Source organism: Gammaproteobacteria bacterium (genome assembly GCA_016705365.1).
GTDB lineage: Bacteria > Pseudomonadota > Gammaproteobacteria > Pseudomonadales > UBA5518 > UBA5518.
In genome coordinates this window covers 1,314,609-1,775,981 of record JADIYI010000008.1, presented here as the reverse complement: position 1 = coordinate 1,775,981, position 461,373 = coordinate 1,314,609, and the positions used below count along the sequence as shown (strand labels likewise).

The 461,373-nt window shown below is 63.3% G+C and carries 396 protein-coding genes, 2 tRNA genes, 1 other RNA gene and 11 pseudogenes (2 of these 410 running past the window's edge); 151 read left to right on the top strand and 259 right to left on the bottom strand.

The window, feature by feature from the left end; translation table 11 throughout:
- Positions 1 to 542, bottom strand: the 5' portion of a protein-coding gene (locus tag IPF49_15750) for a tryptophan--tRNA ligase (protein MBK6289056.1). The gene continues 469 nt to the left of window position 1, outside the view; the window shows 542 of its 1,011 coding nt (coding positions 1–542); its start codon is at positions 540 to 542; the stop codon falls past the left edge of the window.
- 139 nt (positions 543 to 681) lie between these two features.
- On the opposite strand from IPF49_15750, the gene IPF49_15745 reads away from it, so the two are divergent.
- Positions 682 to 1,473, top strand: a complete 792-nt coding sequence (locus IPF49_15745) for an enoyl-CoA hydratase/isomerase family protein (GenBank protein MBK6289055.1) — start codon at positions 682 to 684, stop codon at positions 1,471 to 1,473.
- 313 nt (positions 1,474 to 1,786) lie between these two features.
- Here the strand turns inward: IPF49_15745 and IPF49_15740 are convergent, their stop codons facing one another.
- On the bottom strand, positions 1,787 to 3,028 hold the full coding sequence (locus IPF49_15740) for a phytanoyl-CoA dioxygenase family protein (GenBank protein MBK6289054.1): 1,242 nt from the start codon (positions 3,026 to 3,028) through the stop codon (positions 1,787 to 1,789).
- Between the two features lie 264 nt (positions 3,029 to 3,292).
- Here IPF49_15740 and IPF49_15735 point away from each other — a divergent pair, with 264 nt between their 5' ends.
- Positions 3,293 to 4,003, top strand: coding sequence for a helix-turn-helix domain-containing protein (locus tag IPF49_15735; GenBank protein ID MBK6289053.1), 711 nt, complete (start codon positions 3,293 to 3,295; stop codon positions 4,001 to 4,003).
- Positions 4,004 to 4,591: 588 nt separating this feature from the next.
- Here IPF49_15735 and IPF49_15730 read toward each other — a convergent pair.
- From IPF49_15730 to rpoE, 20 genes are all read right to left on the bottom strand, one after another.
- Entirely contained in the window at positions 4,592 to 5,884 is a 1,293-nt protein-coding gene (locus IPF49_15730; GenBank protein MBK6289052.1) for a M18 family aminopeptidase, read from the bottom strand.
- A 5-nt stretch (positions 5,885 to 5,889) separates the two neighbouring features.
- Positions 5,890 to 6,783 carry an NAD(P)-dependent oxidoreductase gene (locus IPF49_15725; GenBank protein MBK6289051.1) on the bottom strand — a complete coding sequence of 298 codons (894 nt, stop codon included), beginning with the start codon at positions 6,781 to 6,783 and terminating at the stop codon, positions 5,890 to 5,892.
- A gap of 60 nt (positions 6,784 to 6,843) precedes the next feature.
- The gene (locus tag IPF49_15720; GenBank protein MBK6289050.1) at positions 6,844 to 7,125 is read right to left on the bottom strand and encodes a hypothetical protein; all 282 of its coding nucleotides are present in this window, start codon (positions 7,123 to 7,125) and stop codon (positions 6,844 to 6,846) included.
- A gap of 96 nt (positions 7,126 to 7,221) precedes the next feature.
- On the bottom strand, positions 7,222 to 7,923 hold the full coding sequence (gene tsaB, locus IPF49_15715; GenBank protein MBK6289049.1) for a tRNA (adenosine(37)-N6)-threonylcarbamoyltransferase complex dimerization subunit type 1 TsaB: 702 nt from the start codon (positions 7,921 to 7,923) through the stop codon (positions 7,222 to 7,224).
- Positions 7,924 to 8,044: 121 nt separating this feature from the next.
- Entirely contained in the window at positions 8,045 to 8,458 is a 414-nt protein-coding gene (locus IPF49_15710) for a hypothetical protein (GenBank protein ID MBK6289048.1), read from the bottom strand.
- A 144-nt stretch (positions 8,459 to 8,602) separates the two neighbouring features.
- Positions 8,603 to 9,610, bottom strand: a complete 1,008-nt coding sequence (locus IPF49_15705; protein MBK6289047.1) for a ferrochelatase — start codon at positions 9,608 to 9,610, stop codon at positions 8,603 to 8,605.
- A gap of 13 nt (positions 9,611 to 9,623) precedes the next feature.
- A complete protein-coding gene (gene adk, locus IPF49_15700) occupies positions 9,624 to 10,268 on the bottom strand; it encodes an adenylate kinase (protein MBK6289046.1) in 645 nt (214 codons plus the stop codon).
- 118 nt (positions 10,269 to 10,386) lie between these two features.
- On the bottom strand, positions 10,387 to 11,205 hold the full coding sequence (gene mazG / locus IPF49_15695) for a nucleoside triphosphate pyrophosphohydrolase (GenBank protein ID MBK6289045.1): 819 nt from the start codon (positions 11,203 to 11,205) through the stop codon (positions 10,387 to 10,389).
- 14 nt (positions 11,206 to 11,219) lie between these two features.
- On the bottom strand, positions 11,220 to 13,436 hold the full coding sequence (locus IPF49_15690; GenBank protein MBK6289044.1) for a bifunctional (p)ppGpp synthetase/guanosine-3',5'-bis(diphosphate) 3'-pyrophosphohydrolase: 2,217 nt from the start codon (positions 13,434 to 13,436) through the stop codon (positions 11,220 to 11,222).
- A gap of 4 nt (positions 13,437 to 13,440) precedes the next feature.
- Positions 13,441 to 14,370, bottom strand: coding sequence for a cysteine synthase CysM (gene cysM / locus IPF49_15685; protein MBK6289043.1), 930 nt, complete (start codon positions 14,368 to 14,370; stop codon positions 13,441 to 13,443).
- Positions 14,371 to 14,477: 107 nt separating this feature from the next.
- Positions 14,478 to 15,206: a DNA repair protein RecO gene (gene recO / locus IPF49_15680; protein MBK6289042.1), complete on the bottom strand. Its 729-nt coding sequence runs from the start codon at positions 15,204 to 15,206 to the stop codon at positions 14,478 to 14,480.
- Positions 15,207 to 15,217: 11 nt separating this feature from the next.
- Positions 15,218 to 16,114, bottom strand: coding sequence for a GTPase Era (era, locus tag IPF49_15675; protein MBK6289041.1), 897 nt, complete (start codon positions 16,112 to 16,114; stop codon positions 15,218 to 15,220).
- The gene (gene rnc, locus IPF49_15670) at positions 16,114 to 16,860 is read right to left on the bottom strand and encodes a ribonuclease III (GenBank protein MBK6289040.1); all 747 of its coding nucleotides are present in this window, start codon (positions 16,858 to 16,860) and stop codon (positions 16,114 to 16,116) included. The genes era and rnc overlap by 1 nt, the downstream gene beginning before the upstream one ends.
- Positions 16,802 to 17,215: a DUF4845 domain-containing protein gene (locus IPF49_15665; GenBank protein MBK6289039.1), complete on the bottom strand. Its 414-nt coding sequence runs from the start codon at positions 17,213 to 17,215 to the stop codon at positions 16,802 to 16,804. Before IPF49_15665 ends, rnc begins: the two co-directional genes overlap by 59 nt.
- A gap of 48 nt (positions 17,216 to 17,263) precedes the next feature.
- Positions 17,264 to 18,103, bottom strand: coding sequence for a signal peptidase I (lepB, locus tag IPF49_15660; protein ID MBK6289038.1), 840 nt, complete (start codon positions 18,101 to 18,103; stop codon positions 17,264 to 17,266).
- A gap of 12 nt (positions 18,104 to 18,115) precedes the next feature.
- Positions 18,116 to 19,915 (bottom strand): elongation factor 4, encoded by a 1,800-nt coding sequence (gene lepA, locus IPF49_15655; GenBank protein MBK6289037.1) that lies wholly within the window; start codon positions 19,913 to 19,915, stop codon positions 18,116 to 18,118.
- 160 nt (positions 19,916 to 20,075) lie between these two features.
- Positions 20,076 to 21,482 carry a DegQ family serine endoprotease gene (locus IPF49_15650; protein ID MBK6289036.1) on the bottom strand — a complete coding sequence of 469 codons (1,407 nt, stop codon included), beginning with the start codon at positions 21,480 to 21,482 and terminating at the stop codon, positions 20,076 to 20,078.
- A gap of 122 nt (positions 21,483 to 21,604) precedes the next feature.
- Entirely contained in the window at positions 21,605 to 22,570 is a 966-nt protein-coding gene (locus tag IPF49_15645; protein ID MBK6289035.1) for a MucB/RseB C-terminal domain-containing protein, read from the bottom strand.
- Between the two features lie 17 nt (positions 22,571 to 22,587).
- Positions 22,588 to 23,214, bottom strand: coding sequence for a sigma-E factor negative regulatory protein (locus tag IPF49_15640; GenBank protein MBK6289034.1), 627 nt, complete (start codon positions 23,212 to 23,214; stop codon positions 22,588 to 22,590).
- A gap of 60 nt (positions 23,215 to 23,274) precedes the next feature.
- On the bottom strand, positions 23,275 to 23,850 hold the full coding sequence (gene rpoE, locus IPF49_15635) for an RNA polymerase sigma factor RpoE (protein ID MBK6289033.1): 576 nt from the start codon (positions 23,848 to 23,850) through the stop codon (positions 23,275 to 23,277).
- Between the two features lie 177 nt (positions 23,851 to 24,027).
- Between rpoE and nadB the strand changes: the two genes are divergently transcribed.
- On the top strand, positions 24,028 to 25,620 hold the full coding sequence (gene nadB / locus IPF49_15630) for an L-aspartate oxidase (GenBank protein MBK6289032.1): 1,593 nt from the start codon (positions 24,028 to 24,030) through the stop codon (positions 25,618 to 25,620).
- On the opposite strand, the gene IPF49_15625 is transcribed toward nadB, so the two are convergent.
- Together IPF49_15625 and IPF49_15620 are read right to left on the bottom strand one after the other, a co-directional pair.
- Positions 25,572 to 25,994, bottom strand: coding sequence for a hypothetical protein (locus tag IPF49_15625; GenBank protein MBK6289031.1), 423 nt, complete (start codon positions 25,992 to 25,994; stop codon positions 25,572 to 25,574). The genes nadB and IPF49_15625 overlap by 49 nt on opposite strands.
- On the bottom strand, positions 25,978 to 26,250 hold the full coding sequence (locus IPF49_15620; GenBank protein ID MBK6289030.1) for a succinate dehydrogenase assembly factor 2: 273 nt from the start codon (positions 26,248 to 26,250) through the stop codon (positions 25,978 to 25,980). The genes IPF49_15625 and IPF49_15620 overlap by 17 nt, the downstream gene beginning before the upstream one ends.
- Positions 26,251 to 26,324: 74 nt before the next feature.
- Here IPF49_15620 and IPF49_15615 point away from each other — a divergent pair, with 74 nt between their 5' ends.
- Positions 26,325 to 27,290, top strand: a complete 966-nt coding sequence (locus IPF49_15615) for a folate-binding protein YgfZ (protein ID MBK6289029.1) — start codon at positions 26,325 to 26,327, stop codon at positions 27,288 to 27,290.
- Between the two features lie 46 nt (positions 27,291 to 27,336).
- Positions 27,337 to 28,173, top strand: a complete 837-nt coding sequence (locus IPF49_15610; GenBank protein ID MBK6289028.1) for an HDOD domain-containing protein — start codon at positions 27,337 to 27,339, stop codon at positions 28,171 to 28,173.
- Here the strand turns inward: IPF49_15610 and ung are convergent.
- The 9 genes from ung to npdG form a co-directional block, all read right to left on the bottom strand.
- A complete protein-coding gene (ung, locus tag IPF49_15605) occupies positions 28,167 to 28,850 on the bottom strand; it encodes a uracil-DNA glycosylase (GenBank protein ID MBK6289027.1) in 684 nt (227 codons plus the stop codon). The genes IPF49_15610 and ung overlap by 7 nt on opposite strands.
- 87 nt (positions 28,851 to 28,937) lie before the next feature.
- Positions 28,938 to 30,203, bottom strand: a complete 1,266-nt coding sequence (locus tag IPF49_15600) for a sulfotransferase (protein MBK6289026.1) — start codon at positions 30,201 to 30,203, stop codon at positions 28,938 to 28,940.
- Between the two features lie 30 nt (positions 30,204 to 30,233).
- Positions 30,234 to 30,677 carry a nuclear transport factor 2 family protein gene (locus IPF49_15595; protein MBK6289025.1) on the bottom strand — a complete coding sequence of 148 codons (444 nt, stop codon included), beginning with the start codon at positions 30,675 to 30,677 and terminating at the stop codon, positions 30,234 to 30,236.
- 32 nt (positions 30,678 to 30,709) lie between these two features.
- Complete coding sequence (locus IPF49_15590; protein ID MBK6289024.1) at positions 30,710 to 31,609, bottom strand: TIGR03619 family F420-dependent LLM class oxidoreductase; 900 nt, start codon at positions 31,607 to 31,609, stop codon at positions 30,710 to 30,712.
- A 14-nt stretch (positions 31,610 to 31,623) separates the two neighbouring features.
- On the bottom strand, positions 31,624 to 34,104 hold the full coding sequence (gene cofH / locus IPF49_15585; GenBank protein ID MBK6289023.1) for a 5-amino-6-(D-ribitylamino)uracil--L-tyrosine 4-hydroxyphenyl transferase CofH: 2,481 nt from the start codon (positions 34,102 to 34,104) through the stop codon (positions 31,624 to 31,626).
- A 10-nt stretch (positions 34,105 to 34,114) separates the two neighbouring features.
- Entirely contained in the window at positions 34,115 to 34,840 is a 726-nt protein-coding gene (cofC, locus tag IPF49_15580; protein MBK6289022.1) for a 2-phospho-L-lactate guanylyltransferase, read from the bottom strand.
- On the bottom strand, positions 34,837 to 35,766 hold the full coding sequence (locus tag IPF49_15575) for a 2-phospho-L-lactate transferase (GenBank protein ID MBK6289021.1): 930 nt from the start codon (positions 35,764 to 35,766) through the stop codon (positions 34,837 to 34,839). Before IPF49_15575 ends, cofC begins: the two co-directional genes overlap by 4 nt.
- 20 nt (positions 35,767 to 35,786) lie before the next feature.
- A complete protein-coding gene (gene cofE / locus IPF49_15570; GenBank protein MBK6289020.1) occupies positions 35,787 to 36,545 on the bottom strand; it encodes a coenzyme F420-0:L-glutamate ligase in 759 nt (252 codons plus the stop codon).
- The gene (gene npdG, locus IPF49_15565) at positions 36,538 to 37,218 is read right to left on the bottom strand and encodes an NADPH-dependent F420 reductase (GenBank protein ID MBK6289019.1); all 681 of its coding nucleotides are present in this window, start codon (positions 37,216 to 37,218) and stop codon (positions 36,538 to 36,540) included. Before npdG ends, cofE begins: the two co-directional genes overlap by 8 nt.
- 91 nt (positions 37,219 to 37,309) lie before the next feature.
- Here npdG and IPF49_15560 point away from each other — a divergent pair, with 91 nt between their 5' ends.
- A complete protein-coding gene (locus IPF49_15560; GenBank protein MBK6289018.1) occupies positions 37,310 to 38,083 on the top strand; it encodes an SDR family oxidoreductase in 774 nt (257 codons plus the stop codon).
- Here the strand turns inward: IPF49_15560 and IPF49_15555 are convergent.
- Complete coding sequence (locus tag IPF49_15555) at positions 38,069 to 38,605, bottom strand: phasin family protein (protein MBK6289017.1); 537 nt, start codon at positions 38,603 to 38,605, stop codon at positions 38,069 to 38,071. The two genes, IPF49_15560 and IPF49_15555, sit on opposite strands and share 15 nt — an antisense overlap.
- A gap of 107 nt (positions 38,606 to 38,712) precedes the next feature.
- Here IPF49_15555 and IPF49_15550 point away from each other — a divergent pair, with 107 nt between their 5' ends.
- Positions 38,713 to 39,369: a TetR/AcrR family transcriptional regulator gene (locus tag IPF49_15550; GenBank protein MBK6289016.1), complete on the top strand. Its 657-nt coding sequence runs from the start codon at positions 38,713 to 38,715 to the stop codon at positions 39,367 to 39,369.
- Positions 39,370 to 39,408: 39 nt separating this feature from the next.
- Positions 39,409 to 40,155, top strand: coding sequence for a DUF1499 domain-containing protein (locus IPF49_15545; GenBank protein ID MBK6289015.1), 747 nt, complete (start codon positions 39,409 to 39,411; stop codon positions 40,153 to 40,155).
- A gap of 304 nt (positions 40,156 to 40,459) precedes the next feature.
- On the opposite strand, the gene IPF49_15540 is transcribed toward IPF49_15545, so the two are convergent.
- Genes IPF49_15540 through IPF49_15530 form a run of 3 tightly spaced genes read right to left on the bottom strand, consistent with a single transcriptional unit; the run spans position 40,460 to position 43,521 of the window.
- Positions 40,460 to 42,016, bottom strand: a complete 1,557-nt coding sequence (locus IPF49_15540; GenBank protein MBK6289014.1) for an AAA family ATPase — start codon at positions 42,014 to 42,016, stop codon at positions 40,460 to 40,462.
- A gap of 7 nt (positions 42,017 to 42,023) precedes the next feature.
- A complete protein-coding gene (locus tag IPF49_15535) occupies positions 42,024 to 42,749 on the bottom strand; it encodes a gamma-glutamyl-gamma-aminobutyrate hydrolase family protein (GenBank protein ID MBK6289013.1) in 726 nt (241 codons plus the stop codon).
- Positions 42,750 to 42,771: 22 nt separating this feature from the next.
- Entirely contained in the window at positions 42,772 to 43,521 is a 750-nt protein-coding gene (locus IPF49_15530) for an SDR family oxidoreductase (protein ID MBK6289012.1), read from the bottom strand.
- 201 nt (positions 43,522 to 43,722) lie between these two features.
- Here IPF49_15530 and IPF49_15525 point away from each other — a divergent pair, with 201 nt between their 5' ends.
- Positions 43,723 to 44,916: an acyl-CoA dehydrogenase family protein gene (locus tag IPF49_15525; GenBank protein MBK6289011.1), complete on the top strand. Its 1,194-nt coding sequence runs from the start codon at positions 43,723 to 43,725 to the stop codon at positions 44,914 to 44,916.
- A 25-nt stretch (positions 44,917 to 44,941) separates the two neighbouring features.
- Positions 44,942 to 46,081, top strand: a complete 1,140-nt coding sequence (locus IPF49_15520) for an acyl-CoA dehydrogenase family protein (GenBank protein MBK6289010.1) — start codon at positions 44,942 to 44,944, stop codon at positions 46,079 to 46,081.
- Here the strand turns inward: IPF49_15520 and IPF49_15515 are convergent.
- Genes IPF49_15515 through IPF49_15505 form a run of 3 tightly spaced genes read right to left on the bottom strand, consistent with a single transcriptional unit; the run spans position 46,064 to position 48,457 of the window.
- Positions 46,064 to 46,780 carry a TIGR02206 family membrane protein gene (locus IPF49_15515; GenBank protein ID MBK6289009.1) on the bottom strand — a complete coding sequence of 239 codons (717 nt, stop codon included), beginning with the start codon at positions 46,778 to 46,780 and terminating at the stop codon, positions 46,064 to 46,066. The two genes, IPF49_15520 and IPF49_15515, sit on opposite strands and share 18 nt — an antisense overlap.
- A gap of 24 nt (positions 46,781 to 46,804) precedes the next feature.
- Positions 46,805 to 46,978, bottom strand: a complete 174-nt coding sequence (locus IPF49_15510) for a rubredoxin (protein MBK6289008.1) — start codon at positions 46,976 to 46,978, stop codon at positions 46,805 to 46,807.
- 30 nt (positions 46,979 to 47,008) lie between these two features.
- Positions 47,009 to 48,457, bottom strand: a complete 1,449-nt coding sequence (locus IPF49_15505) for a DUF3336 domain-containing protein (protein ID MBK6289007.1) — start codon at positions 48,455 to 48,457, stop codon at positions 47,009 to 47,011.
- A gap of 224 nt (positions 48,458 to 48,681) precedes the next feature.
- On the opposite strand from IPF49_15505, the gene IPF49_15500 reads away from it, so the two are divergent.
- Positions 48,682 to 48,960 carry a polyhydroxyalkanoic acid system family protein gene (locus IPF49_15500; protein ID MBK6289006.1) on the top strand — a complete coding sequence of 93 codons (279 nt, stop codon included), beginning with the start codon at positions 48,682 to 48,684 and terminating at the stop codon, positions 48,958 to 48,960.
- Between the two features lie 14 nt (positions 48,961 to 48,974).
- On the opposite strand, the gene IPF49_15495 is transcribed toward IPF49_15500, so the two are convergent.
- Positions 48,975 to 51,143 (bottom strand): acetyl-CoA hydrolase, encoded by a 2,169-nt coding sequence (locus IPF49_15495; GenBank protein MBK6289005.1) that lies wholly within the window; start codon positions 51,141 to 51,143, stop codon positions 48,975 to 48,977.
- Positions 51,144 to 51,311: 168 nt separating this feature from the next.
- Here IPF49_15495 and IPF49_15490 point away from each other — a divergent pair, with 168 nt between their 5' ends.
- Entirely contained in the window at positions 51,312 to 51,791 is a 480-nt protein-coding gene (locus tag IPF49_15490) for a DUF4124 domain-containing protein (GenBank protein MBK6289004.1), read from the top strand.
- A 50-nt stretch (positions 51,792 to 51,841) separates the two neighbouring features.
- On the opposite strand, the gene IPF49_15485 is transcribed toward IPF49_15490, so the two are convergent.
- The 10 genes from IPF49_15485 to IPF49_15440 all read right to left on the bottom strand — a co-directional run bounded on the left by IPF49_15485 (position 51,842) and on the right by IPF49_15440 (position 65,822).
- A complete protein-coding gene (locus IPF49_15485) occupies positions 51,842 to 53,326 on the bottom strand; it encodes an acetyl-CoA acetyltransferase (GenBank protein MBK6289003.1) in 1,485 nt (494 codons plus the stop codon).
- Between the two features lie 52 nt (positions 53,327 to 53,378).
- Complete coding sequence (locus IPF49_15480; GenBank protein MBK6289002.1) at positions 53,379 to 54,275, bottom strand: LLM class F420-dependent oxidoreductase; 897 nt, start codon at positions 54,273 to 54,275, stop codon at positions 53,379 to 53,381.
- Positions 54,272 to 55,450: a cytochrome P450 gene (locus IPF49_15475; protein ID MBK6289001.1), complete on the bottom strand. Its 1,179-nt coding sequence runs from the start codon at positions 55,448 to 55,450 to the stop codon at positions 54,272 to 54,274. The genes IPF49_15480 and IPF49_15475 overlap by 4 nt, the downstream gene beginning before the upstream one ends.
- Before the next feature lie 20 nt (positions 55,451 to 55,470).
- The gene (corA, locus tag IPF49_15470) at positions 55,471 to 56,442 is read right to left on the bottom strand and encodes a magnesium/cobalt transporter CorA (protein ID MBK6289000.1); all 972 of its coding nucleotides are present in this window, start codon (positions 56,440 to 56,442) and stop codon (positions 55,471 to 55,473) included.
- A 45-nt stretch (positions 56,443 to 56,487) separates the two neighbouring features.
- A complete protein-coding gene (locus tag IPF49_15465) occupies positions 56,488 to 58,017 on the bottom strand; it encodes a long-chain fatty acid--CoA ligase (GenBank protein MBK6288999.1) in 1,530 nt (509 codons plus the stop codon).
- Between the two features lie 75 nt (positions 58,018 to 58,092).
- Positions 58,093 to 60,612 carry an MMPL family transporter gene (locus tag IPF49_15460; GenBank protein MBK6288998.1) on the bottom strand — a complete coding sequence of 840 codons (2,520 nt, stop codon included), beginning with the start codon at positions 60,610 to 60,612 and terminating at the stop codon, positions 58,093 to 58,095.
- A 41-nt stretch (positions 60,613 to 60,653) separates the two neighbouring features.
- Positions 60,654 to 61,766 (bottom strand): glycosyl hydrolase, encoded by a 1,113-nt coding sequence (locus IPF49_15455; GenBank protein ID MBK6288997.1) that lies wholly within the window; start codon positions 61,764 to 61,766, stop codon positions 60,654 to 60,656.
- Between the two features lie 185 nt (positions 61,767 to 61,951).
- Positions 61,952 to 63,325, bottom strand: a complete 1,374-nt coding sequence (locus IPF49_15450) for a DUF1329 domain-containing protein (protein MBK6288996.1) — start codon at positions 63,323 to 63,325, stop codon at positions 61,952 to 61,954.
- 29 nt (positions 63,326 to 63,354) lie between these two features.
- Complete coding sequence (locus IPF49_15445; GenBank protein ID MBK6288995.1) at positions 63,355 to 65,238, bottom strand: DUF1302 family protein; 1,884 nt, start codon at positions 65,236 to 65,238, stop codon at positions 63,355 to 63,357.
- Positions 65,239 to 65,618: 380 nt separating this feature from the next.
- Positions 65,619 to 65,822, bottom strand: a complete 204-nt coding sequence (locus IPF49_15440) for an SHOCT domain-containing protein (GenBank protein MBK6288994.1) — start codon at positions 65,820 to 65,822, stop codon at positions 65,619 to 65,621.
- 309 nt (positions 65,823 to 66,131) lie between these two features.
- On the opposite strand from IPF49_15440, the gene IPF49_15435 reads away from it, so the two are divergent.
- Both IPF49_15435 and pgl read left to right on the top strand, forming a co-directional pair.
- Positions 66,132 to 67,616: a glucose-6-phosphate dehydrogenase gene (locus IPF49_15435; protein MBK6288993.1), complete on the top strand. Its 1,485-nt coding sequence runs from the start codon at positions 66,132 to 66,134 to the stop codon at positions 67,614 to 67,616.
- On the top strand, positions 67,613 to 68,308 hold the full coding sequence (gene pgl, locus IPF49_15430) for a 6-phosphogluconolactonase (protein ID MBK6288992.1): 696 nt from the start codon (positions 67,613 to 67,615) through the stop codon (positions 68,306 to 68,308). Before IPF49_15435 ends, pgl begins: the two co-directional genes overlap by 4 nt.
- A gap of 77 nt (positions 68,309 to 68,385) precedes the next feature.
- On the opposite strand, the gene IPF49_15425 is transcribed toward pgl, so the two are convergent.
- The 4 genes from IPF49_15425 to IPF49_15410 are packed head-to-tail and all read right to left on the bottom strand — an operon-like array spanning position 68,386 to position 72,939.
- Complete coding sequence (locus tag IPF49_15425; protein MBK6288991.1) at positions 68,386 to 68,847, bottom strand: hypothetical protein; 462 nt, start codon at positions 68,845 to 68,847, stop codon at positions 68,386 to 68,388.
- Between the two features lie 49 nt (positions 68,848 to 68,896).
- Complete coding sequence (locus IPF49_15420; protein MBK6288990.1) at positions 68,897 to 70,879, bottom strand: thiamine pyrophosphate-binding protein; 1,983 nt, start codon at positions 70,877 to 70,879, stop codon at positions 68,897 to 68,899.
- 24 nt (positions 70,880 to 70,903) lie between these two features.
- Complete coding sequence (locus IPF49_15415) at positions 70,904 to 71,278, bottom strand: c-type cytochrome (protein ID MBK6288989.1); 375 nt, start codon at positions 71,276 to 71,278, stop codon at positions 70,904 to 70,906.
- Positions 71,279 to 71,295: 17 nt separating this feature from the next.
- Positions 71,296 to 72,939, bottom strand: a complete 1,644-nt coding sequence (locus IPF49_15410; protein MBK6288988.1) for an amidohydrolase — start codon at positions 72,937 to 72,939, stop codon at positions 71,296 to 71,298.
- Positions 72,940 to 73,182: 243 nt separating this feature from the next.
- Between IPF49_15410 and IPF49_15405 the strand changes: the two genes are divergently transcribed.
- Positions 73,183 to 74,190: a DUF481 domain-containing protein gene (locus IPF49_15405; protein MBK6288987.1), complete on the top strand. Its 1,008-nt coding sequence runs from the start codon at positions 73,183 to 73,185 to the stop codon at positions 74,188 to 74,190.
- 67 nt (positions 74,191 to 74,257) lie between these two features.
- Positions 74,258 to 75,349 (top strand): alkaline phosphatase family protein, encoded by a 1,092-nt coding sequence (locus IPF49_15400; protein ID MBK6288986.1) that lies wholly within the window; start codon positions 74,258 to 74,260, stop codon positions 75,347 to 75,349.
- Positions 75,350 to 75,353: 4 nt separating this feature from the next.
- On the opposite strand, the pseudogene IPF49_15395 reads toward IPF49_15400, so the two are convergent.
- From IPF49_15395 to IPF49_15380, 4 genes and pseudogenes are all read right to left on the bottom strand, one after another.
- Positions 75,354 to 76,207, bottom strand: a pseudogene (locus IPF49_15395) (SDR family NAD(P)-dependent oxidoreductase).
- A gap of 40 nt (positions 76,208 to 76,247) precedes the next feature.
- Entirely contained in the window at positions 76,248 to 77,366 is a 1,119-nt protein-coding gene (locus tag IPF49_15390) for a DUF1214 domain-containing protein (GenBank protein MBK6288985.1), read from the bottom strand.
- 178 nt (positions 77,367 to 77,544) lie between these two features.
- Positions 77,545 to 77,900: pseudogene (locus IPF49_15385) on the bottom strand (VOC family protein).
- A 163-nt stretch (positions 77,901 to 78,063) separates the two neighbouring features.
- On the bottom strand, positions 78,064 to 78,318 hold the full coding sequence (locus tag IPF49_15380) for a GFA family protein (protein ID MBK6288984.1): 255 nt from the start codon (positions 78,316 to 78,318) through the stop codon (positions 78,064 to 78,066).
- 116 nt (positions 78,319 to 78,434) lie between these two features.
- On the opposite strand from IPF49_15380, the gene IPF49_15375 reads away from it, so the two are divergent.
- Entirely contained in the window at positions 78,435 to 78,812 is a 378-nt protein-coding gene (locus tag IPF49_15375; GenBank protein ID MBK6288983.1) for a nuclear transport factor 2 family protein, read from the top strand.
- A gap of 203 nt (positions 78,813 to 79,015) precedes the next feature.
- Here IPF49_15375 and IPF49_15370 read toward each other — a convergent pair whose 3' ends face one another.
- From IPF49_15370 to IPF49_15350, 5 genes and pseudogenes are all read right to left on the bottom strand, one after another.
- Positions 79,016 to 79,558, bottom strand: coding sequence for a hypothetical protein (locus IPF49_15370; GenBank protein ID MBK6288982.1), 543 nt, complete (start codon positions 79,556 to 79,558; stop codon positions 79,016 to 79,018).
- Positions 79,542 to 80,081, bottom strand: a complete 540-nt coding sequence (locus IPF49_15365) for an FMN-binding protein (GenBank protein MBK6288981.1) — start codon at positions 80,079 to 80,081, stop codon at positions 79,542 to 79,544. Before IPF49_15365 ends, IPF49_15370 begins: the two co-directional genes overlap by 17 nt.
- Before the next feature lie 112 nt (positions 80,082 to 80,193).
- Positions 80,194 to 80,556 carry a hypothetical protein gene (locus tag IPF49_15360; GenBank protein ID MBK6288980.1) on the bottom strand — a complete coding sequence of 121 codons (363 nt, stop codon included), beginning with the start codon at positions 80,554 to 80,556 and terminating at the stop codon, positions 80,194 to 80,196.
- 865 nt (positions 80,557 to 81,421) lie between these two features.
- Positions 81,422 to 83,720, bottom strand: a pseudogene (locus IPF49_15355) (RNA-binding transcriptional accessory protein).
- Positions 83,721 to 83,934: 214 nt separating this feature from the next.
- A tRNA-Arg gene (locus IPF49_15350) sits at positions 83,935 to 84,011 on the bottom strand.
- A gap of 290 nt (positions 84,012 to 84,301) precedes the next feature.
- On the opposite strand from IPF49_15350, the gene IPF49_15345 reads away from it, so the two are divergent.
- Positions 84,302 to 84,787 (top strand): cytochrome b/b6 domain-containing protein, encoded by a 486-nt coding sequence (locus IPF49_15345; protein MBK6288979.1) that lies wholly within the window; start codon positions 84,302 to 84,304, stop codon positions 84,785 to 84,787.
- On the opposite strand, the gene IPF49_15340 is transcribed toward IPF49_15345, so the two are convergent.
- Positions 84,788 to 85,240 carry a cytochrome c gene (locus tag IPF49_15340; protein ID MBK6288978.1) on the bottom strand — a complete coding sequence of 151 codons (453 nt, stop codon included), beginning with the start codon at positions 85,238 to 85,240 and terminating at the stop codon, positions 84,788 to 84,790.
- Between the two features lie 237 nt (positions 85,241 to 85,477).
- Here IPF49_15340 and IPF49_15335 point away from each other — a divergent pair.
- Positions 85,478 to 86,783 (top strand): annotated as a pseudogene (locus IPF49_15335) (DEAD/DEAH box helicase).
- A gap of 90 nt (positions 86,784 to 86,873) precedes the next feature.
- On the opposite strand, the gene IPF49_15330 reads toward IPF49_15335, so the two are convergent.
- Both IPF49_15330 and IPF49_15325 read right to left on the bottom strand, forming a co-directional pair.
- On the bottom strand, positions 86,874 to 88,082 hold the full coding sequence (locus tag IPF49_15330) for an alginate export family protein (GenBank protein ID MBK6288977.1): 1,209 nt from the start codon (positions 88,080 to 88,082) through the stop codon (positions 86,874 to 86,876).
- Between the two features lie 122 nt (positions 88,083 to 88,204).
- Positions 88,205 to 89,933 (bottom strand): annotated as a pseudogene (locus IPF49_15325) (c-type cytochrome).
- 507 nt (positions 89,934 to 90,440) lie between these two features.
- Between IPF49_15325 and IPF49_15320 the strand changes: the two are divergent.
- The 5 genes from IPF49_15320 (at position 90,441) to IPF49_15300 (ending at position 95,790) form a co-directional block, all read left to right on the top strand.
- Positions 90,441 to 90,983 carry a cytochrome C oxidase subunit II gene (locus tag IPF49_15320; GenBank protein ID MBK6288976.1) on the top strand — a complete coding sequence of 181 codons (543 nt, stop codon included), beginning with the start codon at positions 90,441 to 90,443 and terminating at the stop codon, positions 90,981 to 90,983.
- A gap of 10 nt (positions 90,984 to 90,993) precedes the next feature.
- Positions 90,994 to 92,694, top strand: a complete 1,701-nt coding sequence (locus IPF49_15315) for a cbb3-type cytochrome c oxidase subunit I (GenBank protein ID MBK6288975.1) — start codon at positions 90,994 to 90,996, stop codon at positions 92,692 to 92,694.
- Positions 92,695 to 92,849: 155 nt separating this feature from the next.
- Entirely contained in the window at positions 92,850 to 93,713 is an 864-nt protein-coding gene (locus tag IPF49_15310; GenBank protein MBK6288974.1) for an SCO family protein, read from the top strand.
- Positions 93,714 to 93,728: 15 nt separating this feature from the next.
- Positions 93,729 to 95,294 carry a cytochrome b N-terminal domain-containing protein gene (locus tag IPF49_15305; GenBank protein ID MBK6288973.1) on the top strand — a complete coding sequence of 522 codons (1,566 nt, stop codon included), beginning with the start codon at positions 93,729 to 93,731 and terminating at the stop codon, positions 95,292 to 95,294.
- The gene (locus IPF49_15300) at positions 95,287 to 95,790 is read left to right on the top strand and encodes a hypothetical protein (GenBank protein MBK6288972.1); all 504 of its coding nucleotides are present in this window, start codon (positions 95,287 to 95,289) and stop codon (positions 95,788 to 95,790) included. The genes IPF49_15305 and IPF49_15300 overlap by 8 nt, the downstream gene beginning before the upstream one ends.
- A gap of 8 nt (positions 95,791 to 95,798) precedes the next feature.
- Here IPF49_15300 and IPF49_15295 read toward each other — a convergent pair whose 3' ends face one another.
- Entirely contained in the window at positions 95,799 to 95,993 is a 195-nt protein-coding gene (locus IPF49_15295) for a hypothetical protein (GenBank protein MBK6288971.1), read from the bottom strand.
- A gap of 84 nt (positions 95,994 to 96,077) precedes the next feature.
- Between IPF49_15295 and IPF49_15290 the strand changes: the two genes are divergently transcribed.
- From IPF49_15290 to IPF49_15280, 3 genes are read left to right on the top strand one after another with little or no spacing between them, the layout of a single operon-like run.
- Positions 96,078 to 97,055: a COX15/CtaA family protein gene (locus tag IPF49_15290; protein MBK6288970.1), complete on the top strand. Its 978-nt coding sequence runs from the start codon at positions 96,078 to 96,080 to the stop codon at positions 97,053 to 97,055.
- Positions 97,052 to 97,648 (top strand): SCO family protein, encoded by a 597-nt coding sequence (locus tag IPF49_15285; GenBank protein ID MBK6288969.1) that lies wholly within the window; start codon positions 97,052 to 97,054, stop codon positions 97,646 to 97,648. Before IPF49_15290 ends, IPF49_15285 begins: the two co-directional genes overlap by 4 nt.
- Positions 97,645 to 99,063 carry a cbb3-type cytochrome c oxidase subunit I gene (locus IPF49_15280; GenBank protein MBK6288968.1) on the top strand — a complete coding sequence of 473 codons (1,419 nt, stop codon included), beginning with the start codon at positions 97,645 to 97,647 and terminating at the stop codon, positions 99,061 to 99,063. Before IPF49_15285 ends, IPF49_15280 begins: the two co-directional genes overlap by 4 nt.
- On the opposite strand, the gene IPF49_15275 is transcribed toward IPF49_15280, so the two are convergent.
- Entirely contained in the window at positions 99,041 to 100,594 is a 1,554-nt protein-coding gene (locus IPF49_15275; protein MBK6288967.1) for a 4Fe-4S binding protein, read from the bottom strand. The genes IPF49_15280 and IPF49_15275 overlap by 23 nt on opposite strands.
- Positions 100,595 to 100,686: 92 nt before the next feature.
- On the opposite strand from IPF49_15275, the gene IPF49_15270 reads away from it, so the two are divergent.
- The 3 genes from IPF49_15270 to IPF49_15260 are packed head-to-tail and all read left to right on the top strand — an operon-like array spanning position 100,687 to position 104,323.
- On the top strand, positions 100,687 to 101,079 hold the full coding sequence (locus IPF49_15270) for a hypothetical protein (protein MBK6288966.1): 393 nt from the start codon (positions 100,687 to 100,689) through the stop codon (positions 101,077 to 101,079).
- Complete coding sequence (locus IPF49_15265) at positions 101,067 to 103,157, top strand: TonB-dependent receptor (GenBank protein ID MBK6288965.1); 2,091 nt, start codon at positions 101,067 to 101,069, stop codon at positions 103,155 to 103,157. The genes IPF49_15270 and IPF49_15265 overlap by 13 nt, the downstream gene beginning before the upstream one ends.
- A 5-nt stretch (positions 103,158 to 103,162) precedes the next feature.
- Complete coding sequence (locus IPF49_15260) at positions 103,163 to 104,323, top strand: NnrS family protein (protein ID MBK6288964.1); 1,161 nt, start codon at positions 103,163 to 103,165, stop codon at positions 104,321 to 104,323.
- 9 nt (positions 104,324 to 104,332) lie between these two features.
- Here the strand turns inward: IPF49_15260 and IPF49_15255 are convergent, their stop codons facing one another.
- Together IPF49_15255 and IPF49_15250 are read right to left on the bottom strand one after the other, a co-directional pair.
- Positions 104,333 to 105,682 carry a sodium-dependent transporter gene (locus IPF49_15255; protein MBK6288963.1) on the bottom strand — a complete coding sequence of 450 codons (1,350 nt, stop codon included), beginning with the start codon at positions 105,680 to 105,682 and terminating at the stop codon, positions 104,333 to 104,335.
- A gap of 28 nt (positions 105,683 to 105,710) precedes the next feature.
- Complete coding sequence (locus IPF49_15250) at positions 105,711 to 106,163, bottom strand: isoprenylcysteine carboxylmethyltransferase family protein (GenBank protein ID MBK6288962.1); 453 nt, start codon at positions 106,161 to 106,163, stop codon at positions 105,711 to 105,713.
- A 335-nt stretch (positions 106,164 to 106,498) separates the two neighbouring features.
- Here IPF49_15250 and IPF49_15245 point away from each other — a divergent pair, with 335 nt between their 5' ends.
- A complete protein-coding gene (locus IPF49_15245) occupies positions 106,499 to 107,872 on the top strand; it encodes a VCBS repeat-containing protein (GenBank protein ID MBK6288961.1) in 1,374 nt (457 codons plus the stop codon).
- A gap of 9 nt (positions 107,873 to 107,881) precedes the next feature.
- Here the strand turns inward: IPF49_15245 and IPF49_15240 are convergent, their stop codons facing one another.
- The gene (locus tag IPF49_15240; protein ID MBK6288960.1) at positions 107,882 to 108,178 is read right to left on the bottom strand and encodes a hypothetical protein; all 297 of its coding nucleotides are present in this window, start codon (positions 108,176 to 108,178) and stop codon (positions 107,882 to 107,884) included.
- Positions 108,179 to 108,347: 169 nt separating this feature from the next.
- Complete coding sequence (locus tag IPF49_15235; GenBank protein ID MBK6288959.1) at positions 108,348 to 109,847, bottom strand: arylsulfatase; 1,500 nt, start codon at positions 109,845 to 109,847, stop codon at positions 108,348 to 108,350.
- A gap of 288 nt (positions 109,848 to 110,135) precedes the next feature.
- Here IPF49_15235 and IPF49_15230 point away from each other — a divergent pair, with 288 nt between their 5' ends.
- A complete protein-coding gene (locus tag IPF49_15230; protein MBK6288958.1) occupies positions 110,136 to 111,566 on the top strand; it encodes a coniferyl aldehyde dehydrogenase in 1,431 nt (476 codons plus the stop codon).
- Positions 111,567 to 111,716: 150 nt separating this feature from the next.
- On the opposite strand, the gene pap is transcribed toward IPF49_15230, so the two are convergent.
- Positions 111,717 to 113,192 carry a polyphosphate:AMP phosphotransferase gene (pap, locus tag IPF49_15225; GenBank protein ID MBK6288957.1) on the bottom strand — a complete coding sequence of 492 codons (1,476 nt, stop codon included), beginning with the start codon at positions 113,190 to 113,192 and terminating at the stop codon, positions 111,717 to 111,719.
- 51 nt (positions 113,193 to 113,243) lie between these two features.
- On the bottom strand, positions 113,244 to 113,624 hold the full coding sequence (locus IPF49_15220) for a DUF4345 family protein (protein ID MBK6288956.1): 381 nt from the start codon (positions 113,622 to 113,624) through the stop codon (positions 113,244 to 113,246).
- Positions 113,625 to 113,874: 250 nt separating this feature from the next.
- Between IPF49_15220 and IPF49_15215 the strand changes: the two genes are divergently transcribed.
- From IPF49_15215 to IPF49_15190, 6 genes are all read left to right on the top strand, one after another.
- On the top strand, positions 113,875 to 115,488 hold the full coding sequence (locus IPF49_15215) for a hypothetical protein (GenBank protein ID MBK6288955.1): 1,614 nt from the start codon (positions 113,875 to 113,877) through the stop codon (positions 115,486 to 115,488).
- A 292-nt stretch (positions 115,489 to 115,780) separates the two neighbouring features.
- The gene (locus tag IPF49_15210; GenBank protein ID MBK6288954.1) at positions 115,781 to 116,914 is read left to right on the top strand and encodes a Re/Si-specific NAD(P)(+) transhydrogenase subunit alpha; all 1,134 of its coding nucleotides are present in this window, start codon (positions 115,781 to 115,783) and stop codon (positions 116,912 to 116,914) included.
- 10 nt (positions 116,915 to 116,924) lie between these two features.
- Entirely contained in the window at positions 116,925 to 117,215 is a 291-nt protein-coding gene (locus IPF49_15205) for an NAD(P) transhydrogenase subunit alpha (GenBank protein ID MBK6288953.1), read from the top strand.
- 11 nt (positions 117,216 to 117,226) lie between these two features.
- Positions 117,227 to 118,585, top strand: a complete 1,359-nt coding sequence (locus IPF49_15200; GenBank protein MBK6288952.1) for an NAD(P)(+) transhydrogenase (Re/Si-specific) subunit beta — start codon at positions 117,227 to 117,229, stop codon at positions 118,583 to 118,585.
- Positions 118,586 to 118,710: 125 nt separating this feature from the next.
- On the top strand, positions 118,711 to 119,835 hold the full coding sequence (locus IPF49_15195) for a beta-ketoacyl-ACP synthase III (protein ID MBK6288951.1): 1,125 nt from the start codon (positions 118,711 to 118,713) through the stop codon (positions 119,833 to 119,835).
- Between the two features lie 100 nt (positions 119,836 to 119,935).
- Positions 119,936 to 120,412 (top strand): DUF2505 domain-containing protein, encoded by a 477-nt coding sequence (locus tag IPF49_15190; protein MBK6288950.1) that lies wholly within the window; start codon positions 119,936 to 119,938, stop codon positions 120,410 to 120,412.
- Here IPF49_15190 and IPF49_15185 read toward each other — a convergent pair.
- From IPF49_15185 to dinB, 3 genes are all read right to left on the bottom strand, one after another.
- Positions 120,409 to 120,843, bottom strand: a complete 435-nt coding sequence (locus tag IPF49_15185; protein MBK6288949.1) for an OsmC family protein — start codon at positions 120,841 to 120,843, stop codon at positions 120,409 to 120,411. The two genes, IPF49_15190 and IPF49_15185, sit on opposite strands and share 4 nt — an antisense overlap.
- A 33-nt stretch (positions 120,844 to 120,876) precedes the next feature.
- Positions 120,877 to 121,362 carry a macro domain-containing protein gene (locus tag IPF49_15180; protein MBK6288948.1) on the bottom strand — a complete coding sequence of 162 codons (486 nt, stop codon included), beginning with the start codon at positions 121,360 to 121,362 and terminating at the stop codon, positions 120,877 to 120,879.
- 92 nt (positions 121,363 to 121,454) lie between these two features.
- Positions 121,455 to 122,579 (bottom strand): DNA polymerase IV, encoded by a 1,125-nt coding sequence (gene dinB / locus IPF49_15175; protein MBK6288947.1) that lies wholly within the window; start codon positions 122,577 to 122,579, stop codon positions 121,455 to 121,457.
- A gap of 177 nt (positions 122,580 to 122,756) precedes the next feature.
- On the opposite strand from dinB, the gene IPF49_15170 reads away from it, so the two are divergent.
- A complete protein-coding gene (locus IPF49_15170) occupies positions 122,757 to 123,359 on the top strand; it encodes a nuclear transport factor 2 family protein (GenBank protein ID MBK6288946.1) in 603 nt (200 codons plus the stop codon).
- A gap of 37 nt (positions 123,360 to 123,396) precedes the next feature.
- Here the strand turns inward: IPF49_15170 and IPF49_15165 are convergent, their stop codons facing one another.
- From IPF49_15165 to IPF49_15140, 6 genes are read right to left on the bottom strand one after another with little or no spacing between them, the layout of a single operon-like run.
- Positions 123,397 to 124,683, bottom strand: coding sequence for a TolC family protein (locus IPF49_15165; protein MBK6288945.1), 1,287 nt, complete (start codon positions 124,681 to 124,683; stop codon positions 123,397 to 123,399).
- Entirely contained in the window at positions 124,680 to 124,994 is a 315-nt protein-coding gene (locus tag IPF49_15160; GenBank protein ID MBK6288944.1) for a DUF3240 family protein, read from the bottom strand. The genes IPF49_15165 and IPF49_15160 overlap by 4 nt, the downstream gene beginning before the upstream one ends.
- Positions 124,991 to 128,065: an efflux RND transporter permease subunit gene (locus tag IPF49_15155; GenBank protein MBK6288943.1), complete on the bottom strand. Its 3,075-nt coding sequence runs from the start codon at positions 128,063 to 128,065 to the stop codon at positions 124,991 to 124,993. The genes IPF49_15160 and IPF49_15155 overlap by 4 nt, the downstream gene beginning before the upstream one ends.
- A 2-nt stretch (positions 128,066 to 128,067) precedes the next feature.
- The gene (locus IPF49_15150; protein ID MBK6288942.1) at positions 128,068 to 129,132 is read right to left on the bottom strand and encodes an efflux RND transporter periplasmic adaptor subunit; all 1,065 of its coding nucleotides are present in this window, start codon (positions 129,130 to 129,132) and stop codon (positions 128,068 to 128,070) included.
- A 57-nt stretch (positions 129,133 to 129,189) separates the two neighbouring features.
- Entirely contained in the window at positions 129,190 to 130,605 is a 1,416-nt protein-coding gene (locus IPF49_15145; GenBank protein MBK6288941.1) for a sensor histidine kinase N-terminal domain-containing protein, read from the bottom strand.
- Positions 130,592 to 131,257 carry a response regulator transcription factor gene (locus IPF49_15140; GenBank protein ID MBK6288940.1) on the bottom strand — a complete coding sequence of 222 codons (666 nt, stop codon included), beginning with the start codon at positions 131,255 to 131,257 and terminating at the stop codon, positions 130,592 to 130,594. Before IPF49_15140 ends, IPF49_15145 begins: the two co-directional genes overlap by 14 nt.
- 292 nt (positions 131,258 to 131,549) lie before the next feature.
- Here IPF49_15140 and IPF49_15135 point away from each other — a divergent pair, with 292 nt between their 5' ends.
- Together IPF49_15135 and IPF49_15130 are read left to right on the top strand one after the other, a co-directional pair.
- Positions 131,550 to 132,773 carry a DUF1214 domain-containing protein gene (locus IPF49_15135; GenBank protein ID MBK6288939.1) on the top strand — a complete coding sequence of 408 codons (1,224 nt, stop codon included), beginning with the start codon at positions 131,550 to 131,552 and terminating at the stop codon, positions 132,771 to 132,773.
- 62 nt (positions 132,774 to 132,835) lie between these two features.
- Complete coding sequence (locus IPF49_15130; protein ID MBK6288938.1) at positions 132,836 to 133,603, top strand: SDR family oxidoreductase; 768 nt, start codon at positions 132,836 to 132,838, stop codon at positions 133,601 to 133,603.
- On the opposite strand, the gene IPF49_15125 is transcribed toward IPF49_15130, so the two are convergent.
- The 6 genes and pseudogenes from IPF49_15125 to IPF49_15100 form a co-directional block, all read right to left on the bottom strand.
- Positions 133,600 to 134,295: a hypothetical protein gene (locus tag IPF49_15125; protein ID MBK6288937.1), complete on the bottom strand. Its 696-nt coding sequence runs from the start codon at positions 134,293 to 134,295 to the stop codon at positions 133,600 to 133,602. The two genes, IPF49_15130 and IPF49_15125, sit on opposite strands and share 4 nt — an antisense overlap.
- Positions 134,292 to 135,071: a DUF3336 domain-containing protein gene (locus IPF49_15120; protein MBK6288936.1), complete on the bottom strand. Its 780-nt coding sequence runs from the start codon at positions 135,069 to 135,071 to the stop codon at positions 134,292 to 134,294. The genes IPF49_15125 and IPF49_15120 overlap by 4 nt, the downstream gene beginning before the upstream one ends.
- 133 nt (positions 135,072 to 135,204) lie before the next feature.
- Positions 135,205 to 135,711: an AMP-binding protein gene (locus IPF49_15115; GenBank protein ID MBK6288935.1), complete on the bottom strand. Its 507-nt coding sequence runs from the start codon at positions 135,709 to 135,711 to the stop codon at positions 135,205 to 135,207.
- 402 nt (positions 135,712 to 136,113) lie between these two features.
- Positions 136,114 to 136,956: a hypothetical protein gene (locus tag IPF49_15110; protein MBK6288934.1), complete on the bottom strand. Its 843-nt coding sequence runs from the start codon at positions 136,954 to 136,956 to the stop codon at positions 136,114 to 136,116.
- Between the two features lie 313 nt (positions 136,957 to 137,269).
- A complete protein-coding gene (locus IPF49_15105) occupies positions 137,270 to 138,280 on the bottom strand; it encodes an OB-fold domain-containing protein (protein MBK6288933.1) in 1,011 nt (336 codons plus the stop codon).
- A 612-nt stretch (positions 138,281 to 138,892) separates the two neighbouring features.
- Positions 138,893 to 139,420 (bottom strand): annotated as a pseudogene (locus IPF49_15100) (superoxide dismutase [Fe]).
- Positions 139,421 to 140,098: 678 nt separating this feature from the next.
- On the opposite strand from IPF49_15100, the gene IPF49_15095 reads away from it, so the two are divergent.
- A complete protein-coding gene (locus tag IPF49_15095) occupies positions 140,099 to 140,500 on the top strand; it encodes an AMP-binding protein (GenBank protein MBK6288932.1) in 402 nt (133 codons plus the stop codon).
- A 2,039-nt stretch (positions 140,501 to 142,539) separates the two neighbouring features.
- Here the strand turns inward: IPF49_15095 and IPF49_15090 are convergent.
- From IPF49_15090 to IPF49_15080, 3 genes and pseudogenes are all read right to left on the bottom strand, one after another.
- Positions 142,540 to 142,638, bottom strand: a complete 99-nt coding sequence (locus IPF49_15090) for a hypothetical protein (GenBank protein ID MBK6288931.1) — start codon at positions 142,636 to 142,638, stop codon at positions 142,540 to 142,542.
- A 2,154-nt stretch (positions 142,639 to 144,792) separates the two neighbouring features.
- Positions 144,793 to 145,393 (bottom strand): annotated as a pseudogene (locus tag IPF49_15085) (peroxidase-related enzyme).
- 243 nt (positions 145,394 to 145,636) lie between these two features.
- Positions 145,637 to 146,274 (bottom strand): annotated as a pseudogene (locus IPF49_15080) (aldehyde dehydrogenase family protein).
- 241 nt (positions 146,275 to 146,515) lie between these two features.
- Here IPF49_15080 and IPF49_15075 point away from each other — a divergent pair.
- The 4 genes from IPF49_15075 to IPF49_15060 all read left to right on the top strand — a co-directional run bounded on the left by IPF49_15075 (position 146,516) and on the right by IPF49_15060 (position 148,930).
- A complete protein-coding gene (locus IPF49_15075) occupies positions 146,516 to 146,656 on the top strand; it encodes a hypothetical protein (protein ID MBK6288930.1) in 141 nt (46 codons plus the stop codon).
- A 172-nt stretch (positions 146,657 to 146,828) separates the two neighbouring features.
- Positions 146,829 to 147,425 (top strand): LLM class flavin-dependent oxidoreductase, encoded by a 597-nt coding sequence (locus IPF49_15070; GenBank protein MBK6288929.1) that lies wholly within the window; start codon positions 146,829 to 146,831, stop codon positions 147,423 to 147,425.
- Positions 147,422 to 147,661, top strand: a complete 240-nt coding sequence (locus IPF49_15065; GenBank protein MBK6288928.1) for a hypothetical protein — start codon at positions 147,422 to 147,424, stop codon at positions 147,659 to 147,661. Before IPF49_15070 ends, IPF49_15065 begins: the two co-directional genes overlap by 4 nt.
- Positions 147,662 to 147,880: 219 nt before the next feature.
- Positions 147,881 to 148,930 carry an NADP-dependent oxidoreductase gene (locus IPF49_15060; protein ID MBK6288927.1) on the top strand — a complete coding sequence of 350 codons (1,050 nt, stop codon included), beginning with the start codon at positions 147,881 to 147,883 and terminating at the stop codon, positions 148,928 to 148,930.
- Between the two features lie 151 nt (positions 148,931 to 149,081).
- Here the strand turns inward: IPF49_15060 and IPF49_15055 are convergent, their stop codons facing one another.
- Together IPF49_15055 and IPF49_15050 are read right to left on the bottom strand one after the other, a co-directional pair.
- Complete coding sequence (locus IPF49_15055; protein ID MBK6288926.1) at positions 149,082 to 150,596, bottom strand: CoA-acylating methylmalonate-semialdehyde dehydrogenase; 1,515 nt, start codon at positions 150,594 to 150,596, stop codon at positions 149,082 to 149,084.
- A 1-nt stretch (position 150,597) separates the two neighbouring features.
- Positions 150,598 to 151,947: an aspartate aminotransferase family protein gene (locus IPF49_15050; GenBank protein ID MBK6288925.1), complete on the bottom strand. Its 1,350-nt coding sequence runs from the start codon at positions 151,945 to 151,947 to the stop codon at positions 150,598 to 150,600.
- 188 nt (positions 151,948 to 152,135) lie between these two features.
- Between IPF49_15050 and IPF49_15045 the strand changes: the two genes are divergently transcribed.
- Positions 152,136 to 153,080, top strand: a complete 945-nt coding sequence (locus tag IPF49_15045) for a LysR family transcriptional regulator (GenBank protein MBK6288924.1) — start codon at positions 152,136 to 152,138, stop codon at positions 153,078 to 153,080.
- A 6-nt stretch (positions 153,081 to 153,086) separates the two neighbouring features.
- Here the strand turns inward: IPF49_15045 and IPF49_15040 are convergent, their stop codons facing one another.
- The 9 genes from IPF49_15040 to IPF49_15000 all read right to left on the bottom strand — a co-directional run bounded on the left by IPF49_15040 (position 153,087) and on the right by IPF49_15000 (position 163,389).
- Positions 153,087 to 153,335 (bottom strand): DUF1244 domain-containing protein, encoded by a 249-nt coding sequence (locus tag IPF49_15040; protein MBK6288923.1) that lies wholly within the window; start codon positions 153,333 to 153,335, stop codon positions 153,087 to 153,089.
- 242 nt (positions 153,336 to 153,577) lie between these two features.
- Positions 153,578 to 154,366 (bottom strand): SDR family oxidoreductase, encoded by a 789-nt coding sequence (locus IPF49_15035; GenBank protein MBK6288922.1) that lies wholly within the window; start codon positions 154,364 to 154,366, stop codon positions 153,578 to 153,580.
- A gap of 31 nt (positions 154,367 to 154,397) precedes the next feature.
- Positions 154,398 to 155,588, bottom strand: coding sequence for a sulfate adenylyltransferase (gene sat, locus IPF49_15030; protein MBK6288921.1), 1,191 nt, complete (start codon positions 155,586 to 155,588; stop codon positions 154,398 to 154,400).
- 84 nt (positions 155,589 to 155,672) lie between these two features.
- The gene (gene cysC / locus IPF49_15025; GenBank protein MBK6288920.1) at positions 155,673 to 156,290 is read right to left on the bottom strand and encodes an adenylyl-sulfate kinase; all 618 of its coding nucleotides are present in this window, start codon (positions 156,288 to 156,290) and stop codon (positions 155,673 to 155,675) included.
- A gap of 25 nt (positions 156,291 to 156,315) precedes the next feature.
- Positions 156,316 to 157,503: a sulfotransferase gene (locus IPF49_15020; protein MBK6288919.1), complete on the bottom strand. Its 1,188-nt coding sequence runs from the start codon at positions 157,501 to 157,503 to the stop codon at positions 156,316 to 156,318.
- A 2-nt stretch (positions 157,504 to 157,505) separates the two neighbouring features.
- The gene (locus IPF49_15015; GenBank protein ID MBK6288918.1) at positions 157,506 to 158,612 is read right to left on the bottom strand and encodes a DUF1214 domain-containing protein; all 1,107 of its coding nucleotides are present in this window, start codon (positions 158,610 to 158,612) and stop codon (positions 157,506 to 157,508) included.
- A 194-nt stretch (positions 158,613 to 158,806) separates the two neighbouring features.
- Complete coding sequence (locus IPF49_15010; protein ID MBK6288917.1) at positions 158,807 to 159,229, bottom strand: nuclear transport factor 2 family protein; 423 nt, start codon at positions 159,227 to 159,229, stop codon at positions 158,807 to 158,809.
- Positions 159,230 to 159,246: 17 nt separating this feature from the next.
- Positions 159,247 to 161,016 carry an amidohydrolase family protein gene (locus IPF49_15005; protein ID MBK6288916.1) on the bottom strand — a complete coding sequence of 590 codons (1,770 nt, stop codon included), beginning with the start codon at positions 161,014 to 161,016 and terminating at the stop codon, positions 159,247 to 159,249.
- A gap of 126 nt (positions 161,017 to 161,142) precedes the next feature.
- Positions 161,143 to 163,389, bottom strand: a complete 2,247-nt coding sequence (locus IPF49_15000; protein MBK6288915.1) for a TonB-dependent receptor — start codon at positions 163,387 to 163,389, stop codon at positions 161,143 to 161,145.
- A gap of 360 nt (positions 163,390 to 163,749) precedes the next feature.
- Here IPF49_15000 and IPF49_14995 point away from each other — a divergent pair, with 360 nt between their 5' ends.
- Positions 163,750 to 166,251: a TonB-dependent receptor gene (locus IPF49_14995; GenBank protein MBK6288914.1), complete on the top strand. Its 2,502-nt coding sequence runs from the start codon at positions 163,750 to 163,752 to the stop codon at positions 166,249 to 166,251.
- Positions 166,252 to 166,297: 46 nt separating this feature from the next.
- Here IPF49_14995 and IPF49_14990 read toward each other — a convergent pair whose 3' ends face one another.
- Positions 166,298 to 167,167 (bottom strand): TIGR03619 family F420-dependent LLM class oxidoreductase, encoded by an 870-nt coding sequence (locus IPF49_14990; GenBank protein MBK6288913.1) that lies wholly within the window; start codon positions 167,165 to 167,167, stop codon positions 166,298 to 166,300.
- 1 nt (position 167,168) lies between these two features.
- On the opposite strand from IPF49_14990, the gene IPF49_14985 reads away from it, so the two are divergent.
- Together IPF49_14985 and IPF49_14980 are read left to right on the top strand one after the other, a co-directional pair.
- On the top strand, positions 167,169 to 168,272 hold the full coding sequence (locus IPF49_14985) for an alpha/beta fold hydrolase (GenBank protein ID MBK6288912.1): 1,104 nt from the start codon (positions 167,169 to 167,171) through the stop codon (positions 168,270 to 168,272).
- Between the two features lies 1 nt (position 168,273).
- Positions 168,274 to 169,446, top strand: coding sequence for an alpha/beta fold hydrolase (locus tag IPF49_14980; GenBank protein ID MBK6288911.1), 1,173 nt, complete (start codon positions 168,274 to 168,276; stop codon positions 169,444 to 169,446).
- Between the two features lie 19 nt (positions 169,447 to 169,465).
- Here the strand turns inward: IPF49_14980 and IPF49_14975 are convergent, their stop codons facing one another.
- Complete coding sequence (locus IPF49_14975; GenBank protein MBK6288910.1) at positions 169,466 to 170,386, bottom strand: TIGR03564 family F420-dependent LLM class oxidoreductase; 921 nt, start codon at positions 170,384 to 170,386, stop codon at positions 169,466 to 169,468.
- A 58-nt stretch (positions 170,387 to 170,444) separates the two neighbouring features.
- A complete protein-coding gene (locus IPF49_14970) occupies positions 170,445 to 172,373 on the bottom strand; it encodes an autotransporter domain-containing protein (GenBank protein MBK6288909.1) in 1,929 nt (642 codons plus the stop codon).
- A gap of 164 nt (positions 172,374 to 172,537) precedes the next feature.
- On the opposite strand from IPF49_14970, the gene IPF49_14965 reads away from it, so the two are divergent.
- A complete protein-coding gene (locus IPF49_14965; GenBank protein MBK6288908.1) occupies positions 172,538 to 174,082 on the top strand; it encodes an alanine:cation symporter family protein in 1,545 nt (514 codons plus the stop codon).
- An 87-nt stretch (positions 174,083 to 174,169) separates the two neighbouring features.
- Here the strand turns inward: IPF49_14965 and IPF49_14960 are convergent, their stop codons facing one another.
- Positions 174,170 to 174,898: a pseudouridine synthase gene (locus IPF49_14960; GenBank protein MBK6288907.1), complete on the bottom strand. Its 729-nt coding sequence runs from the start codon at positions 174,896 to 174,898 to the stop codon at positions 174,170 to 174,172.
- Between the two features lie 32 nt (positions 174,899 to 174,930).
- Complete coding sequence (locus IPF49_14955; protein ID MBK6288906.1) at positions 174,931 to 175,632, bottom strand: YebC/PmpR family DNA-binding transcriptional regulator; 702 nt, start codon at positions 175,630 to 175,632, stop codon at positions 174,931 to 174,933.
- A gap of 217 nt (positions 175,633 to 175,849) precedes the next feature.
- Here IPF49_14955 and IPF49_14950 point away from each other — a divergent pair, with 217 nt between their 5' ends.
- The 3 genes from IPF49_14950 (at position 175,850) to IPF49_14940 (ending at position 179,874) form a co-directional block, all read left to right on the top strand.
- Positions 175,850 to 176,893, top strand: coding sequence for a DUF481 domain-containing protein (locus tag IPF49_14950; protein MBK6288905.1), 1,044 nt, complete (start codon positions 175,850 to 175,852; stop codon positions 176,891 to 176,893).
- Positions 176,894 to 177,018: 125 nt separating this feature from the next.
- Complete coding sequence (locus tag IPF49_14945; protein ID MBK6288904.1) at positions 177,019 to 178,563, top strand: AMP-binding protein; 1,545 nt, start codon at positions 177,019 to 177,021, stop codon at positions 178,561 to 178,563.
- A 60-nt stretch (positions 178,564 to 178,623) separates the two neighbouring features.
- A complete protein-coding gene (locus tag IPF49_14940; protein MBK6288903.1) occupies positions 178,624 to 179,874 on the top strand; it encodes an MFS transporter in 1,251 nt (416 codons plus the stop codon).
- 159 nt (positions 179,875 to 180,033) lie between these two features.
- On the opposite strand, the gene IPF49_14935 is transcribed toward IPF49_14940, so the two are convergent.
- Positions 180,034 to 180,927, bottom strand: coding sequence for a dienelactone hydrolase family protein (locus IPF49_14935; GenBank protein MBK6288902.1), 894 nt, complete (start codon positions 180,925 to 180,927; stop codon positions 180,034 to 180,036).
- A gap of 128 nt (positions 180,928 to 181,055) precedes the next feature.
- Here IPF49_14935 and IPF49_14930 point away from each other — a divergent pair, with 128 nt between their 5' ends.
- Complete coding sequence (locus IPF49_14930) at positions 181,056 to 182,276, top strand: cytochrome P450 (GenBank protein MBK6288901.1); 1,221 nt, start codon at positions 181,056 to 181,058, stop codon at positions 182,274 to 182,276.
- Positions 182,277 to 182,492: 216 nt separating this feature from the next.
- Positions 182,493 to 183,179: a lytic transglycosylase domain-containing protein gene (locus IPF49_14925; GenBank protein ID MBK6288900.1), complete on the top strand. Its 687-nt coding sequence runs from the start codon at positions 182,493 to 182,495 to the stop codon at positions 183,177 to 183,179.
- Between the two features lie 93 nt (positions 183,180 to 183,272).
- Here the strand turns inward: IPF49_14925 and lpdA are convergent, their stop codons facing one another.
- From lpdA to aceE (IPF49_14910), 3 genes are read right to left on the bottom strand one after another with little or no spacing between them, the layout of a single operon-like run.
- Positions 183,273 to 185,060: a dihydrolipoyl dehydrogenase gene (lpdA, locus tag IPF49_14920; protein MBK6288899.1), complete on the bottom strand. Its 1,788-nt coding sequence runs from the start codon at positions 185,058 to 185,060 to the stop codon at positions 183,273 to 183,275.
- A 6-nt stretch (positions 185,061 to 185,066) separates the two neighbouring features.
- The gene (locus IPF49_14915; protein ID MBK6288898.1) at positions 185,067 to 186,347 is read right to left on the bottom strand and encodes a 2-oxo acid dehydrogenase subunit E2; all 1,281 of its coding nucleotides are present in this window, start codon (positions 186,345 to 186,347) and stop codon (positions 185,067 to 185,069) included.
- 23 nt (positions 186,348 to 186,370) lie between these two features.
- A complete protein-coding gene (gene aceE / locus IPF49_14910; GenBank protein MBK6288897.1) occupies positions 186,371 to 189,139 on the bottom strand; it encodes a pyruvate dehydrogenase (acetyl-transferring), homodimeric type in 2,769 nt (922 codons plus the stop codon).
- A 252-nt stretch (positions 189,140 to 189,391) separates the two neighbouring features.
- On the opposite strand from aceE (IPF49_14910), the gene IPF49_14905 reads away from it, so the two are divergent.
- From IPF49_14905 to acnA, 3 genes are read left to right on the top strand one after another with little or no spacing between them, the layout of a single operon-like run.
- Positions 189,392 to 189,751, top strand: a complete 360-nt coding sequence (locus IPF49_14905) for a carboxymuconolactone decarboxylase family protein (protein MBK6288896.1) — start codon at positions 189,392 to 189,394, stop codon at positions 189,749 to 189,751.
- 44 nt (positions 189,752 to 189,795) lie between these two features.
- Positions 189,796 to 190,233: a DUF488 domain-containing protein gene (locus tag IPF49_14900; GenBank protein ID MBK6288895.1), complete on the top strand. Its 438-nt coding sequence runs from the start codon at positions 189,796 to 189,798 to the stop codon at positions 190,231 to 190,233.
- Positions 190,234 to 190,276: 43 nt separating this feature from the next.
- Positions 190,277 to 192,991, top strand: a complete 2,715-nt coding sequence (acnA, locus tag IPF49_14895; GenBank protein MBK6288894.1) for an aconitate hydratase AcnA — start codon at positions 190,277 to 190,279, stop codon at positions 192,989 to 192,991.
- Between the two features lie 44 nt (positions 192,992 to 193,035).
- Here acnA and IPF49_14890 read toward each other — a convergent pair whose 3' ends face one another.
- Complete coding sequence (locus IPF49_14890) at positions 193,036 to 194,547, bottom strand: amidase (GenBank protein ID MBK6288893.1); 1,512 nt, start codon at positions 194,545 to 194,547, stop codon at positions 193,036 to 193,038.
- A 170-nt stretch (positions 194,548 to 194,717) separates the two neighbouring features.
- Positions 194,718 to 198,167, bottom strand: a complete 3,450-nt coding sequence (locus IPF49_14885) for a methylmalonyl-CoA mutase family protein (protein MBK6288892.1) — start codon at positions 198,165 to 198,167, stop codon at positions 194,718 to 194,720.
- Between the two features lie 180 nt (positions 198,168 to 198,347).
- On the opposite strand from IPF49_14885, the gene IPF49_14880 reads away from it, so the two are divergent.
- Together IPF49_14880 and IPF49_14875 are read left to right on the top strand one after the other, a co-directional pair.
- Positions 198,348 to 199,121, top strand: a complete 774-nt coding sequence (locus IPF49_14880) for a FadR family transcriptional regulator (protein ID MBK6288891.1) — start codon at positions 198,348 to 198,350, stop codon at positions 199,119 to 199,121.
- A gap of 59 nt (positions 199,122 to 199,180) precedes the next feature.
- Complete coding sequence (locus tag IPF49_14875; GenBank protein MBK6288890.1) at positions 199,181 to 200,194, top strand: AI-2E family transporter; 1,014 nt, start codon at positions 199,181 to 199,183, stop codon at positions 200,192 to 200,194.
- Positions 200,195 to 200,237: 43 nt separating this feature from the next.
- Here IPF49_14875 and IPF49_14870 read toward each other — a convergent pair whose 3' ends face one another.
- A complete protein-coding gene (locus IPF49_14870) occupies positions 200,238 to 201,254 on the bottom strand; it encodes an LLM class F420-dependent oxidoreductase (protein MBK6288889.1) in 1,017 nt (338 codons plus the stop codon).
- Positions 201,255 to 201,451: 197 nt separating this feature from the next.
- Here IPF49_14870 and IPF49_14865 point away from each other — a divergent pair, with 197 nt between their 5' ends.
- Positions 201,452 to 201,904 (top strand): nuclear transport factor 2 family protein, encoded by a 453-nt coding sequence (locus tag IPF49_14865; GenBank protein ID MBK6288888.1) that lies wholly within the window; start codon positions 201,452 to 201,454, stop codon positions 201,902 to 201,904.
- Here IPF49_14865 and IPF49_14860 read toward each other — a convergent pair.
- The 12 genes from IPF49_14860 to IPF49_14805 all read right to left on the bottom strand — a co-directional run bounded on the left by IPF49_14860 (position 201,901) and on the right by IPF49_14805 (position 214,278).
- Positions 201,901 to 202,290 carry a c-type cytochrome gene (locus IPF49_14860; GenBank protein MBK6288887.1) on the bottom strand — a complete coding sequence of 130 codons (390 nt, stop codon included), beginning with the start codon at positions 202,288 to 202,290 and terminating at the stop codon, positions 201,901 to 201,903. The two genes, IPF49_14865 and IPF49_14860, sit on opposite strands and share 4 nt — an antisense overlap.
- Entirely contained in the window at positions 202,287 to 203,813 is a 1,527-nt protein-coding gene (locus IPF49_14855; protein ID MBK6288886.1) for an FAD-dependent oxidoreductase, read from the bottom strand. The genes IPF49_14860 and IPF49_14855 overlap by 4 nt, the downstream gene beginning before the upstream one ends.
- Positions 203,814 to 203,817: 4 nt before the next feature.
- Positions 203,818 to 203,955 (bottom strand): hypothetical protein, encoded by a 138-nt coding sequence (locus tag IPF49_14850; GenBank protein ID MBK6288885.1) that lies wholly within the window; start codon positions 203,953 to 203,955, stop codon positions 203,818 to 203,820.
- A gap of 229 nt (positions 203,956 to 204,184) precedes the next feature.
- The gene (locus IPF49_14845; GenBank protein MBK6288884.1) at positions 204,185 to 206,608 is read right to left on the bottom strand and encodes a TonB-dependent receptor; all 2,424 of its coding nucleotides are present in this window, start codon (positions 206,606 to 206,608) and stop codon (positions 204,185 to 204,187) included.
- Positions 206,609 to 206,732: 124 nt separating this feature from the next.
- Complete coding sequence (locus IPF49_14840) at positions 206,733 to 207,797, bottom strand: alkene reductase (protein ID MBK6288883.1); 1,065 nt, start codon at positions 207,795 to 207,797, stop codon at positions 206,733 to 206,735.
- A gap of 33 nt (positions 207,798 to 207,830) precedes the next feature.
- Positions 207,831 to 208,460, bottom strand: coding sequence for a nuclear transport factor 2 family protein (locus IPF49_14835; GenBank protein ID MBK6288882.1), 630 nt, complete (start codon positions 208,458 to 208,460; stop codon positions 207,831 to 207,833).
- A 28-nt stretch (positions 208,461 to 208,488) separates the two neighbouring features.
- Positions 208,489 to 209,286, bottom strand: coding sequence for an SDR family oxidoreductase (locus tag IPF49_14830; GenBank protein ID MBK6288881.1), 798 nt, complete (start codon positions 209,284 to 209,286; stop codon positions 208,489 to 208,491).
- Between the two features lie 34 nt (positions 209,287 to 209,320).
- Positions 209,321 to 210,148 carry an SDR family oxidoreductase gene (locus tag IPF49_14825; GenBank protein MBK6288880.1) on the bottom strand — a complete coding sequence of 276 codons (828 nt, stop codon included), beginning with the start codon at positions 210,146 to 210,148 and terminating at the stop codon, positions 209,321 to 209,323.
- Between the two features lie 106 nt (positions 210,149 to 210,254).
- Positions 210,255 to 210,905: an HAD family phosphatase gene (locus tag IPF49_14820; GenBank protein MBK6288879.1), complete on the bottom strand. Its 651-nt coding sequence runs from the start codon at positions 210,903 to 210,905 to the stop codon at positions 210,255 to 210,257.
- A 13-nt stretch (positions 210,906 to 210,918) separates the two neighbouring features.
- Entirely contained in the window at positions 210,919 to 212,049 is a 1,131-nt protein-coding gene (locus tag IPF49_14815; GenBank protein ID MBK6288878.1) for a hypothetical protein, read from the bottom strand.
- Entirely contained in the window at positions 212,043 to 212,723 is a 681-nt protein-coding gene (locus IPF49_14810) for an NUDIX hydrolase (GenBank protein ID MBK6288877.1), read from the bottom strand. Before IPF49_14810 ends, IPF49_14815 begins: the two co-directional genes overlap by 7 nt.
- Positions 212,724 to 212,940: 217 nt before the next feature.
- Complete coding sequence (locus tag IPF49_14805; GenBank protein ID MBK6288876.1) at positions 212,941 to 214,278, bottom strand: glutamine synthetase; 1,338 nt, start codon at positions 214,276 to 214,278, stop codon at positions 212,941 to 212,943.
- 186 nt (positions 214,279 to 214,464) lie between these two features.
- Between IPF49_14805 and IPF49_14800 the strand changes: the two genes are divergently transcribed.
- The 5 genes from IPF49_14800 (at position 214,465) to ggt (ending at position 219,650) form a co-directional block, all read left to right on the top strand.
- Positions 214,465 to 215,745 carry an FAD-binding oxidoreductase gene (locus IPF49_14800; protein MBK6288875.1) on the top strand — a complete coding sequence of 427 codons (1,281 nt, stop codon included), beginning with the start codon at positions 214,465 to 214,467 and terminating at the stop codon, positions 215,743 to 215,745.
- Positions 215,746 to 215,851: 106 nt separating this feature from the next.
- Entirely contained in the window at positions 215,852 to 216,502 is a 651-nt protein-coding gene (locus IPF49_14795; GenBank protein ID MBK6288874.1) for a TetR/AcrR family transcriptional regulator, read from the top strand.
- A gap of 14 nt (positions 216,503 to 216,516) precedes the next feature.
- Positions 216,517 to 216,822 (top strand): hypothetical protein, encoded by a 306-nt coding sequence (locus IPF49_14790; protein MBK6288873.1) that lies wholly within the window; start codon positions 216,517 to 216,519, stop codon positions 216,820 to 216,822.
- A gap of 60 nt (positions 216,823 to 216,882) precedes the next feature.
- Positions 216,883 to 217,767 (top strand): protease HtpX, encoded by an 885-nt coding sequence (gene htpX, locus IPF49_14785; protein MBK6288872.1) that lies wholly within the window; start codon positions 216,883 to 216,885, stop codon positions 217,765 to 217,767.
- 89 nt (positions 217,768 to 217,856) lie between these two features.
- Complete coding sequence (gene ggt, locus IPF49_14780; GenBank protein ID MBK6288871.1) at positions 217,857 to 219,650, top strand: gamma-glutamyltransferase; 1,794 nt, start codon at positions 217,857 to 217,859, stop codon at positions 219,648 to 219,650.
- Here ggt and IPF49_14775 read toward each other — a convergent pair.
- Together IPF49_14775 and rraA are read right to left on the bottom strand one after the other, a co-directional pair.
- The gene (locus IPF49_14775) at positions 219,626 to 220,759 is read right to left on the bottom strand and encodes a cupin domain-containing protein (GenBank protein ID MBK6288870.1); all 1,134 of its coding nucleotides are present in this window, start codon (positions 220,757 to 220,759) and stop codon (positions 219,626 to 219,628) included. The genes ggt and IPF49_14775 overlap by 25 nt on opposite strands.
- 19 nt (positions 220,760 to 220,778) lie before the next feature.
- The gene (gene rraA / locus IPF49_14770; protein ID MBK6288869.1) at positions 220,779 to 221,267 is read right to left on the bottom strand and encodes a ribonuclease E activity regulator RraA; all 489 of its coding nucleotides are present in this window, start codon (positions 221,265 to 221,267) and stop codon (positions 220,779 to 220,781) included.
- A 121-nt stretch (positions 221,268 to 221,388) separates the two neighbouring features.
- Between rraA and IPF49_14765 the strand changes: the two genes are divergently transcribed.
- Positions 221,389 to 222,621 carry a beta-lactamase family protein gene (locus tag IPF49_14765; GenBank protein MBK6288868.1) on the top strand — a complete coding sequence of 411 codons (1,233 nt, stop codon included), beginning with the start codon at positions 221,389 to 221,391 and terminating at the stop codon, positions 222,619 to 222,621.
- A 52-nt stretch (positions 222,622 to 222,673) separates the two neighbouring features.
- Here the strand turns inward: IPF49_14765 and aceA are convergent, their stop codons facing one another.
- Complete coding sequence (aceA, locus tag IPF49_14760) at positions 222,674 to 223,996, bottom strand: isocitrate lyase (protein MBK6288867.1); 1,323 nt, start codon at positions 223,994 to 223,996, stop codon at positions 222,674 to 222,676.
- A 144-nt stretch (positions 223,997 to 224,140) separates the two neighbouring features.
- Between aceA and IPF49_14755 the strand changes: the two genes are divergently transcribed.
- Both IPF49_14755 and IPF49_14750 read left to right on the top strand, forming a co-directional pair.
- Positions 224,141 to 225,121, top strand: a complete 981-nt coding sequence (locus tag IPF49_14755) for a LysR family transcriptional regulator (GenBank protein ID MBK6288866.1) — start codon at positions 224,141 to 224,143, stop codon at positions 225,119 to 225,121.
- Between the two features lie 97 nt (positions 225,122 to 225,218).
- The gene (locus IPF49_14750) at positions 225,219 to 227,390 is read left to right on the top strand and encodes a malate synthase G (GenBank protein MBK6288865.1); all 2,172 of its coding nucleotides are present in this window, start codon (positions 225,219 to 225,221) and stop codon (positions 227,388 to 227,390) included.
- A 6-nt stretch (positions 227,391 to 227,396) separates the two neighbouring features.
- On the opposite strand, the gene aceK is transcribed toward IPF49_14750, so the two are convergent.
- Together aceK and IPF49_14740 are read right to left on the bottom strand one after the other, a co-directional pair.
- A complete protein-coding gene (aceK, locus tag IPF49_14745; protein MBK6288864.1) occupies positions 227,397 to 229,175 on the bottom strand; it encodes a bifunctional isocitrate dehydrogenase kinase/phosphatase in 1,779 nt (592 codons plus the stop codon).
- 22 nt (positions 229,176 to 229,197) lie between these two features.
- Positions 229,198 to 231,627 (bottom strand): TonB-dependent receptor, encoded by a 2,430-nt coding sequence (locus IPF49_14740; GenBank protein MBK6288863.1) that lies wholly within the window; start codon positions 231,625 to 231,627, stop codon positions 229,198 to 229,200.
- A gap of 130 nt (positions 231,628 to 231,757) precedes the next feature.
- Here IPF49_14740 and IPF49_14735 point away from each other — a divergent pair, with 130 nt between their 5' ends.
- Positions 231,758 to 232,429 carry a class II aldolase/adducin family protein gene (locus IPF49_14735; GenBank protein MBK6288862.1) on the top strand — a complete coding sequence of 224 codons (672 nt, stop codon included), beginning with the start codon at positions 231,758 to 231,760 and terminating at the stop codon, positions 232,427 to 232,429.
- Between the two features lie 15 nt (positions 232,430 to 232,444).
- Here IPF49_14735 and IPF49_14730 read toward each other — a convergent pair whose 3' ends face one another.
- The 4 genes from IPF49_14730 to IPF49_14715 all read right to left on the bottom strand — a co-directional run bounded on the left by IPF49_14730 (position 232,445) and on the right by IPF49_14715 (position 236,678).
- Positions 232,445 to 233,977, bottom strand: coding sequence for a right-handed parallel beta-helix repeat-containing protein (locus tag IPF49_14730; protein ID MBK6288861.1), 1,533 nt, complete (start codon positions 233,975 to 233,977; stop codon positions 232,445 to 232,447).
- The gene (locus tag IPF49_14725) at positions 233,974 to 235,200 is read right to left on the bottom strand and encodes a cytochrome-c peroxidase (GenBank protein MBK6288860.1); all 1,227 of its coding nucleotides are present in this window, start codon (positions 235,198 to 235,200) and stop codon (positions 233,974 to 233,976) included. Before IPF49_14725 ends, IPF49_14730 begins: the two co-directional genes overlap by 4 nt.
- 8 nt (positions 235,201 to 235,208) lie before the next feature.
- Positions 235,209 to 235,823: a cytochrome c gene (locus IPF49_14720; GenBank protein MBK6288859.1), complete on the bottom strand. Its 615-nt coding sequence runs from the start codon at positions 235,821 to 235,823 to the stop codon at positions 235,209 to 235,211.
- 183 nt (positions 235,824 to 236,006) lie between these two features.
- Positions 236,007 to 236,678, bottom strand: coding sequence for a TetR family transcriptional regulator (locus tag IPF49_14715; GenBank protein ID MBK6288858.1), 672 nt, complete (start codon positions 236,676 to 236,678; stop codon positions 236,007 to 236,009).
- Between the two features lie 242 nt (positions 236,679 to 236,920).
- Between IPF49_14715 and IPF49_14710 the strand changes: the two genes are divergently transcribed.
- On the top strand, positions 236,921 to 238,039 hold the full coding sequence (locus IPF49_14710) for a phosphotransferase family protein (protein ID MBK6288857.1): 1,119 nt from the start codon (positions 236,921 to 236,923) through the stop codon (positions 238,037 to 238,039).
- A gap of 7 nt (positions 238,040 to 238,046) precedes the next feature.
- Here IPF49_14710 and IPF49_14705 read toward each other — a convergent pair whose 3' ends face one another.
- Complete coding sequence (locus IPF49_14705) at positions 238,047 to 239,180, bottom strand: beta-lactamase family protein (protein MBK6288856.1); 1,134 nt, start codon at positions 239,178 to 239,180, stop codon at positions 238,047 to 238,049.
- Positions 239,181 to 239,319: 139 nt separating this feature from the next.
- On the opposite strand from IPF49_14705, the gene IPF49_14700 reads away from it, so the two are divergent.
- The 4 genes from IPF49_14700 (at position 239,320) to IPF49_14685 (ending at position 244,184) form a co-directional block, all read left to right on the top strand.
- Positions 239,320 to 240,348, top strand: a complete 1,029-nt coding sequence (locus IPF49_14700) for a diguanylate cyclase (GenBank protein ID MBK6288855.1) — start codon at positions 239,320 to 239,322, stop codon at positions 240,346 to 240,348.
- Between the two features lie 203 nt (positions 240,349 to 240,551).
- Positions 240,552 to 241,469 carry a MarR family transcriptional regulator gene (locus IPF49_14695; GenBank protein ID MBK6288854.1) on the top strand — a complete coding sequence of 306 codons (918 nt, stop codon included), beginning with the start codon at positions 240,552 to 240,554 and terminating at the stop codon, positions 241,467 to 241,469.
- Positions 241,466 to 242,581: an HlyD family secretion protein gene (locus IPF49_14690; protein MBK6288853.1), complete on the top strand. Its 1,116-nt coding sequence runs from the start codon at positions 241,466 to 241,468 to the stop codon at positions 242,579 to 242,581. Before IPF49_14695 ends, IPF49_14690 begins: the two co-directional genes overlap by 4 nt.
- Positions 242,568 to 244,184 (top strand): DHA2 family efflux MFS transporter permease subunit, encoded by a 1,617-nt coding sequence (locus IPF49_14685; protein MBK6288852.1) that lies wholly within the window; start codon positions 242,568 to 242,570, stop codon positions 244,182 to 244,184. Before IPF49_14690 ends, IPF49_14685 begins: the two co-directional genes overlap by 14 nt.
- Positions 244,185 to 244,193: 9 nt before the next feature.
- Here the strand turns inward: IPF49_14685 and IPF49_14680 are convergent, their stop codons facing one another.
- The 7 genes from IPF49_14680 to IPF49_14650 all read right to left on the bottom strand — a co-directional run bounded on the left by IPF49_14680 (position 244,194) and on the right by IPF49_14650 (position 247,977).
- The gene (locus IPF49_14680) at positions 244,194 to 244,550 is read right to left on the bottom strand and encodes a PilZ domain-containing protein (GenBank protein MBK6288851.1); all 357 of its coding nucleotides are present in this window, start codon (positions 244,548 to 244,550) and stop codon (positions 244,194 to 244,196) included.
- 85 nt (positions 244,551 to 244,635) lie between these two features.
- Positions 244,636 to 245,142, bottom strand: a complete 507-nt coding sequence (locus tag IPF49_14675; protein MBK6288850.1) for a C40 family peptidase — start codon at positions 245,140 to 245,142, stop codon at positions 244,636 to 244,638.
- 11 nt (positions 245,143 to 245,153) lie between these two features.
- On the bottom strand, positions 245,154 to 245,639 hold the full coding sequence (locus IPF49_14670; GenBank protein ID MBK6288849.1) for a DUF456 domain-containing protein: 486 nt from the start codon (positions 245,637 to 245,639) through the stop codon (positions 245,154 to 245,156).
- 49 nt (positions 245,640 to 245,688) lie between these two features.
- On the bottom strand, positions 245,689 to 246,108 hold the full coding sequence (arfB, locus tag IPF49_14665) for an aminoacyl-tRNA hydrolase (protein MBK6288848.1): 420 nt from the start codon (positions 246,106 to 246,108) through the stop codon (positions 245,689 to 245,691).
- Entirely contained in the window at positions 246,105 to 246,713 is a 609-nt protein-coding gene (locus tag IPF49_14660; protein ID MBK6288847.1) for a 1-acyl-sn-glycerol-3-phosphate acyltransferase, read from the bottom strand. The genes arfB and IPF49_14660 overlap by 4 nt, the downstream gene beginning before the upstream one ends.
- Positions 246,713 to 247,183 carry a VOC family protein gene (locus tag IPF49_14655; protein MBK6288846.1) on the bottom strand — a complete coding sequence of 157 codons (471 nt, stop codon included), beginning with the start codon at positions 247,181 to 247,183 and terminating at the stop codon, positions 246,713 to 246,715. The genes IPF49_14660 and IPF49_14655 overlap by 1 nt, the downstream gene beginning before the upstream one ends.
- 134 nt (positions 247,184 to 247,317) lie before the next feature.
- Positions 247,318 to 247,977, bottom strand: a complete 660-nt coding sequence (locus IPF49_14650) for an SOS response-associated peptidase (GenBank protein MBK6288845.1) — start codon at positions 247,975 to 247,977, stop codon at positions 247,318 to 247,320.
- Between the two features lie 93 nt (positions 247,978 to 248,070).
- On the opposite strand from IPF49_14650, the gene IPF49_14645 reads away from it, so the two are divergent.
- The gene (locus tag IPF49_14645; GenBank protein MBK6288844.1) at positions 248,071 to 248,529 is read left to right on the top strand and encodes a cupin domain-containing protein; all 459 of its coding nucleotides are present in this window, start codon (positions 248,071 to 248,073) and stop codon (positions 248,527 to 248,529) included.
- 22 nt (positions 248,530 to 248,551) lie between these two features.
- Here IPF49_14645 and IPF49_14640 read toward each other — a convergent pair whose 3' ends face one another.
- Positions 248,552 to 249,673 carry an acyl-CoA/acyl-ACP dehydrogenase gene (locus IPF49_14640; protein ID MBK6288843.1) on the bottom strand — a complete coding sequence of 374 codons (1,122 nt, stop codon included), beginning with the start codon at positions 249,671 to 249,673 and terminating at the stop codon, positions 248,552 to 248,554.
- Between the two features lie 32 nt (positions 249,674 to 249,705).
- On the bottom strand, positions 249,706 to 250,893 hold the full coding sequence (locus IPF49_14635) for an acyl-CoA dehydrogenase family protein (GenBank protein ID MBK6288842.1): 1,188 nt from the start codon (positions 250,891 to 250,893) through the stop codon (positions 249,706 to 249,708).
- A gap of 242 nt (positions 250,894 to 251,135) precedes the next feature.
- Between IPF49_14635 and IPF49_14630 the strand changes: the two genes are divergently transcribed.
- The 4 genes from IPF49_14630 to IPF49_14615 are packed head-to-tail and all read left to right on the top strand — an operon-like array spanning position 251,136 to position 255,376.
- Positions 251,136 to 251,570 carry an OB-fold domain-containing protein gene (locus IPF49_14630; protein MBK6288841.1) on the top strand — a complete coding sequence of 145 codons (435 nt, stop codon included), beginning with the start codon at positions 251,136 to 251,138 and terminating at the stop codon, positions 251,568 to 251,570.
- A 16-nt stretch (positions 251,571 to 251,586) separates the two neighbouring features.
- Positions 251,587 to 252,774: a lipid-transfer protein gene (locus IPF49_14625; protein MBK6288840.1), complete on the top strand. Its 1,188-nt coding sequence runs from the start codon at positions 251,587 to 251,589 to the stop codon at positions 252,772 to 252,774.
- A gap of 31 nt (positions 252,775 to 252,805) precedes the next feature.
- Positions 252,806 to 253,456 (top strand): carbonate dehydratase, encoded by a 651-nt coding sequence (gene can / locus IPF49_14620; protein MBK6288839.1) that lies wholly within the window; start codon positions 252,806 to 252,808, stop codon positions 253,454 to 253,456.
- A 27-nt stretch (positions 253,457 to 253,483) separates the two neighbouring features.
- On the top strand, positions 253,484 to 255,376 hold the full coding sequence (locus IPF49_14615; protein MBK6288838.1) for an ATP-binding cassette domain-containing protein: 1,893 nt from the start codon (positions 253,484 to 253,486) through the stop codon (positions 255,374 to 255,376).
- A gap of 18 nt (positions 255,377 to 255,394) precedes the next feature.
- Here IPF49_14615 and IPF49_14610 read toward each other — a convergent pair whose 3' ends face one another.
- The 6 genes from IPF49_14610 to IPF49_14585 form a co-directional block, all read right to left on the bottom strand.
- A complete protein-coding gene (locus tag IPF49_14610) occupies positions 255,395 to 255,859 on the bottom strand; it encodes a CYTH domain-containing protein (GenBank protein MBK6288837.1) in 465 nt (154 codons plus the stop codon).
- Between the two features lie 159 nt (positions 255,860 to 256,018).
- Positions 256,019 to 256,786: a glucose 1-dehydrogenase gene (locus tag IPF49_14605; GenBank protein MBK6288836.1), complete on the bottom strand. Its 768-nt coding sequence runs from the start codon at positions 256,784 to 256,786 to the stop codon at positions 256,019 to 256,021.
- A 412-nt stretch (positions 256,787 to 257,198) separates the two neighbouring features.
- Positions 257,199 to 258,041, bottom strand: coding sequence for an SDR family NAD(P)-dependent oxidoreductase (locus tag IPF49_14600; protein MBK6288835.1), 843 nt, complete (start codon positions 258,039 to 258,041; stop codon positions 257,199 to 257,201).
- Positions 258,042 to 258,111: 70 nt separating this feature from the next.
- A complete protein-coding gene (locus IPF49_14595) occupies positions 258,112 to 258,888 on the bottom strand; it encodes an SDR family oxidoreductase (protein ID MBK6288834.1) in 777 nt (258 codons plus the stop codon).
- A 57-nt stretch (positions 258,889 to 258,945) separates the two neighbouring features.
- Positions 258,946 to 259,395 carry a nuclear transport factor 2 family protein gene (locus tag IPF49_14590; protein ID MBK6288833.1) on the bottom strand — a complete coding sequence of 150 codons (450 nt, stop codon included), beginning with the start codon at positions 259,393 to 259,395 and terminating at the stop codon, positions 258,946 to 258,948.
- A 44-nt stretch (positions 259,396 to 259,439) separates the two neighbouring features.
- The gene (locus IPF49_14585; GenBank protein MBK6288832.1) at positions 259,440 to 261,557 is read right to left on the bottom strand and encodes a TonB-dependent receptor; all 2,118 of its coding nucleotides are present in this window, start codon (positions 261,555 to 261,557) and stop codon (positions 259,440 to 259,442) included.
- 206 nt (positions 261,558 to 261,763) lie between these two features.
- Here IPF49_14585 and IPF49_14580 point away from each other — a divergent pair, with 206 nt between their 5' ends.
- The 7 genes from IPF49_14580 (at position 261,764) to IPF49_14550 (ending at position 268,361) form a co-directional block, all read left to right on the top strand.
- On the top strand, positions 261,764 to 262,711 hold the full coding sequence (locus IPF49_14580; GenBank protein MBK6288831.1) for an Lrp/AsnC family transcriptional regulator: 948 nt from the start codon (positions 261,764 to 261,766) through the stop codon (positions 262,709 to 262,711).
- Between the two features lie 200 nt (positions 262,712 to 262,911).
- Positions 262,912 to 266,379, top strand: a complete 3,468-nt coding sequence (locus IPF49_14575; GenBank protein MBK6288830.1) for an FAD-dependent oxidoreductase — start codon at positions 262,912 to 262,914, stop codon at positions 266,377 to 266,379.
- On the top strand, positions 266,376 to 266,627 hold the full coding sequence (locus IPF49_14570) for a hypothetical protein (protein MBK6288829.1): 252 nt from the start codon (positions 266,376 to 266,378) through the stop codon (positions 266,625 to 266,627). Before IPF49_14575 ends, IPF49_14570 begins: the two co-directional genes overlap by 4 nt.
- Before the next feature lie 130 nt (positions 266,628 to 266,757).
- Positions 266,758 to 267,084: a hypothetical protein gene (locus IPF49_14565; GenBank protein MBK6288828.1), complete on the top strand. Its 327-nt coding sequence runs from the start codon at positions 266,758 to 266,760 to the stop codon at positions 267,082 to 267,084.
- A 123-nt stretch (positions 267,085 to 267,207) separates the two neighbouring features.
- On the top strand, positions 267,208 to 267,378 hold the full coding sequence (locus IPF49_14560; GenBank protein ID MBK6288827.1) for a hypothetical protein: 171 nt from the start codon (positions 267,208 to 267,210) through the stop codon (positions 267,376 to 267,378).
- A 56-nt stretch (positions 267,379 to 267,434) separates the two neighbouring features.
- Complete coding sequence (locus IPF49_14555) at positions 267,435 to 267,587, top strand: hypothetical protein (protein ID MBK6288826.1); 153 nt, start codon at positions 267,435 to 267,437, stop codon at positions 267,585 to 267,587.
- Between the two features lie 93 nt (positions 267,588 to 267,680).
- Complete coding sequence (locus IPF49_14550) at positions 267,681 to 268,361, top strand: hypothetical protein (protein MBK6288825.1); 681 nt, start codon at positions 267,681 to 267,683, stop codon at positions 268,359 to 268,361.
- Positions 268,362 to 268,364: 3 nt separating this feature from the next.
- Here the strand turns inward: IPF49_14550 and mprF are convergent, their stop codons facing one another.
- The gene (gene mprF / locus IPF49_14545) at positions 268,365 to 271,007 is read right to left on the bottom strand and encodes a bifunctional lysylphosphatidylglycerol flippase/synthetase MprF (GenBank protein ID MBK6288824.1); all 2,643 of its coding nucleotides are present in this window, start codon (positions 271,005 to 271,007) and stop codon (positions 268,365 to 268,367) included.
- Positions 271,008 to 271,182: 175 nt separating this feature from the next.
- Positions 271,183 to 272,370 (bottom strand): CoA transferase, encoded by a 1,188-nt coding sequence (locus IPF49_14540; GenBank protein ID MBK6288823.1) that lies wholly within the window; start codon positions 272,368 to 272,370, stop codon positions 271,183 to 271,185.
- Between the two features lie 335 nt (positions 272,371 to 272,705).
- Between IPF49_14540 and IPF49_14535 the strand changes: the two genes are divergently transcribed.
- The gene (locus IPF49_14535) at positions 272,706 to 274,364 is read left to right on the top strand and encodes a thiamine pyrophosphate-binding protein (GenBank protein ID MBK6288822.1); all 1,659 of its coding nucleotides are present in this window, start codon (positions 272,706 to 272,708) and stop codon (positions 274,362 to 274,364) included.
- A 48-nt stretch (positions 274,365 to 274,412) separates the two neighbouring features.
- On the opposite strand, the gene IPF49_14530 is transcribed toward IPF49_14535, so the two are convergent.
- Entirely contained in the window at positions 274,413 to 275,315 is a 903-nt protein-coding gene (locus IPF49_14530) for an SDR family oxidoreductase (GenBank protein ID MBK6288821.1), read from the bottom strand.
- A gap of 287 nt (positions 275,316 to 275,602) precedes the next feature.
- On the opposite strand from IPF49_14530, the gene IPF49_14525 reads away from it, so the two are divergent.
- The 5 genes from IPF49_14525 to IPF49_14505 all read left to right on the top strand — a co-directional run bounded on the left by IPF49_14525 (position 275,603) and on the right by IPF49_14505 (position 281,282).
- The gene (locus IPF49_14525; protein MBK6288820.1) at positions 275,603 to 276,214 is read left to right on the top strand and encodes a TetR/AcrR family transcriptional regulator; all 612 of its coding nucleotides are present in this window, start codon (positions 275,603 to 275,605) and stop codon (positions 276,212 to 276,214) included.
- A 32-nt stretch (positions 276,215 to 276,246) separates the two neighbouring features.
- The gene (locus IPF49_14520) at positions 276,247 to 277,899 is read left to right on the top strand and encodes an acyl-CoA synthetase (protein MBK6288819.1); all 1,653 of its coding nucleotides are present in this window, start codon (positions 276,247 to 276,249) and stop codon (positions 277,897 to 277,899) included.
- A 138-nt stretch (positions 277,900 to 278,037) separates the two neighbouring features.
- Positions 278,038 to 278,466, top strand: coding sequence for an OB-fold domain-containing protein (locus IPF49_14515; GenBank protein ID MBK6288818.1), 429 nt, complete (start codon positions 278,038 to 278,040; stop codon positions 278,464 to 278,466).
- Between the two features lie 2 nt (positions 278,467 to 278,468).
- Complete coding sequence (locus IPF49_14510; protein MBK6288817.1) at positions 278,469 to 279,614, top strand: thiolase family protein; 1,146 nt, start codon at positions 278,469 to 278,471, stop codon at positions 279,612 to 279,614.
- A 60-nt stretch (positions 279,615 to 279,674) separates the two neighbouring features.
- Entirely contained in the window at positions 279,675 to 281,282 is a 1,608-nt protein-coding gene (locus IPF49_14505; protein MBK6288816.1) for a GMC family oxidoreductase N-terminal domain-containing protein, read from the top strand.
- A gap of 15 nt (positions 281,283 to 281,297) precedes the next feature.
- Here the strand turns inward: IPF49_14505 and IPF49_14500 are convergent, their stop codons facing one another.
- Both IPF49_14500 and IPF49_14495 read right to left on the bottom strand, forming a co-directional pair.
- Entirely contained in the window at positions 281,298 to 282,116 is an 819-nt protein-coding gene (locus IPF49_14500) for an enoyl-CoA hydratase/isomerase family protein (protein MBK6288815.1), read from the bottom strand.
- A 251-nt stretch (positions 282,117 to 282,367) separates the two neighbouring features.
- Positions 282,368 to 283,189 carry an ABC transporter ATP-binding protein gene (locus tag IPF49_14495; GenBank protein MBK6288814.1) on the bottom strand — a complete coding sequence of 274 codons (822 nt, stop codon included), beginning with the start codon at positions 283,187 to 283,189 and terminating at the stop codon, positions 282,368 to 282,370.
- Between the two features lie 398 nt (positions 283,190 to 283,587).
- Here IPF49_14495 and IPF49_14490 point away from each other — a divergent pair, with 398 nt between their 5' ends.
- The 5 genes from IPF49_14490 (at position 283,588) to IPF49_14470 (ending at position 288,399) form a co-directional block, all read left to right on the top strand.
- Positions 283,588 to 285,450 (top strand): adenylate/guanylate cyclase domain-containing protein, encoded by a 1,863-nt coding sequence (locus IPF49_14490; protein ID MBK6288813.1) that lies wholly within the window; start codon positions 283,588 to 283,590, stop codon positions 285,448 to 285,450.
- Entirely contained in the window at positions 285,428 to 286,039 is a 612-nt protein-coding gene (locus IPF49_14485) for an SH3 domain-containing protein (protein MBK6288812.1), read from the top strand. Before IPF49_14490 ends, IPF49_14485 begins: the two co-directional genes overlap by 23 nt.
- A complete protein-coding gene (locus IPF49_14480) occupies positions 286,036 to 286,968 on the top strand; it encodes a M48 family metalloprotease (protein ID MBK6288811.1) in 933 nt (310 codons plus the stop codon). Before IPF49_14485 ends, IPF49_14480 begins: the two co-directional genes overlap by 4 nt.
- Positions 286,969 to 287,145: 177 nt before the next feature.
- Positions 287,146 to 287,562, top strand: coding sequence for a PaaI family thioesterase (locus IPF49_14475; GenBank protein MBK6288810.1), 417 nt, complete (start codon positions 287,146 to 287,148; stop codon positions 287,560 to 287,562).
- 81 nt (positions 287,563 to 287,643) lie between these two features.
- Entirely contained in the window at positions 287,644 to 288,399 is a 756-nt protein-coding gene (locus IPF49_14470; GenBank protein ID MBK6288809.1) for an SDR family oxidoreductase, read from the top strand.
- 48 nt (positions 288,400 to 288,447) lie between these two features.
- On the opposite strand, the gene IPF49_14465 is transcribed toward IPF49_14470, so the two are convergent.
- A complete protein-coding gene (locus tag IPF49_14465; protein MBK6288808.1) occupies positions 288,448 to 288,930 on the bottom strand; it encodes a nuclear transport factor 2 family protein in 483 nt (160 codons plus the stop codon).
- Positions 288,931 to 289,056: 126 nt separating this feature from the next.
- Between IPF49_14465 and IPF49_14460 the strand changes: the two genes are divergently transcribed.
- The 7 genes from IPF49_14460 (at position 289,057) to IPF49_14430 (ending at position 297,954) form a co-directional block, all read left to right on the top strand.
- A complete protein-coding gene (locus IPF49_14460; protein MBK6288807.1) occupies positions 289,057 to 290,985 on the top strand; it encodes an alkaline phosphatase family protein in 1,929 nt (642 codons plus the stop codon).
- 193 nt (positions 290,986 to 291,178) lie between these two features.
- Positions 291,179 to 291,409, top strand: coding sequence for an antitoxin (locus IPF49_14455; GenBank protein ID MBK6288806.1), 231 nt, complete (start codon positions 291,179 to 291,181; stop codon positions 291,407 to 291,409).
- Positions 291,410 to 291,817 carry a tRNA(fMet)-specific endonuclease VapC gene (vapC, locus tag IPF49_14450; protein MBK6288805.1) on the top strand — a complete coding sequence of 136 codons (408 nt, stop codon included), beginning with the start codon at positions 291,410 to 291,412 and terminating at the stop codon, positions 291,815 to 291,817. It begins immediately after the preceding gene.
- Positions 291,818 to 292,104: 287 nt separating this feature from the next.
- Complete coding sequence (locus tag IPF49_14445; protein MBK6288804.1) at positions 292,105 to 293,103, top strand: aldo/keto reductase; 999 nt, start codon at positions 292,105 to 292,107, stop codon at positions 293,101 to 293,103.
- 69 nt (positions 293,104 to 293,172) lie between these two features.
- Positions 293,173 to 293,583 (top strand): PPOX class F420-dependent oxidoreductase, encoded by a 411-nt coding sequence (locus IPF49_14440; protein ID MBK6288803.1) that lies wholly within the window; start codon positions 293,173 to 293,175, stop codon positions 293,581 to 293,583.
- A gap of 232 nt (positions 293,584 to 293,815) precedes the next feature.
- Positions 293,816 to 296,407, top strand: a complete 2,592-nt coding sequence (locus IPF49_14435) for a glycosyltransferase (protein ID MBK6288802.1) — start codon at positions 293,816 to 293,818, stop codon at positions 296,405 to 296,407.
- A complete protein-coding gene (locus tag IPF49_14430; GenBank protein MBK6288801.1) occupies positions 296,407 to 297,954 on the top strand; it encodes a beta (1-6) glucans synthase in 1,548 nt (515 codons plus the stop codon). The genes IPF49_14435 and IPF49_14430 overlap by 1 nt, the downstream gene beginning before the upstream one ends.
- Here IPF49_14430 and IPF49_14425 read toward each other — a convergent pair.
- Positions 297,876 to 298,268 carry a hypothetical protein gene (locus IPF49_14425; protein MBK6288800.1) on the bottom strand — a complete coding sequence of 131 codons (393 nt, stop codon included), beginning with the start codon at positions 298,266 to 298,268 and terminating at the stop codon, positions 297,876 to 297,878. The genes IPF49_14430 and IPF49_14425 overlap by 79 nt on opposite strands.
- Positions 298,269 to 298,309: 41 nt before the next feature.
- Positions 298,310 to 300,628 (bottom strand): heavy metal translocating P-type ATPase, encoded by a 2,319-nt coding sequence (locus IPF49_14420; GenBank protein ID MBK6288799.1) that lies wholly within the window; start codon positions 300,626 to 300,628, stop codon positions 298,310 to 298,312.
- 72 nt (positions 300,629 to 300,700) lie between these two features.
- Between IPF49_14420 and IPF49_14415 the strand changes: the two genes are divergently transcribed.
- Together IPF49_14415 and IPF49_14410 are read left to right on the top strand one after the other, a co-directional pair.
- Positions 300,701 to 301,117 carry a MerR family DNA-binding protein gene (locus tag IPF49_14415; GenBank protein MBK6288798.1) on the top strand — a complete coding sequence of 139 codons (417 nt, stop codon included), beginning with the start codon at positions 300,701 to 300,703 and terminating at the stop codon, positions 301,115 to 301,117.
- A gap of 54 nt (positions 301,118 to 301,171) precedes the next feature.
- Positions 301,172 to 301,588 carry a nuclear transport factor 2 family protein gene (locus tag IPF49_14410; protein MBK6288797.1) on the top strand — a complete coding sequence of 139 codons (417 nt, stop codon included), beginning with the start codon at positions 301,172 to 301,174 and terminating at the stop codon, positions 301,586 to 301,588.
- On the opposite strand, the gene IPF49_14405 is transcribed toward IPF49_14410, so the two are convergent.
- Positions 301,585 to 302,043 carry a YaiI/YqxD family protein gene (locus tag IPF49_14405; protein MBK6288796.1) on the bottom strand — a complete coding sequence of 153 codons (459 nt, stop codon included), beginning with the start codon at positions 302,041 to 302,043 and terminating at the stop codon, positions 301,585 to 301,587. The genes IPF49_14410 and IPF49_14405 overlap by 4 nt on opposite strands.
- Here IPF49_14405 and IPF49_14400 point away from each other — a divergent pair.
- On the top strand, positions 302,003 to 302,269 hold the full coding sequence (locus IPF49_14400; GenBank protein MBK6288795.1) for a hypothetical protein: 267 nt from the start codon (positions 302,003 to 302,005) through the stop codon (positions 302,267 to 302,269). The genes IPF49_14405 and IPF49_14400 overlap by 41 nt on opposite strands.
- 26 nt (positions 302,270 to 302,295) lie before the next feature.
- Here IPF49_14400 and IPF49_14395 read toward each other — a convergent pair whose 3' ends face one another.
- Complete coding sequence (locus tag IPF49_14395) at positions 302,296 to 303,462, bottom strand: helix-turn-helix transcriptional regulator (GenBank protein MBK6288794.1); 1,167 nt, start codon at positions 303,460 to 303,462, stop codon at positions 302,296 to 302,298.
- A 206-nt stretch (positions 303,463 to 303,668) separates the two neighbouring features.
- Here IPF49_14395 and IPF49_14390 point away from each other — a divergent pair, with 206 nt between their 5' ends.
- From IPF49_14390 to IPF49_14375, 4 genes are all read left to right on the top strand, one after another.
- The gene (locus IPF49_14390; protein ID MBK6288793.1) at positions 303,669 to 304,517 is read left to right on the top strand and encodes an SDR family oxidoreductase; all 849 of its coding nucleotides are present in this window, start codon (positions 303,669 to 303,671) and stop codon (positions 304,515 to 304,517) included.
- 131 nt (positions 304,518 to 304,648) lie between these two features.
- Complete coding sequence (locus tag IPF49_14385; protein ID MBK6288792.1) at positions 304,649 to 306,211, top strand: FAD-dependent oxidoreductase; 1,563 nt, start codon at positions 304,649 to 304,651, stop codon at positions 306,209 to 306,211.
- A 102-nt stretch (positions 306,212 to 306,313) separates the two neighbouring features.
- Positions 306,314 to 307,558 carry a DUF1214 domain-containing protein gene (locus tag IPF49_14380; protein MBK6288791.1) on the top strand — a complete coding sequence of 415 codons (1,245 nt, stop codon included), beginning with the start codon at positions 306,314 to 306,316 and terminating at the stop codon, positions 307,556 to 307,558.
- A 76-nt stretch (positions 307,559 to 307,634) separates the two neighbouring features.
- The gene (locus IPF49_14375) at positions 307,635 to 308,774 is read left to right on the top strand and encodes a sulfotransferase (GenBank protein ID MBK6288790.1); all 1,140 of its coding nucleotides are present in this window, start codon (positions 307,635 to 307,637) and stop codon (positions 308,772 to 308,774) included.
- Positions 308,775 to 308,999: 225 nt separating this feature from the next.
- On the opposite strand, the gene IPF49_14370 is transcribed toward IPF49_14375, so the two are convergent.
- Entirely contained in the window at positions 309,000 to 309,935 is a 936-nt protein-coding gene (locus IPF49_14370; protein ID MBK6288789.1) for an NAD(P)-dependent oxidoreductase, read from the bottom strand.
- A gap of 19 nt (positions 309,936 to 309,954) precedes the next feature.
- Positions 309,955 to 310,725 carry an SDR family oxidoreductase gene (locus tag IPF49_14365; protein MBK6288788.1) on the bottom strand — a complete coding sequence of 257 codons (771 nt, stop codon included), beginning with the start codon at positions 310,723 to 310,725 and terminating at the stop codon, positions 309,955 to 309,957.
- 205 nt (positions 310,726 to 310,930) lie between these two features.
- Between IPF49_14365 and djlA the strand changes: the two genes are divergently transcribed.
- Genes djlA through IPF49_14350 form a run of 3 tightly spaced genes read left to right on the top strand, consistent with a single transcriptional unit; the run spans position 310,931 to position 314,169 of the window.
- The gene (gene djlA, locus IPF49_14360; protein ID MBK6288787.1) at positions 310,931 to 311,722 is read left to right on the top strand and encodes a co-chaperone DjlA; all 792 of its coding nucleotides are present in this window, start codon (positions 310,931 to 310,933) and stop codon (positions 311,720 to 311,722) included.
- Positions 311,723 to 311,760: 38 nt separating this feature from the next.
- On the top strand, positions 311,761 to 312,669 hold the full coding sequence (locus IPF49_14355; protein ID MBK6288786.1) for a phosphatase PAP2 family protein: 909 nt from the start codon (positions 311,761 to 311,763) through the stop codon (positions 312,667 to 312,669).
- Positions 312,670 to 312,684: 15 nt separating this feature from the next.
- Positions 312,685 to 314,169: an amidase gene (locus IPF49_14350; GenBank protein MBK6288785.1), complete on the top strand. Its 1,485-nt coding sequence runs from the start codon at positions 312,685 to 312,687 to the stop codon at positions 314,167 to 314,169.
- A gap of 44 nt (positions 314,170 to 314,213) precedes the next feature.
- Here the strand turns inward: IPF49_14350 and IPF49_14345 are convergent, their stop codons facing one another.
- Positions 314,214 to 314,393 (bottom strand): hypothetical protein, encoded by a 180-nt coding sequence (locus IPF49_14345; protein ID MBK6288784.1) that lies wholly within the window; start codon positions 314,391 to 314,393, stop codon positions 314,214 to 314,216.
- A gap of 39 nt (positions 314,394 to 314,432) precedes the next feature.
- Entirely contained in the window at positions 314,433 to 315,830 is a 1,398-nt protein-coding gene (gene fumC, locus IPF49_14340; GenBank protein ID MBK6288783.1) for a class II fumarate hydratase, read from the bottom strand.
- A 98-nt stretch (positions 315,831 to 315,928) separates the two neighbouring features.
- Here fumC and IPF49_14335 point away from each other — a divergent pair, with 98 nt between their 5' ends.
- Positions 315,929 to 316,792, top strand: a complete 864-nt coding sequence (locus IPF49_14335; GenBank protein MBK6288782.1) for a LuxR family transcriptional regulator — start codon at positions 315,929 to 315,931, stop codon at positions 316,790 to 316,792.
- Between the two features lie 126 nt (positions 316,793 to 316,918).
- Here IPF49_14335 and IPF49_14330 read toward each other — a convergent pair whose 3' ends face one another.
- From IPF49_14330 to IPF49_14310, 5 genes are all read right to left on the bottom strand, one after another.
- Positions 316,919 to 318,895 carry an OPT/YSL family transporter gene (locus IPF49_14330; protein MBK6288781.1) on the bottom strand — a complete coding sequence of 659 codons (1,977 nt, stop codon included), beginning with the start codon at positions 318,893 to 318,895 and terminating at the stop codon, positions 316,919 to 316,921.
- A 127-nt stretch (positions 318,896 to 319,022) separates the two neighbouring features.
- Positions 319,023 to 320,303 (bottom strand): amidohydrolase family protein, encoded by a 1,281-nt coding sequence (locus tag IPF49_14325; protein ID MBK6288780.1) that lies wholly within the window; start codon positions 320,301 to 320,303, stop codon positions 319,023 to 319,025.
- A 41-nt stretch (positions 320,304 to 320,344) separates the two neighbouring features.
- Positions 320,345 to 321,688, bottom strand: coding sequence for a glutamine synthetase (locus tag IPF49_14320; GenBank protein MBK6288779.1), 1,344 nt, complete (start codon positions 321,686 to 321,688; stop codon positions 320,345 to 320,347).
- Positions 321,689 to 321,793: 105 nt separating this feature from the next.
- Positions 321,794 to 324,118, bottom strand: coding sequence for a TonB-dependent receptor (locus IPF49_14315; protein MBK6288778.1), 2,325 nt, complete (start codon positions 324,116 to 324,118; stop codon positions 321,794 to 321,796).
- A 130-nt stretch (positions 324,119 to 324,248) separates the two neighbouring features.
- Positions 324,249 to 325,052, bottom strand: a complete 804-nt coding sequence (locus tag IPF49_14310) for a gamma-glutamyl-gamma-aminobutyrate hydrolase family protein (GenBank protein MBK6288777.1) — start codon at positions 325,050 to 325,052, stop codon at positions 324,249 to 324,251.
- Between the two features lie 149 nt (positions 325,053 to 325,201).
- Here IPF49_14310 and IPF49_14305 point away from each other — a divergent pair, with 149 nt between their 5' ends.
- From IPF49_14305 to IPF49_14295, 3 genes are all read left to right on the top strand, one after another.
- Entirely contained in the window at positions 325,202 to 326,572 is a 1,371-nt protein-coding gene (locus tag IPF49_14305) for an aspartate aminotransferase family protein (GenBank protein ID MBK6288776.1), read from the top strand.
- Between the two features lie 166 nt (positions 326,573 to 326,738).
- Positions 326,739 to 328,190, top strand: coding sequence for an APC family permease (locus IPF49_14300; protein MBK6288775.1), 1,452 nt, complete (start codon positions 326,739 to 326,741; stop codon positions 328,188 to 328,190).
- A 71-nt stretch (positions 328,191 to 328,261) separates the two neighbouring features.
- A complete protein-coding gene (locus IPF49_14295; protein MBK6288774.1) occupies positions 328,262 to 328,684 on the top strand; it encodes a universal stress protein in 423 nt (140 codons plus the stop codon).
- Between the two features lie 33 nt (positions 328,685 to 328,717).
- Here the strand turns inward: IPF49_14295 and IPF49_14290 are convergent, their stop codons facing one another.
- Genes IPF49_14290 through murI form a run of 3 tightly spaced genes read right to left on the bottom strand, consistent with a single transcriptional unit; the run spans position 328,718 to position 330,966 of the window.
- Complete coding sequence (locus IPF49_14290; GenBank protein MBK6288773.1) at positions 328,718 to 329,587, bottom strand: CoA ester lyase; 870 nt, start codon at positions 329,585 to 329,587, stop codon at positions 328,718 to 328,720.
- Between the two features lie 52 nt (positions 329,588 to 329,639).
- Entirely contained in the window at positions 329,640 to 330,125 is a 486-nt protein-coding gene (locus tag IPF49_14285; protein ID MBK6288772.1) for a GNAT family N-acetyltransferase, read from the bottom strand.
- A 25-nt stretch (positions 330,126 to 330,150) separates the two neighbouring features.
- Positions 330,151 to 330,966, bottom strand: coding sequence for a glutamate racemase (murI, locus tag IPF49_14280; GenBank protein MBK6288771.1), 816 nt, complete (start codon positions 330,964 to 330,966; stop codon positions 330,151 to 330,153).
- A gap of 140 nt (positions 330,967 to 331,106) precedes the next feature.
- On the opposite strand from murI, the gene IPF49_14275 reads away from it, so the two are divergent.
- Positions 331,107 to 331,559 carry a nitroreductase family deazaflavin-dependent oxidoreductase gene (locus IPF49_14275; protein MBK6288770.1) on the top strand — a complete coding sequence of 151 codons (453 nt, stop codon included), beginning with the start codon at positions 331,107 to 331,109 and terminating at the stop codon, positions 331,557 to 331,559.
- 33 nt (positions 331,560 to 331,592) lie between these two features.
- Here IPF49_14275 and IPF49_14270 read toward each other — a convergent pair whose 3' ends face one another.
- Positions 331,593 to 332,177: a UbiX family flavin prenyltransferase gene (locus IPF49_14270; protein MBK6288769.1), complete on the bottom strand. Its 585-nt coding sequence runs from the start codon at positions 332,175 to 332,177 to the stop codon at positions 331,593 to 331,595.
- Here IPF49_14270 and IPF49_14265 point away from each other — a divergent pair.
- Together IPF49_14265 and IPF49_14260 are read left to right on the top strand one after the other, a co-directional pair.
- Positions 332,161 to 332,394 carry a hypothetical protein gene (locus IPF49_14265; protein ID MBK6288768.1) on the top strand — a complete coding sequence of 78 codons (234 nt, stop codon included), beginning with the start codon at positions 332,161 to 332,163 and terminating at the stop codon, positions 332,392 to 332,394. The genes IPF49_14270 and IPF49_14265 overlap by 17 nt on opposite strands.
- A gap of 99 nt (positions 332,395 to 332,493) precedes the next feature.
- On the top strand, positions 332,494 to 335,022 hold the full coding sequence (locus tag IPF49_14260) for a TonB-dependent receptor (GenBank protein MBK6288767.1): 2,529 nt from the start codon (positions 332,494 to 332,496) through the stop codon (positions 335,020 to 335,022).
- 48 nt (positions 335,023 to 335,070) lie between these two features.
- On the opposite strand, the gene IPF49_14255 is transcribed toward IPF49_14260, so the two are convergent.
- Together IPF49_14255 and IPF49_14250 are read right to left on the bottom strand one after the other, a co-directional pair.
- A complete protein-coding gene (locus IPF49_14255) occupies positions 335,071 to 336,006 on the bottom strand; it encodes a hypothetical protein (protein ID MBK6288766.1) in 936 nt (311 codons plus the stop codon).
- Complete coding sequence (locus tag IPF49_14250) at positions 336,003 to 337,988, bottom strand: sulfotransferase (GenBank protein ID MBK6288765.1); 1,986 nt, start codon at positions 337,986 to 337,988, stop codon at positions 336,003 to 336,005. Before IPF49_14250 ends, IPF49_14255 begins: the two co-directional genes overlap by 4 nt.
- Before the next feature lie 202 nt (positions 337,989 to 338,190).
- Here IPF49_14250 and IPF49_14245 point away from each other — a divergent pair, with 202 nt between their 5' ends.
- Positions 338,191 to 339,849 (top strand): cation:proton antiporter, encoded by a 1,659-nt coding sequence (locus tag IPF49_14245; protein ID MBK6288764.1) that lies wholly within the window; start codon positions 338,191 to 338,193, stop codon positions 339,847 to 339,849.
- 30 nt (positions 339,850 to 339,879) lie between these two features.
- Here the strand turns inward: IPF49_14245 and IPF49_14240 are convergent, their stop codons facing one another.
- The 4 genes from IPF49_14240 to IPF49_14225 are packed head-to-tail and all read right to left on the bottom strand — an operon-like array spanning position 339,880 to position 346,425.
- The gene (locus IPF49_14240; protein MBK6288763.1) at positions 339,880 to 341,253 is read right to left on the bottom strand and encodes a DUF1329 domain-containing protein; all 1,374 of its coding nucleotides are present in this window, start codon (positions 341,251 to 341,253) and stop codon (positions 339,880 to 339,882) included.
- Positions 341,254 to 341,283: 30 nt separating this feature from the next.
- Positions 341,284 to 342,882, bottom strand: coding sequence for a DUF1302 domain-containing protein (locus IPF49_14235; protein MBK6288762.1), 1,599 nt, complete (start codon positions 342,880 to 342,882; stop codon positions 341,284 to 341,286).
- 41 nt (positions 342,883 to 342,923) lie between these two features.
- Positions 342,924 to 345,284 carry an RND family transporter gene (locus tag IPF49_14230; GenBank protein MBK6288761.1) on the bottom strand — a complete coding sequence of 787 codons (2,361 nt, stop codon included), beginning with the start codon at positions 345,282 to 345,284 and terminating at the stop codon, positions 342,924 to 342,926.
- Between the two features lie 22 nt (positions 345,285 to 345,306).
- Positions 345,307 to 346,425, bottom strand: a complete 1,119-nt coding sequence (locus IPF49_14225; GenBank protein MBK6288760.1) for a BNR domain-containing protein — start codon at positions 346,423 to 346,425, stop codon at positions 345,307 to 345,309.
- Between the two features lie 121 nt (positions 346,426 to 346,546).
- Between IPF49_14225 and IPF49_14220 the strand changes: the two genes are divergently transcribed.
- Complete coding sequence (locus tag IPF49_14220) at positions 346,547 to 347,407, top strand: class I SAM-dependent methyltransferase (protein ID MBK6288759.1); 861 nt, start codon at positions 346,547 to 346,549, stop codon at positions 347,405 to 347,407.
- A 70-nt stretch (positions 347,408 to 347,477) separates the two neighbouring features.
- Here IPF49_14220 and IPF49_14215 read toward each other — a convergent pair whose 3' ends face one another.
- On the bottom strand, positions 347,478 to 349,403 hold the full coding sequence (locus IPF49_14215) for a DUF3604 domain-containing protein (GenBank protein ID MBK6288758.1): 1,926 nt from the start codon (positions 349,401 to 349,403) through the stop codon (positions 347,478 to 347,480).
- Between the two features lie 224 nt (positions 349,404 to 349,627).
- On the opposite strand from IPF49_14215, the gene IPF49_14210 reads away from it, so the two are divergent.
- The 3 genes from IPF49_14210 (at position 349,628) to IPF49_14200 (ending at position 354,062) form a co-directional block, all read left to right on the top strand.
- Positions 349,628 to 350,872, top strand: coding sequence for a hypothetical protein (locus IPF49_14210; protein ID MBK6288757.1), 1,245 nt, complete (start codon positions 349,628 to 349,630; stop codon positions 350,870 to 350,872).
- The gene (locus IPF49_14205) at positions 350,872 to 351,750 is read left to right on the top strand and encodes an SDR family NAD(P)-dependent oxidoreductase (protein MBK6288756.1); all 879 of its coding nucleotides are present in this window, start codon (positions 350,872 to 350,874) and stop codon (positions 351,748 to 351,750) included. Before IPF49_14210 ends, IPF49_14205 begins: the two co-directional genes overlap by 1 nt.
- 101 nt (positions 351,751 to 351,851) lie before the next feature.
- Positions 351,852 to 354,062 carry a TonB-dependent receptor gene (locus tag IPF49_14200; protein ID MBK6288755.1) on the top strand — a complete coding sequence of 737 codons (2,211 nt, stop codon included), beginning with the start codon at positions 351,852 to 351,854 and terminating at the stop codon, positions 354,060 to 354,062.
- A 117-nt stretch (positions 354,063 to 354,179) separates the two neighbouring features.
- Here IPF49_14200 and IPF49_14195 read toward each other — a convergent pair whose 3' ends face one another.
- Positions 354,180 to 355,514: an MFS transporter gene (locus IPF49_14195; GenBank protein ID MBK6288754.1), complete on the bottom strand. Its 1,335-nt coding sequence runs from the start codon at positions 355,512 to 355,514 to the stop codon at positions 354,180 to 354,182.
- 125 nt (positions 355,515 to 355,639) lie between these two features.
- The gene (locus tag IPF49_14190) at positions 355,640 to 356,410 is read right to left on the bottom strand and encodes a helix-turn-helix transcriptional regulator (protein ID MBK6288753.1); all 771 of its coding nucleotides are present in this window, start codon (positions 356,408 to 356,410) and stop codon (positions 355,640 to 355,642) included.
- Positions 356,411 to 356,449: 39 nt separating this feature from the next.
- Here IPF49_14190 and IPF49_14185 point away from each other — a divergent pair, with 39 nt between their 5' ends.
- The 15 genes and pseudogenes from IPF49_14185 (at position 356,450) to IPF49_14115 (ending at position 372,702) form a co-directional block, all read left to right on the top strand.
- The gene (locus tag IPF49_14185) at positions 356,450 to 356,629 is read left to right on the top strand and encodes a hypothetical protein (GenBank protein ID MBK6288752.1); all 180 of its coding nucleotides are present in this window, start codon (positions 356,450 to 356,452) and stop codon (positions 356,627 to 356,629) included.
- Between the two features lie 144 nt (positions 356,630 to 356,773).
- Positions 356,774 to 358,528: a methylmalonyl-CoA mutase gene (locus tag IPF49_14180; protein MBK6288751.1), complete on the top strand. Its 1,755-nt coding sequence runs from the start codon at positions 356,774 to 356,776 to the stop codon at positions 358,526 to 358,528.
- A gap of 2 nt (positions 358,529 to 358,530) precedes the next feature.
- Entirely contained in the window at positions 358,531 to 358,950 is a 420-nt protein-coding gene (locus IPF49_14175; protein MBK6288750.1) for a cobalamin B12-binding domain-containing protein, read from the top strand.
- Entirely contained in the window at positions 358,947 to 359,912 is a 966-nt protein-coding gene (gene meaB / locus IPF49_14170; protein MBK6288749.1) for a methylmalonyl Co-A mutase-associated GTPase MeaB, read from the top strand. Before IPF49_14175 ends, meaB begins: the two co-directional genes overlap by 4 nt.
- A 32-nt stretch (positions 359,913 to 359,944) precedes the next feature.
- Complete coding sequence (locus IPF49_14165; GenBank protein ID MBK6288748.1) at positions 359,945 to 361,105, top strand: sulfotransferase; 1,161 nt, start codon at positions 359,945 to 359,947, stop codon at positions 361,103 to 361,105.
- A 71-nt stretch (positions 361,106 to 361,176) separates the two neighbouring features.
- Positions 361,177 to 361,797 (top strand): DOMON-like domain-containing protein, encoded by a 621-nt coding sequence (locus tag IPF49_14160; protein MBK6288747.1) that lies wholly within the window; start codon positions 361,177 to 361,179, stop codon positions 361,795 to 361,797.
- Positions 361,790 to 363,010: a DUF1343 domain-containing protein gene (locus IPF49_14155; GenBank protein ID MBK6288746.1), complete on the top strand. Its 1,221-nt coding sequence runs from the start codon at positions 361,790 to 361,792 to the stop codon at positions 363,008 to 363,010. Before IPF49_14160 ends, IPF49_14155 begins: the two co-directional genes overlap by 8 nt.
- A 303-nt stretch (positions 363,011 to 363,313) precedes the next feature.
- Positions 363,314 to 363,883: a restriction endonuclease subunit S gene (locus IPF49_14150; GenBank protein ID MBK6288745.1), complete on the top strand. Its 570-nt coding sequence runs from the start codon at positions 363,314 to 363,316 to the stop codon at positions 363,881 to 363,883.
- Positions 363,880 to 365,439, top strand: coding sequence for a type I restriction-modification system subunit M (locus IPF49_14145; protein MBK6288744.1), 1,560 nt, complete (start codon positions 363,880 to 363,882; stop codon positions 365,437 to 365,439). The genes IPF49_14150 and IPF49_14145 overlap by 4 nt, the downstream gene beginning before the upstream one ends.
- On the top strand, positions 365,436 to 366,287 hold the full coding sequence (dinD, locus tag IPF49_14140) for a DNA damage-inducible protein D (GenBank protein ID MBK6288743.1): 852 nt from the start codon (positions 365,436 to 365,438) through the stop codon (positions 366,285 to 366,287). Before IPF49_14145 ends, dinD begins: the two co-directional genes overlap by 4 nt.
- Positions 366,284 to 367,204: a virulence RhuM family protein gene (locus IPF49_14135; protein ID MBK6288742.1), complete on the top strand. Its 921-nt coding sequence runs from the start codon at positions 366,284 to 366,286 to the stop codon at positions 367,202 to 367,204. Before dinD ends, IPF49_14135 begins: the two co-directional genes overlap by 4 nt.
- A gap of 3 nt (positions 367,205 to 367,207) precedes the next feature.
- Positions 367,208 to 370,423 (top strand): type I restriction endonuclease subunit R, encoded by a 3,216-nt coding sequence (locus tag IPF49_14130; GenBank protein MBK6288741.1) that lies wholly within the window; start codon positions 367,208 to 367,210, stop codon positions 370,421 to 370,423.
- Positions 370,424 to 370,428: 5 nt separating this feature from the next.
- Positions 370,429 to 370,683 (top strand): annotated as a pseudogene (locus tag IPF49_14125) (DUF45 domain-containing protein).
- A 14-nt stretch (positions 370,684 to 370,697) separates the two neighbouring features.
- Positions 370,698 to 372,101: a hypothetical protein gene (locus tag IPF49_14120; GenBank protein MBK6288740.1), complete on the top strand. Its 1,404-nt coding sequence runs from the start codon at positions 370,698 to 370,700 to the stop codon at positions 372,099 to 372,101.
- Positions 372,102 to 372,450: 349 nt separating this feature from the next.
- Positions 372,451 to 372,702, top strand: a complete 252-nt coding sequence (locus tag IPF49_14115) for a type II toxin-antitoxin system ParD family antitoxin (protein MBK6288739.1) — start codon at positions 372,451 to 372,453, stop codon at positions 372,700 to 372,702.
- Positions 372,703 to 372,871: 169 nt separating this feature from the next.
- Here the strand turns inward: IPF49_14115 and IPF49_14110 are convergent, their stop codons facing one another.
- From IPF49_14110 to IPF49_14040, 15 genes are all read right to left on the bottom strand, one after another.
- On the bottom strand, positions 372,872 to 375,019 hold the full coding sequence (locus IPF49_14110; protein MBK6288738.1) for an FAD-dependent oxidoreductase: 2,148 nt from the start codon (positions 375,017 to 375,019) through the stop codon (positions 372,872 to 372,874).
- 131 nt (positions 375,020 to 375,150) lie between these two features.
- Entirely contained in the window at positions 375,151 to 375,936 is a 786-nt protein-coding gene (locus tag IPF49_14105) for an SDR family oxidoreductase (GenBank protein ID MBK6288737.1), read from the bottom strand.
- Between the two features lie 35 nt (positions 375,937 to 375,971).
- A complete protein-coding gene (locus IPF49_14100; GenBank protein MBK6288736.1) occupies positions 375,972 to 377,165 on the bottom strand; it encodes an acyl-CoA dehydrogenase family protein in 1,194 nt (397 codons plus the stop codon).
- A complete protein-coding gene (locus tag IPF49_14095) occupies positions 377,162 to 378,319 on the bottom strand; it encodes an acyl-CoA/acyl-ACP dehydrogenase (GenBank protein MBK6288735.1) in 1,158 nt (385 codons plus the stop codon). Before IPF49_14095 ends, IPF49_14100 begins: the two co-directional genes overlap by 4 nt.
- Positions 378,320 to 378,382: 63 nt before the next feature.
- Complete coding sequence (locus tag IPF49_14090; GenBank protein ID MBK6288734.1) at positions 378,383 to 379,264, bottom strand: SDR family oxidoreductase; 882 nt, start codon at positions 379,262 to 379,264, stop codon at positions 378,383 to 378,385.
- 503 nt (positions 379,265 to 379,767) lie between these two features.
- The gene (locus tag IPF49_14085; protein MBK6288733.1) at positions 379,768 to 380,919 is read right to left on the bottom strand and encodes an acetyl-CoA C-acetyltransferase; all 1,152 of its coding nucleotides are present in this window, start codon (positions 380,917 to 380,919) and stop codon (positions 379,768 to 379,770) included.
- A 44-nt stretch (positions 380,920 to 380,963) separates the two neighbouring features.
- Positions 380,964 to 382,013: an acyl-CoA/acyl-ACP dehydrogenase gene (locus IPF49_14080; protein MBK6288732.1), complete on the bottom strand. Its 1,050-nt coding sequence runs from the start codon at positions 382,011 to 382,013 to the stop codon at positions 380,964 to 380,966.
- 13 nt (positions 382,014 to 382,026) lie between these two features.
- Positions 382,027 to 383,193 carry an acyl-CoA dehydrogenase gene (locus tag IPF49_14075; GenBank protein MBK6288731.1) on the bottom strand — a complete coding sequence of 389 codons (1,167 nt, stop codon included), beginning with the start codon at positions 383,191 to 383,193 and terminating at the stop codon, positions 382,027 to 382,029.
- 18 nt (positions 383,194 to 383,211) lie between these two features.
- A complete protein-coding gene (locus IPF49_14070) occupies positions 383,212 to 383,970 on the bottom strand; it encodes an enoyl-CoA hydratase family protein (GenBank protein MBK6288730.1) in 759 nt (252 codons plus the stop codon).
- Between the two features lie 147 nt (positions 383,971 to 384,117).
- Complete coding sequence (locus IPF49_14065; GenBank protein ID MBK6288729.1) at positions 384,118 to 385,188, bottom strand: nitronate monooxygenase; 1,071 nt, start codon at positions 385,186 to 385,188, stop codon at positions 384,118 to 384,120.
- Positions 385,189 to 385,199: 11 nt separating this feature from the next.
- Complete coding sequence (locus tag IPF49_14060) at positions 385,200 to 386,000, bottom strand: ketoacid CoA transferase (GenBank protein MBK6288728.1); 801 nt, start codon at positions 385,998 to 386,000, stop codon at positions 385,200 to 385,202.
- A gap of 13 nt (positions 386,001 to 386,013) precedes the next feature.
- A complete protein-coding gene (locus tag IPF49_14055) occupies positions 386,014 to 386,892 on the bottom strand; it encodes a CoA transferase subunit A (GenBank protein MBK6288727.1) in 879 nt (292 codons plus the stop codon).
- A 144-nt stretch (positions 386,893 to 387,036) separates the two neighbouring features.
- Positions 387,037 to 387,540 (bottom strand): Lrp/AsnC family transcriptional regulator, encoded by a 504-nt coding sequence (locus tag IPF49_14050; protein MBK6288726.1) that lies wholly within the window; start codon positions 387,538 to 387,540, stop codon positions 387,037 to 387,039.
- Positions 387,533 to 388,024, bottom strand: a complete 492-nt coding sequence (locus tag IPF49_14045; GenBank protein MBK6288725.1) for an Lrp/AsnC family transcriptional regulator — start codon at positions 388,022 to 388,024, stop codon at positions 387,533 to 387,535. Before IPF49_14045 ends, IPF49_14050 begins: the two co-directional genes overlap by 8 nt.
- A gap of 2 nt (positions 388,025 to 388,026) precedes the next feature.
- Entirely contained in the window at positions 388,027 to 389,556 is a 1,530-nt protein-coding gene (locus IPF49_14040; GenBank protein MBK6288724.1) for an AMP-binding protein, read from the bottom strand.
- Positions 389,557 to 389,815: 259 nt separating this feature from the next.
- Here IPF49_14040 and IPF49_14035 point away from each other — a divergent pair, with 259 nt between their 5' ends.
- Both IPF49_14035 and IPF49_14030 read left to right on the top strand, forming a co-directional pair.
- Positions 389,816 to 391,027 carry a GGDEF domain-containing protein gene (locus tag IPF49_14035; protein MBK6288723.1) on the top strand — a complete coding sequence of 404 codons (1,212 nt, stop codon included), beginning with the start codon at positions 389,816 to 389,818 and terminating at the stop codon, positions 391,025 to 391,027.
- The gene (locus IPF49_14030; protein MBK6288722.1) at positions 391,024 to 392,427 is read left to right on the top strand and encodes a hypothetical protein; all 1,404 of its coding nucleotides are present in this window, start codon (positions 391,024 to 391,026) and stop codon (positions 392,425 to 392,427) included. The genes IPF49_14035 and IPF49_14030 overlap by 4 nt, the downstream gene beginning before the upstream one ends.
- On the opposite strand, the gene IPF49_14025 is transcribed toward IPF49_14030, so the two are convergent.
- The 9 genes and pseudogenes from IPF49_14025 to IPF49_13985 all read right to left on the bottom strand — a co-directional run bounded on the left by IPF49_14025 (position 392,428) and on the right by IPF49_13985 (position 405,616).
- Positions 392,428 to 393,183, bottom strand: a complete 756-nt coding sequence (locus IPF49_14025; protein ID MBK6288721.1) for an MBL fold metallo-hydrolase — start codon at positions 393,181 to 393,183, stop codon at positions 392,428 to 392,430.
- 74 nt (positions 393,184 to 393,257) lie between these two features.
- Positions 393,258 to 394,451: a trans-2-enoyl-CoA reductase family protein gene (locus tag IPF49_14020; GenBank protein MBK6288720.1), complete on the bottom strand. Its 1,194-nt coding sequence runs from the start codon at positions 394,449 to 394,451 to the stop codon at positions 393,258 to 393,260.
- 70 nt (positions 394,452 to 394,521) lie between these two features.
- Entirely contained in the window at positions 394,522 to 395,577 is a 1,056-nt protein-coding gene (locus tag IPF49_14015; protein MBK6288719.1) for a cyclic nucleotide-binding domain-containing protein, read from the bottom strand.
- Positions 395,578 to 395,636: 59 nt separating this feature from the next.
- A pseudogene (locus IPF49_14010) lies at positions 395,637 to 397,298 on the bottom strand (2-oxo acid dehydrogenase subunit E2).
- 42 nt (positions 397,299 to 397,340) lie between these two features.
- Positions 397,341 to 399,992 (bottom strand): pyruvate dehydrogenase (acetyl-transferring), homodimeric type, encoded by a 2,652-nt coding sequence (gene aceE / locus IPF49_14005; GenBank protein MBK6288718.1) that lies wholly within the window; start codon positions 399,990 to 399,992, stop codon positions 397,341 to 397,343.
- 148 nt (positions 399,993 to 400,140) lie between these two features.
- Positions 400,141 to 401,307 carry a response regulator gene (locus IPF49_14000; protein ID MBK6288717.1) on the bottom strand — a complete coding sequence of 389 codons (1,167 nt, stop codon included), beginning with the start codon at positions 401,305 to 401,307 and terminating at the stop codon, positions 400,141 to 400,143.
- 31 nt (positions 401,308 to 401,338) lie between these two features.
- Positions 401,339 to 404,242, bottom strand: a complete 2,904-nt coding sequence (locus IPF49_13995; GenBank protein MBK6288716.1) for an insulinase family protein — start codon at positions 404,240 to 404,242, stop codon at positions 401,339 to 401,341.
- 28 nt (positions 404,243 to 404,270) lie between these two features.
- Positions 404,271 to 405,362 carry an AI-2E family transporter gene (locus tag IPF49_13990; protein MBK6288715.1) on the bottom strand — a complete coding sequence of 364 codons (1,092 nt, stop codon included), beginning with the start codon at positions 405,360 to 405,362 and terminating at the stop codon, positions 404,271 to 404,273.
- Entirely contained in the window at positions 405,356 to 405,616 is a 261-nt protein-coding gene (locus IPF49_13985; GenBank protein MBK6288714.1) for a sulfurtransferase TusA family protein, read from the bottom strand. Before IPF49_13985 ends, IPF49_13990 begins: the two co-directional genes overlap by 7 nt.
- A gap of 149 nt (positions 405,617 to 405,765) precedes the next feature.
- Here IPF49_13985 and IPF49_13980 point away from each other — a divergent pair, with 149 nt between their 5' ends.
- A complete protein-coding gene (locus tag IPF49_13980) occupies positions 405,766 to 407,238 on the top strand; it encodes a M48 family metallopeptidase (protein MBK6288713.1) in 1,473 nt (490 codons plus the stop codon).
- A 12-nt stretch (positions 407,239 to 407,250) separates the two neighbouring features.
- Here IPF49_13980 and nadA read toward each other — a convergent pair whose 3' ends face one another.
- The 17 genes from nadA to IPF49_13895 all read right to left on the bottom strand — a co-directional run bounded on the left by nadA (position 407,251) and on the right by IPF49_13895 (position 421,215).
- A complete protein-coding gene (gene nadA / locus IPF49_13975; GenBank protein ID MBK6288712.1) occupies positions 407,251 to 408,318 on the bottom strand; it encodes a quinolinate synthase NadA in 1,068 nt (355 codons plus the stop codon).
- 87 nt (positions 408,319 to 408,405) lie between these two features.
- Entirely contained in the window at positions 408,406 to 409,149 is a 744-nt protein-coding gene (locus IPF49_13970) for a M48 family metallopeptidase (protein ID MBK6288711.1), read from the bottom strand.
- A gap of 357 nt (positions 409,150 to 409,506) precedes the next feature.
- A complete protein-coding gene (locus tag IPF49_13965) occupies positions 409,507 to 409,755 on the bottom strand; it encodes a hypothetical protein (protein ID MBK6288710.1) in 249 nt (82 codons plus the stop codon).
- Between the two features lie 558 nt (positions 409,756 to 410,313).
- Positions 410,314 to 411,069 carry a 2OG-Fe(II) oxygenase gene (locus IPF49_13960; GenBank protein MBK6288709.1) on the bottom strand — a complete coding sequence of 252 codons (756 nt, stop codon included), beginning with the start codon at positions 411,067 to 411,069 and terminating at the stop codon, positions 410,314 to 410,316.
- A 605-nt stretch (positions 411,070 to 411,674) separates the two neighbouring features.
- A tRNA-Lys gene (locus IPF49_13955) sits at positions 411,675 to 411,750 on the bottom strand.
- A gap of 58 nt (positions 411,751 to 411,808) precedes the next feature.
- Positions 411,809 to 412,639 carry a tol-pal system protein YbgF gene (ybgF, locus tag IPF49_13950; GenBank protein ID MBK6288708.1) on the bottom strand — a complete coding sequence of 277 codons (831 nt, stop codon included), beginning with the start codon at positions 412,637 to 412,639 and terminating at the stop codon, positions 411,809 to 411,811.
- The gene (gene pal / locus IPF49_13945) at positions 412,636 to 413,169 is read right to left on the bottom strand and encodes a peptidoglycan-associated lipoprotein Pal (GenBank protein MBK6288707.1); all 534 of its coding nucleotides are present in this window, start codon (positions 413,167 to 413,169) and stop codon (positions 412,636 to 412,638) included. Before pal ends, ybgF begins: the two co-directional genes overlap by 4 nt.
- A 38-nt stretch (positions 413,170 to 413,207) precedes the next feature.
- Positions 413,208 to 414,500: a Tol-Pal system protein TolB gene (tolB, locus tag IPF49_13940; GenBank protein MBK6288706.1), complete on the bottom strand. Its 1,293-nt coding sequence runs from the start codon at positions 414,498 to 414,500 to the stop codon at positions 413,208 to 413,210.
- 2 nt (positions 414,501 to 414,502) lie between these two features.
- Entirely contained in the window at positions 414,503 to 415,279 is a 777-nt protein-coding gene (locus tag IPF49_13935; protein MBK6288705.1) for a TonB C-terminal domain-containing protein, read from the bottom strand.
- A gap of 3 nt (positions 415,280 to 415,282) precedes the next feature.
- Positions 415,283 to 415,696 carry a protein TolR gene (gene tolR / locus IPF49_13930; protein ID MBK6288704.1) on the bottom strand — a complete coding sequence of 138 codons (414 nt, stop codon included), beginning with the start codon at positions 415,694 to 415,696 and terminating at the stop codon, positions 415,283 to 415,285.
- Positions 415,697 to 415,714: 18 nt separating this feature from the next.
- Positions 415,715 to 416,413, bottom strand: a complete 699-nt coding sequence (tolQ, locus tag IPF49_13925) for a protein TolQ (protein MBK6288703.1) — start codon at positions 416,411 to 416,413, stop codon at positions 415,715 to 415,717.
- 18 nt (positions 416,414 to 416,431) lie between these two features.
- Positions 416,432 to 416,869: a tol-pal system-associated acyl-CoA thioesterase gene (gene ybgC, locus IPF49_13920; GenBank protein MBK6288702.1), complete on the bottom strand. Its 438-nt coding sequence runs from the start codon at positions 416,867 to 416,869 to the stop codon at positions 416,432 to 416,434.
- Positions 416,866 to 417,915: a Holliday junction branch migration DNA helicase RuvB gene (ruvB, locus tag IPF49_13915; GenBank protein ID MBK6288701.1), complete on the bottom strand. Its 1,050-nt coding sequence runs from the start codon at positions 417,913 to 417,915 to the stop codon at positions 416,866 to 416,868. Before ruvB ends, ybgC begins: the two co-directional genes overlap by 4 nt.
- 10 nt (positions 417,916 to 417,925) lie before the next feature.
- A complete protein-coding gene (ruvA, locus tag IPF49_13910; protein ID MBK6288700.1) occupies positions 417,926 to 418,546 on the bottom strand; it encodes a Holliday junction branch migration protein RuvA in 621 nt (206 codons plus the stop codon).
- Between the two features lie 19 nt (positions 418,547 to 418,565).
- Positions 418,566 to 419,084 (bottom strand): crossover junction endodeoxyribonuclease RuvC, encoded by a 519-nt coding sequence (gene ruvC / locus IPF49_13905; protein ID MBK6288699.1) that lies wholly within the window; start codon positions 419,082 to 419,084, stop codon positions 418,566 to 418,568.
- Position 419,085: 1 nt separating this feature from the next.
- A complete protein-coding gene (gene aspS, locus IPF49_13900) occupies positions 419,086 to 420,849 on the bottom strand; it encodes an aspartate--tRNA ligase (protein MBK6288698.1) in 1,764 nt (587 codons plus the stop codon).
- 36 nt (positions 420,850 to 420,885) lie between these two features.
- On the bottom strand, positions 420,886 to 421,215 hold the full coding sequence (locus IPF49_13895) for a zinc ribbon domain-containing protein (GenBank protein ID MBK6288697.1): 330 nt from the start codon (positions 421,213 to 421,215) through the stop codon (positions 420,886 to 420,888).
- Between the two features lie 359 nt (positions 421,216 to 421,574).
- On the opposite strand from IPF49_13895, the gene IPF49_13890 reads away from it, so the two are divergent.
- Positions 421,575 to 422,015 carry an HU family DNA-binding protein gene (locus IPF49_13890; GenBank protein ID MBK6288696.1) on the top strand — a complete coding sequence of 147 codons (441 nt, stop codon included), beginning with the start codon at positions 421,575 to 421,577 and terminating at the stop codon, positions 422,013 to 422,015.
- Between the two features lie 131 nt (positions 422,016 to 422,146).
- Here IPF49_13890 and IPF49_13885 read toward each other — a convergent pair.
- Positions 422,147 to 422,287 (bottom strand): annotated as a pseudogene (locus IPF49_13885) (HIT family protein).
- A 103-nt stretch (positions 422,288 to 422,390) separates the two neighbouring features.
- On the opposite strand from IPF49_13885, the gene IPF49_13880 reads away from it, so the two are divergent.
- Positions 422,391 to 424,124 carry a proline--tRNA ligase gene (locus IPF49_13880; GenBank protein MBK6288695.1) on the top strand — a complete coding sequence of 578 codons (1,734 nt, stop codon included), beginning with the start codon at positions 422,391 to 422,393 and terminating at the stop codon, positions 424,122 to 424,124.
- Positions 424,125 to 424,137: 13 nt separating this feature from the next.
- On the opposite strand, the gene hemB is transcribed toward IPF49_13880, so the two are convergent.
- The 29 genes from hemB to rsmI all read right to left on the bottom strand — a co-directional run bounded on the left by hemB (position 424,138) and on the right by rsmI (position 455,277).
- Positions 424,138 to 425,112 (bottom strand): porphobilinogen synthase, encoded by a 975-nt coding sequence (gene hemB / locus IPF49_13875; protein ID MBK6288694.1) that lies wholly within the window; start codon positions 425,110 to 425,112, stop codon positions 424,138 to 424,140.
- Positions 425,113 to 425,144: 32 nt separating this feature from the next.
- The gene (locus IPF49_13870; GenBank protein MBK6288693.1) at positions 425,145 to 425,411 is read right to left on the bottom strand and encodes a DUF4404 family protein; all 267 of its coding nucleotides are present in this window, start codon (positions 425,409 to 425,411) and stop codon (positions 425,145 to 425,147) included.
- Between the two features lie 73 nt (positions 425,412 to 425,484).
- Positions 425,485 to 425,898, bottom strand: a complete 414-nt coding sequence (locus IPF49_13865) for a biopolymer transporter ExbD (protein MBK6288692.1) — start codon at positions 425,896 to 425,898, stop codon at positions 425,485 to 425,487.
- Between the two features lie 69 nt (positions 425,899 to 425,967).
- Positions 425,968 to 427,869 (bottom strand): M48 family metallopeptidase, encoded by a 1,902-nt coding sequence (locus tag IPF49_13860; protein ID MBK6288691.1) that lies wholly within the window; start codon positions 427,867 to 427,869, stop codon positions 425,968 to 425,970.
- Positions 427,870 to 427,877: 8 nt separating this feature from the next.
- On the bottom strand, positions 427,878 to 428,477 hold the full coding sequence (locus tag IPF49_13855; GenBank protein MBK6288690.1) for a LemA family protein: 600 nt from the start codon (positions 428,475 to 428,477) through the stop codon (positions 427,878 to 427,880).
- Between the two features lie 70 nt (positions 428,478 to 428,547).
- Positions 428,548 to 429,588: a phosphotransferase family protein gene (locus tag IPF49_13850; protein MBK6288689.1), complete on the bottom strand. Its 1,041-nt coding sequence runs from the start codon at positions 429,586 to 429,588 to the stop codon at positions 428,548 to 428,550.
- 15 nt (positions 429,589 to 429,603) lie between these two features.
- Positions 429,604 to 430,923 carry an acyl-CoA dehydrogenase family protein gene (locus IPF49_13845; GenBank protein MBK6288688.1) on the bottom strand — a complete coding sequence of 440 codons (1,320 nt, stop codon included), beginning with the start codon at positions 430,921 to 430,923 and terminating at the stop codon, positions 429,604 to 429,606.
- 24 nt (positions 430,924 to 430,947) lie between these two features.
- Entirely contained in the window at positions 430,948 to 431,328 is a 381-nt protein-coding gene (gene mutT / locus IPF49_13840; GenBank protein ID MBK6288687.1) for an 8-oxo-dGTP diphosphatase MutT, read from the bottom strand.
- A gap of 50 nt (positions 431,329 to 431,378) precedes the next feature.
- A complete protein-coding gene (gene argJ / locus IPF49_13835) occupies positions 431,379 to 432,605 on the bottom strand; it encodes a bifunctional glutamate N-acetyltransferase/amino-acid acetyltransferase ArgJ (GenBank protein MBK6288686.1) in 1,227 nt (408 codons plus the stop codon).
- A 12-nt stretch (positions 432,606 to 432,617) separates the two neighbouring features.
- Positions 432,618 to 435,365 carry a preprotein translocase subunit SecA gene (gene secA, locus IPF49_13830; protein MBK6288685.1) on the bottom strand — a complete coding sequence of 916 codons (2,748 nt, stop codon included), beginning with the start codon at positions 435,363 to 435,365 and terminating at the stop codon, positions 432,618 to 432,620.
- A 191-nt stretch (positions 435,366 to 435,556) separates the two neighbouring features.
- Positions 435,557 to 436,486: a M23 family metallopeptidase gene (locus IPF49_13825; protein ID MBK6288684.1), complete on the bottom strand. Its 930-nt coding sequence runs from the start codon at positions 436,484 to 436,486 to the stop codon at positions 435,557 to 435,559.
- Positions 436,487 to 436,687: 201 nt separating this feature from the next.
- On the bottom strand, positions 436,688 to 436,927 hold the full coding sequence (locus tag IPF49_13820) for a UDP-3-O-acyl-N-acetylglucosamine deacetylase (GenBank protein ID MBK6288683.1): 240 nt from the start codon (positions 436,925 to 436,927) through the stop codon (positions 436,688 to 436,690).
- 65 nt (positions 436,928 to 436,992) lie between these two features.
- Positions 436,993 to 438,147: a cell division protein FtsZ gene (ftsZ, locus tag IPF49_13815; protein MBK6288682.1), complete on the bottom strand. Its 1,155-nt coding sequence runs from the start codon at positions 438,145 to 438,147 to the stop codon at positions 436,993 to 436,995.
- 35 nt (positions 438,148 to 438,182) lie between these two features.
- Complete coding sequence (gene ftsA / locus IPF49_13810; protein ID MBK6288681.1) at positions 438,183 to 439,412, bottom strand: cell division protein FtsA; 1,230 nt, start codon at positions 439,410 to 439,412, stop codon at positions 438,183 to 438,185.
- A 25-nt stretch (positions 439,413 to 439,437) separates the two neighbouring features.
- On the bottom strand, positions 439,438 to 440,268 hold the full coding sequence (locus tag IPF49_13805) for a cell division protein FtsQ/DivIB (GenBank protein MBK6288680.1): 831 nt from the start codon (positions 440,266 to 440,268) through the stop codon (positions 439,438 to 439,440).
- Positions 440,265 to 441,197 (bottom strand): D-alanine--D-alanine ligase, encoded by a 933-nt coding sequence (locus IPF49_13800; GenBank protein MBK6288679.1) that lies wholly within the window; start codon positions 441,195 to 441,197, stop codon positions 440,265 to 440,267. The genes IPF49_13805 and IPF49_13800 overlap by 4 nt, the downstream gene beginning before the upstream one ends.
- A gap of 26 nt (positions 441,198 to 441,223) precedes the next feature.
- Positions 441,224 to 442,627 carry a UDP-N-acetylmuramate--L-alanine ligase gene (murC, locus tag IPF49_13795; protein MBK6288678.1) on the bottom strand — a complete coding sequence of 468 codons (1,404 nt, stop codon included), beginning with the start codon at positions 442,625 to 442,627 and terminating at the stop codon, positions 441,224 to 441,226.
- Positions 442,628 to 442,656: 29 nt separating this feature from the next.
- Positions 442,657 to 443,736, bottom strand: a complete 1,080-nt coding sequence (gene murG / locus IPF49_13790; protein MBK6288677.1) for an undecaprenyldiphospho-muramoylpentapeptide beta-N-acetylglucosaminyltransferase — start codon at positions 443,734 to 443,736, stop codon at positions 442,657 to 442,659.
- Positions 443,729 to 444,895, bottom strand: a complete 1,167-nt coding sequence (ftsW, locus tag IPF49_13785; protein MBK6288676.1) for a putative lipid II flippase FtsW — start codon at positions 444,893 to 444,895, stop codon at positions 443,729 to 443,731. The genes murG and ftsW overlap by 8 nt, the downstream gene beginning before the upstream one ends.
- Positions 444,892 to 446,271 (bottom strand): UDP-N-acetylmuramoyl-L-alanine--D-glutamate ligase, encoded by a 1,380-nt coding sequence (locus tag IPF49_13780; GenBank protein MBK6288675.1) that lies wholly within the window; start codon positions 446,269 to 446,271, stop codon positions 444,892 to 444,894. Before IPF49_13780 ends, ftsW begins: the two co-directional genes overlap by 4 nt.
- A gap of 28 nt (positions 446,272 to 446,299) precedes the next feature.
- A complete protein-coding gene (locus IPF49_13775) occupies positions 446,300 to 447,382 on the bottom strand; it encodes a phospho-N-acetylmuramoyl-pentapeptide-transferase (protein ID MBK6288674.1) in 1,083 nt (360 codons plus the stop codon).
- A complete protein-coding gene (gene murF, locus IPF49_13770) occupies positions 447,382 to 448,764 on the bottom strand; it encodes a UDP-N-acetylmuramoyl-tripeptide--D-alanyl-D-alanine ligase (protein ID MBK6288673.1) in 1,383 nt (460 codons plus the stop codon). Before murF ends, IPF49_13775 begins: the two co-directional genes overlap by 1 nt.
- Positions 448,761 to 450,254 (bottom strand): UDP-N-acetylmuramoyl-L-alanyl-D-glutamate--2,6-diaminopimelate ligase, encoded by a 1,494-nt coding sequence (locus IPF49_13765; GenBank protein ID MBK6288672.1) that lies wholly within the window; start codon positions 450,252 to 450,254, stop codon positions 448,761 to 448,763. The genes murF and IPF49_13765 overlap by 4 nt, the downstream gene beginning before the upstream one ends.
- Positions 450,251 to 451,939: a serine hydrolase gene (locus IPF49_13760; GenBank protein ID MBK6288671.1), complete on the bottom strand. Its 1,689-nt coding sequence runs from the start codon at positions 451,937 to 451,939 to the stop codon at positions 450,251 to 450,253. The genes IPF49_13765 and IPF49_13760 overlap by 4 nt, the downstream gene beginning before the upstream one ends.
- Before the next feature lie 35 nt (positions 451,940 to 451,974).
- On the bottom strand, positions 451,975 to 452,289 hold the full coding sequence (gene ftsL, locus IPF49_13755; GenBank protein MBK6288670.1) for a cell division protein FtsL: 315 nt from the start codon (positions 452,287 to 452,289) through the stop codon (positions 451,975 to 451,977).
- Positions 452,282 to 453,211 (bottom strand): 16S rRNA (cytosine(1402)-N(4))-methyltransferase RsmH, encoded by a 930-nt coding sequence (gene rsmH / locus IPF49_13750; protein MBK6288669.1) that lies wholly within the window; start codon positions 453,209 to 453,211, stop codon positions 452,282 to 452,284. The genes ftsL and rsmH overlap by 8 nt, the downstream gene beginning before the upstream one ends.
- A gap of 35 nt (positions 453,212 to 453,246) precedes the next feature.
- A complete protein-coding gene (gene mraZ / locus IPF49_13745) occupies positions 453,247 to 453,702 on the bottom strand; it encodes a division/cell wall cluster transcriptional repressor MraZ (GenBank protein MBK6288668.1) in 456 nt (151 codons plus the stop codon).
- Between the two features lie 310 nt (positions 453,703 to 454,012).
- An RNA gene (gene rnpB / locus IPF49_13740) (RNase P RNA component class A) lies at positions 454,013 to 454,420 on the bottom strand.
- Positions 454,421 to 454,443: 23 nt separating this feature from the next.
- Positions 454,444 to 455,277 (bottom strand): 16S rRNA (cytidine(1402)-2'-O)-methyltransferase, encoded by an 834-nt coding sequence (gene rsmI, locus IPF49_13735; protein ID MBK6288667.1) that lies wholly within the window; start codon positions 455,275 to 455,277, stop codon positions 454,444 to 454,446.
- A gap of 88 nt (positions 455,278 to 455,365) precedes the next feature.
- Between rsmI and IPF49_13730 the strand changes: the two genes are divergently transcribed.
- The 3 genes from IPF49_13730 to IPF49_13720 are packed head-to-tail and all read left to right on the top strand — an operon-like array spanning position 455,366 to position 458,245.
- Positions 455,366 to 457,315: a penicillin-binding protein activator gene (locus IPF49_13730; protein MBK6288666.1), complete on the top strand. Its 1,950-nt coding sequence runs from the start codon at positions 455,366 to 455,368 to the stop codon at positions 457,313 to 457,315.
- Complete coding sequence (locus IPF49_13725; GenBank protein MBK6288665.1) at positions 457,255 to 457,659, top strand: YraN family protein; 405 nt, start codon at positions 457,255 to 457,257, stop codon at positions 457,657 to 457,659. Before IPF49_13730 ends, IPF49_13725 begins: the two co-directional genes overlap by 61 nt.
- Positions 457,652 to 458,245, top strand: a complete 594-nt coding sequence (locus IPF49_13720; GenBank protein MBK6288664.1) for an SIS domain-containing protein — start codon at positions 457,652 to 457,654, stop codon at positions 458,243 to 458,245. The genes IPF49_13725 and IPF49_13720 overlap by 8 nt, the downstream gene beginning before the upstream one ends.
- A 2-nt stretch (positions 458,246 to 458,247) precedes the next feature.
- Here the strand turns inward: IPF49_13720 and IPF49_13715 are convergent, their stop codons facing one another.
- The 3 genes in view from IPF49_13715 to IPF49_13705 are tightly spaced (at most 45 nt apart) and all read right to left on the bottom strand, a layout consistent with a single transcriptional unit that may run on beyond the window.
- Complete coding sequence (locus IPF49_13715; GenBank protein MBK6288663.1) at positions 458,248 to 458,622, bottom strand: ClpXP protease specificity-enhancing factor; 375 nt, start codon at positions 458,620 to 458,622, stop codon at positions 458,248 to 458,250.
- A gap of 45 nt (positions 458,623 to 458,667) precedes the next feature.
- A complete protein-coding gene (locus tag IPF49_13710) occupies positions 458,668 to 459,327 on the bottom strand; it encodes a glutathione S-transferase N-terminal domain-containing protein (GenBank protein ID MBK6288662.1) in 660 nt (219 codons plus the stop codon).
- A 40-nt stretch (positions 459,328 to 459,367) separates the two neighbouring features.
- A protein-coding gene (locus IPF49_13705) for a ubiquinol-cytochrome c reductase (GenBank protein MBK6288661.1) crosses the window boundary here: on the bottom strand, positions 459,368 to 461,373 show its 3' portion. The gene runs 37 nt beyond the window's last position; 2,006 of the gene's 2,043 nt are visible here — the last part of the coding sequence; its start codon lies off the right edge, out of view — the gene reads right to left on this strand; its stop codon occupies positions 459,368 to 459,370.

The window sequence follows — 461,373 nt, the reverse complement described above, 5'->3', positions numbered from 1 at the left end:
AAAATCTCGCCGTAGTGGTGGTTGAAACGCTGCCCGATATCGCGCGCCATCTCGACATGCTGGACCTGGTCGCGCCCCACCGGAACCTGGTTGGTATCGAACAGCAGAATATCGGCGGCCATCAGCACCGGGTAACCGTAGAGGCCCATGGTGATGCCGAAATCGGGATCCTCACCCGCCTCCTGGTTGGCCTGCACCGCGGCCTTGTAGGCATGCGCGCGGTTCATCAGCCCCTTGGCGGTCATGCAGCTGAGAATCCAGGTGAGTTCGGCAATCTCGGGCACATCGGATTGACGATAGAACACCACGCGCTCGGGATCGAGTCCGAGAGCGAGCCAGGCGGCGGCGATTTCGCGTGTCGACCGATGCACCTGTTCCGGATCCTGGGTCTTGATCAGGCTGTGGAAATCGGCGAGGAAATAGAACGACAGCACGTTCGGGCGCGCGCTGGCCTCGATGGCGGGACGTATGGCGCCGACATGGTTGCCAAGATGCGGCGTTCCGCTGGTGGTGATGCCGGTGAGTACGCGCTGCTGACTCATGTGCTCCGTGATCCCGAGGAAAGGCGCGTATCATAAAGTGCGGGTCGGGCAATGACCACACGACCCGCGTTGACCGCGCCGGACGGGCTCTCTAAGCTTTCTGCCGCGATCCGCATACCCACACCGGAGACCCGCCACGATGCCGTCCTTTACCACGCTCGAATTCAGCCGCGACCAGGGTGTTGCGCATATCACGCTCAACCGCCCCGACGCCGCCAACGGCCTCGACCTGACGCTGGCGCAGGAGCTGCTGCAGGTAGCGATCGAATGCCGCGCCGATCCCGACGTGCGCGCGGTACTGCTCGACGCCAGCGGCCGCATGTTCTGCGCCGGCGGCGACCTCAAGAGTTTCGTGACCCACCAGGCACGATTGCAGGCTTACGTGAAGGAGCTGACGACCTACCTGCACGCCGCGATCGCGAACTTCGCCCGCATGCGCGCGCCGCTGATCGTCGCGGTGCAGGGAGCGGCGGCAGGCGCCGGCTTCAGCATCGCCTGTTGCGCCGACCTCGTGCTCGCCGCGCGTTCCGCCAGGTTCACGATGGCCTACACCGGCGCCGGACTGGTGCCCGATGGCAGCAGCAGCTTTTTTCTGCCGCGCATCGTTGGATTGCGCCGCGCCCAGGAGCTGATGCTGACCAATCGCCGGCTGAGTGCCGACGAAGCGCTCGACTGGGGCATCGTGACGCGCGTGGTCGATGACGAAGCACTCGCCGCCGCGGCCGGCGATCTCGCGCGCCAGATCGCGGCCGGACCCACGGGCGCCTACGCCGCGGTAAAGAAATTGCTTGCGGGAACGTTCGAATGCCCGCTCGAGACCCAGATGGAGCAAGAGTCGATGGCGATCGCCGAGGCGGCAATTTCCGCCGACGGACTCGAGGGCGTCGCCGCGTTCTTCGCCCGCCGCCCGCCCGTGTTCAGCGGGCGCTGACCCCTTCGCGTTTTGCTTTCTTCATCCTGAACCCGGCAACAGCCGCGAGACGCAAGGCGCTTGCTGCGCAGTTCACCAGATCCGATCGCACCGCATCGAGACGCAAGGCGCTTGCTGCGTAGCGAACATAAAGGACCAGCGCCGAGCGAGGACCGGAGACTGCGCAGCAGGCTCCGGGCGGAGAGAGGGCAGCCCGGAGGGCCGCCAGTCCCGTGAGCGGAGCAGCAAGCGCCTTGCGTCGGGCCGTCAATCCGTTAATGGGAGTAGCAAGCGTTTTGGGTCTGGCCGCTCGAAAAAATAAATCTGTCCCCTTTTAGGTGGCGGCACGGCTCACGACCCGTCCCTCCGCGTCGGCACGGAACAGCGCATCGTTGTAGTGACAACCCGCGGGTATCCAATCGAAGGTCTTCGGTGTCGCAAACTTGTAGTACAGCGCCCGGCGACCGGCATCGGCCGAGGTGGGCGGAGGCGTGGTGTGCATCGTGTCGCCGTAGTGGAGCGTCAAGTCACCGGGCTCGGTGTCGAGCGCCACGACGGGCATGTCTCCCTCCTCGCCCCATCCGATCCAGTGCTTCGTGTAGCGATGCGAACCGGCGAGCACGAGGACCTGGCCGTTCGCGGCATTGGCGTGGTCGAGCTGGATTCCCGCCTGGATGAGCGGACACATGACGGGATGCCCGCCGAGGCCATCGTCGACGTGCCAACCCAGATCGCCCTGACCCTTCACCACGTTTGCGTTCTTGATGAACACCATCGGACCGTCGAGGCGGTCGTCGCATACGCGCATGCCGGGGTGAGCCAGTCGAGCGAAGCGCAACAGGCGAGAGTCGTCGCACAGCGCCCGCAGCGCGGCTGAATGTCGACCGAGATAATTGATGCGCGTCACCACCTCGCGACCTGCGCTGTTGACGGACCACCACGAGAAGGGGTCGCCGGGCGTGGTTGCAGCCCTGGCGCTCTCGACCTCGGCACCATGGCGCTCGACCTCCGCCCGACCGAAGACTGCCTTGAGGTGCAGGTAGACCGCGGTCTCGAGGAAATGGCGCATCTCCTCAATGTCGTCCGCCACGGAGAAGCTGCGGCGCAGCTCGAGCGGCTTGCCGGATCGATCCAGCAACGTGTGCCGCACCTCGGCGGTGTAGATCTCGCGCCCGGAGCAGAGCGACTGGATCGCCGGCTCCCAACGCTTCCATCCGCAGAGCTCGCCGCGGACCAGCGTTGCCCGGCCGGTCATCACCGCACCCGAGGCCGTCAGCAGTTCATGGATGAACTCCGAGAAGGTGCGCTCGGAGAGGGCCACCACCGTGGCCGCGCCAGCATCCCCTTCGACGACTCGCACACCGTCGTCCGACGCGATCCAGCTAAAGGTCGTGGCGTCGTCCGAGCGGAACGCGAGCGAGGATGCACCGCGGAGATCGGTTCGCACGAGATGCCCGTTGCGGGCGATGAGCGCGGGCAATCGGGTGCGATGAAACTCCGCGAACGAGTAGGGCTCAAAGGCCCGCGTGATCGCCTCGACCCACGGCAAAGCAGAACCAATGGAATCTGTCGACATTTTCTTTCTCCTCCGAGTAATCCGCCCTTACCAGCAGCAGTGCTCCGTACGCTCGATGATGCTGTCCTGTCCGTGGCAGGAGCACTCGCTCCACGGTGAAATCCTCACCGATCTGGCTCAGCGGCTACGGAAAACACGCCTCGACTCGCGGCGCACCGGATGTGGGAACATCCATTGTCATGCTGATTGTCATACTTCCGCTCTCTGGTTAATTGTGTTACTATGCAACATGACTGTGTTTCACTAAAATTGTAGCGAGGGCTTATGTCGTCCGTCAAGGAGATCCAATCCGTCCGCAATGCGTGTGCGCTCGTCGAAGCCCTCGCCCGGCGCCATCCCTTGGGGGTGAGCGAACTCGCCCGCATCACCGGGATCGACAAGAGCGCGGCCCATCGTCTCGCCGTTACGCTGCACCGGGCCGGATGGCTCGACAAGACGAGCGACGGTCGCTGGCAGATCTCGACCATGCTCGGGCGCTTCGCGCGTCGTGCGGCGGTCGTCGCCTTCACGGCGGCGATGCGCCCGCGCATGGAAGCGCTGCGGGATCGAACCGGCGAAACCGTGCTGCTCGTCGCGCTCGACCACGCGCAGGTGGTCGTGCAAGAGGTGGTCGAGAGCGGACATGCGCTGCGCGTCAGCGCACCCGTCGGATCCGATACCCCGCTCGCGCGCGGCACCGCCCTGCGCGCGATCGCCGCGCACCTTCCGCCCGAAGAGCTCGCCGCGCTCCGCCAAGCTCATCCCGGTCTCGACACCGATCCGAATCTGGCGGCCGTGCGTCGGTGCGGGTGGACCACGAACGACGGCGAGACCGTCGAGGGCGCCCGCGTGGTCGCCGCTCCGATCCTCGCCATCGACGGCTATCCCCTCGCCGCGCTCCTCCTTTGCGGCCCCAACAGCCGGATCACCACCACGCGCACGAAGGAATACGGCGAGCTCGTCGCGACCGCCGCTCGCGCCAGCGCCGCGTCGTAGCCCGCCGGCGCTCTGGATTGAATTCACCCGATGCGCTGCTGACCGATACGGGCTACTACAGAGAAGACACCGTCGATGCGTGTTGCACGTCGAAGATCGAACCGCTGATCACCGTGGGCAAAGAAACTCATCATGAGACCTGGAAGACCTGATTCGGCGAGCCGGCACCGCTGGTTGCGGATACCGCGCGCGTGGAGACGATGAGGCACCGTCTCAAGACGCGCGCCGGGAAGAAGGAATACGCACTCACCCCCGAAACCGCGCCCGCCACGAGACGCAAGGCGCTTGCTGCCCACCTCACCTGACCCGATCGCACCGCATCGAGACGCAAGGTGCTTGCTGCGCAGATCGCGCAACCGGAGCACACCACATCGAGACGCAAGGCGCTTGCTGCGTAGCGAACATAAAGGACCAGCGCCGAGGGAGGACCGGAGACTGCGCAGCAGGCTCCGGGCGGAGAGAGGGCAGCCCGGAGGGCCGCCAGTCCAGTGAGCGGAGCAGCAAGTGCCTTGCGTCGGGGCAAAGACAATTGAACAGAGCAGCAAGCGCCTTGCGTCGGGCCGCTCGAAAAAATAAATCTGTCCCCTTTTAGGTCAGCCGGCTGGTCCCGTAAAAGCGCGTCAACACCCGCGCCAGGCCGTACAGATCGTTGCAGCCTGCCAGTTCGCGCGGCGAATGCATGGCAAACGTCGGCACGCCTACATCGATGGTGCGCACCCCGGTGTTGGCCGCGATCAACGGGCCGATGGTGCTGCCGCAACCCATGTCGCTGCGTACCGAGAAACTCTGCACCGGTACGCCTTCCGCCTCGCACAGCCAGCGGAACAACGCCGCCGTCTCGCTGCTGGTCGCGTAGCGCTGGCTGGTGTTGACCTTTATCACCGGCCCCGCATTCAGCAGCGGCCCGTGATTGGCATCGTGCTTGTCGGCGAAATTGGGATGGATGCCATGGGCATTGTCGGCCGAAACCAGCATCGAACCGGCGATGGCGCGCTCGCGCGCCTCGCGATCGGGCAGCATCCGCGCCAGCAGGGAACTCAGCATCGGACCACGCGCACCGATCGCGGAGGTGCTGCCCACCTCCTCGTGATCGCTGCACACCAGCACCGCGCTCGAATCGCCATCGCTCTCGCCGAGCGCAATCGCACCGGCATAGCAGCTCAGCAGGTTGTCGAGCCGCGCACCGGCAATGAATTCGCGATGCAGTCCGACCAGCGCCGGCGGCTGCGTATCGTAAAGGGAAAGTTCGAAATCGAGCACCCGCTCGGCCCCGCAAGCGGGGTGTTCGGCCAGCAGCCGGTCACGCAGTATCACGGGAAAGTCGCGCGGCTCGCTGCCATCGAGCGCCAACAGCGCGGGCAGGTGGTTCTGGGCGTTGACCGCGCGCCCGCCATTGGCCTCGCGATCGAGGTGTATCGCCAGGTTGGGAATTATCGCCACCGGATCGCGGAAATCGATCAGCGTATGGGAAACGCCCGACGCGGTTGCGAAACTGACACGGCCCGCGATCGACAGGTCGCGATCGAACCAGGGGTTGAGCAACGCGCCGCCATAGACCTCGACCGCGAGCTGCAGGAATCCGTGACGGCGCAATTCCGGTTGCGGTTTCAGCTTCAGACAGGGGCTGTCCGTGTGCGCGCCGACCAGGCGCAGACCGGCCTCTTCCGGCGCGCCACGTCCGCGCACGAACGCAATCAGCGAGGAACCGTTGCGCCGCACGAAATAGCGACCGCCACTCTCGATATGCCAGGCATCGGCTTCGCGCAGTTCGCGGAATCCGCGCGCCTCCAGCAGCAGAGCGAGGTTGCCCGCGGCGTGGTAGGGCGTCGGCGAGCGGCGCAGAAAGGCCAGCAGGCCGGCGCCGAATTGTTCCTGGGTCATGTTCATCACTTGCTCTCCCTGCCATCCGCTGCGGTGCACTCCAGTCGCGCCAGCAGGCTCGAGGTATCCCAGCGCCCGCCACCCAGCGCCTGAACCTCGGCATAAAACTGATCCACCAGCGCCGTCAACGGCAGGCTGGCCCCGTTGTTGCGCGCTTCCTCGAGCACCATCCCCAGGTCCTTGCGCATCCAGTCGACCGCGAAGCCGTGACGGTACTCGCCGGCCAGCATCGTGTGGTGGCGATTCTCCATCTGCCAGGACTGCGCGGCACCCGCGGAAATCACCTCGATCACGGCCTGCATGTCGAGACCGGCGGCGCGCCCGAAGTGCAGACCTTCCGCAAGCCCTTGCACCACGCCCGCGATGCAGATCTGGTTGACCATCTTGGCGAGCTGCCCGGCACCCGCCGCGCCGATCAGGCGCGCGCGGCGCGCATAGGCACCGAGCATCGGCTCGATCCTGGCAAAATTTTCCGCACTGCCTCCGGCCATCACCGTGAGGATGCCTTTGCGTGCACCGGCCTCGCCACCGGATACCGGCGCATCGACAAAGCCGATCGAGTACTGCGCAGCCGCGCGCTCGAGCTCGCGGGCGAGACCCGCGGAGGCCGTGGTGTGATCGACCAGCACCGCGCCGGGCTCCATCGCGGCGAGCAGGCCGTTTTCTCCGAGCACCACCTCGCGCACGCTCTGGTCATTGCCGAGACAGCAGAACACCGCGTGCGCACCGGGCGTGGCCCGCGCCGCAGCCGTGCTCGCTTCGCCACCGTATTCGGCGACCCAGCGCCGTGACTTGGCGGGGTCGCGATTGAACACCACGACCTGGTAACCGGCGCGCGCCAGGTGACCGGCCATCGGGTATCCCATGACTCCCAGGCCGATAAACGCCACGCGTGTCATGTGCTTCATCCTGCGGGGAAAAACGGGAGGGCGGATCGGCGCTCGCGCAACGCGCGCCGATCAGACATAGACATCGATGCCGGCAATCCCGTTATCGAGTGCATCGACAGCGCTGTTGCGCTGCACGTAGAGGTAGGTGCCCACCGCCGAACTGCCCGGCCCCTGCAGGGCTTCGATCACCGCCGTCGCCTGCAGGCGCGCGCTGCGCGGAGCGGCGCCCGAACGCACCGGAACCGCCTCGTACTGCGCGTCCTCGATGCGCGTATCGCGGCTCCGCGATTGCGCGAAACCGCGGCGCGCAAGTAGCGCATCGGTACCGGCTACGCCGGAGGGAATCTTCATCGTGGGTCTGCCTGTACGCCTGTCACGCCCGGGACGGGGTGCAGTATACCAAAGCAGCGGCGCCGAAAATCAGCCCGCCACCGATGCCCCGCGACTTCAGCGTCGCGGCTGCTCGGCGCTCTTCTTCCATACCGACACGCCGCGCAGGTAAACCGGCTCCGCCTGCGCCGGATCGAGCCAGTCTCGTGGGTCGATATCCGCCGCCAGGCGCAGCACGTGGCGTGCATGGGCCGCCGCATCGACCACCACAGGCGCATCCGCCGCCAGCAGTTGCGGATAGATACTCCATGCATCTCCGGCCAGCGCCGTCGTGCGCGGATCGCAGCCGCCCAGCACATCGAATGCCGCGACGCGCCACACGCCTTCCTTCACTCGCGCACAAACGCCGCGCGGACCGCGATCGTAAACCGCCGCGTACAGTTCGCCCATGTGCGCATCGACCGCCGCCACGATCGTTTCCATCGCCGGAGTTTGCGCAAGTGCTTCATGCGCACCGGTGGCCAGCGCATCGAGAGAGGAAACCGGGATGACCGGGAGCTCGCTGCCGAATGCGAGTCCCTGCACGGTGCTCGCGGCAATGCGCAGCCCGGTAAACGAACCCGGTCCGCGCCCGAACGCGATGGCATCGAGTTCGCGCAGCGACCAGCCGCAGCGCGCCAGCAGTTGCGCCACCATCGGCAGGATCAACGCATGGTGTTCGCGCGGGCGCACGAGGTTCGACTCCTCGACGAAGCTGCCATCGCCGATCGCGACCGAACACAGCGTACCCGAGGTTTCCATGGCAAGAATGCGCGGCATGGATTACACGATCATTGCGGGAAGGTAGTGCAGGACAACATCGTGCCCTGAAAGCGAAAGGCCCGCCATCCCGGATGAGCGGGATGGCGGGCCTTGACCCGGAGCGAACCGGGTGAGTTGATCAGGATGACGCAGCAGGTGCCGCAGCCGTCTTGCGTGCCCGGCGCGCCGCAGGCTTGCGCTTGGCGGTAGCCTTCTTCTTGACCGCTTTCAGTTTCGTGACGTGACGCTTCTTCACTGCCACGAGACGCTTGGAGTTGGCTTTCTTGCGCTCCTTCAGCCACTTGTCCTCGAACCGGGCGATCGCCTTGCGCAGATCCGCCTTGGCACGCTTCTCGAGTGCATTGGCCATCTGCTTGAGCTGCTTCTCGGCATCCTGCTCGAGCTTCATGATCCGCTCGCCAATCGTCAGGCGTGGTTTTTTCTTCACGGCGCGCGCCTTTTTTGCCGCCGGTTTTTTCGCGGCGACTTTTTTCACCGCGGCTTTCTTCGCTGCCGGCTTTTTCGCCGCTGCTTTCCTGGCAATTGCCATCATTAGTCTCCTTTGTTAATCGGGATCGAGATCGTGGTGGTCAACATCAACGTACTGCAAACCCGCATGCAAAATAGCACTTCGCCTATGCCGCTTCAACATGAAGCGCGGATACACGCAAAAATTAATTGATCTGGAGCAGCGATATCATGGTGCGTCGACGATACATCCGCTGTGATCGATCAGTTGTCGCAGCATGCGCAGATGATCGTCGCGATCGTTGAGGCAGGCGATGAAGCGGTACTGTGTTCCGCCGTTGCCGATGAAAACCGCGCGGTTCTCCACCGCCATTTCCTCCAGCGTCTCGAGACAATCGGCCGCGAACGCCGGACAGATCACATCGACCGAGTGCGTGCCGTCGCGCGCGAGTGCCGCCAGCGTTTCGCTCGTATACGGCTGCAACCAGCGCGCGCGTCCGAAGCGTGACTGGTAGGCGAGCGACCAGGCATCCGGCGCCAGCCCGAGCGCAGCTGCCAGCAACGCGGCAGTGCGCTCGCACTGCCGTGCATAGGGATCGCCCTTGCGAACATTTGCCTCGGGAATACCGTGAAACGACATCAGCAGGCGTTGTGCGCGACCGTGCATCTGCCAGTGATCACGCACACTGGCGGCCAGCGCGCCGATATACGCGGGACTGTCGTGATAGTCACGCACCAGATGCAGATGGGGCAGCAGGCGCTCCCCGATCATGAAATGACACAGCTGATCGAACACCGCCGCGGTAGTCGTGGCTGAATACTGCGGGTAGAGGGGCAGCACGCAGATGCGCTCGACGCCACGCCGCAGGCACTCGCGCACCACCTCATCGATGCGCGGACCCTGGTAGCTCATCGCGAGACGTACCCACGGAGCGCGCGACCCGAACTCGGCACTCAGCAGGCGTTGCAGACCCTCGCGCTGGCGTTCGCTGATCGCCCGCAACGGCGAATCCTGCTCCCAGATCGATTGGTAGGCGTGGGCGACGCGACGTGCGCGCAGCGGAATGACGATACCGCGAAGAATCGGCTGCCACAACAGCCGCGGTAATTCCACGACGCGCCGGTCGGAGAGAAATTCGGCGAGAAAGCGCGCTACCGCCCGTGGCGTGGCTGCGCGTGGCGTGCCGAGATTGACCAGGATGACCGCGCTCGGCGGCTGCCAGTCGGGATCGGCCATGGCATCGCGCGCATCAGTCGCCAAGCGCGGCCAGTATCCGTGCGCGGATCTCCTCGACGCTGCCCACACCCTCGATCCGGTGATACGCGGTACCGTTGGCCTGCTCCGAGCGGTAATAGCCGACCAGCCGCGCGGTCTGGTCGTGATAGACGGCGATCCGTTCACGGACGGTTTCCTCGCGATCGTCCTCGCGCTGCACCAGTTCCTCGCCGCTGACGTCATCACGCCCCGCCTGCCGCGGCGGATTGTGCTCGAGGTGGTATACGCGCCCCGATGCCGGGTGCACGCGACGCCCGGTGAGGCGCCCGATGATGACCGCGTCAGGTACGTCGATCTCTACCACGTGATCGATCTTCACGGCGGCGCGCTTCAGCGCCTCGGCCTGGGGAATGGTGCGCGGAAAGCCGTCGAACAGGAAGCCGTTGCGGCAATCCTCGCGCTGGATGCGATCCTTGACCAGCGCAATGATGATGTCGTCGGAAACCAGCTGACCGCTGGCCATGATTTCCTTCACCTGCGCACCCAGCGCGCTGCCTTCCTTGACCGCCGCCCGCAGCATGTCGCCGGTCGAAACCTGCGGCACCCCGTAATGCTTCATGATGAATTGTGCCTGGGTCCCTTTACCGGCGCCCGGAGCGCCCAAAAGAATCACGCGCATGCATAGTCTCCCGACAGGATCACGCGCTGCGCGGGCGCGATCTGGTGTGTGGCAACAGCCGAAACTGCGCGAACATTACACAGGAGCCTGCCCGATAACAAGCTCGGAGGCGCCGGTCTCAGCCCTGGCGACAGCGCGTCTTTGCCTCTTCCCACAGCCTGTCGAGCGTCTGCGCATCGCAATCCCCGACGCGCTGGCCATGCTCCGCGAGCGCGCTTTCGATGGCGCGAAAGCGCCGCTCGAACTTGTTGTTCGCCCCGCGCAGGGCGATCTCCGCATCGAGCCCGAGATGGCGCGCGAGGTTGACGCAACAGAACAGCAGGTCGCCGAGTTCCTCTTCGCGCTCGGCCGCCGCGCCATGCTCCATCGCCGCGCGCAACTCGCCGAGTTCCTCCTCGAGTTTTCTGATCACACCGGCGCTGTCGGGCCAGTCGAAACCGCCGCGCGCGGCACGGCGCTGCAGTTTCCCGGCCCGCTGCAGTGCCGGCAACGCCGCCGGCACATCATCGAGCAGGCCATCGAGCTTGCGCTCGCGCCGGTCGCCCTCCTTGATGCTCTCCCAGCGCTCGCGGATGGCGCGGGTGTCAGGCGCCGGGCCGGGCGGGCGCCGGCTCCCGAGCGTGCCGTCGGGAAACACGTGCGGGTGCCGGCGCAGCAGTTTCGCGACGATGCCGTGCGTCACATCGTCGAAATCGAATTCGCCGCGCTCGGCGGCGATCTGGGCCTGGAACACCGCCTGGAACAGGTAGTCGCCGAGCTCGTCGCAAACCTGCGTGCTGTCGCCCCGTTCCAGCGCATCGGCCAGTTCGTAGACCTCCTCGAGCGTGTGCGGGAGCAGGCTTTGCCGATCCTGGCGCAGGTCCCAGGGGCAGCCCGTCTCCGGATCGCGCAATCGCCGCATCAGTTCGCGCAATTCCGCCATTGCGTACCGGTTCATGATTCTCCCTCGCCTCATTCCGTATGGCGGCGCGCCGCAAACACCCCGCTCAGACGCGCCAGCTTTTCCAGGATGCGCCCGAGCGCCTCCAGCGAAGCCACTTCAACCGTCAGGCGCACGGTAGCGATGTAGCGTACACGATCGACCACGGTGCCGAGATCGAGCACGTTGACGCGTTCGTTGCCAAGCAGCGTGACGATATCCTTGAGCAGACCGGGGCGGTCGTGGGCACGTACCACCAGGTCCACGGCGTGACTGCGCGGCTGTTCCCGCTGCCAATTGACCTCGATCATGCGCGCCGGATTGGCTCCGGCCAGCGACAACAGCTTGGCGCATTCGCGCCGGTGCACGCTCACGCCATGTCCCGCGGTCACGTAGCCGGCTATCGGATCGCCCGGCAGCGGTTTGCAACAGCGGGCGAAATGGGTCAGTACATTGCCGATCCCGGCAACGGCGACCATTCCCGCCGATGGCTTGCGCCGCGCTGCGCGCGCCACGGTTGCGGGTGCCGGCAAATCACTCGCGGGTGCCAGCGCCGACAGCAGCTGCGCATTGCCGATATCGCCCGCACCGAGCGCCGCGTGCATGTCATCGACGACCGGGAAGCCGAGATCGGCCGCAAGCTTCGCCACCGGCGGTGGCGCGAGCGACATGCGCCGCAGCTCGCGCTCGAGCACAACCCGGCCGGCGGCGATCAGCTGCTCGCGGTTCTCGTGCCGGAACCAATGGCGGATCTTGCTGCGCGCGCGCGCGGTGTGCACGAAATCATTGCCCTGGCGCAGCCAGTCCCGATTCGGTGCCGGGCTCTTGCCACGGATGATCTCGACGCGCTCCCCGGTTTGCAGCGCATGGGCAAGGCTCACGATGCGCCCGTCGACCTTGGCGCCACGGCAATGGTGTCCGAGCCCGGTGTGCACGTGGTAGGCGAAGTCCACCGGTGTGGCACCGCGTGGCAGATCCACCACATGCCCCTCCGGGGTCAGCACATAGACGCGCTCCGCCCGGACTTCGCGCCGCAGATGCTCGGAAAGCAATTCACCGGCATCCAGCTCCTCGCCCCAGCCAAGCACCTGGCGCAGCCAGCCAATCTTCTCGTCGTAGCCGTCGCCCGGCTGCGCCCCGGTCTCGGGACTCTTGTACTGCCAATGCGCGCAGATGCCGAATTCCGCCTCCTGGTGCATCGTCGGCGTGCGTATCTGCACTTCCAGCACCTTGCCGCCGTCGCCGATCACCGCGGTATGCAGCGAGCGGTACCCATTGGCCTTGGGGTTGGCGATATAGTCGTCGAACTCGCCCGGCAGGTTGCGCCACAGGCCGTGCGTCACGCCGAGCGTCGCATAGCAATCCGCCACGCTCCCGACCAGCACCCGCAGCGCGCGTACATCATAGACTTCGGACAACTCGATGCCCTTGCGCTGCATCTTGCCCCAGATACTGTAGAGGTGCTTTGGCCGCCCCGATATTTCGGCCTGCAGGCCGGCGGCGGACAGGGCCCGCTGGAGGCGTTCGGCGGCTGCCGCGATGAAGTGTTCACGATCGCGGCGCTTCTCGTCCAGCAGGGCCGCAATCCCGCGGTAATCCGCCGGATGCAGATGGCGAAACGCGAGGTCCTCGAGCTCCCATTTCAATTGGCCCACGCCGAGGCGATGGGCGAGCGGCGCGTAGATATCCATCGCCTCGCGCGCGACGCGCAGCGCGGTCGCGCCATCGCCAGTCGCGCCCAGCGCGCGCAGACCCTGCACCCGCTCGGCCAGCTTGACCAGCGCGACCCGCGGATCGTCGATCATCGAGACCAGCATCCGGCGCAGACTTTCGCCGTGGTGCTGGCGATTCGCGAAACCTGCGCCGCTGGCATTGGCCGTCACCGCGTGCAACGCGTCCATGCGTTGCACGCCGGACAGGATCGCGGCGACCTCGGTGCCCCACGCAAGCGCTATCTCCTCGAGCGCAATGCGTCCCTGCAACAGCGGCACCACCAGCATGCCCGCAAGCAGCGCCGCGGCATCGAGACCGAGCGCCGCGAGGATTTCCACGATATCGAGCGCGGTAGCCAGCGCCCGTGCGCCAGCAGCGTCCGGGGCGTCGGCATGGGCGGCACGCACCCGCTCGAGCGCCGTGGCGAGGCGCTCCTTGCCCGGCAAATCCGCCACGCCCGGAATCCTCTCCAGCAGGGCGCACGCATCCCGCACCGGAGCCGCCTCCAGCGAATGTGCCTTGCGGATACTGACCACCGGCTCAGGATCCGCCGAACACGCCGGTGCTGAGATAGCGATCGCCGCGATCGCACACGATGGCCACGATCACCGCCGCGCGGGTGTTGCCGGCCACGCGCAGCGCGCCGGCCACCGCGCCACCCGAGGACACGCCACAGAGAATGCCTTCCTCGCGCGCCAGCGCACGCATGGTCGACTCGGCTTCGTGCTGGCCGATGTCGAGCACTTCATCGACCCGCGCGGGCTCGAAGATGCGCGGCATGTAGGCGCTCGGCCAGCGCCGGATGCCGGGAATGCTGGCGCCGTCGGCAGGCTGCAGTCCCACGATGCGAACCTCCGGATTGCGCTCCTTCAGATAGCGCGAGACGCCCATGATGGTGCCGGTAGTGCCCATCGAACTCACGAAATGGGTGATCCGGCCATGTGTCTGTTCCCAGATCTCGGGGCCGGTGCCCTCGTAGTGGGCCCGTGGATTGTCCGGGTTGGCAAACTGGTCGAGCACCCTGCCCTGTCCGCGATGCTGCATGTCCAGCGCGAGATCACGCGCCGCTTCCATGCCACCCTCGCGCGATACCTCGAGCAGTTCGGCACCGAAGGCGCTCATCAGCTGCTTGCGCTCATCGCTCATGTGGGCCGGCATGATCAGCACCATCCGGTAACCGCGGATGGCGGCCGCCATCGCCAGCGCGATGCCGGTGTTGCCGCTGGTGGCCTCGATCAGCGTGTCGCCGGGCCTGATCTCGCCGCGCAGTTCCGCGTTGCGGATCATGCTCAGGGCCGGGCGGTCCTTGACCGAACCGGCGGGATTGTTGCCCTCGAGCTTGAGCAGGATGGTGTTTGCCGCGCCCGCGCCCATGCGTTGCAGGCGCACCAGGGGGGTGGCACCAACGCAGGACTCGATACTCGGGAACACTTCCCCCGCGGAGGAATCATCAGTTGCGACCGATTTCATGGGCACTCGTCACTCAGGGGTTTGATTGACCGGCGGCGCGGCCCGCACGGATCGCGGAAATGATGCGGCCTGAACGGCGCGGTGACAACCCGCTCCCGCTCCCGTGATCACTGATCCCGGGGCGGGGCGCCGGAGCCGTGCGCGCGCACGAAGAATTCCCGGCTGTGCAGCGGTCGCTCGCCGAGCAGCACCGCGAAGGCCTCGCGCACCAGTTGCCTGGCATGACGCCGGGTCAGCGGATCGGAATAATCGGCCCGCCCGATCGCCTCCAGCACCCAGCCCGGGTAGACGTGCTGCGCACCGGCCGCGGCGCTGCTGAAACCGTGCTCGGGCACATACACATATTGCGCCGACGGTTCCAGCACCGCACCGTTCGCGGCATCGCGGTCGAACGCGATGCCATAACCGAGTTCCTGCAGCAGCAACAGCTCGAAACCACGCAGGCGCGCTTCGAGGTTCGCCGCACCGGGGAGCTCCGCCAGCAGCCGGGCGTAGGCATCGAACAGCAGCGGGTGCGCATCGTGCTGCGGCAGCAGGCGCACCAGGATCTCGTTGACATACAACGCGCTGTAGAGTCGCTCGCCGCCGATTTCCGCCGCATTGCCGATCCGCTCGACCGCGGTCAGCGTCTTCAGCTCGCCGCGCCCCGACCATGACACCAGCAGCGCACCGAGCGGCTGACAGCAAAAGCCCTGGCCACGGCCCGCGCCGCGCGCACCGCGCACCACCGCGCCGACGCGGCCGAAATCGCGGGTCAGCAGATCGAGCAGCAGGCTGCTTTCGCGGTAGGCGCGCCGATGCAGCACGAATGCCGGCTGGCGGTCGATACGCTGCATGCCGGCGCGGCTCAGCCGTCGTCCTGGTAGCCGAGACTGGCGAGTGCGCGTTCGTCATCGGCCCAGCCGCTGCGCACCTTGACCCACAACTTCAGCATCACCTTGCTGCCGAGCAGGCGCTCCATGTCATGACGCGCCTCCACCCCCACCTGTTTCAGCCGCTCGCCGCCGCGCCCGATCACGATCGCTTTCTGACCGGGCTTCTCGACGATGATCAGGCCGCTGATATGGATGATGCCGCCCTGCTGCGAAAACTCCTCGATCTGCACCGCATTGGCATAGGGCAGTTCCTCGCCGAGCTGGCGGATGAGCTTCTCCCGGATGATCTCCGCCACCAGGAAGCGCTCGCTGCGATCGGTCACCTGGTCGGCGGGAAACAGGTGCGGGGCCTCCGGCAACAGGCCGCCAACCTCGCCCTCGAGTTGCGCGAGATTGCTGCCTTTCAGTGCCGATACCGGCACGATGGCAACGAAGGGATACAGATCCTTCAGGCGTGCGATATGCGGCAGCAGTGCCGCCTTGTCATCGATCTGGTCGATCTTGTTGATGATCAGCAGCGCGGGCTTTGCGGCGGCGCGCAGTACCTGCAACACCTGCTCGTCCTCCTCGACCCACTGCAGCCGCTCGACCACCATCAGCACCACGTCGACATCGCGCACCGCGGCACGCGCGGCACGGTTCATCACGCGGTTGATCGCGCGCGCCTCGACGCGGTGCAGCCCGGGAGTGTCGACATAGACCGTCTGGACCTCGTCGCGGGTGCTCACGCCGAGTATGCGGTGGCGGGTGGTTTGCGGCTTGCGCGAGGTAATGCTGATCTTCTGGCCCAGCAGATGATTGAGCAGTGTCGACTTCCCCACATTGGGGCGACCGATTATGGCGACCAGCCCGCAGCGTTCGGCACCCATCATGCATTCCCCTGCAAACGCAACTGTTTCAACGCCGCACGCGCCGCCTGCTGCTCGGCGATGCGCCGGCTGCGCCCGCGTCCCTCGACGGGCAGCGCGAGGACACTGACCTGGCATTCCACGCAAAACCACAACTTGTGGTCGGCGCCGCTCTGGGTCGTCAGGTGGTAGACCGGCAACGGGAGCCGCCGCGCCTGCAGATATTCCTGGAGTTCCGTCTTCGCGTCCTTGTGCGAGACACCGGGATCGAGTGCGACGAGGCGCGCCTCGTACCAGCGTCCCAGAACCGCGAGCGCGGTATCGGCTCCGGCATCCAGCACGATGGCGCCGAGGATCGCCTCCACCGTGTCGGCCAGTATGGAATCGCGCGCGCGTCCGCCGCTGCGCGCCTCGCCCTTGCCGATACGCAGAAAATCTCCCAGGCCGAACTCGCGCCCGAGCTCGGCCAGCGTCTCGCCGCGCACCAGGCTCGCCCGCAGCCTGCTGAGGTCGCCCTCGCGCAGACGCGGGAAGCGCCGGTACAGATGTTCCGCAATGCCGAAATCGAGAAGTGCGTCGCCGAGAAACTCGAGGCGCTCGTTGTTGTGCGCGCCGAAACTGCGGTGCGTCAGCGCGAGTTCCAGCAATTCGCCGCGAACGAAACGGTAAGCTATGCGGGTTTCGAGCGCGGCGAAACCGCGCGCACGATCAGCCTCCACCGGGAATCGGGATCTCGATGCGGTTCTTGTCGAACACCACCACGGCATCGACATTGCCCATAATGTGCACGCGAGCCTCGTAATTGGCGTCGATGATGACCTTGGTCGTGGATTTCTCGATCTTCAGGCAGGGCATGGTCTTGTCGCGGCACACGGCCTGAATCACCTCGATGCGGTTGACATCGAATTTGCGCTCGATCGCGAGACGCATCTCGGTGATCGACTTGCCGGCCATCTCGGGTTCGTTGCGCAGCGACTCCACCGTCGACTCGACCGTGAAATTCGTGATGTACAGCGGCGCAAGCTTGAAGCCCAGGGTCAACAGGAAGCCGGCGATGGCCAGAACCACCAGCCACTGCCACATGCTGAATCCGCGCTGCCGCCCAAGCCCTGAGGTGTTCATGGTTATCCGCCCTGCTGTTGCCAAAACCCGCATCAAGTGTAGCCGCTTCTAGCGGATCATGCCCGCGCGCGCAAAGTCGGGAATACTCAGGAAACTGCCCCAGTGCATCCAGATCGCGAAGGCCTTGCCGACGATATTGCGCTCCGGAACCTGGCCCCAGACCCGGCTGTCGCTGCTGTTGTCGCGGTTGTCTCCCATCATGAAATAGTGCCCCGGTGCAACCCTGATCTCGAACTCGTCGGGGCCGCGGCGCAACAGCTCGTGCCGCACCACATGCCTGACACCCCCGAGATCCTCCTCGAGGATCTGGTAGCTGGGGTTCAGCGGCGGCAGCTGCGCAATGAGGTCCTGGGGCATCTTCTCCCCGTTGACGTAGAGCACCTTGGCGCTGTAACGAACGGTGTCGCCAGGCAGACCGATCACCCGCTTGATGAAATAGCGCTTGTCGTTCGGCGGAAAGAACACCATCACATCGCCGCGATGCGGCTCGCCGAGCTCGAGCACCTTGGTGTTGAGCACCGGAAGCCGCACGCCGTAGGCGAACTTGTTGACCAGGATATAGTCACCGACCAGCAGCGTCGGCACCATCGAGGAAGAGGGGATCTGGAACGGCTCGACCAGGAAACTGCGCAGTACCAGCACGATCAGCAGCACCGGCAGAAACGAGCGCGCGTACTCCACCGCCACCGGTTCGCGCACGCTGTTCTCGCGCTCGGCGTGAAAGTTCGCGGCATCCGCGCTGCCTTCCTCGGCCCAGGCCGGGAAGCGCACGTGCAGTTGCGCTTCGCGCCGCCGCCGACCGGGCGCAAGCAGCAACAGATCGAACACCCAGATCACCAGCGCGGTGAAGCTGAGTCCCACCAGAATCAACGGAAAATCGATATCCATCTCGTCACCCTGTCAACTATCCATCTTCAGCACCGCCAGAAACGCCGACTGCGGAATCTCCACGCGCCCGACCTGCTTCATGCGCTTCTTGCCCGCCTTCTGCTTTTCCAGCAATTTTTTCTTGCGGGTCACGTCGCCGCCGTAGCATTTGGCGGTCACGTTCTTGCGCAGGGCCTTGACCGACTGGCGCGAGATGATATGCCCACCGATCGCGGCCTGGATCGCGACATCGAACATCTGGCGCGGGATCAATTCCTTCATCTTCTCCACCAGCGCCCGGCCCCGGCTCTGCGCCTGGTCACGGTGCACGATGATGGCCAGGGCATCGACCCGCTCGCCGTTGATCAGCACATCGAGACGCACCAGGTTGGCGGCCTGGAAACGCGCGAAGGAATAGTCGAGCGAACCATAACCGCGGGTCAGGGATTTCAGCCGGTCGAAGAAATCGAGCACCACTTCCGCGAGCGGCAGTTCCCAGACCAGCGAGACCTGGCGCCCGAGAAACTGCATATCCTTCTGTACCCCGCGCTTGTCCACGCAAAGGGTGATCACCGCGCCGACGAACTCCTGCGGCACCAGGATGCTGGCGCGCACCACGGGTTCGCGCATTTCCTCGATCTCGCCCGGGTCGGGGAGCCGCGAGGGGTTATCGACCATCAGCGTCTCCCCGCGCGTGGTCTGCACCTCGTAGATCACCGTGGGTGCGGTGGTGATCAGGTCGAGATTGTATTCGCGCTCGAGCCGCTCCTGGATGATCTCCATGTGCAGCGTACCGAGAAATCCGATACGGAAACCGAAACCCAGCGCATCCGAGGTCTCCGGCTCGTAGAACAGCGAGGCATCGTTCAGGGTCAGCTTCGACAGCGCATCGCGAAAGGACTCGTAGTCCTCGGAGTTCACCGTGAACACGCCCGCGTATACCTGCGGCTGCGCCTTCTTGAAACCGGGCAGCGCCGCCACGTCCGCGGTTTTGAGATGGGTCAGCGTATCGCCGACCGGCGCGCCGTGAATATCCTTGATGCCCGCCACCACGAAACCGACCTCGCCCGCGTGCAGGCTCTGGCGCGGCTGGCGCTTGGGCGTGAACACGCCGACCTGGTCCACTTCGTGGGCCCGCCCGATCGACTTGGTGACGATCCTGTCGCGCACCCGCAAGGTACCGTTCATGACCCGCACCAGCGATACCACGCCGAGGTAGCTGTCGAACCAGGAGTCGACGATCAGCGCCTGCAACGGCGCCTCGGGGTCGCCCTTCGGGGGCGGGATCACCCGCACCAGTTCCTCGAGCAGTTCCGCGACGCCCTCGCCGCTCTTGGCGCTCACCCGGCAGGCACCCGCGGCATCGATGCCGATGATATCCTCGATCTCGGTCGCCACCCGCTCGGGTTCGGCCTGCGGCAGATCCATCTTGTTCAGGACCGGCAGCACCTCGAGACCCTGCTCGATCGCGGTATAGCAATTGGCGACCGACTGCGCCTCGACGCCCTGCCCCGCATCCACCACCAGCAGCGCGCCCTCGCAGGCCGCCAGCGAGCGCGACACTTCGTAGGAAAAATCCACGTGCCCGGGGGTGTCGATGAAATTCAGCTGATAGGTATTGCCGTCGCGCGCGGCGTATTGCAGGGTAACGCTCTGGGCCTTGATGGTGATTCCACGCTCGCGCTCGATGTCCATGGAATCGAGCACCTGGGCCTGCATCTCGCGCCCGCTCAACCCCCCGCAGACCTGGATGAACCGGTCCGCGAGCGTCGATTTGCCATGATCGATATGCGCGATGATGGAAAAATTGCGGATTCGGTTCAGGGGGATCACCAGCGCAGTACCACGTGCCAATTCCGTATCGGGGGTTCAGGTCAACCGTCTACTTTACGTGAGACAGATGCCATTGGCCCTCGCCAAAAGCGCGCAATACTACCCTATCGTCATGCCCCGCACGACTGGCGGCACCGCAGAGGTGCCGCCCCCGGTGCAATCATTCCTCGATGCGGATCGCCACGAAGCCCGCCTGCCCGCGGCGCAGCAAACGCACCGGCACATGGGTATTGGCGGGCAGTTCGGCCACGATGGCCTCCAGATCCGCCACATCCGCGACCACTTCGCTGCCGATCTGGGTAATCACATCGCCCGCACGCAAACCGGCCCGGTCGGCCGCTCCGCGCGGCACGACCTGGCGCACCACCACCCCACCCTTGAGACGCAGCTGCGCTTTTTGCTGGTCGGACAGGTTCTCGGCCTGCAGTCCGATGCGCCCGCCCGCCTCGGGAGCGCCCTGGGCCACGACAGAGGCATCGGAGTCGCCCAGCGTGCCGACCTTTACCTCGATGCTGCGCGGCTTGCCATCGCGGATCACCTTCATGCGCGCCTGGGTACCCGGCTTGATCATGCCAACCACGTGCGGCAGATCCGCGGATTCGCCGATCTCCTCGCCGTTGAATTCGACCACCACGTCACCGACCCGGACCCCGGCCTGCTCTGCCGGACCACCGGGCTCGAGTTGCGAAACCAGCGCGCCAGCCGGCTTGTCGAGACCGAAGCTCTCCGCCAGGTCGCGATCGACCTCCTGGATGCCGACACCGAGCCAGCCACGCACCACCTGTCCCGAGGCCTTCAGCTGGTCCACCACATCGATCGCCACCGAGATCGGAATCGCGAACGACAACCCGATGGAGCCGCCGCTGCGGGTATAGATCTGGGAATTGATGCCCACCACCTCGCCCTTGAGGTTGAACAGCGGACCGCCGGAATTGCCCGGGTTGATTGCCACGTCGGTCTGGATGAACGGCACGTAGTTCTCGTTGTCCTCGGTCGGCAGGCTGCGTCCGCGCGCGCTGACGATGCCCGCCGTAACCGAGTAATCGAGCCCGAACGGCGAGCCGATGGCGACCACCCACTCGCCCACTTTCAGCTCGCCGGGATTGCCGAACGTGACCACCGGCAAGCCCTTCGCCTCCACCTTCAGCAGCGCGAGATCCGAACGCTTGTCGCTACCCACGACTTTTGCGTCGTACTCGCGCCGATCGCTCAGGCGCACCTGCACCGTATCCGCCCCGTCGACCACATGATGGTTGGTCAGGATGTATCCATCGGTGGAGATCACGAAGCCCGAGCCAATGGACTGGCGTTCGCGCTGGCGCGGTTGACCGCGATTGTCGAACAGGTGGCGGAAGATCTCCGGCATCTGCTCGAGGTAGCGCGGATCGATATCGGGCGGCATGCCTTGCGCCACTGGCGCCTTCTGCGTGCTCAGGATCTTCACCACCGCACCCGAATTCTTTTCCACGATCTCGGTGAAATCCGGCAGCGCCGCCGACCAGGCGTTGGCGGCACTCACGAGAATCAGGGCGACCGCAGCGTGCAGGGCCAGCCAATTGCGCTTCATGTTCACTCCTTGCAAAAATTGAAGAATCAGCCTGCCGGTTTTGCTTGCCGCGTCATTCCCGCCACGACGGACAGCAGGACGCCGGCAGATCCCGGGGGCGCTGCGCGAGGCATTTTCCATGATCAGGGCACGTCGTCCGGGAAATTGACCGCATTGGCCACCAACTGTGCCGTGGCGATCGGAATTTCGCCCACGACGGTAACCACGTTTTGTCCGCCGCGGGCGATCACATAGGCCACGGTGGCTCCCTGCGATGCCTGCTCGCCCTCGTCCGAGGCGACCTCGACACCGCGCTCCACGAACACCGCAAACACCGCCAGCCCATCGGTGTACATCTGGGTCTCGACCTCGCGACCGAGATCGGCAGCGGCGCGCAATTCACGGGCACTCAGCGCAAAGCCTTCCGGCAACCACGACACGGTCCAGACAAAAGGCTGTGCCTGCGGCTCCGTGCCCGGCGCGTGCGTCAGGTTCTCCGTGGCCTCGGGAGTCTCCGGATCCAGCTCCGCGGCGCTGACCGGCTTGCCGATCTCGACATCCACGAACTGGAAGCGTTCCAGCACCCGGCCGCTGCCATCGGTGATTTCCGATTTGAGCAGCAGCGAGGTCTTGTCATCCAGCACCAGCGTCATGCCATAGCGATAGGGATCACGGGGGCTGATCCGCAGACGGCTGCCACTGCGGCTGGCAACGCGCTCCGTTCCGTCGAACTCGATCGCGTAGTACTGGTCGAGGCGGGAGGTATCGCCGGCGTCCAGGCGCAACGGCGGCGTCAGCGGGGGACTGCCGAGCCGCAGCAGCTGGTCTCCCGCATGCAGGCAATCCACCGGGTGATCGCGACGCAAGAACTCGCGCTGCTCGCCATCGAGAGTCAGCAGGCGCTCCTGCTCCACGCCGTCGACGACAACATGCACGATCCTGACCGAACGCAGCGTCTGCCCCTGTTCATAGGTAAAAACACCGCGATAGTCGAGCGCACGAAAGTTGCGTGACATGGCGTCGAGAAGCTCTCGCGGCTGCGGCACGCTCTCGGCAACCGCGCTACCGGCGAGCAATGCGAGCAACAAGGCCTGGAGGGTACGAAACATCGATTCCCGCTATTGCTTCAGGGACTTTGGTAACTGGCAACACGGGCCAAGGGCATCATCCCCTGGTTGGTATTGAGCGCCGCGTTGCGCGCATGATCGGCCATGAACAGGCGCAGCCGTTGCTCGGCCAGCTGGTTGCTGCCGCCAACCGTCCGCGCGCCACCGAAGTCATCGGACACCGCGCGCGCAAGACCCAAGGGCGTGGTGCTGCCGGCAAAAGGAAGCGGTCGCGATACGGGTTGCCCAAGGCTGCCCAGAGTCACTCCGTTCGATGCCAGCGTCGCCTGCGCATCGCCCGAGGGCGCCAAGGCACGCATGCCGATCAGCGCGAGGAAACACACCGAAGCGGCCACCGCCGCGCCGCCGGCACGCATGCGCCAGCGGTTGCCCGCGGGGGCCGCCGACGCGGCGCGCAGTGCCGGTTCCTGTTCCAGCGCGGCAAGAATGTTCGCGCCGAGCGGCGCCGGGCACAGCAGCTGTGCCTCTTGCCGTACCACCGCGCGCAGGCTGTAATGCCGGTCCACGAGGCCGCGCAACGCGGGATCGTCCATCCCGGCCAACACCCGTCGACACTCGAACTCGCTGGCCTCGCCATCCACCAGGGCCGAGACCATCTCCCGCAACGCATTGTTCGAATCGCTCAACACACTCCCCCAACGCATCTGTGCCACCCGTTCGGATACCGGGGAAGCATTTTAGTTCCCTCAGAGCAGCGGAAGTATTTCCGCATCCACCGCCTCGCGGGCACGGAAGATCCGCGAGCGCACCGTTCCGACCGGACAACGCATCACCTCGGCAATCTCCTCGTAACTGAGGCCCTCGTACTCGCGCAGGGTGAGTGCCGTGCGCAGATCCTCGGGCAGGCGCCGGATCGCGCCATCCACTGCGGCCCGCAACTGCTCGGTCGCCAGCAGGCTCTCCGGATCGGCGTTGTCGCGCAAGGATCCCGCACCCTCGAGATACTCCGCGTCCTCGACCTCGATATCGACCCCGGGCGGGCGGCGCGAACGTGATACCAGGTGATTCTTCGCGGTATTGATCGCGATGCGGTACAGCCAGGTGTAGAACGCGCTGTCGCCGCGAAACGCCGGCAGGGCGCGGTAGGCCTTGATGAAGGCTTCCTGCACCACGTCCTGGACTTCGTCCGGATCACGCACGAAACGCAACACCAGCGAGAAAATCCGGTGCCGATACTTGAGCACCAGCACCTCGAAGGCCCGCTTGTCGCCTTTCTGTACCCGCTCGACGAGTTGTTGATCCGCTTCCTCCCCGGGAATCATCGGAGGACTCCATTCCATTGATGAGATATGTCCCGCGCCAGGGCGCAGGGCACCTAATATACGTTCTCGGTCAGCCAAAGACAAAAGGCAGGGCCGGCCGGGGCGCGGCGCGTTCCGGTGTGCCGCGCGTGCTGTGCTATATTCCGCGCGCTCTCCAGCGGACCGATGTACTCCCCGATGCAGCAGATACCAGGCGCGCCGCGCCGCTACTCCCATGATGTGCTCGTGATCGGCAGCGGCGCGGCCGGCCTGAGCGTCGCGATCCAGGTTGCCGGACGGGCAAGGGTCGCGGTGATCTGCAAGGGTGAGCTGGCGGAGGGTTCCACGTCCTGGGCGCAGGGCGGGATCGCCGCGGTGCTCGACACCGAGGACAGCATCGACGCCCACGTCGCCGACACGCTGCGCGCGGGCGCCGGCTTGTGTCACGAGGACGTGGTGCGCTTCACCGTCGAGCACAGCAACGAGAGTATCCAGTGGCTGATCGACCTCGGGGTCGCGTTCACCAAGCTGGTCAAGACCGACGGCAACGAGGAATATCATCTCACCATGGAGGGCGGGCATAGCCGCCGGCGGATCATCCATGCCGCGGATGCCACCGGCCGGGCCGTCTCCGACACGCTGATCGAGCAGGCGCGGCGCAACCCCGACATCGAATTTTTCGAGCGCCATATCGCCGTCAACCTGATCCTGGACAACGAGCGCTGCGCCGGAGCCTACGTGCTCGACACCGAGCACTCCTCGGTCGATCTGTTCGCGGCACGCTTCGTGGTGCTGGCCACGGGTGGGGCGAGCAAGGTCTACCTCTACACCACCAACCCCGATACCGCGACCGGCGACGGCATTGCCATGGCCTGGCGCGCCGGATGCCGGGTGGGCAATCTCGAGTTCAACCAGTTTCATCCGACCTGCCTGTTCCATCCGCGCGCGAAATCCTTCCTGATCTCCGAAGCCGTGCGGGGCGAAGGCGGCCTGCTGCTGCTGCCCGACGGCGAGCGCTTCATGCCACGTTTTCATCCCCAGGCCGAACTCGCGCCACGCGATATCGTGGCGCGTGCGATCGACCATGAAATGAAGCGCCTTGGCATCGATTGCGTGTATCTCGACATCAGCCACAAGGGCGAGGAATTCGTGCGCGCGCATTTTCCGACCATTTACGCACGCTGCCTGGAATTCGGCCTGGACATGAGCCGTGAGCCACTGCCGGTGGTTCCGGCGGCGCACTACACCTGTGGTGGTGTGCTGATCGACTGCTCGGGGCAGACCGACCTGGCGGGCCTCTACGCGGTCGGAGAGACCGCAATGACCGGGCTGCACGGAGCGAATCGCATGGCCAGCAATTCGCTGCTCGAGTGCTTCGTGTTCGCGCGCGCCACGGCACTGAGCATTCTCGCGGCCTTCGATCAGGTCAGGACTGGCGCCAGATTGCCCGACTGGGATGCCTCGCAGGTCAGGGATTCCGACGAAGACGTGGTGATCTCGCACAACTGGGGCGAACTGCGCCGCTTCATGTGGGATTATGTGGGAATCGTGCGTACCACCAAACGTCTGCAGCGCGCATTGAACCGCGCCACGCTGCTGCAGCAGGAGATCGCGGAGTACTACAGCAATTACCGCGTTTCGGGCGACCTGATCGAATTGCGCAACCTCGCCCTGGTGGCGGAGTTGATCATCCGCAGCGCCTTGGCGCGCAAGGAAAGCCGCGGCCTGCACTTCACGCTCGATTACCCCGAAACCGCCGCGCGTGCCGAGGACACCGTGCTGAGCCCGTGACGCAACAGCACGCGCAGGCGTCGGCGCGCGCGGGAATTCACGCAGTCCGGGAGCACCCGCAGCGTGCATATGCCGTTGGCGGTGCGCAGCCTCAGCACCAGCAGTCCCGGCAACATGCTGCTGTCATTCATCAGCATCGCCGCGCAGCCGTCGACCCACCACTGCCCCGAACGGAACTCGAGCAGCACGCCGGCGCCGCGCAGCGCGCGGAGGCCGGCAATCGCGATACGCGCAAGGCTTGCCGCAACCAGCAGCGCCAGCGCCAGGAGCGCCGCGACAGGCAAATTCACCCCGGGAAGCGCGGCGATCGCAACGCCGTGCAGCAGCGCCAGAAGCGTCAGCAGTTGCCTCGACTCCCTAATTCGAATGCTCAATACGGGGCCTTCCATGGTCCAGTACCAACCCTATGATATGGGCGAGTTCCGGTGCCGAAACCGGCTCGCGATGAAGGATCCAGGCAAAAAGGTCGGCGTCCTCGCACGCCAGCAGCTCACGATAGCGCAGCTTGTCGCTGTCATCGAGCCCCGGGTAAACCTGCTCGGCAAACGGCATCAGCACCAGGTCCAGCTCGAGCATGCCGCGCCGGCTGTGCCAGCGAACCCGGCGCTCATCGATTGCATCGTCGTTCATTGATCGGGGTCCGGGGCGCGGGGCGAATGGATTATTATACCCGGCCTCCCGTTCACCGGATGCCGACCTCGCCAATGCAAGCCAGATCAACGCAACTGCCTTCCACCTTCAATCAGGACGCAGCACGCGCAATCGTGTTGCCCGAATACGGATTTGTCGCGGTCGAAGGAGCCAACGCCTGCCAGTTCCTGCAGGGACAACTGAGTTGCAACGTGCCGGAAGCGGCGCCGGATCGCGTGTTGCCGGGCGCTTGCTGCACGATCAAGGGACGCGTCATCAGCAGTTTCCTGGTATGGCGGCCAACACCCGAACGCATCGTCCTTCGCCTGCGCACGGATATCATCGACTCGACCATCGCGGTGCTGAACAAGTACGCGGTGTTCTCGCGCGTGAGGATCGCGCCCGTGCAACCCGGGCTGTGCTGCATCGGTCTGCTGGGTGGCGATCTGAACGCGGCACTTGCACCGTGGTTTGCGGCGGCACCTGCCACCATGGGCGGGGTCGCGACACACGACGGCATGCACCTGGTGCGCCGCGACGAGCGCGGCATGGCCATGGAACTGTGGCTCGAGGCCGGGCGTCTCGACGAAATGAGTGCAGCGCTCACGCAACGGCTGTCGATCGCGGCAGCGGGCGACTGGCACCTGGCACTGGTACGCGCCGGTGCCGCCGAGATCCGCGAGGCCACCCGCGACCAGTTCCTGCCCCAGATGCTCGGTTATGAATACGGCGGCGCGCTGAGCTTTCGCAAGGGCTGCTACACCGGGCAGGAAATCGTGGCGCGCACCCACTACAAAGGCACGCTGAAACGCCACCTGCAACGCTTCGAATGCCGCGCCGGCGAGCCCCCCCTGCCGGGCGAGGAGTTGCGCGAGGCGATCAGCGGGCGCCTGGCGGGAGCCATCGTGGAGGTCGCTCCATCCGCCGCGGGAAGTTGGGAATTGCTGGCGGTGGTGGCCGATGAGGCGCTCGGATCCGGGCTGCAAACCGCGGCCGCAAGCGCGCTGGTTTTGCTGCCGCTGACGCGTGCTATGATTTGAACCGCAAGCGTTTTGATGGCTGCGTTTTTTCAGGCAGGGGCAGGACATGGACGAGGTGACCGCACAAGTACGTGCCGATCTGATCGCGGCAATCAGCAGCAATCGCATCATATTGCCGACGCTGCCCGAGGTTGCGCTGCAGATACGCGAGGCGGCGGAGGATCCACGCGCCGACGCTTCCAGCATGGCGCGCGTTCTTGCCAATGACACCGCGATCTCGGCCCGCGTGATGCGCGTTGCCAACAGCCCGCTGCTGCGGGCAGCCTCGCCGATTCTCGATCTGCGCATGGCGATCAGCCGTCTCGGTACGCAGTACACCTGCAATCTCGCGATTGGGCTCGCAATGGAACAGATGTTCCAGGCGACATCGGATGCGATCGACCGGCGCATGCGCCAGGTGTGGAGCCGCAGTACCGAGGTGGCGGGAATCAGCGCGGTGCTGGCACGCAACTATTCCAGCCTGAAACCCGACCAGGCCACCCTCGCGGGCCTGGTGCACAAGATAGGGGCACTGCCGATCCTGCGCTTTGCCGAGGAGCAGCGCAAACTGCTCAAGACACCGGAAGTGCTCGACCAGCTCATCGGCGAACTGCATGGAGAAATCGGCACCCTGATACTCAAGGCTTGGGGTTTCGCGCCCGAACTTGCCTGCGTGCCGAGCGAATACCGCAACTTCGGCCGCCAGCTTCCGGAGGTCGATTACGCGGATGTCGTGATGATTGCCAATCTGCAAAGCCATATCGGATCGGACGATCCGCTGCTCGCCATGGACTGGAGCGAAATCAGCGCGTTTGCGCGCCTGGGAATGGATCCGGGCTTCAACGTGCTCGAAGCCGAGGACCTGAGCGAAGCACTGCAGGCCAGCATCGCCGCACTTCAGTGAGCGGGGTCCGGCAGGCGCCAGTCGATCGCGCGCTTGCCGTGCTGCGCCAGATAGCGGTTTGCCGCGGAGAAATGTCCGTTGCCGATGAATCCGCGGTAGGCCGACAACGGCGACGGGTGCGCTGAACTCAGGACCAGGTGCCGATCGCGATCGATGATGCTTCCCTTGCGCTGCGCATAGCTGCCCCACAGCATGAATACCAGATGCTCGCGGCGCTCGTTCAGCAGTTGCACCACGCGGTCCGTGAACTGCTCCCAACCCCGCCCCTGGTGCGCGCCCGCGCGCCCGCTCTCCACGGTCAGCACGCTGTTGAGCAGCAACACGCCCTGCCGCGCCCAGCTCTCGAGACAACCATGGGTGGGCAAGGCAAGGCCGGGATCGCGCTGCAGTTCGGCGAATACATTGCGCAACGACGGCGGCACCTCCACGCCCGCGGGAACCGAGAAACACAAGCCGTGGGCCTGGCCGGGCCCGTGATAGGGATCCTGCCCGATGATCACCACCTCGACCGCTGCGAACGGGGTCTGGCGAAACGCATTGAACCAGTTGCTGCTGGCGGGAAAGATTATTTTGCCCTGGCGCTTTTCTTCCACCAGGAAGGCGCGCAGTTGCTTCATGTACGGCTTGGCGAATTCGTCCTGCAACTGCGCGAGCCAGGAGGGCTCGAGGTCGATCATCAGCACGGTCTCCGGCGAGCATTCGCCGCATGATGCCACGCCGGGTGCCCGGATCGCACAGCCCCGCTCTCCTGTCCGGACACGGGTTCAGCTCTCGTCCGGTACGCCGTGACGCAACTGGTAAGCGCGAAAGAGCGCCCGCTCGCGTACCCGGGTCTGCGCATCCGCCGCCTGGTATCGATGGACTCCGTGCTTGCCCTTGGGCTTGGCTGCCAGGTAGTCCTGCATGGCCTGCAGCGTCGCCTCGTCCAGTTCCAGGTCCAGCCCTGCGTAAAGGCGGGTGACAGTCGCCAGCGGATCGTCCATCAGTTCCTGATACACCGAATCGACGATCCGCTCGGCCGGGATCAGGCCCGCATCGCGCTGTCTCATGACATTGTCCAGCCGACTCGCGGTTGCCTCGCCGAGAATCACGTCCTCGAAGGCGGTTGAATCGAAAGGCTTGCGACTGCGCATCCACAGCAGGCAACCGAGCAGGTTGGTGGCCGATGCCATGCAGGTCAGCGGATCGCGATGGGTATGGACGATACGCGCATCCGGATAGGTCGCCAGCAGCAGCGGCAGATGACCGAGATGGTTCGGCGCCTTCAGCAGCCAGCGCCGCCGCGGCGAGCGCCACTGCAGCAGTTTGAGCATGCGCCGGTGATAGCGATAGGCGGGCTCCCAGCTGCAGCCCGCGAGGTAACGATCATAGGACGGCGTCTGGTGCAGCGCCGCTAAATGGTCGCTGATGAAACTGTTCGCCATCAGCATGCCGCATTCCGAGGGGATCCTGCCGCCCATCTCGTGCATCGACGCGTACTCGGGCACCACGCGGTTCCATTGGGTGACCAGATGATGCGCCCGCGCCACGCGCGCATCGATTCCGGCGGCATCGACACCCGGCGGCGGACACGAGAAAAGCAGCATCCAGGTTTCGGGAATGGCAAAACCCGCATCGTGGGCCAGCAACTCGAACAGGATCGAGGTCCCCGAACGAGGCAATCCGACGATGAACACCGGTTCGTGGATCTGCTCATCCTCGATTTCCGGGTGCAGGCGGTAGCTCTCCTCGATACGCAGCCGGTTCTGCAGAAACACCAGCAGATCGCTGCGCGTCATCAGGCGTCCGAGCAGACTGAGTTCAGCCTCCTCGTCGAGAGCCCGCGTCAGGACCCGGAACGGTTCCTCCCAGTCGGGCGCGCCAAATTCGCCCAGCGCGGTAGCCCGCATGGCAGAGGCAATCAGGCTGTCGGCATCGAGCGGCACCACGGAGGCGATATCCATGGCGTCGCCTTCGGCATTGATCCGCTCTACCCACTCGGGACAGCGCGGCGGCTGCCAGAGCTGCCTTCGATCCGCGCTGTCACTCATGGTGTGCCCCCTTCGCCGGCGATGCCCGGCTTATTGCGCGTGGGCCTCGTCGACATTGGGGGCAAATATCTCCATGCCCGCCGGCACCCCCACGCAGCCTTCGTCCCAGAAGGCCCGCGCGCGCTTGATCAGGCCGGCGTCGTTCAGCTCGAAATAATCGACCACCGCGAGATCGAGGCCCTTGTTCTCCGCCGGCAACCGCACCTGCATCGTGAAGCGCAGGATGCCCTCGTTGCCACAGGCGATGACCTGGTCGATGCGCGGTGAAATCGTGCGCCCTTCAGCGGCGCCCTGGTGGGCAAAATCCCAGAAACCGGATATACCTGCATGCCCGACAAAGGCCGGCGAACCCACCGGGTCCTCCCAGGTTGCGTCCTCGGCAAAGATGCTGAGCAGCAATTCCTTGTCGCCATTGGTCCATGCCTGCATGTATTTGCCGATGACCTCGCGTACCTGCTGTGCTGTTGCCGTCATGAAAACCTGCCTCGTGCTGGAGTGATGTTGGATCAATTGCGGTGGATGACCTGCTCGGCAAAGCGCAGCATCGCAGCGCGCTTGGTCTCGAGCAGGGAAGGGTTCGCCTTGGGGTCAAACCAGGGCGCGGAGAAAAACGGATTCGGTAGCCAGGGACTCATGATCATCAGCCCGGTCACGCCCATGTCTTCCACTTCGCGCACCGCTGCCTTGTCGTGGGTCTCGGTGAGCGCGATATTGACGGCAAAACCCGCGAGCGGCAATCCGGCAGCGAGGCGTTCATCGCGCAGTGTCTGCAATACCGGCGCGGCCGCCGCACGATCGAGCGGCAGCCCGAGCCATCCGTCGTTGCGGGCGGCTCGGCGCAGCGCCGCCGGCACGGCACCGCCACACCAGACCGGAACCGGCTGGAGCGGTGCGGGGCACATGATGCCTTCGGCGAATTCAAAGAACTCGCCGCGGTGTGCCACCGGCACGCCCGACCAGAATTTGCGCGCAACCTCGAGCAGTTCGTCGAGACGCCGCCCGCGGCTCGAAAAATCCACCCCGAGCAACCGGTACTCCTCGCGCAGCCACCCGACGGCCACACCGAGCACCACGCGATCGGCGCTGAGCACTGCCGCCGTCGATACTGCTTTTGCCAGCGTCACCGGATCACGCAGCGCAGCCAGGCAGATGTTCGACGCCAGCCGCAGCCGCTTCGTGACCGCGGCCATCGCCGCGAGCGTCACCCACGGATCGGGCCAGGGCGTGGTCGCGGGCCACCAGATCGCGCCATCCTCGGTATAGGGATAGCGGCTTTCGATGCGCGTCGGCATCAGCAGGTGATCGGCGATGGTCAACCCGTCGAAGCCGGCCTCCTCGGCAATCCGCGCGACATCGAGCAGTTGCTCCTGCTCGGGAATCGTGGTGATCGAAAGCCAGTATTGCATGCTGCGGCCCGGACTCAGGGAGACGGCCGGTTGTCGCGCGCAATGACGCCGGCGCGCCGCGCCGCGCCGTCGCCGCGCTTGACCGGCGTGTTGACGATCCCGGTGATCGGCGCGGCGTGGAAGGCGGCGGCGCGCCGCTCCCCGGGTGCGGACAGGTACAGCGTGGTGCGCTGCCAGGGAACACGTCCGCTGGCCGCGATCAGCCTTTCAAGTTCGAGCGGCGGGAATTCCTCTCCATGCGCCGCGCCGGCCGCGCGGGTGATCGATTCGTTCATCAGGGTGCCACCGACATCGTTGCAGCCGGCCCGCAGACAGGCGCTGACGCCATCGGGCCCCAGCTTCACCCACGAGGCCTGGATATTCGGCAGTTCGGGATACAGCACGATGCGCGCGATCGCGTGCATCAGCACCGCTTCGCGGAAGGTCGGGCCGCGGCGTGCGCGACCGCGCAGGAACAGCGGCGCCTCCTCGGCCACGAAGGGCAGCGGCACGAATTCGGTGAAGCCTCCGTGGCGCCGCTGCAGGGTCTTGATATGCAGCAGGTGGCGCGCGAGGTGCAGCGGATTCTCGATGTGTCCGTACATGACCGTGGCGGTACTGCGCACGCCCAGCGCATGCGCGGCCTCCATGACCTGCAGCCATTCGCCGGTATTGATCTTGTCGGGACAAAGAACGGCGCGCACCTCGTCGTCGAGGATCTCCGCGGCGGTACCCGGCAGCGTGCCGAGTCCGGCCGCGCGCAAGCTGTCGATGAACTGCGCCAGTGGCACACCGAGGGTTTTCGCTCCCTGCCAGATCTCGAGCGGCGAGAACGCATGGATGTGCATTGCGGGAGCCACGTCCTTGACCAAGGCGCAGATATCGAGATATTTCCGGCCGGTGTACGAGGGGTGGATTCCGCCCTGCAGACACACCTCGGTGGCACCACGCTCCCATGCCTCGCCCACGCGGCGGCGCAACTCCGCATCATCGAGATCGTAAGGCGTACCACGCAGGTTCTCGTGCGCCTTGCCCTTCGAGAAAGCGCAGAACTGGCACTTGAAATAGCACACATTGGTGTAGTTGATATTGCGGTTGACCACATAACTCACGCGGTCGCCGTGCAAAACCTGATTGAAGTGCGCCGCCTGCGCACAAACACGCGTGAAGTCCGCGCCGCGCGCCCCGAACAGCAGCGCGATCTCCTGCTCCCCGAGATCCTCGCCAGCCGCGGCGCGCCCGAGCACCTTCGCGACACGCGTGCTGGTGGCTCCGTGGCGGGTACTGCCCGCGAGCAACTCGCGCTCGAGGAGCGGCAGTTCGGTCGAGGATCCGGTGAGCCAGTCGTCGATGCGCGGGTAGCCTTCGCCGTCCACTGCCGCGAGCAGGCGCGGGTGCAGCGCCTGGTCGACCCAGCGTGCAGGTTCGCGCACCCACCGCGGATAGATCGTCAGTCGCTCCTGCAGGAACTTGCCGGCCGCCGCGGTCTCGCTCGCAAGCTTATCGAGATGCGGCCACGGCGCTTCGGGATTGACGAAATCGGGCGTCAACGGCGATACGCCGCCCCAATCGTTGATCCCGGCCTCCACCAGCCGCGGCAATACCCCAGGGCTCAGATTGGGCGGCGCCTGAATATTCATCTGCCCGCCGAGCACCAGCCGCGCGACCGCGATGCTCCACAGCAATTCCTCCAGGTCCGGCTCCGGTGCCTGGGCCATCTTCGTGCCCGGCTTGGCGCGAAAATTCTGCACGATGACTTCCTGCAGATTGCCGTGCTCGCGGGCCATGGCGCGCAATGCCAGCAGGGCATCGATGCGCTCGGCGCGGGTCTCGCCGATGCCGATCAGTATCCCGGAGGTGAACGGCACCGCGGCCTCGCCCGCGAGCTTCATGGTTGCGAGCCGCGCGGCGGGCGCCTTGTCGGGCGAGCCATGATGCGGCATGCCCTTGCCACAAAGACGCTCGGAGGCCGACTCCAGCATGATGCCCATCGAGGGAGCGACCTTGCGCAGCATGGCGATCTCGGTCGCGTCCATGCAGCCGGCGTTGATGTGCGGTAACAGCCCGGTCTGCTCGAGCACCGCGCCGGCAACGTGCGCGAGATACTCGAGGGTACTTGCAAACCCCAGTGCCTGCAGTGCCTCACGGGCGGCGCGATAACGCAGTTCGGGCTTTTCGCCCAGCGTGAAGAGCGCTTCCTTGCAACCGAGTGCCGCGCCCTCGCGGGCGATGCGCAGCACCTCGTCAAGAGCCATGTAGGGCTGCACGATGCGCCGCGGGGTACGCGCAAATGTGCAGTAATGACAGACATCCCGGCACAGGTGTGTCAGCGGAATGAACACCTTGCGCGAGTAGCTGATCACGTTGCCATGGGCCGCGTCACGCAGCCCCGCGGCAACCCGCATCATCTGCTCGGTATCGGTGATACCGGCCAACGCCCGCGCCTGCTCATCCGACAACCCCGCCGCCGAGTCGGCGGCAGCGATGATCGCATCCAGCGGGTTCCTGCTGAGCATCTGCACTGCGCTATGTCCTCGAAGAGTTCCCGTCGAAGCCTGCGGCCCATGCGGTGCCGGCAAGCAGCGCCCGTGTCCGGACACCGCAGGCATTGTCCGGACTTTGACAGCATCGTTCAAGCGCGGCGAGATCCTGCGGATGGTCGATATCACAGCCGAGCGCTGCGCTGGCAAATTCGGTGCAGCGTATCCCGGCCTCGGTGCAGGCTGCCCGGTGGCGCTCGCGGCTGGAGGCGCCGAAACGCAGATCCACGGCCTGCGGTGGCGTGGCAAGCAGGCAATTGGTGCCCTCGCCGGCGCGGTCGGTGACCATCGTGACCGCCGTCGCCACGCCATCGGCGAGTACCGCCCGATGCACCTCCAGAAGTGCCCGGAGCTCGCGGGCATCCGCCAGCGGCAGATCAGCGTGCATGATCAGGATATGACGCCCTCCGCGTTGCCACACCTCGGCCGATGCCTCGCGCAGCGCGGCATTCAGCGGATCATTGCTTGCCGCGCGCGGCGCGAAGATGCCGACGTCAAGACGTTCCGCCAACCGCGCAACCTGCGGATCTTCCGACACCAGCAGGATATGCGCGGGCTCGAACGGTACCGCCAGCAGGGCCGCCAGCACATCCTCGGCCATCGCCGCGATGAGGGCGCGCCGGGCATCGGCATCGAGCGTCTCGGCAAGGCGTTCCTTGCCCTGGTCGACGCGCTTCAGCGGTACGACCGCCCAGCAGTCGGCGAGCCTCACGTCGCGATCCGGTACAACAGATCGATCGCTTCAGTCGCCAGCCGGCGCTTGTCCTCGATCGTGCCCATGATCGTGTCGGTCACCAGGACTTCCATGCCGAGAGCGCGGATGGCTGCGGCATCGGCGGCATCGGCGGTGTCGATCACGAAGCCGTTCACGAGCCCGCGGTAGTGCCGTGCCACATCGAGCGCGCTTGCCTGCAAGCCGAGTTCCGCCATCATTTTCGCCGCCGGCCCCTTCAATGCGCGCCCTCCGACGATCGGCGAAACCGCCACTACCGGACGCGTCGCCAGCCGTTCACGGATACCGGGCACGGCGAGCACCGGGTCAACGCTGAGAAAGGGGTTCGACGGGCAGATCAGTACGGCACAGTCGGAGCCTGGCGCCAGCCAGTCGGCAATGGCGGCGCTCGCCCTGGCGTCGGCACCGCCCTCGAAAAGCACACGTCGCACCACCGGTGCGCACAGTTCGCGCACGAAATATTCCTGGAACGCGAGACGCCCGCGATCGGTTTCCACGATGGTGCGCACCGGATCATCGCTCATCGGCACGATTGCGTGACGCACGCCGAGGGCGGCGCACAAGCGCGCGGTGGCCGCCGTCAGCGTCGCGCCGTTGCGCAGCAATTCGGCACGCCGCAGATGGGTGGCCAGATCCCGATCGCCGAGGGCGAACCAGTGCGGGCCATCCAGGGCGCGCAGCGCCTCCAGACAATGCCATGATTCACCCGCCAGGCCCCAGCCGCGCTGCGGATCCGCCACACCGGCGAGGGTATACATCAGGGTGTCGATATCGGGACAGATCGGCAGACCGAGGTGCTCGAAATCGTCACCCGTATTGGCGACGATCAGCAGTTCCCGCGGATCGAGCACCACGCTCAGGCCGAGCGCCAGCTTGGCACCGCCGACACCGCCGGAAATTGCCATCACCCTGCGCTTGGTGAGCACTAGCGAAACAGGTCCTGCGCCGGGTCGCGCAGCAGCGTGCGCATGCCCTCGTCCGAGGCCTCGAGCTGCGCGCCACGAATCAGCACTGCCGGGATGCCCTCATCAGCCTGCCCCATCACGAACGACGCCGCCGCGGCGAGTTCATCGGCCACCGCCACTTCGGTGATCTCGAGCTTGCGACCGAACAGGTCCGGTGCGCCGATACGATTCACCAGCGGCCGAAAGCCGGCGCAACCGATCGCAAAGCCGATGATGCCGTTGCGCCAGGGGCGCCCCGCGCTGTCGTTGATGATCACATGCACCGTGCAACCGGTGGCGAGGCGCACGTCCTCGCGCAGTTGCGCGGCACTGCGGTCGGGATCCTCGGGCAACAGCAGCACCTTGCTGGCGCTGGCGATATTGGAACGGTCCACCCCGGCATTCGCGTGCACGTAGCCGAGGCGATGCTCGACGATCAAGGCGCCGGGGCGCTGGCGCAGTACCCTGCGCGATTCGCCGAGAATGACCTCGACCAGGCGTGGATCCTTGCCGGCAACCGGCGCCAGCTCGAGCGCGGCCTGTGAGGGCGTCACGGTGTCGAGATCGACATAGCGATTCTCGGCCTTGGACACGATTTTCTGCGCCACGACCAGCACGTCCCCGTCGCGTACGCCATCGGCGGCACGGCGTGCCGCGCCGACCAGGAGGGACCCGAGATCATCGCCCGGTTCGACCAGCGGCAGACCGCAGAGCGCGAACAGCTGCAGCGCGTTACTCACCTGGCGTGTCGAGACCGGTAATCCGGATGCCCGCGTGGCACTTGAAAGCACGGTTGATGTTGATGATCACCGAGGTCAGGGCCTCGGCCGCCGCGGCATTGGCAATCGGCCCGGCATGGAATCCACGCAGGCCGCAGGCTTCGACCAGCGCGATGACCTGCGCGCGGGCGTCCTTGTCGTTACCCGAGACCAGCACATCGCACTCGATTCCATGCCCCTCCTGGAGATGGTGGGCCGCCACGTTCTGGAACGCCGACACCACTTTCACAGCCTCGCCCAGCAGCTGCTGCGCCGCGGCACCGGCCGATCCCTCGGGCGGCATCTGCACCGTGCCGACCTTGGGTGGCATCAGCGGCACCGAAACATCGACCAGGATCTTTCCGTCCAGCGCGGGACGCACATGCTCGAGCGTGGATTTCTGATGCGCGAATGGCACTGTCAGCACCACGATGTCGGCCGCGCGCGCGGCTTCGAGATTTTCCATTGCATCGACACCGACGGCCTCGGCGCCCCACTCGGCCATCACGCGCTGCAGATCGGCAAGTGCCGCCTGCGCTTTTTCCAGCGTACGCGATCCGATGATCACTCCATGCCCCGCCTGGGTCCAACGCCGGACCAGACCGGTACCGAGTGCACCGGTGCCACCAAGAATTGCAATCTTCATCGCGCTCATGAAACCCCCCTGATGATTTTCGCCGACAGTATACTTAATCGAGCCGCCGGCCATTAGGTATACTGTCACCGTTTTTTGTGCGGAGATCACCATGCCCAACCCACTGGACATGCACGACAGGCTTGTTGTAGTCACCGGCGGTGCACGCGGCGTGGGCGCCGGTATCAGCCGCTGTTTTCTCGAGGCCGGAGCGGACGTGGCCATCATTGGCCGTACCGTGCCCGAACAGCTGCCCCGCGGCGCCGGGCGCGAGGCAACGTTCTGGCAGGCAGATGTGCGCGATCACGACCAGCTCAGCGCCTGTTTCGATGCAATCGTGCAGCAATATCGCCGCATCGACGTGCTGATCAACAATGCCGGCGGCGCTCCTCATGCGGATGCCGCAACTGCTTCACCGCGATTTTCCGAATCGATCATCCGGCTGAACCTGCTGGCACCGCTCCATTGCGCGCAGCTCGCCAACCGTGTCATGCAGTTGCAGGACAGCGGCGGCACGATCATCAACATCGCGAGCGTCAGCGCGATCCGCCCCTCTCCAGGCACCGCGGCCTACGGCGCGGCCAAGGCGGGACTGGTAAACCTCTGCACCTCGCTGGCCATCGAATGGGCACCACGGGTACGCGTGGTGGCCGTGATAGCAGGACTGGTGGAAACCGAGCAGGCGCATCTGCATTATGGCGATGCCGCGGGCATTGCCGCGGTCGGACGCACCATTCCGCTGGGGCGCATGGCGGTGCCCGAGGATATCGCCAATGCCTGTCTGTACCTGGCCTCGCCGCTCGCGAGCTATGTTTCGGGCACGGCCATCACGGTGCATGGCGGGGGTGAGGCCCCGGCGTTCCTGGGCGCATCAAACGCCGGTTGAAGCACCTCGCGGCGGACGGCGTGCCGTTGCAGGGCGCTTCTTGCTGGCGGCCGTCGTGCGTTTTTTCCTCGCGGCGGGCTTTGCCCCGGATGCCGCCGCGGGCTTGCGTTCGGCCAGCACTCCGACGGCCCTGGCCAGCGCGCTGACCTGCTTGCTCAATGCATCGAGCTTGTCATGCACCGGTTCGTCGAGCCCCATTTTTTCGCGCACCCTGCCGATCATCTCTTCCACCGAGCGGGTATTGCTGCCGGCCGCCTCGGTGATGCGGTCACGCGCACCACTCAGACGGCCCTTGGCCTCGCTGAGGCGCTCGCGCAGCGCTTCCTTGCTCTGATCCTCTATGCTCTGGCCCTTGCTGACCAGTTCGCTGAACTTCCGGCTCGCCTCCTGGCTCGCCTTGTCGAGTTGCCCCTGGGCATCCTCGAGGCTTTTTCCATAAGCACCGAGTCCTGCCAACCAGATCTTGCGGGCAACGTTTTCGCTGCTCTCTTCCGCTTTCCTGGACTTGCGTGAACGCGCCATGGTCATTACTCCTGGAACTGGGTCTGCAACCGGTATGGCTGGCCCCGATTCGAGGCTGCCACCGTATCATCTGGAATTAGAAACCGCATCCTAGTACTGTGCAGTACATGAAAACACGTGAGCGCATCATCCAGGTCAGCCTCGAACTGTTCAACAACGAGGGCGAGCCGAATGTGACCACGGTCGACATCTCCAACGAGATGAACATCAGCCCCGGCAATCTCTATTATCATTTCAGGGGAAAAGAGGAACTCGTCGGCGAGTTGTTTGCACGCTTCTACGAGCAATTCAACGTGATCCTGCGCGAGCCCCTGCAGAATCCGCTGCGCATCGCGGATTACTGGTTTTATCTGGTGGTGGTGTTCGAGCACATCCACGCCAACCGGTTCCTATACCGCAACATCTCGCTGATCATCCAGCGCTACGGCCAGATCCAGCGTCCGTTCCGGCGCCTGATCCACATGAAGCAGGATGCCGCGCGTGCCATCTGTCTGCAATTGCGCGAAGCCGGTATTCTGGTTGCCGATGACGAGCGCATCGAGTTACTGTCACGCAGCATCGCCCTGACCGTCACCTACTGGCTGAACTTCGACAACCTGCTCGGGCAGCGCGCCGCGGGCGACGAGCACCTGATCCACGACGGCGTGTTGCAGGTGCTGTCGCTGATCGCGCCCTATCTCGGCACCATGCAGCAGGAATTCATGAGCGGCGCGCTGGCGATCTATGCCAGCGCCACCAAGGACCCGACCGGAGCTGCAAAATGAGCGGGCTCATCGCTCTCCGCGGCCGGGCGGCGTGTTGAGATGAGTTCCGCCAAACCCGCTCCACGCGCCATCACCGGCTGCCGGAACCTGGGTATCCTGTTCCTGTTGCTGCTGTTCGCCGCCCCGCTGGCGACGCGCTGCGGACTGATCTCCTACCCGCTCGGGCTGCCACTCACGGCACTGGCCGTGCTCGGTGCGGCGCTGGTGCTCATCATGGTGCTGCTCATGCTGCCGCGCGTCCGCTACCGGGCCCATCGTTCCCGCCTCGGCATGATCGCGCTGATCGCGGCGCTGCCGGTCATCGCCGGCGTTGTCGTCATGGCCCCGGGCGCGGGTCTGCCGGTCATCCACGACCTCAGCACCGACATTTCAGACCCGCCCGTTTTCGAAGCGGTGCTGGCGCTGCGCGGCCCCGACACGAACCCCCTGGCACGTGATGCGGACACCGATGCGGCGCAGCGTGCCGGCTACCCTGAATTGCGCACCATCGAGTCCGTGCTCGCACCCGCAGCGGCGTTTGCGAAGGCATTGGCTACCGCCCGCTCGCTGGGCTGGGAGATCCACGCCACCGATGCGCAACGCGGCCTGCTGGAAGCAAGCGAAACCACCTTCTGGTTCGGATTCATCGACGATATCGCGATCCGCGTGCGCCCGTACAACGATGGCAGCCGCATCGATCTGCGTTCGGTGAGCCGCGTGGGTCGCGGCGACCTGGGCGCGAATGCCAAACGCATCCGGCGCTTCAGCGCCGCATTTGCCGCGAGCGGGAACCCGCCAACCCCGTGATTGTTGCGGTCCGCAATAAGTCATCGAGAATTGCATCCGCGAATAAAGGTTGATGAAGACGCAAGACGGTTGCGGCTTCGGGCGGCCCGACGCAAGGCGCTTGCAGCTCCGCTCACTGGACTGGCGGCCCTCCGGGCTACCCTCTCTCCGCCCGGAGCCTGCCGCGCAGTCTCCGGTCCTCGCTCGGCGCTGGTCCTTTATGTTCGCTACGCCGCAACCGCCTTGCGTCGTGCGGCTGGCTTGGTGTGTTGGGCGGGGAATGCAGGGAGGGGTTCGGATCTTGTTCGGGATTGCCGTGCTGCAATCAACTTGCATCCAGACGCGCGGCCAGTTGTGCCACTGATCCGGGATCGATTGCGCCGACACGCAGGGTTTCGGGTTCCCGGGCCGGATCGGGCAGTTCAGCCGCGCGCAGTTGCGCCTCGAGAACCTCGACATCGGCTTCGGAAGCATCCGCGCCGCTTGCGAGCCGCGCACGTACCCTCCGGCGCAATTCCTCGGTCGGCGCGTCACACAGCAGGATGTGAAAAGGCACCCCGAGCTCACGCGCGAGCCGCCGGAAATCATCGCGCAGGGAGCGCCTGATAAACGTCGCATCGACGATCACCGCAAAACCGTCTCCGATGATTCTCGCGGCCAGTTCCGCCAGGCGCGCAAAGGTGCGGCGCCCGGCCTCGGCGGTGTAGATATCGACGCCGGCGCCACGGCTGTCGGCATCCGGCTCCAGCCCGAACAGGCGTTTGCGTTCCACGTCGGCACGGATGCGCACCGCACCGGCTTGCGCCGCCAGCATCTCGGCCAGGGTCGATTTACCCGAGCCCGAGACTCCACAGCAGATCGCCAGGAAACGGTGCCGCGGCTGCTGGTACTCGGCTGCGAGCGCACTGTAGCGAAGATAGGCCCGGTGCGCCTCGCTGCCGCTCGTGACCGGCGGCAACACCGCCAGCAGGCTGACCTTGGCCCGCACCATGGCGCGGTAGCTGCAGAAAAAATCCAGCAGTGCCAGACCGGCATAGTCTCCGCTCAGCTCGAGATAGGCATTGAGCGCCGCGAACGACGCGGGCTGCTGCCCGCGACTGCGGCAATCCATCACCAGGAAGGCCATCTCGTTCAGCACATCGATCCAGCGCAGGGCCGGATTGAATTCCAGTGCATCGAAGGGTATCGCACGCCCTTCGATCAGCGCGATATTGCCCAGGTGCAGATCACCATGACACTCGCGCACCCTGCCCTCGGCATGACGCTGCCAGAGCAGTTTTTCATGGGTACGGCAAGCCGACCAGGCCTGCTCTTCAAGACGGTTGAGTTCGAGAATCTCGGCGCCATCACGCAAATAGGGACGGATCTGGCGGAAATTCTGCGCGATCGCATCGCGCAACGCGACCGGGGTTCCGCAGCTTCCCGGCTCATCGTCGCCTCGCGCCGGCAATCCGGCGTGCACCCGGGCCACATCCTCGCCGAGCTGTCGCCACACCGTGAGCGCGATGCGCTCGGGTCGATCCGCGAGCAGCGCATCATCGGGAAACTGGCGCATGCGCACCGCGTATTCCAGCACCTCCCCGACAGCAGCCACGCGCGGGCCCGCATCCGTGGCGCAGATGGCCACCACAGCGATATAGAGCTGCGGCGCGAAGCAGCGGTTGACGCGCAACTCCTCTTCACAGAAGTGGCGGCGTTTGGCCAGCGTGGAGAAATCGAGAAAACCGAGATTCACCGGCTTCTTGATCTTGTAGGCATAGGTACCGGTCAGAATGACCCAGGAAATATGAGTCTCAACGAGCCGCGGAGTCGCTACCGGATGCGGGTAGGCAGGCGCCCCGAGCAGCGCCGCGATCAGCGGGTTGGATGCCGTGAGCGCCATCGCTGACTCAGGATCCGGGCGCCAATGCGCGGTGCAGAAATTCGACGATCCAGCGCGCCACCCTGGCGGAGTCGATGTTGCGTCCGAGGGATTCGAGACCCGCATCGATCTGCCCGACGCCGATCAGCTCGCGCCGCAGTTCCATCAGATCGCGCGAGTATTCACGCGAAAATTCCGGGTGCGCCTGCATCGCGAACACATGATCAGCAATGCGAAACATCGCCACCGGGCAGAATGTGCTGCCGGCGATCAGCTCGGCACGTTCGGGCAGGCGCAGCACCTGGTCCTGGTGGCTGACGACCAGAGAGAAATCACCCGTCTGCTCCTCCATCCATGGGGCCGGCGCAAGCAGGGTCGCCGTATGCACACCGACACCCCAGCCCTGCGCGGCTTTTTCGACCACCCCGCCGAGGGCACGCGCGATCAGCTGGTGTCCGAAGCAGATGCCCACCAGCGGCTTGCGCTGTTTTTCGATCTCGCATACCAGCTGCGCCAGTTGCCGGATCCATGGCAACTCCTCGTAGGCACCATGGCGGGAACCGGTGATCAGGTAGGCATCATTGTCGTCGATGGTGTGCGGAAACTCGCCATTGCGCACCTCGTAGCGGACGAATTCCAGCTCGGGATCCTCTGCTCGCAACAGCTGCTCGGTCATCACGCCGTAGCCGGCATGACGCCCGCGCAACTCCGCCGGCGGCTCCCCCGCAACCAGCACACCGATCCGGATACGCATCGGGCGCGCCTCCACCCGGGGCTCAGGACAAGGTCGCACCGTCGACGCGAATATCCTCGCCATTGATATGCATTCCGTCCTCCGAGGCGAGCATCGCGATCACGCCGGCCACGGTTTCCGGTCCCTTGGGGCCCGACAGCGAACTACAGCGCGCCATCCAGCTGAAATCCGCGCCTTCGGGCATGCGCGCGGCCTTGGACATCGGGGTAGCGATATCGCCCGGACACACACAGTTGGCGCGCAATCCGGCGCGGGCATATTCGACCGCGATGGAGCGCGTCATCGCCAGTACCGCCCCCTTGGAGGCCGAATAGGCGCCGCCCCAGGGCAGACCGGCAAGCGAGGACGTGGACGCCGCATTGACGATATTGCCGCCAACGCGCAGCAGATGGGGTATGGCCTCACGGCACATCAGGAACGTACCTTCGAGATTCACCGCAACGATGCGCCGGAAATCGGCCAGCGCGGTTTCGTGAAAATGATCGAAGCGCAGGATTCCGGCCATATTGCTCAGGTGATCGAGACGCCCAAGCGCATCGATACAGGCCTGCACGCAGGCCCGCACCGCATCCTCGTTACTGACATCGCAGACATGGGTCAGTGCCCTGCCACCGGCCTGCGTTATCAGTGCCTGGGTCGCGGCAAGATGCTCCGCGGAAACATCCACGCAGAAAACCGCGGCACCCTCTGCAGCGAGGCGCACGGCCACCGCCCTGCCGATTCCGGATCCGGCGCCGGTCACCAGCGCCACCTTGTCATTGAATCTTTTCATTGAGCTTCCCCGTCTTTCCCCGATGCCGCGAATCCGGCAAGCGCATGGTAGCGGATCGCGCCCGGGAAAATGAAGCGCTGCCGACGTCACACGCTGACCGCTATTGTTAATTTCCGGCGAGCCATTCTGTCATTGCGCATCCTTGCACAGGCCTTAAGCTGGCAGCCTTCCCGAAACCGCAGTTCTGCCAAAGGAAGCCGTATGGAAGAACTCGAGCAATTCCGTGACCAGGCCCGCGCATGGCTGGAGTCGAACTGCCCGGCCTCGCAACGCAAACCGCCATTGCAAAGCGAGCAGTACTGGGGCGGGCGCAACGCCGTATTCCCCAGCGAGGATGCCCGCCTTTGGTTCGAGCGCATGCGCGATCAGCGCTGGATCGTCCCGCATTGGCCGCGCGAGTACGGTGGAGCGGGACTCAGCGAGGAGCACACGCGCATCATCGAGAAAGAGATGAAGCGGCTGGGTTGCCGCAAACCGCTGCTCAGCCTCGGCATCTGGATGCTCGGGCCGGCGCTGCTCGAATTCGGCAGCGAGGAGCAGAAGCACCGGGCCCTCACTGCAATTGCCGAGGGGCGCATCCGCTGGTGCCAGGGTTACAGTGAGTCGGGGGCCGGTTCCGACCTGGCCAACCTGCAGACCCGCGCCGAGGATTGCGGCGATCACTTCCTGGTGAACGGCTCCAAGATCTGGACTTCGTTCGCCGATCATGCGGACTGGATTTTCTGCCTGGTGCGCACCGACCCGCAGGCAAGCAAGCAGCAGGGCATCAGTTTCCTGCTGATCGATATGGCCACGCCGGGCATTTCGGTATCGCCGATCGAACTGATCAGTGGCAAGTCGGAATTCTGCCAGACCTTTTTCGACAACGTGCGGGTGCCGCGCGAAAACCTGGTCGGCGAACTGCACGGTGGCTGGAGCGTGGCCAAGACCCTGCTCAAGCACGAACGCAAGCTCATGGCGGAAATGGGCAGCGAATCGCCCAACGCGACCCTTGCGCCGGTCGATTGCGCGAAGCGTTATCTCGCGCTGCGTGACGGACGCATCGAGGATGCGCTGCTGCGTGACGCACTTGCGCGTCACGAAATGCAGATGCACGCCATCGGCCTGACGCAGCAACGCATCATCCAGGAAGCGCGCACGGGCAGCGGCAGCGGTCATGCATCGCTGGTGATGAAGTACTGCGGCACCGAACAGGAGAAACGCAAGTACGAATTGATGATCGCGATGATGGGCAGCCAGGGGATCGGCTGGGAGGGCGAGGATTTTTCGGCCACCGAAATCGACACCGCGCGCCAGTGCCTGTTCAGCAAGGCGCTCAGCATCGCCGGCGGCACCACCGAGGTGCAGCTCAACATCATCGCCAAGCGCATACTCGGTCTCCCCGGCGTGACCTGAACGAGCAACACGGAAATCCCTGACGATGACGATGGTATTGAATGAAGAGCAGCGCCTGCTGAGTGATACGGCTGCGGAGTTCCTCGCGGCAAATGCGCCGGTTTCGGCGCTGCGCGCCCTGCGCGACTCACGTGACGAGCTGGGTTATTCCCTGCCGTTGTGGCAGCAGATGGTGGAGCTCGGCTGGGCCGGGATCATCGTGCCGGAGGAATTCGGCGGCCTCGGTTTCGGCTTCGCGGGGCTCGCCGCCGTGCAACAGCAGTGCGGACGCACGCTGGCCGCATCGCCCCTGCTCGCAACCTGCGTGCTGGGCGCATCGGCGATCCTGCTCGGTGGCTCGCGGCAACAGAAGGAATCCGTTCTCCCGCCGCTCGTGCGCGGAGAACTGTGCCTCGCGCTGGCGCTGGAGGAATCGCCGCACCACGATCCGCTCGGCGTGATGCTCGAGGCCAGGCGCGCCGGTGCGGGCTATGTGCTGAACGGATCCAAGCAGTTCGTGCTGGACGGCCACAGCGCGGGATCCCTGATCGTGGTCGCCCGCAGCCGTGGCGATCGCGGCGATCGCGACGGCATCAGCCTGTTCCTGGTGAACGCGGGCACGGCGGGAATCGCACGCCGGCGCACCCTGATGATGGACAGCCGCAATGCCGCGCGCATCGATTTCAACGACGTGCGCGTCGCGGCGGATGCGTTGATCGGCGCCGAAGGCGAGGGCTACCCGATACTCGAGCAGGTGCTGGACCGGGGTCGCGCGGCGCTGGCGGCCGAAATGCTCGGTGGCATCCGCGCAACCTTCGAGCGCACCATCGACTACCTGAAGCAGCGTGAGCAGTTCGGTGCGTTGATCGGCAGTTTCCAGGCACTGCAGCATCGTGCCGCGCACATGTTCTCGGAGATCGAACTGTGCCACAGCGTGGTGCTGGAAGCCTGCTCCGCGGTCGATGATAACCCCGCGATGCTGCCGCTGCTGGCCAGCCTGGCAAAAGCCCGGGCCAATGACTGCTACGAACTGGTGAGCAACGAAGCGGTGCAGATGCACGGCGGTATCGGCACCACCGATGCGCTCGATATCGGGTTGTTTCTCAAGCGGGCGCGCGTCTGCATGCAGGCTCTCGGCGATGCCCGCTTCCACCGCTCGCGCTACGCCTCATTGCGCGGCTTCTGAGGTTCGTGCCAGCGGGTTGCCCCAGGGCCACTGCAGCAACGCAAAACCGAGCGCAGCCAGCGCCATCATCGACACGATGCGCCACGGCCACGGCCCCAGCAGATCGAGAATGGTCTGCTGGCTTGGCGTTACCGCACCGACATAGCCGTAGTTGAAACCGCTGAGCAGGTCGAAGGGAAGGATCAGCGCGAGATACACCAGTGCCAGCGCGTAGGTCTGCCGGCAATCGCTCCAGCGGGGCCTGAAACGCTCCACGATCAGGATATAGCACGCGCCACCGGTCAGGTTGGCGTGCGGGACCCAGAACGTCCAGTAATCCACGTTTGCCGGCCCGCTGACCAGTTCCGGCGTCAGCATTGCCTGGATGCTGAAGCCCACACCCCAGAAATACAGGATCGCGAGCAACAGCCGGTTGCGCGACCACAGCGCGAACGCCGCCAGCAGGCCGGCGATATCGCACACCTGCAGCGGCAGGTTCACCGCGGCGACAAATCGTCCGGGCAGTAACTGCACGCCGTTGGCGATCAGCCACGCCAGCAGCAGCCACCAGCCAAGCAACCGGCGCCAGCGCGATTCCGACTCCTGCCCGCGCAGGCGCAGACCGACCACGACAAGCACCGCCCACAACGCGCCGAACAGCGCCACCGTGACAGCGTGCAGCAGCGAGAAGGCGTGGAATTGCCCCGCCCAGTCAGGCATGGCGGCGACGGTCCGCCGGGCGCCTCATTCCTCGAGCAGATCGAAATCGAATTTGCTGATGCCGCAGTCCGGACATTCGAAATCCTCCGGTACATCCTCCCAGCGCGTGCCCGGGGCGATGCCCTTGTCGGGCAAGCCTTTCGCCTCATCGTAGATGAAGCCGCAAATCACGCATTCCCACTTTCGGTAATCACTCATCCTGTTGTATCTCCACAAGGAATATCCGGTTCAGCACCGCCCTCCCGAGCGACGCCTCGAAGGTTTGCGCAAGCGCTCCAGGCAGGAGCGAAAGGTGCGACTGATGGCGGTGGTGTTCTTGATCATCTCGAGCGAGGGCCACGTCAGACGCATGCCGGCCTCGACGAAGCTCGCCTCCTCTTCGGGAGAGAAGTCCCTGAACAGGCTGGACATGTGCGCCAGGCGCCGTGGCGGAATCAGCGTGATGTCACCGCGGTATTCCTGCATCATCACTGCCTGCAACTTGTCGATCGCGAGGTTGATGTTTTCCGACGGAATGGCCTGCTGCAGCATTTCGATCGAATAATTGGTGGTTTCCTTGAATATCCGGGTCGCGAACTGGCGCGTGAGCGAGCCGATATCGCTGCCCCTTTGTGCGCGCCGCGACACGAACGGCAGCACCAGCGGGTTGACCAGGCTGACGATGGAATGGTTGACCCCGTAGAGCCGGGTCAGTCTGCGGATCGGCAGATCATCCCCGATGGAGCCATCGAGAAACCGGCGATTCTTCAGATACGGAATGGTTTCACCGTTGATCGTCCTGGCCAGCAGTTCCGCCGGCGGCAGCAAAAACGGTGCCGCGCAGGATGCGCGCACCGCGCTGTTGATCACCACGTTCGGCGAAGTGCGGTAGTTCAGCAATCGTCCGTCCTCGCCCGGATCGTAGGGTGCGACCGTGATGTTGATCGCGCGCCCGCTGTGACGGAATGCCTGCTGGAAGCTCAGTTCGTTTATGCGCTCCTTCAGCACCCGGTTGAAGTGCTCCACGTCGAACAGATAGGAGCGCGGCGGACTGTTCCACTTGATCAGCCCCAGCAGCGGCGTCTTGCTCGCCATGAGTTCGCGCAACTCCGCATCGTCATGGGTGCCGAGTACCGCGGCAACGATCGAACCGGCACTGGAACCCGAAATCACGTGCGGGAGCAAGCCGTTTTCCCACAGCGATTTCACCACGCCCATATGATAGATGCCGAGCGCGGCGCCACCGCTGAGCATCAGGCTCGATTGTCCGTAGGTGTACGAAGTGGACTCGAAAAATTCCAGTTTCTCCTCATCGGTGATTTCCGCCGATTCGCAGTCGCACAGGAAATCGAGCGACTCGCAGACCTCGTCGAGATAGCGCTCCACCAGCCGCTTGGTGCCGAAGCGCGTGAACTGGTACAGCAACGGGTTGGAGATGTTGCCAAGATTTCCGTGCAGGCCCTCCTGGAGGATGAACATCAGCCGCCGGATATAACCGCCCTCGCGCGCGCCGAGAATCTGCGCCAGGCGACGCTGTATCAGCTTGAAGTCGTAATGCGGCGAGGCGTCATTGAGTTTCCATTCCTCGAAACCCGCCTCGCGGTCATAGCCGATTGCCGCCTCGCGCCAATCGGCGTAGGTCAGCGCCTCACGCATCTCCCGCTCGAGTGCCGCCAGTTTGCGGTTGCGACGGGCCATGCGCCTGAAATCGGGCAATGACTCGACCAGCGAACGCATGACCGGGCGGATTTCCATGCGCCCGCTGAGCGGCATCTCGAACACGGATGAGTCCGGCCTGTGTTTCCTGGCGCGCAAGATTCCTGTTCCTCCGGGACCAGGCCCATTATGCCACGCCGTGGCGATTGGCAACGCTCGCCGGATGGCGCAAAATCGGCTTCGCACACCCGAACGGAGCCGTGACCATGAGCAGAATCTACATCCAGCGGGATCACGACCTCGATGCGAAAACGCTGCAGCAACGCGCCGAGGACCTGGCTAGCCAGCTACGCAGCGAGTTCGGTGGCGATTATCGCTGGGAAGGCAACACGGTGCATTACCACTACTCGGGCGGGATCGATGCCCGCCTGACCCTGCAAAAAGACGACATCCTGGTGGACGTAAAGCTTGGCGTACTGATGCTGATGGCCAAGAAGCCGCTGGAGCGCAAAATACACAAGTACCTCGACAAGCATCTCGCCTGAACCCCGCGACCGGTTCACATCGGCCGCAATACCCCTCTCTCCTCGAGCTCCAGCAGCAACAGGTGCTGCAGCAGATGCTCCTTGGGTGTATCGGGGTGGGCCAGGCCGATGCGCTCCAGATAGGGCCGCGCCTGCTCCTCGTCAACATCGGTGATGAACGAGCGGATCACCGCGCGCAGCAGGTTGGCGGGGCTGTCCATCAATGCCTTCATGTCCTTGAGACTGCCGCCGAGCGCAACCTCCTCGGCGGTGAAATCGGTGCCCAGCGGGAAGGCCGGGAAATAGCCATTCTTGCGCCAGGAACCCAGCGCCTCCTGTACCTTTGCGGGCAGATTGCGGCGGAACGCCTCGGGCACCCGGTAGTCCGGGTCGATCTTGCCCGCCTCGCGCGCCGCCGCCAGCAATTCGGGCTGGAAGCGTGAATCGGCGATATTGAGCAATGCGCGGATGATCTCCTCGTCACAGAGACCGCGCAGATCGGCCACGCCATATTCCGTGACCACGATATCGCGCAGATGCCGCGGGATCGTCACATGACCGTAGCGCGGCACGATATTCGAGCGCGTCGCGCGTCCACTGCCACGTGTGGCACGAAGACAGATCACCGAGCGTGCGCCGGGCAACTCGTGCGCCTGCGCCACGAAGTTGTATTGCCCGCCCACCCCGCTCACTACCTCGCCACTCTCGAGCGCATCGGATACCACCGCGCCACCGAGGGTGACCATCATCCCGGTGTTCACGAAGCGCGCATGCAGTCGCTGCGCTTCGCGCAACCCCGGCTGGTCGATACGGTTGATGCGCCGTACGCTGTCCATGGCGATCAGTTCAGACTGCGCGCGCGGCATCGTGCGCAGCGTCTCGTAGAAATCCTTCGGCCCGAGAAAGAATCCGCCGTGCATGAGGACGCCGTCACGCAGCACCGTGCCGAGCGCCAGCGCACTCAGCTCCTGCAGCGCCTGTCCGGTGTCGAGCCGCGCTGCGCACGAGCGCTCACCGCGCCACAGCATCGAATCGCGCATCTCGACATCCGCGGCAAACACGCCCCAGCGCTTCAGATACGCCACATCGGTATCCGTGAGCCGCGCCCCGATGGCGCCGGCCGCGCACAGCTCGCGCAGCAGTGCGCTGTCCGGCACCTCGGCGCAACCGCTGCGATTGATCGCGGACTGCAGGCGTTCGTCGTCGTAGACGCGCCGCTTCACGATTCCGGCGGCAATCAGGTGCATAAAACCGTTGACGAACATCTCGCTGCAGCCGTACAGCCCGCGTTCGAAGGGACCGAGACCGCCGGTGCAGCTAGCGAGCGCCTCGTTCACACCGAGCGCGCGGCATACCTCGCGATAACTCGCGTTGTCCTCGTGACGCAGCTTGCTGGCATGGACGATGGCATCGCCGAGCGAGCCGATGCCGATCTGCAGTGTCCCACCGTCACGCAGCAGCGTGCTCACATGCAGGCCGATCGCGTAATCGGTGACGCCCACCGAGAGATTCGGCGGCGCGAACAGGGTGCGGTCATATTCCGGATTGCTGACCAGCACATCGAAACAGCCCGGATCGATCATGGCCCGGTTGTACATGAACGGCAGGTCCGGGTGCAGTTGCGCGATCGCCATGCACGGCTCGCCGCGCGCGCGCAACTCATCCAGCCACGGCAGCAGATCGAGCGAGGTATCGGTGTTGGACGACAGGCTGAGCTTGCGCTCGCCATCGACGGTGGCGCTCGCGACGAGTTGCACCATCACGTTCATGCCACGGCCGATCAGATCGCGCGCGGCGAAAGTGTAATTGCTGGAAACATAGTCACGCTGCGCGCTGGCAACACCTTTCATCGAGCCGGCGCGGAAATAGAATTCATGCACCCGGACATTGGACGGCAGCCGGCTCTCGCGGATGGCGCGCATGTACTCGAGCTCTTCGTAGTCGCCGAACTGCCGCTCGATGAACGGCCCGAGGAAGCGCTGCTCGAGATCGGAGGTCGCGCGCGGCTTCTCCAGCGAGAGGCCGGTAAAGATCGTCAGCTCGAGCGATGGATCGCGCTCCACGCGGCGATAGAATGCGTTCACCAACTGGTTCGGCTTGCCGATCCCGATCGGCGCACCCAGTACGATACGCTTGCCAACCCGCGCGATGGCGGCCTCGACGCAGTCATCGACGCTGTGGAATTCCTGTGGAGCCGGTTTCAAGATGCGATGCCTCCGCTGGCGGGGAACAGTGGCCGATATTAGGATTGGCAGGGTATGGCGGCAACCTGTGAGCCGGCGCAACACCGCTGCGCTTGATCGGGATCAGGATTGTGTGCCAACTTTCGGCTGTCGGCGCGGTCGAATCATCGGCAACGGAGGAACTGGGGTATGTACGGTCTGCTGCTCGGCGCACTGCTGCTGATCACGGAACCCGCGTTCGCGATCACGGTGTACAAGAGCATCGACGCCAATGGCAAGGTCACGTTTTCCGACCAGCCGCCGGTCATCGGCACGACCGCCGAGACCATCGAAATCGAGGATTACACCGCACCTGAGCGCACCGAGACCGAGGCCCGCCTGCAGGCAATGCGCGACACTACCGATCGGCTGCGCGACGACCGGCTCGCGCGCGAACAGCAACGCAACCCGCCACAGATGCCACCGCCTTATGTCATTTACCAGCAGGCGCCGGAGCGCATCGAGGAGACGCCCACGAGCTACCTGGTGCCGGTCTATCGTCCGCGCTTCCCTTACCGCCCGCCCCACCCGGGCCATCGTCCGCAGCCACCGCTACAACCAGAAACATTGCCCAACACCAGTTCGCTGAGTCCCCGCGGCCTCAACGCGCGGCTGCGCGCGGCGCGCTGAGCGGGAAGCGAAACCAACCACCCGGTGACGACGGGGCAGCTTGTCGCCGCTTATGCGCCCGGCGCCAGGCCGAAGCAACCGTCAGCGGCATGGACACGACGGCCGCAGAACTCCTCGCTTTCCATGCGCGCCAGCAACGCCTCGTCGCGACTGTTGGCCACGCTGCGGGTGCCGTCGCTCATATCGAGCAGGGCCACCGCGCAAACGCGCTCGGCCTTGTGGTACATCACGGTATAGCCGCAGATACGGCCATCGCCATTGGCCTCGGCGTTCACGGTGAGCGGCTGCATCTTCCCGGCAACCTCCGCGCTGACATCGGCAAAGCCGAATCCGCGCGGCCCGGGTCCGGTGGACCAGACACCGAAGCCCTGCTTGGTGAGATAGCCCGATACCGAGCTCACCAGTCCCGAACTGCCGGGACGCTCGCGCAACAGCTCGACCATGCGGCAACTGGACTGCAGCACATAATTGTTCAGCGGGCCTCCCGCGAAGGGCATGCCTCCGGTGACGGTCCAGTCGCGATCGGCGGCGATGCCGAGTTCCTCGGCGTAGAGTTCCACCGCGATCGGAAAGCAGGAATAGAGCTCCACCAGGTCGAGCTGCGTGCTGTCGAGACCGGCGAGTTCCAGCGCCCGCAGCCCGGCAATGCGCGCACCCGGCAAGCGATGCAGCTGCGGACGTTGCGCCATCGCCAGCATATGATTCGACTCGGTGCTGGAGCGCGGGAATATCCAGCGCTTCCGTGGCACGCCCAGCGCCTCGGCGCGCGCCGCCGAACACAACAGCATGGCCGCAGCCTGGTCCACATTCCACGACGTGTTGTGCAGTTTGGTGTATGGAAACGCCAGCATCGGATTGCCGGCAGCGGCATTGCGAATCGTGTCGGGCGCAACGCGTGCGCGCTTCCAGGCGTGGGGATTGTCCTGCGCAATCTCGCTGAAACGGCTGTACATCGCCGCCATGCGATCACGATGCTCATCCACGCTCCAGCCGTGCGCGGCGCGCCAGGCGCTCTCGACCATCGCGTAATAGCCAACCGGCATGTAACCGAGCCCGGAATTTATCTCCTGTGGCAGCTGCAGCTCTTCCTGCGGTATCAGCGTCTCGTCGGGAGTATCGCTGCATGGAGTCTCGGACGCCTGCCCGCCGGAAATTTCCGCCAGCAAATGACGGTAACGCGCTTCTCCCCCGACCACGATCGCGCTGCCGATCTCGCCGCCGGCAATACGGCGGCAGGCATCGCCGATCAGCGTTTGCTGCAGCACTCCGACCTTGGCGAATACCGTGCTCGCATTGGTCGCGCCGATCGCGCGCGCGATCATCCGTGCCGGATCCGCATAGCCCCACATGCCCTGCGGAACATAAATGCGCTCCGCGCCGGCGAGCAGCGTGGCGGTGCCGGCATCGGCACCGGCGGCACGCACCGCATCGCTCATCAACTCGATGGCTTCGCGCGCCCGAGCCGGGTCTTTTTCCTTCTGTTCGACAATTCCGATGCCCACGAGCACCGGTGTCCGCGGATCCAGGTTCTGCATAGGCCTGCGATTCTCCGGAGAGCTGGTGGATGCGCCGCTGCGCGCAGGGAAGCTACAGGGCGCCGGCGATACGATCGCGAAAACCCGCCACCAGGCCGCGCAATGCCTCCGGGGTGTTGGCACCCGCCTCGTAGCCGGCAATCAGCAGGCGATCGGCGCCGGCATCGCGAAACGCGCGCGCCAGGCCGATATCGAAAGTCGCGCCAGGACGGAAACTGGCCGGCCAGACCGTCACCGAAAAATTCTCGAGCGTGCGGCCCGCCTCCCGCGCCGCGCCGCGCACCGTGGCCAGCCGCGCCGCGAGATCCTCCGGCGAGATCACGTAGGGGAAAAAGCCATCGCCACGCAATCCGGCGCGCCGTGCGGCAGCCTCGGAACTGCCACCGATGTACAGCGGTACGCCGCGAGGCTGCACCGGCCTGGTGTCGCAGAATACGCGCTCGAAGCGCACGAATTCGCCGGTGAAACTGGCCGGTGCCTCGCGCCACAGGACCCGCATCGCGTCGATGCATTCATCGAGCCGGCGACCGCGTGCGCTGTAGGGCACACCGAGTGCCGCGTACTCCTCGCGCTGCCAGCCGATGCCGATACCGACCTGCAAGCGCCCACCCGAGAGCGCGTCGAGTGTTGCCAGCCGCTTGGCGAGCATCGCGGCGCTGTGCTGCGGCCCTATCAGCACGCCGGTCGCGAGACGCAGACGCTCGGTACAGGCGGCGGCAAAGCTCAACCACTCCAGCGGATCCGGCATCACGGTATCCTCGGCGACCGGTGCGCGACCGTCGGCGGAATACTCGTAGAGCGGTTCGTAGTCCTGCGCCATCACCACATGTTCCGGCATCCATACCGATTCCGCGCCCTCCTCCTCGAGCATCTCCAGAAACCTGCGCACCCAGTGCGCGTCGGTGACGAACGGCTTCGCACACAGCGGAATCACCCCGAAGTGCATCATTGCGGTGCAACCCACAGGGCACGCGGACCGCGCAGCACGCCACCGATGATCTCGACCGGATGATCGGGCAGCAGTCGCATGTCCGGGAAATGCGTGAACACCAGTTTCAGTGCAGCCTCCATCTCGCGGCGCGCCAGGTGCGTCCCGAGACAGAAATGCTCACCGTGGCCAAACGCCAGGTTCTTGTCACGGCGGTCGGGATCGAAACGCCGCGGTTCGCTAAACACCGCGGGATCATTGTTCGCGGCGGTGATGCCAAACAGGATCCAGTCATCGGCGGCAATCGGCTGCCCCCCGAGAACGGTGCTCTTGCCGCAGCGGCGCGGCAGCAACGCGGTGGGCGCCTCGAAACGCAAGCCTTCCTGCACCAGGGCCTCGCGATCGGCATCGCTGCCGCAGGCCCGCTCGCGCAACCGCGGATCGGCCAGTACCGCGGCCAGCAGGCTGCCCAGGTTCTTGTAGGTGGTGTCGGAGCCGGCCGGAAACAGCAGCCGGCAGAACGCCAGGATCTCCTCGTCGCCAAGCCGCGCACCCTCCAGGCTGGCGCCGGCCAGCAGCGAGACCACGTCGGCACCGGGATCAGCGCGGCGGGCAACGATGAGCGGAATCATGTAGGCATCGAACTCGGCCTTGGCACGCATCGCGCCGACCGGATCCCAGGGAAAATCGATCAGCTTGATCGCCCACTCGAGAAAGTGCGCGTCATCGACCACCGGTATGCCGAGCAGCCGCGTAATCACCGAAAAAGGATAGGGACGGGTAAAGGCCTGCACCATATCGACCTGCGGCTGCCCGGCAATACGCTCCAGCCAGCGCGCCGCCTCGACCTCGATCACCGGCTCGACGAAAGCGCGCACCTGTTTCGGGAAGAATGCATTCGAGACCAGCGCGCGGTTCAGGCGATGCTCCGCGCCCGACATGCACTGCATGGTGCGCCCCATCGACGGTTCACTGTGTACGCGATAGGCCGCCTCGCAGGCGAAATGTTCTTCGTCGGAAAACGCCGCGCGCAACTCGGCAAAACGGGTGATCAGCCAGGTTGGCGCACCGTGATAGATCACCGGCACCACGGCGGCCTGCTCGCGCAGCTCAGCGAGCAATGCGTGCAGATCGGGTAATTCGGCCACCGCGAAATCGACATCGGGGTACAAGGGCGAGGCAAGATTGAGGTTCACGATTCGGTACTCCTGTAGCTTCAGATCCAGCGCCAGCGGCGAAAGCCCCAGAGCAGACCGCCGGCAATCGCCAGCATCGCGCCGATCACGATGAAATAGCCCGTGCGCGTGTGCAGTTCCGGCATGTTATCGAAATTCATGCCGTAGATTCCGGCAAGAAAGGTCAGCGGCAGGAAAATCACCGAGGCGATGGTCAGGGTCTTCATGATCTGGTTCAGGCGATGCCCGTTCAACGAGATATAGCCCTCCATCAGATCGCGCGCCAGTTCCTGCATCAGCGACGAAAGACTGGTAAGGCGCTCCATGTGCTCGTAGACATCCTGGAACTCATGGGTGGAATCACTGGAAAATCCCTGCGAGCGCGCCTGGCGCAACTCGTCAAAGCAGGCCTGCTGATAGCCGAAGGTACGACGCAGCTTCTTCAGCCGGCTGTTGTAGCTCACCAGCTCCAGCAGCACCTCGTCACTCGGACGCGCCGCAATCACTTCCTCGAGTTCCTCGAGCCGGCTTTCGAGTCCGAGGATCACCGGGGCGTAGCGATCGACCACGCGCCGCAGTACCCGGTAACACAGGTGCGTCGGGCCGCGCGCAAAATCCAGCGATCCCGCCACTGCATCGGGCCACAGCGAGTCGATGCTGGGCGACTTCAGCGCATGCACGGTGAGCAGGAAATTGCGTCCGACGAACAGCGAAATATGAACCACCCCGAAATCGAGGCCCTCGGTCTCGGCGCTAAACCCCTTGACCAGCAGGAAAAAATAATCGTCGAACCACTCCAGCTTCGGCGGATGGCGGTCGCGCAGCGCATCGCTCACCGCCAGCGGATTGATCCGCAACTGCCGGATCAGCAGCTCGCGCGTCTGCCCGATGTCGTTGGCCGCGAAGTCCGCCCACAGCAACACCTCGCCGCCCGGATCCCAGCACCCGATCAGCGACTCGTCGCCGGCCTCGATGCGGGCACCGCCGGGGTGATGCAACAGCGTGCGGATCATGCGCCTGGCCCGGGAAACTCGACGGGGTCGCGCGGGAGGTAAGTGTCAGCTCGCTGCAAAGCGTTCACGCAACTGGTACTTGAGCACTTTCCCGGCCGGATTGCGCGGCATCTCCTCGATCAGGTGCAAACGCAACGGCAGCTTGTAGCGGGCAAGCTTTTCACCCGCAAACGAGCGCAGTGCTTCCAGCGTCAGTTCCTGCCCGGGCACCAGGCGCGCGATAGCCGTCACCGCTTCGCCCCATTTCTCGTCGGGCAGACCGATTACCGCGACTTCCGCGATCGCGGGATGCTCGTATAGCACGCTCTCGACCTCGGCCGGATAGACGTTCTCCCCACCCGAGATCACCATGTCCTTGACCCGGTCGCACAGGTAGAGGAAGCCCTCGTCATCGAAGTAACCCACGTCCCCGGTATGAAACCAGCCCTCTGCATCGATCGCCTCACGCGTCGCTTCCGGCCGGTTCCAGTAGCCCTTCATCACGTTCGGGGCACGCACGCAGACCTCGCCGCGCTGACCATGAGCGAGCGGACGGTTCTGGCCATCGACCACCCGCACATCGCCGTACAGCGGCGCGGTGCCCGCCGATCCGAGTTTCGATTCGATCCACCGGCTGCCGAGGAACGTGGCGAAGGGCGCGGTCTCGGTGAGTCCGTAGCCCTGGCACAGCTTGATGCCGCGGGCCTTGTAGATGCGGATCAACGCTTCGGGCACCGGCGCCCCGCCGCAGACGAGGATATCCACGCTGGCGAGATCGGTGGTTGCGAAAGCCGGGTGCTGGGTCATGAACAGGAACATTGCCGGTGCCCCGAACATCGTGTTTACCCGGAAACGCGCGATATCGGCCAGCACCTGCCCCGGATCAAAACTGCGGTGCAGCACGACGTGCCCCCCGCTCTGGAACCCGATCAGGGTGGTGACGTTGAGACCGCCGATATGAAACAGCGGGGCCGCCGTGAGACTGACATCACCGGCCATGTTCTCCGGTCCGAAACGGGCGTTCACGTTGTTCCAGAAAATATTGGCATGGGTGAGCATCGCGCCCTTGGGCCGTCCCGTGGTGCCGGAGGTATACATGATCAGCGCCACGTCGTCGGGCTCGACCCGCTGCGCACTTTCGACCGACGGCGCCGCCGCGAGGAATTTCGCCAGTCCTCCCCAGCCGGGAGCGGCCGATTCCGCAGCCACGAAATTGCGGCAGCACAGACGCTCGCGCACCGTATCGATCACCGCCTTGCGCTCGTCATCGACGATCAGCGTATGCACGCCCGCATCGTTGATGATGAATTCCAGCTCCGGCCCGGTAAGCCGGAAATTGAGCGGCACGAACAACGCGCCCAGCGCCGCCGTGGCGTAGAGCGTTTCGAGGAACAGCGGATGGTTGAAGCCGAGAAACGCAACGCGATCCCCGCGATTCACGCCTGCCTTGTGCAGCGCGCCGGCCATGTGCCGGATGCTTTTGCCGAACTCCGCATAGGTCCGCGTATGCCCCTCGAAGCTCAGCGCGGGCAGTTCCGGCGAGAGTGCCGCACGGCGCAGGATCATCGCCCCGAGCCCGATATCCTGTGTGCCCATATCCCTCATCGTTGCTGCGCTCCGCTGGCTGGTCGTTCAGGCTGCCGTTTCGTGTTCCGGTTCGCGTGGCGCTTCCTACGCCGCAGCAGCCACGGGCTGCGGATCTTTCGCTGCAGGCAGCAGGAAGTGGGCCAATGCCGGCATCAGCACCAGCGCACCCACCATGTTCCAGAGGAACATGAAGGTCAGCAGGATACCCATATCGGCCTGGAACTTGATCGGTGACCAGGCCCAGGTCACCACCCCGGCGGCCAGCGTGATGCCGATGAGCGCCACGACCCGCCCGGTGAAGCTGAGCGCGGCAAAATACGCATCGCGCAACGGCATGCCCGCCCGCGTCTTGGCCAGCACCACGGTCAGCACGTAGAGCGCATAGTCGATACCGATTCCGACGCCAAGTGCAATGACCGGCAGCGTCGCGACTTTCACCCCGATGCCGAGAAATACCATCAGCGCCTCGCAGAGTATCGAGGTCGCAACCAGCGGCAGCACCGCGCACAGCACGCCGGGCACGCTGCGGAACGTGATGTAGCTCAGCAGGATCACCGCCGCATAAACGTAGAACATCATCTCGCGGTTGGCTTTCCTGACCACGATGTTGGTGGCCGCCTCGAAGCCGGCATTGCCGGCGGCCCCGAGGAACTGCACCTTGTCGCTCGGCCACTCCTCGTTGAACTGTTCCAGCGTGTCGACCATGTTCTGCAACGTTTTTGCCTTGTGGTCGGACAGGTAAACCAGCATCGGCCAGACCGAGCACTCCGGGTTGACCATGCCCTGGTCAACCATTTCCACCGCCGCATAATTGATCGAGGACTGGTTGCGGTTCATCGACAACCACCTGATATAACCCTCGTTGAGACCGGCAAGCAGGCGCCGCCCCATGGTATTGAGCCCGATCACGTCCTCGACCCCGGGTTGCTGGCGAAAACGCCATTCGAGCTCCTCGGCAAGGCTGAGCGTCTCGTGATCGGTACACATATCCTTGTCGGTCTTCACGATCACCGCGAATATATCGCTGGAGACCGAGTAGTTCTCGATCATGAATTTCACGTCCTGGTTGTAACGCGATTCCGCGCGCAGTTCGGGCGCCCCCGGATCGAGATCGCCGATCTGCAGGTCCTGCGCGACAAAAAACGCCGCCACCGTCAACGCGAGGCTCACGACGATCGCACCGGTTGCCCACCTGCGCTCCGTGAAACACAGCAGGAACAGCCAGATCGGATGTGGCTTGTGAGCCGGGCTCTGCTGCACATGGGCGCGCTCCGCCGCATGTTGCGTCACGCCGAGATAGGACAACACCACCGGGATCAGGATCAGGTTGGTGAAAATCAGCACCACCACGCCGATGCTGGCGGTGATCGCCAGATCCTGGATCACCTGGATCTGGATGATCATCAGCACCGCGAAACCGATGCCATCCGAGGCCAGCGCGGTGAAACCGGCCAGGAAGAGCCGGCGGAAGGTATAACGCGCGGCAACATATCGGTGGCAACCGCGACCGATGTCCTGCAATATCCCGTTCAGTTTCTGTGCGCCGTGCGAGACACCGATCGCGAATACCAGGAACGGCACCAGTATGGAATACGGATCCAGCTCGAAACCGAACAGGGTCAGCAGACCGAGCTGCCAGATCACCGCACCGATCGTGATCACGATCACCACCAGCGTGCTGCGCCAGCAGCGCGTGTACCAGTACAGCAGCAAGGCCGCGATGATCACTGCTCCGACAAAAAACAGCATCACGTCGAACAGGCCGTCGATCAGCTCGCCAACGATCTTGGCAAAACCGATGATATGCAGCTTTACCCGTCCGCTCTCGAATTCGTCGCGGATATCCTTTTCGAGATTCTTGGTGACCTTGTGCGCGACTTCCTCGTCCGGCTTGGAGAGACGTTCCTCGAGCCGCCCCTGCACGGTTTCACCGGCGTGCTGGAACTTCGTGCGCACCTCTTCGAGCTTGCTGCTGAACTGGTAGTAGTCGAGGCGCTTGCCGGTTTCCGGATCGAAGTCCATCAACGGAATCAAAACCGACGAGGATTGTTCGTTGTTGGCAACCAGGTCGCCGCGCAGGCCGGCGCGCGCCACGTTCAGCTTGACCATGCCGATGGACTGCGCCGATCCGTCGTAGTCCGGCGGTACCACCGGCCCGCCCTCGAAGCCCTCCTCGGTGACCACCTTGTAGCGGGTGTTGGGTGTCCACAGGGACTTGAGATCCTCGCGCACCACGCCCGGTATGTAAAATACCGCATCGCTCACATCTTTCAGCGTATCGAGAAATTGCGGGGTATAGATGGTGGGCTCGTCGGTTTCCACCGCCAGGCGCAACACATTGCCGAGCCCTTTGAGATACTCCTCGTTGTCCTTGTAGTTTTTGACGTAGGGATGGTTCTTCGGCAGCATCTTCTCGAAGCCTGCCTGGAGTTTCAGATGGCCGAAAGTGTAATAACCGAGATAGACCGTCATCAGCGCGCACAGCACCACGATGAGCAGCCGGTTATTGAAGACCAGGCGCTCGATCAGGTTCCCGGAGTTGACATCGAACTCCGCCACATCACTGATGACTGGCAGATCGCCGCTGTCTTCAACATGCGCCATCGCGGATTACTCCTGCTTATAATTTGTCCATGCCGGCCGGCTCATTCCGGCAACTGGTAGATCCTGACTCCAAAGACTCCACTGAGAATCAACTCGCCCGGTCGCCCTTCGATCACGTCGCTGAGCGGCTGCGCGCCTGTCATCGGCAGCGGCGCGAACGAGGCACCGTGATCGGAACTCGCCAGCAGATTGCCTTCCTGCGTGGCCAGGATGACCCGACCATCGGCGAGCACCGTGCTCGAGACGACGGCACCGGTGGGAGGTTTCTTGACGGCGGACCAACTCGCGCCCCTGTCGGTGGAATAAAACGCCAGTCCACGCAGTCCGCCGGTGACCAGCGAGTCGCCTCCGGTCGCGCTGATCGTGAACATGCTGCCCTCGTAGGGAAAATCCTGCATCCGCCAACGCCCGGAGTCGGGATCCAGCGCCAGGATGGTACCCATCTCGCCACTGGCGACGATATCCGCCGGCACCGTAGCGCCATCGAATTCGATGGCCGGCGCATTCGACAGTTGCGCGAAATCAAACAGGTGCACCATCTGCTCCAGATCGAGCAGTTCCATGATCGGGTACCAGCTCTTTCCGCCATCGACGGTGCGAAACAGATAACCATAGGCACCGGCGGCAAAGCCGGTCGTGGTATCGCGCATGAATATCTTGAAGAAAGGCCGGTCGGCCCCCTGCTCCACGGCGAGTTTCATTTCGTCGATCAGGAACGCGTAGCGCTCGTCGTCGGGTTGCTCGGCGAGCTTCTTCTGGTAGTAGTCGAGTCCGATCTTCGGCAAGTCCCGGCCATCGGCCTGTTTGACCCAGGTCTTGCCAGCATCCTCGGTATGGAGGATGACCGCTTCATGGCCCACCACCCAGCCCTGATCGGGCGTCGGAAACGATGCGTCCAGCAATGAGGAGCGCACCGGTACCGATTCGGCCTGGGTCCAGCTCTGACCGAAATCATCGGAATAGAGAATGTGGCCACGAATGCCGGTCGCGAAGAACCGGTCACCCGCACGGGTCAGCGAATAGATCAGCGCATGCGCGGCAAGCGGCGACTGGACCGCCGGCAGATCGAGTACATCGTAAGGTTTCGCGGCATGGAGTGAACATGCCAGCAGCAGCAGCGCAACGGCGCTCGGAATGCTGCGGATTTTTTTCATTATTGGCCTCCGGCGACACGCGGACAAAACGCTCCGCGCAGGATAACGCATAACTGCGCGCGATCAATCCTCCACGGCGATCATCACGCGCAACCAAACCACGAACCCGCACTCAGGTGCAAATGAGCGGGTAGCGCTGCGCCCGTGCCAGCAGTGCCCCCTTCCGGAAAGGGGGCACGATCACATCAGCGGATACCGGTACGCGCCATGCCCTGGGAGCTGAAATACTGCTCCGATTGGTCGTGCTCGTTCCGAAACGTGCCGGGAATCGGCTTGGCGTTGATATTGTAGATGTTCGCGATCAGGTCATAGGTGCCATAAGCAGTATTGGAGGGCGCCGGAGTATCCCAGCTCTGGGTCTGGTACATCAGGTGCACGCGCCACAGGCTGCCCTGACCGTCCCAGGTTTCACCGGCCAGTCCGGTCCAGCTGTCCTCGTCTATGTAATAGCGACGTTTGCCGTAGATGTGACGGCTGCCGGCTTTCAGCTTCGCCTCGACGATCCATACCCGATGCTTTTCCCAGCGCACGAATTCCGGCTTGAAGAAATTCTTGTCCATCATCTCCAGCACCGGCTTCTCGAACACGAAAGTGTTGTTGTTGTAGGGAATCAGCATTTCCTTCTTGCCGATCAGCGTCCAGTCGAAGCGCTCCGGCGAACCGTTGTACATATACGAGTCATCGTAGGTCGAGGTGCCGGCGGTGGCCGGGTTCGGCGTATCGAACGACACCGACGGAGCCTTTCTTACCCGACGCTGCCCGGTCAGGTACTGCCACGCGTCACGTCCCTTGCCGGCGGTGTAATCCGCACCCGGCTCATGGACCAGCAGGATTTCACCGGCACGGCGCGGCGGTGCCAGGTAGTTCACCCGCAGATAGGTGAAACGCAGGTCCGTGGTGTTGTAGTTGCGCTTCTTGAAGTGATCGATATACATCGGGTAGTCGACGTAATTGTCGGCGGTCGTGGAGAGCACCGGCTTGCCGTTGGCATCCACGTAGTAACTGTCGTATTTGTAATAGGTCTGGTAACCCTGGAATCGGATCATGTGGTTCCACAGCACCTCGAGCGCACCCTGCGGAACCGGGAACGGCACCCCGGGCACATTGCCCTCGATCTTCTGGCCGTCGGCCACCAGGTTCGCCGCTGCGGCATTCTGCTTGCTGCCGTCGTAGAACCACTGCGGCTGCGCCGCGTTGCGGTGTGTCGGATAGACATCGAGCCGGAAGCCCTCCGCCCCGTATTTTTTCAGCAGGGCCTGCACGCCTTCGGGCAGGATTTCCGCATACTGCGCCATGTTCTCGCCCGTCACCGCGTAGATCGGCTTCTCTGCCGGGTACGGATTGGTGTATTCCATGCCCGGCTTCCAGCCGGCAGGCACCGGCGTGCCCTTCCCGTCCCAGGCCGGAATCGAACCATCGGCATTGCCTGCCATCTCGGCGCCAACCGGCGTGAGATCCTTGCCAAGACGTGCCGCCTGCTCGGCGCTGACCGCCGCCAGCAACGGACCCGATGAGCACAACCCGAAAGCAGCGACCGCGAACAGTGTTTTCATTTTCATCTGGAGTTTCTCCTGTCGAACCCGGTTAATCAGAAGGTGCGTTTGATGGTCAAGGCCACGTTGTCACGATCGATCAGGTTGCCGAGACTGCCGTTTTCCTGCTCGCCGAAAAACATGTTGTATTTCGTGTCGATCGTCCACACCTGCTGGTATTCGAAGGACAAGCCGATCGACGCGATCCCGAGATCGGCGTCGCCGCCGCCACGCAGCGGCGAGTGCCCGTTGATCCCGTAGGACAGGGTAAACGGCAGCTTCAGGTCCAGGCTCGGCATCACCTGGTACCACTGCGGCGCGAAACTCAGGCCGATCGTGGTCGCGATATCGTTTTCATCGATGTACTTGCTGGCAAGCTGCTCGTTGTCCCCGTAGGCGGTAAGCGCGGCAAATGTCATCTCGACCGCATAGCTGCCACCATCCCACAGTGCGCCGGGGTCGAGGAAACCGACACCATTGACCACGAGAGTCCACACATCGCCCGTGGCTCCGGCGTAGTTGTCGCCATCCGCGCCATCGAAATCGAAATTGTCGGTCGGGAAACCCGCGGCCGCCAGGGTTGCCGCGACCGTGGCCTGCAGCGCCCCGAAATCGGGGTAGGTTTCGGTATGCAGCAGCGTGCCGGAATTGAAGTCGATCGCCACATCGTTTCTGTAGGCCAGGTCCATGCCCACGGGGACCCGGGCGATTTCCTGGCCCAGGCTGATGCCGAACAGTTCGTTGTCCTCCCGATAGGTCCATTTGAATCGACCGATACCGACCGCCGGGTAGCCGCCACCCGTGTAGTAACCGAACTGATCCGGCGGCACGCCACCGGAATAGGCGGGCCACAACGCCACCAACAGCGCCGCGGTTGGATTGGTAGTCGCTTGCGCAGTGGCGTACTGTCCGACATTGAGCGCACCGATCACGCCTTGCGGTGCCTTGTCATGATAGTTGAGGTAGTAGACCCCAAGTTCGAGACCGTTCGTGAAGACATATTGCAGCCCCGCACCCCACTCGCCATCGTCAGGTTCTTCCGAACTGTCCTGTACGTAGCCGGTACGGGGCGCGACCAGGGCGCCGGTCGCAGGATCCACCTGGCCCGGAACCAGGGTAAGAAACTCCGCGTGGTCCATCGAGATCTCGGACAACGCAAAATAAGTGCCAGGCGCCGCGTAGCGGACCGGCTCCCACTCGAACGAGTAATAGCCCACCAGTGACAGGTTCTGGTTGACCTGGAAACTTCCCGACAGTTTGTTGGTGGGCAGGAACAATTCCTTGGCCTCGGAGCCGGGAACGCCAAGGCCTCGCGCCTGATCGATCGGTGCCATGGCGCCGGCAATGCCATTGGTTGCACCGGAAGCGAACAGGCTTTGCCCCCAATAGAGCGTGTGGCGCCCGGCACGCACACTGGCTTCGCTGCCTCCCACACTGAAGTTGGCGAACACGAAGGCGTCCATCAGTTCGACATCCTTGTGGGCCTGGTTGTCGGCGAAGTCGTTGTACTCGCCGGGCGGGGCGCTCAGCAGGCCCCAGGTGTCGGTGTAATTACCATTGATGCGAAAGTCCTTGTTGAGCCCCGGATGGTCGTTGCTGTCGCCATAAGCCTGGTCATGCCAGCTCGCGGCGCTCACCCGGAAACCGAAATTCTGCTTCCATACCACTTCGAGCTCGCTCAGCAGGTCGAAACGGTTGCTGACGATGCCCTTGTCGAAGCCGAGGTCGGCATCGTCGAACAGATTGGGGTTGGCGCTGTTGGTGACATCCTTGTCCTGGCTCTCGACCCGGCTCATCAGGTTGTACTTGATCGTGTTGTCGAAGCGCACCTCCAGATCGGGGTTTCCCGTCTCGAACGGCATCGCCCAAGCACCGCCGCTCACCGTAGCTGCCGAGGCGATTGCCATTGCCAGCGCACGCACATGCCAATTATTTGCCATGATAAGTCCCCTTTTCGTGTTCGTATTGCTCGTTGTAATTGCCCCTCCAAGCCCGGAGGAGTCTCGATTCCACGCGCCCGAGTCTAGCGCGCCTGATTTTGAAATTATTGATCTAAATCTGCTCCGGACCAATCTGTCCGGAGCGTCAAGCGCGATACGCTTGCCCCGTTGGCTATCGAACCGAAGCGGAACCGGCACTTCCCGCACGCATCGAAATCGATCCGCGGGGCGCCCGCGCCAGGGTCCGATCGGTGTCAACCGTGTCCTGGAGGGATCGATGAGGTGTGAATGCCCTGGCGACGATGCCCGCCACCTCGTCGGCGCGGGCATCCAGGTTCAACCAGTACGCAAATCCCGTATTCGCGCCTGAACGATGCGGCTTACATCTTCTTCAGGAGCTTCTTCTTGGCGTCGTTGTATTCGCGCTCGCTGATCACGCCCGACTCGTAAGCCTTCTGCAAGTCCAGCAGTTCCTGCCCCGCGGTCTGCTCGTTGCCGGCCTTGACGGTGGTGCTGCCACCACCACAGCCCGCAAGGACCGTGGAAAAAACCACCACCGCCGCCACCGCCACAATCTTCCTCATTTTCTCGACCTCCATCGTCGCCATACGGGTTCAAGTTGTTCGTTTTTCGCCGTTCATCGCGAGGGGATGGATGCGGCAGCGGCGGATCATACTCCAACAGCAATCCATTCCCCAATAGTGCCGCCCGCCACCGGAATCGCGGCGATCCCGACCCGCAGCCACCATCATGGCACAGCCTGCCCGTCGCGGAGTTATAGTAGCCGCCAGCAACTCCGCGACCCGTCGGGCAGGGATTGGCCGGTTGCGCGGGAGACCCCGCGCGGCGATTCCACACCCGCCGGAGCAGCGACCAACAGGAGCCACTGATCGATGGTTGAAGACTGCAGCTGCGTCATCTTCGGCGCGACCGGCAACCTGTCGCTGACAAAGTTGCTGCCCGCGCTGTTTCAACTCGAGCGCGGCGGACGCCTCGGCGCCGCAACCCGCATCCTGTGCTGCGGTCGGCGCGATTACGCCGCATCCGAATGGATCCAGCTGGTACGTGACGGCCTGCCGGCGGAGGAGGCGCTCGGCACCTCGCCCGCCACGCTGTCTCGTTTTCTGGCACGCATCCGCTATTTTCGCGGCGAGTTGCACGACGAGGAAACCTATGCGCGCCTGCGCGAGGAACTCGCCCACCCGGCGGGCGGCAATATCGTGTTCTACATGTCGCTGGCGCCGGCGGAGTATGCCGGCGTGGTGACCCGGCTGGCCGCCCGGGAGCTGCTGCGCTCCGCCGATGGCTGGCGCCGCGTGGTGATCGAAAAACCCTTCGGCTACAACCTCGACAGCGCACGCCAGCTGCAGCGTCAGCTGAGCCGCCATCTCGACGAGTCGCAGCTGTTTCGCATCGACCATTACCTCGGCAAGGGCACGGTGCAGAACGTGATGGTGTTTCGCTTCGCCAACCTGATAATGGAACCGTTGTGGAACCGCAACTTCATCGACCATGTACAGATCACCCATTCCGAGAGCCTCGGGGTAGGATCGCGCGCCGGCTTCTATGACCAGACCGGCGCGCTGCGCGACATGATCCAGAGCCATCTGCTGCAACTGATGACCCTGGTGGCGATGGAACCACCGCCCTCGCTCGACTCCGAGAGCCTGCGCGACGAAAAGGTCAAGGTGCTGAAATCACTGCGCCCGATCACCCGCGCCACGGTGCAGGCCCAGGCTTTTCGCGCCCAGTACGCCGCGGGCGAAATCCATGGTCAGCCGGTGCCCGCCTACCTCGACGAGGAACGCGTGGCGCCCGACAGCGTTACCGAGACCTACGCCGCGCTGAAGCTCTACATCGACAACTGGCGCTGGCGCGGCGTGCCCTTTTATCTGCGCACCGGCAAACGCATGGCCGAGACGCGCTCGATGGTCTCGATCTGCTTCAAGAACGCGCCGCAGCAACTGTTCCGCGGCACCGCGGTGGAACGGCTGCACCCGAACTGGGTGGTGCTCGGCATCCAGCCCGAGGAATGCCTGCGGGTGGAAATGATGGCCAAGGAGCCCGGCCTCGATCTGCGCACCGGCCAGATCAGTCTCGATGCGCGGCTGCACCCCGAGGGCAGCGAGCGCAGCGACGCCTACGAGGGCCTGTTGCTCGACGTCATGGAAGGCGACCGCTCGCTGTTCCTGCGCTACGACGAGATCGAATGGGCCTGGCGTATCGTCGATCCCGTGATCGAGGCCTGGGCGACCGAGCGCGAATACATTTCCACCTACCGCGCCGGCAGCTGGGGCCCCGAAGATGCCATGCGCCTGTTCGAGGCCAACGGACAGCGCTGGCGCACCACGCTCGAGCCCGAGCAGCCCCGGGAATGAGCGCTCAGCCGGCCTGGGAGATCCTCGCCGACGTAGGGCAGATCGCCCGCCGCGCGGTCGAGCTGATCAGTGCCGCCGCCCGCTGCGCCGTGGAGCGACGCGGTGCTTTCCGCATCGTGCTTGCCGGCGGCAGCACGCCGCAGCACTGCTACCGGCTGCTCGCGGACACCGCCCAGGAGTGGCCGGCCTGGCAGGTATTCTTCGGCGATGAACGCTGCCTGCCGGAAACCGATCCGGCGCGCAACCTGCACATGGCACGCGCGCAGCTGCTGGCACACGTGCCGATCTCCGCCACCCGGATTCATTGCCCGGCGGTCGAACTCGGCTGCACCGCGGCTGCCGCCGCTTATGCCGCGCTGATCCGTCCGCAGCTGCCCTTTGATCTGGTGCTGCTCGGCGTTGGCGAGGATGGCCATACCGCGAGCCTGTTTCCGGGACGCCCGCATGCTCTCGACGCCCTGTGCGAAGCGGTACTCGATGCTCCGAAATCTCCACCGCGGCGGGTGTCGATGGGAATTGCCGCCCTGCGCCAGACCCGCGAGGTACTGGTGCTGGCAAGCGGGGCGGCAAAGGCTCCCGCGCTGGCACGCTGGCTGGCGCAGGAACCGGAGCTGCCCATATTCACCGTGACCCGGGGACTCGCCGGACATGTATTGGTCGACCGCGAAGCCGCCGGCGGGGAGCCTGTCTGATCAGCGCCTGGACCGGGTACGAGAGTACGACGCAGGCTTTTATTAAGCCCCGATTGCTCGCCAGGCATCGCGCCGGCTCATGGCCAGCGCGGATCGTCCGGATCGAGCTCGAAGTTCTCGATGAGCCAGTCGAAATACCGCGGGCGCGCCAGCACGTCCACGTACAACTCGTTCAGCAGATGTACCAGGCGCCGGGTCGCGTACTCCCAGTCGTGATCCAGGCTGCTCATCGACAGCGACAAATTGCCCGCGGAATTGCGCAGCGACACGCCGAGGCGCCGTGCATCGACGCACCGATGTGCAGGCAGCGCGGGATCCTGCCGCGAACGAAGCCAGACGCGCAGCTCGCGATCCATTTGCGAACGCGGCGCCACATCGTGCAGCACACCATCGACGCGCATGCGCCCCGCGCGCTGATCGATACGCAGGCAAAACTCCCGGTCACGGAACCAGAGAAAGCGAAACTCCGGCATGCCCGCGCCCGATCCGGGCTGAACCAGGGCCCGCAACAGGCCACGGGAGGCATATTCCCGCAGCACGCTGCCCACCGCCCGGACAGCAGTGCAATGCGCTTCGCCAGCGTTCGCGCTAGTGGGCAACCGCGCCCACCCCGGGTTCGGGATTCAGCGCAATACCGGGTGGATAATCGCGACCCGAGGTGAACTCCTTGATCGCCTGGCAGTTGATCAGGGTCGACATCTTCTCGTCACGCGCGATCTTGTAGGAACGCGCCAACGCGGCGCGGAACTCCTCGGGCGTGCGCACGTACTCGCCGCGCGCACCCAGTCCCTCGGCCATCCGGTCGTAGCGAAGATGCTCCTGGAACAGGTACATGTGCAGCGAGCGCGCCGAGCGCAGCGCGTTGGGCCACACGCCCCAGGCATTGTTGTTGTAAACGATGGTGATGGTCGGCAATCGGTATTTCAGCGCGGTATCGAGCTCGAACAGGCTGTAGGCCACGCCGGCATCGCTGGTGATGCAGATCGTGGGCGCGCCCTCGTACCCGGCCTGCGGTCCCACCCCACGCTGCACCGCCGCGCAAGCACCCATCATCATCGCCATGTCCGGACCGATCGCGCCGTACTGGTAGGGTGGAACGATCATCTGTCCCGGCCGGTTGGCACGCAGATAACGTCCCGCGAACAGGCCGCTGGTCCAGCCCCCCGCGCCCTGCACGATCGCGAGCCGGTCCGGTGACTGGTCGATAAACTGGTGCGTGTCGCGGGCAATCACCGCGGGATGCAGGAAACCGCTCGCTGCGCTGTGCTTGAGACCAAGCGCATAGACATCGTCGATCTGCTTCTGATAGGCCTGGCGCGCAGCGGCGATTTCGCTCACCCACGCCTCGCGTCGTTTGCGGCGCAGGCCGTCGGCCAGCGCCTCGAGGAATGCGGCCTCGTCGCTGACGATACCGAGTTCGAGCGGCCAGTTGCGCCCGAGATCCTCCTGCACCGGGTGCACCCGGATCGCCTTGATATCCGGGTTGAAGCGGTATTCGCTCGGGCTCGGCATGCAGTACTGCCCGACGAAAACCACCAGGTCGGCGCTGAGCAGGGCATCGGGCGCCGCCGCGACACTGAGCCGGTGATCCTCGGGAAAGGCACCGCGACTCGGGCCGGAGGTCACCACCGCGATATCACCGCGCTCCGCCGCGCGCGCCAGCGCCTCCCATGCGCGACGCTGGAAAACGCCCTGCCCCGCCACGATCAGCGGTCGCTCGGCTTTCTCTATCATTTTCACCGCCGCCACGACTTCCGCCGCCGCGGGATGGGCACGCGATTCGCTGCGGTAGCGCGTCTTGTCGTAGAAATCCTTCAGCTCGGTCGCGCTCTTGAACCGGGCACGGGCCACTTCCGCCGGGAAATCGAGGTGTACCGGACCCGGCAGCCCGGACTTGAGGTGACGGAACGCGTACGCGCCGTACTCGTGCACCCGCGCCGGATCGATCAGGCGCTTGCCGTATTTCCTTATCCCCTCGGTCAGCGGCTGCTGATAACCCTGCTGGATGAACGCCTCGCGATCATCGCCCGCCAGCGTCATGTTGCTCGCCAGCACCAGCAGCGGCGTGCGCGCCGCGTTCGCCGCGGCGATATTCATGATCATGTGGGTGAACCCCGGACCTTCGGTTCCCGAAGTCGCAACGACTTCACCGGTGGCACGTGAAAATCCGTCCGCCATCGCACACATCGCACCCTCGGTACGCCCCCCGTAGGATGGCACGCCAGCCGCCGCCAGCGCATTGATCACGGTGTAATTGCCGGGGCAGCAGAACAGCGCGGCAAGCTCCTCGGCCTGGCAGAGATTGGCAAAAACCTCGGCGCCGGTCATGCCGGGCCCGGCGAACTGGCCCGGCGCCGGCGTTTCGGCCAGCGATGCCTTGAACGCATCGGCCATGCGGATCGAGGGGATATCGCCCGCCGCGGAGTCGGCCGCGAATGCACTGCTGCCGATGCCCGCCGCGGCGGCTCCAAGCCCGGCCGCGGAGGACCAGAGGAATTTGCGTCGCGAAAGACTCGCCTCGGATTCCGCGTCGCTGTTGTCGTCCTGCTTCGCGTCAAATTCATTTTTCATCAGCAGATTCCTCGAACAAAAAATTCACTTGATGACTGCGGGACGCTGCTCCTGCGGCCACAGGCTGCGCACGAAATTCACCAGCTGCCACACTTCCTCGCCACCCTTGAGTTGCGCGCCCCAGGCCGGCATCGCCACGCCGGCCCCCTCATCGATACTGCGGTAGATCTCCTCGACGCCGCTGCCATTCAGATACAAGGCGGGTTCGGTAAGATCGGTCGCGTTGGCGATCACATCCATCTGCGCCCGCCCGTCCGCGCCATGACATTCGGTGCAATGACGCAGGTAGAGCACCCGCCCCGCCTCGATCGAGGCGGCCGTGTTGGGCGCCGGTGTGTCTGCCCGCACGGCAAACACCGCTGTCACCAACAACACGGCTGCAACTGCGGCTCGCAACATCGAAACCTCCTGCCTGATCAAATTTCCCCGTACACCACCACGCCTTCCTTGACCGTTGCCTCCACCTCCAGTTCGCGCAGCGCCGGCACCGGAACCGTCAGCGGGTTGGCATCCATCACCACGAAATCGGCCAGCTTGCCGGGGCTGATCGAACCCTTCGTGTCTTCCTCGTGATAGAGCCAGGCGGCGTCGATGGTGAGCGACTCCAGCGCCCGCAACGGCGTCACCCGCTCGTCGGGTCCGATGACCACCCCGGTGCGTGACTCACGCGCCACCGCGGTCCACAGAATCATCGCCGGATCGAGCGGTGTCACCGCGAAATCGCTGTGATTGGAGAAGTGGATGCCGCGTTGCTGCGCGCTGTTCAGCGGGCTCAGGAAAAACGCACGCTGCTCGCCGAGATTGCGCAGATGCACATCACCCCAGTAATACGCATGATTGGTGAAAAACGAGGCGCCTATCCCGAGCCGGGCATAACTGTCGAGCTGATCGGGGCGCACGAATTGCGAATGGATCACCACGTCGCGTCGATCATCCGCGGGACTTGCGCCCACCAGCTCGTGGGCACGGATCACCATATCGATCGCGGCATCGCCGTTGGCGTGGGTCCAGACCGGCACTCCCGCGTCATGAACGGCACGGAAGATCTGCTGGTAATCGGGCTCCGATATGAACGGCGCGCCACGCCAGTCTTGCTCGCCACCCGGACCCTCGACCAGCATGGGTTCGCTGAAATACGCCGTGCGCCCCTGCGGCGAACCATCGCTCAGCACCTTGATTCCACCGAACTTGAGGTGTCCGCTATAACTGCCAAAGGTGTTTCCGAGCTGTGTTTCCAGATCCGCCGGATTCATCACCAGCGGCAGCGCCACCATATCGAGCCACAGCGCGCCCTGCTGCGCCGCTGCCTTGAACATGCCCACCAGCCGCGCGTCCGTGGCCCCGTCCTGGATCGTGGTGTAGCCATTGCGCGCATACTCCTTCTGCACCGCATCGAGCGCCGCGAGCTGCTGCGCCGCATCGGGTTGCGGCAGCGCCCGGTAGACCGGCATAGCGGCGGTCTCCATCAGCAATCCCGCGGGCTCCTGCGAGCCGGGCTTGCGCACGATCACCCCACCCTCGGGTGTGGGTGTGCTCGCATCGATGCCGGCACGCTCGAACCCCGCGGAGTTCAGCACCAGTCCGTGCCCGGAAACATGCAGCAGCAGCACCGGGTTATCCGGGAATGCCGCATCGAGGTCATCACGCGTGATATGGCGCTGCTCCGTGAGCCCGTCGGCGTCATAACCGTAGGCCAGGATCCAGTCTCCGGGCGCCGCGCCGCTGGCGGCGGCATGCGCACGCAACACCTCGATCAGCGCGGCAATGCTGTCCACGCTGCCGACCGGCGGAATCGACACATTGGCCCAGCCGACCAGGCCCAGAGCGTGACTCACATGACTGTGACCATCGATGAATCCCGGCAACAGGGTTCTGCCCGCGAGATCGAACATCCGTGTGGCATCGCCACGGTATTGGCCTTCGATCGCTTCCCGGGTGCCGAGCGCGAGAATCCGGCCATCCTTGACCGCAACCGCCTCGACCTGCGGCTGTGCGCTGTCAACGGTGACGATATCGCCTCCGCTGAAAATGCTGTCCGCGATCTCGCGCGCCGGTGCCATCGCGTCCGGCGCCGGCGCGGGGGCGTCACCACCACAGCCCGGCAACACCATGCAGGCAAAAACAAAAAAACCGCAAATACCCGCTTTCATGACGCCATCACCACTGTTCTTTCCGCCGACTGTCCGATACCTTGCGCATGCTGCCTTAGTTGCCGCAATGCGTAAAGCCGCCACCGCGAACCGGCACTGCGGCATCAACCATGGACCAGCGGACTTGCTATGATCGGCGCTGGATGGGACGCGATGCTGGACCTGACAAACATGATAAAGCGCTTTCTTGCCCTGCCACTCCTGCTGGTCGGGAGCTCCGGGCTGTGCGGCGAGTTGCAACTGGGCAATGGCGCCCGGATTCCCGGAGAGCTGAAACGGATCGAGGCCACCAAGGTGGTGTGGAGCGCAGAGTTGATCGGCGACATCTCGATCAACAAATCCGATGTGGTGGCGATGCACACCGGTACCCGCAGCGACCTGGAAACCGCGGCAGGCGAGGTGCTGCGCGATTGCGGCCTTAGCAGCAGCGAGGGTCGCGCCGAACTGGAATGCACCGGCCAGCCGGCGATGACCACCACCCTGGCGCTGCTGCAACCGACCACCCCGCTGCAGGAAGGGACTGGCAAGATCACCACCTCGATGACCGTCGAACGCGGCGAGAGTCACAAGGATGAACTCGAGCTCGATGCCCGCAGTTCATGGCGCAGGCTGCAGCGCAGGCACGTGCTGGATGCCAGCATCGACTACGAGGAACGGCACGGGGAGCGCAGCGATGACGAGGCGTCGCTCGACTACCAGCTCGATCTCCTGCGCCGCAACGGCTGGTTCTGGTTTTCGCTGGTGGATTACAACCGCGACCGTTTTGACACCATCCAGGAAAGCGAGGGAATCGCGACCGGGCTGGGTCGCGACCTCAACCTTGCCGGCAATCTGAAGCTGCGCCTGCAGGCGGGGCCCGGCATCGTGCACCTCGACATCGACGGTGAGGGGCGTCTTTACAAGGAAGTCGGAGACCTGAAATGGTCAACCACCTGGGATACCGGCCTGTGGAAACTGCAGCTGTTCCACAGTGCTGAGTTCATCTGGGTACTCGATGACCGCGGGATCTACCGGCTGGAGTCCAAAACCGGCCTCACCTTGCCGCTGATCGACGGCCTGGTCGCGGAATTGCGCCTCGATTACGATCACTCCAGCGCGCCCTCGACCCGACTCGAGAACAGCGACACCGAAGCGGTGCTGGCGCTCGGCTATCGCTGGTAAGTCACAACGACTTGCGCACAGGAGATAGCGACGCAACACTGCGTGTCGACAGCCGGGAGAAGACATCATGCTTCGCTTGTTTGCACTGCTTTTGTTGCTGCCACTGTCGCTGCCCACCTGGGCCGGGCGCCACACCGAGAACCTCATCCTGATCACCCTGGACGGCGTCCGCATCCAGGAGTTTTTTTCCGGCATGGATCCGCTGCTGGCCGACAGCGCCGCCAAACGCGGGATTTCCGAGGACGAAATCGTGCGCGAGCGCTACTGGCGCGAAACCCCCGAGCAGCGTCGTGAAGCCCTGATGCCGTTCTTCTGGAAAACGCTGGCACCGCTCGGGGTGGTGCTGGGCAACCCGGCGCGCGGCAGTTCGGTGCAGGTCAGCAACACCATCAGGTGGTCGACGCCGGGCTATTCGGAAATCATGACCGGCGAAGCCCATCCGGAGGTCAGGGACAACACCCCGGTACGTTACCCGCACCGCACCTTTCCCGAATTTCTCGTCTCCGAACTGAAGCTCGGAAAATCCGCGGTCGCGCAGATCGGTTCATGGGATGGTTTCAAGATGGCGGCCTCGAGCACCGACGATGCATTCTTCATGAACGGTGCCTACGAAGCCGTTCCGGGGAATCTCTCCACTCCGGAAATGGATACCCTGACCGGACTGCGCGCCGATGTAATGGAATTATGGGAAGAGAGCAGCAACGATGTGCTCAGCTTCCGGCTGGCGCAGGCCTACCTCGAGAAACACCACCCGCGTTTTCTGTGGCTCGGCCTGGGGCAGTCGGACGACTGGTCGCATGCCGATCGCTACGATCGCCTGCTCGATTATCTGCATCTTGCAGATCGCCTGATCGGCGAGTTGTGGAGCACGCTGCAAGCCGACCCGGCCTACCGCGGAAAGACCAGCCTGGTGATCACCACCGATCACGGTAGCGGTCTCACGCCCGGGAACTGGATCGATCACGATGCGACGATTCCGAACAGCGAGAACATCTGGCTCGCGGTGATCGGGCCGGACACTCCCCGGCGCGGCGAGCTTGGCCCGCTGCCGACCGTCTACCAGCGCGATATCGCCGCCACGGTGATCAGTCTGTACGGACTCGACCCCGCGCGCTTCAACCCCCGGGCCGGCGCGCCGATCGCGGCAGTGCTGGAATAGAGCCTCACTCGGTGGGATAGGCCTCGGGACCGCTCACCGAGGGATTGCGCCCCTGCAGGATATCGCCCAACCGCTGCTCGACCTGCTGTTTCGAACCCTGCGGATGGGTCAGGATATAGAAGCGGCGCTCGGCGATTGCCTCGAATACCTGCTCCGCGACCCGCTCCGGCGCCAGTGCGGTGCTGAAAAACGCCGCCGTCATTTCCTCGATAACCGCCTGTTCCGCCAATTGCTGCGCCGACTTCGCCGCCATCTGTTCATCGTGACGATTGCGGTCCGAGGCGTATATCTGCGTATTCACAAACGAGGGGCAAAGCACCGAAACCCCGACATCGGCACCGGCATTGCGCAGATCGCCATGGAGCACCTCGGACAATGCCACCACGGCGTGCTTGGACACCGTGTAGGTGCTGGTGCCGGGCGCGGACATCAGCCCGGCAATCGATGCGGTGTTGACGATATGGCCTTCGTTCTGTGCGATCAGGTGCGGCGTGAACGCGCGCACGCCGTTGATGACACCCCACAGGTTCACGCCCAGCACCCATTCCCAGTCCGCCGCGCTCGCTTCCCACAGTGGGCCACCACCACCCCACACCGGCGTTGTTGAACAGCAGGTGCACACCACCGAAGTGCTGCAGCGTCTTGCGCGCGAGTTCGTTTACCGAACCAGGGTTGGAGACATCGGTACGCACACAGCAGCGACCCGTCCAGTTGCGCTGCCGCCCGTTCGAGTACGGTCGCCTCGATGTCGGCAATCACCACCCGCATACCCCTGGCCAGCGCCTGTTGCGCCAGGCTGAAACCGATTCCGCTCGCCCCGCCGGTTATGACCGCCACCTTGTCACGCAGATCCTTCATCGCTGTCTCTTCCTGAACATCATGAATCCGCTTTGCCGCATCAACCGTGCGCAAGATCGGCAAAGGCAACCAGCTCCGCACGTGGCGTTTCGATGGCGCCTTCGGGCAGGAAGAAGCGCCAGAACACCAGCCCGAATGCACGCCCCTCGGTATCGGGCCAGTTGCCGCCGCCGGGGTCCTGGTGCGCGAGCACGATGCGGAACAGGCCATCGCGTTCGAGACGCGTCTGGCGGCGGTTCAGGGTAACGCTGCGGTTGGCATAATCGAGCGTTTGCTGGAAACGGTTCCACAGGCACACGTTCGCAAAGCGGCATGGGGGCCAACGCCCGGTGATGACCAGGGCCTGGTCCGGACCGAGGAAAAACGGTGCCATCGAATAGGCGGCATCGAAAGCGGCAAGCCCCATGTTGCCCGGCAACACGGGTGCCGGAAACTGGTTCGGCACCAATGACAGGAACGGCGGCGGCTGGACCTTGCTCATCGGCGGCATGCCGAGCGTGCGGCTGCGCACGAATTGCGCCGCGCGCCGTATGCCGCCCGCAACCGTGGCATCGTCTGGCGGCGAGGGCGGTGTGCTCACATCGTCCGCCGTGATGCAGAGCCGGGGGTAGTGCGCCGGGTTGTCGGAAGCCGTGCGCTCCTCTTCGTAGTAATGCCGCGTGGTGATGCGCGAGGCATCCGGGGGCAGCGCAATCCAGTTGCATGGCGCCGGCTCACCGCCGAGACGGATCGTGAAATTGCCGTCGGCATCGACATCGAACAGGGTATCGTTGATCACGCCCACGGTCCTGGTGCCGAGACTGCCATCGGCCGTGCCGGCCTCGATCGTGATCGATACATATACCGCGCCGTCCGTGTTGCCGCGCACCGTGTAGCGGTGATCGGCACTGACCGGGGCGTCGAAATGAATCGCATCGGAATTGTCACCGGTGAACTTGCGCGAGGGCGTGACGATACGGCGGAAATCCGGATGCGCCGGATCGCTCTCGAACATCCCGCCCAAGCCGCCTTCGAGCACATGCATCAGCGCACGATGCGCACCGACCACATCATCGGCGCTGGCGAGATTCCACTCCGGGCCGGCCCAGCGCTGATCGATCTCGGTCAGCAGATCGATCAGTTCGCGCAGCGCTTTTCGCGATTCGGTCTCGATACTCATGCGGTTCTCCCTGGATTGTTCCGATATGCCAGCATCGCACGCAGCGCCGGCGTTTACACCTTACAGGACGTCAATGGGTCGGGAACTCGCGTCCAGGACCGGCCCCGAGCCGCCAGCGGCAAGGCGCGGATATATTTGCCGGTGATGCGAATTCCAGTCATCACAATCTCCATCCTGCTCAGGGCTTGTCACCAACCCATTGCACCACGCAGAAACGCTGCCCCGTCGGCGCTTCCACGACCCACCAGCTTTGCACCTGCCTGATGCGCCGCGCACCAGCGCTTCAGAGCGCCGTACCTCTGCCTCGACGTCATCGCTCTCGATATCGAGATGCACCCGGCTCAGGTGATCGACGGCCTGCACCTCGATGTGCAAGCGGTCCTGCGGGTCGATCAGGCGAACGTATCTGTCGCCCTCCTCGCCCGCCAGGATCTGCCGGTGCATGCGCAGGGCAGCAGACCAGAACGCCGCGGCAGCGTGTGGATCCTCACCCTGGCAATCGATGATGAAACCTGCCAGCCTGCTGTTGTGCATCGTTGTGCTCCCGCTGTCGTGCCTCGCTTCGTTCAGCCGCCCCCGCGTGACGCGGAAAGCTCGTCGCGGGTATCGAACCACGGCAGGCGCTCGTCACAAAATACGCCCGGCCTGCGGCATGAACGACTCCGGCCTGGCGAAGGCATTCAGGTAGAGATCGATTTCACCCGCGCGGCGCTCGGTCTGGTACGCGATCGGCGTGCCGCAGGAGGCACAATGGCTGCGGGTCACGCCGGGCGATGAGACGAACTGCGCGCTCGCCGCTGAACCGGAGCTGTTCGAGCCTGAAGTTCACGAAGCATGCCACGGGCGATGCCGTGTGCCGCCTGCAGCTCGCGCAATGGCAATGAGCAACCCAGCGCGGATCACCCTCGGCGCGAAACCGCAATTGTCCGCAAAGACAGAATCCCTCGTGCATGGCAGTCGTCCCGTGTGGCGCGCCCGAATCCGGACTATGCGCCGCGCGGGCACCAGAGATCACCCGCGTGCTAGCATTGCCGCGTCCCTCACCCGCCTGGCAAAGGAATCCCCAACATGAGCAGCAACTCGAGCATCATCGACCAGTTCATCGCCGCGTGGAGCCGCCGCGATATCGACGAGATCATGGCGTTCTTCCACCCCGACGCGGAGTACCAACATCCCGATCGAGCCCCGAACCACGGCACCGCCGCGATCCGCGCAACCATCGAAGGCTTCGTGGCAATGGCGGATGCGCTGGAATTCGTGGTTCACGCCTCGGCCGAGAACGCCGTCGCCGGGTTGATCATGAACGAACGCACCGACCGCTTCAGGATCGGCGGCAAATGGGTCGAAATACGGGTGATGGGAGTATTCGAGCTGCGCGATGGCAAGATCCAGGCCTGGCGCGATTATTTCGATATGGCGCAGTTCCAGCAATCGCTGGCGAGTTGAACACGGCGTGGCGCTCAATCGCTTGCTTGCGGTGCAGCCACCACAGCGTCACGCCGCTCAGCGCGAGGATGCACAACAGCACCCCGGCGATATCGACCAGCCAGACCCCGGCGCGGCCAAACAGTCGGCCGCTGTGGAAATCGAGCAGCGCACGCTCCCAGTTGAGCCATGCGCTGCGCTGCTCGAGCCGCTCTCCGAACGCCTCAGGCATCGCCTGCGGCTGGCTGTCCACCACGCTTTGCGGATCGGCAACTTCGTCGCCGACGCGCATGCTCGCAGGATCGAATGCGCGCCATCGGCCGGCGATGTGCACCACGGCTTCGCCATCGGCGAGACCCAGCCGGACAATGCCGCAGTGGCGGCGATGGAATCGATGAGCTCGCCCTCCGTGCCGAGCAGCAGCAACTCCGCTCGCAGCCAAGCAGCAGCATTCCGGCAAGCTCCACCACCCCTTGCAGCGCACCGTTGCAGCGGGCGACCTCGCGGACATCGAGAAAGATACGGCCACCCTGGTCCCCGAGCACCCAGTGCCCGGAAGCGCGAAATGCAGCCCAGCCGCTGTCGGTATCACCATAGATCGCGCGCAACCAGGCGGAGGCGACGAATCGCTGCTCGAGCGCGAGATCGTCGCCGTGATTGAGCACGATCCCGCTCAGCGACATCAGCAGCAGAAACAGCGCGGCAAGCAGGCCCGCACGACGATGCCAGCGCCACAGCTGACCGACCAGCCTAGCGCGTCGCAACACTGGCGAGGGCCTGCCCGTTCAACCACAACGCGAGCGTTGCGGCACGATTCACCGCCCTTACCGACAGCGTCGCACCGGTGATCCCGTCGACCTCGCGCGACAGGGCGCGACCCTCGCGCAGTGCCACGCCCCGGTACTGCGCGGTAAAGAACGGATAACGGATCTCCCAGCCGCGGCTTTCACGAAACGACAACACCTGGACATCGACGATCCGCTCGGCCTCGATCACGAAGCCGAGCGCGTTATCGGCTGCTCCTTGCCGATCTGCTCCAGCACCGGGCGGTGCGCGCACCGGCGCTCCAGTAACGCACCCGCAGGCCTCGACGGCACCACACCGATGGATTCCTGCGCGCTGCCGCATATCGTTGCTTATCCACAGTGTTTTCTGCTCGGGCCGGGTATCCGCAAACGCACTCGCCAGAAACTGCTCGCCGCTCAGATAATCCTCGGCCTGCGCGAGGACAGCGGCCGCCATCAGGACGGCGGCCGCGCAGGCGCGCCACAGCGGCACGCAACAGTTCATCAGAAGCTCCAGCCCACGCCGAGGTTCACCCCCGTCGAGCTGGTCTCGCCATCGGGCGCATCCTGGCGCTGGTAATCGAACTTGAACACGACGTTTTCTTCCAGCCAGTAGCTCACCCCATGTCCCACTGAGTGTAACCGGTATCGAGGCTGGAACCTGCCTGGTTGTCCCAGTCGCTGTAGCGCGCAACACCCCCCATTGCGGCGAGATCTTCCACGACGGCTCCACGTACCAGCCCTCCTGCCGGTCGGCGCCGGGCGCAAAACTCGATGGCCTCGTCGATATCCCATCCCGCATAGAGCGCGCGCAGGCCGAAGGGACCGGCACGATACGCCACATGCGTCTCGTAGAGCATCGCGTCCACCTGGTCGGGAAATTCGCCCTGGTAGAGATCCTGCTGATACTGCAGCGTCGCCGCCTCGAGACCGGCGATGCCGGTGTACTGAGACGTCCGGTCCAGCCGGATCGGAGGCATTGGCCTCGGCTACTCGCTGCCGGCCGTCGCGTATTTTCCAGCCCTTGGCGGGGGTCGAGTCCCGCCGGAGGTAAATGCCGCATCGTAGGCGAGCCCGGGGCAGCAATCTCACCGGAAATCGACACCGCCCTCCCACCAGGTGGCCGGGATGATGTTGCGCTCGACGTTGCTGCGTTCCACCCCGTAGAAGGTATCCGGCTCGTGGGTCTGTTGAGCAAGCCCACCGGTACCAGAAACAGTCCGGCCTTCAGGCGCTGCGAACCGCTGAGATCGTGTTCGATGTACGCCTGCTCCAGTTCGACTCACCTTCTTGCCTTCGCCGGCAATCGTGTGTTCGAGTTCGAGCCCGAGCGCAGCGCGTGCGCGGGCTGAACTCGTGACTCAGGTACAGCACGTAGCGGTGAAAATCGATCTCGTCCTTGTCCTTGCCGCCACGAGGTCGTTGTCGATTGGAGTAGTGCATCCGCCGTAGCCGCCAAGCCGGGTACGATCGACCCAGCTCCTAGGTGCGCAATATCGCCGCCCGCACCACCCTGCTCGACCATCTCGCAGTGGCCTCGACCTTGACGTTGGTCCGCGCAACCCTGAGTTCGGTCTCCTCGATCCGGCCATCGGTCTGTGCAACCTGCTCTTTCAAGCGGGCAATTCAGCCTGCTGTTGCTGGATCAGCGCCCACTCTTCCATGGTCGGTGTCGCGGCCGATGCCGATGCCGCGATCATTCCCATTACAAGTCCACTCGCTATTGTTTCACGTGCCGCCTCCCGCTGCGAACCGTTGTCGGCCCGCACCAGCCGGCGACGGAGGCACTCTATCAAAACGTAATCTAAAATGCGAAGCATTCTTATTACGATTTATTGATTCAGATCAAAAACCCTCAGTGTCTGGCTTTCTGCGCGGCCAGTAACAGTTCCCCAGCGTACCGGTCTTTGCCGGGGCCGCACGCGCTGGCCCGCGTGTCGGCTCGCGGCGCACGGGAGCCGGCTGGCACGGGGAAGCCACCGCCTCGTCTTCGAGCCGCATGTTGAGCGCACCGCTTGCGCACGGCATCCACGTCCAGCACCTTCACTTTCACCACGTCTCCGGCCTTTACGACTTCGCGCGGGCTCGCGAACGAAGGATTACTGAGCGCCGAGATAGCCAGCCGTCCTGGTGGACCCCGATATCGACGAAAGCGCCAAAATTCCGCCACGTTGGTGACCACGCCCGAGCACCATGCCGCTGGCCAGGTCGGAGTTTCTCGACCCCGTCGCGAAAACTCGCGGTACGGAACCTGGGGCGCGGATCGCGACCGGCTTTCCAGTCGCGCAGGATATCGCGCAGCGTGAGTTCACCGGCCTGCGCGCTGAGGAACTGGCGCGCATCGAGTCCACGCACCCGCTCCGCATTGCCGACCAGTTCACGCACTGCGCAGTTCCGGGCGGCGGCGATTCGCTCCACGACAGCGTAGGACTCTGGATGCACCGCCGAGGCGTCGAGCGGGTTTCGCCACCCGCGATACGCAGGAAAAACCCGCGCATTGCTCGAAGGTCCTGGCGCCGAGAGGCACCCGCGCAACTGCTCACGGCTGCGAAAGGCACCGTGTTGATCGCGATGCGCCACGATCGCACCCGCCAGCGATTCGCTGATGCCGGACACGCGCCGCAGCAATGCCGTGGAGGCGCTGTTGAGCTCGACCCGACGCTGTTCACGCAATCCTCCACCACCGCATCGAGCCCGCGCGAGAGTCGCGCTGGTTCACATCGTGCTGGTACTGGCTCACGCCGATCGAGCGCGGCTCGATCTTGACCAGTTCCGCAAGCGGATCCTGCAGGCGGCGCGCGATCGAGATCGCACCGCGGATACTCACGTCCACGTGGAAACTTGCGGGCGGCGATTTCCGATGCCGAGGACACCGAGGCGCCGGCCTGCTCACTATCACCCGCACCAGCCCGAGATCGGGTTGCTGGCGCATCAATTCGGCCACGAGTTTCTCGGTCTCGCGCGAGGCAGTGCCGTTGTTGATGGCGATCAGTGCTGCGTGATGCCGCCTGGCGAGGTCCGTCAGCACCGCCTGCGCTTCGCGCCACTGATTGCGCGGTGCATGCGGATAGATCGTCCGGTGCTCGAGCAATTTTCCGTGCCATCGACCACCGCCACCTTCACCCCGGTGCGCAAACCGGATCGAGGCCAATGGTCGCCCGGTTGCCGGCCGGCGCCGCGAGCAACAGGTCGCGCAGATTGGCCGCGAACACGCGCGGATGGATTCTGCCTCGGCGGCCTCGCGCAGTTCAGCCAGCAGTTCACCGACCACGTGATCGACAACTTCACCCGCCAGGTCCAGCGCGCCACATCGCGCAGCCAGGCATCGGCGGCGCGGCCGCGATCGCTGATCCCGGCATGCGACGCAACCAGCAGCTCGCAGGGTGCGCGATCCCTTCGGCAACGGGGGAAGCTCCACGTCGATATTCAGAACGCCTTCTGTTGCGCCCGCGGAACATCGCCAGCGCACGGTGCGAGGGCACCTTGCAAAGGGTTCCGAATGCGAAATAATCCGCGAACTTCGCGCCCTCGGCTTCCTTCCCCGCCACGACGCGCGATTGCAGCAGGGCCTGATCGCGCAGCAGTACGCACCTCCCGAGGAGATCGGCATTCTCGGCAAAGCGCCCACCAGATCATGCGCGCCATCCAGCAACCGCTTTCACATCACCGAAGCCCGCCTCCTCGTCGAGATAGGCGAGCGCTTCCTGCGCCGGATCGCGCTGCGGCTCGCCGAGCAGCAGATCGGCCAGCGGTTCGATACCCGCCTCGCGCGCAATCTGGCCCCTTGGGCCGCCTGCTTGTACGGAAGATAGAGATCCTCCAGACGCGCCTTGGAATCCGCCTCGCGGATCTGTGCAGCCAAAGCATCACTCAGCTTGCCCTGTTCCTTGATGCTGCGCAGGATGGATTCACGACGCTCCTCGAGTTCGCGCAGGTAGGAGAGCCGCTGCTCGAGCGCCCGCAGCTGCACATCGTCGAGCCCGCCGGTGGCTTCCTTGCGATAGCGTGCGACGAAGGGCACCGTGGCGCCGCCATCGAGCAGTTGCACCGCGGCAGCGATCTGCGCGGCACCGGCGCCGAGTTCTGCCGCAATACGTTGTTCAATGGAAATCATCCGGGAGTCCTGTTCGCGAGGAGCGCGCATTATGCGGGCGCGGGTGCCGGATGTGCAGACTTGCGGGGAATGACGCGATTGGCTAGCGGGAGCGCCCTTTTACCGTGGCAGCGGCTCGACGCAAGGCGTGCTACGCGGCAGCGTCCAAATCGGCTTTCCTGCCGATTTGTCGAACTGGGAGTTCTGTGACGCACTCTCAGGTGCGCCATACGAAAAAGCCCAGCAGAAGCTGGGCTTTTTCGTATGGCGCACCCGGAGAGATTCGAACTCCCGACCACCTGGTTCGTAGCCAGGTACTCTATCCAACTGAGCTACGGGTGCGAAGGCCGCGTAATATATTGAGAGGGTGGGGCTTCGTCAACCGTAATAACGGTAACAATATTGCCATCGCTGGCCTGGCAGCCGGATATCGTCGTCGCCATGAAGAATTCCCTGAGGTCCGAGCCTTGAAAACACGCTCCTGCGCCGATCTGGGATCTTCCGACCCGGCTTTTTCACTGGAGCCTGCCGCCGTTGCTGGTCGCGTCCTGGGCAAGCGCCGAATTCGACCGGCTCGAAATCCACCAGTGGTGCGGTTACACGATGCTCACGCTGATCGCGTTCCGGATCGTGTGGGGCTTCATCGGCAGCACCCATTCGCGCTTCGCCAACTTCTGCGCGGACCACGGGCCGTCATCGATTACTGGCGCAACAAGCAACCTCACCCCGAGGGGCACAACCCGGCCGGCGGCTGGTCGGCCGTGGTGATGATGGCCCTGTTGCTGGCGCAGGGAGCCACCGGCCTGTTCAACGAGGACGATGAGGCTTTCAGTGGCCCGCTGGTACATACGGTCAGCAAGGGTCTTGCCGGTACGCTGGGCGCATGGCATGAGACCAACTTCTATATCCTGCTGGCGCTGATCGTGCTTCATGTGGGCACCGTGCTGCACTATCTGCGACGCGGGCAGAACCTGCTCGGACCGATGATCGATGGCGGCAAGTCGGGACAGGGCGCGCGGGTAACGGCAAGCTGGATCGCGCTGCTGATACTCGCGGCCTGTGCCGGGCTGCTGTGGTTCCTGCTCTCGCTGGCACCCAAGCCCGCAATCTTCATGTAGTCAGTCGTCTTTTTTCTTGTACTCGTCATGGCAGGACTTGCAGGTCTTGCCGGTTGCGGCGATCTGGTCGCCGATGGCCTTGCGGTCGGCGCCCGCTGCGGTATCGCCGAGCTTCGTGGCCTCCGTCTGCATCGCCTCCAGCTTTTTCTGGAAGTCCTCGAGATTCTCCCAGATCCCCGGCTTGGCCCTGGTCTCGCCCTGGTCGGATCCGGGCGGAAACCCGCGCAGGATATCCAGGCCCACCACGGCCTTCAGATCTTTACCGTAAGCGGCCATGCGCGCGTCATCCCAGGGAATCTCGCCCTTCAGCATCGCCACCATCGGTCCGAAATTTGCACCGACCAGCGTCATCAATGACTCCCGATACTCGATCGCGGGATGCTCTTCCGCCACGGCCAACGACGAGCAAAGACAGGCAGCGGCAAGCAGTGAAACGATTCGTGCAGTCATCATGAAGCCTCCGGTGGGGTAGTGTCCGGGAAGTGTACCGGGCGCATCGGGTGCTGGCTATCATGGGAATTAATGCCGCGATGCGAAACCCCCGCGGGCAGAGCCTGCTGCTAGAATTCGCGGCGCGTTCCGGGCTGCAGTCTGCCCGGTACATCCCTTCCGGATATGTGTGAACCTTCCTGTGGCCCGAGACTGTTGCCCGCCAGGGCAAGCCGCCGCAGGTGTCAATCAGGATTTTCAATGAATTTCTCTTCGCTCGGCCTCGCCGCCGATATCGTGCGCGCCGTCACTGAACACGGCTATACCCAACCCACCCCGATCCAGCTCTCCGCGATACCCGCGGTGCTCGAGGGTCGCGATCTGCTCGCCGGCGCGCAGACCGGCACTGGCAAGACCGCCGGTTTCGTACTGCCAATCCTGCACCAGCTGTGCCAGAAAATTGCCGCCGACGCCCCCGGGCAACGGCGCAAGGTACGCGTGCTGATACTCACTCCGACCCGCGAACTCGCGGCCCAGGTCGAGGAGAGCGTGCGTGTCTATGGCAAATACACCCCGGTGAAATCGACCGTTGTATTCGGCGGCGTCGGCATGCAGCCGCAGGTCACTCGCCTGGCACAGACCCTCGACGTGCTGGTCGCGACTCCCGGGACGCCTGCTCGATCACATCCAGCAGCGCACCTGCGTCTCGACACGGTGGAGACCCTGGTGCTCGACGAGGCCGACCGCATGCTCGACATGGGCTTCATCCACGACGTGAAACGCATCCTCGCCCTGTTGCCGAAGAAGCGCCAGAACCTGCTGTTCTCCGCGACCTTCTCCGACGATATCCGCGAGCTTGCCGATCGCCTGCTGGATCGGCCGGCGGAGGTCGAGGTGGCGCGGCGCAATGCCCCCGCCGAACTCGTGGAACAGTGCGTCTACCGGGTGCGCAAGGAAGCCAAGCGGCACCTGCTGGCACGCCTGATCAAGGCCGGCGACTGGCACCAGGTGCTGGTCTTCACGCGCACCAAGCACGGTGCCAACCGGCTTGCCGAACAGCTGTCGAAAGGCGGCATACCCTCGCTCGCGATCCACGGCAACAAGAGCCAGACGGCGCGCACACGCGCTGGCCGAGTTCAAGAGCAACCAGATCCAGGTGCTGGTGGCGACCGATATCGCCGCGCGCGGCATCGACATCAAGGAACTGCCGCACGTGGTGAACTACGACCTGCCCAACGTGCCGGAGGACTATGTACACCGCATCGGTCGTACCGGGCGCGCCAGCATGTCGGGCGAGGCGATCTCGCTGGTCGGCGACGACGAGACCGGAATGCTGGCGGGTATCGAACGGCTGATCAAACGCAAATTGCCGCGTATCGAATTATCCGCCGAGGATCAGGCCGCGCTCGACTCGGTGGTGCGCAGCGCCGGCCCCGATCTCGACCCGCGTCCCGAGCGCCCGCCACATCGCGGCGGTCGTGGCGCAGGTTCGGGGAATGCACGAATCGCGGAAGCAATCACTCCCGCAGTGGCAATGGCAATGGCGATGCCAACGGCAACCGCATGAGTTCACGCGGCACGCAGCAGCGTTTCCGCTGACAACGAAAGCGAGCCGACCTCAGCCGGAGGTCGGCTCGCAAACCGTGCAGTTCACGTCTCAGATATCGACTTGCAGTTGCACCCAGAATTTGCGGGTATCGACTGCGAATCCATCTTCGTTGTAGTCCGCATACTTGAGCAGGCCGGTGACGTACTGGCCGAACTTGCGTGACAGCGACAAATCGAGTTCGTCGCCAAAAGAGGCACCGCCGTCCTCGGCTTCGAAGTCATGCCACACTGCGCTGGCAGTCGCCCCCATCACCACGATCGATGCCACGGCATAACTGTCCTGGATACCACCGTCTGGCGTGCTCAGGAACATGTCGGCAAAACCCTGGAATGCGTGCAGGGTTGCGAGCGGTGTGCGAAACGCCTTGCCGGCGCTCCCCGCATTGCCTTCGAGCGCTTCCTGCCCCACCTTCAGGGTCACGGCGGCGGGCAACGCAAGGCCTGCTTCCACCGCATAATAATCGGCCTCGTAGGACACCGGATTATCGCCGTAGTCTTCCTGCCTGGCGTATTCGAGCGTGTACAGCAGGCTGGTCGTTTCGCCCAGCGCATGCTTGCCGGTGAAACGCGCCCCGTAAGTCTTGTTCGACTGCGCATCGGCGTCCTTGATATCCATCAGATAGTCATAGACCGTGATGGTGCCGAACGACAGGCCGCTGTAACTGGCATTGAGCAGGTGGATCGAGGAATCCCAGTCACCCAACCAGGCGGCCGTGGTGCCGTCATCGGGTCCGAAAACCCGATTCACGTTATCGATCCAGGCATAGTTCAGCGTGGTGTCCTTCAGGGATTTGTTCACCACCGGACCGCTGTCGTAGGTCTGCTCGTTCTGACGCCAGCCCACGCCGCCGACAAAGCGCTCGTTATCGAGCACGATGCGTTGACGTCCGCCCTTTACCACCGTGTCCGCGATGCCGGAATAGGCAATCCAGGCCTGGTTGAACTCGGTGCCATCGGGATCAGCAACCACCGAATAGCCGGTCTCGTTGTTGGAGGTCGAGTTGTAATCGTCGTCACCGATCTGTGACACATTGTCGACTTCGACCTGCGCCTGCCAGCCGCTGAACAGCGCGGACGTATAGTTCAGTCTCGATTTCAGCGTGGACGCTTGCGCGTCGTCGAGCGCGTTGTTCTGATCAACATCCTCGTAGCGATAGCGGAACTGGATCTTGACCTCTCCGCCCTTGAGTGCCCCGGCCAGCGAAGCCTCCTCCGCCTGCACGCTGGCGGCCATCGTGACAACGGCTGCCACGGCCATGCCAGACCATATCCTTTTTCCCATGGTTACAGCTTTCACAAATTTACTTTCCCCTGTTTGCGGTGAATTCATGCGTGCGCAAAATGCGGCCGTCCCTGGCCGCGCTTGCCTGGCGCAGATGCTCAGTAGATATCCTTGCGCGTGTTCATGACATTGAACTTGCCGGTCGGCGTGATCAGCCGCGGATCCTGATGACCGTCTTCAGTGTGCGCGTCTTGTCATCGACCACCACGATCGCCGAGGTCTGGTCCTTGCCGTTCCACACCGAGAACCAGACTTCATCGCCAGCGGCATTGAATTCCGGCTGCACCACGCGTGCCGGGCCCTCGCCCACATCGGCCCACTTGGCGATCGGCAGGCTCACGAACCCGGCGTCGAGGTTGTTGATGTCATACACGGCTACCGACTGGCTCAGCTTGGCATCCGGGTTGAGCGTCGTATCGACCCACAGATTGGTCGACTTGGGGTGAGTCTTCACGAACAGCGATCCACCACCGGGACCCTTGAGCTCACGCACGACTTTCCAGGCGTATTGCGCATGCTTTTTAGGATCGGTGCCGATCACGGTGACGTTCTCGTTGCCAAGCGCGCTGGTCACCCACACTGGCCCGAATTTCGGGTCGGTGAAGTTCGCGCCACGACCCGGGTGCGGGACTTTGGTCACATCGATCAGCGCCGTGGTCTTGCGCTCCTTCGAATCGATCACCGCGATCTTGTTGGACTGGTTGGCCGCCGTCATGAAGTAGCGATGGGTGGAATCCCAGCCGCCGTCATGCAGGAAGCGCGCGGCTTCCAGCGTGGTCACGCTGAGCGCGTCGATATTGCTGTAGTTGACCAGCAACACCTGCCCGGTTTCCTTCACGTTGACAATGAACTCCGGGTGCTGGTGCGAGGCGACGATCGCCGCCACGCGCGGCTCCGGATGATACTCCTGGGTATCGACCGTCATGCCGCGCGTGGACACGATCTTCTTCGGCTCCAGCGTCGGGCCATCCATCAGCACGTACTGTGGCGGCCAGTAGGCACCGGCGATCGCGATCTTGTCCTCGTAACCCTTGTACTTCGAGGTTTCCACGGAGCGCGCCTCGAGGCCGATCTTGATCTCGGCAACGGTCTGCGGCGGGTCCATATAGAGGTCGATCATGTCGATCTTGGCATCGCGGCCGATGGTGTAGACATAACGCCCCGAGTCGGACGAACGCGAGATATGCACCGCGTAACCGGTCTTGATGATGTTGATGATCTGCTTCGAGTCACCGTCGATCAGGGCAATTTCGCCGCTGTCACGCAGGGTGACGGCGAAGACGTTGTCAAGATTGTACTTGTTCATTTTTTGGCAGGGCGCTTGTCGACCGGTACCAGAACCTTCCAGCTCTCGCGCATCTCCTTCATGCCCCATTCGGGTGGGGTCGGCGGCTCGTTCTGCAGATAGCGCGCCATGATGTCGATGTCTTCGGCACTCAATTGGCCCGAGGTGCCCCAGTTCGGCATGCCGGCCGGCGTTCCCATGTTGATCATGATTTTCAGGTACTCGGTGCCGCGCGCGCGCGTGATATCCGGAGTCAGCGGCTTGCCGGTCGCTCCCTTGCGCAATACCCCGTGGCAACCCGCGCAGCGCTCGAAATAGATCTTGTTGGCACGCTCGAACTCGGCCTCCGTAACTGCCGGTGCGCCGGGCGTCGCCACCTGCTTCAGGTCCAGCGCTGGAATCGGCGCACCGCGATAGCGCACGTCCTCGCCGGTCGTACCCGGGTGATCGATCTTCTCCTGCGCCAGCACGCTACCAGCCAGGATCGCGGTGGCCCCAAGGCCGCACGCCAGGCTGAGAATGCTTTTCCTGTAGTTCTTCATCATCATCTGTCTCCTATCCCCTTTTTCGGGTTGCGTTACAAAAATCCATTGGCTCACGGCATCCCATCGACACCGATTGGCAGGGACAATTAGATCGACTTATCGCCCTGTCCTTATTGAGCTATATCAACCGACTAACAAAGACCTTACAACAGCAAGGATTTATCTCCTGATTACCTGAGCAAATACATCGGAAATTAGATGATCCAAATCAAATATGGCTATATCATGCGTCCCTAGAATACGCGCCGGCCGACCACCGGCAACACGATGTGCTGTGCCCGTTTGGGGCAAAACCAGGGAAAATCAACGATGAGCAACGATCAGGATTCGGACAAAAACATTCCGTTCATGCAGAGGGTCATCGACAACCCGTTCCTTCTGTTGTTTATAGGTATCACGATACCGACTCTGACCTACATCGTGTGGGGAATCATGGAACTGGTTTCGTTACCTGTGTCCCAGTAATACCCGGACATATCAAATGGACTCTTTGGAGAAGCAACAATGACCGCCATTTCCCCTCCCACCAGGAAAATCTGGTGGAAAGAACCCATAGAAAAAGCTGAACTGATCTGGATTGCCGTGGTGGTGATCTGGGGCATCATTTTGACCTTGATGATGCCGTTCTGGCATGTGTACGGCAAACAGAACCTCTCGAGCGAAGCCTACCGGACGACGCCGGCCATTTATATGGAGAAAGCCAAGGCCGTCGTTGATCAGTACACCGTTCGTACCGAGGGCGCCCGCAAGACGCCGGTGGTCAAGCCTCCCGTGGGAACCGATATCTATCTGGTGGGACGGCTTTGGGAATGGTGGCCGATATACGAGTTGCAGGTCGGGCAGACCTACCGTATGCACATCGCCTCCATGGACTGGCAGCATGGTTTTTCCCTGCAGCCGGCGAATCTCAATGTGCAGGTGCTGCCCGGTTACGACATGGTGCTGACCGTCACACCGAACAAGATCGGCGAGCATTCGATCATCTGCAACGAATACTGCGGAATCGGGCATCACACGATGCTCGGCAAGATTCACGTGGTGGAATGAGGGGAGCACCATGAAAAGCAACAACGAGTTTCGAATCTGTCCTGATACCGGCTTGAAGTTCCACCGCCCCGCCGAGGCGCTGATAAAGGCCAATGCCGTTGCCGGCGTGGTGTTCCTGCTGATCGGGGGGGTTCTCGGTATTGGTGTCGGCCTGACACGCTGGCCCGAAGTGCATCTGCTCCAAGCCAACATGTTCTATCAGGTGCTCACCGCACACGGTCTCAACGTGTTGATTTTCTGGATGATTTTCTTCGAGATGGCGGTTATACACTTCTGCTCCGCGGTCCTGCTCGGTTGCCGGATCGCGACCCCGCGGATCGGCTGGGTGGCGTTCGCGCTGATGGTGATCGGGGCGCTCCTCAACAACTATGCAGTGCTCTGGAAAGGCAACTCTAGCGTCATGATGACCTCCTATGTGCCGATACCCGCTGATACCATGTTCTACGTCGGGCTGATCCTGTTCGCGGTGGGCGCATTGATCCACTGCTTCATCTTTCTCGGTACCCTGGTTATCGCCAAGGGCGAGAAAACCTACGAGGGATCGGTGCCGCTGGTGACTTTCGGTGCGCTCACTGCCGTTATCATCGCGATCTTCACGATTGCCTCGGGCGCGATCATCCTGATACCCACATTGTTGTGGAACCTCGGGCTGGTCGCACATATCGATCCGGGTGTGTACCGCTTGATCTGGTGGGCCTTCGGCCATTCCTCGCAGCAGATCAACGTCGCCGCACACATCTCGGTGTGGTACATGATCGCTGCGGTCGTGTTCGGCGCCAAGCCGCTCTCGGAAAAAGTGAGCCGCTTCGCATTTTTTCTTTATATCGCGGTTCTGCAGGTCGCGAGCGCGCACCACCTGCTGGTCGATCCGGGCCTCAGTTCGGAGTGGAAGATCTTCAACACCAGCTATGCCATGTACCTCGCGGTAATGGCCAGCATGGTGCATGGACTGACGGTCCCCGGTGCGATCGAGGCCGCGCAACGCGCCCGCGGCTACAACTCGGGGCTGTTCGAGTGGTTGCGCAAGGCACCCTGGGGCAACCCGGTGTTCTCGGGCATGTTCATCTCGCTGGTCGGGTTCGGCGTGCTGGGCGGTATCACCGGCGTGGTAATGGGCGCGGAGCAGATCAACCTGCTGGTGCACAACACGGTGTACGTACCCGGGCACTTCCACGCGACCGTCGTCATCGGGACCACGCTGACTTTCATGGCAGTGACCTACTGGCTGGTGCCGGTTGTGTTTCGTCGCGACCTGATTCTGAAGAAAGTTGCGTCGTGGCAGCCTTATGTTTTCGGCCTCGGCATGGTCGGTGTGAGTATGTTCCTGATGGGTGCCGGCACGCTTGGAGTGCCCCGCAGGCACTGGGATATCCTGTTCACGAGCTCGGACGGCGGCTACGAGTTCTCGGCTGCCGCACTGACCATGATGAGCCTGAACGGAATGTCGGTAGTACTGGCAGGACTGGGCGGCGCGATGTTCATCATCGTGGTGGTTGGCTCGCTCCTGTTCGGGCGCAAGCTCGGTGAAAACGAGAAGCTCGGCGCAGCAGTGATCGCTACACCTCCGGCGGAAGAAAAGTACCACAACATCGGTATCGGCTCGATCACCGTTCCCGGCACGCTGGTACTGGTGGCTGCTTTCTTTGCCGCCTTCGTACTTTACTACTTCATCAACTGGAAATTCCTGGGTGAAACCTGGGGTCTTAGTTGACAGAAGGCTTGTTGCCGGGGGGACCATCGCGGTTCCCCCCGGCTGGTTTTTCGATTCTGTTGAATTCTCGTGATATGCATCTATTCCGTTCCACTCATCGTCCGCTCATGCGGCGTTGCGGCAAGGCGCACGAGCATTGCCACTCACAACGCCGCATGAGCGCGCGTGGTCGACGCCTGCTGACGACGGTACTGACGGCCATGCTGCTGCTGGCGGTTCAACCGGCGCTGCGTGCACAGCATGCAGCCTCCGCCCCGCACGGCGCGGATTCCGACCACAACGCCGCGTTCGATCGTGACACCGCGCTGGCCATAAGCCAGGCGGCGATCGGCCGCAAGGTCGGGAATTATTCATTTTATGATACCGCGGGCAGACAGCGGGCGCTGGCCGAATACACCGGCAAACCGCTGATCGTCAGCCTGATCTATACCAGTTGCTACCACATCTGCCCGACCACCACCCAGCACATCGCTGCCGTGGTGCGCAAGGCGCGCAAGGTGCTCGGCGAAGACAGCTTCCGGGTCATCACCGTCGGCTTCGACACCGCTCACGATACCGCCGATGCCATGCGCGAGTTCGAACGCGAGCAACAGATTGGCGAGAGCAACTGGGATTTTCTTGCCACCGATGCGGCGACGGCGGAAAAGCTGGCGGCCGATCTCGGATTCCAGTACGTGGCCACCGGTGCCGGCTTCGATCACCTGCTGCAGACTTCGTTGCTCGATGGGGAAGGCGTGGTGCGCCGCCAGATCTATGGCATGGATTTCGACACCCCGGTGATGGTAGATCCGCTCAAGCGGCTGGTCTTCGGCGAGAAGCTGAAGGAGTCGTTTTTCGAACGCATGGGCAACAAGTTCCGTTTGTTCTGCACGGTCTACGACCCCGCCTCCGACAGCTATCGCTTCAACTATTCGATCCTGGCCGGACTCGCGATGGGCGTGGTGCTCGGCGTATTCTTCATTTACCTGCTATTGCGGGAGTGGCTCTACAGCCGTCGTGCGCGCATCAGCAAAGTCTGAACCCTGGAAATCAGCGTGATTCGTATTCTGCAAACTGGCGGCCGGTGGGTCTTCGTGCGTATCGAGGCTGCGTTTACCGCGGTATTCGGCGAGCACTGGAATCCGTGGTTTCAGCTCGGTGCGCTGTCGTTCTATTTCTTCTGGGTGATAGTGGCCACCGGGATCTACCTGTTCGTGTTCTTCAACACGAGCATCATCGGCGCCTTCGAGTCGGTCGAGCGATTGAGCAATGTCCAATGGTACTTCGGTGGCGTGATGCGCAGCCTGCACCGCTACGCCTCGGACGCGATGGCGATCACCGTGACCCTGCACCTTGTACGTGAGTTCGCGCTGGGCCGGTTTCGGGGTGCGCAGTGGTTCTCGTGGGTAAGCGGGGTGCCGCTGCTGTGGCTGCTGTTTGCATCGGCAATCGGAGGCTACTGGCTGGTGTGGGACCAGTTTGCACAGTACATCGCAATACTTTCCACCGAGTGGCTGGAACGACTGCCCAATATCAGCGACTCACTGGCCCGCACCTTCCTGACGAACGCCACCCTGAGCGACCGCCTGTTCTCGCTGATGGTGTTCATGCACATCGCGATCCCGCTGTTTCTGCTGATCGGCATGTTCATCCACATCAAACGCCTGAAGCAGGCTCGCACCGATCCGGCGCGCGGCCTCGCGATCGGCACCATGCTGTCACTGTTGCTGCTCTCGATGATCAAGCCCGCGAGCAGCATGGGCCCTGCGGATCTGTCGCTAACCGTGACCGAGGTGAACCTCGACTGGATATACATGAATGTCTATCCGCTGCTCGATACCTGGGGACCGAACATGGTGTGGCTGCTCCTCGGCACGCTCACCGCGCTGCTGGTTTTGATGCCGTGGATTTCACCCGAGAAGAAGCGGCTCGCCCAGGTTGCGGTGGTGAACCCCGACAACTGCAATGGCTGTACCTGGTGTTTCCAGGACTGTCCGTACGACGCGATCACCATGGTGCCGCATTCGTTCAGGAAAGGCATGCGCCAGGCGCAGGTCAACCCCGACATGTGCACGGCATGCGGGATCTGCGCCGGTGCATGCCCGTCCGCGACTCCGTTCCGTCATGTCGAGGAACTCGTTTCCGGCATCGAGATACCCGGCTATCCGATCGAACGCCTGCGCACGGAGGCGATGGCCAAGGTTGCCACGCTCACGGGTGAAACACGGGTGATTGTGTTCGGCTGCGATCATGCCTTGCCGATCGAATCGATCGAGCGCGCCGGGGTCGTGGCGCTGTCGCTGCCCTGTATCGGCCTGCTGCCGCCGTCATTCGTCGATTTCCTTGCGCGCAACGAGAACGTCGATGGCGTGTTGGTGAGCGGTTGCAGCACGGACGACTGCCGCTACCGCCTGGGCTCACAATGGACCGAGCAACGGTTTGCCGGTGAACGCATGCCGCACCTGCGTACATCGGCTGGCAAGGACAAGGTGACAATCTGCTGGGCGAGCCCACTGCAGTACTCGAAACTCGAGCAGGAGCTCGATCGTTTCCGCGAGCAACTGAGCGAGGCGCAGATCGCAGTGGAGACCACAACTGAATCGGTGGCTACCCATGAGTGAGCGTCTGCGCTGGTTGGGCCAGGCTGCCGCCTATGCGCTGTTCATCGCGTTCGTGGGCTATTTCTCCAATTCGCCCTCGTATCGGCATCTGCCGGAGGGTATGTCCACCATCAAGCTGAGTGTGCGGCACTCGGGAAAATTACTCGGTGAATGCCACACCCTCGATGCCGATGAACTTGCCAACTTGCCGGCGACGATGCGCGCGGCGCAAAGTTGCCCGCGCGAGCGCTCGCCACTGCTGCTGGAACTCGAAGTCAACGGCAAGCTGGTTTTGAGCCGCAGCATGGAGCCGCGCGGCCTGCATGACGACGGGATGGCGTCGATGTACCAGCGCCTCACCATTCCCGCAGGTGATATCGATGTGAAAATCCGGCTCAAGGATCACATCGGGCAGGAAGATTTCCCGTATCGGGCCGAGCGGCACATACATCTGGCTCCGGCACAGGTGCTGGTGATCGATTTCGATTCCCAGAAATCGGAATTCGTGTTCATGTGAGGCGGCGCTCAGAGAACCGTCTCGATAGAGGCGAACTGTTGCAGCAACTCGAAACTGAGCAGAGCCAGGCACAGGATGATGACGAAGTAGATGACGTTGCGGTAGGGCAATGGGCTGCCATGCAAGCGCTCGATGGTGCGCAGCACCCAATCGGCGAAAAAATACAGCGCGATCCCGACCAGGGTGAAAAGTAGTATCTGCATGGACGCCTCCTCCGAATTCGACATTAGCGATGATGCGGTTGACACACGCTGGCGCACTGGCGCCAGCCCGGGCAAGGATAACGCATGCGACAAGGCGGGAATGCAGATATCGGGAGGCGCTGGCTGGCGCGACTGACGCTGTCGATCCTGCTGGCAACACTTGGCATCAACCTGCTGAGCGCCTATATCCGTCATGTCGAGGCCGGGCTCGGCTGTGACGACTGGCCGGCATGCTATGCGCGGATCGGGGTCCACATCAGCGAACACAGCAAGCGGGTTGCACACGCCGCGCTGGCTCCGCAACCATTCGCCAAGCAGGCCCATCGCGGCGTCGCGACGGCGCTGGTGGTGATGGTATTGCTGCTGGTGCATCGTAGCCGCCGCCAACTGAGCGCAACGCAAGCGCAACTGCCACTGGCCATGGCCGGACTGCTGCTAGCGCTGGCGGTGATTGGGCCGGCAAGTTACCTCAAGACCCGCCCGGCCATCGCCACCGCCAATCTGCTCGGCGGGGTAGCACTTGCCGCGCTTGGCTGGCGCCTGTACCTGTCGCTGGGCAACACCGCTCGCGTGAACGTGGCACCCTGGCCGCGCAAGCTGGTGCGTGCCAGCCTGGTGCTGCTGCTCGTACAGCTGGCGCTGGGCGCCTGGCTGAGCGCAAATTTCGCCGGTCTCGGTTGCACCACGACAGATGGCTGCATGCCGGGACGCGGCATCGGCGATGCATTCTGGTATTTGCGCGAACTCGCGCTCGATGACAATGGCAGGGTCATCGCAGACCAGGGTACGGCAGCCATCCTGATCGCGCATCGCATCGGTGCCGCGCTTGCCGTGCCGCTGCTCCTGTTGACCGCGGTGATGGCCGCCCGTGCCAGCGTGAGGTTGCGTCGCAACGCATTGCTGGTGCTGGCGTTGGTATCGCTGCAGGCGATGCTCGGCCTGTGCGCGCTCGCCTTCTCGCTTCCGCTTGCCGTTGTACTGGCGCACAGCACCGTGGCGGCGCTGTTGCTGCTGGCCATGCTGCGACTGGATTACCTCACCGCCGGAGCCGCATCGACATGAATCGCGCACTGGTCGTTTTGCTGGTCTCGATGGTATTGCTCGCGGCAGTCTTGATACTGCAATTTGTGCGGCCGGGGCTCATGTCCGCCGAGCGGCTACCGGTGATCGACTCGCTGGGCGGCGATTTCACCCTGCCAGGCACTCTTGGTCATGACACCGCGCTGGCGGATTTTCGCGGACGGCTGGTGTTGCTGAATTTCGGCTTCGCCAGCTGCCCCGATGTGTGCCCGACGGTGCTTGCGCGCATGCGTGCCGCACTCGATGGTCTCGGCGCCAAAGCCGGCGAGGTACAGCCGCTGTTCGTGACCATCGACCCCGGCCGCGACAGCCTCGAGATACTCGGCCCCTATGTGCGCCACTTTCACCCGGCGATGATCGCACTGCGTGGCACCGAGCAGCAGACACGCACGGTTGCAACGCTGTTCAAGGTCTATTTCGAGCGGGAGACGCTGCCACCACCGCTCGATTACGGGTTCGCGCACAGCGACCAGATCTACCTGATCGATCGCGTGGGCCGCGTGCGCGCGACCTTCGCCAGCAACGCGAGCACCGAGACCATGCTCGACGCCATCACCCGGTTGCTCGACGAATGAGCAGTCATCGAGGAATCCCTGTTGTGAACCAGGCCGAGCGCAGCCCTCCCGGACACGAAGCACAGGCCGCGCGTTTCACGCTCGGCTGGATCTGGCTGGGCGTATACGCCCTGGTCGCGGCCGGGCTTCTTGCCCTGCTGCTCGCGCTGTCGCGCACCCCGATCATCCAGGACCTGGTGCCCGGCAAGGAATTCTTCCGGGTCGCGCTGGTGGCTCACGTCGATCTCACGGTGCTGGTGTGGTTCGTCGCGGGCGCGGGGATCCTGTGGAGCATGCATGGCGCGGCGCGTTACCCGAGGTGGAGCCTCACCGCGTTCGTCAGCGCCGTGTCGGGCACCGTGATGATCAGCGTCGCGCCATTCATCGGCACACCGCAACCGCTGATGAACAATTATGTGCCGGTGCTGCAACACCCCTGGTTCTACGCCGGACTGATCGCCGTCGCCACCGGACTGGTGATACAGGCATGCGTTTGCCTGCGTGCCAACGGCCTGCGCCTGCGCGGCGACGACAACGACGCGGTGCTGCGCTTCGCGCTGGTGATGGCGGCTCTCGCGGCGCTGGTCGCGGTGGCCAGCGTCGCGCTGAGCCTTGCGCGCCTGCCGGCGAGCGTCAGCGGCGAGTTCTACTTCGAACTGCTGTTCTGGGGCGGTGGTCATGTGCTGCAATTCATGCACACGGTATTGATGCTGGTCGCGTTCGTGATGCTGTCGAGCGCCACCGGATCGTCGCTGCCGGGCAACCCACGACTGCATACGGCACTGTTTGCGCTGGTGGTCGCACCGCTGCTCGCGGTACCGCTGCTGTACCGCTTCCCGATCGAGTCGCGCGAACATATCCTCGGCTTCACCACGCTGATGCGCTATGGCGGCATGGCTTCCGTTCCGCTGCTGCTGCTGGTAATCGCGGGCCTCGGCCGACGCGTGACGTTGTCGGCCAGCGAGCGGCCGCTGCGCGCGGCGCTGATCTGTTCGCTCAGCCTGTTTGCGGGCGGCGGCGTCATGGGCTTCATGATCCGTGGATCCAATACCGTGATTCCCGCGCACTACCACGGATCGATCGTCGGTGTGACGCTCGCTTACATGGGAGTGGTCTACCTGCTGCTGCCGCGTCTCGGGCACCCGCTCACCATGCCGCGCACGGCCTTTTGGCAACCCTACGTCTATGGTATCGGACAGGTCATGCACGTGACCGCGCTGGCCTGGACCGGCGGGCACGGCGTGCAACGCAAGACCGCGGGTTCCGCCCAGGGGCTCGACAGCATCCAGGAGATCGTCGGCATGGGCCTGATGGGGTTGGGTGGCCTGATCGCGGTGATCGGTGGCCTGATGTTCCTGGTGGTGGTGATCGCGGCATTGCGCGCGCGCGTTGCGCAGCCCGTGTCAGGATTTTCTATTCCACCTGCACCGCACTGATCTGCGCCGCGCGGGTTTCGCGTTTCTCGCGGCGCTTGCGCTTCTCCACCAGCGGCGGGCAACGGTGCTCGTCGTGATAGATGACCTGGCATTCGAGGCAATAGTGGCATTCGTTCTCGATGATCTCGCCGGTCGGGCGAATCGCACTGATCTGGCACTGTGCGGCGCAGGTCTGGCAGGGGTTGCCACATTCGCGCCGTCGGCGCAGCCAGTCGAAGATACGAAAGCGCGTGAAGAAACTCAGCGCTGCGCCCAGCGGACACAGGTATTTGCAGTAAAACTTGCTGTTTACCGCCGATACCGCCAGCAGCGCGAGCGCATAAACGACGAAACTCCAGTCGCGCACGAAATGCAGGGCGAACACCGTCTTGAACGGCTCGACCTCGGCCATGGTTGCGGCGTGCGCCATCGAATCCAGAGACAGCCCGAACAGCCCGATCAGGATCAGGTACTTGATCGCCCACAACCTCTCGTGGACCATCGCCGGAAACTCGTGGCGCGGCACTCCGAAATGTCTGGCAATCGTATGAATGAGTTCCTGCAGCGCACCGAACGGGCACAGCCAGCCGCAATAGACGCCGCGTCCCCACAGGACGATCGTTACCGCGACAAAACTCCACAGCATGAAGGTTACCGGCTCGATCAGCAGGGTCTCCCAGGAAAATCCCCCCGCCATCACGCGTCCGAACGCCAGCATGTTGACAATCGATAGCTGGCCCATGCTGTAAAAGCCGATAAAAAATACCGTGAACAGCATGTAGCCGTTGCGCAGTCGCGTGAACAGTCGGGGGCGCACCACCAGCCAGTCCTGGAATACCAGCATCGTGACCAGCAACGCCAGCGCGGTGCCAAGGATGAACAGACGTCCCTCGCGCTCCTCCCAAAGCTGCAGCCAATAGGGTTCCCGATCCGGTTTGACGAGGTGCGCGGGTGCTGGTTTTCCGGGCGCGGAACCGAGGTTCGCACCTGGCAGCGGTACACCACGCGCCAGCGGCAGCCCGAGCGCGCTCGCCACATCCTCGGCGGCAGCCATGATGCTCTGATTGATGACCATCGTGGTGATGGTTGCCCCGGTGATCGCGTCGATACCCCGATACCCGGCGCGGGCACCCGCACCCACACGTACCTTCTCGCTGGCGCTGATGCCCGCGTACTGCGCGATGAAGTGCTGCAGATCGCTGTCGGACACGCCGATAACCAGAATGGGCTCCTCGTGTGCGACGATCCGTGCCCCGACGATGCGACCCTCGGCATCGATACCCACCAGCGCCGATATCGGCTTGCCCGAATAGGCAGGAATCGGGTGCAACTCGTCGTTCAGGAAGATCCAGCCCAGAACGTCGTCGCCCGCAAACACCGTTCGTGCGGGCACCGCCGCAAGCGTGGTGCCGAGACTGTCAGCTGCGGGAAAAATCGCTCGCGTACCGGCAAGGTCGAGCTGCTCCAGGCGCTCGCCCGCAACAGCAGCACCCGCGACCAATAACAGCACTGTAAATGCGAACCGCAACAAGCACCCGCGCACCAAATCCATCCGGTTGATTTTCATCGGGGTAAAATAGCAAAACCGCACACTTTGCACCATATTGCTGGCATTGCCAATTCGATACACGGATGATGTGCATCATGAAATCGTATCTATGGCTGCTCACAGGCTTGCTGGGCACAGGGTCTGGAGCGCACGCCGCCACCGATCTGGTGAACGAACGCCTTCCGGCCACCACGCTCGAGCGCGAGCAGCACTGGAACGTGGATTGCGTCGCCATCGGCGGCGAAATCCTCGGCTGGCTCGATTCCAGGCAGCAGAAGTGTGGTGCGGCACCCTATGCCACTCGTATCGATCGCGCCCTCTACCAGCTGGATTTGTGCGGTGCAATCCATAATGTTCCCGGCGAGCCGCGGAGTTGCCCGGATTACAATGCCGCAGCGAGGCTGCTGCGTGCCTGGAGCGCAGCAGCTTGTGCGCCCGGCGAGGACAACCGGGAATCGATAAGGAAACAATTGCAATGTACCGACTGATGAAGCGCAGCATCTGCGCCTTGCCCGCACTGCTGGCTGCGCTGCCTGCCCTCGCGACCGACTGTGCACCCGACAGTGCCTGCCCCGGCTCGCTGCTCGAGGAAGTGGTGGTCACCGGACGCCGCGCGCCACAGATCGTGATGGATTCGAGCGCCAGCATCAGCGTGATCACCGAAACGCAACTCGCACGCTCCACGGCCTCCGGCCTGGCCGACGTGATGCGCGACGTGCCTGGCGTGCAGGTCACCGATGCGGGCCAGCCGGGACTCAAGCGGATCCGTATCCGCGGTGAGGAATCGCGCCGTACCGCGATCCTGATCGATGGCCAGGAAATCACCGACCACTGGGAGGTCGGGACACCGCTCAGCCTGCACCCCTCGATGGTCGAGCGCATCGAGGTGATGCGCGGCTCGGGCTCTGTACTTTACGGTCCCAGAGCGCTCAGCGGGGTGGTGAACTTCATTACCCGCAAGGGCGGCAACAAGCCGCTGCAACTCGAACTGAGCAGCGGATTCGATTCGGCAACCGGCGGCGAGGAGTGGTTCGGCTCCGCATTCGGCAATCTCGACGGGCTGGAATACCGTGTGGCGGGCAGCAACAGCGATCATGGCAAGCGCGATACGCCGCAGGGAAAAATTCCCGACACCGCCTTCGACAACCAGAGCCTCTACGCCTGGGTCGGACATGATTTCGGCGCACACCGCCTCGAACTCGGCTACGACAACTACGAATCCGCTACCGAGGTATTTGTCGCGGACAACGTGAAAACCGCATTTCCGCTGATCGATTTCGCGGTCGATGTACCCCGGCGCGACCGCGAGAAGCTCGCGCTTTTTTACGAATGGAGCGATGTGGCTCCGTTCCTGCCCTCGATCAAGGCCAATATTCACCAGCAGCGCAACGACCGGAAATTCGACACCTTCAGCTCGACGCTGCTTCCCGGGCCGAAGCCGCTACTGAGCGACCGCGATATTTTCAGCGATGCCGATCTCGAGGTGCGCGACGGCGTGTTGCAGGCAGACTGGATTCCCTGGAGCGGGCATTACCTGGTGAGCGGCATCCAGTACACCGATGAATATGTCAACCAGGAGCGTCGCGTCGAAAGTTTCGTCAACGGCATCCCGATGGCACCCGAGAACATCCACGACGAGGCGAGCATCGAGACCGTCGCACTGTTCGCACAGGACGACTGGCAGATCGGCGAGCACACCACGCTCGACGCCGGCGCGCGGCAGTACCATGTCGAAGGCGCGCTCGAACAGAGCAGCCGCCCGGGGCTACAGGTCGACAGTCGCCATGATTCGGAGCTGATCGCCAGTCTCGGCATCACCCATGCGATCAGTGAGGACGTGGTGCTGCGTGCCAGTGCCGCGCAGGGTTATGTCTATCCCTCGCTGCTGCAGTTTGCGATCGGCGCCTACGCCGGATCGCGTTATGTGAACCCGAACCCCGAACTCGAACCCGAGACCTCGGACTCGATCGAGAGCGGGGTGCGACTACGCCTCGATGGCTGGATCCTCGACGCGGGCCTGTTCTACACCGAATCCAGCAACTACATCGACCACGTGTTCTGCACACCTGGCGATGGCTGCCTTTCGAGCCGTGACAAGATCTATGTGAATGTCGGGGAATCCACCGCCGAAGGCCTGGAGTTCTACACCACGCGCGAGACCGGCACCTGGCGACCGTACCTGAGCCTGACCTGGATGAATCGCAGCAACCGTTACGAGAATTTCGTGACCGACGATTCCGGTACGCCCTCTCTTTCCGGTACGCTGGGCCTGCTCCACGAGCGGCGCATCAGTGACCGGGTCGACGGCTGGATCGACTTCGCGCTGCGTGGCGAGAGTGATTCGCGTCGCGAGGAGCCCTCGAGCACCGGGACCCCGACTATCGAGAAAGATGACAGCTGGATCACCCTGAACCTCTCCGGTGGCGCGAGCTTCGGCCGCGAGCGGCGCGTGAGCCTGGTGGTGGAACTCGAGAACCTCGGCGATGAAACCTATTCGACTTCGGCGGAAAATCTCTACGCGCCTGGCCGCAGCATCGCGGCAAGGCTGAATCTCGCCCTGGAGTAATACGGATGACGGCGTTGTTCAACCTTGGGTTTCGACCTTTTTTTCTCGGCGCCACGTGGTTTGCGGTGGTCTCGATGGCCCTGTGGATGGCGGTATACCGCTTTCATTATCCATTGGCGCTGGACGGCATCAGTGCCAGCCAATGGCATGCCCACGAGATGCTCTATGGATATGCGATCGCGGTGATCGCCGGCTTCCTGCTCACTTCCATCCGTAACTGGACCGGCCTCGCGACCCTGACCGGATTGCCGCTGGCGCTCGCCTTTGGTCTGTGGCTCGCGGCCCGGCTGATGATGCTGCTGGGCACCGATGCCCTCGTGCTCGCCGCCTGCGCCGACCTGCTGTTCATGCTGGTACTGATTGTGGCCTGCGCGGTGCCGATATTGCGTGTCCGGCAATGGAGGCAGATGGCAATTCTGTCAAAGCTGCTGATGCTCGGAATCGGCAACGCATTGTTCTACGCCGGCGCCCTCGGCCTGCACGAGGACGGGCTGCGCTGGAGCCTCTATGGGGGGCTTTATCTGGTGATCGCGCTGATCCTCACCATGGCGCGACGAGTGATTCCATCCTTCACCGAGCGTGGCATCGAACCGCCGGTACAGCTGCGCAATTCACGGTTTCTCGATTTTTCCAGCCTGATCCTGCTGCTGGTGTTCTGGATTGCGGAAGTTTTTCTGCAGCAGCATGCGGTGGCAGCGGCCTGCAGCGCGGCGATGTTCGTGGTAAATGCAATCCGGCTGGCGTTCTGGTACCGGCCCGGTATCTGGAAAAAGCCGCTGTTGTGGAGCCTGTTCACCGCCTTCGCGCTGATCGACGCCGGTTTCCTGCTGTTCGCGCTGAGTGCGGTTCTGCCCATCGCGGTGACGCTCGCGGTGCATGCGTTCGCGGTCGGCGGCATCGCGCTGATCACGCTCGCGATGATGGCGCGCGTCGCTCTCGGTCATACCGGACGCAGCGTGCATCAGGCACCCGCCGTCATCATCCTGCCGATGACGCTGTTGTTGCTGGCGTTCATGACGCGGGTGGTGGGGCCACTGGTGGCTCCGCTGCACCATGGCGTATGGGTGATGCTGTCCCAGGTCTGCTGGATTAGCGCGTTCACGGTATTCGGTGTGGCATGGTTCCCCATCCTCACCCGCCCACGCATCGACGGTGCGCCGGGCTGACCCGGGCGCTCAGGACAGGAGCAGGTTGCCGAACACCGCCAGGATCGCGAGCGGGCATACGAAGCGGATATAGAACGGCCAGATCTTCCAGAACAGGCTGTTGGCCGCATCGGGCCAACCTTCACGAATCTCGGCCAGCAGGCTGTCACGATGCCAGATCCAGCCCGCGAACACGCAGAACATCAAGCCCAGCAGTGGCTCGCTGTAGCGCGTGCTGAGCGCTATCGTGAACCCGAACAGCGCGTCGAAGTTCAGCACGATCACCGCACTCGATAGCGTAATCACGGCCGCGATGGCCCAGGTTGCGCGTTTGCGCGGCAGTTCATGGTTCTCCACGGCGTAGGCCACCGGCACCTCGAGCATGGAGATCGTCGAAGTCAGCGCCGCGATGCTCATCAGGACAAAAAATGCCGTCGAGACGAATATGCCCATCGTCCCCATGGTATCGAACAGCGCCGGCAATACCGTGAACACCAGCGTGTCTTCGGAAATCAGCCGGCCCGCCGCATCGTAGATCGGCACCCCGTTGTGCTCGGCCACGTACATCGCCGGAATGATCAGCAGGCCGGCGGTGACCGCTACCCCGATATCGATCAGCGTGGTCGCGAGACCGAGCAGCGGGAGATTCTCGCTCCTGCTCACATAGGAGCCATAGATCAAAATGGTGCCCACACCGAGCGACAGCGAGAAAAACGACTGCCCGAGCGCACTGACGATCAGCTTGAGATCCACTGCCCGGCTGAAATCGGGGATCAGGTAGGCCTTCAACCCGGCCGTGGCCCCGTCCAGCGTCAGCACCCAGGCGATCAGCAACAGGAGGATCAGCAGCAACGAGGGCATCAACCGCGCCGACCACTTCTCGATACCATCCTTGACTCCGGCGCTGATGATCCAGGCCGTAAGCATCATGAACGCGGCGCTGAACACGAGGTTGCGCGCGATGCCAAACCCGACAAGCCAGGTGGCCAGGGCATCGTAGCCCGCGAGTTCGGCGAGTGACGCCAGGCCATACCCGAGCGTCCAGCCCGCAACGATACTGTAGAAGCTCAATATCAGGCTTGCCGTCACGATACCCGCGTACCCGGTCAGCGATCCTAGCGCCCGGCTGACCGGACCGCGCGCGATCAGCTGCAGTGCCGCCACCGCATTGGCCTTGGCGTGGCGTCCGATGATCAGCTCCGCAACAAACGCCGGATACGCCAGACAGAATGCCAGCACCAGGTAGACCAGCAGGTACGCAGCACCGCCATTGTTTGCAGTCTGGGTGGGGAATCCCCAGATATTGCCCAGGCCCACCGTCGATCCGCTAGCCGCCAGGATGAACCCCATGCGCGAACTGAATTCACCCCGTCCTGCCATGTTCTTTTTTCCGCCCGCAAACGTCTGCTCAGATCCAGCGTCGCACCCGCGCACAATAGGCCGTATAGCTCGCACCGAACAGCCGGTGCAATGCGGCCTCTTCGGGCAGGATCTGGAAGCGCGTGACATACCATACGTAGAGCGGCAGCGCAGGCAGGCCCCAGGGACTGCCGAGGTAGATGGCCCAGGCCGTGATCGTGCACAGCAAGCCCACGTACATCGGGTTGCGGCTGAGACGATAGATGCCGCCCGCGACCAGTTGTGTGGCCTTGCCCGGATTGCGCGGATCGACCGTGGTACGCGCGGCACGAAACGCCAGCATGCCACTCACGCTGACGCCGATACCCAGACACACCAGCACCAGGGCCAGCAGACCCTGCACCGCTGTCTGGACCCGCCCCACGGGCAGCGCATGATCGATACCCCACATCAAGGCGCACAATACCAGGGCCACCAGCGGTGGCGGCAGCTTGAGTTCCATCTGATCACTCCTCCGCGGATTCAGCGCGCATTGTGCATGGGCAATGCCGCGGTCGCCAGCGCAAGCGGGGGCAACGGCACTGTCAAACACCAGGCGCGGACGCCGGGTGTCCGCTCGCACTCGCGGACACTATCCACCACTGGTGGACCGGATCAAAGCCCGCCATCGGCAAACTGAAATATTGCCCTTGACCTCGCGCAGATATTCGCTACCATGCCGCCGCAATGACCCCTTGGTACTCATCCATTCCCATCCCTTCGCGGCTGGTTGCCCTCGTTTTTGCTGCAATTTTTGCGGCAACTTCCGCGCGTGGCGCGGATTTCAACGGCGACGGCATGGAAGACCTGCTGTTTCGCGATCGCACCCACAATGACCACCGGCTGCGGCTGGTGATCAATTCGGCCGATCGCAGCACCCGGCAGCTCGGAATCGTTCTCGGCAAATCGTCCGGACCCGATCGCGGCTTCGACGTGCGCAGCGCCGATTTCAACGGCGATGGGCGCAGCGACATCCTCACCCGTGACCTGGTATCGGGCATCACGCGCATACGCCTGATGAACGGCGTAAAAACGCTGGCGGCCGGCCGGCTTGCCGAACTGCCGGAAAACCCGGCCGTGGTCCTGATCACCGCCGCGGATTTCAACGGCGACGGGCGCGCCGACCTGCTGTATCGCCATCGTGACACCGGCGTCTGGTCGGTATTCACGCTCGATGGTCTGAGCGTCGACCGGGCCGCGTCGGGCGCCACCAGAGCCGGTGCCTGGGAACAGTCGCGCTGGGTGAGTTCGGCGGACTTCAACGGCGATGGGCGCGCCGACCTGCTGGTGCGCAATTCGCAGACCCTGAAATGGATGCTGTACCTGATGGATGGCAAGAACGTGCGCAAGAGCACGCGGCTGGTCGGCGCCCCCGTTTCCCCTGTGTGGCAGTTGCAGGCCGTTGCCGACATGAACCGCGATGGACGCGCCGACCTGCTGCTGCGTCATCGCGATAACGGAGCCTGGCGTAGCCTGTTCCTGGACGGCGGCCGGGTGCTGGAATCCTCCGGCAATATCGCGATCAACCGCAACCCCGCGTATCAGCTGCAGCTGCTGACCGACCTGAATGCCGACGGGTTTCCCGATGCCCTGCTACGCCGCCCGGACTCCGGCCGCTGGCAGGTTCAGTACCTGATGAACCTGGCGCGACTCGAAGGTTCGGGCTCGCCGTCGCTAGCCAATAGCCCGAAGATGCGCATAGCCGATGTGGCCGACCAGGATGGTGACGGCTACCCGGAGATCCTGACCACCAACGGCAGCAAGTGGACGAGCTACGATGTGCGCAACCTGAACGCGCCGATCGCCACGGCACTCAAGATCGGTTCGCCGAGTCAGTTCCCGGTGGTCTGCGATCCGCCGAATTATTATCAGTTCGGTACACCAGCCAAGCCCGCCTCCGCCAGCAACCGCTCCGCGTTCCTGACCTGGATCACGCCGGTGACGCGCGAGAACGGCGAGGCACTCTGCGCGCACGAGTTGGCCGGCTACCACATCTACTACAAGGGCAGCTCGCCGAAGACGTCCTTCGCGGCCCACATTGCGGACGGGCAAGCCGATTCCTGGTTGCTCGACCATCTGCAACCCAACCGGTATTCGTTCCGGATCCTGTCCTACGATTACCAGGGCTTCTTCAGCAAATCCTCGTCCACGCTGTTCAAGAGCATCTACTGAGACAGGCCCTCAGCGGACGCGCGGAGCCATCAGCAGTGTAGCGTCCGGCGCCACGAAGATTTGCGCGACCAGCGGCTCGATCAACGCCAGATCGCGATCGAACTTGCAGCGGTCGCCCTGCCAGAAGCAGGGCACGACTTCAACCGTCGCCCCCTGCGGAGCCCGCCACATACGCTGTAGCGCGAATTCCGCGACCCACTCGCAGTTGCTGACACGGTAGCGCTCGGTATCGCCTATACGATAACCGCCCGCGGCTCGCATATGCTCCACCGAGATATCGATGCCGGCGATCGAATAGAAGTCCATCTGCATAACCCCCCGTGGCATCGGAACGGAGCTGCCACGCATGAATCGAATACGACCCCAACCGCTGCACAGCGCATGCCGCCAGAAATAAACTTAAATCAGGTCAATGAGTTGTGAAAGACCTGTACACGCCGCAGCCGGAAACTGTAAAGAAGTCTGACGCCACCCGTCAGCGCTTCGGCTGCTGCTGCATCTGTTGCAACACCTTGTCGATGGTGAAGCTCGCGGTCGGCTGCCGTGGCGGGAACTCGCGGAAAGTCATCAGCCATTTGCCCACTTCCTGCTGCATCGGCACGAAGAGCCACATATTGTCCGCCATCCAGCGTCCGTACATCGATGAATCGAGCGAGGTTTCGAAGGGATCGGCACGCAGATTCACCATCATCGGAAAGGTCAATTGCTGACGCCCGCTCGACCAGTCCTTCATGGTCGCGAAATGGATTTTCCAGTCGCGCCAGCGGATCGCGTTCAGGTTGGCGTTGTCATCGAAGAAAAACACCGTTTCGCGTGCACCCGGTCCGGTCCCCGCCAACAGTGCGGACTGGTCCACACCATCGAGATGGACCTTGTAGGTACGAGTGCCCGCCGTGTAGCCGGCCCGGAGCTTCGCGTCCACATCCGCCACCCCGGCGGCATGCAGCAGGGTGGGCAGCCAATCCAGGTGCGAGAACACATCGTTGATCACCCGCCCCGGCGTCACGGTGCCGGGCCAGCGCACCAGCGCCGGCACCCGGAAGCCACCTTCCCAGGTCGTGCCTTTCTCGCCGCGAAACGGCTCGGAGCCGCCATCAGGAAAGGTATTGGTCTGCGAACCGTTGTCGGTGGAATACACGACGATGGTATCGTCGGCAATGCCGAGTTCATCGAGTTTCTTCAGCAGCAGGCCCACATCGTAATCATGCTCCGCGAGACCATCGGCATAGAGGCCGTAACCGGTCTTTCCTTCCCATTGCGGAGCGAGATGTGTCCACACATGCATGCGGGTGGCGTTGAACCAGACAAAAAACGGCTTGTCCGCCGCGTGTGCCCGGTCGATGAAATCCAGCGCGGCACCGGTAAATTCCTGATCCACGGTTTCCATGCGCTTGCGCGACAGCGGTCCGGTATCCTCGATTCTGCCATCGGCCCAGGAGTGAATCACGCCACGGGGGCCATAGCGCTTGCGGAATTCCGGATCCTTCGGATAGAAGTAGGTCTCCGGCTCCTCTTCGGCGTTCATGTGGTAAAGGTTGCCGAGAAATTCGTCGAATCCGTGCCGGGTCGGCAGGAATTCGTCCTTGTCGCCGAGGTGATTCTTGCCGAACTGGCCGGTCGTGTAACCTTGGGGTTTCAGCAATTCCGCGATCGTGGGATCCTCCGGGCGCAAACCGATATCGGCCCCGGGCATGCCGACCTTGAGCAGACCGGTACGAAACGGATGCTGTCCGGTGATGAATGCGGCGCGCCCGGCCGTGCAGCTCTGCTCACCGTAATAATCGGTGAACAGGGCTCCCTCGCTGGCTATCCGGTCGATGTTCGGCGTGCGGCCCCCCAGCATCCCGCGGTGGTAGGCACTGATATTCCACATGCCGATATCATCGCCCCAGATCACCAGGATGTTGGGCCTGGATCCGGCGGCCAGGGTCACGCCCGGTAACGCGCACAGCGCCAACAGAAAAAAGAACCCCATGCGGCGACCGGCCATGACAACTCTCCCTGCAGGGTGTGCACAACGAGCGGGGATTGTCCGACGATTGCGCGAAACCCACAACCGACGGGTTGTGACAATGATGTAACCGTCCGGATGAGCCCGTGGAATTCCGCGCCGCCGGCGCTTTCATCGACACGCGCTGGACGGATCCGATCGTTCCCGCGCAACATGCAACTTCAGGAGTCTGCGCGGCAGACGAGGAAACCGGCCGCTACACGGCGCGTGCTAGACTGCCCGCCTCTTCACGATCGCAGCGAGGGCCATGCCATGGGTGCCGAACCGCTTCAGCAACCGGCAACACGCACCGAACTCGAGAGTGCGCTGAAACTGCAGCGCGAGGCCTATCTCGCGCATCCCGTACCCGGCCTTGCCGAGCGCCGGGCCGACCTGCAGGCGTTGCAGCGTTTCGTGCGCGAAAACAAGGAAGCAATCATCACCGCGATCAGCGCCGACTATGGCAACCGCTCGCGTCATGAAACGCTTTTCGCGGAAATATTTACCGCGATCGACGGCGTCAACCACACGCTGCGGCACCTGAAAAAGTGGATGAAACCGCAGCGCCGCCCGGTGGACATCCGCAATTTCGCGGGCGCCAGCAACCGCCTGATCCCGCAACCGCTGGGTGTGGTCGGAGTGATCGTCCCGTGGAATTTTCCGCTGAACCTGAGCATTCTGCCGCTCATCTACATCTTTGCCGCGGGCAACCGCGCGATGGTCAAGATGTCGGAGAACTCGCGTCACCTGGCGCGACTGATGATCGAGAAAATGCCCGCTTATTTTCCGCGCGAGAAGCTCGCGGTCTTCGACGAAACCGGTGGCGTGGGAGTCGAGTTCTCGAAGCTTCCGTTCGATCACCTGCTGTTCACCGGCTCCGGACAGACCGGACGCAGCGTGATGGCGGCCGCCGCGCAGAACCTCTGCCCGGTGACACTCGAGCTCGGCGGCAAGTCACCCGCCATCATCTGCGACGATTATCCGCTCGCCAAGGCCGCCGAACGGCTGCTGTTCGTGAAATTGTTCAATGCCGGACAGATCTGCACCACCGTGGATCACGTGTTCGTGCCGCAGGCGAAGGTCGATGAGTTCGTCGAGCTTGCGCGCCGGATCGTGCCCGCACGCTACCCCGACATCGACGGCGTCGATTACACCTCGATGATCGACGATCGTGCCTTTGCGCGTATCACCGCGGCACTCGACGATGCGCAAAAGCGTGGTGCAACGCTGCTGCAACTGGTGCCGGGCGAGCGCTGGAATGCCGCAACACGCAAGATCGCGCCGCATATCGTGCTGGATGCGCCCGATGACTGTGAATTGATGAGCCGCGAGATATTCGGTCCGGTACTGCCGGTACGCGCCTACCGTTCGCTCGAGGAGGTGATCGGCTATATCAATGCGCGTCCGCGCCCGCTGGCGATATACCCGTTCAGCAACGACGCGGCACGCGTGCAGATGTTGCTCGATCGCATCATGTCGGGTGGCGTGAGCGTCAATGATGCACTATTCCATGTCGCCCAGCATGACCTGCCCTTCGGCGGTGTCGGCGCGAGCGGCATGGGCCATTACCACGGCTACGAGGGCTTCATCACCTTCTCCAAACTGCGGCCGGTTTTCTACCAGGCGCGTTTCAGCTTCATGAAGTTCCTGGCGCCGCCCTACGGCCGTTTCGCCAGCGCGGTGCTCGGCTTCCTGACACGCTGAAGCGATTGCATCTTTTTCAAGCCGCATTTTGCTCCCGGGTATGGCCACGCCGGGGCACAACAGCCCGACGCATGCCGCTCGCTGCTCCGCTCTCTGGACTGCGGCCCTCCGGACGGCGCTCGAGGCCGGCTGCGAAGGAGCGAGACAGGGTTACAGCCGCTTCTCGATCGCATCGGCGATACCGTTCAGCACCTCGACCCGCGCATAGCGCTTGTCATTCGCCGGTATCAGGCACCATGGCGCCCGCGCGCTGGAGGTGCGCTCGATCATGTCGCACACCGCCTGCTCGTATTGCGGCCACTTCTCGCGGTTGCGCCAGTCATCGGCGGTGATCTTGTGGTGCTTGTACGGTGTCTTCTCGCGCTCGCGAAAGCGTTTGAGCTGTTCGCCAAGCGTGATCGACATCCAGAACTTGAGCACGATCGCGCCGTTGTCGACGAGTTGCTCCTCGAACTCGTTGATCTCGTGGTAGGCGCGCATCCAGTCGGGTTCGGCGCAAAAGCCCTCCACCCTCTCGACCAGCACCCGTCCGTACCACGAGCGGTCGAAAATCACCGCGCGGCCATGGCCTGGCACATGGCGCCAGAAGCGCCACAGGTAGGGCTGTGCGCGCTCCTCGTCGCTCGGCGCCCCAATCGGCACCACGCGGTAGTAACGCGCATCGAGCGCGCGTGTGACGCGCCGGATCGCACTGCCCTTGCCGGCCGCGTCCATGCCCTCGAACACCAGCACCAGCGACCGGTCCTGCATGCGCTTGTGGCGGGTCAGGAGATTGAGGCGTCCCTGCGCCCGTTCGAGTTCCTTCGGATAGCGCCGGGCAGCGAGCGAGCGCGTGTAATCGAGTGAATTGATCAGGTCGCGGCTGTCGAGCGCAGGTACCGGCGGCGGCGCCGAGGGCGTCAATTGCGGCGAGCCGCCGGCGAGCCCGCACGTCAAGGCATCGAGCACCAGTTTTCCGGCGGTCAGGGCGCGGTAATTGGCGTCCGCCCCGTCGATGACGTGCCAGGGCGCCTCGCCGGTACTGGTCTCGCGTAGCGCCTCCGCGGAATGCGTGGCGAAAGCGTCGTATTGCTTGAGCCGCTCCCAGTCGGCGGGTGTGACCCGCCACCGCGTGAGTTCGTTTTCGCTGAGCGTTCGCATGCGCTCCTTTTGCGCATCCTTGGTGAGATGAAACCAGAGCTTCAGTATCACCATTCCCTCGGCGACCAGCATTTTCTCGAAATGACGGATCCGCTCGAGCCGGCGACCGAATTCGCCGCGCTTGAGACTTCCCTCCACCCGCCCGACGATGGGATCGGTATACCACGACCCGAAAAATATGCCGATCTTGCCACGCGGCGGCAGCACCCGCCAGAAGCGCCACATGGGTGGACGCGACCGCTCACCGTTACTCGGCGGACCAAAAGCCTCGGCGCGTATATGACGCGGATCCATCCATTCGTTGAGCAGGTTCACGGTCTCTCCCTTGCCCGCACCCTCGACCCCGCCGACCAGGATGAGAACCGGGAATTCCGGTTTTTCCAGCAGGCGGTATTCGGCCTCGAGCAGCGCCTCGCGCAACTTCGGCGCCTCGCGCTTGAAGCGGCTAGTGGAAATGCTGTGGCCTATTTCCGCGGATTCGAACATGTTTGCCCTCCCAAGAGCTGCGGCGCGCCACATGCGCGCCGATTCGTCGCTTCAGCGTCGCGCGGCGCGCGCAAAAAGCAGCAGCACCGCAGCCACCGAGCCGATTTCGAAACATACCGCGAACAGCGTATACGTGGACCATTCCGCCTCCAGCAGCGCGCCGGCCAGACGTGCCGATCCGATACCGGCGCACAGCACTCCATAGCTCAGCAACACCGGGCGCGTGGCAACCGCGCGCAGCGCACCGCCCAGCAACAGCAGGCCGATCGCCATCTGCAGGCCACCATAGGTCGCCCGCAGATCGACATTGCCGGTAGTGCTGATGAACGCGATGCCAGCGGCTTCACGCAGGTACCCCGGATCCGTAAAACACCATACTCCGTAACCCAGCCACATCGCGCCAAACAAACCGAGAAAGATCCGTGCCGCCATCGCTGATTCCCCCTTGAAACCGCCGTATCGAACAACTGCCTGGCGCATTTTCCCTGCCGCCCTGCTAACAGCACGCCTGAATCCGCGCGCCAGCATGGTACCCCGCCACAACGGCACACCGCATTGCAGCGCACCCGGAACCTGCAAGCTAGCAGAGCAGCGCCGTCACCGGAAGCCGCCGCAACGCTTCATTCGCGACGGGCTTTCTGGCACTCTTCACTGCCGATCCAGGCCGTCGTGGGAGCAATTCGTGAAAATCCCTTGCGCACTGAGCGCGCTGCTGTTGCTGCTGCCCTTGCCAGTGGCGGCCGAGGTGTCCGCCTGGCAACTCGACCGGCTGGTTCCCGGAGCCCTTTTCAAAGGCATCCATGGCCTGGCATTCGGGCCCGACGCGATGATCTACGTGGGCAGCGTGATGGGACAGTCGATCTATCGTGTCGACCCCGCAACCGGCGCCGCCGAGGTATTCGTGCCACCGCCGATCGGGCAGGCCGATGATATCGAGTTCGCGCCGGACGGCACCATGTACTGGACCGGCTTCACCCATGGCACGCTGAACGCACAGAGTCCGGGCGGCGAGCCGAGGGTCATCGCCAGCGGGCTGCCCGGGCTCAATTCGCTGGCCCTGAACGCGCAGGGTCGGCTATTCGCCACCCAGGTCTTCGCCGGCGATGCGCTGTGGGAGTTCGACCCGGCGGGCAGCCGCGAACCGCGCCTGGTCATGCGCGATCTCGGCGGACTGAACGGCTTCGATTTCGCACCCGATGGGCGTCTTTGCGGTCCGCTATGGTTCAAAAAACAAGTGGTGTGCATCGATGTGGACAGCACCGCGCTCGAAATCATGAATGACGAGTTCAGCAGACCTGCGGCGGCAAACTTCAATTCGCGCGGCGAATTGGTGGCCATCGACAACGAGACCGGCGGGATCTATCGCATCGATATGCGCAGCCACCGGCGCGAACTCCTCGCCACCGCCCCGAGCAATCTCGACAACCTCGCCTTCGACGCCGGAGACCGCCTGTTCGTGAGCAATATGTCCGACAACGCGATCTATGCGCTCGAGGGTAGCAGTCTGCGCACGGTGACCAGCAGCCCGCTCAGCCTGCCGGGCGGTATCGCGGTTGCCGGCAACGAGTTGATCGTCGCCGACACCTTCAGTCTCAGTGCCGTCGATCTCGGCAGCGGCAAGGTGCGCGATATCAGCCGCTCGCTGGCGGACAACGGCTTCCCGACCACGGTGGCGGTCTCCACCGAAGCGAAGCGCATTGCCAGCGCGAGTTTCGAGAGCGGTACGGCACAATTGTGGGACCTGAGCGCGGAAACAGTCATCGCACGCTGGGGAGGTCTCGCCCTGCCCTCGGCGATAGCCGTGATCGATGCCGATCGCATCGCGGTCACCGAGATCGGCGCGGGCGGCCGGTTGCTGATTCTCGATCGCCGGCAACCGCGGCAACGAACCGTGCTGGCGGACAAGCTCGGGCAGCCGCAGGGTCTGCTGCGCGTCGGTGAGCTTTACCTTGTCAGCGAAGCGGCCGCCGGACGCGTGGTGGAAATCGACCAGAACGGCAGCCTCCGCCTGATCGCCGACGGATTGCAACACCCGGAAGGGTTGGCGTTGCTGCCTGATGGGCGGCTCGCGGTCGCGGAAACCGGTGCCGCCCGCATGGTGCTGATCGATCCGCAAAGCGGGTCGATCGAAGTGGCAGCCGCGGAGCTGCCGCTTGGCATGGCCGACATCCCCGGGTATCCGCCGGGCATCTTTCCTACCGGCGTTGCGAGCGATGCGAGCGGCGCAATCTACTTCAGCTCGGACCGCGATGGCGGCATCCTGAGGCTGCGCGCAGCCAGCGGCCTGTCGCCGTGAACTGGCTCATCACCAACATCGGATTCTGGCCTACGCTGCTTGCCTGCGTGATACTGACCGTGGCGCTGTTCGGACTGCTGGCGGTGGCGCTGCGCCCATTCGGCATCGAGCCGCCGTGAAGGAGCAAGCCGGTTTGACGCCCACCATTAGTTCCCTTCATGATGATCATCAGAATGCCTGGGTGGTTCACAGCATCGCCTCGGCTATAATCGCCCGCGGTTCCGGGGCACCCTGTGGCATTCCGGAGCGCGCCTGCCGTTCGCAAACAATAGAATAGACAGAGGAAGACAGCATGCTGATAGGGGTTCCGCGGGAGCAACAACCCGGCGAGCATCGCGCCGCGATGATACCGGCGATGGTCCAGAAGCTGACGCGCGCCGGCGCCGACATCGTCGTCGAAGCCGGCCTCGGCAGCGGCGCCGGATTCAGCGACGAGGACTTCGTGGCGGCCGGTGCGCGCATCGTCCGCGATCGCGTCGAAATGCTGTCGGGCGCGGACCTGGTGTTGCGGCTGCACAAGCCCTCGACCGAGGATATCGCGCTGCTCAAGCGCGGCTGCATCCACGTGAGTTATCTCGATCCGTTCAATGAAGCGGCGCTGATCGAGGCCTTCCGCGCCGCCGGCGTGACGGCGATCAGCATGGAGATGATTCCACGCACCACGCGCTCGCAGAAGATGGATGCACTGAGTTCCCAGGCCAACCTCGCCGGTTACGTGATGGTGCTGCTCGCCGCGGCGCGCATGCCGCGGATCATGGCGATGATGATGACCCCGGCGGGCACGCTGAAACCGGCCAACGTGTTCGTGATCGGTGCCGGCGTCGCGGGACTTCAGGCAATCGCCACGGCCAAGCGGCTCGGCGCCCGGGTCGTGGCATTCGATACCCGCGCGGTGGTCGCGGAACAGGTGCAGTCGCTCGGTGCCAAGTTTCTCGAGATCGATCTCGGCGAGACCGGCCAGACCAAGGACGGCTACGCGGTGCAACTCACGTCCGAGCAACTCGAGAAGCAGAAGCAGGGCCAGAAGAAACAGATCGCCGAATCCGACCTGGTGATCACCACCGCGCAGGTGTTCGGGCGCAAGCCCCCGGTGCTGGTCACCCGTGACATGGTCGAGGGCATGAAGCCCGGCAGCGTGATCGTGGACATGGCGGCCGAAACCGGTGGCAATGTCGAGGGCTCGGTCGCGGGGCAAAGTGTCGAAATCAACGGCGTGACCATCATCGGCACCGGCAACTGGGCCAACCAGGTGCCGCGTGATGCGAGCCAGATGTATTCCTCGAATCTGTTCAACCTGATCGACGAATTCTGGGACAAGGAACAGAAAGCCATGGTTCTCGATTTCGGGGACGACATCATCCAGGGCTGCGTGATCACCCACGGCGGCGAGATCGTGAACCAGACCATCAAGAACCTGCAGCGCTGAGGGCCTCGACATGGAACCCGTATACCTGACTTTCATCCTGATGCTGTCGATCTTTCTCGGCTTCGAGTTGATCAACAAGGTGCCCTCGACGCTGCACACGCCGCTGATGTCGGGCTCGAACGCGATCTCGGGCATCACCATGGTCGGCGCGCTGGTCTCGGCCGGCGCCGCGCACTCCACGCTCGCCACGATCCTCGGTGTCAGCGCGGTGGCGCTCGCCACCATCAACGTGGTTGGCGGCTACGTGGTCACGGACCGCATGCTGGCGATGTTCAAGAAAAAAGAAGGTGGCAAAAAATAATGGCTGATTCAATGGCACTGCTCATCAACCTCGCCTATGCGCTGGCCGCGGTACTCTTCATCGTCGGCCTGAAGATGCTGGGATCGCCGGCAACGGCCCGCCGCGGCAACCTGATCTCCGCCGTGGCGATGTTTATCGCCGTGGTGGTCACATTGTTTGATCGCAGCATCGTCGATTTCGAGTGGATTGCGCTGGGTGTCGTGATCGGCACCGTGATCGGCGTACTCGCCGCCCGCATGGTCGCCATGACGAAAATGCCCGAGATGGTCGCGCTGTTCAACGGCTTCGGTGGCCTGGCGAGTCTCGCGGTCGGCTGGGCGGCACTGTTCACGCCCAACACCCTGTTCACCTTGATCACCATCGCGCTGTCGATCCTGATCGGCGGCGTGACCTTCACCGGCAGCATGGTCGCCTGGGCCAAGCTCAACGAGACGATCAGCGGCAAACCGTTTCTGTTTGCCGGCCAGCGTATCGTGAACGGCGCACTGCTCGCGGCGATCGTCGCGTTCACGGTGCTGTTCTGCATGCAGGCGGATCCCGAACTCAGCAACTATCTCTATATCGTCGTCGCACTGTCCTTCGTGCTCGGCGTGATGGTGGTGATTCCGATCGGCGGCGCCGATATGCCGGTGGTGATCTCGTTGCTGAACAGCTATTCGGGGCTGGCGGCATGCGCCGCGGGTTTCGCGATCAACAACATGATCCTGATCGTGGCCGGGGCACTGGTCGGGGCGAGCGGCATCATTCTCACGCAGATCATGTGCAAGGCAATGAACCGCTCGCTCGCCAACGTGCTGTTCAGCGGCTTCGGCGCGGTCAGCACCTCGCTGGACAAGATCGAAGGCGAGGTCAAGCCGATCAACTGCGAAGACGCCTACTACATACTCGAGTCCGCGGGCAGCGTCGCGATCGTACCCGGCTACGGCATGGCGGTCGCGCAGGCCCAGCACGCGGTGAAGGAACTGCAGCAATTGCTCGAGAACAACGGAACCGAGGTCGTCTACGCGATCCACCCGGTGGCCGGGCGCATGCCGGGTCATATGAACGTGCTGCTCGCCGAAGCCGATGTCTCCTACGACCTGCTGCTCGAAATGGACGAGATCAACCCGCGCATCGAGAATTTCGATGTCGCGATCGTGATCGGCGCCAACGACGTGGTCAACCCCGCCGCGCGCGAGATGAAGGGCAGTCCGATCTACGGCATGCCGATCATCAATGTCGACAAGGCGCGCACCGTGTTCGTGCTCAAGCGCTCGATGGCCTCCGGTTTCGCCGGAGTCGACAATCCGCTGTTCTTCAAGGAGAACACGCGCATGCTGTTCGGCGATGCCAAGGAATCCATCAACCAGCTGATCCGCCAGTTCAAGTAAACCGCGAGGCCGGGGCGTCAGCGCCCCGGCACGAATCCGGCGTATTTGTGCCACTGGTTGCGCGTCGGGCCTGACCGTACAATCCCCGTGCAAGCAACAGTACGCGCGACACATGGAGTGGCGATATGCAGCAGGTCGTGATCAGCGGAACGGGGCTGTTCACCCCGCAGCAATCCATATCCAATGCGGAACTCGTGGAGACCTTCAACGCCTACGCTACCCATTGGAACCGGACTCACGCCGCGGATATAGCCACGGGTGCCATCCAGCCGATGGCGGAATCGAGCGAGGCCTTCATCGAAAAGGCCTCGGGAATAAAAAGTCGCTTCGTGATCGACAAGAGCGGCGTGCTCGACCCCGCCCGCATGTGCCCCGATATTCCCGAGCGAGCCGACGACCAGCACTCGCTGCAGTGCGAGATGGCGCTGGTCGCGGCCCGCGAGGCTTTGCAGCAGGCGGGACGCAGCGCGGCAGACGTGGATGCCGTGATCGTTGCCTGCTCCAACCTGCAACGCCCCTACCCTGCCGTCGCGGTGGAGGTACAGGGCGCCCTCGGCATCGACGGTTTCGGTTTCGACATGAACGTTGCGTGTTCCTCGGCAACCTTCGGCATCGACATGGCACGCAGCTCGATTCTCGCTGGCGCGGCACGAGCGGTGCTGGTCATCAGCCCGGAGATCTGCTCCGGGCACCTGGAGTTTCGCGACCGCGACTGTCACTTCATCTTTGGCGATGCCTGCACCGCGGTACTGGTCGAACGCGAGGCCTCGAGCAGCGCCCTGGCACCGTTCCGGATCGTCGATTCACGGCTCAAGACCAGCTACTCGAACAATATCCGCAACAACTTCGGCTTCCTGAACCGTGCAGCCCCGTCCGGCGTGGGCACGCGCGACAAGCTCTTCCGCCAGGATGGGCGCAAGGTGTTCAAGGAAGTCTGCCCGATGGTCGCCGACATCATTCTCAGGCAGCTCGCCGATCTCTCGATACCGGTGAATGATGTACGCAGGATGTGGTTGCACCAGGCGAATCTCAGCATGAACCAGCTGATCGGCCGCCGGGTGCTCGGCCGCGAACCCACCATCGAGGAAACACCGGTCATCCTGGACAGCTACGCAAACACCAGTTCGGCGGGGTCCATCATCGCGTTTCACCAGTACCGCAAGGATTTCGCGGCCGGCGAGCGTGGCGTGATCTGCTCTTTCGGAGCCGGCTATTCGGTTGGCAGCGTGGTGGTCGAGCGCTGCGGCTGAGGAGCCGCCGCATGTCCGGGCAGCGTGGCGGACCGACTGCTTGGCGACTGCCGACTTTGCGCTAGAATTGCACCCGCCGACTGCAACGAGAACACCCTCAATGAGCATCGAGTACAAATTCCGGGCGAATATCGATCAGGTATTCGCGCTGTTGACGGATGCCGAATACCTGGTGGACCGCTGCCTGGAACTCGGGGAACTCAGCGCGGACTGTACCGTGGAGGACGATAACGACGAAATCGTGATCACGCTGTCACGCGAGGTCGAGCGCAATCTGCCCTCGTTCCTGGCTCGTCTGTTCGACAGCCGGCAGAAAATCGAGATGATCGAACGCTGGAAGGACAAGGGCAATATCCGCCATGGCAGTTATGTACTCAAGGTGGAAGGCCAGCCGATCGTGCTGGAAGCGGAAATGCACCTGAAGGCGGATGGCAATGACAGCTGCACCTACACCATCAGTCACAGCGCAAAGGCGCAGATGCCGCTGATAGGACGACGCGTCGAAAGCTTCATCGTGTCGCAGACCGAGTCCGGCGCTCGCGCCGAACTCGATCATCTCGCCGCGGCACTGGCCTAGCCCGCGCTCACCCTGGCGCTGAGGTGCACGGGGGGCTTGATCGAGTTCGATACCAGGCAGGATTTTTCGGCTTTCTCCAGCAGGCGTTCCGCCCGCGCCGCATCCCCGCCCGCCGGAATACGCAGGCTGACCTGCAGATCGATGCCGGTGAAGGCCAGTCCGTCAGCGGTCCTGTCGAGTGCCCCTTCCGCGGCGCAATCGATCTCGATCCACTCCAGCTTCGAGGCACGTGAAATCGCGCGGAAACTGAGCACGAAACAATCGGCAATACTCGCCACGAACAGGGTCTCGGGCGACCAGTTACCGGGAGGGCCGTCGAATTCCACCGGCGCGGTGCTCTGGATATCCTCGAGATCTGTTGCACGCACGGTCACCACTCCGGCGGGAGCGGCAAGAGCGTTGACGGTGTAGCGGTGCGGGAAAGCATGCATCGGCAAGGTTCTCCGGTTTCGTTCTGGTGGTGTTCAGTCTTCGCTGGCTCGGACGTCTTTCTCATAGAGAGTATAGAGGTACACGCTGACCGGTAGCGCACCGAGGTGCTCATCGATCAGCGGCCGCACCTGCTCCCACTGCAGACGCCCCACACCGGTAGCAAGCCGCGGCAACGCAATGCTGGTGAGCCCCTCGGATTCGATCACCCGCGCCAGCGCGCGCAAGGCATGGTTCACATTCGGCAGGGTTGCCTCGCCCGGGCGCTCGCCATGCCCGTAAGCGGCTTCCTGGGTCAGCAGGTTGGCGATGCGCTTGCCATCGGCTCCCGCCCACACCCATACCTCTCCGGCCTTGGGGTGCGCGGTATGGCAATAATGGCGGAAATCCTTGTACAGCGCCGGCCAGCGCTCGCGCAATGACAGGGCCAGGCCCTGGCCAAAATTGTCATTGGGCGATACACCATGCGCTATCGCCTGTGCCGAACTCAGCAGTATGTCGCCGTGCACTTCCTTGATCATCGAGCCTCCACAGTGTATTGATCGATACTCATCCGGCGGCCTGTCGCCGGGCACAGGCCATGTTAGAACACCGCCCTCGCGGGTGGCTTGATTCAGGTCAGTGCCGCCTCCGTTTCAAACAACTCCAGTTGCGCCGGGTTGCTGTCCTCGCGCAGATCGACGAAACGAACGCCCACCCCGAGCAAGCGTACCGTCAGATCGCTGCGCTCGAGTGCGGATTGCAGCAGCTCCGCAAAACGTGCCTGCTCCGGCACCCGGCCAATACACTCGACCGTGGTGGTCTGGAAGTCGGCAAACTTCACCTTCAGATAAAGCTTGGTGATCAGATAATCGGCATCCACGCGCCGCAAGCGCGATTTCAGGGTCATCAGCAACTCTGGCAACTGCCTTGCGCAAGCCTCGATCCCGTGCAGGTCTTCCGCGTAAGTGCGCTCCACGCTGAGCGATTTGCGCCGCTGGGTGGGCTCGACGGCACGGTGATCGATGCCCCGGCACAACTCGTGCAGGCGCACGCCGAAACGCCCGAAGCGTTCACTGAGATCGAATACCGAAAAGGCGCGCAGCTCGCCACAGGTGTTCACCCCCAGACGGCTCAGACGATCCGCCGTGGCCCGGCCCACGCCCGAGATTCGCCGTACCGGCAATTGCGCGACGAAGGCATCCACCTCCTCCGGAAGCACCACGAATTCACCGTCCGGCTTGTTCCAGTCGCTCGCGACCTTGGCCAGGAACTTGTTCGGCGCCACGCCCGCCGATACCGTGATCCCGACCTCGGCGCGTACCCTGCGGCGAATCTCGCGTGCGATGAGCGTGGCGCTACCCTGGCACGCCTGTGCCTCGCTGACATCGAGATAGGCCTCGTCGAGCGACAGCGGTTCGACCAGGTCGCTGAAGTCATAGAAAATCTGCCGGATCTGGCGCGATGCGGCACGGTACTTGTCAAAATCGGGAGGGATGATCAACAGACCCGGACACAGACGGCGTGCATGTGCCGAAGGCATCGCGGAGCGTACGCCATACTCGCGCGCGGCGTAGTTGCAGGTCGTGATCACGCCACGGCGATCCGCATCCCCGCCCACCGCCACCGCCAATCCGGCCAGCGATGGATCGTCGCGGATCTCGACCGCCGCGTAGAAGCAGTCGCAATCGCAGTGGATGATCTTTCGTTGCCGTTGCGCCTGCTGCATTGCCCTGTCACTTATCTGGCCAAACACCATTGTTCCGCGGGAACGCCCGTTTGAATACCATCGCCATGACACTCCAGGCAAGCAAACGCCAACTCCGGCAGTTACACCGAAGCAAATGGCTGAGCAATCACGCCCTGTCTCCGTTATCATCGGACGCGATTCCCCCCATCGATGGCGGGGCGCGTATAACCACCCGAGGAGGATGCTATGAGCGATGACAAAAAATCTGCGGCGCTGGGGCCGATAACCAAGGCAACCATGGGCATAAGCGCCGGGCGCGCGCTCAACGCAAGTCAGGGCGGGCTCGACGAGCTGCGTCGTGACATCCAGATGCTGATGGACATCGAAGCCATCCGCCAGCTCAAGCATGCCTATTTCCGCTGCGTCGACACCGCGAATTTCGCCGAACTCGCGGATTTGTTCCATGAGCAGGTCACGGTACATTTCATTGGCGGCACTTATGAATGGAAGCTGAACGGCAAGGCCGAATACCTGGCCGCAGTCACCCAGGCCTTCCACAAGCAGTCGATCGGACACCACAACGGGCACCATCCCGAGATCCAGATCCTGAGCGAAACCGAAGCGACCGGGATCTGGTACCTCGCCGATAATATGTGGCAGCTGAACTCGAATCACTTCACCACCGGCACCGCGATTTACTGGGATCGCTACCAGAAAGTCGACGGCCGCTGGCTGATCAGGGAAACCCGTTACCGCCGCATCTACGAATTGAATTCACAGCTCCCCGAGACCCCCAAACCGGCCACGCATTACCTCGGGAGTTTCGGCACCCCGCTCGCCGCCAAATAGGCTCGGCGCGAGCGCTTCGGGCCGGTGCCAGCGCCTCTCAGGGCGCTGCCACGCTTTGATGGTCCTCATCGATCCAGTAGGCGTGGGCGTCGAGCAGCAGGCGGGCAATCGAGGATAGCGCCACGACGCGCGCCTCGAGCTCCGTGCGCTCGGCATCGAGCATACGTCGGCGCGCATCGAGCAGGTCGCCGATGCGCACGCCGCCCAGCGTCACACCGCGTTGCAAGCGTTCACGATGGCTCTTCGAGGCCTCGCTCGCCTGTGCCGCGCTCTGCCAGGCATCGACACTGCCGCTGACCCGCGCCACCAGTATGCGGGCCTGGCTCAGTACGTTGCGGCGCACCTCCGCGGCGCTGGCCGCGGCCGCGCCGGCCTGGCCGGTACGCTCATCGGCAAGGCTGGCGCGGGCGCCGCTGCCGAGCGGGATGCTGATGAAGACTCCGACCGATTGCTCGTCACCGTCGCGCTCCGATACGGTACGCACACCAACCACCGGGTCTGCGTGCCGCTCGAGGCGCGCACGCTGCGCCTGCAATTCGGCCAGGCGGGCACGGGCGGCGGCCAGATCGATCTCGTGATTGTGCTCGACCACCCGCTCACCCCAGATCGACAGCGGCTCGGCAGGTATCGCCGGTTGCGGCAGGGCGGTGTTCCCCGGCGCCAGCTCGAGACCCGGGAAACGCGTTTCGAGAGCGATCCGCGCCTCCTCCTGTTCCAGTTGCACCATGCGTGCACCACTCGCCGCCTGGGCCGCCGCGGCGCGTGCCGCGTCGAGATCGGCGGCCGAGGCATCACCGTTGCGCATCCGCTCCTCGATGATGCGCAGATCGTTTTGCGCCAACTCGGCGGCGGCGGCCGCGAGTCGCTGCTGGCCATCGGCCTCGCGCCAATCCATCCATGTCTCCAGCAGCGCAATCGCCGCCGCGTGACGCGCGTCGGCATAGGCATGTCTCGCCGCGCTTTCCTCCAGCCGGGCCAGGCCGCGATCCGCCTCCGCCTTGGCCGGCAAGCGGATCCCGCGCTGGACGCTGATTTCCCATTCGTCGTAACGGCGATCCTGAGCGACATCGCGTGAGGCGTAGCCCGCCCCTGCCACCCAGTCGTGCGAACCGCGCCGGTAGCCACGAGCCCGGGCACGAGCCGCTTCGCGCTCGGCGTCGGCGCGCAGTACCACCGGATCGGCGTCGATGGCCGTGACCGCGAGCGCGCGCGACGGCAGCGCCTCGAGCAGGCTTGCCGGCAATCCTGCGACCGCACCGAACGCGCTGCTGCCGAACAGCGCGGCAATCAGCCCTCCCGCCAGACCCGACAGGTGCCTGCTCATTTCCCCAGCCTCCCGAAACCGAGCACGGGGGTGATCCAGTAGGCGATTTCCACCACCGGCAGACGCACACCCAGTCCCGCAACCAACGCTTCGGCGCGATCAGCCGCCATGACCAGTTGCATCAGCCCGCGCTCGGTGCGCCCGCGCACCTGCTCCCTGATCGAGGCGTGCGCATAACCGTGGCCATGGCCCTGTGCGCGCAGGATCGTAAAGCCGGGCAGATCGGGGTCCAGCTCGCGCAGTTCGCCCAGCAGCTGCTCCTCGAGTACCACCGGAAAAGCCAGCGTCAGTTGCACCAGCGATGTATTCATGGGTTCCTCCCGCAAGCGTCTTGGCCGAAACGCCGGAAAATCAGCGGCAGAAACAGCAGCGTGAACGGGGTCGCGCTCAGCAATCCGCCAACCACCACGATCGCCAGCGGACGCTGGATCTCGGAACCCGGGCCACTCGCGAGCAGCAACGGCACCAGCCCCAGCGCGGTTATCGAAGCCGTCATCAGGACCGGCCTGAGGCGACGTTGCGCACCCTCGACCACGGTGTCGGCCAGCGCTTTGCCACGCGCCAGCAGATCGTTGAAGTAGCTGACCATCACGGTGCCGTTCAATACCGCGATGCCGAGCAGCGCAATGAATCCAACCGAGGCGGGGACCGACATGTATTCGCCGGACAACCACAGCGCAAGCAATCCGCCGACCAGCGCGAACGGTATGTTCGCCAGTACCAGCAGCGCCTGCCGGACACTGCCAAAGCTGGTGAACAGCACCAGGAAAATCAGCCCCAGCGCCACCGGCACCACCAGCGCGAGTCGCGCCGCGGCGCGCTGCTGGTTCTCGAACTGTCCGCCCCAGCTCAACAGGTAGCCGGGCGGCAATTCGAGCGCCGCATCGACCGCGCCGCGGGCCTCCTCGACGAAGCCGACCAGGTCGCGCCCGGCGACGTTGGATTGCACCAGCGCATAGCGCGAACCGTTCTCGCGGTCGATCTTGACCGGGCCGTTGACGCGCTCGAGCCTTGCCACGTCCCCGATACGCACCGCGGCGCCGCTGGGCGCGACCAGCGGCAGGTCGCGGAACCGGGCCGGATCGTTGCGCAGCTGCTGATCACCACGGATCAGCAGCGGTATGCGGCGCGCGCCTTCGATCACGCTGCCCACCACCTGCCCCTCGACCTGGGTGCGCAACTCGTGCTGCAGGCTCGCCACATCGAAGCCGAGCCGCCCGGCCGCGAGCCGGTCGATATCGACCTCCAGGTATTGCACCCCTTCGTTGGTGAGACGATACACATCCTGGGCACCCGCGATACCGGCAACCACCTTTTCGATCTGTGCCGAGAGCTGCTCGAGCACCTCGAGATCCGGCCCGAACACCTTGATCGCGACATCGCCGCGCGCGCCGGTCAGCATTTCCGAGACGCGCATCTCGATCGGCTGGGTGAACGCATAGGCCGTGCCCGGAAAATCCTCCAGCACGGTGCGCAATTCGGCGGTGAGCCACTCCTTGTCGGGCTTGCGCCACTCGGCTTTCGGTGCCAGCACCAGGAATGAATCGGTCTGGTTGAGCCCCATCGGATCGAAACCGAGCTCGTCGGCGCCGACGCGGGCGATGATCGAGCGGACTTCGGGCACGCGGGCGAGAATCGCCCGTTGTACCGCGAGGTCGACCGCGGCGCTGGCATCGAGATTGGCCGAGGGCAGTTTCTCCAGCTGCACCAGAATTGCTCCTTCGTCCATTGTCGGCATGAAGGTCTTGCCGGTCGCGAACCATGCCCCGACGGCCAGCGCGAACACCACGGTCGCGATCGCGATCGCTGGCCGCGGCCGGTTCAGCACAAAAGCCAACGACCGTGCATAAGGTTCGCGCAGGCGGCGCATCAGCCAGGGTTCGGCGTGACGCCCCTCGCGCAGCAGCCACGATGCGAGCACCGGGATCACCGTGAACGACAACAGCAGGGAACCGACCAGCGCGAACACGATGGTCAACGCAACCGGAGCAAACAGCTTCCCTTCAAGCCCCTGCAGGGTGAGCAGCGGGGTGAACACCAGTGCGATGATCGTGACTCCGGAGGCAACCGGTGCCGCGACTTCCGCCGCGGCGCGCCAGATGCGGTGCAGCTGCGGCGTGGAGCCCCGTGGCTGCGCCAGGTGTTCCACCGTGTTTTCCACCACGACCACGGCCGCATCGACCAGCATCCCGAGTGCAATGGCCAGGCCACCGAGACTCATCAGGTTGGCGCCGAGACCGGTGAGGCGCATCACGATGAAGGTCACCAGCACCGCCAGCGGCAGGGTCACGGCGACCACCAGCGCCGCGCGCAGGTTGCCGAGAAACAGCAGCAGCAGCCCGACCACCAGGACGCTGGCCTCGACCAGGGCCCGCATCACGGTACCCGTCGCGCGCTGGATCAGATCGCTGCGGTCATAGAACACCTCGATGCGGATTCCGGGCGGCAGGCTCGTTGCAAGCTCATCGAGGCGCTTCTTCACCCCGGCCACGACCTTCGCGGCATTGGCGCCGCGCAGCCCCACCACCAGGCCTTCCACCGTCTCTGCGCGCCCGTCCATGGTCACCGCGCCGTAGCGCGTGAGCGAGCTCTCCTGCACGCTGGCAAGATCGGCCACCCGCAGTACCCGGGTCCCGCGCATCGCCACCACCGTGGCGCCAATGTCTTCCACGCCGCGCAGCGCGCCGGTAACGCGCACCACCAGCGCTTCCTCGCCCTCCTCGAGCCGGCCGGCTCCGTCATTGCCGTTGTTGTGCTCGAGCGCGCGTTGCAGTTCATCGATGCCGAGCCCGGCTTCCGCGAGCGCGAGCCGGTCGGGCACGATCTCGAAGCTGCGCACGCGTCCACCGAGCGAGTTGACATCGGCAACCCCGGGCACGGTTCGGAGCGCCGGACGGATCACCCAGTCGAGCAGGGTACGGCGTTCCTCGAGACTGTAGCTCTCACCCTCGACCGTGAACATGTAGAGATCCGACAGCGGTGTCGCGATCGGCGCCAGCCCGCCTTCGATGACGGCCGGCAGATCGCCGCGCACCACCGCAAAGCGTTCCGCGACCTGCTGGCGGGCCCAATAGATGTCGGTGCCCTGCTCGAAGTCGAGTGTCAGGTCGGCTATCGCGTACTTGGCCGAGGAACGCAGCATGGACTGGCGTGGAATGCCGAGCAGTTCCATCTCCAGCGGCACGATCACGCGCTGTTCGACTTCCGCTGGCGTCATGCCCGGTGCCTTCAGGATCAACTTCACCTGGGTCGGCGAAATATCGGGGAAGGCGTCGATCGGCAACTCGCGCCAGGCGATGCTCCCGGCCACCACGGCCCCGATCGCGCACAACGCGACCAGCAGGCGCTGCGCCAGCGCAAATTCCACCAGCCGCGCCAGCATGCTCATTCGCCCTCGGGCGAGGCGCCGGCCTGCGCCAGCGATTTGAGCGCCAGCACGCCGCGTATCACGACCCGCTCACCGGCCGGCGCACCGCGGACCCAGCTCGATCCACTGTCGCTCTTCAGCAGCGATACCCGTTGCACCGCGAACCCGTTCTCGCGCACCAGGAATACGCTGGCGATCCCCCCGATATCGACCACCGCGGATGCCGGCAGCTCGACCGTATCGGCAGGCGCCGCGCGCGACACCGTGAGCTCGATCATCTGCCCCGGCGCCGCGGCCCCCGCGGGCAGGCTGAAACGTACCGCGAGCGCGTGCGTTGCGGGGTCGAGCGCGCTGCCCACGGCGCTGACCGTACCATCGAGCGCCGCCGCGGTCGTGGCTCGCATGCCTGTGTCCAGTTCTCCGGCCAGGCGTGCCGGTGCGCTGCCGAGCGCGACCAGGGCGTCGCCGGTCGCGATTTCCAGCAACGCGTCGCCGGCCATCACCGCGCTGCCCGCATCCACGGGCCGGCGCAGCACCCGGCCGGACACGGGCGCCGGCAGCTCGATCACGCCCTCGTCATCGATACGCCCACCGGCAGTGCGCGCGTTATCGCTTGCGGCCAGCGCCCGCATCCCGGCGAGTTCGGCTTGTGCCGCCTCGAGTTCGCGACGCGGGATCACGCCTGCCTCTAGCAGTGCCCGCGCACGCGCCTCGGCCTGTGTTGCCTGGCGCAAGCGTGCGCTGTTTCCCTGGGCGCTCGCGATTGCCTGCGCCCACTCCGGACTGTGCAGGCCGAGCACTGCCTGTCCCGCGCGTACCTCCTCGCCCTCGCGCGCCAGCACCGCCACTACCGTGCCGGAGTGGCGCGCGCTCAGTACCCGTCGCAGCGCGGGGTCGAGTTCCACCCGTGCCGGCAACCGGGCCACACGCACCCACTGCGCGGCAACCAACGGCGCGGTTTCGATCCCCATGGCCCGTGACTGCGCCTCGCTGACCTCGAGCACCAGGGGGGGAACCTGTGCGGCAGCGGCAAGATGGACGGCGAGCAGCGCGGTGCAGAACGCGCGTGACAGGGACTTCATCGGCAAACGACTCCGGTACAGATCGTGCCAGTTTCCCAAACCAGGCTGTGGATTCGCTTAAGCGGCGCCGAGTGCATCCAGCGGCTGGAAATCCTCGATGCGCACAATGAGTTCGCCGCCCGCCAGGGCGAACTCCAGGCGCAGACCGTGGGCCCGCGCCAACGCCCGCGCCAGTGCCAACCCGAGGCCTGCGTGATGAACCGGCGCGCCGGCAACCGGATCGACGGCACGAAAGAAGCGCGAACCCAGTCGCGGCAGATCGTCCTCGCCCAGCGCCGGCGCGTCGTTGGCGATTTCCAGCAGCGGCGCTGGCCCATCGTGCAAGCGCAACCGCACCACGCCTCCCGGCGGCGCATGATCCAGCGCATTGGCGAACAGGGTCGCGAGCAGACGTTCGAGCATCGCGGCGTCGGCCTGCACCCAGCATTCCGCGGGAACCATCGCATCGAAACGCAGGCCGCGCGCCGCGGCGGCCTCTTCCAGCCGTTCACACATCTGGCGCAGCAGCCCGGCGAGATCGAGCGGTTCGGGTGCGCTCACATCGAGCCCCGCGTCAAAGCGTGCCAGCGTGAGCAAGGCCTCGACGGTACGCTCCATTTCCGCACCGAGCACACCCAGCTCGCGCAAGGCGCGCTGCAGCGCCGCCGGGTCCGCGAGCCCGGTATTGATCTCCGCGATCGCACGCAGCTCCGCGACCGGCGTGCGCAACTCGTGGGCGAGGTCCTGGGCAAAGCGACGTTCACGATCGAGCGTCGCGATGAGCTGCTCGACCACCTGATCGAATTTTTGCGCCAATGGCTGCAGCTCCGCGGGCAAGCCTGGCTCGACCAGGGTTTCACGCGGTGCGCCCGGACGGATGCGTGCGATACGTTCCGCGATGCGATCGAGTGGTGCCAGTGCCCGGCGCGCACCGCTGGTGGCCAGCAGCACCGTGACGAGCAGCGCCAGCAGCACGCCGCCGACGAAGATCAGGTGGATGCGATCCTCCAGCTCGTCGAGCTGTTCGCGCTCCTCGGCTACGACCAGCACGATACTGCCACGCTCGTCCGCGGCCGCAAGCTCGTAGCGACGCGCCACCGCGCGGCCACGATGACCGTCGGGAAGCGCGAGATCGAAGTGCCGGAACTCTCCGGTATCGACTCGCCGTGGCTGCGCGAGATCGAGCGACTGGCTCGACTCCGAGCGGGCAATGACACGCCCCTGCGCATCCCATGCCTGGAAGAAATCGGTGTGCCCCTCCTCGCGGAACTCCGGCATCCAGCGCGAGAGTTCCTCGGCACCGGCGACGTGCGCGCCGAGGTAGGCGGCGATCGCATTGGCGCGCCCCGCGATGCCGGCGTCGAAGCGCCGATATAGCTCGCGATCCACGAGGGTGTCGATCAGCACGAACAAACCGCCGAGCGACACCCCGACCGCGAGCCCCACACCGAGCGCTATGCGCCGTCTGAGCGACGGCAACTCACGCGGCAACATAGCCGAACCCGCGCCGCGTTTCGATCAGCTCGGGCAGGCCGGCACGCGCGAGTTTCGCCCGCAGATTGCTCATCAGGACCTCGATGACCTTGTCCGATGAAGCGCTGTCGCTGGCATAGATGTTCTCGAACAATTGCGCCCGGCTGAACAGGCGTCCGGGGTTTCGCACCAGCGTCTCGAGCAGCGCGTACTCCTTCGGGGTCAGTGCGATCGGTCCGCTCGCGGCGCGCGCAATGCGCCGCGAGGTGTCGAGCTCGAGACCCCTGAACTCCAGCAGCGGAGCTGCTTCCTCGTGGGCGCGCCGGCCGAGCGCCAGTACCCGCGCACGCAGCTCATCGAAGGAAAACGGCTTGACCAGGTAATCGTCGGCACCGGTGTCGAGCGCACCCACGCGATCGGCCACGGCATCGCGCGCCGACAGCACCAGCACCCGCAGCGGCAACCTGCGCCGACGCACTTCGCGCAGCAGCGCAAGCCCGTCCATGCGCGGCATCACGATGTCCAGCACCAGCACATCGTAGCTGGCGGAGTCGAGATAGGGCAGCGCATCGCGGCCATCGTGCGCGGTATCGACCGCAAGCCCGGCCGCGGCCAGCCCCGCGGCGATGGCGGCGCGCAGACGCTCGGAGTCATCGACCACCAGCACCCGCATGTGGCGTCTACGCCCGGGGTGCTGCGGCAGCCGCGGTATCGCTCATCGTTGCCAGCTCCATTGACCGGGTTGCGAAAACACCAAGCATAACCGGGGAAATTCGTGACCGTAACCGAAATTTGCGCGATTGCCGGCGCGCGGGCAATCGGGGTTATCGTCACGAGTTTTTCCTGCGGCAGCCCGGTTGCGCAAGCGATCACGCCGCACCGTGGCTGCCGGTCCATTTGCAGCATGACAGCCCGCGCAAATCTGGCTACGATCCGCGCAGATCATCGGACTGGCGGAGCCATACATGAGCAACAAGGCGGCCGAGCGTCTGCTCGCGGGCAGGGCGTGGGACGATTTCTGCGAGCAAGTGCGCCTCGCGGGCCATATGGTCGATCGCTTCGGCGACACCGCCGACGAACTCGACCGCGCCGAATGGTACCGCTTCGTCACGCGCCTGATGCGCAACGGCTTCGAGCGCTTCGTGGAGAACTGCGAACCGGAGCGCCCGCGCCTGCGCGATGCGCCATGGCGCCAGGGCATCAACTTCCAGTCGCCGGACCAGGATCACCTGCTGGCCGAATTTGCCGACGGCAGCCACGACTATCGCATCAGCGGCAACCGCGGCACGATCCCGTATTTCGTGATGGCTGCCTGGAGCGCGGGCCAGCCGCGCGACCTCGGCGAGCATGACTGGGCGCCACGCGGCATCGCCGGCCTCGCCGAGTTCGATCCGGCGACGCTGCGCACCACCGGCTTCCTGCCGAGCGATGCGATTCGCTTCGACGCCGACGGCAATTTCGAGGTGATCGTGAGTCGTGAAAAGCCCGTGAACGACAAGGACTGGTTGCCGATCACGCAGGATTGCGTCGGCGTCCTGGTACGCACGGTGTATCACCGGCGCGCGCAGACGATTGCGCCGTCGATGCGCATCGAGCGCCTCGATGATGCGCCACCGCGATCCACCGGCCCGGCGCAGATGAGCGAGGCGCTGGCGAAGTCGGCGCAACTGGTGCTGGGCTATGCGGAACTGGTGCGCAGCTGGTGGCAGGACAATCTCGGCAAGCGGCCAAACCATATCCGCTTCAGCCGCACGGTATATCTGTCCAACGGCGGCGTACCCGACCGTCACCACGGTTTCGGGACCTGGGAGTGTGCGCCCGATGAAGCCCTGATGCTGAGCTTTACACCCACTCCCTGCGATTACTGGATTTTCCAGCTCTGCAACATCTGGCAGGAGAACCTCGACAACTACGAGGACGGCGACGGCTATGTGCAGAAATACACCGCGGTGTACGAGCCCGACGGCTCGGTACGCGTGATCGTCGCCGAGGGCGATCCGGGTATCGGCGGCAACTGGATCCGGCCCTGCGCCCATGTGCACGGCGGCATGAGCCTGCGCCTGATCAAGATCGAGGGCGAACCGCCGCAGGTGACGCTGCATCGCGTCGCGCTCGCCGCGCTGCAAACGCAGGGACTGGCCGCGCTGGCCGCGATCGAGCCGATCGTCAGCGGCGAAGTCGGGGACTGAAGCCGGAATCGAGGACAACTCTTTCCGGCGCAGCCGGATCCAGATCAAAAAAGGGACAGAACATGAGTGAGACGATCCAGAACTTCACGTGCTTCGACTATCGCGGCGCGCACGTGCTCGTCACCGGAGGCACCAGTGGCATCGGCGCCGGCATCGCGGCCGCCTACCGCGAGGCGGGCGCGCAGGTGACGATCACCGGAACGCGCGCCTCGACGGCCGACTACGACACGGATCTCTCCGGCTACCGTTACCTGCAACTGGATGTGGAAAACATGTCGCAAATCGACGCGGTGGCACAGGCGCAGCCCGAACTCGACATCCTGGTGAACAACGCCGGTATCGCGCTTCCCAGCATCGGGCTGGACGAGTGGGATCCGGACGTCTTTGCGCGCGCGATCGACATCCACCTCGTCTCGGGCTTCCGGATGGCGCGCCGCTGTCGCGATGCACTGATGAAGAGCCAGCTGACCGGGGGCGCCTCGGTCATCGGCATCGGCTCGATGAGCTCGTATTTCGGCATCGGCATCGTGCCGGGCTACGGTGCGGGGAAAACCGGTCTGCTGGGCATCACCCGCGCGCTGGCGGTCGAGTGGGGGCCGCACCGGATTCGCGCCAACGCGGTGGCGGTCGGACTGTGCGAGAGCCGCATGACCGTGGGCACCTTGTCCAACCCGCAGTATTACGAGCCGACGCTCGCGCGTACCCCGCTCGGCCGTACCGGCACGCCCGAGGACGTCGCCGGAGCCGTGCTGTTTCTGAGCAGCGCGCAAGCCAGCTGGATCACCGGGCAAACGCTGCCGATCGACGGTGGGTTCACGGTATCCGGTTAGCCGGCGCGCTTCTTCACCCGGCGCGCGCTGGAACGCTTCGGCAACGCCGTTGGCCGCCGCGACGCACGCAGCCAATGTACCTCGCTCACCTCAAACGCATGCAGGATGCCGTCCAGTGTACGACCGATACGACCGGTCATGCGCACGGCAGGTATTTTCGGCCAGGTAGCCCGCTCCCCGGCCTTGAACAGGTGGGACATTTCCTCTTCGTTCAGCATGCGCAGAATCATGCCCAGGTTGGCCATGCCGTAGCCGGGAAAGATGTTGATGTCACCCACGAACTGCTGGTCGATCAGGGAGTTCAGCGTATTCATCGCCATGCCCAGGCGGGGACCGACTGTCGTGCGCCGCTGGACCCAGTGCAAATTGCCGCGCACGATTTCCTTGGTGGCCGCAACCATCGCGTCGCGGGTGATCTGCCCGATTCCCGTGCGCTGGTTCGGCTCGCGGCCGAGGCCCGGCATCACCTGGCTCACGATGAAGTGATTGATCCCATACATGCGCCCCAAGCGCTTGGCCGGCAGATCCTGCGAGAACGAGCCGTCAATCCAGCGCCGCGACGGCAGGTGGGGTCGGATCTTGCCCGCCGCGTTGCGCGCCTCGAGTTGCACCGGCGCGAAGACACCGGGCAACGCCGAACTGGCCAGCACCGCCGAGAGCACGGTCACGTTGGGCGAGGCAATGTGATTCAACAGGCGCGATGTCTGCCTGACACTGGCGGGCGAGAGACGGTAATGTTGATGCTGCGTCCCCGTCTTGCGGAAGGCCTCGAGAAAGTCATATCCGGAATCAGGCGCTGCATCTCGCGTTTGACCAGATCCATGTCAATGCGGTTCTTTTTGCCAAAGCCGAGCTTGATGCTTTCGGAATTCATGGTCAGTGCGCGGGCGAGGTAATTGTCCTCGAACAATGCGAGGAACTCCGCGTCGGTGCGGGTTCCCACGATGGCCGCCACAAATGCTCCGGCACTGGCGCCCGATATCACTGTCGGGCACAGTTCCTGCTCGATCAATGCCTTGAGCACGCCGAGGTGGAAATAGCCCAGGGTACCACCGCCACTGAGCATCAGGGCCGAGCGCCCGTAGCAATGGCTGGCTCGCTGAAAGAACTCGACCCGCTCGGCCCACGGAATGCCCGCGAAGTCGCGCGGTGCGAGATATTCCAGCGCCTCGCTGATCTCGTTGATATAGTCCTCGATGAGCTGCTTGGTGCCGCACTTGGCACGCATATAAAGCTGTCCCTTGCCGATGCCGTCCATGTTGCCGTGGATGCCCTCGTTCAGCACGAACAGCAGACCGTGGTCATCCCCCTTTTTGCGCAGCCGGCGCAGTTGCAGCAACCGCAGGTGAATATTCTCGTGGTCGTACAGCCTGGACTTCTGATCGCGGCGCCACGCTTCGGCACCGGTCAGTCTGTCGTGCTTGGCGGCAATGCGCTGCCACTGTTCGTAGGAGTCGGCGCTGACCATCTCGCTGTCCAGCGATTGCAATACGAGAAGGGAACGCGAACCGTTCTCGCGGCATGAACATCAAAACCTCCAGCTTTGGCCAGTACACCAGGAAACCAACTGGCCACCCGCAAAGGATAATACCCCATTGCACTCACTGCCAGTCCGCTTCTCGACGCCGCACTCTATCTGGCGGCCTTGAAGCCTCCCGTTGCGCGTCCCATGCGAGAGGGGTTATGCCGCGTTCGCGCAACTTTGAATTTCTGCAGCTTGTTGGTCGGTGTGTGGGAAGACTGTCAACAAACTCGATATACCGGGGCACGAAAAAGTACGGTGCATTGTCGTTGATGAACTGCGCCAGCTCGAGCGCGGTCAATGACTCCCCGGGCTTGAGCAACACGTCGAGTTTCAGCTCGCTCTCCGACGCCAGCTCCTGGCTCGGCACGCCGAACGCCGCACAATCCCGAATTGCCGGGTGACGCCGAGCCGCCAGTTCCACCTCGAAAGTCGAGATATTGCGCCCCTTGTAACGCACCGCATCCTTTTTCCGGTCGGAGAAATAGTAGTATCCGCGGTCGTCGCGGCGCAGCATGTCGCCGGTCTTGTACCATTCCCCCTCGAAGGCACGCGCGGTGGCCTCGGGGTCATCGAAAATAACCACTGAAGATCAGGTAGGGTTGCAGCGGCCGCACCCAAACTCGCCCCGGCTCGCCAATCGGCACCTCGTTGCCGCTGTCATCCACCAGCTTCGCCTCCAGATGGATGCCGGCCGGCCACAGCTGGCGGCCGGCAGCTCGATCCGGACTCTCGTTGTGGCTGCACAGTGCTTGGCCTCGCTCTGTCCGAGGCCCTGCTTCATCAACTGCACCCAAGCGCTTGCTGAAGGGGAGTGGCCCACCTCCGGCGGCATCGGAATGGCCATCATCTTGCGCAGGCAGTGAGCGGCATCGTCCTCACGCGCGGGCGCATTCCACAGGAAGTTGTGCATGGCGCCGAGGTAAAGGTCTGGGTGGCACCATAGTAGTCGACGCGCTCCCAGAAATTGCGCGCCGAGAACTGCGGATCAATCGCCAGCGGCAGGCCGTTGAACAGGGCATGCGGGATACTGGTCCGCCCATGCCGCCGTGTTGTGTGGGCAGCACCAGATAAACGACATCGCCCTCCGTGGCCGCGAACTGCTCGCTCGCACCTGACCGCGTTGGAAAAAACATTGTGGCTCTGCAGCACCCCTTTGATTTGCCGGTAGTGCCGGAGGTCCACAGTACCGAACAGATATCACCGCGGAAAAACCGCTCATGTCCGGCTCCAGGGCACCGGCAGCAGCGACCGTTGCCAATTCCTCGGCCTCAGGCCGCTCGCTGCTGCCGCCATGAACCAGGAGGTGCTCGAGGGCGAGCCGCTCACGCGCATCGGCAACACGAGCATGTTGGGTGTCGGTGACCAGTATCCGCGGGCGGCTGCGCCGGATGGTGTCTTCCAGCCAGTCGCCCTTGTACTCGGTTGATGGGCACCCACACGGCACTGAGCTTTCCGCCGCCAGCGCGGGGAAAATCACCTCGGACCGCTTTCCGCGCAGAAGGCCAGCCGCTCGCCGACCGTCAATCCCCGCGCCGCCAGCCCCTGCCGCCAGTTCATTGACCCGGCGATTGACTTCGCTGAAGGAGAAAAGCGCCGCGTCAGCCAGCAGAAAAGGCCGCTCGCCAATCGCCTGCGCCTGCATGGCGATGGCACGACCGATATGGCGCTGCTCGATGTCCGCAAATGCAATTGATTCAACGCAAAGCTCCTTATCGGTGCAATCAGCGACCGGCGCCCCGAAACCGTCCTCCCGGAACCTGCGCGATATCAGGTCCCTGCCAAGGATCAGCGCACCGTCGGCACACCGGACACCGCTGCTGACGAGCACATGTTCCACCGCCTTGCGGGCTGGCTCGTCGATTGACCGCGAACAGACGCACACCCTCGCTGATGTTGTTGATACCGTGGATATAGGCCTCCGGAAAGCAGGCCGCTGGGTGTTGTGGCAGGCGTCCGTCGATATCGAGGGCGCCGGCACGTACCATGTCCTTGCCCTCCCGCGCCCGCAAAAGCCAAAGCTTTCAGCTGCGTGATGATCTCGCAGGTGAACGCGTCGCAAAGACAGGCCGCATCGATGTCATCGGGCTCAGTCCCGAGATCGCGTACACACGCCTTGCCGCAAGTTCCATTTCGGCAGCGAGTCAGCTCTTCACGGTAAGCTCGTCATCTGCTCCTGGCCGCGGGTGGAAGCCTGAGTCACCGCGCGAATCACCGCGGGCTTGTGTTTCAGGTCGCGGGCGCGCTCGGTGCTGGTGACAAGGATCGCACAGCCTCCATCCGTCTCCTGGCAGAAGTCGTAAAGGCACAGCGGATGCGCGATCACCGGGGAGCCAAGGTACTGCTCCATGGTGAGGGGCTTGCCATAGCCAAAGGCACGCGGATTGGACTGGGCGATTTCGCTGCGAGATCGCGACGCGACCCCAGATCCTCGCGCTCGACTCCGGCATTTGTGCATGTACTTGCAGGCGATCACGGCGACCCATGAACCCGGGTTCAGCATCCGTAAGCCATGTACCACGACCGTGGACGAGATCCGAACTGATGATACTGTCCGGATACCCTGCCCCATTCGTTGCCCCGAGCGTCCGTTCATGGCGCGATAGCACCCACGGTGCTGGCCTGTCGGTTGCGATTGCCATCGCGGCCTGGGCTATGGTGCCTACCGCGGCACCGCCGCCGAATTGATCTTGCTGTAGAACGTCAGGTCGGAGGCACCAACCGCTCTCGCCACCTCGATCTCGTCGGTCGAGGTCCATCGTGTAGCTGACGAGGCCGTCGATCTCGCGCGGAGAAATTCCTGCGTCGTCGCAGGCGCTTGATGCTGCGCGGCGAGCGATAACTCGGACACCCCCGGATTTCTTGGAAAAGCCGGTACAGCCGATGCCGGCAATGGCAGCTTGTTTTTGAGTGAAATAGGCATCAGACGGTACTCGTAGCGTGAATACGGGCAACTGAAGCCGTCCGGCATCCTCAGGAATCTGCATCTCCACCGGCAAACCGAAATCCACCGCCGCCGGCTCGCAGCCGACCAGTTGCGAGGTCACGCGCGTACCCTCCTCCAGGTCGACTTGGATGATGATCGGAGGGTACTGGTAGCCGGGAAACTGCGGATGGGTGAGTATCGTGGAAGCTGCAGATCGTTCCGCGGCCACAGGCCTGCACTGCATCCCACTCAGCGACTGGCACTCGCCACACATCGGGCGCGGCGGGTGGCGCAGTGTCACGCAGCCCCAGACAACGCTGGATGCCGAGTTGGCCCTGCTGCGCCATTTCCCACCACCACGCGTTGTCATGCCCCATCGGCGGCTTGATCCTCGATGCTTCGGTCATTTGTCATTTCTCCCCTGGATGGAACTCATACCGCGTGATGCGCCTGGGCGCCGCCGACTCGCCGGCGGCACGCGCGGTGCACCTCCGGAACAATACCTCGCCCTGCAGGACGTGAGTGCGACCAGCAGGCACCACGCTGATTATCACGAGTTTCGGCGATGCTGCAATATCCTCGATCATGGAGTTGACGGTGCTGCCACGATCTCGTGCGCGACCACCTGCGCATTGTCAGCCTCGAGACCCGATTCGAAAAGATGATCATCCGGTTAATCGGTGCCGCGGGCTGATGTTTAGCACTGATGGCGGCGGCGCTGCCGCACATCTTGCCGCCGGACCGCGAATATGCACCGGCGCCAAAAAACAAGGGGCCGCGCTGGTGGCCCCTTGCCCGGCTGCTCCGCAGCCGATTCATCGCGCTCCCTCGCGGGAAAGGTTCAGGCGAAGTTCGCTTGCGCGAAACTCCAGTTCACGAGTTTGTCGAGGAAAGTCTCGACAAACCCGGGTCGCTGGTTGCGATAGTCGATGTAAAGCGTGCTCCCATACGTCCACGCACAGCAGCGCGGTGTCGCCACTCGTGAGCGGGGTGCCGGCGGCGCCCGTGTTGACGATGGTCCACACTCCCATCGGGCTTGCGCACCAGCCAGGTCCAACCCGAGCCGAAATTTCCCACGGCACTCGCCAGAAAGCCTTCCTGAACTCCTCGAAACTGCCCCACCTCGCATCGATGGCGGCACCCAGGGCGCCGGCAGGGCGCCACCGCCACCGGGCTTCATGCAGTTCCAGAAAAAGCTGTGGTTCCACACCTGCGCGGCGTTGTTGTACAGGCCGCCGGCAGGTGCGGTCTTGACGATGTCCTCGAGGGACTTGTTCTCGAACCCCGTGCCCTTTATCAGGTTGTTGAGGTTGGTGACATAAGCCTGATGGTGCTTGGCATAGTGATAGTCGAAGGTTTCTGCCAACATATGCGGGGCAGGGCATCCTTGGCATAGGCAGTGCGGGAAGTTGGTGTTCCATATCTTTGCATCTCCATGTCTGCTACTGAGTTCGGCTTGTCGCACTGCGGGCAGGATGTTCCCGGAACACGAGCAGTGCACACTTTAACGGAAATGGCAGGCATTCGTCAGGCGTCTGGCCTCGCCGGCGCGGGCGTGACCTGGTCGAACAGACAACCGCCGAGAAAAACCTACCTCGTGACCGGCAACGCCGGACTGCGTCCATCCACCACCAGTTGCGCGCCCTCCGCCACACCGGGATCGACATAGCGCACCTTCTCAAGTGCGCCCGTGATCAGCGGGCCTTATCAGTGCCCGGCGTCGGGTCCGACTTACAGATGGGACAGACCCCGGTTTCCTTGATCGCCTTGCTTGACGTCATCGGACCAGTATGCGATTTTGAACACTATTAAAAGTGCGTGAGGCGCGGTCGGCACTTCCGGTTCGATCTTCGGCTTTGGAGAACGGTCATGAGCGAATTGACTGTCGAGGAAGTACGCCGCCTGCGCGATGCATCCGTATTCGCACCACCGGATCGAGAGTGCCGGGCCGGGGCGAAAGCGAAACATTCGGCGGCCACGCAGTGAGCCATGAGCGAACGGAGCAACGCCGAAACGCTTCCCACCCGGTTTTCCGCTCACTGACGCGATCCGCAGTGCCGGGAGATCTCCGTTTACGAGCAGTTCCGCGAGCAAGCTGGATGCCGCGGCGACAAGATTGCTCTCGAATGGACCGGCGGCAGCCACTAGCTGGGATTTGCTGCACCGCATCGACCGGCTGGCCGGCGTGCTGCGCGCACGCGGAATCGGCTATGGCGACCGCATCGCGCTGCTGGCGGAGAACCGCTTCGAATCCATCGAGCTGATTCTCGCGGCGGCGCGCATCGGCGCCATCGTGGCCTGCCAGAACTGGCGCCTGACAACTGCTGAACAGCAGCATTGCGTGATCAGGTCGCACCGGCCCTGCTGGATCCACTCGCCGGCCCAGCAGACCGCGACGGATGCGCTCGGGCGAGCCTCGATTCCGCGGCTGGTGTTCGGTCAAGCGTGACCTGGTGTTCCTGCCGACCGGCGGCACATCGAGCGATTTTTTCGGCGGCGAGCGACAATCTTGATTGCTGATCGGCGTCGATTGTGGCACTGCGTGCGAGCACCGGCGAACCGGGACGGCACCGTCAATCGGCGCACCACACGACATCTGGGACTACGACAGCCCCGCCGCTATTTAACCCGATTCACAGCCTGAACGAGGTGACTCGGCTTTTTCCGCGCTGAATCGTGCAGCAAGAGGTTGATGCGCGAATGTGGCAAACCCGCAGTCGGGCGTGAAAAAAGAGGCGCTCCATGGGAAATATTCCACGCAACCAAAGACGATCAACCAACTCAGGGATAGATTCAACTTCCGTGGACTTCTGATTGACCATTCCAATTCCGACCATGTGATCTTCGCAAAGTGGTGCCAGAATCGAGACATCTCCTGCCCGGGTCGTTGCTCCTTCAAGCGTAGGGAAGCCGACCGGTGTTTGTTTGAGACAGGAATGAGCGGTTGGTAACTGCCGCTCAGGCCTGTGACTCATCCCTTGGACCAGTTACCACGGCAAATGCGCATCCCGATTTTCCCTGCGGGAATCCCCGTAACCCTTCCTCAGGTGGTCAGAGCGAACGCAAAGTTCGTCGACTGCACTCGCCTTTCGAAAGCGCACCGCACGAATTTCTCTCTGACAGTTTCCGCCGTCAAAACTACCTTCCGTCAAATTTGGTTAAATCGGGCTGAATCAGGGATGACCCTTCGCCTTCCAGAACGATTGAATTTCCGCGCGCAGGTATCGTGCGACGTCCTCAGCCAGTTGCTCTTGCGAGTCGTGGTTGATGCGCAAGCAGTCAAGCCAAAGTGTCCTTGATAATAAATAAGGTCCTGGCAATGCGACTTTGACAGGCTTTTTGACAGAAGCGCGCGCGGTTTGCAATTCCCAAACGGTCGCTGGGGACTCCCACGCGAGCTTGCCGGTGATACAGGTTGCCTGCGTGCGATCCATCGGCAAGTCAACACTGTCAGGCTCTTGGCCAGGTCTTCGGGATGATCAGCCATTGCTGCAAGGTCGCGCAGGGTACCATCTGGCAGTTTTTTATATGCCGTCCGAAAGCTGCAATAAGCGTCGCGGCGTTGTTCTCCGTCCGTGACAAAGTCGACTCCAGCTCGTACTTGGCGGCCACCGCAAGTTCAACAGCGTCTGCGGCCCATTGAGGAACTGCTGTTCATCAATGAAGTTCCTGGAAAAGCAGGTCCAGCCCGTTCAGTAACCAGTCAGGGCTAAGGGCCAGCTGCCAACTCCCATAACGGACATGGCTTGCAGCGGGCAGAGAAGATCCGTTTTTCTCAGGGTCGTCCGCAGCTGAAAAACTGTCGTTTTCTGATTTGCAAGGTTGCGCATCTGCCGATATCCAGGACGCCACTGGCGGCCGGTCTTGCGCTTTTTTGAATCCAGAATTTAAATCCCGAGTCCGTGGTGTGGACTTTTACCAGCGAGTTGCCGGTTAACCGGCACCAGGATGGGCAAATCTTCCCGGACAGATTTCTCAGTGGAGAAATTTCAAGGAGATCCCCGGAAGCCAGAGTGTCTATATTCGACGAATGAGCAAAAAAGCAAACCGTTGCCGCAGTCAGATTGCCGCCGTCAAAAGCTTTTCTTTGGTTGAATTTCTGCCATCAGTACGAAATGGAGGGGGTTCCACCCGCCAGGAATTCAACCAATTTGGCTCCACCGACCATCGTTGCTCCGTTCATGACCTGGTCTTCGGCAAGCTTTCGCTTTGAAGCAAGGAGAGCAAATATAAATCTTGCCGCCTCCTTTGGTAAAGCTTGCCATCAAGTCCTTCAAGGGGCAAATCCTTCTTCACGGATACTTTCCGCTTGACCCTTTATTGCCAGATTCACCTTCGATACTCAGGAAACCAAAGTCTCCTGATCCGGAAGCCAACGCGGCGTTGGCGATGACAAAAGCTAACCGTTGCCTTATCGGCATTGTCATGGGCGTGAGTCAAAGAAACGCAAAACTTTTTCATTGATTTCTCCTCTGCCTGTTTTCGATTTTATGCTGGATGATCCGCAAAAAGCAGCTTATGACCGGTTAACCGGCACCAGGCTGGCATCTGCTGTTTTGCACCCGGATCCAGCGTAATCAGTTCCATGACCGATCCCGGATTCAATTCCTGAAGCCGAAATTTCACTCAATAAGAAGCTCGCCACAGCCCATTTCGCCGGCGTCCCAGTGTACGGTGGATTTAGCAATATCCGCGGTCATTTTTCCAGAACCCATGAGCCATCCCGCCTTTGTCTGCAGCATAGCAGGCTGGCCCGAAGCAGAATATGGAATCGCATTTACACACCTCCACAGATCCAAATCTTTTGTTGCAAGACACTCGGTTGCCATTTCGAACCGCAGACTCAGGGCGCTTCCAGTTTGCTCAAATTCAAACTACTGCCAGCTGCGCACATATTGCTGCGAAAAAGGGCACTGTTGACCGTTCGGACCACCGACCAGATCAGATCCGCAAAGGAAGCCAATACGACTGGCTTCTTTTGCCTTTAGCGAGGGAGCGCGGTACGCGGGGGCAAGACGACGAAGGCAGGTTGAGTGGCGGGAAAAATACCGCCGGGCGTTGTTGGTCAATATACGATGCAGTGATGGCAGGCATTCGACCGGCGTTGAACTCGAAGTGGGACACGATGGTGTGCCCATGGCTCGAGATGGAGAGATGACTCGATGAACGAGGTGAATCTGATCGTTCGGGGCGCGAGCGTGGTCGACGGTACGGGACGGACCGCGTTTCGAGCCGATGTCGGAGTCTAGGATTGACGTATCGTCCCGGTCGATGAGGAGATATTGGCGCGTCGCCTCATTAGGATCCGAAGGCGTCGAGAGCAAGGATGGGCGTATCGGGAATCGCTCCGGAGTGCGGTCGCGATAACGAGCGGCGGCGTCATTCTCGGCGCAAGTGTCTTCGAGGCCTCGAGGCCGGAGGTATCCATGGTCGAAGATCACGATCGCCTGGTCGACGCCGCGGAGATCCATGATCCCGAGCCGACGAGCGAGCTCGGTTTCCGCAGCTTCGCTGGCCGATGCCGGGTTCGACACCGTGTCGACGGGACCACCCGGCGCTAGCAAAGCGCTCCCTGCGTGACGATGCACATCGAGGACTTTGAATTTGGCGCTCTTGCTTGGACTCCATCGCGCAAGTTCAGGTAACTCATCCAGGATCGGGGCGACTCGCGTCCCGGAATCGGGGTGCGCGTTTCTCGACGAACGCAGCGACGCCTGAAATCGCGACAAAAAAGAAACAACCGCAAGCAATCCTTCCGGAGGAGATTCTGGAAGTGTTTGCCTTACAAGGACGCATCATGAAACGAGTACGCGATTGAATTTGAAGACGTTAATTGGTTTCCTCAGGGTTCGCGAAACTATATGACGGAGTTTTACCATAGCCAGATGCTCCAGTATTGATCTGTATCAACCCGCGACGGCCCTGCTGGCTGATGTGTTGAGAAAAACCGATCAGACTCTCACTGTGGATCTGCGTTCCGGTGGCACGGGGCCGAATCAATTGTTGCAACATCAATTCAAACAAGATCATGGACTCGCGGTGAAGGTCATGCTGACGGACAAATTTCCCAACATACCTGCCTTTGAAACAATCCATAAGAAAACCCCGGGGTTAGATTGCCTGAATCCCGGTCCGTTGATGCGACAGATGTGCCGGAATATTTGCAAGGTGTACGTGCGCTGTTCTCCAGCTTTCACCATTTCAGACCCGATCAGGCAAGAGGAATATTGCAGGATGCGGTCAATAAAGGGCGTCGATCGCGGTCTTTGAATTGTGAAACCGTTCCTTGTGGCACATCTGCATACGCTTTTATCACCGATCGTCATGGCTATTTACACTCCCACATTATCTCCCATCAAACTCAGTCGCTTCCTCTTACGTATTTGCTCCGATCATACCAATCCTGGTCATTTGGGATGGCATCGCCTCTAACTTCAGGAACCATCACGAAGAACTGAACGAACTGACCGCTTTATCTGTGGATGGGCATGAAGGATTTGAGTGCAAAACCGGCACAAAAAAGGACCCCTGTTTGGTTCAAAATAACCTATTTGACCGGGTTCCCATAGTGACCCGCCTGATTTTTCGGGCCATCCTTCATCGGGAAATGGCCTCGGTCGAAGCCTTATGGTTTTTCGGACCACTTCGATCGTCAGTTTCCGGCGGTTTTTATGGGGGTCGTCCGATCGGGCGCACACCGCCGCGCAAACCGCGGTCACGGCGGCTGGCCTCACCTCCCGTTCAGGCCGCCGGCTTGGCCTTGGGCACGCGTCCCATCAGGTAGAACTCGTCGTTGGGCTGCATCGACGTGAGGTTGGCCATGCGGTTGGACAGAGGCCGAACAGCGCGGTGATCGCACCGATGTCCCAGGCGTCCTCGTCGGTGAAGCCGTGTTCGCGCAGCGCGGCGAAGTCCGCCTCGGTGATCGCCGCCGATTCGGTGCAGACCTTCATCGCGAAGTCGAGCATGGCCGTCTGGCGCGGCGTGAGCGCGGCCTTGCGGTAGTTGACCGCCACCTGGTCGGCCAGCTTCGGTGACTTCTCGTGGATGCGCAGGATCGCACCATGCGCCACCACGCAGTACAGACACTGGTTGATGCCGCTGGTGGCCACGACGATCATTTCCTTCTCGCCCTTGCTGAGCCCTTCCGGGCTCGAAGGCGGGCGCAGCATCACCGCGTCGTGGTAGGCAAAGAAGGCGCGGAATTCGTCGGGCCGGTGCGCGAAGGCAAGGAACACGTTGGGCACGAACCTGACTTCTGCACCTCGAGAACGCGCCGGCGCAGATCTTCCGGCATCGATTCGATCGCGGGCACGGGATATCGACTGACGGGCTGGGTCATCACGGTCAACTCCTGAACTGCAACGCATGAAGTATAAGCAGAATGAAGCCCCTCTTTGTCCGAATCCAAGCCGTTGTGAGCCGTCACGGTACGACGTCGAATCGCGACTCTGCCCCAAATGACCGTCCACCGGCGGCCATTGACGTCGGCTCCGCACCGATATTGCTCCCGAATTCGCTGCGCGTCCCACCTCGGCACAACACCGCCTCTGCCGTGGGCATGCATCGGCTGCGCGTCCTTGCGCTAGAGGGGTGATGGCTCAGTGTGGGCGGGCAGCTTTCGCCCTTGCAAGCACCTCACACTTTCCGCCAGCGGTTCGGAACCCTGATCGCGGTCCCCACCACACCCGCTCGACGGAAACGCGAACGTCGCCTTCTCGCGCACCCGCCACTCGGCCAGCGCTGGGTAATGGTTTTCCTGCGCGTGTAGAAGCGCACCGAGTCCGGGCCATGGGCGTAGAGATCACCAAACAGCGAGCGCTTCCAGCCGCCAAAGCTGTGGCAGGTGACCGGCAGCGGCACATTCACGCCGATCATGCTGAGCTTGATATTGTCGCTGAAATAACGCGCGGCTTCCCCGTCTCGCGTGAAGCTGCAGGTGCCGTTGCCGTACTCGTGCGCATCGATCAGCGCCATTGCCTCTTGCTGCGAGCGCACGCGTACCACGCATAGCACCGGCCCGAAGATCTCCTCCTTGTAGATGCGCATTTGCGGCTGGACCCTGTCGAACAGACAGCCGCCGAGGGAAACGCCCTCTTCGTGCCCGGGCACCGTCAGGCCTCGCCCGTCGACCACCAGCTGTACGGCCTCCTCCACACCGAAATCGACCTGGTCGCGCACCAATCTTCGTACAGGAAGCTGCCGCCGATGGTGATAGGCCATCCCACTCAAATGGTTTCTGAAGATGTGCTTCGCTGCCGCGCAATGCAGACCGCAGATGCGGTAGAACACTTGTTGAATGATGCCTTGATTGATGAGTGGCCCGCTCGCGATACTCGGCACGGGGGCCTACCTGCCCCGGGCATACCCGGCACGGGACGTAATAACCAGGGCCGGTGGCGATCCGAGCAATTACAAGGGCTGGTTTCCGATGCTGTGATAGCTGTCCACTGGATCGGGTGTTATGACGAAAACCAGCGGCGTGCACGGCGAGTTCTGCGACCGTTTGGAACAGATCGCGAAGGCCGTCAGGCGCAGCTTCGAATCGGGCAAGCCAAGCCTGGCACAGGTGCTGATCGGCCGTGAAGCCAATGTCTACCAGTGAGCGCGCATCTGTGGACCCGCCGGTATGCCGCCAAATCGGCCTACGCCAATTCCCGAGAGCGCGATAATATGTCCGCGCCAACTGCGCGCAGGGAGCGGAAGATGCCAGTCGCAGCGCGCAACGCGAGCAGATGATGGTCACTGCACATTCAGCCGATGAGAGGAAAACCCGGATGGAATATTGGTTAGCCTGGTTGCACGAAAACAACAACGGCGATGATGTAAAGGCGATTGCCCGCGAGGCCGAGGCACTGGGCTTCACCGGAGTGGCATTGTCTGATCACGTCGCCCTGCCCAAGGCGCAGAAGAGCCGGCACCCGACGCGCGGTATCCCCTACGACCCGGCGATTCCGAACATCGAGCCGATAACCACCATAGCCGTGATGAGCGCTGTTACCGAAGAGTTGCGATTCATGACTTATGCCTATGTGATGGGCATGCGCGATCCTTTCACCGTGGCGAAGCAGACGGCGGCGCTGGCGGACCTGAGCAAGAACCGCTTTGCACTGGGCATCACCCTGGCTGGAACACGGACGAGATCGCTCTATTGGGGCACAACCCGAAAACGCGCGGCGCGCTCTTTGTCGAGTCGATCGAGATCATCAAAGGGCTGTGGAACAACGACCTTTTCAGCTTCGAGGGCGAACACTACCGGTTCAAGGATGTGGGCATTTCGCCCCGGCCCGCCAGGCCACCGGAAATATACATTGGCGGCAATTCACCCATTGCAATCAAGCGCGCGGCGGCCAACAGCGGCTGGATCGGCATGAACCATCCACTCGGGGAGTTGGAGGAGTTACTGGGCACACTGGACGAACTGTCGGGGGGGAAAGCGCAAAAATATGTCATGGCCGCCGAGAAACTCGGCGATGACTACCTGCGCAGGCTCGAAGATCTGGGTATACGGGGTCTGGTACTGATGCCCTGGGCGGATAAGGCACAACCAGCGGGTGATCTGGATATCAAACTGGAATCGATGCGGCAAGCGGCCGGTTTCTGGCGCTGATCGCCAAGGCTGCTGCTTTTGGACCCGCAAATACGAAGAGGTGCCTCCAGCGGCAGCACGATGTCCTGCAGTCGATTGTCGGCCAGTGTGGGCAGGTTCAGCCCGGCCGGGAGCCCATGATATTGCCGGGCGGCCAGGCCGGCGCCACACTCACCAAAAAATGTGCGAAAGTGGATTTGCGTTATTCAATCACCCCGACTTTGAGCAATGAGGTAGAGCATGGCACAGACCAATCGCCAGTGGGTTCTCAAGAGCCGCCCCAAAGGCACCGTATCCACGACTCATTTTGAGGTCAAGGAAGCGCCTATGCCCGAGCCTGACTACGCCGCTGGCGAGGTATTGGTCAGAAACCTGTGGATTGCTTATGACGCCGCCATGCGCGGCTGGATGAGCCTCAAGCCCAGTTATATGCCGCCGGTAGAAATAGATGAGCCCATGCGCTCCTTCAACGTCGCACAGGTCGTGAAGTCAGGAAACCCCGTGTTGCCCCTGGGCACTCTGTTGCTGGGCATGTATGGGTGGCAGGAATACGCCGTGGCGTCGAAATCGGATATGGTGCCGCATCGGAAATTGAACCGCTTCATAACGCCCGAGATGGCGCTGGGCGTATTGGGCGGTAGCAGTACCACGGCATTCTGGGGCTTGATGGATATCGGCAAACCCAGGAAAGGCGAGACCGTGGTGGTGTCGGGTGCCGCCGGTGCTACCGGTTCCGTCGCCGCGCAAATTGCAAAACTCAAAGGTTGCCGCACCATCGGTATTGCCGGCGGCAAGGAGAAATGCCGGTGGTTGATCGACGAAGCCGGTCTGGATGGCGCCATCGATTACAAAAAAGAGGACGTAGACCAGCGCCTCAAGGAACTTTGCCCGGATGGCATCGATATTTTCTTCGACAATGTGGGTGGCAGCATATTGGAGGCTGCCATCAACAGCATCGCCAACTACGGGCGTATCGTACTGTGTGGTGCAATTTCCATTTCCAATTCGAAAGAGCCTCGGGTCGGCCCCCGCAACCTGGTCAACCTGGTGATCCGGCGGGTGCGTATGCAAGGGTTCATCGCCCTGGACTATTACGACCGTAACGACGAGGCGCTGGCGCAATTGGCGGTGTGGGCAATGGAAGACAAAATTGCCTTCCGCAACGATATCCAGGAGGGTTTCGACGCTATTCCAGCGACGTTCTTGCGTTTGTTCGAAGGCAAGAACGAGGGCAAACAATTGCTGAAACTGGGCGATCCCGAGTCGCTGGAAAACCTGGTGTCCAAATAGCATCAAGCCGAATCAATCGTGCGTGTGCGTGCATCGACTGCGCATCCTTGCGCAAGTAGGTAGTGGTTCAGTGTGGACGTGCAGCTTTCGCCCTTGCAAGCACCTCATACTTTCCGCCAGCGGCTCGGACCGCTGATCGCGGAGTCTCCCCTCACCCATTCGACGGAAACGCGAACGTCGCCTTCTCGCGCACCCCGCCATTCGGCCAGCGCTGGGTAATCGTCTTGCGGCGCGTGTAGAAGCGCACCGAGTCCGGGCCATAAGCGTAGAGATCACCGAACAGGGATCGCTTCCAGCCGCCGAAGCTGTGGCAGGCCACCGGCACCGGCAGCGGCACGTTCACGCCGACCATGCCGACCTTGATATTGTCGGTGAAATAGCGCGCGGCTTCGCCGTCGCGGGTGAAGATACAGGTGCCGTTGCCGTATTCGTGCGCGTCGATCAATGCCATCGCTTGTTCCTGCGAACGCACGCGTACCACGCACAGTACCGGGCCGAAGATCTCGTCCCTGTAAACACGCATTTCCGAAGTCACCTTGTCGAATAGGCAAGCGCCGAGAAAAAAGCCTTCCTCGTGACCGGCAACATCGAGACCGCGCCCGTCGACCACCAGTTCCGCACCCTCCGCCACACCGAGATCGACATAGCCGCGCACCTTCTCGAAGTGCGCCCGGGTGATCAGCGGACCCATATCGGTGCCCGGCACGGTGCCGGGTCCGACTTTGAGATGGGACAGGCGCTCCTTCAGTTTCGACACCAGCGCATCGCCGACCTCGTCGCCCACCGCCACCGCCACCGAGATCGCCATGCAGCGCTCGCCGCAGGAGCCGTAGGCCGCGCCCATCAAGGCACTGACCGCGTTGTCGAGATCCGCATCCGGCATCACGATCGCGTGGTTTTTCGCGCCGCCGAGCGCCTGGATGCGCTTGCCGTGTCTGGTACCGGTTTGGTAGACGTACTCGGCAATCGGTGTCGAGCCGACGAAGCTCAGCGCCTGCACGCGCGGATCGGACAGCAAGGTGTCCACGGCTTCCTTGTCGCCATTCACCACGTTGAACACGCCGTCGGGCAGACCTGCCTCGCGGAACAGCTTCGCGATCAGCAACGCCGCGCTGGGATCACGTTCCGAGGGTTTCAGCACAAAACAGTTGCCGCAGGCGATCGCCATCGGGAACATCCACATCGGCACCATGGCCGGGAAATTGAACGGCGTGATGCCGGCCACCACGCCGAGCGGCTGGAACTCCGACCACGAATCGATCGCGGGACCGGCGTTCTTGCTGTGTTCACCCTTGAGCAGCTCGGGCGCGGCGCAGGCGTACTCAACCACTTCCACGCCGCGCAGGAACTCACCGAGCGCATCGTCGAGCACCTTGCCGTGTTCCTCGGTGATCAGCGCCGCAACCGCGTCGGCGTTCTGATCGAGCAGTTCCCTGAAACGGAACATCACCCGCGCGCGTTTCAGCGGCGGCGTGTCGCGCCACGCGGGGAATGCCGCCTCGGCCGCCGCGATTGCCTGTTCGACAGTCGTTTTCGAGGCCAGTGCGACGTGACGCACCACCTGTCCGGTCGCGGGGTTGAAGACCGGTTGTGAACGGGCCGTGTCCGCAACGGCCACACCATTGATGAAATGGCCGAGGGTTTCGAGTTTCACTTGTACATTCATCTCAGGCCACCATCGGGAGTACGTCGTTGAGGGTATTGAACAGCGCGTCGAGATCGGATTTCTCGGCAACGAAAGGCGGCGCGAATTGCAGGGTATCACCGCCCCAGCGCACGTAGAAACCGCGCTCCCACATCGCCAGCGCAATCTCGTAGGGCCGGCGCAGCGGTTCGCCGGGCTTCGCGGCGATGGTCATCGCGCCGGCCAGCCCGAAGTTGCGGATATCGCTGATGTGTTTCACGCCCTTCAGGCCGTGCAGTCCGTCCTCGAAATACGGTGCCAATGCACGCACCCTGGCGACCATGTTCTCGCGCTGGAACAACTCGAGCGCAGCGATACCCGCCGCACAGGCCACCGGGTGCGCAGAGTAGGTGTAGCCGTGCGGGAATTCGACCGCGTACTCCGGACCGCCCGCGGCCATGAAGGTCCGGTAGATCTCGCCGCTCGCGATCACCGCGCCCATCGGCATCGCGCCGTTGGTCAGGCATTTCGCGACGTTGAGGATATCCGGCGTGACGCCAAACGCCTGGGCCCCGAACACATCCCCCGCGCGCCCGAAACCGGTGATGACTTCGTCGAAGATCAGCAGGATATCGTGCTTCGTGCAGATCTCGCGCAGCCGCTGCAGATAACCGGCGGGTGGCACGATCACGCCCGCGGAGCCCGCGAACGGCTCGACGATGACGGCCGCGATATTCGAGGCATCGTGCAGCGCCACCAGTTCCTCGAGCTGCTCGGCAAGCTCCACGCCATGCGCGGGCATCCCGCGCGAGAACGCGTTCTCCGCGAGCAGGGTGTGCGGCAGATGATCGGCGTCGAGGGCATGGCCGAACAGCTTGCGGTTGCCGCCGATGCCACCGAGGCTGATGCCGCCGAAGTTCACCCCGTGATAACCCTTGGCGCGGCCGATGAACCGGGTCTTGGTGCCCTGCCCTTTCTGGCGCCAGTAAGCACGAGCCATCTTCAGCGACGTGTCGGCGGATTCCGAACCCGAATTGGTGAAGAACACGTAGTCGAGCCCTTCCGGGGTCATCGCCTTTAGCAGGTTCGCCAGGCGGAACGACAGCGGATGTCCGAACTGGAACGCCGGGGCGTAATCGAGTTCCTGGATCTGGCGTGCCACCGCCTGGCTGATCTCGGTGCGTCCATGGCCGAGCCCGCAGCACCACAGGCCGGAGAGACTGTCGAACACGCGGCGCCCGTCGGTGGTGGTGTAGTGGCAACCCTCGGCCCGCACGATCATGCGCGGGTTCTGCTTGAACTCCCGGTTCGGGGTGAACGGCATCCAGTGAGCTTCGAGATCCTCGCGACTGAGCGCGGCGACCAGATCGGTACTGCTTGTTGCGTGGGTCATGCGAGTTATCCTTCGCGGGCGCGGTTCGGGTGTCAAAACATCAGTTTAGGCCTTGCCTTAAGTTTCATAAACACATATTTTTGCAATTTCAGTTGCCTATATATGAAACTTTTGAGAATTTCATACCGGATGAAGATGCGTGGCGGTTGCGGCGAAGTGAACAGAATGGAAAACCGGCGGTACATCCGATGAAGCGACCGGTATTGGCCCAGGTGAGCGACCTCGACTTGCGATTGCTGCGGGTGTTTCGGGCCGTGGTCGAAAGTGGCGGCTTCGCGGCGGCCGAATTGCAGCTCAACATCGGCCGCTCGACCATCAGCCGCCACATCAAGGATCTCGAGGCACGACTCGGCATGAGCCTGTGCCGACGCGGGCGCGGCGGCTTTGCACTGACCCCCGAGGGTGCGCAGATCTACCAGGCCACGCTTCGCGTGCTCGGCTCGCTCGCGGACCTGCGCAGCGAGATCAATAACCTGCACCAGCGCCTGAGTGGCACCCTGCAGCTGGCGCTGTTCGACAAGACGGCGACCAACCCGGAAGCGCGGATCGCGACTGCGATCGGCGAACTGCGTCGACTGGCACCCGATGTCGCCATCGAACTGCGGGTGCACCCGATCAACGAGATCGAGCGCGGCATTCTCGACGGGCGTTACCACATCGGGGTGATTCCCACCCACCGGCGCTCCGGCGCCTGCGAATATCAGCGCCTCTTCGGCGAAACCATGTATCTGTATTGCGGCGCCGATCACCCACTGTTCGGTCGCGAACAAGCGCTGGTCACCGACAGCGATATACAGCAACTAGCTTTTGCCGGGCTTGGTTTTCACTCGGACAATATGGAACGCGGCCACGAGTTCGGGCTGCAACGCCTCGCCACGGCCTATGACCAGGAGGGTGTCGCGACTTTCATCCTGTCCGGAGCCTATATCGGTTTTCTGCCGGATCACTACGCGGCGAGTTTTGTGCAGCAGGGCCTGATGCGGGCACTGCGCAGCGATCATTTCAGTTATGAATGCACCTTCGAGACGATCGTGCGCCAGGAGGCGCGACGCTCACGACTGACGCAGACCTTTCTCGATCTGCTGCTGGCCGCACATCGCAAGCCTCAGCCCGAACCGCACGCCAGGCCGTAGCCGGTCTCAGCGCTGGTATTTTTCCTTCCATTCAGTGTACGGCATGCCGTAGACGATCTGGCGCGCCTCGTCGGAATCGAGCGCCTCGCCGCGTTCTTCGGCCGCCGCGCGATACCACTTGGCAAGACAGTTGCGGCAAAAGCCGGCAAGATTCATCAGCTCGATGTTCTGCACGTCCTTGCGCTCGTCGAGATGGGCCAGCAGACGACGGAAAGCCGCTGCTTCGATTTCGGTCCTGGTAGCCTGGTCCGGCATTTCACGCTCCTTTTTCGAGAGCCAAAAAAAAGCCCGGCAGGGTAGCCGGGCCAAGCTTTAGGAGACAACACTAACCAAACCACAAATGACAATGAAGGTAAGGGGATTAACCATCAAACATCATTCGCAATAGTGAGACTTGGGCCTGTGGGCAAAGTTCCGGGGAACCCGAAAAAATTTTCTCGAAACATCCCGTATCCTGCTTTTTTCAAATGAAATCAACAGATTGCCACTGAAAAAATTTATGCGGGAAGGTATTCGCCACCATTCACATCGAGACAGGCTCCGGTCATGGCGCGGCTGTATTCCGAACCGAGGAAGATGGCGACCCGCGCGCAATCGGCGTCGTCCGGAATGTCCCCGAGCGGGATGTTCTTGCCGATCTCCTTGCGCAGCGCCTCGACCGTGGTGCCCTGCTGACGCGCCGCGCCCTTCAGATAACCCTCGACCGGCGGGCCCCACATCCAGCCCATGAAGGCCGAATTGACCCGGATCCCGTATGCGCCGAGTTCCTTGGCCAGATGCGCGGTGGCGACCTTCAGCGCGCCCTTGGAGGCGCCATAACCGCCTTGGTACGGCAACGGCACCCGCGTGACCATGGTATTGATCATCACGATGGAACCGCCACCCTGGGCTTTCATCGGCGCGATGACCGCCTGCGTCAAGGCCATGGTGCCAAAGAAATTGATATCCATGGTCGCTTTCCAGTCATCGAGATCGGCGCTCTCGATCGGCTCGAACTTGCCACCCACATAGGCGCTGTTGATCAGCACATCCACGCGCCCGAAACGCGCCACGGCCTGCTCGACCAGCGCCTGACACTGGACCCGGTCGCTGATATCAGTCGGCACCTTGAGCACTTCGGTGCCGAGACCGAGCGCCGCCACCTGCTGCTCGGCATCGTCGAGCTTGGATGCGGTGCGCGCACATATCGCAAGGCGCGCCCCCTCGCTCGCAGCCAGCAATGCCAGTTCGATGCCAAGCCCCGGACCGATGCCCGAAACGATCACCACCTTGTCTTTCAGCAACATATCGAGTGCTCCGCAAATCAGAAAACGCGCATCAACCGGCCGCTTCGCTCTGGTAGTAGCCCATCAGGATACGGGCGACCTCGGGGCGTGCGAACTCGACCGGCAGGTCCTTGCCCGCAGCCAGCATCTCGCGCACCTTGGTGCCGGAGAGCTGCACGAAATCCTCGTCGCCATGATCCGGTGCGTCACGCATCATCACCACCTTGTTGAGCTTCTTCGAATACGCGGTGTTGTCGGCGCGGAAAATCTGGATGCCGAGCGCGCCGGCAGGCACTTCGTCGAAAATGCTCTGCGCATCGAAGGCACCGTAATAGCTGCCGACGCCGGCGTGATCGCGCCCCACGATCAGGTGGCTGCAGCCGCAGTTCTGACGGAACACCGCGTGCAGCACTGCCTCGCGCGGACCGGCGTAAAGCATGTCGAAGCCATAACCGGTGATCATCACCGTATTGGGCGGGAAGTACAGCTCCACCATCTTGCGGATCGCGGCGTCGCGCACATGCGCGGGGATATCGCCGGGCTTCAGCTTGCCGAGCAGCATATGGATCAGCACGCCATCGGCACCGACCGCCTCCTTGGCCATCTTGCACAGCTCCTCGTGCGCGCGATGCATCGGGTTGCGGGTCTGGAAGGCCACCACCTTGCTCCAGCCGTGCTCGGTGATCTCGTTGCGGATCTCCACCGCGGTGCGGAAAGTGTCCGGGAAATCACTGTGGAAATAGCTGAAGTTCAGCACCTCGATCGGACCCGATACCGCAAAGCGACCCAGCGAGACAAAGGTTCCCGCGCCCGGATGCTTGGGGTCGAGGGTGCGGAATATCTGCTCCGCCATCTGGCTGATCTCGGCCTCGCTGAATTCCTCGATGGCCTCGACCGTCTGGATTGCCAGCACCGGGTTGCCCTCGACATTCGGATCACGCAGCGCGATACGCCTGGCGCCACGGATAGCCGCCACGTCCTTGCTCAGGTTCAGTATCGGCACCGGCCAGAACAGGCCGGCCACCGTACGCATATTCTTTGCCACGCTCAGCGCATCGGCCTTGTTCATGTACCCGGTGAGCGGGTTGAAATAGCCCGCGCCGAGCATCACCGCATTGGCGGCAGCCGCCGAATTGAGCAGCAGCGAGGGCAGCCCATCGGCTTCTTTCTGCAGCGCGGCGTGACGCGTGGCGTCGTACACGAAGCGTGGGTCGAGTTGTTCCGAACCGTGCGGTTTCATCATGGTGCTGACTCCATTCGTGGGGCGGACCGGGAGCGGACGCACGATGGCGTGCGTCCTCCGGGGTTGGTCGGGTATCTGCGCATCTCAGGTCGACAGGATGCCGCGCTTCTCGAGTTCGTGCAGCAACATGTCGACTTCCTGCTGCAGGGTCATGCGGTCGGTATGCAGATGGACTTCAGCGGCTGCCGGCGCCTCGTAAGGATCGTCGATACCGGTGAAGTTCTTGATCTCGCCGGCACGGGCTTTCTTGTAGAGTCCCTTCGGATCACGCTTCTCGGCCTCCGCCAGCGCGCAGTCGACGAACACCTCGATAAACGGCATCCCGGAGGCATCATGAAGCGCACGCACCACGTCGCGATCGGCGCGATAGGGGCTGATGAAACTCGTCAGGACGATCACGCCGCAATCGACGAACAGCTTGGCCACTTCGCCGATACGGCGGATGTTTTCGGTGCGGTCCTCGGCGCTGAAGCCGAGATTCTTGTTGATGCCAAGGCGGATATTGTCACCATCGAGGCGGTAGGCGAGTTTGCCACGCAGATGCAGCGCCTCCTCGAGCGCCACCGCGACCGTGCTCTTGCCGCTGCCGGAGAGGCCGGTGAACCACAGCGTCGCTCCCTGCTGGCCCAGCAACTGGTGACGGTGCTCGCGTTGTATCTCGCCCTCGTGCCAATGAACGTTGGTCGCCTTCTGCTCTGTCATACTCGTGTTTCCGTGGAAGTGAAAATCAGCGGGTCGGGCGCGCAAGGATATAGCGCTCGCGGTATTCATGAAAGGACTTCTTCAGCCCCTGCTCGGTAAAGCCGTATTCCTCCAGCGTGTACTGATGGCTCGGGCGTTCCTCGCGGCGGTTCAGATCGCGCCATTTTTCCATCTCGGCACGCGCTTCCTCGGTGAACGGCATGCCGATGAAATCGTAGAGCCGGCGGATTTCCTCCAGCGGCTTCGCAACGGTATCCTGGTACCACACATCGAGAAAACGGTGCTCGTGCCCGGCATCGCGAAACTGCATCGTGGCACGCATCGCGCGGTCCCAGTGCCCGGCCCAATGCTGCGCGATGGCAGCCTTGTCGGAAGCGTTCGCCAGCGGGCTGATCAGCGCATGCATCATGCTGCCGTAGGAGGGGATCGTCTGCACCGGGTCGCGGTGTGTCTGCAGGATACTGACGTCGGGAAAAGTCTCGCATAGTGCCGCCGGATAACGCAGGTGGTGCGGCGCCTTCAGCACCCAGCGCTCGCCGCTACCCTGGCCGAAACGCTTTTTCTGCCATTGCAGGAACTGCAACAGACGCTTCAGGTAGCGGTAACCCGGGCGCTGGTCCTGGCGGTCGAGCCAGGCACCATAGGACGGCATATGCGCAAAGGACTCCGGCACCCCGCTGAAGAACGACTGCTCGAGCAGCATGATGTCCTCATCCGGTCCGCGCGCATCCATCGGGTGAATGGAGGCGAGTTCGGGCGAAGCCTCGAGCATCGCCGCGACTTCCGCTTCGGCCACCGCGATGCGCGGATCGATGCCGTTGAAATCGGTGCCCGGGAACGGCACCGGATAGCGCACCTCGTACCAAAGCGGCGCGTACATGCGGTGATCGGCGCCAATGGTGCGGTGCATCATCGTGGTGCCGGTACGTGGCAGGCCAACGATTGCCAGCGGTGCGCGGATTTCCTCCTCGAGGATCTCCGGATGGCGCCGAAACCAGTCTTCGGCGCGCAAGCGGCAGACCAGGATATTGCGGATACGCCCGGCGAACATCGCTCGCCCCGCCTCGTTGAGATTGGCCTCGGTGTTCAGCGCATCGAGCAGATGCTGCATCGCGTCCACATGACTCTCGTCGCCAAAATCCTCGAGACCGGTTTCGGCGCGCGCCTGCTGGCGCAAAAGGTCGGCGTCGAGTGAGACAACGGGGTTCGCCATCTTCATTTCTCCGCCTGTTCGAGGCGGTCGATTTTCACCACCCGACATGTGGGGTGAACCTGTTCGCTGGCGCCGATCCAGCGAAAACACAGCGTGCCGCTGCGGTGTCCGGCGGTATTGAGCCAGTTGCCGACGCCCGGGGCCCGCCCGGCGATCACGATCCGGACGCTGCCATCGGCGGCGTACTGCGCGGTGTGCTTGTTGACGTGAATCCTGAGATAACGGTAATCGAGTGATTCCATCCAGTAGTTGTCGACCTGCAGATTCCACGAACGACAGTCCGGAATACGCGCCACCTCGACCACCAGTGCCTCGTCATCGGCCAGGTCGAAAAACCCATGGTAATAGAAAATATTCGGATCGCCACCGACTGATTGGCAGAGTTCCTGGTTGGCCGGCGGCAACTGGTTCGGCTTGTCGAGCCAGGAGGCGCTCCAGTCAGCAAACATGCGCGCGGTGTTTTCGACGAAGGTGCCCGCGGTGCGCAAACCGGCATCGAGTTTCTGCGCGGTCAGCGGCAACGGCGCGACACCGGTATCGAGACGCTCGACGACGAATTCGGCCGGCACTTCCGTTTCGCGATCGAGAAAAGTCTGACGGATCAGCAATGATTGCGAATCCACGTCCATCGGCAGCCAGTTGCCGGGTTTCGGTGTGGCACTCAGGATGATTTCGAAACGCCCGTCGGCGTCGACGTCCAACTCGTTGCTGTCGACAAATCCGGTTTCGGTCTGCTTGAAGTTTTCCGCGTAGCTCCCCTTGCTGGTGGTCATGCTGATGTAATGCACGCTGCCGCGCTTGCCGCGCACCCGGTAATCGTTGCGCCCGTTGACGACCGCCTTCTCGTAAATGTTGTCCGGGTTGTCGGCGCCGATCTTGATCGTCTCGTGCGAGGGCTTGTAGAGCACCGGAAAGTCCGCGTCGTTGAACTCGAGATACCACTCGAGCCCGGCCCGCGCCAGGCGGCTGAGATACCGATAGCCTTCGGCACGGGTGAAGGCATCCGCCGGTGCCTCCGGACGCTGGATCTGCTCGCCCGCGCGCTTCAGCGCATCACAGAAATCCGCCCAGCTTTGTCCACTGCTCACGCGTCGCTCGACATCGCTCATGACGTACACCCCCCTCCTGTCCAAACGATTGAATGCCCGATTGTGCGCGACCCACGGCGCACGCGCATCACCTGTATGAATTAGAACAACCGACAAACCGCTCGCGATCCCGGCCTGGCGCCGGGCGAAACGAGGCGATCATCCACCGCGGACAATGCGCATCTGCCCGCGTCCGGATCCGACCAGGAAGCCGCCTACGAGGCAGCCGCCATCTTCTCGAGTTGCGCCGCGAGCTTGCTGAAATCCCAGTAGGCGCGCAGCGACACGATCTTGCCGGCATCGTTGGCGGTGTAGACCGCCACGCAATCCGTGCTGACCACCGTGCCATCGGGCAGCCGGTTCGACAGCGTGATCACGTTGGCGCAGGAATCACCCGCCGGGTGCGATTCGCGGATCTCGAAACTCGCGATCCCGTTCGGCATCGCCATGTCCCAGAACGCCGCGATGGCTTTCTTGCCTTGATGGCCGAGGCCGCTCGGGTCGAGCGGCGACACGCCGACCGGATCCTGCACCAGGGCATCGTCGGCAAACAGGTCCAGCCACGCCTGCCTGGCGCCCTCGACCACGTATTTGCCGGATTTGCGGCTTGCTTCCTGCGCCAGATAACAATTGGCCATGATATTTCCTCGTTGTTTCAGTGATGTGGCGCGGCGGGGGCGGGCTGGCTGCCACGCACCAGGCGCCCGGGCATCGCACCGGTCGGCTTGCCGTCCTGGTAGATCACCTCGCCGTTCACGATCGTGGCCACGTAGCCCTCGGCGGTCTGGAACACGCGCCGGCCACCCGCCGGCAGATCATATATGACTTCGGGCGTATGCAGTCGCAGGCGTTCGAAATCGATGATATTGATATCCGCCTTCATTCCCGGGCTCAGTTCGCCGCGATCCAGCAGGCCCACCGAGCGTGCGGTTTTTCGTGTCTGCAGGTTGACCGTCCACTCCAGCGCCAGGCGCTCGCCACGCTTGCGATCACGCACCAGGTAGCTGAGCATGAAGGTCGGCATGCTGGCATCGCACAACACGCCGCAATGGGCGCCGGCATCCGACAGGCTGATGATCGCGTTCGGATCCTGCAGCATCGCGACCTGGCGGCTGAGATCGTGCGTTGCATAGCCAAAGATCGGAAAGTAGAACATCCGCTTGCCATCGTTCTCGAGCAGTCGGTCATAGGCCAGCGCCGCCGGATTCACGCCGAGGCGCGCGGCCTGCGCGGCGATGCTGTCTTCTGCGCGCGGCTCGTAGAACGGCTGGTCCTCGAGCACGTACATGGTTTCGAATTCACACAGCAGGCGGTCGAGAATGTCGTGGCCCATTTTTGGCACCCGCTCGGCGAGAATGGCCGCGCGCACCGCCGGGTCACGCAAGCGCTGCAGGCGCTCGGTATGGCTCAATGCCGCCAGCGGCGCGAAATTCTGGTGCATCATGAACGGGTTCACGGTGCCGTCGAAGGCCATCAGGATCGTGACCGGGCGTGCCCCGACATGCGGAATCAGCTGGGCGCCCTCGGCATTGGCCGCGCGCACGTATTCGAGCTGCTTCTGGACCCGGTCCCATTCCTCGTTGGAACGGTAGAACAGCACGAAGCCGATCGGACGGCCGCTGCTGATGGACAGGCGCTTCATCCAGTCCATCTCCTTTTCCCATTCGTCCCAGTCCGACACCAGCTGGTACACGCCCTTGCCGGTCTCGCCGAGCACCTTGCCGATACCCAGCAATTCCGCCTCGTCGGCATAGGTTCCCGGCATCACCTCGCCGTCACGGGTGCGATGCAACTGGGTACGCGAGGTGCTGAAGCCGATCGCGCCGGCCTCGAGGCCCTCGCGCACGATGGCCGCCATCTTCGCTACATCATCCGGTGTTGCGGGCTCGTTGCGCGCGCCACGCTCGCCCATCACGAAGGTGCGCACCGCGCAGTGCGGCACCTGCGCCGCGACGTCGATCGCGTGCGGCAGGCGCTCGAGCACATCGAGATATTGCGGGAAACTCTCCCAGTCCCAGCTGATGCCCTCGTGCAGGGCCGTGCCGGGGATATCCTCCACGTCTTCCATCACCGCGATCAACGCATCGTGCGCCTCGGGCGTCGCCTTGCAGGGCGCGAACCCCACCCCGCAATTACCCATCACCAGCGTGGTCACGCCATGGTTCGAGGCCGGCGAGAGCAGCGGGTCCCAGGTCGCCTGGCCATCCATATGGGTATGCACATCGACCCAGCCGGGCGTCACCAGCTTGCCCGTGGCATCGATCTCGCGCCGGCCACGGCCCTCGATCTTGCCCAGGGCAGCGATCTTCCCCGATTGCACCGCCACGTCACCGACGAATGCCGGCGCACCGCTGCCGTCCACGATGCGTCCGTTACGAACCACCAGATCGAATTCCACGTACTGCTCCCGACGCCATCCCGGCATTGACTGATAATCTGTCGCGCGAGTCTACCCCACCCGCGCCCGCGGCAAAACTCGAGAATCGCCAAACGCAAAACGGGCCTGGATCGCTCCAGGCCCGTTGCTGCTCGATTGCGCCTGCTGGCCGGATCAGAAGTCGTAACTGATTTCCAGGCCGTAGGTGCGCGGGTCGCCGAAATAACTCGCGGTCCAGATGAGGAACGGGAGCGTGTTGACGCGGTATGTTTCGTCGGTCAGGTTCTTGCCCCAGGCCGCGACCGTGATCCTGCCATCACCCACCGGGATATCGGCCAGGCTGAGGCGCCCGTTGATCAGGCTGTAGCTGTCGAGCTGCGAACGCAGGTTCTGCGCCGGATCGGGGTAGGCGACGCGATCATCGACGTAGATCCAGTCCAGCCGCGCGACCAGGTCGCCACCGGCCACGCCGGGCACCGTGTACTGCAACCCGGCATTCGCGGTGTTCTCGGGAGAGTACGGGAAGTCACGATTGTCGGAAACATCCACCCCGCCGTCGATGTACTCGTCGTATTCCGGGTCGAGATAGCCATAGTTCAGGCTGAGCTGCAGATTGTCGAGCGGTTGTGCCAATATCTCGATTTCGAAGCCCTGCACGGTCGCCTTGCCGGCGTTCGTAACCACCGAGGAGGCTGCGGCATCAGCGAGGAAGATCGCAAGCTGCATGTCACTGATATCGTTGCGGAACACCGCCGCGTTGAGCTGCAGGCGATCATCCAGCCAGCGCGACTTCAGGCCGAGTTCATAAGAAGACACCTCTTCCGGGTCGTAGGCCATGAGAAATGCCGCCAAGGAGTCGGACTCACCATTGTAGCCCCCCGATTTCCAGCCCTCGGCATAACGCGCATAGACGTTCAACGCATCGGTAAACGCCCAGTTCAAGGTCACCGCAGGCGAGAAGTTGCTCCAGTCGTCATTGCTGTCCGCACTGAATGGCGTCACCGGTGCGGTGGTTATCGGGTGATCGATATACTGATCCTTGGATTCCTCGGTGTAACGCGCGCCGAGCGTGACGGTCAGGCGATCCTCGAGCACGGCCGCTGAGGGCTTCCAATCGACCTGGCCAAAGGCGGCCATCGAATCGCCTTCGAGCCCATAGGCGTTGGGCGCGGTCGGCGAGCCGAACACCCCGAAGAAGGTGATCGGGTTCTTCACATCGGCGTCTTCCTCGAAGTAATACAGGCCCAGCACATAGTTGAGGCGCTCGGTGGCGCCGACCATCTGCAGTTCCTGCGAGAACTGGTCATAGTCGATATGGCGCTCGGAATGGAAAAAGTCGATCGGCGATCCGTCGAGATCGATCGCATCGTCCCAGCTGAGTTTGCGGTACGAGGTGATCGACTTGAAAGTCACGTCACCCAGGGACCCCAGCTCGCCGGGGCGATAATTCAGGTGCAGTGCGTGACCCTCGACCTCGGATTTCTCGTAGCGCGACTGGTCGTTGCTGAGCTTGCTCGGGTAATCGTTCTCGCTCTGGATATAGGGCGAGAGCAGGGCGCCGAAGCCAAGGCCCGGATCGTCCACCGCGGTCAGCACGCTGGCGGTGGGTTCCTGGTCTTTCTCGCTGAAATCGTAGGCGTAGCGCATATCGAAGCGCTCCGTCACATCCAGTGCCAGCGCGATGCGCCCCGCATCGGCATCCTTGTTGGCGTATTCGTCGCTGGAGCGCGGACCCGCGAACGGCGCCATGCCGATCGGGTCATCGATATTGTCGGTAAATCCGTCACGCTCCTCGCGCTGCAGCGTGATATTGGCGCTCAGTTGCCCCAGCCCCTCGCCGACCGTGCCCAGCGCCGGGGTATCCACGCTGCCATAAAGCTGGTAATAGCCCTCGTTGCCGATACCCCCGCGCAGCGTGCCGCCCAGTTCACCGGAGGGTTTGCGGGTAATCAGGTTGATCGCCCCGCCCACGGTGTTCTTGCCGTACAGTGAACCCTGCGGGCCGCGCAACACCTCGACGCGCTCGAGATCGGCCACATCGAAGATACCACCGACGTTCTTGCCGATGAACGCACCGTCAAGGTAAAGGCCTACCGTCGGCTCCCAGGTCACCGCCGGGTTGATGGTCACCGAGCCGCGGATCGCAACGGTCACCCCGGTAGATCCGCTCGGCGACGGGTTGATCTGCACATTGGGTACCAGACCGGAGATATCGCCTACATCGCGAATCCTCTGCTGTTGCAGCGCGTCGGCGCCAAACGCGGTGATCGCGACCGGGATCTCCTGCAGTGACTGCTCGCGCTTTTGCGCGGTCACAACGATCTCCTCGAGTCCGCCCTGCTGGGCCAGGGCCTGGGCGCCGCACATGGCGATCAGGGCGGTGGTACAGGCCTGGACAAGACGCTTCCTGGTGGTTTGCATCGATCGATTCTCTCCTGGAATGTGGCGGCACCGAAAAAGTGCCACGACTTGGTTTTCGAGGAAGCCAGTGTATGACAACTTGAAGTAATCGCTTCCCCCCCCGGGGGATTAGATAAGGGGAAGACAGACTGCATTGCGAAAAAATCACGGGATTTGGCACGATTTGATAGTGCATGCGAGAGGGCACGAGTCCATGCTTCGCCGTGTCGGAATCGGATCGTCGCAAATGCGGGACCTTGGTGGCTCACGCCAGTCAAGGTCCGGACGATGATCCGGGCGGTCGCGTCGCCCAGGGGAAGCAACAGGGCGCCGGCAGGCTCGTACGCTATTTAGCATCAATAAACCATGGAGACCTTTGATATGCGTAACCGTCCTCTGCAATACAAGTTTCGCCTGTCTGCCCTGTCGCTCGCGATCGCCGCGACCGCGGGCATCGGCGCCCCCGCAATGGCCCAGGACACGCGCAGCAGCGGGCTCGAGGAAATCGTGGTCACGGCCCAGCGGCGCGAGGAATCGCTGCAGGACACCCCGATCGCGATCACCGCGTTCACCGAGGACAAACTCAATGACCTGGGCGTTTTCGATATGTCCCAGGTCGGGGATTTCGCACCGAACGTGCACATAGGGAAGCAGCCGTCCTCGAACTCGAACCTGGGTATCACCATTCGTGGTGTCGGTATCGGTGAGACCTCGTTGCTGGCCGACCCCAAGGTCGGGTTCTATATCGACGGGGTCTACATGAGCAAGACCGTCGGTGGCGTGTTCGATGTCGTGGACTTGGAGCGCATCGAAGTGTTGCGTGGCCCGCAGGGCACCCTGTTCGGGCGCAACAGTACGGGCGGCGCGATGAACGTGACCACCAAGAAGCCGACTGGTGAATTGGGTGGCAAGGTCGAGGCCTCGGTGGGCAACTACGGTTATATGCGCTACGGCGGCAGCCTGGACCTGCCGGCCATGGGCGATCTGGCCGCCAAGGTCTCGTACATGGCGATGGAGACCGATGGCTGGGCGAAGAACCACTATGACGGCCTCCCCGTACAACCGGCCACCAAAATCGCGGACGACCTGGCTTCCGAGGACAACGAGGCCTATCGCGTCGCGCTGCGCTGGACCCCCACCGAAGCACTCACCTTCGACTACAGCTACGACAATACCGACAACAAGGGAGTACCGACGCCGTACCAGGTGACCGCAGTCAAGACCACCAGGTACAACGGCTTCACCACGACGCCATTCGATTACCAGGCGCTCGGCGGCTCGATGTACCGGCAGATGGCCAATACCGTTGGCAATCCCAAGAATCGTCATATGGATTTCAACCTTGACGGAGTCACCGAGGAGTGGCTCAAAGTGGAAGGCCACACCTTCGCCGCGGCCTGGGAAGTAGCGGACGACCTGACGTTGAAATACATCTACGGCAAGCGCGAGACCGATTCGGGCTACGAAAGCACCGACCTCGATGGCGGCGCCTACACCGCGCGCGACCTGTTCTACGGTGTGTTCGCGGGCAACAACGGCAAGGTTCCGACCCCGGGCTTCCATGCGGCGATCGACGTGGGCACCATCGATATGGACTCGCACGAAATCCAGATCATCGGCACCGCCTTCGAAGAGAAGCTGAACTACACCGGCGGCGTGTTCTACTACGAGGAGGATGTCGAGCAGGTCAACCCGCAAACGCCTACGGTTCCGATTGTATTCGTTGCCGGCCAGGGAGCCTTTACACCCGATATTGGGCAGAGGTATGACGACGCCGGATTCTGTCCAGCCGCCTATCGCGGAGGCCTGTGCGTAGGAAGCCAGCGCCTGCCAATACCCGGCGCCGACGATCCCGGTATCCCCGGCCTGAGCGACTTCGAATATGGCCAGAACGCCAAATCGTGGGCGGCCTACGCCCAGAGCACCTACGCGATCACCGAACAGTTCGACCTGACGCTGGGCATCCGTTACACGGAAGACGAGAAGGACGCCTACATCTACAACCAGGACATTCCCGGCACAACCGTGGCTGCTCCCGGCAAGGCCGACGACAAGTGGGATAATGTCAGCTATCTGGCCAACGGCAATTACGCGATCACCGACGATATCAGCGTGTACCTGACCTACGCCACCGGCTACAACGGCGGCGGCTTCAATGCCCGCGCGACGAACCTCCTGGCATTCCAGACTCCGTTCGACAAGGAGGAAGTCGAGACTTGGGAACTCGGTCTCAAGTCCGAGTTGCTCGACAATCGTCTGCGGCTGAATGTCGCGGTATTCACCAACGACTACACCGATATCCAGATCGCCCAATTCGAGGCGGGTTCCGGTGGTGCGTCGAGCCGCATCGTGAACGCGGGCGCCGGCACCTATGAGGGTATCGAGTTCGATATCGCGATGGTGCCGGTCGACGGCCTGACCATCGACCTGACCTACGGCTACCTCGATGCCCAGTTCGACGAGTACATGGCGCTCAACCCGGCGACAAACATGCTCGAGGATATCTCCAATGTGACTACGGTGCAGCAGGCACCGGAGAACTCCGCCGCGCTCGGGGTGCAGTATGACTTCGAGCCCTTCAGCTTCGGGGCGCTGTCGGCACGCATGGACATGACCTACAAGGACGAAGTCGTATTCCATGCGTTCCAGAACCAGTATGACTCCGCCGATGACCACACGCTCATCAACGGACGTCTCAGCCTGAACGATATCAAGCTGGGCTGCTGCGAAGACGGCTCGCTGCGGGTATCGCTCTGGGGCAAGAACCTGATGGACGAGGAATACCGCCAATGGGGTATCGACTTCGCCTCGCTGGGCTGGGCCGGAAACACCTTCGGCGAACCGCGCACCTACGGCCTCGACGTGGTCTACAACTACAACTGATCCGCTCGCGGGCGGTATCGTGAAGCGGCCTTCGGGCCGCTTTTTTTTAGCCTCGAGCCCTGATCATTTTCTCCGCGAAGTCCTCCATCACCCTCTTCTTCTGCTCCAGAGTGGATCGACGTCCGAGGCTGAACTGGAACGGATAATTCACGCAGGCGCTCATCCCCTGCTCGCCAAGACTCTGCAGCGTGTCCCGATCGAGCGGCGTTTTCAAACCGATGATTGTCTCGAAGGGCAGATCCGAACGCCCGGCTTCCGTGCGCAGTCGACCCAGCTCGGCGAGAATCCCCGGAACCTCCTCGGCGGTGTTGCCTGCGCCGATCCAGCCATCGGCGGTATACGCCGCACGGCGCAACGCGATTGCACTCCCGCCACCGGTGTATATCGGCACCGGGCAGCGCGGCGCCGGGGCGATCTGCAGCGGCTCGAAATCAAAAAATCGGCCATGGTGCTCCACCATGCCGCCAGTCCACAGCTTGCGCAGCACCACGACCATTTCATCCAAGCGCTTGCCCCGGGTGTGGAAATCGACCCCGTAGATATCGAATTCATCCTTCATCCAGCCCGCTCCGATACCGAGCACGAAGCGCTCGTTGCTCAGCAATGACAACGTGCCGGTCGCCCGCGCGACTTCAAAGGGATTGCGCAGCGGCAGCACATAAACCGAAGTGGTGAAGCGCAGCCGCGTGGTGGCTGCGGCCATGAACGCGATGCTGACCCAGCAATCCGGGTAATCGGAATCCGGTGTCATCGGCGGCTTGCCGTCGGCGGAATAGGGGTATGGCGCCCGGACCCGCTGCGGATATACGCCGTGATCGCCATTGAAGATGCCCTCGAAGCCAAGCTCCTCGGCAAAGCGCGCCACTCCGACCAGTTGCTCGGGCTCCATCCAGGTCACCGCCTGCCAGAATTTCATGATGCCTCGCTGCCGTTGTCATGTTGAAATTTGCATCTGCGCCGGGCCGGCGCCAACGCAATCCTCGCATCGCTTCGCAATCCGATCAATTCGACTAGAATCCCCGACCATCCGAGCGCAACAAGGACGGCGTTCCGTGTACGATCCCCCGCGCCTGCTGCGCAACGCGCACCTGCAATCGATCCTGGCCAGCACCGGGCCACGCAAGCTGCTGGTGCGGCGGCGTGCGCGCGCGCTGCTGGCAGCCTCTCGGGAGGAGATTCTCGATTGCCAGGACGGCATCCGGCTGCACGGCGAGTATTCGGCGCATCCCGAGGCTGCGCGCGGCCTGGCGATATTGATCCACGGCTGGCACGGCAGCTCGGATTCGGCTTACCTCCTGTCCGCCGCCAGCCACCTGTACCGGCACGGCTTCTCGATCCACCGCCTGCATCTGCGCGATCACGGGCCCAGCCATCATCTCAACCGCGAGCTGTTCAACTCGACGCGCATCGCGGAGGTAGTCGACGCGGTGGAGCGCATCGTGCGCCTGCACCCGCATCGGGAAGTATTTCTCGGCGGCTTCTCGCTGGGCGGAAATTTTGCGCTGCGGGTGGCGTTGCAGGCGCCGGCACGCGGCATCGCCCTCGCGCGGGTGGTCGCGGTGTGTCCGGTGCTCGACCCTGCCCATACCATGCGCGCTCTCGATCGCAGCCCGATCTATCATCGGTACTTCAGCCGCAAATGGCGCCGCGCGCTGGGGGAAAAACTGCGCCACTTTCCCGAGCATGGCTATGGCGAGGAACTGCGCGAGCTCAGGACGCTGCAGCAGATGAACGAATTTTTCGTACCCCGCCATACCGATTTTGCCGATACCCGCTCTTATCTCGAAGCCTACGCCATCACCGGCGGGCGACTGGCGCCGCTTTGCATCCCCTGCCATATCCTCACCAGCCGCGATGACCCGGTGATCCCGGCCGCCGATCTCGCACATCTGGCGCGGCCGGCGGCGCTCAGCATCGAGCTGACCGAGCACGGTGGGCATTGTGGCTTTATCATGGACTGGCGCCTGCACAGCTGGGTCGACCAGCGCCTGGAGCAACTATTCAGCAGCGGAGACAACTGACGTGCGCTCATTGAAAAAAATCGTGGTGATACTGGTCCTGATCGTGGCGGGGTTGGCTCTGGCCTGGAACTTTTCCGAACCGCCGCCGCTGCCCGAGGAATCGATCAGCGTAACGGTGCTGGCCAACGGGCCCTACGAGGTGGGCACGCACGAATACACGCTCGCAGACGCGAGCCGCCCTACCCAGGCCAACAAGGAGTTTCCCGGCGCGCCTCGGCGCACACTGCACACGCGCGCCTGGTTTCCGCTCGACAGCGACGGCAAGAACCTTCCCGACCAGGCGTTGCCGCTGATCGTCTACAGTCACGGCTTTTTTGGCAACAGCGAGGAACCGCGTTATCTCGCCGAGTATCTGGCCAGCCACGGCTACCTGGTGGTGGCCGCCGATTTCCCGCTGACCAACTACCGCGCACCCGGCGGTGCCAACGTGATGGATGTGATGAACCAGCCCGGCGATGTGAGCTTTCTGATCGACACCCTGCTCGAGTGGAACCGCGAGCCGGGAAACCGTTTCCATCGCCGCGTCGATGCCGAACGCATCGCACTGGCGGGCCTGTCGCTCGGCGGCATGACCACCGAACTCGCTGCCTATCACCCGCGCGTGCGTGACCTGCGCGTCAAGGCGGCGATATCGATTGCCGGACCGCTGCAACTGTTCGGTCGCCGCTTCTTCGAGCAATCGCAGCTTCCGTTCATGATGATCGCGGGCGATATCGATGCAATGGTCCCCTACGAGGACAATGCCCGACCGGTGCTCGAGCGGATCAACAACGCCTGGCTGGTGAGCATTCACGGCGCATCGCACACCGGCTTCTCCGATCAGGCATCGATGCTGCGCTGGCTCGACAATGCCGACAGCATCGGCTGCTATTTCGTGGCCGGCAAGACCCCGGATGCCGCTGATGACATCGATCTGTATTCGCTGCTCGGCAGCGAGGACGAAGGCATCCTGCGCAACATGGACAACCGCCTGTGCCGCGTGGACCCGTTGCCGCCGGCGATATCACCGTTGTTGCAGCACCGCATCGTGATCCTCGCGGTGCGCGCATTCCTCGAATCGGTGTTCAACCCGGATGATGCGGAGCGGGAACGTTACCGTGACTACCTGCAGCGGGTACTGCCAAGCGAGATTGGCGGCGTTACGGTCGAGCGTTCGTCACCGCCCGCGGGCTGAACACCGTCCCGCCGGGCGCTCAGGAGCGAGCGCACTCCGCGACCAGGAATTCGCGCGTGCGCTCGAGCGAGCCCTCGTCGACCTTGATCATCGCGGCATTGAAATCGGTGACGCCGATATCACGCAGGCGCTGCAATCGGGCACGCAGGGCGCTCTCGTCGCCGAGCATCGCGACATCCGCGGGTCCGGCGGCCCCTTCGCGGTCGAGCATCGAGCGATAGGAAGGGAGCATGCCGTAAATCTGCAGATTTCTTGCGATCTTCTGCTGCGCCGCGTCGATATCCGTGGTGAGCGCGATCGGCAAGCCGGCAACCACGATCGGCGCGGGTTTGCCGGCCGCCTTCGCGGCATTCCCGATCGCGGGAATGATGTGTTCCTCGAGGGTTTTTGGCCCGGTCATCCAGGTCGTGGTGCCATCGGCCAGTTCGCCGGCGATTTTCAGCATCAGCGGACCGAGCGCGGCAACGATCAACGGCACCGGCTTGGCGCCGGGCACATCGAGACCCAGTTTCACCCGGTAATCCTCACCCGCGAAATCAGCCGGCGCGCCACGCAGCAGCGGCCCGAGCACCGACAGGTATTCGCGCATATGGCGCGCCGGCTTGTCATAGGACAAGCCGAACATGTCCTCGATCACCATCTTGTGCGACAACCCGATGCCCAGCGAAAAACGCCCGCCCGAAGCTGCGGCGGCGGTCAGCGCCTGCTGCGCGATTGCCGTCGGGTGGCGCGGATAGGTCGGCACGACCGCCGTACCAAGACCGATACGGCTGGTTTCGCGACCAATCAGCGCCAGCGCGGTTATCGCGTCGAAACCGAATACCTGTGCCATCCAGAGATTGTCGAAACCGCTGGCTTCAGCCTCACGGGCAACGCTGATCAGACCCTCGAGCGAGGGATCGGGCCCGGGGGTCGCGCCTATCATCAAGCCAATTCGCATTGCATATGCTCCTGTATTTGTTTGGATTCAGACCGTTGCCGATCGCCTGAAGCTCGCCTCAGAAGCCATAACTGGCGGAAAGATTGAGGTATTGGGTTTCGACATCGTTGTCCGCGTAGCGGTAGGACAGACCCACCCGCACCCCGCTGTTCCAGTTGGCATTGACGCCGAGCGTGCCGCGCACGCCCTCGTTGTCGATATCGTAACCGGGCATGCGGAACGAGGGACCAGCGGCGAGCGACTTCACTACCGCTTCCACGTTGTCGGTGTGATCCTCGAACTCCTCGACATAGGCCACATCGCCGTAGAGTTCCAGCGCCGCGCCGCCCATCGTGAACGGATAGCTGCCGAACACGCCGGCACTGCCCACGGTCGATTCGCGGTTCAGGTCACCGAAGCTCATCGCCGAGGAACGCGTGCCCTGCTCCGAGTAGCCATCCACATCGATGTCCAGGTAATCGAGCGCGAGAAACGGACCGAAGCGCCATGGAGAACGCGCCGACATCATGTTCACGCCGATATCGGCCGCCATCCCGACCACATCGGCCTCGGTGTCGCCGCTCTCGCGCCGCACCTGCACGCTGCCGATATTGAACACCCGGTCGATGTTCTCGATATCGGAATTGCCCATCGTCAGCACCGCGTCGGCAAACCAGATATCGCAGCGATAGCCGGCAAATACCGAGCCCAGCAGCGCGGAGGTGTCGAACTCGCTGCCATGATCGTCGAGCTCGGTGTGGCCTTCCTGGGAGCCGATCGCCGCACCGACGAACCAGCCCATGCCCACACCGTAGCTGCCGCCGATCGTGAGATCGACCGCATCGGAGCTGGCCCCTGGCGTGGCCCGGGTGTCGCCGGTATCGATGTCCAGACCCTGCACCGAGGCAAACAGTTGCACGTTACCGGGCATCTCGTGCCAGCGGTTCTGTACCAGGTAATCGTTGACCGTGTTCTGGTAGGCCCGCGCATCGTTCAGCACCGCTTCCGGCAGCAGCGCGATCATGCCCGGCGCCCGGATCACCGATTCGATCAGATCGGCGGCGGCCTTTGCCGCCGCCTGCGTCGGGTGCAGGCCGTCGTTGAACACGAAATCGTCCGGGTTGCCGCCACTGGCCTTGCCCAGACCCGCGGGCTCGGTGCAGTTGATGCCGCCGAGTTCGCTGCTGCTGTAACAGTAGCGGGTCTGATCGATGCTGGCCGGGTAACCAAAGCTCACCGGATCGGCAAGCACCTCGTCGAACAGCCCGAGCACATCGACCCGGATGAAATTGCCATCGAGCGCATTGAGCTCGCTTTCGAAAGCATCGTTGTAGGCAACCGCCGCCGCGCTGCGATCGAGCGAGAGCTGGGTGCGTCCGGTTGCTGTCAGGTTGGTTGACTCGGAAAATTCGCCGAGCCGCGGCAAGGTCGGCAGCACGATGTACTTCGCGCCGGCATCGACCAGCGCAGCAACGATCTGCGCGCTGATATCGGCAGTCTGTACCGGATCGTCCACATCACGGATATCGTTGCCGGCGATCAGGGCATAGAACAGCGTGTTTGGTCCGAACTGCACATCACCCGATGCCACCCGCGCCAGGAAGCCGGGCTGGGTTTCGGTGAACGGCCCGAAACTCACCACCGAATCGCCCACCACCGAGGCCAGCACTTCCTCGGAACGATAGCCACCTACCGCGAAGTTGATATTGTCGGTAGCGACCGTATCGCTGCGCGGCCCGAACGCCAGCAACGGCGTGGACGGGTTCATGCGCCCGAGCCCCAGATCGATGGCCAGCCACTCCGGAAACGCCAGCCCGCGTTTGCCGGTTGCCGGATCAACATTGGTGAAACGAAGCCCGGTACTGGTATCGACATCGAGGTCGGGAAACTGGCCGCTGTCGTCGTAGCTTGCGCCGAAACCGATGAACTGGTCGAAGGGCACACCGGCCAGCGCCTGGACCGAGAGAATTCCGGCAGCGGCAATCGCTGCAGCTAGAGTACGTTTCATGTCGGGACACCTGAATGCTTTACCTGGAAACGCGCACCTGGGCACGCAACGCCTATACGGCGATGATAGCCAAACGCCCAGCACCATCACAACGCAAATATGCCCGGCGCCGTCCGCACCACCCGGGCGTGCTGTAACATGCGGCTCTTTGCGGGGATAAAACCATGCGAACAAGGCCCCCTGTCATGCTCGCTGCCCTGCTGCCGGGTGCCTCCTCGTACGCGGATACCGCGATCGATCAGCATATCGCGGATGGCTTCCAGCCTTATGCGGACGCGGTGGCGGGCCTCGTGTTCGCGGCCATCGACCTCGGCGGCTATGCGGTGCCGTGGATCCTGTTCTGGCTGATCGCGGCGGGGGCGTTCTGCACCATCTATTTCCGCTTCATCAACCTGCGCGGCATGCGCCAGGGCTTTCGCATCATCCGTGGCGATTACGAAGACCCCCACCACACCGGCGACACCAGCCATTTCCAGGCCCTTGCCACGGCGCTTTCGGGAACCGTCGGGCTGGGCAATATCGCCGGTGTCGCGGTGGCCATCACGCTGGGCGGACCGGGAGCCGCGTTCTGGATGGTGATCGCGGCCCTGCTCGGCATGGCCACCAAGTTCTGCGAATGCACGCTGGCGGTGAAATACCGGCGCGAGCGCCCCGACGGCTCGGTCTCGGGCGGCCCGATGTATTACCTCTCCAGGGGCATAGCGGCCAACTATCCGCGGCTTGCACCGCTCGGCAAAGTACTCGGCTTCACGTTCGCGGTGCTGTGCCTGTTCGGCACCATCGGGGCCGGCAACTTTTTCCAGGTCAACAACGCCTACCAGCAGTTGCTGCTGATCACCGGCGGTGAACGCAGCCTGCTCGCGGGGCAGGCCTGGCTGTTCGGCGTGGTGATGGCGGTGCTGACCGGTATCGTGGTGCTGGGCGGCATAAAGCGCATTGCCAGCGTGACCGACAAGCTGGTGCCGCTGATGACACTGACCTACCTGGTCGCGGCGTTGATCGTGATCGGTGCCCATGCCGAACAGATCCCGCACGCACTCGGGACCATTCTTTACGGCGCATTCACCCCCGAAGGGATCCAGGGCGGCATGGTCGGGGCACTGCTGCAGGGCTTTCGCCGCGCGGCCTTTTCCAACGAGGCGGGCATCGGTTCGGCACCGATCGCGCATGCCAGCGTGAAGACCGGCGAGCCGCTCACGGAAGGGCTCGTCGCATTGTGGGAACCGTTCATCGACACCGTGATCATCTGCTCGCTCACCGCGCTGGTGATCGTGATCTCCGGCGCGCCCACGATAGCGCCGCAGGCCGAAGGCGTGGCCCTCACCTCCGCGGCGTTCGCCACCGTGATGCCATGGTTTCCGTATGTGCTGGCGGTAGTGGTGCTGATGTTCGCCTACTCGACCATGATCTCGTACTGCTATTACGGCACCAAGGCCGCCAACTACCTGTTCGGCGAAAGCAACACGGTGGACATCTGCTACAAGCTGTTCTACCTCTGCGCAACCGTGGTCGGCGTGACCATGCCACTCGCGCAACTGGTCGATTTTTCCGACGCGATCTACTTCCTGATGGCGGTGCCCAACGTGATCGGCCTGTACCTGCTGGCGCCCGTGGTGAAGCGCGAGATGCATGGCTATTTCGGGCGCCTGTCGCGCGGCGAGATCCGCTCCACCCGCGAAGCGCCGGAGCATCTGATCGGCTCGCCCTGAAAAACCTTCCGAACACGGCTTGCCCAGGGCGAACTGCCCTGCGCAAGCCGCGCATGGTCGTGCATGCCGGACACGGAGCAGCGCAACTCAGGCAGTCTTGCTGGAGTCCTTCAGCAACGCTTCGATCAACGATTGTTCGGCGCGGCTCAGTTCGCGCCACTGCCCGCTCTTCAGCGCCCCGAGCCGGATATTCATCACCCGCACCCGTTTCAGGCGCGTGACCACGTAACCGAGCTGTTCCGTCATGCGCCGGATCTGGCGGTTCATGCCCTGCGTCAGCACGATATTGAAGCTGTTCGCTGACAACTGGCGCACCTTGCAGCGGCGCGTGACAGTGCCGAGTATCGGCACCCCGCCGGCCATTCTGCGCAGGAACTCGCCGTCGAAGGGTCGGTCGACGCTGACCACGTATTCCTTTTCGTGGGCGTTGCCGGCACGCAGGATCTTGTTGACGATATCGCCGTCGTTGGTGAGCAGGATCAATCCCTCGGACACCTTGTCGAGACGCCCGACCGGAAAGATCCGCGAACGGTAGCCGAGCGCATCGATGATGTTGCCGGGTACCGCGCGATCGGTGGTGCAGGTGATGCCGGGCGGTTTGTGGTAGGCGAGATATACCGCACGCGGCCGCGCCCGCAGCGGCTTGCCATTGACCGTCACGCGATCGCTGTCAGCGACCCGCTCGCCCATCGTGGCAACCCGGCCATTGATCCGCACCCGACCCTGTTCGATCAGGCGATCGGCCTCGCGCCGCGAACACATGCCGGTGTCGCTGATATGCTTGTTGAGGCGCGTGGTCTCGCTGTCACCGCTCATCGACGCGACATCGGCTGCGACGGACCGCTGCGCTAGTCCGCAAGACCGGCATAAACACTCTGCACATCGTCATCGCTGTCGAGGGCCTCGAGAAAGGTCTCGACCTCGGCCCGCGCATCGGCGACGAGCGTGACCGGGTTGTTCGGCCGGTAGCCGAGCGTTGCCGATTGCACGGTGAACCCGTAGGAAGGCAACGCGCGACTCACCGCATCGAGATCGGTGGGGTCAGTCAGAAACAGGGTGGCACCATTTTCGGCCGGCTCGAGATCCTGGGCACCCGCCTCGATCGCCGCCAGATCAGGGTCCGCATCGTCGCTGTCCGGTGTGGCCTCGATCATGCCGAGATACTTGAAATCCCACGACACGGAGCCGGAATTGCCGAGTTGCCCCTTGCGAAACAGCATGCGGATACTCATCGCGGCGCGGTTCTTGTTGTCGGTCAGGCACTCGACGATCACCGGCACCTGGTGCGGAGCAAAGCCCTCGTAGGTGACGAGTTCGTAGTGCACCTGCTCATCGAGCAGCCCGGCGCCCTTCTTGATCGCGCGCTCGAGCGTGTCCCGCGGCATCGAGGCGCGCCTGGCCTGCTCGACCGCCTTGCGCAGCCGCGGGTTCATGTCGGGGTCCGCACCGGCGCGCGCTGCGACCATGATCTCCTTGGCCAGCTTGGTGAATATGCGCCCCTTGGCCGCAGCCGCATCCGCCTTGCCCTTGACCTTCCACTGAGCGCCCATGCGTCTACCTCGAAACGGGAATCCGCGAATACGCGGATCGGATGGCGTGTGAGCGGCAACTGCCATCATGGCCGGCACACCGCAAAAAAAGCGCCGCAAGTATAGCGCCGGGGTACGGTTCACAGGTAGCGGCTGGTGGTGTTGTTGGTTGTCAGCACCGCGGTTTTTTGCAAACATGCCGCGCTGCGCGACAACAACCAACAGACAGGACGATTTTATGATCGACGGAACTTCCCGCAACCGGGCAGCCATTGCCATGACAGCCGGCCTGACGCTGATACCACTCGCCAGCGCCTGTGCCGATGTGGTCCTGCTCAACGGAGGCGATCGCCTGAGCGGCAAGATCGTCAGCAAGAACGGTGACAAGCTGACCCTCGAGACCAGTTATGCCGGCGATGTCGTGATCCTGTGGAGCGAGGTGCGCTCGATCTCGACCGAACAGCCGACACGCTTCATGCTGAGCGATGGCACCGTGATGGAGGCCGTCGCAACGGGCGCCGACGATGATGCAGGTGTCGTGTTGCGCTCCGGCAAGGTGGTCAGCACCGAGCCTATCGCGCTGGCCGATGTTGCGTATATCAACCCGCCGCCGGAAATCACCGGAGAAGGGGTGAGCGTGGATGGGCGGGTCAATCTCGGACTGACCTCGAACCGCGGAAACACCGATAACGACCAGCTGCTATACGACGCCGAAACCATCGTCCGCAGCAGGAAAAACCGCTTCACGATCGGCGCTGCCGGCGAACTCAAGGAAGAGTCCGGCACCGAAACGGCGCGCAGAAACCGCGGCTATTTCAAGTACGATCATTTCCTCGACGAGAAATGGTATGTCTACGCCAACACCGATGTCGAGGAAGACAAATTCAAGGATCTGAACCTGCGCACCACGATAGGTGGCGGTTCGGGTTACCAGTTCTTCGACACTCCCGAACGCAGCCTTGCACTGGAAGGCGGTCTTACCTACGTGAACAACGATTACGATCTCGAAGAGGACGATGGTTACGCGGCCGGACGCTGGGCACTGCGCTATGCGCAGTACCTGTTCGAGGGCAAGACCCAGTTCTTCCACGAGCACGAAGGGCTGGTCAGCCTGGAAAGTCCCGACGACGTGATCATGCGCGTCAAGACCGGATTACGCTTTCCGATGGTGCTGAACCTGAACTCCACGCTGCAGTACAACGTCGACTGGCAGAACAACCCGCCACCGGGTTTTGACAGCACCGACAGCAGCTACATCCTCAGCCTGGGCTACCACTGGTAGGCAGCGCCTGGCGGCTGAAGATCGATCGTGATCCCGCCGCCACCGGCGAGCCGGCGGTTCATCATCCGCGGCGGAAGTCTTTCGCGGCATACTGTCGGGCCCCGGGCCGACGAGCAGGCGCAACGATGTACCCAGGAAAACACAGCCTAGAGCACCCCCAAAAGCCTGCATTCGTAATGGCCGCAAGCGGCGAATCGGTCAGTTATGGCGAGCTCGAGGCGCGCGCCAACCGCCTTGCCCGGCTGCTGCGCGCACACGGCCTGAAGCGCCTCGATCACTACGCCATTTTCATGGAGAACAACAGCCGCTACATCGAATGCTGTGCGGCCGGGGAGCGTGCAGGGCTCTATTACACCTGCGTGAACAGTTTTCTCACTGCGGCCGAACTCGCTTATATCGTGAACAACAGCGGGTCGCGCGTGCTGATCACGTCGCGCGCACTCGCTGCGATCGCGCGGGAAGCGTTGCGCGATTGCGCTGATGTAACGCTGTGCCTGGTCATCGATGGCGAGGATATCGATTCGCGGATTCGTGATTATGCCGGGGCGGTGGCGGGCTTTGCGACCACCCCGATCGCCGACGAACGGATCGGAACGGCAATGCTCTATTCCTCCGGCACCACCGGCAGACCCAAGGGTATCCTGCGTCCTCTACCCGATGCGCCACCCACCCACCGGTTGCCGCTGTTCGATTTCCTCTCGGCGCTTTGGCGTTACCGCGAAAACATGGTCTATCTGTCGCCGGCACCGCTGTACCATTCGGCGCCGCAGGCGGCCGTCTCGCTGACCCTGCGCCACGGCGGAACCGCCATCATCATGGAACGCTTCGACCCGCAGCAGTACCTGGCGCTGGTGGAAAAGTTCCGGGTCACGCACAGCCAGCTGGTTCCGACCATGTTCAGCCGCATGCTGAAGCTGCCCGAAGCGGTACGCAGCCGCTACGATCTCGGCTCGCTCGAGACCGTGATCCATGCTGCGGCTCCCTGCCCGGTACCGGTCAAGGAGCAGATGATCGAGTGGTGGGGGCCGATCATCCACGAATACCTCGGTGCCACCGAGGGACTGGGTTTCGCGGCATGCGACAGCAGCGAATGGCTCGCGCATCGCGGCACCGTCGGACGGGTACTGCTCGGCGAGTTGCACATCCTCGACGAGCAGATGCGTCCATGCCCCACCGGCACACCCGGGCAGTTATGGTTTCGCACCGCCACCGAATTCGAGTATTTCAATGATCCGCAACGAACTCTCGAGGCGCGCTCGGCCGACGGCAGCCTGAGCACTGTCGGCGACATGGGCTATCTCGACGCGGACGGCTATCTCTACCTGAGCGACCGCTCGACCTTCATGATCATTTCCGGTGGTGTCAACATCTACCCGCAGGAATGCGAAAACCTGCTGATCACCCACCCGAAGGTTGCCGATGCAGCGGTTTTCGGGGTTCCGAACGAAGACCTGGGCGAGGAAGTCAAAGCCGTGGTGCAACCGCAGCCGGAGATAGCGCCGGATGAGGCACTGGCCCGGGAACTGCTCGATTTCTGCGCCCGGAACCTCGCCCGTCACAAGTGCCCGCGCACCATCGAGTTCAGCGCGGCATTGCCGCGGCTGCCCACCGGCAAGTTGTACAAAAAGGAACTCCGCGACCGTTACTGGCGAGGCGAACGCCGCATCTGACAGAGCATTTCGTGACAGCAAATTTTTTGAAAAAAGTTTGCTGCCACGAATTACACTGTCATGGACCATTCCCCTGGACCCGGCGTGCCGGCCAAACTGATCGAACATCCATCAATGCCACGACTTCCTTCCCTGCTGCTCAACTTCGCCCATGCGCTGGACCATTTGTTTCTGCTGATATTTGCGACCGCGGTTGGCGCGATCGCGGCGGATTTCGGCATCGCGCGCTGGGAGGACCTGATGCCTTACACAGTGGGCGCCTTCGTGATGTTCGGCATCGGATCGATACCGGCGGGGCGGCTCGGCGATCTGTGGGGCCGCAGGGGCATGATGCTGGTCTTTTTTGCGGGCATGGGTTGTTCAGCATTCGCGGTGGCTTTGACCAACACTCCGTTGCAGATCGCCGTAGCACTGACTGTGCTCGGCGCGTTTTCCTCGATCTATCACCCGGTCGGCATTCCGATGCTGGTCCAGAACACGCGCACCCCGGGCCTGGCGATCGGGATCAACGGCCTGGCCGGCAACCTCGGCATCGCGCTGGCCGCAGTTTCGACCGGTCTGCTGGTGAAATATTTCGGCTGGCGCACGGCCTTCATGGTGCCTGGCGCACTGGCGTTGCTGACGGGTGCTGTTTTCGCGCGCTACGCACCACGCGAACAGGACGCGCCCGCAAGGCGGGCACAGACCCATGTGCATCTGCCACGCCATCTCGCGGTGCGCACCTTCGCGGTGATGGTCGCGAGCGCCACCACCGGCAGCCTGATCTTCAATTTCACCACCAATGGCAATGCACAACTGATGGCGGAGCGTTTCGATGGCCTGATAAGCGACCCAGCAATTCTCGGCGCGCTGCTGGCCGGCATCTACACCCTGGCCGCATTTGCGCAGGTCGTGGTCGGACGCCTGATCGACCGGGTACCGGTAAAGCCCTTGTTTCTTGCGATCGTTGCATCGCAGGTCGTGGTGTTTGCGCTCGCCTCCGGCAGCAGCGGATGGCTCTGGTACGCCGCGACCATCGGCTGCATGATCACCGTATTCGGTTCCATTCCGTTCAACGACGCGATGGTGGTGCGCTACATCGATGATTCAATGCGTTCACGGGTGAGCGGCACGCGGATCGCGGTCTCGTTCGGCATCAGTTCGCTCGCGGTGTATCTGCTCGGCCCGCTGGTCAAGTCCGCGGGCTTCAGTGTGCTGCTGATGGGCATGGCAGGCATCGCCGCCGTGACCACCTCGATCGTGATGCTGTTGCCCGGCGAAGCCCGGATGAATGCCGGTCTCGCCGATACCCGAGTGGCATTGCCGGAATAGCGCCGCTTTTCCCTTCTGTTTGTCATGCTGGAGTTCACGGTTTCCGTGCCCTGGCACCCGCGGCTGCACCCTGATCCCATGCATCACGGCAACACCTCCCCGAGCACGACCCCTTTGCGGCCCGGTGGCTGGGCAGGAAGCCCCGCCGCGAGTTCAGGCTCAGGCCTGGCTCGCGCCGTACAAGGCCAGCAGCTTCGCCCAGGCGCGCTCCGCATCGGGCTGGCTGTAGATCGGCTGCCCCTGTGACGCGGGCATATCCGGCACGCACCAGCCGTGCAGGGTACCGGGGTAGACCTCGATTTCCGCGTTCAGACCGGCGGCGTCGAAGGCTGCACGCAGTACGTCCTTGGCTTCGGGCTGCGCCGCGTCATCGTTCGCCGCGATAGCGATATACAGCTGCGCGTCCATTTGCGGTATCAGCAGGTGCGGACTGTCGGGCGGATCGGTGACCAGCCCGCCGCCATGAAAGGACGCCCCCGCGCCAAAGCGCGCGGGCAGCGCGGCAAGGCTGCGAAACGTCAAGCCACCGCCCATGCAATAGCCGAATGCGGCAAGCTTGCGGCCACGGTCGACCTGCGGTTGCGCATCGAGGAACGCTGCATAGGCAGCCGCATCTCGCTCCGCGGCGCCCACGGCCATCAGCGGATCCATATACGTCTTCAGCCGAGCACGATCCGCCGGATCCCGGAAGTTGAAGGTCGCGGTATCGAGCACCGGCGCCTGCGCATTGCGGTAATACGGGTTCGGCACCAGCACCGCGTAACCCGCGCCCGCGAGCCGACGCCCGATCGCGCGCATCGCCGGACGCAGGCCGAAGGCATCGCTCCACAGCAGCACGCCTGGAACCGTGGGGCCACCCGCGGGGCAAAAATACACGGCATCGCTGGCACCGTCGGGCGTGCTTACGCTGAACTCCTTCTCGAGTGTCTCCGCGGCCGTAACGCCGGGCGCCATACTCGCCAGCCCCGCTGCCACGGACATTGCCACAAAATCGCGTCGTGACCATCCGCCGGCATGCTCTCGATCGACGCCCTCATCGTGTGCTGCGCTCATCGTGATCTCCCCTGGGCCGTATGCTCCAACGCCCGCAGTTTACCCGCGCCATGGGCTGACCAACAGATGTGTGTGCAGCTGCGCTAAGCTTGGCACTGCACCCCATGAAAAACACAGAGGATCCATCGATGAATCGCTGCCCGGCTCGCCCGCTGCTGGATTTCGCCAACTTCACTCACGGCACGCCGCGCGCGTCCATCGACGAGTTGCGCGACAGCGCGCGCCTCGTCTGGGAAAGTGACGACTTTGCCACCGGCGGTCACTGGCTGGTGCTGCAGCAGGCCGATATCGACCACGTGCTGAAGACACCAAAGCTGTTCAGCAACCGCGAGGGGCCGCTGCTCGATGATTTTCCGCCCGCGGCATTGGTCGAACAGCAGCAGAGCATGACCTTCATGGATCCGCCCGAGCATCGCAAGTACCGCTCGCTGGTCGATTATGCATTCCGGCTGAATGCGCTAAAGGCGCGCAAGCCGGCGATGCGTCGCATCGCGAGCGACATCATCGACCAGGTGATCGGGCGCGGCGAATGCGAATTCATCAGCGAGGTGGCGATGCAATTGCCGATGCAGGTGATGTACAAGCTGCTCGGGGTGCAGGAACAGGATTACCGTTACGTGGTCGACCTGACCAACACGCTCGCACTCGCCGACGATCCCGAATTTGCCGAGAATCGTGCTGCCGGTTTCCAGGCCTCGATGCAACTGATCGAATTCGGCGCGCGGCTCGCTGCCGATCACCGTCTGCATCCACGTGACAGCATGACGATGGAAGTGCTGGCGGCCAGGATCAACGGACAGGCGCTCGGCGATCGCGAGTTCGGACGCTTCTTCAACAACCTGATCGTCGGCGGCATGGAGACCACGCGCAACACCCTCGCGCTCGGCATACACCAGTTCATCCTGCACCCGGAGCAGTACCGCCTGCTGCAGCAGGATCCGGCGTTGGTGCCGGCGGCCGTCGAGGAGATCCTGCGTTTCTGCAATACCGTGGTCTACCTGCGTCGCACCGCCACCCGCGACATGGAATTCGCCGGTGAAAACATCCGCCGGGGTGACAAGATGGTCTGTGTGCTCGGCGCACCGAACCGTGATGCCGCGTTGTTCGCGGACCCCGCGCGCTTCGATATCACGCGTAATCCCGCAAACACCCGCAGGCATTACCGGACATTCGGACAGGGTCCGCATTACTGCATCGGTGTGCACCAGGCACGGCTCAATCTCGAGATCATGCTGGAGGAAATCGCCCGTCGCCTGGCGAATATCCGCCTGCTCGCGGCACCACGCCAGGCACGCTCGCTGTTCATGGACGGGTTCAAGGAAATGCGCATCGCGTTTGATCCACGCTGAGCACAGATCGATCGAATCAGCTGGAGGAATGCCATGAAGCGGCCCAGAGCAGTTTCACAACCCTGTGAATCTGCCGTTGCCGAGCGGCGTGGGCTTCATGATCGCAGACCGCGGAGCCCAGGCACGCGATTGTGCACCATCTCGCGCCACAGCGGCCTAACTTGAACTACGCTTGGTGTTGCGTATGCTGTAGCCACCAAAGCGACGTTCCATGCCATGATCGAAGCCAGGTCACCGATACATGCACTCCGGCGCCAGCGCGTGGGACTCGTGTTCCTGTGCGCAATACTGGCGAAGAGCGCCCTGGCTGGCGAATCCGGGAAAAGCAACAGTTTTGGCAATGTCGACGACAGCGCCCCGCTTTACCGGGTCTTCACTTACCGGCAGGCCAACGGAATACCGGCATTCACCGACAAGGTGCCGGCCAGCCAGCATTACGAGGTCATGGAATTTTCCTGCTACGCCTGCAATCCGAATTCCAGGATCGACTGGAGCGCCACGCGCCTGTTCACGCAGGAATACACCACACCGATCAGCATCGCGGCCAAGGCAAACGGCATCGATCCGGCACTGATCCGCGCGGTGATCCACGCGGAGTCCGGATTCAATCCCAATGCCCGCTCGCCCAAGGGCGCGATGGGTCTGATGCAGTTGATGCCAGGAACCGCCAGCGACATGGGCGTCAGCGACCCCGGCGCCGTGCAACAGAATATCCAGGGCGGCGTGAAATACCTGGCACTACTGCTCGATCAATACCATGGCGATGTCACGCTCGCCACCGCCGCCTACAATGCAGGCCCCGCCAATGTCGACAAATACCGGGGGGTGCCACCGTTCGCGGAAACCCAAACCTATGTGAAGCGTGTGAAACTGCTGCTCGAGCGCTACAAGGCGCAGGGCTGAACTACAGCGCCTGGCGGACGGGCTCCGGCAGTTGGCCCTTACGGACCGGCCCATCGTCTCCAGGCGGAGCCTGACCCCCGGTACCCCAGCGGATTACTTCTTCTTCGGCAGATACAGATCGACCAGCGTACCTTCGAAGGCCTCTGCCGCGAAGGCAACGGTTTCCGACAGCGTCGGGTGCGGATGGATGGTGAGCCCGATATCGGCGGCATCACAGCCCATCTCGATAGCCAGCGCGACTTCGGAAATGAGGTCCCCGGCATGCGGACCGACGATGCCGGCACCGATCACCCGGCGCGTCTTGGTGTCGAACAGCAGCTTGGTCATACCCTCATCGCGATTGAAGCCAAGCGCCCGGCCGCTGGCAGCCCAGGGAAACTGGCCCTTGCCATAGTCGATACCCGCGGCCTTCGCTTCGGTTTCCGTCATGCCCGCCCAGGCGATTTCCGGATCGGTATAGGCTACCGAGGGGATGACCCGCGCATCGAACGCGGCCTTGTGGCCCGCAGCCACTTCAGCTGCCACCCGGCCCTCGTGATTGGCCTTGTGCGCCAGCATCGGCTGGCCGACGATATCACCGACCGCGAAGATATGCGGCAGATTGGTCCGCATCTGCTTGTCGACCGGTATGAAGCCGCGCTGATCCACCACGATCCCGGCCCTTTCCGCTGACAGGCGCTTGCCGTTCGGCGTACGGCCCACCGCCATCAATACCTGATCATAGGTTTCAGTCGCTGATGTCCTGCCTTCAAAGCTGACCTGCAGCCCTTCGGCTACCGGCACGATCCTGGTGACCTTCGTGCCGGTCATGATCTGTGCATAACGCTTGGCGATACGCCGCTGCAGCGGGCGCACCAGATCCGGATCACAGCCGGGCATGAGGCTGTCGGTGAGCTCGACCACCGATATTTTTGTACCGAGTGCGCTGTAGACGCTCGCCATTTCCAGCCCGATTATCCCGCCACCGACAACCAGCATGGTCGTCGGTACGCTGCGCAGGTCCAGCGCACCGGTGGAATCGATGATGCGCGGATCCTCCGGGAATCCCGGCAGACGCACGCACTCGGAACCCGCCGCGATGATGCACTGGCGGAAGGCGATGACCGTGCGCTGCTCGCCATCGATGACTTCCAGATGGTGCGGCGACAGGAAGCTGCCGGTACCGCGCACGATATCGACGTTGCGCTGTTTGGCCAGCGTCGCCAGCCCGTCGGTGAGTTTGTGGACGATGCGTTCCTTCCAGGCGCGCAGCGCGGCCAGGTCGATCTCCGGCTCCGCAAAGCGCAGCCCACAGTCGGCCATGCCTTCGACGTCGTCGATGACTTTTGCTGCATGCAGCAGCGCCTTTGACGGGATACAGCCGACGTTCAGGCAGACGCCGCCGAGCGTGGCCCAGCGTTCGACCAGCGTGACTTCGAGGCCGAGATCGGCGGCACGGAACGCGGCCGGGTAACCACCCGGACCGGCACCAAGTACCAGCAGGTCGGCTTCGAGATCGACCGGGCCACTGTAAGTCGCAACGCTATCCGGTATCTCCTCTGCGCGGGGTGTTGGCGCGGCGGGCGCCGGGTTCATGCTGCTGCCGGAGGGAGCGGAAGGAGGAGTCGGCGGGGTGCTGGCCGGCGCGCTGGCTGGCACGGCCGCCTCGCCTTCCAGCCTGAGGATCAGTTGCCGTTCCGAGACCCGGTCGCCCTGGTGCACCAGCAGTTCCTTGACAACGCCAGCGGCACTCGATGGCACTTCCATCACGGCCTTGTCGGTTTCGATGGTGATCAGCGTGCCTTCCGCCTTGACGGTGTCGCCGACTGCAACATGCACCTCGATGATCTCGACGTCCTTGACGTCGCCGAGATCGGGAACCTTGACCTCGATCACTGCCATTGCCGCTCAATCCACCAGCAGGCGACCCACGTCGCCCAGCAGACCGACGAGGAAGGTCGAGAAACGGGCACCCGTCGCGCCGTCGATGACACGATGATCGTAGGCCAGCGACAGCGGCAACAGCAGACGCGGCACGACCCTGTCATTCGCCCAGACCGGTTTGACGCTCGCACGCCCGACGCCGAGGATCGCCACCTCCGGCGCATTGATGATCGGACTGAAGTGCGTACCGCCGATACCGCCCAGGCTTGATATCGTGAAGGTAGCGCCCTGCATCTCGTTCGCCGCGAGCTTGCCGTTACGTGCCTTTTCACTCTGTGTGCCAAGCTCGCGCGCGATGGTGAAGAGGTCTTTCTGGTCGGCATCGCGGATCACCGGCACCACCAGACCCTGCGGCGTATCCGCGGCAAAGCCGATGTGCCAGTATTTCTTGTGCACCAGGCCGCTGCCGTCTTCGGTCAGCGAACTATTGCAGTCCGGAAATTCCTTCAGCGCCAGTACGGCTGCACGGATGAAGAAGGCCAGCGGTGTGAGCTTGACACCCGCCGCCGTGGCCTTTTTCTTGAGCGCCTTGCGCAACTCCTCGAGTGCGGTGATGTCGGCTTCATCCTGCTGCGTGACATGCGGAATGTTGAGCCATGCCGCCTGCAGCCGTGGACCGGAGATCTTGCGTACCCGTGACAGCGGCCTGACTTCGACCGGGCCAAACTTCGCAAAGTCCACCACCGGAACCTTCGCCAGCGTCGGGCCCGTGCTGATCGCACCGCTCAGCACCGACTTCACGAACAGCTTGACGTCGTCGAGCAGCGCCCGCCCCTTCTGCCCGGAGCCTTTGACCTGACCGAGATCGACGCCGAGTTCGCGGGCAAATTTGCGTACCGAAGGACTGGCATGGGCACGTGCGAAACCGGGCTCATCGATCGGCGGCAAGACCGGTGCGGATGCCGGCCGCTCCGGCGCAGGACGCGCTGGCGGCGGCACTGCGGGCGCTTCCGTCTGCACGGCAGCGGGGGCCGCGGCTTTCTCCGCCGGCGCCTCGGCTGCGGTCTCGTCCGCCTCCAGAAACGCGATCAGGTCACCGGTGGACACACGGTCACCCTGGGCAACTTTCAACTCGAGGAGCGTACCGGCAACCGGCGACGGAACTTCCATTGCGGCCTTGTCGGTCTCCAGCACGATCAGCGTCTGCTCGGCACGCACCTGATCGCCCGGTTTGACCACGAGTTCTACGATCTCGACGCTCTTGAAGTCGCCGAGATCCGGGACTCTGATCTCACGTCGTGCCATGATTCACTCTCGAGCCGGGAAAATCAGACAGTCACAGGATTCGGTTTGGCCGGATCGATGCCGAGCGTCGCAATCGCTTTCACGACTGTGGCCGTATCGATACTGCCTTCGTCGGCAAGCGCCTTGAGCGCAGCGATCACGATATAACTGGAATCCACCTCGAAGAAGTCGCGCAGCGCCGACCGGCAATCACTGCGGCCAAAGCCGTCCGTACCGAGCACCACATAGCGACCGGGAATCCACGGCCGGATCTGGTCGGCAACGATGCGCATATAATCGGTGGCCGCTATGCAGGGTCCAGCCGTCATGGCCAGATTGCCTGCTACAAAGGACTGCCGCGGAGTCTCTGCGGGATGCAGCATGTTCCAGCGCTCGCAATCGATTCCATCGCGCCGCAATTCACTGAAACTGGTCACGCTCCAGACATCGGAGGACACCTGGAAGTCTTTCTCGAGCATCTCGGCTGCGGCGATCACCTCCCGCAGGATGGTGCCGGAACCCATCAACTGCACCTGGAGCTTTTTCCGGGCTCCACTGCGCAGCCGGTACATGCCGCGCAGGATGCCTTCCCCAACGCCCTCGGGCAGCGCAGGCTGCGGGTAGTTTTCGTTCATGACGGTGATGTAGTAGAAGACTCGCTCCTGCTCCTCGTACATCCGCCTCATGCCATCCTGGATGATCACCGCGAGCTCGTAGCCGTAAGCCGGATCGTACGCCACACAGTTGGGGATAGTGGATGCGGCCAGATGGCTGTGCCCGTCCTGGTGCTGCAGACCTTCACCGGCGAGCGTGGTGCGCCCTGCGGTCGCGCCAAGCAGGAAGCCCTTGGCCTGCATGTCGCCCGCCGCCCAGATGAAATCGCCGATGCGCTGGAAACCGAACATCGAATAGTAGATGTAGAACGGAATCATGTACACGCCATGATTCGCATAGGCCGTTGCCGCCGCGAGCCACGAGCAGAAGGCACCGGCTTCGTTGATGCCCTCCTGAAGGATCTGTCCCTCCTTGTCTTCGCGGTAGTACATGAGCTGCTCGGAATCCTGCGGCGTATAGAGTTGCCCTACCGAGGAATAGATGCCGATCTGCCGGAACAGGCCTTCCATGCCGAAGGTACGTGCTTCGTCGGGTACGATCGGCACGACATACTGGCCGATGACCGGATCGCGCAACAGGCTGCTGAGCAGGCGGACGAAGACCATTGTGGTCGATGCGGCGCGGTCCCCACTGCCTTCGAGCTGGGTCTTGAACAGATCGAGCCCGGGCACGATGAGCGGATCGATCCTGCCCTTGCGCGCCGGGATATAGCCACCGAGCTGTTTGCGACGCTCCTGCAGATAGCGCATCTCCTCGCTGTCCGGTGCCGGCCGGTAGAACGGAAGCTTGTCGATATCGGCGTCCGAAATCGGGAGATGGAAACGGTCGCGCAGCGCCTTCAGGTCATCGATGTCGAGTTTCTTGGTCTGGTGCGCCGTCATGCGTCCTTCGCCCGCCCCACCCAGACCATAGCCCTTGGTGGTCTTCGCCAGAATCACCACCGGGCGACCGTCCTGCTTGATGGCGCGCGCATAAGCGGCATACACCTTGACCGCATCGAGACCGCCGCGATTGAGGCGCCAGATCTCGTCATCCGTCATGTGGGCAACCATGGCCTTCAACTCGGGATATTTGCTGAAAAAGTGCTCGCGCGTATAGGCGCCGCCCTCCGCCTTGAAATTCTGGTATTCGCCGTCCACGGCTTCTTCCATGCGTCGACGCAAAAAGCCGCGATGGTCTTCCGCCAGCAGCGGATCCCAGCGCGAGCCCCACAGCACCTTGATGACCGCCCAGCCGGCACCGCGAAACGCTGCTTCGAGTTCCTGGATGATCTTGCCGCTACCCCGCACCGGACCATCGAGACGCTGCAGGTTGCAGTTGATCACGAAGATCAGGTTGTCGAGTTTCTCGCGTACCGGCATCGTGATCGCGCCCATCGCCTCGGGCTCGTCCATCTCGCCATCGCCGAGAAAACACCACACCTTGCGTCCACTGGTATCGACCAGGCCGCGATGCTCCAGATACTTCATGAAGCGGGCCTGATAGATGCCCATCATCGGGCCCAGACCCATCGACACGGTCGGGAACTGCCAGAAGTCCGGCATCAGCCAGGGATGTGGATAGGAAGAAAGCCCCTGGCCCTTGCCGGTAACTTCCTGTCGGAAATGGTCGAGCTGCTCTTCGCTCAGCCGGCCTTCGAGATAGGCACGGGCATAGATTCCGGGTGAAGAATGGCCCTGTATGTAGATCAGGTCACCACCACCCTCGGCATTGGCCGCCCGCCAGAAGTGATTGAAACCAACCTCATACAGGGTGGTTGCCGAGGCATAGGTTGCAATGTGGCCACCATATTCGGTGCTCCGTCGATTGGCCTGCACAACCATGGCCATCGCATTCCAGCGCAGATAGGCCTCGATCCGCCGCTCGATGGCGCGATCACCGGGATACTCGGGCTGCAGCCAGAGCGGAATCGTGTTCAGGTAGGCGGTATTGGGACGAAACGGCAGATAGGCACCGGAGCGCCGTGCGTGATCGACCATGTGGTTGAGGAGGAACTGCGCACGCTCCGCGCCATGTACACGCAGCACGGAATCAATCGACTCGATCCATTCATGAGTCTCCTCTGGATCGAAATCATCGGGCTGGATACTCTGGTTGACTGAATCCGACACGGTGGCTCCGCTGACGTTGCGCGACTCGCCCCATATTGGGGGCTGAATGGACAATCGCTGAGCTGGTGGAAAACCGATGATGGGCATTTCGTGAGAGCGGGTCAAGTCACTTTAAACGAGAGTCCTCTCTCCAAACCGTGTACGTCTTTCTGCGCGCGTCTTGTTGCCTTGCCTCATCAGGTACCGTCGAGTAAGGTATCCCGCATGTTCCGATTATTCTTGATTGGCTCTACGTCTATCAGGGAAGGCCTGCACTGCGAACTCGCGTTTGAGCGCGCGCTGGCCGCAAGCGCCTGAGCCTCACCACAGCTCTTCCTACCGTCCGGCAAGGAGCGTTTCATGGACAAGCACATATACCCCGAAGCATCGAGAGAGCTGTATCAACAGCGCCAGCAGCTAGCGCCTGCTGCGGCGGCGGCATTCAAGGCTTTCGGCGAAGCCGTTTTCGCCGATGGCGCACTGCCTGGCAAGACGAAGGAATTGATCGCCATCGCGGTCGCTCATGTCACCCAATGTCCGTATTGCATTCGCGGCCATACCGCGAGCGCCTTGCGCAAGGGTGCGACGCAGCAGGAAGTGATGGAGGCAATCTGGGTCGCCGCCGAAATGCGTGCGGGCGCGGCTTATGCTCACTCCAACCTCGCACTCGACACGATGAATCAGGTGGCGGCCAAACAACCGGGCGCTCAGCCGGCCTGAAGCCATTGTGCGCTGCCTGCGTTACGTCATCCCGGAGTGAATCGGTGAGCACGCGAATCGCCGCTGGCAACATCAAACTCAAGCGTGCCTACGAGCCGGCCAGCGCGCAGGACGGCACCCGGGTGCTCGTCGATCGGCTCTGGCCGCGCGGGGTGGGCAAGGACGCCGCGGCGCTGGATCTGTGGCTGAAGGAACTGGCCCCGAGCACCGGGTTGAGGAAGTGGTTCGGTCACGATCCGGCACGCTGGGCCGAGTTTCAGGTGCGCTACGCACAAGAGGTGCGCGAACATCCGCAACTGCTGGCGCAGCTGCGTGAGCTGGCGCGCAAGGGCCCGGTCACCCTGGTCTTTTCCGCCCGCGACGAGGTACACAACGATGCCGTCGTGTTGCGCCAGCTGTTGCTGGGGCGGGCAGCACCCGGCGAGCGCGGCGAACACGCAGGGCCGCGTGCGCGAAGAGGAAGAGACAGGGCCGTTTCATGAGCGCAGAATGACCTGTATCTGAACGTCGACAACGGATCCCGCCATGAATACGCTCGACAGCATCGCAACACTGAAAACGACGTCGGGAAGTGCTCGCTACATGAGCCTTGACCGGCTGGCCGCGCAGACCGGCGCCGACGTCGCACGCTTGCCGCACACGGTCAAGATCCTGCTCGAGAACATCGCGCGCCGCGCCGGCGGTCGTGACGTGTCGCAGGCCGACGTCGAATCTCTGGCGCGCTGGCCGAATGGTGGCGCTGCGTCGCTCGCGTTCATGCCGGCGCGGGTGCTGATGCAGGACTTCACCGGTGTGCCGGCCGTGGTCGACCTGGCCGCAATGCGCAGCGCGGTGGCTCGCGCTGGCGGCGACCCGAAGCGCGTCAACCCGTTCGTCCCGGTCGACCTCGTGATCGACCACTCGGTGCAGGTCGATCGTTTCGGCAACAACGATGCCTACGCCATCAACCTCGAATGGGAATACAAGCGCAACCGCGAACGCTATGCGCTGCTCAACTGGGCGCAGCAGGCCTTCGAGGGTTTTCGCGTGGTGCCACCCGGCATGGGCATCTGCCATCAGGTCAACCTCGAACACCTCGGCCATGTCGTCATCGAGCGCGACGGCTGGCTCTTTCCCGACACGCTCGTCGGCACCGATTCGCACACGCCGATGATCAATGGTCTCGGCGTGCTGGGCTGGGGAGTCGGCGGCATCGAGGCCGAAGCGGCAATGCTCGGCCAGCCGATGTTCCTGCCCAAGCCCGTCGTGGTGGGCGTGCGCACACGCGGGCAACTGCCACCGGGCACCACCGCGACCGACCTCGTGCTGACCTTGACGCAGATGCTCAGGGCGCACGGTGTCGTCGGCAAGTTCGTCGAGTTCTTCGGCCCGGGTTTGAGCAGCCTCTCCATTGCCGACCGCGCGACCTTGTCGAACATGTCGCCCGAGGGCGGCGCCACAGCGACGCTGTTCCCGGTCGATGCCAACACCCTGAAGTACCTGCAACTGACCGGGCGCGGCGCAAGCGTCGAGCGGGTCGAGCGCTACACCCGCGAACAAGGCCTGTTCCGGACCGACGACGACGCCGAACCGGACTTCAGCGAGGTACTCGACCTGGATCTGAGCAGGATCGAACCGAGCATGGCCGGCCCGAAACGGCCGCAGGACCGTGTCACGCTGGCCGGTGTCGCACAGTCGTTCAAGTCCGGCATCAGCGGCGCCGCAGCCGCACCAATTCCCAAACTCATTTCCCGACTCGACAACGAAAGCGACACCGAAGCGGCCAATGTTCTGCAAGCACCACCGGAGCGATTGCGCGAGCCTGACGCCGCCACGGCGCTGACCCATGGCTCCGTGGTCATCGCCGCGATCACCAGCTGTACCAACACCTCGAACCCTTCGGTGATGATCGCCGCGGGTTTGCTGGCGAAAAAGGCGGTCGAAGCCGGCCTGCGATCGCGGCCGTGGGTGAAGACCTCGCTGGCGCCGGGTTCGCGCGTCGTCACTGACTATCTGAACAAGGCCGGTCTGATGCCGTATCTGGAACAGCTGGGCTTCAACCTGGTGGGTTACGGCTGCACCACCTGTATCGGCAATTCCGGCCCTTTGCCGGAAGAAGTGGCCAGGACTGTCACCGACAACGACTTGGCAGTGGCCGCGGTGCTGTCGGGTAATCGCAACTATGAGGGCCGCATCCACGCCCAGGTGAAAGCCAGTTATCTGGCCTCACCGCCGCTGGTGGTCGCCTGCGCGCTCACCGGCACGGTACTGTGCGACTTGTCCAAAGACCCTTTGGGCCAGGACCAGAACGGCAAACCGGTGTTCCTGAAGGATGTCTGGCCGAGCGCCGCGGAAGTCGAAGCGCTGGTTGCCTCATCGGTGGCCTCGGAACAGTTCGATGCGGAATACGGTCGTATTTTCGAGGGCGACGACAAGTGGAAGAGCATGCCGGCGCCTACCGGCACCCTGTTCGAGTGGGCGGCGGATTCGACCTATGTCCGCGAGCCGCCATTCTTCATCGATTTTGCAGGCGAACCGGCAGCGCTGGCCGATATCGAAGACGCCCGGGCGCTGGCCGTGCTGGGCGACTCGATCACCACTGATCACATCTCGCCGGCCGGTGCGATCGGCGCCGATTCACCCGCCGGCAAGTACCTGGTCGAGCATGGCGTGCAGCGTGCCGGGTTCAACAGTTACGGCTCGCGGCGCGGTAACCACGAAATCATGATGCGCGGCACGTTTGCCAACATTCGCCTGCACAACGAGATGGTTCCCGGCACCGAAGGGCCGTGGACGGTGCATGTGCCCAGCGGCGAGAAGATGAGCATCTACGACGCCGCGATGCGCTACCAGAACGAGGGCACGCCGCTGGTGGTGATTGCCGGGCGCGAATACGGCTCGGGCAGTTCGCGCGACTGGGCCGCCAAGGGCTCGGCACTGCTGGGCATCAAGGCGATCATCGCCGGGAGCTACGAACGCATTCACCGCAGCAACCTGGTGTGCATGGGCGTGGTGCCGTTGCAATTCAAGGATGGCTACTCGGCGAAGTCGCTGGCGTTGAACGGCAGCGAGACGTTCACGATCACCGGCCTCGCTGAGGGTATCGAGCCGGGGCAGGTCGCCAGGGTAGCCGTCACCCGGCAAGACGGGACACAGACAACATTCGATGCAATCGTCAGGATCGATGCCCCGGCCGAGGTGGAGTACTTCCGCCATGGCGGTATCCTGCAGATGGTGCTGCGCCAACTGCTGACGACCTGAACATCGCGCCCATGGATTGGGCTCGATCGTTCCCTCCCCGGCAATCAGCCGGGCGCATGCTTGTCGAACCAGGGACTTGCCTGTTCGAGTTGGCCGGCCAGCTGGAACAGGACATGCTCCTCGCCATAGCGGCCCGCGAACATCACTCCGACCGGCAGCCCCTCGGGTGTCCAGTGCAGTGGCACCGACATCGCGGGTTGACCGGTTGCGTTGTAGAGCATGGTGAAGGCCGAAGCGCTGATCACTTCCTTCTCGTACGATTCGTTGGGCTGGTTCAGGCTCATCCTGCCGACCTGCACCGGCGGCGCGGCCAACGTGGGCGACAGCAGCACATCGTGGTTCTGCTGCAGCAGCGCGATGTCCCGCGCGATGCTCTCGACACCAACTAACGCAGCGTGAAGTTGCTCGGCGGTGTTCGAGCGCGCCGCCTGATAGCGTTGCCAGATGATCGGCTCCAGGTCGTTCTCGGTCACCGTGCGCCCGAGTTCGCGCTCCCTGCTGCTGACGCGTTCCACGAGGCCGGCAGCCATGATCGGGCCGTAGGCCGCAAAGAACACGCGCGGATCCAGTGGCAGCTCGATTTCCTCCACGTGGTGCCCCAGTTGCTCGCACAGCCTGGCTGCATTCGCGGCGGCCTTGCGGCATTCGGGATCGACCGGGCTGTGCGTGACGGGTGTACCGATCATCCCGATACGCAGCGCCGCCGGCGCGCGACCTGCAAACTCCAGGTAGCTGCCGACGATGGCCGGCGCGATCAGGGTTTGACCCGGTTCCGGTCCACAGACCGCATCCAGCAGTGCGGCGCTGTCGCGTACGCTGCGCGAAACCGCGTGGATCACGCTCATCGTCGATGAGAGTTCTTTGGGGCCGTGCGGCACCCGTCCGCGGCTGGGCTTCATGCCGAACAGACCGCAACACGAGGCGGGAATGCGAATCGACCCGCCACCATCGGTGGCGTTCGCGAGCGGCAGGACGCCTGCGGCAACCGCGGCGGCCGAACCGCCCGAGGAGCCACCCGGCGTATATTTCAGATTCCAGGGATTGCGCGTATCACCAAACAGGATCGACTCGGTGCAGGGTGTGCCGCCGAACTCGGGACTCGCGGTCTTGCCGAAAATCACCAGTCCGGCTTTCTGGTAGCGCTCGACGACGGTGCTGGTGTAATCCATGACCGCGTCCCTGTAGAAACGCGAACCATTGGTGGTCACCGTTCCCGCCAGTGCCATGCCCAGATCCTTGAGCAGGAACGGCACGCCGGCGAAGGGTCCCGCGGGCAGGCCTGCCGCGACGCTTTCCCGGGCACGCTCGTAGAGCTTCTCGACGATGCAGTTGAGCGAGGGATTGACCGCCTCGGCGCGCGCGATCGCGATCTCCAGCAGCTCGCGCGGTGTGATCTGACCCGATCGAACCAGTTTGGCCAGCGCCAGCGCATCGTGCTTGCGGTATTCCGTCGCGCTCATCGCCTGAGCCGCGCTCATTGCGGCCAACGGCGTGGCAAGCGCGGCGGCGGCCACCACGGTGTTTCTGATCAGGGTGCGGCGATCGATGGTTGACATGGTTTCCTGCGACTCCTGGAGGAACTGAATTCTTGCAGCCGCCGGACGCGGAGCTGACGGCACAGGCTGGCAGAAAATGATTGCACTCACAAGTTACGCGTCGACCACCAGTGGCGTACAACCCGTTGCTGCGGTCAATCGCTGCACGGGATCGCGGGAATCACCCGCTGCTACATGTTGCGCCGGTAGATCCCCCCGACTTCGTACAACGCGCCCGAGATCTGCCCCAGCGAGCAGGTCTTCACCGCTTCCATCAACTCGGCGAAGGTGTTGCCGCGCTGCTCGGCAACACGTTGCAGAGCCGCTACCGCATCCGGGGTTTCCGCGCCATGACGATCCTGGAAATGCGCCAGGTGATCGATCTGCATCTGCTTCTCCTGCGCCGAGGAGCGCATCAGTTCGCGCACCGTCATGGTTTCCTCCTGCCCCGCCGCAGGCAGGTAGGTGTTCACCCCGATCAGCGGCAGGCTGCCGTCGTGCTTCCGGCTCTCGTAGTACATGCTCTCGTCCTGGATCTTGCCGCGCTGGTACATGGTATCCATCGCGCCGAGCACGCCGCCACGCTCGGAAATGCGCTCGAACTCGGCGTATACCGCCTCCTCCACCAGGTCGGTCAGTTCCTCGACGATGAACGAGCCCTGCCACGGGTTCTCGCAGAAATTCAGCCCCAGCTCGCGGTTGATCACCAGCTGGATCGCCACCGCGCGCCGCACGCTCTCCTCGGTCGGCGTGGTGATCGCCTCGTCATAGGCGTTGGTGTGCAGGCTGTTGCAGTTGTCGAAGATCGCGTACAGCGCCTGCAGCGTCGTGCGGATGTCGTTGAAGCTCATTTCCTGTGCGTGCAGGCTGCGCCCGGAGGTCTGGATATGGTATTTGAGCATCTGGCTGCGCTCGCTGGCACCGTAGCGTTCCTTCATCGCGCGCGCCCATATGCGGCGCGCCACGCGCCCGATCACGCTGTACTCGGGGTCCATGCCGTTGCTGAAAAAGAAGCTCAGGTTCGGTGCGAAATCGTCGATCTGCATGCCCCGCGAAAGGTAGTACTCCACCAGGGTGAATCCGTTCGACAAGGTGAACGCAAGCTGCGAGATCGGGTTCGCGCCGGCCTCGGCGATGTGATATCCGCTGATCGAGACGCTGTAGTAATTGCGCACCCCGTTGCGGATAAAGAACTCCTGCACATCGCCCATCATTTTCATCGCAAAACCGGTCGAGAAGATGCAGGTGTTCTGCGCCTGGTCCTCTTTCAGGATGTCGGCCTGCACCGTGCCACGCACGCTTGTCAGGGTCTGCTTGCGGATGCGCGCATAGGTCTCGGCATCGACCACCTTGTCACCCGCAATGCCGAGCAGACCGAGACCGAGCCCGTCATTGCCTTCCGGCAGCGGACCTTCATAGTGCGGGCGTGTACGTCCGGCAAAATACGCATCGATCTTCGGCTGCGCGGCGTCCCAGCCGCCGCTCTGCCTGAGATGCTTCTCGACCTGCTGATCGATCGCCGCGTTCATGAAGAACGCGAGGATGATCGGTGCCGGACCATTGATGGTCATCGATACCGAGGTGGCGGGATCGCACAGATCGAAACCCGAGTAGAGTTTCTTGATATCGTCCACGGTGGCAATCGATACCCCGCTGTTGCCGACCTTGCCGTAGATATCGGGCCGCACCGCCGGGTCCTCACCGTAGAGCGTGACCGAATCAAAAGCCGTCGACAGGCGGTTGGCCGGCTGTCCCCGCGAGACGTAGTGAAAGCGCCGGTTGGTGCGCTCCGGCGTGCCCTCGCCGGCGAACATGCGGGTCGGATCCTCGCCTTCGCGACGGTACGGAAACACGCCGGCCGTATAGGGGTAGTATCCCGGCAGGTTCTCCTTGAGCAGGAACACCAGCAGCTCGCCCCAGCCGGTGTAGCGCGGGGCACCGATCTTGGGGATCTTCAGGCGACTCAGGCTCTCGCGGTAGTTGTCGCCGCGAATCTCGCGGCCGCGCACGCTGTAGCTGTACTCGTCGCTGCGAATCCCCTCGAGCCGTGCCGGCCACTCGCGCAGCAGCTTCAGCGATTGCGCCTCGAGCTCGTCGATGGTTGACTGGTAGCGCTGACGGATGGTGCGCAGGCTGTTGTCGGCGCTCGCCTCGGTCAACGCATCGGGTGCAAATCCCGCAAGCGCCGCCGGCAGCAGCGGATCACCGAGTTCGCGCAGTGTTTCGTGCAGGTGCTGCGCCCGGTCGGCGAGCGCGGCCTGGGTCAGCGCGGCGGCATTGACGCCACGTCCTTCCTCGGCGATTTCCGCCAGGTAACGCACCCGGTTGCCCGGTATCAGCGCCACCGATTTGGGTTCGCGCAGCGTGGTATCGATGGCCGGGGTCCAGCGAGCGGCATCGAGCTCGAGCTTTTGCACCAGCTGCGCGCACAGATTGTGGAACACCCAATTCACCCCGGGGTCGTTGAACTGGCTGGCGATGGTCGGATAGACGGGAATTTCCTCGTCCCTGGCGCCGAACGCGTTGTGGTTGCGCCGCCACTGCTTGCGCACATCGCGCAGCGCATCCTCGGCACCACGCTTGTCGAACTTGTTCAGCACGATCAGGTCGGCGAAATCGATCATGTCGATCTTCTCGAGCTGGCTCGCCGCACCGTACTCGCTGGTCATTACGTAGACCGAGAAATCGACCAGGTCCACGATCTCCGAATCGCTCTGACCGATGCCCGCCGTTTCGATGATCACCATGTCGAAGCCGAGCGACTTCAGGAACAGGCTCACGTCGCCGAGCATCTCGCTGGTCGCCAGATGCTGGCGCCGCGTCGCCATCGAGCGCATGTAGATACGCGCCGAATCGAGACTGTTCATGCGGATACGATCCCCGAGCAGCGCACCACCCGTGCGCCGGCGGGTCGGATCCACGGCGAGCACCGCCATGCGCCGATCCGGGAAAAAGCGCAGCAGCCGGGACAGCAACTCGTCGGTGACGCTGCTCTTGCCGGCGCCACCGGTGCCGGTGATGCCGATCACCGGCACCTGGGCGGCGCGCAAGGTCCATTCCTTGCGCATCCGGGCGAGTTCCGCCTCGCCGAACAATCCTTCCTCGATCGCGGAAACCATCTGTGCGACCGCGATCTCGTCATCGATGCACACGCTGTCGGGATATACCGTCGGGATACGTTGTTCCGCGGTGCGCTGCACGAGGTCCTCGATCATGCCGAGCAATCCCATGTGCATGCCGTCGCGCGGATGGTAGATACGCTCGACACCGTAGGCCTGCAGTTCGTCGATTTCCTCCGGTGTGATGGTTCCGCCGCCGCCGCCGAACACGCGGATATGCGGTGCGCCCAGTTCGCGCAGCATGTCGACCATGTAGCGGAAGAACTCCATGTGCCCGCCCTGGTAGGAGCTGATCGCGATGCCATCGGCGTCCTCCTGCAACGCCGCGCGCACGATTTCGCGCACGCCGCGGTTGTGACCGAGGTGAATCACTTCGCTCCCCTGCGCCTGGATCAGGCGACGCATCACGTTGATCGCCGCGTCATGCCCGTCGAACAGCGACGCAGCCGTCACGAAGCGCAGGGGCTTGGTATTTGGACGTGGTTCTTCGCCCGGATTGCGGTTCGGTACGGTCGACGACATGTGCTGAGCCCCCGTGAGTGCTGAATGCGGATTGACACGACCACCAATGCGCTGCGCGCCTGCGGATGCCATGAGTTGATCTGAACCAATATTGACCTATTGTCCGACAATATGTCAATATGGTCAGTATATGGAAACACAGGCTGTTACGCCCTGCCCTCCGGGTCAACTGGAAATACCATGTCCGAGAACCTTGCTTACAGCTTCAGCCCGCTCAAACGCCCGCCGGCCTACCAGGTGGTCAGCGAAAAGATGCGCGAGGCGATTCTCGCCGGACGCATCCAGGCCGGCGACCTGCTGCCCACCGAAACCGAGTTGGCCGAGCAGTTCGGCGTCACCCGCTCCACGGTGCGCGAGGCGATCCGCCTGCTCGAGCAGAGCGGCCTGCTGGGGCGCGCCGGGCGCAAGCGACTCGCCGTGCGCCTGCCTACGCTGGAATCCGCCTCGCGCTCGATCAGCGCCGCACTGCAGATGCACCGGGTCACCTTCAAGGACTTGTGGGAGGTGTCGATGGGCCTCGAACCGCTGGCTGCGCGCCTCGCCTGCGCCACCATCGACGACACCCACAAGCTGCTGCTGGCAAAGAATCTCGAGCGCACCCGCGCGGCCCTGGATGATGACGAGGAGCTGCTCGAGGCGGAAATCGAGTTTCATGACCTGGTCGCGCACGCGACCCGCAACCATGCGCTGCTGCTGGCGCGCCAGCCGCTGAACCAGCTGTTCTATCCGGCCTATCGCCCGGTCATCGAAGGCCTGAAGCCGGGCAAGCGTATTCTCGAATCGCACCAGCGTATCCATGACGCGATCCTCGCCGACGATCCGGATACCGCCGCGCGCTGGGCCGAGAAACACATGCTGGATTTCCGCCGTGGGATCCTGATGGCAAAACTCGATTTCGAGGGACCCGTGAGCCCGCTGGAGGATCTCGGAATGCGCGCCAACCGCCTGTCCTGAGCATTATGTCGGCTTGCACTTGACGCCGGGGCGAGCCGCGCGCCAAGCTGCCGGCCGCCATGAACAAATCCGCATTTTCCCGCATCGATCTCGTCACCTGCCTGCTGTTCGGAGCGGCACTGCTGTTGCTGCTGTACCTGGAATTGCTGCCCTCGCTGATTGCCGGGTTGCTGGTCTACGCGCTGGTGAACATGATGGTGCCGCTGCTGCGCGCACCGGCGCTGGATCACCAGGGCGCGCGCCTGGTCGCGGTGACGCTGATCGCCATGGTCGTGATCACGATCATCGTGCTGGCCGGGGTCGGGCTGGCCACATTCCTGCGCCACAGTGGCGAAAGCCTGCCGGTACTGATCCAGCGCATGGCGGAGATCATCGAGAATTCACGGGCCCGCCTGCCGCCGTGGGCTGTCGCCTACATCCCGGCCGATGCCGACGCGTTGCGCAAGGCCGCCGTGGTCTGGCTGCAGGAAAACACGCACACCTTCCAGGTGGCGGGAACCGGTATCGGCCGGGCGCTGGCACACATCCTGATCGGCATGGTCATCGGCGGCTTGCTGTCGCTGGAGGCCGCGATCGTTCATACCGAATCGGCGCCGTTGTCGAGTTCGATTGCCAACCGCGCGCTGCGCCTCGGCAATGCGTTCCGCCGCGTGGTGTTCGCGCAGATCTGGATTTCCTCGATCAACACGCTGTTCACGGCGCTCTACCTGGCGCTTGTATTGCCGCTGTTCGGGGTCAATCTGCCCTTCACCAAGACCCTGATCCTGATCACATTCGTGGTCGGCCTGATCCCGATTCTCGGCAACCTGATCTCGAATACCGTGATCTGCGTGGTGAGTCTCAGCCAATCCCTGTTCGTGGCGCTGGGTGCGCTGTTCTACCTGATGGCGATCCACAAACTGGAATATTTTCTCAATGCCCGCATCGTTGGCGGTCATATCCAGGCGCGGGCCTGGGAACTGCTGCTGGCAATGCTGGTAATGGAGGCCGCGTTCGGCGTTCCCGGCCTGATCGCCGCGCCAATCTATTACGCCTATATAAAGGACGAACTGGGCGATCGCGGCCTGATCTGATCCGGGTAGCGGCCGCGTCTTCAGTCCGACCGAAACCCGCGAATCACAGCAGTTCCTTGGCCAGGAACTCCATGTTCGACACCGTGAGATCGAAATCCGAGCTGTGACCGATCAACAGCGAGCTGACCCGGGTTTTCTTCCAGTCCTGCAGCCGCTCGCGTATCCGCCCCCTGGAGCCGAGCAGCGAGATCTCGTCGACCAGCGCATCGGGCACCGCATCGACCGCCTCCTGCTGGCGTCCGCCGAGGAACAGCTCCTGTATGCGCGTTGCCTCCTCGGCATAACCCATGCGACCGAGCAGGTTCTGGTGGAAGTTCATGTCCTTGGCTCCCATGCCGCCGAGATACAGCGCCATGGTCCATTTGCCCGGCACCAGTGCCTGCTGCAGATCGTCGTTGATGCTCATGGTGACCATCGCGGCGATCTCGAAATCCGCCTTCGCAGCCTGCAGGCTCTCGTCGAAAATATCCATCTTGTAGGGCGAACAGAATATCGGCAGCCAGCCGTCGAATCTCTGCGCGGCGAGTTCGACATTCTTCGCTCCCTCGGCACCCAGCACCACCGGTATGGTCTTGCGCAGCGGGTGGGTGATGCTCTTCAGCGGTTTGCCGAGCCCAAGACCATTGCTGCACGGCAGATCGTATTGCTTGCCGTGAAACTCGAGCGGCTTCTCGCGCGCAACCACGGTGCGGAAGATCTCCAGCCATTCGCGGGTGCGTTCGAGCGGCCGGGTGAAGGGCTGCCCGTACCAGCCCTCCACGACTTGCGGTCCGGACACGCCCACGCCGAGCACCAGTCTGCCGTTGGAAAGATGATCAAGAGTGAGCGCGGTCATCGCCGCGCAGGTCGGGGTGCGCGCGGACAGTTGCATCACCCCGGTTCCCAGGCGGATCCTGCTGGTACAGGCGGCAATCGCCGCCAGCGGCGTGAAGCAATCCGAGCCGTAGGCCTCGGCGGTCCACACCGAATCGAAACCGAGACTCTCCGCCACCTGCGCCAGTTCGATGAAGCGTGGGGTAGGGCCTTTCTGCCAATAGCCGAGTTGCAGACCGAGTTTCATGTACGGCTCCCGTGCGAGGATTGTCCAGACTTGCGGAGTATAAACCCGCACTCCAATGCAAACAGTGACTGCAGGCATCCGCGCACATTGGCCAAACCGATCATCGCCCGGCTTGCCGATCGGTAACTTGTGCTGCCATGGGCCGGAGTCCTACCCTGCCTGCGATCCGAATACCATTGTTCACCAAAGAGCACCGCATGGCACTGGCAGGCAACAACAAGGATCTGGTTTCACGTTTCTGGAGCGAGGTCTACGAGAACCGCGACTATGATCGCGTGGGCAAGTTCTTTGCCGAAGATGGCGTATACGAGGACGTTGCGATTCCCGATTCCGCCGCGCACGGACCTGCGGCGGTTGCCAAGCGGCTGCGCATCGGCCACGAGCCGGTGGAGCGCTTCACCCACGCCATCCATCGCATGGTTGCCGAAGGCAATACGGTGATGACCGAGCATACCGAAACCTGGCATTTTCATAGCGGCGAAATCGTCGCGCTGCCGTTCGTGTCGGTGATGGAAATCAGGGATGGCATGATCGCGCTGTGGCGCGATTATTCGGACATGAACACCTTGCTGTCCAAGGCCCCGCAATGGTGGCTCGAACACATCATGAAATTCTCGGTCGCCGACTTCAACACGGACCAAGGCGCCTAGCGTGCCTCGGTGAACAGCGCCAGGTAGGCAATCAGATCGGCGCGCGCCTGCGGGTCGGGCACCCCCAGGGACATCATGGTGGTTCCCGGCAGGAAGCCCGAGGGATTGGCCAGCCACGCATCGAGGTACTCGGGCGACCACACCAGCCCGGACGCCCGGAGTGCTGCGGAGTAATACGCGAAACCTTCCTGCGCGCCGGCACGCTGCCCGAAAATATTCCACAACGAGGGGCCGTTCTGATGACCGGCTCCCTTGTCGGGGTAATGACAGGTGCGGCAAGCACCGAATACCACGCGCCCGCGCTCGACGTCTCCGGTGAGCGGCTCCGCGAGGCACTGTGCGCCGTACAGCAACAGGGACACGAAAAACAGTTTCCTGGCATTCATGATTTCTGCTCCCGCGCTGCATGCCGCCCCGCCCGGCGGCCGAAAAACGTGCAATCGCCGATCGACACGCCACTCGCCATGTACGGCGCGCTCGGCATGCCCGCGCTGGTGCGTCCCGCGGCGTACAACCCCGGAATACTGGCACCAAAGGCATCGAGCACCTGGCCATCGAGCGTGGTTTCGAGGCCCCCGAAAGTGTGGGCGACACAGAAAGCATTGCGTATCGACAGATCATAGAGCCGCAACGGCGGCTTGATCAGCGGCGCCAGGTATTTGGGGTGCTTGTGCCACAGCGGATCTTCGCCGCGCACCGCCGCCTCGTTGTAATAGGCCAGCGTCTGGCTCAACGCACCGGGTGCGAAGCCACCCTTTTGCTCGAGCTCTTCAGGCGTGGTGGCCTCGGCCAGCAGCGGCATGCGGAAATCTCCCGCGTCATAACTGCTGTCGGCATCGCACACCAGCCAGGCCTGGCCGTGCTGCGCGAAGGCGGTCTCGTGACCGGCATACGCGTAGTAGGAATCTTCCGGCAGAAATCGCTGCGCGGCGCGGTTGACGATGATGCCACGCAGCAAACGCTCCGGCGGATACACCGGGAGAATCACGAAACCCTGGTCCATGCGCAGCGCCGCGGCGCCGACTCCCATGCCCATGCGGATGCCGATTCCGAGATCACCGGCACTGGCCCACGGCGTGGAGCAATCATGAAGCTCGGGTGCGTAACGGCGCAGCATCTCGCGGTTGTGGATGAATCCGCCGCAGGCCAGCACCACTGCGCGCCGCGCCCTGACGGACTTCGGAACTTCAGCCTCGGTGATCAGCATGCCGCTGATGCGGCCATCACCCTCGCGGATCAGGCGCTCGCAGGAAACGCCGCCCAGGATGCGCGCACCGGCACTCGCGGCGGCCGGAATCAGCGCTTCCATCAGTGCCCTCCCGCCGGTATGACCCATCACCGAGGGCACATGTCCGCGCGGTGCCGGACGGGCGATATCGCGCCACGGATATGCCAGTTCGCTACCCGAGTAATAGAGAGAAGCGTCATCGAACGGGAGTTCCTTGTACTCGCTGTATTTCTGCGCGTAATGCACCCCGTGATCGACCAGCCACTGGAAATGTTCCAGGCTGTGTTCGCAATACAGCGCGATCTTGTCGAGTGCCGGATGCAGCGAGCCCGCTGCCACCATGAAATCGTGCATCGCCTCGACGCTGTCATCGAAGCCGAGCGCCTTCTGCAATGGCGTGCCGCCACCGAGATAACAGACGCCACCGGACATTGCCGAGGAACCGCCGGTCCCGCTGAGCCGCTCCAGCACCAGCACCTCGGCACCGGCGGCACGCGCCTCGATGGCCGCGCAGATTCCCGCCGCACCCGAACCCGCGATCACCACATCCGCGCTGTAATCCCATTGGCGGACCTCGGCACGATCGACCGCTTGTCGGGAGTCGCAGCCCGCTGCGGTCGCGATGGTGCCAAGACCAAGCCCGGCGACGAACCTGCGCCGCGAAACCAGTTGTTTAGCCATCTTTTTATTCCGCGAGAAGCGACAAAAGTATGCGGCGCAAACGCAGCAGGTAGCGCCGGACATCAAAGGTCCCGGGCTCCAGCACCGCCTCGATCACGTAACCGCTCAGCATGCAGTGCACCACGTTAATCGCTTCCTGCATCACGCCATCCGGGTCGAACTGGCCGCGGCAAAGCCGCCTTCGCGAATCAGCACAATCACCGCATTGATCAACTCCGCGCCTGGCGGGCGTCGCACGCCAATGATAAGCGCCGGTGGCCAGGATAAAACAATCCACTGCGATTTTTTCAGCCGCACATGGGACCAAGCGGTGTACTCAACGAAAAAGCCCCCGAAGAACGGGGGCTTTTCGCTGCAGCCGGGGTCCCGGATCAAAAGCGGTAGATGCCCTGGATCGCGTAATAGCGCGGCCGGCTGCTGAACGCGTAATAAGCGTTACCGGTGCCGCCCGTCGCCGTGGATGCCAGCACGCCGGTACCTCCGTAGTCGATCGTTTCCTCGTCGGTCAGATTGTTGCCAACCACCGCGATCTCCCACGAATCCTCGGCCTGGGCCAGTGCGATACGCGCGTTGACCTTGGTATAGGCATCCTGGAGCGCACGCGGATCGAGCTGCGGCGTCCACAGGTATTCATCCGAATACTGCACATCGACCACCGCGCGCAGTTCCAGGGCATCCGATAACGGGTAGTGGAATTCCCCGGTCAGCACACCCTTCCACTCGGGCGTGTATTCCTTGCGCTTCCCCGATGCGTCGCATTGCTGCAGCGCCGCGTTGGTCACGCTGTCGGGTTCCAGGACCGTCTGTCCGAACCAGCACTGGGCAACATCGAAATCCTTGAACTCGAAATCGAGATAACCGAGCGAACCGGACAGCGTGAAGTACTCGGCAATCGCCCAGCGGCCATCGATCTCGACCCCGCTGATCTCGGCGCCGGCGGCGTTCGCCACGTTGAAACCGACGCCACCGTCGAACACGGAAGTCTGCAGATCGTCGTATTCGGTGTAGAAAGCGGCGATGTTCAGTTCGGCCACCCCGCCGATCGAGGATTTCATGCCGATCTCGTAATTGGTGGCCTCTTCCTTGTCGAACTCCCAGGCACCAACCGCATTGGCCGGTGTGCCGGGCACGACCACCGCCGGGTCCGGATGGGCGTTGGATCGGTTATCGTAGCCAGCCGACTTGAAGCCCTCCACGTAGGTGGCGTACAGCATGATGTCATCGGTGGCGTCCCACTGCAGCGTCACCAGCGGCGTGAACGCATCTTCGTTGAGCTTGCCCTTCATGTTGTTCGGCTCCACGCGCAAGGCGCCGAACATGCCATTGAACGCAGCATAGCGCGGATCGCTGGGCAGTACTTCGCTGCCGGTGTTGTCGAAATTCGCCTGTACCCGCGAGCCGCTCTTGTCTTCCTGCGTGTAGCGACCGCCGAGCACGAGGCGCCAGGCCTCGTTGATATTCCAGGTGGCCTGCGCAAAGGCCGCCCACACCTCGGTGTCCTGCTCGAAGGTGCGCCGCGTGCTGACGCCGGCAAAACTGTTGCTCAGGATCCGCAACAGCGAATTGGCCGGAATATTGATGATATCGCTGTAGTCGAGCGAGTTTTCCTGGTAGAAAAGCCCCGCGATGTAATCGACGGTTTCGCCGCCCGGAGAGGTCAGGCGGATTTCCTGGCTGAACTGGTCGTAGTCCTCTTTCAGAGTACTGCCATCGATGATCGGCGCCGAGGTATAGTCGCAGTCACAGCTTTCGTCCGCCGTGTACTGCACATAACCGGTCAGGAAGGTGAGCGTGCTCTCGCCGAGCGAGTAGTCCGCATTCATCATGAAACTGTCGACATCGTTGTCGCTGGTGTCGAAGGCCCCCGCCGAGCGCTTCTGGTTCTGTTCGGCATCATCGACCACGTAATCCGTGATCAGCGGCCCGGTGCGCGCACCAAGATTGATCAGGGTGTTCAAGGTGCCAACCAGCCCCGTCAGCCCCGTGAGATAGCTGCGCGCGCCGGGCGGATTGGTCTCGAGCGTGATGTCATCGACGATCTCGATGTTGCGGCCCGTGGTATTGAACCGGGAATTTTCGTACTTGAGCTGCACGCTCAGGTCGTCGGTGGCTTTCCACAGGGCGCCAACCCGCACAACCGTCTCATCCTCCTGCTTTTCGTCGCGGTTGCCTGCCGCAACGTTTTCGATCCAGCCGTCCATCTCCCGGTACAGCACCGAAAGCCGACCGGAAAGCGTGTCGGTTATCGGCCCGGTCACCACGAAGCGGTAATCCTGCTCGTTGGCATCGGGCTCGTAGAGCGCCTGCACCGAGCCTTCGAACTCGTCCGAGGGCTTCGCGGTGATCAGACTGACCGCGCCGGCAATGCTGTTCTTGCCGAACAGGATCGGCTGCGGGCCGCGCAGCACCTCGATCCGCTCCATGTCGAACAGCGGCAAACGAGACAGCTGCGCCTTGCCGAAATAGATACCGTCGTTGTACATGCCCACCGACTGCTCGAAGGATTGGTTGATCCCCGAGCTGATACCCCGCACCGTGATGGTCGAGGAGATACCGGTCTGGTTCATCGAGAAGTTCGGCACATAGGCGGTCAGCTTCTCGAGGTTGGTGATCCCTGCCTGCTCCATTTTCGAGCCGGAGACCGCGCTGACCGAGATCGGCACATCCTGCAGGCTTTCGACCCGTTTCCGGGCCGTGACGATGATCTCTTCGAGTTGTGGCTGTGCCAGCGCCACCTGGGCGCCTGTAGCAAGGATCGATGCGTAGAGCGCGGAGCGCCGGAACGGTGCTTTCATGGTCATGACTCCATCAGGGCTGTTGTTTTAGTATCCCCTCCCGCTGCGGGAGAGAGAGCCACCGAAAGCTTAGTTCTTGCGGCCGGGCCCGCGCAAGATCAAGGTTGGCAATTGGTCGCCCGCCTCAGGGTGCCGGCGGATAGTCGGTATAGCCCTGCGGGCCAGGGGTGTACAGAGTGTGCGAATCGAAATCAGCCAGCGCCAGCCCCTCTCGCATACGGCGCACCAGGTCCGGGTTGGCAATATAAGAGCGGCCGAACGATATCGCCACCGCCTGGCCGGAGGCGATCGCCTGCTCCGCCGAGGCCGCGTCAAAGCCGTCATTGAGGATCAACGGCCCCCCGAAATGCTCGCGCCCAAGCGTGAACGCATCGAGATCCCTGAGCGGCGAGCGGATCACGTGCAGGTAGGCGAGGCCCATCGGGCGCGCCGCATCGAGCAGCGCGGCAAAGGTCTGCCGCGGATCGGCATCCTCGAGGTCATTGAACGGATTGCCGGGACAGATACGCATGCCGACCCGATCAGCACCGGCCTCCGCCGCCATCGCCGCCAGCACCTCGAGCACGAAACGGATCCGGTTGCCGACATTGCCGCCGTAAGCATCATCGCGCCGGTTGGTGCCCGTGGAGAGAAACTGCGCCGGCAGATAGCCACTGCCGCAGTGCAGTTCGACGCCATCGAAACCCGCTTCCAGTGCGCCCGCCGTTGCCTGCCCGTACTCGGCCACGACGCCCGCGATCTCCTCGGTCGCGAGCGCCCGTGGCTGGTCGAATTCCACCATTCCCGCGCCATCGGCGAATATCTTGCCTCGGGCCCGGATCGCCGACGGTGCAACCGTCTCTGCTCCCGACGCCTTGTTGAGGTGACTGCAAATGCGCCCGCAATGCATGATCTGCAGCACGATACGGCCACCCTTGGCGTGAACCGCATCGGTCACCGCGCGCCAGCCCGCTACCTGCGCCTCGGAGTGGATGCCCGGGGTGCGGCAATAGCCCTTGCCGTCGGCGCTCGGCTGCGTACCTTCGGTGACGATCAGGCCAGCGCTGGCACGCTGGCTGTAGTACTCGACGTTCAGTGCGGTCGGCACATCACCCTCGCCGGCACGGCTACGCGTCATCGGTGCCATCACCACGCGGTTGGCCAGTTGCAGGGCGCCGAGGCGTATCGGTTGGAACAGTTCAGCACTCATGAAAAATCAGCCTCCGATGGCGTATTTGCGAATCTAGCGCACGCGGATGCGTGGCTCGGGTGTATTGCGGCGCATGCGCTTGAGGAATTCTCCGGCCGGGGCGGGTGCGGCGACCTCGGGCTCCTCGTCTCCGGGCGGATTGGCCCAGAAATCCTGCCACGAGGGAAACAGCGCGTGGAACGCCCCGTCATAGGGCTCGCGCCCGGGCCAGCGCATTTTCTTCTCGCCGATCGGCGGCTTGTTCAGATCCGTGGCATACCAGTAACAGGGCAGGCGGCGCCGGAAATACCACGCACCGTCGATGCGCTGGTAGTTGTCCCAGTAGAGCATCTGCATGATCACCCACTCGGGACCGGTCTCGTGCTCGTTCTTGGAGTACACGACGCCGTGCGCGTGATCGGCATCGTCGAACTCGATGATGTGGTTGCCGATATGGTGCGAAGTGCCGCTGAACTGCAACCGCAGGGTATCGTCCAGCCAGCGCTTGAGATGTGCGCGACCGGTCTTTTCGCGGCTCACCCGGATATCGGGCGCAAACAGGTTCACGTGCGCGTCGAGATCGCGCATGTCCAGCGACAGCGAATAGCGCGCCACGAGCTGACGAATGGCATCGGTGGATTCGAGGCGGTCGATGCGCGCCGCGAGGCCCGGTTCATGGCTCATGCAAGGCGTCTCCGTATGGTTCGCTCAGTCAGGTGGCGTCGAACTCGTTCATCGTGGCTGCACCGGTAGCCAGTTCGCAGGTCTTGCCGCCATCCACCACCAGGCTGGTCCCGGTGATATAGGAAGCCTCGTCGGATGCCAGGAACAGGATCGCATTGGCCACCTCGACCGGTTCGGCGATGCGACGCAGCGGAATGCCGGCAGCGGTTGCGAGCTGCGCGGCGTGGGTCGGAATCGCGGCCTCGGTACTCGGCGTCAACGCCACTCCCGGCACCACGACATTGACGCGGATATTGTGCGGTGCCGCTTCGAGGGCCGCGGTACGGGTAAAGCTGATCACACCGGCCTTGGCCGCACCATAGCCCGCGGTATACATCGAGCCGAGCAGGCCACATACCGAGGATACGTTCACGATGGCACCACCGCGCTGGTGCTGCATGAGCGGAAGCACGGCCTGGGTACCGAAAAACGTACCGTCGAGGGTGACCCGGAAGCAGGCGTGCCAGTCCTCGGCGCTGGTGCTGTCGATCATGCCGCCGACCATGGAGTAGGCGTTGTTCACCAGGATATCGATACGCCCGAATTCGGACTCTATCCTTGCCGCGACATCACGGAAGGCAGCCTGGTCGGTCACGTCCAGCAACATCGCGTGCGCCCGCCCGCCTGCCTCGTCGATTGCCCTTGCGATCTGTTCCAGCGGCTCGATGCGTCGCCCGCATACCACCACGGTGGCGCCTTCCTCGGCAAAGCGGCGTGCCGTTGCCGCACCGATCCCGGTTCCGCCACCGGTGATCAGCGCCACCTTGCCCTCGAGTCTTCCCGTCATGTTTGATTGCTCCTGTTCGCGCGCCGCAGGCGCCTCAGATCATGTGCATGCCGCCATTGGCGCCAAGTGTCTGGCCGGTGAAATATGAAGATTCATCGCTGGCGAGAAACAGCGCCGTGTTGGCGACCTCGAAAGGCTCACCCATGCGTCCCAGCGGGATCGACTGGGTTATGGTACGGGCATATTCCTCGCTGATCCCGGCCATCATCCGGGTATTCATCGCGCCCGGACAGATCGCATTCACGCGAATCCCGCGCGCACCAAGCTCGCGCGCCAGGCATTTGGTGAATCCGAGCGCCGCGGCCTTGGTCGCGCAATAATGCACAGCCCCGGTACCGTTGAGCCCGGAAGTGCTCGAGATGTTGATGATCGAACCCTTGCTGCCACACTTGATCATCAGCCGCACCGCTTCGCGACAGTTGTAGAACATGCCGTTCAGATTGATGTCGATCACTTTCTGCCAACCATCGTCCTGCATATCGATGATGTGATCCAGATAAACGGTGGGGTTCTCGCCACGCGCGATCTGTTCGTTCATCGCGCCCAGGCGCTCGTAAAACTTGTCATAGCCATCGTTCGGCGCCGTACCGATGCCGGCATTGTTGACCAGCACGTCAAGACGCCCGTAACGCTGTTCGGTCTCGGCGTATATCCGTGCCACCTGGCGGCTGTCCGCGACATCCGCGGTAATGCTGCAGCAATCGCCGCGGCCATTGATCAGCGCCAGGGTCTGCGTCGCATCGGACTCGGTCAGGTCCACGACCACCACCGCCGCACCCTCGCGCGCAAACAACTCGGCCATCGCGCGCCCCATGCCGAGACCCGCACCTGTCACCACTGCCACCTTGCCTTCGAGTCGCATCAGCTGTCGCCCCCTGTCAAACCACGAATCCTGCCGCCGCGACTATAGCCGCACGCCGTGCTCCGGGAAAAGTGCAGAAACCGGCACCCGCGCTGAACGATTGAGTTCAGCAACCGAGCAGCGCCTCGATCGCGGCAACGGTCGCCGCCGGATCCGTGCCCACATGAATCGCGCTCATGCCCAGCTCGCGTGCCGCCCGCACATTTGCCTCGTAGTCATCGAGAAACACGCATTCATCCGCCTGCACTCCGGGCAACTGTTCCAGCGCCAGCGCAAATATGCGGGGATCGGGCTTGCGCACGCCGGCATGGCTCGAGTCGACCACGAAACCGAACAGTTCCTCCACCGGCAGCAGCGAGCGCCAGCCCTCGCCGAATTCGCGCACATTGTTGGTGATCATGCCGGTGTGAAAACCCGCCGCCCGGAGTTCACGCACCTTGCCGACCAATGCAGCTCGAGTTCCCGCTCCGGCACCGGTCCCGGCCATGCGTGCGAACAGCCGGTATATATCGATGTCCAGCGCCTGCCCCGCACCGAGCGCCCGGATCGCCTCGCGCGCGTCTTCCAGGGCGATCTCGCCACGCTCGAGCCGATGCCAGGGGTGATGACCATCGTCCTCGTAGGAGCCGAACACGATGGCCGTCACGATGGCCGGATCGACGCCGAGCTCGCGCCCGAACTCCTCCACGGCCAGGAAAGGCGAATCGGTAAACACACCGCCGAAATCGAACAGGAACGCGCGGATGGGCGAGTTCATGCCGGGTACCGGTTCAAGACTTGAGGTTCCAGAACAGCGGCGAGTCAAAGCCGTAGCGATCGAAGGGCCCCAGAAAACAGTACTCGAAAAGGCCCCAGCCCTCCTTGTCGCCGATCTCGAAGCGTGCCGGCGAATCCACCAGCCCGAAAAAGCGGCTGCGGTCGCGCTGCTGGTCGAGCGTCAGGCCTTCGACCACCAGCGGCCCCTTGTACATGCCGTGCTTCCAGTCCGCATCCAGGCCGTAGCCGGTGCCGATCATCACGTACATCGGCAGCAACGGCGTGCAGCGCACCTCGATCGGCCCTTCGGGTGCTTCGGCAAAGCGGATGGTCGAGGACACGATGAACTCGCGCGCCTCGTCGAATACATGCTCGTACTCCGGTCGTCCCAGCCATTGCGGCTCCCGCGCGGGGTCGCTCCACACCTGCACCGCCTCCTCGAGTTCGCGACGCCCGTCATTGTGTTCGTTGCAGATATAGATGATCGAGAAATCGTCGAACTGCATCGGACAGTAGTTCCACATGCCGCGCATCGAGCCGCTGCCCTGATGAATGCCGGCAGGTTCGTGCTCGCCGACCGGACGGATACCCCAGGAACGATCGCGGCTGCCTTTCCATCGATCCGGCGTGACCTCGAAACGCTCGCCGTCGATCTCCAGCGCACCGCTCCAGCAACCGGTCTGCGCGAAACGCACCGAATCGAAAAACACCCGTCCCTTGCGCCGCACGTACTGCCGCGGCTCGAGGAAGGCCGGGATCGCCGCATCCCAGGTCAGATCAAGCGCGATGCCCCACTCGTTGGGCTCGACCACGAAGCGCAGCTTCTCGAGCCCCTTCAGCACTTCGATGCGGATCGGACCGACCCGGGTGTCCATGCGGTCACCGAGCTCGCGCGAGGCACGCACCACGCGATGGGTATCGCCGCGACGCAGCGCAACAAACGCATCCTGCACCGCGAGCGTGGGGTACTGCCCCATTCCCATGACCATGAACAGCTCGCCGCTGCTGTTGTGCAGGTTGAAATAGTAACGGTCGTAGAAATTGCGGTCGCTGGTTCCGACATTGCGCATCGTCTCCGCAACCTGATGCAGCGGATAGTCATCCATCTGCGACAGCGATTGCTCAGCCTGCCATTTGCTCACCATGAAACGACTCCTTCGTTGAGATAGCGGTAATCGCCACGCGCCATGATCATGCGGTGACGCCTGCCGGGAGCGTCGGGCTCGGAACTCCCGTAGCCGGCATCGCCGAAATACAGCGATTCGGTCGGGCGCTGCTCGCGCACCAGGATATGTGGCTCGAATACCGGTACCGTGCGCCGCGCGATACGCTCCAGCACCTCGGCGGCATGCGCGCATTGCGCCAGCTCCAGCAGGGTGATGTAGGTCGGCGGCATCAACTCGATCTCCTCGCGCCGGTGCTTCTCCATGGCCTCGGCGGGCCGTACCCACAGATGGTCATGGATCTCGCTGCCATCCACGGTAACGGCATGATCGTCCGGGGCCCGCGCGACAAAAAACCACGTGGCGTAGCGCTTGGGCATCAGCGCCGGCGTGGTCCAGTGGGAATAGTAGCAAAGCGTGCGCGCTTCGACCCGCAGTTGCGCCTCCTCGAGGGTTTCGCGAACCGCGGCGACCCTCGCCGCCTCGAGCTCGTCGGGAGCGGCGGCAATTTCCTCGGGCTCCACGCGCCCGCCCGGAAACACCCAGGCGCCGGCGGCGAAGCCAAGCGCCGAATTGCGGCGCAGCAACAGGGTGTGCAGACCGTCGGGTTCGTCACGCAACAATACGACCGTGGCAGCAGGGCGGATCTCGACCATGAATACTCCGTTGGATGCATCGCCTTGCGGGCAGCAGGCGGAACGCGGGTATCCGTTCATTGTACAGAGGCAGATCAGGAATAGAAGTTAACTCTGGGTAAGCGAACCGCAACCGGCTGCGGGGTGCGCGAGCGTCGAGCGCGTGCGGGAATCCGGCGTCTTCGGAGCAGCGGATTTCCGCCGCCGCCGGATCGGGGCTCGCGGGTTGCTTCGGGGCTCAGACGTTCAGCAGCAGATGCTCGCGCTCCCAGGAACTGACAGTACGGTTGAAGGCGTCGTATTCCGCCAGCTTGACCGAGCGATAGGCGCGGATGAACTGGCTTCCGAGTATTTCCACCACCGCGTCATCCTCGTCGATATAGCGCAACGCTTCCTCGAGGCTGCGCGCGACGGTGATCTCCTCCTTGTAGGCATTGCCATTGCAGGGTTCGGTGGGTTCCAGCTTCTGCTTCATCCCGAGATAGCCGGCAACCAGGGTCGCGGCAATGGCGAGATAGGGATTGGCGTCGGCACCGGCAAAGCGATTCTCGACACGCCGTGCGCGAGCGTCACTCACCGGAACACGGAAACCGACGGTACGGTTGTCATGGCCCCACTGCAGGCTGATGGGTGCGGAAATCTCGCGCGTGAAACGACGGTACGAATTCACGTTGGGCGCGAACAACGCGATCAGCAGCGGGACATACTTCTGCAGGCCACCGATATAGTGCATGAACGCCGGCGCATCGCTCTCGTCGGGCAGGCTGAAAATATTCAAGCCATCATCGGCGCGCACGATGCTCTGGTGCACGTGCATCGAGCTGCCCGGCTCTTTTTCCATGGGCCGCGACATGAAGGTCGCATATACATCGTGACGCATTGCGGTCTCGCGCATGGTGCGCTTGAAGGTGAACACCTGGTCGGCGAGATCGAGCGCGTCACCGTGAAGGAAATTCACCTCGAGCTGCGCGGCACCGGCCTCGTGGATCAGCGTGTCCACATCGAGATTCTGCGCTTCGCAGAAATCGTACATATCCTCGATGATCGGGTCGAATTCGTTGACCGCATCGATGCTGTAGGACTGGCGCGCGGACTCGGGACGACCGGAACGGCCAACCGGCGGCTGCAATTCATAGTCCGGATCCGCGTTCTTCTTCACCAGGTAGAACTCGACTTCCGGCGCAACCACCGGACGCAGCCCGTCACGCTCGTACAGGTCCAGCACGCGGCGCAGCACATTGCGGGTCGAGAGCGCATGCAGATTGCCTTCCATGTCATAGCAGTCATGGATGATCTGCGCGGTCGGGTCCTTGGCCCAGGGCACTACGCGCATGGTTTTCGGGTCGGCGCGCAGATTCATGTCGCGATCGCGCGGATCCAGCAGCTCCCAGTAATCGTCGGGGTAATCGCCGTTTACCGCCTGCGCGAGGATGCCCTCGGGCAAACGCGGGTTGTCCTGCTTCATGTACTTGGCGGCGGGAATGAACTTGCCGCGCGCGTTGCCGGTCATGTCCGGCACCAGCACCTCGACTTCGGTTATCCGGTTCTCGATCAGCCATTTATGGATGGTTTCCATGCTCTTCTCGCGGGTGTCAGGGTAATTGCGCTTCGACAGGAACTGCGCGATGGGTATCCGCCGGATGCATCGCCACGGGACTTGCCGTTATCCGATAATCGAATTATCATTCGCTTTAAATCGAATTATTGTTCAGTTTAATCAGCGCGCCCGTGCTTTGCAAGCCTGCCGCCAGCGGAGAATTCCATGTCCATTTCCGGTCACGTCCCTTCCTACTATGCCGCCAGTGCGAACCGCGATCAGGATCTGCCGCCCCTGCATGGCACCGTCCGCACCGATGTCTGCATCATCGGTGGCGGTTACACGGGCCTGTCCGCCGCCCTGCACCTGCGCGAGCGGGGCTTTGATGTAGTGGTGCTGGAGGCCGAACGGGTCGGCTGGGGTGCATCGGGGCGTAGCGGCGGGCAGGTGGGCACCGGCCAGCGCAGACCGCAGGATGAACTCGAACAGCGGCTCGGCAAGTCCCATGCGCGCCTGCTTTGGGATCTCGGACTCGAGGCGGTGCAGTTGGTGCGCGCGCTGATCGACAGGCATGCCATCGAGTGCGATCTTCGCGAAGGGATCCTGCATGCCGGGTGGAAGCCCCGCGATGACGACTACCTGCGCTCCGAAGTCGAACATCTGCAAAGCGCCTATGGATACACGCAGTGCCGGCACGTCGGTCGCGATGAAGTCCGCCACCTGAGTGGCAGCGAGGTCTTTGCCGGTGGCATGCTCGACGAGGGATCGGTGCATCTGCACCCATTGAATTACACGCTGGGCCTGGCGCAGGCTGCCATCGACGCCGGGGCGCGCATACACGAACGTTCGCGCGTTACCGGCTACGAGCGCGGCGAGCCGATGCGGGTGCACACGACCCAGGGCGACGTGCGCGCGGACCGCGTGATACTCGCCTGCAACGGCTACCTCGAGCGACTCGAGCCACGAATCGCCGGGCGTATCATGCCGATAAACAACTTCATGCTGGCGACCGCACCGCTGGACGAGGACACGGCACGCCAGATCAATCCACGCAAGCTCGGCATCCAGGATTCGCGCTTCGTGATCAACTACTGGAAGCTTTCCGCCGACAACCGCCTGCTGTTCGGCGGCGGGGAGAATTATCGCCGCGGATTTCCGGCCGATATCCGCAGCTTCGTGCGCAAGCACATGCTGGAGATCTACCCGCAGCTCGCCGGTACGCGCATCGATTACGGCTGGGGCGGCACGCTCGCGATCACGCTGAAGCGGATGCCGGCCATCGGTCGCCTGGAACCCAACCTGTACCACGCGCTCGGCTATTCAGGGCACGGCATACCCACGGCCACGCTGGCCGGCAAGCTGCTCGCCGAGGCGATTGCGGGACACACGGAGCGCTTCGACCTGATGGCGAAGATTCCCGTGGCGAAATTTCCCGGTGGCACCCTGTTGCGCTATCCCGGCATGGTCGCCGGCATGTTGTACTACTCGGCGCGTGACCGGATGTGAGCGACGCACGATCCGTCGTCACGGCCAGTGGCGCTGGATACACCGCATTCCCGCGAGAATTCGGCCGCGCGGCGTCAGGGACAAACCAGCAAAGGAAACGGAGTCGATGAAGCAAGCGCCCCCGAAAGGAATCAGCCTCGCAGCACGCAAGCAGCTCAGCCCACGCCGCAAACCCTTGCAGCAACGTTCGGTGGCGCGCAGCGAGCAGATCCTCGAGGTGACCGCGGCGCTGCTCGACCAGGTCGGGTTCGACTCGCTCACGACCATCCTCATCGCCCGCGAGACCGGCATCTCGGTGGGCACGCTGTACCACTATTTCCCCAACAAGCACGCCATCATGTACGCGATGGCCGAGCAATGGCTGCGCGCGGTGGAGAACACGCTGACGGAAATCGATGGCTGGCAGCTTGCCACGCTTGGGCCGGAGCAATTCGTGGACGCCCTGATCGAACGCCAGCTCGCCGTCTACAAGGCACAAAGGGGCATTCTGCACCTTGTCCAGGCCATGTTCTCGGTGCCAGAATTGCGCGCGCTCGATGAGCGCCATGACGCGCTGGTCATCGAGCGAATGACCGCTGCGTTTTCACGTTTTGGCCTCAAGGGCTCGCCCGCCGAGCTCGGGCGCATCGCGCGCTGCTACCTGGAGCTCACGCATGCCCTGTTGCTGGTGGTCGTGAACCAGGCGGGCAGCCGCTCGCGACGCACTCTTGCCGATCTGAAACGGCTTACACTATGTCTGCTGCAGCCCTGCCTCTAAGGAGTACACCCGCGTTGAAAAAACTGCTCGTGATACGCAACCAGAACAACCACTATCTTGGACGTCACGGCGAGTGGCTGGATGGCAGCCATGTGTCCGCGCTGTTTCGTACCGAGCACCGGGATGCGGCCCTCAACGAGTTGTTCGAGACCAATATCCGGGATTTCGATCTGCGCGGCGAAATCCTGGAATGCGAAGTCGACAAGCACGGTTACCCGGTAGTGGAAGTCCTCAATCCGATCGCCGCGGTGCCCGACGCGATGCCGGCCACGGAACGCGCCGGGGGAGAAGCGCTTGCGGACGACAACACCGCCACTTGAAACTTTCACCGGCGTCCCCATTCTAAGAGGCATCGCCCCCCGTTCGAGGAATATCCGGAGATGATGCGCATAGGCCTGTTTTTGCTGACCAACCTCGCGATCGTGATGCTCGCGAGCATCACCCTGAATATCCTTGGCTTCAACTCGATCATGGCCGCCAATGGCGTCGATCTGAACCTTTCGGCACTGCTGGTATTCTGCGCCGTGTTCGGCATGTGCGGGGCACTGATTTCGCTGTTCATCTCGAAATGGATGGCCAAGCGCAGTACCGGCACTCGCATCATCGAGCAGCCCGCCACCCGCGAGGAGCAGTGGCTGGTGCAAACCGTGACGGAGCTCGCCCGCGAGGCCGGGATAAAGACACCGGAGATCGGCATCTTTCCCTCGCAGGCATCCAACGCCTTTGCCACCGGCTGGAACCGTAATGCCGCACTGGTCGCGGTAAGCCAGGGTCTGCTGGCGCGCTTCAAGCCGGAGGAGGCCCGTGCGGTACTTGCGCATGAAATCGGCCACGTCGCCAACGGCGACATGGTGACGCTGGCCCTGATCCAGGGCGTGGTGAACACCTTCGTGATGTTCTTTGCCCGGATCATCGGACATACCGTCGATCGGGTGGTGTTCAAGACCGAGCGCGGGCTCGGCATCGGCTACTACATCACCACCTTCATCGCCGAAATCGTGCTCGGCCTGCTGGCGTCGATGATCGTGATGTGGTTCAGCCGCCGGCGCGAATTCCGCGCCGACGCGGCCGGTGCGCAGTTCGGCGGCCGCAGCGCCATGATCGCCGCGCTGATGCGGTTGCAGGCCGAACAGGACATGCCCAAGGAAATGCCGGCTACCCTAAGCGCCTTCGGCATCAGCGGGGATCTGAAACAGGGCTTTGCCGCGCTGTTGCGCACCCACCCTTCGCTCGAGGATCGCATCGCGGCATTGCGCCAGGGATGAACTGATCGGCCACGCCACCGCGCCGCTTCCCCAACGCGGAAGCCACTTGCGCTAGAATCGCGAACACGCTCGTATTCGCGGAAATCCTCATGTCCCTGCTCCGGCGCATTGCCCCCGTCCTGCTCGCCCTGCAATTCGTTTTCGGGGTCGCGACAACACATGCCAGGGAAACCGCGCCGGTTGCCTGGCCGATCATTGGCTATGACGCGCGCTTCAACCCGACTCCCTCTCGCGAGGGCATGGTGGCCAGCAGCGAGGAAATCGCGAGTCGCGTCGGTGCCCGAATCCTTGCCGAGGGCGGCAACGCGATCGATGCCGCGGTCGCAACCGGATTTGCATTGGCGGTCACCTACCCGCAGGCAGGCAATATCGGCGGCGGCGGCTTCATGCTGCTGTACCTCGCCGGGGAAAAGCGCGCGATCGCCATCGATTACCGCGAAGTGGCGCCGCGCGCCGCGCGCCGCGACATGTTTCTTGGCGCCAATGGCGAGGTGGTCGAGAATCTTTCGCGTCTCAGTCACCTCGCATCGGGCGTGCCGGGTTCGGTGGCCGGCCTGCTCCATGCACAGGACCGTTACGGCCGACTCAGCCGCAAGCAGGTCATGGCCCCCGCCATCGAGCTCGCCGAAAAAGGCTTTCCGGTGAGCTTCGTGTTCGCCTCCACCCTGGCGAGCCCCTGGGGCCAGCGTCTGCTTGCCAACCCGGCGGCCAAGGCGTATCTGTTCAAGCCCGACGGCTCGAGCTACCAGCCCGCGGAGATGCTGCGTCAGGCCGACCTCGGATGGACGCTGCGCCAGATCGCCGAGCGAGGCGCCAAAGGCTTCTACGAAGGTCCTGTTGCGGATCGCCTGGTTGCGGAAATGGAGCGCGGTGGAGGGCTGATCACGCACGCCGACCTGAAAGACTACAAGGTGGTCGAGCGCGAACCGGTGCGCGGAACATTCCGCGGCTACGATATCGTCTCGATGCCACCCCCGTCCTCCGGTGGCGTGCACCTGGTGGAAATGCTGAATGTGCTGGACGGCTTTGCGCTGAAGGAGATGCAGCACAACAGCGCGGCGTATCTTCATGTGCTCGCCGAAACGATGAAATATGCCTATGCCGATCGCAGCAAGTATCTCGGCGATCCGGACTTTTTCGCGGTGCCGATTGCCGGGCTTACCAGCCCCGCGTACGCACGCAAGCTGCGCGGACTCATCGACCTGAAGCATGCAACGCCATCGGCGAAAATCGCGCCCGCCACCGGTTTTCCGCAGGAGAGCACCCAGACCACCCATTATTCCGTCGTGGACCGCGACGGCAATATGGTAGCCAACACCTACACGCTGAACTTCTCATTCGGCAGCGGCATCGCGGTACCGGGGGCAGGCTTCTTTCTGAACAACGAGATGGATGATTTCTCGGTCAAGCCCGGAGTGCCCAACGTGTTCGGTCTCGTTGGCGACGAGGCGAATGCGGTGGAGTCCTTGAAGCGCCCGTTGTCATCCATGACTCCGACGCTGGTGCTGCACGATGGTCAGCCGTTCCTGGCAACCGGCGCCCCGGGCGGGGCGCGCATCATCACCGTGGTGTTGCAGCTGATTCTCAACACCCTGGTGTTCGACATGAATATCGCGGATGCAACGGCACAGCCGCGAATCCACCACCAGTGGCTGCCCGACGAACTGGTACTCGAGCCGGGCATCAGCCCCGATACCGCCGCACTGCTGGAATCGATGGGTCATACGCTCAGTACCGGCGGAATTCTGCTCGGCAATTCGCAATCGATCATGCGGCGCAACGGCGCGCTGCTCGGCGTCAGCGATACCCGCCGTCCCGGAGGCGCCGTGGCTACCGTGGAAGAGATCCGCGCACTCGATCAGCCGCGCCGGCGCTGGCGATAGAGTGCTCCGCGCGCAGTGAGTGCATCGAGCAGCGTGCGCGCCGGTTTGCCGCGCAACAGCGGTAGCAGGCTTGCGGCATCGAGCACCATCGGCCCGCACAACAACCGGGCCAGGCGCTCCTCGCAAGGCCAGCAATCTCCGTCCACATAAAGCGTGCAGCGCGGGGCCGCGGTCCAGGCAAAGCGCGCCGCCGGGTTGCGCTGCAGGCAGCCATCCGCACGCAACCAGGCGCGCAGCTCGCCGCGCACACGCCTCGCCTGTGCATCGGACTCGGGATATTTCCGTTCCGTCATGAAACGGCCAAACCACTCGCGCACCAGGTCCGCATCATCCGCCACGCCACGCAACACCCGCTGCAGCTGACGCACCGCCTGTTCGGGAATCTCGCCGTCGGGAACCGGCTCCATGCCGGCATCCGTGTAGCGCAGCTCATCGGCACTGCGCGCCGCGGCCACCGTCGCGACTTCGCTGATGATCTCGGCATGACTCGGCGCCCTGAACCCCACCGACCAGGTCATGCACTCCCCTTCGGCAACGCCCCAATGCGCAACACCCGTCGGAATGTAGAGCATGTCTCCCGGTTCGAGCAGGTATTCCTCGTGCGTCTCGAAATGCCGGAGGATCCGCAGCTTGGCATCACTGAGGCATGGTGTGTGCTGGTCGCAGACCCCGCCGATACGCCAGCGCCGGCGTCCGCTTGCCTGGAACAGAAACACGTCATAGTGGTCGAAATGCGGGCCAACGCTGCCCTGGTCGCTCGCATAGCTGATCATGATGTCGTCAAAACGCCATGCCGGGAGGAATGCGAAGCGCTCGCGCAAGGCATGTACCTGCGGCACCCACTGGTCCACGGCCTGCACCAGCAGGCTCCAGTGCGAATCGGGCAGTCCCGCGAAATCCTTCTCGCTGAATGGTCCGTTGCGCAATTCCCACGGCACACGCCCGCCACGCGCCAGCACGATGCGCGATTCAACTTCGGGTTCGAGTGCCAGGCCCGCGAGCTCATCGGCTGACAACAGCGACTCGATCCCGGGCAGCGCACCCCGGACCAGCAACGGTTTGCGCTGCCAGTAATCGCGCAGGAAGCGCCGCGCATCGCGCTCGCGCAGCGGGTTCGGCGCCGCCCGTTCAGCGCTCACCGGCCAGCTCCCGATCCGCAACGATCACACCGTTGGCATCCGCGTAAAGAAAATGACCTGGAACGAACTCCACTCCGCCAAAACGCAGCGCAAGATCGCGCTCCCCCACACCCTTCTTGTCGGTCTTGAGCGGGATCGCCGCCAGCGCTTTCACACCGATATCCATGCCGGCAAGTGCTTCCACATCACGCACCGCGCCGAAGATCACCATTCCTTCCCAGCCGTTGGCCACCGCCTTGGCCGCCAATTGATCGCCGAGCAGCGAGCGACGCAGCGACCCGCCTCCATCGATCACCAGCACGCAACCCTTGCCGGATTCGGCTACCAGGTCGCGCACCCGCGAATTGTCCTCGTGGCATTTGATGGTGACGATGCGCCCCGCGAACCGCGCGCGCGCACCGAAATCGCGGAACAACGGCTCGGCCACCTGCACATGCCGAGGGAATTCGTCACAGAGATCGCAAATACTGATAGTCATCGGAAAACGGCTCCATCGGACGCGGTATCGAAACCCAAGATTATCACGCTGATACCTGTGCAGGGCGCGGCCCGGCGCGGATAATGCGCCCTGCCTGAGACAGACGCCAGAGGAGCAATGCATGTTCGACCCTTGCACGATCGGCGATCCGGTGGAGCTGGGACTGGATGCCGGGCTTCTGGCCCGCATACCCGAATTTTTCGAATCCTATCTCGAGCGCAAGGCGCTTTCCGGGTTTTCGGTGCTGGTCGCGCGCCAAGGCCAGGTGGCATATCGCGCAGAGCGCGGGGTGCTCGACTGGGACACGGGAAAATCGCTTGCCCGCGACACGATATTTCGCATCTATTCGATGAGCAAACCGGTCACCTCGGTCGCCCTGATGATGCTCTGCGAGCAGGGACTGATCCGGCTGGAACATGAAGTGAGCCGCTATATCCCGGAGTTTGCGGAGCTTCGGGTTTTCGATTCCGGAGATACACAGCGTTACCACACGCACCCGCCGGCGAGGCCGATGCGGGTGCACGATCTGCTGACGCATACCAGCGGCCTGACCTATTCGTTCATGAACCAGCACCCGGTGGACGCACTGTATCGCCGTGAACTCGGTGACACCCTCGCGCGCGGCGAGACACTGGAGCAATTCGTCAGTGCGCTCGCGCGCCTGCCGTTGCTGTACTCGCCTGGCGAACGCTGGAACTACTCGGTGGCGACCGATGTATGTGGCCGGCTGGTGGAGATCGTTTCGGGGCAGGCACTCGATGCGTTTTTCCGCGACCGGATATTCGAGCCCCTGGGCATGGCGGACACCGGGTTCACGGTTGCCGAGGAAAATATCGGGCGCTTTGCGAGTTGTTACGAAATAATTCCAGGCAGTTCGCGCATCCGCAAGCAGGACGATGCGGCAAGCAGCGTTTACCGCGGACCCTGCAGCTTTCTGTCCGGCGGAGCTGGCCTGCTTTCTACCACGGACGACTACCTTCGCTTTTGCCAGATGTTGCTGAGCGGGGGTACCCTGAATGGAGCACGGCTGTTGTCACCGGGCACGGTACGCTTCATGACCCTGAACCATCTGCCCGCCAACCGCACACTGGCCGAAATGGGAGATTCCCTGTTCAGCGAGGCACGGATGGACGGCTCTGGTTTCGGGCTTGGCTTTTCGGTGGTGATCGATCCGGTACGCGCCCTGGCGCCCGCCAGCGCGGGAAGCTTTTCCTGGGGCGGGATGGCATCGACCTATTTCTGGATCGATCCGGCAGAGGAATTGATCGGAATTTTCATGACTCAGCTGATGCCGTCTGGTAGCTACCCGTTGCGGCCGCAGCTGCAAACGCTGGTCTACGCCGCGCTCAACTGAAACCAGAGACAAAAAAGGGACCGCGCGGCCCCTTTCCCGGAGAACGGAGACCTCAGTGGCTGGAAACCACCTGGAACTGCTCTTCCTCGGTTGAACCGGTCAATGCGGTTACCGAAGAGGCACCACCCTGGATGCAGGTGGTTACCTGATCGAAATACCCGGTGCCCACTTCCTGCTGGTGGCTGACAAAGCTGTACCCGCGATCCGCTGCCGCGAATTCCTTTTCCTGCAGTTCGACGTACGAGGTCATGCCGTTGCGCGCATAGCCATAAGCGAGCTCGAACATGTTGTACCACATGCTGTGAATACCGGCGAGCGTGATGAACTGGTACTTGTATCCCATCGCGCCGAGTTCGCGCTGGAACCTGGCGATGGTTGCGTCGTCGAGGTTCTTTTTCCAGTTGAACGACGGCGAGCAGTTGTAGGCCAGCAACTGGTCGGGATACTGCTTGCGAATCGCCTCGGCGAATATGCGCGCCTCGTTCAGGTCCGGCTTGGCCGTCTCGCACCAGATCAGATCCGAATAGGGAGCATAGGCCAGGCCGCGGCTGATCGCCTGGTCCAGACCCGCGCGCACGTTGTAAAAGCCCTCTGCGGTGCGCTCACCGGTCACGAACGGCTTGTCATTGTCGTCGTGGTCGCTGGTCAGCAGCGTCGCGGCATTGGCATCGGTACGCGCCAGCACGATCGTCGGCGTGCCGCAGACATCCGCCGCAAGCCGCGCGGCAATCAGCTTCTGTACCGCTTCCTGGGTGGGTACCAGTACCTTGCCGCCCATGTGGCCGCACTTCTTGACGGATGCCAGCTGGTCCTCGAAGTGCACACCCGAGGCACCGGCCTCGATCATCGCCTTCATCAGTTCGAAGGCATTCAGCACCCCGCCAAAACCGGCTTCGGCGTCGGCCACGATCGGTGCGAAGTAATCGACGTACTTGGAATCGGTCGGTCCGACATGATTCGCCCACTGGATCTGGTCGGCGCGACGAAATGCATTGTTGATGCGATTGACCACCGCGGGCACCGAGTTCACCGGGTACAGCGACTGGTCGGGATACATGGTCTGGGCAGAATTGTTGTCCGCCGCAACCTGCCAGCCGGACAGGTAGATCGCCTTGACTCCGGCCTTGACCTGCTGCACCGCCTGCCCGCCGGTAAGGGCGCCGAGGCAGTTGATGTAATCCTCCTCGTGGATGTATTTCCAGAGTTTCTGCGCGCCGAGCTCGGCCAGCGTGTTCTGCGGTTGCAGCGAACCGCGCAGCTGTACCACTTCTGCCGCGGTATAGCCGCGTTTCACGCCTTTCCAGCGCGGATTTTCCGCCCAGTCCTTTTCGAGGAGGGTAATCTGCTCGGCACGTGAGGAAGTATGAATCGCCATGGGGAGGCTCCGTGGTGGTTTGCTGGAACAGGTTGGGGGCAGCAACAGCCTGTACAAGCTGTGCTGCATGCAAATCGTGGACAGAGTCTACCGAGAGTGGGATGATCTATCCAATTTATAGTTATTATCCTCGGCATTCTCCGGATGAATATAGAAAAAGTCGATCTCAACCTGCTGGTGTACCTCGATGTGCTGCTGCGCGAACGCAACGTCACCCGCGCCGCCAGCTATCTCGGCATTACGCAACCCGCGATGAGCAACGGGCTGCGACGCCTGCGAGACCTGTTCGATGACCCACTGCTGGTGCGCACCAGCGAGGGCATGACACCGACCGAGCGCGCCCTCGAACTGCAACCGGTGGTGCGCAGCGTGCTGGCGGCGGTGGAACGTGCCGTGCAACCCAAGAAGCCCTTCGAACCGGCTCCCGCTACCCGGGTATTTCGCATCATGGCCAGCGATTATGCCGAGGGCACGCTGATCCCCGCCGTGCTCGAGCGTCTGCGCGAGGAGGCGCCCGGCGTGGTGCTGGATATCATGACGCCGAGCGACGTCAGCTACCTGAACGTCGAGCAGGGAAAGGTCGACATGGTCATCAACCGCTTCGATTCGATGCCGCAATCCTTTCACCAGACCACGGTCTGGCAGGACAGCTTTTCCTGCCTGTTGAGCGTGGACAATCCGATCGTCGACGGCTTCGACCTCGAATCCTACCTCCAGGCGCAGCATGTCTGGGTCAGCAAGACCGGCATGGGTGTGGGTGTGGGTGTCGACCCGTCGGCGGGCCAGGACCTCGGCTGGGTGGACGAAGCGCTGGCGCGCATCGGTCGCAAGCGGCATATCACGGTATACACGCGCCACTACCAGGTGGCGGTGCGGCTCGCGGCGCAAAAACACCTGGTGGTCACGGTACCGAGCAAACTGGCACTGCAGATGCGTGACAACGCGCAGATCGCAATAAAGACCCCGCCATTCGAAATTCCACCGTTCGAGCTGAAAATGGCCTGGAGTCCGCTGCTGCAGCGCAATCCCGGCCACCAATGGATGCGGCGTCTCATCACCGAAGTCGCACAGACGCTGGATCGGGGCAGCAAGGCAACTCACCCGGCAGTCACATTCATGGAATGAATGACCAGAATAATCGTCATAGCCCTTTCATGAAGCGAGGGCTGGCATAGAATTCCCGGTTCGAGCCACGTTTCCATGCATTCAGGGCGGCATCAACATGTCAGATCGCATTCACGCACACGGGTTGCAGGTCGCCCGGGTTCTGCACCAACTGGTCGAAGATGAAATCATCCCGGGCACCGGACTGGAAGCCGATCGATTCTGGCGCGGACTTGCCGCGATAATCGCCGAGTTCAGCCCGCGCAACCGCGCATTGCTGCGGCGTCGTGACGAGTTGCAAGGTCATATCGATGCGTGGCATCGGGAAAACCGCGGAGCGGCTTTCGACCCGAACCGGTACCGCGAATTTCTCGAACGCATCGGGTACCTGCTGCCGGAAGGCGAGGATTTCGTTATCGCGACCATGAACGTCGATGCGGAGATCGCTTCCATCGCCGGACCGCAACTCGTTGTTCCGGTAATGAACGCACGCTATGCGCTGAATGCGGCCAATGCGCGCTGGGGCAGTCTCTATGATGCACTCTACGGCACTGACGCGATTCCCGAAACCGATGGCGCCGCGCGCGCCGGCGCCTACAATCCGGTTCGAGGCGCGCGCGTGATTGCCTTCGCGCGAAATTTTCTCGATGGCTGTGCCCCGCTTGCCGAGGGATCGTTCGTCGACGCGGCATCGTTTTCGGTGCGCAACGGCGCGTTGGTCGTGGCTCGCAGGAACGCCGGCGAGACCGGCCTGAAACAGCCGGCACAGTTTGCCGGCTACCGGGGCGCGGCCGAAGCGCCCAGTGCAATCGTGCTGCGCAACAACGGGTTGCACGCGGAAATACAGATCGACCGCGATCATCTCATCGGACGCGATGATGCCGCGGGCATCAAGGACGTGATACTCGAATCGGCCATGACCACCATCCAGGATTGCGAAGACTCGGTTGCCGCCGTGGATGCCGAGGACAAGGTGATCGTGTACCGCCACTGGCTGGGACTGATGAAAGGCGACCTGGTCGAGACCTTCGACAAGGGTGGTCGCAGCATGAACCGGACGTTGAATCCCGATCGCGAGTATCGCGATCCGCACGGCAGGGCATTTTCGCTGCCTGGTCGCAGCCTGATGCTGGTGCGCAATGTCGGGCACCTGATGTGCAGCGACGCGATTCTCGATCCCCACGGCGCCGAGGTCCCCGAGGGCATCATCGACGGCATGGTGACCGTGCTTGCGGCGATGCACGATCTGCAGCGCAGCGCGGGGCCACGCAACTCGCGCGCCGGCAGCGTCTACATCGTGAAACCGAAAATGCACGGACCGGACGAAGTCGCGTTCACCTGCGATCTGTTCAGCGCCATGGAAAGTGCACTCGGACTGGCGCACAACACCATCAAGATTGGCATCATGGACGAGGAACGGCGCACCACGCTGAACCTCAAGGAGTGCATTCGTGCGGCACGCGAACGCGTGATATTCATCAACACCGGCTTTCTCGACCGCACCGGCGACGAGATCCACACCAGCATGGAAGCCGGAGCGGTGGTGCGCAAGGAGGCGATGAAAAACGAGCAATGGATCCAGAGCTACGAGGACTGGAATGTCGACAACGGTCTCGCAGCCGGCTTCAGCGGGCGCGCCCAGATCGGCAAGGGAATGTGGGCAAAACCCGACGAAATGGCCCAGATGCTGCAAACAAAGATCGCGCATCCGATGGCCGGCGCCAATTGCGCCTGGGTGCCGTCACCAACGGCCGCGACGCTGCACGTCCTGCATTACCACCAGGTGAACGTGCTAGAGCGCCAGCGACAACTCGCAAAACGGGCCCATGCCCGGCGCGAGGCCATCCTCGAAATTCCGCTGCTGAAGGATCCGGCCACACTCGATGCACACGCGATCCAGCAGGAACTCGACAACAATGCGCAGGGAATTCTCGGCTACGTGGTGCGCTGGATCGAGCAAGGCATCGGCTGCTCGAAAGTACCCGATATCAACAACGTGGGGCTGATGGAAGATCGGGCAACGCTCAGGATATCGAGCCAGCACATCGCCAACTGGCTGCACCACGGCATTTGCACGGCGGAGCAGGTCACCGCAACGCTGCGCCGCATGGCGGCAGTGGTCGATGCGCAGAATGCCGGCGATCCGCTCTACCGGAACATGGCTCCGGACTTCGCCTCGAGCATCGCATTCCAGGCCGCCAGTGACCTGGTATTCAAGGGTCGCGAGCAGCCCAATGGATACACCGAACCCCTGCTGCACGCCCATCGCAGGGCTGCCAAGCGTCAATAAAGCCGTTCAGCCGTCGAACGAGAACTGGCTCTCTCCCGGTTTTTCCTCGCGCGGGAAGCGAAAGCGCCGGCGGTAGGGATAGGTGTCGAATATGTGCCCGCTGCGGATGGCATCCTGCAGGCGCTGCCAGTAGCGATAATCGTAGAGATCGGCATGCTGTGCCTCGAAGGCGGCGCGCGCCTGCGGGTTCCCGGAAAAAAACAGGCGGAACTCCTCCGGAAACACATCGTTCTCGGCTACCGAATACCACGGCGTTCCCGACATTTCCTCCTCATCGTTGCGCGGCGGCGGAATACGGCGGAAATTGCAGTCCGTGAGCGGACAGACCTCGTCATAATCGTAGAACACGACCCGGCCGTGACGCGTTACTCCGAAGTTCTTGAGCAACATGTCGCCCGGAAAGATATTGGCGGCCGCCATCTGCTTTATTGAATTGCCGTACTCGTCCATGGCATCGAAGATCTCTTCCTCGCCGGCATGGGCAAGATACAGGTTGAGCGGCTCCATGCGTCTCTCGACATAAACATGCCGGATGATGATCCACTTGTCGTCCATCCACAGCTTGGACGGTGCGACGCGCTGCAGTTCCGCGATCAGTTCCTCGCTGAAGCGGTTGCGGTAAAAAATGAAATTCGAATACTCCTGGGTATCCGCCATGCGTCCGGCGCGGTCCGCCCGCGACACAAACCGGTATTTCTCCCTGACGATCTCCTCGGTCACTTGTTTCGGTGGATCGAAGCGATCCTTGATGACCTTGAACACCACGCTGAAAGACGGCAGTGTGAACACCGTCATCACCATGCCCCTGATGCCGGGCGCGATCACGTACAGATCGTCGCTCGCTTTCATGTGCCGGATGATATCGCGGTAGAACTCGGTTTTGCCGTGCTTGTTGAAGCCAATGGAATTGTAGAGTTCGGCAATGCTTTTCTGCGGCATCAGCGAATGCAGGAAGCGCACCAGCCGCGACGGAATCGGCGCATCCGCCATGAAATACGAACGCGTGAAACTGAAGATGATGCTGGCGCCATCCTGGTCGAAAATCACGGTATCGACATAGACGGCACCGTTCTCGTTGTTCAGGCAGGGAAGAATGACCGGAAACTGCTTGCCGTCGCAGTGCACGCGCCCGACGAGATAGGCGGCCTTGTTGCGGTAGAAAACCGATTCCAGCATCTCGATCCGCAGCTCGCGCAGAGGACAGTCGAGCGTCGGCAGCAGGTGCTCCTGCAACGCGGTCACGATATGGCTGATGTCGCGTCGCCTGTTTTCCCAGGGCACGGAGAATGCGAAGTCATCGAGGATGCGCCCGACCAGATCCACCAGGCCTTGCCCGAGCTCGTAACGGACGTAGATGCTGTATTCCGGAAGCGGCTTGTTCTCGAGCGGGCGCGAAGGCAGCACGAAGATGAAGCGGTCGTGGATATGCGCGTGCAGATGCACCGTGCAGTAGATGGAATTGAAAAAGGTTTCGGCAATCTCGTAGTTCGCATGATTGCTGACGAGTTGCGCGTAGGCGGCCCTGGACTCGTGCCACAGTTCGAGATTGCGCAGGTCCTGGCTGGTCACCTCGCGCACCTGACGGGCCATGTGGTTGACCTTGCTCTTGTAGCATTCGATACGCTCGATGCTGGCCCCGTGCACCCCCTGCCAGTTCGCGGTCTCGAAGCGCCGCTTGGCGCCGAGGGTAATGTTCTGGTACTCGGCGAAGTAGGCTTCGAAGCCGTTCAGTATGGTCCGCGCGATGCGGCGCGCGGCCGGCGATGGGACCGCCACCGGTTGCATGATTGCGCGCCTGCCTGCCGGCTTACCAGTTATAGCGGCCTTCCACACCCCAGGTCAGCGGATCCTCGATGCCGACAAAGGTGGTGCCGAATGCCGAGCGCGAGATCGTGCGCACCCCGTCTATCAGCTCCTGGTCGAGCAGGTTCCTGCCCCACAATGCCAGCTCGTAATGCCCGTCGTCGCTGGTCCACGCGACCCGCGCGTTGAGATTCTCGGTATCGTCGAGGTAGTTGGGGATGGCATGGAATTCATCGAGAAAATCCGGCGAACCGGTATCGACACCGTTTTCCTCGTAAACGTAGTCGACGTGCACCAGCAGCTCGCCCACCGGAACTTCCGGCGTCCAGTCCAGCTTCAGCGTATAGCTGGTGTTGGTGGTTCCGGACGAATCCTGCGACACCAGTTCGGCATTCGAGTTGTAGTACTGACCGGAGGTCGCTGACTCGTCACGCCAGCTGGTCAGGCCACCAAGCCGAAGCGTATCCGAGACCAGCCAGTCAAGCGTCAGCTCGACACCATCGATCTCGTTGTCGATATTGAGCACGGTCGGAAAGGAATTGGCCTCGCCCGGCTGGCGGGATTCGACCGTGGTCTGGCGCCCGTCCACCTCGAGCCGGAAGATCGCGAGTTGCATACGCAGCCTGCCGTCGATCAGATCGCCCTTCAACCCGAGCTCCACCATTTGCGATTCCTCCGGATCGATCGGCGCATCCGCGGTGCTTATCGTCAGCGAATCGAAACCGCCAGACTTGTAACCGGTGGAGTAACTGAGGTAGGTCATCAGGTCCTCGGTCAGCTGGTACTGCGCGACCGCGCGGCCAGTGGTCTGGCTCCAGCTGTCGCTCGCCTTCAGCGGCGTGGTATAGGCGGAGGCGTACTCCGGATCGAGAGTGAAGATCTGGTTTGACACGCCCGGGCGCAATGCTGCAAAACTCGTGGGCGGGAACAGCCAGCTGAATTCCTTTTCGTCCTCGCTGTAACGCAGGCCCGCGATCAGGTCGAGCCGCTCGTTGACGTGGTACTGCACGTCGCCGTAAATCCCCCAATTGGTGAAATCGCCCTTGTTCTGGATCGCTTCGGTCCACTCCACGCCAGCAAAGGACGGGCCGAAGATCATCGGCTGGCCGAGCGTGCCCGACAGCCAGTCGTACCATTGATCACCGCTTGCCGTGACCTCCGCGGGACTCACATTCTGCCCCAGCAACGCGAGGGCCGAGGAAAAATCATCCGGGTTCCACAAATGGTCATAGCTCAGCCCGAAATCGCTGTTCAGCTGATTTGTCACCAGCCGCGTGATGGAGTCGCCGAGCGCATCCGCGTAAGTACTCTGGTAGGTATTCTCCGAGCTGTAGTTGGCGCCGAACACCGCATCGAAACGCTCGTTGGCAAAATTGATCTGGAGTTCCGAATAGAAAATGTCTGAATCCTCGACGTTATTGGTATCCAGATAGCGGGTCGCATCCGCGGTGCCGTCTTCATCCTCGCGGTTGGTAGTGTCGTAATCCCGGTAGCTGGCGATCAGTTTTCCTGACCATTGATCGTTGAAGTCATGGAAAACCTTGCCGGTCACGCCATACATATCGCGCGTTTCTTCGCCGTGCCGCACATCGTTCTCGTAACGCCCGGCGAACGGGTCGCTGCTGTAGGCATAGGGGCTGACGCCGATCGCCATGGAGGGCGACTGATCGAACTTGTCCCAGTCGTATGCCAGCTGCAGGCGGGTGTCTTCAGTGACATCCCAGGCGGCGGCAATGCGCGCGGACTGGTTGTCCCGATCGGCAGCCTGCACCGATGAGGGGCCGATATTGTTGGATATTCCGTCGCGCTCGTTGCTGATCGCGTTGGCGCGCACGAAAAACGTATCCGTTACCGGGACATTCACCATGCCCTCGACACGAACCAGGTTGTAGTTGCCGAAACGGGTATTCACGAAGGCCTCGAACTCATCGGCCGGCGCACGCGGCACCAGGCTGATCACGCCCACCGCGGCATTGCGTCCGAACAGCGTTCCCTGCGGCCCCATCAGCACCTCGACGCGCTCCATATCGGCAAACGCCACCGTGGTCGCCGCCCGCGGCAGATACACCTCGTCATAGAACGTCGCCGCCGAGGGGTCGCCGCCGGTACTGATATTGGGGCTGGATATACCGCGCAGCGAATAGCTTTGCTGGGTGAACGTCTCGCCGCCGGCATCGAAACCCGGGATGTAATCGCCGATTTCCTGCAGCGTCATGGCCCCGGTATTGGCCATGTCCTTGGCGCTGAAGGTGCCGATCGCGACCGGCACATCGAGCGACGCCTGCTCGCGTTTCTGCGCAGTCACGACGATCTCTTCGAGTTCCAGCCGGGAGGATTTTTCCTGTGCCAGCAATGCGGGGGCATGGATACCCGCCACCACAATGGCACAAACAACACGCACTGCCCGGACCATCCGACGCTGTTCGGCCTTCATGTTATCCCCTTTCGTTCTTGCTGCTATTTGTTGCTGCTTCCCGGATCTTCCCTGCGCTGCACAGGAAGGATCCTCTCCCCCGCCTTGAGGATGGTAGCATCGCCCTTGGCAACGGTCAGCAGGCAACATTATGAACACGCAGGAATGCCGCAATTGCGCCCTGGAACTGGTTGCCTGCATGCGCAGCCTGGCAGGTTCCGGGCTGTCGCCGGGCAACTCCGGCAATGCCTCGGCAAGAGCGCCGCTCGGCATGCTGATCACGCCGAGCGGCATATCGCCCGCCGCCATGAACGAGCGGCAGATCGTGGGCATGACGCTCGAGGGCGAGGTAATCACGGGCGACGTTGCGCCGTCCAGCGAATGGCGCATGCACGCGGCAATCTATGTCGCGCGACCCGAGGCGGGCGCGATCGTGCATTGCCACTCCCGCCACGCGACCGCGCTGGCCTGCTGCGCGCGGGATATTCCCGCCTTCCACTACATGGTTGCAATCGCCGGAGGGGATTCGATTCGCTGCGCGCCTTATGCGCTGTTCGGCTCGGCGGGGCTTGCCGCGCACGCCGTCGATGCCCTGCACCAGCGCCGCGCCTGCCTGCTGGCAAACCACGGCCAGATCGCAATCGGCTCGACACTGGAGAATGCCCTGGCACTCGCCAGGGAAATCGAGGAACTCGCAGCCCAGTACCTGGCCACCCTGCTCATTGGCGGGCCGGTCGTGCTCGGGCAGGAAGAAATGAGCGAGGTGCTCGCACGGTTCAAAAACTACGGGCAGCCGCGGCCACCCGCACGCGAAAACACCTGAGCGAGCGTCGCCGCCCTACTTCTTGACCGACAGCATGTACTCGGCAACCGCCAGGCGGGTCTGCTCGTCGAGGTAGTCCTGCGGCGGCATCTCGGGATAATCGTCGCGCTTCCTGACCGGCTTGGCGATGTAATCCGCAATCCCCTGCGGGTTATCCATGTACATGGCCTGTATGACCTGCACTGCCGGCCCGACCATGCGCCCGGTATAGATATGGCAGCCGGAACAGATTCCCAGGTAGGCAATCTTGCCGCGATCCTCGAGGGCAATCTCGCGCGCCGGCACCGGTGGCAGCAGGTAAGTGATCTTGCTTGCCGTATTGGTGAAACCGCACTCGGCGAAATCGTCCACGCCGACCGTGGTGTAACGATGGCGGTTGACGATGCAACTGCCCTCGCTCGGTCCCACGCGCACGATATCGGGGTTGCCCTGTTTCAACTCGGTCAGCATCAGCGCCTTCACATCGGTGATGGTGTCATAGCCATTGTTCAGCATCACGTTGTCGAGTATCGCTACCCGATCCGGATTCGGGTCCGACTCCGGATCGACGGTCACATTGGCCGCATGCCCGTGGTCCGTGATCAGGATCCCGGCAGTCTTGTTGTCGGAAATGATATTGCCCTCGATCACCACATCGTCGGCAGCCATGACCAGGATGCCGGTACCGGCCGGTATGCCCGACACCGTCGAGCCCGGCGCACCGAAGTTCGGATGGTTGTTGCCGACGATGAAGTTGTGACGGATGATCACGTCGAACGTGGTCTTGATCGGCAGGCCCGGAGTGATGAACGTGAGTATCCCGCCGGTATTGTTGTGCACGTAATTGTCTTCGACGATGCCGTGGCGGCTGTTCTCGAATTCGATACCCGCCACACTGTCGAACACATCGTTATACGCAACGTGGACGTTATCGCTCATCCCCACGTAGATCGCCGCGTCCTCGATACCCGAGACCACATTGTGCTCGACGACGCCATTCTGCCCCAGCTGCGGGAAAATCCCGTAAACACCGGTATCGATGATCAGGTTGTTGCGGATTTCGAAATTGTTGCCCGCCTGGCCCATGATGCCATTGCCCTTGTACCCGGTGATCGTGAGATTCTCGACCACGAAGTTGTTTCCCGAGTACAGCACCGCATCGTTCAGCTTGCCCTCGCCATCGAGCACCGCACGCTTGCCCTTCTCGATCACCCCGATCAGGCGGATATCGTCCTTGTCGATATAAACGGTCTCGTGATAGGTACCCGGCATGATCCGGATCGTGGTGCCCGGTTCGGCGCGCTTCACCGCTTCCTGGATCGACTCGCCGTCCTTGACCACGATCACGACATCGGTAGCCGGCCCCGCTACCGCTTTTATGTTGCCACTGCTGATCGCCGCCGCGGCCTGCTCGGCCTGTTCACCCCCGGCGCTGAAGCCTCCCTCGTAGCTCTTGCCGCTGCTGCTCGAGGTGTACACCGGCGCCGGTCCCGCCGCGCCGCCGTAATACATGCCCGCCGCGAATCCGGCAACACCAAGCAGCACACCGGCGATGACTCCCTTGTTCATGAGGATTCTCCCTTATTGGATTTTGTTTCCCCTGCCACTGCCGGGGGTTGGCTGGTCGTATGGATCACCGGTTCGAGCCCCGAGGGAACGCGCGCCGGAATTGCGGGTTTGAAAGATTCGTCACTGAGCGTTTTCAGGAAATCCACGAGCAGATCGAGTTCATGTTCGCCCAGATTCGGCTCCCAGATATGCCAGTGCAGGTGCATCTCGACGCCAGCCGGCACCGCATGCCCCCGGCCACCGTTGTAAAACGCCACCGTATCGCGCAACGTCGCGAAACGTCCGGAGTGCATGTAGGGTGCTGTCGCATCGATATTGCGCAACGTCGGGACCTTGAATCCGCCTTTCAGCCGCGGTGTATTGAAGGTCTTTTCCGCACCCACGTCCAGTGCCCGGCCTTCCGGCTCGGGCGTACCGAGCACGGCGATCTGCTGGTTGGTGAACAAGGGTGGCGTATGACATTCCGCACAGCGCGCGACAAAGGAGCGGAATACGTTCATGCCTTCAATTTCGCGCTGGCTCAGCGCCTGGTGATAACCGAGCGCGTAGCGATCATAGCGACTGTTCAGCGAGATCAGCGAGGACTCGAAGGCAGCGAGCGCGCGATAGACCTGATCCAGCGTGATGGGCGCATCCGCAGCGCCGGCATATGCCGTCCGGAACAGCTCCACGTAGTCCGGACTGGCGTTCAGGCTGGCGAGCATCTGCTCCGGGTTGTTACCCATCTCGTGAGGAGAATACAGGGGGCCCTGCATTTGCTCCTCGAGCGTTTGCGCGCGTGCATCCCAGAATAAATGCTTGAGGAACGCGACATTCCACAAGGTCGGCGCCGCACGCCCCACATCCTCGCCATGAACTCCGATGGAGCGGGCACGCCCGTCGCTGAACCCCCGGTCAGGGTCGTGACAGCTGGCGCACGACATGCTGCCGTTCACGGAAAGCACCGGATCGAAAAACAGCAGCCGCCCGAGGTCGATCTGCTGCGGACTGAACCCGTCGCGGTGCGCAGGCAACCCGGTTTTTGTTCCCCCGACACCCTGGTCCAGCAACGAATCGTAAAACTGGTACATATTGCGCAATTCGCACACGCCAGCCGCGGTCTTTTCAAAACTTGGCGGACACTGCTCGCTCAGCCGGAACGAATCCGCCACGGCGGGCGCCGACACTGCCGTCCCGGAGGACAGCAGAAGCAAAACCCCGCAGACAGCCGGCAGCGACCACATCACGGCGGTCAGCGCGCCGCGCCTTGCGCATTGATGAACGCCAGCACATCGTCGAGGTCTTTCTCGCCCGGCAGGGTGGTGGACATCATCTTCATCTGCTTGCCAAAGCGATCTTCCGCGTGGCTGCCGCGCAAGCCCTGCTGGAAATTGAGGTACTGGCGCTTGAGATAGGCCACGTCCTGTCCCGCCAGGCGCGGTGCGAACAGCGCGGCATTCCCCTCCGCCTTGCCGCCATGACAGGCGCCGCACTTCGACTGGTAGTAGTTGTTGCCGTTGCGCAGATCGCCGCCGGCATCGCTGGCAGAGCTCATCGGCGCGAGCGCAGCCAAGTAGGCAGATACATCGGCAATTGCCTGCGTATCGGCCAGCACCGCCGCCATGCCGCGCATCTGCGCGCCGAGGGTATCGGCAGGATCGGCACCACGAACGCCGGCCTGGAAATGTGCCAGTTGACGTTCGATATAGGCCGCTTCCTGCCCCGCCAGGGCCGGCGCATTCATCGCCGCGATGCCTTCGGCCTGAACGCCATGACACGCGGCACAACTGGCGTAGAGGGCTTTGCCCGTCGCCGCGTCACCCGCGGCCCAAACCGGGGTCCCGCAAAGAACCGTGAATATCAGCATGCAGACAATACGTGTCATGGAACGGACCTCGGCAAGCCGGAAAGGCTCGCATGTTCTATCGGGAGTCGCGAAACCCGCTGACGGCAACCGCCATGCGTCTTCATCGGGTGCCATCCGGTGATGCAATATCGAGAAAGTGGCACATTTGTACCACTTCACCGGATATCCGTCCAAGGTAATTTTTCATGATCCGCCTGCGGCCGACGTCGCGAGCACGCCCTGGAGGTAGCCGAGCAACACCACCCTGAGCGCGTCGGTATCAATCTTTCCGCTGTCATCGGCCAATAGCGCGCTCTTCTCGAGCCCGAGCAATACACTATGGGAAATCTGCGCATCCACTCCAGGTTGCCGCGATCCGACCGCCTCATGAAACACCTGCAGGAAGTCCAGAAATCCCTGTTGCTGGCGCAGCACCGCGGCCCGCAAGCGCGGCAGGCGCGCCGCCTCGTGCAGGAACGCGAATTCGAGCACGCGATCGCTGCGATACTCGCGAACCTGCTCGACCACGTAGGCACTCGCAGCCTCGGCAATCCGGCCCGGCAATCGGGCCCGCTCGAGCTTGCCGGCACGTGCCTGCTCCAGCAAGTCCTGTATCCGCGCATGAAACGCCTCGACATTGGCCTGCTGCGCCGAGGACCAGTACAGAAACGATTCGGCGATGAGATCGGCGAGGTCATGAAAATAATAAGTGGTTGCGGCCAGCGGTACCGCCGCCTCGGCAGCAACCGCACGATGGCTCACCGCGCGCAGGCCGTCGCGCGCGATCACCCGCAGTGCCGCTTCGATGATCTCGAGACGACGCTGCTTGCCGCTCTCGCGCACCACGGCTGGTCGTTTGCCGGTATCGTGTTTCATGCGCGGGATTCTACATCCTGGATACCGCGCGGTACGAGCACCGCCCCCGCTCAGGTCTTGCACCCTGGAGGAACCCGTTGACCGCGGCATGATCGCCGGTCTGGTTGCCGCGAAACGCCGCTGGCGGCGGCACTTCACCCATCCGTCGCGCTGTATCGCATGCCGGCTTATACGCTATGCTCGCGATCCGTCTGGCCGCGCCAGCGCTACCGTCAATCCCTGCGGAGAACCTATCTGTGGAAATGAACACCGCCGCGTCCCGCCCGCGTACATCTACCCGCGACCAAGCGCAATTGCAGCGGGATCTCGAAGCCTGGTTGCAGCAGCATCTTCCGGGAGCGCGCATCTCGGCGCTCGCGAGCCCCGAGAGCAATGGCATGTCGAGCGAGACCCTGTTGTTCGAGGTCGTGTTTGAACAGGATGGCGCGGAGCAACTGTTGCGCTGCGTCGCGCGGCTGCCTCCCGATGCTTCCTCCATACCGGTATTTCCGGTCTATGACCTCCACAAGCAGTTCCACGCGATGCGGATTGCGCGCGAACGCTCCGCTGTACCGGTACCACGCATGCTGTGGCACGAGCCGGATTCCTCGTGGCTCGGCGCACCGTTCCTGGTGATGGAGCGGGCCGATGGCGAGGCCCCGCCCGACGTGCCGCCCTATGTGTTCGACTCCTGGTTGCTGCGTGCAAGCCCTGAGCAACAGATGCAGTTGCAGGATTCCTCGGTCGCGGCACTCGTACGACTGCACGCGATCGGGCTTTCCGACGCGGACCGCGAATTGCTCAACCCCGCACGGAACGGCGCCTCGGCGATGCGGCGGCATGTCGCGGCGCAGCGAGAGTATTACGCCTGGGTCTGTGCCGATGGCATTCGTCATCCACTTATCGAGAATGCGTTCGAATGGCTGGACGCCAACTGGCCGCGCGAGGAAGGCGCCGAGGTGCTTAGCTGGGGCGATGCCCGCATCGGCAACATCCTGTTCAGCGACTTCAAGCCGAGCGCGGTGCTCGACTGGGAGATGGCCGCCACCGGCCCGCGCGAGCTCGACCTCGGCTGGATGATCTACCTGCACCACTTTTTCCAGGACTTCACCCCGCTGGTCGGACTGCCGGGCATTCCCGGCATGATGCGTCTCGATGCAGTTGCCGCCAGCTATGAGAAACTGAGCGCTCATCAACCGCGTGATCTCGAGTTCTATGCTCTTTACGCGGCCCTGCGTCACGGTATCGTGATGGCACGCATCGGCAGGCGTGGCGCACACTTCGGGGAGAGCGTGCTGCCGCCGGATCCCGATGACATGATCCCGCACCGCGCCGCAATCGAGGCCATGATGGAAGGCAGCTACTGGGCCACGCGGCGCTGAACGCCGCCTATGCAAGGCACTGGTAAAGCGCGCTTACCAGTGACGCTGCGCGCGGATCGCCGGTGGGGTCGAAACGCATGCGATTCATCACATAAGCGAACGAGATCCCCTTGGCGGGATCCGCGAATGCCAGCGATCCGCCGGCGCCGGGATGCCCAAACGCGGCTGGCGATGCCTCCCGCGTCAGCATCGGCGGCAGGCTGTAGCCGAGACCGAAACAGGTCTCCATCAGGATCACGCAGTCCGGGCCTTGCGAGGCAACCCGCGTGGCCGCCTCCAGGGTATCGGGACGCAACAGGCGTATGCCGTCCACCTCACCGATCAATGCGGCATAGAAGCGCGCCAACGCCCTGGCCGTGCCAACCCCGTTCGATGATGGCATTTCGGCCGCCAGCACCTCGGGGCGGTTCCACATATCGTCATAGGCGAACAGCGCGGACGGCCCGCTCATCACCCGCGCGGTAAGGCTATTCGCGCCGAGCAATGCTGCTGCTGAATGCGCGGTATCGGGTGGCACGAGCCGCGCGCAGCGCGCCATCTCGCGCCCGGGCAGTCCGACCCAGTAATCGAGGCCGAGCGGGCCCGCGATGGTGCGCTGCAGATGGGCGCCCGGGCTCTCGCCGGTGATACGCCGGATGATTTCGCCCAGAATCCAGCCAAAACTTCGCGCGTGGTAGCCATGCGTGCTGCCAGGTTCCCAGTTGGGTGCCTGCGCCGCGATCGCCGCAATGACCGGATGCCATGCCAGCACATCGTCGAGCGAGAGCTCCCCGTCAATCGCCGCCAACCCCGCACGGTGACTCAACACCATGCGCGTGGTGATTGCCTGCTTGCCGCCCGCGGCAAACTCGGGCCAATAGCGTGCGATCGGCGCATCGATATCCAGCCTGCCCTGTTCCACCAGCCGGTGTATGCAGGTTGCCGTGGGCCCTTTGGCCGCCGAGAACACCAACTGCAAAGTGTTTTCTTCCCAGCGTCCGCCGCTCCGCGGATCCGCGATCCCGCCCCAGATATCAACTACCGGGCGTCCCCCGAGATAGACCGTGCACGCGGCGCCCACTTCGTCGTGGGAAGCGAAGTTTTGCTCGAATGCCTCACTCACCGCTGCAAAGCGCGGCTCCGCAAATCCCGATATCTCCATTGCCGTGCCCTGCTGCTCGCTCATGGTCGCCTGCATTGTGCCATCCGCAGGCCCCAGCCGGCACCCGTCGATCCGGTAGCCCTGCACCTCAGGGTGCGTATAATCCGGAAGAACTCGCCTCGGCAATGGACCCCTCACCATGCAGCGTCCCGAGATACCCCCGCACGAAGACAAGCGCCTCGCGGCACTCGCCAGCCTCGGCATCATCAATTCGCCGGCAGAGGAGCGCTTCGACCGTGTCACCGAGCTTGCCCAGCGGCTGTTCGATGTGCCCATTGCCCTGGTTTCCCTGGTGACGGCGGACACCCAATGGTCGAAATCGCTGCAGGGTTCGCTGGCGCGCGAGACGCCGCGCGAACTTTCGTTCTGCGCCCACGCGATCCTGCGCAAGGACGCATTGTTCGTGCCCGATGCCCTGCAGGATCCGGCCTTCGCCGCCAACCCGCTGGTGGTTGCCGAGCCCGGCATCCGCTTCTATGCCGGATGTCCCCTGCGGCACCGCGGGCAGGCAATCGGAACGCTGTGCCTGATGGACCACAAGGCACGCTCCTTCGATGCCGAGCAGGCACGCCGTCTGCGTAACCTCGCGGATATCGTCGAGAACGAATTCCGCCTGCAGGAACTCGACACCGAACAAAACCGCCTGCTCAAGGAACTCGACGAGAGCATGCGCCAGGTACTGATGGACCCGGTAACAGGCACCTGGAACCGTCACGGCATCGATGAAATCCTGCCGCGCGAACTCGGACGCGCCGCGCGCGGCAATGACGCCATCGCCATTCTTCTCGTCGACCTCGAGTATGTGACCGCAGGCAGCGCCACGGCCGATGCGGGCATCGGCGATGATGTGCTGCGCGAAGTATCGCGGCGCTTGCGACGCTGCGTGCGTCCGCACGATGTGTTTGGCTTGTTCACCGCACGCGAATTCCTGGTGTTCCTCGGAAAATGTCCGCGCAGGAATGCGATCGAGATCGGCCAGCGCATGGTCAGTACGGTTCATACACGACCCGTGGAGACCCGGGGCGGGGATGTCGAGTGCAGCCTGAGCATTGGCATCTACTCGATGCAGGAAATTGCCGGACGCTCGATGGGCCAGATCATCGAGGCAGCCGACCAGGCACTGCACCAAGCGCGAGCAGCGGGACGCAACCAGTTGGCTCATTACTGACATGAGCCGTGCAAGTGTCCGCGGCGAGGAATTCGGTGCGCTCGGGGCAATGATCAAAGAATTGCCTGCCCGCGGACGCCGGAAACTCCCGGGGCGAGTGCGGCAAGGCCTGGCAAGGCTAAAAGGCGAATTCCAGAAAAGTAACTCGACTATATAGTAGTTATGAAATATATTAGACAAAGATTACTATATGGCATGATCCCGTGTCCGTCCCCGAGTTGGAACAAAGCTTCGCATTCCTGATCCACGACACCTCGCGGCTGATCCGTCGTGCGTTCGACAATGCCATACGTGACCTCGAACTCACGCAGGCCAAATGGCGCGTGCTCGCCACCCTCAGGCACTGCCCCGGCATAACACAGTCCGATATTGCCGAGCGACTCGGCATCGCCAAGGCGCCGCTGGGCCTGGCCCTGCAGTGGCTGGAGCAGGCCAACTGGATCAAGCGCGAGCCTGACCCGGACGATCGACGGGCGCGGCGCGTATTTCTGCTCGAGCACGCCGAACCGACCATCGAGATGCTGGAACAGCGATTTCGCAGCGTGGAATCCGGCTTCCTGCGCGGCTTCGACAGCAGCGAAGTCCAACAGATGCTCGAGAGCCTGCAGATCGTCAGGCAGGAGCTGCGCGCATCCGGCTCCGCGCCCGACGCCCGCGACCTGCTGCCCGACAATTACCTGAGCGTGCTGTTCGAGTGCGCGCGGTTGCTCAATCGACGCTTCGACGCACGACTTGCCGAACTCGGATTCACCCGTAACCAGTGGCTGGCACTGAACACCGTGTACCGGCGTGAGGGATTGAGCCAGACCGAGATCGCCGAAGTCACCGCGCTCGGGGTCGCGCCACTCGGCAAGTTGCTCGATGCGCTGCAGAAAGCGCACTGGATCGAGCGCCGTGCCGACCCGGATGACCGGCGGACCAACCGGCTCTACCTGACGCGCCGCGCGCACAACACACTGAAGAGTACCCGCCAGCGCTTCGAGACGCTGCACGCGGAACTGGAGCGCCCCCTGGGCACGATCCGCAAACAACACCTCGTGAACAGTCTCGGCTGGATCCGCCAGCGCCTGATCGAGGAAACCGCATACAGCGCCGACACCCGGCGCATCGGAGTCCAATGATGTCTGACAGCGACGATACTCGAGACACCGCATCCCGCAGACGCAAGCCAGGGCAAAAACCGCTGGCTGCGCTGGCCATCGCAATCCTGGCGCTCGCCACCGGGTACTGGCTCTATCAGCGCCACACCCATGTGTTCAGCGAAGACGCGCGCATCGCCACCCGCATGATCGAGGTGAGCACCCGCACCGCCGGACAAGTGATGGATTTCCCGATTTCCCAGGGCGACCTGCTCGAACCCGGTACGGTGATCGCCCGGATCGACGACCGCAGCGCACGGCTCGGCCTGCGTGAACTCGAGGCACAGCGGCAATCGATGCAATCCTCCTGCGAGCGCATCGAAGCGCAGATCGATATGGTGGATCGCAGTTCCGGTGGCAAGTTGAGCGCTGCCCGCTCGCAACTCGACGCCGCACTCGCCTCCATGGCATCGGCGCAATCCGACCTCCAGTTCAAGGAAAGCGAGTGGGAACGGGCCCAGTCGCTGCGCGAGCGGCAGATCATTTCACAACAACAGTGGGAAAACTCCCGCAATGCGCGTCAGCAGTCCTTGCAGCTGTTCCAGCGGGCGCAGGCAGAGGCCGAGAGCGCCCGCGGCAACGTGGTCGAGGCCGCCGCGGGCCAGAGCCAGATCCAGGTGCTCAGCAGCGAACTGCAAGGAATGCAGCATGAGCGCGAGCGCATCGACGCGTCGATCGAAAAGCAAAAGATACTGATCGACGATTTGCGCGTCGAGAGCACGGCAAGCGGCAGCGTCGACGAGACTTTCGTGCATGCCGGCGAATACGTGGTACCCGGACAGCGCCTGCTGTTGATGCACAACCCCGCCGACATCTGGGTCGATGCGAACATCAAGGAAACCGAGATCCGCCGCATCCAGCCGGGCAACCCGGTTGCAATCACCGTGGATGCCTATCCGGACCTGGAATTCAGCGGCCAGGTGGTTCGCGTCGGCCAGTCGGCGACGAGCCAGTTCTCGTTGCTGCCCAATACCAATCCGAGCGGGAATTTCACCAAGGTGACGCAACGCCTGCCGGTGCGTATCTCGATCGATCAATCGGGCAACCTGTTGCGCCCCGGCATGATGGTCGAGGTGGCGATTGATACGCGCTGAACTCGAACGTTATATCGCCAGGTTGCCGGACAATCCGGCGCTGGCGGCGCTGTTCCGCCGTTACGGGATGAATTTCCGCTGGTTCGCGGTATTCACCATCGTCACCGGGAATATTGCCGCGGTGCTGTCGGGCACCATCATCAATGTCGCCATTCCCGACATCATGGGCGCCTTCGGCATCAGCCAGAGCGATGCCCAATGGCTGTCGACCGCCAACCTCGCCGCATCCACGGTCGCGATGCTCGCCAGCGCATGGCTGGTCAGGCGCATCGGGCTGCGCGGCACCGTCATCGTGTCGATGATGCTGTTCCTGGTCGGATCGCTGCTCGGCGGGCTCGCCGCCAGCACCGATGTGATGATCGCCTCGCGCATCATGCAAGGAGTCACCGCCGGACTGCTCACGCCGCTGTCGATGACGATCATTTTCCAGGTATTCCCGCCGGGCAAGCAGGGCCTGGCAATGGGTGTCAGCGCGGTCGGAATCATTCTCGCGCCGGCCGTAGGCCCTGCGGTAGGCGGGATCCTGATCGATTCGTTCAACTGGCGCTACGTGTTCTATCTCGGCATACCGTTCTCGTTGCTGACGGTGGCCGGCGCCAGCGTGTTCCTTCCCTCGCACCAGGCCCCGGGGCGCACGCCGTTCGACTGGAGCGGCATGGTACTGCTCGGCATTGCGCTCACTTCGTTGCTGGTGGGTTTGAGCCACGGAGAGCGCGAAGGATGGAACTCGGACTATATCCTCGGCTGCTTCGCGCTCACCGCTTTCTTCGGTACCGCATTTGTACGCTGGGAGCTGCGCTACTCGCATCCGCTGCTCGACCTTGCGCTGTTCGCGGAGCGCAATTTCCTGATCATGTCGATCAACGGTTTTGTGTTCGGTGCGGGGCTCTATGCCTCGACCTACCTGCTGCCGCTGTTCCTGCAACTCGTGCAGGGGCTGAGCGCGACGACCTCCGGCGTACTGATGATTCCCGGCGGCTTCGCCATGCTTCTTATCTTCCCGATAGCCGGCCGGCTTGCGGACCGGGTCGATCACCGTGTCCTGATCAGCTGCGGAATCGGATTTTTCGCCCTCTCGTTCTGGTTGCTGTCAGACGCCGACGCCCACACCGGGTTCTGGTCGATAGCCTGGTGGATCGTGATCAGCCGTATCGGGCTCGGGCTGGTGATGCCTGCCTTGCAGATGGGTGCGCTGAGCAACATCGAAGTGAGCCGGCTGACCCAAGCCTCCGGCTCGTTCAACTTCATTCGCCAGCTCGGTGGCGCTTTCGGCGTCAACCTGATGTCCATCGCGCTCGATCGGCGCACCAGCATTCACGCCGACTACATGCTCTCCACACAGACTTTCGGCAACAGCGATACCCTGTCGATCCTCGGTCAGCTGAGCGGCTTTTCCCAGGCCATGGGTTTCAGCGGCACCGATCAATGGAACGCGGCGCGACTACTGCTGCAGCAGATGTTGCAACGCGAAGCGTTGGCGGCAGGCTTTCGCGACAGCTTCGTGATCGTCGCGATCGCATTCCTTCTGACCCTGATTCCTACCCTGGCATTGCGCAAGCGCATACCCGCACCGAGCGCTCACCTGGCACCGATCGCGAAATAAACCGCCGGATCAGAATGCGCGGAGGGTATCGAACAACATGGTCGCCGCGAGATACGGGATCTGGGCGGCAGCAGGAGAGTGCTTGCTCACAACCTGCAGCCCGCAGGCATAACCATCCGGGCCGCTGGTCTCGCGACACCAGCAGCATTGTGCCTCGAAATGGACCGACCGGGTGCCCAGCATGCGCGCCGCAATATCGAGTTGCAGCGCGACCCGGGACCCGGGCAGCATTGGCGCATCGCACCAGGCCATCAGGCCCTCATGCGACAGGTCCACCAGATCACCGAAGCGCTGCCCCGTCTCGGCATAGGCCAGGTCATAGAACACCAGACTCGGCTGGCGATTGGAAACCCTGCGTTCCGCCATCGCTCCTCCTGCGGCGCCCATCAGCGCGCTCATGCGGTAAGGTCACAGCCATTATTCGCCTGTTGCCGCGACGACGCAATGTATCTCAGTGAACACGCACCGCACGGCTGAAGCGGCGCGACCAGTATTTGTCGCCAAGGCTGGAAATCATCACCCCGGCGCGGGTGGAGACGTGCAGGAACTGCCGCTCGCCCAGGTAAATGCCGACATGACGCTCGAAGATGCCGGTATCGAAAAACAGCAGGTCACCGGGCACGATGCGTCGCTCCCCGACCTCCCTGCCCGCCGCGCGCTGCGCCGATGTGTCGCGTGGCAGCGCAACACCAAAGCGCTGCCTGAAGGTGAGCTGGGTGAAGCCCGAACAATCGAGCCCGTTGCGATCCGTGCCGCCCATGCGATATGGCACGCCGCGCCATTGTCGATGCTGCTCGAGCAAAGCCGCACGCACCGCGGCGGCATCGCCCAGTGCCACGTAACCCGGCACCCCGGGGTGGGTTTCGGGCTCGCTGTCGTGCCAGGGCATCCAGCCGCAGCCGCCCAGCGTGACCACCAGCAGCACCGTGGTGACGATCTTCGAGACGCGCGGCAACAAGCTGCTCCTCCTCACCAGCGCGCGATCAGGAACACGCCGATCATGGTAAGCGCCAGCGCCAGCTTGGCGGCAACACCCAGCACCAGGCCAAGGGTGGCGCCGACACCGGCCAGGCTCGCCTGGTGCAAGGAGCGCCGCGCCGACAATTCGCCGATCACGGCTCCGACGAACGGGCCAACGAAGAACCCGATGGGGCCGAATACCAGGCCCGCCACCGCGCCGAGCGCGGCCCCGAGCGCGGCCCGTGGCGAGGCGCCGAAGCGACGCGCGCCAAGCGCGCCGGCCACGAAATCGACCGCGAATATAAGACATCCGAGCAACGCGAGCAGCGACAGCGTGGCCACACCGACGTAGCGGAAATCCTCGGCCCAGGCCGCGACCACGAAACCCGCCAGCAACAGCGCCGCTCCCGGCAGTACCGGCAGCATGAGCCCGGCCAGCCCGGCCAGTATCAATGCCGCTGCCAGAACCAGCCACAACATCAATTGAAGATCCATCGGCCTCCCCCCGGCATGGGCGCCCGCGGCACCATCACGCCTTGCGAAATCACTCCTCGTGGCGCAACGGCCGCCGACTGCTCTTCAACTCGCCGCGGCGGCTCTTGTCATCGACGCGCCTGCGCCGCGCAGCCCGCGTCGGCCGCGTGGCCACCCGCACCCGGCGCGCCTGCGTGGCGCGCCTCAGCAATTCGCGCAGACGCTCGAACGCGTCCTCGCGGTTTTTCTCGAGACTGCGAAAACGCTGCGCCTTGATCACCACCACGCCGTCCTTGCTGAGGCGGTGATCACGCAACGACAACACCGCCTCGCGCACCGCTTCGGGCAGCGAGGAGGCACGCACATCAAAGCGCAGATGCACCGCGTTCGACACCTTGTTCACATTCTGTCCGCCCGCGCCCTGCGCGCGGATCGCGCTGATCTCTATTTCCTCGTCGGCGACCGACATGCCCGGCGCGAGCTCGATCATGAACTCTGGTTCCTCGGGTTGCGCCCGGTGAACTGGCTGTAATAGGTGCGAATGGCGCGGAGGTCGGCCTCATGATCGCCCGTCAGTTCAGCCAGCGGACCCAGATTCAGAATCCTGCTCGGATAATCCCACGAGATCAGCAGTACCGGCAGCTTGGCCAGCTCGGCAATGCGCAAAAACCCGCTTTTCCAGTTATCGACCCGCGCCCGTGTGCCCTCCGGGGTGATAGCCAACACGATCTCGGGCGTGTTGCGCAGCCGCGCGGCAAGCTCCTCGACCATGCCGAGCGGCGCCAGACGATTGGTTGGCACACCACCGGTAGCGCGCAGAAACAGCGACAGCGGCCAGAAAAATGCGCTGTCCTTGACCATGTAATTGAGCGGCACGCCGAGCGCGAAAGAGGTGCTCAAGGTCAGCGCCCAGTCCCAGTTCGAGGTATGGGGGGAGGCGATCGCGATGAAGCGCGGCAGATCGGGCAGCGTACCGGTCACCCGCCACCCGGCAAGACGCAGCAGCGTGCGCCCCAACCAGCGGGTAAAACCATTGCCCGATCGCGGAACCCGCCCGGGAGTGGAAGGAACGATCGCATTGCCTGCCCCTGTCATCACTGGCTGCCGGGGCCTCCAGGCGGCATCTGCAGGATCTCGACCAGGGTCGGATCACCACTGCGCTCGAGATACGCGAAGGTCGTGTCAGCCGAGAAGCGCTTGTACCAGATCGCGGCATAGCCGAGCGCTTCCAGGCGCGCGATCCAGGCATCGGCATCTTCCACACGAAAGCGGATATGATGCATGCCTTCACGGCCCTTCTCGATGAATTCACGGTGCGGACTGTGACCCGACACCCACTGGATCAATTCGATTTCGAGATCGCCGCTGCGCCCGAACGCAAGTTTCAGCCCGGCGTCCTCGTTACGCCCGCGGTAGCGCACCTGAGTCACCGAGCCATCCATGGTGCTGAACGGCCCGAACAGCGGCGCATATGCCGCCATCGACTGTTCGAGATCGCGCACCACGAAACCGATCTGGTCCGCCGGGGGCAAACCGAGTTGCTGCAACTGTTCAGGATTCGTCATCTGGATTCTCTCCGGGCTTGTCGGGATATGCTTCGGGCACGCCTTGTCGTTCGCGGAACCGTTCGAGCATTTGCAACGACGCGCGGCGCCCTGCCCAAGTTTGGCAGATTTGATCCGGCCGTGCTCTGTCCGGTTCATTCCTCCACTCGCTCCGGGATACCGGTCTCGTGCAGCAGATCGGAATTCTTGTTGCGCGCATCGTTCAACTTCGCGGACGCCGTGGCCACCACCATCACTCCCGGAAGCCGCGCCCGGTACAGGTCCGTCAGCTCCTTCGGAGGTACACCCACATCCAGCCAGCGCGCGAAATCCTCCGCGCGCAACATCACCGGCATGCGCCGGTGCAGGCGTTCGAGTCCGGGTGCGGCATCGGTGGTGATGATGGTGCAGGACTCGAGGTAGTTGCCGTCCTTTTCCCAGACATCCCAGAGGCCGGCGAATGCAATGGCGGCGCCCTCGGCCCGGATCAGCCACGGCTGCTTGCGCCCTTCGGACAGGGTCCATTCGATAAACGAGGATGCCGGCAGAATACAGCGCCGGTGCCGCAACGGTCCGCGAAACGCCTTGCTCGTGGCAAGGGTCTCGGCCTTGGCATTGAACATCGAGTAGCGCGTGTCGATCGCCGGCGCCCACGACGGCACCAGCCACCAGCGCATCTCGCGCATCCGGCGCCGCCCGTCCTCCTCGAAAACCACCGGCACCGGCTCGGCAGGTGCAACGTTCACCCGCGTCGCCAGCTGCGCGTCGATTCCCAGTTCGCGCAACAGGGTCTGCAGCCACGGATCATCATGCACGTTGTAGCGACCACACATGGTCCGGCAGTTTACCCAATTCTGTCATCGGGAATTGGGTACACTGCACGCATCGGAACACGGGGACAAACCAGGATGTATTTGGCGGCAGCGGAAATCGAGCAAATGGAAGGTGTGCGCAAGGCGCATTACCTCAACGGCGCCGCCGAGCGCCTCAACAAATCGCTGGGCGATGCGACCGGGATGAAGAATCTCGGCGTGCACCTGATCACGGTCGATCCGGGCCATCAGTCCACCGAATACCATGTGCATCGCTTCGAGGAGGAGTGCATCTACGTGCTCGCGGGTCGCGGTATCGCGGTGCTCGGCGAGGCGCTGCAGCCGATTGGCCCGGGGGATTTCATCGGCTGCCCGACCAATGGCGTCGCGCACGAACTGATCAATGACGGCGCAGTACCGCTGGTGTGCCTGGTCATGGGGCAACGCCTGGCGCACGACATCGTCGACTACCCGCGGCTGGAGAAGCGACTGTTCCGCAATGCCGGCGAGTGGAACCTGGTCGATCAGGCCGATATCGAGCAGGTAAAGCGCTGACGCGGCGCGGTTTCGCGCGAACTCAGTCGATCAGGGCCTCACCGCTGGCGCAGCGCGCGCCCAGCACTGCCAGACGCGCCGCGGAAGAGCCGAGCGTCATCTCGTTGTGGCGTGCCCACAGGCAATAGCGCCACAGCGTATTGCCACGATCGACCCCGGCGCCACCGTGCAGATGCTGTGCGGCATAACTCACCCGGTGTCCGACATCTCCCGCCCATATCTTGGCGATATCCGTTTCCACGACTGCCGCTTCACCGGCAGCCAGCAACGATGCCGCCTGGTAAGTGCCGAGACGCAGGCATTCGACATCGATGAAACAGTTCGCCGCGCGGTGCCCGACCGCCTGGAAGGTGGCGATCGGAACCCCGAATTGCTTGCGCTCGCTGGTATAGGCGGCGGTCTGACGCAGCATGCTGTCGGTCACCCCCACCTGGTGCGCACAGAGGGCGACGGTCATGTGACGGGTAATCGAGCCGATCACGGCGGCACCGCGATCCGGGCCCGCCAGAACGTCGGCGGCCTCGACCCGCACGTGGTCCATGCGCAGCAGCGATTGCGGCTCGTAGCTGGTGGTTTTCATTGCGCTACAACTCACACCGCTGGCCGCCGGATCCACCAGCAACACGACCACGCCGCCATCGGTTTGGGCCGCGATCAGCACCCGCTGCGCCCGGTGTGCGAACGGCACCGCAAACTTCTCGCCACTGACGCGATAGCCCCCCGCCTCGGCGCGAGCGGTGGTAACGCTCACGGCGGCATCCTCCTCGAGCGCCGCGCTCAGCAGCTGCTCGCCGGATACGGCGCCCGGCAGCAGGCGTTGTTTCTGCTCGGCGCTGCCAAACAGGCAGATCGGCAACACACCGCCCAGCAGGTGGCTGAGCACCGGCACCGGCGCTATGGTGCGCCCGATTTCCTCGCTCAGCAGTGCGAGCTCCATGAATCCGAAACCCATGCCGCCGAATTCCTCGGGCACCGCCAGACCCAGCAATCCGGCCTCCGCCAGCTGGCGCCAGAGCTCCTCGTCGAAGCGTTCGCTGGCGTAGTTGTCATAGGCCGCGAGCCGCACCGGCGTCGCGAGATCGCCAAGGATCTTGCGTGCCAGCTCCTGAATATCGCGCTGCTCTTCCGAGATTCCGAAATCCATTGCTCATTCCTCCAGAAATTGTCCCGCCCGGCTCAGCGCGCGGCGCGTGGCATCCACAAGCCCGCCGCCGAAATGATGTCGCGCTGTATCTCGTTGGCGCCACCGCCAAAGGTCAGGATCGACGCAGTGCGATACATGCGCTCGATGCGTCCTTTCAGCACATGCCCTGTTGCCGAATGACGGCTGACCAGGGAAGCCTCGCCGATCACCTCGCCGAGCAATCGATACACCTCGATGAAAAACTCCGAACCGTAGACCTTCGCCGCCGACGCATCCGCCATGTCGAGCGTGCCTGCGGTCATGGCCCAGGCCTGTTTGTAGCAAACCAGCTTCAGCGCCTCGACCCCGGCCCGCACACGTGCCAGGTTCATCTGCACCCAGGGCTGGTCAATCAGCCGCTGACCGTTGGCAAGGGTGGTGTCCATCGCCCAGCGCGATACCGTGTTGAACAACACCGCGGTCGGCCCGTAATTCACCAGGCTCAGGCGCTCGCGGTTCAACTGGCTGGTGATCAGTTTCCAGCCGCCATTGAGCTCCCCGACCAGGTTCTTGTCCGAGACCCGGATATTGTCGTAATAGGTCGCGTTGGTGCGCACGCCGCCCAATGTGTGGACCGGGGTGCAGCTCCAGGCCGGATCGGTGGTCGGTATCAGGAACATCGAGATGCCCTTGTGCTTTTTCGGCGCATCCGGATCGGTACGTACCGCGAGCCACACGTAATCGCTGAAATTGGCCAGGCTGGTCCACATTTTCTGGCCGTTGATGACCCATTCGTCACCGTCACGCACCGCGGTCGTTTTCAGCGCGGCCAGATCGGTGCCGGCGCCGGGCTCGGAATAGCCGATCGCGATGCACAGCTCCCCGGCGAGAATCTTCGGCACGATTTCACGGTGAATCCACTCGTTGCCATACTGCGCGAGCATGGGACCGACCGACTCGGTGGTCAGGAACGGAAACGGATAGCCCGCGCGCATCACCTCCTCGACAAAGATGAATTGCTCGAGCGGCGTCATGCCGCGTCCGCCGAGCTCCTTCGGCCAGCCGAGGCCGATCCAGCCATCACGCCCCATCTGCGCCAGCGCCGCGCGCCACAACGGACCGCCTCCTTCGCCGGGACTCTCGTCGCATTCGGCCACCAGCTCGGGAGTCATGAGTTGCTCGAAATAGGCACGCAACTCGCGCCGCAACGCCTCCTGTTCCGGGGTAAATTCAACCTTCATCGCCTGCACTCCAGAAACGCGACCATGCGCGCGATACTGCCTATCCCGGCATGGCCGTACAAGGGCCAAACATATCAATGCCGGCTGACAATAGCACTCAGCGGAAGAGGCTCTGTTTATTGCCGCGCGACGGCACGCACGTGTATCCTTCGGGTTTGCTCCGGCGCCCGCACTTCGCGGCGCGCCCCACCCTGAGTCAGCAGCCACCGGAGCGCATCGGCACCGGAACGCGGAGAACGAGAATGAGCGTATTGCCAAAGGTCGCAGCCCTCGAGGGCTGGTTCACCCTGGATGAAAAGGAACCGCAGCTGCTGGGCTCGCGCTGTCGTGCCTGCAACACCTGCTATTTCCCGAAACAGACCAGCTATTGCCGCAACCCGGCCTGCGACAGCAGCGAGTTCGACGAGGTACCGCTGTCGCGGCGCGGCCGGGTCTGGTCCTGTACCAATGCCGCCTACAAACCACCGGAACCGTTTGTCGCCGCCGAGCCTTTCGAGCCGTTCACGATCGCCGCGGTGGAACTGGAATCCGAGCGCATGGTGATCCTCGGCCAGGTGGTGCGCGGCGTCGAGGTGACCGATCTCAAGGTCGGACAGGAAATGGAACTCGTGCTCGACACGCTCTATACGGATGCGGAGTCGGAGAAAATGATCTGGAAATGGAAGCCGGTGGCCTGATGGGAGAGCAGAATTCATGAGCAACGACATCGCCATACTCGGCATCGGCATGCATCCCTGGGGCAAGTGGGGTCGCAATTTCGTCGAATACGGTCTGCACGCGGCACGCGCGGCAATCGCCGATTCCGGCGTGCGCTGGCAGGACATCCGCTATGTCTCGGGGGCAGCCACCATGCGCTGCGGTTACCCGGGCTATGTGTCCGGCGCGACCTTTGCCCAGGCCCTCGGCTGGCAGGGTGCCGAGGTGAACACTTCCTATGCAGCATGCGCCTCGGGCTCGCAGGCCCTGGCTGCGGCGCGCTCGAAAATCCTCTCCGGCGAATGCGAGGTCGCCCTGGTGGTAGGCGCCGATACCACGCCAAAGGGTTTCCTGGCGCCCGCCAAGGGCTACCGACCCGACGATCCCGACTGGGTGCGATTCCTGGTCGGCATCACCAACCCGACCTACTTCGCGCTCTACGCGCGGCGGCGAATGGATCTCTACGGTGATACGGAAGACGATTTTGGCCTGGTGAAGATCAAGAACAGCGAGCATGGCTTCACCAATCCGAATGCCCGTTATCGCAAGAAATTCACCATGGCCGATGTACACGCCTCGCCAATGGTTGCGCACCCGTTGCGCCTGCTGCAGATCTGCGCGACCTCGGATGGCGGCGCTGCACTGGTGGTCTCGAGCCTCGATTACGCACGCCGTATCGGGCGGGGCGATGCGGTACGGGTCGCGGCGATTTCAACCGTGACGCCGACCTTCGCCAGTGAAGTGGTCGAGATGCCCGACCTCGCGACCGATTCGGCGGCGGCGAGCGCGGTCGATACGCATCGTTTTCGCGCCTCGATACCGCTCAAGGCCTACGAGGAAGCAGGCATCGGTCCGCGGGACGTCAGCCTCGCGGAAGTCTATGACCTCTCCTCCGCGCTCGAACTCGACTGGTGCGAAGACCTGCAACTTTGCCCGCGGGGCGAAGCGGCGGGCCTGGTGCGCGAAGGCGCCACGTCGATCGGCGGACGCATACCGGTAAACACCTCCGGCGGGCTTGCCTGCTTCGGGGAAGCCGTGCCGGCACAGGCGCTGGCACAGGTCTGCGAACTGACCCTGCAATTGCGCGGCGATGCCGGCGATCGCCAGGTCGGGGGTGCGCGCGTCGGCATCACCGCGAACCAGGGGCTGTTCGGGCATGGATCCTCGGTGATCGTGAAGCGCTGAAGCGCGCCCCGGTGGCAGACGGAAACACACGATGAGCGATATCAAGGATCTCTTTACCAACAACCGTCGCTGGGCGGCGCAGATGAAGACGCGCGACGCCGGGTTTTTCGAGGCGCTCGCCACCCAGCAGGCACCGCAGTACCTGTGGATCGGCTGTGCCGACAGCCGTGTGCCTGCCAACGAGATCGTTGGCCTGCTGCCCGGCGAAGTGTTCGTGCATCGCAATGTCGCCAACGTGGTGGTGCACACCGATCTGAATTGTCTTTCGGTGATGCAGTTCGCCGTCGATGTGCTGAAGATCAGGCACATCATCGTCTGTGGTCATTACGGTTGTGGTGGCGTGGCCGCGGCGCTGGCGAACCGCCGGCTCGGACTGGTCGACAACTGGCTGCGTCATGTGCAGGACGTGCACAAGAAACACGCGGCAACCTTTGCCGGCATCTCCGACACCGTGCACATGAGCGACCGGCTGTGCGAGCTGAACGTGATCGAGCAGGTCCAGAACGTGTGCCAGACCACGGTGGTACAGGACGCCTGGGAGCGCGGACAGGAATTGACCGTGCACGCGTGGATCTACCGGCTGCTCGATGGCGAGCTGCGCGATCTGTGTGCCACGGCATCGAGCCGGGAACAGGTCGATGCGGCGATCCAGTCAGCATGCCAGCGACTTCGCGCCATCTGAGCGGATCCGGCAACAGAACCCCGATTCATGATCCAGTTATCCGGCGTCTCGCTGCAACGCGGCACCCGTGCGCTGCTCGCGGGCGCGGACCTGCGTATCCACCCCGGCGAACGGGCCGGCATCATCGGCGCCAACGGCTGCGGCAAATCGACCCTGTTCGCGCTGCTGCGTGGCGAGATCCACGCCGACGCCGGCGAGGTTTCCCTGCCCGCGCAATGGCGCATTGCCGCCATGGAGCAGGAGGTGGTGGCCACCGATCGGCCGGCGCTCGATTTCGTGCTCGACGGCGACGTGGAGTTTCGCGCACTCGAGGCGCAGATCGGGAGCGCGAGCGGCGCGGCGCTCGGTGAACTGCATGCGCGCTTCGCCGCCATGGACGGTTATCGCGCCGCGTCGCGTGCCCACGAATTGCTCGACGGCCTCGGTTTTGCGCCGCCCGAGCGCGAGCGCCCGGTGCGCGAGTTCTCCGGCGGCTGGCGGCTGCGCCTGGCGCTCGCACGCACCCTGATGTGCCCCAGCGAGCTGATGCTGCTCGACGAGCCCACCAACCACCTCGATCTCGATGCGCTGGTATGGCTCGAAGCGTGGCTGTTACGTTATGCCGGCACCCTGCTGCTGATCTCGCACGACCGCGATTTTCTCGACAATGTCGCCAACCGCATCGTGGCCTTCGAGGGCGGCACGCTCGGCAGCTACCGGGGCAACTACTCGAGCTACGAACTGCAGCGTGCCGAGAAGCTCGCGGGACAGCAGAGCGCTTACCAGAAGCAGCAGCAGCGCATCAAGGAGATCGAGGGTTTCGTGGCACGCTTTCGCGCCCAGGCCACCAAGGCGCGCCAGGCACAGAGCCGCCTGAAAGAACTCGAACGGATGACGCGCATCGCACCGGCACATGTGGATTCACAGTTCTCGCTGCGCCTGCCCTGCTCCGATCGCGTATCGACACCGCTGCTGAATTTCGAGCAGGCGACGCTCGGTTATGGCGGGGTGCCGATCCTGCGCGGCATCGAACTCGGCATCATGCCTGCGCAGCGTATCGGTCTGCTCGGCCCGAATGGCGCCGGCAAGTCGACGCTGATCAAGACCATTGCCGGCGAACTCGCGCCACTGACGGGCAAACGGCATTGCGGCGAGCATCTGCGGATCGGCTACTTTGCGCAGCATCAGCTCGAGGCGCTCGACCTGAACGCCACGCCGTTTCTGCATGTGCAACGCCAGAGCCCGGGTGCCAGCGAGCAGTCGATACGCGATTTTCTCGGCGGCTACGGCTTTCACGGCGAACAGGCGCTGGCCAGCGTGGGTAATTTTTCCGGCGGTGAGCAGGCGCGCCTCGCGCTGGCGCTGGTCGCCTGGCAGAAGCCCAACCTGTTGCTGCTCGACGAGCCGACCAACCATCTCGACCTGGAGATGCGTCATGCGTTGACGCTGGCGCTGCAGGAGTATCCCGGCGCCGTGCTGCTCGTTTCGCATGATCGCCACCTGCTGCGCAATACGGTCGATGAATTCCTGCTGGTGGCCGACGCCACGGTACAACCCTTCGACGGCGATCTCGAGGATTACCGCAAACTGGTATTCGAGCAGCACCAGCTTTCCAGCGGCGATGGAGTCGGCGAACGCGGCAAGCCGCGCACCGACCGGCGCGAGGAACGCCGCGCGGCGGCCGAACGACGGGAACAGTTGCGCCCGTTGCGCAATCGCATCAGCCGCCTCGAGAAGGACATGGATAACGCCCAGAGCGAGCTGACGACGCTCACCGCGCGGCTGGAGGAGCCCTCACTCTACGCCGCTGGCAACGACGCCACGGTGCAGGAGTTGTTGCGCGAACAGGCGGCACAACAGAAAAGCCTTGCCGTGGCCGAGGAAGCATGGCTGTTCGCCTGCGAGGAACTGGAGCAGCTGGAACCGGACTCCGGCAACTAGCCCGGGTACCGACCGTGCTCACCAGCTCCGGTACGGGTGTTCGGCCAGCCGGGAGTTGAAATAGCGCGGGTCGCCCGAGACCTCGGCGCCGAGCCATTCAGGCACGGCAAAGACCTCGTCCTCGCGTGCCAGCTCGATCTCCGCGATTACCAGCCCCGCGTTGGCACCGTCGAAGACATCGACCTCCCACAGATGATCGCCATACCGCACGCGGTAGCGGGTCTTGCTGATCACCGGATCGGCACACAGCTCGAGCAACATGCGCTCGGCATCGGCCGGCGGTATCGGGTACTCGAATTCGCTGCGACTGATACCGACGCTGCGCCCCTTCAGGGTCAGCCAGGCCTGCTCGCCGCAGCGCCGCACCCGCACCGTCGCGCGCTCCGTGCCGGCAACATAGCCCTGTACCAGTCGTTCGCCCTCGAGACCGGCAAGAAATGCCGTGTCGGCCACCAGGAATTTGCGCTCGATCTCGATTGCCATGTGTCCTGGTGCTCCCGTCAGCCACCGGCTTCGAATTCAGCCAGCACCGGCGCGCGCCGTTTCGCGCGAAATCGCGGATACGGGAACCGGGGAGCATCGGCGCCAGCCGCATCAGCCGCCATGTTCATCGACCCCGCTCTCCGGGAAGTCGTTGCGAGCTCAGAACCCGGGCAGGCTGGGGCTGCGCAGGCCGGCGTTCCAGCCGCCATCCACCGGATATTCCGAACCGGTGCAATAGCTCGCCTCGTCCGAGGCCAGGAATACCGCCATATGCGCGACCTCCTCGGCGTGCCCGACGCGTGGCAGCGGATGATGCTTGTAGAACTCGTTCACCTGCGCCAACGGGTTGCCGGCCGGATTGCCCATGACGGTATCGATTCCGCCCGGGTGGATCGAATTCACCCGGATGCCATGAACCCCGAGTTCGATCGCGGCGCTCTTGGTCATGCCTCGAATCGCCCACTTGCTGGCACTGTAGGCAATCAGGCCATTCTTCGACTGCAATCCGTCGACCGAGGAAATATTGACGATCGCGCCGCCTCCGGCCCGTTTCATCGGCTCGATCACGGCCTGCATGCCGAGAAAACAGCCGACCTGGTTGATGCCGATCACGCGCTGGTAATCCGCCAGCGAGGTCTGCGCAATCGCCGCCGCGAACAAAACTGCCGCGTTGTTGACCAGTATGTTGAGCGGGCCCATTTCCCCGGCAGCCGCCACCACCGGACCCCACTGCGCTTCCTTGCTCACATCGAGATGCATGTAGCGCGCATTCGCGCCGAGTTCTTTCGCCAGCGCCTCACCGGGTTCGTCGATTACGTCGGTAATCAGAACCCTGGCACCCTCCTTGACGAAGAAGCGTGCCTCGGCCGCGCCCTGCCCGCGGGCTGCTCCGGTAATGATGGCCACCTTGCCTGCCAGACGTCCCATATTCCTTGCTCCCGTTGCGATTGCTGTTACCCGGCGATACGCCGGTGTCCGCGGGGAATAGTAACTTCCAGCGCGGGTTTCAGAAACCGCGGCGGACCACGGATTGCCAAAAGTTCATGCGTGACGACCAGTATGGGCCGCAGCCCCAGGCCAACGGCCCTGGATCAGCGCCTGTGAACACACCTTTGAAGCCTTTGAACCACGTCCTTGCCGATTTGACCGGCGCACAGGAGAGTGAGCTTGGATACCAGCGCGCGCAATCAGTTTCTCGGGAAAATGACGCTCGTGAAAAAGGGCGCGGTCAACGACGAAATCGAACTGGAGGTGGCTGGGGCCCGCCTGACACCACTGTCGTTGCCTGCCTCGCCCGCTTGCACCAGCGCATCGAAGCTGGTCCTGCCAAGCAGTTCGATCAGTCATTCAATGGATAGTGCGTCAACGGGTCGGGCGCTCCTTTGGGTAGCCTGCCATCCAGGTCTGTAAAGCCATAGGCCTCTGCCATTTGCCGTGTGGTATAGATGCGACCGCTCCGAGTCACGACATCTGGATCAGCCGCAAGCGCGACTACGCCACGACCGGGAAAGCGCGGAGACTCCGCGTCTGTAAGATCAAGCTCCCACTCGTCGGCGTCCAGGGAGAGAATTCGCTCGGTCAGCACAAACGACGGCCACAGAGTCACCAGGGCAACCCCTTGCGCGGCGAGTTCACGCCCTGCGTCCTGGCCGATCCGGTCCAAGGCTGCTTTGCTTACACCATAAGTCGCATGCACAAAGAACTCTCGCGATCCCTGCGAGCTGATGTTTACGACGAGACCCTTGCGACGGGGAATCATGTGCTGCGCGGCATGCCATGTCGTCACGTAGACGGAGCGTGCGCTGACCGCCATCATGTCGTCAAAAAATGAGATCGGAGTCTCGAAAAATCGCTCGCCGTTGCCACAGCCTTCGGGCAAATCGAAGGCACTGTTCACGAGCACATCAATCTGGCCATCCTCGGCAATGACGCGGGCGAAGACAGCTTCAATCTGGGCATCCGAGCGCAGATCGCAGACGATTGGAACCGCGTGACCACCAAGATCCGCCGCCTCGCTGACCGTTTTCGAGAGGCTTCCCGGAAATGCGCTATCGCCTTCTGTCAGCGTGCGACCCAGGATATAGACTTTGGCTCCTGCCGCAGCAAGCTCCAGGACACAGCCCCGCCCGACGCCGCGAGACCCACCGGCCACAACCGCAATTTTCCCATCGAGCACGCCCATGTCTACTCCTTCGTGTTGTCCCGGAATTTCCGGTGTGGCTGCTTGCCGCGATTCAGAAACGCAGTAGCAACTAGAACTGATCGGGCCTCGACATCGCATCGTGACCACCGTCGACAAACAGCACGGAACCACAGCAAAACGATGCCCCGGACGACAACAAAAAATCCACGGCACTGGCAATCTGATCCGGTCGGGCTACGGAGCCGGTAGGAATGCTGGCGCCAAACTCCTCCATCAGCTTTCCAAATGCAGGATCATTCAGCAATTTATCAGTCAACGGCGTTTTGGTGATACCCGGCGCAACGGCATTCATGCGAATCCCCTGCCTGGCATAATCGGCGGCGTTGCGCCGCATCCAGCGGGCAAGCGCATTTTTCGAACCGGCGTACGCCGTGGGTCCATCCAGCGCATCAATCAGCTCGCAAGCCTGCTCTTCCTGCTCGTTCAAGAGCAGATCGACATATTGCTCGTTGAGCCCCGGCATTGAGGCCGAGTTGGAGGAGATGACGACAACGCTGCCGCTGCGTTTGACCAGCAAATCCATGACGCCTCGGATAGTCGCAAGTACGCCGAAATAGTTGACTCTCGTGATCAAGGAGCAAGGCTGTACATTCGGTCCCAATCCCGCGCACGGAACAAAACCATCCAGTCCATCGGGCGCGGCCGCGCTGATGCCATCCACAGCGGATTTCCGCCCCGCGGCGGTTGACAGATCCGCCACGATATCAGCATCCTTTATGTCCACCACAATAACGTTGTGACCGGAATCACGAAGTCGCTTTTTGACAGCCGCACCGATGCCGGTAGCTCCGCCTGTCAACGCATAGTTACTCATTGTCATACCCATCAACTGACTCGATGCTTCAGCTCCCGGAAATCGTTGCCCGGTATCGGCCGGTTGGCGTCACTCGGGTATTGCGTATCCCGATGGCAACTGCCCCATCTGCACCGTCTGGGTGCAGACACGCTCCGCGATACGCCAACCCGACGGGCCGCGTGTCAGCTTGTCAAAGTAATAGCCAGCGTTGGTGATCACCTCTTGAGAACCGTCAGCACGCTGGCGCGCCATCGGCGCCAGAAACATGCAGCGACAATTCGCACGGTCCCCGTCTATTTCGATACATATGTTGCTCGTGAAGTGCAGGTTTACCGGCCAGCCCTCGAGCGCGCGATGCAGCCACTCGAGCGTGGGGCGATAAGGCCCCTTCTTGCCGCCGGTGCTGGTGTAATCGACTGTCGCCTCCGGCGCAAAGACGCTGTCCATCAGTTCCCACTTTCGCTTATCGGCCATCCATGCGTAACGGTACAACAACTGTTCAATCTCGTAGCGGTCACCGGCGTGCTTGTCAGTCATCGGGGTCTCCTTGTGTTGCGTTGGTTCGATTGCCGTATCTGCTGTCAAAATTCGTAGCGGATGTCGACGCCGAACAGGCGTGGATCACCGAATATCGCGAGCCTGTTGGCGTGCAGTTGGTAGAAGCTGCCCTGGCCCTCGATCTGGTACTCCTCGTCAAAGATATTGTGTACCCAAGCTGCAATCTCGAAGCTCCCGCGCCCGATCCAGTCCTCGCCCGAGAGGCTGGCGCGCAGGTTTCCGATGCCATAAGAGGGGATGTAATCACCGCGCAATCCGGGCGGGTTCGGCCGTGCCGACGTGAACACGCTATCGCGATGCGTATAGTCGAAGGCGATGTCGAGCCTGCCCCAGGACCACGATGCCGCTTCCCAGTCGATGACCGCACTCAGCTGATTGTCGGGTGCGTTCTGCAGCACCCAGAAACGCTTGTCGTCACCCTCCACCTTCTCGATTTCGGTGTCGAGATAGCCGTAAGAGAGGGCGACGCGCAACCCACGTGCGAGCAATGCCTCGAGGTCGATCTCGATACCCGAGACATTTGCCTTGCCGGCATTCTCGGTCTGCGTGAGCGCCGGATTGGGCTGGTTCGGAACCACGATGTCGAGCTGCATATCCTCGTAGTCCGCGTAGAACACCGCGGTATTCAAGCGCAGGCGCCGATCCAGCAGCTCGCTCTTCACTCCGATCTCGTACGATGTGAGCGTCTCGGGGTCGAAGGGCTGCGTGAAATCGGCGGCACGTAAATTGAACCCACCTGATTTGTAACCTGTAACCACCTTGCCATAGACCGAGGAGGACTCTCCCAGTTGGTAGGCCACGGTAAACGAGGGAGTGAACTTGTCAAAGGACTTGTCCACCTTGCCGTAATAAATATTGTCCGCGTCGCGCTCATCGACCGAATAGCGGCCGCCGAGCGTGATTTCCCACGGACTTTCGGCAGCCGGGCGCCAGGCGAGCTGCGCATATGCGGCCCACGCGGCATTTTTCGCACTCACGTCGGCCGCGGGCAGCGTGAGGCCGATCAGGTCGATTTGATCAACGAGGTACACATCACCATTTTCCTCGAAGTAATAGAGTCCCGCCACGTAGTCCAGGCTACCCGAATCGCTGCTGCCGACCAGTTGCAACTCCTGGCTGAACTGGTCCTGCCCGGTTCGCGCGACCGCATTGCGGATGACGCTGAGAAAGCTGTTGGCGGAGTAGTCCTGGTAAGTCGACTCATTGAGCTCGCGATACGCGGAAATCGACTTGAATTCACCGAGCCCGGTATCGACCGTCAGCGTCAGTGTATGGCCTTCGGTATCGCCGTCGCCCGACTGGTAGTGATTTGGCAGCGCAGCCTTGTCGAGGCGATCTTCCTCCTCGGGCAGGATGCCATCGAAATAGGTATTTGCCTCGAGCAGCTGGTAGTAATAGCCGGTATAACTCGAGTCGCTGCGATCGTAGCCATAGTCCAGCGTGACGCTCTCGCTGGCAAGCCAGCGCAGGTCGCCCCTGAAGCCGCGCTTGTCATGATTGCCGAAATCCTGGCCCGACCCGATGTTTTCGACCGGCCCGTCGCGTTCGTTCCTGGCATAGGCGAGGCGCCCAAACACCTGGTCGGAGAGCGGTACATTGAGCACGGTCTTGCTGTGAAATCGCGAGAGCTCGCCGGCTCCCAGTTCCTGTGAGAACGAAAGATCTCTTTGCGGACGCACCGTCACCACATTTACCGCACCACCGGTGGTATTGCGCCCGTACAGGGTTCCTTGCGGTCCGCGCAGCACCTCGACGCGCTCGATATCCGCCACTTCAAGTCCGAGGCCGATGGAGCGCGCGAGGTAGACCCCGTCGAGGTAGACGCCGACCGAGGTATCGGTGGTCACCTGGGGATCACCGCTGCCGACGCCACGAATAAAGAGTCGCGGCGCATTGGGGCTGTTCGGGAACGGCGTCATCGAGAGATTGGGGATGTGGTAAGCGAGGTCACCGATGCTCTGGATATCGAACCGCTCGAGTGCGTCCGCACCGAGGCTGACGATCGAGATCGGAGCTTCCTGGAGGTTTTCACTGCGTTTCTGAGCGGTGACGATGATCTCCTCAAGCGCCTCCTGGGCGTGGCCGGTCAAGGGTAGAGCGCAGGCAATACAAAGCGTGATCAACAGTCGATCGGCGTACATGAGCGTCTCCTTGGCATTGCTAGGAGCAGGCGACGACCCGCCCTATCTTTTTGTCACCATTTCGGTACGAAATGGCTATTTTATTGTGATTTATATCATCTGGCAAATATTATTCGACATATTTCATTTATTTAATACTCATCTTCAACGATATGTGTTTCACCGATCTACGAACTATACTGTCGCCGTCTTGAACGGAGTCCACGATGGATCCCACCGACGAATCAATACTCAACCTACTCCAGCAAAATGGCCGACGCTCGAACCGGGTGATCGCCAGAGAACTCGGACTGCCCGCACGGCAGGTCGGGAGCCGGATCCAGCGAATGCTGGCGCACCAGGAGATGCGCATCCTGGCGGTCGCGGATATGGCCAGCGCCGGATTCGATTTCATGCTGTTCATCGGCATTGAAGTTGCCGGCCTGCCTGCCGATGAAGTTGCCGATGAACTAGCGCAGATTCCCGAGATACTGTCCGTGATGCTCACGATGGGCAGTTGCGATATCGAGGTGGTCGCCGTGGCCGATAACCACGCCTCGCTGGTGCGTCTCGTCACGCAGGATCTTGCCCGCGTCAGGGGCATACGCAGCCTGCAACTCAGCCTGGGGCTGCAGACACTGAAGTACGCGACCGTGATGGGCCCGCTCATCGATCGCCCGCAAATCCCCATGCGATTTCCGGAAAACGGGCGTGTCGACAACATGGACAAGGCCATCATCGAGCGCCTCTGGATCGATGCCAGATCCACGAACCAGACCATCGCCGACGAGTTGGGCGTGTCGGAATCCGCGGTACGCGTGCGTATCAATGCGATGCATGATCGCAATCTGATCCGCATCACGGCAATGAGAAACATGCGGGTGGAGCACGGCGAGATGTTCGCCTCCATCGGCGTAGAGGTGGCCGGACGATCGGTGGACGACGTCGCGCGCGACCTTGCAGCGTTATCCAACGTGGGATTCGTGGCAACGGTGCTGGGCCGCTACCACATCCTCGTGATGGGATTGCTCGGCAGCGCACACGAACTGAGCGAACTGCTTATGCGCCAGATCGAACGAATGCCGGGCGTGAGCAAGGTGCACACCTCACAGGTGCTGAACTTCGTAAAGTACGACTATTACTGGACCACGGTGATCGAGGAGGCGAACGCCTGACTCGCGAACGGGAACACGGTGCAGACGATCTGGCCGCTTCCTGATCGCGGATCCGGGTGCATACCAAGGTACAGGCTACCCGGCGCAGCACCCGAACGAAAGGTACCGTGGCAGCCCGGCAGTCCGACCTTGCAAACCGGTAAATTGATCCGCCCCGAGACGCTCCGTATAGTTGCGCCTTTGTGTTGATGGATAGCCCCATGCCCGAGTTGCGTTTTGGTTTGAGTTTCGAAGATCTGTACCATCGCGAGGGGCTCGAGCGCCTTGACGCGGCATTCCTCGATTTTTCCGCCGAGGCCCACCCGGAGTTGCGCGATGCGCTGCTTGCGGGACGTAGCGACCCCACGGCCCTGTCACCGAAGGACGAGGCCGAATTGCTGATTGCACTGGCCCCGCAACTCGAGGAGTTCCTCGCCCGCCTGTTTGGCATCGAGGCCGAGTCACGCGCCTTGTCTGCCCGGCACCACGAGCTCGCCCCGCTCTACACGGTGAAGCGCGCCTTCGTGCATCGCATCGCGATCAGCAAGGTCACGGCCGAGGACATCGCCTCGCTGGATCCCGCAGCCGCGGCCAGCGAACTGCTCGGCGAGCATTTCAGCGAACTCGCCTTTGCCAACCAGGTACTCGCCTGGCAACAGGACCCGACCGCCAACGCCGACAAGCTCGCCCTCGCGGCATGCTACGCGGCGTGGGCCGCAGGGACCGATGCGGGGCGCAGCAAGCACGGTGACGGCGTGCTGTTCAAGGCCCCGCGCAAACTCGACTACATGCGGCTGGTGCCGTTGCGCACCGACGATTCGCTTGGCTTTGCGCGCCACAGCAGCGATCACCTGCGCCGCCGCGAGGGTTTCGAGCTGACCGATCACGGCACCGATCTGAACGGTGCGCTGGACCAGGCCAATTACTGCATCTGGTGCCACAACCAGGGCAAGGACTCCTGCTCCAAGGGCCTGCATGAAAAAGCACCGCGCGGTGCCGAACCTGCGGCGCCGGTCTACCGGAAATCCCCGTTTGGCGTGAGCCTGACGGGCTGCCCGCTCGAGGAGCGCATCTCGGAGTTTCACCTGCTCAAGACCCGGGGCGAGGCAATTGCCGCGCTGGCCATGATCGTGATCGACAACCCGATGGTGGCCGCCACCGGGCACCGCATCTGCAATGACTGCATGAAAGCCTGCATCTACCAGAAGCAGGAGCCGGTCGATATCCCGCAGGTCGAGACGCGCACCCTGAAAGACGTGCTCGAACTGCCCTGGGGCTTCGAGATCTACGGATTGCTGACCCGCTGGAACCCGCTCAACCTGCGCCATCCCTACCCGCGACCCGACAGCGGACGCAAGGTGCTGGTGGTGGGGCTCGGACCGGCGGGCTTCACCCTCGCCCACCACCTGATGAACGACGGCCACACGGTGGTCGGCATCGACGGCCTGAAAATCGAGCCGCTGGCGGCGGATTTGTCCGGCGTCGATGTACACGGCCGACGCGTGCCCTTCCGCCCGGTGCGGGATATCGCAGAACTCGCCGAGCCGCTCGATGAGCGCGTGATGGCCGGATTCGGCGGGGTTGCCGAGTACGGCATCACGGTGCGTTGGGACAAGAATTTCCTGAAACTCGTGCGTCTGCTGGTCGAACGGCGCAGCCAGTTCGCCATGTTCGGCGGTGTGCGCTTTGGCGGCACCATAACCGCGGACGATGCCTGGCGCATGGGCTTCGACCATATCGCATTGTGCGTGGGTGCAGGCGGCCCCACCGTGCTCGACATCCCCAACGGACTGGCACGGGGTGTGCGCGCGGCATCGGATTTCCTGATGGCGCTGCAACTCACCGGCGCCGCCAAGGCCGATTCGATCGCCAACATGCAACTGCGGTTGCCGGTGGTCGTGATCGGCGGCGGTCTTACCGCGATCGACACCGCCACCGAGTCGCTGGCCTATTACGTGGTGCAGGTGGAAAAATTCCTTGATCGTTACGAAGCGCTCGCGCAGCACGTCGATGAAGATACGATCCGCGAGCCCTGGGACGATTACGAGCGTGAAATCGCCGAAGAATTTCTTGCCCATGCCCGTGCCATACGCCAGGAACGCAAGCAGGCGGCCAGTGCCGGTCGCGCACCGCGCATCGTCGAGATGCTGCGTCATTGGGGTGGCGTGACCATTGCCTATCGCCGCCGACTCGTCGACAGCCCCTCCTACACGCTGAACCACGAGGAAGTCGAAAAAGCCCTCGAAGAAGGCATCTGGTTTGCCGAGGACATGACGCCGGTAGGGGTCGACGTGGATTACTACGGCGCCACGCGCGGCATCCGCCTCAACAACAAGGCGAGCGGCACCGAGCACTGGTTTCCGGCACGTACGGTATTCGTAGCCGCGGGAACGCAGCCCAACACGGTACTGGCACGTGAATTTCCGGGGAGTTTCGAACTCGATGGCAAGTATTTTGCGGCCTGCGACGAGCAGGGACTGACGGCCGAGCCGGAGTATGCCGCGGCCAAGCCGGAGACGCCGCGGGTGCTGCTGTCGCGCCACGAGGACGGCCGGTTCATCAGCTATTTCGGCGATGTGCATCCCTCGTATTTCGGCAATGTCGTGAAGGCAATGGCCTCCGCAAAGCAGGGATTCCCGATCGTCAGCCGGGTGCTCGCGCAACGTGGCGTCGAGCGCCCGGTCGCGAGCGGCGACTTCTTCGCGGAACTCGCCGCGCAACTGATCGCCTCGGTACACAGGGTCGAGCGGCTCACACCGACCATCGTCGAGGTCACGCTGCACGCACCGCTCGCGGCGCGCAAGTTCCAGCCCGGCCAGTTCTACCGCCTGCAGAATTTCGAATCGCTGGCGCCCGTCGTATGCGATACGCGATTGCAGATGGAAGGCCTGGCGATGACCGGCGCCTGGGTCGATCGCGAACAGGGGCTGGTCTCGGTGATCGCACTGGAAATGGGTGGCTCGAGCAATCTGTGCGCGACCTTGCAGCCGGGCGAACCGGTGATCCTGATGGGCCCGACCGGGGCACCCACACATATCGAAGGTGGCGAGACCGTGATTCTCTGTGGCGGCGGGCTTGGCAACGCGGTGCTGTTTTCGATCGGCGCGGCGTTCCGTGCCGCCGGCTCGAAAGTGCTCTACTTCGCCGGCTACAAGAAAGTGCAGGACCGCTACAAGGTGGCCGATATCGAGAACGCCGCCGACGTGATCGTGTGGTGTTGCGACGAGGAACCGGGTTTCGAACCCACGCGGCCGCAGGATCGCCGTTTCGTCGGCAACATCGTGCAGGCCATGGACAGCTACGCGGAAGGACTGCTCGGCGAATGCACGATTCGCCTCGAGGATGCCGACCGCATCATCGCGATCGGTTCCGACCGCATGATGGCTGGCGTCGGACGCGCGCGTCACGAGGTGCTGAAGGAACACCTCAAGCCACATCACTTTGCAATCGGCTCGATCAACTCGCCGATGCAGTGCATGATGAAGGAAATCTGTGCCCAGTGCCTGCAACCGCACCGGGACCCGCTGACCGGCAAGACCAGCTATGTGTTTTCCTGCTTCAATCAGGACCAGCCGCTCGACTGCGTGGACTGGAAGGTGCTGAACGAACGCCTCAAGCAGAATTCTCTGCTGGAGAAACTCGGCGCGCAATGGCTGCGCCATTGCATGACGACTCTGCAGCAGTCATGAACATCGAGGCGCCCGGGACCGTCCGAACCGGGCTCCTGATCATGCTGGCGGCTCCGCTGCTGCTCGTTGCTGTCGATCCCGACTGGACCACAGTCGACAGTCATCTTCATCATGGCCATCTGCGCCCTGATCGGCCTCTTCCTGCCGACCGCAGACACTCCCTCGAAGGCGGAACCCGACTGAATCCGATGCCCGGCATCTTGCGCCAAGCCTTGCCGCAGCCCCCAGTACTCATGAGCGCGCCATGACCGGGCAGAGCCCGGATCTGGCGGATATATTCGCGCCGGAGGAACAACTTTTCACCCGCCGCAGGGTCTCACCACGCGAGCCGCAGCGGACATCCTGTCGCGACCTGCCTGGCGACGGAATTTACCAGACATGCTGAAAAACCTGCGCAATCCGACAGACACCAGCAGCGCAATGCTGTCACTGCTGCCGACCAGCGGCACGATGGCCGGGATCAGCATCGGATTGATGGGCGTGGTAAACCTCAGACAGACCCCGACCATCAGCTCCGTTGCCGACGATATGCTGCTGTTTTCCGCACTCGGCTTCCTGTTGGTCTGCTACCTGATTTTCTTCGCGCTGCGACGGGTGCATGTCGGGCTCTTGCCAAGGTGGACGACCATCATCGACCTGGCGTTTCTCGCCTCGCTGACACTGATGGTTTTTTCGGGCTTCGTGATCCTGTACGAATTCATATGAGGTCCCGTCCTGGCAGGGCTCGGGGCCCTCGCGCCCGGTCTGCGGCCAGGCACTGCAATACGGCAAGCGGGAAAATGCCGTATCCTGTCGGCCTGTTTCCGGATCTATCCAATGAGGTGACGAATGGCCAAACCGAACTACAGTTTTGCAAAACGACAGCGCGATCTCGCCAAGAAGAAGAAAAAAGAGGAAAAGAAGGCACGCAAGGCCGCGGCCGGCGAAAACCCGACGGCGGACGAAAACGGGAGCGGGGAGTCCGCGGCGAGCGACACCGGGCAACCGTCCGAGCAATGACACTGCGGCACGCCGGGGGGTCGGCCGCCACGCCCTGGCGAACGTTGCGGGAACGGGTGTTGCTCCCGCAAGTGCTGATTCCGGCGATCGGCCTGGCAATCCCGATGGCCCTGATGGTGCTGGTCTCGAGAACCGCCCGCAGGGCAATCGCCGCCGCCGCGTCGCCCGAACCGGCACCGACACAAATACGGACCGATGCCACCCGCTGAAGCGTGGTAGATGTTCGGCAACCAGCGCGCCGCCCCCACGATCATTGTTGTCCGCCTCCAAGGGAGATTTTTCCTGCCAGGCAGCCACTTCACATGAAACTGAAACTGCGTAACTGTCTGCTCATGGCAGCCATCGTGCTGATGCCTGCGGCGCAGGCGCCCGATATTCCGGTGATCGAGTTGGCTGCCCCGGAAACAGACAACGATGTGCTGGCAGTGGTGATTTCCGGCGATGGCGGCTGGGCGGATCTCGACCGCGATTTCGGCCGGGCTTTCCAGAGCAAGGGAGTTTCCACGCTGGGCTTCGACTGCCTGAAGTATTTCTGGACGGTACGCAAACCGGCCGAGGTGTCGCGCGATCTGGAGATCCTGTTGCGCCGCTATCTGCGGGACTGGAAAAAGCAACGGATCCTGCTGGTCGGATACTCGTTCGGAGCCTCATGGCTGCCGATCCTGGTCAATCGCCTGCCCGCCGATCTGCAACAGCGCATCGCGCTTGTCACACTGCTGGCTCCGGCAAGATTCGTCAATGTGGAAATCAAGGTCGGCGACTGGATCCACGAGGTGCACCGCGACGGAGCACTCGACTCGACGACAGAAGCCGGCCGCCTGCATCTTCCGGTATTGTGCGTTTACGGCGCGGACGAGGAGGCAGACTCGCTTTGCCCGCTGCTGCGTGGTCCGAACATCCGGATCGAACGCGTGCCGGGCGGTCATCACTTCAACAATGATTACGGCCCGCTGGAGAACCTCATCCTGAAACTGCTCGGTTGATTTTCAGGGCTTGAACAATATGCGCCGGTAACCGCCCGCCACCAGCGCCGCGGTATCGATCAGCAAGCCCGGCAGCGGCGTAAACGCGGGATAGGCCAGGTAGGTGCCGCGCCACTCGGGATGAAATTTTTCCTTGAAACCGCGCAGCCCCTTGTAATTGTACAGGCGATTTCCGTATTCATAGGCAAGGCGCGCAATGCGCTCGTCGGCGCGCGCGAAACGCGTGGTACCGACACCGCTGAGCGGCGCCATGCCGAGATTGAATTCGCGATACCCTGTTTCCCGCGCATACTCGATCAGCGACACAAAGAGGAAATCCATGGTACCCGGAGGGGCCAGCGCACCATGACGCATCAGGTCGACGCTGAGCTCCCTTAGATCGCGGTAGCCTGGCATGAGACTGGCAAACGCAACAATTCGCTCCTGGTGATACACCGCCGCTATCGGTGCGCGTTCGAGATAGCCACGGTCAAAGCTTCCCAGCGAAAACCCCTTCTCGGCGGAGTCGCGTTCCGACAACCATTGATCCGAAATCTGCTGCAGTTCGACCCAGGTCGATTCATCCAGCGGATGTGCGAGCATCGCAAAACTCGCGAACTCGCGCTTGGCGCGGTTGACGCCATGGCGCAGTGCCTCGCCGCGCTTTCCCGCCAGCGTGAAGTTCTCGATGCGCACCACCGCCTGCTCGCCGAGCTTGAACAGCGAGAAGCCATGATCATGGTAGCGATGGATATTCTGTTCGCTGACTTCATAAAATACCGGCACCCGGTCATACGCATCGGCAAACTCGCGGAACTCCAGTATCGCGGTATCGCAACTCTGCGGATCGCCACAGGGATCGCCCAGCGCGATCAACCGATCGCGGATACAGCCGAACTGGATCAGGGCCCGTTCGTTGTGTGGCCGGAACAGGTATTTGTCGCCCATGAAAACCAGGTGCGAGAAGCCGTTTCCGCCATGGGTTTCGAGCAGTTCCCTGGTCCGGTCCAGCGTTTCCGCGTCCGGGTATTCGAGCACCGGCGCGGGCATGCGAAAAAAGCTCCATCCCAGGTAGGCCAGCGCCACCAGCACCGCAAACAGCGCCGAGCGCTGGAAACGCGGCGCCTCGAGCGCATGGGCAAATTGCAGCCAGTGAGAGCTGTGCCACAGCGCCTCACCATGCAGCCAGGAACCGAGCAACAGATAACCGGCGAGCACGATCAGCAGGGCGACGAACCAGTAGACGCTGCGCAAGCTGACGATAGGGTAGGCGATACGATAAAAGTCCGCGCGCCGCAGCCACAGCAGGCCCGACACGGCCAGCAGGGAAATCGCCTCCTCGAAGTCGATACCCTTCACGATGCTGAACAGCGCACCTCCAAGGAGCAGGAACTGGGTGAGCCGATAGGCATCGCGCACCTGATCGGCAACGCCCCGCGACAGCGCGATCAGCAGGATCGCGACACCCACCGACAGCAGATGCGAGGTCTCGATCGCGAGCAGCGGCACCACATCACGCAGAATCGCCAGCCGGTCCGCAAGGGTCGGGAACGCGGCCGACACCAGCAGCATCACGCCGGCGCCAAACGTTAGGTAGGAAAGTGCACGCACCCCGAGCGCCGACAACATGCCGAGCGGCAGGCGAACCAGCGCCAGCAGGGTGTTTTGCTGCCAGTGGCGCGCAAGACTCAGGCGCAACGCATGATCGGGTGCTACCAGCAATCCGGCACCGGTATAGATGCCGATCAGCCAAGGGACGAGGTAATAAACCAGCCGGTACAGCAGGATACCCGCCAGCAGGGGTTCGGTTGCAAGCCCATCGCGCGACAACGCGCTCAGCAGCAATCCGTCGAACACCCCGAGTCCGCCCGGAATCATGCTGAAGATACCCAGGGCCGCCGCCAGCACGAATGCCACCACGAAACTCGTGGGGTCCACGTCCACTCCCGCGACCCGCAGGCAGGCGTAGGCAACGATCACTGCCAGCAGCCAGTCGAGTCCCGAAATCAGGACCAGCACCGCGCGCCTGCCGAAATGCAGTGGCCGCGCGCCATCCGGCCAGTGCGCGAGCAGCCTGCGCCGCCCCGCGAAAACCAGAAACAGTGGTGGCAGCAGCGCAAACGCCAGCAATGCCACAAGGCTGATCAGCGACGGCAGCGGCAGCTGCGCATGCGCCAGCAGCAATACCGGCCATGCCAGCAGACCGAGACCGGTGGGTATCGCAAGCAGGATGATTCCGCTGTAGATCACCAGCGTGCGTGGTGCTATGCCCTGACGGCCGAACAGCAGCAGGCGGATACCCGATCCCGCGAGCCCGGCAAGGCCGGTCAGGTTGTTGAACGTATTGGCAACCCAGGCGAAGCGCAGGACCGTGCCCATCGCAACATTCAGACCAAGTACCCGGGCGAGATACAGGTCATACATTCCCATGGCCAGCACCGCCAACAGCGCGCCCGCCTGCAGCAGCAACAGGGTGGCTGCCGGTACTTCCCGGATACTCGCACGCAGGGCGTGCAGATCCAGAGCGCGCAGTTCGTCAAAGGCGAGCCAGACCGACAGGAGCAGAAACCCCGCCGGCAGCGCGATACCCAGCACCCGGCGCAGCATGGCGGATTGCGCGGCGCCGCCAACGCCATCGTCAACGAAGGGAGTGGATTTATCCGACATATGCCAAAGCCATCCTGCCACCGAAGCCGTTCAGACCCCAACCTGGCGCGTAGAGTTCAAGTGCCGGCCGCAGCGATCGGAACAGCGCGCTATTCAATCGGTTTGCGCCCCCCGGCAAAATTCCGGCCTGGGTCAGACGGCGCTTGCTGATGACGAGATCCGCGCTGCCCTCGACTCAAGTCACCTCGTTCGCGCGCAACGCCTCGATTTCGTCCCAGCTGTAGCCGAGCTCCATCAGGCAGGTTTCCGTATCCTGGCCCAGTTCAGGCGGCGGCCCCTGCGGCTCGGTCGGCTCGCGTCCAAACTGAATGGGACAACCCACCACTTTCACCTTGCCGTGCACGGGATGATTCAGGGTGGTCAGGTAGCCATTCACCCAGGCCTGAGGATCATTGATGATATCGTCATAGCTCTGCACGGGGGCCACGATCACATCGACCGAACGCAGCGCATCCAACCAGTACCGGGTCGAGCGCCCGCGAAATTTCTCGCTGATCGCTTCGCGTACCCTGGTGATATTGAGCGCCCGCGTGATCTCGTCGGCATACGCTGCCGCCAGCTCCGGCAACTCCACCACCGCGCACAAACCCTGGAAGCGCTTGGAGTCCACGCCGCCCAGCACGATGGCACCGTCACTCGTGGCATAACTCGACCACAAGCTCAGGGCGGAGACGATCGGGTGGCCCATTCCCGCCCGACCGTGATTCTTCCCAACAATGGATTGTTCGGTGATTTCCCAGGCTTGCAGACCGATCTGGGCGCCGTAGAGCGAAACGTCCACTTGCTCGCCCTCTCCTGTGCGCGCCACCTTGACCAGGCCCGCGAGGATGCCGCTGCACAGGTAGAGCGCACCGACCTGGTCACTGATCGCCGCACCGGCAGGCATCGGCGGGCCGTCGTGCGCGCCGGTCTTGCTCATGATCCCACCCATGGCCTGGCCGATGATGTCGAAGCCGGGCAGCGCCGCCATCTCGCCCAGGGGACCAAAGGACGACGCACTGGCGTAGATGATCCTGGGGTTCACGGCGCGCACGTCGCTGTAGGCGAGCCCCAGCTTCTCCATGACACCGGGACGCATGTTGTGCACGATCACGTCCGCCTCCTTGACGAAGCGCAGAATCACCGCGCGTCCTTCGGGCTTGCGGATGTCCAGGGTCACGCCCCGCTTGCCCCTGTCATGGGCGACGAAATAGGGCGCCGGCTGGGGATAGGCGCCGGCTACGACCTTGCGACCCAATTCCCCTTCGCGCGGCTCCACCTTGATGACCTCCGCCCCCATGTCCGAGAGCATTACCGTGGCATAGGGCCCTTGCTGAGCCCAGGTGAGATCCAGTACGCGTATCCCTTCGAGCGGTCGTCCCATCGTCCCTCCTCCCATGCAAAGAACCGAATCGGCATGCTTTGGCCCGGCCCTGTGTCCCAGGTGCCGACCGTGCGTTGAAATACTCGTTCGCGCCGCTGCAGAGGTCAACAAATGATTCGCACGCGTGTTCCTGCGCCCCATTTACACCCGGATATTTCATGCGTGACCCGTTTTCCGCCAATTTGCCTGGGGAGTCGATATGCGGCCGATGACGAGCGCAGCCTGACGGACGCAACAGATCGCGTACACTGTCGCGGTTGCTCCGATAGCGGTGCGAAAAAGTGGGTCCTGGTGGACCTGTATCCTGGTAGGCTCTTGTTGGGGAGACGGTCAACATGGCGACCATTGACGGCGGCACGCTGCTCCTGCGAACGCTCGAGGCCTTGGGTGTCGAGCATTTGTTTCAGGTCCTGGGAGACCCTCTGGCTCCAATCGCAATGGCCAACCTGCGGCAAGGTCCCACGGCCTACAACTTCCGTCACGAACAAGCGGCGGCCATGGCCGCCCAGGCCTACGGCTACATGAACCGTCGCCTGGGTGTTGCGCTCGTACCCTCGGGCCCCGCGGTCACCAATGCCATCACCGGCCTGGCCACGGCGTGGTCCAACGCCTGGCCCATGCTGCTGCTCGGTGGCGCCTCCGAAACCGGCAAGCGCGGCTTGGGCGACTTCCAGGAGATGCCCCAGGTCCAAAGCGTGGCCCCGTTCTGCAAGTGGGCGGCAGCGGTCGATCGCACCGAGCGCCTCCCCTGGTTTCTCGAAACCGCGGCACGCGAGGCCTTCAGCGGCAGGCCTGGCCCGGTCTATCTCGATTTGCCATCGGAGGTCCTGAGCACGGTGATCGAGGCGGGCGTGGCCCTACACCTGCCATCGTTTCCCGCAATACCCCGCCCCGGGGCAGACCCGGCGCAAGTCGAGCGCGCAGCCCAACGCATCGCCCGCGCCGAGCGACCGCTGCTCATCATCGGCAAAGGCGCGGCCTGGTCCGATGCCGGCGCGGCCGCCCGCCACCTGGCGGAGTATTTCGAGTTGCCCTTTTTGCCCTCGCCCATGGGCAAGGGCGTGATCCCGGACGAGCACCCGCTATGTGTGGGCGCGGCGCGCTCCACGGCACTCAGAAACGCTGACCTCATCATCATGGCGGGAGCGCGCTTCAACTGGGCCTTTCACTTCGGCCTGCCGCCCCGCGTCGCCGCGGGCGTGGACGTGATCCACATCGAGATCGCCCCCGAAGAGATCGGGCGCAACATTCCCACCGAGTTCGGCCTGGCGGGCGACGTACGCGCGATCTTCGAACAGCTCGCGCAAGCCGGCGTCAGGCACGCCCCGTCGCCCGCACGCACAGCCTGGCTCGAGGGTTTGCGCGAAGCGTGCCGGAAAAATGAAGAGGCCCTGGCCCCGCTCATCCGCTCGGACGCCCCCTTCACCAACTTCTACCGCCTGTTTCACGAGCTGGGCGAGGTGGTTGGCAAGAACACGGTCTTCGTCAACGACGGCGAGCACACCATGGCGATCTCACGCACCATGCAAGTGATGCACACTGCGCGCGAACGCCTGGACGCCGGCACCAGCGGTTGCATGGGCGTGGGCGTGCCCTATGCAATCGGCGCCCAGATTGCCCGGCCCCGACAGCGCGTGGTCTGCATGAACGGAGACTACTCGGTGGGCTGGAACGCCATGGAACTCGAAACCGCGGTGCGCCACGAACTGCCGATTCTCTTCATCGTGGCCAACAACGGCACGATCCGGCCTGGCGCCATGGCCTTCGACAACCACGCATTCACTGCCGACCAGGGCGTGCGCTACGACATGCTCATGCAGAGCGTGGGGGGTCACGGGGAAAACGTGCGGACTTCAGCAGAGCTGCGGCCGGCCCTGGAGCGCGCCCTGGCCGCGGGCAGACCAGCCCTGCTCAACGTGGCCATCGACCCTCACGTCAAGCGCAAACCCCAGGAGTTCGACTGGCTCGATCGGCAAGGCAAGGCCATCTACTGATGGCCGGATTCGCAGGCGTGGCGGGTTCGCGGTGCTCGGGGGCGGCAGCTACCGGTTTCCCATATTTGCAAATATGGCGCTCATGGCCTCGCCGCTGTTCGCCGGATTCGTGGCATCGGTAAAATCACCGATTCGTTCCCATGCCGCCAGAACGTCTTCGGGGGTGATCGTGCCGGCAGTCGACAGGCCAACGCCGCGCGTGCGCTGCCAGCGTACCTTGCCGATCCAACCCGCCCCCACTTCATAAAGACCGGAAGTTTCCGTATGGTTCTCGTCACAGAGTTTCATGACCAGAGGGGAGACAAATTCAGGTTTCAGCTGTTCCACGATCTCTTTCGGCAGGACAGTCTCGGTCAGTCGGGAACCGGCGATCGGCACGATCGTGTTGACCATGATGTTTCGCTTGTGCCCTTCCATGGCGAGCGTTTGTGACAAACCATGGAGCGCCAGTTTGGCCGCGGAGTAGTTTGCCTGGCCAAAGTTGCCGTAAAGACCGGCCGCAGACGCCGTAAAGACAATTCGGCCATATCCTTGCTCCCGCATATGAGGCCACGCGGCACGAGTGACTTTGTAGGCACCCCTGACGTGCACCTCGAAAACAAGATCCCAGTCCCTGTCTTCCATCTTGTGAAAACTGCTGTCACGCAGAATTCCTGCATTGTTGATGACGATATCGACCCGACCGTAGGTATCGATCGCCGTCTGCACGATCTTTTCGCCATCCGTTACGGAATCGTAATTCGCGACAGCCTCTCCGCCTGCCTCCCTGATTTCGTCGACGACGATATTGGCGGCGGCTTTATCCGCCCCGTCGCCAAAGCTGCTGCCACCCAGATCATTCACGACAACCCTGGCTCCACGAGCCGCAAACTGCTTTGCATAACATCGGCCCAACCCGTTGCCCGCTCCCGTCACGATCACCGTACGACCATCAAAACGAATCTCTGACATCCTCGAATACTCCCGGGTTGAGCAGCAATTGAATTCCGTTCCCGCACTCTCTTCAGTACGGGCAGACGCGACGATAAATAGACTACGGTACAACTATATACTTTGGTAAAGTTTTGTGTCAATGTGAAAAGCCTGCGCGACAAGCAATTCCTTGACTGCTGGTTGAAATAATCACGCCATAGCGGAGCTCGACAAATGATTCGCCCATGCGTTCCTGCGCAAAATCCAGCCCAGCCGGAAGCCGAAAATTCGTTCAGGTATCGCAGCAGCGCGCCCCGGTAATGACGATGAAGGAAATCCAGGCACCCGAGGGCTTGAGAGCGCGCAAAAAACGGGCGCGGCACCAGCGAATCCTGCGTGCCGCCCGCGATCTCTTTGTCGCGCACGGGTATGAGCGAACGACAATCGATGAGATCGCGGAGGCCGCGAATGTGTCCAAGGCAACCTTCTTCAACTATTTCTCCGCCAAGTCGACCCTGCTCATCGATCTCGCGGCAGAGGTCGAGGCGCGCTTCCAGCGGCTCATCGACCACGAGCGAAAGCGCGACTGTTCCACGCAGGAGCGGCTCACGGGTTTCTTTACCGTGTCCGCGCAACTCATTACCCGGACCGGGGATTTCACGCGCACCCTGTTGCTCGAAGCCAGCAGTGGATTCGTGAGGCCTGGCGCACAGCAGGAGCGTGTTTCGCAGATGCTCCACGCGCTGGAGGATCTGTTGCAGGAGGGAATCGCTCAGGGGGACGTGCGAACGGACTATTCGCTCGAGCTCATCGTCCAGATGGTCGCCGGCGCATACAACCAGGTGCTGCTCAGCTGGCTGGCCGATTCACGGTACCCGCTGGAACATCAGCTCGGGAATGCCGCCAGGTTCATCGGGGAGGCCGTCGCCCCACGTTGATGCAAGCGTCGCGAAAGGAGGAGAAGCGCAGGATGGAATTCAGTCTGGCAGAAGTTCACGATCGGATCGGCATGGCTTTGGGGGATCGGGAGGCCATCGTCTTTGGCAAGCGTCGCCTGCGCTACCGGGAACTCGCGGAGCGAAGCCGACGGCTCGCCAATATATTGCTCGGCGCGGGCCTCCGGGTCACGAAAGAGCGGCACGAGCTGGCCGGGCACGAGTCGGGTCAGGATCACCTGGCGATCTACCTCTACAACGGCAACGAGTACATCGAGGGGATGCTCGGCGCCTTCAAGGCGCGGGTTGCCCCGCTGAACATCAACTATCGCTACGTGGAGGAGGAGCTGATCCAGCTTCTGCGCGATTCGCGCGCGCGCGCCATTCTCTACCATGCGGAATTCGCGCCGACGCTCGGGAATATCCTCCCCGGGCTCCCGCAGCTCAGGCTCCTGATCCAGGTCGCGGACGGGTCGGGCAACGCGTTGCTCCCAAACGCGATCGACTACGAAGAGGCCCTGGCCGCGTCCTCACCGGAGCCACCACCCGTGAGCCCGTCACCCGACGACCTCTATATCGTCTATACGGGTGGCACAACCGGCATGCCGAAGGGTGTGCTCTGGCGTTCGGCCGACATCTTCGTTCGCGGGATGGGAGGCGTCACGTGGGGAAGCAATGAAGAATTCGCTTCGATGGAGGCCGTTCTCGAACGCGCCCAGGCCCACGGCACCCTGATCGGCGAGGAAATGCGGAGCTTCTCGATACCACCGCTCATGCATGCCGGCGCGCAGTGGTCCTCGTTTCTCCTGCTCGCGCAAGGGCAACTGATCATCTTCCAGGACAATCCCAGGCGGCTCGATCCGGAGGAAATCCTCGCGATCGTCGAGCGCGAGCGAGTGAACTATCTGCAGATCATCGGCGATGCATTTGCGCGCCCCATTCTCGACGCGATGGGCAGGGGCGTGTACGACCTCTCCACGCTCAAGGTCATCTCCAGCGGGGGAGCTCCACTCTCGAGCAATTACAAGGAAGAATTCCTGGAACGCCTCCCCGGCGTTCTGATCGTCGATGGCTTCGGGGCGTCGGAAACCGGGACCCAGGGCGTCAACCTGGCCACCAGGGACAGCGGTGCATCGACCGGGGATTTCCGGCCCGTCAACACGACCCTGGTGTTATCCGACGACCTGATACGGCCCCTCGGGCCGGGTGAACCGGAAATCGGCTGGCTGGCACAATGCGGACGCGTACCGCTGGGTTACCTGGGCGACGCGGCGAAGAGCGCGCGAACCTTTCCCACCATCGATGGCGTGCGCTACGCGGTGCCTGGCGACCGGGCACGCTATCGCTCCGACGGCAGCATCGAGATCCTGGGTCGCGAAGCGGTTACCATCAATTCCGGAGGCGAGAAGATCTTTGCCGAGGAAGTGGAGCACGCACTCAAACACCATCCGGCGGTGTTCGATGCCGTCGTCTGCGGTCGCCAGAGCGAGCGCTGGGGGCAGGAAGTGGTGGCCATCGTGCAGCTTCGCGCCGCAACCCCTGCCAGCGAGCAGGAATTGCTCGACGAGTGCGCGCGCCACATCGCGCGCTACAAACTCCCCAAGAGTTTCGTGTTCCTCGACAAGATAGTGCGCAGCCCGACCGGCAAGGCGGATTACCGCTGGGCCAGGGCGCAGGTGAGCGGGTAATGCTCCCCCGGACCGGGCAGCAGGGAATGCACCGTCTCCTGTCGTTTGCCCTCCCGCGGAAACGAAAGAAACGCCCGATCGGTAGCCATCGCGCCCGAGCGTTTGAATTGTTGCCAGTCACCCACGAGGTTTTCAGCCATGAACGAAGCCGCCAGAAAGTCCCTTCTCCCGGTCGTACCCTTTGTCGTGATTCCCGCAAGCGGGGATCCCTTCCTCGAAGGGAAAAAGTGTGATCACTGTGGCGCCGTCTTTGTCGATCGTCGAACGGCCTGCGCCAGGTGTTTCGGGCGCGATTGCCTGTCGCCCCATCGCCTGTCCGAGACCGGAACGGTCTGCGCGTTCACCATCATCACGCGCTCATTTCCGGGCGTCCGCGTACCTTACGTCTCGGTTATCGTGGACCTCGATGGCGGGGGGACGATCAAGGGCAATCTGAAAGGGATCGAGCACGATTCCGGGAAGATTCGAGTCGGCTTGGCCGTCAGCGTGACCTACGAGGAAGCTCCTTATGGAGACAAGGCCGGCAACTCCTACCAGATGTATTCCTTTCGGCCAGTTGGAGAATAGAGATGAGCGACGCCGTCTACGTCCAGGGCACCGGAATGACCCGGTTCGATCGTGCCCCCAACCGCCGCGTTCCCGATCTGGGTGCGGAAGCCGTTTTCTCGGCGCTCGATGACGCGGGGCTTTCCATCGCCGACATACAGGCAGTCTACTGTGGCAACATCATGGAGGCCGGGCAGACACCCGGCCAACGGATCATGCAGCAGGTGGGACAGACGGGAGCGCCTGTCGTCAACGTGACCAACGCCTGTGCCACGGGGGCCACCGCACTGCGGGAAGCCTGGGCAGCCATTCGCGCCGGGCTCCATGACGTTTGCCTCGCCGTAGGCGTGGAAAAAATGGGTGCCGGACTCCTGGGGTGGGGAGAGCCGGAGACCATTCACACCGAAGGCCTGCTCGGCTCGGATCTGATGCCCGCGCTCTTTGCGCACGCAGGCAGCGTGCACAGCGCCAGATACGGTACGAGTTTTGAACAATTCGCCCGGGTGGCGGTGAAGAATCACCAGCACGCCGTGCACAATCCCCTGGCTCGCTACCGCAAGGAGACACCGCTCGAAGAGGTGATGAACGCGGAGATGATCGCCTATCCGCTTACCAAGCTGATGTGTTCGGTCAACGTGGATGGCGCTGCGGCGGCCGTGCTGGTTTCCGCCAGGAAGGCGCGGGAACTCGGGATGAGCCGCTCCGTCCGGATTCGTGCCTCCGCGCTTACCTCGGATCCCTATTCGGAGCGCAATCTCACGATGCCGGATTTCGACACCTGCACCACGAATGCGGCAAATCAGGCCTACGAGATGGCGGGCGTGGGTCCGCGGGACCTCGACCTCATCGAGTTGCACGACTGCTTTGCCACGGCGGAGTTGATGCACTACGAGAACCTGGGCTTGTGCCCTCGAGGGGAAGCAGGGCGCCTCATCGATGACGGCGACACCTGGGCCGGCGGCCGCATCCCGGTAAACCTCTCGGGGGGCTTGCTCTCGAAGGGACACCCTATTGGCGCCACGGGAATCGCCAATATCCATGAGCTGACATTGCACCTGCGTGGCGAAGCGGGGGCACGCCAGCAAGCCGGAGCGAGGCTGGGCCTGGCCCACGTCATCGGGCTGGGCTCCTGCTGCGCAATCCACATCCTGGAGGCACCGAACAAATAAAGCTCATCGCAAAACGGCTGCACCAGGATATCCAGATGAGCTCCAGACCGGGAGATGACGGTGAATGATCCAGGCTACGACTACATTATCGTAGGGGCCGGTGCGGCGGGCTGCGTGCTGGCCAACCGGCTCTCCGCGGCCCCCCACAACCAAGTGTTGCTGCTGGAAGCCGGTCCTGCCGGCAGGACTCCGCTGGTCAGCGTACCGATCGGTTTCGGCCTGCTCTACCACCACAAGACCTACAATTGGCGCTGGAAGTCGCAGCCCGAAGTCGGACTCAAGGGACGGCGAATCGACCAACCCCTGGGCAGACTGTTGGGCGGCACCAGCGCCATCAACGGCATGATGTATATCCGCGGCCAGAAGGAAGACTACGATCACTGGGCTGCGCTGGGCAACCAGGGCTGGAGTTACGATGAGGTGCTGCCCTTTTTTCTGCGCAGCGAACATCATGAGGATGGCAAAAGTCATTTTCATGGTCAGGACGGCGAGTGGCATGTCGAACGGATCCGCTACGAATCGCCGCTCGTGGACAGCTTTATCGCGGCGGCTGCAGCCTATGGCCTGCCGCTCAATCACGACCCCAATGGCGCCAGTCAATTTGGTGTCGGTCTCACCCCGGTCAGTCAGCGCCGGGGACGGCGCGAAAGCACTGCCCGTGCATTCTTGACTCCTGCTGTCAGAAGACGTCCCAATCTGCACATCGAGACCGGTGCCCGCGCCGAGCGGCTCTTGCTCGAGGGCCGAGGTGCAGCCGGCGTATCTTTCATGCAGCGCGGCGCGCGCAGGGAGGCGCGAGCGCGGCGTGAAGTGATTCTCTGCGCCGGCTCGCTGCACGATCCGCAGCTGCTGCAACTCTCCGGCATTGGCCCCGCCGCGTTACTGGCGCAGATGGGCATCCCCTTGCTCCAGGATCTGCCCGGCGTCGGCGAGAATCTGCAGGAGCACCTGGGTGTGGATGTGATCCACGACTGCAAGGAACCCGTATCGCTGACCGATCAGTTCAAGCCCCTGCGATTTATTGGCCAGGTGTTTCGCTATCTGTGCAGCGGCCGCGGGCTGCTTGCATTCAACGGCTCCCCGGTCGCCTGCTTTGCCCATACGAGCGGCGATCACAGCCAGCGTCCGGACTGCCAGGTCGTCTTCTTTCCGGTGGCGACGAGTCAAGCCGCCAATGACAACAGCACGGCCATCAACATGGTCCGCGGCATGACCGCCATGATCTATCCAATGCGCCCGGATGCCCGTGGGACGGTGCGGATCCGCAGCACCGATCCGCAGGACCCACCGAAGATCTGTCACAACTTTTTGCAAACCGAACGCGATCAGCGCGATATCGTCAACGCGGTCAAACGGCAGCGCGAAATCTTCGCCCAGGCTCCCTTCGACCGCTATCGCGGCGCGGAGATCGCCCCCGGCCCGACGGTTCAGACCGACGCCGATATTCTGGGCTATGCACGCCAGGTCTCCCGCGGTGTCTATCACCCGGTAGGCACCTGCAAAATGGGCAACGATCCGCTGGCAGTGGTGAACCACGAACTCAAGGTGCATGGCATCGGGCAGCTGCGCATTGTCGATGCCTCGATCATGCCGACGATCACCTCGGGCAATACCTGCGCCCCGGTGGTGATGATTGCCGAGAAAGCGGCGGCAATGATATTGGCCTGATGCCGGGCGCCGCCATCATTTCCCCTTGAATACCGGTTTGCGCTTCTCGATCCACCAGGCTGTCGCGCCCTCCCGGTAGTCCTCGGTCTTGAAGCCGCGCACCAGCGCGGCGTCCTCGCGTTCGACCTGGGTCGCGATGCTGGTCTCGTGCAGCCCGCGATAGATGAGCTGCTTGGTGAGTGCCATGCCGATCGGCCCGTTGCCTGCAATCTTCGCCGCGAGTGCCATCGCGGCCTCGAGCACCTGATCTGCCGGCACGGCACGGGTCACGAGACCGATGCGCTCGGCCTCCATGCCATCCACGAGATCCCCCGTCAGCAGCAGCTCGCAGGCCCTGGTGAGGCCGACGATGCGCGGCAGGGTATAAGTGATGCCGCCTTCCGGAGGCAGCGCGTAGCGGTGAGTCGAGGCCATGCCGAACTTGGCGTCGTTGGCGATGATGCGCAGATCGCAGGCCATGGCAAGCGCAAATCCACCCCCGACGGCAGAGCCGTTGATCGCCGCGATCGTCGGCTTTTCGAGCTGGCTGACCTCGACACCGAACCACCCGATGGGCTCGAGGTTCTTGTGCCAGCTTTCCTGCGCAACGGCGCCGGGAACCGGTTTGCCCATCGCCAGCGCGATCAGCATCTCGGTGTCCGCCCCGCTGCAGAAGCCCCGCCCTGCCCCGGTGAGGACCAGCACGCGCACATCGTCGTCCTCCCGAACGAGCTCGATGGCACGTGAAAGAGAGGCGAGCATCTCGCCCGTCATGGCGTTCAGCCGCTCGGGGTTGTCGAGCGTGACGAGCGCGATATGATCCGCTTTCTGATAGCTCAAGTGCTTGAATGTCATCTCTCTACCCTGTTGAGGCCACGCGCCTGGTGTCTGGCCAGGCGGAAAAATCCGGATTGCAACGCGTATGTCTGCATTTACTTATATGGTCACGGAAAATGCAAACACCGTTGCTGGCGCGCTGATAATGCTGTCGTCAACGAGGGTGCGGCGGGACAGATTCATGGCCCCTCGACAGGGTATATGCCGCGCTTGGCCCGAATTGGTGTTCGCACGGAGGGCTGGTCGATGCCAGGGATAGCGCAAAACGGCTACTTGGTCAGCGGGGTGAGTTCGAGATCTTCTGCAATGGGTCGGGCCGGGAAGTGGAACGGCACCGGGCCGTCGGGTTCGGCGTGCAGCAGTTGCCGCACGAAGGGGTGATCGGAGTCGAGCATCTCCTGCGTGGGGCCGTGGCCGACGATGCGGCCCTCGCCCATCACGTACAGATAATCGGCAAGTTTCACCGCCTCGGGCACATCATAGGTCACGACCACCGACGTGCTGTCCAGCGCGTCGTTGAGCGTGCGGATGAGCTTGCAGATCACGCTGAGCGTGATTGGGTCGAGCCCGGCAAATGGCTCGTCATAGATCAGGAGGCCCGGGTCGAGGGCCGTCGCACGCGCAAGCGCCACGCGCCGCGCCATGCCGCCGGAGAGTTCGATGGGGTAGAGGTGGTGCGCACCGCGCAGCCCCACCGCGTGCAGCTTCATTTTCACCAGGTTGGTGATGATCGCTTCGGGGAGTGTCGTGTGCTCGCGTATCGGGAAGGCGATGTTCTCGAAGACGGAGAGGTCGGTGAAGAGCCCGCCCTTCTGGAACATCATTCCGATCTCACGCCGCAGCCGGTAGAGCCCATCGTGGTCAAGTGCGTGGACCTCCTGGCCGTAGACCCTCACGCTGCCGCGCGCGGGTTTCAGCGCGCCACCGATCAGTTGCAGCAGTGTCGTCTTGCCGCAACCGCTGGCGCCGAGGATCGCGACCACCTTCCCCTGCGGGATGTCCAGTTCGAGCCCATCGATGACCTTGTTGCTGCCGTATGCAAAGTGCAGGTCCCGGATCTCGATGAGGTTTGCGGAGCGGATGGGTTGCATGCAGCAATCGTAATCCAACAGCGCAAGAAAAGGGACACATTTACGGTATAGGAAAGCTAAAGGCCCTCCCCGACCGAAGCCAAGCTGCCCAGGCGGCCGTGTGCGCGAGATGCGTGGCGCTCAGGCGGCAGATCACCTCCAGCGCCTTGGCGAGCGCACCGGGACGCGTGGCGAACAGGAACCGCAGCGCACCCGGAGAAAGCCGTGCTCGAGTCCATGGATGCAGACACCTGACGTCAACGTTCTCGTCAGCGCCTTTCGCACCGACGCTCCGCTTCGCCGGGTGTGCAGGAACGGTTTTATCATCATGACGCTGATGACGGTTCTCGTCACGAAACCTTGCGCTGGAGTACAGTGTGCAGTCTCCAGCGGATGGTCCGCTGTGCGGGAGTGCGCATGTGAAGCCGCTCGCTTTTCTCAGGCACGGTGTCAACCGCAGCTGGCTCGCGGCGCTCGCCTGCTGGCTTGCCTTTCCGTTACTGCTCCTGCTGCCTGCCGCGCAGCGTCTCGACAACGCCTGGGGCGACCAGCTGGTGCGCTGGCGCGCACAATCCCGCCCGGGTGACCCTTCGATCGTCCTGATAGACATCGATGAGTGGAGCATGCAGGCCATGGCGTCGGATGTCGGTAAATGGCCGTGGCCACGCTCGGTGCACGCCGGGCTGCTCGAGCCGCTGCTCGCAGAGAAGCCCCGCGCGGTGGTCTTCGACATTTTCTTCAGCGACAAGGACATCCTGCGCCCCGATGATGATGCGTGGTTCGGCGAGATACTGGCCGCAGCGTCGAATGTCTACCTGGCCGCACTGCAGCTCGGCGATGCTGCGGTACCGACATTGCTTGCGAGCTACCCCGCCGGCGCGGGTCTCGAACCCGGTCCGGCGGCGCGGGCCGATGCGCGCGGCTCGCTGCTGTTGCCCTTCGCGATTCCTGCGACCGCGTGGCGCATCGGCTCGGTGAATTTCACGCCGGATCCCGACGGCATCGGGCGCGGCTACGATGTGTACCGCGAGATCCAGGGCTGGCGCTGGTCCTCCCTGCCCGCGCGCGTGGCCCGCGATCTGGGTGCCACACTACCTGATGCACCCACGTACCGGATCGATTTCCCCGCCGGGGGCACGAGACCGTACACGCGCCTGCTCTACCGCGAAGTCTACGAGCACTTCGTGCAGGGCAAGAAAAGCCTCCCGGAGGGCTTCTTCAAGGATCGCATCGTACTGATCGGCAACAGTGCGAGCGGGTTGCAGGATACCAAGCCAACCCCCATCTCCTCCGCATACCCGGGCGTGGTGATGGTCGGCGTGGTGATCGACAACCTGCTGCACGGTGCCGCGCTCCACATCATGCCCTTCCCGGTGGCGTGGCTCGTGCTCGGCCTGCTGCTGGCCGCGATGGCCGAGACCGCGCGTCGCGGGCAAATGCTGATCGCAATCACGATTGGTGCGGGCGGTGCGACCGCCCTGGCAGCCGGATCGGCCGCGCTCGCAATCGGCGCCGCCGGGATCACGCCATGGCCGGTGCCGGCGTTGCTGATCGCCATCTTCATGGGTACGCTGGCCCTCATCCAATACCGCGAGCGGCAGGCCGAACTCGCGCGCACCGTGCGCACCTTCGAGCGCTTCATGGATCCGGAGATCGTGCGCCACCTGCTGCACGATGAGGACGCTACGGCGCTACTCAGTTCGCGGACCTGCGAGATCACGGTGCTGTTCTCGGATATCCGCGGCTTCACGCGCCTGTCAGAGCAGCGCAGCGCGGTGGAAGTCGTGCGACTGCTCGACGATTATTTCAGCCGCCAGGTAGCGGTGATATTTCGTCACGGCGGTACGCTCGACAAATTCATTGGCGATGCGGTAATGGCCTTCTGGGGCGCACCGCTCGCGAATCCGGCGCAGCACCGCGCTGCGGTGGCCTGTGCGCTGGAAATGCGCCAGGAGATGGAACGTTTCCGCCGGGATTACGGCTTTACTGATTTCGATATCGGCGTGGGCATCCACACAGGGCAGGCGGTGGTCGGCATGATTGGCTGCGAGCAGCGCTACGACTTCACTGCCATCGGTGATACCGTGAATCTCGCAAGCCGCATCGAGGGACTCACAAAAGACCGCGCCCCGATCCTGGTGTCGGCGGCAACGCGCGCCGGCTGCGGTGCGGAGATACATTTTCGCCCGCAGGGTACGGCGCAGGTGAAGGGGCGCGAGGAAGCGGTGGAATTGTTCGAACCAATCGGAGGTGACGGACATGATGATCGGCAAACGACGTGACAGGTGGTTAGCACTGGCACTGCTGCTGGCGTGTGGCGGCTTGGCACGCGCGCAGGATGCGGCGCTGGCAAAGGACGCGGAATTGCTCGCGAAACCGGAATCCAATGCGACCGTGGTTGCAAATCTCAAAGCTGCTGCGCCGCTGACAGTGCTGGATCGCAAGGGTGGTTGGTATCGCGTGCGCGGGCCCGGTGGTGAGGAAGGCTGGGTGAAGCTGCTCGCGGTGCGCCTCAGCGCACATGCTGGCACGCCGCCGGATAGGCAGGACGATGAGTCGACGGGTGCGGCAAGTGCGGCGCTCGGCGGTGCCAGCAGTGGCAGTCTCGGCGGCGCTGCCGCCGGTGCGCTGGGCAGCATGGTGACCGGCAGCTCGGCCGATTCCACTGCCGTTCGGGGCAGCGCATCCGGCAAGCTCTCGGGCCAGACGCTGGTCGATCCGGCCAAAGCCGAGGCCGGCGCCGAATCCTCGCTCGAGCAGTTGAACACCTTCGAGCCGAGCGACGATGACATGAAAGCCTTCGAGCAGGGACTCGATCCCGGCGTCGAGCAGCCGAAGCAGAAAGCGGAAACAACGGAGAACCCAGAATGAAAGCGGGTGCGGCGTGCCGCTTGCTGCTGCTTGTCTGCCTGGCAACTCCGGCGCTGGCCTTCGACCTGAATGGCATACTCGATACCGCGAAGCGCGTTGCCGAGGCCGTGAAACCGGCTGCAACCCAGCATGACGAGGCTGCGCAGGAAAAGCTGATCGGCGAACAGGCGGCGCTCGAGATTCTCTCGAAGGCACCGCTGGCGCCGTTGCCCCGTCTGCAGCGTTACGTCAACCAGGTTGGGCGCTACATTGCAGCGAAGAGTGATCGAAGCGCGTTAGACTGGCGTTTCGCAGTGATAGACGATGCGAGTGCGAATGCTTGGGCTGCGCCCGACGGCTACATCTTCATTACGACGGGCATGCTCACGGACATCGACTCGGAGGCCGAACTTGCCGGTGTACTGGCGCACGAGATCGAGCACATCGTGCAGCACCATTACCTCAAGGCGATCAAGGCGGCGAATACCCGCGCCGAACTGGGGAAACTGGCAGACATCGCGAAGGACGCCGCCCACGTCTCGACCTCGACCCTGGATTCGCAGCTGCAAGCGCTACGGGGATCGATCGGCGTGCTGTACGCGCGTGGCCTCGACCGTGGCGACGAACTCGATGCCGACCGGCGCGGCGTGGAACTGGCGGGAAAGGCCGGCTACGACCCGTACGGATTACCACTGGTACTGCAAAAACTCGGCGCGCGCGGCAAGGACGACGCCTCACTCGCGGTGTTCACGCGCACGCACCCGTCGATCGAGGATCGGCTGGAAAAGCTGGAGCCGGTGATCGAGGCGCTCGATCCTCGGTACTTCCCTGGTCGTACGCTCGAAGAACGCTATCGGCAATTCGCGAAATTCCAGGCGATAGCGGCAGGCGGTGCGGCTCCCTTCCCCTTCCTCCGGCCCCTGCCCGCTGGCATCACCTCGGCCCGCTAGCGGTGGTTCGGCCACCGCCGCGCGGGCGATGTAGCGGCACAGCCGTTCGCGCTGGTGCGCCTCGCCGCTCACGCCCGCGTGAAGGCGATTCAGGCTTGCTCGAACGGCTCCATCCGTGTATTTATGATCAGCATCCTGTAACCGCGCACCCACCCATCGAGACGGAACCATCGCACCATGAATGATCAGGCAGTTATCGAACAGCTCAATGCGCGTCTACCCGGATTTATCCCGATGCTCGGCGGCAAGATCGTGGCCATCGACAGGGAAGAACGAAATTGCACCTTTGAATTTGCGATCGGTACCGATTTTTGCCATTCGATCGACGTGGTGCAAGGAGGATTTATCACCAGCATGCTGGACGCCGCCATGAGCCATGCCGTGTTTGCCACTGCGCAAGACATCGTCAATGTGTCTACCCTGCAGATCAACACCAGTTACCTGGAAGTCACCCGGGCGGGTCGCCTGCGCGCCGTGGGGAATGTGGTCAAAAGCAGCTACAAAACGGCGTTCCTGGAAGGTCGGCTCTACAATGAGGATGGTCTGCTCGTCGCCACTACCAGCGCAACTGCCAAACTCTCGAGAAAATCCTGAACACGTGCGGCAACTCGACCCCGGACCACGGGTAGTGGTTCGTTTCTCCGGATTCGGACAGCAACAGGAAAACAGACAATCGTGATGCGTTTCAACGATCGGGTCGCAGTGGTTACCGGTGGTGCTTCGGGGCTCGGACGCGCGACCGCGCACCGACTCGCCGACGAAGGCGCCCGCGTGGCAGTCCTCGACCGCGATGCCATCGCCGGAGAAGCGGCGGCGGCGGAAATCCGCGCCGCGGGCGGCACCGCCAGCTTCTACGCGATCGATGTGACGCGCTGGGCGTCGATCGAGCCCGCGATCGCGACGCTGAGTGCCGAGCTCGGTACGCCGGCCGTGCTGGTCAACTGCGCGGGTATCGGCAATTTCGTGCGCAGCGAACTCGAGACCCAGGAGAACTGGGAACGCACCATCGCGGTCAACCTGACCGGCACCTTCCTGATGTGCCGCAGCGTTCTGCCGGCGATGCTTGCCGCGGGACGCGGGTCGATCGTGAACGTGGCCTCCAACTCCGGGCTGCTGGGCCAGCCCTACACGGCGGCGTATTGCGCCTCGAAAGGCGGAATCATCAATCTCACCCGCGCACTGGCCGTGGAATACCGGGCCCGCGGTGTCCGGGTCAATGCCATCGCGCCCGGCGGCATGCAGACACCGATGCTCTCCGCGTGGGAACTTCCCGAAGGCGCGCAAATCGAGGAGTTTGCGCAAGGCACCTCACCGATCGGCTATGCCGAACCGGCGGAAATCGCGGGACTGATCGCCTTCGTCGCCTCGGACGAAGGCCGCTACATGATCGGCCAGATCGTCGGCATCGATGGCGGCATCACCTGCGGTTGATCGCGGTGCCAGTCGCATCGCCGTACACGGCCAGGCGCCACGCGATACTCACTGGTTGAAGCGATCCCCGTCCACGCCCCACCACGGCAGATGATCCGGCACCGAGCCGCTCCACCAGACGATGCCACCGGAGAGCCGGCTGACGCGCCAGCCCGCCGGGGTGCGCACGAACCCGGCGTGGTAGTAACCGCCGTCGCTGACGATCTGGTCCGCACCGCCGTCCACGGTGATCATCTGCGTGAACACGTAGAAACGCGAGCTGGCGCGGTCGCCATCCACGTCGGTGGCGAAATTCGACAGGTAGTGCTGGCAGGCCGTGAAGCCCGACATGGCCGTTGCGAGCCAATCGCCGATCGCGGGCCAGTTATCCTTGATCCCGCCATTGGCCAGAAAATCGATCTCGGCGCCGTTCGCGAAGACCTCGTCCAACAGCTCCCAGCGCTTGGCATCGACCGCGTAAGCGTAGCGCGCCATCAGATCCTGGATGGCCACGCGGTCGGCACCCGTCTGCATGTCCTGCTGATCAGCCATCTGCAATTCCTCCTGACATGGCACGTGTGATTCGTACCCGGTTATCATTTATGCTCGGCTGTATTGTCACGAGCATCACCATGATAGCGAAAATTGCCGTGCAGGCGGTTCGCTGGAGAAAACGCCATGAACACAAGACCACGCAAGGTTCTGATCTTCGGTCTGGACGGTCCGGTCGCACCGGCGCTGCTGCGCTACTGCCGCGAGGGCAAGCTGCCCGCACTCGCCAGGCTGATCGACAACGGCGTGCTGGCTCCGAACGCCATGGTGCCGCTACCGACCGCGACACCGGCCAACTGGACCTCGATCGCCACGGGTGCGTGGCCGGGTACGCACGGCATATCCGACTATAACGTACGCCGTCCCGGCGATCCGCTGGATCGCGCCCACATGGCATTCCACAGCCCGGATGTGAAGGCCGAATATGTCTGGAATGCGATTGCACGCGCCGGCAAGAAATCGGTCGTCGTGAACTTCGTCACCACCTGGCCGCCGGTCGTGGACGACGGCATCCAGATCGGCGGTTCCGGTTGCGACATCAACCAGTGGTTCCACCCGAACCTCGCGGTCGCGAGCCAGGAGCAAGGCATTTCGTCAGACGCGGTACGCCTCGACGAAGACGGGCTGGGAACCGGCGCTGCTGCACCAGGAGTTTTTGCCGCGAGCGCCAGTGGCGGGTTGTTCTGCACGGCGAGCTTTCAACCCGACTCGCGGGTTCCTGTGCGCATTGAACTGGCTGCACCCGAGGGGTGGAGCAATCTGCCTGCGGCATCGCGGCTGCTCGCGGCAGAGCTCGAGGTGCGTGCCTCCGGTGGCCGATACCCGCTTGCGCCGCCGACCTGGCAACTGCTGGTCGTGGACACGCAGGGCAAGGGCTTCGACCGCGTGCTGGTCTGCGAGCACAAGGATGCGGCCGTATCGCTCGCGGAACTGCGGGTCGGCGAATGGAGTGGCGTACTTCAGCACACGTTCCCGACCGAAGCGGGCCCCGAGCGCTGTGCGTTTGCGCTGAAGCTGCTCGAGCTGTCAGCGGATGCCAGTGATCTGCGCCTCTACCACAGTTCCTTCTGTGCACTCGAAGGTTGGTCCTCACCCGCCTCGCTGGCCACGGAGATCGTCTCCACCAAAGGTCTGCCCAATCCCGACAGCGGGTTTTTCGGCTATGACAAGGGCTGGTTCGGCGCCAACACGCTGCTCGAGGAAATCGAGATGCAGCGGCAGTGGTATGCGGACGCCTGCACCCACGTCATGAAGAACAAGCCGTGGGACCTGTTCGTGATGCGCTACCACCTGCCCGATACCTCGTGGCATTCGATCCCGCACGTGCTCGACCCGAGACTGGCGAAGAACGCCGAAGAACGCCGCCAGCACGAAGCGCTGGAACTCGGCATCTACCAGGCCTGCGATCGCCTGGCGCGCGACCTGATCGAGTGCGTGGACGAGAATGAAACGCTGCTGGCGCTGATTTCCGACCACGGTGCCAAGCCCGCGGGCCATCCCGGCATCGATGCCAATGCGATCCTCCAGGACGCCGGGCTGCTGGCGCGCGACGCCGCAGGCAAGATCGACTGGTCGCAGACGCGTGCGCTGGCGCGGCCCGTGTGCTGGATTCATATCAACCAGGAGGGTCGCGACCCGGATGGCATCGTTCACGGCGGCGAGCACTATCGCGCAGTACAGGATGAGATCATCCAGGCGCTCTCCGACTACGTCGAACCGACATCGGGCCGCAAGCCAGTCCTGTTCGCGTTGCGCAAGGAGGACGCGCGCTTTCTCAATATCTACGGTGAGCAGGCGGGCGATGTCGTGTATGCGCTGAAGCACGATCACGGTTATCAGCACGGTCCATTTCTGCCGACCGCCGACTGGCAGGGCGGATCGCTGCGCGGCCTGTTTGCGCTCAGCGGCCCCGGAATCCGCAAGGGCGTGCAGATCGAACGCAATGTCTGGTGCATCGACCTGGTCCCCACGATCTGCCACCTGGCGGGTTGGCCGGTGCCGCGGGATACGGAGGGTGCCGTGATCTACCAGGCGTTTGAGGAGCCGGGTTGCTGAATACAACGTTCATCGACAGGAAGGAGCACGCGCGTGCAGATGAACGCAAGAACCTGGCCGACGACCCCCGCTACAAAACCTTTCTGCGCAAGATGAATCTGCCGACGGAGTAGTTGGGAGCGGCGATGAGTCATTGACATATCCCAAACCGCCCATACAATGTGTATACTTAACGTATATCCCGGAGTAGGCAATGGAAAAAGCGAGTGTTTTCAAGACCAACCGAAGCCAGGCAATTCGACTGCCCAAGTCAGTGGCTTTGCCTGAATCCGTTACACGGGTTGATGTCGTGGTATTGGGCCGTTCGCGCTTGATTGCACCAGAAGGTGAATCCTGGGACAGCTGGTTCAGCGGCGAAAGCGCAACGGAAGACTTCATGTCAACCAGGGACCAGCCTGCCGATCAGGAAAGGCGCGAACTTTGAATGCTGAAGTACATGCTCGATACCAATATTGCCATTTATATAATCAAGAACCGGCCTGACGATGTGCGCGAGATTTTCAATACCCGCAGTGGACAGGCATGCATGTCATCGGTGTCCCTGATGGAGCTTGTTTATGGCGCTGAAAAGTCGGCGTCACCGGCAAGAAACCTGAGAGTTATCGAAGGGTTTTCAGCTCGGCTCGAAGTGCTTCCCTACGATGATAATGCCGCCATGCATACCGGACAGATTCGGGCTGAATTGGCCCAACGCGGCAAACCGATCGGGCCGTACGACCAGATGATTGCTGGTCATGCCCGCTCGCAGGGCCTGGTTCTGGTCACTAACAATACGAAAGAATTCAAACAGGTGCCTGGCCTGCGGTTGGAGAACTGGGCAGGCAAGAAATAGTCCTGGCCAACAGGAACAAAAAAGCCGAGTCCTTCTACAATGAACTTGAGCGACGTAATGTATTCCGGTTAACCGCTGCTTGTCTGGCGTTGAGTTGGATTATCACCGAAGTCACCGGCGCAGTGGTTCCTGCACTGCATCTGGCGGATTCGATTCCGTCGATTGTGGTCTGGCTGACCTGGCGGATTGGCCGGTGCCGCGGGATAACGGAGGGCGCCGTGATCTACCAGGCGTTTGACGAGACTATTTGCTGAATCGAGCAATCATGGGTTCACAGGAGGACGAGCGTGGAGCATCGCAATCTGGGCAGAGCGGGGCTTAAAGTTTCCGCCATCGGGCTGGGCACTCACTATTTCGGCTGGCTGCACGACGCGGCGGCGTCCACCGCGGTGATCGATCGCGCGCTGGAGCTGGGCATCAGCTTCATCGATACCGCCGATGTCTACGATATGGGCCGCTCGGAGGAGTTCGTCGGCAAGGCGATCAAGGGGCGGCGGGCGGACCTCGTGATCGCGACCAAGTTCGGCTGGCCCATGGGCGGCGGGCCATCGGGTGCGCCGGTCGATCCGCGCCCCAACGCACGTGGCGGTTCGCGCCTCAACGTGATCCGCGCGGCGGAAGCGAGCCTCAGGCGTCTCGGCACCGACTACATCGATCTCTACCAGATCCATTTTCCCGACCCATCGACGCCGATCGAGGAAACGTTGCGTGCGCTCGACGATCTCGTACGCGCGGGCAAGGTGCGCTACACCGGCTGCAGCAATTTTGCCGCATGGCAGGTATCGGAGGCGATGTGGACCTCGCGCTGCAGCAATCTGAATGCTTTCGCGACGTCACAACCGCTGTACAACCTGCTGCAGCGGGAAATCGAGCAGGACCATGTTCCGGCCTGTGGCGCCCACGGACTCGGCCTCATTCCGTGGGGGCCACTGGCCGGTGGCTTTCTTACCGGCAAGTACCGCCGCGACCAGCCCTTTCCCGCGGACTCGCTGCTCGCCACCCGGCCGATGGCCTATCACCAGATCACCACCGATGCCAACTGGACGAAGCTCGAAGGGTTTGAATCATTCGCACGCGCGCGCGGACATACCGTCGGCGAACTGGCGATCGCCTGGCTGCTGGCACAGCCGCGCGTGTGCTCGGTGATCGCGGGAGCAAGCCGGGCGGCGCAACTCGAGGAGCACGTCGCGGCGGCACAGTGGACGCTCGATAGCGCGGAGCTTGCCGAAATCGACCGGATCTGCACGGGTGACGCCGGCGCGGAGCAGCGCTTCAGCCTCCGGTAGGAGTGTGTTTGCGACAGCAGCACCAATTTCCAATAGACTCCCGGCATTCCGTTGCCGATGACAGATCCCATGGCGCAATCCGACCTCGATTCAGACCCGGCGCACCCTCCTGAATTCGCCTCCGCCGAATGCATCAACCTCGTGACGCGGCGCCGCAACGGCGCCGAGGTGGCAACGCCGGTCTGGTTCGTGCCGTGGAACGACAAGGTCTGCCTGCGCACGGCCACGCGCTTCGGCAAGGTGAAACGGCTGCGTAACGATCCGCTCGTGCGTTACGCGCCCTGCGACTGGGACGGCAAGGTGAGCGGTCCCTGGCTCGAGGGACGAGCGGAGCTGATCCTCGCCACGGATGCGCGCGCGACGGCGATCGACCGGTTGCTGGATGCCCGGTACGGCGAGCGGCGCGCGGAGATGAACCGCCTGATGCAGGCCGAGGGCATGGAACCGATCTTCATTGCGATCACGGCAGACGCGCCATGACACACGCGTCGGGTCTGCGGCGGGCTCGACCAGCGGGCTGGTTTGCCCGACAGCGACAAAAGCCATCCCGCCGCCATTGAAACCTGTTGCACCCGGTTGACGAGGGGGACTCGACCCCGTACCGCCACGCCCGGAATATCGCAATTTTCAATCTGTTTACCGCGGCTGCACGGCCTTAATATGTGCCTCTCGAAGTTGTTCTCCCGTTGTTTGCGAGAAGCAGGTTCATCGAATGTCCAGGCGTAATACGCTGATCAACCTCGCGGTGGTCGCCATCATTGCGGCGCTTTCGGCAGCCCTTTGGGCTTACTTCAACCGTCCATTCAATGCTCCCGACTGGCCTGATCACGTCTCGGGCTACTCGTTTTCACCGTTTCACCGCGATCAGGATCCCACGCTCAACATCTATCCCTCGGAAGATGAAATCCGCGCCGATATCGAACTGCTATCGACCCAGACCGAGCGGCTACGGACCTACGCGGTGCGCAGCACGCTGGGCGAGATTCCGCGTATTGCGCAGGAATTCGGCATGACGGTAACGCTCGGCATCTGGCTGGGCAGCAATCGCGAGGACAACGAGCGGGAGATCGCGCGCGCCATCGAGATCGCCAACCGCGAAAAGAATGTCGACCTGGTGATGGTCGGTAACGAAGCGCTGTATCGTGGCGATGTGTCGGTTGACGAACTCATCGGCTATATCGATCGCGTGAATGCGGCGGTCAGGGTATCGGTCTCCACGGCCGAGCCTTGGCATATCTGGCTGAAATACCCCGAGCTCGCCGATCACGTGAAGCTGATAGCAGCCCACATGCTGCCCTACTGGGAGAAAGAACGTTCCGACCGGGCGGTTGCCTCGGTGCTCGCGGATGCAAAACTGCTGAAAACGACCTTCCCCAAGAAGCGGCTGCTGCTGGCGGAAGTGGGCTGGCCCTCGCACGGTCGCTCGCGCGGCACGGCGGAAGCCAACCCCGCCGATCAGGCGATCTACCTGCGCCGCCTGCTGAGCGAACTCAACCGCGCCGGCTACCACTATTTCGTGATCGAGGCATTCGATCAATTGTGGAAGACCGGGGACGAAGGAGATGTCGGTGCCTACTGGGGTGTCTATGATGTCGATCGGCACCAGAAATTCCCGTTTACCGGACCGGTGGTGGAGATTCCGCAGTGGCGAATCCTCGCGGTGGCCTCGATCGTGCTCGCGGTGCTGGCATTGGCGTTTCTGCTGATCGACAGTTCCGGACTGAAACAGCGCGGGCGCTCGTTTCTCGCGCTGATCGCGTTCGCGGTCGCCTCGTTCCTGGTGTTCGTCGCCTACGACTATTCGCGGCAGTACCTTGGTCTGCTCGAATATGTGCTCGGCTTCCTGCTGGTGATCGCGGCACTTGGAGTATTCGCGGTGCTGTTCGTCGAGGCACACGAACTGGCCGAGACGGTGTGGGCGAGCCGTCGTCGCCCGTTCGGCTCGGTGCAGACTGACCAGGGCTTTCGCCCGCGCGTATCGATCCACGTGCCGTGCTACAACGAGCCGCCGGAAATGATGAAGCGCACGCTGGATGCGCTGGCACAGCTCGATTACGCGGATTTCGAGGTGTTGGTGATCGACAACAACACCGCGGACGAAGCGGTATGGCGCCCGGTCGAGGCGTATTGCGCGCTGCTCGGCCCACGGTTTCGCTTCTTCCACGTGGCGCCGCTGGCCGGCTTCAAGGCCGGAGCGCTGAATTATGCGCTCGACCGTACTTCGGCTGATGTAAAGGTCATCGCGGTCATCGATGCCGATTACCTGGTGGAGCGCCACTGGCTGAAATTCCTGGTGCCGCATTTCGCCGAACCGCGAATCGCGATCGTGCAGGCGCCGCAGGATTACCATGACGGCGAACAATCGCTGTTCAAGAGATTTTGCCACGCGGAATACAAAGGCTTTTTCCACATGGGGATGGTGACGCGCAATGACCGCGACGCGATCATCCAGCATGGCACCATGACCATGATCCGACGCTCGGTCATGGACCGCCTGCGCTGGTCGGAATGGACCATCACCGAGGACGCCGAACTCGGGTTGCGCGTATTCGAGGCTGGCTACTCGGCCGCCTATGTGCCCGAATCGCATGGCCGCGGCGTCATGCCCGATCGCTTCATCGACTACAAGAAGCAGCGCTTTCGCTGGGCCTACGGTGCGATGCAGATCCTCAAGCGCCATGCGGGAAGTCTGTTCCTGGGGCGCTCGAACACCCTGAGCGCGGGGCAGCGTTTCCATTTCGTGGCCGGCTGGCTGCCCTGGTGCGCCGATGGTCTCAACCTCTTTTTCACGACTGGCGCCCTGCTGTGGACCAGCGCGATGCTGGTTGCTCCAACCAAGGTGCTGGCACCGGCGCTGATCTTTGCGTTTCCGCCACTGCTGCTGTTCTTTGCCAAGATCAGCAAGATACTTTACGTCTACAGGCATCATATGCGCGTTCCGCTGGCCGCCACGATTGGTGCTGCCGTAGCCGGGCTGGCGCTGTCGCACACCATCGGCAAAGCCGTGATATACGGACTGGTGACAAAAACCATTCCGTTCTTTCGCACGCCGAAACTGCGCGAGCACGGTGGTTTGTGGCAAGCCATGGCGGAAGCACGCGAGGAACTGTTCGTGCTGGCGCTGCTGTGGAGTGCGGCACTCGGCATGGTGCTGCTGAGTGAAATGGATACCACCGACGCGCTGGCATGGCTGGTGATGCTGCTGCTGCAATCGACGCCCTACCTGGCAGCGGTGCTGATGTCACTGCTGGCGATCACGCCACCACAGAATCCCGAACTCTCGCTTGCCGCCCAGGGGCATTGATGCGCCTGCTGGCCGTAGTGCTCGCTATCGTGCTGAGCCTCGCATTCTGGTACCAGGCCGGTCGTGAACAGCAGGCAGGAATCGGCTGGGTGTCCGGGCAAAAGCTGCAATGTGTCTCGTACACTCCGTTTGTGGCGGGACAGTCGCCGCTTGCGGGCTCCGTGGTCGAGCCACGCCAGATCGAACGCGACTTTGCGCTGCTTTCACACTATTTCAGCTGTGTGCGAATCTACGCGGTCAAGGATATGCAGGATCTCCCCGCGCTGGCCCGCAAGTACGGCCTGACGGTCATCGCCGGCGCCTGGATCACGCGTGACGAGGTCGCCAACGAAGCCGAGGTCGCGCAGCTGATCGCGCTCGCAAACCGCTGGCCCGACGTGATCAGCGCGGTGCTCGTCGGCAACGAGGTACTGTTGCGTCAGGAACGCAGCGCGGCGCAACTTGCGCGCTACCTGCAGCGGGTGAAGGCGGCCGTACACCAGCCGGTGAGTTATGGTGATGTGTGGGACTTCTGGCTGCAGAACCCCGAACTGGCGCAAGCGGTCGATTTCATCACCATTCATCTGTTGCCCTACTGGGAGAACCAGCCGAGCGGCATCGAGGATGCGCTGCGCGCGGTGAGCGATGCACATGCCGCAATCGAACGCGTTTTTCCGGGCATGGAGATCCTGATCGGTGAAACGGGTTGGCCGTCGGAGGGACGCCAGCGCGAGCGCGCGGTGCCGAGCCGCGTCAACCAGGCACGCTTCATCCGCGATTTTATCCGCCTGGCGGAAACGTCCGGCTGGCGCTACAACCTGATCGAAGCCTTCGACCAGCCCTGGAAGCGATTAAACGAAGGCACGGTTGGCGGTTACTGGGGCATGTTCGACGCCGATCGCGTCGACAAGGGGATACTTGCGGGGCCGGTTTCGAACCTGCCCGGCTGGCACCGTTGGCTGCTGCTGAGCCTGGGCTTGTGGCTGCTGCTGCAGACCGCTGCCGGATGGCGCAATCCCGGCGCCACGCTGATCGCTGCGCTGGGGGCCAATCTGGCTGCGCTGCACCTGCTGCAGGCCGGACTGGCCAGCAGAACGCCGTACGAACTCGGCTGGAATCTTGCGCTCGCCATGGTGGCGGCTGCGGTGGTTTACGCCTGGCTGCGGCGGCTGGCGGGCAAGCCCTGTCCGCGCTGGCAGGAAGGCGCGGTGCTGCTGCTGGCGGTGCTCGCCTGCATCGAGATGCTCGGCCTGGTCTTCGATCCACGCTACCGCCAGTTTCCGGTCGCGGTGTTTGCGACGCCCGCGTTTGCGATCTGGTTCATGCGCGGCGGAGAATCGGATCTCGCAGCGCGCGCCCGGGTGCTGGGCGCCTTGCTGGCGTTGTGCGTGCCCGTGGTGCTGGTGCAGGAGACCGTGTTCAATGCCGAAGCACTCGGATGGACGGCCGTCATGACCGTGCTCGGATGCGGGTTGATGCGCCGTGGCGCTCAGGGACGCGTGCTGCGTGGAGCCGCCAGCGTCAACAGCGAGAACACGGCCGCGGGCGCGCCGAGATTGACGTTGTAGAGCACCAATGCGGCAACGGCGACGAACAGCGCGGCCGCAGCCAGAAAAAAACGCGCGCCACCCCGCGCGAGATTGGCCGCCAGGACCAACAACAACGCCGCGATGCCAAAATACTGCAGGTAGATCCAGCGCCCGAGTTCCGCGCGCAACAGGCACGGCCAGGCAGTCTCATCGAGCAGGCAAAAATCCGCGGCGGCGCGCGACTCCATCAATCCGAAACGCAACGCATAACACCCCGCCAGCCACAGCAGCAGCGCGCCACCAAGCATGACGCGCGGCACGGTTCGCACCGATTCAGCGCTATTCACTGGCATGCGCCGCAGTCTCCCCGATGATTTCGCCCCGCCTCCCCGGCTCAGGAACCCCTGAGCCGCAATGCATTCCCGATCACCGATACCGAACTCGCGCTCATCGCCAGCGCCGCGATCATCGGTGACAGTAACCAGCCGCTGAACGGGTACAACGCGCCGGCGGCTATCGGTATGCCGATCGCATTGTAGAGGAAGGCGAACATCAAGTTCTGTTTCATGTTGGCGACGGTGGCCTCGGACAGCGCACGCGCCACCGCGACCGCGCGCAGATCACCCTTGACCAGGGTGAGTTCGGCGCTGTTCATCGCCACATCGGTGCCGGTGCCCATCGCGATGCCCACATCGGCCCTGGCCAGCGCCGGCGCGTCGTTGATGCCATCACCGGCCATCGCCACCACGCAGCCCTCCTGCTGCAAGCGCTCGACCAGGCGCAGCTTGTCACCCGGTTGCTGCTCGCCGTGTACTTCCGCAATTCCCAGGCGACGGGCGACCGCCTGCGCGGTGCCAACGCCATCCCCGGTAGCCATGATCACCCGCAACCCGCTCGATCCCAGGATATCGAGCGCGGCCTGCGTGCTGTGCTTGATCGGGTCCGATACCGCGAGCAGCCCGGCGAGCGCACTATCCACCGCCAGGTACATCAGGCTCGCACCTTCCCCGCGCAAGGCTTCGGCGCGGTCTGTCATCGCATCTACCATCACCCCACTCTGGGTCATCAGCGCGGAATTGCCGAGCGCCAGCGCATGATCGCCCACCGCGCCACGCACTCCGAGGCCTGCAAGCGACTCGAATCCCGCCGCCGTCTCGAGTTGCAGCCCCCGCTCACGGGCCGCGCGCACGATCGCATCGGCCAACGGATGTTCGCTGCCCTGGTCGAGGCTGGCGGCCAGGCGCAGCACCTCGTCAACGGCAAATCCCGGTGCCGCGATCACCTGTTCGAACACCGGCCGTCCCTCGGTCAGGGTGCCGGTCTTGTCCACGATCAGGGTATCGACGCGGCGCAGGTGCTCGATCGCCGCCGCGTCGCGAAACAGCACGCCGCGCTTCGCGCCGAGCCCGGTCGCCACCATGATCGACATCGGCGTCGCCAATCCGAGCGCGCAGGGGCAGGCGATGATCAGTACCGACACGGCGCTGATCAGCCCGTACACCCAGCTCGGTTCGGGGCCGAACATGCCCCAGGCAAAAAGGCTCAGCAGCGCGACCGCCACCACCGCGAGCACGAAGTAGCCCGCCACCACATCCGCCATGCGCTGCATCGGCGCCCGCGAGCGCTGCGCCTGCGCCACCATTTGCACGATCTGCGCCAGCATGGTGGCGGACCCGACCCGCTCGGCACGCATCAGCAGTGCGCCGCTGGTATTGAGCGTGGCTCCGATCAGCCGATCGCCCGCCTGCTTGGCGACCGGCATCGCTTCGCCGGTGAGCATCGACTCGTCGACCGCGCTGCTGCCCTCGACCACCACGCCATCGGTCGGTACCTTCTCGCCGGGGCGCACCCGCAGCGTGTCGCCGATATGCACATGTGCGAGCGGCACGTCCTCTTCGCCACCGTCGGCATTCAGGCGGCGCGCGGTTTTTGGTGTCAGGCCGAGCAGCGAGCGGATCGCCGCCGAGGTCTGCGAGCGTGCCTTCAGCTCCAGCATCTGCCCGAGCAATGTCAGCGAGATGATCACGGCCGTGGCCTCGAAATACACCGCGACCCGCCCCTCCGACACGAACGAGGCGGGAAACACCTGGGGCGCCAGGGTCGCGACCACGCTGTAGCCGAACGCGGCTCCGGTGCCGAGCCCGATCAGCGTCCACATGTTCGGACTGCGGTTGGCGAGCGAATTCCAGCCGCGCACGAAAAACGGCCATCCCGCCCACAGCGCAACCGGCAGCGTCAGCACCAACTCGATGCGGCTTTGCAGCGCCATGTCGAACCACTGCAGGCGATGCCCGAACATGGCGAGCACAAATACACCCAGGCTCAGTGGCAAGGTCCACCAGAAGCGGCGCCGGAAATCGCGCAGCTCCGGGTTTTCTTCGTCCTCCAGGCTCGGCATCTCGGGCTCCAGCGCCATGCCACACTTCGGGCAGTCGCCGGGGCCGGGCTGGCGGATTTCCGGATGCATCGGGCAGGTGTAGACCGCACCCTCCACCGCCTTTTCGGGTGCCCCCCGCGGGGCATCACCGGCGGCGTGCAGAAACCTGTGCGGCTCGGCAGCGAAACGCGCCTGGCAACGCGCGCTGCAAAAATAGAACACCGTGTCCTCATGGCGGTGGCTGTGCTGCGATTGCGCGCTCACGCTCATGCCGCATACCGGGTCTTTCAACGGTGCTGCGCTCGCAGCCTGATCGTGGTCATGAGAATGATTCATTTCGTTCTCCTTTGAAATGCCATGGTACGCAGCATAAACTCCGTACCCTGCAACAGAGTCAAGGGCTTTTTCATGGCAACCGATACGCCTGTAACGCTGACCATCGGCAAGCTCGCAAATTACGCCGGGGTAGGCGTGGAAACCATCCGCTATTATCAGCGGCGCGGTCTGCTGCCGGTGCCCTCTTCAGCCGGCACGTACCGGCACTATCCGCTGGCGATCGGCAGCCGCATCCGCTTTATCAAGCGGGCACAGGAACTGGGCTTTTCGCTCACCGAAATTTCCGGACTGATCGAACTGGAGGACGGCACCGATCGCGCATCGATACGCCGGATTGCCAGCGAACGGCTGGCGCAAATACAAAGCAAGCTCACCGATCTCGAACGCATGAAATCGGCGCTGAGCCATTTGATCGACGAATGCGAGCACACGGGTCAGAAGCAGCGGTGCCCGATCATTGCCACCCTGTCCGGCAACGGCCCTGCGTGAATCGCGCGGTCGTACCGACCAGACACCACACGGGAATCACGCAGGAGAATTGACATGAGCTACCCCGTTATTGCCGCCTGGCACGAAATACTCGCATCCGGCGATCTTGCCGCATTGCGCGAACTGCTGGCACCCGAGGCCTGCTTCCACTCCCCGGTGGTGCACCGGCCACAACCGGGTCGCGATCTCGTGGCGATGTACCTGGGCGCGGCGTTCAAGGTGTTCGAGGGTAGCGGTTTTCGTTATGTGCGCGAAATCGTCAGTGGTTGCGATGCCGCACTCGAATTCGTGGCGAGCGTGGACGGAATCGAGATCAATGGAATCGACCTGATCCACTGGGACGGATACGGGAAGATCGACGATTTCAAGGTGATGGTACGGCCCTGGAAGGGCATCGAGAAATTGCGTGGGAAAATGGCACAGATGCTCGAGCAGATGCCGCAGGCCACTGCCCCGGCTCCCGGCAGTTAGCTTCCCTGGCGCTGCGCCCGGGCCACAAAGCGATCGAGGGCGTTGGCAAATGCCTGGCGATCGCGCTGGTTGAGCGCGGGAGGCCCACCCGTCTGCGCACCGCTGGCGCGCATGGTGTCCATGAAGTCGCGCATATTGAGCCGCGCCTTCACGTTCTCCCGGGTATAGAGCTCGCCACGTGGGTTGAGCGCCGTTGCACCCTTGTCGATGACCTCCGCGGCGAGCGGAATATCCGCGGTGATGACCAGGTCCCCGGGAGCGACACGCTTCACGATCTCGTTATCCGCCACATCGAAGCCCTGCGCGACCTGCAGCGCCTGCACCCAGGCGATACGCGGCGTGGCCACCGCCTGGTTGGCGACCAGCGTGACCATGATCCGGGCACGCTCCGCGACCCGGAACAGGATTTCCTTGATGACGTTCGGACAGGCATCCGCATCCACCCAGATCTGCATCCCGGCGATACCCCGCTATCGGGAAATTCGTGAAATCATAGAGGAGAAAGATCCCATCCGTACCTGGTCCCGTTCACATTTGAACGATACTGCAATTCCAGCACACGCGCGCGGCTTGGCGCATTGGCGCGACGTGTCTCCCTTCTCCTTTCCGGCCAGGGACGGTGCGGTGATGTTCGATTTCCTCGAGCAGGAGCAATTGCCGATCAAAAACGGCCTGGTTTGAACGTGGTTACGGTCGTGCGGACCCGGTTAGCCCAATGTGGCAACGGACTTGAGAACCATTCGGACCAGTTCGGCTTGGCGGGTGACGCCGGTTTTTGCGAAGATGGATTTGAGTTGAGCGCGGGACGTGTGTCGCGAGATGTTTTGCTCGGCGGAGACGCCAGCGATACTCAGGCCGCGCGCCAATTTGATGGCGAGATTGGCCTCGGCGGGCGTCAATTTGAAAAGTTCTTCCAGCATCCGTCGGGACGTATTCTCCTGCCGTTGCGGGTCACTGATAAAAATCGCGACCGTAGGATGGCCTTGTCCCTCGGACCATTCAGACCTGGGGACGGGTCGCACCACCAAACCCAGGTCGGGCAGGCCAGAGGGGCGGGAGACGCGCAAAGCGTGCGCCATGCTGGTCTCGCCGGACATTTGTGCGCTGATGGCGACGGCCACCATCTGCCGCAATTGATCTTTGACTGCGCGATCGCTCACCTGTAGCTGTTGCCGCTTGTCAATGGCAATGCCGTCTTTGCTTCGCAGCATCTCCGCTGCCATGCCATTGGTACTCAACACCCGACCCTTCCCGTCGAGGATGATAGTGGCGACCGCGAGCTGATCTACCGCGCCAGCGTATAAATCCCGCTCCGACTCGGCGCGGTTCAGGCGGATGTGTATCCGGATGGCGCGGCGCAAATGCGGCAGAAAATGCTCACATAGGGCCTTGTGTACATCATCGAAGGCATCTTCACATCGGCGGCGTGCAATTCGCAATTTTGCGATCAGGCCATCCGTTTCCACGATGTCTATACCGAGAATGTGAAACAGCCCGATCGGCTCCAGGTAATCCCGGTAATATGCCGAGGCCAATAACTCCGAATCCGGCACCAATTCCTGTTGGGTTACGGCTTTCCCCGAGGGAAGGTTGACAAAGGGATCGATGGCAAAAAACTGCTCCCGGTAAGTGATTGTCTCCCACTCGTTCGTGTCGGCCAGCACATTCTGTTGGCAGCGCTCGTCACTGCGGCGGCAATTGAGGATCACGCCCTTGTCTCCAGCGGCGGGCGGACGCAGCATCAAAGATACTGCCTGAGCGTCCATGATCTCGCGCAGATAGGGCAAAAAGCCTTGCCAGGGCTTTTCCTGCAAGGGGCCCTCGTAAATCAGGCCAAAAAGCAGATCATCATCCAGATGGATTTCTTGTTTCATTTTGAATGACAGCAGCGCTAAAGGATACCTGCGTACACCTTATACCTGTTTGGCAGCATAACCTATTTGAGTGATGTCAAAACAAGCCAGTGCTGGGAAAATCGATGGCGTTTTCCACAACGAACCGCGGAGTACATCAGCATGAGTGAAGCAGCAAAAGTACGGGATTCCTGGTTTCGACCCTGTCGATTCAGGGGGGAATAGAAATGGAAATTCAAGCGAGCATACCCCGTTCAAGCGGTCTGCGGTTAAAGGACAAAGTCGCGTTGGTTACCGGGGCGACGCGCGGGATTGGCGAGGAGATCGCGTATCACTATGCGGCGCAAGGTGCGAAGGTCGTTGTGTCCGGTCGTGACGCAGGCCGTGGCGCTCGCGTGGTTGAGAATATAAAGGCCGCTGGCGGTGAGGCAGTATTTCTCGCGGCCGATCTGGGCATGGAAGCCGACGTGAAACGTCTGATGGAGGAGTCTGTTCACGTATTCGGTGGCTTGCACATCCTGGTCAATAATGCAGCGCCCACCAATTTGATTGCCGCTTCTTCCGATAAATGCCTCGCCGATCACACTACGGGGGAGTTCGATGCAATCGTCAAGGCGATGCTCTATGCAACCTTCTGGTGCTGCAAATATGCGGTTCCGCACCTGTTGCGTGCCGGCGGGGGTTCCATCATCAACGTGTCGTCGATCGCCTCGATTCGGGGCTTTGCGTGTGTTCCTGCCTATGCGGCTTCCAAGGGCGGAATGAATGCGCTGACCCGCCAGCTCGCAACGGATTATGGCGCGCGCGGGATCCGCGCCAATACGATCGTTGTTGGGGTGATCATCAATGAGCTGACCGCCGGGATGGTCGCGACACCGGAGCTCGAAGCGGCAGTGAAGAGCTTGCATCTCACACCGCGACCCGGTAATTGCGCCGATGTTGCCCATCTGGCCGTCTACCTGGGTTCAGACGAATCCGCGTTCATGACCGCAGGTGAACTGCTGCTGGACGGCGGGGCCATGATGAAGGGTGTGCCCGGCGGATTGTCAGACCAGGTAAAGACAAGCCAGGCATAGGGACGATCCTGGTCTGGGCAGGTGGGTTGTGCAAGCATCGGTGAGCGGAGCAAGCCGGCAGTCGTTGCCAGGGTGTGGTCTCTCGCTTTGACCGTGCGCGATGACGTATTCGATTCTTTGACCGGACACGAATGATGAGCAGCAATCGAGATGAGCACATAGCCAAGGGCGGCCTGTCCCGCCGGGGCTTTGTCAAATCCGGCGGCGTTGCCGTGGGAATGGTGGGTATAGGGCAGGCGAGGGCTGCGGAGCCCTGCATTTCGACGCCGCCGGTGTCGTGGGAAGAGACGGCTGACGTTGTGATCGTCGGGTATGGTGGTGCGGGGGCGACAGCTGCCGTCTTTGCGGCAAGGGCTGGTGCGAAAGTGATCATCCTCGAGGCGCAGGCTCACGGCGGCGGTAGCTCGGCGATCAATGAGGGTGCTTTCACTGTTGGCGGCGGGACACGTATTCAGAAGCTCAACGGCTTCAATGAGACTGCGGATGACTTCTACAAATACCTGAAGGCGTCGGCTATTCCCCGAGTGCCTGATGAGCTGGTCAGGGCGTTTGCCAACAGCGCCAAGGATCTCTTTGACTTTGTCGAGAGTATCGGTGTGGTGTTCAAGGAAGGTTACATTCCGGGCTACCACATGCACCCTGCGGATCCGGAGAAGACAGGTCTCCTGATGATCATCGGCGAAAGCGCCCCCGAGGTAGCCGCGATCACACCGCCCGTGCCGCACACGCATATTATTTACGGCGGCGCCGCGGCCTACTGGGCGAAGATCAACGCGGCCGTCGCGGACGCCGGCGTTCGAGTGCTGCTTGATACCCGAGCCACGCGGCTGATCGTCGACGACAACAGCCGTGTCATCGGCATCGCCGCCACTCAAAAAGATGGGTCTGAGAAATGTTACAAGGCCGGCAAGGCCGTGCTGCTCGCCACGGGTGGATATGGCGCCAATGCGGATATGGTGACCCAATACGCGCCGAACGCCCTGGGCACCATCCAGGCTACCAACCCGATGGACCTGGGGATGGGCATCAGGATGGGACAGGCTGTTGGCGCGGACTTGCTGGGTCTGAGCACCAGCGTCGTCGAGCTTCTCCTCACCTATCGCAAGGGAACGGATGCCCTGGTGAAAGGTATCGCCGTCAATCAGTCCGGTCGCCGTTACGTCGCCGAGACCGCTGATGGCCCGCATTTTGGCAAATTCGTCCACGAGCGAATCTACCCGCAGGTATACCTCATCGTCGACCAGACGATCATGGGCACCATTCCCGCGGAGGCCCGATCGACGATGACGATCACAAGCGGGGCGACGATCGAGGAACTGGCCCGGAATATTCATATCGATCCGGTTTGTCTGCATGAAACACTGGCCACCTACAACAGGCATGCGGCGAACGGTGCGGATCCCGAGTTTCAGAAGGATCCCACTCAGATCCAGGAAATCAAGGTGCCTCCCTTCTGCGCCGTTACGCTCTCGGTGAAAGATGTCTTCACGTTGACGCCCGGCGGTTTGCGTATCAACGCGAAAACCCAGGTGTTGAATACGGAAGGCAAAGTCATTGCGGGGCTCTACGCCGCGGGGGTGACGGCTGCCATGATCTGTGGTGAGTACTACCGGGGCGGCACCAGCACCAGCACTTCGCAAGCCTTCGGCCGTATCGCGGGTATTGAAATGGCCAGGGAGCTATCGCATGCGTAGCAGAATGTGCACAAAACAGGAGAAATCATGAGTTCCCAGGGTCTTTCTGCATCCCACAGTCCCTTGGCCACCGCGCATCAGGCCGAGGTGGAGCGTACCGCCTTGGGCCTGCTGCAGCGCCCCGATATCAAGCTGGCTCATCTGCAAGCCAAAGCCCTGTTTCTGGCGGATCCGGTCGCCATGACCCCTGCCGGCAGCAGGACACTGGACCAAGCCGTGGATGAGTGCGTCCTGACCGCGATCTACGACACGATCCTGAGTGATGTTTCGACACCCCGCATCATCTGGATTGAAAGTCCTCCGCACAGCTGGTTCGGTCACGGCATCGGCGGGGCGCGCTATTTCAACGACAATCCGGATTGCGCAATACGCGCTGCCAGTCTGGATCCACTCGGACGTTATGAAATACACGGTCGTGCCGGAAGTGTTCGCCAGGCCGCGCTTTCCTTTCAGCTGTATCATGACAATGCCTACGGCCTCGTCATTCCCGGCGTGCCGTCGCGCTCTTCTTCCCGCGAAAAATTCGACACGGCCTTGGGTGGCTTGTTCGACGACAGTTTGCAGGTTGCGCCCGACGGCAGCTATACGATCACCCTGGACCCCGCACCAGCCCGTGGCCGCGCCAACCATATCCAGACTCAACAGGACGCGTGTGCGCTGCTGATACGTTCCGTGCTGTCCGACTGGGCGACCGAGACACCGGACTGGCTGGAGATTCGCCGCACGGATCAACCATCGAAACGGGTGGTTCCGACTGGCGCTGATCTTGCGGCGCAGATAATTCAGCGATTGAAAGTTGACGTACCTTTCTGGCTGAAGGCGAATCACTTCTTCGGGCCCAACAACCCGCCCAACCTGCTGCCGACGCCACAATCCAGAGGTGGCGGCTGGGGCTATGCGAGCTTCGGCAATTACCGGCTGGGTCCAGACGAGGCGCTGCTGATAACCATCCATCCATCGGGCGCTCGCTATACCGGCTTTGTCGTCACGAATCCGTGGAGCATCTCTTGTGAACACATCCGTCACACGGGCAGCCTCAACGGCAACCAGACTCGTCCGAACGCGGACGGAAGTTATACCTACGTGATCTGCGCCACGGACCCCGGTGTCGCCAACTGGCTGGATACCGGTGGCCTGGACATCGGTAACTACTTCGTGCGCTGGATGAATTTCCCGGAACTTCCCTCCAGTGGGGATGATTTGGTACGGGAAGTGAAGCTGGTCAAGCTGGCCGACCTGGACCGGATACTGCCCAGGGACATGCCACGATTGACGCCGGTGCAGCGTGCCAGGGAGATGAACACTCGTGCCAGGACCTTCGAGCGTCGCCTGGTGCACCAGCAATAGATGTTGGCAGGAAGTGCAGGCTGAAAAGCTTCGCACTTGAAAAGTAATCCGTGCAGCGGCAAATCGGGAGAACAGCATGATCGAGACCGGCAAGCTATTGGATCAAGCGCGCGAGCGCTCCGGGCTGAGCGATTTCGGTGAAGAGGATTTCCTGGAACCGCTCTCGCGCCTGGTGGACTCGATCAATCGCGAATGCGAGTTGTCTCCGATCGGCGAGCAGGCGGTTCCGGAAATGCTGCTGACTCAGCTGGTCAACCGGCTGGAAATAGAAAGTTGGTACGCACGCCATCCGGAAATAGACGACGAACAGATCGTGGCACCTGTTTTCACCGCCAGCCTGCCGCGAACCGGTACCACGGCACTGGGATTCATCATGGCGCAAGATCCCGAAACGCGCGTACTGCGTAATTGGGAGGCATACCATCCTTGTCCTCCACCAGAATCCGCCACTGAACACAACGATCCCCGTATTGCTGTTGCGCAACGCGAATCAGACGGTCTCGAGGCAATGGTGCCTGAACTCGTCAACATGCTGCCGCGCAGTGTCACCGGACCCGAAGAATGCTACATCATCAAATCGTATGCATTCTCGGCATATGGATTTGATGCGATTATCAATGTGCCGTCCTATGTCGAGTGGCTGGTCCATTCGAAAGACGTTCTGCTCTCCGGCTATCGCTATCATCGACGGGTGCTCAAGTTGCTGCAGTGGCACTGTCCGCCGCGGCGCTGGTCGCTGCGCACCCCGGAGCACTTGTTCAGCATGGACGCGATCGATGAGGTTTATCCCGATGCCCGGTTCATCATGACGCACCGCGATCCAGCCAAGGCCTTGGCCTCGGTGTGCTCGCTACTCTACGAAATTCGTCGCGCCCATGTCCTGAATCCGCAGCCCGAGGCTCACGGCAAAAGACAGCAGGAGTATTGGGCCCTGGGTCTGGAGAGAGCACTGGCATTCCGCGATCGCGTGGGTGAAGCGCGTTTCTTCGACATCTCCCACAAACGGCAGGTCATTGATCCCGCCGAACAGATCCGGCCTTTGTATGAGAAACTCGGGTGGGATTACGATGATGGCCTGACGGCCCGAATCAAGCAGTGGCAGGAAGGCACTCCCCGGCGGCCACACCCGGTCTCCCCCGGTTTCTTTGGCCTCGATCCGGAAGATATCGCTCAACGGTATCGATTTTACTCCGAGCGTTTTGCGGCGTTTCTTTGACACCCGACATTGGAAGGATCGAAACTTGGGGCAACACCGAGGTGAGTCCAGCCAACTGCGTCCCCCTCGCAAGCCAAGACAGCGATACGGTGCAGTCCGGATTTGAACGACCCCCGCCATGCCCTCGCCCAGATCACCTCCGCGTGCGTGGCATCCAGCACGCTGATCTGCGGATTCCGCGCATGGTGCATCTCGACGATATGCGCCTGGCAGGCAAGCGCGGAATCATCGCTCATCCGTACCCTCCGGGCTTTTCAGCAACTGCGGGGCCAGCGTCTGCACCATTTCCCGGATGCCCTGTTTCCAGTCCACCTCGGTGGGACCGGCAATCGCGTGCAGCCGGGTGGTATCGATCTGCAGGCTGCCGAAGGCCTTGGGATCCTCGCGAAACACCGGCTTGAAGCCGCTCAGTTCCTGCAGGTAGGCGCACCACTCCTCGATGCTGACTGCCTGCGATCCGCCGAAGTTCACGGTGGTGACCTCGGTCGTGGCCGCCTTCAGCAGCGCCGGGATCTTGGCCAGGCAATCGCGCTCGTGCAGCGGGTTGTAGACATTGGGCCGCTCGGGGTGGATATCGATCGGCACCCCGTGCTGCATCATCTGCAGATGGTAGAACGGCCAGCCACCGTTGTTGCCGTAGGGCACGCTGAGACGCGCGATGGTCGTGGGAATGCCGAACTCGTGCGCGGTGAAGCGCGCCACCGTTTCCGCGGCGATCTTGGCGATGCTGTAGGTCGGGAACATCGCGCGATGGTTGTCGCCGAGCGGTGCGTCCTCGCTCCGCGGCGCATGGCCGGCATACTCGTAGACCGCCGTCGACGAAAAATGCAGAAAGGCTTTCACATCGCGACAGCGCAGCATCAAGCGTCCCACGCCCTCGGCATTGGCGCGCAGGTCGTAGGCGAAATCCCCGCTCTTGACCACCGCGAGGTTCAGCACGTAGTCGAGACCGGCGGGTACCGCATCCAGCGAATCACCGGCAAGATCGGCCGTGATGCAGTGCGCACCCAGCGCCTCGATCGAGGCCTTGTCCTCGGCCTTGCTGAATCGCGCCAGCGCATGGATCTCGTTGTGTGGCGCAAGTGCCGCCACCAGTGGTCGTGCGACCTGCCCGGTCGGGCCGGTGATCAGGATGCGCTTGCCTTGCAGTGCGTTTTTCATCGCGTTCCTCCGCTGGTTCTCAGAATCCTTCGTTCTTGTGCACGTCTTTCCAGATCAGATCGGGAAACAGGCGCCGCATGATATATCCAAAGCGCGTGCCCTTGCCGGGGAAAACCCAGAACTCGCCCTTCGCGAGCGCGACCTCGATGCTGTCGAGCACTACCTGCGGCTCGAGTGGCGGCATATTGGACACCGTTTTCGGCATCACGGTATCCCACCCCTGCTTCAGCAAGGGCGTGGCCACCGGTGGCGGACACACACAGGCAAAGCGCACCCCGCTGGCGCGGTTCTCATGGTAGAGAATCTCGCTGAAAGCGGAAACCGCGAATTTGGATGCGTTGTAGGCTCCCGTCAGCAGCGTCGGAATGATTCCCGACATTGACGAGAAGCTGATGAAATCCCCCTCCCCGCGCTTGACCATGTCCGGCACGGTTGCCTGCGCAATATTGACCAGCCCGCCGTAGTTGATCGCCATCACACGGTGGATGGTGGCGTTGTCCTGCTCGATCAACCGGCCAAAGGGCATGATCGCGGCCGCGTTGTATACCCGGTGAACCGGCCCCAGCGAGCTCGACACCTCGCGTACCGCCGCGGACACCGCGGCCGCATCGGTGACATCGACCCGTCGCGCATGAATGCTCGGATCCGTGGAGGCGGTCTCGGCCAAGCCCTCCTCGTTGACATCGAATGCCGCAACACGGGCACCGCGAGCGCTCATCATCCGGCAGGCGAGCCTGCCCATGCCACTGCCACCGCCCGTCACGATGACGACTTTTCCGGAAAATCCCATAACGCACCTCCTGCCTGTGCAAACCCCGAGCGCTCCATGCTAAGCGCAATTGTATCCCGCGGTACGTTAAGGCACTGTAATTTGCAGACCTCGCGTTTCGGCATGCCGGTCGATCCTTTACACTGTCGCATCTGATGCAATACCGAAGCGGTGCTCGCCTGGCGCTTCGCAACCGGGATGACGCCCCCAGCGGAACGCAAAACGCATGCAACGACCCCCCTGGCTCGGAAAACTCATTGGCGGCGCGATCGGCTGGTTGGTGCTCGGCCCGGTGGGCCTGATGATCGGCCTGCTGCTTGGTCATGTCGCGGACAAGACCCATATTGTGCGCCAGCTGATCGGGCCCGCGCTGGAGGGCACGCGAGGCACCTTCTTCCAGACCACCTTCATGCTGATGGGACATGTTGCGAAGTGTGACGGGCGTATCAGCGAGCAGGAGATCGCGGTCACCGAACAGCTGATGGCGCGCATGGGCCTGGGCGCGGATCATCGCCAGGAAGCGATCGCGCTCTTCAAGCAGGGTTCGGCGGAAGGTTTCGATATCGAGGCGCAACTCGGCGTGTTCATGACGAGTTGCGGCAGCCACCCCAGCCTGCGCCAGATGCTGCTGGTGTTCCTGTTCAGCACCGCGATTGCCGATGGCACGATGTCCACGTCCGAGCACGATCTGCTGGCGCAGATCGCCGCGCGCGTTGGCTTTTCGCCGGCGGCATTCGAGCAGCTGTTGCGCATGTTCAGCGCCCAGGAGCATTTCTCCGGCGCGCCGGGCACGGGAAGCGGCGCGAGTTCGCTGGCCGACGCCTACGCCGCGCTCGGGGTCGAGGAGAGCGCCAGCGACCGCGACGTGAAACAGGCGTGGCGACGTCTGATGAGCCAGTATCATCCCGACAAGCTGATCGCCGAGGGCATGCCCGAGGACATGGTCAAGATGGCAACCGAACGCACCCAGGAAATCCAGAATGCCTGGGAACAGGTACGCAAGGCACGCGGCATTTGAACCACCGATACCATCAACAGCAATAACAGGAGCACACGATGGAAGCAGCCATGCAATGGGGAATCGCGTTGATCCTGCAGATTCAGGCTCACCGCACGCCGATGCTCGACGATTTTTTTCGCCAGATCACCACGCTTGGCAGCACGGCCCACATGTTCATCGTGCCGTTCCTGATCTGGAGCCTGAGCTATCGCTTCGGCTCGCGCCTGCTGATCACGCTGCTGCTGTCGACATTTGTCAATTTCGCGCTGAAGGACCTGTGGTCGCAGCCACGGCCTTTCGACCTGGATTCGCGCATCGGACCCGATCGCGAGATCGGCTACGGCATTCCCAGCGGACATGCGCAGCACACGATGGTCGAATGGGGCCTGATCGCCAACTGGATCGCAAACCCCTGGTTCACGGCGCTCGCGGTAATACTGATCGTGCTGATCGGTTTGTCGCGGATCTATCTCGGCGTGCACTTTCCGACCGATGTGCTCGCAGGCTGGGCGCTGGCGGGACTGATCCTGCTGCTCCACATCCGCTATGCCGAGCGCATCGCCACCCGCCTCGCCTCGCTCGCGCTCGGGGTGCAGATCGCCGCCGCCGCCGCGGTTTCGCTGCTGTTCGTGCTGGTCTACGCACTGGTGCTGCAGGATCGTTACCTGGTCGGCGTGGCTGGATTGTTTTTTGGCGCGGGCAGCGGCATCGCCTTGTGCCGACGCTATCTGGTGGCACCCGAGGGCGGCGCATGGTGGCAGCGGCTGCTGCGTTATGTGCTTGGCATCGTGGTGCTGCTGACCTGGGTCAGCCAATCGGGGAAATGGGTGCCGGGCACGTACGACACCAGCTATTTCGTGATCATCTACCTGATCAATATGATGGGTGGTCTGTGGCTGACCGCCGGCGCGCCGGCACTGTTCCAGGTCACCAGGCTGGTGCCACGACCCGGCACCGCGAGTTGATGCGGGCGCCAACCGATGCGCGAGGACGAGTACATCGCCTGCGACGCAACCCGGCTCGCGCAACTGGTACGCGAACGCGAGGTCAGTGCGACGCAATTGCTCGAGCTGGCCCTGGCGCGGCTGGCGCGCTGGAACCCGGCCATCAATGCCGTGGTGATCGATCTCGCCGCGCGAGCACGCAGGGCGATCGTCAACGGCTTGCCTGACGGCCCATTCAGCGGGGTGCCGTTCCTGGTAAAGGATCTGGACGGCTTTCTGGCTGGAGCCGAATTCACCGCCTCGAGCCGCGCACTGCTTGGCTTCGTGCCGCCGCGCGACAGTGAATTGTTCCTGCGCTACCAGCGCGCCGGACTGGTGATCTGCGGCAAGACCAATACCCCGGAACTCGGTCTGCTCGGTACCACCGAGAGCGAGCTGCGCGGTCCGGCCCGCAACCCCTGGAATCCCGCGTATTCGACCGGCGGCTCATCGGGTGGCTCGGCGGCCGCGGTCGCGGCGCGCATCGTGCCGATGGCGCATGCCGGCGATGGCGGCGGATCGATCCGCATTCCGGCCTCCGCCTGTGGTCTGTTCGGCATCAAGCCCACCCGCGCGCGCACCCCGCTCGGGCCCGACGAAAGCGAACTGTGGAGCGGCTTCGTGGTACGCCACGCGGTGACCCGCACGGTGCGCGACAGCGCCGCGCTGCTCGACGCCACGCGCGGCGACGATCCGGGCGCACCCTACTCCGCTCCGGCCATGGAACGCTCCTGTCTCGAGGAAACCGCCCGCGATCCGGGACGCCTGCGGATCGCGTTCTCGACCGCCTCACTGTTCGGACGCAGCACTCACCCGGATTGCATTGCCGCGGTGCACGATGCCGCCGCGCTGCTCGAATCGCTCGGTCACGAGGTGGTGGAAGCCGCGCCACCGCTCGAGCGCGAAGTGCTGGTGCATGCCTACATGGTGGTGGTGGCCACCTGCACCGCCGCCGCGGTGCGCGAGATGGCCCGCCTGCAGGGCCGCAGGATCGCAGCGCGCGAACTCGAGCCAGGCACGCAGTTCCTGGCATTGCTCGGAGAGTCGCTGCCGGCCGCGGAATTCGAGGTCGCACGACAACATTTCCACGGCGCCGCGCGCACCATGGCGCCGTTCTTTGCCGTGCACGATGTGTTTCTGGACGCCACCATGGCTTACCCGCCGCCGGCGATCGGCCAATGGGATCTGCCGCTGTACCTGAAGGCCGCAATCCGCGGCATCGCGCGGTTCACGCCGCGCGCCGTGCTGATGCGTGCCCTGGATCATTTTGCCGCCTCCGGCCTGGAGCGCACCGCGAATACGATGTTTTTCAACATGAGCGGTCAACCGGCGATGAGCGTGCCGCTGCAACACAATGCCGCGGGCCTGCCGATCGGGGTGCAATTCGTGGCGCGCTTCGGCGACGAGGCCACATTGTTCAGACTCGCCGCACAGCTCGAGCAGGCGCGGCCGTGGAACGGGCGCCGACCGCGGGAACCCTGAGGCTGAGCAGCAACCGTGCTGCGTCTCCACGGAGTGCCGGCCGCTCATTGGACCGGAAGATGCGGCAACACCTCGCGCTCGAACAGGCGCAACATCTTCCAGGCCTCACGCGGTGCGATGCCACCAAGCAACGGGTTCAGCAGCAGGACACCACCGGCGTACCGTTCGCGATGCGAAGCGCCGCAGGAGGGGGAGCGAAGTTCGAACGCCAGTTGCAACTGCATGTCCAGATACCCTTCAGCAAGGCGCGGCGCGAGGCCGGTTCAATCGATATCCCCCACCATGTCCCGCGGCCGCACCCAGAGATCGAATTGCTCCTCGCTCAGCAGCCCCAGTTCCAGTCCGGACTGTCTGAGCGAGATCCCCGTTTCGTGCGCATGGCGGGCGATTCGCGCCGCCGCCTCGTAACCGATATGCGGGTTCAGCGCGGTTGCCAGCATCAGGGTGTTTTCCAGGTAGTACGCGAGCCGTTCCCGGTTGGCCTCTATCCCCGCGACGCAACGCAGCGCGAAACTCGAGCTCGCATCGCCCAGCAACTCCAGCGACTGCAGCACGTTGTGGATGATCAGCGGCTTGTAGACGTTGAGCTCGAGCGTGCCCTGGCTGCCGGCGATCGCGACCGCGGTATCGTTGCCGATCACCTGCACCGCGACCATCGTCAAGGCCTCGGCCTGGGTCGGATTGACCTTGCCCGGCATGATCGAACTGCCCGGCTCGTTGGCCGGCAACAACAATTCCCCGAGACCGCAGCGCGGCCCGCTCGCAAGCAGGCGGATATCGTTGGCGATCTTCAGCAATGCACTCGCCAGCAGGCGCAGCGCAGCGCTGAATTTCAGCATTGCCTCGTGCGCGGCCAGCGCCATGAAGGTGTCGGGAGCCGGATGAAATTCCATGCCCGTGGCTTCGGCGACGCGTGCGCATGCACGCTCGCGCCAGCCGGCGGGCGTGTTCAGCCCGGTGCCCACCGCAGTGCCGCCGAGCGCCAGTGCGAGCAACGATTCGCGCGCCTCGCGCAAGGTCGCCGCACAGAAATCGAGTTGCGCCACGTAGGCCGAGAACTCCTGCCCGAGGCTGACCGGGGTGGCGTCCATATGATGCGTACGGCCCGATTTGAGCAGCCCCGCGAACGCCATCGCACGTTCCTGCAGCGCGCTGCGCAATTGCTCCAGCGCCGGCTCGAGCCGCGCCCGGCAGCGCAGCACCGTCGCCACATGCATCACGGTCGGGAATACATCGTTCGATGACTGCGCCCGGTTGACGTGATCGTTGGGATGCAGCGGCTCGCAGGTGCCGCCATCCGCCGCGCGAATCTGGTTGGCCCGGTTGGCGATCACCTCGTTGAGATTCATGTTGGTCTGGGTACCGCTGCCGGTTTGCCACACGCTGAGCGGGAACTGCGTGTCCCAGCGTCCTGCGACGATCTCGTCGCAAGCCTGCCTGATCAGCGCCGCCTGCGCGGCATCGAGATTGCCGAGATCCGCATTGGCCTGCGCGCAGGCTTTCTTGACCAGGGCAAAGGCCACGATGAAGTGCGCCGGAAAACGTTGGTCTCCGATCGGGAAATTGTGCCGCGAACGTTCGGTCTGCGCGCCCCACAGCGCATCTGCCGGAACCTCGACCACACCGAGACTATCGTGCTCCCGACGCGTGTCCCCGCTCATTGCGCTACTCCCGCAAACTGCTGCCGATGCATTAGACCACGCTTGCCCGCCATTGCAACCGCGTGGTGCATGGCCGAGCCCCGCGAAATGCACTATCGTTGCGCGATACCGCAAAAGCCCCGTTCACGGAGATCATGGTGCGCGAAGGCAGACTCGACAATGCCGCGCTGGGCCAGGCGCTGGCCGATGTCATCGGGCATCTCGGCAACGCCCGCCTCGTCGATCGCCTTGCCTCCCTGCTGCATGTGCTGGTGCCGGCCAATGACATCATGGTGGTGGTCTACCGCCGCGGCCAGCCACCCGAACTGCTCTACGACCAGAGCGCCGGACTCGAAGGTGCCGCCAACCTCGAACTGTATCTGAAAGGCGCCTATCTGCTCGACCCGTTCTATCGCGCTTTCGCCGACGGCGTGGCGCCCGGATGCTATCGTCTGAAACAGCTCGCGCCAGCCGCTTTTCGCTCCTCCGAGTATTTTCGCCTGCACTATGCGCGCACCGGCATCAGCGACGAAATCGGCTACCTGCTGGAGCCGACCGCGGATATGTGCGTGCATCTGTCAGTGGGGGTGCGTGAACAGCAGTCACGCATCAGCGCCGCGCAGCACCGTCGTCTGCTGGATTTCGAACCGCTGTTCGCCGCTATCGTGCGGCGTCACTGGGCGCCACACGATGCCATCGTCAGCCGTGCGATCAATACCCAGCTCGACTCCGCGCTCAAGTTTTTCGGTCACGACTTCCTGACCGATCGCGAAGTCGAGGTCATCCAGCTGCTGTTGCGCGGGCACTCGACCAAGTCGATCGCCGAACGGCTGCGCATCTCGCCGGAAACCGTCAAGCTGCATCGCAAACACAGCTACGCAAAGCTCGACGTGTCCTCCCAGGCGGAGCTGTTCCACCTGTTCATCGATGCGCTCGGCAGCTACCAGGGTGGCGATCCGCTGACCGGATACCTCAGTCACTGACGGGCGGCACCGCACAGCTGGTCTGGCGGTGCCGTGGTCGAGGGTTTCGGAAACCGGGTCGAGCAGCAACAGGGCGCATGCCATCGTGCCAAGCACCCTGTTCCAATCCCCTTCCGGGCACCGCGCTCAGATCAGCACGTTGACGATCGCGTTACCGATCCCGACCAGTGCGGCGCCGGAAATCAGGCCCGCGCAGATCGGTTCGCAACCTTCCACCCAGAAATCATGAGCACGGGTGCCGGGCGCCGGCTTCTTGCGGCCCATCCACCAGAAAAGCAGCGCGCCCATCCACATTGCCAGGCAGGACTCCGGGGGCAGCACGACGCCCAGACCCACCGACACCGCGGAAACCGGGAATCGCTCGCGGGTGCGGATACGCAGCACTTCGAACACCACCGCCGCGACGGCGGCCAGCGACATCGCGATCACCGCGCTCTGCGGCAGCGCCGACAGCCCCCTGGCGATCAGTTCCGCAACACCCTTCCACTGCAACGCGGCCGGCATCGCGAACTGGTCCGAGACCATCGTCGAAACCGAGCGCACACCGTTTGCATCGGGCGGCAGGAACAGCAGGAAAAACAGCGGCGTCGCGCACAGCGAGCCGGCGAATATGCCGATCACGTGACCGATCGCCTGTTGCCGCGGCTTGGCACCCAGCATGTAGCCGGGCTTGATGTCGGACAGCAGGTTCGCGGCATTGGAAGCGATTTCCGCGGTCATCCCCGCCGGGATCAGGTTGCTGGCGGGATTGGCGCGATCGATCGCACCCATCGAGAACTGGGTGATCTTGGACAGCGCACCGGTTGGTGTCCACGAGGTCAGCGCCATCGAATTGGTGCAGATGACGGTGAGCAGGAAGATCAGCGGCAAGGACACGAAAGCGAGCAACCAGGGCACGCCAAAGAAATAATGCGTCGCCGCGGCGCCGAGCACGCTGAAAACCGGCACCCCGACGAAGGACAGCCACAACGGCAGCTCGATATGACCGAGCACGTCGGGCCCGGTCCTTTCCCGCTTGCGCATCGACCTGAACGCATTGACGAATATCTCCGGCCTGGCGAACAGGCTGACCATCGACCCTACCACCATCATCGCCACGCCCCACCACAACGACCACTGGTTGACGATCTCGCCGCGCGAGATCGGCACCAGCACCCCGGCGGAATCGGTATAGGCCTTGATATCGCCGTGCTGGATCATCAGCGGCGCGAGCACCGCAAAATTGATGAAGGCGCCCAGCATGCAGCTGGTTGCAATACGGATGCCCATCAGGCCACCGACGCCGAGCATCGCGGTATCGAGCGTGAAGCGCAATCCCAGCTGGCGTATATCGGTGCCCAGGATGGTCGGTGTCCACCAATGCAACCGCGCAGCCGCCTCGTAGTAATAGGTATCGAGCCGCTCCATGACATGCCACGGTTCCTCCATGCCGGCCCATCGGTCCATGCCGAGGATCCTGAATTGCAGCAGCTTCATCCAGCCATCGCTGGCAACCAGCTGGCAAATCGCGCTCAGCCCGGCACTGAAGGCGAGCAGCCTGGCCTTGAACATGCCGGTGGCGGCGTGCCCCGTATACAGCGAATCGAGCACCACGCCGCAGGCACGACCCTCCGGAAACGGCAACTGGTCCTCGTTGATGAAGCGCCGTTTCATCGGAAATGCCACCAGCACCCCGAGAATCGAGATCGTGGTGGTCCAGATGATCATCTGCCACCACGGCACGATCACACCGGTAACCAGCATGTAGGCCGCCAGGCTCGATACCAGCGGCGTGACCATGTAGCCGGCGGCGGTCGCGATCGATTGCGTGCAATTGTTCTCGAGGATGCTCAGGTCCTGCACCAGCCCGATTCCGGCAAGGGCGCGAAACAGCGCGAACGCGAGTATCACGGAAGTCAGACCGACACCGATCGAGATGCCGGTCTTGCCGGCAATATAGAGCGCGGTTGCCGCAAGTATTCCACCGAGCAGGAAGCCCGTGCTCGCCGAGCGCAGGGTCAGTTGCGGCATGTCGCCGCGGAAAACATTGTCAAACCACCACTGGTCTTTCTGCGCCCGGCTCCAGGTGCGTACCTGCTCCTCGCTCAGCTGTTGCAGCGCCATGGGGTGCCCGCTTTCTGTTCCTGACGGGAATGATCCCGCGTTTATTGCGTCCGTGCGGCGTGTGACCCGGCCAAGCAATGCTCGCCCATGTCATTGACGGGGAATGCTGCCACGCCAGGAGACTGTTTCAGCGCGTGTCCCTGCTCAGCTCGCCGCCCTTGATGACTACCGGGATTGTTTCGAGCAAGGTCACGTCGCTGGTCGGATCGCCGTTCACGGCCACCATATCGGCAAACCGCCCCGCCTCGAGCACGCCGACATCGTCACGCCCGAGCGCCTCGGCGGCATTCACGGTCGCGGCACGGATGGCCTCCAGCGGGGTCATGCCGTAGCGCACCATGTAGCGGAATTGCTTGCCGTTGTCGCCATGCGGGTAGACGCCGGAATCGGTGCCGTAGACCATTTTCACACCGGCGGCGTGCGCCTTGCGAAAACCCTCGCGCTGCAGTTCCGCTATCTCGCGGTCCTTGCGCAGGTTGTCCTCGAGCACGCCGTTCTTCGCGCCTTCGGACTGTGTGTACTCGGTGTTGTAGATATCCATCGACAGCCACGCACCGTGTTTCTTTGCCAGCTGTATGCCTTCGTCATCGATCAGGCTGGCGTGTTCGATGGTGTCGACGCCAGCGCGGATCGCATCCCTGATGCCCGAAGCACCGTGAGCGTGCGCGGCGACCTTCAGGCCCTGCATATGCGCCTCGGCGACGATGGCCTGCATTTCCTCGAGACTCAGCTGCTGCTGGCCCGGCTCGGTATTGCGCGAAAACACCCCGCCGGTGGCGCATATCTTGATCACCTGAGCGCCATACTTGCGCAACTCGCGTACCCGCTTGCGCCCCTCGTCGGGACCGTCGGCATTGAACGGGCTCTTGCGATCGAAAGACGGCGGAAAGAAGGTTTCGTCGCAGTGCCCGCCGGTGGACCCGAAACTGTAGCCCGCCGTCACCACCCGCGGACCGCGTACCTTGCCGGCGTCGATGGCCTGACGCAGACCCACATCGTTCCAGTCGCCCGAGCCCACGTTGCGCACCGTGGTAAAGCCGGCATCGAGGGTCTTGCCGGCATTCGGCACCATCAGCGCCGACCAGAAGCGATCGCTGAACTCCAGGCCGCTATAACCGCCATAGCTCGGATCGGAATCGAGGTGCGTGTGCATATCGATCAGACCGGGCAGCAGTGTCATGCCATCCAGACGGATCTCGGTGGCATCCGCGGCCGCCGCGGGCCGGGCGCCGTCGCGCGCGATTTCGACGATCCGTCCGTCACGGACCAGCAGCACCGGCCTGTCGAGCAGCTTGCCGCTGCGCACATCGAGCAGACGCGCCGCACTGATGAGCGTATCCGCAGCCAACAGCGGCGTGGCGAAACCAAGAACGAGCAGCAACGCCACGCGCAAACCATTCACCACCATTGGAACTCTCCGCATGAATAAAATGAAGACAACATCGTGATTTACAGATCGAGGTAAGCGTCATACTCCATGGTCGGTACATGACACATGAACTCCTCGAGTTCCTGCCACTTCGACATCAGGAAGATGCGGCGCACTTCCTCACCGAGATACTCGCCGACGAACGCCGACCTTTCGAATGCCCGCAGCGCGTCGGCCCAGAATCGCGGCAGACCGGGTGCAAACTGGCTGTAGGCATCGCCGACCACCGGTGCCGGCGGCAGCAGCCGTTGCTCGATTCCCATCAGCGCGCCGGCGAGTATGCCGGCAACGGCAAGATAGGGATTGGTGTCGGCCCCGCACACCCGGTGCTCGAGACGGATGGCACGGCGCGAGCCACCCGGAATCCGTACCGCCGTGGTGCGGTTCTCGTAACCCCAGGTCGGAGCGTGCGGCGCGTGCGAGCCGAGGCGGAACCGGCGCCACGAATTGTGGTTGGGGGCAAACAGGGCCATCGCTTCCGGCATGCTCGCCAGGCAACCCGCCACCGCATGACGCAGCAGCTCGCTGCCCTCGTCGGTGTTATTGTCGAACACGTTGTTGCCATTGCGATCGATCAGGCTGAAATGCACATGCATGCCATTGCCGGCCAGGTGACCGAACGGTTTGGCCATGAACGAGGCAAGCTGGCCATGGTTGCGCGCCACGCCCTTGATCGCGCGCTTGAGCATCACCGCCTGATCGCAGGCCAGCAGCGCATCCTCCTGGTGATACAGGTTGATCTCGAACTGCGAGGGCGCGGCCTCGGTGATCAGCGTGTCGACCGGGATACGCTGCGCAATGGCCGCCTCGCGCACCGCATGCATCAGCACACCGACGTCCTGCATCGCCTCGATGCCATAGGTCTGACCGCCGAGCAGCTCGCGCCCGCCGGGAGCGGTCTGCGAGTGGCGTGGCGTCCCATCGGCGTTGCGTTCGCGCGCGAACAGGTAGAACTCGAGCTCGGTGGCCACCACCGGGCACAGACCAAGCCGGGCATAACGCTGCAGCACGCTCGCCAGCACCGCGCGCGGATCACCGTCATAGCACTCGCCATGCACCGTGCCCATCGACACCAGCACCTGCCCTGCGGGACGTGCCAGCCACGGCACCGGCGCCAGAGAGTCCGCATCCGCGAGGCAGATGCCGTCCGCATCGCCGTCGTCAAAAACGGTCTTGCCGATATCACGGCCCCAGATGTCGAAAGCCAGGGTCGAGACCGGCAGTTTGAAACCACCTTCGAACACCTTCGCCATCTTGTCGCGGCTCACCCACTTGCCACGCAGGTGCCCGTTTATATCGGGCAACAGCACCTCGAAGGTTTCGATATGGGGGTGCAGGTCGAGGAAGGCGTTGAGCTTGTTCATGCGCGTCTATCTGTTGAATTCGGGTGGAAAAATTGGGGTCAGAGTCATTTTTCTTGAAGAAAAATGACTCTGACCCCAATTCCCAGGCGCTCCTTCGAGCCGGGATCAGAAGTTCATGTAGGCGCTGGCACCGACGGTGCGCGGCTTGGCCGGCCACACCAGGGTATTGGTCAGACCATAGCCGCCGTTGTTGACGGTGTTCGCGTTGGCCCAGCCACGCTCGAAATACTCCTCGTCGAAGGCGTTCTCGACATAGAGCGTGACGCCCCAGTCGGCGGCATCATCATAGCCCACGCGGAAATTCCATTCCTCCCACGAATCGACCGCGATGCTCGGGATATTGTCGAGATCGCTGTACATGGTGTCCTGGTAGGAGAGTTCGCTCTTCGCGAACACTTCGCCGCAGAACATCGGGTAGGTCCAGGTCAGGTGCAGGGCCGCGCTCCAGTCGGGCGCGAACGGCATGTTCTTGCCGTCGCAGTTCGAACACACGCCGCTCGCGACCATGTCCTTGGCATCGGTGATCTCGGAGTCCATCCACGAACCGGCCATGAACGCCTCGAAGTGCTCGCCGATCAGCCAGCGTGCATCCACCTCGACACCGTGGTTCTCGGCCTCGCCGAGGTTGGCGACCAGCGAGGATCCATTGTCGAAATAGACCAGTTGCAAGTCTTCGTAGGTATACATGAAATAAGCCATGTTCAACTGCAGGGTGTCATCGAGCAACCGGGTCTTGGCACCGACCTCATAGCTGGTCGAGGTTTCCGGATCGAAGGCGGTCGGCACGCTTGCCGCCGACACCTGGCCGCTGTTGGTGATATCGAGATTGCCGTCGCCGTCGGCATCCGGCACCGTGATGCCGAAGGTACCGAAACCGCCGGACTTGTAACCCGTGGCAACGTTGGCGTAGAGCGAGACCTGCTCGTTCAGCTCGTAATTCAGCGCCGCGCGAGGCGTGAACTCGTCCCAGTTGTCGTTGTCGCCGACATAGCCCTTGGTGTGGTATTCCCACGAGAAGTTGTTGCCGAGCGCACCGCCGCTCTTGCCGACGCGGGTCCGCATGTCCTTTTCGTCATAGCTCCAGCGTGCACCGAGCGTGAGGTCGAGCTTCTCGGTGACGCTCCAGGTCATGTCACCGTAGAGCGAGTAGCCCTTGCTCTCGACATCGTTCCAGCTCTCCTCGCTCTTGTTCTCGTCGAGCAGCGCCGGGTCGATCGGGGAGCCCCAGTAGGCCTCGAACAAGGGATCGGTACAACCGGTGACGGGACCGCCGACGCCGCGCGGCTGGGTGCGCGCAATCGCGCGGCACAGATCGCTCTCGCCATAACGGTATTCGAAATAGCCGTCCACGGTTTCATCGTACGCCGCGGCACCGACGAACCAGTTCACGCTGTCGCCGGAGAAGTTGAGGCGCAACTCCTGGCTGAAATAGTCGACGTCGTTCTTCTGGCGGTAGTCATTGATATGCTCGGGCCGTGCGTCGTAGTCCTCGAGGTAGTCGAACTTGTAGGTCTTGTAGCCGGTGATCGAGCTGACCGTGTAATCCTCGTTCAGATCCCACTGCACGTTTGCGGTGAAACCGAAGATCTCCGACTCATCGAAGCCCTTGTCGCCGAGATCGATGTTCACCTGGTCCTTGTCGAGGCCGAGCACCGGATCCCAGTATACCGACGGGTCCTGCTCGCGATCCTCGTAGGTCACCGTGAAGGTCGCGTCCACCGCATCGCCGGCGTAGCGCAGCGACTGACGCGTCGATACCTGCTGGTGATAACCGAGATCGTCGCCACCGGCCAGGTTCTCGAGCCAGCCGTCCTCGTCGAGCCCCTGGATATTGCCACGGTAATACCAGCTGTCGCTGAGCGGAATATTGACCATGCCGTGCACGTCGAAATGATCGTATTCGGCAATCCCGCCGCTGATGCGACCCTCGAACTCGTCAATCGGCTTGTTGGTGATGATACTCACCGCGCCGGCGATCGCATTGCGTCCGAACAGCGTGGCCTGCGGCCCCTTTACTACCTCGACCCGCTCGATGTCATAGAAATTCATCTGCACGCCACCGTTGCGGCCCTGCCAGACACCATCCGTGAACACCGGTATGGAGGGATCGCCGCCGATGCCGAAGTCGTTGGTCACGATGCCACGAATCGAAAGCGCATCGATGAAGCTGTCTTCGGTCTTGCCGTAGAAGCCGGGTGTCAGGTCGACCAGCCCGCGGATATCGCTGATATTGGCGTCGGCAATGAACTCACCGCTGAACGCGGACACCGCGACCGGAACGTCCTGCAGCGTCTGCTCGCGCTTCTGCGCGGTGACGATAATCTCTTCCAGCACCGGTGCCGCAAGCGCCACCGTGCCGGCTCCGAACAATGCCGTGGATACCGCCAGTGCCAGCGCATTGCGGTTCCTGAGAATGGATTTCGAGCGCATGTTTTTCCCCTTTTGTATTTGTATCAAAACTGCAGGCTGCACGCCTGCATCGCTGCAATTCAGCGCTTCGCAGGCAGCCACACCCTTCTGAAGATTCTCCGATCTCCTGTACCCGGGGCATATACCCCTATCAGGTAGTAGTTTTAGCAGTTCTGGCCCGATGATGCGACCGCACGGCAGCGCCAAAAGCGGCAAAAATAGCCATGGACAGCGGGCTCTCGGCAAAGCGCCACTCCGGATGCCACTGCACACCCACGGCAAACGCGCGGCTGTCGCGCACGCTGACCGCCTCGATCAGCCCGTCCGGCGCCCGTGCCTCGACCCGCAGCCCGCCGCCAAGACGGTCTATGCCTTGCGCATGCAGGGAGTTGACCGGATAGCTGCGCTCTTCGAGCAGGCCCGCCAGCACGCCGTCCGGCTCGATGATCACCGGGTGGGCGCTGGCATACTGCTGCTCGCGGCTGGCATGCTTGTCCTCGCGATGATCCAGCATGCCCTCGATTTCCTGTACCCGCTGATGCAGGGTGCCACCGAGCGCCACATTGAGTTCCTGTATCCCGCGACAGACACAGAACAACGGCAAGCCCGTTTCGAGCGCCAGCCGGATCAGCGGCAGCGTGGTCTGGTCGCGCTGCGGATCGTGGGAGGTTCCGGGTGCGCTGGCTGCCCCGGCATAGTGCAGCGGCTCGACGTTGGACGGGCTTCCGGTCAGGAACAGCCCGTCGAGCGATCCCAGCAGTTGCGCGGGATCGACGAAATCCGTGATCGGCTCGAGATCGCGCCCGGCGCCAAGCCCGGGAATCAGCAACGGCATCACCCGTGCACCGTGTGCCACCGCATTGATGTATTTCTCGCCCACGCCATGAAAAGGGTGCAGGCCCTTGTCGAAGATATCGCAGGGGATACCGACCAGCGGAACATCGAGCCCACGCATCGAACACCTCGTTTTGCGGCTACCCCAAGCGGGGTAGCATCGTTGACACTTCCGACCCTGAACTCCCATTCTATGAACAGAGCAAGTGCGCCGACATACCACCAGCGGGTTAATACCGCGTCTCACGGCAATTTCAGGAGGAAGCGGAAATGAGCGTCACCACGGCGACGAAGCAGCAATGGCAGGAGATGGACCGTGCGCACCACCTGCACCCGTTCACCGATTTCAAGGAGTTGAACGAACGCGGCACCCGCGTGATCACCCGCGCCGCGCATATCAACATCTATGACGCGGACGGGCGCGAATACCTCGACGGGATGTCGGGCTTGTGGTGCTGCAACCTCGGCTACAGCCGTACCGAGATCGTCGATGCGGTCACCCGGCAACTGAAGGAGCTGCCGTTCTACAACAACTTTTTCCAGTGCGCACACCCGCCGTCCATCGAACTGGCGAAGGTGCTCGCGGATATCACGCCCAGCCACATGAATCACGTGTTCTTTACCAATTCCGGCTCCGAGGGCAACGACACGGTGCTGCGCATGGTGCGCCGCTATTGGGACCTCGAGAACCAGCCAAAGAAGCGCATGATCATCAGCCGCATCAACGGCTATCACGGCAGCACCATCGCCGGCGCCAGTCTTGGGGGCATGGCTTTCATGCACAAGCAGTTCGAGCCGCTGCCTTATGTGACGCATGTCCAGCAGCCCTACTGGTACGGTGACGACGGGGCTCATTCGCGCGAGGAGTTCGGGGTACTCGCAGCGCGCGCGCTGGAACAGAAGATCGAGGAACTCGGCCCGGACAATGTCGCGGCATTCATCGCCGAGCCGGTACAGGGCGCCGGCGGCGTGATCATTCCGCCCGAGACCTACTGGCCGGAAATCCGGCGTATCCTCGCCAGGTACGGCATCCTGCTGATCTCCGACGAGGTGATCTGCGGTTTCGGACGCACCGGCCAGTGGTTTGGTCACGAATATTACGGCATGGAGCCCGACCTGATGACCTTCGCCAAGGCCGTGACCAACGGCTACCAGGCGCTGGGCGGGGTGATGGTGGGCGAGCGAGTCGTGAACGTGCTGAACAGCGGCGGCGGTGAATTCGGCCACGGCTTCACCTATTCCGGGCACCCGGCAGCCTGCGCGGCTGGCCTCGCCACACTCAGGATCCTGCGCGAAGAGAATATTCTCGGACACGTCGCCACCACCACCGGTCCGCATCTGGCCAGGCGCTGGGCGGAGCTCGCCGACCACCCGCTGGTCGGCGAGGCACGCACCCTGGGCCTGTTTGGCGCCCTGGAACTGGTCAGGAACAAGAAAACCCGCGAGCGGTTCACTCCCGCCGGCCGTGCCGGCATGCTGTGCCGCCAGGCCAGCCTCGATAATGGCCTGGTGATGCGCGCCACCGGTGACACCATGATCATCGCTCCACCACTGATATGCAGCGTCGCCGAGATCGACACGTTGGTCGAACGCTCGCGTGCGGCGCTGGATCAGGCGGCGCGCGAACTCGGGGTCGCCTGAACCGCAGTCCTCACTGTCCTTTGCCGCGGAGAACCGTGTGAATCGTAACGACGCTGTCGCTCCGCAAGCACATATCACCGCGCACGATTCACACTACCGTGCCGAGCCCGATCTTCTCGACAAGGGCCTTGCCCACGATTCGATCGGTCTCTCGGCCAGCGTCGCGATGGCGGTGTCGTGCGTGGCGCCCGTGTATGCGCTCACGGTGGCACTCGGCCCCACGGTGCGCGAAGTGGGCCTGCAACTGCCGGCGGTGCTGCTGGCCGGCTTCGTGCCGATGCTGCTGGTCGCATTCGCCTACCGCGCACTGAACAAGGTCATCCCGGATGCGGGAACCTCGTTCACCTGGACCGTCAAGGCCTTCGGACCCTACACCGGCTGGATGTGCGGTTGGGGGTTGATCATCGCCACGGTGATCGTGCTGTCGAACACCGCGGGCGTGGCCGCGACGTTCTTCTACCTGTTCCTGGCGCAACTGCTCGACAACCCCGACATCGCCGCGTTCGGCGCGCGCAAACCCGTCAATGTACTGACCACCTCGGCGATGGTTGCGCTCGCGACCTGGGTCGCATGGCGCGGCATGATGACCGCCAAGCGGGTAACCTATGTGCTGGTCGCGGTCCAGATGGTCGCGCTTGCCGTGTTTTGCCTGCTGGCGTTTCGCGGCATCGCCAGCGGCACCGTGCCGACCGCCATCTCCTTCGAGTGGAACTGGCTGAATCCCTTTTCGGTCAAGACCGTGGCGGCACTGGTATCGGGGCTGTCGCTGTCGATCTTCATCTACTGGGGCTGGGATGTGTGCCTGTCGGCCAACGAGGAAACCCGCGGCAGCGAGCACACCCCGGCGGCAGCCGCGCTGCTCTCGATCATGGCGCTGGCCGGCACCTATGTGCTGGTAGCCATCGCGACCCAGATGTACGCGGGCATCGGCGACACCGGCATCGGCCTGGGCAGCCCCGATACCCATGACAACGTGTTCGCCGCGCTCGCCACGCCAATCATGGGTCATCCGCTCGATCTGCTGCTCTACGGCGCGGTACTCGCGAGTGCCGCCTCGAGCCTGCAGACCACTTTCATCCCGGCCGCCCGCACCATGCTCGCGATGAGCGTCTACCGGGCAATGCCCGCAATATTCGCCCGCATCCACCCACGCCACCAGGTGCCGAGTAACGCGACCATCGCAGCGGGCGTGCTCACCGCCGCGTTCTACGCGGTGATGACCTGGCTCAGCGAAAACGTGCTCAGCGACACCGTGGAATCGCTTGGCATGATGATCTGCTTCTACTACGGTCTGACCGCGCTGTCGTGTGTCTGGTATTTCCGTCACGAGTACCGGATCGGCCTCGGGCCGCTGATCACCAAGGGTTTGTTGCCACTCCTCGGCGGCGGCATGCTGGCCGCGATGTTCGTGCAGTTGTGCGTCACGACCTTCGACCCCGGATACGGCAGTGGCGGTGCGATATTCGGTGTCGGAACCGTTTTTGCGATCGGCGTCGGCATCCTGCTCCTCGGCGCCGTGCTGATGATCGCCTGGCGCCTGGCCCAACCGGCGTTCTTTCGTGGCGAAACGCTGCGTCATGACACGCCCGCCTTGATCGTCGAGGACCCCCCTGCCTGAACTGCCCCATGTTCGCAACGGGCAGCGGCATGTAATATCCTCACCGCAACAAAACCCAGGGGAGATCGACAGTGGACAAGATTCTGGTTCCGGTGGACGGCTCGGATCAGTCGGCCAAGGCCGCACAGTGGGCCTCGCGGCTGGCGGCACAACTCGGCGCGTCGCTGACGCTGCTGCATGTGCATCATGTGCCGGGCTCCGAGGCCCTGGGTCTCAACTCTCTCGAACGCAGCGAGATCGACCAGATCGAACGCCGCATCGCGGGCCCGAGCTTCGCCAAGGCACGCGCCCTGATGGATTCGTCGGTGAATGCGGAAACCCTGGTGGGAATCGGCGAACCGGCCGATGAAATCGTGGCACTGGCCAAAAAACACGGTGCCACCCTGATCGTGATGGGCACCCGCGGCCAGTCACTGGCGCGCGAAATACTGCTCGGCAGCGTCAGCGAGAAAGTGATCCGTCATGCGCATTGCGCGGTCACCGTGGTGCGGTGAGGGCGCGCGGGCACTGACCCGTCCACGGGTTTTTCACCAACCCATCGCGGCAATTGCCGTCGCCAGCTCGATCTCGCGCTCGGCTTCGGCGACGTGCAGCTTTTCCACCAGGCGTCCGTTCACCACCACCACCGCGCTGCCGCGCGCACGCGCCTGCTGCCAGGCGTCGATCAGCTCGCACGCCTTTTCGAGTGCCGCCGCGGTGGGCGTGAAGGCCCGGTTCGCCGCCGCGAGTTGACGCGGGTGGATCAGGCTCTTGCCATCGAAGCCCATGTCACGCCCCTGCTCGCAGGCGTGGGCAAGACCCGCATCATCCTCGAGATCCAGATGCACGCCATCGATGATATCGAGTCCATGCGCTCGTGCCGCCAGCACGCAGAGATTCAGCGTTGCGATGAATCCGATCCGGTCGTGGGTATGACGCACGCGGGTTTCGCGCGCGAGATCGGCGGTGCCCATCAGGATCGCGCGCAGACGCGGATGCGCACCCGCGATCGCGTCGATATCGAGAATGCAGCGGGCGGTCTCGGCCATGATCCACAACGCCAGGCTCTGCGGCGCACCTGCCTGTTCGAGCAGGCGCGCGGCCTCCCGCACCTCCGCGGCCGAGGACACCTTCGACAGCACCACGCCGTCGGCGCCGGAGACGGCGAGCGCACGCAGATCATCGACACCCCAGGGCGTGTCGAGCGCATTGGCGCGCACCAGCAGTTCGCGCGCGCCGTAACCGCCGGCCGCGATCGCCGCCAGGACCTGTTCGCGCGCTTCGCGCTTGCGCCCGGGATCGACCGCATCCTCGAGGTCCAGGATCAGCGTATCGGCTGCCAGCGTGCGCGCCTTGTCGAGGGCGCGCGCGTTGGAGCCCGGCATGTAGAGCGCGGAGCGGCGGGGTCGAATCGTCATGGTCGGGTCCTGTGCTGGAACTCGTGCGTCGAAGCGATGCGCGATTTGTGACTCATTGCGTTTCCTCGCGGTACACCACCAGGCCACGCGCCCGGTAATTGGCCAGCGCCGAGGGATGGTCGAGGCTGCAGGTGTGCACCCATACGCGTCGCGCGCCCCAGGCCCAGGCACATTCGAGCGCGCGGCTCAGCAGGTCGCCGCCGAAACCGCACCCTATGAAACGCGGCGCCAGTCCGAAATAAGCGATTTCCACCGTATCGCCAGGCTGGCGGTGCAGTTCGAAATAGCCCGCCGGGGATCCGTTGCCATAGGCAATCCAGGTGCGCAGATCGGGATTCTCGGCCCAGGCGCGCCATTGCTCGTCGCTCCAGGACAGCTTGTCGGTCCACGACCACGGTCCGCCGACAAAAGCGTACAGGAAGCGGTTCACCTCGTATTGCGCGACCACGCACTCGCGCAGTTCGAGCGCGCTGTTGCGCGCGGCACGCCGCAATTGCGCGGGACGGTGCATCTCGAGGGAATAGGTCGTCACGCTCATCGCTCGCTCTCCGTGAACGTCTGCATCAGCTGTCGGGCAATGCCACTTTCACCATGCAGAATGATTCCGGCAACGGCGCCACCGCCACCGGCTCGCCAAGCAGGCGCGTCATCACGCGCTGCTGCGCCACATGATCGCCGCTGGTATGGCAGCGCAGGCTGCCCGCGCCCTCGTGGTCGTCACGGAGCAGGTGCGCGATGCGCCGTGCCACCGCTGCACCGGGATCGACGATGTGCACCGCATTGCCCACGAGCGCACGCAGCGCTTCGATCAGGAACGGATAATGCGTGCAACCGAGTACCAGTGTATCCGCGCCCGCCTGCAGCAGAGGCTCGACGTAGCCGCGCAACAGCGCGCGGGTGCGCGGCCCATCCAGCTCGCCTGCTTCGACGCATTCCACCAGGCCACTGCAGGGCTGGCTGATCACGCGCACAAATCCACCGAAGCGCTCGAGCAACTGTGCGTACTTGTGACTCTGCAGGGTGCTCGCGGTGGCGAGTATCGCGACGATACCGCTGCCGGTTGCGGCCGAGGCCGGCTTGACCGCGGGCTCGATCCCGACGATCGGCAAGCGGAATCTTGCCCGCAGATCGAGCGCGGCGGCGGCGGTCGCGGTGTTGCAGGCCACGACCAGGGCGCGCGCACCCTGGGCGAGCAGGAACTCGCTGATCGCGAACGCACGCGCCCGGATAAAGGCTTCGGACTTGTCGCCGTAGGGAAGGAAGCGCGCATCGGATACATAAACGATATCGAGCATGGGCATCAGTCGGCGCATCTCGCGCACGATGGAGAGTCCGCCCACGCCGGAATCGAATACACCCACCGGGCGGAAATCAGGCATATTGCGTGCGGTGCCCCTGGCAGGATTGAACCGGGCGCTATGGTAATGAAAGCCCGGCACCGGGAGCAAACGCTTGCCGCCATGTGCCGCGCGATGCTACGGTCCCCGACTCCCGCTCACGCACCACAGGGTTGACACGGATGGCGTTGCTGAATCTGCTGATGTCTCCGGCCGGACTGTCATTCGATCGCGCGCTGGTACGCTGGACCGGGCACTCGTTGCTGAACCGGGTATTCGCGCGCCAGGCCGGGTTCGCCGCGCAACCGGCGCTGCTGCTCGAGACGCGCGGTCGCCTGAGCGGCCGCAAGCGCGCCGCCGCGCTGCCCTGGTTCCGGATCGACGGCAAACTGCTGATCGTGGGCAGCAAGGGCGGCCAGCCGACCGATCCCGCGTGGGTCGGCAACCTGCGCGCCGAACCGCTGGTCAGCGTGTATATCAATCGCAAACGCGTCTTGGCGCAGGCGCGCATCGCCCAGGGCAGCGAGCGGACCGCATTATGGAAGGAACTGGTGCAACGGGTACCCGTCTATGCGACGTACCAGGCCAGCACCACGCGCGAGATCCCGGTGGTCGTGCTCGAAATATCCGCGTGAGCGCGCGACGGCACAGCACATCGAAATCATTCACTACCCGGGAGCTCCGCTCCTGCCCTCGCCCCAGCGGCGAAACAAACGGTGCTCGATGCCCAACTGGTCGAAAACCTTGCCAACGGTCTGGTCGATGATGTCGTCGATGCTTTGCGGTGCGTGATAGAAAGCCGGCATCGGTGGCAGGATGATCGCGCCATAATCCGCGGCCTTGAGCAGCAGTTCCAGATGCCCCTTGTGCAGCGGCGTCTCGCGCACTACCAGCACCAGCCGACGTCGCTCTTTGAGCATCACGTCCGCGGCCCTGACCATCAGCGTATCGGCATGGGAGTTCGCCACTGCGGACAATGTCTTGATGCTGCAGGGCATGATCACCATCGCATCGCAGAGATACGAACCACTGGCGATCGAGGCCGCCATATTGCTTTCCCGGTGCACCACATCGGCCAGCGCCCGCACCTCGTCGACCGAAAATCCGGTCTCGAGCGCGATATTGGTTTTCGCGGTCTCCGACAGAATCAGATGCGTCTCGATGTCCGCCATATGCTGCAGCTGCTGCAATGCCCTGATGCCATAAATGACCCCGGACGCTCCGCTGATACCAACGATGATGCGCTTTTTCATTTGTGTCCCTTGCTCATTGGCGATGGCTGGCAAGCGCAGTCAAACCGGATTTCTGCCCGCATCCGACGACCGCGCACCCGGGCGGCGCGCAAACTCTACCTTGATTCAGTCCTTCACAACCAGCGCATCGGGTTTCATCCATTTCCCAAAACGCGGATTATTGGCTTACAATAATTTTCAGCAGATCACCGCGCAGACGGTGAAGCGTATTTCATGATGCGATGGCTCTGTTTGCCGATCAGCGGAAAACATGCGTCGTCACGTCGCTCCGGTTACGATCGGTGTGAATACATATACCAATAAACGGGAGAACGACATGCCAGGGGATTCCACCCGCAGCTCGGCAAAACGGATTCAGCGTCGCGCCATCGCCGCGGCGATTTCCGCCGCGATGGCCGGTACCGGCACATCGGCAGTGCAGGCCCAGCAATCAGGCGGCGGTATCGAGGAGGTGATCGTCTCGGCACGCAAGCGTGACGAGAACATCCAGGATATCCCGCAATCCGTTCTGTCCTTCAGTTCCGAGGAGCTCACCAAGAAGGGCATCACGAGCCTCAATGATGTCGCCAAATTCGTGCCGGCCATGACCGTGGTCGGCTCCGGTGCCGGCCTCAACAAGATCGTGTTTCGCGGCCTCGCCGACTCGATCCGGCCCTTCCTCGCGGACTCCTCGGCGGCGATCTATCTCGACGAGCAACCGCTGACCACCGGCGCGCAATCGCCCGAGATCCGGCCGATCGATATCGATCGCATCGAAAGCCTCGCCGGGCCCCAGGGAACTCTTTACGGAGCCAGCTCCCAATCGGGCACGGTGCGCTATATCGTCTCCAAGCCCGACCCCGAGGCCTTCGATGCCAATGTCGGCGCCGGCATTCACGGTATCGATGACGGCGGCCAGGGCTGGGACGTGGACGGGATGGTCAATATCCCGGTGATCAAGGACAAGCTCGCGATCCGCCTGGTCGGGTTTGCGGCCAAGGATGCCGGTTTCATCGATAACGTGCTGGGCAAAACCCCCTATGCAGGCACCAAGACCAACGCCAGCCAGGTGGATGACGACTTCAACGATGCCAACTGGAAGGGCGGGCGCGCCTCGATCAAGTGGCTGGTCAACGATGACTGGGCTGCGACCGGAATCTTCAACATCCATCAATCCAAGATCAATGGCTTCAACGATTACGACCCGACCAAAGGCGACCTGAATACCGTCAAGTTCCACGACGAAGGCTGGGACGACGACTGGAAGAACTTCCAGTTCACCCTGGACGGCGATCTCGGCTTTGCCCAGCTCAGTTCGTCAACCTCCTATTTCGAGCGCGATACCGCCTACCAGTTCGACGGCACCAACGGCGTCGCTTACTACCACTCGGTGCTGGGCGTGTACGGGCGTGGCAACTGCGCCACCGATCCGGGAATGGCCGAATACAATATCTACGATTTCGCCACTGCCTGCTCGCTGAACGGCAGCGGCACCGACATCGATGACGGCGATCCCACCGGCTATTTCCGCAACGATCAGCGTGACGAGCGCTGGACCCACGAGACCCGTCTGACCGGTACCAGCTCCCGGCTCGACTGGACACTCGGCTTTTTCTACCAGGAAGCGGATCAGCACTGGGTCTATGGCACCCACATAGACGACTACACGCGGACCGAGTCATGGGCGGCATACAACGTGATCTACGGCCCGCTGGAGCCGACCGATGTGCGCTGGGGTTCGAGCGAGAAGAACACGCGCAAGGATACTGCGGTATTTGGCGAGGCAACAGTCGATATCACCGACCAATGGAAGCTGCTGCTCGGCGCCCGCTGGTACAAGGCCGAGATGGAGCGCACCTACAAGCTCACCTACCCGGCCACGGCACCCGGCGAGACGGTCGACGTCGATGGCGACGACGATGGCCTGCTGCCAAAGATCGGCCTGCAATACTATTTTCATGATGATTTGATGGTGTACGCCCTGTATTCCGAGGGCTTCCGGCTCGGCGGCGTAAATCGCGACCGGGCGCAGCAGCGCGGCCTGACGTCCACCTTTCCGTTGCAGTACGACTCCGACATCCTGGAAAACTGGGAGGCGGGTTTGAAATCGCAGTGGTTCGATGGTCATTTCCAGGCCAATATCACCGCTTACCACCAGCTATGGTCCGATATGCAGCTCGAACTCCCTGACCCGCAGAACGGGGACCTGATCGATACGGACGGCGATGGCAGCGGCGATACGCGCTACCCGTACCAGACGGTGATTGCGAACCTCAGCGATGCCGTGGTCGATGGTTTTGACCTTGACCTGACCTACGTCACCGATGTCGGGCTGTCGTTCGGACTGGTTTCGACCTACCTGTTCCAGGCCGAACTCGAGGACGATGTCAGCGTCACCAACCCCAATGATCCGACCGACGTCACCTTCGAGATCAAGGGCGGGACACGTCTGCCGCTCACCGCCGACCTGAACGTCTCGGCCTATGCCGAGTACGAATGGCCACTCGATCTGCTCGGTGGCGGCGATGCCTATGTCCGGCTGCAATACGCCTATACCGACGGCTCATGGAACCGCTTGATCGACGACGATGACTGTGGTCCCAACTGCAAGGACATCAACGGGAAACCGCTGCCATTTGATTATGGATATCTTGGCCGCGTGCGGCAGACCGATTATGCGCTGTGGGATGTGCGCGCCGGCTTCAACTCGGCCGAGTGGGAATTTTCGTTCTACCTCGACAACCTGATGGACCAGCGCGTGATCAGCTACCACGACACCAACGTGGACCTGATGTGGCGACGCGACAACGTCGTCACCTCTACTCCGCGCATGGCCGGGATGAGCGTGCGCAAACACTTCAAGTAAATGGGGTCAGAGTCAATTAATTGAAAATTAATTGACTCTGACCCCATTTTAGAACGGCCACAGCTCGAGGCCATGAATCGCGTTGCGGATATCCAGCGACAGGTTCACTGCCGCAACCCGCTGCCCCGAAGGCAGATCGTAGAGACTGATCGTCGACGGCGATGATCCACCGGCGATCAGGCGCTCGTTCACCACGCACAAACCGCGTCCGAAGCGCTGGCGGGCAATATTCGAATCATCGATCCCGGCATTTTCGATCCGCCCGGCTTCGTATCCGATGATCGCGAAGGCGCGCTCGCCGCCTTCGCGTGGCACATGACGCACGGTGTCTGCCTGTGTGTCATTGAACAACACGCCGTCAGCAAAGCGTTGCGCGTTGTGGGTGCCGAGCGGCAGGCTGCACACCGTTCCCACCTGCATGCGCGATCCCAGCCGCAGCAACGCTGGCACCCGCAATCCGCCGACAAAAATGCCGGCCTCATCCACCGACACGCTGTTCAGGTGCAGCGTGTTGCGCGGCCCGGGCCCCGCATCGCCGCGCGGGTCGAACGCGGCCGCACCGAAGCCGCCCTCTGCACCGCGCGACAGGCAGGCGCCCCAGACAAATTCCTCGCGCTCGAGATTGAAGCCGAGCAGGCTGTCGAAGCCGGTCGAGCTCAGGAACAGCATTTCGTCTTTCACCGCGATCTCATGACAATGCCGCAGGTAGCGATTGCTCCAGCTACCGAGCAGATTGAATGCCTGGTCATAGGCCAGCAGACGATCGCTCGCCGCGATATATATCCGATCGCCATGGAACGCGATGCCACGCAGTCCACGGTCCCAGCCACGCCCGCTGAAATCGATATCGCAGTCGTTCCAGTCGATGCACTGACGCACCTTGCGCCGGCTGAAATCCACCAGGTAGACGCCGCCGTGGCTCTCGCCCTGCTGGCTGCCCCGCACCACCGATGTCGCGATCAGTACCGGCAAATCCGGATTCATGAATCCCAGCCCTCGAGTTCGGTTCCGATCACCTCGATCAGCGGCCCGAGATGCCCGCGGAAGTTGCGCCAGTGGTTGACCGAGGACGAATACAGCGGCTGGCGTACCTGCTCGGAGCTTGCAGTGCGCACCGGGCGCTCGGTTTCATGAAAACGCAGGCAGGCTTCCTCCCACTGCAGACCGCAATAATCGAGCAGGCGCCGCGTCTGCAGCTCCTGGTCGCGGATCAGCTCCTCGTAACGCATCTCCAGCACCTGCCCCGGCAACACCTCGTGCCAGTGACGCATGATGCTTCGGTATTCGAGGTAGAACTCGCCCAGTTCGACCAGGTCGTAGCTGAAGCTCTGGCCGAGCGCGAAATGCTGCTTGAAGCTGCCGAGGCAACTGTCGAGCGGATGCCTTCGCGCATCGATGATCTTCGCCTGCGGCAGGATCAGACGGATCAGGCCGATGCCGGAAAAGTTGTTCGGCATCTTGTCGGTAAAGAACGGCTTGCCGCTGCGATGGCGCCGGGTGCGCTCCAGGTACATCGCGCCCAGGGCGCGCAATTCCCCGGCATCGAGAGAGGCGACCGCTTCCGGGTATTTCAGCTCGGGGTAACGGCGCGTGATTTCGCTGATCACCCGTGCCAGGTCGGGCAGCTCCGCGGTACCCTCCACCTGGCTGTGACTCGCCAGAATCTGTTCGATCAGCGTGGACCCCGATCGTGGCAGACCGACGATGAAGATCGGCACCGTATCCGCTGCTGCCGGCACCGCAGGCGCGCCAGCCAGCAACTGCGGATTGAACACCTTGCGGATACGCTGGTGCATCACCTCGGTGTCGACCGGATCGTAGGCAATCCGCATGCGCTGGGTGCGACAGGCCTTGTCGTAGTATTCGAATGCACGATCGAATTCGCGCACATCCTCATGCGCCTTGCCCAGGGTGAACATGAAATGTACCCGCGCGTCGTCGTCGAGCGACTCCTGGGCGAGGCGGCGCTCCATGTCGGCGACTTCCGCGGCGCTGAACCGGAAGGTCTTCAGGTTGGCGAGACTCCAGTAGACCTCGGCAAAATCGGGTTGCAGCCGCATCGCTTCGCGATAGGCGGCAATCCCCTCTTCCTGGCGCCCGAGCGTCTTCAGCAAATGCCCCAGACCCACCTGTGCAGTCGGATTGTCGGGACGCAGGCGGATCGATTCGCGGTAGGCCGTGATCGCCTCCTCGTGCCGCGCCGCAATGGCCAGCATGCTGGCGTGCAGATAATGCGCCAGCGCGTGGCGCGGGTTGCGCCCGATCAGCTGCGCGGCACAATCCACCGCCTCGTCGATGCGATCGAGCTGCTTCAGCACCCGTACCAGGTCGAGCCTTGCATCATCGAAACCCGGCGCAAGCGCGAGCGCGCGGCGTAACAGCCGCTCCGCTTCCGCATGCTGCCCGGCCTCGCCGGCTATCCGCGCCAGCATCCGCAGCGCATTCACCTCGTCGGGATTGCACCCGAGAATCTCGCGACACACCGCTTCGCACTCGCGATAGCGTGCCGCACGCAGGTGCTCGCCGGCTTCCAGCAAACGCCGGCGCTCGGGGTTACGCTCGATATCCTGCTCGAACAGGCGATCCGCCTCCTCGCCGCGCCCGGCAACCGCCAGCGCATGCGCAAGTTTTCTGCGTGCCGATTCCGAATGCGGATCGAGCTCCGCTGCGCGCTGCAGGTGCTCCAGTGCCTCATCCATGCGTCGCATCTGCAACAGCGCCTGTCCGAGATGCTCGCGCGCGCGGGCAAAGTCCGGCGCGAGCCGGACTGCACGGGTGAGCGGATCGAGTGCCTCCTGCGGCTGTCGCCCGGCGATCAATGCCGCGCCCAGCAAGGTAAGCAGATCGACGTCATCGGGATCGCGCGCCAGCCGCTCGCGACACAACGCCGCCGCACCCGTCGCATTTCCGCTGCGCATCAGGCCGAGCGCGCGCTCGAAAAATTGTCGGTTGTTCACCGCTTCCATATCTGCTCCGGCCATTATCTGTGTCGTATTGTAAGCAGCCCGCTCGTCATTGGCTTGCCGGGGTTCAATGTGGACCGGTCTTCAGGCAGACTGAATGCCGCGTTCGATGAGCTCTCGCCAGTACGGCTGCTCTGCTTCGCCGCAGGATATTCGTCTTCCCTTGTCCTGAAACACATTGCCGCATTCGAGGTAACATCCAACAATGCACGAACCCTTTGCCGAGCTTGCCTTGCTGCTGCTGATTGCCGCCGGTGTGGGCGCGATCGCGGTGCGGTTGCGCCAACCGGTGCTGATCGCCTATATCGTGGTGGGAATCGCCGCGGGGCCGGCCGGCTTCGAACTGGTGCAGGCGCACGACCAGATCGTGCTGCTGGCGCAATTCGGCATCGCGGTGCTGTTGTTCCTGGTGGGGCTCAAACTCGACCTGCCGCATGTGCGCCATATCGGACCGGTGGTGCTCGCAACCGGACTCGGCCAGCTGGCATTCACGATTTCGATCGGCTTCGTCATGGTACTGGCCATGGGCCGCGACTGGGTCACGGCGTTGTACGTGGCGGTGGCGCTCACCTTTTCCAGCACCATCATCATCATCAAGTTGCTCTCCGACCGGCGTGAACTGGATTCCCTGCACGGGCGTATTGCGGTCGGCATCCTGATCGTGCAGGACATCGCCGTGGTGCTGGCGATGATGGCAATGAGCGCGCTCGGCGCCCGGTCCGGCACCGATGCCGGCTGGCTGCTGGTGACACTGTCCATCGGCGCCCGCATGACCGCTGCCGCCGTCGTTCTCTATGTGTTGATGCGCTTCGTGCTGCCCTCGCTCACCCGCCTGATGATGCGTTCACAGGAACTGCTGCTGATCTTTGCCATCGCCTGGGGAACCGCGCTCGCGGCACTCGGGGAATGGGCGGGTTTCTCGCGCGAAGCCGGGGCGTTCATGGCAGGTTTCTCGCTCGCCTCGACACCGTTTCGCGATGCGATCGGCGCCCGACTCACCGGCATTCGCGATTTCCTGTTGCTGTTCTTCTTTATCGATCTCGGCGCAAATCTCGACTTCTCCACTCTCGGCAGCGAACTGTGGGCGGCAATGCTGCTGTCACTGTTCGTGCTGATCGGCAAGCCGCTGATCGTGATGGCGATCATGGGCGATATGGGCTATCGCAAGCGCACCGGCTTTCTCACTGGCCTGAGCATTGCGCAGATCAGCGAGTTCTCGATCATCTTCGTGGCGATGGGTATCTCGCTGGGACACCTCGGGCCCCAGGCACTCGGACTGACCACCCTCGTCGGACTCGTTACCATCGCGCTGTCGACCTACATGATTTCCTACTCACCCGCCATCTACGACCGGCTCGGCCCATGGCTGAGTTTGTTCGAGCGCCGCCAGCCGCACCGCGAACTGGCCGTGGAAAGCGAGCGACTGCTCGCGAGCTCTCCGCGCGTCGTGGTGTTCGGTCTCGGGCGTTATGGCGCGCATCTGCTCACACGTCTCGATCACAATGGCGTGCCGGTCATGGGCGTGGATTTCGATCCCGAGACGGTGCGCAGACACCTGCACCAGGGCTATGCGGTGCGCTTCGGAGATGGCGAGGACGCGGCGTTCCTCGACACGCTGCCGCTCGCGGGCGCGGACTGGATCGTGACCACGCTGCCAACCCGCGAGGCCAGCGAGGCCCTGCTGCACGCATTGAAGGCTGCCGGACTGCGCGCCCGGATTGCCAGCGTGGTGCGTGACCAGGCGCACGTGCATACCCTGCAGCAGGCAGGAGCGACGCGGGTGATCAACCCGTTCCTGGATGCCGCCGATCATGCCGCGCAGATGATCACGAACGAGTTGAAGCCAACACAGCACCCATCGTGAGCGGCCAGCATCGGCCGGCGCCGGGGATGTCTAGCGGCGCCCGGATTTGCGCAGATTCGCGGGCGTGTAGAAATCCGCTCCGCGGTCTTCAGCGGAAAAATTCCATGGTTTGGTCCAGTTGGTCAGGCGCGTGGCATTGTAAATGCCCGCGCGCAGATCATGGAACATCTGGGTGCGCTTTTCGTAACCCTCGAGATCGTAGGCATAGATCGAGTTGATCAGCACCGTCTTCCACAACTCGCCGCGACCATCGTAGTTTTCCGCGATCGCGATGTTCCAGCCATCCTCCTCGACGTAGAAGCGACGCTTGCCGTAGATATGACGGAAACCCTCGCGCAACGTCGCCTCCACGATCCACACGCGACGCAACTCATAGCGCATGTAATCGGGATTGGCGTGACCGGCCGTGAGCAACTGCTCCTCGGTGAGTGCCGGATCGTCAAAGCGATAGCTGTGGAACGGCACGTACATTTCCTGGCGCCCCGCGATTTTCCACTCGAAACGGTCCATCGCGCCATTGAAGCCGAGCGTGTCGTCGATGGTGAGAATGCCACCCGGTCCGTCCGGCGTGTCATATCCGACATTCGGCGCCTGACGGATACGCCGCGAGCCCGGCAGATAGCGCCATACGCTGCGCGGAGTCTGGGAATAATCGAGCGGTTCGAGAATCAGCGTGATGGTGCCCTTGTCACGCACCGGCTCATCGACCGCGAACCAGATGTAGGCGGAGTACTTGCTGATGCTCTTGAAGTCCGCACCCATCGGCAGTTTCGGATCGGAGAACAGCACTTTCATATAGGTGGTTCCACGACGCAGCGCGCGGGTACCATTCGGATACACCGCCACATCGTCGGTGTAGCCTTCCTGATCGGCCGAGGGGCTGTTCAGGCGCGAATTCCAGATCGGTTCCGCTCCCAGTTTCGGAATCGGAAACGGCAACCCGCCGTTGTAGCCGTTGATGCCGTCGTCACCGTTGTAGAGTTCCGCGTGTCGCGCGTTGTAGGCCGTGCGCTCTTCACGCGTGGCGTTATCGCGGAAATCGCGGTGGGTCGGATAGATGTCCATCCTGAAGGTCTTCGGGTAGGTCGTGAACAACGCCTGCTGCCCGACGCTCAGGCGCTGCGCGTATTCGGCCATTTTGTCCGCGGTTATCGAGAACAGCGGCTTTTCGCCGGCGTAGGGGTCAGGATAGACGGTGCCCGGCCCACCCCAGTCGAGGCCAGGCGGCAGGCCGCGGATCGTGCCGCCCCAGGCGGGAATCGATCCATCGCCATTGGCCGCTTTCTCCGCACCTCCGGGAGTCAGGTCCTGCCCAAGGCGCGCGGCTTCCTCCTCCGACACTTTTGCCCCGGCAAGCGGCGCGGCAAGAACCATCAACAGGGCGATAATATTGCGCAAATGCATTGCCTTTCCTCCAGCAAATCCATCACACGTTCAGAAGCTGTACTTGAGGGTCAACGCGACGTTGTCGCGATCGATACCCCAGTTATCGAAACCACCACCGAAATACGTGGCATAGCTGAGCTCGGCCATCAGGGTATCGAGATAGGTGCCGCGCAGCCCGACGCTCAGCACCACCGCGTCGTCGACCATGTTCGACTCGCGCACGGTTCCGTGCGCCGTGTGCATCAGGAACACCGGCACATTCAGATCGACCGCCTGAATCACGTTCTTGTAGGCAAAATCGGCACGCAGCGCGTAGCCCCACGCCGCCGAATCGTACCTGACTTCGTCGTTGCTGCGTCCCTGGTCCTGCACTCCGACCACTTCGCCCACTATCGTGAGATCGTCCCAAAGCGCCGAGGGCTCGAACACCGCGGTGAATCCGATCTGGGCCTGCAGCAAATCGTCCTCGCGCGGGTCGCCGGCCTGATCGGCCATCGGCACCCCCTGGCGCAGCGACAGCTCGCCATTGACCTGCATATCGCCGAGCAATGTCGAGAAACTCAGACCATAGGTATCGATATCCTCGACATAGTGAATGCGATAGCTCACCGGCAACTCCTGCCCGGCAAACGCAATTCGCGTCAGCTCGAAAGCCGGCGACTTGTTGTGCGCGCGGACGTAGTAAAAACCGATCTCCGCGCCGGACTCGAGGCTCAGGCGCAACGCGCTGCCCCATTGACCCTGATCGCTGGCGTCATCGGTCGCCAGTCGCGGCACGAACGGATCGAGACCGACCAGGTCGAGCGCGCCGAGATAATAACTCTCGGCACCAACCCCCATATAATCCTGCTGGCTGAAAAAACTGCCCACGCCGTTGAGCCGGGTACGCTTCCATTCGTACTGGTAATAGCTCTGCAGGGTGAGGCTGGAACTGATATCGATCTGCCCGTAAACGGCACCGGTGGGCAGCAGGATTTCCTTGACCTCGGTACCCGGCACATTCGCCGCGCCAGCGTCGAAGCGGTTCTGCATGCCATTGATGCCGGGAAAAAACGTCGCCTCGCCCCAGTTGATGACCTGACGCCCCAGGCGCAGGTCGAGCAATCGTTCACCGATATCGAAGCTGCCATAAACATAGGCATCGAGTATCGCCAGATCGGAGCCATGATCGTCCTCGGTAGCGGCGGGAAAATCGCCGATCCGGGTGTCGGGTCGGTCGTTGTAGGTCTGGTATCCGATCGCGTCCATATCGGTGTGACGGTCCTGGTAGACCTGGTCATAGAATGCCTTGGCACGCACCAGTACGCCGAAGTCACCATAATTGAGCTCGAGATCGGACAGCACCGACATCCGGCTGGAAACAAGCCCGGTATCGAAGTTGTTGTTGCCGTCATCCATGTTCTGCGCGATCACGGTATCCGTATCGCTCAGAAACGCGAGTTTCTCGGCAAGTCCCCACGCCGGATCCGGCCGACGCAGCAGGCTGTTCTGCGGATCCTCGACGCGCCACTGCGCGCCATAGGTAAGCGAGGTATCGAGATCCATCGACAGACCCGAATCCCACTCGAATGTCATTGCCTGCCCCGACCCCGCGCAGTACAGCAGCGCGGCGCCCGCCAGAATCCGGCGCATCAATCGGTGTTTCATTCCGTACCCCATAACATCGGCCATTCATGCAGGCGTTGCTTCTATGCCGGCACCTGCGTCTTCTCCGGTTTGATCAGATGACAGGCGAGCGCGGGCAGCAACCACAGTGCGCCGAGCATATTCAGCAGGAACATGAAGGTCAGCAGCACGCCCATATCGGCCTGGAACTTGATCGGCGACCAGATCCAGGTGGCGACGCCGATCGCCAGCGCCACCCCGGTGAGGCTCACCGCGGCACCGGTCGTGCACAGCGTCGAAAAATAGGCTTGCTCGAGATTCATCCCCCGCTGCAGAAAACCCTGCAGCCGGTTGTAGATGTAGATCGCATAATCCACGCCGACGCCGACCCCGAGCGCGATCACCGGCAGCGTCGCGACCTTGACGCCGATACCCAGCCACGCCATCAGCGCATTGCACAATACCGAGGTCAGGCCGAGCGGCACCATGATGCAGATCACCGCGGTAAACGAGCGGAAACTCAGGAACACCAGCGCCGCGACCACGGTGTAGACGAGTATCAGGATCTGCGTTTGCGCCTTGGCAATCTCCTCGTTGGTAGCCGCCTCCACACCGGCATTGCCGGCAGCGAGCACGAAACGGATATCGTCGCTGTCATTGTCCTTGGCAAATGCCTTTACTTCGCGCACCACGGTGGCGAGCGTCTCGGCCTTGTGATCTTCCAGAAACAGCGCCACCGGAGCCAGGCTGCAATCCGCGTTCACCAGTTGCGGCGGCACCATCCCGAAGGTGGTGTCGAGCGCGCGCTGATTGCGACTGAGTTCGGCCCACTTGAGGCTGCCCTCGTTGAAACCCATCATCACCTGGCGCGCAACCGTCGCGAGCGAAATCGCCGATTCCACCCCCGGCACGTTCTCCATGCTCCAGGTGAAGCGGTCTATGCGTTCGAGATTCGGATAGAGGTAACAGCTGTCGGGCCGGGTCTCGACCATGACCACGAGCACATCGGAACTGGTGGCGTAGTTATCGTTTATGAAACGGCTGTCGATGTTGTAGCGCGAATCGGGACGGAGTTCCGGCGCACCGGGATCCAGGTCTCCGATACGCAGATCGCGACCGCCAACCAGTCCGACGGTGTAGCCCAGCGCCGCGACCAGCAGCGCCAGCGTGGCAACACGCGGCGTCGCGCAGCGTGCCAGCAAACGCCAGAGAACCGGATCGGCTTGCTGACGCTTTTCGATATGCTGACGACCGCGCAGGCAGATACCGAGATACGACATCAGCACCGGCAACAGCACCAGGTTGGTGAGCAGGATGACGGCCACACCGACACTGGCCGCGACACCAAGATCCTGGATCACCTCGATATCGATCAACATCATGGTCAGGAACCCGACCGCATCCGAGAGCAGCGCCGCCATTCCCGCGATATACAAGCCGCGGAATGCAAATTTGGCCGCCATCAGCCGCGACCTGCCGGCGCTGGTCTCGACACCCACCGCGTTCACCACCTGCACTCCGTGACTCACACCGATCGCGAACACCAGGAACGGAATGAGTATCGAATAGGCATTGAGTCCGTAACCCAGGGTGGAGAGCAGCCCCAGTTGCCAGATCACCGCAATCATCGAACAGCCGAGCGGCGCGATCGTCGCCGCCAGGCAACGGGTGTAGCAGAACAGCAGCACCGCGGTGACGGTCACGGTGATCACCGCGAACAGGAAAATCGCCGTCACGCCCTCGAGCAGATCGCCGACGATCTTGGCAAACCCGGTGATGCGCACGCGGATGTTTCCCTGCTCGAAGCGATCGCGGATCTTGTGCTCGAGCTCGCTCGAGAATGCCTGATAATCGAGGGCGCGCCCGCTGATCGGATCGCGATCGAAGATCGGTGCCTCGACGATGCTGGAGCGGAAGTTGTCGGCCACCAGGCGCCCGACCTGGCCCGAGCGCAACAGGTTCTGCCGCAGCGCCTCGAGACTCGCGGCCGAGCCGTCATAGGTATCGGGCATCACCACGCCACCTTCGAAACCGGACTCGGTCACCTCGGTCCAGCGTACGTTCGGTGTCCACAGCGACTTCAGCTGGTTGCGGTCCACTCCTTCGATATAGAACACCTCATCGGTGATCTGGCGCAGCACCGCGAGATACCCGGCATCGAAGATATCGCCCTCGGAATTCTCCACCGCGATCTGTATCGTGGTGCCGGAAGCGCCAAGTTCCGCGAGGTGCCCGAGCATCGCCTTGATGAACGGATGCTCGACCGGGATCATCTTCTCGAAACTCGCGTCGGGACGCAGTTTTGCGGTCTGCACCGCGAAAAACAGGCTGAGCAGTGCAAATACCAGCACCAGCGCCGGACGATGCCCGAAGACCATCCGCTCGATGAAACGCTCCTCGCGGCGCGCCATCAGATCCTGGTTGCGTGATGGATCCGTCTCCATCTAGCGGGCTCCCGCGCGACGATCATTCATCGCCGAGCGCCTGCTCGAGCCGTTGCGCACCACCCTGCCCGACCGCCACGAAAGTGCCGTCCGGGGCTTCGATCACGGCGCTCAGGTTGGCGCGCCGCGGTGCGCTGAACGGGATACCCAGTTGATTGCCGTGCGCCTTCAGAATCGTGCCCACGTTGCCGACCAGCAACAGTTCCCCTGCCTCATCCAGCGCGGCACCGGCCAGCACCACTTCGGTACGCGATCGCAGCGCGCTCCAGTGCTCGCCAAAATCCCGCGACAGCAGCACGCCGCCCTGCAATCCATAGGCATACACGGTCGCGGTGCCGGGCAGGGCCAGCGCGCCGAACAAGGTTCCTTTATGAGCGGAATCCAGCGCCTGCCAGCTGGCGCCCGCGTCCTGCGAGCGCAGCACGATGCCGGCCTCGCCAACCACCAGCAAGCGCCGGTCATCGGCGGCGGCAATGGCATAAAAATGATTTTCATCGGGATTGTCGATGCGCGAGCGACCATCCTGCCAGCTGCGGCCGCCGTCGAAGGTATCGAGCCAGGCACCGAACGCGCCAACGGCGATGCCGTGCTCGGCATCGCCAAACCACACATCCATCAGTGGCGGTGCGAACAACGGCTCTTCTGCACGCTCGGTGACGTCTTCCAGATCGAACTGCGCTGCCTCGCGCTCCTCTTCGCCCGCCTCCGGACCGAGCGCCGCGAGGCGCTGCCTGGCCAACTCGATGTCCGAGCGGTTCAGCGCCGCCTGGGCTGCGAGACCATCACGCTGCAAGGCCCAGGTTTCGCCCCGGTCGGTGGTCGCGAGGATCATGCCGTCATGACCCACGGCCCAGCCCCTGCGCTCGTCGATGAAGAACACCGCGGTCAGCATCGAGGTGGCGGGAACACGGGCCTGGACCCAACCGAGCCCATTGTCATCGGAATACAGCACATGACCGCGCTCGCCGACGGCCACCAGGCGCCTGCCCGCGGCCGCGATATCGATCAGCAGACTTTGCCGCGCGCGCGGAACGACAGGGGCATAGCGCACATCCGCAACAGCGTGCACGCTCACCAGAGTGACGGCCAAGACAAGCAGCCGGCCGGCCAATGCGGCCAGTGGCGGCGAAAACACGCCCATACGATTTATCCGTAACATGTATTTATCGGGCTATGTGTATTCTAGGCAGGCAACGGGTCTGCGCTCATGACTTGCATCAAGCGAAGGCAATGGCATGACAAACACAACAAAGGAACACTTCATGGCTAACAACGATCAACAGATCGAACACTGGAATGGCGAAGCCGGACAGCGCTGGGCGGAACACGACAGCGCGCTGGAAAAGACGCTGGCACCAGTCACCGCAGCCCTGCTCTCGAAGGTGACAGTGCATCAGGACATACAGGTGCTCGATATCGGCTGCGGCTGTGGCAACCAGAGCGTGGCGCTGGCGCGCCATATCGGTCCGCGCGGACACCTGACCGGTATCGATGTCTCGGCACCGATGCTGGCGCAGGCCAGGGCCAGAACGGCACGGCCCGACAGCACGCGTGCCGGGCTGTCGTTCGTGCAGGCGGACGCCGCAATCCATGATTTCGGCGATGCCCGCTTCGATCTGCTGTTCTCGCGTTTCGGCGTGATGTTCTTCGCCGATCCGCTGGCGGCGTTTCGCAACCTGCACCGCGCCTGTGCGCCGCGGGCCCGGATGCTGTTCTGCTGCTGGCAGTCGAGCACGCTGAACGACTGGATCAGGCTACCCATGCAGGCCGCACTGCGCCATGTTCCGGCGCCGCCAGCCCCGGATCCCGACGCCCCCGGCCCGTTTGCGTTCGCCGATCGCGCACGTGTAACAACGTTGCTCCAGGATGCCGGGTTCAGCGATATCGATCTGCAGCCCCTGCAGCTCGATCTGTGTTTCGCCGAAGCGCCAACGCTGGCCGAGGCCGTGGCAATGCTGCTGCAGGTGGGCCCGGTCGGAACCCTGCTCGCTGCCCACGACGATGCCACCCGCGCCCGTGCCCACGAGGACATCTGCAGCGCGCTCGGACACCATTACAGCAATGGCAAACTGCTGCTGCCTGGTGCGATCTGGCTGGTCACCGGAACCAGGGGGCAGGCCTGATACCGGGCCTGAACTTCCGCCTCCCGGCATTGGCTTGCACGGCGGCGATATCGGCTGCGGGCGCCCGATTTCAGGAACCGGGCAGCGACCCGGCGGGCGTGTACCAGATCGGGGACGACCACGCGCGTTCCTGGGTCTCGGCGGGCTGCTGCGGCGCGGTTCCGAGCTTCACGGCATCGTAGGTCGACCAGCGCGGGGTCGGGATCTCCAGCACGCGCACGTAGTAGAACGCACGCGCGGCGGGATCGAACTCCGGGTCCTGCCAGTCGGCGGCGAGCTCGGCCGCGCCGATGGTGTTGGTGTAGCTTGCGTTTGTCACATCCACGGTCGAACCCACCGGCGGCAGCTTGCCGCTCAGCGCATCGATCATGCGCTCACCGGCCCACGCCACATCAAAGATCTTCTCGTGTGCCTCGCCAGCGGCATCCAGCCAGCCCTTGATGATCTGCACCCGGTCCAGATTCGCACCCAGCGGATCCTTCGTCGCCAGCGCCGCGAAGTGCGGCGCCGCGGGCGGGCTCGATGCCGTTGGCAGGTGCGAGCCCATCGCGACGCCTGCTGCATAGGCCTGCGCGACGAAATCCGGCGCCTGCGTGAGCCCGGGTGCCAGGTCCCAGCCAGCGAAGAAACGCAGGCTGATGCGCGTGCCGGAGGTCGCAAAACTTTCCTTGCGCCGCAGCGCGTCGTAGATCGCCTCGCGCGTATTGGCATCGGCCCACACCGCCGCGAGCCCGGCGGCGCTGTACGTGGTGATGCGCCCGGCCGCCCTGGCCTCGGCGCTGCGCGCGAAGCGGTCCGCGCGCATTTGCGCGGTGCCGTCCAGCAGCGTGAGCTTGCCGTGGTAGTTGTCCTCCTCGATCGGCGACGCGGAGTTGTGAGTATCGCTGGAACCGATCACGCCGAAGTCAAAGGGATTTACACCGAGACTGGCGCCGAGCACGAGGCCGGTCTTCAGCGCGTCGCGTACATAGCTGCCCTCCGGCTTCGAGGCGCGCGGGATCTTCGCGCCCGACATCCGCGTGTTCCATATCTCGTAATTCGCGAACTCGTCCTCACTCGAGAGCAGCGGGTGCGTCTCGGACTGTCCCTTGATCTGCACGATCTCGGCTATCGGCTCGTTGAGGCTGCGCTGGCGTGCCCAGGCCGCATCCACCGGCTGGCCCCATGAATCCGTGCGCGCCCACATCATGCCGTCGCTGGCATTCGAGTTGTGCGGGATCGCCATGGCATCGATGCCCTTCGCGCGCTGCTCGTCGAGAAAGCGCCACAGGTCCTCGGGCTTGTCGGAGTCAAGGCGCGAAAAGGGCATTTCCGGTACTGCCGAACCGCGGAAGATCACGTTGCGGTGCAGGTTGATCTCGTCCGGCGTGCTGGTCCACTCATAGCCGATCAGCGTGGTGAAACGGCCCGGCTCGTTATGACGCTCGGCGGCCGCGATGACCTGCTGCCAAGCCGCGCGGTTTACCTCGGGCAGATTCAGTAGCTTGTCCAGGCTGCCATCGTGCGAAGCGTCGTCCGCGATCTGCATCAACGCCTTGAAGGCATCAACCGGATCGGAGCTGGCGAAAAGCTTCGCCAGTGGAAGCCGCGACAACGGACTCGCGGGGTTCAGGAACTCGCGCATCGAGCCCAGGTATTCCGAGTGATCGGTCACTGCCGCAAAATCCAGCGGACGTTTCAGCTGCACGTTAAAACCGGCGCCATGCGCTATCGCTTCTCCCTTGGCATAACGATAGGCATCGTCCGGTAGTGTGCGCGTGCCGGTGCTGAACGCATCCGCCGACAGCGCGGTGTGGATGTGCAGATCGCCGTAGAGCGCCTGGCGTGCCGCTGGTGCGACGGCTTGCGGTGCAATCGTTGCGGCCGTCTCCGCTATCGGTGCTGCGGCTTCGGAAACCGGCTCCGTCGGCGCGACGCTTGCGGGCGGGCTTTCCTGCCCGCAGGCTGCCAGCAACAGCGTTGCGAAATACGGCAAAACCAGTGGCAGTCCTCGCATCGTCACATCCTCGTCGTGGTAGTCGGAGGGACAATACTAACTGCGGCATCCGTTGTTGCGATGCGCGCGACAGACGCGCACGCAAAATGGCTCGATATATCGGCCATCAGGTCCCGTATATCAAGCCTCCGCAACAGCAGAGACTCGCCACCCGGGCACGCGCTACCTATCATCTCTCGGCGCGGGTCGCGGTTGCCGCAATCAAGCTGCCAGGGGAACATTCGATGCCTTTTACCCGTAATCCGATCGCCACCGCCGAGCAGGCGGAAATCGAACTCGAAGCACTGGAGATCGCGCGGCATCCGCTGGTGCAACGCACGCGCGAGGAAGTGCGTCGCTACTGGCTGGAAAAGGCACGCCCCAGTGCAGACATGCGCTCGTGTTTCGATTGGGCCTTCGACGAGGTGATGTATTGTGCGACCGTATGGTCGCTGAATCAGGATCCACAATACCCGCGGGTGGTCACGACCACACGACTGGCGCACCGGATCGGTGATCTGGCTGTTCCGGGTTCACGCTACGGCCTCGACAACCCGGACAGCATCTACCGGGTGATCCCCATCGACGGCAACGAGCGCTACCTGATCCACGGACGCGTGCCGCCACGGCGGCTCCCGGAGAATTATTTCGCATTGTGGGACGGCACCTTCAATTCCGGTGCGGTGTTCAACGGCAAGGACATCGTCACCGAAGCCGACGGCAGTTTCACGCTCACCGTCAACAGCGATCCGAGTGACGGACGGCCGAATCATATCCAGAGTACCGCGGCCTCGCGCGAGTTCTATATCCGCGACGTGATCGCCGACTGGGCTCTGGACACACCGAACATCCTCGAGATCGAGAAGCTGGGCCCGCCGACGCGGGCACCCCGCACAATCGAGGAAAAAACCACGCTCACGGCGCGCTTCATGCGCGAATACGCGGATAACACGCTGCGCTGGAACGCGCAGGCGCTCGAGCGCCCGGAAAACATCATCGATTTCACGATCGACCGCGACACCGACGGCGCCCTGCGCAACCAGTTCTACCATCTCGGTCATTTCCGCATCGCCGACGATGAGGCGCTGATCCTGACGATGCACATATCGCAGGCGGAATACTTCGTCGTGCCGATCACCAACATCTGGGGCACCACGAACGACATCATCCATCGCACCGCGAGCCTGAACAAGGCGCAGTCCGTGCCGAATCGCGACGGCACCTATACCTTCGTCATCTCCATGCAGGACCCGGGCGCGTACAACTGGGTCGATCCCTGCGATCTGCACGAAGGGATCATCACGGCTCGCTGGGCGGAATTCCCGGGAGGTCGACCCGCCGGGCGCGTCGCGGCGGAAACCAGGCTCGTGAAACTCGATGAACTGGAAGGGGCTTTGCCTGCCGCAACACGTTCGGTGACCGCAGAGGAACGCAAGCTGCAGCTTGCCGAGCGAGCGCGCGGCTATCTGCGCCGCCTCGCGGACGGTTGATGCCGACCGTGCACGCATCCGCGGAGCAAGCCGTGGCGAATTCCCCGGTCTGGCTGATCACCGGCTGCTCCAGCGGTCTCGGTCGGCATATCGCGCGGGCTGCGCTGGCGCGCGGCATGCGTGTCGTGGTGACGGCGCGCGATGTGCACCAACTCGACGATTTTGTGCACGATTATCCGGCTAATGCACTGGCGCTCGAACTGGACGTAACCGATGCGCGGCAGATTGCCCAGGTGGTCGCCGAATCCGAGCACCGGTGCGGGGGCATCGACGTACTGGTGAACAATGCCGGCTACGGATATCTCGCCGCCATCGAAGAGGGCGAGGAGCACGAGGTGCGCAGCCTGTTCGAGACGAATTTCTTCGGTGCGTTGAACATGTGCAGGGCGGTACTGCCGGGCATGCGCGCACGTGGACGCGGGCGCGTGATCAACATGTCCTCGCAGGCCGGGCTGATGGCGAACGCCGGCACCGGTTACTACAGTTGCAGCAAGTATGCGCTGGAAGCCCTGAGCGAGGCGCTGGGCAAGGAGCTGAAACCTTTCGGGATACACGTGACCGCGGTCGCGCCGGGGCCGTTCCGCACCGATTGGGCGGGGCGCTCGCTGCGCCAGACCACCGCTCCGCTCACGGCCTATATGGCAACGGTGGGTGAGCGGCGCGAATTCGTGGCGCGGACAGACGGCACCCAGCCGGGCGACCCCGCGCGCGCCGCCGAGGCCGTGCTCGCTCTCGCGGCGAGTGAAGATCCACCGGCGCAACTGCTGCTCGGACGCATGGTGCTCGAGAGTTACCGCGCCAAGCTGCTGCAGGTGAACGCCATGCTGGATGCGTGGGAGAGCGTGACGCTCGGTGCGGATTTTCCCCCGGATTCCTGAACCGCGCGTTGTTATCGCTGTGCCGCTCAGCCGGGGAGCGACAAACTTCGCGGCAAGCCGGACCTGAATCGACAATTGAAAAACCGAAGGAGACTGCACGCATGAAAAAACGATCCATCCTCACATCCTCCATGTTCGCGGCGGCTTCGTTATCGCTGCTCGCGCCCGCACTGCCTTCAGCAGCGCTGGCGCAATCGGCCGGGCTGGAGGAAATCGTGGTGACGGCACAGAAGCGCGAGGAGTCGCTGCAGGATACACCGATCTCCATTGTGGCCCTGGGCCCCGCGCAACTCGAGAATCTCGGCATCAGCGATATCAATGACCTGGGCAGCAATATTCCAAACCTGCAGATAACGCCTCATTCCAACAGCGGCGCCATACCACGCATCTTCATCCGCGGAGTCGGCAATTTCGATGATCAGATCACCCAGGATCCCAGTGTTGCGGTATACATGGATGGCGTTTACGTCGGACGCAACCAGGGGATGGGCGTGGAAGTCGCCGATATCGAGCGCATCGAGGTGTTGCGTGGCCCACAGGGCATCCTCTATGGACGCAACGCGACCGGCGGCGCAATCAACTTCATTACCAGGGCGCCGGAACTCGAACAGTGGGGCTTCAGCCAGCAACTGACCTTTGGCCGCCGCGACGAGTTTCGTTCACGCACCATGCTCAACGTTCCGGTGGGCGACACCTTTGCGGCACGGCTGTTCTACCTGGACTCCAGCAAAGATGGTTTCGTCAGGAATACGGCCAACGGTGAGGATACCTACGGAGGCGAGGACCGGGATGCGCAGCGCATCGACCTGCTTTTCAGGCCCAATGACGCTGTCGATATTCGCTATGCATTCGATCGCTCGAAGCTCGAGGACTCCCCCTTCTACCTGGCGGGAACGACTCCGGGTGTCGCACCGCAAAGGCCCAGCACCAGCCATGATGGCAATCAGCTGATCAAACCGAGTGATATAACGACGATGGGCCACCAGGTCACCATCAACTGGCAGTTGCACGACGGGCTCACACTGCGCTCCATCACCGCTTACCGTGACCTCGACAGCTACGTCTATCAGGATTACCTGTCCGGTACCGGCCGACCCAACACGCCGTTATTCATCGACAACGATGTCGACCAGGACCAGTGGAGCCAGGAACTGCAGCTGCTGGGTAGCGCGCTGGACGGACGCCTCGAATACCTACTGGGAGCGTATTATTTCGAGGAGCAGGGCGACGGCCAGATCTCCACCTGGCTGCCGAATTTCGGTATCCGCCAGTACTCCGACACCGACACGGAAAACAAGGCGGCAGCGGTATTTGGCCAGGGCACCTACACACCGGTTCAGCTCGACCAGCGCCTGCATATCACGCTCGGTGCACGCTGGTCCAAGGACGACCGCCAGGCAGAATTGGAGCGCTACAACCAGCTGCTGGTATTCAACAACCCCGGTGATTTCACCGATGTCAGCCCGGGCTTCATCCTGCCGGCCAGTGTCCAGAACGGTGCAGGTGATCAGGATTTCGACCACGTCAGCCCGGCGCTGACGGTGACCTGGGATCTGAACGACAGCGCCAATATCTACGCCAAGGTGGTCGAGGGCTACAAGACCGGCGGCTTCAACATCCGCGCATCGACCATCGCCTTCTTCGAGAACGGCTTTGACCCGGAGACGCTGATTTCATATGAGGCGGGCATCAAGTCCCAGTGGCTCGACAACCGCCTGCGCGCCAATCTCGCGGTATTCCGGGCCGAGTACGATGATATCCAGATCAACGCCCAGTCCGACATCAGCGATCCCAGCAAGTCGGATGTACTGAACGCCGGAAAGGCCACCATCAATGGCGCCGAGCTGGAGTTGAGCGCCATGGTCGCCGAGGGGCTGGTGCTGTCATTGCAGTACGGCTATCTCGATGCCGGCTACGACAAGATCATCGACGGGTTGGGACAAAACGTGACCAACAATTTCGCCTTCATAAACGCACCGGAAAACAGCTACACACTCGATGCGACCTACGATATTGCAAGAACCTGCATCGGGCAGCTCATCGCCAACCTGAACTACACGTGGCAGGATGACAAATACAGCTCGGTCTCAACCAACTTCGGTGAATATACGATCGACGATTATGGCCTGCTCAACGCGCGACTCACGCTCGATGAGATTCCCGGGCTCAGTAAAGGCTACGTGAAGGCAGCGATCTGGGGCAAAAACATCACCGATGAGGAGTACTCTTTCATCAATGCTCCCGGCTTTGGCACCTATCGGGCGTGGGGCGAACCGCGCAGTTACGGCCTGGATCTGACCTATCAATTCTGACAGGCATGGGCGGGGACGATCCCCCGCCTTTTTCCCAGCCGCGGAGGTACCTGCCGTGTGGCGCCATCGCGCAGCGGCGACGGCATGTGCAACAACGCTTCGGCGTGTAACGGCCGCTCACTGCGCCGGGGCAACATGCATGCGTGCCCGGGAAAATGGCCGGGCGGCGCTCGCGATGGCGATCAGCGCCAGGGGCGCCAGCAGCACCGCAACCAATGCCAGCGCTGGACCGAGCGTGTTGCTTCCGGCAAAAACCAGCGTGCTCGCCGCGGCGACCAGCGGAGCACCGAGTCCGTAGCCCAACAAGTTCACGCACAGCAGGAATACCGCTGAAACCTGTGCCCGGATCCCGGGGGGTGTTATCAGCTGCAGAGCGGAAACCGATACCCCGGCCAGCGATTGCACCGCGAATATGGCCAGCGATACCCAGGCAAGCGCCGCGGTCGCGGAGGCGGCTGCGCCTGCCAGCGCATAGGCCACGCCCGCGGTGGCGACCGCCGCCGCGATGAACCGACAATAGGCCCGCTGCCCGATGCGCGCCTGCAGCCAGCTCACGCACCAGCCCCCGGCCAGAACACCTGCCGTTGCAAACACGGCGAAGCGGGCACCGAAATGCCAGCCGGCCTGCTCGACGTCGAGTCCGTGCGTGCGCATCAGCAATGCCGGGAACCACATCAGGAAGCCCGAACTCAGCGCGGTGGTCAACGTGATGCATGCGGTGAGACCGCCGTACATCCGCAGCTGTACCCGCATATGCGCGAAAGCCGCGCCGATATGCGCCCGCCAATGCGTCTGCGGCACTGCCCCCGAACGCGGCGGCTCACGCAGCAGCAGCATGAGCGCCGCGAGCGCGAAGCCCGGGATACCCGCGACAAGGAAAGCCATTTGCCACGGTTTGAACGCGGTACTCCAGCCGGTACCCAGCTCCTCGAGATGTGCCAGCGCGGCGAGCAGTTTTCCGCCCGCAAGCAGAGCAAATCCGCTGCCGAGCGTACTGCCGGCCGAGAATACGGCCATTGCGATCGGGAGGCGGCGCCGGTCGAAGCTGTCGGCCAGCAACGAATAGGCGGCGGGCGCGAGCGTTGCCTCGCCGACGCCAACGCCGATACGACACAGGAACAGCGCGGCAAAGCTCTGCGCCAGGCCGCACAGGCATGTCGCCGCAGACCAGCCCGCGACGCCTGCGGCGATGATCCGTGTGCGGCTGAACCGATCGGCCGCGATCGCAATCGGCAAGCCTGCGAGCGCAAAGAAAACCCCGAAACCGAGCCCGTGCAGCAGCGAAAACTGCAGGTCACCGAGGCCGAGATCGCGCTTGATCGGATCGACCATCAGCGCTATCAGTTGACGGTCGAGGAAGGACAGCATGTAGGCGAAGAACAGCAGCAGGACGAGCAGTGCACCACGAGCAGGGCTTGTTGCATGGCGCGGTTCGATCGTTGACAGATTCAAAGGTGGAGCCTCGCTGGCGGGTGCGTCATGGCTTTGGTCAGACGCCACATCGGCGACGGCATTTCGATTCGAACCGGATTTTCATCCAGCGCTGCCCACGCATGCAATAGCGCGGGCGCGGGTGCTCAATCCGACGTCGCGTCAACGGGAGCCGCATTGAAAGACGCGCGAATGGCCGTCATGTCGAGCGGGCGCATCAGGAACAGCGCGCCGTGCCAAGCAAGATCCCCGGCGACCGCGCGCTGGTCGGCATCCGCGATGCGATGCAGCTCGCGGCGGAAGCTTTCGTACAGCTGGTGCACCTGCGCGACGCCGTGGCCCGAGAGGCGGAAGAAATCCGGCATGTAGAGCGTGTCGGCGTCGCGCATCGAAATATCGACGAAGCGCTTGCGGATCTCGAAATGGCGCGCCAGCGGCCCGCTCTTGCGCCAGGAGATGTCACGCGCGGCCAGCACCCGCACCCGAGAATCCGGAAATACGCGGATCAGCGCAAGACGCGCGAGGCGCTGGAGCATCGCGGCGAGGTCCGCGCTCGATATGCCAAGCTCCAGTGCGCATTCGTCCGCGCCGCGCCCGTTCAGCAGCGAAAAGAACAGAAAGAACAGGCGCGGGTCGCGTGCCAGCACCTGTTCCTGATGCGGCGTGAACCGGGTGATCCTGTCGGGTAACTCGCTCGCGGCGAGCTCGACCAGTTCCGCGAGCGAGATCCCGGCCAGTTCGCACAGGTCTTCGAGCCGCTGGGCGTCCAGCCCATCGCCCGCGAGCCAGCGCTTCACCGTCGAGAAGCCCACACCGAGGTGCGCCGCGAGATCCCGCTGACGCAGCCCGCTGGCGCGCAACTGTACCTTCAGTGCGCGGAGCAGGCCGGGCAACTGGCGTTCGCTGCTTCCTTTCATTTGCATTCTCTCGCTGCGGGTAGCCGACACGGACCTACAATGGCCCGAAATATCGGCTATCAAGTCCCGTATATCAAGCCTTCGCGGCAGGAGCTGCTCGCCACCCGGGCAAGCGCTACCTATCATCGTTTGTCCCCGGTTGCAGTTGCGGCAATCGAACCGGCGGCAGTGCTCGATGTCTTTTGGATGGTCGCGCTGCAGGTGCACAAGAACTTCTGATGGGTGGCGCATGTCCGAGGGGTGAGGCAGTCTGGCTGGCTCGCCCCTTTTTTCGCCGGGCGGATGAGCGGGCATCCCCGATGGCACTGGCGCAACAACGCTCGATGGCTATGATGGCAATGCACGTATTCGGGAGGAATTGACATGGGCAGAATCGAACAAGCCGCGGCGATCGACTTGAAGACGGCCGCGGACGAATCGGATAGCGAGCGGATCGCGGCGTTGCGGGAGCAGGAAGCGCGCTGGCAATCGGATACGCGCGCTCCTGTCGTCGGCGCACAGGGCGAGCGCAAGGACTCCTTCCGTACCCAGACCATGGACTGGGAGATCAAGCCACTGTATACACCGCTCGATCTCGCCGAAAGCGGCTTCGATTACGCCACGGATGCGGGCTTCCCCGGCGAATATCCGTTCACGCGCGGCGTGGATGCCAACGGCAACCGCTCGCGCTTGTGGACCATGGCGCAGGTCACCGGCTTTGGCAAGGGCATGGCATGGGCCAAGCGCGCGCGCTACATGCTCGACCAGGGCCTGCAGGGGCTCATCCTCGAATACGACCTGCCGACCACCAACGGCTACGACAGCGACAACCCCCTGGTGGCCGGCGAGGTGGGCCGTGCCGGCATGGCGCTCGACAGCCTGGAAGATCTCGAAGAGGCCTTCGACCTCCCCTTCGACAAGCTGAAGTACCTGATGAGCGTATGCAATGCGCCGCAGCCGGTGAACCTCGCGATGATCATCGCGGCACTGGAGAAGAAGGGAGTAGACCCGCGCCAGCTCGCGCTGCACATCGTCAACGGCATCCTGATCGAGTACACCTGCGTCGGGCGCTACATCTACCCGCCCACCCATGGATTGCGTATCGCCACCGACTGCTTCGAGTACATCGTGCGCCACCATCCGCACTGGCAGCCGATCTCGATCATTGCCGCGCAGCTGCAACCGGCACGCGCAAACGTGGTGCAGGAGCTCGCATTCTCGGTCACGATCGCGATGGCCTATATCGACGCTATGCTCGCGCGCGGCTTCGACATCGACACGGTGGCGCCGTATTTCCATTTCGTGATCAACGTCGACATGGATTTCTTCGAAGGCATCTGCAAGCTGCGTGCCTTCCGCAAGGTGTGGGCACGGCTGATGAAGGAGCGTTACGGCGCGACGCGCCCCGAGGCGATGAAGCTGCGCGTGATGACATCCCCCAGTACCAGCTCGCTGACACTGCAACAACCGATGAACAACATCGGACGGCTCGCGATCATGGCGACCGCATGCGCGCTGGCCGGTGCCGGCGAAACCATGACCACGCCGCTGCACGACGAAGCGCACGCATTGCCCGCGGAGGAAGCGATCCGCGTCGGTGCCGCGATCCAGCACCTGGTCGCGCACGAGACCGGCGTGGCCGACACCATCGACCCGCTGGCCGGCTCGTACTACGTCGAGTCGCTGACCAAGCGCATCGAGGAGGAGTCTTTTGCCGAGATCGACAGGATCGTGAACATGGGCGGCGCGCTGCAGGCGATCGAGCAGGGCTATTTCCAGCGTGAACTGGGCAACGAGCAGTACCGTCGCCAGCGCGAGATGGAGGAAGGCAAGCGCAAGCTGGTCGGCGTGAACCACCTGGTGGTGCCCGAACCGAAGCGCGAGCTCGAGATCTGGCGCCTCGACGACGAGATGGAGACGCAGCAGGTGCAGAAACTTCAGGCGCTGCGCGCGCGACGCGACAACGTCGCGGTACGGGCCGCACTGGAAAAAGTGCGCGAAGCCGCGCGCTCGGGCACCAACCTGGTCGAGCCCTGCCTTGCGGCGGTCAGGCTCTACGCCACCCACGGTGAACTCTGCGATGCGATGCGCGAGGTGTTCGGCATGCATCATCCCGACAGCCAGACGGCGGGAGTGTGAGCATGGCGCAGGCTCCCATCCGCGTGCTGCTGGCCAAGCTCGGTCTCGATACCCATACCGTCGGCGTCACCGTGATCGCGCACGCGCTGCGCGACGCCGGCATGGAAGTGATCTTCACGGGACTCAAGCAGACCCCGGAGATGGTTGCAAACACCGCGATCCAGGAAGACGTCGACGTGGTCGGCATCTCCTCGCTCTCCGCCGGACATATGCGCAATATCCCGCTTCTGGCCCGGCTGCTGCGCGAGAAGGCCGGCGGCGACAAGCTGCTGATCGTGGGAGGGGTCATTCCCGAAGAGGACCAGGCGGCGCTGCGCGAGGCGGGCGTCGCGCGCGTCTTCACGATGGGCGCCGACACGCGCGAGATCATCGACTACCTCAACGAGTGGCATGGCGCGCAGGATCGCGACGCACACTCATGAGCACGGATGTGGTATCCGCGGTGCTGGCGGGTCAGGTGGCCGCGGGCGCGCGGCTGATCCGCTGGCTCGAGGACGCTGACCCGCGCGGGCGCGCCGCGCTCGCCGGGATATATCCGCATACCGGTCGCGCGCATCTCGTGGGTATCACCGGCCCCGGCGGAGTCGGCAAATCGACGCTGGTCGACATGCTGATCACGGAACAGCGCCAGCGCGGCCGGCGCGTCGGCGTGGTCGCGGTCGACCCCTCCAGCCCCTTCACCGGGGGTGCGATTCTCGGGGACCGCGTGCGGATGCAGCGCCATGCCGCCGATGAGGGTGTGTTCATCCGCTCGATGGGTACCCGCGGGCAGCTCGGTGGTCTGGCGCGCGCCAGCTACGACGCGATGCTGGTGCTGGACGCCATGGGCTACGAGGTGATCTTCGTCGAGACCGTGGGCGTGGGGCAGGACGAGATCGAGATCGTCGCGCTGGCGCACTCCACGATCATCGTCTCCGCCCCGGGGCTCGGTGACGAGATCCAGGCGATCAAGGCCGGTCTGATGGAAGCGGGCGATCTGTTCGTGCTGAACAAGGCCGATCGCGAGGGCGCGTTGCAGACGCTGCGTCAGCTCGAGATGGCGCTGCACCTGCGCGAGCATGCCGCACCCGTCGATGCCTGGAAGCCGCCGGTGCTGCAGGCGGTAGCGACCCGCGGCGAAGGCGGCGCGGGAATCGTCGACGTACTCGACCGGCATGCGGAGTTCCTGCGCGCAAGTGGCGCCTTCGAGACCCGGCGCGCGCACCGCGCTCACGAGGTGTTCGTGAAATTGCTGCGCGACGCGGCCACCAGGAAGATTCTCGAGACCGCGCTCGCGCGCCCGGACGCGGCCGCCGTACTGGCCGACGTCGCGGCCTGCCGCCTCGATCCGCATGCCGCCGCCGATCTATTGTGCGCACGGCTCAGCCTCGAGCCGGCGCATTGAGTTTACTGTCACTGAAAGAACACGATACGAATATGGACCTGCAAACAGAGCTTTTGATTTCCGAGGCGCGCAGGCGCACGGGACTCGATGACTTCGGCGATCCGTGGTTCCGCGAACCGCTCGAGGTACTGCTGCGTTCGATGCGCGAGGAAGCCGCGCTGAACGCCACTGGACGACAAATCCAGGGTGAGCGCATCCTGACGGGGCTGGTGAACCGCTTGCGTATCCGCGACTTCGTGAACCGCAACCCCGGCATCCGCGACGAGCCGGTCGATGTGGGTTGCGTGATCGTGGGTCTCGGTCGCAGCGGCTCGACGCTGCTGCAGCGTCTGCTCGCCGCGGCCGAGGGAGCCACCGCGGTGTACTGGTGGGAAACGCTCAACCCGGTGCCGCTGCCCGGCGAGGTTCCCGGTCAGGCGGAACAACGACGCGAGATCGCGCGCGCCGCGGTGGCGGCGATGCTCGAGGCCGCACCGGATCTGCTGTCGATCCATCCGATGGACGCGTTCGCCGCCGACGAGGAAGTGATGCTGCTCGAGCAGAGCTTCGTGTCATCGGCGCCCGAAAGCTTCATGAATGTGCCCTCCTATGCGCGCTGGATGGAACAGGCCGACCAGGGGCCTGCGTACCGCGAACTGCGGGAGGTGCTGCAGGCACTGACGTTGCAGGATTCGTCGCGGCGGCAGAAGAAATGGATCCTGAAAACGCCGCAGCATCTGAGCGCACTGCCCGCGCTGACCGAAGTGTTTCCCGAGGCCAGCATCGTGATGCCGCACCGCGATCCGGTGCAGACCGTCGTGTCGTGGTGCAGCCTGGTCGACACGCTGTCCGCACCCAATACCGATCGGCTCGATCGCCGGTGCATCGGTGCCCACTGGAGCCGGCGCCTCGCGCGCAATCTCGCCGATTTCATGGCCACGCGCGATCGTCTCGGCGAACGGCGCTTCATCGACATCCGTTACGCGGAACTCCGGAGTGACCCGGTCGCGGTGGGCATGCGGGTGCTGGCCGTCATCGGATTGGCCGCGGATTCGGCCAACCAGGCACGCCTCGCGGCGTGGATGGCCGCGAATTCCCGGGATACGCGACCGATGCACGTCTATGCGGCGGATGAATTCGGATTGAGCGAAGCTGAGTTGCGGGAGCAATTCGTGGCCTACCGCGCGCGTCATATGCATGAGGATGCGCACTAGCGTCTGTCCGCAATCGCGCCGGGCTGGCGGGCGAGAAGCTAAACTGCCGGCTGGGCTTCGAGGATATGCGGTTGAACGCAATGACGATCATCGATTCACCCTGCGTTGCCAGGCTCCATGCATTCACACCATCCTCCGGCACGGGGCGCGACGAGGCGCACCGGATGGCGGTACGCGAACTCAGCGCCAGCGTACGCTGGCTGGCCGACGGCTCCATCGCGATCCGCTACCGCCTGGCAGCGGATCTGTGGCGCGTGGTGATTCCGCAACCGCGCGGCGGGTGCGCAGCCGACGGATTGTGGCAGCACACCTGCTTCGAGGCCTTTGTCGCGACACCAGGCGAGGCGGCTTATCACGAGTTCAATTTCTCGCCGTCCGGGCAATGGGCGGTGTACGCGTTCAGCGCCTGGCGCGAGCGCGATGCCGGCTTCGTCGCCACGACGGCACCGCTGCTGCACATCGAGCGATCGGTGCAGGAACTGGGGCTCGAAGCCGTGCTGCCGGCAGCGCTGCTGCCCTCGGGCGGCGCCGGCGGCAAACTGTGCATCGGGCTTTGCGCCGTGATCGAGCACGCCGATGGCGAGCTGGAGCATTGGGCGTTGCACCACCCCGCGCCGCAGCCCGATTTTCATCATCGCGGCGGGTTCGTGCTCGAACTCGCGCCGCCAAAGGCGGAGAACACCCATGACTGATCCGATCCGCTTCGGACTCGACCGGCTGCTGGAGGATGCGGCCCTGCGTCGCCCGCTGGCCGGCAAGCGCATCGCGCTGCTGGCCCATCCGGCCTCGGTGACACGCGAGCTCGAACACTCGCTCGATGCGCTGGCCGCGCTGCCCGATCTGCGGCTGGCGGCAGCTTTCGGGCCACAGCACGGTTTGCGCGGCGACAAGCAGGACAACATGGTCGAGTCGACCGATTTCATCGATCCGCTGCATCGCATCCCGGTGTTCAGCCTGTATGGCGAAGTGCGCCGGCCCACCACGGCGATGATGGATCACTTCGACCTGATCCTGATCGATCTGCAGGATCTGGGTTGTCGCATCTACACCTTCATCACCACGCTGCGCTACGTGCTGGAAGAGGCGGCGCGACACCGCAAGACGGTATGGGTGCTGGATCGCCCGAACCCCGCCGGGCGCCCGGTCGAGGGAACCTTGCTGCGCGCGGGCTGGGAGAGTTTCGTCGGCGCCGGTCCGCTGCCGATGCGCCACGGCCTGACGATGGGCGAGCTGGCGCGCTGCTTTGTCGCGACACTCGCTCTCGATGTCGAATGCAAGATCATCACGATGCAGGGCTGGCAGCCCGACACCGGGCCCGGCTACGGATGGCCGCTCGGCGAGCGCAGCTGGGTGAACCCGAGCCCGAACGCGCCGAACCTGTCGATGGCACGCGCCTATGCCGGTACCGTGATGCTGGAGGGCACCACGCTCTCGGAGGGTCGCGGCACCACCCGCCCGCTGGAGTTGTTCGGCGCGCCGGACATCGATGCGCGGGCGCTGATCCGCGCGATGCAAGCGCTTGCGCCCGGCTGGCTGCACGGTTGCAGGCTGCGCGAGTGCTGGTTCGAGCCGACCTTCCACAAGCACGCCGGACAGCTGTGTAACGGCGTGCAGATCCACGTCGAGGATCCGCTGCACTACGATCACGCGGCGTTTCGTCCATGGCGCGTGCAGGCGCTGGCATTCAAAGCCTTGCGAAGCCTGCGTCCCGACTATCCGCTGTGGCGCGATTTTCCCTACGAGTACGAGAGCGGACGCCTTGCGATCGACCTGATCAACGGCAGCACGCTGCTGCGCGAATGGGTCGACGATGCCGCGGCCACGCCGGCCGATCTCGACTCCATGGCAGAGCCCGACGAGAACACCTGGCGCGAGCAGCGACGGGAGTGGATGCTCTACGACTGAGGGGCATGATGTCCGCCTGATTTGCAAGTGCTTGGCGCCGACCGTATGTCAGAAACACTTAGCTGGGCGCGTAGCGCGGCATTCGTCTAGTAAGCCATACCCCCCACAACAGGTAGAGACCTACCCAATTTGGGCAGCGCTGACTCCGATGTGCTTGGAAGGCGAGTTAGTCATCATTGCGCGAACGATTTCCTCTTTCTTGTTTTATATTTAGTAGAAACGCCTTTACTGCATATTTACAGCGCGTAATTTCAGCGCTAATATGCCGCTTTCATCTTATGTCGTAACGACGTTTTTGCAGATATGCACCTAGGAAGACTAGCGGAAGTACAGATGGGATACCCCTTCCGGGCGCGCCTCGAGCACGACCCACAGGGCGATGTCACGGTGATCCAGATGAAGGACATCGACGACGCCAATCTGCTGCATGCCGAGGATGCCATCAGGGTGGCGCTGCCCAAGGGCAAGACCCACCACCTGCTGCGCGCGGGCGATCTACTCTTTCGCTCGCGCGGCCGCAGCAATGGCGCGGCACTGGTGCTGGACGGGATCGCTTCGGCGGTGCTCACGGCGCCGATGCTGCTGATCCGGCCCCACGGCGTGCTGCCCGAGTATCTGTGCTGGTACATCAACGCACCGGCCACCCAGGCCCAACTGGGAGCGCTGGCCGAGGGCACCTCGGTACGGATGATCAGCGCCGAAGCCCTCAAGGTGCTGGACGTGCCGCTGCCCGCACTGGCCGCGCAGCGAAGCATCGTGCAGGCCGCCGCCTTGGCCGAACAGGAACAATCGCTGCTGGCACAGATCGCCGCCCTGCGCCAACGCGTGACCACCCACCTTCTGATGAAGATTGCCCACGAGACCACCCCATGACCGACCAGCTCACCCAACAAGACGTCAACAACACGGCCTGGGCCGCCTGCGACACATTTCGCGGCGTCATCGATCCGGCGCAGTACAAGGACTACATCCTGGTGATGCTGTTCCTGAAATACATAAGCGACCAGTGGGCCGACCACTATGCCGAGTACCAGAAGGAGTACGGCAACAACGAAGAGCGCATCCGCCGCAAGCTGGAGCGCGAGCGCTTCACCCTGCCCTACGTCGAGTTCAAGGACGAGAAAACCGGCGAAATCACCGACCGCTTTCTGGCCGACTTCCACGCTCTGTACGAGCGGCGCAAGGCGGCCAACCTGGGCGAGCTGATCAACATCGTGCTCGACCACATCGAGGAGGCCAACAAGGCCAAGCTCGAAGGCGTGTTCCGCAATATCGACTTCAACTCAGAAGCCAATCTAGGCAAAACCAAGGACCGCAACCGCCGCCTGGAAAACCTGCTGGGTGATTTCGCCAAGCTGGACCTGCGCCCGTCGCGCGTCTCCGAAGACGTAATCGGCGACACCTATATCTACCTGATCGAGCGCTTCGCCTCCGACGCCGGCAAGAAGGCCGGCGAGTTCTACACACCCAAGCAGGTGTCGAAGCTGCTGGCGCAACTGGCGACTCCCAAGCCCGGCGACCGCATCTGCGACCCCACCTGCGGCGCCGGCGGTCTGCTGATCGAAGCCGCCGCGCTGGTCGAGGCGCAAGGCAGCCGCGATTTCGCCCTGTTCGGCCAGGAGGTCAACGGCAGCACCTGGGCACTGGCGCGCATGAACATGTTCCTGCACGGCAAGGATGCCGCGCGCATCGAATGGGGCGACACCCTCAACAGCCCGGCGCTGGTGGAGGCCGATCGCCTGATGCGCTTCAACGTAGTGGTGGCCAATCCGCCCTTCAGGCTCGACAAATGGGGTGCCAGTGAAGCCCAAGCGGATCGCTACAACCGCTTCTGGCGCGGCCTGCCACCCAAGTCCAAAGGTGACTACGCCTTCGTCACCCACATGATCGAAACCGCGCTGCCGCAGGAAGGCCGCGTGGCCGTAGTGGTACCGCACGGCGTGCTGTTCCGGGGCGGTGCCGAGGGCCGCATCCGCCGCGCCCTGATCGAGGAGAACCTGCTCGATGCCGTCATCGGCCTGCCGGGCAACCTGTTCCCCACCACCTCGATCCCGGTCGCCATCTTGGTGTTCGACCGCGCCCGCGAAAAGGGTGGCGCCCGCGAGGCCTGCCAGGAGGTGCTGTTCATCGACGCCAGCCGCGACTACCAGAGCGGCAAGAACCAGAACGTCCTGCTCGACGAGCACAGGGCCAGGGTGCTGACCACCTTCCGCGCCCGTCAGCCGATGGACAAGTACGCCCACGTCGCGGGCCTGCAGGAGATTGCCGATAACGACTTCAACCTCAACATCCCGCGCTATGTGGATACCTTCGAGGAAGAGGAAGAGATCGATGTCGCCGCCGTGGAGCTGGAGATCGAACGCCTAGAGGGAGAGCTGGTAGAGGTGCGCACGCGTATGAAGCAATACTTGAAGGAGCTGGGCGTATGAAAAAAACCGGCAAACCCATCGTCGACCAGCACCACCAGACCTTCGAGAGCATCCGCCAGTTCGATGCCGACGGCAACGAATACTGGATGGCGCGCCAGCTTGCCCGCGTGCTGGAGTACTCGGAATACCGCCACTTCCTGCCGGTAATCGAACGGGCCAAGGAAGCCTGCCGCAACAGCGGCCACCCCGAGGCCGACCATTTCGAGGATGTCCTCGGTATGGTCGAAATCGGCTCGGGCGCCAAACGCCAGGTGACCGACATCCGCCTGCCCCGCTACGCCTGCTACCTGATCGTGCAGAACGGCGATCCGGCCAAGCCGGTCATCGCCAACGGCCAGACCTACTTCGCCCTGCAGACCCGCCGCCAGGAGCTGCGCGATAACGAGACTTTCGCCCGACTCAGCGAGGACGACAAGCGTCTGGCTATCCGCAACGAGCTGGCCACCCACAACAAGCACCTGGCGGCCGCTGCCAAGGATGCCGGTGTGGAAACGCCGCTGGACTACGCCATCTTCCAGGATCACGGGTACAAGGGTCTGTATGGCGGGCGCGGTGCCAAGGACATTCATTCCGCCAAGGGCCTCAAGAAGAGCCAGAAAATCCTCGACCACATGGGCAGTACGGAGCTGGCCGCCAACCTGTTCCGCGCCACCCAGACAGAGGAGAAGTTGCGTCGGGACCATGTGCGCGGCAAGCAGAAGGCCAATCAGACCCACTTCGAGGTTGGTCAGAAGGTGCGCCAGACCATTGCCGACTTGGGTGGCACCATGCCCGAGTTTCTGCCCACGCCCGAGGCCAGCATCCAGCAGATCGAAAAGAGCAAGAAGAAGCTGGAGAAGAAAAAGTGAGCGGCGGCGAACTGATCCTCTACACCGCAGAGGATGGCAGCGCCGTCATTCAGCTGCGTGCCGAGGGCGGCAGCGTCTGGCTGACCCAGCTGGAAATGGCAACCCTGTTTGATACCTCAAAGCAGAACATCAGCCTGCACATCAAGAACATCCTGGCCGAGGGTGAGCTGTCAGCGGCAGTCGTCAAGGAATACTTGACAACTGCCAGTGACGGGAAGAGCTACAAAACAAAGGCTTACAGCCTCGACATGATCCTGGCCGTCGGCTACCGGGTGCGCTCCCCGCGCGGCACCCAGTTCCGTCAGTGGGCCACCATCTTTTCGGACAGCGGGTTGCAGCCGCAAAGCTACCTGGACCGTCTGCGTCGTTTTACAGAGATCAAGTACGCCCGCTCCGAAGTGGCGCAATCGCACCCAACTGTAGTGCTGGAACTCAACCATATTCGCTTCGAGCTGGTGCCCGCCGTGCGGAACTGGTTCAGCGACCTGCAGATCCCAGGCAAAGGCTCCGGTTATCAGAGTTGGCAGGATACCGACCCGAACGGTTTCAACCAGACACTGAGCAGCGCGAATCAGGCCAACGGCAATCTCATCAAGCCGCTGATCCGAGCCATGAAATACTGGAACGCCACGGCGAAGTACCCATTCGAGTCCTATGCACTGGAACAACATATTGCTGGCCAGGGATATGGCTTTTTTGGGTTGCTTGCCTCTCGTCAATTGGCAGACTACTTCATTCAGGCCGCTAACTCCTTAATGGCCGACTGGTCAGCACCGCAATGGAAGCAGGATGCAGTAAGCCGCCTGAAACAGCTCGCATCGCTTGCGCAGTCCCAAGAACGTTCTGGTAATTCCATTCAGGCGGAAGCCACGATCAATCGCCTACTGCCGCCCGTTGGCGGCATGCTGGGGATTTGAGTCATGGACAGCTTCCGCTTCGACGAAAAACACCTCTCCCAGATTCCTGCCCTGCAGGTGCTGGTCAATCTGGGCTTCCAGTATCTGACACCCGCCGAGGCGTTGGCTGCGCGGGGCGGCAGGGCCGCCAACGTCCTGCTGGAAGAAATCCTGCGCGAGCAGCTAAAGAAGCTGAACCGCATCCTGCACAAGGGCGGCAGCTACCTCTTCAGCGAGGAGAACATCCAGAGCGCCATCCAGCGGCTGAAGCACGTCAAGTACGACGGCCTGCTCAAGACCAACGAGGCGGTCTACGACTTGCTGACATTGGGCGTGGCGCTGGAACAGTCCATCGAGGGCGACCTGAAGAGCTTCACCCTGAACTACGTGGATTGGCGCGACCCGGACAACAACGTCTATCACGTGGCTGCCGAGTTCGCGGTGGAGCGCACCCGCAGCGTCGAGACCTGTCGGCCCGACATCGTGCTGTTCGTCAACGGCATTCCCTTCGCGGTGATCGAATGCAAGTCGCCCAAGGTCGAGGTGGCACAGGCCATCTCGCAGACCATCCGCAACCAGCGCGACGAGTACATCCCGCGCCTGTTCACCTATGTGCAGACCGTGCTGGCGATGAACAAGAACGAGGCCCGCTACGCCACCACTGGCACCCCGGCCAAGTTCTGGTCGAAGTGGAAAGAAGACATCGCGAACGTCGCGATTTCGCCGCTCTTGGACCGTCCGCTGCCGGAATCGGTCAAGGCCTCGCTGTTCGATCTGGCATTTGCGGAACTGGGCGTGCGCGAGGAGATCGCGCCCTACCTGGTCGCCCGCCAGGTGACCGCACAGGATCGCGCGCTCTACGCGCTGTGCCGCCCCGAGCGCCTGCTGGAGATGGCCTGGGCCTTCACCGTGTTCGACGGCGGTGTGCGCAAGATCGCGCGCTACCAGCAGGTGTTCGCCATCCGCGAGGTGCTCGCGCGAGTCAAACAGACGGACGACAGTGGCAAGCGCCGGGGCGGCATCGTCTGGCATACCCAGGGCTCGGGCAAATCGCTGACCATGGTGATGCTGGCCCGCGCGTTGGCGCTGGAGCCAGCCATCCGCAATCCGCGCATCGTGCTGGTGACCGACCGCGTGGACCTGGACAAGCAGCTCGGCAACACCTTTGCCGCCTGCGGCCTCTCGCCCGACCGGGCCGAGAGCGGCCGTCATCTCGTGGATCTCGTGGCCGATGGAAAGTCGCACATCGTCACCACCCTGGTGCACAAGTTCGACAAGGCGCTGGCCTACAAGAAATTCAGCGATGCCTCGCCCGATATCTTCGTGCTCGTGGACGAAACCCAGCGCACCCAGCTCGGCGGCTACTCGGCGCGCATGCGTCAGATGTTTCCCAATGCCTGCTACATCGGCTTCACCGGCACGCCGCTGTTGACGCGCGAGAAGAGCGATGTGGCCAGGTTCGGCGGCGTGATCCACACCTATGCCATCGACCAGGCGGTAGCCGACGGCGCCATCGTGCCGCTGCTCTACGAAGGCCGCATGGTGGAACTGGAGCAGAACCAGGCCGCCATCGACATCTGGTTCGAGCGTCACACCCAGGGGCTGACAGACCAGCAGAAGGCGGATCTCAAAAAGAAGTACGCCCGCGCGGAAATGCTCAACAAGGCCGAGCAGGTGATTTACATGCGCGCCTTCGATATCAGCGAGCATTACCGCCAGAACTGGCAGGGTACCGGCTTCAAGGCGCAGCTGGTTGCGCCCAACAAGGCGGCCGCGCTGCGCTACAAGGCATTCCTGGATGAGCTGGGCGCGGTCACCAGCGAGGTGATCATCTCGCCACCCGACGAGCGCGAAGGCTTCGACGAAATCGACGCCGAGGAATCCGCCGATGCGGTAGTGGCCTTCTGGCAGCGCATGATGAAGCGCTACGGCTCGGAGGAGGACTATAACAAGCAGATCGTCAACGCCTTCAAGTTCGGTGACGAGCCGGAAATCCTGATCGTGGTGGACAAGCTGCTGACCGGCTTCGATGCACCGCGCAACACGGTGCTCTATCTGGCCCGCCGGCTCAAGGACCATTCCTTGCTGCAGGCCATTGCCCGGGTCAATCGCCTGTACGAGGACGAATCCGGCAGCAAGGCCAAGGACTTTGGCTACGTCATCGACTACGTGGGCGTGCTGGGCGAACTGGACCAGGCGCTGACCACCTACAGCGCTTTGGAAGGATTCGAGGCGGCGGATCTCGAAGGTGCGCTGACCTCGATCCATGAAGAAACCAGGGCGCTGGCGCAGCGCCATGCCGAATTATGGGACCTGTTCAAGGCAGTGAAGAACCGCCAGGACGAGGAAGCCTTCGAACAGCTGCTGGCTGACGAGAAGCTGCGCGCCGATTTCTACGAGCGGCTGTCGGCCTACGCCAAGACACTGGCGATCGCGCTCTCCAGCGAACGTTTCATCACCGAGACACCCGAGCAGAAGCTGCGCGCCTACAAGAACGACCTGAAGCGCTTCGTCAATCTCAAGGCGGCGGTGAAGCTGCGCTACGCCGAGTCGGTGGATTATCGCGATTTCGAGCCGCGCATCCAGAAGCTGCTGGACACACACATCTCGGCCTCTGAGGTGGTGCAGATCAACGCGCCAGTGAACATTTTCGACGAGGCCGCATTCCAAAGGGTGGTGGAGGAGCTAGGCGCAGGTAGTGGAAAAAGCCTCGGCGCCAAAGCCGACACGATAGCCCACGCCACCAAGCGTGCCATCAGCGAACGACTGGAGCAGGACCCGGCCTTTTACGAGAAGTTCTCCAGGCTTATCCAGCAGGCCATCGATGATTACCGCGCCAGGCGCCTGTCCGATCTGGAATACCTTCAGCGCGTCACCGCGATCAAGGATGCCGTCGTCTCCCGCAAGGGCGACGACCTGCCGCCCGCGCTAAACGGTGACGCCGACGCGGCCGCCGTCTATGGCCTGCTGCGCCCCATTTTGGCGAACCACCTGAACGACGCCGAACAGGCGCAGACGATCGCCATCCAGGCGGCCATGGCGGTGTGGGACATCTTCCGGCGCAACCGCAAGGTGGGCTACTGGGATGATCTCGATGCCCAGCGCCGGACCATGAACGAGATCGACGACTACCTCTATGACGAGCTGAAGGGCGCGCGCGGGATCCCGCTTTCCACCGACGAAATGGACAAGATTATCGAGAAAGCATTGCAGCTCGCCCATCACCGGATGGCGGGATGAAGACCATGGTCGGCATTCTCACCTACGGCCCTGATACGATTCGCTACGAAGTGCGCTTTTTGGCCTCGCGCCAGACGCTGGTCATCGAGGTGCACCCCGACAGTCGCGTGCTGGTGCGCGCACCGCTGGGCTGCCCGCAGGCATTGATCGCCGAGCGGGTGCGGAAACGCGTTGGCTGGATCAGCCGGCAACTGGCCGAGTTCGATCGTTATCGCCCGCGCACTCCGGCGCGGCAGTATCTCAACGGCGAATCGCACCTCTATCGGAACGGCAGATGTGGATCGAACCGCCCTTGAGCAGTTGCGGATCGAGGACGCTTGAGCTTGGTGAACAATTGCTGTTCATCCGTGAGTTCGACGGCCACCGGGACAACCACACCTACGTCGAACTCTCGCAAAAGGTAGCGCACTTGTTGGGGCTGCATCTCGTGCCTGAACGCAGCGCCTACTGCCGGCTGGATGAAAACGGTGACGTCGAAGAGGTTGTGCGTATCCATAAACTGCAGGATGGCCTCGTGGTCACGATCAAGCGCGAAGACCTCGATGTGCTGCTCTTGATGTTCGAATCGTCGTACGTCTTGCTGTTCGATTCCACACGGTTCGACCCTGGAAATTTTACCAGCTGGGGCGATGGCCCCGAGGAACATGTCAGCCTAGTCGAAGAAAACCTCTATTACCGTGGTCGCGCCAACGCGGGCCGTGAAAGCTATCTGCGCGGGTTTCAGGTGACCGCGCCTGTCATCAACCATCGGCTACGGCGACGCCTGATGTGGGAATCCCCCGAACCAAAACAGTACGCCACCTTCATAGCCCACGACTGGAAGCACGCTGTGGTGCACGAGTGCTCATGCGATCCCGTTCATCTCGGCAACTACTTCGTCGAATCCGATCTGCCATTTCAAACCAGCCCCGCGTTTTTCCGGCCGGAAATATTGCTGAAGTACAAAGCAGACCCGGACAAGTACCAGATCGAAGGACGATCCATTCATTGCCGTGGGGCGTGGTTCCTGAAGAGCTACGACATCAACGAGGCAGGCCAGGCGCACGCCTACCTCTGCGATCTCAGCCTTCTGCCATATGCTGAACAACTCTACTGGAAGTCGTTCAACGAGGCGCCCAAGGCGGGGATCTCAGCGCGCGCTTACAAATCCGACTTCCTGGCACAGTGGGACACCTCCCCGGACCCGCTGGCAAGCCTGAAAAGACGCCTCGAAGTGTTGAACGGTGCAGGAATAGCGTGGTGGAGCCTGAAGAATCCAAAGCTGCCAGGTCGCGTGCACTACCCAGTTACGGCCAGCCAGGAAGAGTGGGCAAATGAACTGATGGCCCTCGACCAGTTGGTCGTCGAGGGGTTGAGCAGAAGCTATTTCAAGTCGAAAGCCGAAGCAGCCGGTATCACCATCGAGCCGCAATGGGGCAGCCTGAAACTGATCGGCGAGGTCCTTATGCATGCACAGGTAAACGAGGAGGAGGCAACTGCTGTCGTGGCCCCACTGAAATCGCTGCACGACTTGCGCACCAAGATGAAGGGCCACGCAGGCGGATCGGACGCCAAGGCGATCCGCGAGGCACTGATCGCGCAGCACGGCGATCTGAGGTCGCATTTTCGCGCCCTCGTCGATAACTGTGGCCGCGCAATTGCTCTGATGATTGAGTTTGCAGACGCAGGTGTCCTCTGATACCCCACGCCGCGTCAAACGCTTCGTGGATGGCCCCCTGCTCGGCGCACCTCAAATCGTCGAGGAACTGTGCGCGCTGGTACGCAAGACCGTCGCCATGGTGGCACTCATCCACTAAGCGCTCGCACCGCTCGCCGGAGACATCACGTGCGTTTTAGTCCACGGCTCCGTCGTCTAAGACGCGGAAACCGCCAGCAGCCATATCGAGTTGACCGTCGAGTGATGTAGCTTTTCGCGCCGGGCGATCTCGCTGCCACCGCCGACCAGGGAATACTCACCTCCCTTCGAACGGCAGATGGGGCGGGAAGTGCATATTGTCAGTTTTTGCCAAACCGCCTATCTTGCAGGCATGAGCACCATGAATATTTCCCTGCCCGAAACGCTGAAATCCTTCGTTGACGATCAGGTCAGCCAGCGTGGCTACGGCACCAGCAGCGAGTACGTGCGCGAACTGATCCGCAAGGATCAGGATCGTCTGCAACTGCGTGGTCTGCTGCTCGCGGGTGCATCTTCCGCATCTGTCGCACCAGCCGCTGCCAGCTACTTTGAAGGTCTGCGCAGCCGGATGCGCCAAAGCGCCAAGTCCAGCCCCAAAGCGTGAAAGCCAAGCCTGTCATCCCCCGCGGCCAAGCCAACCGGGATGTGGATGAGGCAATTGCCGGTATATAGGCGCCGCAACGACCATCGTGCTGACGACGCGTACTTTTTCGATACGTTTGGCGTCGAAGCACGTGCTGTATCCACAGAAGCCGTTTCCACCACCACACGACTCAGGGTCCCGTAACCGCTTCCCCCGCATTGATTGCATCCACCGCGCGCAGCGCACCGCGCATCGCGCCCTCGATATAGCCTACACCGCTGCCGTCGCCGACCTCGTGAACACGCAGACCCGCGGCGCGGAAGGCGTCGGCCTGCGTGGAATCGCCGGTCGCACCCTTGGCCACGATGACGTGCTCGGCGGCAACGCTGTGCGCAGTGCCCGCGCTGTCGACAAACGCGACCTTCCCGGTCGCGATGCGGATGTCCTTCGAACCGGGATACAGGCCGAGCCCGTGTTCGCGCAACTCGGCGAGCAGCCGCAGACGCCGCACCAGCGTCATGCCGGCGCCGAAGCGCGGCGCCTCGTCGATGATCGTGACGCTGCGCCCGCGCTCGACCAGGAATTCCGCGAGTTCCAGCCCCACCAGTTCGCCGCCGATGATCGCGACGCTTTTGCCGAGCGGCATCCAGGCGTGCGTGGCCTTGCGCACGAAATCGAGATTCGCGGTGAGCCCTGTTGCCGCACCCGCCTTGGTCGCTATACGCGTGAGCAGCGACGTCTTCTGCTGCAGGGCCGGTGAACTGTCGCCGAGCATCATCCCGCGCATATCGTCGCCACTGAACACGTGCGGGAGTTCGCTGCCGGGAATCGGCGGCATGTTGCGCCGCGCGCCGGTCGCCACCACCACCTCGTCCGGATGCAGCGATTTCAGCAACTCGGGGGTCGCCAGCGTATTGAGCCGCAGGTCGACATCCGAGGTCTCGATCTGCAGGCGCAGCCAGTCGAGCAGGCGTTCGTTCGCGGCATAGGCCAGCGCGGCAAAACGCAGCGTGCCGCCGAGCCGCTCGCTCTTCTCGAGCAGCACGACCTCGTGTCCGTCACGCGCCAGGCGTCGCGCCGCTTCCATGCCGCCAGGCCCGCCGCCGACCACCACGACGCGTTTGCGCACCGAGGGCCGGGGCGCATTCACGCGCAGGTATTCGATACCGAGCTCGGTATTCACCGCACAGCGCATGCGTTCGCGGGTGTAGATCGCGCTGACGCAGGTATAGCAATAGATACAAGGGCGGACCTCGTCCACCTTGCCCGCCGCGAGCTTGTTCGGCAGCTGCGGGTCGGCCAGCAGCTTGCGGCCCATGGCCAGAAAATCGAATTTGCCGGCCCGGATCTCGGCATCGGCGTGCTCGGGCTCCACCCGGCCCGCAGCGATGACCGATATCGAGACTGCCGCCTTGATCGCGGCGGCCGCCGGGAGATTGGTATTCGGCTCATGCGGAATATTCGAGCCCGAATGCAGCTTGCCCTGGCCGGTATCGTGGTAGGCACTGACCGCGATCCCATCCGCACCCGCCGCCTCCACCAGCCGTGCCGTGGCCGTTGCGTGCTCCAGCGTGATGCCGCCTTCCTTGCCCACCTCGCGCGAATCGAGCTTGACCCACACCGCAAAATCGGCGCCGACCTCGGCACGCACCGCACGCACTACCTCGAGCAGGAAGCGCGAGCGGTTTTCCACGCTCCCGCCGTACTCGTCAGTGCGCTTGTTGGTTTTTGGCGAGAGGAACGACGACAGCAGGTAACCGTGCCCGCCGTGGATCTCGACGGCGTCGCAACCCGCCTGCTTTGCACGCCGCGCACCCGCGGCGTAGGCTTTCACCACGACCTGAATGTCCTCGTGCTCCAGCACCTTGTAGGTCGGCACCCCGGCGCCCGCGAAGGACTTCAGCTCATCCAGCAGAAAGCCGTCGATGAAATCGCCCTTCATGGGTTCAGGCACGGACGGGCACCATTGCGGGCGTCCCTCGCGCGTGTCGTCGCCCGCCACCAGGCCGCCCATGTGCAACTGCACCGCAAACTTTGCCCCGTGACGATGCACGGCATCGACGACTTTTTTCAGCCCCGGAATGAAGCGGTCCTCGGAGATCGCGATCTGCCACGGCTGTACCTTCCCCACCGGGTACATCACGCCGCAGGCGCCCGAGACGATCAGCCCGACGCCGCCACGCGCCTGCTCCTCGTGGTAGGCGACGAGGAGTTCGCTGCTCGCGCCGTCCAGTTCACCGAAATTGGCGCCCATCGCGGCCACGACGATGCGATTGCGCAATTCGAGGGTGCCGATGCGACCGGGCGAAAGCAGATGGGAATAGGCAGTCCGTGACATGGGAATATCCTCGCAGCCGTGTTATTGAATCCGTGCCAGTATACTTTTCGCGCAGCCAAAGCGATTGTCCGCAGACTCCGATTGCGCATGACCAAATGTGACACCCGGCGCGCCGCGCCGAGTATGCGCGATCAGGCGTGCTGGCTGCTGACCGGCACGTTCTCTCCGGTCATGTAGCTCGCGTAGTCGCTGGCGAGGAACACCATCACGTTCGCCACCTCCCACACCTCCGCACCGCGGCCGAAGGCCTCCTTTGCCTCGAGTGCCCGCAGCAGTTCGACCGGCGTGGTCTTCTTCAGGAAATCGTGCATCGCGAGCGAGGGTGACACCGCGTTGATGCGGATACCGAACGGCGCGGCTTCCATCGCCGCGCAGCGGGTCAGCGCCATCACACCAGCCTTGGCCGCGGCGTAATGACATTGATCGGGCTGCGCGCGCCAGCCCAGCACCGAGGCGTTGTTGACGATCACGCCCGCCTGGCGCGGCTGCATGATGCGCAGCATCGCGCGCATCATGCGCATGGTGCCGTTCAGGGTGATGTCGAGCACCCGGAACCACTCCTCGTCACTCATGTCGACCAGCGGCTTCGTGCCACCGAGACCGGCGTTGTTGATCAGCACGTCGACGCCGCCGAGCCTTGTCTCGGCTTCGTCGATGAGCGCCTGCACCTGCTCCTCGACGGTCACGTTCGCAACCCTGCCGAACACCAACTGCGTGCCACCGAGCGCCTTCAGCGCCTCGACCGCCTGCGCGGTGCGCCCCTCGTGGATATCGCTGACGAATATCGCGCGGCAGCCCTCCTCCACGCATTTTCTCGCGGCGGCAAAGCCGATTCCGGCGCCGGCCGCGGCCGTGATCAGCACCGATTTTCCGGCCAGCAGCTCGTGGCCTTCTACATAACGTGGTGACAGTGACATCGATCGTTCCCCGTATTGAGTCTGGTACCGGCGCATCAACCGCGCACGCGCGGCTCCTTGGGCATGCCGAGCGCCCGCTCGGCGATGATGTTGCGCTGGATCTGGTTGGTGCCGCCGTAAATGGTATCCGAGCGCGTGAACAGGAACAGCGACTGGAGCCGGCTCAGGCCGTAGGGCGCCGCTTCGAGAATCTCGGCTTCCGGGCCGAGCACATCCATCGCCAGCTTGCCGAGGTTGCGGTGCCACACTGCCCAGTACAGCTTGTAGATCATCGCTTCGCGCGAAAGTGAACCGTCGGCCGTGCCCGACAGCATGCGCATCGCGTTGTAGCGCATGATGCGCAAGCCGATCCAGGCATCCGCAATGCGCTGACGCAGCACCGGATCCTTGCCGCGACCGTTCTCGCGCGCGATACGCACCACTTCGTCGAGTTCGTTCTGGAACAGCATCTGCTGGCCCAGGGTCGAGGTACCACGCTCGAAACCGAGCAGCGCCATGGCGATTTTCCAGCCCTCACCGGGCTGGCCGAGCATGTCGTTTGCCTCACAGATGGCATCGTCAAAGAACACCTCGTTGAACTCCGAGGTGCCCGTCAGTTGCTCGATCGGGCGTACCGTGACTCCGGGCTGGGCCATGCGCACCAGGAAAAAACCCAGACCCGCATGACCGACCGATTGCGGATCGGTGCGCGCGATCACGAAGCACCAGTCGGATTCGTGCGCCAGCGATGTCCAGACCTTCTGGCCGTTGATCAGCCAGCTGCCGCTGGCCTCGTCGCGACGCGCGCGGGTTTTGACATTCGCCAGGTCGGAACCCGCACCGGGTTCGGAATAGCCCTGGCACCACAACTCGGTGCCGGCACGTATTCCCGGCAACAGGCGTTGTTTCTGCTCCTCGCTGCCGTAGGCGATGATGGTGGGGCCGGCCAGGCCTTCACCGATATGACCGACCCGGCCCGGTCCGCCGGCCCGTGCGTACTCCTCGTGGAAAATCACCTGCTGCTCGATGCTCGCGTCACGACCGCCGTATGCCCGCGGCCAGCCGATACAGGTCCAGCCGCCCGCTGCCATGCGCTGCTCCCAGACCTTGCGCTCGGCCGAGTACATGTGTTCGTCGCCGGGGCCGCCGCGAAAGCGGATCTTCTCGAACTCCCCGCACAAATTCTCGCGCAGCCACGCGGCCACTTGCGCGCGAAAACGCTCGTCCTGTTCGCTGAACCCGAGATTCATAAGTCCAACCCCAGCGCAATGCGTTCGCGATGCGCGCTCGCATCGCCGAGAAAACTCTCGCTGGCGCGGGCCCGCTTGAAGTACAGATGCACATCGTATTCCCAGGTGAAACCCACGCCACCGTACAGTTGCAGCGCGGTGCCCGCGTTGTGGAAATACGCCTCGCTGCACCAGGCCTTGGCGAGGCTCGCGGCGCTCGCGAGCTCGCTGCCGAGCGGGCCGCCCGCGAACGCCTCCTGGGCAACGCAGGCGGCGTAGTACACCGCCGAGCGAGAGGATTCGGCCTTCAGCATCATGTCGGCGGCCTTGTGCTTGATCGCCTGGAAACTCGCGATGGCGCGGCCGAACTGCTGTCGTTCCCTGGTGTAGGCAACCGTCATGTCGAGAATCCGCTGCGCGCCGCCGGCCTGCTCGGCGGCGAGCGCGATGGTCGCGAGTTGCAGCGTCCGCTCGAGTGCCTGCCACGCCACACCCTCTTCGCCGAGCAGCGCCACGGCATCGATCAGGACATCATCGAATTCGATCTGCGCCAGCTTGCGCGTCTGGTCCATGCCCGGCAGCCAGCTGCGCCTGATGCCGGGCGTATCGGCTGCCACCGCGAACAGGCTGAGGCCTTCGTTGCCAACGCTTCCCGGTGCGCGTGCCGCGACGATCAGCAGGTCCGCGCTGTGGCCATCGACCACGAAACGGTAGCTTCCGTTCAGCAGGAATTGCTCGTTCCGGCGCGTGCACTGCGCACTGATGCCATTGCCATCCCAGCGACCCGAGGCGTCACACCACGCCAGCGTGGCGCGCAGCGATCCATCCGCGATGCGCGGCAGGAATTCAGCTTTCTGCTGCTCGCTTCCCGCAACCAGCAGCGCATTGGCGCCGAGACAGACCGATGAGAAAAACGGCGCGCACAACAGGTGCTTGCCCATCTCCTCGAGCACTGCGGCGAGTTCCACATAGCCGAGCCCGAGACCGCCAAAGGCCTCGGGAATGTGGATCGCGCTCCAGCACATCTCGCCACAGATACGCTGCCACAGCGTCGCGTCGAAGCCGGTTTCGCCGGCCATCGCCGCGCGCACAGCCGCGGATGCGCTGTTGTCGGCAAGAAACTGCGCCGCGGTCTCGCGGATCATCTGCTGCTCTTCGGTAAATGCGAATTCCATCGATTGTTCCTGTCTCTCGCTCGCCACCCGGGCAAAGCGGCCCGCCTGCTCCGAATGCGCTGCTCAGGTACCGAATACCTTCTGCGCCGGCACTTCGTCGGCCAGCAGCTTCTCCATGGCCGAGCCGACTTCCGCGGGTTCCCAGCGTCGCCCGGCATCGATGCCCGCCGTGCTGCGCCAGCCATCGCCAATCGCAATGCGCCCGCCCTCGATCTCGAACACACGACCCGTTACCTGCCCCGATGCCTCGCTGCCGAGCCACACCACCAGCGGCGCCACGTTGGCCGGGTCGTATTGATCGAAGCTGCCATCCTCGGGTTTTTTCATCATGTCCGCGAATACGTTTTCGGTCATACCGGTGCGCGCCGACGGCGCCAGTGCGTTTGCGGTGACGTTGTAGCGTCGCAGCTCCGCGGCCTGTACCAGCGTGAGCGAGGCGATACCACCCTTTGCGGCGGAATAGTTCGCCTGCCCGACCGCGCCCTGCAAACCCGCACCGGAACTGGTATTGATGATCCGGCCGCTGACCTTGTGTCCTTCCTTGGCCTGCGCGCGCCAATGGTTGCAGGCATGACTGCTGATGCAGAAATGCCCTTTCAGATGCACCCGGATCACCTCGTCCCAGTCCTGCTCGCTGAGGCTCACGAACATGCGGTCACGGCAGATGCCGGCGTTGTTCACCACCACGTGCAGATCGCCAAAGGCATCGAGCGCGGCCTTCACGATTGTGCCCGCATCCGCGTAGCTGGTGATATCCCCGGTGTTGGCAATCGCGCGCGCGCCGCGCGCCTCGATTTCCGCCACGGTGCGTTGCGCGGCCTGCGCATTGATGTCGTTGACCACGACCCGCGCACCCTCTGCCGCAAAGGCAAGCGCATACTCGCGCCCCAGCCCGCCACCGGCCCCGGTAATGATCACCACCCGTCCGTCACATAGTCCCGCCATTTGCTTCGCTCCTGTTTCGCTGCAACTTCAAATTTCCGCTCGTCTCCGCATTACCACGTATTCCGGGCTCCTCCCGGGGCGAGGCTCTCGCTCTGGCAATTCCAAGTCATTGCCATGAATTCCGGGCAGCGCCCGGGGCGGGCTCGCGCTTTCGCCATGCCAACACCTTGCCAGGTATTCCGGGCAGCGCCCGGGGCGGGCTCGCGCTCCCGCTACCGCCGCCTGGCACATCCCTGTGCGGCGGCTACCGTTGTTCGCAAAATCGTTCCCGACGATTTTCCGAACAAAGCGCGCTCAAGCGCGAGCCCGCCCCGAGCGCTGCCCTGCGTCGCTGGCACGACAACTATCCAATATCCGTCGCTCCCACCAACCTGGTCGCGAGGCCGCTGCCCGGCACCACGCTAGCGGGACCCTGCGTCGCCTGGATGGCGACGCCGGAGCCCACAGGGATGTGTTTACGGCGTGTCCCGCAGGTGTGGTGCCGGGCGGCGGCCTCGCCTCACTCACAATCGCTCGATAATCGTGACATTCGCCTGGCCGCCGCCCTCGCACATGGTCTGCAGGCCATAACGCCCGCCGCGGCGTTCGAGTTCGTGCAGCAGCGTGGTCATCAGCTTGGTGCCGGTCGCGCCGAGTGGATGTCCGAGCGCGATCGCGCCGCCATTCACATTGGTGCGCTCATGCGGATAGCCGATGTCCTTCAGCCAGGCCATCGGCACCGGCGCGAAGGCCTCGTTGATCTCGACCAGGTCGATGTCAGCGAGCTTCATGCCGGTCTTCTTCAGCGCGCGCTGGGTGGCCGGGATCGGCGCGGTCAGCATCCATACCGGGTCGTCGGCCCAGATGCTCATATGGTGGATACGTGCGCGCGGCTTGAGGTTGTAGCGCTTCAGTGCCGCTTCCGAGACGATCAGCATCGCCGACGCCGCATCGCAGGTCTGGCTCGAGACCGCCGCCGTGATCCGCCCGTCGGGAATCAACGGCTGCAGCGTGGCCATGCGCTCGAGGCTGGTATCACGGCGCGCGGTCTCGTCCATCAGCAGGCCTTCGCAGGGCACGATCTCGCGATCGAAACGTCCCGCGTCGATGGCCTCGATGGCGCGCCGATGGCTTTCGAGTGCGAACTCCTCCATCTCGCGGCGCGAGAGATTCCACTTGCCGGCAATCATTTCCGCGGAATTGAATTGCGAGACCTCCACATTGCCATAGCGCTCCACCCAGCCCTTGGAGCCGGAGAACGGATCGCTGAAGCCGAGCGGTGCGGCAGCCGTCATGGCTGCGCTGATCGGGATCTGGGTCATGGTCTGCACGCCGCCGGCAACGATCACATCATGCACGCCGCTCATCACTGCCTGCGCCGCGAAATGCACCGCCTGCTGCGAGGAGCCGCACTGGCGGTCGATGGTCACGCCCGGCACGTTCTGCGCCAGTCCGGCCGCGACCCAGCAGGTACGCGCGATGCAACCCGCGAGCGGACCGATGTTATCGAGACAGCCGAACACCACGTCCTCGTATTCATGATCGGGTATCGGGTTGCGCGCGACCAGCGCCTTCAGCACGTGCGCACCGAGATCGGCACCGTGCACATGCGCCAGCGATCCCTTGCGTCTTCCGGTCGGCGTACGCAGGGCATCAACGATATAGGCTTCGGCCATTGTTCGATCCTCTGTTGTTCATGATTCCGGAATCGTCCGGATTGTCAGAAAGTTTCCGCCGCGCCGATCCGCGCCCCGTCGCAGAGCACGAAATCCGCCACCCGCTGCTTGTGAAACGCGCGATCGCCCCAGGCGCTGTCGAGCGACCACGCGCGCTTGGCGAAGATATGCACATCTACTTCCCAGGTGTAGCCCATCGCCCCGTGCACCTGGATGCTGTTGCGCGCCGCCAGCAGCGCCGCCTCGCAGGCCACGAGCTTGGCGTGCGAAACCGACACCGCCGCGCGAGCCGAGCCGTGCGCGATATCGTAAGCGGCCCGATGGACCGGTGCTCTTGCATAATCGAGTTTCACCGCGACATTGGCCAGCAGGTGCTGCACCGCCTGGAAGGAGCCTATTGGCTGGCCGAACTGCTGGCGGTCCCGCGTGTAGGCGACCGACAGGTCGACCAGGCGTTGCGTGAGCCCGAGGCATTGCGCCGCCGCACCGAGCGCCGCGCGGTTCAGGGCCGCATCGAGCAAGGCCCGCCCCGTCGCGCCGGCGACTACGAGCGTGGCGGCCACAGGCTGCCAATCAACGCGGAACAACCTGCGCGAGGGATCCAGGCTCGGGTTGGCCGTGAGCTGCACCGCCTCCGGTGGCACCGCGTGCAATTCCTCGCCATGTTGCAGCAGCAACAGGTTGGCGACGTGGGCATCGGCCACCAGCGGATTGCAAGCGAGGCCGATCGCGATGCGCGCCTCGCCCGCCGCAATGCGCGGTAGCCACTGCGCTGCCAGCGAGGCATTCCCGCAATCACGCAGCAGCGGCACGCCGACCAGTACCGTTTCCACCAGCGGTTCGGCCAATGCCACGTAGCCGCACTCCTCGGCCAGCAGCACGAAATCCACCTCGTTCATGCCGAGACCGTCGTGCGCCTCGGGCACCAGGATCCCGTTGAGCCCAAGCGCACCGAGTTGCGACCACAACGCGTCCGAACGCCCGCTGGCGTTGTCCCACGATTCACGGATACGCTCGGGCGTGATCTCGGTACGCAGGAAATCGCGCGCGCTCTGCTGAAACAGTTGCTGGTCTTCGGAAAAGCTGAAATCCATCCGGGTTCTCCGCTCAGGCGCGCGGCATGCCGAGCAGACGCTGGGCAATGATGTTGCGCTGTATCTCGTTGGCACCGGCGTAGATGCTGCCGGACTGCGAAAACAGGAAACCGTCGAGCCAGTTGCCGACATCGCCGGCATCCGGTGCGTGCGGCAACAGCTCGGCGCGCGCACCGAGAATCGCGAGTGCGGTTTCGTGCATGCGCTGATCGAGCTCCGACCAGAAAATCTTGTTGGTGCTGGCCTCCTCGCCGATCTTGCCGCCATTGATCAGGCGGCAGGCGGTCTGGTAGGTGGTCAGGCAATAGGCCTCGGCATCCATCCAGGCGCGGATCACCGCATCGCGCACCGCGGGATCGCGATCGGCGCTGGTGCGGTTGGCCCGGTAGAGCTGGACCAGCCGGGCGGCGGTCTGCTGAAAGCGCGCCGGGCTGCGCAGCATCAGGCCGCGCTCGAAGCCGGCCGTTGCCATCGCGACGCTCCAGCCACGCCCCTCGTCACCGAGGCGGCAATCAACGGGCACCTTCACGTTGTCGAAAAATATTTCCGCGAAACCGGGCAGTCCATCGAGCTGCGGGATCGGACGCACGGTGATGCCCTCGAGATTCATCGGCACGAGGATGAACGTGAGGCCCTTGTGCCGTTCGGAAGCGGGATCGGAGCGGAACATGCCGAAGCACCAGTCGGCCCATACCGCACGCGTCGACCAGGTCTTCTGGCCGTTGATCACGTAGTGATCACCCCGGCGCTCGGCCTTGGCGCGAATCGCCGCCATATCCGATCCGGCACCGGGTTCCGACCAGCCCTGGCACCACACCTCCTCACCGGTTGCCATTTTTGGCAGGAAGCGCTGCTTCTGCTCGGCGGTGCCGTATTCCATCAAGGTGGGGCCGAGCAGGAAGATGCCGTTCTGGTTTACCCGCAACGGTGCGCCGGCACGCCAGTATTCCTCCTCGAAGATCAGCCACTCGATGAGATCGCAGCCGCGCCCACCGAGCTCTTGCGGCCAGGTGACCATGCCCCAGCGGCCGCTGTTGAGCTTTGCCTCCCACGCGCGGTGCTGCCTGAAGCCCTCCGCGGTATCGAAACTCGGCAACGGTTCGGCCGGCACATGCGCCGCGAGCCAGCTGCGGATTTCCTGCCTGAACGCGTTCTGCGCGGGGGTGAATTCCAGGTTCATGCGTCTGTGGTTCCGTATTCAGCCGGTGAATTTCGCATCGCGCTTCTGCACGAATGCATCACGCGCTTCCTGCGAATCCTTGGTGGAGTACGCCTCCAGCGTGAAGCCCTGTTCGCCGCGGTACTTGTCCTCGAGGTTGCCGTCCTCGATTCCGTTGAGCGCCTCCTTGGCAAGGCTGATCATCGCCGGGCTCTTGGCCGCGATCTTGACCGCGATCTCGCGCGCCGCGGCACGCAACTGCGCGCGCGGTACCACGCGCTCGACGGCGCCGAGACGATAGGCTTCGGCGGCGTCGATCATCTCGCCGGTAAAATACATGTAACGCACTTTCTGTACCGGGAACAGGCGCTGCAGATGCGCCCCGCCGCCCATCGCGCCGCGATCGACCTCGGGTACGCCAAAACGCGCGCACTCGGATGCCACCACGATATCCGCCGCGCCGCTGATCCCGATGCCGCCGCCCAGCACGAAGCCATGCACCGCCACGATCACCGGCTTCGGGTTCAGATGTACCGCGCGAAAGGTATCGTAATTGCCCTTGTTGACCTTCACGATCAGCGAGCGGTCGGAGGCCAGCTCCTTGATATCCACGCCGGCGCAGAAACCGCGCCCCTCGGCCGCGATGATGATCACGCGCACCGCATCGTTGGTTCCGAGCGCCTCGATCTCGGCGGCAATCGCCGCCCAGCCCGCGCTGTCGAACGCATTCACCGGCGGATGGTCGAACACCAGTTCCGCGATACCTTCACCGATCGTGGTGCTGAATGGTTTGCTCATATCGGGGTCGCTCCTGCAGTAGTTTCCTGGTGCATCCAAAGAATCGAACCCACACGCCGGCACTTCGATTTCGAGCCAAGGCGCGGAGTTCCCGTCATCGAGACCGGCACGGCGGCCGGATTCGCAAGCTCCGCATGGCTTCTCTCGTCATTTCGACCGTGCCGCCAGCGCACCCAGGCACTCCTCGGCCTCGGCAACGATGCGTGCAATCAGTTCCGCGCAGTCCGGCAGGTCGGAGATCACGCCGGCGACCTGTCCGCTCGGCAACACGCCCTGTTCGGGGTGACCATCGACCATCGCGCGCTGGATGATCATCGGCGCATTGGCCGACATGATTGCCTGCGAGAGCGTCAGACCGTCGTCGTCACGCTGCATCGCGATCGCGGATTTCAGCAATTGCAGGATGCCCGCGCCGGTGTGGCGGCGAAACGCCAGGCCATTGCGCAGCGCGATCAACAGTTTTTTCAGGGCGCCGGCGCGCTCCAGCTCACCGAGCATCTCGTTCATCACCATGCGTTGCGGCATGCCGTCTATCGCCCGCGAGACGATGATATCGGCCGGGTTCGCACAGCTCAGGTAGCGCTGCTTGGTGGCGAGCGGCACCGGGCTGTCGCTGGTCATCAGAAAGCGGGTGCCCATCGCGATGCCCTCGGCACCGAAAGCCATCGCCGCCACCAGTCCACGCCCGTCCTTGAAGCCACCGGCACCGATCACCGGCACCTTCACCCGGCACACCACGTCGGGCAGCAACAGCGTGGTCGGCACCGAACCGGTGTGACCGCCACCCTCGCCACCCTGCACAGTCACCGCATCGGCACCCAGCTCGACCGCTTTCACCGCGTGCTTGACCGCGCCTACGGTGGGCATGCACACCACGCCCGCATCCTTGAGCTTGCGGATGAACGCCGGCCCGGGCGAACGGCTGTAACTGACCGCGCGCACACCGTGCTTCACCACCAGGTCGACGATTGCCGCCGCATTCGGCTGGTACATATGGAAATTCACGCCAAACGGCGCGCTGCTCAGTTCCTTGGTGCGCAGGATATCGGCTTCCATCTGCTGCGCAGGAATGGTCGCCCCGGCCAGGAAACCAAAACCACCGGCATTGCCGGTCGCGGCAACGAGCCGGGGATCGGCCACCCAGCCCATCGCGGTCTGCACGATGGGATAACGGCAACCCAGTAGCTCGGTCAGACGGGTATGCAGCATTTCGGACATTGGATCGGTCCTTATCCGCGCGAACGGTCGCCGGGTGGATTGTCCTTCAACTCGCGCGCGCGCAGGTTGTGCGGATCCATACGGCGGATGATTGCCAACTGCTCTTCGGTGGGTGCCGCGGTGACCGGGATAGCGGCAGGTATGCAGAGCTCGAAGCCGGTGTTCTGCTGCACCTGTTCGACGCCGATGCCCGGATGCAGGGAGCGGATGCGCATCTGGTACCCGGGGCCACCGAAATCCATCACGCACAGATCGGTGATGATAAGGCGGATATCGACCTCACCGAGGCGGTATCCCTTTGCCAGACGCGCCGGGTTGTAGCCGATCGAGCAGACCGTGTCACACTCCCCCGACTTGAACACGCGATTGTTGTGCGCGGGCACGAAAAAGGAATTGGCGTGACTGATCGAATTGCCGGGAAAACCGCGCACCCCGAGCATCTGCACCTTGGGTTTTGCATGGTCCCCGATGCAGGAAATATTGGCCTGCCCGAAGCGATCGATCTGGGTCGGCCCGACCATCGCATGGCGCTTGCCGCCCCAGACGTTGTCGAAGATGCGCGAGAAGCCCATCCAGGTCTCGTAAGCCGGCGCAAAATCGGCAGCACGCGCCCCCACCGGGTTCGGTGCCGACAGCAGGAAAGCCTCTGAGTCCGTCATCAGCAGGTCCGGATTGCTGCTCAGCATCGACAGTGATGCCGCGAGCCGCGGCAACAGGCCAATGCCAGTGGCGAGCACTTCACCGTCGCCGCGCCAGGCCTCGGAGGCTGCCGTGATCATCAATTCCGCGAGCGTGTAGTCCGGTGCATTCATGGGGTGTCTCCTTTCAATACGTGGGCAGGGCAAGCTTGCGGATGGCCGCGAGGCCACCAACCTGCTCCCGGTAGTGTTCCTCGGAAGCACCCACGTATTTCTGCATGTATTCCTGCCAGCCGTTTTCCGCGCCTGCGGAGGCTGCGTAGGTCTTGAAATGCGCCACGTCGAAGCCATACAACGGGTTGCAGCTGCTGGGGTGCGCGCCACCCGGGATATGCACCACGCCGGTGGTCTCCGAGCGCTCCCAGTACACATGACGCGCCTCTTCCGCAGAGGCGAAAAAACTGCTCTCGACCAACTCGTCGCAGCTCACGAAAGTCTCACGCGCCGCGCGCGCGAACACATCGTCCATGTAGTGATCGGGCCCCTTGATCTGGCACACCCCGCGCGCATCCGCGCGATCGACGTGAATCAGCGCCGCATCGAGCTCGAGCGCCGGCATCGCGACCAGCTCGCGCCCATCGGCATAGGGCGACACTATGGTCTTGATCTGCGGGTTGTACTTGAGCACATCGGTTCCGAGGCCAATGCGGGTCGGCAGGAACGGCAGCTTCATCGCGGCCGCGCGCAACCCCAGCAGGAACATGCCCTCGTCGATCTCCATGGTCTCGATGCTGCCATTCTGGCGCGCCAGGCGAAACCAGGGCTCGAGCGGGATGAAATCCAGGGACACGAACGCGAATACCAGCTTGCGCACCTTGCCCGCCGCGCACAGCATGCCCACATCCGCGCCACCGTAGGCGACCACGGTCAGATCCTTGATATCGGACCTCAGGATCTCGCGCACCAGCGCCATCGGCTTGCGCCGCGGCCCCCAGCCACCGATACCAATCGTCATACCGCTGTCGAGCTTCCTGACCACCTCGCCGGCATTCATCACCTTGTTCATCCGCAATCTCTCCTGCCCTTAGCCATAACGACCCGCCGGAATACGCGGCGAACACTCAAATAGTAAAATTAATTGTGCAATTTTACGCATACAAGGCCATCAAAGCCATATATTTATAAAGTACACCAAATTTTAATCCTCAATCTACGCAATTCGGACGCCAGCATGGATCTCTTCCGGCCTCCTCACGATTCGACTGATCCGGTAATCGTGCTTCACGAAACGCGCACCCAGCGAGCACTCCGTGTGCCGCACGCCCGGGATTGCGTGCACCGTGCTGTGCAGGAATTCGCTCAACTGTGCCGCCGACTGCACCAGCGTGATCGCGAGTATGTCGAATCGACCAACCATCACCGCGACAAAGCCGATCTGCGGATCGTGCGCCAGCGCTTCGGCAACCTCCCGGCACTGCGCACCGCGATCGACCTCGATCCAGATGAACGCCAGCGTCGGGTTGTCGAGCTTGCGGATATTGGTCAGCGCGGTTATCCGGATCTGATCCTCGTCTTCCATCCGCTTGATGCGCGCACGCACCGTGCCCTCGGTGACGCCGAGCTCATCGGCGATGCGCCGGTTGCTGGTACGCGCATCACGCGACAGGTAATCGAGTATGCGCCGGTCCACCTCGTCGAGACGCCGTCTAGTCATCGAACGGCACCCAGTCCGGCTGATTCTTCAGCACATCCACCGCGAGGCCGGTAAGAATGCGCCGCACTCCCGGGATACGCACCAGCGTCGCGGTAACGAGCTCCGCGAGGTGCTCGTGATCACGCGCCACCATCAGCAACTCGATATCGTAGGTACCGACCACCTGGCTCACCGAAAACACTTCCGGCAACGCGGCCAGCGCCTCGGCAACCTCGAGTGCCGGCCGCCCCTCGACTTCAACGCCCACCGCCAGCAGCAATTCGAAACCGGCGGCCTCGGCATCGGCTACCGCCACCACCTTCATGAAACCCGAGGTCTCGAGCTGGCGCACCCGCGCCCGCGCCCCCGATTCGGTGACACCGAGCGCATCGGCAAGGGCGCGAAATGCCATCCGCCCATCGGCGCGCAACAGTTCGATCAGGCGCCGGTCCACATCATCGAGCGAGGCCATCTCGCCCAGGAACGTGGTGCGCGCCGGAGCCATGTTCACGCGTTTTCCAGCGCCCGCAACGTGGTTTTCAGCACCTTGCCCGCGGCATTGAGCGGCAGCGCATCGAGAAACTCCACGCTGCGCGGTACCTTGTAGTTCGCCATGTTGCGCCGGCACCACGCAATCACCTCGTCGGCCTCGAGCGAAGCGCCCGGGCGGCGCACGATAAATGCCTTGGCGACTTCGCCCATGCGCTCGTCCGCGACCCCGATCACCGCGCTCTGGGCCACCCCTTCCATCGAGCACAGCAGATTCTCGATCTCCGCCGGATAACAGTTGAAGCCGCCGACGATGAACATGTCCTTGATGCGGTCGGTGATGCGCAGATACCCGTCTTCATTCATCACGCCGATGTCGCCGGTATGCAACCAGCCATCGGCGCTGATCGCCTCCGCGGTCGCTTCGGGATCATCGAAATAGCCCTGCATGACGTTGTAGCCACGCACCTGCACCTCGCCCGGTTCCCCGGCAGGAACCGCGACCCCGCCATTGTTCACGCATCGCAGCTCGACCCCCGGCATCGCGCGCCCCGCACTGGTCGCGATCAGTTCAGGCGCATCGTCGACGCTGCTGACGGTTACCACGCCGCAGGTCTCGGTAAGCCCGTAGGCGGTCAGCACGGTGCGGAATCCGAGCTCGCTGCGCATGCGCCGGATCAGGTCGAGCGGCACCAACGCCGCGCCGGTAACCGCGAGACGCAACGACGAGAGATCGTAATTGCGCCGCTCGGAATGCGCCAGCAGGGACTGGTAGATGGTCGGCGGCCCCGGCAGCATGCTGACGCGCTCGAACTGGATGCGCCGCAACACCTCGTCGACATCGAAGCTCGCGACCGGCAGGATGCGCGCGCCGCGGATGATCGCCGCCATCCAGCCGGCCTTGTAGCCGAAGGAATGAAAGAAAGGATTGATGATCAGGTAATTGTCATCGGCGCACAGCCCGACCGTGCGGCTCCAGGTATCGAAGGCGCGAATATTCTGCCCGTGCCCGGTCATCACCCCCTTGGGATTGCCGGTGGTGCCGGAGGTGAACATCAGATCGAGCGTGTCCTCGGGCTGCACCGCCGCTTCGCGCGCCGCGAGCACGGCCTCGTCGATGCCCTCCCCGGCCGCAAGAAACTCCAGCCAATCAGCTTCTCCGAAGCACAACACTCGCTGCAGCGCCGGCAGTTCGATACCCTCGAGCATCTGCGGATAGCGATTGCCGGAAAACTCGCCGACCGTGAACAGCATGCGCGCGCCGCTGCGGCGCAGGATATAGCCCGCCTCCGCACCTTTCATCCGCGTGTTGAGCGGCACCACGATCGCCCCGATGCTCTGGGCGCCGGTCGCGGCCACGATCCACTCATGACGATTCGGCGCCCAGATCGCGACGCGATCGCCATGGCCTGTGCCCGCGGCAAGAAAGGCTTTCGCCGCGCGGCGGCGAGCCGCATCCAACGCGGCGTAATCGAGTTGCAGCCCCGCTTCCTCCAGCGCAATGCGTTCTGGAGCCCGCGCCGCGGCCCAGGCCAGCAGGCGAGGCATGGTAAGGGGCAGGGAATCGATCTCGTTCACCCGGGGCCTCCATCGCAAAGACGCTTGAATACAGGCATGATTCAACGCAAATTCTACCCACTGCTCGTCAACTAGGCAATTATTCGTAATTCTTCTGTGTTTTTTTTGCGCAGATCGCGCAATACGACGACCCTCTCGAGCAGTCGTTCCCAACCGGCGAGGAAAGCCTGTTGCCGGATGCCGTCGGAAGCTATGCTGTAAGCGAACGTCAGCGACAGCGTACCAACCCATGGAGCAATCCATCAATCGCAACGAGGCATCCGCCGACATAGCCTACCTCGGCTATCGCGGCGCTCAGAACGCGCGTCACCGCTGGATGTTCAGCCTGCTGCTGTTGCCACTGTCCGGGGCCTACCTGGCCTCCTATTTCTATCTCGATCTGGTCGCCCGCGATGGCGTTCTCACCCGGGAGGAGTGCTACGCGCTTGCATTTGCCTACCTCGCTGGCGTGGCACTGCTCGCGCTGGTGTCCGGACGCCTTCCGCTCACATCCGACCGACGCCTGAACTGCCGACTCGACAATGCCTGGATCATGCTGCCGCTGATCGGCGCGGCCATGCTGACGACGCTCGATGCGCACATCACGGATGCCTCGGCGTACGTGGTGATCTGCCTGCCGCTCGCAGTCCTGCACAGCGCCGAACGAACCCAGTTGCTGGCACTGCAGGGCACTGGACTGGTGTTGACCTGGTGCAGCGTGATTGCCTTCGAAACGATAACCGGACCACCACAGATCATGTTCCTGCTGGCGCTGGCCGCAATCTCGGCGGCAGGAGCCTACCTGGCCATTCATCTCGAGACCGCGCGCCGACAGGGCTTCGTGTCCACGCATGCGCTGGAGGCCAGCAACCTTGCGTTGCTCGAGAGAACCGCGCAGCTGGCGCAACTGAACACGGAGCTGGCCGAGCGCAGCCGGGCGCTGGAGACCGCAAACCAGCAACTCGAGCGGCTGGCGATGACCGACCCGCTGACCGGCGTGGCCAATCGCCGCCAGCTGTTCGAAGCGCTGGATCGCGAGTTCGGACGCTCGCGCCGTTATGGCAATCCGCTTTCGATTGCATTGCTCGATCTCGACGACTTCGGCCGCACCAACAAGCTGCACGGCGTGATCGCCGGTGACGAGGTGCTCGCGCAGTTTGCCGCCTCGGTGCGCAACCAGCTGCGCGGCGTCGACATGGTGGCGCGCTACGGCGGCGAGGAATTCGTGGTCCTGATGCCCGATTCGAGCCTGCCGGCCGCAATGCAGCTGCTCGAGCGCATGCGTCAGCACATCTGCCAGGAGTCCTTCAGCTCGCGCCATATCGCGATCACCTTCAGCGCCGGGGTCGCGACGCTGACTCCCGAGGACTCGGATCCGATGAACCTGCTGCACCGTGCCGACGAATCACTGCGCCGGGCGAAGCAGGAAGGCAAGAACCGGGTGCTTGCGGATTGTTCATGACAGCACCCGCGGCGCGCCCGGACTCGCCGGTTTCCATCGTATCGATACTTGCGCTCGCCTTGCCCTCGGGCGCGGTATTCCTGCTCGCATCCCTGGTCGGCATTTTCATGATCCGCATCGCCGCCACGCTGGGCCCGGACGCGGTGGTCGCGGTGAACGCCGGAACACGGCTCTACAACGTATTTCTCGCAATCGCCGCGGGCATCAATGCCGGCACCCTGGCACTGATTGCCAACGCCTGGGGCGCCGGCAGGCGGGAGGAGGCAAACCAGCTGCTCGGGATTGCGCTCGGTCTCGGCGCCGCACTCGGTGTGGCACTCACGGCGCTCACCTGGGTCGCGGCTCCGGCGCTGATCGGTCTGTTCGGACTCGACGCCGGCGCCTACGCGGAATCGCTGGCCTATGCACGCTGGATGACGCTGTTTTTTGCCCCGATGGCGGTTTTCATGGTGCTGGCCACCTCGTTGCGCGCCGCCGGGGATGCCCGCACACCGGTACTGTTCTCGTTGCTGACCAACGGCCTGTGCGTGGTCCTGGCATGGCACTGGTCCAATGATCCGCCATTCGGCTTGCAGCCACATGTACGGTTTATCGCGATCGGCCTTGGACTGGGAAACCTCTGCGGCACGGCACTGGCTTTCGCCGCCTGGCACCGCAGTCTTCTGCTGCTGAAACGGACACGCCCCGATGGCCGCTATCGCGAACGGGTGGCCGCCTTGTGGAAGCTTGGTTATCCGGCGGCACTGGAGCAGGGCTTCCTGCAGGGCGGGGTGATCGCCTTTCTGTGGGTGGTCGCGCACCACGGTGCGGCCGCGTTCGCCGCCTACGGGACCGGCGTCAGCCTGCTCTCGCTCGCGATGGTGATAGGATTCGGCTTCTCGATTGCCGTTTCAGTGCTGGTCGGACAGCAAATCGGGGCAGGGTCCATCGCCAATGCACGCCTGGTCACGATACGCGCGCTGCGCGTAACGGTAGTGGTGCTCACCGCACCCGGCCTGCTGCTCGCCTGGTACGCGCTGCCGGTTGCCCTGTGGCTGAGCGGCGACCAGGCAATCGCCGAACACACGGTGCTGGTGATCTATTCATTCACCGCGATCCTGCCGATGCTGGCGGTGGAATTCTGCCTGGGCGGCGCGTTGCGCGGCGCGGGCGATACGCGCTTTCCGCTGCTGAACGTGATCATGGGACTGATCGTGGTGCGCTTCGGGCTGGCCCTGGTGCTCGATCGGTTCGGATTTCCGGTCGGCTGGATCTACGCGACGCTGGTTGCGGATTACGCGGTCAAGAACGTTCTGCTGGTATGGCGCTTTCGCTCCGATCGCTGGATGAAGTTGCTGCCGGCGAGCACTGCAGTGCCTGCTGCAATCATCTCACCGGACAGGCTGCACCCGGAACAATAACTATCGTCCCGCGATGCTCCAGCGCTCATCGCGACACTGCGCGCGCGCCTCGCGCTCCAGCTTCAACAGGTGCGCCCACAGCGAGTATTTCGCCATCGGGTGCATTGCGACGGGCACATCGTCATAGGCTCGCAGCACCAGCTCATCGAGCGTGCCGGCGCCCGCGGCCAACACCTTCGCTACCTTGGCCTCGCGCTTCAGACGATGCGCGATCAATGCCTCGATAGCCGCGAACGGCTCGGGCATCAACTCGCCGTGCCCCGGCGCGAGATGCCGCAACGGACAGGCCTTGAGCTTTTCCAGCGAATCGAGATATTCCTTCATGTCGCCGCTCGGCGGAATGATCACCACGGTGGAGCCGTTCATGATGTGGTCGCCGGTGAACAACATGCCTTCTTCCTCGAGCAGCAGGCAGTAGTGATTGCTCACGTGTCCGGGGGTGTGGATCGCGCGCAGGGTGAACTCCGCGGTCCGCAGGCAGCTGTATTCCGCCAGTGCCACATCGGGCACGAAGCTGTGATCCTGGTAAAAATCATCCGGTGCCGCGGCGCCCCACAGCTCGGCGCCAGTGGCGCGCGCCAGCGGCGCGGCAGCTGGCGAATGATCCTCGTGGGTGTGGGTGACCACGATCCAGCGGATGCGTCCTTCTCCGGCGGCGATGATCGCATCGAGGTGCGCCGTATCATCGGGCCCCGGATCGACAACAGCGATCTGCTCGCGCCCGAGCAGGTAGCTGTTGGTTCCCGGGCCGGTCATCACTCCCGGGTTCGGGGCGATGATGCGCCTTACCCGTGCCGAGAGTTCGCTGACGCGCCCGGGTTCGAGCGTGATCATGACACCAGGTTCGCGGTCGGCGTGACCGTATCCACATCGGCATCGTAGTCAACGCCGGCAAATCCGAAACCGAACAGGTGCAGGAACTCGGCCTGGTAACCCGCGAAATCCGTCAGCTCGTCGAGGTTCCCGCTTTCCACCAGCGGCCACAGACGCTCTACCTCGCGCTGCACCTCCGGCACAAGTTCCTTGCCATCCATGCGCAGGCGCCCGCTGTCATCGAGGCTCGGGGAATCGACCAGCAGCGCCGAACGGAACAAGCCGTCGATCTGCTCGATGCATCCCTCGTGGGTACCGCGCGCCTTCATCACCCGAAAGAGCAACGCCAGGTAGAGCGGCATGATCGGAATGGCGGAACTCGCCTGCGTGACAACCGCCTTCAGCACCGACACATAGGCCTTGCCGCCACTCGCGGCGAGCTTGCGGTTTAGCCTGAGGGCGGTGGTGTCGAGATCCTTCTTGGCGGCGCCGATGGTGCCATCCCAGTAGATCGACCAGGTGATGCGATCCCCCAGGTAGGTATACGCCGTGGTGCGCGCGCCCGGCGCGAGCAGGCCTTCCGCGCCGAGGCGATCGATCCACATCTCCCAGTCCTCGCCGCCCATCACCGCGACGGTATCGGCGATTTCCTCGTCGCTGGCGGCCTCCAGCACGACCTGTTTGATCTCGCGCCGGTCGGTGTCGAGGGTGCGCTCCTCGACTCGCTTGCCAATCGGCTTCAGCGTCGATTTATGGGTCACGCCGGTCAGCGGATGGGTGCGTCGCGGCGAGGCCAGGCTGTAAATCACCAGGTCCACCTCGCCGAGTTCGCGCCGCACCAGGTCCACCGTGCGGTCCTTGATCCCGGTGGAAAAGGCATCCCCATTCACGCTCCATGCCGGGAGCCCCGCGGCTGCGGCTTGCTGGTGGAAGGCCGCGGAGTTGTACCAGCCCGCAGTGCCGCATTTGCCCTCGGTGCCTTCCTTCTCGAAGAAAACCCCCACCGTTGCCGCACCGCCGCCAAACGCAGCCGTGATCCGCGAGGCGAGTCCGTAGCCGGTGGAGGCGCCGATCACCAGCACCCGCTTCGGCGCATCGGGAATCGGGCCATTGGAGCGCACATGGGCAATCTGCTGCGCCACGCTTGCCGCACATCCGGCGGGATGCGCGGTGATGCACATGAATCCACGCACTTTTGGCTTGATGATCATCGAGCGGTCCTGTTTCGAGACGGGTTCGGGGCGCGCATTATACCGGTTTGGCGCACGGCCACGACACGAGCTAATCGCTCAGCAGGTAGGCGTCGCGGCCGGCCTGGCGCAGCAGAAACACTCCCAGCTCGGCGTGCTGCCCCCCTTCGGGAGCAACCAGGAAAGTCGATCCGGCAGCAAGCTGGTGGAGTGAATCGCGCAACGACTCGACGGACAGCCCGAGTGCTCCGTCGCGCCGAGCGCCCGCGGACTCCTGCGCCGGGCGGATATCGAGCAACTCGCAGCGCATGCCGGAATCGTCGAGCAAGCCCGCTGCAGTATCCGGATCGGCGACAGGAACCAGCACCGGGCGCAGGATCCGGTCGAATTGCTGCTTGCCGAGCCGGCCGAGCGCTCCGGCGGTTTTCATGCGTACCGTGACATTGCTCGGCGTGCCGCCGATCATCGCCTCCGCGCCGAAATGACTGCCCGGCACCAGTTCGAGCGCCGCGCCAATGCCTGCCGGATCGCCCGACAACTCGGCAGAGCCCTCGAACAGGACGTGGAAATAGTCGTTGCGGCCGCCGACGTTGACGATATCGTCACCGGCACGGAGCTCGACGCGCTCGAGTTCCATGAAAAAACGCAGCACATCGGCCGCAGGCATCGCGCTCAGCAACGTGGAATTGCGCAGTCGCGTGCTCCAGTCCTCGACGGTTTTTTTCTCGACCCTCGGCGCCTCGCGGATGCTGACCGGTGCGTACTCGATCGTGAAAGCCTCCTGGTCCCGGTTGCTTATCGCCTCTTCGATGAGCCTGCGCTCGATCGCAAGCATGCTCACCTCGCCGATCGCGCGCAACGAGGCGCTCGCCCCAAGCCGCTCTTCGAGTGCATGGCGGGCCTGAGCGCCACCGGCGTAGAGCTTGTAGCGCACGCTCGCGGACTCCTGCACCTCGAACTCGCCCTGGATCAGGAACAGGCTGGTATCGGCAGGCATGCGCGCCCTCAGCAATACCTCGCCCGGGCCGAGCCGGCGGATCTGCGCTTGCTGCAGCAGCGCGCCGCGCCGCTCCTCCGGTATCGGCTCCAGCGCGTGAAATTCACTGAGGCGCGCCGGCGTGATATCCGCTGTCGTCAGTCGTGTCATCGTGCTTCAGCTCCGCGGCGCTGTCTGGTGGACGCGCCTGCCTGCGCGCGGATGAGCGCTCACAGAAGCAAGCGCCGGATATCGGCCAGCATGGCCACGAGCGAGCTCATGAACTGTCCGGCATCGGCACCGTTGATCACCCGATGATCATAGGACAGCGACAGCGGCAAGGTCTTGCGCGGCAGGAATTCCGTGCCGCTCCAGACCGGGCGCACCGCGAGCTTCGAGACACCGAGGATCGCGACCTCGGGGGCGTTCACGATCGGCGTGAAACCCTCGCCACCGATATTGCCGAGGCTCGAAATCGTGAAGCACGAACCTTGCATATCGATCAGCTTCAGTTTGCGGTTGCGCGCCTTTTCCGCAAGTTCGCGGGCCTCGGCGGCGAGTTCCCACATGCTCTTGGTATTCACGTCGCGAATCACCGGAACCGCCAGCCCCTGCGGTGTGTCCACCGCAATACCGACATGTACGTATTGCTTGAACACCAGCTGCGCGCCATCGGGGTGCAGCGAGGCATTGAAGCGGGGATGTTCACGCAACGCGCGCGCCACCGCGACCAGCAGGAACGCCAGCGGTGTGAGCTTGTTGTTGCGCTGCTGCATCTCGGGCTTGAGACCGGAGCGGAAGGCCTCCAGGTCGGTGACATCGGCAAAATCGAACTGCGTCACATGCGGCACGTTGAGCCAGCTGCGCAGCATGTTGCCGACGGTCGCCTTCTGGAAATTGCTCAGGGCCACGGTTTCGACCGGTCCGAATGCGGCGAAATCCACCTCCGGTATCGATGGCAGCGCGGTGGCCGCGCTCGCAGGTGCGGCGGCGAGCCGTGTCTTGACCCAGGACTGCACATCCTCCTTGAGGATCCGCCCCTTGGGTCCGGTGCCCGCGACCCCGGCGAGCGTGACGCCAAGCTCGCGCGCGAGCTGGCGTACTGCCGGGCCGGCATAGACCATGTTGCCTTTGGCCGACGCCCGCTCGAGCGGTTGCGCCGCAGCATGCCGCTGCTCCTTTTCCAGCACTCGATTGATCCCGGTTACGGTATCGCTCTCACTGGCGGCGACCGGTGCCACCGGTGGCGCGTTCGTGGCGGCGGGCGCGGCGGCACTTGCCGCGGCCACGCGCAGAACGCCGATGGATTGACCGCCCTGCACCCGGGAACCGACCTTCACCTCGAGAGCCAGCACCGTGCCGGCAGCCGGCGCCGGCAATTCCATCGAGGCCTTGTCGCCTTCGAGCACCAGCAATGGCGCGCCTTCCGCCACCTGGTCGCCGACATGCACCGCCAGCTCGATCACTTCGACGCTGCTGGCACCGCCCAGATCCGGAATCGTCAGCGCCATATCACGCCCGGCACCGGTGCCAGGTGCTGCGGGTTGCACAATTTCCGGCGCGGGTGCAACGGACGCAAGCGCCGGTCCCGCGCTCGCCACTGGCTCCGGAACCGGTTCCGCGGCAGAAGCCGCCGGCACGGGGGCCGACCCGGATACGGATTCCAGCATCAGGATCGTGTCGCCCTGGCGCACCCGGTCACCGACCTTCACCGTGATGCCGCGAACGATACCCGCGCCGGGCGCGGGTATTTCCATTGACGCCTTGTCGGATTCGACGACGATCAGGGTCTGCTAGGGGCTGACCGACGCTCCGTCGGCAACCACGACCTCGATGACTTCGACATCATCGGCGCCGCCCAGATCGGGAACTGTTACGGCCTGCTGTTTCACACTCGCTTCCTTCTCGCGGCGCCTGCCCGGCGACTCATCCGTTCACACCTGTGCCGGATTGGGTTTGGCGGGATCGATGCCGTAGCGGCTGATCGCCTCGGCCACGACGCCGGCTTCGATGCGCCCCTCCTGCGCGAGCGCGTTCAGCGCCGCAACCACCACGAAATGGCGGTCCACCTCGAAAAAGTGACGCAGCCGGGCGCGCGTATCGCTGCGCCCGAAGCCGTCGGTGCCGAGCGCCGTGAAACGCTGCCGGATAAACGCGCGCAACGAGTCCGCATATGCCTTGATGTAGTCGGTGGCGGCAATCACCGGTCCGCCGGCACCTTCGAGCTGGCGCGTGATCCAGGGCACGCGCGCTTCCTGCAGCGGGTTCAGCATGTTCCAGCGCTCGGCGTCGAGTCCGTCCCGGCGCAGTTCATTGATGCTGGTGAGACTCCACACATCGGCATCCACGCCGAAATCGGCGCGCAACAGCGTCGCCGCTTCGCGCACCTCGCGCAGGATCGCGCCGCTACCCAGCAGCTGCACCACGTTCCCTGCGCCCGCGGCGGCGCTCTCGATGCGGTACATGCCGCGCACGATGCCCTCCTCGGCTCCGGGCGGCATTTCCGGGTGCTGGTAGTTCTCGTTCATCGTGGTGATGTAGAAGTATTTGCTCTCGCCCCGGCCATACATCACCTCGAGCCCATGATGCACGATCACCGCAAGCTCGTAGGCGTAGGTCGGATCGTAGCTGACACAGTTGGGTATGGTGGCTGCCGCCAGGTGGCTGTGACCGTCCTGGTGCTGCAGACCCTCGCCGTTCAGCGTGGTGCGCCCCGCGGTGGCGCCGATCAGGAATCCGCGCGCCCGCTGGTCGCCCGCCGCCCACGTCAGGTCACCGACACGCTGAAAACCGAACATGGAATAGAAAATATAGAACGGCACCATCGTCAGGTTGTGATTGCTGTAGGAGGTGGCGGCGGCAATCCACGCCGACATCGCCCCGGGCTCGTTTATTCCTTCCTCGAGAATCTGACCTTTTCGATCCTCCTTGTAGAACAGGATCTGGGTCGAGTCGTGCGGCGTGTAGCGCTGCCCGACCGACGAGTAGATGCCGAGCTGGCGGAACATTCCTTCCATGCCGAAGGTACGCGCCTCGTCGGGCACGATCGGCACCACGCGCTCGCCGATACCCGGATCCTTGACCAGCGTCGAGAGCATCCGCACCAACGCCATGGTGGTGGAAATTTCGCGGTGCGCACTGCCCTTTATCTGTGCCGCAAAGCTCTCCAGCGACGGCACCGCCAGTCGCTCCCGGCTCGCCACGCGGCTTGGCAACTGGCCTCCGAGAGCCTCGCGTCGCTGACGCATGTAGACCATTTCAGGGCTGTCCGGAGCGGGGCGGTAGTAAGGCACCGCCTTCAGTTCATCGTCACGCAACGGAATACTGAAGCGGGTACGGAATTTCTTCAGGCTCTCCAGATCCATTTTCTTGACGGAATGGGTTTCGTTGGCCGCCTCGCCGGAGCTGCCCATGCCATAACCCTTGACGGTCTTGGCCAGGATCACGGTTGGCTGACCCTTGTGGTGGTAGGCTTCATGGTAGGCTGCATACACCTTGTACGGGTCGTGACCCCCGCGATTGAGGTACATGATGTCATCGTCGGAAAGATCCTTCACCAGGTCCAGCGTCTCCGGATACTTGCCGAAGAAATGCTCCCGTGTGTACGCACCGCCATTGAACTTGTAATTCTGGTATTCGCCGTCGCAGACTTCGTCCATCCGCTTCTGCAACAACCCGGATTCATCGCGCGCCAGCAGCGAATCCCACAGCCTGCCCCAGATCACCTTGATCACGTTCCAGCCCGCACCGCGAAAAATCCCCTCGAGCTCCTGGATGATCTTGCCGTTGCCGCGCACCGGCCCGTCGAGACGCTGCAGGTTGCAGTTCACCACGAAGATCAGGTTGTCGAGGCCTTCGCGACCGGCGAGTCCGATTGCCCCCAGGGTTTCGGGTTCGTCGCATTCCCCGTCACCAAGAAATGCCCATACCTTGCGATCGCCATGATCCAGCAGCCCGCGGTTCTGCTGGTACCGCATCACGTGGGCCTGGTAGATCGACTGGATCGGGCCCAATCCCATCGACACGGTCGGGAACTGCCAGTAATCGGGCATCAGCCAGGGGTGCGGATAGGAGGCAAGGCCACGACCGTCTACTTCACGGCGGAAATTGTCGAGCTGCTCCTCGCTGAAGCGGCCCTCCAGATAGGAGCGCGCGTACATCCCGGGCGCACTGTGACCCTGGAAAAACACCAGGTCACCACGCGTATCCTCGCTGTTGCCGCGAAAGAAATAATTGAAGCCCACGTCATAGAGCGTGGCACTGGACAGAAAGGTCGCGATATGTCCGCCGAGCCCCTCGTCATCATCATTGGCGCGCATCACCATCGCCAGCGCGTTCCAGCGAATCAGCGAGCGTATGCGGCGCTCGACGAACAGATCGCCCGGCATGCGGTGTTCGGATTCGGGCGCAATGGTGTTGCGATACGGAGTGGTGATTGCCGGCGGCATCTTCACGCCGCTATCGGTTGCCCGATCGACGAGGCGCTTGAGCAGGTAGGCGGCACGCCCCTTGCCTCGATTGTGCGTTACCGCATCGAGCGCATCGAGCCACTCTCCTGTTTCCGCCGAATCGATATCCTCCTGCATGAAAACTCCCCTGCAATTTGCGGCATCGGTCGAGCGGTCAATGTTAACCGATCGGTCATCGTTAATAGACTGCAATGACAATTGGATGCGTGTACTCTACAACTGCTGCAGCCGGGCGCCAACAGACGCCGCAATACACAGGCCGGGATCAGGAACGCGGCGTCACGCTGACCGTGATGCGATTGTTTTCCGCCGCAATACGGTTCCAGTCGCCTGCCGATGCGACCTGGTCGTGCGGTGGATAAGGTCGATACGGGTTGCGATCGCCGAGCGCCTCGATTTCCAGCCTGATATCCGGGCCGGCGAGCAGCGGCAATTTCTGCAGCAACTCGCGGAATTCCGCCGACTGGCGCCCGCTGGCCTGACGCGCTTCCTGCGGGCTGAGGCCGATCATTTCGCAGGACTCTATCGGCAGCGCCGCATCCGCTACCCGCCAGCCGCCGGAAGCCGCAACCAGGCAAAACTGTCCCGCGTTGCCTTCCAGCCTCAGCGTGCCCTTGAACCCGGCCTGCGCGAGATGTTCCACCAGGGTGCGAATCCGCTCGACCCGCTCACCCGCGAACGGTGCCTCCTCGTAGGGGTAACGGAAGCTCTCGCTCAACGCCCACGACAGGGTGCGCAAATAGGGGCTGTCCGCGGATTCCCGGGCGGAAAACTGCGTGCCAAGCACAAATGACGCCGCCGCCGCGGCCGCCGCCAGCCACCACGAGACGCGTTGCCACGAAGAGCCGGTGTCCTCGGACTCCCCGGTCACGTCGCGCAGGAAATCCGGGCCCGGCGCCGGCACCACGGTACCGCGCTCGGCGTTATGCGGGTGCGCCACGTCGGCGGCGGCGAATTCGACATCATCCGCGACCACTACTGCCTCGAGGGCCGGTGGCTGCGCTGGCGCGCGTGCAACGATCTCGACGACCGGCTCCGGCGCCGGCTCGTTGGCGGCCTCCACACGCTCGTCGATACGCCGGAATACGGCGCGCAGGGTTTCACGCGTGGGGGGCTTGGGCAGGATATCGACCGCGCCGAGCGCATGCGCCTGTCCGACATAGAGCTCACCGGACTTGGCCGTGTACATCACGATCGGAATGGTCGAGGTTGCGACCGTGCTCTTGATTTCCTTGACCGCCTGGAATCCGTCCATGCCAGGCATCAGGTGATCCATGAATATGATGCCGGGCCGATGATCGCGCAGATAACCGATCGCGGCTTCGGCATTTCCCAGCACGTCGACCTGGAACTCCTCGCGCTCGAGCATGAGTCGCAGCATCTGGCTGGCAGTGCGCGAATCATCAACAATGAGCGCCGTCTTGTTCAGCATATGACGTGCTACCTGCTCTCGGAGGGCATGGCTACAAGTGTAGTGCCGCAGGTGATTCTTGCACTGCGGCGCTCCAGTCAAAACGGTAGTATTTGGCATCGTCACGCCAGCGATCGGCGCCGGTCACTGCATGCCCCGGAACGGTCTGCGCAGCGCCCGGAGCCTGCGCGCTGCCGCGACTGTAAAGCACCATCGCGCGGCCCGCGGCTCCGTCCAGATTGGCCCGGAAGTAATCGACCCACTGCTGCCTGTCGATACGCTCCACCTCGGCGGCTACCCGCGCCCGGTCGTCGAATCCGTAGGCGCCGAGCGACAGATCAGCCCACAGCCGGTCGCTTTGCTCGGCCAGCGATTTCGCCGACTCGTTCAGGCGATCGACCAGCGCGCGCCGGTGCCTCTCGAATTCCGCCTGCGGCAAATCGGCCGCCGTCTGCGCCTGGTGTTTCAGGAAGGAAGTGACGGCCGCCGTCAATGCAACCGGCCCGCTGCCGGGGGACTGTACCGCCAGCAGCAGGCCCGGCACCCGGAACAGCGGATAGGGCTGTGCGAACACCACATAGCCGAGTTGCTTCTCGGTGCGCAGTTCATTGAAAAAGGGCGCACTGACGATCTGTGCGCTGAGCGCGATACGCGCGCGCTCGGCATAACTCGCGGCACCGCCCTGGAGGTAGAACAGCAGGGCCGAGTCGGGGTGATCGACCTTGAACTCGCGCACCTGCTGCCCCCGCCCCAGGGCGACGATCTCGACCGGCGCCGGTTGCGCCGGCGTGTGGGTGCCGGAACGCAGCGCGGAGTAGACCAGCGAACCGATGCGCTTCGCCTCGTCGCGCCCGAAATTGCCGTGAACCAGCACCTCCAGCGCGGCCCGCTGGTACATTTGCCGGGTCAGCCCGGCCAATGCCGCCGCGTCCTCGGGGGCGAGCGCGGCCTGCAACTCGGCATCGGACCAGTTCCGCTTCACCAGCGACTCGCCCAGGCCATCGAGCAGCTGGACATAGGGTCGCTCGCGCACGCTGTTGCCCCAACTGCGCAGCAACTCCGTCTTGAGCGCCTCGAAACGCGTTCCATCGAACTGCTGCTCGCGCAATGCATGCAGGATTTTCTCCAGCAGCACCACCTGCTTGTCGTCATAACCGCCGATCCTGACGCTGAATCCGCCGCTGCTCGGTGCGATGCTGTATTGCAATCCGGCCAGCGTTGCCGGGTAGGCAAACTCGTTCAACTGATCCTCGACCAGCCGGGTATAGAGCGCCATGAGCGCGGCATTGCGCGCCGATGCGTTTGCCGTATCCGACAACACGCGGAAGAAAATCGAAGCCTTGGGCGCCAGGAACTGCGCGTCCTGGAGGTGCCACAACCGGTAATCGGGCTGCTCCACCACGGCCTCGGGACGACCGACAGCCGCGCCCGGCGCCTTGATCGCCAACCTCCCGGGGATGAATTCGTTCGGCTTCGGCAGGGTCAGCGCGGCGCGACCGGCAACGTCCGCCGCGACTTCCGCCAGCTGCGGGCGGCTCACGCTGTAGGGTGTCTGGAACCAGGCGCTCACGCGATCCGTGGCGATACCGGGATGCGTCAGCGTCAACAACACGTTGTCCGGGCGCAGATAACCCAGGTAGCGCGCAATCAGCGCACTGTCGTAATCGCGAAACAGGTACGGGCCACGCAAGACTTCCGCGACCGGGTAATCCTGCAGCGCATTGGCAATGCCGATCACCGCTCCGGTAGGACTGCCCTTCTCCCGAAAACGGAAATCCAGCTCTCCCAGGCTGCCTTGTTCGCGAAAGCGCCACTCCGCCACGCCCTGATCGCGCAGCAGGTCGATCGAGGCAAACACGAGGCCTGCCACCTCGCGATAATGCGCGATACCTGCTTCGGTGAGTTGCACGTTGATCTGAAACGCATCCTCGCCGTACAGGTCGAATCCGGCACCGGCTCCGAGCCCCTCGGCCCAGCCGCGCTCCTTGAGCAGCGACAGCGCGCTGCCGGGGCCTTCGTGGCCAAGCAGGTTGCCGATGTATTCCAGCGGCTTTGCGCCGTACATCGCGCGCGCCGACGGGACCGGAAACAGCAGGCTCAGCTCCCGCAATTCCTTTTCGGGCCGGACGTGTACCTCGAGCGGCAGCGTTCCCGGCGCAAACAGCGCCGGCGCATGCTCTCGCGCCTTTGCTCCGCGGTCAGGCACTGCGGCAAAACGCGCCTCGACCATCGCGGACAGTTCATCGAGTGATTCGCGCCCCAGCACCACCAGCGTCATCAGGTTGGCGGAGTAATGTTTCTCGTAGAAACCCAGCAGGTCGGCCCGTATATCCCCGGACCCCTCCCCCAGCGTCTGCAGGTTGCCGACCGCAAGTTTTGCCAGCGGATGCCCCGGCTGTACCAGCTCGCGCAACACGTCGTACTCGCGACGACCGTCGTCCTTCAACCCCAGCTTGTACTCGGAATCCACCGCGTTCATCTCGCGCGCGACATATTCGCGATTGAACAGCGGCGCGACAAAAAACTGCGCGAAACGATCCAGCGCGGGCACCAGGCTGTCCGGCTCCACGTCAAAGAAATAATTGGTGTGATCAACCGAGGTGTAGGCGTTGTTGGAGCCGCCATGGGCGTTGATGAATGCCTGGTACTCCGCCGGATCCGGATATTTTCCGGTGCCCAGAAACAGCATGTGCTCGAGGAAATGCGCCAGCCCCTGGCGCCCCTCGGGATCATCCCCGCTGCCGGCGCGCACCTGCAAGCTGGCCGCCGCCTTGTCACTCGCGGGGTCCGACACCAGGATCACGCGCATGCGGTTCGGCAGTTCGAGATAACGGTATTCGCGTGGATCGAGCTCACCCTTGATGACCGGACCCGTATTGCGCGGCACCGTTGCGCAGGCGCACAAAAGCGCCAGCACCAGGACCAGCCCCGCGTGGCGCACCAGCTTAGACTGCATCAGCGTCTCCAACGTAACGAGAAAATGTTCAGACCGCAGGACCCTGCGGCAGGTTCAATGCCGATTCTCCGGATTGTGAACTCGGCCATGCATTCATCGTGGCCTTGATCAGGGTGGCGAGCGGAATGGCGAAGAACGTCCCCCAGACTCCCCAGATGGAACCGAACAGGAGCACCGCAAGGATGATCGCGATCGGGTGCAGGCTGTTGGCCTCGGAAAACAGCCACGGCACCAGTACATTGCCATCGAGCACCTGGATCACCAGGTAGGCCAGCATCAGGTAACCGAACAGCGGGCTCAACCCCCATTGAAACAGCGCCACCAGCGCCACCGGCAGTGTCACCAGCACCGCGCCGACATAGGGAATCACCACCGACAACCCGACCAGAAATCCGAGCAGCAGCGAGTAGTCCAACCCGAACAGCATGAAGGTGATGATCGAGACGCTGCCGACGATCAGGATCTCCATGCCCTTGCCACGCACGTAATTTGCCAGTTGCAGATCCATTTCGTGCCAGATGCGGGACATCTGCGGCCGCCGCGCCGGCAGCAGCGCGGCAAACCAGGCGAGAATCACATGCCGGTCCTTGAGAAAGAAAAACACCAGCAACGGCACGATTACCAGGTAGATCGCCATGCCGATGAAACCCGGCAGGTGGGCAATGGAGAAGGAAAACGCGCTCTGTCCAAGGCGGGCAATATCGCGACTGCCGCTGTCGATGAGCTCCCTTGCCTGGCTCTCGCTGATCAGCGTGGGATAGCGATGCGGCAACAGCATCAATGCGTCGCGAACCGCGTCCACCATGCGCGGCAGATCCGCGAGCAGGTTGCCCAGCTGCCTCCACGCCAGCGGCAGCAGGATCAACAGAAACAGCAGGAACGCACCGATGAAAAGTGCGAAAGCGAGCCCCAGCGCCAGCGGCTCGGGCAGGCCGCGGCGCGCAAGCTGGCCGACCACGCCCTGCATCATGAACGCAAGCACCATGCTGGCTATCACCGGCGCCACCACATCGCCGATGGTGGCAATGACCAGCAGCGATCCGAGCAGCAACAGCAGAAGGATCACCGCTTCCTCTTCGGCGAAATAGCGATCGACCCACTTCTGGACGATTTTCAGCATCGGGGGGCAGCGCCGGTCGAATTCGCGCGCTTCTGCAGCAGATAGCTGTAAACGCCGTCAAGTTCCGTGGATTCGAGCAGTACATTGCCGCTCTGCTCGCAGAACACGCGGAAGTCACGCACCGAACCGGTATCGGTCGCGAGCACCCGCAGCAACGCCCCGGGCCCCAGCGCATTGAGGGCTTTCTTGGCCTTCAGCAGGGGCAACGGGCAGGACATGCCACGGGCATCCACTTCGTCAATCGGCAGTTGCATCGGCGGCACTGGTGGTCACGGATCGGCATGCTAGTATACGCGCGGCTTCCGGGCAGCCCAACGCATTGCGCGCAAGGAGGGAATTATTTGCGCTGCAGGCACTCAAAGCTCCCGACATTTCCAGGCACATGCACAGGACCTGCTCCCCGTTGCTGAAACCCGCTCCACGTTCCAGAGGCTTTGTGCGCGCGGCGCTCGTCTGCGGCTTTGCCGTGCTGTGCTGCCATGTCGCGGCACCGGCGACGGCGGTCGATATTGCACTGCCGGAACTTGGTGACACATCCTCGGCCTATGTATCTCCGCAGCAGGAACGCCGCATCGGCCAGGCCTGGCTGCGCATGTTCCGCAGCCAGGTGCGCACCGTTTCCGATCCCCTGCTCGAGGATTACCTGGAGCATGTGGTGTTCGATCTCGCGGCGCACAGCCAGCTCTCGGATGCGCATCTGACGGTGGTGGTGGTGGACAACCCGACGATCAATGCCTTTGCCGTACCCGGCGGGGTGGTCGGCATCCATGACGGCTTGCTGCTTTATGCCAAGCACGAGGATGAGCTGGCTTCGGTGATCGGGCACGAACTGGCGCACCTCAGCCAGCGCCATTTCGCGCGCAGCGTGGAGGAAGCCAAGCGCAATGCGGTGCCCAACATGCTCGCGCTGCTCACCAGCCTGGTGATCGCGGCCACGGCGGGCGGCGATGCGGGAATGGCGGCGATCACCACCAGCCAGGCCGCCATCCAGCAGCAGCAATTGCGCTTCAGCCGTTCACACGAACGCGAAGCCGACCGTATCGGCATGCTGACCCTGGTGAATGCCGGCTACGACGCCAACGGCATGCCCCGGATGTTCTCGCGCATGCTCGAGTCAATGCGCTACAACACGCGCCGGCCGCCGGAATTCCTGCTTTCGCACCCGGTCACCGAGAGCCGCGTCGCCGATGCCCAGAACCGCGCCCGCAACTACTCCGACCAGGGGCGCCAGGACAGCGAAGATTTCGGCTTGATGCAGGCGCGGGTACAGGTCGGCTTCGACGAGACGCCGGGCTACTCCATCAAGCGCTTTCGCGCGGAGATCGAAAAGGACGGCGGTCTCGCGATCGGCAATGTCTACGGACTGGTGCTTGCGCTCACCCGCGCCAACGAACTCGAGGCCGCGCGCAACGAGCTATCGCCGCTGCTGAAGAACTACCCCGGCAACATTGCCTTCACGCTCGCCGCATCCGATATCGACGTCGCTTCGGGCAGGGCCGCGGATGCCGTTTCCCGCCGGCGCAAGCTGCTGGCTCTGAATCCCGACAACCGGCCGCTCTCGATGAGCTATGCCGACGCGCTGCTGAAAACCGGCGATGCAAAAACCGCCGAACGGGTGCTGGTCAGCCAGTCAAAGCTCCACCCCGACGATCCGCAGGTGTGGTACGCACTGGCCGAAACCCACGGGCTGGCAGGCAACATCGTCGATGTTCATCGCGCGCGGGCCGAATATTTCATCCTCAACGGGGCCCTCGATCGCGCCGAGCGCCAGCTCGGCTATGCCCTCGACCTCGCCGATGGCAACTTCCACACCAGCGCGAGCGTGCAGGCGCGGATTGCGGATATCCAGGAAATGCGCCAGGAAATCGATTTGTAGACGAGACGGATTTCAGGCGTTGCCGCGCACCGCAACATGGCGTTCGCGCGAGAAATTCAGCATGCGCTGCAACGGCAGCATGGCCTTGGCGGCGAGTTGCTCGTCCACCTCGATTTCGTTGTCTTCCTGCTCCAGGGTGCTCAGCAACGCCTGCAGATCGTTCATCGCCATCCACGGGCAGTGCGAGCAGCTGCGACAGGTCGCGCCCTCGCCCGCGGTTGGCGCAATGATGAATTCCTTGTCCGGCACCTGCTTCTGCAGCTGATAGAAGATTCCCTGATCAGTTGCCACCACGAAGCGCGGATGCGGCAGCTTGCGCGCCGCTTCGATGATCTGCGTGGTGCTGCCCACCACATCGGCAAGGGCAATCACCGGCTGCGGCGATTCCGGGTGCACCAGCACGCCAGCGTCCGGGTAGACCCTCAACAGGTCTTCCACACCCTTGGCCTTGAACTCTTCGTGAACGATGCAGCTGCCGTCCCACAGCACCATATCGGCACCGGTTTCACGTTGCACCCAGGAGCCGAGATACTTGTCCGGCGCCCACAGGATCTTCTCGCCGCGACTGCCGAGGTACTCCACCACATCGAGTGCAATGCTCGACGTCACAACCCAGTCGGAGCGCGCCTTCACCGCGGCCGAGGTGTTGGCATAGACGACCACCGTGCGCTCCGGGTGCTCGTCGCAGAAGCGGGAAAAAAGATCGGGCGGGCAGCCCACATCGAGCGAACAGGTGGCTTCGAGCGTCGGCATCAGGACGCGTTTGGCGGGAGTCAGGATCTTGGCGGTTTCGCCCATGAAGCGCACCCCGGCAACCACCAGGGTGCTCGCCGGATGATCGTGACCGAAACGCGCCATCTGCAGCGAGTCCGACACGATTCCGCCGGTCTCCTCGGCAAGCGCCTGCACCAGCGGAGAGGTGTAATAGTGCGCCACCAGCACGGCATTCTTTTCGCGCAGCAGCGCGCTGATCCGGGTCTTGTAACCTGCGATTTCGGCTTGCGACAACTCGACCGGGTGCCGCGCATGCAGAAACGCCTTGACGAGTTCCGCCTCGGTTGCCATTTGCCCGAGATCCATCGGATCACCAGCCATCGTGTATTCCCCGTCCCGGTTTGGGGCGCGAATCATAGCACAGCGAATTTGCACGCCGACCGGCGCCCGGTCTCAGGCGGCTTCGTTCACCCAGGCGGGAACATGCGACCACGAACGCCGCATATCCTTGCGCATCCGCTCGAGTTCGGGCTCGAAGCGGTGCACTGTGCGCCAGAACCGCGCCGAATGATTCAGCTCGACGGTATGACAGAGTTCGTGCAGCAGCACATGGCGCGCGAGCTCCCGGGGCAGGAACAGCAACTGGTAATTCAGACTGATATCACCCTTCGCCGAACAACTTCCCCAACGGCTGCGCTGGGCACGGATCACGACACTGGAAAAAGGCAGCCCGGTCGCGGCCGAGACCTCCTCCAGCCATGCAGGCAGCACCTCGCGTGCACGACGACCGAGCCAGCGTACCAATGCGCGACGGCAGGCGCCGTGGTTCGCGCAATCACCGCTCAGCAGCAAACGACCCGCTCCGCTCTGGCGCACCCTCGCCGCGGCCGAAGGCGTGTAGCGATAGCAGATCTCCCAGCGCTCACCCAGCGCAGCGAGTTCAATGCAATCAGGCAATGCGACGCGGTCGCCCGTCGTGGGTTGCAGCTCGCCGATGCCCATCTGATCGATCTGGGTCGCAACCCAGCCACGCCAGCTCGCGGCCAGCTCCGTCAGCCACTGCCGGTCCACGCCCGGCGGTGTCACCATCACCACGCCATTGCGCGGATCGATCGTCAGCCGCACCCGACGACTGCGGCGCGACACGCGGATGCTGTAGGGCACCCGCCGTCCATCATCGAGTTCGATTGAATGCATGGTGGATCCAGGAATGACGGACTGCATTTTAGCGGGATAAGCAGGCACCGGCGAACTTGGTTTGCATCGATGGAAGATCGGCCGGGTCAGCGGTCGAACAATGACATATCCGGACGCGCGCACCTACTGCTTATGTGTACCTGGATACGCTGCCACTCGCGTTTATCGCCAGTCGCGAGGAGAAGCCGTCGGCCCCGGCGATCAAGAACAACGATGATGGCTACTCGCAGGCCACGAGCACCGGCACGTGGGAGCTGAAGACCACGGCCAATGATCCGTACGCCGCCAATGCTCTGAGCGCGGATTACCTGCTGGCCGTTGAGCCTGGTTTGTGCAGCTCCAGCCCATGGCCTGCAGTTAAGCTGCCGGCACCCCCATCTCCCGTTTCAGCCCGTAGAAATCCAGGTGCAACGACTTTTCGTCGTGGGTAATGGTGATTGTCTCTGGTTTCCTCGGCGCCTGCACGTACGGCGAGTCAAAGCGCGGGTACTCGAGGTCCCGAGGAACATTATCAATACGGAACTCTCCCTGGTACTGCAGTTCCAGCTCGCACCCGCTGCTCGAGTAACCAAGCCGGCCGTCCTCGTAGCGAAGGGGATTGGACATGATGCGCTGCTGGAGTTCCCCGAAACCGGCATCGCTGGTCTTGCTGCCCGCTTCGAATATCCAGTAACTGTCGCGTCCGGGCTGGATCAGGTCGTCGCTGGTGCCCTCGGCGCAATACAGCGGATTGAGTGCGATAAAGGCGGCGTATGCGAATATGGGGACAGATTTATCCTCGCATTGATGGAATAGAAATCGCGGCCGAGATACTGCAGCAGGATGCGCGCGGGCTCCAGAACCTGGGGTTCGCGCACCCTGCCCGCCATTGCCCCTGACCCGCCGGTCCGGGCGCCGACCTATAACGATGAAGGCCGCATCACTGCGCCCGACGAGCGAAGCACCGGCATAATTCGCGCAGGCACCAGGCGAGGCAAATGGACAGCATTTCCGACCCGCCCGACTACTCCTCCCTGCGCAGCAATGTCAGCTTTCTCGGCCGCCTGCTGGGCGGGTCACCTCGGTCACTCAGAATAAATAAATCCGTCCCCTTTTCCCCCTCTTTTCCCTTCCACCACGCCAATTTCTCGCAGCCAACCCCCGATTCTCGGGCTGGAAGCCCACTCAGACCCAGTTCTTCCGAAGTCGTTCCGCCTCGATATCGGTCGATTTTCCGGTCAGCAAACGTTTCATGCGCTTTCTCAAAAGCTTGAGAGGTCGGGCATCCTCGTAAACCAGGATAAAAATCTTGCGCATCGCTCCTTCCGGAGCGTTGATGGTCCTGACGCCGTGCCAGGAATTGCCTCTACGGCCAAAAATGACGCTGTGATTGTCCATCGTTTCGGCGACCCATTCCTGATCAAAGTCGTCGAAGGCGGGCGCCGAATCGCTCGGGAACCGGCCTTGGTCATCGAGGATCACCGTTTGACCGCCCCAGGCAGAATCCCATTCGTCACGGGTGTTCATGTAGAAGATATGTGAGCCGAGCTTTACCTGGGAATCGCAGTGCGGCGACACATCACAGCCGGTGGGGGCGTAGTGCCAATGCATCCGTAGACTGATCTGTTTCGTGCCCATCATCTCGTTCACGAATTGCCGGTATTCCGGGCTGCGCAGCTCTGCGATGAATGCTTCCCAGGCGGGAGAGATGTCCAGTCCGTCGTCGTACTCGAGGGTATAGCGGCGATGTTTGGCCTGATTGTTCTTGCGGACGTACCCAAAAGTGGATTCGAACAGGGAAATGTCGGGCATATTCGAAGTGAGCTCTGCAAGACCTTCGTCGGTCAAAAAGCCCTGCGGGTTGATCCACGGAAAGGGTCTCACCGCGCGAAAGGCCGCGGTGTCGATGCTTTTCAGGGTGTCGATATCGATGTATTTCAAGATGGAATCCTGTCAATTCCGGATTGGCCAAGCCTATCCGATCCGGACTCACTCAATCCAACAAGCGCCGAACGCGTCGACCGAAGAAGAAACATTTCTTCCCGGATGCAACTCCAGCCAGCGACACGGCGCCCACCAGCCACTTGCGGTGGCACCAGCGACCAAAAATCAGCCGCCGCGTGATTGGATTTTAGATTCTGGGCGTTCCGTTCGCAACGCTTTTGATGGAACGCAGAGACAAAAAAGCCCGGGGAAATTGGGCAAGCGTACTCGGTCGTGCTGGATTGACTCGCGCCTTCCGTGGCGCTCGCCCTGCGGGCGCCGGCGCTTCGCACCGGCGTCCAAATCGGCACTCCTGCCGATTTGTCGAACCGGCTGGTCGAACCATGACAACACGACCCACCACCCATAAAAAAGCCGGGGCGGCGTACTCGGTCGTGCTGGATTGACTCGCGCCTTCCGTGGCGCTCGCCCTGCGGGCGCCGGCGCTTCGCACCGGCGTCCAAATCGGCACTCCTGCCGATTTGTCGAACCGGCTGGTCGAACCATGACAACACGACCCACCACCCATAAAAAAGCCGGGCGTTGCCCGGCTTTTTTATGGGTGGTGGGTCGTGCTGGATTCGAACCAGCGACCAATTGGTTAAAAGCCAACTGCTCTACCAACTGAGCTAACGACCCTTTGAAGGACGCGTATGGTACCGATTGAACGATAAAAGACAAGGCATTTTTGGTGGCTTCAGAAATTCTGCTGCAGGTATTCACGGGCCAGGCGCGGTGCCGAACTGTCCGATCCCGCATAATCGTTGGCGACCTTCTGCAGCAGCTCTTTCGCGCGGGCGTCATCACCGTCCTGGTGATAGATGCGGCCCAGCTTGAACATCGCATCGGGCACCTTGCGGTTATCGCCAAAATTGTTCAGCAGGGTCTCGAAATTCCTTTTCGCGGCCGCATTGTCGCCATCCAGCAGATACAGTTCGCCGAGCCAGTAGTGCGCGTTACCGGTATAGGAACCGTTGGGGTATTGCGCCACGAAATCGTTGAACGCAACAATGGCTTCCGGAAACTGGCGGTTGCGCACCCGCTCATAGGCCGCCTGATAGGCGGGCTCCTCGCCGGCCGCGGGAGCCGTGCGTGGTGCGGTACTGGCTGCCATCGATGGCGCCGGAGCCGAAGGTGCCTGCGTGGCATCTATCGGGACATCGGACGCCGGAGCGGGATCAGGGGGTGGCGCTGCCGAGCCTCCGCCGATGCGGCGGTCGAGGCTGATGTAATCATCGAGCCGCTGCTGCTTGAGCTGGCGCAGTTCCTCCCCCTGCTCTTCGACAATGCCACGCAGCTTCATCAGCTCATCCTGCAGCACCTGCAACTGGTAGAAGAGCTCGCCGCTGGAATTGCCGGCAGCGGCGGCGACCGTCGCCTTGCTACTCGAGGGAACTGCCGCCGAACGGGGTGCGGGCGGCGCGCCAGCAGCACCTGGCTCCACGACCTCGACCTGCGCACAGGCCGGCTGGGCGAGCAAAACGACGGCCACCAGGGCCGTCAGGGCACGCATCACGCGCCGCGTCACTTCAGCTCGACGCGCCGGTTGCGCGACCAGCTGGCTTCATCCTCGCCAAGCGCTGCGGGGCGCTCTTCGCCATAGCTGATGGTTTCAACACGGCTGCGATCGATACCCTGCAGAATCAGGTATTGGGACACCGCCTTGGCACGGCGCTCGCCGAGTGCAAGATTGTATTCGCGCGTGCCGCGCTCATCGGCATGGCCTTCGATACGCACGGGCGTATTGCTGTTACGCAGGACCGCTGCCTGCGCATCGAGTGCGGCACGGATTTCCGGGCTCAGCTGCGACTGGTCGAAATCGAAATAAAACACGTACTGCAGACCACCCTGCTCCGCGCGCATGCGCATTTCCTCGGGTGTGAGACCCCCATCGGTGCCGGTACCGATCGAGGTGGCACTGCCGTCACCCATTGCGGTGCCGTCACCCATGGTGTCGCCGGTAGAGGCACCGCTGTCACCCTTGTTGCCGCTACAGGCGGCAACCATCGCGGCCAACATGACCATCGCTGCAAACCGACTCAATTTCAGGCTCTTCACGCTCACGGCTAGGGTATCCTCTGATGGACGGAATGATTTCATTTGATGTACGGGGACCACGCCGGCTCGCGCACATCACGCGAGGCTGAGGGCAGGAAATACTTGACATTGGCATCCACCGATACGACGCCGAGTATACCCTTACCCAATCGCTTCGTCGCGTAAATTATCATGCTCCCGTTGGGCGCGACACTGGGTGATTCGTCGTAACTGGTTTCAGTCAGCACCTTGACCGTGTTGCGCTGCAGATTCTGCAGTGCAATATGGAACGGGCCTCCTGGCTGGCTGCGGTGAACATAGATGATTCCCGACCCGTCGGGCATGGCGCGCGGACGGGCGTTGTAGGCTCCCTCGAATGTGAGGCGTTTGAGTTCGCGCGTCGTGATGTCGATCTGGTAGATGTGGGGTTTGCCACCGCGATCCGAGGTAAACAGCAATGATCGCCCGTCGGGCATCCAGGACGGCTCGGTATCGATCGCGAAGTGTTGGGTGAGGCGCGTGAACTGGCGCGTCACGAGGTCGAGCATGTAGATCTCGGGGTTGTCGTCCTTTGACAGCACCATCGCCATGCGCCGGCCATCGGGCGACCACGCGGGCGCGCTGTTGAGGCCCGGAAACGAGGTGAGCTTCTCGCGCTGGCCACTCGCGATGACCTGCTTGTAGATACCGGGGCGGTGATCCTCGAAGGACACATAGGCAAGCTGCTTGCCATCCGGCGACCAGGCCGGTGACAGGATCGGCTCCGATGATTCGAGGATCGTCTGGGCGCGCTCGCCATCGGCATCGGCCTTGATCAGACGGAAACTCTGGCGGTTCGGTCCAAGTTGCGCGGCGGAGACATAAGCCACCTTGGTGGAGAACGCTCCGCGCACACCGGTCAGCTTCTCGTACACCTTGTCACTGATATAGTGCGCAATGTCACGCAGTTGCGCCTCGGAGCCATTGACGGTTTCCTGCGACAGGCGACTCTGACGCAGCACATCGTGGAGTTCGAACTGCGCCCGGTAGAGACCCGCGGCATCGCGCGTCATGCGCCCGACCACCAGGTAATCGACCCCGAGCAGGCGCCAGTCGTTGTAGAACACTTCGGACTGATCGTGCGGTTGCGCGATCATGTCGGAAACCTTGAGCGGCGCGAACAGGCCGCTGCGCTGCAGATCCGCCGACACGATCGAGTCGATGGCCTCCGGCGGCAGCAGCCCGGGCGGAGCACCGAACGGCACCACCGCAATCGAGGTCGGGTTGTCATTGCCCGACGTGATCTCGATGGTCAGTTCGGCCGCACTCAACGCGCCGCAGAACAGCAACAGGACAATACCAGCAAAGCGCATGATCACAGACGCAAATCCTCCGGGTTAAACTTCAGCTGCAAGCTCCGGAGATGGCTCTCGAACACCTTGGGCGGTGCCTGGGCGACTTCCGGAAAGCGCGCGGCCCTGTGCACCGCGTTGATCGCAGAACGGTCGAAGGCCTCGTCGCCGCTGCTTTTCAGCACGCTTACCGCCACCACTTCGCCGGTCGGGATCAATTGTAGCCTCAATATCACTTCCATACCGCGCCGCGCGCTGGGCGGACGGCTCCAGTTGTCTTCTATGGCCGCCGCGATCGCATCGGTGTAGGTCATCGCGAACGCTTCGTCATTCTCGGCCTGCATGGCCTCGTCCTCGGCAGCGAGCGCCAGCGCCATCTCGCGCTCCATCTGGCGCTGGCGTTCAACCGCCTTGCGCTGCTGCTCTTCGCGCTGGCGCGCCTGCTGCTGCACCTTGGGATCGGGCGGAGGCTTCGCTGCCGGCTTGGCTTGTGGCTTCGCCTGCGGTTTTGGCTGCGGCTTCGGCGGCTGGGGTTTGGGTTTCGGCGCTTCCACCTTCGGTTTCGGCGGTTCGGCTTTCGGCTTGGGTGGCGGCGGCATGGGACGCGACGCGACGGCTTTCCGAGCCGGCTTCGCGCTCGCCTTGTCGAGCGTCACGAGCTGCGCCCGCACATGCCGCGGCACGACCCGCGCAGCGGGATCGCGGTTGTTTTGCCAATTCGCGGTCAGCGCCAGTATCAGCACTGCATGCAGCAGCACCGTGACCAGCGCAGGCAGAATGAACCCCTCCAGCGAGCGCATGCTTCAGGGATTCTCGGTCACCAGGCCGACATTTTTTGCGCCCGCCTTCTGCAACTCGGCCATCAGTGTCACGACGATCCCGTACGCCACCTTCTCGTCACCCCAGACCAGCACCGGCGTCTTGGGCTTTGCCTTGAGGATCTTGCTCACCTTGTCGCTGATCACCTCGAGGCTCGCGGATTTCTCCGGTTCGGCACCCAGGTTGATGTAAAAGCCGCCGTCGGCCTTGATCGAGACGATCAATGGCTCGTCATCCTGGTTGGAAATCGGCTCCGACGGCGCATCGGGCAGTTCCACCTCGACGCCCTGCATCAGCATCGGTGCGGTGATCATGAAAATAATGAGCAGGACCAGCATCACGTCGATATAGGGAACGACGTTGATCTCGGCGATGGGTTTGCGGCGTTGCCGTGGCATGATGGTTTCCTCGGAGCCTCAGGCGCTCTTTCTGACCGCGTGGGCCTGGCGATGGAGAATGCTGGAAAATTCCTCGGCGAAAGTTTCGTAGTTGGCAATCAGGTTCTCGACCCGCGCCGAGTAGCGGTTGTAGGCAATCACCGCAGGGATCGCCGCGAACAAGCCCATCGCGGTGGCAATCAGGGCTTCGGAGATACCGGGTGCCACGGTGGCGAGCGTCGCCTGGTGCACATTGGCGAGACCGCGGAAGGAGTGCATGATTCCCCAAACGGTACCGAAAAGACCCACATACGGACTGGTGGAGCCTACCGTCGCCAGGAAGGGCAGGTGACGCTCGAGATGCTCTTCCTCGCGCGAGAGTGCGACCCGCATCGCGCGCTGGGCACCTTCCATGATCGCGTCGGAATCGATGCCCTCTTGCTGACGCAGGCGGGTGAATTCCTTGAAGCCGGCGCGGAACAGGTTCTCGACGCCCTCGAGCCGTTCGCCGTTCTCGAGCCGGCTGCTGCCGTCACGGTAGAGCTGGCTGAGATCGATGCCCGACCAGAAGGTCTGCTCGAAACCCAGCAACTGCTGCTTCGCGCGGCGCAGCAACAGGGCACGCTGCACGATCATGCCCCAGGAGACGACCGAGGCCATGAACAGCAGCAACATCACCAGTTGCACCACGAAACTGGCGTTCAGCACCAGCTCCCAGAGCGATAACTCTTCGTTCACGTCATTTCTCCATTGCGATTAATCGGTTTGGGTCCCCGGGCCGCCGCCATTCAACACGGCGCGCATCCGCGCCGGCAGCGCGCAGGGTTTGCCGGTGGCCGGGCTCACGCATGCCACGCTGACCTCGGCGCGACAGATATCCTGCCCCGCGCGCAGGATCCGTTGCGCGAACAGCAGCCGGGCGCGGCCGCCGCCGCATAGCCGCGCACAGGCCATCAGTTCGTCATCGAGCCGCGCCGGGCTGAGGTAGTCGACCTGCAGCGAATTGACCACGAACATCAGGCCGGCCTCGGGCAGCGCGGGCCGGGCAAACCCGTGACTGCGCATCAGCTCGGTCCGTGCACGCTCGAAATATTTCAGGTAATTCACGTAATAGACGATGCCGCCAGCGTCCGTGTCTTCTATATATACCCGCAGCGGCAGCCGAAACTCGTCACTGCTCCAGCCGCCGCTCAAGGCTCATCCTCCGCCTGCCCGAGCAGATCCATATTGGCCATGCTGACCCGCGGCTGCAGTCCGAAGTGCAGATAGGCCGCGCGCGTGACCATGCGCCCGCGCGGGGTACGCATCATGTAACCCTGCTGGATCAGGAACGGCTCGAGCACGTCCTCGATCGTGCCCCGCTCCTCGCTGATGGCCGAGGCCAGGCTCTCCACGCCCACCGGACCGCCATCGAACTTCTCGATCATCGCCAGCAACAGCCGGCGATCCATGTGATCGAAGCCCTGTTGGTCGACGCTCAGCATGTTGAGCGCCGCGTCGGCGATCTGCGCACTGATCCGTCCGTCATGGCGCACCTGCGCGAAATCGCGCACCCTCCGCAACAGGCGGTTGGCGATACGTGGCGTGCCGCGCGCGCGGCGCGCGATCTCGCGCGCGCCGGCCTCCTCGAGTTCGATGCCGAGAATCCGTCCCGAGCGTGCCACGATCCAGGCGAGGTCCGCCACCGAATAGAACTCGAGACGCTGCACGATGCCAAAGCGATCACGCAGCGGCGAGGTCAGGAGTCCGGCGCGGGTGGTCGCACCCACCAGTGTGAACTGCGGCAACTCCAGCTTGATCGAACGCGCGGCCGGCCCCTCGCCGATCATGATGTCGAGCTGGAAATCCTCCATTGCCGGGTACAGCACCTCTTCCACCTGGGGGCTCAGACGGTGGATCTCGTCGATGAACAGCACGTCGCCCGGCTCGAGGTTGGTCATCAGTGCGGCGAGATCGCCGGCTTTCTCGAGCACCGGACCCGAGGTGCTCCTCATCGACACACCCATCTCGTTGGCGATGATATGGGCCAGTGTGGTCTTGCCCAGACCCGGCGGCCCGTAGATCAGCGTGTGATCGAGCGCTTCCTTGCGACCACGCGCGGCCGCCACGAAGATCTCCATCTGTTCGCGCGCCACCGGTTGCCCCACGTAATCGGCAAGCGTGCGCGGGCGCACCGCACGATCGATGACGTCCTCATTCTGCTTGACCTCGGCGGCCACCAGGCGGTCGGTTTCGATCATGCTGCGCTCCTCATGCACGCGCCTTGCCCTGCAGGGCGCGCCGGATCAGCTCCTCGCTCTCGAGCACCTCGTCATCGAGCGCTGCCGAGACCGCGCGCGCGGCTTCCTGCGGCTTGTAGCCGAGCGCTATCAGCGCGCTCTCGGCATCCTGCACCATGCGATTGCGACTCGTGGCGACGATATCGGAGGACGGCGTCGCGACACTTCCCCCGGACAGCTCCGGGCGCCACTCGTCGAGGCGATCACGCATCTCGACAATCAGCCGCTCGGCGGTTTTCTTGCCCACGCCAGGCAGGTTCACCAGTGCGCGTGCGTCATTGCGCTGCACGCTGCGCACGAACTCCTCGGAATCCATGCCCGAGAGAATCGCCAGCGCGAGCTTGGGCCCGACCCCGCTGACCCGGATCAGCGTGCGGAACAGGCTGCGGTCCTCGCGCTGCCAGAAGCCGTAGAGTTGCTGCGCGTCCTCGCGCACCACGAAATGCGTGTACAGCACCACTTCCTGCCCCGGGGCTGGCAGCTTGTAGAAGGTGCTGAGCGGCGCCTGCAACTCGTAACCCACGCCATGCACGTCGATGACCAGCTCGGGCGCCTGCTTCTCGAGGATGATGCCACGTATCCGACCGATCATCTGGGGGCCCCTGAATGACTCATCGCAGGCGCCCGCGGCGCGTGCCAACCGCTCCCGGAAGACGCTCCAGGCTCTGACGCGTGTGAGCATGGCACAGCGCCGCGGCGAGTGCATCGGCGGCATCGGCCTGCGGTGCCGCGGGAAGCTTCAGCAAGGTACGCACCATGTGCTGCACCTGCTCCTTGTTCGCGGCTCCGGTGCCCACGACGGACTGCTTGATGCGGCGTGCCGAGTACTCGAACACCGGCAGGCCGCGATGCACCGCGGCCACGATGGCCGCTCCGCGTGCCTGTCCGAGCTTCAGCGCCGAACCCGCGCTCTTCGCCATGAACACCTGTTCGACCGCCACTTCGACCGGAGCGTGCTGTTCGATGATCTCGCCCATGCATTCGAAAATGCGCTTCAGGCGCAACGGCAATTCCTCGCTGCCAAGCCTGATGCAGCCGCTGCTGATGTACTCGAGCCGGCTGCCTTCGGAGCGTATCAGCCCGAAACCGGTGACACGCGACCCCGGATCGACACCCAGGATCACCGCCACCTCAAACTCCGCGCAGCCGGATATGCAGCTCTTTGAGCTGTGCCTCGTCCACCAGGCCCGGCGCCTCGGTCAGCAGGCAATTCGCGCTTTGTGTCTTCGGGAATGCGATGACGTCACGTATCGAGGCCGAATCGGTCATCAGCATCACCAACCGATCCAGACCGAAGGCGAGACCACCGTGCGGCGGGCAGCCGAAACGCAGCGCATCGAGCAGGAAGCCGAACTTCTCGCGCGCTTCCTCCTCGCCTATGCCAAGGATGCGGAATACCGATTGCTGGGTCTCGGGCGTATGGATACGCAGCGATCCGCCACCAAGCTCGGTGCCGTTCAGCACCATGTCGTAGGCCTGCGAGAGCGCTCCGGCAGGGTTGCTGACCAGATCCTCCGGCGCACAGGCAGGGCGGGTAAACGGATGGTGCAGCGCGATCCAGCGTCCCTTGTCGTTTTGCTCGAACATCGGGAAATCCACCACCCACAACGGCGCCCACTTGCAGGTATAGAGGTTCAGGTCCGCACCAAGCCGGCAACGCAGGGCACCCAGCGCCTCGTTCACGATGCGCGTCTTGTCGGCACCGAAAAACACCAGATCGCCATTGACAGCACCCACACGTGCCAGCAATTCGCGACGCACATCCAGGGGCAGGAACTTGACCACCGGCGATTGCAGTCCCGCCTCGAGGTCGGTGCTGTCGTTGACCTTGATATAAGCGAGGCCGCGCGCGCCGTAGATCCCGACAAAGCGCGTGTAATCATCGATCTGCTTGCGGCTCAGCAGCGCCGCACCGCCGGGAACCCGGAGCGCGGCCACTCTTCCCCCCGGATCATTGGCCGGCGCGGAGAACACCTGGAAATCGACCTCGCGCATCAGGTCGCGCACTTCCACCAGTTCGAGCGGAATACGCAGATCCGGCTTGTCGCTGCCGAACCGTTCCATCGCATCGCCCCACGCGAGAACCGGGAACTCGCCCAGTTCGACCCCCAGCACCTGCGAAAACAGGCTGCGGACCATTTCCTCGGACACCCTGGTGATCTCTTGCTGGTCGGCAAAGGAGAACTCGATATCCACCTGGGTGAACTCGGGTTGGCGATCCGCGCGCAGATCCTCGTCGCGAAAGCACTTCACGATCTGGTAGTAACGATCCACGCCTGCGACCATCAACAGCTGCTTGAACAATTGCGGCGATTGCGGCAGCGCAAAGAACCGTCCCGGATGGGTGCGGCTAGGCACCAGGTAGTCGCGCGCGCCCTCGGGGGTGGCGCGCGTCAGCATCGGCGTCTCGACATCCATGAAGCCGCGCGTGCCGAGAAAATTGCGGATCGCCATCGTGACATCGGAGCGCAGACGCAGGTTGTTCAGCATCTCCGGGCGGCGCAGGTCCAGATAGCGATACCGCAAACGGGTCTCTTCTCCGACACTGACGTGCTCGTCCAGCTGGAATGGCGGCGTATCCGAGGAATTCAGGATCTCGACCTCGAGCGCATAGACCTCCACCTGACCCGTCTTCATCGCGGGGTTCACCGTGCCCTCGCCCCGCGCACGCACCCGGCCACGCACCCGCAGCACGTATTCACTGCGCACCCGGTCGGCGGTATCGAAATGCTCTCCCGAATCCGGATCGAACACCACCTGCACGATACCCTCGCGGTCGCGCAGATCGACGAAGATCACGCCACCATGATCGCGCCGGCGATCGGCCCAGCCGCAGAGCGTTACTTCCTGAGCGACGTGCGCCGTGCTGATATCGCCGCAATAATGAGTGCGCATGCTGGTTTTCCGGGGGTGAGACAGGAACGACGCGCTTCAGGCGCCCGTTGCGGAAGTCGTGGTGCTCCCGCCGGATGTTGCGGCCGGCTTGGTCGCGGCAGCAGGGGCCGCCGACTCGCCCCCTCCCGGAGATGGGGTCGAGCCGCTGCCCGCACCAGTATCCCCGGCAATGTTCTTCTTGCTGCCGCTCTTGAAGTCAGTCTCGTACCAGCCGCTGCCTTTCAAACGGAAACCGGCCGCACTGATCTTCTTCTTCAGGGCCGCCTCGCCGCATTGGGGGCAGACGCTGAGCGGAGCATCCGAGAGCTTCTGCAATTTCTCCAGTTCGTGTTCGCACGTCTGGCACTGATACTCGTAGATGGGCATGTGAGCGACCCCTGCTGGTTATCCCGTGAATGCATCCGGACACGCCGCAAACAGGGACGTCCCCGAAAAAGTGCGCGATTATACCGCAGCCATGCTGCCGCGAATAAGCCAACTCGTCCCGGTTTTCACCTCGCGGCGATCGAAATCCGCTGCCGCGCGGACGGTTGGCGCGGCAGCGCACCGGCGATGGTGGTGCAATAAAAATGCTTTGCGATGTTGCCGTGCCGAAGTGAATGCATTATATATACGCTCGCTGTACGCCGAAGCACGCAAAAAGTCCCGTAATTGCAGCATTTGAGAAGGCTTCCCTGGCCGGGAAGCCACCCCACAAACCCACTGATAAACGAGAAGGAATCAACATGGCCGCTGGAAAAAAGAAAGCCGCCAAGGCAGCTCCCAGGAAAGCTGCTGGCAAGACCCCTGCAACAAAGGCTGCGCCCAAGACAGCCCCGAAGAAAGCTGCGGCCGCCGCAGCGCCAAAGCCGACCGCCGTCAAGGAGCGGTGGAGCAAGACCCAGATCCTGAATGAACTGACTGCGCGCGCAGCGGTATCGCGCAAGCAGGCCAGCGCAATGATCGAAGAGCTGGGCAGCATCATCGGTCGCCACATCAGCAAGAACGGCCCCGGCGAGTTCGTGCTGCCCGGCATGCTGAAGATCAACACCCGGAAAAAGCCGGCGGTGAAGGCCGGGATGCGCAAGAACCCGTTCACCGGCGAGATGGCGATGGGCAAGGCGAAGCCCGCGTCGGTATCCGTCAAGATACGGCCTCTCAAGAAGCTGAAGGACATGGCGGGCTGATCGAGGCACGCCGAAAACCCCCCGCGAGCAATCCCGGGGGGTTTTTTTTATGCCTCCATACCGCGACTCGCCCCAGCGGCAGCAGGCTGGCGCAATTTTCCCGCAGCTGCTTTTCGGTATATGGCAGCGCCGGCGCGCCGCGGCACCAGGATGATCCAGGGATAGTTGCTGTCGTTCATCAACAGCACGCGGCACAGCGCAAGGTCGCCGAGCGTGATGCAATCGCGCGCGAGTTGCTCATGCAACACGAATGCATCGGCATTTTCCGCCATTGGAACCATCCCCCGCGCCGGCATGGCAGCCTGTACGCTGCGTGCATGGAATCGTAGAATCCGCTCTGACCTCAAGCGCAACCGCCCCCGGAAAACAAGCCGTATGCATGCCAGCCAGATCCTGATCGCGACCCTCAAGCAAACTCCCTCCGATGCCGAGGTCATCAGCCATCAGCTGATGTTGCGGGCGGGCCTGATCCGGCGTCTCGCATCGGGCCTCTACAGCTGGTTGCCGATGGGGCTTCGCGTGTTGCGCAAGGTCGAGACCATCGTGCGCGAGGAAATGAACCGCAGCGGTGCACAGGAGCTGTTGATGCCCGTGGTCCAGCCGGGAGAACTGTGGCAGGAATCGGGGCGCTGGGCACAGTACGGCCCCGAATTGCTGCGCCTTGCGGACCGTCACCAGCGTCCCTTTTGCCTCGGCCCGACCCATGAAGAGGTCATTACCGATATTGCCCGCAACGAGTTGCGCAGCTACCGCCAGCTGCCGGTGAACTTCTATCAGATACAGACCAAGTTCCGTGACGAGATACGGCCCCGCTTCGGCGTGATGCGGGCCCGCGAATTCATCATGAAGGATGCTTACTCCTTTCACCTCGACGCGAGCTCGCTCGACGAGACCTATCGCGCGATGTACCGCGCCTACACTCGCATCTTCGAGCGCGTCGGGCTCGAATTCCGTGCCGTGCTCGCCGACACCGGCAGCATCGGCGGCAGCGAATCGCACGAGTTCCACGTGCTTGCGGATTCCGGGGAGGACGCGATTGCCTTCAGCAGCACCGGCGAGTTTGCCGCCAACGTGGAAAAGGCCGAAGCACTCGCACCGGCCGCGGACTGCAGCGCGCCGCTCGAGGAGAACACGCTGGTCGCCACACCCGGTGCGCACACCATCGCGGCTGTGGCGGCACTGCTCGAACTGCCCGAATCGCAGCTGCTGAAGACCCTGGTGGTGGACGGTTGCGAAGACGGACCGGCACTGGTTGCTCTGGTGCTGCGCGGCGACCACCAGTTGAATGCGGTAAAGGCGCAGTCGCACCCGCTGGTCGCTTCCCCGCTGCGCCTGGCGGACGAGGCGGCGATCGCGGACGCGCTGGGATGTCGCCCGGGGTCGCTGGGACCGGTCGGCATCGGCATACCGGTACTGGTCGATCGCAGCGCATTGGCCGTCAGCAACTTCGTTTGTGGCGCGAACCGCGAAGGTCATCACCTGCGCGGAGTCAACTGGGGCCGGGACTGCGTACCCGCCGAGGTGTGCGATCTGCGCAACGTGGTCGATGGCGACCCCAGCCCCGATGGGCATGGCACCCTGACGGTGCGCCGCGGCATCGAGGTCGGTCATATATTCAAGCTCGGCGACAAATACAGCGCGGCGCTCGGCGCACGGGTCCTGGATGAGGCCGGCAGCGAGCGCACGCTCACGATGGGCTGTTACGGCATCGGCGTGTCACGCATCGTGGCGGCCGCGATAGAGCAGAACAACGATGCCCAGGGCATCATCTGGCCCGCCGCAATCGCACCTTTCACGGTGGCGTTGCTGCCGCTGAACATGCAGAAGTCGGCAACCGTGAAGACCGCGGCGCTGTCGCTGTATGCGCAGCTCATGGCTGCCGGCGTCGATGTGCTGCTCGATGACCGTGACGAGCGGCCCGGGGTGAAATTCGCCGACATGGAACTCATCGGCATCCCGCACCAGGTGGTGATCGGCGAGCGTTCGCTCGGCAACGGCATGGTCGAGTACAAGCAACGCGCCGGCGGGGGTGATCGGGAGGAAGTGGCGGTATCGGATATCGTGCCGCGACTGCTGCACGAACTGCGCCGCCTCATGCAAAAAGGCTGATCGCGGCCGGTATTCAGCCCGCGCGCAGCCAGTCGGCTATCTGTTCCGCATAATAGGTAAGCACCAGGTCGGCTCCGGCGCGGCGAAACGCCACCATGGTCTCCAGAACCAGAGCCCGCTCGTCCATGACTCCGGCGGCTACCGCGGCCTTGATCATCGCGTACTCGCCGCTGACCTGGTAGACCGCCAACGGTCGGCTGCAGCGCTCGCGAATCCTGTGCAACACATCGAGGTAGGCCATCCCCGGCTTGACCATCAGGATGTCCGCGCCCTCTTCCTCGTCGAGCACCGATTCCGCCACTGCCTCGCGGCCGTTGGCGATATCCATCTGGTAGCTGGAGCGCTCGCCCTTGAAACCGCTGTCCACCGCGTCGCGGAACGGCCCGTAAAATGCGGACGCGAATTTCGTCGAATAGGACATGATCGGAAGCTGGGTGAAACCCGCCGCATCGAGGGTCGTGCGCAGCGTCCGCACCGTGCCGTCCATCATGCCCGAGGGCGCCAGCATGTCGACTCCGGCCTGCGCCGCGACCAGCGCCTGCAGCCCGAGATTCGCCAGCGTGTCATCGTTCAGCACCTGCTCACCGTCGACAACGCCGCAGTGACCATGATCGGTATATTCACAGAAACAGTTGTCACTGATCACGACCATGTCCGGCGCAGCAGCCCGCGCCGCCCGAATCATGCGCGCCATCAGGCCATCGGGACTCCAGCTGTCGCTGCCGCGGACATCCTTGTGATGGGATACGCCGAAGAGTATGACGGCACGGATTCCCTTGCTCCAAGCCCGCGCCACGCGCTCCCCCAGCATCGCCTCGGGATAGCGAAACACCCCGGGCATGGAGATGATCGGCACCGGTTGCCCGATTTTTTCCTCGACGAATATCGGCAGGATCAGATCATCGGTCGCAAGCGCGTTCTCCCGCACCAACCGGCGCAATCCCTCGCTGCGGCGCAGGCGTCGAAAACGAAAGGGCAGCTCGATCATGCAACGACCTCCAGGGCTGACAGCCCGCGCCATCAAACCCCGATACTGCCGAGCAGCATCAGCACGTTGTTGACGATCGCGCTGAGATTCGGATGCGAGGCCTCGAAACCGGAAATGGAACGCTCGAACTCCTGCACCAGCCCAGCGGGGTCGGACAGCGCGCGCTCCTGCTCGAGCTCCCTTTCGACCTCGCGCGAAAGCTGCTCCAGCCCGGCAAGGGCATCGCGGTCCCCGTCATCGGCGCGCGCAATCTCCTCGCGCAGCCGTGTCAGGTTCTCTCGCAGTTTTTCGATTGGCATATATCAAACCCCGGATCGGTGTGTTCGGCAAACCTGCGCCAATGTGCGCAACGCGGCAGTGGCGTCGGGGTGATTACTCCCGGTAAGTGGCGAGCGAGACATCGTAGACACCCGCCTCGCGCGCCTGATCGGCAATGCCGGCAAATATCCCGGTGTCGGATTCATCATGCGCGCGGATCACCACCGCCGCCTTCGGATTCTCGGCATGAAGCTGCTCTACGTTGGCGCGTACCGAGCGCACATCGATGCGCCGGTCGGCAATCCAGATTTCATTGCTGGAAGTGACCGTCAGCAGGATATTCTTGTTCTCGGCATCCGCTTCGCTCTGTTGTGACTGCGGCCGTGTCACCTGGATGCCGACTTCCTTGACGAAGGAAGCCGTGACAATGAAAAAAATCAGCATGATGAACACCACATCGAGCATCGGCGTCAGATCGATATCCGACTCGTCGCTCTCCGCGCGGCGGCGCGCAATCCTCGATGCCATGACCAGTCCCCGCCCCGTGGCTGTTGCGCCTCATTCTACAGGAGCCACGCGCACCGATACCAGCGTGGTTCAGGCTTGCGCGGCCCCTGCCGGACAGTCGAGCACAGCCGCCACCAGGTGCAGCAATTCGCCCGCCTGCCCCTCGGGCAACCCATCGGTGGCCAGAGCCGCACGGCAACCCTTGATGATGCGCGGCTTCAGCAATGGATAGGCCGCCCGCAAACGCCACATCCCGGAAAACAGCGACGGCCAGTCGATCGCGGCATTGTCGAGCATGCGCAAACCGTCCAGCCGGGTCGCGCTGGCCGCGCGCGCGAACGCTTGCGCGGCTTCGTCGGTGCCGGGGTGGACGGCAAATGCCAGGCCGGAAAACAACAGGCTGATCGGTCCCTGCAATTGCTCGAGTCTCGAATAACGCGCACGAACCGCGCGCAGCTCGCCCGGTGACGCCACCAGGTGGCGCTGCAGGAAGATACTGATCACCATCTCGCGCAGATCGATGCGCCCATCGAGCCCGACGAGGTCCATGACCAGGTCCCACAGCTCGACGCGAACATCGCCCGGCAATTGCTTGAGAGCGGGCATGCACAGCCCGAGCAATGCGAGCGTATCCACGCACTGGCCAGCGGCGAGCTCGATCAGCCCGCGCACCCGCTGCGCCAGCAACGGCATGCGCTGCTCGACCAGCGCGAGTTGGGCCGCATCCGCGTCGCTGCCGGCATCGAGCAGACAGAAAATGATCACGGCGGGAGCCGAACGGATATCGCGGCACGCTGCCCGCAGCTCCGGGTACGGCTCTTCCCGCCCGCCAGGAAAAGCCGTTGCCAACGCTGCGACACCGATCGCTGTCGCAGCAGGCGTTGCGGACGAGCGGGCATCTCGCGGTGTTTCGCAAGCCTCGCCAGTCCGCATGCGCGGCGCGGCAAATCGACCATTCCATGCCGGGTCCACCCGGCGGATGCGCTCTTCCAGCGGCGGATGGGTCGCGAACCAGCGGGTCGCCACACCCTGGGCGAACAGCAGGTGACTTGCCTCTTCGGCGCGTTCTGCACGCAGCAAGCCGTGTTGCTGCAAGCCGCCGATTCTGCTGAGCGCACTGGCCAGTCCCGAAGACTGGCGGGTGAACTGCACCGCGGAGGCATCGGCCAGAAACTCGCGTTGTCGCGCCACTCCTGCTTTTATCAGGCGCCCGCACAGCACGCCTGCGAAGCCGATGCCAAGCAATGCCGCGCCGACCAGCAACACCGGCAGCGCGGAATCGCGCCGCCCGCGTATCGCCACCACCGGGCGGCGCGAGCCCTGAAGCAGCACCCGCCCCGCGTAGGCGATGAACAGGATGCCATGCAGCAATGCCATCAAGCGTATATTGAGCCGCATATCACCGTTGAGGATATGGCTGAATTCATGACCCAGCACACCCTGCAGCTCATCACGGTCGAGTTGTTGCAACGCACCCTCGGTAATGCCGATCACCGCATCGTCGGTGGAATGACCTGCCGCGAAGGCATTGATACCCATTTCCGGCAGCACATATACCGGCGGCACCGGGATGGAAGCGGCGATCGCCAATTCCTCGACGCTGTTGAGCAGCCTGCGCCGTGCCGGCGTGCTGGTATCGGGAGACACCAGGACACCGTCGAGCAGCTCGGCAACCGCCCTGCCACCATGGGCGAGCTGTACCGACTTCCACAGGCTCGCGAGCGCCACCGTGCTTGCCACTCCCAGCGAGATGCCAAGCATCAGTGGGGTGCTCAGATAGGCGAGCGGCCCGAGCGACGGCGACGCGCGATCGAGGGCGGGTGCGTGCACCACGTTTCCCCAGGTTCCGAACAGATGCTCGTCGAACATCCACAAGCCGAAGGCAATGGCGAGATTGCTGAGCAGGATCAGCGCCAGCACGGCGCCGCCAAACAGGACCAGTAACCAGCGGGTGTTGCGGCGCGCCTGGTCCTGCGCGGCAAAAAAATCCACGCCTGCGCTCAGAAGGATACTTTGGGGGCCACCTGCAGCGTCGCGCGCGGCGTATCGATTTCGAGCAGCGCGGCATCCTTGGCATGACCGAAGCGATTGGCGATGAGCACCTGCGGGAAGCTCTGCCGGCAGGTGTTGTAGGCGGCAACCGCATCGTTGAATGCCTGGCGCGCAAAGGCCACGCGATTCTCGGTCGAGCTCAGCTCCTCGGACAGTTGCATCATGTTCTGGTTTGCCTTCAGATCGGGATAGGCTTCCACCGCGACACTCAGGCGACCGAGCGCCCCACCGAGCGCAGTCTCCGCTGTGCCAAGCGTCTGGATCGCGGCGGCGTCGGACGGGTCCTTCGCGGCCCGTGCCAGGCCGGCCATCGCCGCATTGCGGGCATTGGTCACGGCTTCAAGCGTTTCGCGCTCGTGACCAAGGTAGGCCTTGGCGGTCTCGACCAGGTTGGGGATCAGGTCATAACGGCGCTTGAGCTGCACATCGATCTGTGCGAACGCATTGCGATAGCGGTTGGCCAGCGCGACCAGCGAGTTGTAGATGGCTACGCCCCACGCGACGAGCGCGGCGCACAGACCAAGAAACACCAGCATTGCTGTCGACATCCGGACTTCTCCCGTTGGCAGTACCGGGCACGACTATAGCGCCAAAATCACCGCGCGGCACCCGCCCCGATCAGGCCAATGCGGCGGCGGCGCAATCCAGATACCGTTCGACGATCGCCGCGACCTGTTCCGGCGGAGCCGTTTTCATGCCACCGGCCGCTCCTTTCATCAATCGCGCATACACGCCCTCGACGATGCAGGCCTGTTTCCACCAGCCGAAAGCCATATGGAACTCGCGGTTGCCAAGATCGAAACCGGTCTGCTCGACGTAGCAGGCAATGACAGCATCGCGTCGTGGAAACCGTGGCGCGCGCGTCGGTGAATCCGCAAGAAACGAAATCCCGTCTTCGGGCTCCGCCCAGTACATCAGCGACCAGAAGAAATCAGCCACCGGATCACCGATGGTGCAGAGCTCCCAGTCGAGCACCGCGCGAACCCGGAAATCAGCCCCGAGCACGGTATTGTCGAAGCGATAATCGCCGTGCGCGAGTGCCGGCCTGCAGGTCTCGACGGGAATATTGGCCGCCAGGCGTTCATGAATCTGTCCCAGCAACGGCAAATCCCGGGTCGCGGAGGACTCCACCTGGCGGCGCCAGCGCGCGAGCTGGCGCGCGACATAGCCACCGTGACGACCGAGATCGCCGAGCCCGATCGCCGCCGGATCGAGGGTATGCAATGCCGCCTGGGTCGCGACCAGCGAGCGCATCGCGCGCTCGCAGGCGTCGGCATCCATGTGCGCGGCGCCGGCGCGATCGCGCAGTATCAGCCCCTCGACGAATTCCATCACGTAGAACCGCTCGCCGGTCACTGACAAATCGTCGCAAAAAGCCATCATCCGCGGCACCGGCACCGCGGTTTGGTGGGCGCCGAGCGCGCTCATGATGCGCCATTCGCGGTGCATGTCGTGTGCGGTGGCAAGTGCCGCGCTCGATGGCGGGCGGCGCAGGATTCGGCGAACGCCCTGTGCATCCTCGAGCAGGTAGGTGAGATTCGAACCGCCCGCGGCAATCAGACGGAACACGAACGGAGCGCGGGCTCCGGTGACATGAGCCTCTACCCACTCGCTGACACGCGCCGTATCGATACCGCGTGGCGATGACTCATCGGACATGCATCGGCTCCCGTTTCAGGCAATCGTGGCGCGGATCGCGGCGACCCGTTCGCCGTAAAGTTCCGCGGCACGACGGCGCCGCGTCGGCAGGTATTCGCTGGGTTCGCTGACCGCGGTCACGTGCGTCAGCACCGCCCGCGCCACGGTCTGCTTGTGCACTTCGTCGGCACCATCGGCAATACGCAGGGCGCGCGCCAGGCGGTACATTTCCTCGAGCGGCATATCGGTGGTGTAGCCGAGCGCGCCATGCACCTGTATGGCCCGATCGATGATGCCGAGCAGGGTGCGCGGAACCACGAACTTGACCATCGCGATCTGCTGCCGTGCGAGTTCGCTGTGATCGCCCGCCTGGTCCATGGTCCAGGCCGCGTGCAGCACCAGCAGGCGGTTCATCTCGAGCTCGGCGCAGGATTCGGCAATCATGTCCTGGATCATCTGCTGCTTGCCGAGCGGCTTGCCACGCGTGCTGCGCGAGACAGCGCGCTCGCACATCATCTCGAAAGCCCGCCCGGCCTGCCCGATGCAGCGCATCGCATGATGGATACGCCCGCCTCCGAGGCGCTTCTGCGCCAGCACGAAACCATCGCCCGGCGCACCGATCATGTGATCGAGGGGTACCCGGCAATTCTCGAACACCACCTCCGTATGTCCGCCGATCCGCTCCAGCAGTTCACCCGGTGCACCGCCGGTCGGATGATGCATCGAGCCCGCGTCACGCAGCAGGCGCACGCCCGGATGGCGACACGGCACCACCAGCATCGCGGCACGCCGATGAGCCGGTGCAGCGGGATCGGTCACCGCCATCACGATCATGAAATCGCTGACGCTGGCATTCGAGGCAAACCACTTGTGCCCGTTCAGCACCCATTCATCCGCCTCGCGCTCGCAGCGCGTGGTAATGCCAGTGGGATCCGAACCGCTGTTGTGCGGCTCGGTCAGCGCGAAACTGCTGCGCACACGCCCTGCCAGCAATGGTTCCAGCCAGCGCTTGCGTTGCGCCTCGTTGGCTCCGGCGGCCAGCAGCTCGGCGTTGCCCGAATCCGGCGCCTGACAACCGAATATCTCCGGTGCCAGCGTGCTGCGCCCGAGCACCTCGTGCATCAATGCCAGGCGCACCTGCCCCATTCCCGAGCCACCGTGCTCCGGGGGCAGGTGCGGCGCCCACAAACCGCGGGCCCGCACCTCGTCCTTGAACGGTTGCCACAGTGCATCGAGCTGGCGCTGGTTCAGGCCCTCGCCGGCGATTTCGAGCGCCAGGATGCGGCTGTCGATATATTCTCGAATCCAGGCCAGCTCGGCGGCAAATTCCGGTTCGGTGCTGAAATCCCAGCTCATATCGGTTCTCCGTGGATCGAGCCATCAGGTGCGGCGAATTTGCCGCAACGGGTCGCGCAGCGCCTCGATTATCGGCGCGTTCGCTACCGGAAAGCATTGCGCATCGAGCGCAGCGACGGGCAGCCACATCATCGGCTGCCCCTCGAGGGCACATGGCGTTCCGGAAAACGCGCTCACCCGCCACACTTCCAGACGCACCGAGCGATCCGGGTAGTCGTGATCGATGGTCAGCAGCGGCTGCGCGGCTTCGACATGGATCGCGAGCTCTTCGGCGAGTTCGCGGCGCAGTGCATCGTGGCTGCTTTCATCCTCGTGGATCTTGCCACCCGGAAATTCCCACAGTCCTCCCTGGTGGAGATGGGCATGGCGGCGGGTGATCAGCACTTCATCACGCGCATTGATCATCACGCCGACCGCCACCCGCAACAGCGCCGCCGCCGACGACCGGGTCGGGTTCAGCTGCGATACTCCGCATTGATGCGCACATAATCGTGCGAGAGATCGCTGGTCCAGATCTGCGCTCCGGCACGGCCTCGCCCCAGCTCGATCCCGATCACGATTTCCTCGCCTGCCATGAGTTGCTGACCGCTCTCTTCCGTATACTCCGGGTCACGCGCGCCATCGCGCGCGATGACGGTTCCGTTGAGGCGGATGACGACCCGCATCACGTCGAGCGCCGCGACACCGGCACGTCCGACCGCCGCCAGGATGCGCCCCCAGTTGGGGTCGCTGGCGAACAATGCGGTCTTGACCAACGGCGATTCGGCGACCGCGTAGGCCACGCGCCTGCATTCGGCCTCGTCGTGCCCCCCGCCCACCTGCACCGTAACAAACTTGGTGGCGCCTTCGGCATCGCGGATGATGCCCTGCGCAAGCTCGATGCACAGATCGCGCAGCGCCGCGGACAGAGCCGGGACGCGCGGGTCATCGATATCATCGAACCCCGGCGCCTCGCTGCGCCCGGTCGCGATCAGCATGCACGCATCGTTGGTCGATGTGTCGCCATCCACGGTGATGCAATTGAAACTGTCCGCCACGGCCCGTGCCAGCATCTGGTCGAGTACGGATGCCGGGATCCTGGCGTCGGTCGCAACGAATGCGAGCATCGTCGCCATGTCGGGCCGGATCATGCCCGCGCCCTTGGCGATGCCGCTCAGCGTGAGCTGATGGCCATCGCACACAACACGCCGGCTCGCCCCCTTGGGACGCGTGTCGGTGGTCATGATACCCTCGGCCGCTGCCTGCCAGGAATTTTCATCGAGCGCGGCAAGCGCTGCGGGGATGCCATCGATCAGCGGCCCGGTCGGCAGCGGTTCACCGATGACACCGGTAGAGAAGGGCAGAACGGACCGGGCATCGACCCCGGCATGGCGCGCAAGCTCCGCACAGCAAAGCCGGGCATCGGCGAGCCCGCGCGCTCCGGTTCCGGCGTTGGCGTTTCCGGTATTGATCAGCAGGTAACGCACCGAACACGGTGCCTGCTCCAGGTACTGCCTGGCCAGCGTCACCGGCGCCGCGCAGAATGCATTGCGGGTAAAACTGCCCGCGACACAACTACCCTGCGCGAGTTCCAGGACCACCAGGTCCCGCCGGCCGGGTTTCCTGATGCCGGCGCAGGCGGTTCCAAGGCGGATGCCCGCGACCGGATCCAGCGGAAATCGGGAGCCCGCACCTACCGCCATGCGCGTATTTCCTCAGCTGATCTGTCCGTGGCATTGCTTGTATTTCTTTCCCGACCCGCAGGGGCATGCCTCGTTGCGCCCCACCTTGCGCGTCTCGCGCACGAAAGGTGCGACGGGCTCGGGTTCGGGCGGCGCGGCTTCTTCGGGTTGCGGATCCGCGGCCAGTTCCGGCGCGGCAGCATGCATATAACGCGCATTCTGGCTCTGGCGCTCCTGGGCCTCGCGCTGCTGACGCTCCATGTCCTCGACCTCCTGTTCGGTGCGCACCTGCACCTTCGACAGGAAGCGCACCACTTCGTACTTGATGTTGTCCAGCAGTTCCTCGAACAGCTTGAAGGCCTCGCGCTTGTATTCCTGCTTGGGATTGCGCGCGGCGTAGGCTCGCAGGTGGATACCCTGGCGCAGGGCATCCATGGCCGCGAGATGATCCTTCCACAGCGTATCGAGCACCTGCAGCATGATGTGGCGCTCGAGCTTGTAGATCTCGGCCCCGAGCGGCGCAACCTTTTCCGCGTAACTGCTGCCTACCGCATCGACGATACGCGTGCGCAGCGACTGTTCCTCGAGCCCGCTTTCCTCCTCCAGCCAGCGTGCAACCGGCAGCGCCAGACCGTACTCGGCCAGCAGATGCTCCTCCAGGCCCGCGATCTGCCATTGCTCCTCGAGGCTCTGCGGCGCAATGAACTGGTCGATCACGCCATTCACGACATCGGCACGGATGCGCGCGATCGTGTCGCTCACGTCGGTCGAACCGAGCAATTCGTTACGCTGCTGGTAGACCACGCGGCGCTGGTCGTTGGCCACATCGTCGAATTCGAGCAATTGCTTGCGGATGTCGAAATTGCGTCCCTCGACCTTGCGCTGCGCTTTCTCGATCGCATTGCTGACCATGCGGTGCTCGATGGCTTCGCCGCGCTGCATGCCGAGTCGCTGCATGAAACCCTTCACCCGCTCCGATGCGAAAATGCGCATCAGATTGTCTTCCAGCGAAAGATAGAAGCGCGACATCCCCGGATCGCCCTGACGGCCCGCCCTGCCGCGCAGCTGGTTGTCGATGCGGCGCGATTCATGACGCTCGGTGCCGATGATGTGCAAACCGCCGGCCTCGAGCACCTTGCGGTGGCGCTCCTGCCATTCCGCGCGCAACGCCGCAAGCTGTTCCGCCGAGGCGTCTTTCAGGGCGGCGAGTTCCACCTCGAGATTGCCGCCGAGCACGATGTCGGTACCGCGACCGGCCATGTTGGTGGCGATGGTGACCGTTGCCGGACGCCCGGCCTGGCTGATGATTTCGGCTTCGCGTTCGTGGTATTTCGCGTTCAGTACCTGGTGCGCGATTTTTTTCCTGCCCAGGAAAGCAGACAGTTCCTCGGAGGTTTCGATCGACGCGGTTCCGACCAGCACCGGCGCCCCTTTCTCCATGCATTCCTGGATATCGCTGACCACCGCCTCGAACTTCTCTTCCTTGCTGAGGTATACGAGGTCATTGAGATCCTTGCGGATGCAGGGCTTGTTGGTCGGAATCACGACCACGTCGAGACCATAGATCTGGCGGAATTCGAACGCCTCGGTATCGGCGGTGCCGGTCATTCCCGCGAGCTTGTCGTAGAGCCGGAAGTAGTTCTGGAAGGTCGTGGATGCGAGCGTCTGGCTCTCCGACTGGATGTGCACGCCCTCCTTGGCCTCGATCGCCTGGTGCAGGCCCTCCGAGAGCCGCCGCCCCTGCATGGTGCGCCCGGTGTGCTCGTCGATCAGCACCACCTGGCCATTCTGGACGATGTACTCCACGTCACGCTGGAACAGGTATTGGGCGCGCAACGCCGTGTTGACATGATGCAGCAAGCCGAGGTTCATCGCGTGATAGAGGCTCTCGCCCTCGGGCAACAGTTCCTCGCTGATCAGCATTTCCTCGATCAGGCGGTGCCCCTCTTCGGTCAGCTCCACCTGGCGCGTCTTTTCGTCGACGGTGAAATGCCCTTCAGGTACAAAGTCCTTGTCCGCGTCCGGTGGCAGCTCGCCGCGCCGCAAACGCGGCACCAGCGCGTTGATCCGCTTGTAGAGGCGCGAGCTGTCCTCGGCCGCGCCCGAAATGATCAACGGCGTGCGTGCCTCGTCGATCAGGATCGAATCGACTTCGTCGACTATCGCGAAATTGAGGGCCCGCTGCATCTTGTCTTCGAGGCTGAAGACCATGTTGTCGCGCAGGTAATCGAAACCGAATTCGTTGTTGGTGCCGTAGGTGATGTCCGCGGCATAACCGTGGCGCTTGCTCTCCAGGTCCTGGTTGGGAAGTATCACGCCCACCGTCATGCCGAGAAAGCGATAGACCGGCTCCATCCAGTGCGCATCGCGCCGTGCCAGGTAATCATTCACCGTGACCACATGCACACCGGTACCCGCCAATGCGTTCAGGTAGACGGGCAATGTCGCCACCAGGGTCTTGCCCTCGCCGGTCCGCATCTCGGCAATACGCCCCTCGTGCAGCGTCAGGCCACCCACGAGCTGCATATCGAAATGGCGCATTCCGAGCGTGCGCCTGCTCGCCTCGCGAACGGCGGCAAACGCTTCGGGCAACAGCTGGTCGAGCGTCTCGCCCGCGGCAACGCGCTCGCGAAAACGCGGCGTGAGCGCACGCAATGCCGCGTCATCCATGGCCTCGAATTGCGGTTCGAGGGCGTTGACGCGAGCCACTATCCGGCTCATGCGCTTCAGCTCGCGGTCGTTCTTGGTACCGACGATTTTGCGGAGGAACTTGAGAACCATATTGCTTGCAGTATTCCAGCGTGGCGCGACGAATCGGCCTGGATGTGCGGTATTCCCGATCGCGGGAACACCCGACAGGGAGCCTCCCCGCGGAGGCGGATTTCAGCGGGGACAAATTATATACCGAAGTATGGGGGCGGATCGCGCCTGCATCAGTGCTCCGCAGAATTACCGAAGCGCCGCTGCGGCGCTCATCCCCCGCTGCGCGCCGTGCTGATGTACTGCAGGGGGTTGACTGGTCGACCATCGGCAAGCACTTCGAAATGCAGATGAGCGCCAGTGGCACGCCCGCTGCGTCCGACCTTGGCAATTACCTGCCCCTTCCTGATCAGATCGCCGGGCTTGACCAGATATTCGCTGTTGTGTGCGTAGCGGGTGCGATAACCGTCACTGTGCCGGATCTCGACCAGATTGCCGTAATCCTTGTCGTAGCCGGCCCAGGTAACCACCCCCGGCGCGACCGCCAGCACATCGGTACCTGCCCTGGCCGTGAAATCCACGCCTTTATGCCACGCCGCACGACCATCGAACGGATCGGCACGGGTGCCGAAGCGCGAGGAAAGATAGCCGCTCGCGATCGGTCGCCCGCCCAGCGACACCTCGCTGGCCAGGGTGCGGTTGTCCAGCAAGCGCTCGAGCACATCCAATTGCCGTTCGCGATCCCCGATCTGTGCCGCGAGCCGATCCAGCGAGCGCCCGAGTTCGCTCCCTTCGATCGAACCGGTTTCGGCGCTGAACGGACCACCGAGCGCCGGTTCCTGGTCGAAATCAAACTCGCCGCCATCGAGGCTCGCGGCACTGGCCAGGCGTTGGCCTACCGCCTCCATGCGCAGCAGTCGGGCCTGCAGGGTCGCCATGTGCGTGGCGTAGGCACGACTCTCGAGTGCGTTGCGCTCGCGCAGTTCGTCAGCGCTGCGACCGAGCCGGGCCACTTCATCCTGCCAGGTAGCTACCAGTTCGGCCGGCAGCGGTGTTGTGCGCGGCAGCGCCAGGCCGTAGCCGATCGCGGCGGCAAGAAACAGGCAAAGAAAAAACGCAACCGGCACCAGCCAGCGGGCACTGACCGGCATCTCGAGAGTCGTCGAACGCGCGGTGCTGTCGCTGAGAAAAATGACTTTCATGAAAACAGGATCAATTCCAAACTGCTTATTTTTTGCACGATCCGGATGACAAATAAAACAGAGTGCGCGCCGACTATGCCACAGAAAAGCCAATAGTGGCAATTTTACCGGGGTCATTATTTGCCGAACCGCCAGGTGCCAGCTACCTGTATCGCGTTTCAGCCCCAGGCGCTTGCCAGCGCACCCGCACCCGCATGAGGGCTATCGGCCCGCCCGCAGTACCCGACGATATCCCGGGCCGCGGGAACGCAGATTCTCCACTTCGCTCAAGAAGCCGAAAGTTCGCGCCCGGCGGATATCCCGGGCAAAGGAGTCCCGCGCAAGATCGAAGCTCACGTTGTCGTTACCGGTACCGGGCGGTGCGGGCCGCAGATTTACGGGCTCACCGGAACGCAGGCCGACGCCGCTGGCACCGACCGCTTTTTTCAGCGTGTTCTGCATTGCCTGCTCCAAATCCCTGCCCCCCGGCAAATTGCGGCCGGGAGCGCAAGCGCTGCGGCCCGGTTTCAGTCCGCCTGGCGACGCAGGAAAGCCGGGATATCCAGATAATCCGAACCGGTGTCCGCACCGACCGCCATCTTGGGCCGCGCCGGCACCTCGCCACGCCGCGGTTGACGCGTTACCGCCGGAGCGTCATAGACGCGGTAATCCGGCGTGCCGCCCGCAGCTTGCGGCTTGACCAGCCTGACTGCCTGCTCGCGCGTCGGGTCACCAAGACCGGTGGCCACGACGGTAACCTTTATCTCGCCGCTCATTTCCGGATCAATAACGGTCCCGACGACCACGGTCGCGTTATCCGAGGCGAACTCTTCCACCGTATCGCCAACCTCCTCGAACTCGCCAAGCGTAAGATCGGGGCCCGAGGTGATGTTGACCAAAATACCCCGTGCGCCTTGCAGGTTTATATCCTCCAGCAGCGGACTGCGGATCGCCGCCTCCGCCGCCTCGCGGGCACGATTCTCGCCGCACGCCACGCCGGTACCCATCATCGCCATCCCCATCTCGGACATCACGGTCCGCACATCGGCGAAATCGACGTTGATCATGCCCGGACGGATGATCAGATCGGCAATACCCTGCACCGCACCGAGCAGCACGTCGTTGGTCGCCTTGAAGGCATCGAGAAGGCTGGTGTTCTTGCCCAGCACGCTCTGCAGTTTCTCGTTGGGGATCGTGATCAGCGAATCGACGTGCTGCTGCAGCTCGGCAAGCCCCTCGTCGGCAATCGCCGCGCGCTTCTTGCCCTCGAACTTGAACGGACGCGTCACCACCGCAACCGTGAGGATCCCCATGCTGCGGGCAATCTCCGCGACGATTGGCGCCGCGCCGGTGCCGGTACCCCCACCCATGCCCGCGGTGATGAACACCATATCCGCCCCGGTCAGCACTTCCTCGATCCGGTCGCGATCCTCCAGCGCGGCCTGGCGGCCGATTTCCGGATTGGCGCCGGCCCCCAGCCCCTTGGTGATTCCGGAGCCGAGTTGCAGCACGGTGCGCGTGGCGATATCCGAGAGCGCCTGTGCATCGGTATTGGCGCAGATGAAATCCACTCCGTCCACGTTGCCCCCGATCATGTGTTTGACGGCATTTCCTCCGCCACCCCCTACGCCGATCACCTTGATCACTGCGCTTTTCGGCACGTTGTCTACTAATTCAAACATGGCTATCACCCCTCTGCGGTTTAACGATCAAAAAATCAGAAATTGCCCTGAAACCATTGCTTCATCTTGCGTACCAGGCCGCGTCCCGCGGCCTCCTTGCCCGTGCCGCCGGTGTTGTGCTGCTTCAATCCGAACAACAGCAAGCCGACGGCAGTGGAATAAATCGGGTTCTTGACGATATCGAGCATGCCCTGCGCGCCCGCAGGCACCCCGATCCGAACGGGCATATGGAAGATCTCCTCGGCCAGCTCCACGGCCCCCTCCATCTTCGAGGTGCCTCCGGTGATCACGATGCCTCCGGCCAGCAGCTCCTCGAATCCGCTACGGCGAATCTCGGCCTGCACCAGCGTGAACAATTCGTCGTAGCGCGGCTCCACGACCTCCGCGAGCGCCTGGCGTGACAGTTCGCGTGCGCCGCGCTCGCCGACACCGGGTACCTTGATGGTCTGATCGGCGCCGGCGAGCTGCGCCAGCGCGCAGGCGTAACGGATCTTGATTTCCTCCGCGTACTGGGTCGGAGTCCGCAGCGCCATCGCGATATCGTTGGTCACCTGGTCACCGGCAATCGGGATCACCCCGGTGTGGCGGATGGCGCCTTCGGTAAAGATCGCGATATCGGTGGTACCGCCACCGATATCCACCAGGCAAACACCGAGCTCGCGTTCGTCATCAGTCAACACCGCGTAGCTAGATGCCAGCTGCTCGAGAATGATGTCCTCGACTTCGAGCCCGCAGCGCTGGATGCATTTCTCGATGTTCTGCGCCGCATTCACCGCACAGGTCACGAGATGTACTTTTGCCTCCAGGCGCACGCCCGACATGCCCAGAGGCTCCTTGATGCCCTCCTGGCTGTCGATCACGTATTCCTGGGGCAGGATATGCAGGATCTTCTGGTCCGCAGGTATCGCCACGGCCTGCGCCGCGTCGATGACACGCTCCACGTCGTGGGCGTACACCTCGCGATCACGGATCGCCACGATGCCATGCGAGTTGAGGCTGCGAATATGACTGCCGGCGATTCCCGCGTAGACCGAGTGAATCTGGCAACCCGCCATCAGCTCGGCTTCCTCCACGGCGCGCTGTATCGACTGCACCGTCGACTCGATATTGACCACCACGCCTTTCTTCAGGCCCCGCGACTGGTGCGAACCGAGGCCCACGATCTTCAACCCGCCATCGCCGGCCACCTCACCCACGATCGCGACGACCTTCGACGTTCCGATATCGAGACCGACGATCATTTTCCCGCTCGACGTACTGCCCATCATTTCATTCCTCGTCCTGGCAACCTCAAGGGCGGCCTGTCGCCGCAGCGACACCCGCATTCCCGGAACGCCCTGGAGTCCCTTCCCAAACCACCGCCACCCCGTTGCTGTAACGCATGTCGATCCTGGAGATCCGCTCATGTTCGCCGGCCCACTCCCCGCTCAGCAGGGACGCGAGCATGCGGGCCTTGTTCGGCACATCGCGGCGTCCGAGCAGCACCACGCAACCGTTTGACAGCTCCATGCGCCAGGCATGCTTGCCATCGAGCAGCAACGAGCGGATGCGCAAGCCGGTGGGTTCGAGCATTTCGGTGAACTCGTCGAAGCGTCCCAGCAGCAGCTTTCCGCTGCCTGGAGGTCCGTCGACCAGCGGCAACCCGGTGTCGGCCAGTGGCGCACCCGGCTCGAATACCTCGCCGTATGGATTCAGATAACCCTGCTCGCCAAAACGGAGCACCGGAACCTGTTCGGTGATGAACACCAGGAGGCGATCGGGCCAGGCACGACGCACCGTCACCTCGTGGACCAGCGGCAAGGCACGCAGCTCGTCGCGAATACGCGGCAGGTCGACCATGAAATAACCGGTGCCGAGATGCGGCAGCATGATCTCCTCGACCCGCGCCTTGTCGAGAAAACGAAAGTCCCCGTTCACGCTGACCTGCTTGATCGGAACATTGGCCACTTCCTGCAGGGCTTTCCAGCCAAGCTGTCCGGCCGCGAGCAAAAGCACCGCGAACAGCGCCGGAACCATCCAGCGCGAGCGTGCATGTGTGGCACGCGCGGCGGCGCCACGCCGGGTCGCGCCACGCCGCAACTCGACGCTGCCGCCAAAGCGCAGCAGCAGCACGCGGTTCATGCGTCGCCTCCCGCGGCACTTGCGCCGGCCAGGCTCGCGGCCAGGATGCGCACCACCAGATCCTCGAACTCGATGCCCGCCGCCCGCGCCGCCATTGGCACCAGGCTGTGGCTGGTCATGCCGGGACAGGTGTTCACCTCGAGCACGTAGAAGTCACCGCTGGTGTGCTCACGCATCACGTCCACACGCCCCCATCCGCGGCAGCCAAGACTGTCATAGGCCCGCCGTGCCAGCCCGGCGAGCGTCCGCTCATCGGCGGCGTCGAGGCCCGAGGGACACAGATAGCGCGTGCTGTCGAGCTGATACTTCGCCTCGTAGTCATAAAACGCGCGTGGCGTCTCGAGCCGGATCGACGGCAGTAATTCGCCATCGACGATGCCCACGGTGTACTCGGGGCCGAGGATGCGTTGCTCCACCAGCACGCAGCTGTCGTAGGCGTCGGCAAGTTCGATCGCGGCGCGCAATTGGCTGGCGTTGTCGACCGGCGTAATGCCGATACTCGAGCCCTCGCTGGCGGGCTTGACGATCATGCGCGGACCGAATTGCGCCGCCAGTTCATCGAAGCAGGTCGTATCGTCCGCGACCGCAAAGGCAGGGGTGGCGATTCCCTCGGCCTGCCAGAATCGCTTGCAGCGCAGTTTGTCCATTGCCAGCGCGCAGGCCAGCACACCGCTGCCGGTATAACTGATGCCGAGCGTCTGCAATGCACCCTGCATCGTGCCGTCCTCGCCGCCGCGGCCATGCAGTGCGATGAACACGTGCGCCACGCGTGCCTCTATCAGGCGCTGGATCACGTCGGCGCGCGCATCGATTGCCATCACCCCCGCGAGCCGGTGTCCGAGCGCCGCGTGCACCGCCTTGCCGGTTTCGAGTGACACCGCACGCTCGGCGGAATCGCCGCCCATCAGCACCGCCACCGGTCCGCGCAAAACGGCTGAATCGAGTTCGAAGCGCCTCATCGCGCGGCGCCCTCCGCTGCTGCCCAGGTGCAGATTTCCGGCACCAGCCGCCCCACGCTGCCGGCGCCCTGTACCAGCAGGAAATCACCCGGCCTGAGCACGCCGTCGAGGATCTCGATCACGTTTCCGGCTTCCTCGACGAACAACGGATCGAGCTTGCCGCGCTGGCGGATACTGCCGCTCAGGCTGCGCCCGTCCGCGCCGGGCAGCGGATCCTCCCCGGCCGCGTAGACATCGAGCAGCAGCAACACATCGACCTGCGCCAGAACCCGCACGAAATCCTCGTACAGTTCCCGGGTACGCGAATAACGATGTGGCTGATAAACCATCACCAGCCGCCGCCCCGGCCAGCCGGCGCGCACGGCGGCAAGATTTGCCGCCACTTCGGTCGGGTGATGCCCGTAATCGTCGACCAGCAGAAAGCTGCCGCCACGGCAGGGCAATTCACCGTGCGACTCGAACCGCCGGCCCACCCCCTGGAAGCTGGCGATACCACGCACGATGGCGGCGTCATCGAGACTCTCGTCGCTCGCCACCGCCACCGCCGCCGTGGCATTCAGGGCATAGTGCCGGCCCGGCAATCCCAGCGAGAGCGAGAGCGCCGCGCGACCACCGGGGCGCAAAACGCGGAACTCGCTGCGACCCTCGCGCTGGCTGAAGTCACACATGCGGTAGTCGGCTTGCTCGCCCTCCCCGTAGGTGAGAACCTGGCGCGTCACTTGCGGAATGATCGAGGCGACCGCCGCATCATCGCAGCACAGGACGCTCAGCCCGTAGAACGGCAGGTTGTGAAGGAATTCGACATAGGTGCGTTTCAATCGCTCGAAATCGCCACCGTAGGTGCTCATGTGATCGGCATCGATGTTCGTCACCACCGCAACCATTGGCTGCAGATGCAGGAAGGACGCATCGCTCTCGTCGGCTTCCGCGATCAGGTAGCGGCTGACACCAAGACGCGCATTTGCCTGCACGCTGTTCAGGCGACCCCCGATGACGAAAGTCGGATCGAGTCCGGCTTCGGCGAAGATCGACGCCAGAATGCTGGTGGTAGTGGTCTTGCCGTGGGTGCCCGCCACCGCGATACCATGGCGAAAGCGCATGATCTCGGCCAGCATTTCGGCGCGCGGGACCACCGGTATGCGGCGTTCGCGCGCCGCGGCAACCTCCACGTTGCTCTCGTTCACGGCACTGGAGGAAACCACCACGTCGGCGGCGCCGACATGCCCTGCATCGTGTCCCAGCGACACCTCGATACCCAGCGTGCGCAGCCGCGCCAGTACCGCGGATTCCGCCGTATCGGAACCGGACACCCGATAGCCCTGGTTGCGCAACACCTCGGCGATACCGCACATGCCGGCACCGCCGATACCGACAAAATGGATCTGCGAGATGCGCCTCATCTCGGGAATCGGCATGTATTGGGGTGCGCTCATCGCGCCACCTCCATGCACACCCTGGCCACATCGAGCGCCGCTGCTGGCCGTGCCTGCGCCTGCGCCGCCTGTGCCATGCGCAGCAGCTGCACGCGACTGAAGCACGCGAGCTGGCCGGCAAGCCACTGCGGGGTGAATTCTGATTGCCTGACGCATTGCGCTGCCCCGGCATCCGCCAGCCAGCGGGCATTGGCGCTCTGATGATCGTCGATTGCACCCGGCAGGGGCACCAGGATCGAGGCCACTCCGGCCACGGCCAGTTCACTGACGGTCAGTGCGCCTGCTCTGCAGACCACCAGATCAGCCCAGCGGTAGGCATCGCTCATGTCGTCGATGAATGCATCGACGCGCGCATCGATTCCGTGGCGCCGGTAGCGCGCAGCGCAGGTATCGTGCTCGGTCGCTCCGCTCTGATGCCGCACCCGTGGCCGCTCGCTCGCCGCCATCAGTGCCAGCGCCGCGGGCAGAACCTCGTTCAGGATCCGTGCTCCCTGACTGCCGCCCACCACCAGCAGGCGCAACGCACCGTCGCGCTCCGCCATGCGCTGTTCGGGCGTCGCCATTTGCGCGATCGCCGCGCGCACCGGATTGCCGACCAGCGTAACGCGCTGGTCACCGGCAAAAGGTCCGGGCAAGCCAAGCAGGATGCGGCGCGCAAATCGTGCCAGCAGGCGGTTGGTGGTGCCCGCGACCGCATTCTGTTCGTGCACTACCACCGGGGTGCGCGACAGCCACGCCGCCACCCCGCCAGGCCCGGCAACAAAACCGCCGGTTCCCAACACGCAACTCGGGCGCAGCTTCCGCATCAGCAACGACGCCTGGATGATTGCCATGAACAGCAACAGCGGTGCCAGCAGCTGCTGCCAGCGGTTCTTGCCGCGCACACCGCTGACGCGCAGGTAGGAAATCGGTATTCCGGCCGCCGGCACCAGCCGCGACTCCATGCCTGCGCGAGTGCCCAGCCAATGCACCCGGGCACCGAGCCCGCGCAACGCTTCCGCGGCCGCCAGCCCCGGGAACACATGCCCGCCAGTGCCGCCACCGGTGATCAGCACCAGCGCCTTGCGCTCAACCATTGCGCAGCCTCCAGGCCGCCAATGCGGTTCCCGGCGCGACGCGCAGTTCGTATTCGATGCGCAAGATCAATCCCATCATCGCGAACAGCACCAGCATGCTGCTGCCGCCATAACTCAGGAACGGCAGTGTCAGCCCTTTTGTCGGCAACAGACCCGCGTTCACGCCGATGTTGATAAACACCTGTGCGGCGAGCAGCAGCGCCACTCCACAGCAAATGTAGGCGGAAAAATTCTGCTGGCGCCTGGCGGCATCGCGACCGATCCACAGGATCCGGGCAATCAGGGCGCTGAACAGCGCGAGGAAGGCCATGCCGCCTACCAGGCCAAGCTCCTCGGCAATGATCGCGAACACGAAATCGGTATGCGCTTCGGGCAGGTAGAACAGTTTCTGCACGCTGTTGCCGAGGCCCACGCCGAACAGCTCGCCACGTCCAAACGCTATCAGCGCCTGGGTGAGTTGGTAGCCGCTGGCGAACTGATCCGACCAGGGGTCGAGAAAGGTGACCAGGCGCTGCCAGCGATACGGCGAAAATACTGCGAGCGCCGCAACGCCCACCAGGCCGACACCGACCATCAGCAGGAAATAGAGAAGGCGCGCACCACCGATGAACAGCATGCCCATCGCGGCGCCGGCAATCACCACTGCCGCGCCAAAATCGGGTTCCAGCAGCAGCAGGGCCATCACCAGGATCAGCACGCCAAGCGGTTTGAGCATTCCCGACCAGCTGCCACGCAGCTCCTTGCCCCGGCGCGTCATGTAGCCGGCCAGGTACACGATGAAAAACAGCTTCATCAGCTCGGATGGCTGCAGATTCAGCGGACCCAGCGCGATCCAGCGCGTCGCGCCGTTGACCTTCCGCCCTACTCCCGGCACCAGCACCAAAGCCAGCACCACCACCCCGGCGATCAGCAGCGCCGGCCCAGCGGCCTCCCACACCCGCACCGGTATGATCAGGGTCAGCGCGAGCGTGAGCGAACCGAGCAGCAGGTAAAGTCCGTGCCGGTAAATATGGAAGAACGGATTGGCGAATTGTTCCGAGGCGTAGTCCATCGACGCAGAACCCATCATCACGAATCCGGCGGCGGACAGCACCACCAGCAGGCCGAGCAGGGTCTGGTCGTATTTCAGGCGCCAATCGGCGCTGCCGGGAACAATCATCGCGGCCTGCATCTCAGCGCCCCCCCCTCGCCGTCGAGGGCGCGCACGGCGCGCGCAAACACCTCACCGCGCTCCGCGTAATCGCGGAACATGTCGAAACTCGCGCATGCCGGAGACAACAACACGATGTCCCCCGCGCGCGCCGCGGCACGCGCCAGCTCCACCGCCGTGACCATATCGGCAGCCTGCAACAAAGGCACCGCCGCGCCAAACGCCTCCGCGAGCAATGGCGCATCCCTGCCGATCAGGATCACCGCGCGCGCGCTGCTTGCGAGCTCTTGCGCCAGAGCCGAGAAATCGCTTTCCTTGGCTATGCCACCGGCAATCAGCACCGTCTTGCCAGCGCGGCCGGCACCAAGGCCGCGCAGCGCCGCGAGCGCCGCCGCAGCGTTGGTACCCTTCGAGTCGTCGTAGTAGTCGACCGCATCCAGGGAGCGGATGTGCTGACAGCGATGCGCCAACCCGCGATAGCTTCGGAGCACTTCGATCTGTGCCTCGAGAGTCACTCCCGAGGCGGTCGCGATGGCCATCGCCGCGAGTGCGTTGGCCACGTTGTGACGCCCCGGCATGCCGAGTTCGCTGACGCCGAGCAAGGTCTGTTCGCCGCGCGCGAGATACTCGCCGGCCGGTGTCTCGCGCACCCCGAACTGGCCTTGCGCGGGTACCGACAAGCCGAAGCCGAGCGCCTCGATGCTGCGCGGAGCCGGCGGGATGGTCAGCGCATCATCGCGGTTGAACACCGTGCAACGCGCACCCCGATACACGCGCTGCTTGGCCCGGTGATAAGCCCCCATATCGGGGTAACGATCGAGATGATCGGGTGCGAGATTCAGGATGCACGCCACGTCGGCGCGGAATTCGTGCACGATTTCCAGCTGGAAGCTCGACAGCTCCAGCACATAGAGCTCGATCCCCGGCGCGAGCAGTTCGAGCGCCGGCGTCCCGAGATTGCCACCGCAGGCCACTTTCACGCCCGCGGCCTCGGCCATCTTCCAGACCAGCGTGGTGACCGTGCTCTTGGCGTTGGTGCCGGTAATCGCGACGATCGGCGCCCGCGCGTCGCGGAAAAACAGCTCGACATCACCGTAAAGGTACGCGCCCGCAGCCTCGGCCCGCCGCAACTCCGGGAGTTGCGGATCCACGCCCGGGCTGAGAATGATCTCCTGCGCCGCGCACAGGAGCGCGCCATCGAAGGCACCGCAGTGCAACTCGACAGCGGGAAACTCGCGGCGGAATTCCGCCGCCTGCGGCGGCTCGGCGCGGCTGTCCATCACGCTGAACGACATGCCTTTGCGGGCAAGATGGCGCGCGCACGACAAGCCGGTGGTACCCATGCCAAGTACGATCCGTCGCTTGTCCGTCGCCCTGTCTTTCATTGCAATTGCCTGCACCCTGTTGCCCCGCTCAGCGCAGCTTCAATGTCGCCAGTCCGAACAGGACCAGCATCACGGTGATGATCCAGAAGCGCACGATCACGCGCGGCTCGGGCCAGCCCTTGAGTTCGAAATGGTGGTGTATCGGCGCCATGCGGAAAATGCGCCTGCCGGTAGCCTTGAACGACGCGACCTGGAGGATGACCGACAGCGTCTCCATCACGAAGATTCCGCTCATGATGAAAAACACGATTTCGTGGCGTACGATCACCGCAATGAGCCCGAGCGCCGCTCCCAGCGCCAGCGCCCCCACATCGCCCATGAACACCATCGCCGGGTAGGTGTTGAACCAAAGGAAGCCAAGCCCGGCCCCCGCGAGCGCACCACAGAAAACGACCAGCTCTCCGGCTCCGGGAATGTGCGGAATATGCAGATAGGTGGCAAACTCGGCGTGCCCGGCAAGATAGGCGATCACCGCCAGCGCACCGGCGATCATCACGCTCGGCATGATAGCCAACCCGTCGAGGCCGTCAGTGAGATTTACCGCATTGCTCGAGCCGACTACCACGAAATAGGTCAGGAGCAGGTACGCGGGCCCCAGGGAGAGGCTGACGTTTTTGAAAAACGGCACGATCAGCGCTGTTTCAGACGGCGCGGAAGCGGTCGCATACAGATAGACGGCGGCACCCAGCCCGGCCACGGATTGCCAAAAATATTTCCAGCGCGCCGGCAATCCGCGCGAATCCTTTTCCACCACCTTGCGATAGTCATCCACCCATCCGACGGCACCGAATGCCGCTGTCACGATCACCACCAGCCACACATAGCGATTGCCGAGATCGCCCCACAGCAGGGTGCTTGCGATGATGCCGACGAGGATCAAGGCGCCACCCATCGTCGGGGTGCCTGCTTTCCCCAGATGCGACTGCGGACCATCGCTGCGCACCGACTGTCCGATCTGGTACTGGTTCAGCTTGCGGATCATCGCGGGCCCCACCAGCAGGGTGATCGCGAGTGCGGTCAGCACCCCGAGGATGCCGCGGAAGGTGAGGTACTGAAACACCTTGAAGACGCTCAGGTATCCACTCAGCCAGTCAGCAAGCAGAAGCAGCATCAGTGGACCCTCGCCGGCGTGTTCGGGGCAGTGCTGCCGAGCAGCGCTTCGACCACGGCTTCCATTCCCGCCGAACGTGAACCCTTGACCAGCATCACCACACCCGGGCGATCGAACTGCGCGCAGGCGAGCGCCAGTGCATCGCGCGCGGCAAACACGCGCGCGGCAGCGCCGTAACCCTCGGCCACCGCACCGGCATGCGCTCCGGTCACCAGCAAGTGTTCGATCGCGTGCTCGCGCGCGCAGACCCCTGCTTCGTAATGCAGGCGCTCGGCACCGGCACCAAGCTCCGCCATGTGGCCCATGACCAGCACCCGCGTACCGGCAAAGGTTGCAAGCGTTTCGATTGCCGCGCGCATCGATCCGGGATTGGCGTTATAGGTGTCGTTGATGAGCAGGCAACCGCTGCGGGATTTCAGCCGCTCCATGCGGCCCGCGACCGGGCACAACGACTCGAGCCCCTCCTTGACCAGCTTGGTCGCGATGCCAAGTGCGCACGCGACTCCCGCTGCCGCCACCGCATTGGCAACCTGCTGCACACCCGGCACCTGCAAACGGACGCTGATCTGCCCGCCGGGCATCTCCAGCGACAGTTGCGCACAACCGTCCACGATCCGCACATCGCTGGCGCGCACATCGGCGCCGGCCAGGCCGCGCGCGCTGACCCGCACCACCCGGCGCGAGCCGATGCGTGTCAACCAGCGGTCGGCAAACCGATCGTCGATGTTCAGCACTGCCGTTCCCGCCGGCGCCAGCGCGTCGTAGATCTCGCCCTTGGTCTCGGCAACCGCCTCGATGCTGCCGAAGCCTTCGAGATGTGCCGGCAGGGCATTGGTCAGCAGCGCCACATCGGGTTCGGCCAATCCCGCCAGATACCGGATATCGCCCGGGCGCGCGGCGCCCATCTCGATCACCGCGTAGCGTATTGCAGGAGTCAAACCCAACAGCGTCAGCGGCACGCCGATCTCGTTATTGAGGTTTCCGCGGGTGGCGAGGACGCTGGCGCCGCGTCCGAGGATTGCCGCGATCATCTCCTTGGTCGTGGTCTTGCCCGCGCTGCCCGTCAGCGCGATCACCGTGCCGTGGAACAGTTGCCGGTTCAGGCGCGCGATCTGGCCAAGCGCCAGGCGAGTGTCTGGAGCCTGCAGACAAGGCAGTTGCGTATCGGTTTCATGCTCGCCCAGCAGGGCAGCGGCGCCGCGCCGCTCCGCCTCGCCGGCAAAGGCATGGCCATCGAAGCGCTCGCCCGACAGCGCGACAAACAACTGCCCGGCGGTGATCGAGCGGCTGTCGGTACTCACGCCATTGAACGCAACGTCACGTGCGGGCTGCGCGACGCCGAGAAAACGTGCGACTTCGGCCAGGCCCAGATTGCGCATCACGAGCCTGCACCCGCTTCGGCGAACAGGCGACGCACGGTATCCGCGTCGCTGAACGGCACCCGAACACCGTTGGTTTCCTGGTAATTCTCGTGCCCCTTGCCGGCGATCAGCACGCAATCGCCGGGTCCTGCGGCGCCAAGCGCCAGACGAATCGCCTGCGCACGGTCCGGTTCGCGGCGTGCGCCGTCACCGGGCACACCGGTACAGATCTCGTCGATGATCGCGGCCGCGGATTCGCTGCGCGGATTGTCGCTGGTGATCACCAGCTCGTCGGCATGCTCCCACGCGATTCTTCCCATCAGCGGACGCTTGGTGCGGTCACGGTCGCCGCCGCATCCGAAGACACACCACAGGCGTCCGCTGCAATGCTCGCGCAAGGCGCGCAGCGTGTGCTCGAGCGCATCCGGTGTGTGCGCGTAATCGACGATTGCCAGCGGGCTCGCGTGTACTCCGATTCGTTCCATGCGCCCGGGCACCGCCCGCAGACGAGGGAAGATGGCAAGGGCATCTGCCAGCGCGACCTCATGCAGGCCGAGCACGCTCAACACCGCGAGCGCATTGCTCAGGTTGAACCGACCCATCAGTGGCGCCCGCAATTCGCCGCTTCCCCACGGGGTCTCGACCCACGCGCGCAGACCATCGACGCTGTAACTGGCCGCGCTGGCGCGCACCTGCGCGGAGCTCTCTGTCAGGCCATAGCTGATGACTTTTGTCCCCGCCGCCGTACCGGCCAGGATCGTCGCGCCGAATGCGTCATCCGCATTGACCACCGCAAAGCGCAGCCCCGGCGTCTCGAACAGCAACTTCTTGCTCGCGCCGTAGTCTTCCAGCGTGCCGTGGTAATCGAGGTGGTCGTGGGTCAGGTTGGTGAAAACCGCGGTGTCGATATGCACGCTGCGCGTGCGTCCCTGCTTCAGCGCGTGCGAGGACATTTCCACCGCGACCAGGTTCGCTCCCTGTTCGCCGAGCGAAGCCAGCGCACGCTGCATCGTGACCGGGTCGGGTGTGGTATGACCGGTATCGGCCAAATTCCCGGGAAATCCCCAGCCCAGGGTGCCAATCACGCCACACCGCCTGTCGAGCAAGCCAAAGGCTTGCGCCAGCAACTGGGTGCAAGTGGTCTTGCCGTTGGTACCGGTTACGCCGATCACCCGCTGTCGGGACGAGGGATCGCCAAAAAATCGGGCTGCGAGAGCGCCTGCCCGCTCGCCGAGCGCAGCAACCGGCACCACCTCGAGCGGCACGCTGTCCCCGCGAGCCGGCGCTTCGACCAGCGCCACCACTGCGCCTCTGCGAGCGGCTTCGGCGATGAATTCGTCGCCGTTGTGGCGCGAGCCCTTCAGCGCGACAAAGGCATCGCCCGGCTGCACCGCACGGCTGTCCATGCACATTCCGCTGATCCGCAGCGCGCCTTGATGATGGCCCGCCAGCTCGGGCAGCAGCTCGGAGAGCGCGCGGATACGTGCTGCAAATGACTGGCTGCCGTTCATGCGGGCGCCCTCGCCCGGTTACGGTCTGCAACCCGGGTTTCCGGCAGATTGTCGGGGGCGACGTTCAGCAGGCGCAGGGCGCCGCGCACCACCGCGGAGAAAACCGGGGCGGCAATGGCTCCCCCGTAATACACGCCGCCGCGCGGATCGGTAACGATCACCACGCACACCACCCGCGGATCGAGCGCCGGTGCGAAACCGGCAAACAGCGAGGTATAGCGGTTGGCCTCGTACCCGTGCTCTCCCAGGCGATGCACGGTACCGGTTTTCCCGGCCACGGTATAACCGGGAATCGCGGCGCGCACGGCCGTGCCGCCGGTCTGCGTCACTGTCTCCATCATCGTCACCAGTTGCTCCACCAGCTCGGGACGGTACAACTGCCGACCGGCAACGGACTCCGCCGCACGCAACATGGTGACCCGACGTTCCTGGCCCCGGTTGGCGAGCACCGCATAGGCCCGCGCCAATTGCAGCGGCGTTACCGACAAGCCGTATCCGAATGCAAAATTCGCCCGCGCCACGTCGCTCCATTTGCGGTAATTCGGCAGGATTCCGATGCTCTCGCCGGGGAAGCCGGTCCCGACCGTCTGGCCAAAACCGGCACGCTCGAACACGTCATGGATATCATTCTGCGGCAGTGACAGTGCAATCTTCGTGATGCCGACCTGGCTCGACTTGGTGATGATCGTGGTGGCGGGTATCAGGCCGAGATTGTGGTGATCACGGAAGGTCTTGCGCCCTACCCGTATATACCCGGGCGTGGTGTCGATCAGCGTATCGGGATGATATTTTCCGCTCTCCAGCGCCGCCATCATCGTGAACGGCTTGACCGTGGAACCGGGCTCGAACAGATCGGTGATCGCGCGGTTGCGCAGCGCGGATCCGCTCACGGTATCGCGGTTATTCGGGTTGTACGAGGGCTGGTTGGCCATCGCGAGCACTTCCGAAGTGCGCGCATCGAGCACCACGATGGTGCCCGATTCGGCCCCCGCATCCTGGATTGCACGTTTCAGCTCCCGGTAGGCCAGATACTGGATTCGCAGATCGATACTCAATTCCAGCGCGCGCCCCGGATGCGCCGCGCTGATCTCCTGCACATCACGAATCACGTGACCGTAGAGATCCTTGATGACCTGCTTCGAGCCCGGCACACCGGCAAGCCACTCGTCGTATGCCAGCTCGATTCCCTCCTGCCCGCGGTCATCGACATTGGTGAAGCCGACGACGTGAGCGGCCATCTCGGCTGCCGGATAGAAGCGCTGGTATTCGCGTCGCGCGTAAACGCCCGGCACACCCAACGCCATCACCCGCGCCGCATCCGCGGGTTTCATGCGCCGGCGCAGATAAACGAACTCGCGCGTCGCAACACTGGCGATGCGGCGCTGCAATTCGGCTGGCGCAAACCCGAGCGCGCTCGCGAGCGGCTTCCAGTCCTCGACCTCGGCTACCAGTGTCTTGGGATTTGCCCACAACGTCTGAACCGGTGTGCTGACGGCCAGCGGCTCGCCATGACGATCGGAAATGATGCCGCGATACGCGGGAATCGGCTCCACGCGCAACGAACGTGCATCACCCTGGCCCTGCAGAAACCGGTAGCCCCGCTCGGTGTCGAGCACCTGCAGCGACACCAGCCGCCACACCAGCAATACCAGCAGGAGCGCAAGGCAGGCACCGACAAATGTCATGCGCCATTCGCTGATCGATTGTTCTGATCGTTGCTTCACTCGAGCACCAGTATCCGCAGTTCCCCGCTTGCCGGGACCATCTGTAATTCGCTGCCCGCCATCGCCTCGACGCGGGCATGCGCCGAAAGCGTGCTGCGTTCCAGCAGCAGTTGGCGCCACTCGATCTGTATCTCGTTTTCGGCACGCCGCACCTGCTCGAGCTCACGGAACAGTTCCCGCGATTTGTGCGCGCTGTAGATCACACCGAACGAGGAGATCACGACCAGCACCAGCAGCACCGCCGACACCAGCACCCACCCGGGCACCGGAAAGCGCTGCGGCACGCTCGCTGGCGGCTCCCTGTCAGCCATGCGCGGGCACCCGAGGTTGCAGCTTCTCGGCAACCCGCAACACCGCGCTGCGCGCGCGCGGGTTGTGGCGCACTTCCTCGCCCGAGGCACGCAGCGCCTTGCCGATGCGCCGCAATTGCGGTTGCATCGATCCAGGCAGGCCGACGTAACCGGCGGCACGGGAGTTGTCGCGCATGAAGCGCTTCACGATTCGATCCTCGAGCGAATGAAAGCTGATCACCACCAGGCGCCCGCCGGTGGCGAGGGCAAGCATGGCTTGCTGCAGCGCACTGGCCAGCGCCTCGAGCTCGCCGTTGATGAAAATCCGGATAGCCTGAAAGCCGCGCGTCGCGGGATGCTTGCCTTTTTCCCACGCCGGGTTGGCCTGGGTGAGGATTTCCGCCAGGCGCGCGGTAGTGCTGATCGGCGCGACTGCCCGCTCGCGTACGATCGCGGCGGCCATGCGCCGGGCAAAACGCTCCTCTCCGTATTCACGCAGCACCTTTTCGATCTCCTCGGCCCGCGCGCGCGCCAGCCACTGCGCGGCGCTGAAGCCATGCCCCGGATCCATGCGCATATCGAGCGGACCGTCCTGCATGAAGCTGAATCCTCTCCCGGCATCGTCGAGTTGCGGCGACGAAACCCCGAGATCGAGCAGCACCCCATCGACACCTTCCGCGAGGCCATGACGCTCGAGCAGCATGCCCAGGTCCGCGAACGATGCCTGCTCCAGACTCAATCGCGGTTCGTGCGCAAACCTGCTGCTGCCCCAGGCAATTGCCTGGGGATCCCTGTCTATCGCCAGCAGACGTCCTTGCGCGGCCAGCCGCTCCAGGATTGCGCCGGTATGACCACCGCGCCCGAATGTGGCGTCGACGTATTTGCCTGTGCTGTTGGTCACGAGGAAATCCACGGCCTCCTGCAGCATTACCGGTGTGTGCATCTGGCCAAACCCGCCCTGGAGCATGCCTGGTCCCGTTACAGGGACAGCCGCAACATTTCTTCTGGAACCGCACCTTCCTCGATGGACGACTGCAGCCACTTGTCGCGCTCCGCGAGCCATGTGTCCTCGTCCCACAACTCCATCTTGTTGCCCTGTCCGACCAGCACCGCCTTCTTGTCCAGGCCGGCGTACTCGCGCAAAGCCGGTGGCACCAGCACGCGCCCACTGGCATCGCATTCCAGATCGCTCGCGTATCCGATCAGCAAGCGCTGAAAGCGACGCACGGCAGGGTTCAACGTGGGTAATTGCTGGATCTGGCTCTCCAGTTCTTCCCAGGTCGGCAACGGGTAGAGCAGCAGGCAACGGCTCTGGGTATCGATAGTGGCAATCAGCTGCCCCGCGCACAGCGTCTGCAAGCGGTCACGCTGACGCGCAGGCAGCGCCATACGGCCCTTGGCATCGATACTGAGATGTTGCACACCACGAAACATGGTCAGTGCTTACTCCCCGAAGGCCGATAAACGTCCATGTTTTCCCACTTTTATCCACTTTGTCCCACTTTTCGACACTATAAGAATCGATCGTTCCCGGTGTCAAGCCGAAAGCGGGGCTGCGAGAGCAAATTTATTGATTTAAAAACAGAGACTTAGCTGAATTCGACACAGGCAGGTGGCGACACCTGCAGCGCATGCCGACAGATAACATGCCGTTGCAGGGCTAAGTTAAAGTAATTTCTTCTATTCAAGAATATTTTATTATTTTTATTCCTGTTCTTATCAAGAATGGGAATAAGAAAAGAGTTTGCAGAGCCAGCCTGTAAGCCGGGTTCTGTCGTGGACAGTCATTCATCTGGGACGTGCGTCACCGCACGCCTCTAGCGACCTACCCGAACCCTGTGCGGGCCGCACAGAAGGGTTCCTATTTGGTCTTGCTCCGAGTGGGGTTTACCATCGCCACGCCTGTTGCCAGCCGCGCGGTGCGCTCTTACCGCACCATTTCACCCTTGCCTGCCACAGGCGCCCGAAGACGCACGCGACATCGGCGGTTTGCTTTCTGTTGCACTTTCCGTAGGTTCACACCCCCCAGGCGTTACCTGGCACTCTGCCCTGTGGAGCCCGGACTTTCCTCCCCGCACCAAACCCTGGCGCCACGAACCGCCATGCATCATGGCGCCAGGGTTTGGTGCGAAGCGACTGCCCGGCCGACTCTGCGCCGCGAGTATAGCACCGTGATCAACCATCGCAGCGCAGCTCCAGCGCCGCGCGGTAGAGTTCGTTGCGCGGGCGTCCGCTGATCTCCACGGCGCATGCCACCGCTTCCTTGAGCGGCAAACGGGCAAGCAGCGCCCGCAACAGGCTGTTGACCTCGACCGCCACGCCTGCGGCATTGACCGCCGGCGCACCGTGCACCAGCAACACGATCTCGCCGAGTTGCTGCTCGGGATCGGCCGCCACCCGCGTCACCAGTTCCGCCAGCGATCCGCACAACAGCGTTTCATGCACCTTGGTCAGTTCGCGCGCGACCACCGCCGCGCGCCCCTCCCCGAAGGCACCGACCATGTCACGCAACGACGCAAGCACGCGTCTCGGGGATTCGTAAAAGATCATCGTGCGCGTCTCGCCGCCGAGTTCCTCGAGCCGCGCACGCCTGCCCTCGGCGCGCGCCGCCAGAAAACCCTCGAACACGAAACGGTCCGATGGCAGGCCCGCGACACTCAGCGCCGCCATCGCGGCGCAAGGACCAGGCACCGCCACCACCCGCACCCCCGCATCCAGGGCAGCGCGCACCAGGCGATAGCCGGGATCCGATACCAGTGGCGTGCCGGCATCCGATACCAACGCGATGTTCTGGCCACGGAGCAGTTTCTCGAGCAGCGATTGCAGCCGCCGCGCATCACTGTGATCGTGGTACGCAAGCACTGGTCGGGAAACGCCGAGATGTGCCAGCAACCGCTTGCAGCGCCGCGTGTCTTCGGCAGCAATCAGATCGACGTCTCCAAGCACCTGTGCGGCGCGCGCGGAGAGGTCGCCCGGATTGCCGATCGGCGTGGCCACGATGTACAGCAAGAGCGACCTCCGTGCAGAAACCTGTCACGCGCCGTCACAAGGAATTTCCCGGCGCGGCAGCGTGCCTGTTTGCGCTAGTATACCGGCCATGAAACATACTGCCCGACCGTCACTGCTGCTCGGCATCGCGCTGCTGATGTGTGCCTGCTCGCAACAGCCGGACCGCCCCCCGAAGGAAGCAGCGTCACCGGTCGTGGTTGCGCCGGCACCCCAGACACCCGTGGACGAGGTGCAGCGCCTGCTCGCGCGGGCCGCACGAAGCGATCCGGCCACCGCCAACGATCTGCGGCTGGATGCCGCGACCGAGCTGGCGGATCGCGGCGACACCGTGCGCGCACGCGAGTTGCTCGCCAGCATCGAGGGCGCCCGGCTCGAAGGTCCGCAATGGGTGCGCCATCAGGTGCTTCTCGCGCGCATCGATATCGAGGACGCCGCTCCCGCCACTGCGCTGGCACGACTCGACAACCCGGCGATGCAGACCGAAAGTGCCGGTATCACGCGTGCCACGCAGGTGGATCTGGCGCTGGTGCGAGCGGATGCGCTGCAAGCGCTGAACCGGCCGGTTGAAAGCGCCCGCGAACGAAGCCTGATCCAGGCCTGGATGAGTGACGAACAGCAGCGTCGCGCGAATGCGCGCGCGATACTCGCAACGCTGTCTCAGGTCGACATGGGCGAGCTCGGGCACGAGATCGGCAGCGCCACGAGCGACGACTGGCGCGGATGGCTCGAACTGGCCAGCATCTGGCGTGATCTGCGCCCTGGACCCAACGCACAGCGAGCCGAACTGCAGAACTGGCAACAGCGCAATGCGCTGATCCCCTCGCTCGAACCGGCTTATCGCGAGCTGGCTCCGGAAATCCTCGAGCGCATAAAGCAGCCGCGCCGGATTGCCTTGCTGCTGCCCCTGGGAGGCGCGGCGGGCGCTGGTGCACACGCAGTGCTGCACGGGTACCTTGCCGAGCACTATCGCCAGCTGCAAGCAGGCGAATCCGCACCACCGTTCGCCGTGATCGACACCACGAGTACCGAAGGCGGTTTCCCTGCCGCCTACAACGCCGCCGTCAGCGACGGTGCAGAATTGGTGATTGGGCCTCTGCTGAAGGAGGATCTGCAGGCGTTTGCGGGGAACCTCGAGCTGCAGGTACCGACAATTGCGCTGAATTTCGACAACGAGAATCCGCTTGCACTACCGAAACTGTACCAGTTCGGTCTCGACGCCGGCGACGAGGTCGCGCAGCTTGCGCGGGAAGCCGACAACCGCAACCTGCACCGCACGCTGCTGCTGGCGGATGCCTCGCCACGCGCGCGCAGGCAGGTCGAGGACTTCAACAAGCAATGGCGGGCGCGAAACGGGGTGGTGCTGGACACCCTTTACCTTGGGGATCTGAACGACTATCGAGTACAGCTGGAGCGTACGTTGCTGGTTGCACAGAGTCGCGAGCGCAGCGATATGCTGGCGCGCACACTCGGCTTCAAATTCGAGTCCGAGCCACGGCGCCGGCAGGATCTGGACTTCGCGGTGCTGCTTGCAGACCCGGTTGCCGCGCGCTCCGTGCGCCCGCTGCTGTCGTTTCTTTACGCGGGCGATCTGCCCCTCTGGGCAACCAGCGAATCCAATGCAGCGGTGGCAGGCAACCGCTCTGACCAGGACCTGGAGGCACTGCGCTTCATCGACATGCCCTGGTTCTCCAGCGCCGAGGCCACGCTGCGGCGATCCATTCAGGCCGCCGGCTATTCGGGTGCGATCGAGCGACTGGTGGCGCTTGGCGTCGACGCAAGTCGACTGCAATCACGGGTGGGCCTGCTCACCTGGCTGAATGAGGCGGGGCTCGGCGGCGCAACCGGCGAACTCAGCCTCGATACCCAGGGCCGGATTCATCGTCGCGGTCAATGGTATGTGTTCGCGGACGGAACCGCGTCACCCGAGAAGGCGCGGCCCGAGACCCCTGACCCCTCGTCCACGGAAGGAGGCACGGCATGGCAACCGCAGGAACAGGCCCCGCAGACACGGGACGCGCCGCCGAGGATCACGCCCTAGCAACGTTGCAGAACGCAGGGTTGCGTCTGCTGCAGCGCAACTTCCGCTGCCGCTTCGGTGAGATCGATCTGATCATGCGCGACGGGAATGTGCTGGTGTTCGTGGAAGTACGTCATCGCAGCAGCGCACGCTTCGGATCCGCCGCCGAGAGCGTCACCTACCGCAAGCTGCAGCGCCTGCTTGCCGCCGCCCGAATCTACCTGGGACGGCACCCCGAACTGGGCGATTGCCCGATGCGATTCGATCTGTTCGGCATCGATGGTGGAGCAGGGAACGGGCCACCGATCATACAATGGCACCGGGAAATCATGTCGGGCGAACAGGAAATCTTTGGCGATGGATGAATTCGAGGAACCGTTACAAACCATCTTTGCCGATCATGTCGATACCGTGTACCGCTCGCTGGATACGCTCCAGCCGCTGCTGCACCGTGCGGTTTCGGTACTGTGCGAGACCATGCTCTCCGAGCACAAACTGCTGGTCTGCGGCCAGGGGATGTCCGCCACGGTCGCACAGGCTTTCTGCACCGGGCTGCTGAGTCGCCAGCAGATGGAGCGCCCCGGGTTGCCGGTCCTTGCCATAGGCAACGACTGCGCGATTGTCGGGGCAATCGAGGAAGGCTTCGGTGCGGGGGAGATCTACTCGCGCCAGATCCATGCACTCGCGCAACCTGGCGATACCCTGCTGGTGGTGAACGGCCTGCACAGTGGCATCGCCATTGTGCAGGCCGTGCGCGCCGCCCAGGCGCGCAAAACGCGTGTCATCGCGCTCACCGCGAACGGACGCGACGACGTGGCCTTGCTGCTGGAGCCCGAGGATCTGGAGCTGCGTATTCCCAGCGACGATCCGGCACGCATTGTCGAATGCCAGCTATTGCTCCTCAACAGCTTGTGCGCGCTGATCGAGCGGCAATTGTTTGGTGCGCCGTAACGCTATTTCACGACTCGGAGGGCGGGTTTCCCGCCGCGCGGCTCATCATCCGGTGCGGGCGGCCGTGGCTGCTCCGGCTCGAACACCATCCCCTGCCCGTTCTCCCGTGCATAGATACCGAGCACCGCGGCAATCGGTGCGATCACATCCACGGCGATTCCGCCAAAGCGTCCACGAAACCGGATGTCATCGTTACTCACCAGCAGATCGGCAACCGCTCCGGGCGAGACGTTCAGCACGATCTGGCCGTTCTTGACATACTGCTGCGGCACTTCGACACCCGGCGCGCCCGCATCGACCAGCACATACGGCGTACAGGCGTTGTCCAGTATCCATTCATACAGCGCCCTGATCAGATACGGCCGGCTGGAATTCATCGTCATGGCATATTGTCTGTCACCGGCCCTGCGCCCCGGAAGGCATCAGCGGCGGCGCAGATCCTTTTCTGCGTCGGAAAGGCTGGCCCGGAACGATTCGCGCGCGAACATCCGGCTCATGTAGTCGTGCAGCGGCTTGGTCTGCTTGCTGTTGGGCAATTGAATGCCGAGCAGCGGCAGTCTCCACAACATCGCCGCAAGGCAACAGTCAACCAGGGAAAACTCCTCACTCATGAAAAAAGGTTTGTCGCCAAACAACGGAGCGATCGAGATGAACTCATCGAGCAATTCCCGACGCGCATTCACCACGGCCTTGTCGTTGCTGCCCGGATCAGCGATGAAATCGGCCCGTGCGCACCAGTCACGCTCGATGCGATACATGTACTGCCGGCATTCACCACGCGCCACCGGATAGACGGGCATCAGTGGCGGATGCGGAAACCGTTCGTCGAGATACTCCATCATGATCTTCGACTCGAACAGCACCAGGTCACGATCGACGAGCGTGGGCAGATTGCAGTAAGGATTGATCTCGGCCAGTTCCGCCGGATATTCACGCGGATCGATCTCGATCAGATCGACCGTCACCCCCTTCTCGGCCAGCACCACGCGCACCCTGTGGCTGTGCTGGCTCGACGGATCGGAAAAAAAAGTCATGACCGACCGCTTTGCGAGAACCCCCTTGATATCCTTCCGTTCTCGCATAGCTTGCTGGTGCCTTGTCGCGACCGGACCCGTGCCGGACTCAGTGGACGTCTTTCCAGTATTCCCTGTTCAGCAGATAGGCGAACACGCCGAAAAACACCAGGAACAACAACACGTATATACCCGTGCGCTTGCGCTCGAGAGCCATTGGTTCCGCGATGTAAGCCAGGAAATTGGTCAGGTCATGGACGGCCGCATCGAATTCCGCTGTGGTCATGGAGCCGCCCGCTGTGACCGTGAGCCGCCCACAGGGATTCTCCAGCAGATCCGCCCCCGAGAGCGGATCACGCTTGACCCCGCCGTTATGGGCCTGTACGGGCCCGGGCGAGCATTCGGGCAACCCCTGCAAATCGGCCAGCGCATGCGGCATGGCAACATCCGGGAACACCCGGTTGTTGACGCCCCATGGACGGGCCGGCGAATCATCGCGATAGAAATTGCGCAGATAGGTGTAAACCCACTCCGGCGAACGCGCCCGCGCCACCAGGGTCAGATCCGGCGGCGGCGCGCCGAACCACTTCTTCGCGAGTGGTGTCGGCATGGCGTTTTCCATCAGGTCGCCGATCTTGGTATCGTCGAAAATCATGTACTGCTCGGCCACGGCCAGCGGGATGCCGAGATCGTTGGCAGTGCGCTCGTAGCGCGCGTACTTCAGCGAGTGGCAGCCCATGCAGTAGGCCAGGTAATACTTCGCCCCTCGCTGCAGCGAAGCCTGGTCTCGCAGATCGGCTTCGAAATGATCGCACTGGATGGCCCCGCAATCGAACTCGGCTTCCGCACCCACAGCCTTCAGCGGCAGGAATACCAGCAACCCGACCAGCGCGATGGCACCAAGGAATTTCCACGGCCCCATGCCGCCGTCCATGGTGACGCGAGCGGGCTCCGGCCGGGTTTTCTCGATCGAGGTGTAGACCGGCATCAGCAGGAAGAATGCGAAATACAGGATCGTGCACACCTGTGCCAGGGCTGTACGTTCCGGATTCGGCGGCCTGACGCCCAGCACACCGAGAATGATGAACGACGCCGAGAACACCACGATCGCGACACGGCTGAGGTTGCCCTTGTAACGGATCGACTTGACCGGGCTGCGATCCAGCCAGGGCAACACGAACATGATCGCTATCGCTGCGGCCATCGTCACAAAACCGCCCAGCTTGTCGGGTACCGCGCGCAACATCGAATAGAACGGCGTGTAATACCAGACGGGAGCAATATGCGCCGGCGTCTTCAGCGAGTTTGCCTGCTCGAAATTGGCATGCTCGAGAAAATAGCCACCCATTTCCGGCGCGAAAAACAGGATCGTGCAGAACACGAACAGGAACACCACCACGCCGACGATATCGTGCACCGTGTAGTAGGGATGAAACGCGATTCCATCCAGCGGAATGCCGTTGGCATCCTTTTTCTTCTTGATCTCCACGCCATCGGGATTGTTCGACCCGACCTCGTGCAGTGCCAGGATATGCAGCAATACCAGTGCCAGCAGGATGATCGGAACCGCTACCACGTGCAGCGCGAAAAACCGGTTCAGCGTGGCCCCGGAAATCAGGAAGTCGCCACGAATCCACTGCACGAGGTCCGCACCGACAACCGGGATCGCGCCAAACAGCGAAATGATGACCTGCGCGCCCCAGTAGGACATCTGCCCCCACGGCAGCACATAACCGAGGAAGCCTTCGGCCATCAGCGCGAGGTAGATTGCCATCCCGAAGATCCACACCAGCTCACGCGGCTTGCGATAGGAACCATAGAGCAGCCCGCGGAACATATGGAGATACACCACGGCAAAAAATGCCGAGGCGCCGGTCGAGTGCATGTAGCGGATCAGCCAACCGTACTCGACATCGCGCATGATGTACTCGACCGAGGCAAACGCACGCTCGGAAGAGGGTTCGAAACTCATGGTGAGCCAGACACCGGTCAACAGCTGGTTGACCAGCACCAGCAGCGACAGCACGCCAAAGAAAAACCACAGGTTGAAGTTTTTCGGTGCGTAGTACTTCGCCATGTGGGTATCCCACGCCCGCACGATCGGCAGGCGTGCAT

Bases quoted from the DNA above. Each gene is read 5' to 3' on its own strand.
- IPF49_14995 (MBK6288914.1), top strand. From the start codon at position 163,750: ATGCGTAACCGTCCTCTGCAATACAAGTTTCGCCTGTCTGCCCTGTCG.
- IPF49_14240 (MBK6288763.1), bottom strand. From the start codon at position 341,253: ATGCATTTGCGCAATATTATCGCCCTGTTGATGGTTCTTGCCGCGCCG.
- acnA (MBK6288894.1), top strand. From the start codon at position 190,277: ATGAATACGCTCGACAGCATCGCAACACTGAAAACGACGTCGGGAAGT.
- IPF49_15320 (MBK6288976.1), top strand. From the start codon at position 90,441: ATGACCGCCATTTCCCCTCCCACCAGGAAAATCTGGTGGAAAGAACCC.
- IPF49_14795 (MBK6288874.1), top strand. From the start codon at position 215,852: ATGAAGCAAGCGCCCCCGAAAGGAATCAGCCTCGCAGCACGCAAGCAG.
- tolB (MBK6288706.1), bottom strand. From the start codon at position 414,500: ATGCGCTTTGCTGGTATTGTCCTGTTGCTGTTCTGCGGCGCGTTGAGT.
- IPF49_14420 (MBK6288799.1), bottom strand. From the start codon at position 300,628: ATGAATCATTCTCATGACCACGATCAGGCTGCGAGCGCAGCACCGTTG.
- cysM (MBK6289043.1), bottom strand. From the start codon at position 14,370: ATGAAATCGGTCGCAACTGATGATTCCTCCGCGGGGGAAGTGTTCCCG.
- mraZ (MBK6288668.1), bottom strand. From the start codon at position 453,702: ATGTTTCGTGGTGTGCAACATCTCAGTATCGATGCCAAGGGCCGTATG.
- IPF49_15200 (MBK6288952.1), top strand. From the start codon at position 117,227: ATGGCACTGCTCATCAACCTCGCCTATGCGCTGGCCGCGGTACTCTTC.
- rsmH (MBK6288669.1), bottom strand. From the start codon at position 453,211: ATGCACACACCGGTAATGCTGCAGGAGGCCGTGGATTTCCTCGTGACC.
- IPF49_14915 (MBK6288898.1), bottom strand. From the start codon at position 186,347: ATGGCACGACGTGAGATCAGAGTCCCGGATCTCGGCGACTTCAAGAGC.
- IPF49_13995 (MBK6288716.1), bottom strand. From the start codon at position 404,242: ATGCAGTCTAAGCTGGTGCGCCACGCGGGGCTGGTCCTGGTGCTGGCG.
- IPF49_14730 (MBK6288861.1), bottom strand. From the start codon at position 233,977: ATGAACAAGGGAGTCATCGCCGGTGTGCTGCTTGGTGTTGCCGGATTC.
- IPF49_14215 (MBK6288758.1), bottom strand. From the start codon at position 349,403: ATGCGAGGACTGCCACTGGTTTTGCCGTATTTCGCAACGCTGTTGCTG.
- IPF49_14975 (MBK6288910.1), bottom strand. From the start codon at position 170,386: ATGCGAATTGGCTTGATGATAGGCGCGACCCCCGGGCCCGATCCCTCG.
- IPF49_14400 (MBK6288795.1), top strand. From the start codon at position 302,003: ATGACGTTCGGACAGGCATCCGCATCCACCCAGATCTGCATCCCGGCG.
- IPF49_14425 (MBK6288800.1), bottom strand. From the start codon at position 298,268: ATGCCAGTGAATAGCGCTGAATCGGTGCGAACCGTGCCGCGCGTCATG.
- cysC (MBK6288920.1), bottom strand. From the start codon at position 156,290: ATGACAGAGCAGAAGGCGACCAACGTTCATTGGCACGAGGGCGAGATA.
- IPF49_14580 (MBK6288831.1), top strand. From the start codon at position 261,764: ATGGATCCCACCGACGAATCAATACTCAACCTACTCCAGCAAAATGGC.
- IPF49_14065 (MBK6288729.1), bottom strand. From the start codon at position 385,188: ATGTCCGAAATGCTGCATACCCGTCTGACCGAGCTACTGGGTTGCCGT.
- lpdA (MBK6288899.1), bottom strand. From the start codon at position 185,060: ATGGCAGTGATCGAGGTCAAGGTTCCCGATCTCGGCGACGTCAAGGAC.
- IPF49_15000 (MBK6288915.1), bottom strand. From the start codon at position 163,389: ATGCAAACCACCAGGAAGCGTCTTGTCCAGGCCTGTACCACCGCCCTG.
- IPF49_15445 (MBK6288995.1), bottom strand. From the start codon at position 65,238: ATGGCAAATAATTGGCATGTGCGTGCGCTGGCAATGGCAATCGCCTCG.
- IPF49_14330 (MBK6288781.1), bottom strand. From the start codon at position 318,895: ATGGCGCTGCAACAGCTGAGCGAGGAGCAGGTACGCACCTGGAGCCGG.
- IPF49_14510 (MBK6288817.1), top strand. From the start codon at position 278,469: ATGAGCGACGCCGTCTACGTCCAGGGCACCGGAATGACCCGGTTCGAT.
- IPF49_14750 (MBK6288865.1), top strand. From the start codon at position 225,219: ATGTCAGATCGCATTCACGCACACGGGTTGCAGGTCGCCCGGGTTCTG.
- IPF49_15015 (MBK6288918.1), bottom strand. From the start codon at position 158,612: ATGAGCGATGTCGAGCGACGCGTGAGCAGTGGACAAAGCTGGGCGGAT.
- IPF49_15735 (MBK6289053.1), top strand. From the start codon at position 3,293: ATGTCGTCCGTCAAGGAGATCCAATCCGTCCGCAATGCGTGTGCGCTC.
- mutT (MBK6288687.1), bottom strand. From the start codon at position 431,328: ATGATCAATGCGCGTGATGAAGTGCTGATCACCCGCCGCCATGCCCAT.
- IPF49_14700 (MBK6288855.1), top strand. From the start codon at position 239,320: ATGCAGCGTCCCGAGATACCCCCGCACGAAGACAAGCGCCTCGCGGCA.
- IPF49_15535 (MBK6289013.1), bottom strand. From the start codon at position 42,749: ATGCGTATCCGGATCGGTGTGCTGGTTGCGGGGGAGCCGCCGGCGGAG.
- IPF49_14670 (MBK6288849.1), bottom strand. From the start codon at position 245,639: ATGGATCTTCAATTGATGTTGTGGCTGGTTCTGGCAGCGGCATTGATA.
- IPF49_14290 (MBK6288773.1), bottom strand. From the start codon at position 329,587: ATGACGATTCGACCCCGCCGCTCCGCGCTCTACATGCCGGGCTCCAAC.
- IPF49_15290 (MBK6288970.1), top strand. From the start codon at position 96,078: ATGCGACAAGGCGGGAATGCAGATATCGGGAGGCGCTGGCTGGCGCGA.
- IPF49_13730 (MBK6288666.1), top strand. From the start codon at position 455,366: ATGAAACATACTGCCCGACCGTCACTGCTGCTCGGCATCGCGCTGCTG.
- IPF49_14040 (MBK6288724.1), bottom strand. From the start codon at position 389,556: ATGCCTCGCCTGCTGGCCTGGGCCGCGGCGCGGGCTCCAGAACGCATT.
- IPF49_14680 (MBK6288851.1), bottom strand. From the start codon at position 244,550: ATGGCGGAACGCAGGGTTTCCAATCGCCAGCCGAGTCTGGTGTTCTAT.
- nadB (MBK6289032.1), top strand. From the start codon at position 24,028: ATGCAGCAGATACCAGGCGCGCCGCGCCGCTACTCCCATGATGTGCTC.
- IPF49_14130 (MBK6288741.1), top strand. From the start codon at position 367,208: ATGGACAGCTTCCGCTTCGACGAAAAACACCTCTCCCAGATTCCTGCC.
- IPF49_14390 (MBK6288793.1), top strand. From the start codon at position 303,669: ATGGAAATTCAAGCGAGCATACCCCGTTCAAGCGGTCTGCGGTTAAAG.
- murI (MBK6288771.1), bottom strand. From the start codon at position 330,966: ATGCCTGATTTCCGCCCGGTGGGTGTATTCGATTCCGGCGTGGGCGGA.
- IPF49_14145 (MBK6288744.1), top strand. From the start codon at position 363,880: ATGACCGACCAGCTCACCCAACAAGACGTCAACAACACGGCCTGGGCC.
- ggt (MBK6288871.1), top strand. From the start codon at position 217,857: ATGTCCCTGCTCCGGCGCATTGCCCCCGTCCTGCTCGCCCTGCAATTC.
- IPF49_14435 (MBK6288802.1), top strand. From the start codon at position 293,816: ATGTCCAGGCGTAATACGCTGATCAACCTCGCGGTGGTCGCCATCATT.
- IPF49_14740 (MBK6288863.1), bottom strand. From the start codon at position 231,627: ATGAAGGCCGAACAGCGTCGGATGGTCCGGGCAGTGCGTGTTGTTTGT.
- IPF49_14165 (MBK6288748.1), top strand. From the start codon at position 359,945: ATGGACCTGCAAACAGAGCTTTTGATTTCCGAGGCGCGCAGGCGCACG.
- IPF49_14565 (MBK6288828.1), top strand. From the start codon at position 266,758: ATGCTGAAAAACCTGCGCAATCCGACAGACACCAGCAGCGCAATGCTG.
- IPF49_15405 (MBK6288987.1), top strand. From the start codon at position 73,183: ATGCTGGACCTGACAAACATGATAAAGCGCTTTCTTGCCCTGCCACTC.
- IPF49_13880 (MBK6288695.1), top strand. From the start codon at position 422,391: ATGCATGCCAGCCAGATCCTGATCGCGACCCTCAAGCAAACTCCCTCC.
- IPF49_14690 (MBK6288853.1), top strand. From the start codon at position 241,466: ATGATGTCTGACAGCGACGATACTCGAGACACCGCATCCCGCAGACGC.
- IPF49_14955 (MBK6288906.1), bottom strand. From the start codon at position 175,632: ATGGGCGCTCAGTGGAAGGTCAAGGGCAAGGCGGATGCGGCTGCGGCC.
- IPF49_15135 (MBK6288939.1), top strand. From the start codon at position 131,550: ATGAGCAACAAGGCGGCCGAGCGTCTGCTCGCGGGCAGGGCGTGGGAC.
- IPF49_15705 (MBK6289047.1), bottom strand. From the start codon at position 9,610: ATGGCCGATCCCGACTGGCAGCCGCCGAGCGCGGTCATCCTGGTCAAT.
- IPF49_14655 (MBK6288846.1), bottom strand. From the start codon at position 247,183: ATGACGAATCCTGAACAGTTGCAGCAACTCGGTTTGCCCCCGGCGGAC.
- IPF49_13990 (MBK6288715.1), bottom strand. From the start codon at position 405,362: ATGCTGAAAATCGTCCAGAAGTGGGTCGATCGCTATTTCGCCGAAGAG.
- vapC (MBK6288805.1), top strand. From the start codon at position 291,410: ATGCTGAAGTACATGCTCGATACCAATATTGCCATTTATATAATCAAG.
- IPF49_14950 (MBK6288905.1), top strand. From the start codon at position 175,850: ATGATCGACGGAACTTCCCGCAACCGGGCAGCCATTGCCATGACAGCC.
- IPF49_14990 (MBK6288913.1), bottom strand. From the start codon at position 167,167: ATGAAATTCTGGCAGGCGGTGACCTGGATGGAGCCCGAGCAACTGGTC.
- IPF49_15360 (MBK6288980.1), bottom strand. From the start codon at position 80,556: ATGCCTCCGATCCGGCTGGACCGGACGTCTCAGTACACCGGCATCGCC.
- aceA (MBK6288867.1), bottom strand. From the start codon at position 223,996: ATGGCGATTCATACTTCCTCACGTGCCGAGCAGATTACCCTCCTCGAA.
- IPF49_13760 (MBK6288671.1), bottom strand. From the start codon at position 451,939: ATGACATTTGTCGGTGCCTGCCTTGCGCTCCTGCTGGTATTGCTGGTG.
- murC (MBK6288678.1), bottom strand. From the start codon at position 442,627: ATGAGGCGCATCTCGCAGATCCATTTTGTCGGTATCGGCGGTGCCGGC.
- IPF49_15645 (MBK6289035.1), bottom strand. From the start codon at position 22,570: ATGTTTCGTACCCTCCAGGCCTTGTTGCTCGCATTGCTCGCCGGTAGC.
- IPF49_15190 (MBK6288950.1), top strand. From the start codon at position 119,936: ATGAGCATCGAGTACAAATTCCGGGCGAATATCGATCAGGTATTCGCG.
- IPF49_14310 (MBK6288777.1), bottom strand. From the start codon at position 325,052: ATGCGTGGGCTCGATGTTCCGCTGGTCGGTATCCCCTGCGATATCTTC.
- IPF49_15220 (MBK6288956.1), bottom strand. From the start codon at position 113,624: ATGGCGGCACGGATCTTTCTCGGTTTGTTTGGCGCGATGTGGCTGGGT.
- IPF49_13845 (MBK6288688.1), bottom strand. From the start codon at position 430,923: ATGAGCTGGGATTTCAGCACCGAACCGGAATTTGCCGCCGAGCTGGCC.
- IPF49_15270 (MBK6288966.1), top strand. From the start codon at position 100,687: ATGAAATCGTATCTATGGCTGCTCACAGGCTTGCTGGGCACAGGGTCT.
- IPF49_15340 (MBK6288978.1), bottom strand. From the start codon at position 85,240: ATGATGACTGCACGAATCGTTTCACTGCTTGCCGCTGCCTGTCTTTGC.
- IPF49_15150 (MBK6288942.1), bottom strand. From the start codon at position 129,132: ATGAAGTCCCTGTCACGCGCGTTCTGCACCGCGCTGCTCGCCGTCCAT.
- IPF49_14235 (MBK6288762.1), bottom strand. From the start codon at position 342,882: ATGAAACACCGATTGATGCGCCGGATTCTGGCGGGCGCCGCGCTGCTG.
- ftsW (MBK6288676.1), bottom strand. From the start codon at position 444,895: ATGATTGTTCCCGGCAGCGCCGATTGGCGCCTGAAATACGACCAGACC.
- IPF49_14070 (MBK6288730.1), bottom strand. From the start codon at position 383,970: ATGAGCAAACCATTCAGCACCACGATCGGTGAAGGTATCGCGGAACTG.
- IPF49_14305 (MBK6288776.1), top strand. From the start codon at position 325,202: ATGAGCGTCACCACGGCGACGAAGCAGCAATGGCAGGAGATGGACCGT.
- IPF49_15575 (MBK6289021.1), bottom strand. From the start codon at position 35,766: ATGGCAATTTCCGGCGGTGTCGGCGGTGCCAAGCTGGCGCTCGGCCTG.
- IPF49_14245 (MBK6288764.1), top strand. From the start codon at position 338,191: ATGCACGAACCCTTTGCCGAGCTTGCCTTGCTGCTGCTGATTGCCGCC.
- IPF49_14155 (MBK6288746.1), top strand. From the start codon at position 361,790: ATGACTGATCCGATCCGCTTCGGACTCGACCGGCTGCTGGAGGATGCG.
- IPF49_14880 (MBK6288891.1), top strand. From the start codon at position 198,348: ATGTCCGAGAACCTTGCTTACAGCTTCAGCCCGCTCAAACGCCCGCCG.
- ruvA (MBK6288700.1), bottom strand. From the start codon at position 418,546: ATGATCGGTCGGATACGTGGCATCATCCTCGAGAAGCAGGCGCCCGAG.
- IPF49_14230 (MBK6288761.1), bottom strand. From the start codon at position 345,284: ATGGAGACGGATCCATCACGCAACCAGGATCTGATGGCGCGCCGCGAG.
- IPF49_14575 (MBK6288830.1), top strand. From the start codon at position 262,912: ATGCCCGAGTTGCGTTTTGGTTTGAGTTTCGAAGATCTGTACCATCGC.
- IPF49_14220 (MBK6288759.1), top strand. From the start codon at position 346,547: ATGGCTAACAACGATCAACAGATCGAACACTGGAATGGCGAAGCCGGA.
- npdG (MBK6289019.1), bottom strand. From the start codon at position 37,218: ATGAGCGCGATGAAGATTGCAATTCTTGGTGGCACCGGTGCACTCGGT.
- IPF49_14810 (MBK6288877.1), bottom strand. From the start codon at position 212,723: ATGGTCGAGATCCGCCCTGCTGCCACGGTCGTATTGTTGCGTGACGAA.
- IPF49_15155 (MBK6288943.1), bottom strand. From the start codon at position 128,065: ATGCTGGCGCGGCTGGTGGAATTTGCGCTGGCGCAGCGCCTGCTGGTC.
- IPF49_14345 (MBK6288784.1), bottom strand. From the start codon at position 314,393: ATGCAGTTGCAACTGGCGTTCGAACTTCGCTCCCCCTCCTGCGGCGCT.
- hemB (MBK6288694.1), bottom strand. From the start codon at position 425,112: ATGATCGAGCTGCCCTTTCGTTTTCGACGCCTGCGCCGCAGCGAGGGA.
- IPF49_15480 (MBK6289002.1), bottom strand. From the start codon at position 54,275: ATGATGCACTTCGGGGTGATTCCGCTGTGTGCGAAGCCGTTCGTCACC.
- IPF49_14735 (MBK6288862.1), top strand. From the start codon at position 231,758: ATGAACACGCAGGAATGCCGCAATTGCGCCCTGGAACTGGTTGCCTGC.
- IPF49_15415 (MBK6288989.1), bottom strand. From the start codon at position 71,278: ATGTTGCGAGCCGCAGTTGCAGCCGTGTTGTTGGTGACAGCGGTGTTT.
- IPF49_13935 (MBK6288705.1), bottom strand. From the start codon at position 415,279: ATGCGCTCGCTGGAGGGGTTCATTCTGCCTGCGCTGGTCACGGTGCTG.
- IPF49_14225 (MBK6288760.1), bottom strand. From the start codon at position 346,425: ATGGGCGTGTTTTCGCCGCCACTGGCCGCATTGGCCGGCCGGCTGCTT.
- IPF49_14925 (MBK6288900.1), top strand. From the start codon at position 182,493: ATGATCGAAGCCAGGTCACCGATACATGCACTCCGGCGCCAGCGCGTG.
- IPF49_14185 (MBK6288752.1), top strand. From the start codon at position 356,450: ATGGCCCGAAATATCGGCTATCAAGTCCCGTATATCAAGCCTTCGCGG.
- IPF49_14985 (MBK6288912.1), top strand. From the start codon at position 167,169: ATGCCTCGCTGCCGTTGTCATGTTGAAATTTGCATCTGCGCCGGGCCG.
- IPF49_15520 (MBK6289010.1), top strand. From the start codon at position 44,942: ATGACGATGGTATTGAATGAAGAGCAGCGCCTGCTGAGTGATACGGCT.
- IPF49_14535 (MBK6288822.1), top strand. From the start codon at position 272,706: ATGGCGACCATTGACGGCGGCACGCTGCTCCTGCGAACGCTCGAGGCC.
- IPF49_14270 (MBK6288769.1), bottom strand. From the start codon at position 332,177: ATGAAAAAGCGCATCATCGTTGGTATCAGCGGAGCGTCCGGGGTCATT.
- IPF49_14405 (MBK6288796.1), bottom strand. From the start codon at position 302,043: ATGCAGATCTGGGTGGATGCGGATGCCTGTCCGAACGTCATCAAGGAA.
- IPF49_14025 (MBK6288721.1), bottom strand. From the start codon at position 393,183: ATGACCGGCCCGGGAACCAACAGCTACCTGCTCGGGCGCGAGCAGATC.
- aceE (MBK6288718.1), bottom strand. From the start codon at position 399,992: ATGCAGGAGGATATCGATTCGGCGGAAACAGGAGAGTGGCTCGATGCG.
- IPF49_14800 (MBK6288875.1), top strand. From the start codon at position 214,465: ATGTCCATTTCCGGTCACGTCCCTTCCTACTATGCCGCCAGTGCGAAC.
- IPF49_14320 (MBK6288779.1), bottom strand. From the start codon at position 321,688: ATGAACAAGCTCAACGCCTTCCTCGACCTGCACCCCCATATCGAAACC.
- IPF49_15545 (MBK6289015.1), top strand. From the start codon at position 39,409: ATGAGTTCCGCCAAACCCGCTCCACGCGCCATCACCGGCTGCCGGAAC.
- IPF49_15380 (MBK6288984.1), bottom strand. From the start codon at position 78,318: ATGCACGAGGGATTCTGTCTTTGCGGACAATTGCGGTTTCGCGCCGAG.
- IPF49_15460 (MBK6288998.1), bottom strand. From the start codon at position 60,612: ATGGCGCATGTTGAAGACAGCGGCGATCTGCCAGTCATCAGTGATGTG.
- IPF49_14585 (MBK6288832.1), bottom strand. From the start codon at position 261,557: ATGTACGCCGATCGACTGTTGATCACGCTTTGTATTGCCTGCGCTCTA.
- IPF49_15160 (MBK6288944.1), bottom strand. From the start codon at position 124,994: ATGAATACATCGCTGGTGCAACTGACGCTGGCTTTTCCGGTGGTACTC.
- IPF49_14530 (MBK6288821.1), bottom strand. From the start codon at position 275,315: ATGTCAGAGATTCGTTTTGATGGTCGTACGGTGATCGTGACGGGAGCG.
- IPF49_15090 (MBK6288931.1), bottom strand. From the start codon at position 142,638: ATGGAACTGATTACGCTGGATCCGGGTGCAAAACAGCAGATGCCAGCC.
- IPF49_15205 (MBK6288953.1), top strand. From the start codon at position 116,925: ATGGAACCCGTATACCTGACTTTCATCCTGATGCTGTCGATCTTTCTC.
- IPF49_14265 (MBK6288768.1), top strand. From the start codon at position 332,161: ATGATGCGCTTTTTCATTTGTGTCCCTTGCTCATTGGCGATGGCTGGC.
- IPF49_14465 (MBK6288808.1), bottom strand. From the start codon at position 288,930: ATGGCTGATCAGCAGGACATGCAGACGGGTGCCGACCGCGTGGCCATC.
- IPF49_15615 (MBK6289029.1), top strand. From the start codon at position 26,325: ATGCAAGCCAGATCAACGCAACTGCCTTCCACCTTCAATCAGGACGCA.
- IPF49_14350 (MBK6288785.1), top strand. From the start codon at position 312,685: ATGCGCGAGGACGAGTACATCGCCTGCGACGCAACCCGGCTCGCGCAA.
- IPF49_14060 (MBK6288728.1), bottom strand. From the start codon at position 386,000: ATGAATGCACCGGACTACACGCTCGCGGAATTGATGATCACGGCAGCC.
- argJ (MBK6288686.1), bottom strand. From the start codon at position 432,605: ATGGCGGTAGGTGCGGGCTCCCGATTTCCGCTGGATCCGGTCGCGGGC.
- IPF49_14035 (MBK6288723.1), top strand. From the start codon at position 389,816: ATGGAGCAATCCATCAATCGCAACGAGGCATCCGCCGACATAGCCTAC.
- IPF49_15265 (MBK6288965.1), top strand. From the start codon at position 101,067: ATGTACCGACTGATGAAGCGCAGCATCTGCGCCTTGCCCGCACTGCTG.
- IPF49_15245 (MBK6288961.1), top strand. From the start codon at position 106,499: ATGGAAGACCTGCTGTTTCGCGATCGCACCCACAATGACCACCGGCTG.
- mprF (MBK6288824.1), bottom strand. From the start codon at position 271,007: ATGTCGGATAAATCCACTCCCTTCGTTGACGATGGCGTTGGCGGCGCC.
- IPF49_15120 (MBK6288936.1), bottom strand. From the start codon at position 135,071: ATGGTCAGCGCCGACTCCTACGAACAGTGGCAGCGCATTGCCGCCAAG.
- IPF49_15725 (MBK6289051.1), bottom strand. From the start codon at position 6,783: ATGACACGCGTGGCGTTTATCGGCCTGGGAGTCATGGGATACCCGATG.
- rraA (MBK6288869.1), bottom strand. From the start codon at position 221,267: ATGACTATCAGTATTTGCGATCTCTGTGACGAATTCCCTCGGCATGTG.
- IPF49_15420 (MBK6288990.1), bottom strand. From the start codon at position 70,879: ATGAAAAATGAATTTGACGCGAAGCAGGACGACAACAGCGACGCGGAA.
- IPF49_14190 (MBK6288753.1), bottom strand. From the start codon at position 356,410: ATGAAAGGAAGCAGCGAACGCCAGTTGCCCGGCCTGCTCCGCGCACTG.
- IPF49_14550 (MBK6288825.1), top strand. From the start codon at position 267,681: ATGAAACTGAAACTGCGTAACTGTCTGCTCATGGCAGCCATCGTGCTG.
- IPF49_14755 (MBK6288866.1), top strand. From the start codon at position 224,141: ATGAATATAGAAAAAGTCGATCTCAACCTGCTGGTGTACCTCGATGTG.
- IPF49_15315 (MBK6288975.1), top strand. From the start codon at position 90,994: ATGAAAAGCAACAACGAGTTTCGAATCTGTCCTGATACCGGCTTGAAG.
- IPF49_15035 (MBK6288922.1), bottom strand. From the start codon at position 154,366: ATGTTGCTGAAAGACAAGGTGGTGATCGTTTCGGGCATCGGTCCGGGG.
- IPF49_13825 (MBK6288684.1), bottom strand. From the start codon at position 436,486: ATGAAAGTCATTTTTCTCAGCGACAGCACCGCGCGTTCGACGACTCTC.
- IPF49_13970 (MBK6288711.1), bottom strand. From the start codon at position 409,149: ATGCATTCAATCGAACTCGATGATGGACGGCGGGTGCCCTACAGCATC.
- IPF49_15540 (MBK6289014.1), bottom strand. From the start codon at position 42,016: ATGGCGCTCACGGCATCCAACCCGCTGATCGCGGCGCTGCTCGGGGCG.
- IPF49_14275 (MBK6288770.1), top strand. From the start codon at position 331,107: ATGGCGTTGCTGAATCTGCTGATGTCTCCGGCCGGACTGTCATTCGAT.
- dinB (MBK6288947.1), bottom strand. From the start codon at position 122,579: ATGGTGTTTGGCCAGATAAGTGACAGGGCAATGCAGCAGGCGCAACGG.
- rnc (MBK6289040.1), bottom strand. From the start codon at position 16,860: ATGCCGTGGTGGTGTTCGACAAGAACCGCATCGAGATCCCGATTCCCG.
- IPF49_14095 (MBK6288735.1), bottom strand. From the start codon at position 378,319: ATGGAATTCGCATTTACCGAAGAGCAGCAGATGATCCGCGAGACCGCG.
- IPF49_15730 (MBK6289052.1), bottom strand. From the start codon at position 5,884: ATGACCCAGGAACAATTCGGCGCCGGCCTGCTGGCCTTTCTGCGCCGC.
- IPF49_14455 (MBK6288806.1), top strand. From the start codon at position 291,179: ATGGAAAAAGCGAGTGTTTTCAAGACCAACCGAAGCCAGGCAATTCGA.
- IPF49_14885 (MBK6288892.1), bottom strand. From the start codon at position 198,167: ATGTCGTCGACCGTACCGAACCGCAATCCGGGCGAAGAACCACGTCCA.
- aspS (MBK6288698.1), bottom strand. From the start codon at position 420,849: ATGCGCACTCATTATTGCGGCGATATCAGCACGGCGCACGTCGCTCAG.
- IPF49_14430 (MBK6288801.1), top strand. From the start codon at position 296,407: ATGCGCCTGCTGGCCGTAGTGCTCGCTATCGTGCTGAGCCTCGCATTC.
- IPF49_13895 (MBK6288697.1), bottom strand. From the start codon at position 421,215: ATGCCCATCTACGAGTATCAGTGCCAGACGTGCGAACACGAACTGGAG.
- IPF49_13985 (MBK6288714.1), bottom strand. From the start codon at position 405,616: ATGCAACTGCCGATTGACGAAGTGGATGCCCGTGGCATGTCCTGCCCG.
- IPF49_15410 (MBK6288988.1), bottom strand. From the start codon at position 72,939: ATGGCACCGGCGCGCGAGATCGCGGACAGCATTTTCAGCGGAGGCGAT.
- ftsZ (MBK6288682.1), bottom strand. From the start codon at position 438,147: ATGTTTGAATTAGTAGACAACGTGCCGAAAAGCGCAGTGATCAAGGTG.
- IPF49_15145 (MBK6288941.1), bottom strand. From the start codon at position 130,605: ATGTTGCCGCGTGAGTTGCCGTCGCTCAGACGGCGCATAGCGCTCGGT.
- IPF49_15500 (MBK6289006.1), top strand. From the start codon at position 48,682: ATGAGCAGAATCTACATCCAGCGGGATCACGACCTCGATGCGAAAACG.
- IPF49_14475 (MBK6288810.1), top strand. From the start codon at position 287,146: ATGAATGATCAGGCAGTTATCGAACAGCTCAATGCGCGTCTACCCGGA.
- IPF49_14965 (MBK6288908.1), top strand. From the start codon at position 172,538: ATGCGAACAAGGCCCCCTGTCATGCTCGCTGCCCTGCTGCCGGGTGCC.
- IPF49_15250 (MBK6288962.1), bottom strand. From the start codon at position 106,163: ATGGAACTCAAGCTGCCGCCACCGCTGGTGGCCCTGGTATTGTGCGCC.
- IPF49_15490 (MBK6289004.1), top strand. From the start codon at position 51,312: ATGTACGGTCTGCTGCTCGGCGCACTGCTGCTGATCACGGAACCCGCG.
- IPF49_15055 (MBK6288926.1), bottom strand. From the start codon at position 150,596: ATGAATGTACAAGTGAAACTCGAAACCCTCGGCCATTTCATCAATGGT.
- IPF49_14645 (MBK6288844.1), top strand. From the start codon at position 248,071: ATGTATTTGGCGGCAGCGGAAATCGAGCAAATGGAAGGTGTGCGCAAG.
- IPF49_15525 (MBK6289011.1), top strand. From the start codon at position 43,723: ATGGAAGAACTCGAGCAATTCCGTGACCAGGCCCGCGCATGGCTGGAG.
- IPF49_15560 (MBK6289018.1), top strand. From the start codon at position 37,310: ATGCCCAACCCACTGGACATGCACGACAGGCTTGTTGTAGTCACCGGC.
- ftsL (MBK6288670.1), bottom strand. From the start codon at position 452,289: ATGGCTGACAGGGAGCCGCCAGCGAGCGTGCCGCAGCGCTTTCCGGTG.
- IPF49_14210 (MBK6288757.1), top strand. From the start codon at position 349,628: ATGCCTTTTACCCGTAATCCGATCGCCACCGCCGAGCAGGCGGAAATC.
- tolR (MBK6288704.1), bottom strand. From the start codon at position 415,696: ATGCCACGGCAACGCCGCAAACCCATCGCCGAGATCAACGTCGTTCCC.
- IPF49_13725 (MBK6288665.1), top strand. From the start codon at position 457,255: ATGGCAACCGCAGGAACAGGCCCCGCAGACACGGGACGCGCCGCCGAG.
- IPF49_14255 (MBK6288766.1), bottom strand. From the start codon at position 336,006: ATGAATCCGGATTTGCCGGTACTGATCGCGACATCGGTGGTGCGGGGC.
- IPF49_14840 (MBK6288883.1), bottom strand. From the start codon at position 207,797: ATGAGTGCTGAACTGTTCCAACCGATACGCCTCGGCGCCCTGCAACTG.
- IPF49_15610 (MBK6289028.1), top strand. From the start codon at position 27,337: ATGGACGAGGTGACCGCACAAGTACGTGCCGATCTGATCGCGGCAATC.
- IPF49_14375 (MBK6288790.1), top strand. From the start codon at position 307,635: ATGATCGAGACCGGCAAGCTATTGGATCAAGCGCGCGAGCGCTCCGGG.
- IPF49_14590 (MBK6288833.1), bottom strand. From the start codon at position 259,395: ATGACTGACAAGCACGCCGGTGACCGCTACGAGATTGAACAGTTGTTG.
- IPF49_13855 (MBK6288690.1), bottom strand. From the start codon at position 428,477: ATGTCGACAGCAATGCTGGTGTTTCTTGGTCTGTGCGCCGCGCTCGTC.
- pap (MBK6288957.1), bottom strand. From the start codon at position 113,192: ATGTTCGAATCCGCGGAAATAGGCCACAGCATTTCCACTAGCCGCTTC.
- IPF49_15400 (MBK6288986.1), top strand. From the start codon at position 74,258: ATGCTTCGCTTGTTTGCACTGCTTTTGTTGCTGCCACTGTCGCTGCCC.
- IPF49_14055 (MBK6288727.1), bottom strand. From the start codon at position 386,892: ATGAACAAGGTGATGAATGCCGGCGAGGTGGTCAGGAAGCTCGACAGC.
- IPF49_14495 (MBK6288814.1), bottom strand. From the start codon at position 283,189: ATGCAACCCATCCGCTCCGCAAACCTCATCGAGATCCGGGACCTGCAC.
- secA (MBK6288685.1), bottom strand. From the start codon at position 435,365: ATGGTTCTCAAGTTCCTCCGCAAAATCGTCGGTACCAAGAACGACCGC.
- recO (MBK6289042.1), bottom strand. From the start codon at position 15,206: ATGCAGCGTATCGACCGCCAGCCGGCATTCGTGCTGCATCGGCGCGCC.
- IPF49_14250 (MBK6288765.1), bottom strand. From the start codon at position 337,988: ATGGAAGCGGTGAACAACCGACAATTTTTCGAGCGCGCGCTCGGCCTG.
- sat (MBK6288921.1), bottom strand. From the start codon at position 155,588: ATGATGAAACCGCACGGTTCGGAACAACTCGACCCACGCTTCGTGTAC.
- IPF49_15310 (MBK6288974.1), top strand. From the start codon at position 92,850: ATGAGCGCGCGTGGTCGACGCCTGCTGACGACGGTACTGACGGCCATG.
- IPF49_15710 (MBK6289048.1), bottom strand. From the start codon at position 8,458: ATGATGGCAATTGCCAGGAAAGCAGCGGCGAAAAAGCCGGCAGCGAAG.
- IPF49_15195 (MBK6288951.1), top strand. From the start codon at position 118,711: ATGCAGCAGGTCGTGATCAGCGGAACGGGGCTGTTCACCCCGCAGCAA.
- IPF49_14870 (MBK6288889.1), bottom strand. From the start codon at position 201,254: ATGAAACTCGGTCTGCAACTCGGCTATTGGCAGAAAGGCCCTACCCCA.
- IPF49_13805 (MBK6288680.1), bottom strand. From the start codon at position 440,268: ATGAACCGCGTGCTGCTGCTGCGCTTTGGCGGCAGCGTCGAGTTGCGG.
- IPF49_14970 (MBK6288909.1), bottom strand. From the start codon at position 172,373: ATGAAACGTACTCTAGCTGCAGCGATTGCCGCTGCCGGAATTCTCTCG.
- IPF49_14015 (MBK6288719.1), bottom strand. From the start codon at position 395,577: ATGACACGACTGACGACAGCGGATATCACGCCGGCGCGCCTCAGTGAA.
- IPF49_14765 (MBK6288868.1), top strand. From the start codon at position 221,389: ATGTTCGACCCTTGCACGATCGGCGATCCGGTGGAGCTGGGACTGGAT.
- IPF49_14860 (MBK6288887.1), bottom strand. From the start codon at position 202,290: ATGAATGCCAGGAAACTGTTTTTCGTGTCCCTGTTGCTGTACGGCGCA.
- IPF49_15005 (MBK6288916.1), bottom strand. From the start codon at position 161,016: ATGCCGGGATGGCGTCGGGAGCAGTACGTGGAATTCGATCTGGTGGTT.
- IPF49_14660 (MBK6288847.1), bottom strand. From the start codon at position 246,713: ATGACAGGGGCAGGCAATGCGATCGTTCCTTCCACTCCCGGGCGGGTT.
- IPF49_14570 (MBK6288829.1), top strand. From the start codon at position 266,376: ATGAACATCGAGGCGCCCGGGACCGTCCGAACCGGGCTCCTGATCATG.
- IPF49_15050 (MBK6288925.1), bottom strand. From the start codon at position 151,947: ATGACCCACGCAACAAGCAGTACCGATCTGGTCGCCGCGCTCAGTCGC.
- IPF49_14370 (MBK6288789.1), bottom strand. From the start codon at position 309,935: ATGAAAAACGCACTGCAAGGCAAGCGCATCCTGATCACCGGCCCGACC.
- IPF49_14960 (MBK6288907.1), bottom strand. From the start codon at position 174,898: ATGAGCGGTGACAGCGAGACCACGCGCCTCAACAAGCATATCAGCGAC.
- IPF49_14200 (MBK6288755.1), top strand. From the start codon at position 351,852: ATGAAAAAACGATCCATCCTCACATCCTCCATGTTCGCGGCGGCTTCG.
- IPF49_15275 (MBK6288967.1), bottom strand. From the start codon at position 100,594: ATGGATTTGGTGCGCGGGTGCTTGTTGCGGTTCGCATTTACAGTGCTG.
- IPF49_14820 (MBK6288879.1), bottom strand. From the start codon at position 210,905: ATGAACTCGCCCATCCGCGCGTTCCTGTTCGATTTCGGCGGTGTGTTT.
- pgl (MBK6288992.1), top strand. From the start codon at position 67,613: ATGAGCGCTCAGCCGGCCTGGGAGATCCTCGCCGACGTAGGGCAGATC.
- IPF49_13870 (MBK6288693.1), bottom strand. From the start codon at position 425,411: ATGCCAATCGAAAAACTGCGAGAGAACCTGACACGGCTGCGCGAGGAG.
- IPF49_14120 (MBK6288740.1), top strand. From the start codon at position 370,698: ATGTGGATCGAACCGCCCTTGAGCAGTTGCGGATCGAGGACGCTTGAG.
- IPF49_13715 (MBK6288663.1), bottom strand. From the start codon at position 458,622: ATGAATTCCAGCCGGCCGTATCTGATCAGGGCGCTGTATGAATGGATA.
- IPF49_14385 (MBK6288792.1), top strand. From the start codon at position 304,649: ATGATGAGCAGCAATCGAGATGAGCACATAGCCAAGGGCGGCCTGTCC.
- IPF49_15300 (MBK6288972.1), top strand. From the start codon at position 95,287: ATGAGTGAGCGTCTGCGCTGGTTGGGCCAGGCTGCCGCCTATGCGCTG.
- IPF49_15060 (MBK6288927.1), top strand. From the start codon at position 147,881: ATGGCACAGACCAATCGCCAGTGGGTTCTCAAGAGCCGCCCCAAAGGC.
- IPF49_15130 (MBK6288938.1), top strand. From the start codon at position 132,836: ATGAGTGAGACGATCCAGAACTTCACGTGCTTCGACTATCGCGGCGCG.
- IPF49_14715 (MBK6288858.1), bottom strand. From the start codon at position 236,678: ATGAAACACGATACCGGCAAACGACCAGCCGTGGTGCGCGAGAGCGGC.
- IPF49_15485 (MBK6289003.1), bottom strand. From the start codon at position 53,326: ATGCAGAACCTGGATCCGCGGACACCGGTGCTCGTGGGCATCGGAATT.
- IPF49_14845 (MBK6288884.1), bottom strand. From the start codon at position 206,608: ATGAAAGCACCGTTCCGGCGCTCCGCGCTCTACGCATCGATCCTTGCT.
- IPF49_15185 (MBK6288949.1), bottom strand. From the start codon at position 120,843: ATGCATGCTTTCCCGCACCGCTACACCGTCAACGCTCTTGCCGCTCCC.
- IPF49_14150 (MBK6288745.1), top strand. From the start codon at position 363,314: ATGCACCTAGGAAGACTAGCGGAAGTACAGATGGGATACCCCTTCCGG.
- IPF49_15510 (MBK6289008.1), bottom strand. From the start codon at position 46,978: ATGAGTGATTACCGAAAGTGGGAATGCGTGATTTGCGGCTTCATCTAC.
- IPF49_14725 (MBK6288860.1), bottom strand. From the start codon at position 235,200: ATGTGGTCGCTGCCGGCTGTCTGCGGGGTTTTGCTTCTGCTGTCCTCC.
- IPF49_15550 (MBK6289016.1), top strand. From the start codon at position 38,713: ATGAAAACACGTGAGCGCATCATCCAGGTCAGCCTCGAACTGTTCAAC.
- IPF49_15230 (MBK6288958.1), top strand. From the start codon at position 110,136: ATGGGTGCCGAACCGCTTCAGCAACCGGCAACACGCACCGAACTCGAG.
- IPF49_15555 (MBK6289017.1), bottom strand. From the start codon at position 38,605: ATGGCGCGTTCACGCAAGTCCAGGAAAGCGGAAGAGAGCAGCGAAAAC.
- IPF49_14030 (MBK6288722.1), top strand. From the start codon at position 391,024: ATGACAGCACCCGCGGCGCGCCCGGACTCGCCGGTTTCCATCGTATCG.
- adk (MBK6289046.1), bottom strand. From the start codon at position 10,268: ATGCGCGTGATTCTTTTGGGCGCTCCGGGCGCCGGTAAAGGGACCCAG.
- IPF49_14855 (MBK6288886.1), bottom strand. From the start codon at position 203,813: ATGGCTAAACAACTGGTTTCGCGGCGCAGGTTCGTCGCCGGGCTTGGT.
- IPF49_14635 (MBK6288842.1), bottom strand. From the start codon at position 250,893: ATGAAGGTTGAATTTACCCCGGAACAGGAGGCGTTGCGGCGCGAGTTG.
- IPF49_15260 (MBK6288964.1), top strand. From the start codon at position 103,163: ATGACGGCGTTGTTCAACCTTGGGTTTCGACCTTTTTTTCTCGGCGCC.
- IPF49_14300 (MBK6288775.1), top strand. From the start codon at position 326,739: ATGGCGGTGTCGTGCGTGGCGCCCGTGTATGCGCTCACGGTGGCACTC.
- aceE (MBK6288897.1), bottom strand. From the start codon at position 189,139: ATGCCCATCATCGGTTTTCCACCAGCTCAGCGATTGTCCATTCAGCCC.
- IPF49_14090 (MBK6288734.1), bottom strand. From the start codon at position 379,264: ATGGCGGGACTATGTGACGGACGGGTGGTGATCATTACCGGGGCCGGT.
- IPF49_14825 (MBK6288880.1), bottom strand. From the start codon at position 210,148: ATGCGACTCGAAGGCAAGGTGGCAGTGGTGACAGGTGCGGGTCTCGGC.
- IPF49_14105 (MBK6288737.1), bottom strand. From the start codon at position 375,936: ATGTCACTGTCACCACGTTATGTAGAAGGCCACGAGCTGCTGGCCGGA.
- IPF49_14285 (MBK6288772.1), bottom strand. From the start codon at position 330,125: ATGAGCGTGACGACCTATTCCCTCGAGATGCACCGTCCCGCGCAATTG.
- IPF49_14940 (MBK6288903.1), top strand. From the start codon at position 178,624: ATGGACCATTCCCCTGGACCCGGCGTGCCGGCCAAACTGATCGAACAT.
- IPF49_15240 (MBK6288960.1), bottom strand. From the start codon at position 108,178: ATGGACTTCTATTCGATCGCCGGCATCGATATCTCGGTGGAGCATATG.
- IPF49_14080 (MBK6288732.1), bottom strand. From the start codon at position 382,013: ATGGATTTCAGCTTTTCCGAAGACCAGCAACTGTTTCAGCAGAGCGCG.
- IPF49_15040 (MBK6288923.1), bottom strand. From the start codon at position 153,335: ATGCCGGACCAGGCTACCAGGACCGAAATCGAAGCAGCGGCTTTCCGT.
- IPF49_14365 (MBK6288788.1), bottom strand. From the start codon at position 310,725: ATGGGATTTTCCGGAAAAGTCGTCATCGTGACGGGCGGTGGCAGTGGC.
- IPF49_14115 (MBK6288739.1), top strand. From the start codon at position 372,451: ATGAGCACCATGAATATTTCCCTGCCCGAAACGCTGAAATCCTTCGTT.
- IPF49_14500 (MBK6288815.1), bottom strand. From the start codon at position 282,116: ATGACATTCAAGCACTTGAGCTATCAGAAAGCGGATCATATCGCGCTC.
- IPF49_15140 (MBK6288940.1), bottom strand. From the start codon at position 131,257: ATGCGGGTGCTGGTGGTCGATGACTCCGAGCGTCTGCGCGCCGCCATC.
- IPF49_15530 (MBK6289012.1), bottom strand. From the start codon at position 43,521: ATGAAAAGATTCAATGACAAGGTGGCGCTGGTGACCGGCGCCGGATCC.
- IPF49_15235 (MBK6288959.1), bottom strand. From the start codon at position 109,847: ATGGGGTTCTTTTTTCTGTTGGCGCTGTGCGCGTTACCGGGCGTGACC.
- IPF49_14175 (MBK6288750.1), top strand. From the start codon at position 358,531: ATGGCGCAGGCTCCCATCCGCGTGCTGCTGGCCAAGCTCGGTCTCGAT.
- IPF49_15390 (MBK6288985.1), bottom strand. From the start codon at position 77,366: ATGAGTATCGAGACCGAATCGCGAAAAGCGCTGCGCGAACTGATCGAT.
- IPF49_14560 (MBK6288827.1), top strand. From the start codon at position 267,208: ATGGCCAAACCGAACTACAGTTTTGCAAAACGACAGCGCGATCTCGCC.
- IPF49_14875 (MBK6288890.1), top strand. From the start codon at position 199,181: ATGAACAAATCCGCATTTTCCCGCATCGATCTCGTCACCTGCCTGCTG.
- IPF49_13780 (MBK6288675.1), bottom strand. From the start codon at position 446,271: ATGAAAGACAGGGCGACGGACAAGCGACGGATCGTACTTGGCATGGGT.
- IPF49_14710 (MBK6288857.1), top strand. From the start codon at position 236,921: ATGAACACCGCCGCGTCCCGCCCGCGTACATCTACCCGCGACCAAGCG.
- IPF49_14865 (MBK6288888.1), top strand. From the start codon at position 201,452: ATGGCACTGGCAGGCAACAACAAGGATCTGGTTTCACGTTTCTGGAGC.
- IPF49_14045 (MBK6288725.1), bottom strand. From the start codon at position 388,024: ATGGCTCCGGCGCGCACCACGTTCCTGGGCGAGATGGCCTCGCTCGAT.
- IPF49_14260 (MBK6288767.1), top strand. From the start codon at position 332,494: ATGCCAGGGGATTCCACCCGCAGCTCGGCAAAACGGATTCAGCGTCGC.
- IPF49_15465 (MBK6288999.1), bottom strand. From the start codon at position 58,017: ATGGGCACACAGGATATCGGGCTCGGGGCGATGATCCTGCGCCGTGCG.
- IPF49_15720 (MBK6289050.1), bottom strand. From the start codon at position 7,125: ATGAAGATTCCCTCCGGCGTAGCCGGTACCGATGCGCTACTTGCGCGC.
- IPF49_15505 (MBK6289007.1), bottom strand. From the start codon at position 48,457: ATGGCCCGTCGCAACCGCAAACTGGCGGCACTCGAGCGGGAGATGCGT.
- IPF49_13720 (MBK6288664.1), top strand. From the start codon at position 457,652: ATGGATGAATTCGAGGAACCGTTACAAACCATCTTTGCCGATCATGTC.
- IPF49_14315 (MBK6288778.1), bottom strand. From the start codon at position 324,118: ATGCGCTCGAAATCCATTCTCAGGAACCGCAATGCGCTGGCACTGGCG.
- IPF49_15010 (MBK6288917.1), bottom strand. From the start codon at position 159,229: ATGGCCAATTGTTATCTGGCGCAGGAAGCAAGCCGCAAATCCGGCAAA.
- ftsA (MBK6288681.1), bottom strand. From the start codon at position 439,412: ATGGGCAGTACGTCGAGCGGGAAAATGATCGTCGGTCTCGATATCGGA.
- IPF49_14480 (MBK6288811.1), top strand. From the start codon at position 286,036: ATGAAAGCGGGTGCGGCGTGCCGCTTGCTGCTGCTTGTCTGCCTGGCA.
- IPF49_15165 (MBK6288945.1), bottom strand. From the start codon at position 124,683: ATGAGCAGGCACCTGTCGGGTCTGGCGGGAGGGCTGATTGCCGCGCTG.
- IPF49_14395 (MBK6288794.1), bottom strand. From the start codon at position 303,462: ATGAAACAAGAAATCCATCTGGATGATGATCTGCTTTTTGGCCTGATT.
- meaB (MBK6288749.1), top strand. From the start codon at position 358,947: ATGAGCACGGATGTGGTATCCGCGGTGCTGGCGGGTCAGGTGGCCGCG.
- IPF49_14100 (MBK6288736.1), bottom strand. From the start codon at position 377,165: ATGAATCTCGGGTTCAGCGAACAGGACGAGCGTTTTCGCGCGCAAGTG.
- IPF49_14205 (MBK6288756.1), top strand. From the start codon at position 350,872: ATGCCGACCGTGCACGCATCCGCGGAGCAAGCCGTGGCGAATTCCCCG.
- IPF49_14180 (MBK6288751.1), top strand. From the start codon at position 356,774: ATGGGCAGAATCGAACAAGCCGCGGCGATCGACTTGAAGACGGCCGCG.
- IPF49_15515 (MBK6289009.1), bottom strand. From the start codon at position 46,780: ATGCCTGACTGGGCGGGGCAATTCCACGCCTTCTCGCTGCTGCACGCT.
- IPF49_14520 (MBK6288819.1), top strand. From the start codon at position 276,247: ATGGAATTCAGTCTGGCAGAAGTTCACGATCGGATCGGCATGGCTTTG.
- IPF49_15590 (MBK6289024.1), bottom strand. From the start codon at position 31,609: ATGCAATACTGGCTTTCGATCACCACGATTCCCGAGCAGGAGCAACTG.
- ung (MBK6289027.1), bottom strand. From the start codon at position 28,850: ATGATCGACCTCGAGCCCTCCTGGCTCGCGCAGTTGCAGGACGAATTC.
- djlA (MBK6288787.1), top strand. From the start codon at position 310,931: ATGCAACGACCCCCCTGGCTCGGAAAACTCATTGGCGGCGCGATCGGC.
- IPF49_14355 (MBK6288786.1), top strand. From the start codon at position 311,761: ATGGAAGCAGCCATGCAATGGGGAATCGCGTTGATCCTGCAGATTCAG.
- IPF49_15620 (MBK6289030.1), bottom strand. From the start codon at position 26,250: ATGAACGACGATGCAATCGATGAGCGCCGGGTTCGCTGGCACAGCCGG.
- IPF49_14610 (MBK6288837.1), bottom strand. From the start codon at position 255,859: ATGGCAATCGAGATCGAGCGCAAATTCCTGGTGGCCGACACGGCATTT.
- IPF49_15665 (MBK6289039.1), bottom strand. From the start codon at position 17,215: ATGAACACCTCAGGGCTTGGGCGGCAGCGCGGATTCAGCATGTGGCAG.
- dinD (MBK6288743.1), top strand. From the start codon at position 365,436: ATGAAAAAAACCGGCAAACCCATCGTCGACCAGCACCACCAGACCTTC.
- lepB (MBK6289038.1), bottom strand. From the start codon at position 18,103: ATGGATATCGATTTTCCGTTGATTCTGGTGGGACTCAGCTTCACCGCG.
- IPF49_13775 (MBK6288674.1), bottom strand. From the start codon at position 447,382: ATGCTGCTTCTGCTTGCTGACTGGCTGAGTGGATACCTGAGCGTCTTC.
- IPF49_14625 (MBK6288840.1), top strand. From the start codon at position 251,587: ATGAGCAACGACATCGCCATACTCGGCATCGGCATGCATCCCTGGGGC.
- IPF49_14705 (MBK6288856.1), bottom strand. From the start codon at position 239,180: ATGGAGATATCGGGATTTGCGGAGCCGCGCTTTGCAGCGGTGAGTGAG.
- IPF49_14440 (MBK6288803.1), top strand. From the start codon at position 293,173: ATGGCGCAATCCGACCTCGATTCAGACCCGGCGCACCCTCCTGAATTC.
- rpoE (MBK6289033.1), bottom strand. From the start codon at position 23,850: ATGATTCCCGGGGAGGAAGCGGATCAACAACTCGTCGAGCGGGTACAG.
- IPF49_15070 (MBK6288929.1), top strand. From the start codon at position 146,829: ATGGAATATTGGTTAGCCTGGTTGCACGAAAACAACAACGGCGATGAT.
- IPF49_14515 (MBK6288818.1), top strand. From the start codon at position 278,038: ATGAACGAAGCCGCCAGAAAGTCCCTTCTCCCGGTCGTACCCTTTGTC.
- can (MBK6288839.1), top strand. From the start codon at position 252,806: ATGAGCGATATCAAGGATCTCTTTACCAACAACCGTCGCTGGGCGGCG.
- IPF49_15170 (MBK6288946.1), top strand. From the start codon at position 122,757: ATGAGCGATGACAAAAAATCTGCGGCGCTGGGGCCGATAACCAAGGCA.
- fumC (MBK6288783.1), bottom strand. From the start codon at position 315,830: ATGAGCGGGGACACGCGTCGGGAGCACGATAGTCTCGGTGTGGTCGAG.
- ruvB (MBK6288701.1), bottom strand. From the start codon at position 417,915: ATGATCGAAACCGACCGCCTGGTGGCCGCCGAGGTCAAGCAGAATGAG.
- IPF49_15740 (MBK6289054.1), bottom strand. From the start codon at position 3,028: ATGTCGACAGATTCCATTGGTTCTGCTTTGCCGTGGGTCGAGGCGATC.
- IPF49_14930 (MBK6288901.1), top strand. From the start codon at position 181,056: ATGAATCGCTGCCCGGCTCGCCCGCTGCTGGATTTCGCCAACTTCACT.
- IPF49_15285 (MBK6288969.1), top strand. From the start codon at position 97,052: ATGAATCGCGCACTGGTCGTTTTGCTGGTCTCGATGGTATTGCTCGCG.
- arfB (MBK6288848.1), bottom strand. From the start codon at position 246,108: ATGATCGAGCTCGCGCCGGGCATGTCGGTCGCCGACGAGGAAATAGAG.
- IPF49_14085 (MBK6288733.1), bottom strand. From the start codon at position 380,919: ATGGCCGAAGCCTATATCGTTGATGCCCTGCGTACGCCGACCGGAAGA.
- era (MBK6289041.1), bottom strand. From the start codon at position 16,114: ATGGGTGCCGAACGCTGCGGGCTGGTCGCCATAATCGGTCGCCCCAAT.
- IPF49_15180 (MBK6288948.1), bottom strand. From the start codon at position 121,362: ATGATCAAGGAAGTGCACGGCGACATACTGCTGAGTTCGGCACAGGCG.
- IPF49_14050 (MBK6288726.1), bottom strand. From the start codon at position 387,540: ATGACTAGACGGCGTCTCGACGAGGTGGACCGGCGCATACTCGATTAC.
- IPF49_15365 (MBK6288981.1), bottom strand. From the start codon at position 80,081: ATGAACTGTTGCGTGCCGCTGTGGCGCGCCTGCGCGGCCGCCGTCCTG.
- IPF49_13965 (MBK6288710.1), bottom strand. From the start codon at position 409,755: ATGTCCAATCCCCTTCGCTACGAGGACGGCCGGCTTGGTTACTCGAGC.
- mazG (MBK6289045.1), bottom strand. From the start codon at position 11,205: ATGAACCGGTACGCAATGGCGGAATTGCGCGAACTGATGCGGCGATTG.
- IPF49_13890 (MBK6288696.1), top strand. From the start codon at position 421,575: ATGGCCGCTGGAAAAAAGAAAGCCGCCAAGGCAGCTCCCAGGAAAGCT.
- IPF49_15650 (MBK6289036.1), bottom strand. From the start codon at position 21,482: ATGAAGCGCAATTGGCTGGCCCTGCACGCTGCGGTCGCCCTGATTCTC.
- IPF49_15295 (MBK6288971.1), bottom strand. From the start codon at position 95,993: ATGCAGATACTACTTTTCACCCTGGTCGGGATCGCGCTGTATTTTTTC.
- IPF49_14640 (MBK6288843.1), bottom strand. From the start codon at position 249,673: ATGGATTTCGGAATCTCGGAAGAGCAGCGCGATATTCAGGAGCTGGCA.
- IPF49_14600 (MBK6288835.1), bottom strand. From the start codon at position 258,041: ATGGGCGTGCTCGATGGGAAAATTGCGGTTGTGGCCGGTGGGTCTCGC.
- IPF49_14630 (MBK6288841.1), top strand. From the start codon at position 251,136: ATGAGCGTATTGCCAAAGGTCGCAGCCCTCGAGGGCTGGTTCACCCTG.
- IPF49_15455 (MBK6288997.1), bottom strand. From the start codon at position 61,766: ATGAAAAAAATCCGCAGCATTCCGAGCGCCGTTGCGCTGCTGCTGCTG.
- aceK (MBK6288864.1), bottom strand. From the start codon at position 229,175: ATGCAACCGGTGGCGGTCCCATCGCCGGCCGCGCGCCGCATCGCGCGG.
- IPF49_15595 (MBK6289025.1), bottom strand. From the start codon at position 30,677: ATGACGGCAACAGCACAGCAGGTACGCGAGGTCATCGGCAAATACATG.
- IPF49_14020 (MBK6288720.1), bottom strand. From the start codon at position 394,451: ATGATCATCAAGCCAAAAGTGCGTGGATTCATGTGCATCACCGCGCAT.
- IPF49_15450 (MBK6288996.1), bottom strand. From the start codon at position 63,325: ATGAAAATGAAAACACTGTTCGCGGTCGCTGCTTTCGGGTTGTGCTCA.
- IPF49_14000 (MBK6288717.1), bottom strand. From the start codon at position 401,307: ATGCTGAACAAGACGGCGCTCATTGTTGATGATTCGCGCACTGCCAGC.
- IPF49_15330 (MBK6288977.1), bottom strand. From the start codon at position 88,082: ATGGCCGTGGCAGCCGTTGTCACGATGGCCGCCAGCGTGCAGGCGGAG.
- IPF49_15375 (MBK6288983.1), top strand. From the start codon at position 78,435: ATGAGCAGCAACTCGAGCATCATCGACCAGTTCATCGCCGCGTGGAGC.
- IPF49_14410 (MBK6288797.1), top strand. From the start codon at position 301,172: ATGAGCTACCCCGTTATTGCCGCCTGGCACGAAATACTCGCATCCGGC.
- IPF49_14815 (MBK6288878.1), bottom strand. From the start codon at position 212,049: ATGGTGAGCAAATGGCAGGCTGAGCAATCGCTGTCGCAGATGGATGAC.
- IPF49_14110 (MBK6288738.1), bottom strand. From the start codon at position 375,019: ATGTCACGGACTGCCTATTCCCATCTGCTTTCGCCCGGTCGCATCGGC.
- IPF49_15065 (MBK6288928.1), top strand. From the start codon at position 147,422: ATGAACCATCCACTCGGGGAGTTGGAGGAGTTACTGGGCACACTGGAC.
- IPF49_15255 (MBK6288963.1), bottom strand. From the start codon at position 105,682: ATGGCAGGACGGGGTGAATTCAGTTCGCGCATGGGGTTCATCCTGGCG.
- IPF49_14595 (MBK6288834.1), bottom strand. From the start codon at position 258,888: ATGGGTATGACAATGAGTAACTATGCGTTGACAGGCGGAGCTACCGGC.
- IPF49_13820 (MBK6288683.1), bottom strand. From the start codon at position 436,927: ATGCAGAACACGCTGAAAAAAGCGGTCGGTGCCAGCGGCGTCGGCCTG.
- nadA (MBK6288712.1), bottom strand. From the start codon at position 408,318: ATGGATCTCGGGCAAATGGCAACCGAGGCGGAACTCGTCAAGGCGTTT.
- IPF49_14525 (MBK6288820.1), top strand. From the start codon at position 275,603: ATGAAGGAAATCCAGGCACCCGAGGGCTTGAGAGCGCGCAAAAAACGG.
- IPF49_13865 (MBK6288692.1), bottom strand. From the start codon at position 425,898: ATGGCATCGAGGATTGCGCGCCGCCGCGCGGAGAGCGACGAGTCGGAT.
- murG (MBK6288677.1), bottom strand. From the start codon at position 443,736: ATGGTTGAGCGCAAGGCGCTGGTGCTGATCACCGGTGGCGGCACTGGC.
- IPF49_15745 (MBK6289055.1), top strand. From the start codon at position 682: ATGCCGTCCTTTACCACGCTCGAATTCAGCCGCGACCAGGGTGTTGCG.
- IPF49_14460 (MBK6288807.1), top strand. From the start codon at position 289,057: ATGAACACAAGACCACGCAAGGTTCTGATCTTCGGTCTGGACGGTCCG.
- IPF49_14415 (MBK6288798.1), top strand. From the start codon at position 300,701: ATGGCAACCGATACGCCTGTAACGCTGACCATCGGCAAGCTCGCAAAT.
- cofH (MBK6289023.1), bottom strand. From the start codon at position 34,104: ATGCTCAGCAGGAACCCGCTGGATGCGATCATCGCTGCCGCCGACTCG.
- IPF49_14615 (MBK6288838.1), top strand. From the start codon at position 253,484: ATGATCCAGTTATCCGGCGTCTCGCTGCAACGCGGCACCCGTGCGCTG.
- IPF49_15045 (MBK6288924.1), top strand. From the start codon at position 152,136: ATGAAGCGACCGGTATTGGCCCAGGTGAGCGACCTCGACTTGCGATTG.
- IPF49_14935 (MBK6288902.1), bottom strand. From the start codon at position 180,927: ATGAGCGCAGCACACGATGAGGGCGTCGATCGAGAGCATGCCGGCGGA.
- IPF49_13765 (MBK6288672.1), bottom strand. From the start codon at position 450,254: ATGAACGGCAGCCAGTCATTTGCAGCACGTATCCGCGCGCTCTCCGAG.
- IPF49_14850 (MBK6288885.1), bottom strand. From the start codon at position 203,955: ATGCAGGAAGCGATTAACGTGGTGCACTGCATGCTGAGCGGTTACGTG.
- IPF49_15600 (MBK6289026.1), bottom strand. From the start codon at position 30,203: ATGAGTGACAGCGCGGATCGAAGGCAGCTCTGGCAGCCGCCGCGCTGT.
- IPF49_14720 (MBK6288859.1), bottom strand. From the start codon at position 235,823: ATGCTGATATTCACGGTTCTTTGCGGGACCCCGGTTTGGGCCGCGGGT.
- IPF49_14075 (MBK6288731.1), bottom strand. From the start codon at position 383,193: ATGAACCTGGAATTCACCCCCGCGCAGAACGCGTTCAGGCAGGAAATC.
- IPF49_14325 (MBK6288780.1), bottom strand. From the start codon at position 320,303: ATGGTGGTGAATGGTTTGCGCGTGGCGTTGCTGCTCGTTCTTGGTTTC.
- IPF49_15280 (MBK6288968.1), top strand. From the start codon at position 97,645: ATGAGCAGTCATCGAGGAATCCCTGTTGTGAACCAGGCCGAGCGCAGC.
- IPF49_15075 (MBK6288930.1), top strand. From the start codon at position 146,516: ATGACGAAAACCAGCGGCGTGCACGGCGAGTTCTGCGACCGTTTGGAA.
- IPF49_15020 (MBK6288919.1), bottom strand. From the start codon at position 157,503: ATGGCGAACCCCGTTGTCTCACTCGACGCCGACCTTTTGCGCCAGCAG.
- IPF49_14605 (MBK6288836.1), bottom strand. From the start codon at position 256,786: ATGGGACGTCTGGCAGGCAAGGTGGCCATCATTACCGGAGCAGCCCGC.
- IPF49_14830 (MBK6288881.1), bottom strand. From the start codon at position 209,286: ATGACGGGAAGACTCGAGGGCAAGGTGGCGCTGATCACCGGTGGCGGA.
- IPF49_15440 (MBK6288994.1), bottom strand. From the start codon at position 65,822: ATGAGGAAGATTGTGGCGGTGGCGGCGGTGGTGGTTTTTTCCACGGTC.
- IPF49_13710 (MBK6288662.1), bottom strand. From the start codon at position 459,327: ATGCGAGAACGGAAGGATATCAAGGGGGTTCTCGCAAAGCGGTCGGTC.
- IPF49_14805 (MBK6288876.1), bottom strand. From the start codon at position 214,278: ATGGAAACCATCCATAAATGGCTGATCGAGAACCGGATAACCGAAGTC.
- tsaB (MBK6289049.1), bottom strand. From the start codon at position 7,923: ATGCCGCGCATTCTTGCCATGGAAACCTCGGGTACGCTGTGTTCGGTC.
- htpX (MBK6288872.1), top strand. From the start codon at position 216,883: ATGATGCGCATAGGCCTGTTTTTGCTGACCAACCTCGCGATCGTGATG.
- IPF49_15210 (MBK6288954.1), top strand. From the start codon at position 115,781: ATGCTGATAGGGGTTCCGCGGGAGCAACAACCCGGCGAGCATCGCGCC.
- IPF49_13850 (MBK6288689.1), bottom strand. From the start codon at position 429,588: ATGTCCGATGAGTCATCGCCACGCGGTATCGATACGGCGCGTGTCAGC.
- IPF49_14485 (MBK6288812.1), top strand. From the start codon at position 285,428: ATGATGATCGGCAAACGACGTGACAGGTGGTTAGCACTGGCACTGCTG.
- IPF49_14905 (MBK6288896.1), top strand. From the start codon at position 189,392: ATGGACAAGCACATATACCCCGAAGCATCGAGAGAGCTGTATCAACAG.
- IPF49_14890 (MBK6288893.1), bottom strand. From the start codon at position 194,547: ATGTCAACCATCGATCGCCGCACCCTGATCAGAAACACCGTGGTGGCC.
- IPF49_14945 (MBK6288904.1), top strand. From the start codon at position 177,019: ATGTACCCAGGAAAACACAGCCTAGAGCACCCCCAAAAGCCTGCATTC.
- IPF49_14835 (MBK6288882.1), bottom strand. From the start codon at position 208,460: ATGAGCCATGAACCGGGCCTCGCGGCGCGCATCGACCGCCTCGAATCC.
- corA (MBK6289000.1), bottom strand. From the start codon at position 56,442: ATGATCCGCACGCTGTTGCATCACCCCGGCGGTGCCCGCATCGAGGCC.
- IPF49_15435 (MBK6288993.1), top strand. From the start codon at position 66,132: ATGGTTGAAGACTGCAGCTGCGTCATCTTCGGCGCGACCGGCAACCTG.
- IPF49_14540 (MBK6288823.1), bottom strand. From the start codon at position 272,370: ATGGGACGACCGCTCGAAGGGATACGCGTACTGGATCTCACCTGGGCT.